Raw genomic sequence first — 452491 nt, 5'->3', positions numbered from 1 at the left:
TCGAGACGGCCGCCCCCGCCAAGTCCGGCAAGGGCGAGGCCGCCGCTTCCGAGTCGCAGCTGGGCGGCCCCGCGGTCGAGGTGGACTTCGAGGTCGGCGAGTCGGTCACCGTCATGGACGGCCCGTTCGCGACGCTGCCCGCGACGATCTCCGAGGTCAACGTGGACGGACAGAAGCTGAAGGTCCTGGTGTCGATCTTCGGCCGGGAGACCCCGGTCGAGCTGTCGTTCAACCAGGTCTCCAAGATCTGACGGCCGCCAGACGGCCGGCAGTCCCCGCGTACTGGCAGGTGTGCGGGGGACTCAAGTCAGTAAGAAGGAACAAACGAAATGCCACCCAAGAAGAAGAAGCTTGCGGCGATCATCAAGCTGCAGATCAAGGCGGGTGCGGCCAACCCCGCGCCGCCGGTCGGCCCCGCGCTGGGTCAGCACGGCGTCAACATCATGGAGTTCTGCAAGGCCTACAACGCCGCGACCGAGTCGCAGCGCGGGGACGTCGTCCCGGTCGAGATCTCCGTGTACGAAGACCGTTCGTTCGACTTCAAGCTCAAGACGCCGCCGGCCGCGAAGCTGCTGCTGAAGGCCGCGGGCGTGGAGAAGGGTTCCGGCGAGCCGCACAAGACCAAGGTCGCCAAGGTCACCTGGGACCAGGTCCGCGACATCGCGAAGACCAAGGAATCCGACCTGAACGCGCACGACATCGACCAGGCCGCGAAGATCATCGCCGGCACCGCCCGCTCGATGGGCATCACGGTCGTCGACTGAGTTCCACCCAGCACCACCGTGGGAGAGCCAAGTGCTGGCTCCAACACCACACTGATCCGTTGAAGAGTTAAGGACAGAAGCAATGCCCAAGCACAGCAAGGCCTACCGCAAGGCTCTTGAGCTGGTGGACCGCGAGCGGCTCTACGCCCCGCTCGAGGCCGCGAAGCTGGCCAAGGAGACTTCCTCCGCGAAGATGGACGCCACCGTCGAGGTCGCCATGCGCCTCGGTGTCGACCCTCGCAAGGCCGACCAGATGGTCCGCGGCACCGTGAACCTGCCGCACGGCACCGGTAAGACCGCCCGCGTCATTGTTTTCGCCGTTGGCGACAAGGCCGCCGAGGCCGAGGCCGCCGGCGCGGACGTGGTCGGCACCGACGAACTGATCGAGCGCATCCAGGGTGGCTGGCTCGAGTTCGACGCCGCGATCGCGACGCCGGACCAGATGGCGAAGGTCGGCCGTATCGCCCGCATCCTCGGCCCGCGTGGCCTGATGCCGAACCCGAAGACCGGCACCGTGACCCCCGCGGTCGCGAAGGCCGTGACGGACATCAAGGGCGGTAAGATCAACTTCCGCGTGGACAAGCAGGCCAACCTGCACTTCGTCATCGGCAAGGCCTCGTTCGACACCGAGAAGCTGGTGGAGAACTACGCGGCCGCGCTGGACGAGATCCTCCGCGCCAAGCCGTCGTCGGCGAAGGGTCGCTACCTGAAGAAGGTCACGATCTCCACGACGATGGGCCCGGGTGTCCCGGTCGACCCGGCCCGCACCCGCAACCTCCTCTCCGAGGACGCGTGAGTCTGAGTTAGACATCACTGACAAGGGGGCGGTCCCGCTACGGCGGGGCCGCCCCTTTTTCGTGTTTGCTTGAGGGCATGCCTACCTTCGCGTCGTTCGACGGGCTTCAGCTGAGCTATACCGTTTGGGAAGGCCGAGGGCGTCCGGTGCTGCTGCAACACGGCTTCGCCGCGGACACGAACGCCAACTGGATCGCGCCCGGTGTCGTCGACACGCTCCAGGACGCGGGGCTGACCGTGATCAGCCTGGACGCGCGCGGCCATGGGCGATCGGCGAAACCGCACGACGAGGCGAGCTACGGCGACGACGCGATGGTCCGCGACGTTTCGGCGCTGCTCGACGCGCTGAACCTCGACGAGGTGTCGATGGTCGGCTACTCGATGGGCGCGATGATCGCGCTCGGCGCGGTGGCCGCCGACCCGCGGATCCGGTGTCTCGCGATCGGCGGCGTCGGCTCGGGGATCGTCGACTTCGGCGGCGTGGACACCCGCGTCGTCACGCCGGAGGCGATCAGCGAAGCGCTGCTGGCTTCGGATCCTTCGACGCTTCCGCCTTCTTCGGCGCCGTTTCGCATGCTGGCCGACGCTCTGCGGGCGGACCGGATCGCGCTGGCGGCCGTCGCGCGCGGGACGGCGAACCCGAAACTGGACCTCACGGCGATCGCGGTGCCGACCCTGATCCTCGCCGGGGACACCGACCCGCTGGCCGCGGAACCCGAACGCCTGGCCGCCGCCATCGCCGGCGCCCGCCTCGTCCGCGTCCCCGGCGACCACATGGCCGCCGTCATGCACCCCGCCTTCGGCTCCGCCCTGACCGGCTTCCTGACCTCGCACGACCTCTGACCTGCGTTTAGCCCCCTAATCGCGATCCGGCGCGGCACCTGCGTTTCGCGGGCTAATCGCGATCTGAGGGCGCGCGTCGCCTTTAGCGGGCTAAACGCGATCCGGCGCCCGACCTGCGTTTCGCGGGCTAAACGTGATCTGAGGGTGGAGACCCGCAGGTCAGTTGCCAGCGGGCGGGGCGGGGCACGGGTCAGGGGAGTTCGAGTGCCCGGTGATCAGCCATTGGCCCATCTCGACTTCTTGCAGGGTGAAGCTGCCCAGCAGAGGGCCACCGCGGATGCTGTACCAGCACGAGTGGATCGTCAGGTTCTGCCGCGGGACCACACTCGACATCGGGCGTACGGCGTAGATGTACGGCGTGATGTCGGTGACCTTCGCGTTCAAGGCCGGGACGGCGGTCGCGCAGTCCGGATAGCCGAGGTCGCGGGCGAACTGGGCCTGCGCCTGTTCGCTCATCGACAGGCAGACCTTTTCGACGCGGGTGGCAGGCGGGTACGGCTTGCCGATCGTGTCGTAGATGGCCCGCACGGCCTCCCAAGGGTTGGTCGAAAGCACCTGGTTGGTGCGGTGCTTGCCGCCGCCGCCCTGGACGAATGTCGCCGTGTTCTGCCCGGCGTCGCTGGGGAAGAACTGCCGGTAGACGATGGTGGCGCCGACGCAGATCAGCACGATCACGATGATCCAGGCGAGCAGCTTCCCGCCCAGCCGCCGCAGCCAGCGCGGCACGCGTGGCCGAGGGGCATGCACGAGCTCGCCATGCGGCGGCCCCGGAGGCACCGGAGGCTGTCCTCCGTAGTGCTGCGTCATGGGCTGCGCGGGCTGCGTCGGCACAAGGCCCTGCTGCTGCGCCTCGGTGAACTTCAGATAGTCCTGGAACTGCTGAAACTGCTGGAACTGGCGCAGTTGTTCCTCGTCCAGCCGGGGCGCGGGCTGACCTCCCGCCTTGGGCTCGATGTCCGTGCCGGGCTCGTTGTCCGGCTTTCCGTCATCACGCTGCTCCGCCACGTCACCATGATGCCTCGCGAGCCGTTCCGCGCACTCCGCCGGTCGCGTTTAGCCCGCTGAACGCGATCTGAGAGGGGGGTGCCGCCGGAGGCGAAAGAGGGTCACGTATTCTTGTCAAGGTTCTACCGAAGACCGCTGGTCTTCTCCTGGTCATCTGACCCGGAGAACGAAGGCCCCGCTAGGGCGGGCGACCCGCGCAGGAGGAACGAGGCTCGCTCGCGACGTACTCCGTCGTTTGCCCTGACGCCCCGCGCCTGTCTGCGCTGGGGCGTTTCGTCGTTTCAGGGCTCTCAAGGCCAGTGGACCACTAGCCAAGAGAGGAGGCGACCATGGCGAAGCCCGACAAGGAGGCGGCCGTCGCCGAGATCGCGGAGCGCTTCCGCACCAGCTCGGCCACAGTCGTTACCCAGTACACCGGCCTCTCCGTGTCCCAGCTGTCCCAGCTGCGCCGCGCTCTCGGCACCAATGCCAAGTACCGGGTCGCGAAGAACACCCTTGTCCAGCGTGCCGCCACGGACGCCGGAATCGAGGGTCTCGAGGACCTGTTCGTCGGCCCGACCGCGATCGCCTTCGTCGAAGGTGAAGCTGTTGACGCCGCGAAGGCGCTTCGCGACTTCGCGAAGGACAACAACGCGCTTGTGATCAAGGGCGGCTACATGGACGGCAAGACGCTGTCCGTGGACGAGATCAACCAGATCGCCGATCTCGACAGCCGTGAGGTCCTGCTCGCCAAGGCGGCGGGCGCGTTCAAGGCGAAGCTGTCCCAGGCCGCCGCGCTGTTCCAGGCGCCGGCGTCCCAGGTCGCCCGCCTGGCTGCCGCGCTGGAGGAGAAGCAGCGCAACGCCGGTACCGAAGCAGCCGAAGCACCCGCCGAGAGCTGAACACCCCCACCCCGAACTTTTAGTTCGTTTCAGAGAGGAAAGCCACCATGGCGAAGCTGAGCACCGCCGAGCTGATCGACGCCTTCAAGGAGCTCACCCTTCTTGAGCTGTCCGAGTTCGTGAAGGAATTCGAGACCACCTTCGACGTGACCGCGGCCGCCCCGGCTGCCGTCGTCGCCGCCGGCCCGGTCGGCGCCGCCCCGGCCGCCGCCGAGGAGCAGGACGAGTTCGACGTCGTCCTCGAGTCCGCTGGTGACAAGAAGATCCAGGTCATCAAGGTCGTCCGTGAGGTCGTCTCCGGTCTGGGCCTGAAGGAGGCCAAGGAGCTGGTCGAGGCCGCTCCCAAGGCCCTCCTGGAGAAGGTCGACAAGGAGGCCGCCGAGGCCGCCAAGGAGAAGCTCGAGGCCGCGGGCGCCAAGATCACCATCAAGTGATCCCGGGCGCGTCAGCGCCTACCGCAGCACCGCCGAAGGGGCGGGCATCCACACGGATGCCCGCCCCTTCGCTGTCTTCGGCACCGACCTGCGTTTAGCCCCCAGATCGCGACGCGTAGCCCCGCTAAGCATCTGGGGGCTAGATCGCGTTTAGCCCGCTAAACGCGATCCGCGCGGCGCGGAGGGCGACAGGGGCCCTGACCTGCGTTTAGCCCCCTAATCGCGATCCGGCCCTGGCGCCGCCCGCTGTGGATCTGCGCACCGGAGTGACGTGCACTACGGTGCTGCAAGCGGTGCACGGGCAGGCGGCGGGCTGCGCGAAAAGTTACCCGCGGGTCTGGCCAGAAAAGAAAACTGGTGAGTAACCTGTTCGCACTCAGCTCGTTGCACCTGGTTGACGCGGGTATCGCTGCGCGAACGCATGCGTCCTCCCGGGCCAGTGGCACGGGAAGGCAGTGCGCGACGACGCGGAACAGCTCCTGGAGGTGCGATGGGTGCCGAGGTGGTCATCGAAGGTCTTTCCAAGTCCTTCGGTAAGCAGGCCATCTGGCGGGACGTCACGCTGACCCTGCCTCCGGGCGAGGTTTCGGCGATGCTCGGCCCGTCCGGAACCGGTAAGTCCGTCTTCTTGAAGTCGATGATCGGTCTGCTCAAGCCGGACCGTGGCCGGTGCATGATCAACGGCGTCGACATCGTGACGTGCTCGGAACACCAGCTCTACGAGGTGCGCAAGCTCTTCGGCGTCCTTTTCCAGGACGGCGCGCTTTTCGGCTCGATGAACCTCTACGACAACGTGGCGTTCCCCCTGCGCGAGCACACGAAGAAGTCGGAGACCGAGGTCCGCCGGATCGTGCTCGAGAAGCTCGAGATGACCGGTCTCAACGGCGCCGACAAGAAGCTGCCCGGCGAGATCTCCGGCGGTATGCGCAAGCGGGCCGGGCTCGCCCGCGCCCTGGTGCTGGATCCGCAGATCATCCTGGTCGACGAGCCGGACTCCGGTCTCGACCCGGTCCGCACCACCTACATCTCGCAGCTCTTCCTGGACGTCAACGCGCAGATCGACGCGACGTTCCTGATCGTCACGCACAACATCAACCTCGCCCGCACCGTCCCGGACAACCTGGGCATGCTCTTCCGCAAGGAACTGGTCATGTTCGGCCCGCGCGAGGTGCTGCTGACCAGCGAGGAGCCGGTCGTCAAGCAGTTCCTCAACGGCAAGATGGACGGCCCCATCGGCATGAGCGAGGAGAAGGACTCGGCCCAGCTCGCGGCGGAGCGCGCGATGTTCGAAGCCGGTCACCACGCGGGCGGTGTCGAGGACGTCAGCGGGGTGCCGCCGCAGATGCAGCCGACGCCCGGCGTGCCGACCCGGATGGGCGCGGTCCGCCGCAAGGACCGGGTCATGCAGATCCTGCACGGTCTGCCGCCCGAGGCGCAGCAGAGCATCATCGAGTCGCTCTCCCCGGAGGAGCAGCAGCGCTACGGTGTCCGCCCGCAGCGGCTCGCGGCCGCCGGCCACCGGTCCGCGCCGGCCGAGACCTCGATCCCGAACCACCACCAGGGCCAGCTGCCCGACGACCAGGTCGCCCACATCCCGCATCCCGGGAGAGCGGGCAACCACCGCTTGCGGCCACAAGATCCGGGGTCAGGTGGCGCGTGAGCTCTTCCGCTTCATCGGCGAAGATCCCCGGGATCGGCATGCTGCGCGAGACCGGGAACCTGTTCGCTCTCGGCCTCGACATCGTTCGTGGCATTTTCCAGCGCCCGTTCCAGCTGCGGGAGTTCATCCAGCAGGCCTGGTTCATCGCGAGCGTCACGATCCTGCCGACGGCGCTCGTCGCGATCCCGTTCGGCGCGGTCATCTCGCTGCAGTTCGGTTCCCTCGCCCGCCAGCTCGGCGCCCAGTCCTACACGGGCGCCGGGTCGGTGCTCGCCACCGTGCAGCAGGCCAGCCCGCTGGTCACGGCGCTGCTGGTCGCGGGTGCCGGTGGTAGCGCGGTCTGCGCGGACATCGGCGCGCGGACGATCCGCGAAGAGATCGACGCCATGGAGGTGCTGGGCGTCTCCGCGGTCCAGCGGCTGATCGTGCCGCGTGTGCTCGCGATGATGCTGGTGGCGCTCCTGCTGAACGGCATGGTCAGCGTCATCGGCGTGCTCGGCGGGTACTTCTTCAACGTCGTCCTCCAGGGCGGGACGCCGGGCGCGTACCTGGCGAGTTTCTCCGCGCTGGCCCAGCTGCCGGACCTCTGGGTCGGCGAGCTGAAGGCGCTGATCTTCGGCTTCATCGCCGCGGTCGTCGCCTCCTACCGGGGATTGAACCCGTCCGGCGGCCCGAAGGGCGTCGGCGACGCGGTGAACCAGTCGGTCGTCATCACGTTCCTCATGCTGTTCGTGGTGAACTTCGTGATCACGCTGATCTACCTGCAGATCGTGCCCGGAAAGCTGGACTGACGCATGACCTTCCTTACACGCGCCAAGGGGGTTGCCAACCGTCCTTTGCAGACTCTGGACAACCTCGGTGACCAGATGTCGTTCTACGGCCGCGCGTTGCTGTGGACGCCGAGGACGCTTCGCCGCTACATGAAAGAAGTTCTGCGGCTGCTGGCCGAGGTGAGCTTCGGTTCCGGCTCGCTCGCGGTCATCGGCGGCACGGTCGGCGTGATGGTCGGCCTGACGCTGTTCACCGGTGTCCTCGTCGGTCTTCAGGGTTATTCGGCGCTGAACTCGATCGGCACGTCGGCCTTCACCGGCTTCCTGACCGCGTTCTTCAACACCCGGGAGATCGCGCCGCTGGTCGCCGGTCTCGCACTTTCGGCGACGGTCGGCGCCGGGTTCACCGCCCAGCTGGGCGCGATGCGGATCTCCGAGGAGATCGACGCGCTCGAAGTCATGGGCGTGCCCAGCCTGCCGTACCTGGTGACCACGCGGATCATCGCCGGTTTCGTCGCGGTCATCCCGCTGTACGTGATCGGCCTGCTGAGTTCGTATCTCGCGTCCCGGTTGGTCGTTATCTACATCTACAACCAGTCAGCGGGTACCTACGACCATTACTTCGACCTGTTCCTACCACCACAGGATGTGTTGTATTCGTTCATCAAGGTGCTGTTGTTCAGCGTCTTGATCATCCTGTCCCATTGCTATTTCGGTTACCGGGCCTCCGGCGGCCCCGCCGGTGTCGGCGTGGCGGTCGGCAAGGCGGTCCGGCTGAGCATCGTCACGGTGTCCATCATGAACTTCTTCATCGGTTTCGCGATCTGGGGAACCGACGTCACGGTGAGGATCGCAGGATGATGCGGGGGTGGGTGGGTTGGTGACAACACTGCGGCGCAGGCTGTTGGGCCTGCTTCTGGTCGCCGTGCTCATCGGCGGAGTGGCGCTGAGCATCGCGCTGTACCAACGGGCGTTCACCCCCGTCGTCAGCGTGAAGCTCCAGTCGGGCAACATCGGGAACCAGTTGCTGAAGCAGTCCGACGTGAAGGTCCGCGGGCTCATCGTCGGCTCGGTCAAGGAGATCAACGCGACCCCGGACGGCGCCGAACTCACGCTCGCGCTGAACCCGGAGTCGGCGAAACTGATCCCCCAGAACGTTTCGGCGCGATTCCTGCCGAAGACGTTGTTCGGTGAGCGCTTCGTTTCCCTCGAAATCCCGGACGCGCCTTCGGAGAAGACGATCGCCGAGGGGGACGTGATCACCCAAGACCGCACTTCCGGCGCGGTCGAGCTGGAACAGGCCTTCGCCCATCTGATGCCGGTCTTGCAGGCCGTCCAGCCGCAGAAGCTGTCGAGCACGCTTTCGGCGATCTCGACCGCGCTCAACGGCCGCGGCGACCAGCTCGGCGACACCCTCGCACAGCTCGGCAGCTACGTCGGGGAACTGAACCCGCACGAGCCCAAGCTCCAGCAGAATCTCAAAGAACTCGCGAAGTTCTCGGACAACCTCGGCGCCGTCGCCCCGGATCTGGTGCAGACCTTGGACAACCTGAGCACCACCACCCGCACCGTGGTGGATCAGAAGACGAACCTGGCGAACCTCTACGGCAGCGTCACCCAGGCTTCGGTCGATCTGCAGACGTTCCTGCGGAACAACGCGGACAACCTGATCCGGCTCGCCGACACCGCCCGCCCGACGGCGGAGCTGCTGGCGAAGTACGCGCCGGAATACCCGTGCGTGATCGGGCAGATGGCGGACAACCTGCCGAAGATCGACAAGGCCCTCGGCAAGGGCACCGACCGGCCCGGTCTGCACGCGACCATCGAGGTCACCGTCAACCGCGGGCCGTACCTGCCCGGCAAGGACGAGCCGCGGTTCGAGGACAAACGCGGCCCGCGCTGCTACGACCTGAAGCAGTTCCCGGACCCGTTCCCGCAGTACCCGCCGGACGGCCCGATCAAGGACGGCAGCACGGTCAAGGCGCCGGCGCGCTCGGCGAACGACGGTCTCTCGCCGTCGAACGGCTTCGCGAACTACGGCGGTTACAACGGCAACGGCGGCGGAGCGCCCGGCGGTAGCCCGTCCTACAGCGCGTCCGAATCGGACTTCCTCGCGCAGCTGGTCGCCCCGCAGGTCGGCATGGCCGCCACGGACGTGCCCGGCTGGGGCTCGCTGCTCGTCGGTCCGCTTTACCGGGGAGCGGAGGTGCACGTCAAATGACTCGAACGGTAGTTGCGCCCCTGCGCGCGAAGGTGATCGAGGCGCGCGCACTCCGGCCGGAGGCCTCGCTATCACGGAGGCGGGCCGCCTTCACCGCACGACCGGCTGTCACGGCTGGTAGCCGCGGCCTGGCTACGCGATCGCGATCGCGCGCGGACGGGGGGAAGGCATGAGGGGATTGCTCGCACCGCTGATCAAGCTCTGTGCCTTCATCGTCGTCACCGTGCTGTTCACGACGATCCTCGGGATCAGCATCGCCAACGTGAACACCACCAGCACCAACGCCTACAAGGCGCGGTTCAGCGACGCGACGCTCGTGCTGCCCAACGACGACGTCCGCATCGCCGGTGTCCGGGTCGGGCAGGTGAAGGAGGTCCGCATCGTCGACCGGCGTCAGGCCGAGATCGAGTTCGAAGTGGACGCCGACCGCAAACTGCCCGCCGGGGTGACCGCGCAGATCAAGTTCCGGAACCTGGTCGGCCAGCGCTACCTCTCGCTCGGGCAGGGCACCGACAGCTCCGGCAAGACACTGGAGCCCGGCGGGAACATCCCGCTGGAGCGGACCACGCCCGCGCTCGACCTGACGCAGTTGTTCAACGGGTTCAAGCCGCTGTTCACCGCGCTCAACCCGGACGACATCAACAAGCTGTCCTACGAGGTCATCCAGGTCCTGCAGGGCGAGGGCGGCACGGTCGAAAGCCTGTTGAAGCACACCGCGTCGCTGGCCACCACGATCTCCGACAAGGACAAGGTGATCGGCGAGGTCATCGACAACCTGAACTCGGTGCTGACCACGGTCAACGCGCACACCCCGCAGCTGAACGACCTGATCGTCAAGCTGCAGCAGCTGGTCTCCGGGCTGGCCGCGGACCGCGAGCCGATCGGCGACGCCATCGACTCGCTCGGCACCCTCGCCCAGACGACGTCCGGTCTGCTCGGTGAGGCCCGTGAGCCGCTCAAGCAGGACATCGCCGCGCTCGGCACGCTGACGAAGAACCTCAACGACAGCCAGCCGATCGTCGAGCACTTCATCCAGTTCCTGCCGCAGAAGGTGACGGCACTGACCCGCACGGCCGACTACGGCTCCTGGTTCAACTTCTTCGCCTGTGAGATGACGGGAGCCGTCGCCCTGCCTCCGCTGATCAACGAACCGATCAACCTGCCGCTGCTGCCGGTGAACCGGGCGAGGTGCACGGCATGAAGTCGTTCCAGAAACGCAATCCGATCCCGATCGCGCTGGTCGGCATCTCGGTGCTGCTGCTCGGTTTCCTCGCCGCGCTCAACTCCGAGGACCTGCCGGTCATCGGCGGCGGGACGACGTACTCCGCGGATTTCAGCGAGGCTTCGGGCCTGCAGGAGGACAACGACGTGCGGGTCGCCGGCGTGAAGGTCGGCAAGGTCTCGGAGATCAAGCTCGACGGCGACAAGGTCCGGATCTCCTTCAAGGTCAAGGACGCCTGGCTGGGTGACAAGACCAGCGCCGCCATCAAGATCAAGACCGTGCTCGGCCAGAAGTACCTGGCGCTCGACCCGCAGGGGCAGCGCACGCTCGATCCGAGCGCGACGATCCCGCGTGAGCGCACGATGTCGCCGTTCGACGTCCTCGATGCCTTCCGCGGGCTTTCGCAGACCGTCGACGACATCGACACGACGCAGCTGGCGAAGAGCTTCGACGTCATCACGGAGACCTTCGCGGACACCCCGGCCGACGTGAAGGGCGCTCTGAACGGCCTTTCCCGGCTTTCGGACACCATCGCCAAACGTGACTCGCAGTTGTCGAGCCTGCTCGCGAACACGCGGCAGGTCTCGCAGACGCTCGTCGACCGTGACGCCGAGTTCCAGAAGCTCCTGGCCGACGGCAACAAGCTGCTCGGCGAGGTGGCCAAGCGCAAGGACGCGATCTCCGCGCTGCTGGACGGTTCGCGCAATCTCGCCACCCAGCTCAAGGGCCTGGTCGACGACAACGACGCGCAGCTCGACCCGGTGCTCACCCAGCTCGACCAGCTGACCTCGATGCTCCAGCGCAACCAGGACGCCCTCGGCCAGGGCATCGCGCGGTTCGCGCCGTTCATCCGCGTTTTCACGAACACGATCGGCAACGGCCGCTGGTTCGACAACTACATCTGCGGACTGGTCCTGCCGTCGTTCGGGCCGATCAACGACAAGGGGTGCTACGAGAAATGAGTACCCGTCTCGGAGCCGGCCTCGCCCGGGGTTTCACCATCGCGATCGTGCTCGCGCTGGTCGTCGCCGGCGCGCTGTGGTGGACGCTTAAGGACGCCGGCCGCAACCACGTGACCGCGTATTTCGCCGGCACCGTCGGCCTCTACGAAGGCAACAGTGTCCGCATGCTCGGCGTCGACATGGGCACGGTCACCAAGATCCAGCCGATGGGCAACCAGGTCCGCGTCGAACTCGAGTACGACCGTTCGGTGGCCGTGCCCGCGGACGCGAAGGCGATCATCGTGTCGCCGTCGCTGGTCAGTGACCGCTACGTGCAGCTCGCCCCGGCCTACAAGGGCGGCCCGCGGATCGCCGACGGCGCCGTCATCGGGCTCGACCGCACCGAGGTCCCGCTGGAGGTCGACGAGCTCGCCGCCAGCCTCTCCCGGGTCAGCCGGTCGCTCGGGCCCAACGGTGCCAACAAGAACGGCTCGCTGTCGAACCTGCTCGACACCGCCGCGAAGAACTTCGACGGCAACGGGCAGGCGCTGCACGACACGATCACGAAACTCGGCCAGGCGGCGGGCACGCTGTCGGGCAACAAGGACGACCTGTTCAAGACCGTCGAGAACCTCGGTTCGTTCTCGCAGACGCTGGTGAACAGCGACAAGCAGGTCCGCGACTTCGAGCGGCAGCTCGCCGACGTCAGCGGATTCCTCGCGGGTGAACGGGAAAACCTTTCGGCCACGGTGAAGCAGCTGTCCGACACGCTCACCGCGGTGCAGGCGTTCATCGAGAAGAACCGCGACCGGCTCAAGTCCAATGTGGACAAACTGGCCAGTGTGACCAAGGTGCTCGTGGACCAGCGCGGCGCGCTCGCCGAGATCCTCGACGTCGCCCCGGTCGGCCTCGGGAACCTGGTGAACACTTACAACGCCTCGTCCGGCACGCTCGACGCGCGGGCCAACCTCAACGAGCTCACCCAGCCGCCGCTGGTGATGGTGTGCAACCTGCTCAAGCAGACCCCGGACGCGCTCGACGCGCTGGGCGACGCGTGCAAGGGGATCGCCGGACTGGTCGACGGGCTGGTGCCGCTGCCTTCGATCGCGCAGGTGATCCAGTCCTCGCAGGCGGGCCAGTTGCCGCCGCTTCCGCTGCCGATCGCCGGTCAGCTCTATGGAACGGCGGCCAAGTGATGAAGAAACTCGCTCTCATCGCCTCCGGGACCGTCGCCGCGCTGACGTTGAGCGGCTGCGGGTTCAGCGGGATCTACGACGTCCCGTTGCCCGGTGGTGCCGAACTCGGTGACCACCCGTACACGGTGAAGGTGCAGTTCCGGGACGTGCTCGACCTGACCCCGCAGGCCGGCGTGAAGGTCAACGAGGTCGCCATCGGCCGCGTCGAAGCGATCGGGCTGACCCCGGACGGCTGGAACGCCGAGGTCACCCTCCGGGTCAACGGCGACGTGAAGCTGCCGGCGAACGCGCTCGCCAACGTCAAGCAGTCGAGCCTCCTCGGTGAGAAGTACGTCGAGCTGGCGGCGCCCGCCGACGGACAGGGCAAGCTCGCCGACAACGCGGTGATCCCGCTGGCCCGCACGAACCGCAGCGTCGAGGTCGAAGAACTGCTCGGCGCGCTCTCGCTGCTGCTCAACGGCGGCGGGGTCGATCAGCTGAACACCATCACCAAGGAACTCAACAACGCCACCACCGGCCGCTCGCCGGAGCTCAAGGCGCTGCTGAACAACACCAACGAGCTGGTCACGAACCTGGACAAGCAGTCCGCGAACATCACGCGGGCGCTCGACGGGCTGAACCGGCTCTCGCTCACCCTGAACGGCCAGAAGGACAAGCTGGTCGGCGCGGTCGACAACCTCGGCCCCGGCCTCGGTGTGCTGGAGCAGCAGCGAGGCCAGCTGGTGACGATGCTGAACGCGCTCAACAACCTCTCCGGGGTCGCCGTCGACACGGTGAACAAGAGCAAGGAAGACCTCGTCGCCGACCTCAAGGCGCTGCAGCCGACGCTGCAGAAGCTCGGCGAGGCGGGCTCGGATCTGCCGAAGGCGCTGGAGATCCTGCTGACCTTTCCGTTCAGCGACGCCGCCTACGACGGCGTCAAGGGCGACTACTTCAACCTGTTCGCGAAGATCGACCTGAACCTGAACGAGATCCTCAAGAACCTCGGCCGCAGCCGTCAGAACCCGCTCCAGGACGTCATCCCGGTGCCGGGGCTGACCGGGGGCACCGAGGGACCGGGCGAGAACCCGCCGCTGCCGATCCCGAACAGCGTGGGCGGCACCCAGGCAGGCCAGGCGAGCGCGCCGCAGGGCGGCGGACAGCCGCGACAGACCGGACCCGCCGGGATCTTCGGCGTGCTGTCGGGAGGTGCCGGCTGATGCTGGTCCGTAGGACGAAGATCCAGCTGGTCGCCTTCGCGATCATCTCCGTGGTCGCCATCGTGTACGCGCTGATCCGGTTCGCCGGGCTCGGCCAGGTCTTCGGCGACGAGGGCTACACGGTGAAACTGCAGCTCAAGCAGTCGGGCGGCATCTTCCAGAACGCCGAGGTCACGTACCGGGGTTTCAACATCGGCCGGGTCGGCGAGCTGCGCCTGACCAAGACCGGGCTGGAGGCCGACCTCAACATCTCGCCGGACGCCCCGCAGGTGCCCGCCGATCTCGACGCCGTCGTCGCGAACCGGTCGGCGGTCGGTGAACAGTTCGTCGACCTCAAGCCCAAGAGCGACAAGGGACCGTTCCTGAACTCGGGTTCGGTCATCCCGGCCGACAAGGTCAAGACGCCCGTGCCCACCGAGCAGCTCATCGGCGACCTCGACAGCCTCGCGGCTTCGGTGCCGACCGATTCGCTGCGCAAGGTCGTCGACGAGTCGTACAACGCCTTCAACGGCACCGGCCCGGACCTGCAGCGGCTGCTCGACACCGCGCGGAGCTTCACCGCGACCGCGCAGGAATACCTGCCGCAGACCGTCCAGCTGCTGGAAAAGGGCGGGCAGGTCCTCGAAACGCAGAACGACATGGCGAGCTCGATGAAGTCGTTCAGCGCGGACCTCAACAAGCTCTCCGGCACCCTGAAGAACTCCGACGCCGACATCCGGAAGCTGATCGGGATCACCCCGCAGGTGGCGAACCAGATCAGCTCGGTGCTCGCCGAATCCGGGCCGGGACTGGGCGCGCTGACGGCGAACCTGCTCACGACGTCGAACCTGCTGGTGACGCGGCTCGACGGGCTCGAACAGGGCCTCGTGACGTACCCGATGCTCGCGGCCGGGGCGAACACCGTCGCCAACGACGGCACCGCGCACCTCGGGCTCGCGCTCAACCTGTTCAACCCGCCGTCGTGCACCAAGGGCTACATCGGCCTCGACAAGTACCGCGAAGGCACCGACACGACGCCGCGTCCGCCCAAGGACAACGCCTACTGCGCGGAGCCGAAGGGCAGCCCGATCAACGTGCGCGGTTCGCAGAACGCGCCGTACAACGGGGTCCCGCAGATCCCGTCGGAAGGCGACGTCGCGGCGAACGCCGGCCGCTCGGCCGAGGAACTGGCCAGCCTGCGCGCGGCACAGGGCATGCCGAGCGTCCTGCAGAGCCCCGGGGTCAGCCTGCCCACCCTCGGCACGCTGCTGGGCCTGCCCGGCTGACGCCGAGACCGTATATCTAACCTGGAGTGTCATGAGTTCTTCTCGATCGCGGACCCTGGTCCTCGGGGCGGCGGCGTTCGCGCTCGCCGCCTTCGTCGCCGCGGCGATCTTCGGTGTCATGTGGGCCGTGGCCGCGTCGGACGACAACGCCGACCTGGCGCGCTCCCGGGACGACGTGGTCAAGGCGGGCGGTACCGCGATCAAGGCGTACACCGAGGTCGACTTCGAGAAACTCGACGAGTTCTTCGCGAAGCAGAAGGCCGTCTCCGACGAAAAGATGAGCCAGCAGCTGGCCCAGCTGGAGCCGACCTACCGCAAGGCGCTCGGCGACGCGAAGACCAAGGTCGTGACCACCATCCAGGACATCGCGGTCGAGGAACTCGACGACCACGAGGGCAAGGCGAGCTTCCTCGCCGCCATCTCCACCCAGGTCACCCAGGGCGACAAGGCGAGCTCTAAGGCGCTGCGCCTGGAGGTCTCGATGACCAGGGTCGGCGATGAGTGGAAGCTGTCCGGGATCGACAACGTGCCCCTCGTCGCGGCCGGTCAGTAAGAGCGTCACCTAGAACGGAGCCACGTAGTGCCCCCCTCCCGTCGCCAGCCTCCTCGCAGCACTCCGCCGGTGCGCCGCCCCCGGGTGGCCGGCCTGCGACGGCCCGGTGCGTCTCCTGCTCCCGCCTCTCCGGAAGTCCCTGCCGCGGAGGTCTCTGAGGTCGAGGTCTCCGAGGTTGAGGTCGACGAAACGCCGACGCCGGTTCGCCGCCCGTCGCCGCGGCCGGCTCCGCGTCCCGCGCCCGCGCCTGCGCCCGAACCGGAGCCTGAGGTCGTCGAGGCGGCTGAGCCTGAGGCGGAGCCGGAGCCTGAGGTGGCCGCTGTCGAGGCTCCTGAAGAGCCTTCGGCTCCCGAAGACTCCGAAGACTCCGAAGACGAGGTTGTTGCGAAGCCGAGCCCGCGTGCGAAGGTCCGCGCGGCTGCCGAAGACAAGCCGGACGACCTCGAAGAGGCTGAAGCCGAGGTCGCTTCCGATGACTCTTCGGAGCCCGGGAAGAAGCCGGCCTCCAGGCAGCTGATCCTGGCGGGCGCGCTGGTCGTCGTCGGACTGCTGCTGGCCGCGACCGCGGTGCTCTTCAAGATCCAGGCCGACGAGGTGTCCAGCTCGACGAATAACACCGCGCTGCTGGACGTCGCGAAGACCGCGCAGGTCAAGGACCAGGTCGCGAAAGCGACCGAGGCGCTGTTCTCGTACGACTACAACAACATCGCGAAGACCGAGACCGCGGCGGGCGACCTGCTGGTCAACGACGAGGTTCGGGCGAAGTACAACCTGCTGATGGGCGAGGTCAAGCGGCTGGCACCGCAGCAGAAGATGGTGGTGACCTGCAAGGTCACCCGCAGCGCCGTCATCCGGCTGGAAGGCGACCGGGCCGACGTGATGGTGTTCGTCGACCAGAGCTCCACGCGGGCCGACACGAACAAGACCACCGCTGGGAGCGCGCAGCTGCACTTGAACGCGGAGCTGCAGGGCGACAAGTGGAAGATCACGGCGATGAACACCTACGCCGCTCCGCCCAACCCGGCCGCTTCCTCGGCCCCCGCCTCACCCCCGGCCCCCTCGAAGTGACCCCACCGGATCGCGTTTAGCCCCCTAAACGCGATCCGGTGCCGCGCCCCGCGCTCGTTCCGTGAAGGCCTCCTTGAGGGACCCAGAGTCCCTCAAGGAGGCCTTCACGGCTTTCGCTTCGTGGGAATCGCTCCAGATCGCGTTTAGGGGGCTAAACGCGCCCTGGGGGCACCCACGCCACCGCATCTCCGCAGCCGCCCGACGCGTCGCGTTTAGCTCCCTAAACGCGACGCGTCGCGCGCTCCCTGTGCCCCGCACCAAACGACTCACCGGTCACAACCGCCACACGCCCGAAACGTCCAGAGATGCCCCGGACCGCCCTCGCCCCCGACCCGGTGATCCTCCCGGACACCCCCGGCCCGGATCGCGTTTAGCCCGCTAAACGCAGGTCGGCGCGCCGGCGCCGCCACCTGCGCGTACCGGACGGTAACCAGGATGATCGTCCTGTGAAGCACCCCGCCCGGAGCTACTTCAACGCTGCGCCAACCGGCGGGACCACCGCGCGGCATCTTGACTCAGAGCCCCTGTGGGGTCACGCTTACTGGCAACGGTGAGAACCGGCGGTGCCCTTGCGGGAGGGACGGTCCGGGGAGGCCGAGGAGAGGCATACCTGAAGACGTTGCGATGCAGGCTGGGCCCCATCGGGAGCGCCCCCTGGACAGACCGCGACGTTCGGGCTAGACTGCTTCTTTGCGCTGCCCTCTTTCAGGCTGCCCGGAGCCGGTAGTTAGGATAGTGGGCACACGGCACCCTTGACAGACCGCATCAGCTGTTGCTGACGCGGCTGCTCACCGCTCATTGTCCCCGGAAGGACGCATCTTGGCAGTCTCTCCCGCGAACCAGGCCACTGCTGCGACCACCTCGGCTGTATCTCGCTCGGAGTCCACGGGAATCCCGGGAGCCCCCAAGCGGGTCTCCTTCGCAAAGATTCGCGAGCCGCTCAGCACCCCGAACCTGCTCGACGTGCAGATCAGGTCCTTTGAATGGTTCACCGGCGACGAGGCGTGGTTCGAACGCCGCGTCGAAGAAGGTGAAGAAAACCCGGTCGGCGGCCTGGAAGAGGTCCTCAACGAGATCTCGCCGATCGAAGACTTCTCCGGATCCATGTCGCTGTCCTTCTCCGACCCGCGCTTCGACGAGGTCAAGGCCTCCGTCGAGGAGTGCAAGGACAAGGACATGACGTACGCGGCCCCGCTGTTCGTGACCGCCGAGTTCGTGAACAACAACACCGGCGAGATCAAGAGCCAGACGGTCTTCATGGGCGACTTCCCGGTGATGACCGACAAGGGCACCTTCGTCATCAACGGCACCGAGCGTGTCGTCGTGTCCCAGCTGGTCCGTTCGCCGGGTGTGTACTTCGACACCAGCGTCGACAAGACCACCGACAAGGACGTCTTCAACGTCCGCGTCATCCCGAGCCGGGGTGCCTGGCTGGAGTTCGACGTCGACAAGCGCGACACCGTCGGCGTCCGCATCGACCGCAAGCGCCGCCAGCCGGTCACCGTTCTGCTGAAGGCGCTCGGCTGGACCACCGAGGCGATCCGCGAGCGTTTCTCCTTCTCCGAGACGCTGCTCGCCACCCTCGAGAAGGACCACACCGCCGGCACCGACGAGGCACTCCTCGACATCTACCGCAAGCTGCGCCCGGGCGAACCGCCCACGAAGGAGAGCGCGCAGACGCTGCTGGAGAACCTGTTCTTCAAGCCGAAGCGCTACGACCTGGCCAAGGTCGGCCGGTACAAGCTGAACAAGAAGCTCGGCCTGACCACGCCGTACGACACCGGGACGCTGACCGAAGAGGACATCGTCTCGACGATCGAGTACCTGGTCCGCCTGCACGCGGGCGAGGACAAGGCGACCGTCGGCGACCAGGTCATCCCGGTCGAGACCGACGACATCGACCACTTCGGCAACCGTCGTCTCCGCACCGTCGGCGAGCTCATCCAGAACCAGATCCGCGTGGGTCTGTCCCGGATGGAGCGCGTCGTCCGCGAGCGGATGACCACCCAGGACGTCGAAGCGATCACGCCGCAGACCCTGATCAACATCCGTCCCGTCGTGGCGGCGATCAAGGAGTTCTTCGGTACTTCGCAGCTGTCGCAGTTCATGGACCAGAACAACCCGCTGTCGGGGCTGACGCACAAGCGTCGTCTGTCCGCCCTCGGCCCCGGTGGTCTGTCGCGTGAGCGCGCCGGCATGGAGGTCCGTGACGTCCACCCGTCGCACTACGGCCGCATGTGCCCGATCGAGACGCCGGAAGGCCCGAACATCGGCCTGATCGGTTCGCTCTGCTCGTACGCGCGGGTCAACCCGTTCGGTTTCATCGAGACCCCGTACCGCAAGGTCGTCGAGGGCCGTGTCACCGACCAGGTCGACTACCTCACCGCGGACGAAGAAGACCGCTACGTGAAGGCGCAGGCGAACGCGCCGATCTCGGAAGACGGCACCTTCGTCGAAGACCGCGTCCTGGTCCGTAAGAAGGGCGGCGAGGTCGAGCTGATCGACCCGCTGGACGTGGACTACATGGACGTCTCGCCGCGGCAGATGGTCTCGGTCGCGACGGCGATGATCCCGTTCCTCGAGCACGACGACGCGAACCGCGCGCTCATGGGCGCGAACATGCAGCGTCAGGCCGTGCCGCTGCTCCGCAACCAGGCGCCGTACGTCGGCACCGGTGTGGAGCTGCGCGCCGCGGTGGACGCCGGTGACGTGCTCGTCGCCGAGCAGTCCGGTGTCGTCGAGGAGCTCTCGGCCGACCTGATCACGATCATGCACGACGACGGCACGCGGAAGAGCTACGGACTGTACAAGTTCCGTCGCTCGAACCACGGCACCTGCTTCAACCACCGCCCGATCGTCAACGAGGGCGACCGGGTCGAGCAGGGTCAGGTCATCGCCGACGGCCCGTCCACCGAGAACGGTGAGATGGCGCTCGGCAAGAACCTGCTCGTCGCGGTCATGCCGTGGGAGGGCCACAACTACGAGGACGCGATCATCCTCTCCGAGCGCCTGGTGCAGGACGACGTGCTCACGTCGATCCACATCGAGGAGCACGAGATCGACGCCCGCGACACCAAGCTGGGCGCCGAGGAGATCACCCGGGACATCCCGAACGTCTCCGAGGAGGTCCTCGCCGACCTCGACGAGCGCGGCATCATCCGTATCGGTGCCGAGGTCCGCGACGGCGACATCCTGGTCGGCAAGGTCACGCCCAAGGGTGAGACCGAGCTGACCCCGGAGGAGCGCCTGCTCCGCGCGATCTTCGGCGAGAAGGCCCGTGAGGTCCGCGACACCTCGCTGAAGGTGCCGCACGGTGAGACCGGCAAGGTCATCGGCATCCGCGTGTTCTCGCGCGAAGACGACGACGAGCTGCCCCCGGGCGTCAACGAACTGGTCCGCGTCTACGTGGCCCAGAAGCGGAAGATCCAGCCGGGTGACAAGCTCGCCGGCCGCCACGGGAACAAGGGTGTCATCGGCAAGATCCTCCCCGCCGAGGACATGCCGTTCATGGAGGACGGCACGCCCGTCGACATCATCCTGAACACCCACGGTGTCCCGCGTCGTATGAACATCGGCCAGGTCCTGGAGCTTCACCTGGGCTGGCTGGCGTCGCAGGGGTGGAAGATCGAGGGCAACCCGGATTGGGCGAAGAACCTCAACGAGGAGCTCTACGACGTCGACCCCGGCACGAACACCGCGACTCCGGTGTTCGACGGCGCGAAGGAAGAAGAGCTCACCGGGCTGCTCGGCGCGACCAAGCCGAACCGCGACGGCGAGCGCATGGTCAAGCAGAACGGCAAGGCCACGCTGCTGGACGGCCGCTCCGGCGAGCCGTTCCCGTACCCGGTCTCGGTCGGCTACATGTACATCCTGAAGCTGCACCACCTGGTCGACGACAAGATCCACGCCCGGTCCACCGGTCCGTACTCGATGATCACCCAGCAGCCGCTGGGTGGTAAGGCGCAGTTCGGTGGCCAGCGGTTCGGCGAGATGGAGTGCTGGGCGATGCAGGCGTACGGCGCCGCATACACCCTGCAGGAGCTCCTGACGATCAAGTCGGACGACGTGGTCGGCCGCGTCAAGGTGTACGAGGCCATCGTCAAGGGGGAGAACATCCCCGAGCCGGGTATCCCCGAGTCGTTCAAGGTGCTCCTGAAGGAGCTCCAGTCGCTCTGCCTCAACGTCGAGGTGCTGTCCAGCGACGGCGCCGCGATCGAGATGCGCGACTCCGACGACGAGGACCTCGAGCGTGCCGCGGCCAACCTCGGCATCAACCTGTCCCGCAACGAGTCGCCCTCGGTGGACGACGTCGTGCACTGACCCGCGATGAGGCGGGAGCCTGCCTCCCGTGGGCTCCCGCCTCCGCTCGCCAACTCCTCTAGTCGCATCAACCCCAAGGGGATGTAAAGACGTGCTGGACGTCAACTTCTTCGATGAGCTCCGCATCGGCCTCGCCACCGCCGACGACATTCGTCAGTGGTCCTTCGGCGAGGTGAAGAAGCCGGAGACCATCAACTACCGGACGCTCAAGCCCGAGAAGGACGGCCTCTTCTGCGAGAAGATCTTCGGCCCGACCCGGGACTGGGAGTGCTACTGCGGTAAGTACAAGCGGGTCCGCTTCAAGGGCATCATCTGCGAGCGCTGTGGCGTCGAGGTCACCCGCGCCAAGGTGCGTCGTGAGCGGATGGGCCACATCGAGCTGGCCGCTCCCGTCACCCACATCTGGTACTTCAAGGGTGTTCCCTCCCGCCTGGGCTACCTGCTCGACCTGGCGCCGAAGGACCTCGAGAAGATCATCTACTTCGCGGCCTACGTGATCACCGGTGTGAACACCGAGCTGCGGCACAACGACCTGCCGACCCTCGAGAACGAGATCGGCGTCGAGCGCAAGAACCTCGAGACCAAGCGTGACGCGGACATCGAGGCTCGGGCGCAGAAGCTGGAAGCCGACCTGGCCGAGCTGGAGGCGGAGGGCGCCAAGTCCGACGTCCGCCGCAAGGTCAAGGAAGGCGGCGAGCGCGAGATGCGTCAGCTGCGTGACCGCGCCGGTCGCGAGCTGGACCGTCTCGAGGAGGTCTGGACGACCTTCACCAAGCTCGACACCCGCCAGCTGATCGCCGACGAGCTGCTCTACCGCGAGCTCGTCGACCGCTACGGCGAGTACTTCACCGGCGGCATGGGCGCGGAGGCCATCCAGAAGCTGGCCACCGAGTTCGACGTCGCCGCGGAGGCCGAGAGCCTGCGCGACACCATCCGCAACGGCAAGGGGCAGAAGAAGCTCCGCGCGCTGAAGCGGCTCAAGGTCGTCGCGGCCTTCCAGGCCACCGGCAACGACCCGCGCGGCATGGTGCTCGACGCCGTCCCGGTGATCCCGCCGGACCTGCGCCCGATGGTCCAGCTCGACGGTGGCCGGTTCGCCACCTCCGACCTGAACGACCTCTACCGCCGGGTCATCAACCGGAACAACCGGTTGAAGCGGCTGATCGACCTCGGCGCGCCCGAGATCATCGTCAACAACGAGAAGCGGATGCTGCAGGAGGCCGTCGACGCGCTGTTCGACAACGGCCGCCGCGGACGCCCGGTCACCGGTCCCGGTAACCGCCCGCTGAAGTCGCTGTCCGACCTGCTCAAGGGCAAGCAGGGCCGGTTCCGTCAGAACCTGCTCGGCAAGCGTGTCGACTACTCGGGCCGTTCGGTCATCATCGTCGGTCCGCAGCTGAAGCTGCACCAGTGCGGTCTGCCGAAGGACATGGCGCTCGAGCTGTTCAAGCCGTTCGTCATGAAGCGGCTGGTCGACCTGAACCACGCGCAGAACATCAAGTCCGCCAAGCGGATGGTGGAGCGGTCGCGGCCGCAGGTGTGGGACGTGCTCGAAGAGGTCATCACCGGCCACCCGGTGATGCTGAACCGTGCGCCGACCCTGCACCGCCTCGGTATCCAGGCCTTCGAGCCGCAGCTGGTCGAAGGCAAGGCCATCCAGCTGCACCCGCTGGTCTGTGAAGCGTTCAACGCGGACTTCGACGGTGACCAGATGGCCGTGCACCTTCCGCTGTCCGCGGAGGCGCAGGCCGAGGCCCGCATCCTGATGCTGTCGGCGAACAACATCCTTTCGCCGGCGTCGGGCCGTCCGCTCGCCATGCCGCGTCTGGACATGGTGACGGGTCTGTTCCACCTGACCCGCCTGACCGAGACCGCCGAGGGCGCGGGCAACGCGTACTCGTCGCCCGCCGAGGCGATCATGGCGTTCGACCGCAAGGCGCTGAGCCTGCACGCCCCGGTCAAGATCCGCATCACCGACCGTCAGCCCGCCAAGGCCGACGAAGCGGCGCTCGCGGAGAAGGGCTGGGAGCCGGGCAAGGCGTGGCTGGCCGAGACCACCCTGGGCCGCGTGCTGTTCAACGAGCTGCTGCCGGCGGACTACCCGTTCATCAACGAGCCGATGCCGAAGAAGCGTCAGGCCGCGATCGTGAACGACCTCGCCGAGCGCTACTCGATGACCCAGGTCGCGCAGACCCTGGACCGCCTGAAGGACGCCGGTTTCTACTGGGCGACCCGTTCGGGTGTCACGGTCGCGATCTCCGACGTGCTCGTCCCGACCGGCAAGAAGGCCATTCTGGACGAGTACGAAGGCAAGGCCGACCAGGTCGAGAAGCGGTACCAGCGTGGTCAGCTGTCGCACGCCGAGCGCAACAACGAGCTCGTCAAGGTGTGGACGCAGGCCACCGAAGAGGTCCACAAGATCATGGAGACGGCGCTGCCGGACGACAACCCGATCGCGATGATCGTGAAGTCGGGCGCGGCGGGCAACATGACGCAGGTCCGGTCGCTGGCCGGTATGCGTGGTCTGGTGTCGAACCCGAAGGGTGAGTACATCCCGCGTCCGATCAAGGCCAACTTCCGTGAAGGCCTGTCGGTGGCGGAGTACTTCATCGCGACGCACGGTGCCCGAAAGGGTCTGGCGGACACGGCGCTCCGTACCGCCGACTCGGGTTACCTGACCCGTCGTCTGGTGGACGTGTCGCAGGACGTCATCGTCCGCGAGATCGACTGTGGCACCACCCGCGGCATCAACATGCCGATCGGTGAGGACATCGGCGACGGCAAGGTCCTGCGCGACCAGCACGTCGAGACCAGCGTGTACGCGCGGAACCTGGCGACCGACGCGGTCGACGCCAAGGGCAACGTCGTGCTCAACGCCGGTGACGACATCGGTGACCCGGCGATCGACAAGCTCATCTCGAGCGGGATCTCCAAGGTCAAGGTGCGTTCGGTGCTGACCTGCGAGTCGGCCGTCGGTATCTGCGCCACCTGCTACGGCCGGTCCATGGCGACCGGTCAGCTCGTCGACGTCGGCGAGGCCGTGGGTATCGTCGCGGCCCAGTCGATCGGTGAGCCGGGTACGCAGCTGACGATGCGTACGTTCCACCAGGGTGGTGTCGCCGGTGACGACATCACGACCGGTCTGCCCCGTGTCCAGGAGCTGTTCGAAGCCCGGGTCCCGAAGGGCAAGGCGCCGATCGCCGACGTCGATGGCCGTGTGCGCATCGAGGAGAGCGAGCGGTTCTGGAAGATCACGCTGATCCCGGACGACGGCAGCGAAGAGATCGTCTTCGACAAGCTGTCCAAGCGTCAGCGGCTCGCGAACACCCCGAACGGCCCGCTGGGCGACGGTGACCGCGTCAACGTCGGTCAGCAGCTGCTCGAAGGCACGCCGGACCCGCACGAGGTCCTGCGGGTCATGGGGCCGCGCGAGGCGCAGATGCACCTGGTGGACGAGGTCCAGAAGGTGTACCGGGCGCAGGGTGTGTCGATCCACGACAAGCACATCGAGGTCATCGTCCGGCAGATGCTGCGCCGGGTGACGATCATCGACTCCGGTGCCACGGACTTCCTGCCGGGCGAGCTGCCCGAGCGGACCAAGTTCGAGGCGAAGAACCGGGCGTCGGTCGCCGAAGGCGGCGAGCCCGCCTCGGGTCGTCCGGTGCTGATGGGGATCACGAAGGCCTCGCTGACCACGGACTCGTGGCTGTCGGCGGCCTCGTTCCAGGAGACCACGCGTGTCCTGACCGACGCGGCCATCAACGGCCGCTCGGACAAGCTCGTGGGCCTCAAGGAGAACGTGATCATCGGTAAGCTGATCCCGGCCGGTACCGGGATCAACAAGTACCGCAACATCCAGGTGCAGCCGACCGAGGAGGCGCGGGTCGCCGCTTACGCGATCCCGTCCTACGACGACGGCTACTACACCCCGGATGTGTTCGGCTCCACGCCGGGCGCCGCGGTGCCGCTGGACGACTACGACTTCGGCCGCGACTTCCGCTGACCGAAGCGAAATCCCCGGGAAGGGCCCCCGCCGATCCGGCGGGGGCCCTTCCCGTTTCCCGGAATGTTCCAATTCGGCTCCCTTCACCCGAAACGGGTACGCACCCTCCTCAGCGCTCGCTAAATTGATCGGGTTCCACGCGGCTCGGGGGCTGTGCGCGTTCCATTGGGTTATCTGGGGAGACTCTGCGTGAACAAATCACCTGGGGCGAGATCCATCGCGCGTATCGCGGGGGTCTATCTCGCGACGATCGCCGCCGGTGCTGCGCTGACCGGCGTGTTCGCCGCGCCCGCCTTGGCGGATCCGGCGCCTTCGGCGCCGACTTCCAGCGCGCCGACGACGTCCGAACCGCCGAGTAGCACCCCGGCCCCGACGCCCAGCGCGCCGCCAGTGGAGAGTTCTTCACCCGCCGCGCCAAAGCCGCAGGCTGAGCGAGCGAGGGTCGAAGCTTCGGTCACCTTCGAAAAACCGTCGTACAAGGTCGGCGATGACGTCCGTTTCACCTTCAAGGTCAAGAACGTCGGCGAAACCCGCGTGGAAGGTCTCCAACTGCACTATTTCTTCAGCGATCCGGGTGCTCTTTCGATCCCCTACGAGCCAGGGTGGGGGAAGCTGGGTCGCTCGCCTGGCGTGAACCTCGAACTGGGGCAGGCTATCGAGATACCCGTCATCGGGCAGGTAGGCGACCTCGAGAGTGACTTCGTAAGCCTCCGAGGTTACCTTTACGACAATTCCTCGTTGAGCGTCGGCGAGTTCAACGGCACTGTCCCCCGTCACGAAGGTCACCGGCCGGGTGGCGGGTGTCGTGTTCGGCGACAAGAACGGTAACGGCAAGCTCGATGACGGCGAACAGCTGGCCGATATCCCGCTCTTCTTGAGGCACTCCATCAGTTCCCAGGAGTACAAGGCCACGAGCGACGCCGACGGGAAGATCGATTTCGGGGAAGTCCCGGCTGTCGAATATCTTCTCAGCGGCGGAGGCGACTCGATCAAGGGCTGGTTGTTCCCGCTCAAGGTCATTCGGGCCGGCGCGGACACCACGGATTTGCCTATGCGTGGAGTGCGGCCGTTGAACGACGCACTCAAAGCGTCGGTGTCCTTCACCAAGGACACCTACAAGCCCGGAGAACTCGCCCAGGTCACGGTGAAGCTGACGAACTACGGACGACTCCCGCTCGTCGGCATCGTCGCCGGCTGCAATCGCGCAGGCGTGGACTTTGCCCTGAAGGGCGGTCCAGGTTGGGGAGAGCTCGAGTACTTCGCCGGGGCGACGATCGCTCCAGGCCAGACCCGGATCTTCGACGTGACCGAGAAGATCCCGGACGGCGCGCTGAACCATGGCCGGGTCTCGGTGTCGTGCGACTTCGGCTATACCGACGTCGGCATCGGTGGCAACCCGCGCGCGTCCGACGAAGCAGCGGTGCCCGGTGGGATCGCCACCCTCGCGGGCCAGGTGATCCACACCGCCGATCCGGACAAACCGGCGAAGGGGCTCGCCGGGGTCAAGGTCGTACTCGCCTCCGACGGCGACTGCCCGACCATTGTCGAGACGACGACCGACGCGGAGGGGCACTTCAAGATCGCCAACCTGGTGCCGGGGCCGAAGTACCGCCTCTTCTTCGCCCCGCCGCAGGGCTGGCGGATCTTGTACGACAACCCGATCTCGATCTACGTCGTCGGTCCGGCGGATAATCCTGCCAGGCTTCACGTCGAAGCCGGGCAGGGCGACGAACCGCCGCCCACCTTGCCCACCCGGCGGCCTGGTTGTGACGCGTCCGCAAACACCACACCCGCCCCCGGCACCCCCGGTAACCAGGCCTCCGGCGGTGGAGCGGGCCTGGCCCGGACCGGTGCCGACGTCCTCGGCCTCGGCACCCTCGCCCTGGCCGCCCTGGCACTCGGCGCGGGTCTGGTCTTCACCTCGCGCCGCCGTCGCCACCAGGCCGACTGACCTGCGTTTAGCCCCCTTATCGCGATCTGTCACCTGCCCGCGTCCGATGCCACCGGATCGCGTTTAGCCCGCTAAACGCGATCCGGTGGCACTTGCGTTTAGCCCCCTAACTGCGATCTGCCCGCACGCCCCCTGGCGCTTCACCCGACCTGCGTTTAGCCCCCTAATCGCGATCCGGCGGAAGGGGCCCAGGTCAGTACATGTGCGGGGAGGGCACTGCCACGCCTCGGCGAGTGCCGGGGGACGGATGCCTCGACTGTGCCCGTTCGCCTTGCCCTCTTCTCGTGCGAAGTCCCGGTATGGGATCGCTTGCGCGAGGAGGGAGCCGCCTCGTGGTTCCGGCAAACAGCAGAGTTCCCGGGAAAGTGTAACGAAACCATAACGGCCTCGGCCGGGTCGGATACGGGTTACTGGTCCGTTGTGACGTGCGGTAGTGCGGCCAGGTGGCCTAATTCCCAATGCTCGGAAAACCGCCACCCATTCGGCTCAACGGCCTATCCGCATCGTGGGAAATTCACTCCGTCGTGGCATGTCTCATTCTTTGATCACGAGATTGACACTCCAACGGCTTCACACGAGTATTTCGCCCATGCAATCCCCAGTCGCCTTGGTGTGGCGCCGGCACGTCGACTTGCGGCAGCAAGCCAGCGCGCTGTGTAGGGATTCCTGACCCTTTCCGGGCTTACTCGATCAGCGTATTCGCAACGGCTGCGACGTTTCCTCGTGCGCTGACGCTTTCCGCTGTGCCGCAACGCTTCCCTGGTGGAACCGGCGGCTGATTGCTTTCCCTTCGATCGTGCCGGTGACGCCTGCGCGAAAAAGGGGGAGAGGTGTGCCAATTGTCTGGCGCTTCGGTAGCGAAAACAGGGAGAAAGAATGCTATCCAACTCGCCCAAGTGGCGAAAAGTGGTGATCGGCGCCTTGGCGGCGGCGCTCGCCGTGGGCACGGTGACCTACACCGGTTCCACGACGAGCGCCTACGCCGACGTCCAGGTCTTCAAGGACGCGAAGAAGGCGGCGGACGGCAAGGAGTACTGGGTCCAGAACCACCTGGTGTCCAGGGACGTCGCGGCGTCCCGGAGCGCGGACGGCAAGCGCAAGAAGTGGCTGCTGGTCTGGGCCGGTGACGAGAACATCGCCGACACCCTGGTCAAGGACGTCAAAAATCTGCCGGGTTCGCTCGGCGGCGGCCTGAACAAGATCAAGAACGCGTTGCCCGGTCCGGACTTCCTCGCCGTGATCGACGCGACGCAGGGTTCGCCGACGTACGGCAAGGTCGTCAACACCGCCACCGTCGGGCCGCTCGTCGAGAACGAGCCGCACCACATGCAATACGTGTGGCACAAGGGAGACACGATCTACGCCGGCGCACTGTTCGCCGCCGCGACGTACGCCTTCGACGTCTCCGCGTTGCCGCAACTGAAGCTCAAGGGCGTCAGCCTCCCGACTCAGACCCTCGGCGGCTCCGTGCCGGACGCGTACTGGGTGCTCAAGGACGGCACCGCCTACGGCACCTACATGGGCGGTCCGGTCGTGCCCGGCCCGCACACCTACGCCAACGGTTCCACGGTCGTGGGCAACGGTTTCGCCGGAAGCCCCGGCGAGGTCGTCCGCTTCGACCAGAACGCGCAGGTGCTTTCCGAGTCCCCGGCGGCCACGCCGCAGGGCGACAACAGGAAGCTGTGCGACAACCTCCCGCAACTGGACAAGCCGACCTGCGCCAATCCGCACGGCATCCAGGCGCGTGAGGATCTCAACACCCTGGTCACCAGCGACTACGCCGAGCCGCGCAACATCATCCTCGACCCGGTGAAGCAGCCGTCGCCGTATCTGCGGCGCCCGACGGTCCGCACTTGGGACATCTCCGATCGCAACAAGCCGAAGCTCAAGGCGGTCTCGTACCTGCCGGACGGCCCTCGCGCCGATCCCGCGGACCCGCTGCATGCGGAAAGCCGCGCGGTCATGGAGACCACGGTGACCAACCTGCCCGGCCACAAGGGCGCGTTCGCCCAGACGATGCAGGGCGGCGCGGTGTTCTACACACCGGACATCACCGCCAAGGAACCGCACTGGATCCAGGTGTTCGACGACGGCGCCGCGAACAAGGCGATCCATCCGAACAACGACTCCAACGGCGGTGGCTCCAACGGTGGCTGGATCCAGACCAGTCCCGACGACAAGTACCTCTACCGCGCGATCACCGGCCGTTCCAAGGGCGCCCTCGGTCCGCACGACCCCGGCACCACCGGCGGCGTGTACGTCCTCGACATCCAGAAGCTGGTCGCCGCCGGCGACAAGGTCGAGAACATCAAGGGCCGGATCGACACGAAGGAGAAGTCCCAGCAGGGCGGTGGCGGCGACCTGCCGACCGTCGTCGGCGCGGCGCCGATCAACCCGGGTACGCCCGGCGGCGGCCCGCACTGGGGCGCGTACGACAACTTCGTGCTCGGCGACGACGGCTACTACCACGAAACCGACAAGCCGCAGCACCTCGCGGTGTCGAACTACTTCGTCGCACGGTCCGGTTTGGACGGTGACCACAAGGTCAACCTGCTGAATCTCGGCGAGGACGGAAAGGTCGCGGTCGACCAGAACTTCCGGGACGAGTTCACCGGACAGGTCGGGATCAACTTCAACCGGAAGACCTGGCCACACGGGTCCTTCGGCAACGCCAAGCCGCACTCCGAACTGTTCGTCGTGGCGGACGCGGATCTCAAGTAACCCTGCTCGGCGCGGAAGGCCGTGGGTGGCGGGGCACGCCCGTCACCCACGGCTCCGCCGATCTGTTCGGAGAAGTCCCATGGATCATCACGTCATACCGGCGAGCTCGGGTTCGGCCGGAGCCGACATCGCCCTCGTCCTGCTTCGGCTCGGACTTCTGCTGGCAACCGCTTTCCTCGCGGGCACAGGGATCCTGCGCCCGCTGGTGGGTGAGCTGCCCCGGCGGCTCCATCTCACGATCGCCGTACTCGGCGGGGTTTCCGCCACGCTCGCCGCGGTCTCCGCCTTCGCGACCGACGTCAACGTCATCGCGTTGATCGTGCACCTCGTGCTCGCGCTGGCCATTCCCGTCCTGATCCGCAGGCCGTCGGCAGGCCGCTGGGCCGCCCTCGCGCTCGCCGCGCTGGTGGTGCTCGAAACCTCGCTCGGGCGGACAGGAGTCGAATTCGCCATCGACACCGTCTACGTCGCGGCCGCGGCCTTGTGGTTCGGCGTCTTCGTTCTTTCCGTCTGGGTTCCCGCCGAGCAATGGCGCCAGACGAACTTCCGGCTCGGCCCGCTTTCCCTCACGCTGGGCGGACTTCTCGTCGTCGCGGGCACAGTCCAGCTGTTCACGTCGGGGCTCGGGTTCGACCGCCGGATCTACGGCACCCTCTTCGGCCTCACGTTGCTGGTGACCGCTGTGCTGCCGGTCGCCGCCGTTTTCTTCTTCTCCCGCAACGATTCCACGCGCGTCTACCGGTTCGGTGCGGTCGCCGTGGCCGTCGCCTTCGTTGCGTGGAGCGCCCTCGCGGCCATTCCCGAACCGCCCGAGCTTCCGGTTCCCGGTGTCGCGCTGCTCGCCGAAGCCTCCCTCGGTGAACAGCGATTCCCTGTACTGGTGAGTCCGCAGCGGCCTGGCAAGAACCTCGTGCATTTCCCCGCGAGCGCGGGAGAAGACCTGTCCGCCGGAATCGAAGGCGGTCTGATCGGCAAGGCCATCGTGCGCCCAGGTGCCGAGGGCACCTGGGCCGAGGTCGACCTGCCGAAGGGGCGCAGCGACCTCGTCATCGGCCGTGGTGAGGAAAAGATGAAGATCGAGGTCGACGCGGGGGAGGAGCCGGGCCCCGTCATCGAGGACGCGGACGCACCCGAGTGTGCTTCGGCGGCGTTGGGCGGCCTTGTCGCCGATCGCCGTGAAGTCCTCACCTCATGCCCGGCGGACGCGCTTTCGCCTGAGGACAGCGGTTCTCTCGTCAAGCTCGTCGAATTCCTCGCCGGTCGCAAGCCTTCCGCGCTCACGCTCGTCGAGGACACTTCTCGGCGCAGTGTGGCCGCCGCGAAGCTGGTCCGAGAGACCGCCGCGCGTTCGGGTCTGCCCGTGCAGACAGAGGCGGGGCCGAACACCGCGCTGGTCGTCGTCTCCGGCTGGGCCGGCGGCTACACGGCGATGACCCGCGCGGCCGAGTCCCAACGGCTCAAGCCGACCCATCAATACGGCCTGTACCTGGCGCCCTGGCTTCTGAACGGGCCGATCGTCAACTCCGTCGCGAGTTCTTCGGTGCCGCTGAGGTTCGATCCGCGCGAGCAGGTCGCCGTGAGTTTCGCGGTCGCCGCGGGCAACGCCTTCGGCGGCGAAAGCCCCACGCTCGGCGGCTTCCGGAACTGGCTGGGCGACCAGTGGAAGTCGATGAACGGGGACGTCCAGATCTTCGCGGCGGCGCAGGTCAACGCCATGCCGATGTACCCGGGCGAACCGCACGCCGTCGGGATGATCGCCGATCGGAACTACGCGGGGCAATGGATCCCCGACGGCACGATCGTGCCGGTCAGCTCGGTACTGCGGTGAAGGATCCGATTTCACCGAAAGAAAAGGGAGAAGAGAAATGAAACGAATCGCGGCCCGTGTGCTGCTGCCGCTCGCCGTCGCGGGCGCGCTGTCCGGACTCGCCGGCGGGGTCGCCTCGGCAGACCCCCTGCCGACCGGTGGCGGCGCTCCGGCGCTCTGGCTGATCCCCGGCGTCGACCTCGGCGGACCGCTCGGCCCGACCGTTCCCCTGCCCACCGACCTCCTCGCCCCGATCTACGGGCTCATCACCCCGATTTCGTAAAACCGTTACCAGCAAAGGAGAATCTCATGAAGAAGACCTTCGTCCGCATGGTCACCGGCGCGGCGCTCGCCGGTCTCGTCGTGCTCGGCTCGGCCGCCCCGGCGCTCGCCGCGCAGGACGCCCCGAACGATGTCGTGGTCGTCGACGAACCGGACACGAGCGATCTCAACAACATCTGGACGTTCGCGCCGCTCGGCGTCCCGGTGCTGGGCCTCATCCAGTCCCTCAACGGCGTCCCCGGCCGGTTGCTGCCGTCCTGACTTCCGCGGCGGCGCGGCTCTCGGGCCGCGCCGCCGCTTTCGGCGAGGAGAACCGATGGCCGACAGACAACTGATCGGGCGTATCGCCATCGCGGGGATCGTGGTGGCCGCGCTCGCGACCTGTGTGGTGCTGCTCAACGGCGGTGAGGAGCCGCAGGCCGAAACCGTGGCCGTGGTCGGCGAGCCGACCGAGGCAGGGCCGTCGCGGGGGCCGGATCGCACGATCACGCGGACGCTCAGCCAGCCGCAGCCGGTGTCGAACGACTGGCGGATCGCCTACGAGCTGGCCGGGGTGGGGACCGCGACCGTGGTCTACGACTCGAACGGGCTGGGGCTCGTGCACCAGGAGTCGCAGGTGAGGCTGCCGTGGCGCAAGGAGCTCACGTGGAAGAACACCGGCACCCCGCCGACTGTCCGGCTGATGGGGCAGGGCGAGGGCGCCGTCGAATGCCGGGTGGCCGTGGGCGGCGCCGTCGTCACCTCGGAGAAGTCGGCACCGGGCGAGGTCGCCACCTGCGCCGGCCGCCTCACCCCCTCCTGACCTGCGTTTAGCCCCCTAATCGCGATCCGGCGGCAGGCGAAAACCGGTGGCCAGGATGGGCAGAATGTAGCCATGAGCTGGATCTTCGAAGTCACCCCCGTCGATCACCCCGACGCCGCCCAGCTGCTGCGCGAGTATTTGGACGAGATCGCGTCCCGCTACTACGAGCGCCAGGTCACCGAGGACGAGCTTGACGCCCTGATCGAGGAGCAGCACAGCAGGGACATGGTCCCGCCGACCGGCGCCTTCCTCCTCGCGTGGCGCGACGGGGTGCTCGCGGGCTGTGCCGGGCTCCGGGTGATGACGCCCGAGATCACCGAACTCAAACGCGTCTTCCTGCGGAAGTCCGAACGCGGCAAGGGCGGCGCGGCGCTGCTCGTGGCCGCCGCCGAAGACGTCGCCCGCGGCCTCGGCGCCACGCTGATCCGCCTCGACACCCGCGACGACCTCGTCGAGGCGAGGGCCCTGTACGCGCGCCTCGGCTACGAGACGGTCGAGCCCTTCAACGACGACCCCTTCGCCCACCACTACTTCGCGAAGTCCCTGGCCCCGGCCGTGCCGGATCGCGTTTAGCCCGCTAAACGCGATTGAGGGGTACCTGGCCGGCGACGTCGGTCAGGTAGTCCAAGGTGCGCAGGAGCCGGGGCCCGCTCGGCAACGACTTCGGCACCACCGCCACCGTCCGGCCGGACGTGTGGAACTCGCGGCACCGGCCGACGTTCGCCAGCAGCCATTCGCGGACCTCGGGACGCAGCACGAATCCGGGATTCGAACAGTCCACTTCGGAGCCGCTGATCGAGAGCGTGCAGTCGGGCATGGCCGTCCCCACCTCGACGTGCACGACCGTCCGCAGCGAACCGGACTCCCGGGTGCCGTCCTGCCGGAACCCGGCGCCCGGCTGGTGGTACCGGTAGACGCCGAAGGGCACCCCTCGGTGGGTGCCCACCACGGCCTGGTCGATCGACTCGCCCGTCCGCCGCAACGGGGCGGGCGCCCGGCCGCGGCCTGCTTGCTCGTGCCGCCCACCCGAGGACCCGAGCCGGGCACCGCTGAAGAAGTCCCAGCCCCGTTCCTTGGCCAGCTTGGCCAGCCCGCGTTTCTTCGCCGCCCCGGCGGCGATCCACCAAGCGGCCAGCGCGAGAGGCAACGCCACCGCGACGATGGCAACGATCCACGCGGTCACGGCTCAGAAGTCCAGGTTGTCGCTGGTCTCCTCGGTCGTCTGCTCGTCGTCACCCACGGAACCGTACTCGCCGGCCTTGATCCCGCCCGACGTGTACGTGCCGACCTTCCCGGTGACACCGGCCGCGACCTCGCCCTTTTCCCGGCCTGTCTCCGGCGTCTTCCAGCTGCCGTCCGGATTCGTGGCCTTGCCGAGCCCGACGGTGTTCAACGCGGCCTTCTTCGTGGCCGACGTCATCCGCTCACCGAACCCGTCCGCGAGCCTGCCGCCCATGGCGCCGTCCTTCGAGGCGAACTTGCCCCACGCGGACGCGCCCGGCCCCGCCGCCAGCTGCCCGGTGGCCTTGTTGTGGGCCATCAGGTCCTTGTAGTTGCCCTTCCACTTGCCGAAGAACTCCTTGAGCTTGCCGAGGAACTGCTTGATCTTGTCGAGCAGCTGGCGAAGCTTGTTCAGGAACTTCTGCACCTTCGACGTCGTGGAGACCGCGCGGGTGGCCGTCAGCCCGCCCGCCGTCGCCGTCGAGCCGCCGCAGGTCGGGACGGCCGCGGCCAGCGCGGGGATCCAGATCATGACCAGCCAGGTGATGAACTCGGTGAGGATCGCCTTGATGAACTCCTCGATCACCGTCATCACCATGCTGGAGATCTGCAGCAGTTGCGCGATGTCCCCGGCCTGTGCCGCGATCCCGTCGATGCCCTGCCCGAACTTCGCCAGTTTCTCGCCGGCCGCGTTCGCCGCGTCACCGTCCCATTGGGACAGTGACTGCACCGCGTTGTCGGTGAATTCCTTGCTGTACTTCTGCAGCCAGACACCGATGTTGTTGAAGTTGCTCGCCGCGTTCGACAACGCCGGACCGTCGCCGCTGACCATGTGGATGGCGTCCTGGATCGGCTGGCACACGTTCATCAGGAAGCTGAGCCCCTGGCCGACCAGCCAGCCGATCGGATCGCTCGCGATATCCGCGACGCCGGCGCAGGAGCTGATGAAACCGGCGCCGCTGGCGGCGATGGTGCCGATGTCGCTCGCCTGGAAGCCGTCCGCGGTCGCGCTCTTGACCGTGTTGAAGGTGCTGACCCCGCTGCCGAGCGGACCGGGCAGTGACGTCAGCACCTTGTCCGTGCGGATGACGTCCGGGTTGTAGTCGTTGATCTTGATGCCGGTGTGCTCGCCGGTGATCTTCTGGTCGGCCACGATCGTGCCCCCTTGTTACTTGGCCGGTCCGATTTTCGGTGTCCGCGAGTGCGCGGGCTGCTCGAGCATCTTGAGGATCTCGTTGAGCGACTTGACGTTGTCCTCTTCGTTGCGCTCGTAGATGGTGGCCGCGCTGCCGAGCTTCTCCGACGCCGCGGTCAGCCCCGCCGACATCTCGATCAGCAGATCCTGCAGGTCGGTGAGCATCCCCGTGTATTCGTTCTTCACGAACAGGCCGACCACGCCCCAGGATTCGTCACCGACGTCGGACTGCTGCACCAGCCGCCCCACCTCGGCCGGGACCCGGACGTCCTGCGCGAGCTTGCCCGAGTAAGTGCGCAGAGCGTTGATGACCACCGCGTGTCCCTCGCCCATCAGTGACCCTCCTCAAGCACCTTTCCGGTGCGGATCGTCGTGATCGGCCCCTTGGACCCGGAGGCGCCGCGCCCGGTTCCCTGGACCTTCGAATCGCGTTCAGCCCGCTAAAGGCGATCGGCGCCGCTCATCGGTCGTCCTCGTCGAACAGGTTCTTCAGGAAACGGTCGCCGTCGGAGGCGGCGGCCGGCGGCGGGGTGGGCTGCTGCGGTTCCGCTTCGGACCGCAGGACCGAACGCTCGGAGTAGTCGTCGGGCTGCTCGGCCCGTTCCCGTGCGGGCGCGTCCTCCATCTGCGCCTTCAGGTCCTCGACCGTGGTCCCGAACAGCTCCGCCTGGGTCTCCAGCACCTGGTCGACGAGGTGGAGGTCCTCACCCATGTGCTCTTCGACGATGGTGGCCTGCTTACGGGCCGCTTCGGCCACGGCCTGCTGGATGGTCGACATCAGCGCGGCCGAGAGGCCCTCGGGACGCTGACGCAGGGCCTCTTCGGTGAACCGGACGTCCATGATGGCGCCGCCGGGGCCCGCCACCACGGTCACCGAACGGTCGGGCGATGTCGCCGTCGCCTCGAGCCTGCTCAGCTCGTCCTGCATTCCGCCGATGTTCGCCAAGCGATCGTCGACGTTCTGAAGCTTGGACTGGAACTTGTCGAATTCCGCGACCAGCTGTTCGAACTCGGCCGACATGGAACCTCCCGTGCCTTACGTGTGACCGGTGTCATCGTGACCTATTCACGGGTTCGACGCGACGCCATCGGTCCTGGATCCACCCCGGCACGTCTATGGGAAAACGTCCTCCTCCAGGCTTCTCCGCCGCAGCCCAGAGCGCGTTCAGCCCGCTGAACGCGCTCTGGGGCAGTCGTCCCGGTACTCAGGTCGAATGTCCTGAAAGGGGCGTGGAAGGCCTTCCGGTACCGGTGTCCTTTCCGGATCCATCCGGCTCCCCTGACCGGGGAATAGGTAGCGTGGTCCGCCGAGCAGGGCGGTATCGGTACGAACGAGGGGAGGCGTCGTGGACGCCGAGCAGAAGGAAAGCAGCGAAGAACCCAGGCGGGGGAGTCACGCGGCGCCGGAGGGGGCACCCGTGCATCCGTTGATCGACCTCTCCCGGGACCCGCATCCGGGCCGGGCGGATCACGCCAAGCCCGACGAGGACTGAGGCCTCTGCCGGAGGGCGACGCCAAGCCCCGCGAGGGAATGGTCCTCTACCGGGAGGGACGATGCCGGGGCCGACGGGTGAAGGAACAGCCCGAAACGCCGTTCCATCAGGGTCGCCGCGGCGTGGCGCCCGGCACGATATAGTTATCGACCCCCCGATTTGGCCGGTCCGGAAGTGGCCGGGTATCTTTGGAGACCGTGCCCGGCAGGCGTCGGGCCGTCCCGTGTGCCGTGCGGCATGGACGGGGTGCTCAGGCATCCGGTCCGAAGGCTTCGCCCACGCGGGATCCGACGGAAAATCCCTACGGGAAGTTACCGGTCGCAAGACCGTGACGCGGGCCGACACGCCCGACCGCGGGGGCCGGAGACAACACGTAGTAGCAAGATCGCGAACAGAAAGCTGGTCCATTGCCCACGATCCAGCAGCTGGTCCGTAAGGGCCGCCAGGACAAGGCTGCCAAGCAGAAGACCGCGGCCCTCAAGGGGAGCCCGCAGCGGCGTGGCGTGTGCACTCGCGTGTACACCACAACCCCCAAGAAGCCGAACTCGGCGCTTCGCAAGGTCGCTCGTGTGAAGCTGACCAGCGGCATCGAGGTCACCGCCTACATTCCCGGTGAAGGCCACAACCTGCAGGAGCACTCGATGGTGCTCGTGCGCGGTGGTCGTGTGAAGGACCTGCCGGGTGTCCGTTACAAGATCATCCGCGGTTCCCTCGACACCCAGGGTGTCAAGAACCGTAAGCAGGCGCGCAGCCGGTATGGCGCGAAGAAGGAGAAGAGCTAATGCCCCGCAAGGGTCCGGCCCCGAAGCGGCCGCTGATCTCTGACCCCGTCTACGCATCCCCGCTGGTCACCCAGCTGGTGAACAAGGTGCTGAAGGACGGCAAGCGGTCCCTGGCCGAGCGCATCGTCTACGGCGCCCTCGAAGGCGCTCGCGAGAAGACCGGCACCGACCCGGTCGTCACGCTGAAGCGCGCCCTCGACAACGTGAAGCCCACCATCGAGGTGAAGAGCCGCCGCGTCGGTGGTGCCACCTACCAGGTGCCGATCGAGGTCAAGCCGGGACGCTCCACCACGCTCGCGCTTCGCTGGCTGGTCTCCTTCTCGCAGGCTCGTCGCGAGAAGACCATGATCGAGCGTCTGCAGAACGAGCTCCTCGACGCGAGCAACGGCCTCGGCGCCAGCGTGAAGCGGCGTGAGGACACGCACAAGATGGCCGAGTCCAACAAGGCCTTCGCGCACTACCGCTGGTGATATCCGCCCGGCTGCCGATCAAAGCCTTGCCGGGCCCCAATTTTGAGACAGGGGAACACTCTCGTGGCACGTGAAGTGCTGACCGACCTGAACAAGGTCCGCAACATCGGCATCATGGCCCACATCGACGCCGGTAAGACCACCACCACCGAGCGGATCCTGTTCTACACCGGGGTCAACTACAAGATCGGTGAAGTCCACGATGGCGCCGCCACCATGGACTGGATGGAGGAGGAGCAGAAGCGGGGTATCACCATCACCTCGGCTGCCACCACCACTTTCTGGGCCGATCACCAGATCAACATCATCGACACCCCGGGCCACGTCGACTTCACCGTCGAGGTGGAGCGTTCGCTCCGCGTGCTCGATGGTGCCGTCGCCGTCTTCGACGGCAAAGAGGGTGTCGAGCCGCAGTCCGAACAGGTCTGGCGTCAGGCGGACAAGTACGAGGTTCCTCGTATCTGCTTCGTCAACAAGATGGACAAGCTCGGCGCGGACTTCTACTTCACCGTCCGCACCATCGAGGAGCGCCTCGGCGCCCGCCCGCTGGTCATCCAGCTGCCGATCGGCGCCGAGAACGAGTTCGAAGGCGTCGTCGACCTGGTCCGCATGAAGGCGCTGACCTGGCGCGGCGAGGTCCAGAAGGGCGAGGACTACGCCGTCGAGGAGATCCCGGCCGAGCTCGCCGACAAGGCGGCCGAGTACCGGGAGAAGCTGGTCGAGGCCATCGCTGAGACCGACGACTCCCTGATGGAGAAGTTCCTCGAGGGCGAGGAGCTGTCCGAGGCCGAGATCAAGGCCGGTATCCGGAAGCTCACCGTGAACCGCGAGGCGTACCCGGTGCTCACCGGTTCCGCGTTCAAGAACAAGGGCGTCCAGCCCATGCTCGACGCGGTCATCGACTACCTTCCGTCGCCGCTGGACGTCCCGGCCGTCGAGGGCACGCTGCCCGACGGCGAGACCGTCGTGTCGCGCAAGCCGTCGACCGAGGAGCCCTTCTCCGCTCTGGCGTTCAAGATCGCCGCGCACCCGTTCTTCGGCAAGCTGACCTACATCCGGGTGTACTCGGGCAAGGTCGCCTCCGGCGCGCAGCTGATCAACGCCACCAAGGAGCGCAAGGAGCGCATCGGGAAGCTCTTCCAGATGCACTCCAACAAGGAGAACCCGGTGGACGAGGCCCAGGCGGGCCACATCTACGCGGTCATCGGCCTGAAGGACACCACCACCGGTGACACCCTCGCCGACCCGCAGAACCCGGTCGTCCTCGAGTCGATGACGTTCCCGGCGCCGGTCATCCGCGTCGCGATCGAGCCGAAGACCAAGGCCGACCAGGAGAAGCTGTCCCTGGCGATCCAGAAGCTGGCCGAAGAGGACCCGACGTTCCAGGTCAACCTGGACGAGGACACCGGTCAGACGATCATCGCGGGTATGGGCGAGCTGCACCTCGAGGTGCTGGTCAACCGCATGAAGTCCGACTACAAGGTCGAGGCGAACATCGGTAAGCCGCAGGTCGCCTACCGCGAGACGGTGCGCAAGACGGTCGAGAAGCTCGACTACGTGCACAAGAAGCAGACCGGTGGTTCCGGTCAGTTCGCGAAGGTCATCGTCAAGCTCGAGCCGCTCGAGTCCACCGACGGTGCCCTCTACGAGTTCGACAACAAGGTCACCGGTGGCCGCGTGCCGCGGGAGTACATCCCGTCGGTCGACGCGGGCGCGCAGGACGCCATGCAGTACGGCGTGCTGGCCGGCTACCCGCTCGTCGGGTTGAAGTTCACCTTGTTGGACGGCGCGTACCACGAGGTCGACTCTTCGGAAATGGCCTTCAAGATCGCCGGCTCCATGGCGATGAAGGAAGCCGCGAAGAAGGCCGGTCCGGTCATCCTCGAGCCGCTGATGGCCGTCGAGGTCACCACGCCCGAGGACTACATGGGCGATGTGATCGGCGACCTCAACTCCCGCCGTGGCCAGATCCAGGCCATGGAGGAGCGCGCCGGTACCCGTGTCGTCAAGGCACTGGTCCCGCTGTCGGAGATGTTCGGTTACGTCGGCGACCTGCGTTCGCGTACGCAGGGACGTGCCAACTACTCCATGGTGTTCGACTCCTACGCCGAGGTTCCCGCGAACGTCGCGAAGGAAATCATCGCGAAGGCGACGGGGGAGTAGTTCCCGTCCGCTCGCGGGCATAAGGAACACTCCTGAACGTCCGCAGCATCCGTCAAGAAACGAATCCCCGTCCGACAGCCACGTTGGCCGGTGAGTAAGCAAAACAGTCCAGGAGGACATTCCAGTGGCGAAGGCGAAATTCGAGCGGACCAAGCCGCACGTCAACATCGGGACCATCGGTCACGTCGACCACGGTAAGACCACTCTGACCGCGGCGATCACCAAGGTTCTGCACGACAAGTACCCCGAGCTGAACACGGCGTCGGCGTTCGACCAGATCGACAACGCGCCGGAAGAGAAGCAGCGCGGTATCACGATCAACATCTCGCACGTCGAGTACCAGACCGAGAAGCGTCACTACGCCCACGTGGACGCCCCCGGTCACGCGGACTACATCAAGAACATGATCACCGGTGCGGCGCAGATGGACGGCGCGATCCTCGTGGTCGCGGCGACCGACGGCCCGATGCCGCAGACCCGTGAGCACGTGCTGCTCGCGAAGCAGGTCGGCGTGCCCTACATCGTGGTCGCGCTGAACAAGGCCGACATGGTCGACGACGAGGAGATCCTGGAGCTCGTCGAGCTCGAGGTCCGCGAGCTGCTGTCCTCCCAGGACTTCCCTGGTGACGACGCTCCGGTCGTCAAGGTCTCCGGCCTGAAGGCCCTCGAGGGCGACGCCAAGTGGGGCGAGAGCGTTCTCGAGCTCATGGCGGCCGTCGACGAGAACGTGCCCGACCCGGTGCGTGAGCTCGACAAGCCGTTCCTGATGCCGATCGAGGACGTCTTCACGATCACCGGCCGTGGCACGGTCGTGACCGGCCGTATCGAGCGTGGCCGCGTCAACGTGAACGAAGAGGTCGAGATCGTCGGCATCAAGGAGAAGTCGACCAAGACCACCGTCACCGGTGTCGAGATGTTCCGCAAGCTGCTGGACACCGGCGAGGCGGGCGACAACGTCGGTCTGCTGGTCCGCGGTATCAAGCGCGAGGACGTCGAGCGCGGCCAGGTCGTCGTGAAGCCGGGCACCACCACCCCGCACACGGAGTTCGAGGGCTCGGTCTACATCCTGTCGAAGGACGAGGGTGGCCGTCACACCCCGTTCTTCAACAACTACCGCCCGCAGTTCTACTTCCGTACCACGGACGTGACCGGCGTCGTCACCCTCAAGGAGGGTGTCGAGATGGTCATGCCGGGCGACAACACGGACATCAGCGTCGTGCTGATCCAGCCGGTCGCCATGGACGAGGGCCTGCGTTTCGCCATCCGTGAGGGTGGACGGACCGTCGGCGCCGGCCAGGTCACCAAGATCATCAAGTGATTTAACGCCGACCCGGGGGTCTGATACACCCCCGGGTTCAAGGCGTCAAATCACGTGTGCAACACTATTCAGGTTGCTCGTCCTGGGGCGGCCGAACTCGTTCTTCTTCGGAAGGCAGGTTCCGGCCGCCCTGGTATGAGCGGCCACGGTCCGCGGAGCACTTCCTTCGGGTGAGGCTAGCGGGCAAGGGCGTTTGAGACGGCGATCCAAGCTTTTCCGCCGGCTCGATGCCTCCTCACGTTGAGGAAGACCAGGCAAGACGAAGATCCCGCGGGATCCGTCTGTGCGTCGGGCACGACACGCCCGACCGCGTGGACCGGGGACAGGGCCGTTGAACTGGGAAAACCTCAGTCGGACTGAGGTTTGAAAAGACAAAAGCGGCACGAGACGACAAGGAACGAGCAGCCACCATGGCGGGACAGAAGATCCGCATCCGGCTCAAGGCCTACGACCACGAGGCGATCGACACCTCGGCGCGCAAGATCGTCGAGACGGTCACGCGCACCGGCGCCCGTGTTGTCGGGCCGGTGCCGCTGCCCACCGAGAAGAACGTTTACTGCGTCATCCGCTCGCCGCACAAGTACAAGGACTCGCGCGAGCACTTCGAGATGCGCACGCACAAGCGTCTGATCGACATCCTCGACCCGACGCCGAAGACGGTCGACGCGCTCATGCGCATCGACCTGCCGGCGAGCGTCGACGTCAACATCCAGTAGCAGCGGCTGGCGAGCGGCGGAGAGTAAGAGACTCATGTCTGACAGGCAAGTGAAGGGCATCCTGGGCACCAAGCTCGGCATGACCCAGGTCTTCGACGAGAACAACCGGGTCGTCCCGGTGACCGTCGTCCAGGCCGGGCCGAACGTGGTCACCCAGGTTCGGACCCAGGAGAACGACGGCTACAAGGCCGTGCAGCTGGCTTTCGGCGCGGTCGACCCGCGCCGGGTGAACAAGCCGCGCACCGGCCACTTCGACAAGGCGAGCGTGACCCCGCGTCGTTACCTTGCGGAGCTGCGTACCACCGACGCCGAGACCTACGAGGTCGGCCAGGAGATCACCGCCGAGGTGTTCGAGGCCGGTATCGAGGTCGACGTGACCGGTACCAGCAAGGGCAAGGGCTACGCCGGTGTCATGAAGCGTCACGGCTTCAAGGGCCAGGGCGCGAGCCACGGTGCCCAGGCCGTGCACCGCAAGCCCGGCTCGATCGGTGGCTGCGCCACCCCGGGCCGCGTCTTCAAGGGCCTGCGCATGGCGGGCCGGATGGGCAACGACCGGGTCACCACGCAGAACCTGACCGTGCACGCGGTGCGTGCCGAGGACGGCCTGCTGCTGATCAAGGGCGCCGTGCCCGGTCCCAAGGGCGGCCTGCTGTTCGTTCGCAGCGCCGCGAAGGGTGGTAACTGAACATGACCAGCGTCGAGCTGAAGACCCCGGCCGGTAAAGCCGACGGCACGGTCGAGCTCCCCTCGGAGATCTTCGACGTGCAGGCCAACGTGCCCCTCATGCACCAGGTCGTGGTGGGCCAGCTGGCCGCCGCTCGCCAGGGCACGCATGACACCAAGACCCGCGGTGAAGTCCGCGGTGGTGGCAAGAAGCCGTACCGCCAGAAGGGCACCGGCCGCGCCCGCCAGGGTTCGACCCGTGCGCCGCAGTTCACCGGTGGTGGCGTCGTCCACGGCCCCACGCCGCGTGACTACACCCAGCGCACCCCGAAGAAGATGAAGGCCGCCGCCCTGCGTGGCGCCCTCTCCGACCGGGCCCGCGCCGGACAGCTGCACGTCGTCACCGAACTGGTGACCGGCGAGAAGCCGTCCACCAAGTCCGCCAAGGCCGCCATCGCCGCGGTGACCCAGGCCAAGCGCGTTCTCGTGGTGCTGCACCGCGACGACGAGCTGAGCTGGAACTCGCTGCGGAACCTGGCCGAGGTCCACATCATCACGCCCGACCAGCTCAACACCTACGACGTGTTGGTCAACGACGACGTGGTGTTCACCAAGGCCGCTTACGACGTGTTCGTCGCCGGCCCCGTCCGGGGCAAGGGCGCGAAGGCTTCGGCCCGGTCGAGCGAGGTTGAAGGGAGTGACGAGCAGTGAGTGCGATCGCCATCCCCGATCCCCGCGACATCTTGCTCGCGCCGGTGATCTCCGAGAAGTCCTACGGGCTGCTCGAAGAGCACAAGTACACGTTCATCGTCCGCCCGGACGCCAACAAGACCCAGATCAAGATCGCGGTCGAGAAGGTGTTCGGCGTCAAGGTGGTCAGCGTCAACACGGCCAACCGCCAGGGCAAGCGTAAGCGGACTCGCGCCGGCTTCGGCAAGCGCAAGGACACCAAGCGCGCCATCGTGACTCTTTCGGCTGAGAGCAAGCCGATCGAGATCTTCGGCGGACCCACCGCGTAAAGGACTGAGCTGACACATGGGCATCCGCAAGTACAAGCCGACGACCCCGGGTCGTCGCGGTTCCAGCGTCTCCGACTTCGCCGAGATCACTCGGTCCACCCCGGAGAAGTCGCTGCTGCGTCCGCTGAGCAAGTCCGGCGGCCGTAACTCCAGCGGCAAGATCACCACCCGCCACAAGGGCGGTGGCCACAAGCGTGCGTACCGGCTGATCGACTTCCGCCGGAACGACAAGGACGGCGTTCCCGCCAAGGTCGCGCACATCGAGTACGACCCCAACCGGTCCGCTCGTATCGCGCTCCTGCACTACGCCGACGGCGAGAAGCGCTACATCATCGCCCCGGAGAAGCTCAAGCAGGGTGACACGGTCGAGAACGGCCCCCGCGCCGACATCAAGCCGGGTAACAACCTGCCGCTGCGCAACATCCCGGTCGGCACCGTGATCCACGCGATCGAGCTCCGCCCCGGTGGCGGCGCGAAGATGGCGCGGTCCGCCGGTGCCAAGGTGCAGCTGGTGGCGAAGGACGGGCCGTACGCCCAGCTTCGTCTCCCGTCGGGCGAGATCCGCAACGTCGACGTGCGCAACCGCGCCACCATCGGCGAGGTCGGCAACTCCGAGCACTCCAACATCAACTGGGGCAAGGCGGGCCGTAACCGCTGGCGCGGCAAGCGCCCCACCGTCCGTGGTGTCGTCATGAACCCGGTCGACCACCCGCACGGTGGTGGTGAGGGTAAGACCTCCGGTGGTCGCCACCCGGTGAACCCGAACGGAAAGCCCGAAGGCCGCACCCGCCGCCGCAAGGCCTCCGACGCCATGATCGTCCGCCGCCGGCGTACCGGCAAGAAGCGCTGAGCAGGGAGGTAGAAGAACATGCCACGTAGCCTCAAAAAGGGCCCCTTCGTGGACGACCACCTGCTCAAGAAGGTGGACGCTCTCAACGAGTCGGGCAAGAAGACCGTGATCAAGACGTGGTCGCGTCGTTCCACGATCATCCCGGATTTCCTGGGTCACACGATCGCGGTGCACGACGGCCGCAAGCACGTCCCGGTGTTCGTCACCGAGGCGATGGTGGGTCACAAGTTGGGCGAGTTCGCCCCGACTAGGACCTTCAAGGGCCACATCAAGGACGACCGCAAGTCGCGCCGCCGCTGAGCGGGCACGAGAGAACAAGGAAGCTAGCGATGAACGCCCAGAACGACGTGGCCGAGGCTTTGCCGACGGCTTACGCGCGGGCTCGCTTCGTCCGGGACTCGCCTACCAAGGTGCGCCGGGTGATCGAGCTGATCAAGGGACGTAGCGCCGCCGACGCCTTGGCCGTGCTCCAGTTCGCCCCGCAGGCGGCAAGCGAGCCGGTCGCGAAGGTGCTCGCCAGCGCCGTGGCCAACGCCGAAAACAACCTCGATCTCGACCCGGACACCCTCTGGGTCAAGAACGCCTACGCCGACGAGGGCCCGACCCTCAAGCGCATCCGTCCGCGGGCCCAGGGCCGCGCGTACCGGATCCGCAAGCGGACGAGCCACATCACGGTTGAGGTCGAGTCCCGTCCCAAGGCCGAGACTGTGACTCGCAAGAAGGCACAGGGCAAGAAGAAGGCAGGTGGCCGGTAGTGGGCCAGAAGATCAACCCGCACGGCTTCCGCCTGGGTATCACCACGGACTGGAAGTCGCGTTGGTACGCCGACAAGCAGTACGCGGAGTACGTGGCCGAGGACGTCAAGATCCGGAAGCTGCTGTCCACGGGCATGGAGCGCGCCGGGATCTCCAAGGTCGAGATCGAGCGCACCCGTGACCGGGTCCGCGTCGACATCCACACCGCCCGGCCGGGCATCGTCATCGGCCGTCGCGGCGCGGAGGCCGACCGCATCCGCGGCGCGCTGGAGAAGCTGACCGCCAAGCAGGTCCAGCTGAACATCCTCGAGGTCAAGAACCCCGAGGCCGACGCCCAGCTCGTCGCTCAGGGTGTCGCGGAGCAGCTGAGCAACCGTGTGGCGTTCCGCCGCGCGATGCGCAAGGCGATCCAGACCTCCATGCGTTCGCCGCAGGTCAAGGGCATCCGCGTGCAGTGCGGCGGTCGTCTCGGCGGTGCCGAGATGTCCCGTTCCGAGCACTACCGCGATGGCCGCGTCCCGCTGCACACGCTGCGTGCCGACATCGACTACGGCTTCTTCGAGGCCAAGACGACGTTCGGTCGCATCGGCGTGAAGGTGTGGATCTACAAGGGCGAGCTCGTGGGTGGCCTCAAGGCCAAGGAGGCGCGTGACGCCGCCGCGGCCGCCGAGCGTGCCCCGCGCCGTGACCGTGGTGACCGCCCGTCCCGACCGCGCCGTTCCGGCTCGTCGGGCACGACGCCGACCTCGACCGAAGCCGGCCGGGCGGCCGCCGCCGCGAAGAGCGACGACGCCCCCAAGGGTGGCACCGCCACCGAGGCCCCGGCTGCTGAGACTGCAGAAAAGACGGAGGGCTGACACGTGCTCATCCCGCGCAGGGTCAAGCACCGGAAGCAGCACTCCCCGAAGCGCCACGGTGCCGCCAAGGGCGGTACGAAGGTGAACTTCGGCGAGTACGGCATCCAGGCGCTTGAGCACAGCTACGTGACCAACCGGCAGATCGAGTCCGCTCGTATCGCCATGACGCGTCACATCAAGCGTGGCGGCAAGGTGTGGACGACCATCTACCCGGACCGCCCGCTGACCAAGAAGCCGGCGGAAACCCGTATGGGTTCCGGTAAGGGTTCGCCCGAGTGGTGGATCGCCAACGTGAAGCCGGGCCGCGTGATGTTCGAGATCTCGTTCCCGAACGAGGAGACCGCCCGTGAGGCGCTCCGTCGCGCGATCCACAAGCTGCCCATGAAGTGCCGCATCGTGACCCGTGAAGGTGGTGAGTTCTGATGGCGAAGGCAGGTGCCGCCCAGGCATCGGAGCTGCGTGAGCTCACCGCGGAAGAGCTCGTTCTGCGTCTGAAGGAATACAAGGAGGAGCTCTTCAACCTCCGCTTCCAGATGGCGACCGGACAGCTCGACAACAACCGCCGTCTGCGCACCGTCCGCACGGACATCGCGCGGATCTACACGGTCATGCGCGAGCGTGAACTCGGCCTGTCCGTTTCCCCTGACGCCGAGAGTGAAGGTGCCGCATGAGCGAGCAGCCCAACGCTGAGGCGGCCCCCCGCAACGACCGCAAGGTCCGTGAGGGTTACGTCGTCTCGGACAAGATGAACAAGACGATCGTGGTCGAGCTCGAAGACCGCAAGAAGCACCGTCGTTACGCCAAGGTTCTCCGCAGCACCAGCAAGGTCAAGGTGCACGACGAGAACAACGAGGCGGGCGTGGGCGACCGGGTCACCCTGATGGAGACCCGCCCGCTGTCGGCGACCAAGCGCTGGCGTCTGGTGCAGATCGTGGAGAAGGCCAAGTAAGTAGGGCTCTTTTTGAGTCCCTTAGTTCCGCAAGGCTCGCGCTGAACCGCGAGAACCAGCGCGACATACAGGAGTAGACGTGATCCAGCAGGAGTCGCGGCTTCGGGTTGCCGACAACACGGGCGCGAAGGAGATCCTTTGCATCCGCGTTCTCGGTGGCTCGGGGCGGCGCTACGCGGGCATCGGCGACATCATCGTCGCCACCGTGAAGGACGCCATGCCGGCCGCCGGCGTGAAGAAGGGTGACGTCGTCAAGGCCGTCATCGTTCGCACGCGCAAGGAGCGCCGTCGTCCGGACGGTTCTTACATCCGCTTCGACGAGAACGCTGCTGTGCTCATCAAGAACGACAATGAGCCCCGCGGCACCCGCATCTTCGGGCCGGTCGGCCGCGAGCTGCGCGACCGAAAGTTCATGAAGATCATTTCGCTCGCGCCGGAGGTGTTGTAGAGCATGAAGGTGAAGAAGGGCGACACGGTCGTCGTCATCGCCGGCAAGGACAAGGGTGCCAAGGGCAAGGTCATCCAGGCCTACCCCGAGCGCGAGCGCGTGCTGGTCGAGGGCGTGAACCGGATCAAGAAGCACACGCGGATCTCCCAGACCCAGCGCGGTGCGCAGTCCGGCGGCATCGTCACGCAGGAAGCGCCCATCCACGTCTCGAACGTGATGGTCGTCGACTCCGACGGCAAGCCGACCCGGGTGGGCTACCGCATCGGCGAGGACGGCAAGAAGGTCCGGGTCTCGCGCCGGAACGGTAAGGACATCTGATCATGACCACCGCAGAGAAGATCGCCCCGCGCCTCAAGGTGCGGTACCGCGAGGAGATCAAGGGGCAGCTCCAGCAGGAGTTCTCCTTCGAGAACGTCCACCAGATCCCGGGCGTCGTCAAGGTCGTCGTGAACATGGGTGTCGGTGACGCCGCCCGTGACAGCAAGCTGATCGAAGGCGCCATCCGCGACCTGGCCGCGATCACCGGGCAGAAGCCCGAGGTTCGCAAGGCTCGCAAGTCCATCGCGCAGTTCAAGCTGCGTGAGGGCCAGCCGATCGGCGCGCGCGTCACGCTGCGCGGCGACCGGATGTGGGAGTTCCTCGACCGGCTGCTGACCATCGCGCTGCCGCGTATCCGTGACTTCCGCGGGCTTTCGCCGAAGCAGTTCGACGGCAACGGCAACTACACGTTCGGTCTCAACGAGCAGTCCATGTTCCACGAGATCGACCCGGACGCCATCGACCGCCCGCGCGGTATGGACGTCACTGTCGTCACCACCGCCAACACCGACGACGAGGGCCGCGCGCTGCTTCGCAAGCTCGGCTTCCCGTTCAAGGAGAACTGAGTCGATGGCCAAGAAAGCACTGGTCCACAAGGCCGCGAAGACGCCGAAGTTCAAGGTTCGCGGTTACACGCGTTGCCAGCGGTGCGGTCGCCCGCACTCGGTGTTCCGCAAGTTCGGGCTCTGCCGGATCTGCCTTCGCGAGATGGCACACGCGGGCGAGCTGCCCGGCGTCCGCAAGTCCAGCTGGTAAGAGTCTTTTTTAACTCCCACTTCGCCACAGGCCCCGCACGTATCGCAGGGAACCAGGGCGAGAAAGGTTGACAGGTCACCATGACGATGACCGACCCCATCGCAGACTTCTTGACCCGTCTGCGTAACGCGAACTCGGCGTACCACGACGAGGTCGTGCTTCCCCACTCGAAGATCAAGGCGAACATCGCCGAGATCCTCAAGCGCGAGGGTTACATCTCGGGCTACCGCGACGAGCCGGGCGAGAAGCACAAGAACCTCGTCGTGGAGCTGAAGTACGGCCCCAACCGTGAGCGCAGCATCGCCGGCCTCCGCCGCGTGTCCAAGCCCGGCCTGCGGGTCTACGCAAAATCGACCGAACTGCCGTCGGTTCTCGGTGGCCTCGGCGTCGCGATCATCTCGACGTCGTCCGGCCTCCAGACCGACCGTCAGGCCAAGCGAAACAGCGTGGGCGGCGAAGTCCTCGCCTACGTCTGGTAAGGAAGGGGGCAAAGACATGTCACGCATTGGAAAGCTGCCGGTCGCCGTCCCCTCCGGGGTCAAGGTGACCATCGACGGTCAGCAGATCAAGGTCGAGGGGCCCAAGGGCACCCTCGAGCACACCATCGCCGAGCCGATCACCGTGGAGCAGGCCGAAAACGGCACGCTCGAGGTCAAGCGGCCCGACGAGGAGCGCACCAGCCGTGCCCTGCACGGTCTCACCCGGACGCTGGTCAACAACCTCGTCGTCGGTGTGACCGAGGGCTACGAGAAGAAGCTCGAGATCCACGGGGTCGGTTACCGCGTGCAGGCCAAGGGCTCGGACCTCGAGTTCGCCCTCGGCTACAGCCACCCGGTCAAGATCGAGGCCCCGGAAGGCATCACCTTCAAGGTCGAGACCCCCACCCGGTTCTCGGTCTCGGGCATCGACAAGCAGAAGGTCGGCCAGATCGCCGCGGTCATCCGCAAGCTGCGCCGCCCGGACCCGTACAAGGGCAAGGGCCTGCGCTACGAGGGTGAGAAGATCCGCCGCAAGGTCGGAAAGACGGGTAAGTGATCATGAGCGACACCACTACGAAGCGCAAGCCGGTCGGCAAGGACATCTCGACCCGCCGCCGCGTCGCGAAGGCCCGTCGGCACTTCCGCCTTCGCAAGAAGATCAACGGCACGGACCAGCGTCCGCGCCTGGTCGTCAAGCGTTCGTCGCGGCACATCGCCGTGCAGCTGATCGACGACCTCGCCGGCAAGACCCTGGCGTCGGCGTCCACCCTCGAGGCGGACGTCCGCGCGCTGGAAGGCGACAAGAAGGCCAAGGCCGCCAAGGTCGGGGAACTCGTCGCCGCCCGCGCCAAGAACGCCGGTGTCTCGACCGTGGTGTTCGACCGTGGTGGCAACGCCTACCACGGCCGCATCGCGGCGCTCGCCGACGCCGCGCGTGAGGCGGGGTTGGAGTTCTGATGCAGCAGATGCTCGTGAATGGAAGGAAAGCCTGATGCCGGGACGTACACGGCAATTCGGCGGTGGCCAGGGCGGACCCGGCGGACAGGGCGGCAACGACCGCAATGACCGTCGCGACCGCCGTGACCGGCGCGACAGCGGCCGTGGCGGGGCCGGCCAGGAAAAGACCCCGCACCTCGAGAAGGTCGTGACGATCAACCGCGTCGCCAAGGTCGTCAAGGGTGGTCGTCGCTTCAGCTTCACCGCCCTGGTGGTCGTCGGTGACGGCGACGGTCAGGTCGGCGTCGGCTACGGCAAGGCCAAGGAAGTTCCCGCGGCCATCGCCAAGGGCGTCGAGGAAGCGAAGAAGAACTTCTTCCGCGTTCCCCGCGTCGCCGGCACCATCCCCCACCCGATCCAGGGTGAGGAAGCCGCCGGTGTCGTGCTGCTCCGTCCGGCCTCGGCCGGTACCGGTGTCATCGCCGGTGGCCCGGTGCGCGCGGTGCTGGAGTGCGCGGGTGTCCACGACGTGCTGTCGAAGTCGCTCGGCTCCGACAACGCGATCAACATCGTGCACGCGACCGTGGCGGCCCTGAAGGGTCTGCAGCGTCCCGAAGAGGTCGCGGCCCGCCGCGGTCTCCCGCTCGAGGACGTCGCTCCGGCTCGGATGCTGCGCCAGCGCGCGGGCCAGGGGGTCTGACATGACTCAGCTCAAGGTGACCCAGGTCAAGAGCAAGATCGGCACGAAGCACGCTCACCGCGAGTCGCTGCGCACCCTCGGGCTGCGCAAGATCCGCCAGAGCGTCGTGCGTGATGACACTCCCGAGGTGCGCGGCCTGATCCACACCGTCCGCCACCTGGTGGAGGTCGAGGAGGTCAAGGCATGACTGCCATCAAGATCCACCACCTTCGTCCGGCTCCGGGCGCGAAGCGCGACAAGATCCGCGTCGGCCGTGGTGAGGGCTCGAAGGGCAAGACCGCCGGTCGCGGTACCAAGGGCACCAAGGCCCGGAAGAACGTGCCCGCCGGGTTCGAGGGTGGGCAGATGCCCATCCACATGCGGCTCCCGAAGCTTCGCGGCTTCAAGAACCGCTTCCGTACCGAGTACCAGCCGGTGAACGTGGGCGACATCGCCCGCGTCTTCCCGGAGGGTGGCAAGGTCGGCGCCGAGGAGCTCGTCGCGAACGGTCTGGTCCGCAAGGGCAAGCTCGTGAAGGTGCTCGGCAACGGCGACGTGAACGGCGTCAAGCTGGACGTCACCGCCGACGCTTTCTCCGGCTCCGCCAAGGAGAAGCTCTCCGCTGCCGGTGGCTCCGCCACCACGCTCTGAGCTTTCTTCGCTCGCTTCACCGAAAGGCCCGCCCGGCTCCGCCCGGCGGGCCTTTCGCTTGCGCCCGGGCGCACCTGCGTTTAGCCCCCTAATCGCGATCTGGCCCCTCAGGCCGGCGCCCGCGCGCCTGACCTGCGTTTAGCCCCCTAATCGCGATCCGGGCGCGGGTAGCCCTCCCGGTACCGACCTGCGTTTCGCGGGCTAACCGCGATCCGCCGGTCGCCCAGGTGTCCGACGTCCAGATCGCGATTAGGGGGCTAAACGCAGGTCGGCCGCCAGGTCGCGGGCGTGGCGGAAGGGGGCCTGGGCTGGAAGGATCGCTAGGTGGCCATACCTCCTGGGCAGGATCCCCAGCCCTTCCGGCAGCAGCCGGACGCCCCGCCGATGGTCGTATCGGTTTCCGGGCCCATGGATCCCCCGGACGAACCGGTGCGGTCCGGTCGGCTTGAGCCCCGCAGGCTCGTCGCAGCGGGCTTGGCCGCTTTGGCCCTGGTGCTGACGCTCGTGGGCTGCTTCTTCCCGCACTTCAAGACCGAACATCGGTTCGGTTTCGACGCCAGCGACCTGCTCGTGATCGTGTTCGTGCAAGGAGCTTGGGACACGACGGCTTATCAGAGCGGCCATCCTGCCTTCATGACGTCGGCGGCGCCCATCGGTATCCCGCTCCTGGTCGCCGCGGCGCTCTTGCTGGCAGCCACGGTCGTCAGTACGCGGGTCGCCGGGCGTCAACGTCCGGGCACTTTGGACAGGTGGCTCACCACCATCGCGGCGGTGTTCCTCGCCGGAGTCGTCAGCAGCGTCGCCACGTTGGGATCCGGACGTCAGTTGGGCGACGACATGAAAGTGACCCTGACTCTCGAAGCGGGGATGTGGGCCCTCCTCGCCGCAGCCGTGGCCGCGGCGGGCGCGGCCGTCATGAGCCACCGCGTCCAGGATGACGAAGTCCCGATGAGTGGCGACCCGGGTCTCGCGGACATGCCCACGCCTAGGGACGGCATCTCCATCACGGTGCTCCCGCCGGAGCCTCAGCCGGAGAAACCGGACTATTCAGCATTCGCGCCTCCGCCGGATCCTGGCGCGAAAGAGCGCGATTAGCCCGCTAAACGCGCTCGCGGCCGCCGATACGGTGGGGGAGGAGGTGGCTGATGACTTGGGCGGCGGTGTTCTTCGGAGCGGCGGTCCTCGTGGCTTTTACGCCAGGGGCGAACAATCTGCTTGGCATGCACAACGGCATGACGCAGGGGGCCTGTAAGGGGCTTGCCGGCCTGTTGGGCCGATTGGCCGCATTCTCGGTGCTGATCGCAGCCGTCGCCGCTGGGCTCGGGCAGCTCCTCGCGGCTTCGGAGCTTGCACTCACAGTGATCAAGTGGGCCGGTGTCGCCTACCTGGTCTGGATCGGCGGACGCCTGCTGTGGTCGACGTTCGGTGCCGGGCGGACCGTGCCGGCCCAGGCGCCGCGAGGCACCGAATCCGTACCCGCGCTCCGGATCGCGAGGAAGGAATTCGTCGTCGCGATCACGAATCCGAAGGCGATCCTCATCTTCACGGCGTTCGTACCCCAGTTCATCGACGCAGCTCACGGCTCCTTTCCCAGCCAGATCGCGATTCTCGGCGCCGTCTACCTGCTCGCCGAGTTCGTGGCGGGCGCGACCTACGTCGGTGCCGGCGCGCTCGTGAAGTCGCTCAGGCTGTCCCGCCGGGTGACTCGCAACGTCGACCGGGGCACCGGCGTCGTGCTCCTCGGCATGGCGGGCGCCCTCGCCACATCGGGCTCCTGATCACGGTGCGTTTAGCCCCCTAATCGCGATCCGGCGGCCGGAAAGTGAGGTACGACAACGTGATCTGTCAAGGCTCCGGGGCGAGAAGCGCCGGTCGATCAACCCCGCGGACCAACCTTCGTCCGGAAAACCCACACGCACTGCGGACACGCCCTGTGAAGCTGTTAGAGTCGGCGACACGCTTCGGGACGAGTGTGCCCCGAAGCGTTCCTGGCTTGTGCCAGAAAGCTGTGTGTTCCCGCCGGCCCCAGGCCGGCCAAGCCGATCGTCGGTAAGACAGCCGACGACGCCGAGGAGGTTCCCCGCGTGCTCAGCGCCTTCCGCTCGGCTCTAGCGACGCCGGATCTACGTAAGAAGATCCTGTTCACGCTAGCCATCGTCGCGGTCTACCGAATCGGTGCCACCATCCCGGCCCCGGGCATCTCGTATTCCGCCGTGCAGCAATGCACGGAGACCGGGTCGCAGGAGGGCGTCTATCAGCTGCTGAACCTGTTCAGTGGCGGTGCACTGCTGCAGCTGTCGCTGTTCTCGACCGGCATCATGCCGTACATCACGGCGAGCATCATCGTCCAGCTTCTCACCGTGGTCATCCCGCGGTTCGAGGAGCTGAAGAAGGAAGGCCAGGCCGGCCAGGGCAAGCTGACCCAGTACACCCGGTACCTGACGATCGCCCTCGCGATCCTGCAGGCGACCGGTGTGGTGGCACTCGCCGACCGCAAGCAGCTCTTCCCGCAGTGCGACACCGCGATCATCCCGGACAACAGCGTCTACACGCTGGCCATCATCGTCATCACGATGACCGCCGGTACCGCCGTCATGATGTGGCTGGGTGAGCTGATCACCGAGCGCGGCGTCGGCAACGGCATGTCCGTCCTCATCTTCCTGAACATCGCGGCCCGGATCCCGATCGAGGGTGGCAACATCCTCAGCAGCGCCGGTCCGGTGGTCTTCACTCTGATCTGCGTGTTCGGCCTGGTGATCATCGCCAGCGTCATCTTCGTCGAGCAGGGCCAGCGCCGGATCCCGGTGCAGTACGCCAAGCGCATGATCGGCCGCCGTATGTACGGCGGAACCTCGACCTATCTGCCGATCAAGGTGAACCAGGCCGGTGTCATCCCGGTCATCTTCGCCTCGTCGCTGCTCTACCTGCCGGACCTGATCGCCCGCCTCGTCGGGGACCCCAACAGCAACGCCGGTTGGCAGGTCTTCATCCAGAACTACATCGTCAACCAGTCCAGCTGGGCGCACGTCCTGCTGTACTTCGCGTTGATCATCTTCTTCACGTACTTCTACATCACGATCACGTTCAACGTGGACGAGCGTGCGGAAGAAATGAAGAAGTTCGGTGGCTTCATCCCGGGTATCCGCCCGGGCCGACCCACCGCGGAGTACCTCAGCTACGTCCTCGGCCGGATCACTCTGCCGGGCTCGCTGTACCTGGGCATCATCGCGATCCTTCCGAACTTCTTCCTGTCCGTCACCGGCAGCGGGAACAACCAGAACTTCCCGTTCGGTGGCACGGCTGTGCTGATCATGGTCGGTGTCGGTCTCGACACCGTGAAGCAGATCGAAAGCCAGCTGATGCAACGTAACTACGAAGGGTTCTTGAAGTGACGCGCCTGGTTCTCGTTGGCCCTCCTGGCGCGGGCAAAGGTACTCAGGCGGTAGCACTGTCGGAGAAGCTCCGGATCCCGCACATCTCGACCGGCGATCTGTTCCGCGCCCACGTGGGTGAGCAGACGCCGCTGGGCCAGGAAGCCAAGCGCTACCTGGACTCCGGCGAACTCGTGCCCGACTCGGTCACGAACGAGATGGTGCGTGAGCGCCTCGCCGAACCCGACGCCAAAGTCGGTTTCCTGCTCGACGGGTTCCCTCGGAACACGAAGCAGGCCGACGTCCTCGGTGAGATCCTCGGCGAGGTCGACGCCAAGCTCAACGCGGTCATCCAGCTTCAGGTTTCGGAAGACGTCGTCGTCGATCGGCTGCTGTCCCGCGGCCGGTCGGACGACACCGAAGAGGTCATCCGCCGCCGTCAGCAGATCTACGTGTCCGAGACCGCTCCGCTGCTCGAGTACTACTCGGACATCCTGGTCAGGGTCGACGGCGTCGGCTCGGTCGACGAGATCTCCGCCCGCGTGCTGGAAGCGCTGCGCGACCGCACGTGAATCTCGGAGGACTGCGTGTACTGCAACGGCTTCGTCGTGGGCGCATGATCGAAATCAAGACCCCTGGCGAGCTTCAGGCGATGCGGGCAGCCGGACTGGTCGTCTGGCGCACCCTCACCGCGGTGCGTCAGCTCGCCAAGCCAGGGGTGACCACGGCCGATCTCGACGAACTCGCCGAGCAGACGATCCGTGACGCGGGCGCGGTGCCCTCGTTCAAGGGGTACCACGGCTTCCCGGCGTCGATCTGCGCTTCGGTGAACGAGCAGATCGTGCACGGCATCCCGTCGAAGACCCAGGTCTTGAACGACGGCGACATCATCTCGGTGGACTGCGGCGCCATCCTCGACGGCTGGCACGGAGACTCCGCGGTCACGCTTGCCATCGGCGAGGTGTCGAAGGCGGATCTCGCGCTCTCGGCCGCCACCGAGGCGGCGATGTGGGCGGGAATCGCCGCGGTGTCGTCCGGGGGCCGGCTCACCGACATCTCGCACGCGGTGCAGACCGCGGCCGAGAAGGCCGGCCGGGAAGACGGCATCGAATACGGGATGATCGTCGAATACGGCGGCCACGGCATCGGGCGCCAAATGCACATGGACCCGTTCCTGCCGAACCTGGGCAAACCGGGCAAGGGGCCGCGGCTCAAGACCGGTATGGCGCTCGCGATCGAGCCGATGCTGACCGGTGGTGGCGGTGAGACCGTCGAGCTCGAGGACGGCTGGACCGTCGTGACCGCCGACGGCTCGCGGGCCTCGCACTGGGAGCACACCGTCGCGATCACCGATGACGGCCCGTGGGTGCTGACCGCCCCCGAAGACGCCTGACCTCGGCCTTCACCCCCGGATCGCGTTTAGCCCGCTAAACGCAGGTGCGCCCCCAGATCGCAGTTAGGCTGCTAAACGCAAGTGTGCCCGCTGGTCGGCGGAGCGTCCGCCCGCTGCCTCGGCCGGTTGACCTCACCTGCCGAGCGCCCCCAGGTCGCGGGCCCACTGGTTCGCGATTTGCCCGCTAAACGCAGGTCGGCGAGGGCGTACGATGGTGGAGGTCGCATCAGGCGGGCTCAGGGGTCACTAACACAGTCACCCCCGTTTGGGGCTCGCGACACGGGTTGCGTACACTGTCAAGTCGGTGTACTCATCGCGCCCGGATCCTGCGCGCTCGTGACTTCTCGCGAACGGACATTGGACCCGGGCAGGAGTGTGCCGATGCACCACCCAGCCAAGCACTCAAGCTCTGACTGATAACACAGCGTAGCGACAGGAAATGCGGAGGACATGGGCAAGAAAGACGGGGCCATCGAGGTCGAAGGCCGCGTAGTCGAGCCGCTCCCCAACGCGATGTTCCGCGTCGAGTTGGAGAACGGCCACAAGGTCCTTGCACACATCAGCGGCAAGATGCGGCAGCACTACATCCGCATCCTGCCCGAGGACAGGGTTGTCGTGGAGCTCTCGCCCTACGACTTGTCACGTGGTCGCATCGTCTATCGCTACAAGTGATCACGACGAGTTAGCACAAGCAGGAGAGCAGGAGACGTGAAGGTTCAGCCGAGCGTCAAGAAGATCTGCGACAAGTGCAAGGTGATCCGCCGTCACGGCCGGATCATGGTGATCTGCGAAAACCTGCGGCACAAGCAGCGGCAGGGCTGATCACTCGCACTCGTACAGAGTGGATTGACGGCTACACAATCTCCCCGCACCTGCCGGGCCGTGCGAACGGCCCGGTTCACCCTCGGACTTCAGGCCGAGGCCGGGACACCCGAAGCGCAAGCAGAGGGCACGACAGGCGAGTCGGTCCCGGGACCGGACGGGGAGCAGACCTGAAGATGAATTCTATGAAGGAGCATCAACGCCAATGGCACGACTCGCTGGCGTAGACCTCCCCCGCGAAAAGCGGTTGGAGATCGCGCTGACCTACATCTACGGCATCGGCCGTACCCGCTCGAAGCAGCTCATCGCGGCTGCCGAGCTCAACGCGGACACTCGCGTCAAGGATCTGAGCGATGACGACCTCGCCAAGCTGCGGGTCTACATCGAGGAGAACTTCAAGGTCGAGGGTGACCTTCGCCGCGAGGTGAACGCCGACATCCGTCGGAAGATCGAGATCGGGTGCTACGAGGGCCTTCGCTGGCGCCGCGGACTTCCCGTCCGTGGTCAGCGCACCAAGACGAACGCCCGCACCCGTAAGGGTCCGAAGAAGACGGTCGCCGGCAAGAAGAAGGCTGGCAAGAAGTGAGCGTCCAGGGCAAGAAGGTCGTGCAGATGGGCGGCGTCCGCCGTCGTGGCTCGGCTTGTGTCTCGCCCAAGGCGCTCTACGCCCGCCCGATGGCGCTCCGCAACCTGTACACCGACGCCGGTTCGATCATCCGGCGCGGACAGGCCGAAGCGGTCGCCGCTCACCAAGAGAACGCGCGCTAACAGGAGAACCCTCAAAACATGCCACCGAAGTCTCGTACTGCGGCGGGGGCCAAGAAGGTCCGCCGTAAGGAAAAGAAGAATGTCGCGCACGGTCACGCGCACATCAAGAGCACCTTCAACAACACCATCGTCTCGATCACGGACCCGACCGGTGCCGTGATCGCGTGGGCGTCGAGTGGTCACGTGGGCTTCAAGGGCTCGCGTAAGTCCACCCCGTTCGCCGCGCAGATGGCCGCCGAGAACGCCGCCCGCAAGGCTGCCGAGCACGGCATGAAGAAGGTCGACGTTTTCGTAAAGGGCCCGGGTTCGGGCCGCGAGACGGCGATCCGCTCGCTGCAGGCGGCCGGCCTCGAGGTCGGCACCATCCAGGACGTGACCCCGCAGCCTCACAACGGCTGCCGCCCGCCCAAGCGGCGCCGGGTCTGAGGAACGGGGAGGAGTAAGAAGAAATGGCTCGTTACACCGGCCCCGCGACGCGTATTTCGCGTCGCCTCAAGGTTGACCTCATCGGCGGCGACCAGGCTTTCGAGCGTCGCCCCTACCCGCCGGGCCAGCACGGCCGCGGGCGCATCAAGGAGTCCGAGTACCTCCTGCAGTCGCAGGAGAAGCAGAAGGCTCGCTACACCTACGGCGTTCTCGAGCGTCAGTTCGTCCGGTACTACAAGGAAGCCGTCCGGCGTCCGGGTAAGACCGGTGAGAACCTGCTGCAGATCCTCGAGTCCCGGCTGGACAACGTGATCTACCGCGCCGGCATCGCCCGCACCCGCCGTCAGGCGCGTCAGCTGGTGAGCCACGGCCACTTCCTGGTCAACGGCGTCAAGGTCAACGTCCCGTCCTACCAGGTCACGAAGTGGGACATCATCGACGTGCGGCCGAAGTCGTTCGCGATGCTGCCCTTCGTCGCGGCCAAGGAGTCCTTCGGCGAGCGTCCCGTTCCCGCGTGGCTCCAGGTCGTTCCGTCCAACCTCCGTGTGCTGGTCCACCAGCTCCCGGAGCGCGCTCAGATCGACGTTCCGGTCCAGGAACAGCTGATCGTCGAGCTCTACTCGAAGTGATCCACCATCGGGCCGGGGTTTCCCCGGCCCGATGTGGGCACGGGCGGCGGCGCCCGGAGTGCGCCGCCGTTTCGCCATCCCTTTCGGTGTCATATGGCGGGCGCCGTTTGGAAAGGAATTAGGAAAGATGCTGATTTCCCAGCGACCGGCTCTCGGCGAAGAGACGGTCAACGAGACCCGCTCCCGGTTCACCATCGAACCGCTGGAGCCCGGCTTCGGCTACACGCTCGGCAACTCGCTGCGGCGCACGCTTCTGTCGTCCATTCCTGGCGCGGCCGTGACGAGCATCCGCATCGACGGCGTGCTGCACGAGTTCACCACCGTTCCCGGGGTGAAGGAAGACGTCACCGACATCATCCTGAACCTCAAGGAACTCGTGGTCTCCTCGGAAGAGGACGAGCCGGTCACCATGTACCTGCGCAAGCAGGGCCCCGGTGAGGTCACCGCCGCCGACATCGTGCCCCCGGCCGGTGTCACCGTGCACAACCCGGATCTGCACATCGCGTCGCTGAACGGCAAGGGCAAGCTCGAGATCGAGCTCGTCGTCGAGCGCGGCCGCGGTTACGTTCCGGCCCTGCAGAACAAGCAGGCGGGCGCGGAGATCGGCCGGATCCCGGTCGACTCCATCTACTCCCCGGTGCTGAAGGTGACCTACAAGGTCGAGGCGACTCGTGTCGAGCAGCGCACCGACTTCGACAAGCTGATCCTGGACGTGGAGACGAAGCCGTCGATCACGCCGCGGGACGCTGTCGCGTCGGCCGGTAAGACGCTGGTGGAGCTGTTCGGTCTCGCGCGCGAGCTGAACGTCGACGCCGAAGGCATCGAGATCGGCCCGTCGCCGCAGGAGGCGGACACCATCGCCGCCTACGCGATGCCGATCGAGGACCTGGACCTCACCGTCCGGTCGTACAACTGCCTCAAGCGCGAGGGCATCCACACCGTCGGCGAACTGGTCTCGCGCAGCGAGGCCGACCTGCTGGACATCCGCAACTTCGGTGCGAAGTCGATCGACGAGGTCAAGCTCAAGCTCGTCGGTCTCGGCCTCGCGCTGAAGGACAGCCCGCCCGGGTTCGACCCGACCGCGGCCGCGGCCAGCTACGACGGTGAAGGCTGGTCCGAGGGCGTCGACAGCATCACGGACGGAATTTCGGACAACGGCCACGACGATGGCCAGGACTACGCAGAGACGGAGCAGCTGTAAGGCCAGCTACGGCTCCCTCACACCAGTAGGGGTGGGGGAGCGACGGCCTCCAGCTGTGAGCTGAACGAGGAGAACCGATGCCCACCCCCACAAAGGGACCCCGTCTCGGCGGGTCGCCCGCGCACGAACGGCTGATCCTGGCCAACCTGGCCACCCAGCTGTTCGAGCACGGCAAGATCACGACGACCGAGGCGAAGGCCCGGCGGGTGCGCCCGCTGGCCGAGAAGCTGATCACGAAGGCGAAGCGGGGCGACCTGCACAACCGTCGTCAGATCCAGCGCATCGTGCGCGACAAGGACGTCGTGCACAAGCTGATCGCCGAGATCGGTCCGTTCTTCGCGGAGCGTCCGGGTGGCTACACCCGGATCACCAAGACGATGGCGCGCAAGGGCGACAACGCCCCCATGGCCGTCATCGAGCTGGTGGCCGAGAAGACCGTCACCGCCGAGGCCGAGGCCGCGCGCAAGACGAAGTTCGCCAAGGACGAGCCGAAGGCTGCCGCCCCGGCCGCCGAGGAGACCACTGAGGCCCCTGAGGCTGCCGACACGGCCGCCACCGAGGCTCCGGAGGCCACCGAGGCTCCCGCCGCCGACGAGGCCGCTGAGGCCCCCGCCGCGGACGCGGACAGCAAGAAGGACTGACGTCCTGACGGCACCGAACACCCAGGACGAGCCCGCCACTCCCACTGCGGAGGGCGGGCTCGTTCGTCTGCGTCTGGATGTTTCCTACGACGGCACCGATTTCTCCGGTTGGGCGCGGCAGCCCGGACGGCGCACGGTGCAGGGAGTCCTCGAAGAGGCGCTCGCGAAGCAGCCTCCAGGAGCTTCGGTCCCGAAGTCGGTTGTCGTCGCCGGCCGCACCGATGCCGGTGTGCACGCGGCCGGCCAGGTGGTCCACGTCGACGTGTCGACTTTAGCGGGCAAAACGCGATCCGGTCGCCTGGAAGTCGACGAGCACGGCATTCCTGACCTGGGGCGGATGCGTCACCGCTGGAATCGGTACCTGCCGGGCGACGTGCGGGTATTGGATGCCCGGGTCGCTGCGCCTGGGTTCGACGCGCGGTTCTCGGCCGTGCGGCGTCACTACCTTTACCGCGTTTCGGACGCGCCGTGGGGTGTGGATCCGTTGCGGCGTCACGACACCCTGGCCTGGGGACGTCCGCTATCGATCGACGCGATGAACGAGGCATCGAAGGCTCTTCTGGGCCTTCAGGATTTTGCGGCCTTCTGCAAGCAGCGCGAGGGCGGGACAACCATTCGCGAGCTGCAGCGGCTCGAATGGCGGCGGACCGGGCCGCACGCGGTCGAGGTCGCCGTCTCCGCCGACGCGTTCTGCCACTCGATGGTGCGCAGCCTGGTGGGAGCACTGCTCTTGGTCGGTGACGGCCGCCGTCCGCTGGGCTGGCCCGGCGACGTTCTGGAAAGCCGGACGCGCGACAGTGCGGTGGCCCCCGCGCACGGCCTGACGCTGATGGCGGTCGACTACCCGCCGGACGCGGAGCTAGCCTCCCGTGCCGATCAAACGCGCGCCATGCGTACTCCCTCCTGATCCGGGCGCGGCGCGGTTAGCGGGCTAAACGCGCCGCGGCGGCGGGCCCGCCAGACGGACTCGACGATGCCTTCGAAGTCGTTCGCCAGGTCCTCCGCGGTGACTATGACGAAACGCCAGCCTTCTGCCTCCACGCGTCTTCGGCGTTTGCGATCGTGGGCTCGTTGCTTCGGTGTGTTGTGCCATCGGCCGTCGTATTCGACGGCGACTTTGAACTTTTCGTCCCCCAGGTCGAGGCGAGCGAGAAAATGGCCGGTTCGGGCGGTGACTTCAAGCTGAGGCGTCACCGTGATACCGCCGGCGGCCAGCACGATGCGAAGCTCCGACTCCGGGGGCGACTCCGCGCGAGGGTCGGACAGTCGTAAAGCATGTCTGGCCAAGCGGATTCCCCTGTTGCGGCGGCCGTAGAACTCCCTGTTGAGGTGCAGATCGGTCAGGCTCTCGGCCCTCATGAACTGATCCAGATCCGGCACGCCGATGCGGAGCCGTCGCACCCAACCGGATTTGCGGGGAGAAAGCCGGAGAAGCAGATCCAGCGCGATTCGGCTTTTCCGGGCGATCCGAATGCCGTTCCACGGCCTCGATTCCTCGGGCGTGACTTCGGTGCGCCGAACCTTGATACCGACTATCGGTCCGAAGCGATGTTTCTCCGGTACGACCATCTCGACCGGATCATGGGGTTTCGCCAACTCGACACCTTGAACGGTCGCGGCCGATCGCCCGGTCAGCACCGCTTCGGAAGGCGCCAGCAACGCGGCTCCTCGGCAACGCAACTCGTGCGTGACCTCGACATCAGCGCGTGTGTAGACGTCCTGAAACAGCCGGCGGACACTCGACCCGCGTAGCTGGCTGGCCGTGATGAGGCCTGCCTTGCGCGCTTCCGAGCCGCGGAAGACGTCGGGAAGATGAGACGAATCGAAGGGTTTGGTCATATCGACACAGTGATCGACATGACCGACAACCCAAGGCCGTGACCGCCTGCTCGGGGGTGGTTTATCCACAACCCCCGGTCTATCCACAGCCGACGCGATTCCCCCTTGACGGAGAAACCCCACGCCTCGGATCGCGTTTAGCGGCCTAACCGTGACGCGGGCAAGACGCAAAACGGGGGCACTGTCCGAAAAGGACAGTGCCCCCGCAGAGCACGCTTAGCCCGCTAAAGTCGACGCGGGCGGGTCAGTCGCCTCGGCGCACGGGGCCCAGGATCTGCTGCTCTTTCGCCGTGGTGACCAGGCGAAGAGGGCGCCAGAGGTTCCGGCCCAGAGCGACGACCTGATCGTCCTTCAACGTCGTGAGCTGCTTCATCATCTGGGGCGGGAGCCGCCAGATCCGGGCGGCCAGCTCGGCCTGTCCCGGCGGGAGCCGCTGCATCAGCACCAGGTCGGCCGCGTTGGCGGTCGCCCCGGCCTGCGGGTGCAGGTACGGCAGCACGTAGACCGTCGTCTGCCACGGCGACCGCGGCGGGAACAGGTCTTGCGGTGTCGGGCCGCCATCGGTCACCACGAGCAACGGAGCGTCCTCGGAGGGCCGCGGAAGGTCCACCGGCGACAGCCGCCGGATCTGCACCAACGGCGAAGGCCTGCCGTTGGGCTGGTTCCCCGCGGCCTGCGGAAGCACCTGCCACGCGGCCGGACGTCCGGTCGCCACGACGACCCACGCCCCGACCGCCATCGCCCTCAGCGCCACCTGGCGCGCCAGGTAAAGACCACCGACGAGCACGATCCGGGTCGGTGTCGAGCGCAGCGCGGAGATCGTCAGGGGCTCGCCCTTGAGCCCGGAGCCGAGGACGATCCCGCCGCGATCACCGGAAGGGCTGATCGCGTCGAGCATCGCCGGGTCGACGGTGAATTCCGGGGCGACACCGGCGCTCTGGCCGGCGTCGCGCATGCGGGTGCTCATGCCGTGCCTCCGATCGGCAAAGTCGCGGAGAACCCGGAGATCTGCAGGCCGCGCAGCGGCGTCAGCGTCACACCCAGCCGGTCCGAGACGCCCTGCAGCCGCTGGTCGGCCGCGTCCAGTTCACGCGGGTTCCGCGCGCTCAGGCGAACGATTCCCCGCAGGCCGATCTTGCCTTCGTCCGCGGACGGCGAGATCGACATCGCCACCGTCGCCGACAGCGCGCGGACACTGGTCAGCGCGTTCAGGCTGCCGCTGATCTTGCCCTTCGGCCAGCTGGTGATGGCGTAGCTCGCGTGACCGATGCCTGCCGCGGTGACGCCGGTCCAGCGTTCCTGCAGACCGACCTTGCCCTGCGAACCGGCGACCGCGGTCAGTTCCGCGGCCGAAATGCTGGACCGCAGCAGCTCGTCCGGGTCGAGCGGCCGGGTCGGCACGCCCTGCGATTCCAAGGCGTTGCGCACCCGCGAGAGCGCGCCGATCAGGGCACGATGCGCTCCCACGACACCGCCGCCGCGTTCGCGGATGGCTGCCGGGCACCGGCGCGGGTCGAGCCGGATGGCGACCCATGTCGTCCGCCGCGCCGCCGCGGGGAGCGGGCCGAGCACCTCCATGTAGGAGCTGAGGGCGGGCGAGTCCGACGGAAGCGCGGCGCTGCCCGGATAGCAGTGCCAGATCATCTGGATCGAGTCGAGGACCACGCCGCGGTCTTCGAGGCACGGCGCGAGCGCGGACAGCGGCAGGCTCGGCGCGCCACCCGCCTGGGTGATCAGCGCGGGCGCGGGTTCGACGAGCAGGACGGCGGTCCACGTCCCGTCGTTCCACGCGATGCCGACCTGCTGGCGCTCGTGGTCGACACCGTGCGCGACGACGAGATCGGGGACGGCGAGGCGAAGCAGGTTCACGCGGGCGTCGTCGGGACCGGTGACGGCGTCCTCTTCTGCTGCGAGCGACTCGATGCTGCTCGGCGGAAGCGGATTCGCCACCCGATCGTGCGAACGGAACATGTACCGCATGGTGAGTCCAGCCCATTGGGTGAACCAGCGGCCGCCCCAGCGCAGGAACGCGATGATGATCGCGAACGCGAGCACGCCGATCGCGACGTACTTCAGCTTCATGTCGATCGCGAGCAGGACGAGGCCGATCGCGAGCCCGAGTTCGAGCACGACCAGGTTCGCCACGGGAAGCGGGCCGAGGTTGATCCCGCCGGTCCGGCGCCGCGCGGGCGCGGCGATCCGTACCGCCGGAGCGGGGGGAGGACCGGACTGCGGGCCGGGGCCGCCGGACGGAGGACCGCCCGGGCCGCCTGGCCCTCCAGGCCCACCGGGACCTCCTGGGCCACCAGGCCCGCCGGGGCCCTTGGGCCCTCCGGGACCACCGGGGCCGCCAGGACCCTGCGGTCCGCCAGGCCCTCCAGGGCCGCCGGGGCCCCCTGGACCGCGAGGAACACCGGGACCTCCCGGGCCTCCGGCCGGGCCACCCGGACCACCCGGTCTGCCGGGCCTGGGCGGCGGCCCCGGCGGACGACCGGGAGGTTGCGACCCCGGAGGGCCGGGCGGACGTGGTGGAGTGGTGACGGACATCCGCGCTTTCTCTTCCCCTCGTGCTTGCTGCGTACCCGGAAAGCCGGTCCCGAGGAACTTGACACTAGCTGGAGTTGGTAGAAACCCCACACCAGACGGTCCCCGTACGGCTATCCTGCGGAACCGTACCGCGACGGGGAGGACTGTAGGTCGAGAATGCCATCAACACCGACTACTAAGTCTCAAGTTCAGGCTTATCAGTTCGTTCTGCGACGGATGCAATCCGCGCTGGTCCGTCGCGACGCCGTCATGCTCCACGACCCGATGCGCACGCACACACGGGCCACCATCGTGGGTGTCGTGCTGGCCGCGCTGGGCGTCCTGGTCTTCATCATCTGGGGCCTGCTGAGCCCGAAGCCTGCCGTGCCGGAAGCGGGCAACATCGTCATCGGCGAGCAGTCCGGAACGGTTTACGTCGTGGCCGGGAACCCGAAGAAATTGATCCCGACCTTCAACCTCGCCTCCGCGCGGCTGCTGATCATCGCGCAGTCGAAACAAGGGGCGCAGCAGGCGGGTGCCAAGCCTTCCGGGCCCGCACAGGCCTCCGAAGTGAAGAACCCCACAGTCGTCTCGGATGAACAGCTGAAGAACATCCCCCGCGGCCAGCTCATGGGTATTCCGAACGGCCCGCAGCTGATGCCGACGGACACTCAGCGGGTCTCCCCGGACTGGGGTGTGTGCGACGAGGTCATGTACGACCCGTCCGTGCCTCAGCCGGACCTCACGAAGACGGAGACGACCGTCTACGCGGGCGTGAAGCAGCTCGGAAGCCGTGAGCTCGGCCAGAACGAAGCCTTGCTGGCCAAGGGTGCCAACGGCCGGGAGTACCTGATCTACCGGCAGAAGCCGGACCCGAACGTCCGGAACGCGAACGCCGTCAAGGCCGAGATCCAGCCTGACGCCGACGCCGTCCGTTCCGCGCTGAAGCTGCCCAATCAGCCCCGCGGTATCTCGCAGGGCCTGCTGGACGCGATCCCCGAGGTTCCGGAGCTGAAGCTCCCGGACGTCCCGGGCAAGGGTGAGAGCCCGAGCTACCAGATCGAAGGCATGAAGGTCGGCGACGTGTTCTCCACGGAGCAGGCCGAAGGGCGGAAGGACTTCTACCTCATCACGAGGGAAGGCATCCAGTCCATCTCGCCCGCCGTCGCGGACATCGTGAAGACCGGGAAGAACGACGGCAGCACCTCGGTCACGTCCGTGCCGCTGGCCGCGATCCGCAATCTCACGCGGGTTTCCCAGGTCGTCGAGCTCGACGCGTACCCCCAGACCGTGCCGACGGTGCTCAACGCGACCCAGGGCTCCCGGGTCTCCTGCCTGAGCTGGTCCATCACGGGCGAAGGCGCCTCCCGGGACGCGCACACGGCCGTGTTCGTCGACGACAAGCTGCCGAAGGGCCGGAACGCCGACGGATCCGCGCCCGGCGTCAAGATCGGTACCCCCGGGCCGGTCGGCGCACCGATCAACAGCTTCTACATGGAGCCCGGCTTCGCGGCGGTCGTCCAGTCGGCGACCGGCAAGGAGACCTTCGACAAGGGGCCGATCCAGCTGATCTCCGATCGCGGGATCCGGTACGGCGTCCCCGACGCCGTCACGGCGGATTCGATCGGGCTGAACAAGCGGGTGCCCGCGCCCGAGTCCATCGTCAGGATCCTGCCCACCGGCGCTTCGTTGAACACGCAGGACGTGCTCCGGACGTTCGACACGGTGCCGATCGACGACAGGGCCGGTTCGGTCGCCACGCAGTCGCAGGCTCCGGCGGGTAACTGAGCACGGGAACCCCTCGGACGGCGCGAGCGTCTCAACGCCCGAGCGGAATCGGGTGAGTGGAGGGTGCAGTGGCCGGCCTGAAGATCGACGGCGACGTCGTCGGTGACTACGCGAAACGGGTGGACGCGGCCGCCGGAGAGCTCGAGCTGGCGGCCGCGGAGGTGACGGGTGCGGGCGTCACCGTCGAGTCCCACGGCACGCTGGGCGAGGAGCTGGGCCTCGGTGCGTCCTACGGGCGGGCGGCCGAGGCGATCCGGCGGCAGCTGGTGGAAGGCGCGGCCGCGTTGAGGTCGGCGTCCGAGGCCCTGCACACGGTGACCGCGCGGCATGCCGGGCACGACGACGAGGCCGCGCAGACGATCAAGCGCGCAGTGGAGCTCTGAACCGCATGATCGCCGAATCGGAGAACCCGACGGATTCCATCCCGCACCCCATGGCCGCACGCCCTGTGGCGCCCCCGATCGCGGTTAGCCCGCTGAACGCAACAGGGTCGGGCGGTGAGGAGTTGATCGAGTCCGCGGCGCCCCATCTCGCCTTCGTTTCGGAGCTGTCCGGGCATCTGGGGCTGATCGATCCGGTCGAGGCTTACCTGACCCCGCTGGCGGGGCGGTGGGAGGACTTGAAGGACGAGGCAGACCTGCTCCGGAAAGCGGCGAAGACCGCGGGCAACGTCTCGAAAGAACTGTCGGAGGACCTCGGACGTCTCGACGCCGGGTGGTCCGGCAAGGACGCTGACGCCTTCGTCGCGTACATCGTGGACATCAACGCCGCGGGCTCCGACGTCGAAGACGCCCTCACCACGCTGGCGAGCTCGCTCGACGAACTGGTGCTGTCGATCCGCCGCATCCTGACCGACCTCGTCGAGATTCTGGTCGACACGGCCGAACTGACCTCCGAGACCGCGATGCTGCCGGTCGGCGGCGTTCGGCGGGCGCGGAACCAGCTGGAGGAGGCACAGGAGTCGGCCAAAGCGCTCTACGAAGCCGCACGCAATGTCCTCGAAGGCTTCGTGCGGTTTTGCGACGGCGTCGACGATCCGGACGCCGGCTCGCGAAGCATCGAAATCGCTCACCGGTACCCGCAGGACGAGTTCAAGCTTCACGACGGTTCCGAGGCGCAGGGTGCGCCGGTGCCCGAGAAGGCCCCCGCTGAGGCGGATTCCGGGGCGGCGGCGGAGGAGCAGTCGACGTCGCCGTCCGCGGCCGACGGCAGGCAGACCGGCTCGCACGAGCCGCTGACCGAGCAAGGGCAGGCGCTGGTTCCGGAGATCGCGCCCGTTCAGGCCGCTCCGGCTCAGGGGCACGGGGTCGCCGGGGCCGGATCGGCGATGATGCCGATGGGGATGGCGCCGATGATGGGGATGGGCGGCATGGGCGGGGGCGGCCAGGCGGCTCACCAGTCCAAGACCCGGCCCGCGGCGAAGCCGTCCGATGTGGTCGGTGAGCCCGGTCAGGTCGTCCCGCCCGTGATCGGTGAGGACGAGAAGCCGGCGAAGCCCGCGCCGAAGCCCAAGCCCGCCAAGTAGGCAGAGCGACTTTAGCGGGCTAAGTGCGATCCGGGCGGCTCGGAGGGGAGTCCGCGTCAGATCGCACTTAGCCCGCTAAACGCAGGTCCTACGGGGTCTTGCGGCCTGGGGAGGTGGTCGGCCGGTTGCGGCGGACCGAGTGCACGACGAACAGCGTGACGAGCAGGGCCACCAGACCCCCACCGGTTCCGGCGAGCGCGACGATCATCGGGGCCGGGTCGCGGTCGTTCGCGGGCGGCAGGTCCGCGGGCAGCTGGATCGGCTTGGCCTTGTCCGCCTCCGCAGGCACGATCGCCGTGAGCGCCGCGATCGGGTCGATGACGCCGAAACCGACGAAGTTGTCCCGCCCGCCCGGAGCCGCAGGGTGCTGTGCCGTCGCCATGATCCGGTTCATCACCTCACGCGCTGTCAGCTCCGGGAACTTCTGGCGCACGAGCGCGGCCACGCCGGCGACGTACGGGGCGGCGAAGCTGGTCCCCTGGATGGGGCCGGGGTCCTTGCCGCCCTCGATGGTCAGGTTGGCCAGGCTGCTGGATCCCTCCGCGGGGTCCAGCGAGATGATCTTGGTGCCCGGCGCGGCGACACTGACCCACGGCCCGTGGACGCTGAACTCCGCGACACCGCCGGTCTCGTCGATCGCCGCGACCGACAACACGTCTTCGGAGAACCAAGGCGGAGTGACGATCGTCTTGGGGGCCTTGGGATCCGGTTGATCGTTCTGCGGGCACTTGTCGCCGACGTTGCCCGCCGCCGCGACGACGACCACATTGCGATTGACGGCGTAGTTCACCGCCGCCTGAAGCTCCTGCTCGCCCTTGGTGATGGTGCCGGTCGCCGAGCGGCAGTTGTCGACCGACATGTTGATGACATTGGACCCCTGATCGACGGCCCGGACCACCGCTTGCGCGAGCGTGGTCAGCGTGCCGGCGGTCTTGCCCTGTTCCTGTTGCCGTCCGCCCTTGTCCTGGCCCGGTGCGGTTCCGCCGGCAGCACCGTTCCCCTGAGAGGACGGCGGTAGCTGCGAACCTGGATTGTTCGACGAAGAAGGGGGAGCCGGATTGTTGGAAGAAACCGGTGGCGGCGGCTCTTCCTTCTTCTCCGCTTCCTCGTAGTTCTGGCTGGACTGGCGGATCGACAGGATCGTCGCGTCCGGCGCCACCCCTCGGAACCCGATACTCGCGTCGGGCGGGTTCGCGGCGATGATGCCCGCCACCTCGGTGCCGTGGCCGTCGCAGTCCTCGAGCCCGGGCGGCTTGCCTCCACCGGGGGTCGCGACGTAGTCGCCACCCGATTCGACCCGGCCCCCGAAGTACGGGTGCGCGGACACGCCGGTGTCGATCACGGCGACCTTGATGCCCCCGCCGACCGACTTCTTGGCACCGCGCATCAGCTGGTGCACCTTTTCGATCTGCAGGTACTCCTGGCCCCAAGGCCGGTTCTTGATGTCGACCTGGTCGCCGCCCAGCTTGCTGCGCTGGACGCACTCGGTCTTCTTCTCGTAGGTCTTGTCCGGCTTCCCCGAGTCGTTCGGCCTCTTGGACGGGTCCACCCGGGGCGGGATCGCGTAGGAGCCACCGGCGTCCGGCGCGCCGCTGCTTTGCTGCGCCCACGCGGGAAGAGCCACCGACGCCGGCGAGAGAACACCGATCCCGGCCGCCAGCAGCACCGCTCCGGTACGTCCGGCGAGGCCGAGGTGGCGGACGCGCGTCCCCCTGGACTTCCGCGCTACGGCCATCAGAACATCATCCGATCGGGTCGTCACTTGAAGTTGAGGTGGCGCAGCGTCGTGTAGAGATCCATGACGCCGAGCGCCAGCGGGAGCACCGTCGCGATGAAGACGGCCTCGAAGATCTCCACCGTCCGCCGCAGCGGCGGCGAGAAACGCTGGTTCGGGAAGATCACGCCGACCACGAGCGCGCCGGCGCCGATCAGCAGCAGCGCGCCGAACACGAACAGGACGCGGTTCAGCGGGCTCGCCGACCACATCCAGCCGAGCAGGATGCCCGCGCCGGACACCATGCCGGTGGTCAGCAGGGCGATGGCCTGCGCGCCGTTCGCGTACGCCCGTGCCCTGAGGAGCAGGACCAACGTGGCGATCACACCGAGGATCGGACCGAAGACCGTCGGCGAAGTCGAGGCGATGATCGCGAACAGCGCGGTGGCCGCGCCGCAGCCGGTCAGCAGGCCGGTCATGTACTCGTGGGCGACCGCCGTGCGGCGCTCGATGGCGCGGTAGTCCGGGAAGCCCGAGTCTTCCTTGAGCTCTTCGGCGCTGCCGGGAACGTGCGGCGTCGGAAGGGCGGCGAGCTTGATCGTCGCGCGCGGCAGGATCGAGATGCAGGCCAGCGAGAACGCGGTGGCGCCGGCGGCGATCCCGGCGATCGGGGTGTCGATGAGGGTCGCGGCCAGGAAGGTCAGCGCCGAGATCGTGGCCGTCGTCGCGGCCGCGATGAAGGTGGTGATCCCGTGCCCGATGACGAGGATGCAGACCGCCGCCACGATGATCACGAGAGTGCTCGCGAGGAGCAGGTTCGCCCACAGGGACAGCCCCGGCACGATGTAGAACCCGCTGACGAACGCCAGCGGCAGACCGCCCGCGGCGGCGATCAGCACGCCGGTCGCCTCGGCCTGGTAGGCCTTGGCCAGTGTCGCGCCGATCGCGACGCACGCGATCGCGCCGACACCGCCGGCGATCGCGGCGGCGAGCGCGTTGCCGCCGTAGAAAGAGCCACTGGTGAAGAGCGCAAGGGCGGCGAAGAACAGTGACAGGCCGCCCGCGATGTGCCCGAAGCGGCGCGCCGTCTCCTTGGTCCACGGACGGAAGCTGTCCGGGGACGATTCGGCGATCGCGTCGACAACGTCGTCGTAGAGCGGAGGTGGCGGGTTCTCGTTGCGCTTGCGCAGCTGCAGCAGTTCGCCGTCGACCACGCCGAGGGACGCGAGCGTCCGGCTCGGGTCGAGCGGTGCGTCGCCCAGCTTCGCCAGCGCCCAGCCGCCGTGGCGGGCGCCGCCGTCGGGCGTCGCCTCCTTCGCCATCTCCAACAGCATGGGCAGCAGGTCCGCCACCGCGACGTCAGCCGGCAAAGCCACGTCGATCCGGGTGCGTGGCGCGACCACCGTCACCCTGCTGAATACCGTCGTGCCCGTTGCCACTGCCTTCCCCCTGCCCTGAGAGTCTGCTCCCGGGGGAACCTATACCGAACCCGGGTGCCCACATCATCGACTGTCGGAAAAAGACCGGCAAAAGTAGGAGAGGCGACCCCAGAAAGGCCTCCGAGCCCCCTCAGACCGGCTGCCGGCGCGTCGACTTTAGCCCCCTAATCGCGACGCGCCGGAGCCCTGGGCCCCTGGGCGCCCACCGACCGCCGGATCGCGATTAGGGGGCTAAACGCATGTCGGGCCTCTGGGCCGCCGGATCGCACTTAGCCCGCTAAACGCACGTCGGCGGAGCCGGAGCCCTACACTCCCGACATGCGTACGGCCCCGGCCGGGGCCGTTCTCGGCGTTGTCCGGATTTCACCGGCCACGTTCGATAGGTTGTCTCGCGCACCAGTACGCGCACCAACGGTGGCCGCCATCGTCGAGTTTGAAGAGGGGTCCTTCGATGAGCACGCTGCAGTTCAAGAAGTCACCGCGTCTGGCGGCGCCGCGGCCGCCGGGCGGCGAGGTGCATCTCGAACCGCCGCCTGAGGTGCCGCGCACCATCCCGGGCAACATCGTCATGAAGCTGCTTCCCGCGGTGATGATCTTCGCCTCCATCGGCATGATGATCTTCATGTTCACCACCGGTGGACGCAATCCCATGATGATGATGATGGGCGGCATGATGGTGCTCAGCACCGTCGGCATGATGGCCGGCGGCGCGGGCAAGGGCGGCGGCGCCAAAAAGGCCGAGATGGACGAGGACCGCAAGGACTACCTGCGTTATCTCGGCCAGATGCGCGACAGGGCCCGCGAGGCCATGGTCGACCAGCGCGCCGCTCTCGAATGGGTACACCCCGACCCGCAGACGCTGTGGTCGCTGGCCGCGAGCCGCCGGATGTGGGAACGCCGCCAGAACGACCAGGACTTCCTCCACCTCCGCGTCGGCCGCAGCTCGCACCGCCTCGCGACGCGGTTGGTGCCGCCGCAGACCGGCCCGGTCGACGAGCTGGAGCCGATCGCGACGCTCGCCCTGCGCCGGTTCGTCCGCGCGCACTCGATCGTCCCGGACCTGCCGACCCAGATCACCCTCCGCGGTTTCGCCGCGGTCAGCATGCAGGGCGACCGCGGCCTCACCCGTGGCCTCACCCGGGCGATGCTGGCCCAGCTGGTCACCTTCCACAGCCCCGACGACGTCCTCATCGCGGTCGCCACGGCCGGCCGCGCCAAGGAGGAGTGGGAGTGGGCGAAGTGGCTGCCGCACGCCCAGCACCCGGCGCTCGCCGACGGTATCGGCCAGCTGCGGATGATGGCGGGCTCCCTCGCGCAGATCGAGCAGTGGCTCGACGAGGAACTCCGTGACCGCCAGCGCTTCTCCCGCAACGCGACGCCCGCCCCGGACCAGCCGCACGTCGTCATCATCGTCGACGACGCCGAGGTCACCCGCGAAGAGCAGATCATCCTCGAAGAGGGTCTGGTCGGCGTCACCCTGATCGACCTTTCCGACTCCATCGGCAACCTCGCGGCCCGTCGTGGTCTGCGGTTGGTCGTCGAGGAAGACCGCCTCGGCGCGCGCAGCGCCGGCGGCGTCGAGTGGTTCGGCCGTCCGGACACGCTCAGCGTGGTCGAGGCCGAAGCGCTGGCACGTCTTCTCGCGCCGTACCGCGTCGGCACCGCCGCGCAGGACGCCGCCGAGGAAGAGCCGCTGCTGTCCAACCCCGGTCTGCTCGAACTGCTGGGCATCCCCGGCGACCCGATGACCTTCGACGTCCAGCAGGCCTGGCGGCCGCGCCCGGTGCGAGACCGCTACCGCGTCCCGTTCGGCGTCGGCGAGTACGGCCAGCCGGTCGAGCTGGACATCAAGGAAGCCGCGATGGAGGGCATGGGCCCGCACGGCCTGTGCATCGGGGCGACCGGTTCCGGTAAGTCGGAGTTCCTCCGCACCCTGGTGCTGGGCATGCTCGCCACGCACTCGTCGAGCACGCTGAACTTCGTCCTCGTCGACTTCAAGGGTGGTGCGACGTTCCTCGGCCTGGACGCCGCTCCGCACGTCTCCGCGGTCATCACCAACCTCGCGGACGAGGTCACGCTGGTCGACCGCATGAAGGACGCGCTGGCGGGCGAGATGAACAGGCGCCAGGAGGCGCTGAAGAACGGCGGTAACTTCAAGAACGTCTGGGAGTACGAGAAGGCCCGCGAGAACGGCGCCGACCTCGACCCGCTGCCCGCGCTCTTCATCGTCTGTGACGAGTTCTCCGAGCTGCTGGCCGCGAAGCCGGACTTCATCGACCTGTTCGTCGCCATCGGCCGTCTCGGCCGGTCGCTGCAGATGCACATGCTCCTCGCGTCGCAGCGGCTGGAAGAGGGCAAGCTGCGCGGTCTCGACTCGCACCTTTCCTACCGCATCGGTCTGAAGACCTTCTCCGCCGCGGAATCCCGTGCCGCGATCGGCGTGCCCGACGCGTTCGAGCTGCCGTCCGTGCCCGGTGGCGGTTACCTCAAATACGACACCTCGACGCTGGTCCGCTTCAAGGCCTCGTACGTCTCGGGCCCGTACCGGCCCGCGGGCATCAAGGCCGCCGGACCGGTCGCGACCGTGGTCCGCGCGGACAAGCGCCCGCAGCTGTTCGTCCCGGACTTCGTCGAACTGCCGAAGGAACCGGAGCCGCAGCAGATCGAGGCCGCGCCGGTGGAAGAGGCCAAGTCGGAGGAGGCCGTCGAGCCCAGTGAGCTCGACGTGATCGTGTCCCGGCTGATCGGCCAGGGCCCGCCCGCGCACGAGGTCTGGCTGCCGCCGCTCAAGGAGCCGAACTCGCTCGACACCCTGCTGCCGAACCTGAACCCCACCGACGACCGCGGTCTTTCCCCCGTCGGATTCTTCGGCAACGGGCGGCTGCAGGTGCCGATGGGCATCGTCGACCGTCCGTACGAGCAGCGTCGTGACCTGCTGTGGGCCGACTTCTCCGGTGGCGCCGGGCACGGTGTGATCGTCGGCGGTCCGCAGTCGGGCAAGTCGACCATGCTCCGGACGCTGATCATGTCGATGGCGCTGACCCACACTCCCGAGGAAGCGCAGTTCTACGCGCTCGACCTCGGTGGCGGTACGTTGGCCGGTCTCCAGGGCCTGCCGCACGTCGGTGGCGTGGCCGTCGCCCGGCGCGAGCCGGACAAGGCCCGCCGCATCGTGGCCGAGCTGACCACCCTGCTCACCGAGCGGGAAGGCCGGTTCGGTGCGATGGGCATCGACTCGATGAACGAGTTCCGCAACCGCAAGCGACGGGGCGAGATCAAGCCCGAGGACGACGCCTTCGGTGACGCCTTCCTGATCGTCGACAACTGGAAGGCGCTGCGGGACGACTTCGACGAGCTGGAGACCTCGATCACCAAGCTCGCCACCCAGGGTCTTTCCTACGGTGTGCACGTCATCATCGCGGCGAACAGGTGGGCGGACATCCGCCCGGCGATCAAGGACATGATCGGTACCCGGTTCGAGCTGCGTCTCGGTGACCCGAGCGAGTCGGACATCGACCGCCGGGTCGCGGTGAACGTCCCGGCCGGACGCCCCGGCCGCGGTCTCACCAGGGACAAGCTGCACCTGCTGACCGGTCTTCCGCGCATCGACGGATCGAGCAACCCGGACGACGTCGCCGCCGGTGTCGCCGACGCGGTCGCGAAGATCAAGGCCGCGTGGAAGGGCCGCCCGGCGCCGCAGGTCCGGCTGCTGCCGGAGATGGTCACCTACGACGAGGTCCTCAGCATCGACACCAAGCGCAACACGAAGCTGGTGCCGATCGGCGTCAACGAGGAAGACCTCCAGCCGATCTATCTCGACTTCGCCGCCGATTCGCACTTCTACGCGTTCGCGGACGGCGAGTCGGGCAAGACGAACCTGCTGCGCCAGATCACCAGGGGCATCACCGAGCGGTACACGACGCAGGAAGCGGTCATCATCCTCGTCGACTACCGGCGCACGATGCTCGGCTTCATCGGCGGGGACCAGCTGCTCGGTTACGCGGTGTCCGCCGCGCAGCTGGAGAGCATGGTCAAGGACGTGCACGGGTCGATGACCCGGCGCCTCCCCGGCCCGGACGTCACGCAGGAACAGCTCAAGACCCGGTCCTGGTGGACCGGTCCGGAGCTGTTCGTCATCGTCGACGACTACGACCTGGTTGCCACGCAGACGAGCAACCCGCTGAAGCCGCTCGCCGAATTCCTCGCGCAGGCGAAGGACGTCGGTCTGCACATCGTCGTCGTGCGCCGCAGTGGTGGCGCGAGCCGGGCGATGTTCGACCCGATCCTCGGCAAGCTCAGGGAGATCGCGGCGCCCGGTATGGTCATGAACGGCTCGCGGGACGAAGGCAACCTCGTCGCCAACGTGAAGCCGAGCCAGATGCCGCCGGGCCGAGGCAACCTCGTGACCCGGAAGCACGGCAAGCAGCTCATGCAGGTCTCGTGGATTCAGCCGGACTGACCTCCCGCGGAACCAGGTGAGGCAAGGGCCGGGCGTGGGGTGACGACGACGATCTGCGGGAGTGGCTTGTGACAGTGCGGGTAGCGGTGGACTTCGGGACATCGAGCACCTGCGTAGTCGCTTCGATCAACGGCCGCGAGCCGCAGGTCGTCGTGGTGGACGGGCAGCCCTTGATGTCGTCGGCGGTCTACGCCGCGCCGGACGGGACGCTGTTCGTCGGCCAGGAGGCGGAGCGGCAGGCGGCGGTGGATCCGTCGCGCTACGAGCCGAACCCGAAGCGCCGGATCGACGAAGGCGACCTGCTGCTGGGCGACAACGTCCTGCGCGTGACCGACGTCGTCCACGCCGTGCTGAAGCGCGCGGTGACCGAGGCGCGCCGGCTCGCCGGCGACGCCGAGGTCGAGCTGCTCGTGCTGACCCATCCCGCCGATTGGGGCGCGACCCGCACCCGGCTGCTCCGGCAGGCGGCGGGCGGGCTCGCGCGTCAGGTCGCGCTCGTGCCGGAGCCGGTCGCCGCGGCGGTCTACCACGCGGCGACGTTCGCCCCGGCCGACCTCAATTCCGAGCGCACCGTGGAGTTCAGCGGCCGCCCCGGCGACGCGCTGGCGGTCCTCGACCTCGGCGGTGGCACCGTCGACGTCTCCGTGGTGCAGCGCATGCCCGGCAGCCCGGCGGATCGCAGTTTGCCCGCTAAACGCGCTGGGTTCCAGGTGCTGGCCACGCGGGGCGATCCGAGCTTCGGGGGAGCGGACGTCGATCAGGCGCTCTTGGAGCACGTCGGGTCGCTGGTGTCGTCCGTCGACCCGCCGGAATGGCGGAAGCTGGTCGAAGGCCGCGAGCTCACGGACAGACGGCGGCGCCGCGTCCTGCGGCAGGACGTGCGCGGTGCGAAGGAGACGCTCTCCCGGCACGCGTACACCGACGTCCCGATGCCGCCGCCGTTCGCCGACGCGCATGTGACCCGGGAAGACCTCGAGCGGCTCATCGCGGGCCCGCTCGGCCGCGCGGTCGAGCTGACCGTGGCCGCGATCGGTGATTCCGGCCTGCGGCCGAAACAGCTGACGGCGATCTTCCTCGTGGGCGGGTCCAGCCGGATCCCGATGGTGTCCCGGCTGGTGCACGAGCGGACCGGTGTCGTACCCACGACCCTGGATCAGCCGGAGACAGTGGTCGCCCGCGGTGCCCTGCGCGCGGTGCTGATCGATCCGGACCGGACGGGTTCGCTCGCGGGCTCCGCGGTCTCCCGCGTCGGCGGTGGCCCCGCGCCCGCCCCGGCCGACCGGCGTCCCGATGCCCCGCGTCCTCCGTTCCCGCCCGGCCCACCCCCGCAGAGCGCGTTTAGCCCGCTAAACGCGACGCGGCACGGGCCGCCGTCGCCTCCGATGGGACAGCAGGGGATAGCGGCACCGCCGCCGTGGCGGCCGGGTGAGCCCGCCCGGGAACCCAAGACCGCCGAGAAGAACAAAAAGCTGCCCTGGATCATCGCGGGGGCCGTGGTGGCCGTCGCGGCGGTCGTCGGAGGCATCCTCTTCGCCGTCAACGGCGGGGAGGCCGAACCGGAGGGCCGCACGCTCGCCCAGTACGACTACCGCTTCATCGCGCCGCCGGACTGGACACAGACCGACGACCGCGTCGCCAACCGCCAGGTGGTGATCCACCCCAGCGAATCCCTCACCGGCGACGATCTCGTGGTCGCCCAGGAGAACGTGATGGACTACGACGCGACGGCCGACAGGCAGAAGCTCGTCGACGAACTCGCCGCGCTGGCGCGCCTGAAGCCGGACAAGTACAGCGGCTTCAACGGCAACGCGCAATACGCCGGCAAGACCGTCATCTACTACCGCGAGACCAAACCGAGCGCGCGCGTCGACTGGTACGTCGTCGTGCAGGGGAAGACTCGCGTCCACATCGGGTGCCAGTACGGCACCGGCTCGCCGCTCGAACAACGCGTGAGCGCGGCCTGCGAGCAGGTCGTCAAGACGATGGTGGTCATCAACTGAAGGGGGAGGCAGATGCCACCCGAACCCGAGACCGCCGCCGAACACTTCGCGCGTACAGGGCGCGACGCGGTCACCTATGCGCGGCAGGTCGCCCGCACGGCCAAGGCGCGTTACGAACGCCGGCGGGGCGAGAACGCCGAACTGGCGAAGCAATTCGGCAAGGGACGGCTCGCGGGCGGCGAGACCGCGCCGACCCCCGCCGCGCTCCGGAACGCCGCGAAACGGTTCCGTGTCGGCGCCGGTCTTCCGGTTCCCGCTTTGCCCTCGGCGGCGGACTTGGTTCCCCTTCGGACAGAACCGGCGCCCCGACGGCCACGAGTGGGTGACGACGACGAGGACTTTTCGCAGTCGCGAATCATGAGCCGCGGCGATTGAACGGCCTGTGTGCGTTCGCTAAATCGCGTGGTGAGAGCCATGTTCTCCGGGCGAAAAGCGGCGTGCGCGCCGAGTTCCCGCGTCCGGTTCCCGCCGGGAGCGTTAACGCAAGCAACTACTTGAAACCAACGAGCGACAAGAGGGAACCAGACGTGGCAGTGTCTCCGTCGTAGGTCCGTACCAAACGAACTTCACCAAGTACGGATAACCACGAACGAAGGGGGTAGCTCCCATGGCTGGCGGTTTTCAGGGAGATGTCGAGCAGTTCACCCAGGCTGAGAAGCGGGTGACCGAGGTTCGCGTCTCGATGGACCAGAACCTGAGCAAGCTTCGCGACAACATCGAGGCCACCCGCGCGGGCTGGACCGGTGACGCTTCGATCGCGTTCAACAACGTGATGAAGCGCTTCGACGACACGGGCCGCGCCCTCAACCAGGCCCTCCAGAACATCGGTGACCTGCTCGAGCAGGCCGGCTCGAAGTACAACGCTACCGAGCAGCAGCAGCAGGAACTCATCAACTCGGTCAACAAGGGCTTCGGCGTCCTCGGCTGATCTGCTCCACCCCGCACCAATCCAAGACTTTTCTTAATCACTGGAGGAATTCATGGGCGAGATGAAGGTCGATTACGCCACGATCCACGCGGCGGCCGACGACTGCAAGAACACCGGCGGCGAGCTGGAGTCCCTCTTCGGGCAGCTGAAGAGCGACCTCGCTCCGCTGGTCAACACCTGGCAGGGTGACGCGCAGACCGCGTACATCGCCGCGCAGACCGAGTGGGACAACAAGTTCGAGGAGCTCAAGCAGCTGCTCGCGCAGGTCGCCGGCGTGCTGCCGCAGCTGGCCGACGGTTACCAGGCCACGGAACAGGGCGTCACCGGCCTGTTCTGAGTCTTCCGGCTCCGAACGAGCAACGGCGGGCAGGCATCTTCGGATGCCGAGCCCGCCGTTTCGTTTGTGTCAAACGAAAGCCGCGACGGAAACCCGTCGCGGCTTTTCGTGTTAGTGCGGCGCGCCGACCTCGAATTCCGGGGTGGTGTTCAGCACCCGGACGGTGACTTTCTTCTGCTGCCCCGAAAGATCGATCGAGCAGTCGAACGTGGTGCCGTTCTCCACTGGCTGGCCGGAAGGACAGGACACGTTCTTCACGTCCGGCTCCCCGTAGTGCTCGTTGAGCACCCGCGCGACACCGTCCTGGACCGACTTCTGATCGAGCGTGTCGCCCGCGAACGCGCCGAGCAGCCAAGCGCCGACGCCGCCCGCGATCACGACAGCCGCGGCGATCCCCCCGACCAGCAAGGTCTTCTTCGACCCCTTGGGCTTCTTCGCCGGCTCTGTCCCGAAAGCGCCGAGCCCGCCGTACTGCGAGGAGGACTGGGCGGGCTGGAATCCGCCGCCGTACTGCCCCTGCGGGGGAGTGCCCGGAACCTGGTGCGGTGCCTGCCAATCCTGCTGCGGAGCGGGCTGCTGCTGCGGTTGCTGCCACGCCGTCCCCGGTGTGGGAGTGCCGCTTTGCTGCCAGGGCCCGGAAAAGGAGCCGGTGACGCCCGGCTGCTGCTGCCACTGCCCCGTGTAGGAACCGGTGGTCGCCGCGTTCGGATCGTTCTGCTGCCACTGCCCGGCGTGCGGTCCGGTGGCCTGGCCTTCCTGCTGCCAGCCCTGCTGCTGGTTCGCGGGATTCGCGGGCGGCTGCCACCACTGCTGCGGTTGCTGTGGCTGCTGTTCTGGGGGCTGGCTCATCGGTGGTCATCTCGGGACTTCGGGAACTTCACGGCGTCGGGACGAAAGGGGGCCATGTCTCAGACGCCCTTCAACGCGTTGAAGCGGCGGTTGAAGTCGTCCTTGGCCGCCTTGTCCGGCAGCACGGTGATCTGCGAGGCGTCGGGCAGCTTGGGCAGGTCCTGCGCACTCGCCTTGCCGGTGAAGCGGAAGTCGTAGCGCAGTTCGATCTTGTGCCCGCCGCCCTCGATCTTGGCGTCCATGACGATCTGGTTCAGCGTGCCGTCCGAGTTGAGGGAGACGGTGGTGCGCACCGGCGCCTTCTTCATCTCGGCCGTGACGGCCCCGCTGATCGTGGGCGGCAGGACCTCCACCCGCCGTTCCATGAACTTCCCGAACGGGATGTCGGCGGTCAGCTCGATCCGGTTCTCCGGAAGGCTTTTGGCGCCCTTCACGATCTTCTTGTCCGCGTTGTAGGAGACGGCGATCGCGTCGGCCATCTTGCAGGCGGTGATGATCCCGACCCAGGCGCACGGGATCGCCAGGCCCGCCTCCGACTTCGGCATCGAGACCCACGGTGTCGGGGCGAGGCTCTTGTAGACGGGGCCGAGGTACACGTACTCGACGGTCCCGTCGGCGGGCGTGTACCAGTCGATGCTGTCATCCGGGTTCTTCTGCGAGCGCTGACGGCTGACCCGGCCTTCCGGCGAACCGGTGCGGGCCGAGGAGATCGTGCTGCGGATGTACTTCTCGTCGAACCGGAAGTAGGCGCCCGACTCGCTGGTGACGTCGCGCTGCTGGCCGATGGTGTCCTGGAGCTTGTTCATCGCCGTTTCGAACTTCGTGCCGACGTAGGTCGCCGCGTCGTCACCCTTCGGCACGGCGGTGCCCGCCCGCCCCTGGCCGCAGGCGGTGGTGAGCGCCAGCACGGCGCTCAGCACGCACAAGATGGTCGTTGGACGTTTGTTCATCGCCGTTCCCCTGATCGAGTCCCCCGCGCGCGGTGCGCGTCCGGATCGTCTCATCCTCTCCCGCGAAGGACGATGCCGTGGGCGGTTCCGCCACACCGGCGGGGTACAGTTGCGGGGCGCCCGCCGGGCGCCGGTCCTAGTATGGGACCCCGGACCGACCCCCGCTTCGCAGTAGGGTCGGGCGTGGGGGTATCTTCATATGTCGTTGTGCGCTGCGGCGCGTAAGCGCTAGGCCCGCACAGAACCCACACGCAATGTTGACGACGAGGTAGACCCTTGCCCACGTACAGCCCCAAGCCCGGCGACGTCACTCGTGCCTGGCACGTGATCGACGCCGAGGATGTCGTGCTCGGCCGGCTCGCGACCGAGGTCGCCACGCTGCTGCGCGGCAAGCACAAGCCGACCTACGCCCCGCACGTGGACACCGGTGACTTCGTCATCATCGTCAACGCCGAGAAGGTCGCGCTCACCGGTAACAAGCGAGAGCAGAAGTTCGCGTACCGGCACAGCGGTTACCCCGGTGGTCTGCGTAAGCGCTCCTTCGGCGAGCTGCTCGACACCAAGCCCGAGCACCTGCTCGAGAAGGTCGTCAAGGGCATGCTCCCGAAGAACAAGCTCGGCCGCGCCCAGGCGAAGAAGCTCAAGGTCTACGCCGGTGCCGAGCACCCGCACGCCGCGCAGCAGCCGCAGGCGCGCGAGATCACCAAGATCGCGCAGGTCGCGCAGTGAGTGAGGAACAGTCTGTGACCAGCACCGAGACCGAGGCCGTCGAGGCTGTCGCGACCACGGAGACCGCTCCGGTCGGCGACGCCGTCGCGACCAGCGAGACCCCCGCCGCCCCGCGCCCGTCGCGTGCCGCCGGTGGCAACGCCCAGACCGTCGGCCGTCGTAAGGAAGCCGTCGTCCGGGTGCGCGTCGTTCCCGGTACCGGTGAGTTCAAGCTCAACGGCCGCACGCTCGAGGAGTACTTCCCGAACAAGGTGCACCAGCAGCTCATCCGTGAGCCGCTGGTGACGGTCGACAAGCCCGACTCGTTCGACATCTTCGCCAACCTGCACGGTGGCGGGATCTCGGGCCAGGCCGGTGCGCTCCGTCTCGCGATCGCCCGTGCGCTCGTCGAGGTCGACGCCGACGACCGTCCGGCCCTGAAGAAGGCCGGCTTCCTGACCCGTGACGCCCGCGCCACGGAGCGGAAGAAGTACGGCCTCAAGAAGGCCCGTAAGGCTCCGCAGTACAGCAAGCGCTGATCGCGCCTCTGGCGCAACCCGCGGAAGCGCCCATCCGTCTCTCGGATGGGCGCTTCCGTGTTTCCGGGGTCCTTCGGTCCCCGTTCACCCCAGTCCCACCCGCCCCATGCGCCCCACCCGTATCACGTTTAGCCCGCTAAAGTCGCGCGCGTCGCGATTAGCCCGCTAAAGGCGAAGCCGGGGGCGTGGGCGGGTAAACAGGGGGACTGGCTAGGTTGTCGTGGTGGTTTTTCAAGGAGGTCGACAGATGGCTCGTCTATTCGGTACCGACGGCGTACGTGGCCTCGCCAACGAGGAGCTGACCCCGGAGCTGGCGCTCTCGCTCGCCGCCAGCGCCGCCCGCGTCCTCGCGGCCCACGACCGTTCGCACCGCCCGGTCGCGGTCGTCGGCCGTGACCCGCGCGCCAGTGGCGAGATGCTCGAGGCCGCCGTCGTGGCGGGCCTCACCTCCGCGGGTGCCGACGTGCTCCGCCTCGGCGTCCTCCCGACGCCCGCCGTCGCCTACCTGGTCGGCGCGCTCGAAGCGGATCTCGGCGTGATGATCTCCGCCTCCCACAATCCCATGCCCGACAACGGCATCAAGCTCTTCGCGGCGGGTGGCCACAAACTGCCCGACGGGATCGAGGACGAGATCGAAGCCGGTCTCGCCGCTCCCGTCACCCGCCCGACCGGCATCGGCGTCGGCCGGGTGAAGGACGTCCCCGACGCGGGTGACCGCTACATCGAGCACCTGCTGTCGGCCACTCCGCACCCGCTCGCGGGGCTGCGGGTCGTCGTCGACTGCGCGAACGGTGCCTCCTCCTTCGCCGCCCCCGAGGTGTACCGCAAGGCCGGCGCCGAGGTCATCGCGATCCACGCGGACCCGGACGGCGTGAACATCAACGAGCACTGTGGGTCGAATCACCCGGAGGGGTTGCGCGCCGCCGTCGTCGAGCACGGCGCCGACCTCGGGATCGCGCACGACGGTGACGCGGACCGCTGTGTCGCGGTCGACGCCGCGGGTGAACTCGTCGACGGCGACCAGATCATGGCCGTCCTCGCGCTCGCGCTCGCCGAGACCGGCGAACTGACCAAGAACACCCTGGTCGCGACCGTGATGAGCAACCTCGGCCTGCACCTGGCGATGCGCGCGCACGACATCAACCTCGTCACCACCGCCGTCGGCGACCGCTACGTCCTCGAAGAGCTCCGCGCGAGCGGGTTCGCGCTCGGTGGCGAGCAGTCGGGCCACGTCGTCCTGCCCGCCTACGCGACCACCGGCGACGGCCTCCTCACCGCGCTGCGTGTGATGAGCCGCATGGCGTCCACCGGCAAGTCGCTCGCCGAGCTCGCCGCGGTCATGAACCGCCTGCCGCAGGTGCTGGTGAACGTCCCGGTGGCGGACAAGGCGGCCGTCGCCGTCTCGGCCGCGGTCCGCGACGCCGTCGGCGCCGTCGAGGCGGAACTCGGTGAAGAAGGCCGTGTCCTGCTGCGCCCGTCGGGCACCGAGCAGCTGGTCCGCGTCATGGTCGAGGCCACCGCGCACGACACCGCACAGGCGGCCGCGGACCGGCTCGCGGGAGTCGTCTCCTCCGCCTCGTAACCCCTCTCACGATCTCCTCAAGTCGCTGCGCTGGGGTTACCGGCCCGGTACATTCCGTGTGCGGATACCTAGGGGAGGGTGACGGTGGCCGGTAAAGGGCACAAGGTCGATCCAGCGCAGCTGAACGAGGCAGCCAAGGTCTTGCAGGACCTGCCCAAGCAGGCTTGCGAAGGGCCGATCGGGGCGGTCGAGCAGATCAACCTGACCGCGGCGAGTTTCGGTCCGGCGCACGGGGATTGCTTCAGCGGGTACTCCGTGAGCATCCAGCGCCTGGCGAAGTGCGCGCGCAGTTATCTCGCGGCTTCGGACGAGTTCGGCCGCAAGCTCGCGGCGTCCAAGGACCTTTACCAGTCCAATGAGGACTCCAACGCCGCCGAGATGAGGAAGCACTGATGCCTCTCGCAGATGTCGGCGGGGACACCGGTCACGACATTCCCAGCCGGGCCGAAGTCGAGAAGATTCTCAACGACCCGAACATCGACCGCGACACCAAACGCGAGCTCGCCCTCAACTACATCGACTACATCGAGGACGAGACACCGGAAAGCTGCGGGTTCGCCAGCGAAGCCGAGCGGAACGGCTTCCGGGACTACATCAAGTCGATGAACGGTGACTGGATCACCGAGAGCGACATCGGCTCCAACGACGCCTACCTCGAAGACCTCCAGAAGGCCTACAAGACCGCGCACGAGAAGTACGACGCGAACCAGGCCGCGGGGCGGCAGGGTGATCGTGACGCGCTGAACCGGGACGCGGCGAAGACCCAGGAGATCGCCGGGCGCGCCACCGAGACCGACCCGGGCTGCGCGAATTCGAACGACATCATGGTCCCCGGCCTGTCGGGGTTCAAGGTCTACGAGATCTTCCACCCGCTCTACGTCCGCGCGCTGGGCCTGGCGGGCGGCGGAGCGGCGGTCTCCCTCGCCGAGCTTCAGCGCCTGTACCACGAGCAGGACAACATCCCGTTCAACCTCTTCAAGACGAGCGCGGAGGAGCTGACCGCGGTCGGCACGGCCGTCACCGGGTCCGCGCAGGACGTCTCCGGAAAGCTGGGGAATTCGCTCGGCACCTGGGAAGGCGCCGCCGCCGAACAGGCGCGCGCCTACCAGAAGGCCTATTCGGACAAGACCGGTCTGGTCGCCGAGGCGTTCAAGGCCGCGGGTGACGGGCTGCTGCGCACCACCGCCTCGGTGGGCAGGTTCTGCCGCGAAAAGGTCGAGTGGCTGCAGAAGTGGTTCACTGACAACATCGACGGTGCCACGGCGCAGGACATCGAGCGGATCATCCGCATCGCCGACGGCTCGTGCAGCCAGAACGACATCATCCACTGCATCAAGTTCCTGAGTGTCGAAGCCAAGGACGCGTTCAACGACGACGCCGGCGACATCGACCAGAGCACCATCGACGAGGTCCTCAAACCTCAGGCGGTGGCCTGGTTGAAGAACGTCTTCCTCGGCTGGTTCGGCAAGCACATCGAGAACTTCCAGCTGGTGTGCAAGAACACGCGCGACGCGATCAACGGCGCGTGGAAGGCGTACTTCGATTCGCTCGGCCAGGTGGTCGAGAACCCGTTCGCGGATCTGGGCAAGACTCCGGAAACGGGCGGCGAGAAGCCGGTCGAAAAGCCGGTCGAAAAGCCGGTCGAGAAGGGCGGTGGCGGCCCGCCCGCCAGCGGTGGCAGTGGCGGTGCCGGACCGTCGGCCGGTGGGGGCGGCGCTGGGCGCATGACGCCGAGCAACACCGTGCTTCCGGAGCCGGAAAAGCCCGAAGTTCCCGGCCAGGAGAAGAACCCGGTCACGGACAAGCCACTCGACGTCGACCCGGCCACCGGCGAGCCGTATCCGATCGACCCTCGCACGGGTGAGGCGGTCAAGGACACCGTGCGACCGGAGCCGGTGACGGTCGAGCAGGGCGACCGCAAGATCTCCATGGCCGAGCCCGGCGCCGACGGGAAGATGGGCATCTCCGTCCAAGACGGCACCGGCCAGGTCAAGGACTACGACCTCGACTTCGGTGACGGTAAGGCCACGCCGGATGCGGCTGGCGGCCCCGCACACCGGGAGGGGGCCGAGCAGCCTGCTCCGCGCCCACCGGCGACTCCGGGTCCCGACGGCAAGATCCACATCGAGGACGGCGGCCTCAGGATCACCGCGGAACGGCCGAACGGTCCTGACGGGCCGACGCTGGTGACCGTCGACGACGGTTCGGGACAGCCGTCGAAGTACACGTTGGGCGAGGACGAGTCCGTGGGTGGCCGTCACGCGAACCCGGACTCCGCGCCGCAGCCGGCCGGAAGGCATGCCGCGGCGCAGCCTGTCGAAGAGCAGGCTGTTCGCTCGCACGACGGCACGTCCGGTGGGGCCGGCGGCGGAGCACCCGCGCCCGGTCAGCAGGCCGAGCCGGTGGCGGCGGCCGGGGACGGCGACTCCGAATCGACGACCGCCCAGTCGCTGAGCGACCCGTTCGAAGGCGGGGACAACGGTCTCGGTGACACGTCGGATCCGGCCGGGACCGGCGGCGGCGCGGCCGCTCCCTCGACGTCGTCCGGGCTCGGCTCCGCTCCGGGAGGGGGCGCCCAGGATCCGGCCGCGGCCGGTGCGGGGATGATGGGCGGCATGGGCATGATGGGCGGCGGCGCGGCCGGGGGCGGACAAGGTTCCGGCGAAGACCAGCAGCGCACGTCCAGCGGATACCGGGTCGACGGGGGCCTGTTCGACACCGCGACGACGACGGGCAGCCGGATCAGCGGCTCGCTCGACGACGACGGCGTCATCGGCTTCCGTTAGGGGAGGGTCAGTGAATCCTGAAGAGGATCTCGCCGGACTCCGGCACAAGCTGGCCGGGCTGGAGCGCGAGAACGGCGACCGGATGTACCTCGTCGACAACCGGGCGGCCAAGGCGATCGAGGAGACCAAGGCGGCGGGCGAGCAGCTCAAGCAGGAAACGGGCGCGGCGCTCGCGGCCCGAAGCGAGCAGAAGCGGCGCGCAGAGGCCGCAGGCGGCTGGGAGACCGAGTCGACGCTCTCGGAGAAGGTCGAGGACGACGGCGACTTCGGGTTCGAGGAGGACGAGGCCGAGAACGAGCGCCGTGCCGGGTATCGGGCGGCCGAGGAGCCGCCGATCGCGTACCGGCCGCCTGCTCCGTCCGTTCCCGCGCCGCCGCAGCCCCCGCCGGCTCCGGCGTCTGCGCCGGAGGAGCGTCCGGCCGGGCGGCATCGGCGGGCGGCCGCCGCGCGAGGCGACGACGACGATTTCGCCAACACCGACTGGCTGGCGACCTGAACGGTCAGGTTCGCAGCGCGACGATGGCCCGCTCGACGCCGTGGAAGACGGCGTGCGTCTTGTACCGCACCTCTTCGGCGACGTGGTCGGGAGTCAGGATCTCGGCGAGGGCGCGAAGCGCGGCTTCGCCCTCGGCGACCGCCACTCGCGAGCCGGGGCAGGTGTGCCTGCCGAGGCCGAAGGCGAGTTCGGCGTCGGGGCCCAGCGGGATGGCCAGTTTGTCCCCGGTCTCGAAATCCTTGCCCGCCAAGGAGAACGGCGCGGTCACGCGACGGGCGGCGAAGCGGGTCGGGGCGATTTCGTGGATCAGACCGCGTACGTCGTCGAGGACGTCTGGACGGCGTAGGAGTTCGAGGCCGGCGAGGGCGAGGAAGTTCATGGAGTTCTCGTACGCCGCGTGGGCGAGCATCACCGGCGTGATCATCAGCTCGTCTTCGGTGATCCGGCCCGCTTCGTGCGCTTCGCGGAGCAGCGCCAGCCCGCCGCCGTCGACGGCCGTCGCCTTGAGAAAGAACATCGCGACCCTGAGCGCGGCGGTGTCGGCCCCGGCGGGCCCGCCCGACCAGACGTCCAGATTCGCGGCGGTCTCCGAAAGGTTCGTCAGGAGCTTCTCGCCGAGTGGCTCGACCGTGCCCAGCACCGCCTCCGTCACCCTGGCCGCCACCGGCCTGGCGAAGTCGGCCACGAGGTCGAAGCGCGCACTCGACTTTAGCGGGCTAATCGTGACGCGCAGGTCTGTGAGCAGGGCATTCGGGAGGGGTTCCACCAGGGCGATGACCTCCTTGACGACCGCGCGGAGCCGCCGGTGGCCGGCGCCGTCCATCAGCAGGAGGTTCGGCGTCTCGGCCGCGGCACCGCCCGGGTTCGAGCTGAGCTCGCGGTCGCGCAGGGCCTTGACGCGATCCGCCGGATCGTCCAGCACGAAGAAGTCGTCCACGTTCGTATGATGCCCATGCGCCGCCGGAGGATGTGCCAGTGCCTTCAAAACCGTCACCAGAAGTGCCCGACGAAGTGTTGCGGACCCCGCTCGTGCGCCGCCTGCTCGAACGCGCCGAGGTCGATCGTCCGGCGTACACGCACCTCGACTGCTCGAACCGGCACGAGCCCGTCGAGGACACGCTGACCTGGGCCGAACTGCTCGTCCACGTCCGGGCTGTCGCGGCGAAGCTGCGTGAGGTGATCCAGCCGGGAGACCGCGTCGCGATCACCGCGCGGCAGGACCTCTCTTACGTCGTCGCCTTCTTCGGCGCGCTGTACGCCGGGGCTGTCGCGGTGCCGCTGTCCGCACCGGACGTCCGCGCTCACCGCGAGCGGCTCGTCGGGGTCCTCAACGACTGCGACGCCGACATCTGGCTCACGTCGGAGGCCCTGGTCGAGCGGTTGACCGACTTCGCCGAGGCGGAACCGGTTCCGGCGCCGCGCGAGATCATCGCCGTCGACACCCTGCCGCCGGACCCGGCCGACCAGTCGCCGCCGTCGCCGGTCTCCCCCGAAGACCCCGCCTACCTGCAGTACACCTCCGGCACGACGCGATCACCCGCCGGCGTGATCATCACGCATCGGGCGTTGTCGGCCGCCTGCTGGCAGATCTGCGACGCCTATGACGTCGACGAGCACACCACGTGCGTGGGCTGGATCCCGTTCTTCCACGACATGGGGCTGGCGCAGCTACTCGCCGGGACGATGCACGCCGGCGGCCGGACGGTGTTCATCGCGCCGCTGGAGTTCATCCGGCGCCCGGAACGCTGGCTGCTGCTGATGTCGTCGTATCCGAACACCCTCACCGCGGCCCCGAACTTCGCGTACGACCTGGTGACCGAGGCCGTGCCCGAGTCGAAGCGCGCCGAGTACGACCTCTCGACGGTGTCGATCGCGCTCAGCGGCAGTGAACCGGTCCGGGCGGCGACCGTCCGGGAGTTCCTCGCCGCTTATGAACCCCACGGCTTCCCGAGGGGCGCGTTCCGGCCGTCCTACGGTCTGGCCGAGGCCACGGTCTACGTCGCCAGCGGCGATTCCGGCGGCCCGGTAATGACCGAGGTGGACGGCCGGGAAATCGTCGAAATCGGCTGGCCCAGGGGGCAGCGGGTCCGCGTCGTGCCACCGCCGGATCGCAGTTTGCCCGCTAAAGTCGACACGGGCGAGATCTGGGTCAAGGGGCCCAATGTGGCTGCCGGGTATTGGCGCCGTCCGGAGTTGACCGCCGAGATGTTCGGCGCCGAACTCGACGGCGAAGGCGGCTGGCTCCGCACCGGCGACCTGGGCATGATCCGCGACGGCAGGCTGTCGGTGACCGGTCGCATCAAGGACCTGATCATCATCGACGGCCGTAATCACAGCCCCCACGACATCGAGGAGACGGTCGCCGCCACGCACCCCCTTCTCGGGCCAGAACGGGTCGCCGCGTTCTCGGTCGACGGCGATGAGGGGGAGGGCGTCGTCGTGGTCGCCGAACGCGCGCGGAAAGCCCCCGACTTCGACGAAGCCGAGATCGCGCGGGCCGCCACCCGCGCCGTCGCCGAGCGGCACGACGTGCGGCTTCGTGCTTTCTTCCTGGTGAAACCCGGCGGCCTGCCGAGGACCTCCAGCGGCAAGGTCGCGCGTTCCGCGGCCAGAACGCGGTACTGGACCGCGGATGGGACAGAATTCCCCCATGGCAGCTGACGGGAGCGAGTACGTCGACGAGATCAAGGCCCTCGTCTGCGAAACCTTCGACGTCGATCCGGACACCATCGACGAGAACACGCCCTTCGCCGAGATGGGCGTCGACTCCCGGCGTCGCGTCCGGCTCCTGGCGACGGTCGAGGTGGAGTTCGGTATCGACATCGACCTCGACGAGCTGGATCGCCTGGTCGACATCCGCGGCGCGGCCACCGTGCTCGCCGAAGCCATCGAAGCGGGCGCGAAACCGCGAAAACGCGGTCTACCAGGCTTCTTGCGCCGAAATCGTTTGAGTTAGCAAAGGTGTGAATGTCCCTGCGGTCCGGATGACCGGTGGGTACATTCTGTGTGCATATGCGATGGCACCTGATGCCGCCGGCGTGCGTCGTAGGTAGGACAACGAGGCGGATACAGCGGGACGAAGGGGGCACCGGTCATGCCGGACGGGGGCTACAAAGCCGATTCAGAGGCGATGCTCACGGCGTCGACGTCGTTGGAGCGCGCGGCTGAGAACACTACGTCCGAGGCGGGGAAGGTGGGGCCGACGCAGGTCCAGCCCGCCGACTTCGGCCGGATCCACAAGGACTACCAAAAGGGCTACGCCACCGGGATTCTCGCCATTTCCGACGCGATGAAGGGCTACGCGGGCCAGCTCACCCAGCTCGCCGGCGGGGTCAGCACCGCGTCGACCCGCTACACCTCATCCGACCAGGCGAACGCCGCGGCTGCCAACAAGGCGGGGACCCAGTAATGAGCGAACCGACGCCCGCACAGATCAAGGAAATCCTGAACGACCCGTACGTCACGCAGGGCACCAAAGACGCGTTGGTGTTGTCGTTCGGCGGCAGGGAAGAGGCCTACAAGAAGGCCGTCGCCGAACGTGACGCGAACGCGGCCGGGGACAAGAAGCAGGCGGCCGCCACGAAACAGGCCGACAAGGATCTCGACTCCATGTCCCGGCCCGCCGCGGGTGGCTCCACCACCAAGTCCGACCAGGTGCTCGACCTCGGGAAGCCGGCGCTGGACTTCTTCTCCGACTGGGCCGAGCAGGTCTGGAACAAGATGCCGGACAAGCCGTACGAGATCAGCTACAAGACCGACATCTGGGACCGGTTCCACGAGAACCGCGAGATCAACTTCCAGAAGATGTTCGACGAGGTCGAAGATCTCGGCGACGCGAAGAAGGCCGTCGAGCAGACTCAGAAGGACGCGTCGGCGGCGCTGTCCACGCTCTTCCACGACTGGAAGGGCGAGGGCGCGACGGCCGCGAAGGTCAAGTACGAGCAGCGGATCCAGCCCGACGCGAAAGAGCTCATCGCGCAGATGGACGGCGCCATCAAACTGGTGCCGTCGACCATCGACAAGATCTACAGCGCGCTCAAGCTGAAGGTCGACGAAACGCTGAAGCTGCGAGTCGACAAAGTCGCCACGGCGCCGCTGTTCACGGCGAAGCAGGTCGTCGAGATCGCGAACGGCAAGGTCGATTCCAAAGAAAAGCTCATGGACGTCGCGTACTGGCTCGACTCCGCGTGTCCGGGCAACAATCTCGCCGAACGGCTGCGTGACGACGACTGCAAGCTGAACGACGAGAACAAGGACTACGCGATCGGGGCCGCGAAGCAGTGGCTGAAGGGCTCGTTCGCCACCGAGTTCGGTGAGCGGTTCGAGAACTTCAAGAAGCTCTGCAAGAACGCGAACGAGACGATCAACACGCAGTATCACGAGCTGTCGCGGTTCATGGAGGACTACACGAACCCGTTCCCCGCGCCCGGTTCCGAGAAGCCGCCCGCCGACGACGGCAAGGGCAAGGACAAGGGCGGCGGCGGTGACACCGGTGGTGGCACCGGTGGTGGAAGTGGAACCGGGAGCGGCGGTGGAAGCGGAAGCGGCGGCGGTGCCAGCACCCCGCCCGCCGCCACGGTTCCCGAGACTCCGAAGCCGGAAGACAAGCCCGCCGAGGGCATGAACCCGGTCACCGGCAAGCCGCTCGAGCTGGACCCCGAGACCGGCAAGCCGTACCCGATCGACCCGGCGACGGGCGAGGCGATCAAGGACGGCATCGACGGTCAGGACACCATGACCGTCCAAAAGGGCGACAACAAGATCGAGATGACCGAGCCGGATAAAGACGGCAAAATGGACATCAAGGTCGACGACGGCAAGGGCAACGAGAAGGACTACAAGCTCGACTTCGACGACCCGAAGGGCGAAGAGGGCAAGGACGGCAAGCCCGGCGAAGAAGGCAAGGACGGCGAGTTCGGGCCGAAGGGCACCGTCAAGGAGGGCGAGCCCGGCCCCGACGGCGTCTACCGGCCCGGCCCGGACGGCAAGATCCACATCCAGGACGGCAACCTCAAGATCACCGCCGAGCAGCCGCAGGGACCGAACGGTCCGACCGTGGTGACCGTCGACGACGGCAAGGGCGAGCCGACCACCTACACCCTCGACGAAAAGGGTGAGAAGAAGGAGCTCAAGCCCGGCGACACCCTCCAGACCGACGACATCAAGAACGGCCTCGACGACCGGAACCCCGGCAACCCGCAGCCCGGCAAGGTCGAAGACGTCCGTCCCATGCCCGCCCCGGCTGACGGCATCGCTCCTCCCGGTGGTGGTGGCGGCGGTGGCTTCAGCGCTCCGGGCGGAGTCGAGGTCGGTGTCGGCGCCGAAGGGACCGCTTCGGTCTCGGCGGGGGCCGAAGCCGGCGCGGGTGGCGCGTCGGGTGCCGGCGGCGATGGCACCGTGCCGACCGCGGGAGGCGGCGGCAGCTTCGAAGGCGCGATCGGCAGCCCTCTCGAAGGTGCTTCGTCGGGGTCGCTGAACGAAGCCGGTTCCCTGGAAGCGGGCATGCAGTCCGGCGGCGGTGCGCAGCCTGCCGGGGCCGAAGGCGGTCTCGGGATGGCTCCCGGCGGGATGGACCCGGCGCCCGCGAGCGCCGGTGCCGCGAGCTCGCCCGCCGGAATGGGCGGCATGATGGGCGGAATGGGCGCCATGGGCGGCGCGGCCGGTGGTGGCGGGGGTGACACGCAGCGCGGGTCGAGCCAGTACCGCGTCGAGGGTGGCATTTTCGAGACCAGTGGTGCGGGCGGCCGGATCAGCGGATCGCTCGACGACGAGGGCGGCGACCGTTCGATCAGTTACGAGCGATGATCGGTAGCCGGGGAACGAGGGAGGACCGATGAGCGCTGTTGACCGGCTGGCGGCCGCCATGTCCAGGCAGGACGCCGCCATCACGGAGCAGTTGGAGCAGCGCGGGCTGCGGGAGCGGCATCTCGCCGATGCCAAGGCCCAGGCGGCGGAGACCATGCAGAAGGACGCCGCCATCCACGACAAGTACGCCGCGCACATGCAGGAGCTGGGGAAGCGGAGCAAGGAGGCGGGCGGCTGGCTGACCGGCAAGACGACTGCCGACCGCAGCCACACGATCGGCTTCGACATCGAGGACGACGACAAGCCGGATGCCCGGTTCGCCGAGTTCGGTGCCCGTGCCGACGTGTCGCGGCCGGCGCCGCCTCCGCCGCCGATCCCGGTCGCGCCGGGGGTGCCCGGAATGCCGGCGACGGTGGACGTCCCGTCCGCGGCGCCGGCGCCCGCTCCCAGCGCCGCGGCGCCCGAAGAGCCCGGCACGCCCGCGCGTCGCCGCGGTCGTCACGCTCGTGACGACAAGGGATTCGACGACGACGACTTCTCGAACAACTCGTGGATGGTCGACTGACCGGCTTCACCCCCGGATCGCGTTTAGCCCGCTAAACGCGATCCGGCGGTCAGGCGGCGGGTTCGTCCTGGAGCTCGATGGGGGCGCGTTTGACGTCGGCGTCCAGCAGGGGCTGGTACTTCGTCGTCCCCGTCAGGTGCGTGAGGAAGAACGCGGTGAACAGCGCCCGCGTCAGCTGCTGGGTCCCGCGGTGCGGCTTCCCGTGCAGCAGCAGCTGGCTCCAGTGCCTGCCCTCGGTGACGCCGAGATGCGACGACTTGCCGAGCGTCCGCAGCTGCACCGGCCCGCCCCACGCGTCCGCGATGGCCTCGGCATGTCCGACGGGCGGCGCGACCAGGTCTTCACCCGCCGCGAGATGCAGGCCGGGCGCGGTCACCGAGCGGGCCGACACCGTCGCCGGCGGCAGCGTCTGCGCGGGGGTGATGGTCGCGACCGCGCGGATCTCGGGCCGCTCTTCGTTCTCGGCGGCCTGCGCGGCGGCCAGTACCGCCGACCCGCCACCGGTCGAATGCCCGGCCAGGCCGAGTTTCGCCGGGTCGACGCTGATGCCGTCCGGTCCGAGGCGGACCGTCGTGATCAAGTCGAGCGTCGTGAGCAGGTCACCGGCCAGAAGCCGGTGCGAAGGCAACGGACCGCGCTGCGTGGCCGGGGCCGCCGCGACGATGCCCCAGCTCGCGAGATGCCGGAGCAGATGCCGGTAGCTCCCGGTCGGCTGCAACCAGCCGTGCCCGAACGCGATCGCGGGCAGACCGAGGCCCGAACGGGGGGTGAACACGACGCCGGGCAGTCCGACCAGGGCGAGGTTGCCGCGCAGAACCTCGTGCGGACCTGGGTGGGACAGCTCCGCGAGCAGCTGCTTGGGCTTGCTGGCCATGCTCGTGACCTTACTGCCCGCGCCCTCGTCCGGCCCGCGCGCCGCCCCGGCGTTCGCCTTTAGCGGGCTGACCGCGCTGCTTAGCGTGCCTAAGCGTCGCGTTTAGCCCGCTAAACACAGGTGCGGGCGCCCGGGCGAAGGGGCCGAATTTCCGTCGTTAGGCTGGTGGCCGTGTGTGGAATCGTGGGATACGTCGGACACCGCCCGGCTCTGGACGTCGTCATCGGCGGGCTTCGCCGGATGGAGTACCGCGGCTATGACTCGGCGGGCGTCGCCGTCCTCGACGGCACCGGCGCGCTGAACGTCGAGCGCAAAGCGGGCCGCCTGGCCAACCTGGAGACCCAGCTCGACACCGTCGGCAGGGACGCCTTCACCGGTACCGCCGGGATGGGGCACACCCGGTGGGCCACCCATGGCGCCCCGGTCGACCGCAACTCGCACCCGCACCGCGACACCTCCCAGCGTGTCGCCGTCGTGCACAACGGCATCATCGAGAACTTCGCCGCCCTGCGTGCCGAGCTCGAGGCCGAAGGCGTCGAGATGGCGAGCGACACCGACTCCGAGACCGCCGCGCACCTGATCGCCCGCGCCTACACCGAGGGCGACACGAAGGGTGACTTCGCGGCGAGCGTCGCCGCGGTCTGCCGTCGTCTCGAAGGCGCGTTCACCCTGGTCGTGACCATCGCCGACCAGCCGGACACCGTCGTCGCCGCCCGCCGATCTTCGCCGCTGGTCGTCGGTGTCGGCGAGGGCGAGCACTTCGTCGCGTCCGACGTCGCCGCGTTCATCGAGCACACCCGTGAGGCGGTCGAGCTCGGCCAGGACCAGCTCGTCGTGATCACCCGCGACGGTTACGAGGTCACCGACTTCCACGGTGATGCCGCCCAGGCCAAGCCGTTCACCGTCGACTGGGACCTCTCGGCCGCGGAAAAGGGCGGCCACGAGTACTTCATGCTCAAGGAGATCGAGGAGCAGCCGGAGGCGCTGGCGAACACGCTGCGCGGCCACTTCGACGGCGGCCGGATCATCCTCGACGAGCAGCGCATCTCCGACCAGGACCTGCGTGACGTCGACAAGGTCTTCGTCGTCGCCTGTGGTTCCGCGTACCACTCGGGCCTCGTCGCCAAGTACGCCATCGAGCACTGGTGCCGCCTGCCTGTCGAGGTCGAACTGGCCAGCGAGTTCCGCTACCGCGACCCGGTGCTGGACCGCGCGACGCTGGTCGTCGCCGTCTCCCAGTCGGGCGAGACCGCGGACACGCTCGAAGCCGTTCGTCACGCGCGCGAGCAGAAGGCCCGCGTCCTGGCGGTCTGCAACACCAACGGCGCGCAGATCCCGCGCGAGTCCGACGCCGTCCTCTACACGCACGCCGGTCCGGAGATCGGTGTCGCCTCGACGAAGGCGTTCCTCGCGCAGATCGCGGCCAACTACCTGGTCGGCCTGGCGCTCGCGCAGGCCCGCGGCACCAAGTACCCGGACGAGGTCGCCCGCGAATTCGCCGAACTCGAAGCGATGCCCGCCGCGGTACAGAAGGTCCTGTCCACTGTGGACCAGGTCCGTGACCTCGGCCGCCGGATCGCCGACTCGAAGGCCGTGCTGTTCCTCGGCCGCCACGTCGGTTTCCCGGTCGCCCTCGAAGGCGCGCTGAAGCTCAAGGAACTGGCGTACATGCACGCCGAGGGCTTCGCCGCGGGTGAGCTCAAGCACGGCCCGATCGCGCTGATCGAAGAAGGCCTGCCCGTCGTCGTGGTGATGCCGTCGCCGAAGGGCCGCGCGGTGCTGCACTCGAAGCTGGTGTCGAACATCAGTGAGATCCAGGCGCGCGGCGCCCGCACGATCGTGATCGCGGAGGAGGGCGACGAGACCGTCCGCCCGTTCGCCGACGAACTGATCGAGATCCCGGCCGTGCCGACGCTGCTGCAGCCGCTGGTCTCGACGGTGCCGCTGCAGGTGCTGGCCGCCGAGATCGCCCGCACGCGTGGGTACGACGTCGACAAGCCGCGTAACCTGGCGAAGTCGGTCACCGTCGAGTAAAAGACCGGAGGCGTCGTGCAGGGAATCTGGACCACGGAACGGATTCGCGCGGCGGAGGACCGGTTGCTCGCCGTCACTCCCGACGGCGAGCTCATGCGGCGCGCGGCTTTCGGCCTCGCGGTACACGCGGCCGGCATGCTCGCCGAGCACACGGGTTCGGTGTCCGGGCGGCGGGTGACGCTGCTCGTCGGGTCGGGCAACAACGGCGGTGACGCTTTGTGGGCCGGCGCGTTCCTGCGCCGCCGCAATGTGGCCGTCTCGGCGATCCTGCTGAAGCCTGAACGTGCGCACGGCCCCGGTTTGGCCGCCTTGAAGCGATCCGGCGGCAAGATCGTGTCCCTTGAGGACGGTCCACAGTGGATCAGCCGAGCCGACCTCGTCGTCGACGGGATCGTCGGTATTTCGGCGCGCGGGCCGTTGCGGCCGGACGCCGCCGCGCTGCTGGAGCACGTGGGTTCGCCGGTGCTCGCGGTCGATCTGCCGAGCGGGGTGGATCCGGACACGGGCGCCGTCGACGGTCCGGCGGTCGTGGCGGATCGGACTGTCACCTTCGGCGCGCTCAAGCCGGTGCACGCCCTCGCGCCCGCGTCGTGCGGTGAGGTGTCCCTGGTGGACATCGGACTGCGGCTCAGCGAGCCCGATCTGCACCGGCTCGATACGGCGGACGTCGCCGCCGCGTGGCCGGTGCCCGGCCCGGGCGACGACAAGTACAGCCAAGGCGTGGTCGGGGTGGCCGCCGGATCGGCGACATATCCGGGGGCGGCCGTACTCGCGGCCGGTGCGGCGGTGCGGGCGACGTCCGGGCTGGTGCGGTACGCCGGTCACGCCGCGGACGTCGTGCGCGGGCAGTGGCCCGAGATCATCGCGACGGGTTCGGTGACCGACGCGGGCCGGGTGCAGGCCTGGGTCGTCGGGCCGGGAATCGGCACCGGGAACGAGGGGCGGGACGTGCTGCGGTTCGTGCTCGGCCGGGGCGTGCCGGTGTGCGCGGACGCCGACGCGACGACGATCATCGCGCGTTCGCCCGACGTGCTCGACGCGCGCGACCCGGATACGCCGCTCGTGCTGACTCCGCACGCGGGGGAGTTCGAGCGGCTGATGGGTTCGCCGCCGGGTGCGGACCGGGTCGCGGCGGCGCGGTCGGCCGCGCGGAAGTACGACGCCGTCGTGCTGTTGAAGGGGCACTGCACGGTGGTCGCGGCGCCGGATGGGCGGGCGCTGGTGAACACGCCGCGGGGGTCGTGGCTCGCGACGGCGGGTTCGGGGGACGTGCTGTCGGGTCTGGTCGGTGCGCTGCTCGCCTCCGGGCTCGACCCATGGCTGGCGGCCGGCGCGGCCGCGCACGTCCACTCCCTCGCCGGATCCCTCGCCGCCGGCGGTGCCCCGACCTCGGCCTCCGGCATCCTCGCCGCGGTCCCAGACGCCATCCGGTCCGTCCGCTCCCTGACCTCCTGACCAGAGCCCCGACCTGCGTTTAGCCCCCTAACTGCGCTCTGAGGGCACCCGCCCGCAGAGCGCAGTTAGGGGGCTAAACGCAGGTCCGTGGGCTGGAGAGGAAGGTGGCAAGAAATGCGAGAGTTATCGAGTTACGTGTTAACTCCGGGCGAATAATCTGGTAAGAAGCAGGTGTGAGCGCCGACACCCACCCCGCCGAGACCACGATGGTCCGGGTCGTGAACGGTGTCGCCCATGTCTAAGACCAGGCCCTCGGACGCCGCCGTCGAGCACCGGCGCCAGGAGATCCTCGACTACGTCATCGCCACCGGCGAGGTCCGCATCGACGACCTCACCACCCGCTTCGGCGTCAGCCTGATGACGATGCACCGCGACCTCGACGACCTCGCCGAGCGCCGCCTCCTCCGCAAACTCCGCGGCAAGGTCGAGGCCTACCCCGCGACGACCATGGAGTCCGCCGCCCGCTTCCGCGACACCTTCAATCAGGCCACGAAGGACGCGCTGGGCGAGGCCGCCGCGGCGCACGTCCACTCCGGCCAGACGGTCTTCGTCGACGATTCGACGACGCTCTTCCCGCTCGTCCGCCGCCTCGGCCAGATCGAAGACCTCACCGTCCTCACCAACTCCCTCGAAGCCGCCCGCATCCTCGGCCCGGCCAAGAGCGTCGAGGTCGTCTTGGCGGGCGGCCGCTACCACCACGAGTTCGACTCGTGCGCCGGCCCGGACGTCGTCGCGTTCCTCGACCGCACGCACGCCGACATCGCGTTCGTCTCGGTCGCCGCGGTCGCGGTCGGCCGCCTCTTCCACCCTGTCCAGGACTACGCCGAGCTCAAGAAGGCCGCGCTGCGCACCGCCGACCGCAACGTCCTGGTCGTCGACAACTCCAAGTTCGGCCGCACCGCGACCTACGCGCACGGCGACATCGGCGACTACGACCTCCTGATCACCGACGAAGAGGCACCGACCGAGGAGATCGAGGCGGCACTGACCGCGGGAACCGCCATCGAGCAGGTCGAATGCGCACCGGAGGGCCCGGAATATGAGTTCTGAGCTGGTCGCCGGAATCGACTCGTCGACCCAGTCGACGAAGGTCGTCGTCTGCGACGCGAACACCGGCGAGATCGTCCGCACCGGCCGCGCCTCGCACCCCGACGGCACGGAGGTCGCCCCCGCCGCCTGGTGGGACGCGTTCCGCGAGGCCACGAACGGCCTGCTCGAGGGCGTCGGCGCCATCGGCATCGGTGGTCAGCAGCACGGCATGGTCGCCCTCGACGAGGCGGGCGACGTCGTCCGGCCCGCGTTGCTGTGGAACGACACCCGGTCCGCGAAGGCGGCCGAAGATCTCAGCGGCGAGCTCGGTCCGGAGAGCTGGGCGAAGTCCGTCGGCTCGGTGCCGGTCGCCAGCTTCACCGTCACGAAGCTGCGCTGGATGGCCGAGAACGAGCCAGAGCTGGCCGATCGCGTCGCCCGTGTCCTGCTCCCGCACGACTGGCTGACCTGGCGGCTGCTGGGTGACGGTGCCGAGCCGGTCACCGATCGCGGCGACGCTTCCGGTACCGGATACTTCTCGCCCGCCACCGGCGAGTACCGCCAAGACCTCCTCGCGCATGCCTTCGGCGGCCGCACGCCCGAACTCCCCAAGGTCATCGGCCCCGCCGAAGCCGCCGGTCGCACTCCGGACGGGATCCTGGTCTCGGCCGGAACCGGGGACAACATGGCCGCCGCGTTCGGTCTCGAACTCGCCCCCGGAGACGTCGTCGTCTCGCTGGGCACCAGCGGCACCGTCTTCGGTGTTTCCGAGACCGCGAGCGCCGATCCTTCCGGCATAGTCGCGGGATTCGCTGACGCCACCGGTCGCTTCCTCCCGCTGGCCTGCACCCTCAACGCGGCCCGCGTGCTCACGGCCACGTCCGCGATGCTCGGCGTCGAACTCGCGGAGTTCGACAAGCTGGCGCTCACGGCCGCGCCCGGTTCCGGCGGCCTCACCTTCCTGCCGTACCTCGATGGTGAGCGGACGCCGAACCTCCCGGACGCCAACGGCACGCTCTTCGGCCTGACCCGCGCGAACATGACGCCCGAGAACCTCGCCCGCGCCGCCGTCGAAGGCATGCTGTGCGGCCTCGCCGCCGGTCTCGACGCCCTGCGCGAGCAGGGGCTCGAAGTCCGCCGCGTGCTCCTGATCGGTGGCGGCGCGCAGTCGGCCGCCGTCCGCGCGGTCGCGCCGATCGTGTTCGGCGTGCCCGTCGTCATCCCCGAAGTCGCCGAGTACGTCGCGGTCGGTGCCGCGCGGCAGGCGGCCTGGGCCCTCGCTTCCAGCACGGAACCTCCCCGCTGGCAGGAACAGCACGGCTACACCCCACTCGAGCCGACCGAGGTGGACCGCGCCGAGGGGCACCGGATCCAGCAACGGCATCTCGAAGCCCGCGAACTCGGGCACGGCATTTCCGCGAAACCGAAAGAGGACTGAACCGATGGCCACGATCACCTACGACAAGGCGACCCGGCGCTACGCGGGCTCCGAGCGGCCCGCCGTGGACGCACTCGATCTCGAGATCGCCGACGGCGAATTCCTCGTGCTGGTCGGGCCTTCCGGCTGTGGCAAGTCCACCAGCTTGCGGATGCTCGCCGGCCTCGAAGACATCGACGAAGGCGCCGTGTGGATCGGCGACCGCGACGTCACGCAGCTGCCGCCGCGCGCCCGCGACATCGCGATGGTGTTCCAGAACTACGCGCTGTACCCGCACATGACCGTGGGCCAGAACATGGGCTTCGCGCTGAAGATCGCCGGCCGTCCGGCTTCGGAGATCAAGCAGAAGGTGCTCGACGCGGCGAAGCTGCTCGACATCGAGCAGTACCTCGACCGCAAGCCGAAGGCGCTCTCCGGTGGTCAGCGCCAGCGCGTCGCGATGGGCCGCGCCATCGTGCGTGAGCCGCAGGTCTTCCTCATGGACGAGCCGCTGTCGAACCTCGACGCGAAGCTCCGCGTCTCCACCCGTACGCAGATCGCCGCGCTGCAGCGCCGCCTCGGCGTCACCACTGTGTACGTCACGCACGACCAGGTCGAGGCCATGACGATGGGTGACCGGGTCGCGGTCCTCTCGGACGGTCTCCTGCAGCAGTGCGACACCCCGCGCGCCCTGTATGACCGGCCCGCAAACGCTTTCGTCGCCGGATTCATCGGCTCGCCCGCGATGAACCTCGTCACCGCGAAGCTCACCGAAGACGGTGCCGAGCTGGGTGGCGCGCGCGTGCCGCTGACCCGCGAGATCCTCGCCAAGGCCGACGGCGACACGGTCACCCTCGGCTTCCGTCCGGAGTCACTCGAGGTGACCACCAGCGAGGACGGCACCGTGCCGGTCAAGGTCGACCTCGTCGAGGAACTCGGCTCGGACGCGTACGTGTACGGCAAGCTGGCCGAGACCGACGCCGAAGGCACGAAGTCGAACGTCGTCACCCGCGTCGACCCGCGCAAGCCGCCGGCCATGGGTGACACGCTGCACCTGCGGATCCGTCCCGACGAGCTGCACGTGTTCTCCGCCACCGACGGGGCGCGCCTGTCCTGAGCCGGTTCGTGGGAAACTGGTGGTCGTTATGACCGCCAGTTTCCCGCGTGCCGAGGTCGTCATCGACCTGTCCGCCATCCGGCACAACGTCGCCCTGCTCGCATCACGCGCTCCCTCGGCCCAGACCATGGCCGTGGTCAAGGCGGACGGCTACGGGCACGGAGCCCTCGAGGTCGCCCGTGCCGCGGTCGAGGGTGGGGCCACCTGGCTGGGCACCTGCTCCCTCGGCGAGGCGCTCGCGCTGCGCCGGGCTGGGATCGGGGTCCGCCTCTTCAGCTGGCTCGACACTCCCGAAGCCGACTTCGCGCCCGCGGTCGCCGAAGACATCGACGTCGCCGTCAGCTCCCTCGACGAGCTGGCGCGCGTGGCCGACGGCGCTCGCCGGGCACGCGACTTCAGCGGGCTAAGTGCGATCTGTCGGGTGCACCTCAAGATCGACACCGGGCTGTCCCGAAACGGCTGCCCACCTGCGGAATGGCCGGCTTTGGTCAAAGCCGCGGCGGCCGCGAAGCCGCTCATCGAGGTCGTCGCCATCTGGTCGCACCTCGCCTGCGCCGACGAGCCCGGCCACCCCTCCATCGACGCACAGGCCAAGCGGTTCGACGAGGCCTACGACATCGCGCGCGCCGCCGGTCTGAACCCGATACGGCACATCGCGAACTCCGCCGCCGTGCTGACCAGGCCCGACCTGCACTTCGACCTCGTTCGCCCCGGGATCGCGATCTACGGGCTGAACCCGGTGCCCACCGGCGACGATCTGCGCCCGGCGATGACCTTCAAGTCGTCGGTCGTGCTCACGAAGCGGCTCCCGGCCGGCGAATCGGTCTCGTACGGCCACAGCTGGACGGCCGAACGCGACACCACCCTCGCGCTGGTTCCCGTCGGGTACGCCGACGGCGTACCGCGGTCGCTGTCCGGGCGGATGGACGTCCTGCTCGGCGGAAAGCGACGGCCGGTCGTCGGCCGCGTCTGCATGGACCAGCTCATCGTCGACTGCGGAGACGACGAGCCTGCCATCGGCAGCGAAGTGATCCTTTTCGGCAAGGGCGCGTTTGGCGAGCCCACGGCGCGGGAATGGGCCGACAAGCTGGGGACGATCGACTACGAGATCGTGACTTCGATGTACCGCCCGCGTGTCCACCGGACGTATCTGGAGGCAGGCTCGTGACACCTTCACGAAGACTGCTGGCCATAGTCGGCGGAGTCGGGGCGGTGGCCACCGGCACCGCCGCGGCGATCGCCGTCGCCGCACAGCAGCGGCGGCAGAGTGAGGATCCGTTCGTGGACGAGCCGTTGGGGGATCTCGCACCGGACCGGACATCGACAGTGGCGGCGGAGGACGGCACGCCGCTCGCGGTCGAGGAGATCGATCCGGCCGATGGAGGAGAACCGGAGCTGACCGTCGTCGGCGTGCACGGTTTCGCGTTGTCGAAGCGCTGCTGGCACTTCCAGCGGCGAGACCTCGCGTCACTGAAGCTGCCGCGCGTGCGTCAGGTGTACTTCGACCATCGCGGGCACGGGCAATCCGGCGCCGCGACCGCCGAGGCCAGCACCATCGAGCAGCTGGCGCGCGACCTCGACATGGTCCTGCGTTCGGTGGTGCCGGAGGGGCCCATCGTGCTCATGGGGCACTCGATGGGCGGCATGGTGATCATGGAGCTCGCGGCGGAGCATCCCGAGCTGTTCGACGACCGTGTCTGCGGGGTCGCGTTCATCGCGACCGCGGCGGGCGAAGTCGGCGCTCGAGGGCTCCCGAGATCACTGCTCTCGAAGTACAACCCGCTCACGCGAGGCGTCGGCGGGCTGGCAGGCTGGCAGCCGGGGCTCGTCGAGTTCGTGCGCGCGGCAGGCGGGCAACTGACCCGGCAGGCCGTGCGCAGGCTGGCTTTCGGCAGCCGCGACGTTTCGCCGCGACTTGTCGACTTCATGCTGGAAATGCTCGAAGTGACGCCGGTGCGCGGGCTCGTCAACTTCGTCGACACGCTCGGCAGCCACAACCGGTACGCCGCGCTCGCCGGGTTGAAGTACGCGCACGTGCTGGTCGTCGGCGGGGATTCCGACCGGTTCACGCCCATCGCGCACGCCGAGCGGATCGCAGCGGAGCTGCCAGACGCGGAGCTGGTGCGCGTCCGCGGCGCGGGGCACATGGTGCAGCTGGAACAACCCGAACTGGTGAACAGTCACCTGATCGACTTGGTGCAACGGTGCACGGGCACCGATGGTGAGACTTCCGAACGGCGGACCTGGTGGTGGCAACGCTGATGAATTTCGCTTTCCCGACTCCCGAGTCGACGATGGAGTTCGGGCGTGAGCTCGGACGGTCGCTGCGCGCGGGCGATCTGGTGCTGCTCGCCGGGCCGCTCGGCGCGGGCAAGACGACGCTGACCCGTGGGATCGCGGACGGTCTCGGGGTCGGCGGGCGGGTCAGCTCCCCGACGTTCGTGCTCGCCAGGGTGCATCCGGCCGGGGCTTCTGGGGTCGCTCTGGTGCACGTGGACGCGTACCGGCTCGGCGGGGATCTCTCGCAGCTGGACGACCTGGACCTCGATACCGAACTGGAGCGGTCCGCGCTGGTCGTCGAGTGGGGCGAGGGGGCGGCCGAACGCCTGTCGGACGACTACCTCGTCGTGCGCCTGGAGCGCCGCGAAGACGATGTCCGCATGGTCACCCTGGAGCCCCATGGCACCTGGACCTCCCGCACGCCCGACCTGCGTTTAGCGGGCTAATCGCGATCTGTGGCACCGGATCGCGATTAGGGGGCTAAACGCAGGTCGGCGGGGCCGACGACGGAGCGCGCGATTCCCAGGTCCACCAGGTCTTGGGGGCGTAGCCGCAGCCGGTCCGCGAGGGCGGGGACTTCGTCGGTGGGCAGCTTGAGGATCGCCGCGGCCGCCTCGGGCGACGTCACCGAGAAGTACGCGTTGGGCGTCACCCACGTCGAGCCCGGCGCCGCGAACGCGAGCGCGCCCCCGGAACCACCTTCCCCGATCACCAGCGTCGTGATCGGCACGGCCGCACTCGCGACCGCCTCGAACAACTCCGCGATCGCCGCGCCGGCCCCCGCCCGCTCGGCCGCCTCGTCATTCGCCGCGCCCGGGGTGTCGACGAGGGTGAGAACCGGGATTCCGAGCCTCGACGCGAGCCGCACCAGCCGTGCCGCCGTCCGGAAGCCTGCGGGCAGCGTCGGCGTCCCGCATTGCGCCGCGTACGCGATCGCTCGGCCGCTTCGCCAGCCGAAGCCGCACAAGACACCGGAGTCGACTCCGCCGCACCTGTCTCCCGAGACCTCCTCATGCCAGTCGAAGTACGCGTCGAGATACTCCGCTGCCCGAGGCCGCCCGGCAGAGCGCGCGGCTTGGACCGCGTCCCATCCGCTGTCGGGCAAATCCTTCGTTCCGAGCGCGCCGGGCGGCTCCGCTGCTTCCGCAGTCGGCGAAGTCAGGAGGCGCAGCCACCGTTCCAGTGCCGAGGGAAGGTCCGAAGGCGCCACGATCTGGTCGACCTGGCCCCACGCCAGCTTCGCTTCAGCCGTGTAGGCCTCCGCGGGTGCGCCGGCGGGCCGCACACGAGACCCGGCGAAACCGACCTGGGCTCCGGGCAACGCGAGAACGACGTCGGCGCTCGCACCGAGGGTCGCCCAGCCGCCGCCCGTGGTCGGATCGCGCAGGACCGAGATCCGCGGCACCGATCGGGCTCCGGCCGCCGCCCGCGCGATGCGCTGCAACTGCGAAAGCGCCCGCATCCCGTGCTGCATGCGGCTGCCGCCGGTCGCGATCAGTGACACCACCGGCAACCGGGATTCCACCGCCCGCGCGAACGCCGCTTCGACCCGATCACCGGTTCGCTGGCCGATCGACCCGCCAAGGAAGCCGAACTCGAAGGCGATCACGACCGCCTCGACGTCACCGATCCTGGCGGTCCCGCACAGCACGGACTCGTCTTCCCCGGTCCGCTTTTCGGCGGCCTCGCGTGCCGAGCGATAACCCGGCCAACCAATCGGCCCGTCGCCCGGCTCGTCGGAACGCGGAACGTCGAGATCCTCGAAACCGGTCGCGATCTCCTTGATGACGGACCGCGCCGAGGACCTGCTCATCCGAGCGCCCGCTTCATGACCTTGCCCATGTCGTTGCGCGGCAACGCTTCCAGGTAACGGACCACTCGCGGCCGTTTGTGCGGCGACAACAGGCGCGAGACGTGGTCGGCGAGTTCCGACTCCGCCGGGCGTTCTCCTTCGGGCACCACCCAGGCCACGATGCGCTCGCCGAGGTCGTCGTCCGGCTCGCCGGTCACCGCCACCTCCGCGACACCGGGATGCTCCATGAGCGCGTTCTCGATCTCACCCGCGCCGATCTTGTACCCGCCGCTCTTGATCAGGTCCGTCGCCTTCCGGCCGACGATCTTCACGTATCCGGCCGCGTCGCGGGTCGCCATGTCGCCGGTCCGGAACCAGCCGTCGTCGAAGGCTGCTTCGGTGGCGTCGGGGCGGTTGAGGTACTCGGTGAACAGGTTCGGCCCGCGGACCTGGATCTCGCCAACGGTCTCGATCTCTTCGACGGGCTCGCCCGCTTCGTCGACGAACCGGAGATCGACGCCGCGCAGCGGGACACCGACCGTGCCGGGAACGTGCTCGCCGTCGGCGCGGATGCTGGTGTTCATGAGGGTCTCGGTCATCCCGTAGCGCTCGATCACGCGCCGGCCGGTCGCCGCGGCGATGCGTTGGTGGTCGTGGACGGGCAGCGCGGCCGATCCGGAGACGAGCAGCCGGGCGCTGCTGAGCGCTTCGGCGAGCGACGGTTCTTCACCGACTTCGCCCGCGATGCGGTGGTACATGGTCGGGACGCCGAACATCATCGTCGCCCCGGAGGCGAGTTCGCGTGCGACGCCTTCGGTGGAGAAGCGACCGAGATGCCGGACCGAGCCGCCGCGCCGGAGCGGCCCGAGGATGCCGAGGATCAGGCCGTGCACGTGGAACAGCGGTAGGCCGTGGACCAGGACGTCGTCGGCGGTCCATTCCCAGGCGTCCTCGAGCGCGTCGAGGGTGGTCGAAATTGCGCGCCGGGGAAGGACGACGCCCTTGGGTGGGCCGGTGGTGCCGGAGGTGTAGACGATCAGCGCCGGGGCTTCGGCGTCCGGTTCCGCGGGGAGATCGACGGGTGTGCCTTCGAGGACGATGTCGCGGTGCGGCAGGCCGGCCAGGCCGGCGGGCAGATCGACGCCCGGTTCGGCGAGTACGAGGACGGGCTCGCTGTCGGTGAGGATGTGCGCGAGTTCCCGCTCGCCGATCTTCGGGTTGAGCGGGATGGCGGGGACGCCGGCGAGCAGGGCGGCGACGATGGCGACGCTGGTGTGCACCGACGGCGTGGCCCAGACGGCGACGCGGCCGCTCGGGAGGTCGCGGGCGAGTGTGCCGGCGACGGCCGCGACGTCGTCGTGGGTGAGGGAGATGTCGCCGAAGCGGAGCGCCTCCTTGGCCGAGCCGCTCGCCAGCGTGGGGAACAACCGATCGGGCACCGTGTGACCTCCTGCTCGATTCCGCCGGCCGGGCGCGTGGCCCTCGCAGGACCGTACCGCGCTGCCCTCCCGCACCCCTGCGACCTGCTTCACACGATGGGCCGACCTGCGTTTAGCCCCCTAATCGCGATCTGCGGGTCCGGAGAGCGGGGAGCGACTTTAGCCCCCTAATCGCGATCCGGCGGCAGGGTCCCGAGACCGGAAGGGAGGCCCCAAGGCGGATCGCGTTTAGGGGGCTAAACGCGATCCGGCGCCGGGGGAGAGGGAGCGCCACCCGATCGCGTTCAGCCCGCTAAACGCGCTCCGGGGCGCTGGTCGTAGGCTGGGTAACCGTGCTGGTACTGGCCATCGACACCTCGACCCCGGCGGTCACCGCGGGCCTCGTCGCCCTGGACGGCGACGTCCTCGAGTCGCGCGGCGACCGCGTCACGGTCGACCCGCGCGCGCACGGCGAGCTGATCACGCCCCACGCCCTTGAAGCCGTCAAGGCCGCGGGCGTCACGCTTCGCGACCTCGACGCCATCGTCTGCGGCGTCGGCCCCGGCCCCTTCACCGGCCTTCGCGCCGGCATGGCCACTGCCGCGTCGCTCGCCCACTCCCTCGGCATCCCCGCGTACCCGGTGTGCAGCCTCGACGCGATCGCAGCCGACGTCGCCCCCGGCGAAGCGTCCTTCCTCGTCCTCACCGACGCGAGGCGCCGCGAGGTCTACTGGGCCGCGTACGCCGCCGACGGCTCCCGCACCGACGGCCCCCACGTCGAGCGCCCCGCGGACCTCGAGACCACCGTCAAGGTCGCGGCGGGCGACGGCGCCCTCCTCTACGCGGACGCCCTCGGCGTCCAGCCGATCGAGCCGCGCTTTCCGTCACCCCTCGGACTGGTCAAGGCCGCTCGCGAGAGCTTCGGAAGCGAGCCCGCCCCGCTCACCCCGCTGTATCTCCGCCGCCCGGACGCCGTCGAACCGGCCGCGCGCAAGAAGGTGACCGCGCCGTGAGGCTGGAACCCTTACGCCGCAAGGATATTCCCCGCTGTGTCGAGATAGAGAAGATCCTCTTCCCCGGCGATTCGCCGTGGAGCGCCTACGCCTTCCATGCCGAACTCGACGGCGGCGGCTACTACCTGGTCGCCCGTCCGGAGGAAAGCGACGAGGTCATCGGTTACGCCGGACTCGCCGTCGTCGGCCGCCGCGGCGACTACGAGGCGAGCATTCACACGATCGGCGTCGACCCCGGCCACCAGCGCAAGGGTATCGGCACCACGCTGCTGAAGGCGCTCCTCGACCGCGCGGACGAACTCGCCGCACCGGTCTTCCTCGAAGTCCGCACCGACAACGACGCGGCGATCACGCTCTACGAGCGACACGGTTTCGAACGTATCGGCCTCCGGAAGCGCTACTACCAGCCCTCCGGTGCCGACGCCTACACGATGGCCCGCCCGCGGGCCCAGGTCCGAGACGAGGTGGCGGGCTGATGCCGCGCATCATCATGGGCATCGAGAGTTCGTGCGACGAGACCGGTGTCGGCCTCGTCCGCCTGCACGACGACAACACGGTCGAACTCCTCGCCGACGAGGTCGCCTCCAGCGTCGACCAGCACGCCCGCTTCGGCGGCGTCGTGCCCGAGGTCGCCAGCCGCGCGCACCTGGAGGCGATGGTCCCGACGGTCGAGCGGGCGTTCGAGAAGGCCCGGCTCAAACTGTCCGATGTGGACGCCATCGCGGTCACCGCCGGACCCGGTCTCGCCGGTGCGCTCCTGGTCGGCGTCGCCGCGGCCAAGGCCTACGCCGCCGCGCTCGACATCCCGCTCTACGGCGTCAACCACTTGGCCGGGCACATCGCCGTCGACACGCTTCAGCACGGCCCGCTGCCTGACCGCTGCCTCGCCCTGCTCGTTTCGGGCGGGCACACGCAATTGCTGCTGGTGGACGACATCGCGTCCGAGATCACCGAACTCGGGTCCACTGTGGACGACGCGGCGGGCGAGGCCTACGACAAGGTCGCCCGCGTGCTCGGCCTGCCGTATCCCGGCGGCCCGCCCATCGACAAGGCGGCCAAGAACGGTGACGGCGCGGCCATCGCGTTCCCCAGGGGGATGACCGGGCCGCGCGACGCCAAGTTCGACTTCTCCTTCTCCGGCCTGAAAACCGCCGTCGCGCGCTGGGTCGAAGGCGCCGAGCGCCGGGGCGAGGACATCCCCGTCGACGATGTCGCCGCGTCGTTCCAGGAGGCCGTCGCCGACGTTCTCACCATGAAGGCCATCCGCGCCGCCAAGGAACACGGCGTGGACACGCTGGTCATTTCCGGTGGTGTGGCGGCGAATTCGCGGCTGTCCGAACTCGCCGCCGAGCGCTGCGCCGAAGCCGGGATCACCCTGCGGGTTCCGCGGCCGCGGCTGTGCACGGACAACGGCGCGATGATCGCCGCGCTCGGCGCGCACGTGGTCGCCGCCGGACGGCCGCGGGCGTCGCTCGATTTCTCCGCGAATCCGGCACTGCCGGTGCAGATCGTTTCGATCTAACGCGATTCGGCGGTGGTGCGCGGCGCCGGGGCGAGGTTGAGCAGTTCCTCCAGCGCGGTCACCGACAACGTGGCGGCATTGCCGTCGCCGTAAGGGTTTCCGGCGTGTGTCGGATGAAGGTCGCCACGCAGGACCTTCGCCGCGGTGTCCGCGATGAGGCCGGTGTCCGTCCCGACCAGCCAGGCGCAGCCCGCCTCGATGGCTTCGCGTCGTTCGGTGACGTCGCGGAGCACGAGGACGGGCGTGCCGAAAGTCGGCGCTTCCTCTTGAATACCACCGGAATCGGTCAGGACGAGCTCGGCGAGCCGCAGCGCGCGTACGAGGTCGGGATATTCGAGCGGCTCCGTGATCGTCACCCGCGGGGTCCCGCCGAGCGCGGCCGTCACCTGGTCCCGCACGGCCGGATTCGGATGCACCGGGAACAGCACTTGGACATCGCTGTGCTCCGCCACGATCAGTTCGATGGCCGCGAGCGTGCGGCTCAGCGGCTCGCCCCAGGACTCGCGCCGATGCGACGTCACGAGGACGAGGCGCTCGCCTGCCTCGGTGATCTCCATCTCCAGCAAGGCGAGCGCGGTGTCCCGCGCCGGGAGATCCCGCTCGGCGATCGCGATCACGGCGTCGACGACGGTATTGCCGGTGACCGCGATCCGTTGGCGCGGAACACCTTCCGTGCGCAGCGCGGCCGCGGCGGCCGGTGTCGGCGCGAGATGCAGGGCGGCGATGCGCGAGATCATCTGCCGCGTCCCCTCTTCGGGGAACGGTGCGGCCAGGTCGTGCGTGCGCAGGCCCGCCTCGAGATGCACGACCGGGATGCCCCGCCAGAACGCGGCGAGCGCGCCGGCCAGTCCCGTGGTCGTGTCGCCCTGGACGACGACCGCGGCCGGGGCGACGCGCCGCAGCATTTCGTCGAGCGCGGGCAGCAGCCCGGAAACGAGTTCCGCCTGGGTGCCGGTGGCCCTGGGCGGGGTGTCCAGCCAGGCGTCGACCGGCAGTCCGAACGGGATCAGCGCCTGTTCGACCATGCCCTGATGCTGTCCGCTGTGGACGACGAAGGGCCGTAGGTGCGGGTGCTCCGCCAGCGCCAACGCCAGCGGCGCGAGTTTGACCGCCTCCGGCCGCGTTCCGGCCAGCAACATCACGTCCACGCGTTCGCGCTCCTCATCCACGTTTCGAGTGTCCCGCACAACGCGGGTGATGGCCGCCGGCGTGCGAGGGGCCCACGCCGGCGGCCGTTTCGTCCGGGGGAGTGTCAGCTCCCCATCTCGCCGAGCCGTTTCGTGCGGCGGTAGCCCGCGATGACCGCGATGGTTCCGAGAACCAGCAGGATCACCCCGACGGCCAGCCACCAGCCGACATCGGCCCCGGTGGCGGCGAGGGCACCCACCCCGCCACCGGCGACGCCGACTCCGGCGCCAGGCAACTTGTACATTTCGACCTCACTTCACCCTGGTCAGGCGGTGGTCGCCGGACGCCGGTTGCGGACGACGCGGATACCGACCGGGATGGCGACGGCACCGAGCAGGCCGAGACCGATCCACAGCCCCGCGCCCGAAGCGAGCGGCACGGGCAGGCCGGCGGGCCCGCAGGTGGCCGACGAGACGATCACGTCGCCGGAACCGAGCGGGGTGAGGGCCTCGCCGAGCAGCTTCACGTGGATGGCGTTGACCGTGAGGCTGCCGTCGCTGTTCTTGATCTGTTCGTTCAGGATGATCGTCGCGACGTTGACGGTGCCGAGGCCGACCTTGATCTGCGTGTTCGGAGCGGGCGTGGCGTCGACCGCGCCCGCGCTGCCGAGTTTCGCGTCGACCAGGTTCGTCGCACCCTGCACACCCTTCTGGGTCGCGGTGCAGGTGGCTTCGACGACCTTGACGCCGACCGTGCCGAGTGCGCTCTTCAGCAGCGGCAAGCCGACATCGGCGGTGCTGGCCTTGGCGGTCACGGCACCGGAGTTGTCGTCTCGCTTGGCTTCGGTGTTGATCGCGCCCGCGGTGAGCACGCCGGTGAGGTCGACCTTCGCGAGGCTGTTGGCGGTCGGCCCGGAGGTCTTCGCTTCGGCGAGCGGCCCGGCTTTCACCGCGTCGAGGCCGAGGAGCTTCACATCGACCTTGACGCCGTACGCGGAGCCGTCACCGGGGGCCGCCGAGGCGGGCGCCGCGCCGGCGATGGCCACGCTCGCCACCACAGCGGCGAGCAGTCCACCTCGTCGCAAGAGGTGCGTGTTCTTCAACTGGTCCTCCGAATTGATTCGTGGGGAGTTTCTCTGGATCTGCGGTCGGCACGAGGGCACAACCGTCGCGGACGAATCCTCAGCTGGCCTGACTCGGCTCGCGGATCGTCTATCGCCGAGTGTTTCTTAAATTGCACAGGAAATTGCGAGGATCACCGGATCGGGTGGTCTTTGCGGACATTTCCCGCAGGTCGCCGATGATGTCACTCTTTCGGCCTAGTCAGTTTCTCCACGATCGTGCCGAAAGGGCCCATGATCACGTTGAAAAGGCGAACCCCGGTCGAAAGGGCCGGTTCTCACTGACTTACTCTCGTCGGCGAGGTCCCCTGTCCGCTTCGACGTGTCCCGTCGTCTGCTGCGTCTTTCCTGAGAGGGTCATCGTGGCCGTTGCGAGCGCTCCTTTGCCGAGTTCCAGCCGGTTTCCGCTGCGTATGGCGGTGCTGGCGGTGCTCGCCGTCGCGGTCGGCTTGGTGCTGGCCGAACGCCTGTACCGGGTTTTCGAAGTCCAGCTCTCCGGTCTGATACTGAGGGTTATCACCACATCGGGTGTCTTCGTCGCCGGTGAACGCGAGACTGTCTACTTTGGGTTGTCGGGCGATACTCCACTCGGGTTAAGAATGACTCCGGAATGCTCGTCGGCATTCATGTTGCTGCCCCTGTTGCTGGTGACCGCCGTCATGTTGTATTTCCGTCCGAGAAATGCGAAGAGGCTGTTCACTTCGTTGGCGATTTCCGCGATCGTCGTCATTCTTGTCAATCAGATGAGGGTTTTGGCCATCGTCGGCCTCGTGAACGTGATGGGTATCGACGAAGGTTATTACTGGGGTCACACCCTGCTCGGTTCGATGGTCAGCGTCCTCGGCGGCGCGGTCGCCCTCGTGCTGTTCGTCTGGCTGAGCACCCGCAAGCCCCGTGCCGAACGCGTGGCCGCCTGATGGGCGGCGGCTCGATCAAGATCCTTCTGGCGATCACGCAGGCGTTCGCGCTCACGATGAGCGTGGCGTTCATCGTGTACGTGGTCGTGATCGTCGTGCCGTACCTGCGGCGCAAGCCCGCGCCCGTCGGTGACGCCGCCGACTTCACTTGGCACTTCTTCGTTCCGTGCCGGGACGAACAGACCGTCATCCGGGAAACCGTGCGGTACCTGCGGTCGACGTTCCGGCACGCGCACGTCTGGGTCGTCGACGACGACTCCGAGGACCGCACGGCGCGGGTGGTGAGGTCGATCTGGCGCCGCAACGGCGGCTACGACCCGTACCTGCATCTCGTTCCCCGGCGCCGTCCGGAGGCGCGGACGGGCAAGGGGGACGCGCTCAACGCGGCCTATCAGGCGCTCAACGACTGGATGGGACCGGACGCGAGCCGGGACGACGTGGTCGTCGTGGTCGTCGACGCGGACGGGCGGCCGGCGGAGAACTGCCTCGAGGTGTGCGCGGCGGACCATCTCTTCGGCGACGAGACGATCGGTGCCGTCCAGCTCGACGTCTGGATGGGCAACGCCGGCACCCGCCCGCCGGGGAAGAACTGGTTTTCGCGCGCCTTCGGGCTGAAGCTGGCCCAGATGCAGGATCTCGAGTTCCGCACGGCCATCGCGGCCATCCAGACCTCGCGCGGCTTCACCGGCACGATCTCCATGGGCGGCAACGGTCAGTTCACCCGGCTGTCCGCATTGGACTCGATCGCCGGGCCGGACGAACAGCCGTGGCGTGGTTCGCTGCTGGAGGATTTCGAACTCGGCGTGCACCTGCTGACCGCGGGCTGGCGGACCGGCTACACCCCGGATTCCCATGTGAAGCAGGAAGGGTTGTACAGCCTGCGGCGATTCCTCGTGCAGCGCACGCGCTGGGGCCAGGGCACGATGCAGTGTTCGCGGTATCTCCGGCGGATCTGGGATTCACCGCATGTGAGCACGCTGGGCGCGGCGGAGATGATGTACTACCTCGCGCAGCCGTGGATGCAGCTGCTCGGCTCGCTGCTGTACCCGATCCCGTTCATCCTGCTGCTCTTCAGCACCGCGGGCGATCCGGCGCAGGTCTGGACCTGGTTCGCCGACGACGGCGCGTGGATCCTGTTCGCCATCTACGGCTCGTTCGGGCTGCTGCCGTTCATCGTCTGGGGCCCGATCTACCAGTTCAAATGCTTGAAGAGCCGCAATGTCCTACGTGGACTGGGGATGGGCTTCGCCTACGCGCTGTACATCTACACGTTCTACATCACGTCGTGGCGGGCGCTGTTCCGGCTGGTGCGCGGCCGCAACGGCTGGTCGAAGACGCGGCGGAACACCGAGCACGCCCCCGGGGTCAAGGTCGCGCTGGACTCCTGACCCCGGGGACGGTTTCAGAGCGCGGGCAGGATCCGGACGTCGTCCGCCTTCACGAAGGCGATGCGGTGTCCGAACTGGATCTGCACGTACTTCGTCTTGCCCTTGACGACCACGTGGTTCGCCGGGTCGAACGTCGTCGCCGAGTAGTACTCGGAACCGAGGACGTTGCCGAGCGAGTACCGCTGCCCCGCCGAGAACGTGTACGGCAGCGGGATCACCTGCTGCACCGGCACGTTCGCCGGGTAGGCCTCGGCTTCGGGATACGCGCGCCCGAACACCGGCACGGTCGCCAGACCCGGCTTCGGGGTGACGACCAGGCCGAACGCCGGGCTCGTCGTGCGCTGGTCGCGGAACCAGCCCTTCTGGCCGAGGTACCAGATCGCCGTCCAGCCGTCACGCCGCTCGGCGACCACGTACCGCTGGCCGGTCTCCGCCCGGCTGCCGATGTCGGAAACGGCCATCGTGCTCGCCGAACCGTCCGGGCGCAGGCCGATGTCCTTGAGCAACGGCGCCGAGTCGTTCGGCTCGCTGCGCAGGACGACGGAACCGGAACCCCTTGCCGGACAAGGCTTTCCGGCGGCCTCGCACCCGGTGAACGCGGGCTGGTTCGTGGCGAAGTCGGGGGTGATGGTCACCAGCGGTGAGCCCGGACGGCCGAAGCCGGAAAGCGGCGCGCCCATCAGCTCGAAGTAGTGCGCCCAGTCCCAGTACGGGCCCGGATCCCAGTGCATGCCCCGGATCGTCGAGGGGAGCGTGCCGGGAACGTTGTCGTGGCCGAGGATGTGCGCGCGGTCGAGCGGGATGTCGTACTTCCGCGCGAGGTAGCCGACGAGCTTCGCGGAGGTGCGGTACATCGCCTCCGTGTACCAAGTGCCCTTCGCGGCGAAGCCCTCGTGCTCGATGCCGACGGACTTCGCGTTGACGTACCAGTTGCCCGCGTGCCACGCGACGTCCTTGGTCGGCACGTGCTGCGCGATCTGGCCGTCGGCCGAGCGGATCGTGTAGTGCCAGCTCACGTACGTCGGGTCGGTGACAAGGTCCATCGCCGTGTCCCAGTAGCCCTCGGTGTCGTGGATGATGATGTATTCGACCTTCTGGCTCTTCGGCCGGTCCGCCTTGTCGTGGTTGCCGTAGTCGTTGTCCGGCAACTCCTGGTACGGCGCCGGGACCGAAAGGCACGAGACCTTCTTCGGGCACTCCGTCTTCGGGGCTTCGGCCTGGGTGCGCGCCGGGCTCACCGGTGACGCGGCGAGGGTGACGTTCTGACCGTCGTCGGTCCTGCGGCTGACGCCCTTCGAGATGGTGTCGAAGACTTCGTCGGCGAAGGACTGCGCTCCCTCCGCGTCCTTCGCGCCGCTGTAGCGCGCGACGGCGGCCCGCCAGTCGCCGGTCTCGCGCTGGTACTTCGCCAGGAGGGCGGCGCCGCCACGGATGTTCTGGGTGGTGTTCGTGCGCAGCGTCGCGACGTCCTGACCGATCAGCGCGGCCGCCTCGTCGATGGTCTGGAGGCCGGGCGGGGGCGGCTTCGGCGCCGGGGGCGCAGGGAGTTTCGCCGGGCGGGCGTCGTCGCCGCGCGGGTCCTCCTCGCCTTCGTCGTGATGCGTGCCCGTGCCCGCCTCACGCAGATCGGTCAGGTGCATCGGGCCGTACCCGGCGGACGTGCTCGGGGTGCCGGCATTGAAATTCCAGCGCGACTCCAGGAACGAGACGCCGAGCAGGACGTTCTCCGGGACGCCGAATTCCCGCGCGGCGGCCGCGAAGTCCCGCTGACGCTGCTGGTCCGCAGGGGCGGCTTCGGCGGGGACAGCGGCGAGGAGGCCGGCTGCGAGGGCGAGGGCCGCGAGTCCGGCGGTCCGTTTGGACCGGCGCCGGAGCGGCTCGAGGGTTACGGGACGGAAGGGACGCGGCATGGGCGTATACCCCCAGTGACTAGGTCTGCTGAACAGGACCGACCCCAATGGTCGGAACCTAACCAGAAACCGGCTTCGTTCGTAAGGTCCCTCCAGATCGCGATTAGGGGGCTGAACGCAGGTCGGTGGCAAGGTGGGGGTATGGCTGGGGTGAGGGAGCTTTTGCAGGAGAAGGACCACGTCTTCCTCGACTTCGACGGGCCGGTGTGCGACGTGTTCGCCAGGCTGCCGGCGAGCGAGGTCGCGGACAGGCTCAAACGGCTCATCGAGCCCGAGGTGCTCGACTCGGCCGATCCATTCGACGTGCTCCGGTACGCGGCCTCGTGCGGGCCGAACGCCGCCCATGCCGTCGAGCGGCAACTCAACCGCTTCGAGGGGGAGGCCGTGGCCCTGACCTCGCCGGCTCCCGGTATCGCGGAAGTGCTGCGCGACTGGCGTGCGCAGGGGTTCACGGTGACGATCGTCAGCAACAACTCCGTCGACGCGATCCGGGCCTTCCTGGGGTTGCACGAACTCGCCGAGCACATTCGCGGGATCAGCGCGCGGGCGACGAGCGATCCGGCGCTGCTGAAGCCACAGCCGGCGCTCCTCGACGCAGCGGTGACGGCTCTCGGCACGTCGCCGGGGCAGTGCGTCATGGTCGGCGACTCGGCCGCGGACATCCTGGCCGCTCGCGCCGCCGGCGTCGCTTCGATCGCTCTGGCGAAGACGCCATCGAAGCGCAGGGCCCTCGCGGCCCTCGACCCCGATGCCCTGGTGACCGACGTCGCGGACTTGCGTTTAGCCCCCTAATCGCGATCCGGTGGTACCGGGCGGAACAAAACGGCCGGTCAGGGGCTCGGGGACCGAGTTTTCCCGGGGTGAGCGGACCCTCCTTGCGAAGCTGGCACTCACATGGCTAGAGTGCTAATTGCACGGCCCGAACACGCCCCGGCACCCGCGACGGCGGGGGTGGTAGGAGCCGTAACTCATCCTGCCAACGCTTTCGACGACCGTGGAGGTCAACCCGGTGAGCGTGAACATCAAGCCGCTCGAGGACAAGATCGTTGTCCAGACGAGTGAGGCCGAGGAGACGACCGCTTCCGGCCTCGTCATCCCCGACACCGCCAAGGAGAAGCCCCAGGAGGGCAAGGTTCTGGCCGTGGGCCCGGGCCGCATCGACGACAAGGGCAACCGCGTTCCGCTGGACGTGGCTGTCGGCGACGTCGTCATCTACTCCAAGTACGGCGGCACCGAAGTGAAGTACAACGGTGAGGACTACTTGATCCTTTCCGCTCGCGACGTGCTGGCCGTCATCAACTGACGTCCGCTCTCAGCGCATGACGCCCCGGGCCCCGCATTGCCGGGGGACGGGGCGTTCGTGTTTTCCGTGCTTTAGAACTGGAAGGTAAGCGGAACAGGCCATGCCCAAGCAGATCAGTTTCGACGAGGACGCTCGTCGCGCGCTCGAGCGCGGGGTGAACAAGCTCGCCGACGCGGTCAAGGTCACCCTCGGCCCGCGCGGTCGCCACGTCGTGCTCGACAAGAAGTTCGGTGGCCCGACCATCACCCTCGACGGCGTCACCGTCGCTCGTGAGATCGAGCTCGACGACCCGTTCGAGAACCTCGGCGCCCAGCTCGCCAAGAGCGTCGCCACCAAGACCAACGACGTCGCCGGTGACGGCACCACGACCGCGACCGTGCTCGCGCAGTCGCTGGTGAAGGTCGGCCTGCGCAACGTCGCCGCCGGCGCCAACCCGACCGCCGTCGGCCGCGGCATCGAGGCCGCCGCGGAGAAGGTCATCGCGGTCCTCAAGGAGAAGGCGACCCCGGTCAAGGGTCGCGACAACATCGCCCAGGTCGGCACCGTCACCTCGCGTGACGCGGCCATCGGCGCCCTGCTCGGCGAGGCCGTCGAGCGGGTCGGCGAAGACGGTGTCATCACGATCGAGGAGTCGTCCACGCTGGCGACCGAGCTCGTGATCACCGAGGGTGTGCAGTTCGACAAGGGTTTCCTGTCGGCGCACTTCGCGACCAACCCGGAGGAGCAGAAGGCGATCCTCGAGGACGCCTACATCCTGCTGGTCCGCGAGAAGATCTCGGCGCTGGCCGACCTGCTCCCGGTGCTGGAGAAGGTCGTCGAGGCCAAGAAGCCGCTGCTGATCATCGCCGAGGACGTCGACGGTGAAGCGCTGTCGACCCTCGTCGTGAACTCGCTGCGCAAGACGATCACTGCCGTCGCGGTCAAGGCGCCGTTCTTCGGCGACCGCCGCAAGGCGTTCCTGGACGACCTCGCGGTCGTCACCGGCGGCGAGGTCATCTCGGCCGAGATCGGGCACAAGCTGTCCGAGACCACGCTGGCCCAGCTGGGCAACGCGCGTCGGATCGTCGTCACCAAGGACGACACCACGCTCGTCGACGGTGCCGGCACCAAGGACGACATCGCCGCGCGCGTCGCGCAGATCCGCAAGGAGATCGAGAACACCGACTCCGACTGGGACCGCGAGAAGCTGCAGGAGCGGCTGGCGAAGCTCGGCGGCGGTGTCGCCGTGATCAAGGTCGGCGCGGCCACCGAGACCGAGCTGAACGAGCGCAAGCACCGCATCGAGGACGCCGTGGCTTCGACCAAGGCGGCCGTCGAAGAGGGCATCCTGCCCGGCGGTGGCTCGGCGCTGGTGCACGCGGTCAAGGAGCTCGACGGCGGCCTCGGCCTCGAGGGCGACGAAGCGACCGGTGTCCGCATCGTCCGCGACGCGCTGTCCGCCCCGCTGTTCTGGATCGCGACCAACGCTGGCCACGAGGGCGCGGTCATCGTGAACAAGGTCCAGGAGCAGAGCTGGGGGCACGGCTTCAACGCCGCCACCGGTGAGCTCACCGACCTGCTGGCCGCCGGCATCGTCGACCCGGTCAAGGTGACCCGGTCCGCGGTGGCGAACGCCGCTTCCATCGCCCGGCTCGTGCTCACGACGGAGAGCTCCATCGTCGAGAAGCCGGCCGAGGAGGAGCCCGCCGCGGCCGGTCACGGCCACGCGCACTAGTTCCACCCCTGAAGCGGGGCGGTACTCCAGCCGGAGTGCCGCCCCGTTTTCGTGCCGACCGCCGACCTGCGTTTAGCCCCCTAATCGCGATCTGCGGGTGCCCGGCACGGACCTGCGTTTCGCGGGCTAACCGCGATCCGGATGTAGGGGAGGGGCGACCTGCGTTTAGCGGGCTAAACGCGATCCGGGTCGCGCGCGTGCCCACGGCCGCACCGACCTGCGTTCAGCCCCCTAATCGCGATCCGGGGCCGGAGACGCGGAAGGGCGGCACCCCACCCGGATGCCGCCCTTCCGCGTCGCCGACTCGGCCGGATCAGCCGTTCGACATGCTCAATTGGCGCTTGTCCGCCTTGATGATGTGCTCGCGTTCCGATTCCGACAGCCCGCCCCAGATCCCGTACGGCTCGTGCACGGCGAGCGCGTGGTTCCGGCACATGGCCAGTACCGGGCAGGCCAGGCACACGGCTTTGGCCCTCGCCTCGCGACGGGCTCTGGCCGGCCCGCGCTCGCCGTCAGGGTGAAAGAAGGACGCGCTGTCCATGCCTCGGCACGACCCTTCGAGCTGCCAGTCCCATACATCCGCGTTGGGCCCCGGGAGCCTGCGTGTGTCCGCCATCCTGACCGCCTCCGTCATCCGGTCGAAGCGTTTACCTGCTCTGCTGCGCTGCGGATACTCCATTCGGTGCAACGGCGGTAACGTTAGAAGCGCGCCAATACTTGTTCAAGAGATTCAAGACGATTCAGCCGTTAGGCATCCCCCGGATGTGTGAGCGGTACTTTCCGTTCCGGTTGCCCCGGTCCCTGCCTGCCTGGATATTGGGTCGAGTGGGATCTCGGATCAGCAGTGAAGAACCCACCCTGCCGGTGGCCTCGGTCGCTCGCCGGCTCGGGGTCGCGCCGTCCACCCTTCGCACCTGGGACCGCAGATACGGCGTAGGACCGAGTCGCCACACCAACGGCCGTCACCGTCGCTACGGCAGCTCCGACATCGGTCGCCTCGAACTGATGCAGCGCGCGTTGCTTCGCGGCGCGTCGACGGCTGAAGCGGCGAAGTACGCGCTGGAGCAGATGCCCCGGACGGCGACGGAGCCGCCGGAAGCCGTCGTGGTCCAAGTGGAGGAGCGGGCCGCCGCGCCACCCGCCGAGGATCACGACGTCCCGTCCCGCCTCGCCAGACGTTTGAGCACCGCCGCGCTCGCGATGGACTTCGGCGCGGTCCAGCGGATGCTCGCCGACACGATCCGCGAACTCGGTGTCCTGCCCGCCTGGACCGGTGTCGTGTCTCCGGTCCTGACCGCGCTCGGCGCGCGCTGGCGCGGTGTCAGCGCCGGCGCCGAGGTCGAGTACCTGCTCGCCGAATGCGTGTACGCCGCCCTCGTCCGCGCGACGCCGGTGCTGCGCGAGCCGCGTAACCAGCGCCCGGTCCTGCTGACCTGCGTTCCGGACGAGCGCGACAACATGCCGATGTACGCGCTCGCCGCGGCGCTGGCGGGCCGCCGGATCGGCGCCCAGCTGTTCGGGGCGTCCCTGCCTGCCGAAGTGCTCGCGGTGACCGTGCGCCGCAGTGTCCCGGCGGCGGTGGTGCTGTGGTCGGGACGGCGCGCGACCGCGGACCCGCGCCTGTTCGCCAGGATCTCCCGCGGCCGTCAGCGCAGCAGGCTGTTCGCGTGCGGTCCCGGCTGGGATCCCGCCACCCTCCCGGACAAGATCGAACTGCTCGGCGAACTGACGACCGCCGCCGACCGGATAGAGCACGTTCTTGTCGGTGCGAGGCGATAGAAAGGACGCATGGAATCGTCCTTGCGGTCCGCCGCGTTCGGCGACGGCGTGCCACCGCCGAGCCCCTTCGCGGTGCCCGCGTCGCCTCGCGAACGGCTGCTCGCGGCGATCGGGCTCGGCGCCCGCGGCCGGTACGCGGCCGCGGCCACGCTGCTGAACGGTTTGCGCGCGGGCAAGGAGCCGGTGGTCGCGTCGCTGGCCGCGAGCACGCTGGCTTCGCATCGGCGGCAGCTGGGCGGGCACGCGGCGGCTCTCGCCCTCGATGGCGAGGCGCTTGCCCAGGTGATCAAGGAACCGCCAGGTGAACCCGATCCCGACGGTCTGGACGCCGAGGGGGCGCGGGCGGACGCGCTCCTCGGGCTCGCGGCGGACAACCTCGGGCGCGGCAGGCTCGCCGCCGCCCGGAGGCTGCTCGCCCGTGCGGCCGTGCACACCGGCAACTGGCGGACCCGGACGAGGGCCGGTTGGGTGGGCGCGGAAATCGAACTGGCGAGTAACATTTCCGCCGAGGGGATCGCGCCTGCCGAAATGGCGCTGGAAACGGCGCGGGCGCGGGGCGCCGCCCGGCACGTCGTCAAATCACAGCTTGTACTCGGCGTGACGATCGTGAATGCCAGTTCCGCTGAGCGGGACCGCGCGAAAGCGCTGGTCGAGAGCGCGCGGGAAGCCGCGGAGAGGTGCGAATTCAATTCACTTCTGTGGGTGGCGTGCCTGGTCGAGGCCGACTTTCGGGCAGGACACGCCGATGAGTATCGATTCAGAGGTGCCGAACTGTTGCACGCAGTGTTACGGCACGCAGATCCTTGCGGGAGGCGGCTCGCACGGGAATCTCCGTGGGTCCCCCGCTGAGGGCGTCTAGCCTGTTGGAGGGCCCATTCCGGCAACCGGGCTAAGAACTTTCAAAAAAAGCCACCGGATCGTGTCAAGGTTCGGGCTAAAGCGTCCGATAGGGGAAGTGGAATGTCACCCGGCTGCAGGAAGGAAACCCCGTGACGACGGTCTTGATCTGCGACGACCGACGCAGTGTCCGCGAAGGGCTCACTCGAGTGATGTCCGCGGTCCCAGGGGTCAGTCGCATCGACTGCGTAGCGCACGGTGACGAGCTGCTGGCCCGGTACTCCCGTCAGCCGGTCGACGTCGTGCTGGTCGGTACCCAGCGCGCCGTCCCGACCGGCGTCGAAGCCACCCGGCGGCTCGTCTCGGCGAACCCCCAAGCGAACGTGATCGTGTTCGGCGCCCCGGACGACGCGGGCAGCATCGCCGCCGCCATCGCCGGCGGAGCCCGCGGCTACCTGCGCTGGGACGCCTCGCGTCCCGAGCTGGTCGCCGCGCTGGCGCACACGCTCGCCAGCACTTCGGTGCCGGCGCCGCGTCAGCCCTCGGACCCTGGCGTCCAGCTCACCGAGCGAGAACTTCAGGTGCTTCGCGGGATGAGCCAGGGCAAGAGCAACGGGCAGATCGGCCGCGAGCTGTATCTGTCCGAAGACACTGTGAAGACCCACGCCCGCCGCTTGTTCCGCAAGCTCGGCGTGCGAGACCGCGCTCAGGCGGTCGCCCACGGGTTCCGCCGTGGACTTGTTTCCTGACAACGCTTTCTTGATTTCAACGGCGAGATCGCACAACGGGTGACGAACGGGCCGGGGGTGTACCCCTGGCCCGTACCTGTGTTCCCTGTCACGCTTCGCGCATTTATGCTCACCGCTCGGGCACCCTGGCCCGAGCGAGTCCGCCTCCGGGCGGACCGCCGTACCCCTCTGTGTTCCGGCTCGTTGAAGGTTCGACCACGAGCGAAAGGGACAGGAAGATCCGGGTTCAGCGTGCTCGCCGCAGGGCGGCGCGCCGATGGCGGCCGTCAACGAAGGCGGCGAGCCCGAGCGGTACGGTAGCTGTCACCGGTAGTGGATTCCGAAGTCACACGCCGGACTCTTTGCACGCCTATACGTAACACTGGGACTGTTGTCTGCGATGGCCAATGTGGGGGACGGACTGGATGAGCCGGTCGCCGCTGCTGTTGAGGGTGATCCTCAAGCGGTCGAGCGGTTGCTGGCGGCCATCCGTCCTTTGGTAGTGCGGTACTGCCGCGCTCGGGTTGGCAGGCAGGAGCGTTCGTTCGCTTCCGCAGACGACGTTGCTCAGGAGGTGTGTCTCGCGGTGCTCACGGCATTGCCTTCGTACCGTGATCAGGGCCGCCCGTTCCTGGCCTTCGTCTACGGGATCGCCCAGCACAAGGTGGCCGACGCGCATCGCGCCGCGGCCCGCAACCGCGCCGAACCGGTCGCCGAAGTCCCCGACGAGGTCGAGGGCGGCGTCGGTCCCGAGCAGCGTGCCCTCCAAGGCGAGCTGAACGAGCGTATGTCGCAACTGCTGCGGGTCCTTCCCGACAAACAACGTGAGATCGTGGTCCTGCGGGTGGTCGTGGGATTGTCCGCCGAAGAGACCGCCGAGGCCGTGGGGTCCACGCCCGGCGCCGTCCGGGTGGCCCAGCATCGCGCCCTCGCGCGCCTACGTAAGGTTCTGGCCGCTGAGGAGGTGATCTGAGTGACCGATCGCGACCATCGGTTCTCCCCTGGGACCGATCGTGAACTGACGGCCTTCGAAAGAGGGCTGACGCCCTCGGAGGCCGAGTTCGCCGCGGATCTGTCGGCCGTCCAGGCCGATGACGCGCTGCTCGACGCCCTCGGCGGCTCGGACCCGAAGATGGCCGACGACCTCGGCGATCAGGAGCTCAACGCGCTGCTGCTGGCCTGGCGGCGTGACATCGACAGCGAACCGCTCGCGGAACTCGTCGACGTCGACACCGCCGTCGTCACCGTGAAGACCGCCGCGCTCGCCCGCAAACACGGGGGAAGACGCCGGCTGCTGGTCCCGGTGGCCGCCGCCGCGGCCGTCCTGGCCATCGCCTTCGCCGGTACCGGTCTCGCCGCGAAGGACGCGCAGCCTGGTGACACGCTCTGGGGCCTGACCAAGGTGCTTTACGCCGACCACGCCCGGTCGGTCGAGGCCGCCGCAGCGGCCAAGCTCGACCTCGAAAAGGCCAACCTCGCGCTCGCCGGTGGACGCCTCGACGACGCCCGCAAGGCGCTCGACGAGGCCCAGGCCGCGCTGAGCCAGGTGACCGACGAGGAAAACCGCGATCAGCTGCTCGAACAGCACCGCCAGTTGAGTGCTCAGCTGCAGAACCCTGGCCAGCAGCCGTTGCCGCCGGATCAGCAGCAGCCGACGCAGACGCCGGTCGCGACCACTCCGCAGCCCACCCCGCAGCCGACCGCACCGCCGACGTCGCTGCCCGGAGGCGGCAACCCCGGCACGAGTCTGCCGGGCACCACGACTCCCTCGCCGACTCCGCCGACCACGACCAGCGAGCCGCCGCCGCCCACGACGTCCACGACGCCGCCGGCGTCGGGCAACGACCCCGGTGGCTCGCGGAACGAGCCGACACCGGGCGCCGGCGCGCAGGTGCCCGCCGCGGGCGAGACGACGTAGCACCCCGAAGACGCCGAAGGGCCTGGTGAGATCTCTCTCACCAGGCCCTTCGCCTTTAGCGGGCTGAACGCGATCAGTAGGCGCTTTCGTTGGCCGTGACACCGTCCGCGAACCCGCGGCAGTAGTCCCAGCTCACGTAGTCACCGGGGTTCGGGTCGAAGGCGGGCTCATGCGGTCGCATGCGGCCGTCGGCGAGCAGCTGCTCGAGACTGGCGCGCAGCAGATGCCAGTCGTGGTAGTGGGGTTCGTCGCATTCACCGCAGTCGACCACGATCCCGCGCACTCCGCGCGGCTCGAGGAGCGCCTGGTAGACGGCGAGATCGGAGAGGTCGGCCAGCAACTCGGTGCGTTCTTCGTCGCTGATCGGCTCGTCGAGCCGGTCGGCGTCGTCGATGAACGCGCGGGCCGGGTCGTCCGGGTCATCCGCGAACGGGTCTGGGGGCAACGCATCTTGCGGCACGCCTGCACGCTACCGGGCGCCCACCCGGGCCGGGCGGCCGCCCGGCCCGGATATCATGAGGGGCAGGCCCTCGCCGTGATGCCAACAGCTACGGCGGCTCCCCTTCAACACCGCCAGGAAGGCCCTTCGCCTGCTATGACCAGCGACAGCGTCACCGCCCCCGTCCCGAGCAAGTTCGCCATGCTCGGGCTGACCTTCGACGACGTGCTGCTGCTGCCGGCCGAGTCCGACGTGGTGCCCAGTGCGGTCAGCACCCGCACCCGGCTCACCCGCAACGTCACCCTGAACATCCCGCTGGTCTCCGCCGCCATGGACACGGTCACCGAAGGCCGGATGGCGATCGCGATGGCGCGCCAGGGCGGAATGGGCGTGCTGCAGCGCAACCTGCCGATCGACGACCAGGCCGCCGCCGTCGAGGTCGTGAAGCGCTCCGAGGCCGGAATGGTGACCGACCCGGTCACGTGCTCGCCCGAGGACACCCTCGCCGAGGTCGACGCGCTGTGCGCGCGGTTCCGGATCTCCGGGGTGCCGGTGACCGACGCGGCCGGAAGCCTGGTGGGCATCATCACCAACCGCGACATGCGGTTCGAGGTCGACCACACCCGCCCGGTGCACGAGGTGATGACGAAGCCGCCGCTGGTCACCGCGCAGGTGGGGGTCACCGCGGAGGCCGCGCTCGGGCTCTTGCGCCGCCACAAGATCGAGAAGCTGCCGATCGTCGACGGCGCCGGCAAGCTGCGCGGGCTGATCACGGTCAAGGACTTCGTCAAGACCGAGCAGTACCCGAACGCCTCCAAGGACACCAACGGCCGCCTGATCGTCGGTGCCGCCGTCGGTGTCGGCCCGGACGGGCACAAGCGGGCGATGGCGCTGGCCGACGCCGGGGTCGACGTGCTGATGGTCGACACCGCGCACGGGCACTCCCGCGCCGTCGTCGAGACCGTCGCGCTGCTGAAGAAGGAACTGGGCGACACCGTCGACATCGTCGGCGGCAACGTCGCGACCCGGGCCGGCGCGCAGGCGCTGGTGGACGCGGGCGCGGACGGGATCAAGGTCGGTGTCGGCCCCGGTTCCATCTGCACCACCCGCATCGTCGCCGGGGTCGGCGTGCCGCAGATCTCGGCGATCTACGAGGCCGACCAGGCGGCGCGTCCGGCCGGGATCCCGGTGATCGGCGACGGAGGCATCCAGTACTCGGGTGACATCGCGAAGGCGATCGCGTCCGGCGCGTCCACCGTGATGCTCGGCAGCCTGCTCGCGGGCACCGCCGAATCGCCCGGCGACCTGATCCTGGTCAACGGCAAGCAGTTCAAGACCTACCGCGGGATGGGCTCGCTGGGCGCCATGCAGTCGCGCGGCCAGGCGAAGTCCTACTCGAAGGACCGTTACGCCCAGGACGACGTGCTGAGCGAGGACAAGCTGGTCCCCGAGGGCATCGAGGGACGGATCCCGTTCCGCGGGCCGCTCGCGAACGTCGTCCACCAGCTGGTGGGCGGGCTGCGGTCGGGCATGGGCTACGCGGGCGCGTCGACGATCCCCGAGCTGCAGGAGGCGCAGCTGGTGCGGATCACCGCGGCCGGGCTCAAGGAGAGCCACCCGCACGACATCACGATGACCGTCGAGGCACCGAACTACACCACCCGCTAGTCCGCCCGTTAGGACACTTACCCATCGGGTTCCGTTCCCGGGAGACTTGGCTCGCCGATCAAGTTTCCTGGGAGGAACCGATGTCTTTCACGTCGCGCCGGACCGCTCTGGCCGTCTTCGCCGCCGCGGCCCTCGGGGTCGGTGGCGGGGTGGCCGCTTCCGCCGTCCCCGCCGCTTCCGCCGCACCGTCCACGCCCGAGGCCGCCGCTTTCCAGGCGTCGCCGGTCGAGGTGTGGAAGCGCACCGAGCTGTACTTCGGGACCACGAAGCCGGGCGGTGGGGAGCTGACCGACGCCGAGTTCGCCGCGTTCACCGACAAGGTCGTCACGCCGAGGTTCCCGGACGGGTTCACCGAGCTGACCGGACGCGGCCAGTGGCGCGGTTCGGACGGCGTGATCTCGCGGGAGAGGTCGAAGGTGATCGTCGTCGTGTACCCGTTCAGCGACCGCGACGCGAACCGGGAGATCGAAGAGATCCGCACCGACTACAAGAAGACCTTCGCGCAGGAATCCGTCCTCCGGACCGACTCCGTGGAGAAGGTCTCCTTCTGACCCGAGCGACTTTAGCGGGCTAAACGTGAAACGGGTGGGGCGCACGGGGCTGATGTGACTTCCGGCCCGGTTCGGGTGCCCCGTGCGCAGGTCACCCACGCGGCCTAGCGACAATGGGGTGTAACGGTCGTCGGTGAGAAGGGACTTGACGTGCGGGATCTGGTCGAGATCGGCATGGGCCGCACCGCGCGGCGGGCGTATGACCTCGATGACGTGGAGATCGTGCCGTCGCGGCGCACCCGGTCGTCTTCGGTCGTGTCCACCGCCTGGCAGATCGACGCGTACCGGTTCGAGCTGCCGCTGGTCACCCACCCCACCGACGCGATCGTGTCGCCGGGAACCGCGGTGGCCGTCGGCGAACTCGGCGGGCTGGGCGTCCTCAACGCCGAAGGGCTGTGGGCGCGGCACCCTAACGTCGAGGACGCGATCTTCCGCCTCGTCCGGGCGGCCGAGGACACCGAGGACCCGACCGCGATCGTGCGTGAGCTGCAGGAACTGCACTCCGCCCCGATCCGGCTGGACCTGCTGACCGAGGCGATCAAGACCGTCCGCGAGTCCGGCGTCACCGTGGCCGCGCGAGTCAGCCCGCAGCACGCCGCCGAGCTGACGCCGGACCTGCTCGCGGCGGGCGTCGAGATCCTCGTCGTGCAGGGCACGATCATTTCCGCCGAGCACGTTCAGCGGGACGCCGAGCCGCTGGACCTGAAGGACTTCATCGGACGGCTCGACGTCCCGGTGATCGCGGGCGGCGTCAGCGACTACCGCACCGCGATGCACCTGATGCGCACCGGCGCGGCCGGCGTCATCGTCGGCCACGGCGCCAGCCGCGGCGTGACGAGCACCGACAGCGTGCTCGGGATCGGGACGCCGATGGCGACCGCGATCGTCGACGCCGCGGCCGCGCGGCGTGACTACCTCGACGAGACCGGCGGCCGGTACGTCCACGTGCTCGCCGACGGCGGGATGAGCACGTCCGGCGACATCGCCAAGGCGGTCGCCTGCGGTGCCGACGCGGTCATGCTGGGCGCGCCGCTGGCCGCCGCCTCCGAGGCGCCGGGGCAGGGCCTGTACTGGACGTCGGCGGCCGCGCACCCGTCGCTGCCGCGCTCGCGCGTGGCACTGGGGCCGGACTACGCCGTCGACCTGAAGACGCTGCTGTTCGGGCCGTCCTCGGACGCTGAGGGCGTCGTGAACCTCTTCGGCGCGCTTCGCCGCGCGATGGCGAAGACGGGCTACTCGGACCTGAAGGAGTTCCAGCGGGTCGGCCTGACCGTCCGCCGCTGACGCTCGCTCCAGGCCCGGATCGCGTTTAGCCCCCTAAACGCGATCCGGGCCGTTTTGGTGCACAGGTGTCCCAGCAGCCCCATGCGTCCCTCCTGTATCACGTTTAGCCCGCTAAAGGCGCTCCGGCCGCCGGGGGCGGTAGTGGGCAGAGCCCAGGGCCCGGGCGATCTTCCGCTGCAGGTCCCGCAGGATCGGGAGGGTTTCGTCGTCCGCGAAGCCGGTGGTGATCGACCAGTCCGCCCCGGAGCCGAAGACGTCGCTGGCGAACACGATCTCGGTGGCCACGAGGGTCCTGCGCCAGTCCGAGGCGCGTAGCGGCTCTTCGTCGGCCAGCGCCGCGCGCAACCTTCGCGCCTGCTCGAAGAGGTCGGGTACATCCTTGAAGCCCATCGCGACGGCGAGGTCGTCGGTGCACGCGGCCGGTCCACCCCAGTCCGCCAGGCCGCAGCGCAGCACCGTGCGCTCGTCACGCGTCAGGTCGATCGCCACCGGGGCATCCGTATCCACCGGTCGATGATGCCCCAGCCGCGTTGCTGCATCCGGCTGGAAGGTAACCGACGAGTAACTTACCTCTGGTCAGAAGGGGTGGCCGGGGTTACAGTCGAGGGTGTGACTGCGAGTAACACCACCACTGAAGACGACTTCGACTACGACGTGATCGTCGTCGGCTCCGGGTTCGGCGGCAGTGTCGCCGCCCTTCGCCTGACCGAGAAGGGCTACCGCGTCGCCGTCATCGAGGCGGGCCGCCGCTTCGCCGACGACGAGTTCGCGAAGACGTCCTGGGACCTTCGCCGCTACGTCTGGGCGCCTCAGGTCGGCTGCTTCGGCATCCAGCGCATCCACATGCTCAAGGACGTCATGGTGCTCGCCGGGGCGGGCGTCGGTGGTGGCTCGCTGGTCTACGCGAACACGCTGTACCGGCCGTTGAGGCCGTTCTACGTGGATCCGCAGTGGTCACACATCACCGACTGGGAGTCCGAGCTCGGCCCGCACTACGACCAGGCCAGCCGGATGCTGGGCGTCGTCACCAATCCGAGCGTGACGCCGTCGGACGTGGTCATGAAGGGCGTCGCCGAAGACATGGGCGTCGCGGCCTCGTATCACCCGACGCCGGTCGGCGTGTACTTCGGCAAGCCGGGGGAGCGCGCCGAGGACCCGTACTTCGGCGGCGCCGGCCCGGCGCGCACCGGCTGCACCGAATGCGGCTCCTGTATGACCGGCTGCCGCGTCGGGGCCAAGAACACGCTGGTCAAGAACTACCTGTACCTCGCGGAGAAGGACGGCGCGAAGGTCATCCCGCTCACCACCGTGAGCGCGATTAGCCCGCTAAACGCAGGTGGGTACGAGGTGAGCATCAAGAAGACCGGGACCACCTCGCGCAAGTTCCGGCACAAGCTCACCGCCGCGCAGGTGGTGCTCGCTGCCGGCACGTGGGGCACGCAGAACCTGCTCCACAGCATGCGCGACACGGCCAAGCTGCCGAAGCTCTCGCCGCGCCTCGGCGAACTGACCCGCACGAACTCCGAGGCCATCATCGGCGCCGCCCGGACGTCGGTCGACGAGGAGCGCAACTTCAGCCGCGGCGTCGCGATCACGTCGTCGATCCACCCCGACGAGAACACGCATATCGAGCCCGTCCGCTACGGCAAGGGCAGCAACGCGATGAGCCTGCTCCAGACCATCGCCACCGAAGGCGATTCGGCGGTCCCGCGCTGGCGCCAGGCCGTGAACTTCATGCTCAAGCACCCGGTCCAGACGGTGAAGCTGCTCAACGGCTACCGCTGGAGCGAACGCACGGTGATCCTGCTGGTGATGCAGAGCCTCGACAACTCCATCACCACGTACACCAAACGCGGGCTCTTCGGCCGCCGCAAGTACACGTCCAAGCAGGGCCACGGCGAGCCGAACCCGAGCTTCATCCCCGCCGGGCACGAGGCCAACCTCCGCACCGCCGAGCGCATCGGCGGCATGGCGGGCGGCACCTGGGGCGAGATCTTCGACATCCCGCTCACGGCGCATTTCATCGGCGGTGCCCCGATCGGCACGGCACCCGACAACGGCGTGATCGACCCGTACCACCGGGTGTTCAACTATCCGGGCTTGTCCATTGTGGATGGTTCGGCGATCACGGCCAACCTCGGCGTGAACCCCTCGCTGACCATCACCGCGCAGGCCGAGCGGGCCTTCTCGCTCTGGCCCAACAAGGGCGAACAGGACAACAGGCCGGCGCAGGGCTCGCCGTACGCGCGGCTCGAACCGATCGCGCCGAAGAACCCGTCCGTTCCGGCGGACGCGCCCGCGGCGCTGCGGCGGTAGCTTGGGCAGGTGACAGCCTCCGAACGCGCACATGCCCTGCTGAACCGCGTCCGCGCCCTCCACGACGAATGGGAGCGCGTCGTGCGCGGCATCGACGAGGAGGCCGTGCGCGGCCCCAGCGCGCTGCCCGGCTGGACGCGTGCGCATCTGCTGTCCCACCTCGCGCGTAACGCCGACGGCCTGGTCAACCTGCTCACCTGGGCCAAATCCGGCGTCGAGACGCCGATGTACGTCGGTGAGGCGGCCAGGGACCACGACATCGAGAAGGGCGCGTATCGGTCCGTCGAGGAGATCGCCGAGGACGTCGTCGGCTCCGCCGCGCGCTTGGTCCAGGTCGCGGAGAGCCTGCCGGACGACGCGTGGCAGGCCCGCGTGCGCGCCCGGCAGGGCCGCGAGATCCCGGCGGAGTTCGTGCTCTGGCTCCGGCTCTCCGAAACCTCGATCCATCTCGCCGATCTCGATCTCGGCTACGACTTCGCCCGCGTCGCCGAGCTGCTCGGTGACGAGTTCGACACCGTCGTCGGCAACGCGATCGGGATGTACGGCGGTGAACTGCCCGCCGTGCTCCTGGTCGCCGCCGAAGACAACGGGTATCGCCACGAGTGGCGGATGAGTGAAGGTCGACTGACGACGCTGACCGGGACCCGCGGCGAGGTATTGGCCTGGGTCACCGGCCGCAGTGACGGATCCTCTTTGGACGGTGACGTGCCGGCGCTCCCACGCTGGCTGTAATTCGGTGAGTTCGCCATCCACGCACGCCGGCCCTCGTGCGAAAAGGGGAACTCGCGTGATTGGGCGCGTAACTCGCGTGATCAGAGGGCGAACACGCTTCAGGATCACGGCACCGTCCAAAGAGGACAGGGTCAGCTCCGGAACGAGTCCACGCCGAACTGCTTGGTGATGTCGTCGAGCATGGCGTGCGCCCCCTGCAGGCTCACCGACGTGAACCAGGTGGTGTCGTTGACGTCGATCTTCTTTCCCTTGAGAGTTCCCCAAAGCGGGTTCGACTGGAACTTCGTCACCGGGTTTTCGGCCTGCTTGGTCTCATCGGTGTAGCTGGCGATGAAGATCGCTTCGGCGTCGAGCTTCCCGATCTCTTCCTGGCTCAGGTCGTTGGAGATCTTCGTCTTGTTGTCCGGCTGGCCGGCGGGGCGCTGGATCCCGGCGTCGGCCATCACGCTCCCGGGGAACGACGCGGTGCTGTAGAGCCGCACCGTCGGCTCCCCTTCGATGAAGCGGACCACGGAGGCGGTCACCGGCTTGCCGAGCTTCGCCTTGACCGCGTCACCGACCTTGCGGGCCCGCTCCTCGTAGGACTTGATCTTCTGTTCTGCCAACGCTTCCTTGCCCAGCGCCTTGCCGAGCATCCGGACGTTGTCCTTCCAGGTGGCACCGGTGGTCTGGCTGAACACGGTGGGTGCGACCTTGCTGAACTCCGCGTAGAACTTCTCGTGGCGCACCTTCGCGGAAACGATCAGATCCGGCTTGATGTCGTACAGCTGCTCGATGTCCGGGCTTTCGAGCGCGCCGATCTCCTTGGCGCCCTCGGCGTACTTGCGATCGTCGCCCAGGTAGTCCGGCAGCTTGTCGTAGTTGCGATATTTGGTGTACGCCAACAGTTTCGTCTCGAGCGCCAGCGTGGCATCGACGTAGCTCGAGTCGAGCGCCGCGACGGTGGCGGGCTGCTTCTCGATCTGGGCGGACCCCATCACGTGTTCGACGGTGCGCGGGAATCCACTTTGGCCGGTGCCGGGGGAAGCGGATTCCTGTTCACCGCCACCGCATGCGGAGAGTGCCAGGCAGGCTGTCACGGCGAGGACGAGGCTTTCCTAACCGGAGCATAGGATGGCGGATGTCCACAGTGGAAGTTCGTGTTGGAAAGGCGACAGTAGGCGCTCTGCTCGTCACCCTTCTGGCTGTGATCTGCGCCGCGAGCATCGCCCTGGGTGCGCGTTCGATTTCTTTGGGTGTCGTGTGGGACGCGATCTTCCATTCCACGGGCGTGCCGGATCACCTGATCGTCCGTTCGTTGCGGGTGCCGCGCACGCTGCTCGGCATCCTGGCGGGGCTCGCGCTCGGCGCGGCCGGGGCGCTCATGCAGGGCCACACCCGCAATCCGCTCGCGGACCCCGGCCTGCTCGCCGTCGTCGTGCTCGGCATCGACGACCTGTACGTGTTCATCTGGTTCGGCTTCGCCGGTGCCCTCGTCGCGAGTGCCGTGGTGTTCCTGCTCGGCGCGGTCGGCGGCCGCGGCGCCACGCCGGTGACGCTCGCGCTGGCCGGAGCCGCGGTGAGCGCCCTGCTCAACGGCGTCATCTCGGCGATCGCGTCGGCGACGATCGCGGGATGGAGACCTACCGGTTCTGGCACGTCGGTTCGATCGCGGGCCGGGACCCCGCGATGATCGGCCAGATCGCCTCGTTCGTGGCCGCGGGCCTGCTCCTCGCGGTGGTCAACACCCCGGGGATGAACACGCTCGCGCTCGGTGACGACGTCGCCGTCGCGCTCGGACGGCGGGTCGGCCGGACGCGGCTGCTCGGGGTCGCCGCGATCACGCTGCTGACCGGCGCGGCCGTCGCCGCCTGCGGTCCGATCGCGTTCCTCGGCCTGCTGGTCCCGCATTTCGCGCGGGCGATCAGCGGCGCCGACTACCGGTGGCTGGTGCCGTTCTCCGCCGTGCTCAACGCGATCCTGCTGCCGGCGGCGGATCTGCTCGGCCGCGTCGTCGCCTCGGACAACCTGGAGGTCGGCATCATGCCGGCCGTGCTCGGCGTGCCGGTGTTCGTCCACCTGGTCCGCAAGAAGGGCTTGACACGGATATGACGGCTCCCAGGGTGATCTCGCTCGGCCCGGCGGCCTGGACCGTCCGGCCGAGGACACTCGCCGTGGTGCTCTTCGCGACGGTCGCGCTGGTGCTGGTCGCCGCGCTGAACATCGGGATCGGTACCTCCCACATCGGCCTCGGCGACGTCCTGAAGACGCTGTTCGGCGGCGGCACCGCGCGGGAACGCGGGATCATCTTCGACCTGCGGATGCCGCGCACCTTGACCGCGATCGGCGTCGGCGCGGCCCTCGGGCTGTCCGGCGCGCTGTTCCAGACCATCGCCAGGAATCCGCTGGCCAGCCCGGACATCCTCGGCATCACCTGGGGCGCGGGCGTCGGCGCGGTCGGCGTGATCGTCGCGGGCGGCGCCGGTGGCCAGGTCAGCGGCCTGGCGAGCACGCTGGGCGTCCCGCTCGCGGGCCTGGCTGGCGGCGTGATCGCGGGAATCCTGCTGTGCGCGCTTTCGTGGCGGCGCGGGATCGACGGCTACCGCCTCAATGCGCGATGGCCGGATCGTCGCGCAGGGCCCGCCCGCCGAGGTGCTTACCGAGGTCTGACGGCGAAGGTCATGGCGGATCCGGTGTCCGGTACGCCCTTGGTCGTGCCGGTGAGCGCACACCTTCGGGGGTAGCGCCGCAACCTGCTCGTCCGCTGGGCGTCTAACGGGCATGGAGAGAAGGGCGTTCCTCAAGCTCGCCGGCGCGGCCGTGGCCGGGGCGGCCGCGACGGCGTGCTCAGCCGTGCCTCCGGCCCAGGCACCCAGCTCCGCGCCGGGAACGTCGTTGCCCCCGAGTACCGGCGTCGCTCCGCCGGACTGGGCGGCGCTGCGGAACAAGGTTTCCCTGCTCCTGCCGGGAGATTCCGGCTACGACAACGTCAAACGCGTGTTCAACCCGGCCTTCGACGGCCTCGAACCCGCTGCCATAGCGAAATGCGCCAAGGCCGAAGACGTGCAGAACGCTGTTTCCGCCGCCGCGCGGCGGGTTCCCATCGCGGCGCGCAGTGGTGGGCACAGCTACGCCGGCTACTCGGTTCCCGACGGTGGCTTGATGATCGACCTCGGCGGAATGTCCTCAGTGGACGTTCAGGGGGACCGTGTCGTGATCGGTGCGGGCGCGAAGCTGAAGGACGTCTACGCGACGCTGGGCGCCGCGGGCCGGTGCCTGCCCGCGGGCTCCTGTCCCAGCGTCGGGATCGCCGGGCTGACACTCGGCGGCGGAATCGGCGTCCTCGCCAGGAAGTACGGCCTCACCTGTGATCATCTGGTGTCCGCGCAGGTCGTCACGGCGGACGGGGAAATCCGGACGGCGTCGGCGGATTCCGAACCCGAATTGTTCTGGGCGTTGCGTGGCGGGGGAGGCGGGAACTTCGGTGTGGTCACCTCGTTCACCTTCCGCACCGATCCGGCGCCTTCGGCCGTTTCGGTGTTCTCCTTGCATTTTCCGGCAGGGAGCGCGGAGGATATCGTCGCCGAATGGCAGCGCTGGCTGCCCGAAGCGCCGCCTGAGTTGTGGGCGAATGTCGTGCTGTCGGGAGGTTCTCCGGTCGGTGTGCGGATTTCCGGTTGTCATGTCGGGGATTCCGCCTCACTGACCCCGCTGCTCGACAAGATCGGCGGGACGCGGACGGTGAAGCAGCTCGACTACCTTGGCGCGATGAAGTACTTCTCCGGCAGCGAGAACCGTCAGTCCTTTGTGGCCTCGTCGCGGATTCTCGGCAAACCGGCGGATCCCGCGAAACTGACGTCGATCCTCAAGGGCAGGCGCGGAATGGACCTGCTGGTCGACGGTCTCGGTGGTGCCGTCGCCGACATCGCCCCGGACGCCACCGCGTTCTGGCACCGGAAAGCGCTCGGAAGCGTGCAGATCTACAGCCAGGCGGACGCGCGTAACCGTTCCGCGGCAAAGGATTCCGTCGCGGAGGTGGTGTCCGGTCTCGGGCTGGGCGGGGGCTACGTCAACTACATCGACCCCGCCCTTCCCGACTGGATGACGGCCTACTACGGCGGCAACGTCACCCGCCTCAAGCAGGTGGCGAAGACCTACGACCCGGACAAGGTGTTCGGATTCGCGCAGGCCGTCACCCCGGACTAGAGGTCGATGCCGGTGAAGACGGTGACCCGTTCCTCGGTGAGGTCGTGCATCGCGGCGAGGACGCCCTCCCTGCCGACACCCGATCCCTTGACGCCGCCGTAAGGCATCTGGTCCGCGCGGTAGCTCGGGACGTCACCGATGATCACGCCGCCGACTTCGAGTTCCGTCGACGCGTAGAAGGCGAGATGCACGTCACGGGTGAACACACCGGCCTGCAAGCCGTAGGCGGATTCGTTGACCGAAGCGAAAGCCTCGTCGACACCGTCCACAAGAGACACAGCGAGCACCGGTCCGAAGATCTCCTCCGCCCAGGCCTTTGTGGACGGTGGTACGTCGGTGAGCACGGTCGGCTCCACCGTCGCCCCGTCCCGCTTGCCGCCGGTGAGGATCTTCGCGCCCGCGGCGACGGCCTCGTCGATCCAGGCGACGATCCGCTCCGCGGCGGCCTCGTCGACGACCGGGCCCACGTCGGTGTTCTTGTCGTAAGGATCGCCGGTTCGCTGTGCCCGCACGGCTTCCACCAAGGCAGGCACGAATTCCTCGGCGACTTCGCGTTCGACGATCACGCGCTGCACGGCGATGCAGGACTGCCCCGCCTGGTAGTTGCCGAAGGTCGCGATGCGTTCCGCGGCACCTTCGGGATCCGGCCAGTCGCGGAGCACGACGGCGGCCGCGTTGCCGCCGAGTTCGAGCACGACGTGCTTGCGCGGCGCGGCATCCGCGATCGACCAGCCGACCGGACCCGAACCGGTGAACGACACGACCGGCAGCCGAGGATCGGCGACCAGTGCCGACGTCTCCTCGTTGCCGAGCGGCAGCACCGAGAACGCGCCTTCCGGCAGATCCGTCTCGGCCAGGATCTCGCCGAGGATCAGCGCGGACAACGGCGTGCGCGGAGCGGGTTTGACGATGATCGGCGCGCCGACCGCGAGCGACGGCGCCACCTTGTGCGCCACCAGGTTCAGCGGGAAGTTGAACGGCGCGATGCCCAGCACCGGGCCGCGCGGGACGCGACGGGTGAGCGCCAGCCTGCCTTCGCCGGCCGGGTCGGTGTCCAGGCGCTGCAGGTCGCCACTGAACCGGCGGGCCTCTTCGGCCGCGATCCGGAACACCGACACCGCGCGGCGGACCTCCGCTTCGGCCCACTTGAGCGGCTTGCCGTTCTCGGCGGTGATGACCTCGGCGATCTCTTCGGCCCGGCCGGCGATGACCCGCGAAACGTGGTCGAGCGCCGCGGCGCGGCTGTGCGCCGAGGAGCGCCGGAACTCCTTCGCGACGCTCGCCGCCGCGCTCACGGCTCGTTCGACCTGCTCCGGTCCGGGCACCGCGACGGTGGCGACTTCGCTGCCGTCGTAGGGGTGATGCACGGTGATCGTCGAAGCGCCCTGCTCGGGGCGTCCGGCGATCCAGGCGGGGCGCGGCTCCGGGGTGATCATGTCCATGGGGACAAGGTATTCCAGTCAGGGTTCGACGAGCACCTTGAGCGCTACGCCCGGCTCGCGGTGAACAGTAGCGGGCCGTCGACGTCGTGCCGGGCGCTCAGGTCGGCGAGGAGGCCGGCGAGCCAGCCGACCGCGTCCGGCGTCCACTCGGCGAGCGTCCCGTGGAAGGTGACCGCGTGCTGGGGCGGGCCGTTCCAGAAGTCATCGTCGAACGGGGGCCTGAGGCCGGACTGGCCGTCGGCGTACGACTCGCACGCGAACACATCCTGATCGATCGTGGCCAGCCGGTCCGCGACCGCCAGGACGGTCGGGGACCGCCCGCCGTCGAGCGTCACCCGGACAGGTGTCCTCGACGTGGGTGCGCTGTCGTCGAACCATGCTTTGGTGAGCAGCGAGGGCGACCGGGCGAGCTCCGGGCGCGGCGCCGTGTCGAGGCATTGGACGGGCAGCAGAACCTGAACCGCGTCCAACCTCAGGTCTCCCATGCGCGCGACCGCGTCACTTGCGCACCTCAGGAACGGCTGAACCGGCAGCGGCCGATCACCCGGCACCGGCTCGGCCTCCACCTGGAACCACGCGACGAGCGAAGTTTCGGCCGGCGGGTGTTCCCGACCCGCGTCGTTCATCCCCCACAAACCCGCCGGGCCGTCTTCGCGCAGCCAGCCCATCGCGACCGAACGCTCGTAGAAGACCAGGTACGCGTCTCGATCCGTGCCCGGCGCGCGCCACGGGTGTGGCGTGAACTCGCCGTGGAGAGCCGCGAAGAGGGTGCCCGCGAACCCGCGGGCACCCGGTGCCAGGCCAGGGAGGGCTTCGTCGCCGTTGTCCGTCACTTCTCCCCTGCCTGATCGCGATCGCGTCAGCTCACTGATCGGGTCCGGTGACCCGGCACGCCACGTCCGCCTGACGATTGCGCACCTCGCCGCTGTCGATTTCCCAGTTTACGTCGACGTCCACGTGATTGCGCCACGACGTCATGTCCGCGGTGTCGCAATCCCGTCGCGCGGGCACTCGCCGGGCACTGCCGCCACCCGGTTTGAGATTGCCGTTCTCACCACACGCCTTTCGGCGCCAGGTGTTGTCCGTGTAGTACTCGTACAGGCAGGTCCGCACCGTCGCGGTTTCCCCGGTGCAATTCCCTTTGTTCCACCACCCGTGACCCGATACCGCGAAACCGGTGCCGGAACGGTGCGGGTTGTCGACCCCCGTGTCGGGTGTGCAGCCGATCAGCGCACTGCCGTTCTCGTCGGTGTAGACGCCGCCGGTCGCACCGGATGGAGCGAGCCCTGGAACCGCCTCCGCGTAGGACACGGCCGGTGCCGCCGCCACTTCCGATACCGGTATCGCCGTCAGCAAGAGTGCGGCCGCGGCGCCGACGAAGAAACGTGTACGGTTTCTCATGATTTCCCTGCCCCCTTTTCGAGAAATATGAAAGGGGACGCCACTGTTCACCGACGCGGCACCGTTTCACCCCAGTGAAATGCCGCGTGAAAGACCTCCCCTAGAGCAGCCAGGCTAGCTATTTCGGGCGCTTCGCGGGGGCCCTCCGGCGAGCTTCATCCGAAGAGAGCAAGGGGCGCTTTCTCACGGCAATCGCGTTTAGCGGGCTAAACGCGACGCGCGTAGAGGTCACGCAGCAAGAGGATTTCGGCGCCGTGGTGGATGGCCTCCCGGTTGATGTGGAGGACGAGGGTCGCGAGCGGGTACTCCGCGTACGGGCCTTCGGCCTCGCCGCAGGGGCGCTGGAGGTCTTCGGCGGTGAGGCCGCGGACGCCGTCACGCCAGCGCGCGTAGGCGTCGTCGAGCTGCTTCAGCGCCTCTTCGGCGGAGCCCGCGTACGGGAAGGTCTGGTAGTCGGCGGGCGGGCCGTCGAAATGCGACGCGTTCCGCATGGCGAAGACGCCGACGATGATGTGGGCGAGGCGCCACGCGATCGTCGTCACCGGCGGCGGAGACGGCTCCGGATACGCCCAGTCGATCGTGACAGCGCCGTTCTCACCCGGGCGGATCGTCCAGCAGTCCCCGACGGGTTCCCAGAGGTATTCGTCGTCGGTGAGCGTGTCCAGCCGGGGCCGGAGATGCCCTGTCCAGTGCCAGTCGAGCTGTTCGGAGAGTTCCTTGCTCCAATCGATGTCCATGTCCCCGACGCTAGGACGCCTCGCGGTCATCCGCTGTCCTGAATCGTGAGGGGGTTGGCGGCGAGGTGACCCGGCCCACCTGGGACGATGGTGGGGAAGCGTACTGCTCTGATCTGGAGGTTTCAGGTGCCCAGTCCCACCGGTCCGGTACTCGTCGTGGACTTCGGGGCGCAGTACGCGCAACTGATCGCGCGGCGCGTGCGTGAGGCGCAGGTCTACTCCGAGGTCGTCCCGCACACCGCCACCGCCGAGGACATCCTCGCCAAGGACCCCGCCGCGATCATTCTTTCCGGTGGTCCTTCCAGCGTGTACGCGGAGAACGCCCCCGCTCTCGCCCCTGGGCTGGTCGACGCGGGCGTGCCGATCCTCGGCATCTGCTACGGCCACCAGGTGCTCGCGCAGGCCCTCGGCGGCACGGTCGAACCGACCGGGATCCGCGAGTTCGGCCGCACCGAAGTCCGCGTCGCCGGTGAGGGCGGTGTCCTGCACGCCGGTCTTCCGAGCAACCAGCCCGCCTGGATGAGCCACAACGACAGCGTCACCAAGGCTCCCGAGGGCGCCACCGTGACCGCTTCGAGTGACGGCGCCGCCGTCGCCGGGTTCGAAGACGTCGAGCGCCGCTTCGCCGGCGTCCAGTACCACCCCGAGGTGCACCACTCGCCGCACGGCCAGGAAGTGCTGCGTCGCTTCCTGCACGACATCGCGGGCATCAAGCCGCAGTGGACGACGTCGTCCATCGTCGACGATCAGGTCAAGCGCATCGCCGAGCAGGTCGGCGACGGCCGGGCGATCTGCGGGCTCTCCGGCGGCGTCGACTCCGCCGTGGCCGCCGCGCTGGTCCAGCGGGCCATCGGTGACCGGCTGACGTGCGTCTTCGTCGACCACGGCCTGCTGCGTTCCGGTGAGCGCACCCAGGTCGAGCGTGATTTCGTCGCCGCGACCGGGGTGAACCTGGTGACCGTCGACGCGCGCGACCGGTTCCTCGACGCGCTGGCCGGGGTCACCGACCCCGAGGAGAAGCGCAAGATCATCGGGCGCGAGTTCATCCGCGTGTTCGAGCAGGCCGAGCGCGACCTCAAGGCCGAGGGCGACTACAAGTTCCTCGTCCAGGGCACGCTGTACCCGGACGTCGTCGAGTCCGGCGGCGGCGAGGGCGCGGCCAACATCAAGAGCCACCACAACGTCGGGGGGCTGCCCGACGACCTGCAGTTCGAGCTCGTCGAGCCGCTGCGCCTGCTGTTCAAGGACGAGGTGCGGCGCGTCGGGCTGGAGCTCGGGCTGCCGGAGACGATCGTGCAGCGGCAGCCGTTCCCCGGCCCGGGGCTCGGCATCCGGATCATCGGCGCCGTCGACGCCGAGCGGCTCGAGACGCTGCGCGCGGCGGACGCCATCGCGCGCGAAGAACTCACCGCGGCCGGGCTGGACGGGGAGATCTGGCAGTGCCCGGTGGTGCTGCTGGCCGACGTCCGCAGCGTCGGCGTGCAGGGCGACGGGCGGACCTACGGGCACCCGATCGTGCTGCGGCCGGTGTCGTCCGAGGACGCGATGACCGCGGACTGGACGCGGCTGCCGTACGAGGTGCTGGAGCGGATCTCGACCCGCATCACCAACGAGGTCGCCGAGGTGAACCGAGTGGTCCTGGACGTCACGTCCAAGCCGCCGGGCACCATCGAGTGGGAGTGACGGCCGACGCCCCGGACCTGCGTTTAGCCCCCTAATCGCGATCTGTCGCCTTTGGGCACCCGAGGCGACCGGATCGCGATTAGGGGGCTAAACGCAGGTCGGCGGCCGCGGGCACCTGCCGCCGACCGGATCGCGTTTAGGGGGCTAAACGCAGGTCGCGCCCAAGGCGAAGGCCCCGGCGAGGGGCCGGGGCCTTCGGAGTGGAGTGGATCGCGGGCGGCGCCGCTAGCGGCGGCTCTTGCGCAGCGAAGCGGCGAGCAGCAGGACGCCGACGAAGATCGCCCCGCCCGCCATGACCCACCGGAAGTCGAACTGCGGGAGCCACGAGGCGCCGTCCGAGAGGACGTAAGCCGACACCAGGAGCGTCGCGATCCCGACGAACAGGGTGATGGCGTCCACCCCGCGCTTCGCGGGCTGCGAAGACTGGGTCTGCGTGCTGTCGTAGTCGTACTCAGCCACGGCGCACCTCCACGTTTCCGACACCGTTCTCGACCTTCACAGTGATCTTCTGTCCATTGGTGCCCTGCGCGGTGAAGTCGACGGCGTCCTCGCCGACCCCCGAGCGGGACTGGCCGAGGCAGTCGACCTCGCCCGCTCCCGTCTCGCAGAAGACCTTCACTTCGGCACCCGCCGGCACGAGCACCGTCGAGTTGCCCGCCCCGTTGGAGACCTTCGTGCTCACCGACGCGCCCGCTGGCAGCTTGGTCAGATCCAGGTCGATGTTTCCCGCGGAGCGGTGGTATTCCGGGAGCACCTCTGACGCCTGGACGGGCGTCGCCGTCAGGTCGCCGACGCCGCCCTTCACGGAGAAGTTCTCGAACGGGACCGTGGTCAGCGCCATCCCGACGACCGCCAGCGGCACCGCCAGCCCGATCAGCCCGCGGCCGCCGCGGACGAACGAACCGGCCACCAGCCCGATGCCGACCACGCCCAGGGTGAGCCCGACGACGTGCTGCGGGGTGAACCACGCCTGGCCGTCCAGGCCAAGGACGGTGCCGACCCCGGCGACCAGCACGGCGATGCCGAAGGTGGCGGCGCCGATCTTCGACTTGCGGCCGCGGGGCGCAGGCGGTGCGGAAGGAGGCGGGGGAGTCCGCGGCGGCAGCCCACCGGACGGCGAAGCGTTCGGCAGGTCCCAAGCCGACGGGTCGGCCGCGAGCGGGTCCCAGCCGCCCTCGGTCGCCGTCGAGGTGGAGGCCGCCGACGCCATCGAGAACGCGGCCGTCGGATAAGCCGGAGCGGGCATCGTCGGCCGGTTGAACTGACCGCGGTTGCGGTGCAGCAGGTACAGCGCGACGGCCATCAGCGCGAAACCGATCAGACCCGTGCCGTCGGTCATCCAGCCGCCGCTCAAGGTCCAGGTGAGGCCGGGGAAAAGCAGGATCAGCAGCATGACCGCGAACGCAGGCGAGCTCGACGCGCGCCCACGGCCGATCAGGCTCTCGAACGCGGAAACGGGGTCGCCCTCCTGCGGCAGGAACAGCCAGCCCAGCAGGTAGACGAAGACGCCGAAGCCACCGAACACGGTCGCCGCGACCAGCGCGACCCGGACCACGGTCGGGTCGATGCCGTACCGGTAGCCGATACCGGCGGCCACCCCGGCGAACTTGCGGCCCGCCACCGGGCGGACCGGCCTGCTCCGCCAGAAATCCTTGACGGTCTCCTCGAAGCCGGCCGCGGGGCCGCGCTTCGGAACCTGTGTCTCACTCCCACTCATGCCACAAAGAATGCGCCCCGGCGGGCCCCCGCCACATCCGGGAACGTCCCTGAGGTTTCCCCCAGCGGGAAGAGTCAGGGGTTTCCCCGATGGATCGGTACCCCACTCCGTGTGACCATGGAGAACGTGCAGGAATCCGCCCCCAACGACCTCGCCGGACCGGTGAAGCCGACGATCATCGAGCGCCCGCCGGTGCCCGTCGCCGGCAGCCTGTCCCCGGCACCGTTCGAGCCGCCCAAGATGTACCGCCGCCGCTCCGGCCGCGCCATCGCGGGTGTCGCCGGCGGCCTCGCCGACCACCTCGGCGTCAAGGTGCTCTGGGTCCGGACCGCGTTCGCGTTGCTGGCCGCGCTGAACGGCGCCGGTCTGCTCGCGTACGGCCTGCTCTGGGTTTTCGTGCAGCAGCAATCCGGTGAGGTCGAGCCGGACAAAGCCGCGCCGAAGGAGAAGCAGCAGGCTTTCGGCCTGATGGCGCTGGGTGTCGGCCTCGCCGTCGCCAGTGGCACGCTGACCGGCTTCATCAGTGGCTGGGTCGCGATTCCGCTGGCGCTGGCCATGATCGGCGCGGCCGTCGTCTGGCGTGAGGCCGACGAGTCGCAACGCCGCCGCTGGCGTCTCGGCGCCAAGGGCGGCGTCGCCACGGCGTTCCTCGGCGGTGGTGGCTGGTCGGCCGCGATCCGCGTGGTCGCCGGGGTCGCGCTGGTGATGACCGGCATCGGGGTCGTCGTCCTGAAGAGCGGCAGCATCGACCAGGTCAAGTTCGCGCTGGTCGCCGTGATCGCGACGCTGTTCGGGGTGGCCGTGCTGACCGTCCCGTTCTGGCTGCGCCTGGTCCGCGACCTGTCCGACGAACGCATGGCCCGCATCCGCACCGACGAACGGGCCGAAATCGCCGCTCACCTGCACGACTCGGTCCTCCAGACCCTCGCGCTGATCCAGAAACAGGCGGAATCGCCGCGCGAGGTCGCTCGGCTCGCCCGCGGTCAGGAACGCGAGTTGCGCGGCTGGCTGTACGGGCCGTCGGGATATGGCAAGAACAAGAAGACCGAGGAAGAGGCCATCAGCGGTCAGCTGTCCGAAGTACTCGCGGCCGCGTGCGGCGAGGTCGAGGACGCGTTCGCGATCTCGGTGCAGCAGGTCGTCGTGGGGGAGGCCACGCTGAACGAACCGCTGACCGCGCTGGTCCAGGCGGCACGCGAAGCGATCGTCAACGCGGCCAAGCACGCGGGTGTCGACGAGGTCAGCGTGTACGCCGAGGTCGAGCCGACGGCGGTGACGGTCTTCGTACGCGACCGGGGCAAGGGATTCGATCCCGACGTCGTGCCGAGCGATCGGCACGGACTCGCCGACTCCATCCGGGGGCGGATGGAGCGGCACGGCGGGAAGCTCAAGCTGCGTACCGCACCGGGTGAAGGAACCGAGGTTCAGCTGGAGATGCCGGTCAAGGCGGGGAAGGGCGCGGCGTGAGGTCGCTATGCTCACGGGACAGGGCGAGCGAGGGAGCATCGTGACGGAGAACCAGCAGACGCGGGAGCCGGTCAAGGTCTTCCTCGTCGACGACCACGCGCTCTTCCGCGCGGGTGTGCGCACCGAACTGGACTCGATCACCGACGACGTCCGCGTGGTCGGTGAGGCGGGCTCGGTCGCCGAAGCGGTCGCGGGCATCGCCCGGACCAAACCGCAGGTCGTGCTGCTCGACGTGCACATGCCGGACGGCGGCGGCGCCGAGGTGCTGCGCCGGGTCCGGCCGGAACTGCCGGACGTCGTGTTCCTCGCGCTGTCGGTCTCCGACGCCGCGGAGGACGTGATCGCCGTGATCCGCGCGGGGGCGCGGGGGTACGTCACGAAGACGATCTCGTCGAAGGAACTCGTGCGCGCCGTCGTGCGGGTCTCGGACGGTGACGCGGTGTTCTCGCCGCGGCTGGCCGGGTTCGTGCTCGACGCGTTCGCCGACCGGCCGGGTTCCGCGCCGATCAGCGACCCGGACCTCGACCTGCTGACCCCGCGTGAGCGTGACGTGCTGCGGCTGCTCGCGCGCGGGTACGCGTACAAGGAGATCGCGTCCGAGCTGTTCATCTCGGTGAAGACCGTCGAGACGCATGTGTCGAGCGTGCTGCGAAAGACGCAGCTTTCGAACCGATACGAGCTTTCGCGCTGGGCTTCCGACCGGCGTCTCGTCTAGGTGGCGCCTGTTCTCATCGGCCTGGTGGCCGTGTTCTTCCTGGGCATGGGGCTGCTCGGGCTCGTCGCGCCGGAACGGCTGATCCGGCCGTTCGGAATTTCGCTGGAGTCGGCGACGGCGCGGACTGAAGTGCGCGCGGTGTACGGCGGCTTCGGCGTGGCCGTCGCGGTGCTGCTCGGGTTCGCGGCTTTCGACGTCGGCGGGATCCAGCGGGGCGCCGCGATCGCGGTGGCCGTCGCGCTCGCCGGGATGGCCTTCGGGCGGCTGGTCGCCCGGTTCGCGGAGCGGCCGGAGCGGTTCTATCCGAGCTGGCTCTACTTCTGGGTCGAGATCGTTCTCGCCGCCATGCTCACCATCGCGACCCTGGCACCGGATCGCGTTTAGCGGGCTAAACGCGATCCGGCGAGCCCCCAGGCCCCACCGCATCGCGTTCAGCCCGCTAAACGCAGGTCAGCGGAATTCGTGGGTGACCTCGATCTTCCCCACGATGTGCGTGTTGAACTCGGCGAGGTCTTCGGCCGGGACCCAGAGCTCCAGGATCGTTTTCCCGCCCGCCTGCTGGACGGGGTACCGCTCGACGAACGCGGTCTCGACCTCGAACCGCGTCACGAAGCCCGCGCCGTCGTAGCGCACGTTCCAGTCACGGGCGATCTTGATCGCGTAGTCCTCGTTCAGCACGGGGTAGAAGATCGGCTGCTCCGGCAGTCTCGGCGGCCACTCGCGCCAGCCCGACTCGCGGACGAGGTCGAGCTCGACGGGGCCGGTGGGACGCCACAGCGTCGTCGTGTCCGTCAGGGCGCGACCTTATCGGCGGCGGCGAAGGGGCGCTCGACCTGCGGAGTGGTAGCAAAGGTCCCTTGCTCCCTCGGGCGGAGCCGGGTCAGCGCGACCCCGCCCAGCACGACGACCATCCCGGCGATCACCCGCAGGTTCAGCGGCTCGGCCAGGAACACCGCCCCCAGCAGCACCGAAACCACCGGCAGCAGGTAGCCGACGATCGACGCCGCGACGGCGCCCTCGCTCGCGAGGAGCTGGTAGTTCAGCGCGAACGCGATCCCGGTCGACCCGATCCCCAGGATCACGACCGCGACGACCGCTCCGGTGCTCAGGTTCACCGGTTCGAAACCGCCCATCGGCATCGCGAGCAGCAGGAACCCGGTCGCCAGCAGCATCTGCCCACCGGCCAGCGACAGCGGCGAGTCACCGGTGCCGGTGAGGTACTTGCCCTCGTAGACGAACGCGAACCCGTAGCTCGCGGCCGCCGCGAGGCATGCCAGCGCGCCCCAGCTGAGCAGCCCGGACGCCTCCCACGGCGCGAAGATCAGCAGGATCCCGGCGAGCCCGACGACGAGCCCGGTGACCCGCACCGCGGTCATCTTCGTCCGCGCGCCCATCATCGGCGCGGCCAGCAACACCCACAGGGGAGTCGTCGAGTTCAGCACCCCGGTGATCCCGGAGTCGACGGTCAGCTCACCCCACGCGAACAGGAGGAACGGCAGCGCGTTGTGGAAGAACGCCGCGACGGCCAGATGTCCCCAGATCGGCCGCCCGGACGGCAGCCTGTCCCGGCCGAGGTAGCAGAGCCCGATCAGCACCGCCGCGCCGAGCGCCACCCGCGCCAGCACCAGCTGCACCGGCGAGAACGCGCCGAGCCCCAGTTTGATCCAGAAGAAACTCGATCCCCACATGAGCGCCAGCGCGCCGATCCTCAGCAGGGTCTTCGTCTCGCCCACCCCAGTCCTCCTTAAGTGCCTGGCCCAGCTTCGCCGCGCCGACGCGTAAGGACAAGCGAAAATAACTGCAGGAAGCCTTAAGAAGAACTGTAAGATCGGGGCATGCTGGACGTCCGCCGCATGCAGGTACTCCGAGCCGTCATCAGTAGCGGTTCGATCACCGCCGCCGCCCGGAATCTCGGCTACACACCTTCCGCGATCAGCCAGCAATTGTCCACCCTGGAAAGGGAAGCGGGGGTCGAACTGCTCGAGCGCGTCGGCCGCGGCGTGCGGCCGACCCCCGCCGGTTCGCTGCTGTCCGAACACGCGGAAACGCTGAGCACCCAGCTCGCGAAAGCCGAAGCCGCGCTCACCGAACTCAAGGAGGGCCGCACGGGCAGGCTCGCGATCCGCTACTTCGCCACGGCGGGAGCCTCGCTGGTGCCCCTGGCCGTCGCCGCGCTGCGCCGGGAATTCCCCGGCGTCCGCCTCGACCTGAAACTGGTCGAACCCGACGATTCGATGCCCGAGATCGAGTCGGGCAAGGCCGACGTCGCGATGATCGTGCTCCCCAGCAGCACTCCCCGGGTCAAAGGCGTCGAGTACGTCCACCTGCTCGACGATCCGTACCGCGCGATCCTGCCGAAGAACCACCGGCTCGCCCGCAAACGCGTCCTCGATCTCGGTGAACTCGCCGAGGATCCGTGGGTCGGCGTCGACGGTCTCCCCGGCGCCTGCCGCGACATCCTGCTCGACGCCTGCGGCGCGGCCGGATTCGCTCCGAACCACGTCGTCGAATCCGAGGATTACCAGACGGCACAAGGGTTCGTGGCCGCCGGGCTCGGTGTCGCGCTGATCCCCGAGCTCGGCCTCGGCGCCCCCCATCCCGGCGTCGCCATCCGCAAGGTCCGGCGGCCGGATCCGGTGCGGTCCATCCACGCCGCCGTGGCCGCGCACGCCAGGGAACACCCCGCGGTGCGGCGGTTCCTCCTCGCGATCCGCGAAGGGGCCGGACAGGTAAGCGGGTCTGGCCGAGTGGGCACGAAAACCGGCTGAGCTTGAACAGCCGCACGGGCGGTCGACAACCTGGCAGGGAACCTGCCAGCGAAAGGACCCCGGTGCGCCCCCTGATCGTCCTGCACGGCTCTTGGCACCAACCCGCCCATTTCGACGACGTCGTCGGACGCCTGCGCCGCGAAGGCACTGCTGTCACCGTCCCCGACCTCGGCGGGCGTCCGATCGCCGAAACCACCCGGACCGTCCAGGAACTCGTCGACCAGGCGGCCGAGCCGCCGGTGGTGCTCGCGCATTCCTTCGGCGGGCTCACCGCCAGCGGGCTTCAGGGGACTTCGCACCTGATCTACCTGGCCGCGATCGTCAGCGAGCCAGGGGAAACCGCTCGGTACTGGACCGAGCGGATCAGGGAGGAAACCGGCCGCGAACCCGATCAGGTGCCCTTGACCTTCGACGACGCGGGCCTCACCCATCTCGACCTCGCCGCCGTCCGCGGGGCCATGTACGCCGACTGCACGGACGCCGTCGCCGGACGTGCCACGGCCCTGCTGCGTCCCGAGCCCGTCACGATCTTCGACGAGTCGCCGGAAGGCTCGGCGTGGAAGGACACCCCCACCACGTACATCACCTGCACCGAAGACCGGGTGCTCGTCCCGGAAATGGTCGTCCACTTCGCCGAACGCTGCGAGACGACGGTGACGTGGCGGGCGAGCCACAGCCCGTACCTCAGCCGTCCGGTCGAACTGGCGGAGCTGGTCCTCGAAAGGCTCTAAATCAGGAACAGTTCCGCGAACAGCACACCGATGAGGATCGCCGCCACCACGGCACCCGCGACGATCAGCCACTTCCGGGTGTCCGGCGACTTCGCCGCCACAGGCGCGGCGGGCGCGTACTGCTGCGCCGGGGGCGCCGGGGGCGCGTACTGCGGCTGCGGTGGCTGATACTGCTGGGGCTGGTGCTGGGGGAACTGCGGAGCCGGCTGCTGCGGAGCCTGCTGCATCGGCATCGGCATCGAGGCCGGAACCGTCGGCATGGCAGGCGCGGTCGGCGGGATGAACGCCGTCTGCCGCCCCTCGGTGATCGCGTTCAGGGAGCGCACGGTGTCGGCCATCGTCGGCCGCGCGTCCGGCTCCGCCCGCAGCATCTTGCGCAGCGCGCCTGCCAACGGCCCGGCGGTCTGCGGCGGCCGTTCCGAGGACTCGCCGTCCTCGCCGAACGGCGGCACCCCCTCGACGGCCGTGTACAGCGTCGCGCCCAGCGAGAACACGTCGGACGCCGAAGTCGCCGGTTCGCCGCGCGCCACCTCGGGCGCCCGGTACGCGGGGCTCGGGCCACCGCCGGTGATGCCGATGTCGGTGAGCTTCACGCCGCCGTCGTCCGCCAGCAGGACCGTGCCCGGTTCGACGGTCCGGTGCACCACCCCGGCCTCGTGCATCGCGGCCAGCGCGCGACCGAGCACGATGCCCAGCCCGGCGGCCTGTTCCGCGGTCAGCCTGCCGTGCTCGGCGAGGAAGGTCGCCATCCCGCGAGACGGGATGTACTCCATCACCAGCCACACGTCCGCCCCGTCGGGCAGCACGTCGTACACCTTGATGGCGGTGGCGTGCTCGAACTTGGCCGCGTCCTTGCCTTCCTGGACGACGACGGCCTTGGCCTGCTCCGCCCGGTCCGGCGGCAGGCCGACGGGCAGGTACATGCGCTTCATCGCGACCGTGCGCAGCAGACGGGTGTCGAACGCCAGCCACACGATGCCCGCCCGGCCGCGCCCGATGGGCTGGTCCAGGCGGTACCGGCCGCCGACGATGGAACCTTCAGAACTCAATTGCAGCCTCGGATCAAGTGCCGGCCGGGGTCGAAGTCGGTGTCTCCGTGTTCGACTGAGTTGTCGGCGTGGTCGGAGTCGATGTCTTCGTCGGCGTCGTTTTGGTCGGAGTCTTCGTCGGCGTCGGCGGATCCGGTTCCTGAGTCTGGCTCGCCTTGCTCGATGTCTTCTTCGACGAGGTCGTTTCCTTCGGCGGCTCGGCCGATTGCGTTTCCGTCGGCGTCTCCGTGGTCTCCGGAGCCGACGACGTCGCCGACGGCGACGGCTTCGTCGAGGACGAGTTCCCCACCTGCGCGGGCGTCTCCGGGTTGTTCGGGCTCAGCAGCCAGAACCCCAGCGCGGCCAGCGCCACCACCACGACACCGCCGATGATCGCGGGCTTCTTCCACGCACCCGGCTTTTCGTCGTCGTCGTCCTCGTCCACCGGGCTGGTCTGCGCGCGGGTGGGCGGCGGTGGGGGCGGGTCGTCGTAATCGTCGTCGTAGGGATCGTCGTCGTAGTCGCCCGCGGGGATCGGGACGGCGCGCGTCGGCGCGGGGCCGCCACCGGGGTGGCCGCGTTCGGCCAGCAGCGCCGTCTCGTCGTAGTTGTCGTACCCGTCGTAGTCGTTTTCCGGGTAGCCCGAGGCGGGCGGCTGGTGGTAGTCGTCCTCGTCGTCGTAGTACGACCCGGCCGCGTTCTGCTCGTCGAGAAGCGAGCCCGAGTGACCGGCGGCCTCGCTGTCGAGCGCTTGGGTCACGCCACCGCCGGCGAGCGCGCCCGCGATGGGGGCGGCGAGCACGGTGTCGTCCGTGGGGCCACCCAGCGGCGTTTCACCCCGCGCGACGGCGGCTAGGAGCTCTTCGCACTCTTCGGCGGTGGGGCGGTGCCGCACCTCCGGGTGCAGCAGCACGGCCAGCACGCTGGCGAGCGGGCCGGACTGGCGCGGCGGGATGATCTGCCCGGCCGCGACCGCGTGCAGCAGGCTCAGCGTGTTCTCGCTGAGGCCGAACGGCGGCTGGCCTTCGCAGGCCGCGTAGAGCGTCGAGCCGAGCGAGAAGACGTCGGACTCCGGGCCGGGGTCGCCGCCGATGGCCACCTCGGGCGCCAGATAGGCGGGGGTTCCGGCGATCATGCCGGTCTTCGTGACCGTGACGTCGTCCTTGGCCCGCGAGATGCCGAAGTCGGTGATCTTCACGGTGCCGTTGGGCGCGAGCAGGATGTTGCCCGGCTTGATGTCCCGGTGCACGATGCCGACCGCGTGCGCCTCGGTCAGCGCCGCCGCGACCTGCGCGCCGATCCGCGCGACCTCCGTCGGCGGCAGCGTCCGCTCCTCCTGCAGCACCTGGGCGAGGCTGGTGGAGTTCAGGTATTCCATGATCAGGCACGGCTGGCCGTTGTCGTCGGTGACGACGTCGAACACCGAGATGGCGTTCGGGTGGTGCAGCCTGGCGGCGATCCGGCCCTCGCGCATCGTCCGCTGACGGGCGTCTTCGGCGTCGTGAGCCTCAAGTCCTGGTTGCAGAAGCAACTGCTTGATCGCCACTGTGCGGCCGAGTACCTCGTCGTGCGCTTGCCACACGGCCCCCATCGCGCCCGTACCGATCCGCCCGGCGATGCGATATCGACCGGCGACCAGGCGACCCTCGTCGCTCACGCGACCTCCCTTTGGGCTCCGTCTTCACGACGCGGAATGGTCCGCGTACGCGGTGCGGCCTTCAGCACGCCACAGCGTTGGAGCGTATGCACATGTAGTGGTCTGTGTGCCGGCTTTTCCGAGACCGACTCGTGACAAGGCTAGGCGCTCACTCTGCGCACACACACGCGGCACGCTCTGATCGCCCTGGGTGGAGGGCTGTTACACGCGCGGTGTTCGTCACATGTGTTGCGCGGACAGCAGTCGCGCGTCGGTGATCAGGCCGGAGGTCTCGTCGGCGAATTCCAGCACCTGCGTGACCCGCAGCAGGCCGCCGTCCGGGTTGCGCATGGTCACGATGGCGAGGATGGTGCCGTCGGCCTGTTCCCGGATGTCCTGGATCTGGATGGCGTCCATGGCGCTCCACGCCTCGATCAGCTTGCCCGCTCCGGACTCGGCCAGCACCGGCGTGATCAGCGACATCGCGCCGTACGGATCGGCGTCGACGGTCTGGTAGAACTTCCGGACCGCGTCGATCTTGTCCGCGGCGGTGCTGACCGCGGCGGGCTTGGCGGCAGGCTGCGAGCTGGCGCTGCTGGACGAAGAACCCCGCTGCGGGAGCGAGCCCGAACCCGTGCCCGAAGACGGCTGAGGTGTCGTGCTGGTGCCCGACGTCGCCGGCGTCTCCTGCTTGCGCTGCGGCTCGGTGGAGTCGGGGACGGCGAGCCCGCCGAGCGCGGCGGCTCCGCTCATCACCTCGGGTGCGGCGGCACCCGGCACGGTGCCCTGCGGCTGCGTGCCCGCGAGCACGCCCGCGGTGACGACGGCGCCCGCGACGAGGAATCCGGCGGCGACCAGACCGGCCAGCTTGGCCCGCCGGGCGGCCCGGCTCTCCGGCTCGTCCACCTCGGGTTCGGGCTGCGGCGACCGCTCTTCACGGGTGCGCGCGGGAACGAACTTCTGCGGCTCGCGGAAGACCTGCTCGAGGTACTCGCGATCGACGCGGGTGTCGTTCAGGATCTCTTCCGGGATGACGTCCTCGACACGTACGGCATCCTCACGCCGTATGCGCTGTCGATCAAGCACGAAATTCCTCGCTCTGGTCCGGGGCAGGCGCTGGGCCGTTCGGCCGACGCCTCTGGTCCGCGCGGCCGTCTTCTGAACGGTGCGGACCCTGCAGTCGTCAGGTAACCCTGTGCGGACGGTCCACGGCCAGGCTCCATCGCCGGAATGCCGTCGCGATACGACGAACGGCAGCTTAGGTCACCCACCCGGACCAGGGACGACCGCTCAGCGCACCGCACGTGCAGAGGGACAGGACACTTGCACGTGCGTGGTCGCCTACATGCCGTCGTCGACGATCTTGTCGTCGTCGCCGAAGGTGAAGGTGCGCTGTTCCATGGTCTTCGTGCCGTCTTTGTGCGTGACCTCGACGGTGTTGACCGTGACGCCGCGGCGCTGGTCGATGCTGACCTTCTTCACCTCGAAGTAGGCGACGTCGCGGTAGCGGTCCCGCAGGCCTTCCGCGCCTTCTTCGCGCAGGCCGCCGGAGGTCACCGAGGACGCCTCTTGGGGGTTCGTCGTGACGGAGTTGAGGAAGAGTTCGGTGTTGTCGCCCATCGCCTGCGCGTCCGGCTGCGACGCGTACCAGGGGGCCGGGGTGGTGGTGCGGTTGGCCGGGACGACCGGCGGCTTCTGCGGCCGGTCGCTCGACGGCGGCGCGGGCCGCCCGGACGTCGCCGGCCCGCTCGAGTCGGGCCGCGACGAGCCGGTCCCGGCGCTTTCGCTGTCCGAGGTGGTGCCGGAGTTGGCGGAGCTGCGGTCGTCCCTGGTGGAGGACTCGGTCTCGGCTTCGGACGGGTTGCCCGCCGCGCCGCCCTGCGGTGGCGTGGCCGGATGGCCGGCGAGACCGTCCTGGGTCAGCGGGCTGCCCCCGCGGTATCCGGGCCAGCCGCCCTGGCTCTGCTGCTCCGGGAGGGGTTTGCCGACCAGGTACGAACCGGCGAAGAGCAGGCCGATCACGACCAGCGCGGACGCGGCCGCCGCGAACCAGGCGGCCTTGCGCCAGGTCTTGGGCGGCGTCACCGAAGCGGGCACCGAACCGAGGTCGAAGGTGCTCAGGCCGTCGACCGGCGGGGCGAGGTAGACGCGGACGTCGTCGTTGTCGTCGACCTCCATCGGCTCGGGGCGGCGGGGAGCGGGGGCGGTCAGTGTCACCTTCGTGCGCTGGGCGGCCTTCGCGCGCCGTTCCTCGACGGGAGGGACGGGCTCGGTGAATGAGACCTCGACGCGGGCCGGGCGGGCTGGGTGCTCTACGGGGACCTCACGAGCGGGCTGGGGGAGCGGCAGACGGCCGCTCGATGGGGCGTAGCCGGGGCTCGGCGCCCTCCTGTCCCGCGGTGGCGGAAGGGGAAGGGAACCGGTGGAGGGCGGGGCGAACTCACGGTGGGCGTGGTGCCCGTGCCCGGTGGGCCGCTGCCGCCGCGGCGGCACGGAAGGAGTCCAGCCTTCGGTACCGCCCGCCCGGTGGCGGCCCGCTTGCGTGGCGCCGTTCCGTCCCTGGTGTTCCGCCCAGCCGTTCATGTTCGAGCGACCCCTTCACAGGCAGGCCCTGACGGCGATGTGACACCGGTTAAGCCGAACGGAGCAGCGGGTTCACGGGATCCCTCGCTTGCAGACTCCCAAGCAGTCTCGTGAGCAAATGCACGCGCATACGACTGGGGGCGCGCGGGGCCATCGCCCCCGCGCGCCATACGGGCATCGCCCGACCCAGACGCAAGGGTCCACACGAGGACCACAGTAAAAGTTCGACACCCGCAAGTCTTCACCCACTCTGCAAGTTGCAGATGTTTCACTCGGTCGGGCGCGGCCGAACGGGCCTCGGTGACGTTACGGAGTGCAATCGGCGCTGGTGAAGCCGTTCAGTTGCCGCTGCGGTACTTCTGCTGGGTCGATTGCAGGGCTTTCGTGGCCGTGATCCCGCTACCCGCTGCAAGCAAAATGGCGATGACGTCGAGCGTCGTTCCCCCACTCGTGAGCAGCCAGGCGAAAAGGGACGCGGCGGTGGTACCCGCCGCGATCGGCCAGCGCGTCTTGACGTACTGGGCGATGGGGGTGCCGCCCGCGCGCTTACCCGCCGCGTTGTTCAGCATGGCGAGATAACCGAGATGGCCCAGCGCGGCGAGCACACCGGCGATCGCGATCACGACGGCGATGAGGTTAATCATGTGTCCAGTTTGCCCTGTCCCGGGCCGTCGTGGCTCGGGGAACACCCTGAGTTCCGCCTCACGGCACGCAATCGTGACGCCCGCGCCTACCGCCCCAGCCTGCCTCGCCCGAGGTTGAGCAGCGCCATCGCCAGCTGCCGTCCCTCCGGCCCGAGTTCGCGGTAGCGCGCCAGCACGTCCATCTCGCGGTTGTAGACGATCCTGGTGCCGCCCGCGGCCATCCTGGCCGCACCGATCGTCTTGGAGACCTCGACGCGGCGTTTCACCAGCCGCAGGATCTCGCCGTCGAGGAAGTCGATCTCCTTGCGGAGCTCACCGATCTCTTCGGCGGTGGCGGTGGGTTCTTCGGCGTCCGGCTTCTGTGTGGTGCTCATCGGGACCTCTCTTCGGTCCGGATTCCCTGCTGGCCCCCGGAACAGCGTAAAGCCCCGGGGTCCGTGGACTCCGGGGCTTCGGGTGATGGCATTTCGGCACTATGCGATCACGGGAGCCGGAGTCCGGGTCCCGTAAAAAAATCGCGTCGCGTGCCGCATGCGCATCATTATGCCACAGCGAAACCCTCCTCCGGCTCGAAGCGGCGGCGCGCTCCGCGGACACGGGCGTGCACGAGGACGCTCATGGCCAGCCAGAACATCGGCATCGCCGGCCAGAAGAACGGCACCCCCGAAGCCGTCCAGCGGACGATCAGCAGCACCGACAGCACGACGGCCACCGCGAGATGGATTCGCACCGCCGGATGCCCGAAAACGACCAGGCGCCGCTTCGGCACGGGTTTCGGCAGATCGGCCGTGAGCGCGGCGAGCTCGTCCGTGTACTTGGCGGAATACACAGTGCCGAGCCGCTCTTCCACTTCTTCGAGGGTGAGACGGCCTTCGCCGCCGGCGGCCTGGATGAGCGAGACGACCCGCTCCCGGTCGGTGTCGGCCGCCCTGAGCCGGGAGGGAATTCCGTTGGTGTCCATGGCATCCGATCCTCCGCCGCGAACACCGCTCGCGCGTCGGACGGCAGGCGGCAACACCGCCTACGCCCGGCGCTGTAGCGTGGACCGGCGATGAACACCCTCTTCGATCTCCCAGCGGACGGTCCGGCCAAGCCTCGGCACTCGGACCTGCTCGACGACTTGAACCCGGCGCAGCGCGAGGCCGTGACCCATGCGGGCTCGCCGCTGCTGGTCGTCGCGGGCGCGGGCTCCGGCAAGACCCGGGTGCTGACCCGGCGGATCGCGTATCTGCTGGCCGAACGGGACGTGCATCCCGGCCAGATCATGGCGATCACGTTCACCAACAAGGCGGCCGCGGAGATGCGGGAGCGGGTGAGCGACCTCGTCGGCCGCCGCGCGAACGCCATGTGGGTGTCGACGTTCCACTCCATGTGCGTGCGGATCCTGCGGCGTGAGGCCAAAACGCTGGAGATGTCGTCGAGTTTCTCGATCTACGACTCGGACGACACGAAGCGGCTCATCACCCTCGTCGCCCGGGATCTCGACATCGACCCGAAGAAGTACGCGGCGCGCACGCTGGCCGTGCACATCTCGAACCTCAAGAACGAACTGATCGATCCGGAGACGGCGGTCGCCGACGCGGGCAACGACCTCGAACGCCGGGTCGCCGAGGTCTACGTCGAGTACCAGCGGCGGCTGAACCAGGCCAACGCGTTCGATTTCGACGACCTCATCATGCGGACGGTCGAACTCCTGCAGCGGTACCCGGACGTCGCCGAGTACTACCGGCGGCGGTTCCGGCACGTGCTGGTCGACGAGTACCAGGACACGAACCACGCGCAGTACACGCTGGTCCGCGAGCTGGTGGGCACCGAGGCGAACGAGGCCGGGATCGAGCCCGCCGAGCTGTGCGTCGTGGGTGACGCCGACCAGTCGATCTACGCCTTCCGCGGCGCGACGATCCGCAACATCGAGGAATTCGAACGCGACTTCCCGAACGCGCGGACCGTGCTGCTGGAGCAGAACTACCGCTCGACCCAGACGATCCTGAACGCGGCGAACGCGGTCATCGCGCGAAACCCGAACAGGCGCGCGAAACGGCTGTGGACCGATTCCGGTGACGGCGAGAAGATCGTCGGCTACGTCGCGGACAACGAGCACGACGAAGCGGCGTTCGTCGCGGGCGAGATCGACGCGCTGGCGGACAAGGGCGAAGCGGACTACTCCGACGTCGCCGTCTTCTACCGCACCAACAACCAGTCCCGTGTCTTCGAAGAGATCTTCATCCGCCTCGGTCTGCCGTACAAGGTCGTCGGCGGGGTGCGGTTCTACGAACGGCGCGAGGTCCGGGACATGCTCGCGTACCTGAGGGTGCTGGCGAACCCGGAGGACACGGTCAGCCTGCGCCGCATCCTCAACGTCCCCAAACGAGGCATCGGCGACCGCGCCGAAGCGGTCATCGCGACGTACGCCGAGCGCGAGCGCATCTCGTTCGCGCAGGCGCTGCGCGGCGCGGTCAACGGTGAGGTGCCGTTGCTGAACCCGCGCTCGGCCAAGGCGATCACCGGTTTCGTCGAGCTGATGGACGAGCTCGGCGAGGTCGTCCAGAGCGGCGCGGAAGTCGCCGACATCCTCGAAGCGGTCCTGGAGCGCACGGGCTACCGCACGGAACTCGAGGAGTCCGAAGACCCGCAGGACGCGTCGCGGGTGGAGAACCTGACGGAACTCGTCACCGTCGCGCGGGAGTTCACCGAATTCACCACCGAGGTCGCCGGTCCGGACGGCGAACTCCCCGAAATCGACACCGCGGATCCCGGTGTGCCGGAGCCGGGTTCGCTGCCCGCGTTCCTGGAGCGGGTCTCGCTGGTGGCGGACGCGGATTCGGTCCCGTCGCCCGACGGCGGCGATGACGGTGAGGGGCACGACGCGGGGGTGGTCACGCTGATGACCGTGCACACCGCGAAGGGTCTCGAATACCCGGTCGTCTTCGGAACGGGCTGGGAAGACGGGATCTTCCCGCATATGCGCGCGCTCGGTGACCCGACCGAACTCGCCGAGGAGCGCAGGCTCGCCTACGTCGCGATCACGCGGGCGAGGAAGAGGCTGTACGTCTCCCGTTCGATGGTGCGTTCCGCCTGGGGCCAGCCGCAGATGAACCCGGCCTCGCGGTTCCTCGACGAACTGCCCGCCGATCTGGTCGATTGGCGCAGGCTCGCGCCTTCCTCTTCCTCCGGTGGCTTCGGTTCGTCGGGTGGTTCGCCGCGCGCGGCGACGACCTGGGGGAGCCGCGGCGGTGGCTCGTCGCCTTCGAGGTCGGCGAGCACGAGCCCGTTCGGCAAGGGCTGGAAGGACACCGTCGCGCTCAAGCTGGACGTCGGCGACCGGGTCAGCCACGACAAGTACGGGCTCGGGACCGTCGTCGCCTGCGACGGCGCGGGCCCCCGTGCCACGGCGACGATCGACTTCGGCGCCGCCGGCAAGGTCCGGCTGATGCTCATCGGCAGCGTCCCGATGGTCAAACTCTAGCCCTGACCTGCGGTTTCTTCGCCGCTCACGAAAACTGTCGGACCCCTCCCGTATACCTGTCCCATCGAACACGAGTTCGATGAGCTGGGGTAGGCTGGAAGAGCCGGTGTGCCCCGTTCAGGAGGAGGGGGCGCAGCGGTGTGGACGGGGTCTTGTTTGGGGTTCTCTCGAGTGGGGTACTCGAGTACTTGCGGGGTGTTGAAGAAGGGGCGGGGACGGATCGGGGTCCGGAACCGCCGGAAGTGCTCAGGCTGGTCGCGGCCTGGCGCGCGTTATTGCGGGCACACGAACCGGACGGGGCCGGACGGTGCGTCGTATGCGGTCACGCGCGGCGATGGTTGTTCGGGCCGCGGCCAGCCGGGTGCCTTTCCCGGGGACTTTTCGCCGGATGGCGGCCAATCGAACGGCGCCCGGCGAGTCTCTGCACGGTCTGGCAGATCGCCGTGGGGTACTTCCTCAGGAAGCGGGCCGACGGCGTCGCATGAGGGCCCTGAGAGCCCGGAAGACCACCTACGCTCCGGGCCGGATGGCCTGCGACGCTTACCCGTGTGCTCGGAGCGGATGTCCTCGGAGCGGGAAGCGGAGGCCTGGAAGGCGCGCCAGAGCGTCGTCGCCCGGCGCGCCCTCATCGCGGGCGTAGCCACCGGAGTGGGGAAACGGTGTGGTGAAAGGAAAGCCGAGGCTCGGTCAGCCGACGTTCACGCCACGGGCGGCGAGCCACGGGCGCGGGTCGATCTTCTTCGAGCCGTTCTGCCATACCTCGAAGTGCAGGTGCGGGCCGGTGCTCTGGCCACGGTTGCCGACCTCGGCGATCTCCTCGCCGCACTTGACCTTCTGGCCTTCGCGGACGGAGAACGAGTTCATGTGGCCGTAGACGTGGACGGTGCCGTCGGCGAGCTGGACCTTGACCCAGAGGCCGAAACCGCTGGCGGGGCCCGCTTCGATGACCGTTCCGTCGGAAGCCGCGACGATCGGCGTGCCGATCGGGGCCGCGAGGTCGATGCCGAGGTGGCTCGTGCCCCACCGGGCACCGAAGCCCGAGGTGAAGGTGCCCTTGGTCGGCATGCAGGTCTTGGGCCGCTTGGCCTCTTCTTCGGCCTTGCGGGCCGCTTCGGCCTCACGCTTCACGCGGGCCTGGGTGATGCTGTTGTTCTCCGAGAGCTTCTGGGCTTCGGCGGAAGCGTTCGTCGACTGGCTCGTCGGCAGCAGCTCGGGGGCGCCACCAGCGGCTCCACCACCGAGGGCGAACGAGGCGCTCGCGTCCTGGGTGCTGGCCAGCGGGGTGACGGCGGCGTCGGAGGATTCCGAAACGGACTTCAGGGTCTGCCCGGCAGCGGCGGCCGCGAAGGCGCCGGCAGCGACGGCTGCGACCACGACACGACCACGAAGGGCCGAGGACGGGGGCGACAGGCGGTGCGAGCCCCGGACGCGGACGACCGCACCATCGAGTGCGTTCTCGAGCGCCGGGGAAGGAGCTTGGCCGCCGGGGGAGCGGTGTGAAGCCAAGACGGGGCCTTCCATGTTCGGGGAGTCGGATCAAGAGCCCGGGCGGGGGATCCCGGTGAACGACCTCGGGGGTGGTTCGTTCGGTGCTCTCATTCGTGATCTGACTGTAATGGGGACCCCGGGACAGTAACGAAGCGGCACCCCGATCAGCAAGATCTGACGGCGCTCTCGGCCGATCGGGCGACGGCGATCTGGCCGTTGTCCAGTGAAAATTACCCAAAGTTAGAGGAGGTTTACTCACAACCGTGTGACTTGCGTTACAAGATCAGAGGGCCGTTCGGGGGTCTCGGAGGGCCGAAAAGGAGGCAAACGAGGGAAATAAGCGGTTGCCCGACGGTGTTGAAGGAGGTTTACCCGGACCGTCCGGCCATCTGCGCCCGTGTCGTCGGGATCCGCCTGGGCAGGAAAACCGCGAACCGGACTTACAGGACGGCGCCCAGGCATCTTCGGTGGCCTGGCCCAGCGCCGGTGAGACCTGCGGCGCCCTGCTGCCGGGCCACGACCACCACGGCTTGCTAGCGTCGCCGTCGATGACTTCGCGCTCACGGCACCCTGGCGACTCCGCCGGGCAAGCCGTCCCCGGTACCGCGTCCGCCGAACTTCTCCGGAGCGAACCGGGCTCCCGCCCGCGAGCGCTCCTGCTGTCGGCGGGGCTGGTCTCGGCCGGTGCGGTAGCGCTGGCCGCCGGCGCGCTGCTGCCCGTCATCCAGGGCGGTTCGCCCGGTTTCACCGCCGCTCCGCTCCTGGTCGTGCTGGCCTTGGCGCCCGCGGCGGCCGTGCTCTACGCGCTGGCCACCGGACGCTCGGGGCTCGCGGCTGGTCTGGTCCTCGGGCTCACCGCGCTCGCGCCCGGACGGCTGCTGCTGGACCTGCAGCTGCTCGCCGACGGCTCCCTCGCCGCGCGTCCGGAACTGTTCCTCGCCGACCGGCTGCTCGCGCTGCCTCCGGCGGGGCCGGGGCTGTGGCCGCTGGTGGTGGGCCACCTGCTCACGCTCGCGGCCGGAGCGTTCGCCGCCGGGGCAGCCCGCGACGAGGCGGAACTGGCGGGTGAACTCGACGGACGGCGCCGCTGGCGGCTGCTCGGGCCCGTGCTCGGCGTGGCGGGCGGGATCGGATTGCTGCTCGCGCCGTTCGGTTCGGGCAACGCGTACCTCCTGGCCAAGAACGCCTTCGAGGGCCCGACCGTCGCGATGGCCGGGTACCTGTTGCTCGCGGCCTTGCTCCCGCTGACCGCGCTCGTGGCGGTGAGTTCCCCCTCGGCCGGGGTCGGCAAGGGCGGATTCGCCGGAGCGGGGCTGGCCGTGCTCGCCGTCGGCGTCCCGCCCGTCATCGCGGGGCTGGTCGTGGACCGCCTTTCGGTCGCGCCGGGTTCGGTGGTCGTGACCGTCGCGGGCCTGGCCCTGACCGGGCTGGCCTTCACCCGGTTCGACGTCGAGGAAACGGACGAGGCCGTCACCGGCGACCTGGCGGGCGAGGCCAAGCTGCCGGGGCTGTTCTGGTGGCGGCTGGCCACGGGAGGTCTGGCGCTGCTCGCTTCGGCCGCCGCGGTCGCGGGTGCCCTGGCTCCGGTGCTGAAGGCCAACGGTCCGACGCCGATCCCCGAGACACCGGCGCGCTGGCTGCTGCTCGGCGCCGCCGTCGTGCTCGCCGTGCCCGCGCTGTTCGTCTTCGTGCCGCGGCTCTCGGCGTTCGCCCGCGGAGTCGTCGCGGCCACGTGGGCGGGTGTCGTCCTCGCCGGCGCGGCGGTGCTGAGCGCCGCCTTGTCCGTGACCGAGGACAAGGCGGTCGATCCGGCGCTGTTCGGGGTCGACCTGCCGGTGCCGTTGCCGGACAAGGTCGGTTACTCGGCGGGCCCCGGGGTGACGTGGACGTTCGTCGCGCTCGTGCTGGCGGCCGTGGCCGCGCTCGCGGCGGTGATCACCGGCGTCGTGGAACGCGACGTCTCCGACGACGATGACAACGCGGAACTGGACACCGGCCTGGACGGAACGCGGGCGAGCGGCAACGTGCTCACCCCGCTCGCCGCGGCGGCGGTACTGGCGATCGCGGCGTTCGGCACGCCCGTGTTCACCGCGCCCGGCTACACCGCCCCCGGGCTGTGGTCGCACTTCGGCGCGGCGTCGTGGGGCCTGCTCGGCGCGCTCGCGGTCGTTCTCGGCCTGTACGCGCTCGTCCCGCGTTCACGGCCCGCCGCGGCGGCGTCCGCCTTGGCCGGGGCCGCGCTGGTACTCGGCCTGCGTGCGGCGGAACTTCCGCTGGTCGGCTCGGAGTACGACGGCTCGTCGGCCGGGATCGGGTTCTGGCTCGCGCTGGGCGGCGCGGTCGCCACCCTCGTCACGGCCGGGATGGCCGTCGCGGGCGCACGGCGGGCCGGATGACGCGCCGTCTTCTTCGCGTCGTGCTGGCCGAGTTCGACGTCGAGGAAGGCGCGGCGGTCGCTCTCGGACGGTTGCTGCGTGATGACGGTGTCGAGGTCGTCTATGCCGGGCGCCTCGAAACGGTCGACCAAGTGGCCAGGACGGTCGATCAGGAAGATCCGGACATGCTCGGCGTCCTGTGCGGCGCGAGCGGGCCCGAAGGACTCGCAGAAGCGGTCCCCGGCGTTCTCTTCTTCGCGGTCGGTAACGGCCCGAGCGAATTCGAGAACGCCTTCGAAAGCCTGGAAGACGCGGCGAACTGGGTCTCCGGTGTGCGGTCTCACACCGTGGAAACACCGTCTGACCGCGTACGGTGACCGACTTCACCAGGTGCGGAGTCCCCTGCTTCTGCGCAGGTCGCTAACCTCGACTGGTCCGACAGCGCGGTCCGGCAACGGACCACCACAGTGGCGTGTCGTCAGGAGACTGGAGTAGTGGACCTCTACGAATACCAGGCGAGGGATCTCTTCGCCGCCCACGGAGTACCGGTTCTGCCGGGTGCCGTGGCAAACACCCCCGAAGAAGCCAAGGCCACCGCCGAGAAGATCGGCAACCAGGTCGTCATCAAGGCCCAGGTCAAGACCGGCGGCCGCGGCAAGGCGGGCGGCGTCAAGCTGGCCCAGACGCCGGATGAGGCCGCCGAGAAGGCCGAGGCGATCCTCGGCCTGGACATCAAGGGCCACATCACGCGTCGCGTGCTGGTGGCCGAAGCCTCGGACATTTCCGAGGAGTACTACTTCTCCTTCCTGCTGGACCGTGCGAACCGCACCTTCCTCGCGATGGCTTCCGCCGAAGGCGGCGTGGAGATCGAGCAGCTGGCCGTCGAGCGTCCCGAAGCGCTCGCGAAGATCCCGGTCGACGCGATCGCCGGTGTCGACAAGGCGAAGGCCGTCGAGATCCTGACCGCGGGCAAGTTCCCGGAGAAGATCGTCGACGAGGCCGCCGACGTCGTCGTGAAGCTCTGGGAGACCTTCGTCTCCGAGGACGCCACGCTGGTCGAGGTCAACCCGCTGGTCCGTGACCCGCAGGACAAGATCATCGCCCTCGACGGCAAGGTCACCCTCGACGAGAACGCCTCGTTCCGTCAGCCGGGCCACGAGGCCCTGGTCGACAAGGACGCGGAGAACCCGCTCGAGGCGAAGGCCAAGGCCAAGGACCTCAACTACGTCAAGCTCGACGGCGAGGTCGGCATCATCGGCAACGGCGCGGGCCTCGTGATGTCCACGCTGGACGTCGTGGCGTACGCGGGCGAGAAGCACGGCGGCGTCAAGCCCGCCAACTTCCTCGACATCGGCGGCGGCGCTTCGGCCGAGGTCATGGCGGCCGGGCTGGACGTCATCCTCAACGACACCGACGTGAAGAGCGTCTTCGTCAACGTCTTCGGCGGCATCACCGCTTGCGACGCGGTCGCGAACGGCATCGTCGAAGCGCTGAAGATCCTGGGCGACGAGGCCACCAAGCCGCTCGTCGTGCGGCTGGACGGCAACAACGTCGTCGAGGGACGTCAGATCCTTGCCGACGCGAACCACCCGCTCGTCACCGTGGTGGACACAATGGACAACGCGGCCGACAAGGCCGCCGAGCTCGCCGCGGCAGGTGCGTGAGATGTCGATCTTCATCAACGAGAACAGCAAGGTCATCGTCCAGGGGCTCACCGGCTCCGAGGGCATGAAGCACGCGACCAAGATGCTGAAGTCCGGCACGAACATCGTGGGTGGCGTCAACGCCCGCAAGGCCGGCCAGACCGTCTCCATCGAGGGCAAGGACCTCACCGTGTTCGGCACGGTCGAGGAGGCCATCAAGGAGACCGGCGCCGACGTTTCGGTCATCTTCGTGCCGCCGAAGTTCGCCAAGGACGCGGTCATCGAGGCGATCGACGCCGAGATCCCGCTCGCCGTGGTGATCACCGAGGGCATCCCGGTGCACGACTCGGCCTACTTCTGGGCGCACGCGGTCGCGACCGGCAACAAGACCCGCATCATCGGGCCGAACTGCCCCGGCGTGATCAGCCCCGGCAAGTCGAACGCCGGCATCATCCCGGCCGACATCACCGGTGCCGGCCCGATCGGTCTCGTGTCGAAGTCGGGCACGCTGACCTACCAGATGATGTACGAGCTGCGTGACATCGGTTTCTCGACCGGTGTCGGCATCGGCGGCGACCCGGTCATCGGCACGACGCACATCGACGCCCTCGAGGCGTTCGAGGCCGACCCCGAGACCAAGGTCATCGTGATGATCGGCGAGATCGGCGGCGACGCCGAAGAGCGTGCCGCGGCCTACATCAAGGACAACGTGACGAAGCCGGTCGTCGGCTACGTCGCGGGCTTCACCGCGCCCGAGGGCAAGACGATGGGCCACGCCGGCGCCATCGTCTCCGGCTCCTCCGGCACGGCGGCCGCCAAGAAGGAGGCCCTCGAGGCCGCCGGCGTCAAGGTCGGGAAGACCCCGAGCGAGACCGCCGTCCTGGCGCGCGAGCTGTACAACAGCCTCTGATCTTCGGAGACTGAGCTTTCCCGGCGGGCCGGGCACCCTCACCGGTGCCCGGCCCGCTCTTTTCCCCCGGATCGCGTTTAGGGGGCTGAACGCACGTGCGTTCAGCCCCCTAAACGCGATCCGGACGTCGCCGAGGGGTTCCGCACGGAACCTGACCGGGTGTAGAGACGTCTCAGAGCCCGAGGCGTGGGGTGACCGCGTGTGCGCTAGCGTTCGAGCATCACAGCCGCCTCGTTTGTCCCGGGAGTCCCGCGCGCCCCGGGGTGCCGGTCGAACGACAGGAGAGCATTCGGATGTCCTATCCCAGCGGTGGGCCCGGCTACCCCCAGCAGGGTGGCGGCCAGCAACACCCCAACCCCGGCTCGGGAGCCTTTCCGCAGCAGCAGGCGCCGTCACCGGCGACTCCGCTGAACCTGGCGTTGCTGCTCGCGCTCGCCGTCACGGTCCTCGGGCTGGTGCAGTTCTTCATCGGTTTCTCCGACGAGGCCGACGCCGCCGGGCAGGTTTCGCTCTTCCTTCTGATCAGCGGTCTGCTCGCGGCCTTGCACGCGCTGCCGCGCGGCCCGAAGACGTTGCCGTTCGCCGCGCTGTTCAGCGTCATCGGCGCGTTCGGGGCACTGGACCTGGTCATCGGCTACGGGAGCGGCCGTGAGGACGTCTCGGTCCCTGGCATCCTCACCGTGGTCCTGATCCTCGGCATCCTGCAGATGCTGGTCGCGGTCGCCGCGCTGCTGTTCGAGCACGACGTCATCAAGCTGCCCGCCGCGAAGCCGCAGCAGCAGGCGCCGCAGGCCCCGTACAGCCAGCAGTTCCCCCAGCAGGGCCCGCAGGGTCCGTTCGGCCAGCAGGGTCAGCAGGGCCCGGCCGCCACGCAGGTCCAGCCGTTCCCCGGTTCGGGCCAGCAGGGGCAGCAGCAGGGTGAGCAGTCAGGCCCGTTCTCGCAGCCGGGCGGATTCCAGCCGCCGGTCACGCAGCCGCCGGGCCAGCAGGCCACGACGTACGCGCCGCAGCAGGGCCAGTTCTTCCAGCAGCCGCCGTCCTCCTCGTCGGAGTCGGGCCAGAACCCGGGCACGCCGCCCGGTGGTTTCGGCCAGCAGAGCTGACCTCTCGCACGAAAAAACACCCGCTGTGACTCTCCGTGTCACAGCGGGTGTTTTTCTTTTCCGGGTTACCCGACCGGGTGGGTTGGGCCACGTGCGAAGACGGGCGGCGGCGTGCCTCACCCGGACGGCCCAGTCCGGATGTCATGGTGCGGTTCATGAAGCTGCTCACCCGCGACGAACGCCCGCCGGGCGAAGAGCCGGTGAGCGACCTCGTCCCCGAGCTGGAGGTCTCCAGGGCGAAGCGGGTTCGTGTGTTGCTCGCGGCGGCCTGCGCGCCCCTGTTGTTCTCCTTCACCGCCATCGCGGCCGTTCTCGCGGCGGTTTCGTTCGGCGCCGACCGGTCCCGGTTCTCCGCCAGCGGCGCCCTGCTCGCCGCCGGCCCCGGCTGGCTCGCCTCATGGCAGGTGGAACTCGACCTCGGCGGTCATCCGCTCGGCGTGCTCCCGCTGCTGCCGACGCTCTTCGTCGGCTGGCTCGTGGCTCGGGCGGCCGCGCGTGCCGCCCGGAGGGGCGGCGGCCGGACCCCGGCGGACGCCATTCCGGTGGTGACGGTGATCGCCGGCGCCCACGCCCTGTTCGGTGTGCTCGTCGCCCTGCTGGCGGGCGGATCGCCGGTCGACGTGAACGCGCTGACCGCCTTCTGCGTACCGGGACTTCTCGCCGGACTCGCCGCCATCGCGGGAGTCGCCAGGGTCTGTGGCCTTCCGGCCTCGGTGCGGGACCGGTTCGACCCGGTGGCCATCCAGGGCCTGCGGGCGGGCGCGCTCGGCCTCGCCGCGTTGATCGCCTGTGGTGCCGTGGTGTTCACCGCGGCCACCGCGCTCTCGTGGTCCACTGTGGACAGTCTGTTCGAGCCGGGATTCGGTGCGAGCTTCGGCCTGTTCGTGCTTTCCGTCGCCTATCTGCCGAACGCGGTCGTCGCCGCGCTGTCGTTCACCACCGGGCCGGGTTTCTCGGTCGGTTCGCTGACCGTCGGGATGTTCGGCTACCAGGAAGGGCAGCTGCCAGGGGTGCCGGTGCTGGCGGGGGTCCCGTCGCACCACGCCGTCTGGTGGCCCGCGTTGCTGCTCCTGCCCGCGCTGGTCGGCGCGCTGGTCGGCTGGCGGATCCGTGCGATCGACGAGGACCCGATGCTGCGGATGCGGGCGGTCGCCGTCGCGGGCGCGCTCGTGGCGTTCGGCTGCGTCATCCTCGGGACCCTTGCCGGTGGCAGGCTGGGGGACGGGCCGTTCGATCCGGTCAGCGTGCCGGTCGGGGTCGCGTCGGTGATCGCCTTCTGCTGGATCGTCGTCCCCGGCGGATTCGTCGCGTTCTTCGCCGGAGCTCACGAGGCCCCCGAACCGCCGGGCGAACCCGAGGTCGAAGACAGCGCCGAAGCCGGAGAAGAACCCGTCGAGTCCGAAGCCGAAGAACCGGCGGAGGAACCCGAAGCCGAGCTCGACGAGGAATTCGACGAGGAAGCCGAAGAGGAACTCGCCAGGGAACTGGGCGAGGACCTCGACGAGACCCCGGCGGAACCAGCGGTCGAGCCGGAGCCCGAACCCGAGCCCGAGCAGGACATCGCCGTCGACGACGCTGTGACCGAATCCACCGAGGGGTCCGGCGACGAAAGCGCCCCCGGCGACGACCGTTAGGGTTGTCGCGACCAGGTGAAGCGCCGTACGCCCGAGTGCGTACCGCCGTGGCAAGGAGCCCGTTCTGGCTAGTCGGTTGGACCTGCCCACTCCGGTGAAGCTCGTCGTCCTCGCGTCCGGTTCCGGCACGCTGCTGCAAGCCGTGCTCGACGCGGTCGAAAAGCCGAACTTCCCGGCGAAGGTGGTCGCCGTCGGAGCGGATCGCGCCGGGATCAAGGCGCTCACCCGGGCCGAACGTGCCGGCGTGCCGTCGTTCACCGTGCGGATGGCCGATCACCCGGACCGCGCGGCGTGGGACAAGGCGATCACCGAAGCCGTCGCCGCCTATCAGCCGGACCTGGTCGTCTCGGCCGGGTTCATGAAGATCCTCGGCGCCGAATTCCTCGCGCGGTTCCCCGGCCGCGTGATCAACACACATCCGGCGTTGCTGCCGTCGTTCCCCGGCGCGCACGCCGTGGCCGACGCGCTGGCGATGGCCGTCAAGGTCACCGGGTCGACGGTCCATTTCGTCGACGCCGGAGTCGACACCGGGCCGATCATCGCGCAGGAGCCGGTGATCGTGGAGCCCGACGACGACGAGCACGTCCTGCACGAGCGGATCAAGGCCGTGGAACGCAGGCTCCTGGTGGAAACGATCGAAAAACTCGGCCGGAGCGGGTGCGCGGTCGAGGGACGAAAGGTGAGGTTTTCGTGAGTACCGCACAGGGACAGCGTCCCGTCCGGCGCGCGCTGATCGGCGTCTCCGACAAGGCCGGCCTGCTCGAACTCGCCACCGGGCTGCACGCGGCGGGTGTCGAGATCGTGTCGACCGGCGGCACGGCGAAGGTCATCGCGAGCGCCGGGGTGCCGGTGACGCCGGTCGAAGAGGTCACCGGGTTCCCCGAGTCCCTCGACGGCCGGGTCAAGACGCTGCACCCGCGCGTGCACGCGGGCCTGCTCGCCGACCGCGACCGCCCGGAGCACGTCGAGCAGCTCAAGCAGCTCGACATCGCGCCGTTCGACCTGCTCGTGGTCAACCTGTACCCGTTCACGCAGACCGTCGCCTCGGGCGCGAGCCCCGAAGACTGTGTCGAGAACATCGACATCGGCGGCCCGGCGATGGTGCGCGCCGCGGCGAAGAACCACAGCAGCGTCGCCGTCGTGGTCGACCCCGCCCGTTACGAGTGGGTGCTGGAGCGCGTCGCCGCCGGTGGTTTCGAGCTGGCCGACCGCAAGCGGCTCGCCGCGCAGGCTTACGCGCACACGGCGGCGTACGACACCGCCGTCGCCTCGTGGTTCGCGAACGTCTACGCGCCCGCGGACGACTCCGGGTTCCCCGACTTCACCGGTGCTTCGTGGGAGCGCGGCGACGTGCTGCGCTACGGCGAGAACCCGCACCAGAAGGCCGCGCTGTACAAGCACTGGCGGCCGGGCCTCGCGCACGCGGAGCAGCTGCACGGCAAGGCCATGTCGTACAACAACTACGTCGACACCGACGCCGCGCGCCGTGCCGCCTACGATTTCGAGGCCCCGGCCGTCGCGATCATCAAGCACGCCAACCCGTGCGGGATCGCGGTCGGTGAGGACATCGCCGAGGCGCACCGGAAGGCGCACGCGTGTGACCCGGTTTCGGCCTACGGCGGGGTGATCGCGACCAACCGGCCGGTGAGCCGCGAGGCCGCCGAGCAGATCTCCGAGGTGTTCACCGAGGTCGTCCTGGCGCCGGACTTCGACGCCGAGGCGCTGGAGATCCTTCAGCGCAAGAAGAACGTGCGGCTGCTGAAGCTGCCCGCGATCACGTCGCCGGATCCGATCGAGTTCCGGCCGATTTCCGGCGGCATGCTGGTGCAGACCGTCGACACGATCGCCGCCGAGGGCGACGACCCGGCGAACTGGACCCTGGCCACCGGCGCGCCCGCCGACGAGCGGACGCTGGCCGACCTCGAGTTCGCGTGGCGTTCGCTGCGCGCGGTGAAGTCGAACGCGATCCTGCTGGCGAACGACGGCGCGACCGTCGGCGTCGGCATGGGCCAGGTCAACCGGGTCGACTCCTCGCGGCTCGCGGTCTCACGTGCGGGCGACCGGGCGAAGGGCTCCGTCGCTGCTTCGGACGCCTTCTTCCCGTTCCCGGACGGGCTCGAGGTCCTGCTGGAGGCCGGCGTCCGCGCCGTCGTCCAGCCGGGCGGCTCGATCCGCGACGCCGAGGTCATCGCCGCCGCCGAGGCCGCCGGGGTCACCCTGTACCTCACCGGCACGCGCCACTTCGCCCACTGACGCCGACCTGCGTTTAGGGGGCTAATCGCGATCCGGGCCCGGACCTGCGTTTAGCCCCCTAATCGCGATCCGGGGCGACCGCGGACAGGACCACGGCATTCCCGGTGCCCGGCCCCGGCCGTCGTGCCATGCTGGCCGCGGATCGCGGTTAGCCCGCGAAACGCAGGTCCGGGCGCGCGTCGCCTTTAGCGGGCTAAACGCGACGCGGACGTACGCGAATCGATGGGGAGGATCGGTGCACCAGCCGCCGCAGGGGTATGGCCAGGGGCCGGGTTATGGCCCGCCGCCTGGGCAGGGAGGCCAGCCCGGCTATGGACAGCAGCCGGGTTACGGCCCGCCTCAGCCCGGCTACGGTCCGCCGCCCGGGTATGGCCCGCCCGGCTACGGGCCGCCACCCAAGAAGAAAAAGACCGGGCTGATCGTCGGCCTGATCGTGGGCGGCGTCGTCCTTCTCGGGCTGGGCATTCCCGGCGGCATCTTCGCGTCGGAGTACTACTCGTCGGTCGGCAAGGCGCCGGTCTCGCAGCAGCCGCCCGCCGAGTGCACGCTCCCGCCGGAGCTGCTGAACAAGGCGTTCACCAGCAGCTTCCAGGGTGTCCGGGACAACGAGATCAAAGCGGGCGACATCGTCACCAAGCAGCAGGGCTGTTCCTGGCTGCCCCCGGAGAGCGACAACGTCCACGACCGCGCCCTCCAGGTCACGGTGTACCGCTACGAGGGGCCGAACGCCGAGAAGCGCGCGTCGGAGTCGTCTCCCGGGTCGGCCGCGCCGTCCGAGCGCCAGCAGCAGGTGCAGGGCATCGGGGAGAAGGCGGTTCTCGTCTCCCTCGACACCGACAGCGCCTTCAGCGGCGCTGAGCTCCGGGTCACCCAGGGCGTGTACGTCGTCATCGTCACCTACAAGGGATGGGACAAAGGGTTCTTCACGAACTCGCCGATACCGCCCGTGGAGTCCGCCGAAGTGGCGAAGTCCGTGGGCGCCGAACTCGTGAAGAACCTGCCCCGCTAGGCGTACAGGCCGTTCAGCCAGGCCGTCCACGCCTTCTCGGCCTCGTCCGCGTCGGCGTCTTCGGCGAACAGGTGGTGCCCGATGCCGACAGGCCAGCCCCAGGCGTTCCGGCCGTAGAAGCGGTACAGCGCGTCTTCGGTCCGGACGCCGATGAAGGCCGGTGTCAGATAGTCCACGACGCCCTCGACGCCGGGGATGTCGAGGTACACCCGGTCACCCACGGCCTTCGCGCCTATCGCCGCCCGCACGGCCTCGAACGCCTCCGGGGCCTTCGACACTTCGGGCGCGTCGGTCTTGAAGTACTTCGCCGGACGCCGGTTGAAGTGCGTCAGGTACTCGCCCAGCGAGTGGTGGTAGAACGACGTGTGCTGACGGCACGCGTCGTATTCGACGTCCCAGTCGTCGAGGACGGTGGTGTGCTCGTAGCGCAGGTACGTGCCCCCGTCCCTCGGTTCGAGGACGTATTCGAGCGTGTTGAACCAGCCGCTCTCGTCTTCCGCGTAGGTGACGAAGCGCTGTGACGGCTTCCAGACGGTGACCATGCCGCCGTCGGGGGTGAGGCCGGACTCGGCGCCGCCGTCGCGGGGTTCGTACTGGATCGGCCAGAGCCAGCCGCCGCTGCCCGTGGTGATCGCGGCCCAGGTGTCCGCGGGTGTGGTGGGGAGGAAGCCCTCGAAGCGGACCTCGGATTCCTTCGCCATGACTTGTCCTCTCGTCTGCCTTCACAAGAGCGACGCCTGGCCAGGGGCGCTTTCGACAACCGGATCGCGTTTAGCCCGCTAAAGGCGACGTGACGCGGGTCACATTATGGAGTGTCGAGGTGCACCGGTCGGCGGCGTCCCTGGGTGTCCGCGAAGACGGCGACCCTAGGAGAGAGCGACATGCAGCAGAACACGATCGACGAGATCCTGAACCGCCCGCTCAGCCGGGAACTCCTGGCCCGCGACCTGGCGCGGCTGGCCTACACCGCGCTTGACGGCACGCCGCGGTCCATCCCGATCGGCATCCACTGGAACGGTGAGGAGATCGTCATGTGCACCCCGACGAACGCCCAGAAGCTGCCGGCCCTGCGCCGCAACCCCGCCGTCGCGCTGACGATCGACACCGAATCGCACCCGCCGAAGATCCTGCTCCTCCGTGGCACCGTCGAACTGGACCACGTCGACGGCATCCCCGACGAGTACCTGCAGTGGAGCGGTACCTATGAGATGACGCCCGAGCAGCGGGTCGAGTGGGAGGAAAGCGTGCGGTCGCTCTACGACGGCATGGTCCGCGTCGTGATGACCCCGACCTGGGTCAAGCTCATCGACTTCGAGACCACCCTGCCTTCCGCCGTCGAGGAGCTCATCCGGCGGAAGAGTGCCTGAGCATGACACTCAAGAAGCCGGAACCTCGCGAAGACGTCTCCGGCTGGTCGACGGCGCATCGTCTCCGGAGTTCGTTCTGGCCGTCTGCGACCAGCTGTCCCGGGGCGAGCACCGGGCTGATCCGGAGGTGCAGGCCGGTGAACCCGATCGGAACACCGGAGTGGATTACCGCGCGTGCTCGCCCGATCCAGTGAACGCGACCCTCGTGACCCAGGCCTAGCGGGAGGCCTGGGTCGATCTCGGCGCCGGCACACCGCCGCGCGTGCTGTGAGACCGGGCGCCGGCCGTCGGCTTCACCGGAGGGGTTGAACGCCGAGGCGGACCGATTCGGCCCGGAGTTCCGCTTCCCGCTAGGGCTGATCGCGGAACCGATCCGTCGCCGCCAGTAACGCGGCCAGGATGCCGGGCTCGTCGTACGCGTGCCCGGCATCCGGCACGATCACCAGTTCCGACTCCGGCCACGCTTTGTGCAGGTCCCACGCGGAAACCGCGGGCGTGACGACGTCGTACCGCCCCTGCACGATCACACCGGGTATGTCCTTCAACGCGGCGGCCTCCCGGATCAGCTGTCCCTCCTCGAGCCATCCGTTGTTCACGAAATAGTGGTTCTCGATGCGGGCGAACGCCAGCGCGTACTCCGGCACGGCGAAATCCGCCACCAGTTCGGGCCGGGGGAGCAGAGTCCCCGTCGCGCCCTCCCAGGTGCTCCACGCGACGGCGGCAGGCCCGTGCACCGCTGGGTCGGGGTCGGCGAGCAGCTTCGCGTACAACTCGACGGGATCGCCGTCGAGGCCGGCGATCGGCGCCGTGAACTTCTCCCACAGGTCCGGGTAGACGTTCGCCGTGCCACCCCGGTAGTACCAGTCCACTTCGGACGAACGCAGCGTGAAAACCCCGCGCAGCACCAGTTCCGACACCCGCTCCGGGTGCTTCTCGGCGTACGCCAACGCCAGCGTCGACCCCCAGGATCCGCCGAACACCTGCCACCGCGGGATGTCCAGCGACTCACGCAGGCGTTCGATGTCGTCGACGAGATGCCAGGTCGTGTTCGACGAAAGATCCTCCGACTCCGATGCGTGCGGCAGCGACCGCCCGCACCCGCGCTGGTCGAACAGGACGATCCGATAGGCGGACGGGTCGAACAGCCGGCGGTGCGACGGCGAGCAGCCGCCGCCGGGACCGCCGTGCAGGAACACCACGGGCTTGCCGCCGGGGTTTCCGCATTCCTCCCAGTACACGAGGTTGCCGTCACCGGTGTCCAGATGGCCTGACGCGTGGGGCTCGATCTCCGGGTACATGTGCCTATCCTGGGGCACGCACGGGTTCACGGCGACGAGGTTTCATTCCCCGTGGTACCGCAGGCCGGTGCGCTTCAGGACGACCCAGCGTTCACCGGGACGGTCCGCCACGACCGGATACCACCGCGGAGCCACCGCGGCGGTCAGCTCGCCACCCCGTTCGATGAGGGAGCTCACCGCGGGTTCACCCACCACGATGAGCGCGGACCAGTCGACGTGCGCCAGCAGGTCGTCCTCGGTGACTCCGAACCGTTCCTCCAGCACCGTGACCAGGTCGTGCCCGGTGTCCGGACCGGACCGGACTTCGCTGACGTCAGGCACTTCTTCCACTACGACGGGTTCGTCGTAGTCCTCGTAGTCATCTTCATCTTCTTCATCGTCTTCGCGTTCTTCGGACCAGACGTGGTGATCGAGCCGCGAAATGGCGTTGCTCAGGTCGAAGGCCTGTTCGTCGGTCATGACCAGGGTCACGGTGTGCCCTTCGGTCAGCGTGAACGTCAGTTCGGCCTCCGGATGACCGCTGGTGCCGGGCTTCGCCTCGACCATCCCCGCCACGGTCCCGGCCAGCGCCGAGTCCGCCGGGCTCGTGCTCCAGTCCAGTGACGGCAGGTTCGCCGCCATCTCCAGCACGCACGTCGCGGCGGTCCAGAACGCGTCCTTGTCCCGGAAGTCCTTGCGGCTGCTGGTCAGGGTCCGTCCGCTGCCCAGCGGCTCGGTACGGGCGTCCACCTGGCCCCGCCCGGTCCCGTTCTCCCAGATCGCGGTGACCGTGACCTGGTTGGCCAGCCGTTTGCGGTAGTTCTCGATAGGGCCCTCCCTGGCGAGTTCCCAGCCGTTCACCGTCTCGGGCCAAGCGTCGTCCACTGCGGGTTTTCCTTTCCAGACGCGGTGATTCCGGATATCGGACGTGACAGGTCCGGTGATCGTTCCGGCTCGCTTGACAACCGCTGCGCCACCCGGTCTACTGGAGTCATCGAACACGCGTTCGAAGTGCCGCCTTCCCCGTGGCACGCCGGTGCCGTCCACAAAGGACGGTCTAGGTGTCGTGGGGAGGCGAGGTCCGGTGACAGCGGAGGTGGTCGAGGCGCGGGCCTTGCCGTTGGCGAGGCTGGCGGCTTTGCCAGGAGTGAGCACGGCCAGTGGCGTGGCTTCCGCGGCCGAACACGCGAGGACGACGGGAAGGGTGCTCCCGGTGTCCCCGGCGTTGTCCGGTCTGCTGCCCGCCGCGGGGCTCCGGCGCGGGAGCACCGTTTCGGTGCTGGGGTCCACGTCACTGATGCTCACCCTGCTGGCCGCCGCGACCGCCGGCGGTGCGTGGGCGGTCGCGGTCGGCCTGCCCGCGCTCGGGGTGGTCGCCGCCGCGGAACTCGGGGTCGAGGTGGGCAGGCTGGCGCTGGTCCCCCGTCCCGGTGCCGAGTTCCCGGCGGTGACCGCGGCGCTGCTCGACGGTTTCGACCTCGTGGTCGTCGGCCCGGGGCTCGCCCGGCCCGATGTGGCGAGAAGGCTGTCCGCCCGCGCGCGCAACCGTGGTTCGGTGCTGCTTTCGCTGGGTTCCTGGCCCGGTGCGGAGGTCGAACTGAGCTGTCGTCGCACGCGATGGACGGGCTTCACCGGCGGTGGCGCGGGCTACCTGCGCACTCGTGAGGTGGAGGTGCGGGCCGGTGGCCGGGGTGCGGCCGCCCGGCCGATGTCGGCTTTGCTGCGGTTCCCCGGCCAGGGCGAGATCGAGCGGGCGGACTTCCCCGCGACCAGGTGGGGGACGGCGTGAACGTGCCTGTGCGCATGCTGGTGCTGTGGTGCCCGGACTGGCCCGCGGTCGCCGCCGCGGCCGTCGCGGGCGAACCCGTCGGCCGCCCCGCCGCGGTCTTCTCGGCGAACCGGGTGGTCGCCTGCACTGCGGTGGCCAGGGGATACGGCGTCCGCCGCAGGATGCGGCGGCGCGAGGCCCAGTCCTGCTGCCCGGATCTGGCGGTCTTCGGCGAGGACGACGGTCGTGACGCCCGGCTCTTCGAGTCCGTCGCCCGGGCCGTGGAGGAGCTGGCCGTCGGTGTCGAGGTGGTCCGCCCGGGGATCGTCGCCGTCCCGGTCGACGGTGCGGCCGGCTACTTCGGCGGTGAGCACGGCCTGCTCGAAAGACTCGTGGACGAGGTGTCCGTGGCCGCGGGAGTGGAAAGTCAGGTCGGCGTCGCCGACGGCCTGTTCGCCGCGACGCTCGCCGCCCGCCGGTCGACGCTGGTCGAACCCGGTGGGACGGCGGAATTCCTGGCGCCGTTGCCCATCCGCGAGCTCGATCAGCCCGAAGCGGGCCGCGCCGAGCTGGTCACCTTGCTCAAGCAGCTCGGCCTGCATACGCTGGGCGCCTTCGCGGCCCTCGACGAAAGCGACGTCTCCGCGCGCTTCGGGGCGGAAGGAGTGCTCGCGCACAGGCTGGCGCGAGGACGGTCCGAACGGCCGCCGTCGCGTCGGCGGCCGCCACCGGAACTCTCCCTCGCGAAGGCGTTCGACCCGCCGATCGACCGGGTGGACGCCGCCGCGTTCGTGGCGAAAGGGCTCGGCGAACGCTTCCACGCCGGGTTGGCCGCGCACGGGCTGGCCTGCACCCGCCTCGGTATCTACGCCACCACCGAGACCGGCGAACAGCTCGGCCGGGTGTGGCGCTGCGCCGAACCGCTGACCCCGCTCGGTGTCGCGGACAGGGTGCGCTGGCAGTTCGAAGGCTGGCTGAAAGCCAAGGACCGCCCCAACTCCGGAGTCGTGCGGTTGCGGCTGGAGCCGGAGGAGACGGTCGAAGGACGGTCGCTGCAGCTCGGGTTGTGGCAGGCGGGCGCGACGGGGGTACTGCGTCCGTCCACAGAGGACGAAGGGCTGTCCGGTGAGCGTGCCGGCCGCGCCCTGGTGCGGGTGCAGGGGTTGCTCGGTCCGGAGAGCGTCTTCACCGCGGTGCTCGACGGCGGCCGCGATCCCGCCGAGCGGGTCCGGTTGGTGCCGTGGGGCGACAGGCGGGAGAAGTCGGCGCAGGCGGACGCGAACTGGGCGGGGCGGCTCCCATCTCCTTCCCCGGCGACGGTGTTCGCCCGCCCGGTGCCCGCTCAGGTGCTGGACGAGAACGGGCGCGTCGTGGAGATCACCGCGCGGCGCCGGGTCACCGCCGCTCCGTTCCTCATGAGTTTCGAGGGCGGTGAGCCGCGCGAGGTCATCGCCTGGGCCGGGCCGTGGTTCGTCGGTGTCCGGGCCGGGGCGGGGCACGCCCGGTCGGGGACCCGGATGCGGTTGCAGGTGCTGCTGGCCGACGGGCAGGACGCCGAAGAGGCGGTCCTGCTCCGCTTCGAGCACCACAAGAATCCGATGTGGACACTGGAAGGGAAGTACGACTGACCATGGACGAGGAGTACACGCGGCTGGTGCGACGCTGGCTGGAGGAACCGGCCATCCCGGTACAGCGTGCCGAGTTGGACACCGCCTGGGCGGCGTGCGTCCCGCGCGCGGAAGTGTTCGTCCCCGCGCCGAGAAGTTCGACCGAGAACCGGTGACCCATGGGCTGGAACAACCCTCCGCGGCCGTGGAAGGACCTCGCCCGTGAGCTCGCGGGCGAGGTGCCGCCCGGCGACGGCGGTGACAGCCCCGCCTGGAGTGCCAAGCGACAGGGATATCGGCCGCCCGCGGATCTGACCGGGCTGATCGGTGAAGACGACGGCGCCACCGCGCGCCGGGTGCCGTACGCCGAACTGCACTGCCATTCGAACTTCAGCTTCCTCGACGGGGCGAGCCATCCCGAGGAACTGGTGGAGGAGGCGGCGCGGCTGGGCCTGGACGCGATCGCGCTCACCGATCACGACGGCATGTACGGCGTGGTGCGCTTCGCCGAGGCAGCGAGGGAACTGGGCGTGCACACCGTCTTCGGCACGGAGCTCAGTTTCGGCCTTTCCGGGCCGCAGAACGGCTTCGCCGACCCCGAGGGCGAGCATCTGCTCCTGCTGGCGAAGCAACAGGACGGGTACCTGAGCCTGAACCGGGCGATCACCGCCGGCCAGCTGTCCGGCTTCGACCGCGAAACGCTGTCGCCCAAGGAAAGGGCGGAGAAGGGCAGGCCGGTCTACGACCTGCGCGCGGTCGCCGAAGAGGTGCGCGGGAAGTGTGTGGTGCTCACCGGTTGCCGCAAGGGCGCGGTGCGCAAGGCGCTCCTCACCGAGGGCCCCGCCGCGGCCGTCGTGAGACTGAAGGAGCTCATCGACTGCTTCGGCCGGGAGAACGTCTACGTCGAGCTCATCGACCACAGCCTTCCCTTGGACAGCACGCACAACGACCTGCTGAGCGAAATGGCCGACGAGTTCGGCCTGCCGACGGTGGCGACCACGGCCGCGCATTACGCCCGGCCGGAGCGGGCCCCGCTCGCCGACGCGCTCAGCGCCATCCGCGGCCGGCGAGGCCTGGAGGACATGGAGGGCTGGCTGCCCGCCGCGGGGACGGCGTTCCTGCGGTCGGGGGAGGAGATGGCCGGGATCTTCGAGCGGTACCCGGGCGCGGTGCAGCGGGCGGCGCTGCTCGGCCGGGAGTGCGCGTTCGAGCTCCACCACATCGAGCCGGAACTGCCGCCGTTCGACGTACCGGAGGGATACACCGAAGCGTCCTACCTCCGCGAACTCACCTACGCGGGAGCGAAGGAGCACGAAGAGAACAAGGACGAGGAGTACCGCGAAAAAGCCAAGAAGCTGATCGACCACGAGCTGGACATCATCGAAGAGCTGGGTTTTCCCGGCTACTTCCTGATCGTCTGGGACATCGTGAACTTCTGCCGGACCAACAAGATCCTCTGCCAGGGCCGGGGATCGGCGGCGAACTCGGCCGTCTGTTACGCGCTCGGCATCACCAAGGTCGACGCCGTGCGCTACGGCCTGCTCTTCGAACGGTTCCTCGCCCCGGATCGCGACGGCTACCCGGACATCGACCTCGACATCGAATCCGACCGCCGTGAGGAGGCGATCCAGTACGTCTACGGGAAATACGGCCGGCTGAACACCGCGCAGGTGGCGAACGTGATCACCTACCGGGCCCGGTCCGCGGTCCGGGACGCGGCGCGGGCGCTGGGGTACTCGCCCGGCCAGCAGGACGCGTGGAGCAAGCAGATCGACCGCTGGGGAGCGTTGCGGGCCACGGAGAAGGACCACGATCACGACATCCCCGAAGAGGTCGTGGAACTCGCCTGCGCGCTCGAAGACTTCCCTCGGCACCTGGGCATCCATTCCGGTGGGATGGTGATCTGCCGGCAGCCGGTGAGCGAGGTGGTCCCGATCGAATGGGCGCGCATGGAGAATCGCAGTGTCGTGCAGTGGGAGAAGGACGACTGCGCCGCAGCGGGGCTGGTCAAATTCGATCTGCTCGGCCTCGGAATGTTGTCGGCCCTGCACTATATGATCGACCTGGTTCGTGACCACAAAGGGGAAGAGGTCGACATCTCCGAATTGGATCTCAAGGATCAGAACATCTACGAAATGCTCTGTCGCGCCGACGCGATCGGCGTCTTCCAGGTGGAGAGCCGCGCGCAGCTGGCCACGCTGCCCCGCTTGCTTCCCAAGACGTTCTACGATCTGGCGGTCGAGGTCGCGCTCATCCGCCCCGGCCCGATCCAGGGTGGTTCGGTGCATCCCTACATCCGGCGCAAGAACGGCCAGGAGAAATGGGATTTCGACCATCCGAAACTGGCCAACGCGCTGGGAAAGACCCTCGGTGTCCCGTTGTTCCAGGAACAGATGATGCAGATCGCCCTCGACATCGCCGATTTCACGCCGGCGGAGGCGGACCAGCTGCGGCACGCCATGGGGTCCAAACGTTCCGAGCAGAAGATGGAACGGCTCAAACGGCGATTCCTCGAAGGCGCCGCGAAGAACGACATCGAGGGCGAGCTCGCCGAGAAGATCTTCGGCAAGCTCAAGGCGTTCGCGAATTTCGGCTTCCCGGAGAGCCACGCGCTGAGTTTCGCCCTGCTGGTGTTCGCGAGCGCGTACTTCAAGTACTACCACCCGGACGCGTTCCTGGCGGGTTTGCTGCGCGCGCAGCCGATGGGGTTCTACTCGCCGCAGTCGCTGGTGGCCGACGCGCGGCGGCACGGGGTGCAGGTGCTCGGCCCGGACATCAACGCGAGCCTTCCGCACGCGACGCTGGAACCCTTGCCGGAAGGGGGAGAACTGCTCGCCGTGCGGGGTGGCCTGTCCACCGTGCGGATGATCGGCGAGAACCTGGCGAAGAAGATCGTCGAGGAGCGGGAACGCGACGGCCCGTTCGCGGATCTGCCCGAGGTCGCCCGGCGGGTGCGGCTGACCAGACCGCAGGTCGAGGCGCTGGCCGCGGCCGGTGCCTTCGGTTGTTTCGGCGAGAGCAGGCGAAGCGCGCTCTGGGCGGCGGGCGCGGTCGCCGACGAAAGCCCGGAGAAACTGCCGGGTCTCATCACCGGGGCCAAGGCGCCGATGTTGCCGGGGATGGACGAAATCGACATCGCGGCCGCGGACGTCTGGGCCACCGGGGTGTCGCCGGACAGCTTCCCGACCCAGTTCGTCCGGGAGCACCTCGACGAACTCGGCGTCGTCACGGCGGCGGGCCTGCGCGAGATCCCGCACGGCGCGCAGGTGCTGACCGGCGGCGCGGTGACCCATCGCCAGCGGCCGGCGACCGCGGGCGGGGTCACCTTCATGAACCTCGAAGACGAGACGGGGATGATCAACATCATCTGCACGATGGGGGTGTGGCAGCGCTATCACCGGGTCGCCCGCGGCAGTCCCGCGTTACTGGTCCGGGGCGTGGTCGAGCGCACCGGCGAGGTGGTGAACGTCCTCGCCGAACAGATCCGGCACCTGCCGCTGCGGATCACCGCCAAGTCCCGTGACTTCCGCTGAGCCCTCTTGACGATCATCAGGGCACCGTGCTGAAGTGTTTTCAGCGTCGCAGTGCACCCGGCAAAGAGACCGTCGCGGGCATGGAGGCGCCGGACCATGGGAAATCATGGAAACCCCTTCTCGGACGAACGGCCGGTTGACGGCGTTCGGAAATCAACTCGTTCAGGTTCACAACTGGCTGCGTAAAGAGCTCGCCGCGCTGCACGACGACCTCGGCTCGGTCGCGGCGGGGCGCGCCGAACGGCTGCGCGATCTCCGGGCTCATTGCCTCACTTTCTGCTCGGCGCTGACCAGGCATCACACCGGCGAGGACGGCGGTGCCTTTCTCGTGCTGGCGGAGAAATTCCCCGAATTACGGCCGTCGCTCGAAGAACTCTCGCACGATCACGAGGTCATGACCGGGATAATCGAACGGCTCGAAGAGCTGGTCGCCGGTGTCGGGCCAGGGTCGAGTCAGGCCGAGATCCTGCACGTCCAACGGGAGCTGGACGGGCTCACGGCGATCATGGAGACGCATTTCCGGTACGAGGAGAAGCGGATCGTCGAGGTGCTCGACTCGCTGGACATGCCGGAATGGCAGGAGTCGAAGCCGCCTTTCCTGCTGAAAACGCATTAGGACACGATCTGTCCTATACGGGTTCTAACGTTCTTCTCATCGAACACGACGACTGAGGAGAACCCGATGAGCAACCCGATCCCCGACGGCTACCACACGGTCACACCGTGGATCATCTCGCGCGACACCGCGAGCGTGATCGACTTCTTGAAGCGGGTCTTCGATGCGGAGCCGATCGGTGAACCGGTGTACGTCGAAGGCGGGAAGATCGGGCACGCGGAGGTCCGGATCGGCGACTCGGTCGTCATGCTGTTCGACTCGCGTGACAACTGGGTCGACACCCCGGCGTATCTGCGGCTCTACGTCGAGGACAGCGTGGAGACGCAGCGCCGGGCCATCGAGGCGGGCGCCGAAGAAGTGACGAGGCAGACCGAACTCTTCTTCGGCGACCGCGTCGGCCGGGTCCGCGACCCGTTCGGCAACCTGTGGTGGATCCAGACCAGGCTGGCCGACCTCGACTATCCGGAGATGGAGCGCCGGATGAACGACCCGAAGTTCATCGAGGCCATGCGCTACGTCTCCGGCACGGAGATCATCCCGAGCCGCTGAAGTCGGTAGGGTGGCGATAGCGACGCGGAGGTGAGCCGGTGGATCGCCACCCACTCCGGGGCAACCCCGGGGAGTACGAAGACAGCGAGACAAGGCGCCCCGCGCGAGCGCGGCATGCTTCGCGTGCGAGTCCGCGCGGATGACAGGAGAAAGAGTCACCTCCGCGTCGCTCCTCGAACCCCTGCCGCCGGTCTGGCGATTTCAGGTGGCCCGCTGGGCGACCTTCGACGACAGCGCCGCCGCCCTCGATCTGACACCCGGCGAACTCTCGTGGTTCGCCGACGCGAAGGGCTGGAACAGGCGTGCGGCCGACCCGACCCGGCATTACACCTACCGCTGGATCCCGACCGCTTCGGGTGGCGTGCGGCTCATCGAGCGGCCGAAGCCGCGGATCGCCGAACTGCAACGCCGGATCGCGCGGCACGTCGTCGACGCGCTGCCGGTGCACGAGGCCGCGCACGGGTTCCGGCGCGGCCGGTCGCCGATGTCGTGCGCGGCACCGCATGCCGGCCGGAAAACCGTGGTCAGGATGGATCTCGAAGGGTTCTTCCCGGCGGTGTCGGCGCGCCGGATCTCCGCCCTGCTCGCTCTCGCCGGCTATCCGCCTGCCGTGGCGGAGGCGTTGGCGGGCGTGCTCACCACGGCCGTTCCGCCAGATGTCCTCGCCACCGTGCCCGACGGCAGGCGGGATCCGGCGCGCGTGCGGTTGCTGAGCAACCTGGCGGCCACGCATCTTCCGCAGGGCGCGCCGTCCTCGCCCGCGGTCGCGAACGCGGTCACACACCAGTTGGACCGGCGGCTCGACGGCCTCGCTCGGGCACTGGGCGCGGTCTACACGCGGTACGCGGACGATCTGGCGTTTTCCGGGGATTCCCTGCCGCTGCACCGGTTGCTCCCCGGCGTCCGGCGGGTCGTGACCGACGAGGGTTTCCGGCTCCGGGACGACAAGACGTCGATCGCCGCCGCGCACCAGCGGCAACGGGTCGCGGGCCTGGTGGTCAACAGTGCGCCAGCCGCGACGCGCGCAGACTACGACGCCCTGCGCGCACTGCTCCACAACTGCGTCCGGACCGGCCCGGAGGAACAGAACCGGGCCGGTCATCCGGACTTTCGCGCCCATCTGCTCGGCCGGATCGGCTGGATCGCCGCGTCTTCGGAGCGCCGGGCGGCGAAGCTGCGCGACTTGTTCGGCGGCATCGGCTGGTCGTGAGCGGGTATGCGATCCTGGACGGGTGATCGAGACCGCGGAGGCTCAGCCGGATGAATTCTCAGCGGGAAAGAGTGCTTCGAATTTCCGAGAAGCCGTTCTTTCCGAGCAATGGTGGGAAAAACGCAGTTTCGTCGGCTGCGACTTCACCGAAGCCGACCTGCGCGGGCTGCGCACCCAGGGCTGCACTTTCGACCAGTGCGACTTCACCAAGGCCGACTTCGAAGGCTCGCGCCACGAGGCGTCCGCGTTCCGCTCGTGCACCTTCGACCGCAGTGTGCTGGCCAGTACACGGTGGAGCTCCTGCTCGATGCTCGGATCGTCCTTTGTGGACTGCCGGTTCCAGAAGATCGCCTTCACCGAATGCGACCTTTCGCTGGTCTCGCTCAGCAAGGCTCGTTTGTCCAAAGTGGACTTAGGAGGCCTCCGGCTGCGTGAGGCGAACCTGCTCGAAGCGGACCTGACCGGCGCCGACCTGCGCGGCGCGGACCTCACCGGTGCCCGGCTGGCGGGCGCGAAGCTCGAAGGCGCGGACCTGCGCGGCGCGCGGCTCGACGCCAACGGCCTGGTGCAGGCGAACCTCTCCGGCGTCCACGTGGACACCGAGACCGCGATCGCCTACGCCGCCGCGCACGGCCTCGTCATCCACTGACCCCTGGACGCTATGAACGGGCCGTTCCTTGCGAAATTCGCAAGGAACGGCCCGTTCATAGCGCTTACGGGAGCTAGGCCGTGTCCTGTAAGTCATGTTCGCGGTCTTCGCGCCCAGGTGGTCCCTGACGGCACGGGCGGATGCGGCCGAGTACGACCCGGTACGAGGCCGATCCGCCCGCACCGCCAGGTACCACCTGGATCACGAAGCCCACCGAACAGACTTACAGGACACGGCCTAGTCGATCGGCGGTTCGCCCGGGTCCAGCTCGATGAGGTCGCCCTCGGCGAGCAGTTCCTCGATGGACGCCGGCAGCAGGTACGCGGACCCGCCACCCGGCTGGTTGAACCACGGGATCGCGACGCCGGCGAGGGCTTCGAGCGGACGCTGCACGCGATAGACGTGGTACGGCCGGTTCACCCACTCCGGCACGAGCGAGCGCTCCTCGAACGGCGTCCCGGCCGCGTAGGTCAGGTTGCCGTTCGGGCCGCCGAAGCGGTCCAGCTCGCTGCCCGCGGGCAGCTCACGCAGCTCCTTGCCGCGGAACAGCGTCAGCGGCGGCTCACCGTTGAGCGGTGAGATCGGCCAGTTCTGCTTGGCGTCGGGCGCCCCGGCGGCGTTCGCCGCGGCCGGCGGGCGGGCCGGTTCCTCGCGCCGCATCGGCGGCGGCGGAGGCGGCGTCACCGGTGGCTCGCGCCGCGGCGGCGCGGGCGGCGGGCTCGCCGGCATCGGGCTCGCCGCCACCGGGTTCGGCCGCGCCGGGGGCGCGGGCGGGACCGGCGCGGGCTCGTCGTCCACATCGTCCCCGAGCAGCTCTTCGGCCGTCGTGAACGCGGTCTGTTCCTGTGCCGGGATCGACTCCCGCGGCGGCACCGGGTGCGAACCGGTGGCGATCTCGGGGGACAGCGTCGCCAGCACGGGCGGCGCCGGTGCAGGCTCCTCGGCGGGTTCCTCCGCGACGGCGGGCTGTTCCGAGGGAGGCGGAGCGCCGTTCGGGTTCAGCAGGACCTTGCCGAGCATGAACGCGGCCGCGTCCTCGGCGTCGCCGAACACCGCCGGATTGGTCAGTTTCCCGTCGTACCAGCCGACCCGCCAGCCACCACCGTCGACCGGCTCGACGCTCCAGCCGTGCTCGGCGGGCGAGCCGATGCGGTAGACGTCGCCGGGCACGTCGAGTTCGTCGAACTTCGCCTGCAACTCGTTCAGCACCGGCTCGGGGTGCTCGACGCGGCGCGGTCCGGGCTCGGGGCGGGCCACGGGGGCAGGCGGCGCGACGTCGACCTGCGTGACCTCGGTGTCCGACGGCGGGGGAGCCACGTTCGGCTCCGCGTCGTGCGTGAGGAGAGGCAGCTCGGGACCGGCGTCGGCCTGCTCGACCGGCGTATAGCCGGTGGTCGTCTCCTCTTCGGGGGGCGCGTACGGCTGGTCTTCTTCCTGCCGGGCGTACGCGTCCTGCTCCTCCTCGAGCGGGGGCTGCTCGAAGGCGTCGGCCTGCGGGACCCGCGCGTACGTGGTGGCCTCCGGGTCGGCCCGGGGTTCCGGCTCGGGCTCGGTGCCCTGCCGCTCCTCGTCGGTGAAGACGTCCTGTTCGGACTCGTGGAACCGCGCCTCGTCATGCGCGTACGGGTCTTCGTAGCCGTCTTCGTACTGCTGCTCGGCGGCGGCTTCGTGGAAGTCCTGCGCCTGGTAGTCCTGGGTGTCGTAGTCGTCTTCGTACCGCTGGGCCTGCTCGGCCTGGTCCGGGACGCCCGTTTCGGCGGAGGGGACGGCCGCCGCCGCGGCGACCGGTGCGGCGGCCGCGGCGGCCATCGCGGCCTGGTCCGGGCCCTGCTGGTGCGGCGGCTGGGCGGGGGCCTGGCTCGGGCCGGGGCCCGCGGGACCGCCTGGCCCGGCCTGACCGGGCGCGGCCTGCTGCTGAGGCGGCTGCGGCGGACCCTGCGGAGGTGGGCCCGCGGGCGAGCCGTTGTTGGGCCCACCAGGCCCACCGGGTCCACCCGGGCCGTTGGGACGCTGCTGCGGAGGCTGATTCCCGCGGGTGAGGTACCCCGCCGCGGCCTGCAGCGTCGGGGGGTCGACCTCGGGCAGCGTGAAGTCGTTCTGCCGGACGTGCTCGATCAGGTCGAGCTCCGGCGAGACGCCGTACTGGCGCAGATAGAAGTTCACGGCGGCGGGCCAGATCCACTGCCCGTCACTGTGGAAGGCGACCGGGACGGTGGCCTCGGGGGTCTGCGCGAGCCGGTCGATGTCGTAGCCGCGGTCGGTGACCACCAGCGGCGCGTGGTCGAGGTACTCGAGCAGCCTGTCCTGCTCCTCGATCTCCAGGTCGGGCCGGTTGATCACCGGACGCCCGGCCGGGCCGATGGTGTCGAAGATGCGGGCGATGCGGAAATGCGGTCCGGGCTGCTCGGGGCCGAGGCCGGACATGCGCCGGATCAGCCATTCGGGCACGTTCTCCTCGGAGCGGGGGAACATGCGCAGCTCGTCGGAGAGCGCCTGCGGAGGCGGTGCGAGACGCCACTGCGGCTCGTCGCGGTTGTATTCGAGGTTGTAGCTGGACGGGTGGTCGAGCTGGTAACGGGCGTTGAACCAGGTGCCGCGGCCGTCGCGATACATCCCGGCACGGAGCCTGCCGAACAGCGTCGCGATGTCGTGCGTCGCGACCCATTCGTGCGAGGTGCCGTCCTCGGTGATGATCTCGCCGGTCATCTCGTGGTACCTGCCGACGGCTCGGTACTCGGCGGTCACCTTCCGCCAATCACGCGGAGCGGCCCGCAGCAGGGCGAGGCCGATCTGTTTGACCAGGGTGTCCTGCTCGGTCGCGTTCAACTGAGTCGTCGGTTGTGCCACGGTCACATTTTGACCGTATCCGCGCTCGTGTGCACCCCGCATGTGGGTTTTGCCGCTATTGACAGCCCCCGAAGACGCCCTGACCTGGTCCCGGGTCACTCACCCGGGATACTGGCGGAGTGAATCGAATCGCCCACGCGACACTGAAGGACGAGGACTGATGGCGGTGGCCGGACAACGGCGTGACCGTGGGGCACTGCTCCATCACCTGCCGTTCCTGCTGGTGATGCTGGTGGTGGCGGTCGCCGCCCTGCGGATCGGCCAGTACCACTGGCGGCAGGGGGCCGCGCTGATCGGTGGCGCGTTGCTGCTCGCCGGCCTGCTCCGGGCGGTACTGCCCGAGGCGAAGGCCGGGCTGCTGGCGATCCGGGGCAAACCGGTCGACGTCCTGACCTACGGCGCGCTGTCTGTCTTGATCCTCTTCATCGCCTTCACGATCACCGGCGGACCTCTGTCCTGATGCGCGTGAAGGCCCCCTTCCCTCGACTGAGCCGAGGGAAGGGGGCCTTCACGCGCGTTGAGAGGTCAGGAAGCCATGGCGGGCGCTAGCCGGGCTTCGCGGCGATCCAGGCCGCCGGACACCACGGCCAGCGAGAGTCCCAGCACGGCCAGTGACGCGCCGACCCAGTTGGGCGCGACCAGGCCGAGGCCGCCCGCGATCACCAGGCCGCCGAGGTAGGCGCCGATGGAGTTCGCGATGTTGAACGCCGACTGCACGGCGGCGGAGACCAGCGACGGCGTCCCGCCCGCCTTCTCCATGATCCTGGCCTGCATCATCGGGCCGATCATGAAGCCGGCGAGGCCGACGAAGAAGATCGTCACCGCCGCGCCGACCTTGCCGTTGGCGGTGAAGGTGAAGATCGCCAGCACGGACGCGAGCCCGATCAGCGAGACGTAGAGGCTCGGCATCAGCGCCTTGTCGGCGAGCCTGCCGCCGAGGTAGTTGCCGATCGTCATGCCGACCCCGGCCAGGGAGAGCAGCAGCGTGACGTCGGACGGCGAGTAGCCGGTGACGTCGGTCAGCATCGGCGCGATGTAGGACAGGCAGGCGAACACGCCGCCGAGGCCGAAGGTGACGATCGCGAGCGCGAGCCACACCTGCGGGCGGCGGAAGGCGCCGAGTTCGCCGCGCAGCGACGGTTCGACCGGTTTGCCCTGGTGGGGGACCAGTTTCGCGATCGCGGCCATGGCGAGCAGGCCGATCACGGCGACGACGCCGAAGGTCGCGCGCCAGCCGACCTTCTGGCCGAGCAGCGTGCCCAGCGGCACGCCGACGACGTTGGCCAGGGTCAGGCCCATGAACATCATCGAGACGGCCTTCGCGCGTTCGCCCGGTTTGGCCAGGCTGGACGCGACGACGGCGCCGGCGCCGAAGAACGCGCCGTGCGGCAGGCCGGCGAGGAAGCGGAAGGCGACGCCGAACTCCTGGTTCGGCGAAAGCGCGAAGAGGGCGTTGCCCAGCGTGAACAGCCCCATCATCGCCAGCAGCATCGTCTTGCGCGGCAGGCGGACGGCGGCGGCGGTGAGCAGCGGGGCGCCGACCACGACGCCCAGGGCGTAGCCGGAGATGAGGTAACCGGCGGACGGGATCGACACGCCGAAGTCCGCGGCGGCTTCGGGCAGCACGCCCATCATGACGAATTCGGTGGTCCCGATGCCGAAGGCACCGATGGCGAGCGCGAGCAGCGCGACGGGCACGGCTCTCCTTCCGGGGGTCGTACGGGAAGTAAACGATTACTCGCCCAGCGTCGCGGATGGGGAGCTGAATCGATTTAGGTCTCGGACACAAAAGAAGACAGCGCGGGCGGCCTCGCTGTCCTGCGTCCAGTTCAACCGATCGAGGGGGTCTTTGTCATCCCGGTTTCGGGTGAGGCTGCCCACCCTCAGCGGCGGGCGGCGAGCACTCCCTGGAGAAGGCCGGGGAAGAGTTCGTCGAGATCCTTGCGGCGCAAGGAGTTGTAGCGGGCAGTGCCCTGCTGGCGGCCCATGATGATGCCCGCTTCGCGCAGCGTGCGCAGGTGATGGGTGAGTGTGGACTTGGTCACGGCGACGTCGAATCCGCTGCACGAGATCTCGGTGCCGGGCTCGGCCAGCTGGCGGACCATGTCGAGCCGGACCGGGTCCGCGAGCGCGGCGAGGACCGCCTCGATCCGGATCTCGTCCTGATCGGGATAGACGTACTGCTGCGTCGCGGCCATCCGTCCATAGTACGACGCCCCTCGAACTTCCGGCGAGTTCGTAGTACGGTCTCCATCGAACTACGACAACCATCGAACAACGACCCCCATGTCGCCTTTAGCGGGCTGAACGCGATCCGGCGCCGACCTGCGTTTAGCGGGCTAAATGCGATCTGTGGGATCTGGAGCTGGGGAGTCATGACCTTCGCACCACCCAGGACCGCGGTGCTGGCGCTCGGCACTTTCGCGGTCGGCACCAGCGGCTACGTCGTCGCCGGGCTGCTGCCCGCGCTGACCGGCGAGCTCGCGGTCTCCGAGACGGCCGCCGCCCAGCTGGTCACCGCCTTCGCCATCGCGTACGCGGTCGGTTCACCGCTGTTCGCCGCCGTCACCGGCCGCTGGGAGCGGCGCACGCTCCTGGTCGCCGCCCTCGTCGTCACCGCCATCGGCAACGCTCTCGCCGCCCTCGCGCCCGGCTACGTGACCCTGCTCCTCGCCCGGGTCGTCACCGCGATCGGAGCGGCGGTCTTCACCCCGGCCGCGAGCGCCGTCGCCGCCGAACTCACCTCGCCGGAACGCCGCGGTCGCGCGGTCGCGCTCGTCTTCGGCGGGCTCACCGTCGCGACGATCCTGGGCGTCCCGCTGGGCAGCGTCCTGTCGCAGAGCGTCGGCTACCAGGCCGTCTTCGCGCTCGTCGCCGCCTTCTCACTCCTCGGTGCCTTCGCGGTTCGGATGGTCCTGCCCGCCGTCCCGGCTCCGCCTCCGGTCCGGCTGGCCGAACGGTTCACCGTCGCCAAGGATCCGCGCGTACTCGCCATGCTCGGCGCGACCGTGCTCGGCTGCCTCGCCGCGTTCTCCGTCTACACCTTCATCTCGCCGGTCCTGTCCGCCACCGCGGGCGTCCACGGCACGACGGTCAGCCTGCTGCTGTTCGTCTACGGCGCCGGCGGCGCGCTCGGCAACGTCCTCGGCGGCCGCGCGGCCGACCGCTGGGGCGCCAGGGGACCGCTGCTGGTCGTGTTCGGCGGGATCACCGTGGTGCTCGCGCTGCTGCCGCTGGTGGCGACCACCGTCGCGGGCGCGGCCGTCGTCCTCTTCCTGTGGGGCCTGGCCACCTGGTCGGTCAACCCGCCGATCCAGCACCGGCTGATCGAGCTGTCCAAGCAGAACGCCGGGCTCGTCCTCTCGCTCAACGCGTCCGCGATCTATCTCGGCGTCGGCCTCTCCGGCCTGGTCGGGGGAGCGGTGCTGACCGGTGGCGGGCCGCTCCTGCTGCCCGAAGTCGCGGCGGTGCTAACCGCGCTCGGCGCGGCCGTGGTCGTGGCGGGCTGGCGGAACCGCGTGCAGCGGCCCGCGTTGGCCGAATGACGGCTATTCGGCGCGAGACTGGACTTCGCAGTCTGGGCCGGGGAACACCAGCCCTTCGTGTCCGTCCGCGAACCGGACGAGATACGGCGGGGCACCGTGTTCGCCGCGTACCTCGAGGATCTCACCGTGCTGCCCGGCCGACCCGACCGTGCGCCCGTGCACGTGGATCTCGTCTCCGACGGTCGCCTGCATGAGAAATCACCTCCGACGCTTCAAGGTTAGGAGCGTCGGGGGTCTTCTCGCTACAGTGTCCTCATGATCCTCGAAATCCTTGGAGGCGCGACGCCTCACGTCCGGTGAGCCCGTCGATCCGGGTCCGCACGCCCTCGGAGCTGCGTGCGGCCAGAAGAAGGAAAGCCCACTCCTGTTGGGGGCATCTCGTCGCCGCGCCGCTGTGGCCCTTGCACGGAGCGAATCTCGGCACCCTTCTGCGAACCTGTGACGCGGTGGGCGCCTGCCTTGCCGTGCCGCGGTTTCCGTGGGTGCCCGAGACGCTGCGCCGGGGGAACACGTTGCGCCGTCCGGCTTGTGTGCACTGGGTGCATGATCCACCGGACTGGTTGAAGCGGGAAAAGGCGGCGGGCACGGCGATCGTCGGCGTCGAACTCGCCGACGAGGCCGTGCGTCTCGCCGACCTTCCTGCCGCACGAGGGCGGACGATCGCCGTACTCGGCCATGAGCAGCAGGGAATTCCGCCGGATGCGCTCGACCTTCTCGACACCGTCGTCGAAATCCCCATGGTGGGCACCGGCGCGAGTCTCAACGTCGCCGTCGCCGGCAGCCTCGTCCTGTACAAAATGGCGGGACTGCTGTGACCGTCGCCGATAAGCTGCCCGGATGACCGACGTACTCGACAAAGTCGCCGGGAAGAGCGGCGAATTGGTGCTCCGCCGGGCAGGGGACGACTTCGAGGTCATCGCCAACGGCGTCTTCCTGATGGACACCCGGAACGGTGAATCCGAACGGTTGCTCGTGTCGGTGGCGGCGGATCTGGTGCCGGGCAAGGCGCGGATGCTGATCGGCGGTCTCGGCGTCGGCTATTCGCTGCGCGCCGCGCTGGACCATCCCGGCGTCGGCGAGGTCGTGGTCGTCGAGCGCGAGCCCGCCGTGATCGGCTGGAACCGCGAGGGTCCGCTCAAGGACGTCCACGACGACGCCCTGTCCGACGACCGGGTCACCGTCATCGAGGCCGATCTGGTGAAGTGGCTGCGCCGGACGGACGAACGGTTCGACGCGCTGTGCCTCGACATCGACAACGGTCCTGAGTGGACGGTCACCGACGGCAACTCGAAGCTCTACCGCGACGAAGGGCTCGACATGCTCGCCGAACGGCTGCGGCCCGGCGGCGTGCTCGGGGTGTGGAGCGCCGAGTCGGTGCCGTCGTTCAGGAAGCGGTTGCGGGCGCGGTTCGGTGAGGTGCGGGAGCTGAAGATCCCGGTGCCGCAAGGGGAACCGGACGTGCTGTGGTTCGCCCGGGTGTAGCCGACGCCGTGCGGGTCAACGCCCGCTGGTGCGACATGGTGTGCCGGACGGGCACCTTCACCGCCCGTGTCTGGAAATCGGCCCGCCGGACACCGCCGCTGTACCCCGACGCGATGACCCTGGCGCCGGACGCGACGGCCGACGAAGTCCTGGACGGGATCGACACCTCGCCGGGCTGCGCGGTGAAGGACAGCTTCGCCTGCCTGGATCTCACGCCGTCGGGTTTCGAGGTGCTCTTCGAAGCCACCTGGATCACCCGTACGGCCCGGATGCCGCTCGAACCGGGCTGGTCCCGGGTCGCCGACCCCTTCGGCGACCCGTCCGTCGCCGTGTGGTCGAGCGGTGCCGCCGGAGTGACGGCCAACCGGGACGGCGGCTTCGCCGGACTGTCCAATTTGTACACTCAAGGCGACTTGGACGACGCCTGGCGGGGCGCGACCTCGGCCGTCGCGGCGAGCTTCCCCAGCTTGCCGATCACCGGCTACGAACGCGGCGAGGATCTCGACGCCGCCCTCCGCAACGGCTACACGGCGCTGGGCCCGCTGCGGGTCTGGCTGAAATGATCGCCGCATGGAGATCACGACCTGGCACCTCGAACAGACCTCACCGGACGAGCTGAGCGCGGCGAAACCGCCGTCCGTCCCGGTGACGGTCACCCGCGCCGAACTGGTCAGCCCGGAACTGAACCGCTACCTCTACACCGCCGTCGGCGGCGACTGGTTCTGGATCGACCGGCTCGGCTGGACGTGGGCGCAGTGGGTCGAGTGGCTGGACAGGCCGGGCGTCGAGACCTGGGTGGCGTACGCACAGGGAACGCCGTGCGGCTACTTCGAACTCGATGGCACTGTCGACGGCGGTCTTGATGGCACAGTGGAACTCGCGTACTTCGGCCTGATGTCGTCCTTCGTCGGCAAAGGCGTCGGCGGGCACCTGCTGACCGTGGCGCTGCGGGAGGCGTGGGCGCTCGCGGAGCGCTGGCCGGGCAAGACGCCGACGCGCCGCGTCACGGTCCACACCTGCACCACGGACGGCCCGGCCGCGCTCAAGAACTACCAGGCCCGCGGGTTCCGGCTGTTCCGCACTGAGGTCGAGCAGGCCGAACTGCCCGCCGAGACGCCGGGGCCGTGGCCGGGAGCCGGGAAGAACTAGCTACTTCGCAGGCGCCTTGGCCGCGGCCTTCGCTGCCTTCTTGAACGCGCGTACCTCGCCGAGGGTCTTCTCGTTGGTGACGTCGGCGATCGAGCGCCGCGAGCCGCGGTCGCCGTACGCGCCCGCGGCCGCGCGCCAGCCCTTGGGCTGCACGCCGAGCTGCTTGCCGAGCAGGGCGAGGAAGATCGCGGCCTTCTGGTCGCCGTAGCCGGGCAGCGCCTTGAGGCGTTTGAGGACTTCGGGGCCGTCCGGCTTGGGGCGCCCGGAGGTCCAGATCCGGGAGGCGTCTCCCTCGTAGACCTCGACGACGTGCTGCGCGAGATCCTTCACCCGGCGGGCCATCGAGGCGCCGTAGCGGTGGATCGCGGGCGGGATCACGCACAGCTCGACGAAGGCTTCGGTGTCCATCGCGTGGATCTTCCCGATGTCGAACCCGTCCATCCGGTCCGCGATCTTCTGCGGGCCGCGGAACGCGTGTTCCATCGGGAACTGCTGGTCGAGGAGCATCCCGACGAGCAGCGCGAACGGGTCTTCAGTGAGCAGCCGGTCCGCTTCCTCGTCCCCGACCAGGTGCAATGCGCGCGTCATGCGCCCAGGATCTCACGACCGGGCCGTTCCGCGCGTCTTCATCCTTGTGGGTCGACCAGCAGGTCCGCGGCCGCCGTGGTGATGGCGGCCGACACCGCCGCCAGCGCGGGGGAGTCGAGTTTCCACTGCTGCCAGAACAGCGGTACGTCGATCGGGTGATCGGGGTCGAGACAGACGAAGCTGCCGTCGCGCAGCCGGTCGCCGATCTGCGCGAGTGGCACCATGCCCCAGCCCATCCCGGCCGCGACGGCGTCGAAGAACCCTTCGGACGACGGGACGTAGTGCCGCAGCCGGCCCGCGATCGTGCCGCGCTCGCGGGCGAAGCGGTCTTGCAGGTCGTCGCGGCGGTCGAAGACGACGACGGGTGCTTCGGCGAGGTCGAGGTCCGTGCCGAGTGCCGGGCTCACGACGGCCAGGTAGCGCATGTGCCCGAGCCGGTGCACCGAACAGCCCGCGACCGGATCGGGTGACGACGTCACGGCGGCCATCACCAGGCCCTCCCGCAGCAGGGTCGTGGTGTGGTCCTGGTCCTCGCGATGCAGTTCGAAACAGATCTTGTGCTCGGGCGGCACCCTCGTGAGGGCGGGCAGGAACCAGGTCGCCAGCGAATCGGCGTTCACCGCGATCGTCAGCCGGACCGGCTCGTCGCCGGTGGTCAGGCCGAGTTCGGCCCGGGTGTCGGCCTCCAGCAGCGCCATCTGACGGCCGAACCGCACCACCGCCTGCCCGGATTCGGTCAGCCGCACCGGTTTCGTGCGGATCAGCAGGACCCGGCCGGTGCGCTGTTCGAGTGCCTTGACGCGCTGGCTGATCGCCGACGGGGTCACGTGCAGTGCCGATGCCGCCGCGTCGAACGTGCCTTCGTCGGCGACCACCAGCAGCGTCCGGACCAGGTCGAGGGGCAGATCTGTCATCACGAACGCTAATCTTACGTAAGAATCTTTAGCTGTACTGTTGACGAGCGGCTTCCTAGTGTTGGTCGTATGGGAGACGTTCTGTTCAGCGCGGTCGCCGGGTTCGGCGCCACCATGGCCCTCATCGTCGCGATCGGCGCGCAGAACGCCTTCGTGCTGCGCCAGGGCATCCGGCGCGAAGCCGTGCTCGTCGTGGTGCTGATCTGCATCTTCTCCGACGCCATCCTGGTCAGCCTCGGCGTCGGCGGGGTCGGCGCGCTGGTGGGGACGTCGCCCGAAGCGCTGACCATCGTCGCGCTGGTCGGCGGCGCTTTCTTGCTCTGCTATGGCGCCCTCGCGGCCCGTCGCGCGTTCAAGCCCTCCGCCCTGGAGACCAGCGGCCCGGAGACCGGCGGATCTTTGCGCCGCATCGTGCTGACCACGCTGGCGATCACCTGGCTGAATCCGCACGTCTATCTCGACACCCTCCTTCTGCTCGGCGCCATCGCGGCCGGACACGGCAGCGACCGGTGGGCGTTCGGCGTGGGTGCCGTGTCGGCCAGCGTGATCTGGTTCCTCGCACTCGGTTTCGGCGCGCGGCTGCTCAGCGGGTTCTTCCGCAAGCCGTCGTCGTGGCGGGTGCTGGACGGGCTGGTCGCCGCGACGATGATCGGCCTGGGTGTGGCGCTGGTGGCCGGGGCCTGATCACGGCAAGCGAGCCAGCGTTTCGGCGGTGAGCACCAGGTCGGCCGCGGCCGCCGAATCGCGGATGGTCGCGGGCCTCGTCGAACCGGGGATCGCGATCATCGACGGCGATTTCGCGAGCAGCCAGGCCAGGCACACCCGTTGCGGGCTGACCCCGAGTTCTTCGGCCACGGCAAGGAATTCCCCGTCGATACCGCGAAGGGGGCCCCACGGCAGGTACGCGAGCCCGAGTTCGGTGCACAGGGCCAGTTCCGGTTCGTGCGCGAGTTGCGCGGGCGCGTGCTCGTTCTGCACCGAAACCAGGGTCTCGCCGAGGATGTCCCGCGCTTCGAGGATCTGCGCGCGGGAGACGTTGGAGATCCCGGCGAGGCGGATCTTGCCTTCGTCTGCCAGTTCCTTGATCGCACCGACGGACTCCGCCCATGGAACGTTCTCGTCGGGCTTGTGCAGCTGGTAAAGCCCGATGGCGTCCACGCCGAGTCGTTTCAGCGAGCCCTCGCAGGCGTTCCTGAGGTGAGCGGGAGTCCCGGTGACGGTCCACGAACCGTCACCGGGACGGCCGCGACCGCCCTTGGTCGCGACGAGCACCGCGTCCGCTCCACTGTGGACGGACAGTGCTCCGGCGATCAGCTCCTCGTTGTGCCCGATTTCGCCGGCATGCCAATGGTAGGAATCGGCCGTGTCGATCAGCGTGACACCGGCGTCGAGCGCGGCGTGGATCGTGGCGATCGCGCGGTCGCGATCCGGGCGGCCCTCGATCGACAGCGGCATCGCGCCCAGCCCGATCGCGCTCACTTCGACGTCGCCGATGCTGCGGTAACGCATGGGGGTCAAGCCTTTCTGGTGTCTTCGATGGCTTCGCCGAGCCAATCGGTGGTCGAGGAGAAGGAGAAGCCGAGGCCGGTCGCGCGAGAGGTGTCCAGAACGGCGTAGCGGTCGAAGGAGAACGGCGAGGCGTCCCGCTCGACGACCCGGAACCGTGGCTTCGCGCTGATGGCGGCGGCGAGTTCGAGCACCGACAGTTCGCCGTGCGAACCCGCGTTGACCGGGCCGGTGAAGTCCGCGAGCGTGGCCCAGCTCAGGAAGTCCGCGATCTCCCCCGTGTGGATGAACGTCGACGGCCGCGGTTCCGCGTGGATGTCCACGGCCTCCCCCGCGTCCAGTCGTTCGACGTAATGACGCAGCCGCCCGGTGAAATCCCCGCCACCGAGGACGTGCGCGACGCGCACCGAAGCGAACGGCGTGTCTCCCGCCGCGAAGACCGTCTCGGCCTGGCGCTTGCCTTCGCCGTAGTCGTACGAAGGTGCCCCGAGATCGACCGGCACGGCGGAGACCAGCGATTCGGCCATCGGCATCTCCGCCCGCACCTGGTCGTAGACCTCGATCGTGGACGTCATGACGTAGCGCTCCGTGTGGAGCACCCGGCGTGCGATCTCCGCCTGGACCGGCGTGTAGCAGACCTGGTCGAGAACGACGTCGAAGGAACGGGATCCCAGCGCGGACTTCAGCCCGGCCTCGTCGTCGCGGTCGGCGATCAGGTGGGCGACGCCACCTGGAGCAGGCGCGGATCCGCGGTTGAGGACGGTGACGTCCGCGCCGGCGTCACGCAGCCGCTCGACCACCCCACGGCCGAAGTACCGGCTTCCGCCGAGAACGAGCACTTTCTTCATGTCCACCAGTGTTACGGTGGCGATCCGGGTGGTTAAAGGGGAGAACATGGGTGAAATGGCGGAATCACTGAAAGAACCTCGGTCTAATCGCGGTCTCACCGAAAGTTCACTGGACGTGATCGACCGGCGACTTCTCGAACTCCTTCAGGAGGAAGGCCGGATCACCCTGAGCGAGCTCGGGCGACGTGTTTCGCTGAGCCCCGCCGCTGTCGGCGAGCGCGTCAAACGGCTCGAAGCCGACGGCACGATCACCGGCTACGCGGCGCTCGTTTCGCCCACCGGGATCGGCCTGGGGCTGCGGGCGTTCGTGCGGATGGCGCCGCACAGCGGATTCACCGTCCGGCACCCGCGGACGCGGACGATCATGGACCGGCCGGAGATCCTCGAACTCCATCACGTGGTGGGCGAGGATTGCTGGATCCTGAAGATCGCCGTGCGCGACACCGGCCATCTGGAAGAGCTGCTGGAGGACCTTTCCGTGCTGGGCGCCACGACGACGTCGATCGTCATGTCCAGCCCGATCGAGCGGCGAGTGCTGTTGCCCTTGTGATCCATCACAAGAACCGGCTGGCAAGTCTGGTCTCTCTCCTGGTTCTGGTCGTCGATTTGTGACGCATGATGACTCGCATCACATACTGACGAGTAACCGGAGGCGGGTATGCGGGCTCGGATCTTCACCGCGCTGGTCGCGGCCTTGACGTTCACGATCGCCGTCCCGGCGTCGTCGAACGCGGCGCCGTCCAGCGGCTGGAACGACTGGTCGTGCCGGCCGAGTGCGAGCCATCCCGAGCCCGTGGTGCTGGTGCACGGCCTCGGCGGCAACGCGACGACCAACTGGTTCCACCACGCGCCGAAGCTCAAGGACGCCGGTTACTGCGTCTATTCGCTGACCTATGGCGCCACCGTCCTGGGCGGACAGTTGTTCGGCGGGCTTGCTTCCATGCGGAAGAGCGCCGTCGAACTCGGCGCGTTCGTCGACCGCGTGCGGGCGAGCACCGGCGCGGACAAGGTCGACATCGTCGGGCATTCCGAGGGCACGACGATGCCCGCGTACTACCTCAAATTCGAAGGAGGTGCGAAGAAGGTGAAGCATTTCGTCGGCTTCGGCTCGAACTTCAAAGGCACGTCGCTCAACGGCCTTTCCGAGCTGGCCAAGGCCGTGCTGTCGTTGCCGGGGATCGATCTCCTCGCCGACGGAGTCTGCGGGGCCTGCCGCGAATACCTGGCGCCGTCCGAGTTCCTCGACGACCTCGCCCGCGACGGCGTGACCGTGCCGGGGCCGACCTACACGAGCATCGTGAGCCGCCACGATCGAGTGGTCACGCCCTACACCAGCGGAGTTCTGGACGAGCCGGGCGCGACCGACATCGTGCTGCAGGACCGTTGCGGCGCCGACGTTTCCGGGCACTTGAGCCAGGCGATCGACCCGAACGTGACGAGCCTGATCCTCAAGGCACTCGACCCGGAGAACGCGCCGGCGCCGAAATGCGTGCCGTTCTTCGCGCCGCTGTAGGCGTCAGGGCCTGGTCGCGTGCACCACGAACACCGACCGGACCCGATCCTCGGTCTCGACGTCGAGACGTTTCACGGTCACCTCGGTGAAGCCGGCGTCGGAGGCCAGTTCCGCCGCGTCGTCCTCGGTTTCCGGCAGTTTCAGGTCGGCGGGGACGATGGCGGCGAACGCCTCCGAAGGCCGGAACGTCGACGCGAGCGGCAGGCTGAAGCCCACCCTGCCGCCCGGGCGCAGCGCCCGCAGCCAGTCGCGGAGCGCGGCCGAGCCGAGGAAGTGCAGCGAAGACGCGCACAGCACTGCGTCCGCGCCCTCGTCCTCCACCGGCGACGGAACCGCGGAAGCGACCTGCCAGGTGATGCGTTTCCCGGGATCGTGCGTCGCCGCCTTCGCCTCGGCCTGGGCGATCATGCCCGGCGAGATGTCGATCGCGAGCACTTCGCCCGGCTCCAGGCGCAGCGCGGCGAACGCGGCCACACCGGTCCCCGTCGCGACGTCGAGAACGCGCTCGGGTGCCGTGCAGCCGAGGCCGTCGACGAGCGCGTCGGCGACCAAGCCGTGAAAGGGGTCTTCGTCGTAGCGGGCGGCGATGCCGTCGAACAACCCGGCCGCGATCTCCTCGGTCACGACCGCGACCTTATCCGGGAGACGGCGGCGTCCGGCGAAACCGAGGTCGGTGCGGTGATACCAGGACAGTTCCGCATCACCTTCGAGCCAGCAGAGCAGGACGTCGGCGCCGTCGATTTCGGCGGGGAAGTCGATCAGGAGCGGGGCGAAACCCTTCAGCTCGGCACCCGTCCGCTGGACGGTGGTCATCAGGTCGTCCAGCCGGGCCTGCGCGGCCTTCCACTCCGGCATCCCGCCGAGCGAGGTCTCGCGGCCGCCAGGGCGCAGGGAAGCGGCGAGTTCGGCCGCGTCGGCGCGGAGCCGGACCAGTTCGTCGAGCACGGGGCGTAGCCGGGCGAGCTCGGCGCGGGCTTCGGGAACGGTGAACAAACCCATGCGCCGATGGTCCCAGCACGCTCAACGGCGCCGCCGGGCGAGTCTCGACGCGAGGCCCGCGCCGATCAGGAGGAAGCCCGTCGCGAGCAGGCCGCCGATGAACAACCAGCTTGTGACGCCGTACGTGACGTCGTTCTGTGGCAGGTACTTCACCAGCCGGAAGCCCCATTCCGGGACCGCGATCGTGGCCACCCCGGGGGCGACGCCCCAGACGAGGCCGCCGAGGATCGGGCCGGTCGCCGAGAGCGCGCCGAGCAGCCCGACCGACAGCAGCAGGATCCCGCCGCCCACGAGGAGGCCGATGCTGAGGACGTCACGCTGGGTGCTGAGCGTCGCTTGGACGAGCATCTGCTGCCGCAGGCCGCCCCAGGCCAGCAGGCCGAGGGCGACCGGCGTCAGGATCAGGCCACCCGCTCCGCTGAGTACGCGACGCACGCCTCGGCCCGCGCGCGGGTCTTCGGGCACCAGGTCGTCGTCGAAGGGCTCGTACGGTTCATACGACTCGACGTCCTCGTACGGTCTTCGCGGGTCTCGCGGTTTTTCGGGTTGCTCGTACTCGCCGTACTCCTGGTAGTCCTCGTCGTCGTACTCCGCGACGTACCGGTGCGATGACATGGGCGGGTCACCTCCCTGCACCGGACTACGGACGCCGGCCCCCTTCGGTTCACTTCGATCTCCGCCGGATCGCGTTCAGCCCGCTAAACGCGATTCGCGCGGCGCCGCGAGAGGGTGCCGACCAGGCCGGCCCCGATGAGCAGGAATCCGCTCGCGAACAGGGCGCCCATCACCAGCCACGTCACCAAGCCCACCCCGAGACTCGTCCCGGTCACGTCGTAGGAGAGGCGCATGATGTCCTGCGGGCTCAGCAGGAACGTCAGCCCCGGCAGCACACCCCACAGCACTCCGCCCACGATGGGCCCGATTCCGGACAGTGCTCCGAGGAGCGCGACGCCGAGCAGAAGCAGGCCGCCGAGGATCAGCAAGAACAGGCTGAGCGGGTCTTCACCGACGGACAGGTACTGCGAGAGACTGCGCTGCAGCTGTGCGCCGCCGTAGATCACCAGGCCGAGGGCGACCGGCGTCAGCAGGACACCGCCGATCCCGCTGAGCACGCGCGGCACGGCCCGGCTCGCTTGCCTAGGCTGGGCGCCGTAAGGCTCCGGGGCCTGAGTCTGCTCGTACGGGGGCACGGCGTAGGGGTTGTTCGTCATGGGACCGCCCTTTCCGGTGGGCCGGCAGAGGAGTGCTGTTCGATGATGTCGCGGTCCGCGCGGTTCCGTGACGGCCGGATGGCCGTCGTCCGCCCGGGTGACGTCGGTCACAACCGCCTCGTGGAGACTTGATACCGACCACTACTGGAACCATCCAGGACCGTTAAGCAGTACGCTTGTACCGCTACCGGAGACTGAAGTAGAACGCGAAGATCCGCGGAAGGAGCACCGCTGCTCATGGCCAAGATCAAGGTCCAGGGCACCGTCGTCGAGCTCGACGGCGATGAGATGACCCGCATCATTTGGCAGTTCATCAAGGACAGGCTGATCCACCCGTACCTGGACGTGAACCTGGAGTACTACGACCTGGGTATCGAGGAGCGGGACCGCACCGACGACCAGGTCACCGTCGACTCGGCCAACGCGATCAAGAAGCACGGCGTCGGCGTCAAGTGCGCCACGATCACGCCGGACGAGGCGCGCGTCGAAGAGTTCGGCCTGAAGAAGATGTGGCTCTCGCCCAACGGCACGATCCGCAACATCCTCGGCGGTGTGATCTTCCGCGAGCCGATCGTCATCCAGAACATCCCGCGTCTGGTGCCCGGCTGGACCAAGCCGATCATCATCGGCCGCCACGCGCACGGCGACCAGTACAAGGCGACCAACTTCAAGGTCCCCGGTCCCGGCACGCTGACCATCAGCTACACCCCGGACGATGGCTCCGAGCCGATGGAGTTCGAGGTCGCGAAGTTCCCCGAGGGCGGCGGCGTCGCCATGGGCATGTACAACTACCGCAAGTCCATCGAGGACTTCGCGCGCGCCTCGCTGCAGTACGGCCTGGACCGTGAGTACCCGGTCTACATGTCGACCAAGAACACCATCCTCAAGGCCTACGACGGCATGTTCAAGGACGTGTTCGAGGAGATCTACCAGGCCGAGTTCAAGGCCGACTTCGACGCCAAGGGCATCTCCTACGAGCACCGCCTGATCGACGACATGGTCGCCGCGGCGATGAAGTGGGAGGGCGGCTACGTCTGGGCCTGCAAGAACTACGACGGTGACGTCCAGTCCGACACGGTCGCGCAGGGCTTCGGCTCGCTGGGCCTGATGACGTCGGTGCTGCGCACCCCGGACGGCAAGACCGTCGAGGCCGAGGCCGCGCACGGCACCGTGACCCGGCACTACCGCCAGCACCAGCAGGGCAAGCCGACCTCGACCAACCCGATCGCGTCCATCTACGCGTGGACCCGGGGCCTCGAGCACCGCGGCAAGCTGGACTCGAACCCGGAGCTGATCGGGTTCGCGAACAAGCTGGAGCAGGTCGTCGTCGAGACCGTCGAGAGCGGCAAGATGACCAAGGACCTCGCGCTGCTGATCAGCAAGGATCAGGAGTTCCAGACCACCGAGGAGTTCCTCGCGACGCTGGACGCCAACCTGGCCAAGAAGATCGCCCAGGGCTGAGTTTCGCTTGAAGGCCCCCTTCCCAGGTGGAAGGGGGCCTTTTCGCGTTGTGACGGTGGGTAGCCCGGGACCGGTCCGCGTTGGCGCCTCCGGGTGGTTGGCGATCCGGGATCTGGGCGGCCGCCCCGGCTTCTGCCACTCTGGACCGGACAGAAAACGATTCCCTTGTTCGAGGAGTGACCACCATGGCCATCTCGAAACCGGTCTTGTTCGTCGGCGGCGGACTGGCGCTGATCGTCGTCGTCGCCATCTCGGGACAGGACAGGGAGTCGAGCGCGTCGAGCCCGACCGGTTGCCAGGTCGTGGTGACGGCCGACGTGCTCAACGCGCGCGACGCACCCGGCGGGCAGAAGATCGTCGGCAAGTACGTCAAGGACGCGAAGATCGACGCGCAGCCGGTGGTCGAGAACGGCTTCCGCAAGGTCGCGGAGGGCAAGTGGGTCTCCGTCGAGTTCACGACCCCGGTCGAAGGCGCGAAATGCGGCCCGTGACCTGCGGGATCGCGATTAGGGGGCTAAACGCAGGTGGGCTCTGACCTGCGGGATCGCGATTAGGGGGCTAAACGCAGGTGGGCTCTGACCTGCGGGATCGCGATTAGGGGGCTAAACGCAGGTGGGTGCCTTCCTCGGCCGCCAGCACCTCGCCGCTGAACTCTCTCCGCGCTTCGGCCACCGAGATCGCGCGGTCGGAACCAGGCCAGAAGTGGGTCAGCAGCAGCCGCCGGGCACCGCCTCGCTCGGCCCAGTACCCGGCCTCGCCCGCCGTCGACACCAGACGCGGCGTCTCGTCGGGCGACGGTCCCTGAAGCGTGGCGTCGGCGATGAGGAGGTCGGCGTCGCGCGCCAGTTCGGCGAGGATCGGGCTCGGCCCGCTGTCACCGGTGTAGGCGACCGTGAGCCCGGGCGCGGTCAGGCGGACCCCGTAGTTCGGCACATGGTGCGGAAGCAGGAACGTCGTCATCCGGAACGGCCCGACCTCGCGCGGCGGCCCGAGCTCCCGCACATCGAAGATCGTCGTCGGATGTGGTCGCGGCTCCAGCGCTTCGAGCCGGCGCACCGTGCCCGGAGTGCAGTGCAGCGGGATCCTCGGCTCGTCCGGCAGCCCGTAGGCGCGTGCCCGCCCGAGCGCGCTCACGTCGGCGCAGTGATCGGGATGCTCGTGCGTGACCACCACCGCGTCGACCCGGCCGTCCGGGCAGTGTTCGAACAGTCGTGACGCGGCGCCGTAGCCGAGGTCGAGCACGACTTTGAAACCCTCGTGGACCAGGAGGAAGCCGGCGCAGGCCCGGCCAGGTTCCGGCCAGGCGCCGCAGCTGCCCAGCACGGTCAGCTCGCTCATGCGCGCAGTCTCGCAGAGCGAACGCCCTGCCGGTTCTGTCGGACCCTCCGGGTAGCGTGCGACGGGTGCTGACCGTCTCCACTGTGAATGTCAACGGCCTTCGTGCCGCCGCGAAAAAGGGCTTCGTCGAGTGGCTGGGCTCGACGAAGGCCGATGTCGTCGCCTGCCAGGAGGTCCGGGCCGAGCTCAAGGAGCTCCCGGCCGGTGCCGCCGCGCCCGAAGGCTGGCACGTGGTGCACGCGCCGTCGGCGCAGAAGGGGCGCAACGGCGTCATGCTCTTCAGCCGGGCGGAGCCGGAGGAGGTCCGCATCGGTTTCGGCGAGCCCGAATTCGAGGACAGCGGCCGCTACGCCGAGATCCACCTGCCGAACGTCGTGGTCGCGAGCCTGTACCTGCCCAGCGGCGACGTCGGGACCCCGCGTCAGGACGAAAAGGAGCGCTTCATGGCGGCGTTCCTGCCGTACCTCGTCGACCTGCGCGCCAAGGCCGAGGCCGGCGGCCGTGAGGTAGTCGTCGTGGGGGACTGGAACATCGCCTACGACAAGATCGACCTGAAGAACTGGCGCGGGAACCAGAAGAGCTCGGGCTTCCTGCCGGAGGAGCGGGAGTGGCTCGGCCGCGTGTTCAGCGAGGCCGGCTACGTCGACGTCCAGCGCAAGCTCGACCCGGAAGGTCCCGGCCCGTACACCTGGTGGTCGTACCGCGGGAAGGCGTTCGACAACGACACCGGCTGGCGTATCGACTGCCAGATCGCCACCCCCGGCCTGGCCGAGCGGTGCACCTCCGTCGTGGTCGAGCGCGCCGAGTCCTACGACCGGCGCTGGTCCGACCACGCGCCGGTGACGGCGACCTACTCCGGATAGCCTGGTCAGGTCATGGAGACGAACGAAGCCAGACGTATCGAGGCGACGAACGCCGAGCGCTACGCGATGTCCGGCCAGTACGGGTGGGAGTTCAGCCCGGACGCGCCGAACATGCTGGAGCGGTGGACGGTGCTGCCGTTCAACCAGCGCGGCGACAAGCGGATGGCGTTCGGCGCGCTGAGCGGCATGTATCAGGGACTGCGGTTCAGCGTCTTCGACTACCACCGCCGCCCGACGGTCACGAGCGTGCACACGCGGTGGACCAACAAGAAGGTCAACGAGCTCGACACGATCTCGATCGACACGGTCTGGGCCGTCAGCCTGCCCGCGCCGATGCCGAACTTCCAGATCGTGTCGAGCATCGAGTCCGCCTGGGACGTCGAGCAGTATCCGGAGCCCGCCACCGCGGACCGGAAGTTCAACCGCTGGTACAAGCTGATCGACACCGACCCGAACGTCGCGGTCGGTGTGCTGACACCACAGGTCGCCGTCACGATGCGGTCCTTGAAGCTGCACACCTGGTCGCTGGTCGGCGCGGAGCTGGTCTACGTCGAGAATCCGACCTTCGGCCGGACCAAGCCGGAGGACGTGCTTTCGACGCTGGGGCGTCTCGCGCAGCTGGTTTCGCTGCTGCCGTTCCATCTCGGCGGTGGTCAGCCCGTCGCGCCGCCACCTCCGCAGCAACCCCAGTACCCGCACCAGCCGTATCCGCCGCAGAATCCGGGCTACCCGCAGCAGTACCCGCCTCCGCAGCAGTATCCGCCTCCGCCGCAGTACGGGCGGCAGCCGTATCCGCCGCCGCACTACCCGCAGCCCGGGTATCCGCCGCCGGGGTATCCGCCGCGCGGTTACTGACGGGACTTCGCGCTCTCCGTCCACACTGGACTCTCGACGAAGTGGTTGTCGAACTTTTCCTGACTGTCCAAGAGATCCTGGACGGTCGCTTCGCCGTGCCCGACTTTCTCCAGTAGGCGGAAGTAGCCGAACCGTTCCACGCCGGGGATGAACACGATCAGCACGTCCGCCGGCGAGTCCACGGCCGCGCGGAAAGCGTGTGTGATCAGTGGTGGGACGACCAGCATGTCACCTTCGGAAACGGTGACGATTTCTTCCCCCACAAGGACTTCCAGCTTTCCGTCGAGCATGAAGAACATCTCGGAGGAGCCGGTGTGATAGTGCGGAGCGGCTCCATCCGCGCCGACGCCCAACCGTGTTCGCGCGCCGCTCAGGACCCCGCCTGTGGTCGAGACGTCGGCGAGCAGCGTGACAAGGGCGGGGGCAGCGCCGACGGTCTCAGCTTCGGTGGCGCGGACGAGGACGGGTTCACGGGCTTCGATGCGCTGTGTCATGCCGCCGATAGTTCCACCGCTGATAGTTCGCTGTCAAACTATCTCCTGTCGAATAGACTGCTCGCGTGAGCGAAGAACGAAACACGGACGCGATCGACGCGGTCGTCGGCGCGTGGCGGCGCGAACGGCCGGACCTGGACCTGACCGCGATCGGGGTCGCCGGGCGTCTCGGTCGGGTGGCGATGCTGACCACGCCCATGGTGGAAGCCGTATTCGCGAAGCACGGCTTGAAGCAGGGGGAGTTCGACGTGCTCGCGGCGCTCAGGCGATCCGGGAAGCCGTACACGCTGATCCCGTCCGAGCTTTCCGCGACGCTGATGATGTCGAGGGCCGGGATGACCAGCAGGATCGACCGGCTCGAGTCGGCGGGGCTGGTCGAACGGGCGTTGGATCCCGAAGATCGGCGGAGCTTCCGGGTCACGCTGACCGAGCGTGGCTTCGAAGTCGTCGACGCCGCCATGACCGAGCACACGGAGAACGTCGCGAAGCTGCTCTCGCCGCTCGGTGAGGATCTCGGCGTCCTGGACGCGTCGTTGCGGCGGCTGCTGACATCCCTCGAAAGCTGAAGGGCCCTTCGCCGCGTCTCGCATGCGGCGAAGAGCCCCTTCAGCACCTTCGCTGGATCAGCAGTACAGGTTGCCGCCCGGGGTCACGCCGAGGATGCCGGTGAACTGCTGGTACTTGTTCACGCGGCTCTGCACCTGGGCGGGGTTGCCGCCGTTGCACTCGATGCTGCCGTTGATGCTGCGGATGGTCTCGCCGAAGCCGCGGCTGTTGACCATCGCGTCGTGCGGGGTCATCGTGCCGGGACCGTTCTGGGTCATCCAGTACCAGATACCGGTCTTCCACGCGACGGCCGCGTCGTTCTGCACCAGCCACGGGTTGGTCAGCAGCGGCAGGCCCAGCGCGTCGCCGGCGGCCTTGTAGTTGAAGTTCCAGCTCAGCTGGATCGGGCCGCGGCCGTAGTACGCGGCGTTGCCCGCGGGGCAGCCGTAGGACTGGCTCGTGTCGCAGTAGTGCGGGTAGTTGGCCTCGTTCTGTTCGACGATGTGGACGAGGCCACCGGTCTCATGGCTGACGTTCGCCAGGAAGGCCGCCGCTTCCTGCTTCTTCACGGTGTCGCTGCCCGTGCCCGCGAAGGCCGGGTATGCGCTCAGGGCGGTGACCAGGCCGTTGTAGGTGTAGAAGGGGTTCCGGCTCGGGAACATCTGGTTGAACTGGGCCTCGCTGACCACGAAGCCGGACGGGTTCGGCGGGTTGGTGGTGCCGCCGCAGGCGCCCTGGTCGGCCCATACCTGCGCGCTACCAGGGGTTTCGTTCTGCGTCCACCACTTCGCGGACCAGTTGCGCCCGTTGTGGGAGGCGGTGTTGCCGCCCCAGTAGACCGAGCTCGCGTTCCACGGCGCCACGCAGTCCGCGGCGGAGGCGGATTGGGCCGGGACGACCACGGCGACCGTGGTGGCGGCGAAGGTGGCGGCGACCGCCGCGAGAATACGTCGAAGAGACATCGGTGGCTCCTTCGTACGAGGGGACCATGCAGGGAGATTGGTCTATACCTTTTAGGGGTATGGTCAACAGGTATAGACCATTGCGGACAAGAAACCAACCGGGGAAAGCCGGATACTGCCTGTTAGGCCGCGTGTGACAGTCGAATGGTCTAACCCTGTCCGGTTTTGTCGGAAACCGATCTTGAATACGGCAACTCTGAGAAGAGGGGTGCTCGAAACATCCCCCCTGTGAGGGGCTACTCTCGTGCCCCGAGTTGATCAGAACCCACAGGTCTTGACACGCTCGGTAGTTTTTTGACCAGCATCCTGGAAATGCTCACTCGTTCGGGTTAGCGTTCCGGTTCGGCAATGTCACGTCACGGGAGGCACTCCGGTGCGGAACCCAGTTCATCTCCTGATGCGATCGGCCATGCCCGCGGCGAGGGCCGCGGCGGTCGTCGCGATCCCGGTCGCGCTGCTCGTCGCGGGCGCGGTGCCGGCATCGGCCGCGGACACGACGTCGCGGTCGGAGATGGCGTTCGGTCTTCTGGGCCCGGTCGGCTTGATCGCCGTCGCGCTCGGCATCGTCGGGATGGCCTTCGGCGTGTTCCGCCAGCGCAGGAAGGCGCGCGCGGCCGCTGTCGCCCCCGCTCCCGCTCCGGCGCAGCCCGCCACCCCGCATGTCGCCGCGATGGCCGAGGCCGTGCTCGCGGATGACGCCCTCACTCGCCAGCAGCGCCCCTGACCTACGCCTCCCGGCCCCGGATCGCGATTAGGGGGCTAAACGCAGGTCGGCGTCCCTGGCCTGGCGGATCGCGGTTTGCCCGCTAAACGCAGGTCGGCGGATTTTTGGGTAGGTACACCTAGTCCGGCCCGGATTGTTTAGCCGCTCGCTGATCGCCACGCTCGGGTCCATGACGGTGACACGGCGTCGCAGCCGGCCCGGTGACCCCTTCCCCCGCGCCCTGGACCGGGCGATCACGGACAGCGGCCTCGGCCTCGACCGGATCCGGCACCGGCTCGCCCTGGAGGGCGTCCGGGTCAGCGTCGCGACCTTGAGCTACTGGCGGACCGGAAGAAGCCGCCCCGAGCGGTGCGACTCCCTGAAGGCGGTCGCGCTGCTGGAGCGGCTCTTCGAACTTCCGCACGGTTCCTTGCTGAACCGGCTGGGCCCGCGTCGCCCCCGGGGACGGTGGGGCGACGCGGGGACCGGATCAGACGCCGGAGTTGGTACGGATCCAGCTACGGAAGTAGGGGACGTCCACGTAGATCGACGGCCCGGTCGCGCAGGTGCTGCTGTTGTTCCCGGCGCGGCTCGTCGCGCCGACCAGCTGCCAGACACCGCTGACCTGCTTGACCTGCGGGCCGCCCGAGTCGCCGTAGCAGGCACCCGAGTTGCCGTTGGGGTTGTTGGTGCAGATCTCGCTGGCGCCGTTGATGCCGAGGCAGCGGCTGTCGGCGACGATCGAGGTGTTCAGCTCCTGGAGGTTGATCGGGGCGCCACAACCACCGCGGGTGGGGCAGGTCTGGCCCCAGCCGATGATCCGCGTCGCGGTGCCGACGGCCCCGGACGAAGCGGCGATCGTGACCGGCGCCTGCGACACCGCCGTCGAGAGGCGCAGCAGCGCCAGGTCGGCGCTCGGGTGGGCGATGCGCTGCGCCACGCGGGCGACGGTGCCGCCGCTGGTGCGGTTCGTGGTGCCGACGCGCACCTGGTACGGCGTGCCACAGTGCGCCGCGGTGACCACCCAGGTCGAGCTGATCAGTGAGCCACCGCACTGGTGGCTGCCGGAGCTCGACTGCTGGGACACCATGAACGAGTAGACCTGGGTCGCGTTGCCGCCGCCGACGATGTTCGGCTGGACGCCTCCGGTGGGCTCGGCCGCCGCCGCGACGCCGGAAAGCGAGAAGACGGCCGCGGCCGCCATGGCCAAGCCCATCAGTAGGGATCGTGCCTTCATCTGGGTTCTCCTTCGGTGTGGCCGGAAGATCCGGTGCCATGAACGCTAGGAATCGGGCACCCCGGCCAGAACCGTCGGAAGTATGTGGCGTTTAACCGTTTAGACCGTTCGGCCGGGGCGAGGCCGAGTGACCCGCCGTGGCGTGGCCTGAGAGAATCCGGGCGTGTCCGACGAACAGAAGCGCCCGCGCGTGCTCTCCGGGATCCAGCCGACCGCCGACTCGTTCCACCTCGGCAACTACCTGGGCGCGCTGCGGCAGTGGGTTCGGCTCCAGGACACCCACGACACCTTCTACATGGTCGTCGACCTGCACGCGATCACCGTCGAGCAGGATCCGAAGGTGCTGCTCGACCGCACCCGCCGCTCGGCCGCGCAGCTGCTCGCGCTCGGGGTCGACCCGGCCCGCAGCGCGCTGTTCGTCCAGAGCCACGTGCCCGAGCACGCCCAGCTGGGCTGGGTGCTGGAGTGCCAGACCGGCTTCGGCGAAGCGAGCCGGATGACGCAGTTCAAGGACAAGGCCGCGAAGCAGGGCACCGACCGCGCCAGTGTCGGCCTGTTCACATACCCGGTCCTGCAGGCCGCCGACATCCTGCTGTACCAGGCGAACGAGGTCCCCGTCGGCGAGGACCAGCGGCAGCACCTGGAGCTGACGCGCAACCTCGCGCAGCGGTTCAACAACCGCTACGGCAAGACGTTCACCGTGCCGGAGCCGCATATCGTCAAGGACACGGCGAAGATCTACGACCTCCAGGACCCGACCGCGAAGATGAGCAAGTCCTCGTCGACCGGCAACGGTCTCATCGAGCTGCTCGAAGACCCGAAGAAGTCGGCGAAGAAGGTGCGCTCGGCGGTCACGGACACCGGCCGCGAGATCGTCTTCGACGCCGAGAACAAGCCGGGCGTTTCGAATCTGCTGACGATCCTCTCCGCGCTGACCGATCAGCCGGTCGCCGAACTCGAGAACTCGTACGAGGGCAAGGGTTACGGCGACCTGAAGAAGGGCGTCGCGGAGGCGTTCGTCGACTGGGTCACGCCGGTGCAGGAGCGCGTCCAGTCCTATCTGGACGACGTCGCCGAGCTCGACAAGGCCTTGGCGCTCGGTGCGCAACGGGCCAGGGAAGTCGCTTCGGTGACGTTGCGGAACGTCTACGAGAACATCGGGTTCCTTCCCCCGGCGGGCTGATTCGCGCTGCGCAGTCGTCGCCGTGTGGTTAGCGTTTGACGGTGGCGAATGATGACGGCGCGAAGCCGGAACAGGACAAGCTGTTACCGCGCCTGAGGCGGAAGTACGGCTGGCTCGATCACCTCATCCGGGCGAACGACGCCTTCACCGAGCGTTACGGCAACCACTACGCGGCCGCCATCACGTACTTCAGCGTGCTTTCGGTGATCCCGATCTTGATGGTCGCCTTCGCGGTCCTCAAGATCGTGCTGGCCGGCGACCAAGTGGTGACGAATCAGCTCGTGGACGGCATCAAGAAGTCGGTCCCGGAAGGGCTGAGCGATCTCGTCGGCAGCATCATCAAGGCGGCGCTGGACTCCGGCGGCGGGATCGGGGTGTTCGGCCTCCTGCTGGCCCTGTATTCGGGCATCGGCTGGATGACGAACCTGCGTGACGCGCTGACCGCCCAGTGGGGCCAGGAAAAGCAGCAGTTGCCGTTGGTGTCGACGACGATCAAGGACCTGCTGTCCCTTGTGGGGCTCGGTCTCGCGCTGGTGGTCTCGTTCGGCCTCACCGCGGCGGGCAGTGGCGTCGGGCGGTTCCTGCTCGAACTGGTCGGTCTCGAAAACCAGGGCTGGGCCGTCTTCCTGTTGAAGGTCGCGACGATCCTGCTCGGCTTGCTCGCGAACACCCTGGTCTTCCTGTGGGTCATCGCGAGGCTGCCCCGTGAGCATGTCGCGCTGCGCAGCGCGGTCAAGGGCGCGATCTTCGCCGCGGTCGGGTTCATCGTGCTCCAGCAGGCCGCGACCCTCTACCTCGGCAGTGTCACGAAATCACCGGCCTTCACGTTGTTCGGCCCGGTGATCGGCCTGCTCGTGTTCGCGAACCTCGTTTCGCGGTTCCTGCTGTTCGTCACCGCCTGGACGGCGACGGCGAAGGAGAACCTGAAGACGGTCGTCGAGCCGCCGCCCCCGGTGCTGATCCACCCGAGGGTGACCGTTCAGCAGGGGCCGGGACTCGGCGCCGTCGGCGGGGCTTTCGCGACCGGAGCGCTGCTGGGCTGGTTCGGCCGCCGCAAGTCCTGACGTTATTCGCCGACCATGGCCTTCTTGCGCTGGTGGCCGACGACGAACGACGCCACGATGATCAGGAAGACGACCAGCGTGATGATCCAGCCCGTCACGCCGAACGGGTCTTCGGCCGCGGCCGCGGCTCCGCTGTTCGACGCGCCGTCGGCGTTCGGCGCGGCGTTGGCCGGATCCGCGTTCACGGCTTCCGGTGACCGGTATTCGATGCGCCCTACCGATTCGGCCTTGGACTCACGCAGCGCGATGCCGTAATCGAGGAGTTTCGCGGCCTGTTCGGTGACCCGGGTCGGCCGCTGCTCGGCGCGCAGCATCACGACCCCGACCCGATGCCCGTTCTGGACCGCGCTGCCGGCGTAGGTGTGGCGCGCGTCGTCGGTGAAGCCGGTCTTCCCGCCGGTGAACCCGGGATAGTTGCCGAGGAGCTTGTTGTCGTTGTAGATCGTGACGACCGGTTTTCCCGCGGTGGCGGGGACTTCGAAGCTCTTGGTCTTGACCACCTTGGCGAATTCGGGGTTCTTCATCGCGTAGTGGAAGATCAGGCTCATGTCGTAGGCGGAGGTCGACATACCGGGGCCGTCGAGCCCGGACGGGGTCGCGGCCCGGGTGTCCGTGGCGCCGATACGGGTGGCCAGCGCGTTCATCTTCGCGAGGGTCGCGTCCAGGCCGCCGAGCACGGTGGAGAGCGCGTGCGCCGCGTCGTTGCCCGAGTGCATCAGCAGTCCGTGCAGCAGCTGGTCCACTGTGTACTGACCGCCCGCGGCGATGCCCATGCAGGTGCACTCCTGCTCGGCGTCCTCCTTGGTCGGCACGACGATCTTGGCGGGCGGGAGTTCGGTGACCACGACCAGCCCGAGCAGGACCTTGATCAGCGACGCCGGCCGCTGACGGGCGTGCGGGTCCTTCGCCGCGATGACGTCACCGGTGTCGAGATCCTGTAGCACCCACGACGCGGAGGTGTTCCCCTCGGGCGGGTTCAGCGCGCGCTTCGGGAGCACGAGCCCGCATTCGGCCATCCGGTCGCCGCCCACCGGGACCGGCGGCACCGGCAGCGGCGCCGGAGCGGCCTCGCCGGGGCGTGGTTTCTCGGAGGTGTCGACGGGCGGGGGAGGCGTCACCTTGTTCGCGCACGGCTGCGCCTGGGCTGGTGGCTTCGGGGCGGCTGTGGCCACCGGCGTCACCGCGAGGGCGAGCACACCGGAAACGAGGACCAGGAGCGACCGGGAGATAGCGCTGTGCACCCGAGCAATGTAGCGTCGCCGGGCTCGCTGCATACTCAGGGGCATGCGCATTTCGCGAGGTACTTCGATGTTCCTGCTGGGTTTCGGCGTGTGGTCGTGGATCATCTGGATCACGTTCGCCAAGAACCTCTGGGACAGTGACCGCGCGTGGGCCGCGGACGGCTCGCCCACGGCTTACTTCATCGTGCACGCGGTGCTGACGGTGATCTCGTTCGTGCTCGGCACCATCATCGGGCTCATCGGTCTGCGCACGCTTCGTGGCGCCAAGTCACGGGACGCGGAGAAGGCTGACGCCTGATCGGGTTTTGTCGTCCTTTTGACGGTGTTGGGCGGGGTCCGGCTCGCTTACGTTCACTCCACCGAATCATGGAGGTGGAATGTCCCGGATCAGACGCCTGCTCGTCCCCGCGCTCGTCGCGGCGGCGGCGGGAAGCGTGTTCGCGGCCCCGTCGGCGAGCGCCGCGCCCGCGCCCGAATGCGACACCGCGAGCGCGCCGTTCAACTACGTGGTGCTCTACAACCCGCGTACCCCGGAACGCAAGGTCGACAACGAACTGCGCGCCAAGTGCGGCGAGAAGGTCGCGTACTACCCGGAGATCGGGGTCGCGGTGGCGACCTCGCGCAACGCCGACTTCCAGGCGAAGATCGGTGTCTTCCGCGCCTACTCGGGCGGCCGTGACGTCGCGTTCCCGCCGGCGGCCTCCACCCGCTCGACCCGCTCCGCCGTGGTCGACACCAAGGAGAACGAAGAGACCACCAGCGTCGCCGTCGAAGAGGACCTGTCGGCCCAGCAGTGGGACATGCGGGCGATCCAGGCGCCCGAAGCGAACAAGATCTCCGGTGGCAGCCGCTCGGTGACCGTCGGCGTGCTGGACTCGGGCATCGAGCCCACCCACCCGGCGCTGAAGGCGGCCCTCGACCCGTCGGTGTCCGCCGGCTGCAACAGCGGCGCGCCCGACACCACCCCCGCCGCCTGGGCGCCCACGAACTCCGACCACGGCACGCACGTCGCCGGCACGATCGCGGGCAAGGACGCCGCACGCGGCTTCACCGGTGTCGCGCCCGGCGTCAAGCTGGCGTCGGTGAAGGTCGTGAACGACGACGGCCTGATCCTCCCCGAGGCCGCGGTGTGCGGGTTCATGTGGGCGGCGAAGCACCGCTTCCCGGTCACGAACAACAGCTACTACATCGACCCGGGCATGTTCTACTGCTCGAAGGAGCCGGGCGACGCGGCCGCGTACGAGGCCGTCCGCCGCGCGGTGACCTACTCGACCGGACGTGGCGTGCTGAACGTCGCCGCCGCCGGCAATAGCGGTTTCGACCCGGACGAGCAGACCACCGACCCGAACCGCCCGCACCCGGTCGACGAGAGCTGCGGCATCCTGCCCAAGGCCATCGACGGCGTCGTCAACGTTTCGGCCATCGGCTACGCGGGCACGAAGTCGTCGTACAGCAACTACGGTGACGACGTTTCGGTCACCGCCCCGGGCGGCGACCGCGCCCAGCTGCCGCCCGTCGGCCAGGGGGTCGGCTGCCCGCTGTCGACCATCTTCAACGGCGGCTACGGTGCCAAGTGCGGCACCTCGATGGCGTCTCCGCACGTCGCCGGTGTCGCCGCGCTACTGGCGTCCCGGTTCAAGCACGCTCCGCCCGCGGCGCTGAGGTGGCTGCTGGAGCACCAGGCGGACGCGGTTCCCTGCGGCACCGCGGCGCCGGTCTGCGAAGGTCCGGAGAAGGACAACTCGTACTACGGCCACGGCCGCGTCAATGCTCTGGACGCGGTGAAGTAGTTTCGCGCGATCGCCGGGGCCGGTCCACGTTCGTGGGACGGCCCCGGTTTCGTTTTCGGGAACTTTCGCCGGATTCGCGATCGGGGTCCTTCTCGCTACGTTGTGAGCACCTTCGACAGTGGGGAGTTCACGATGTCGTTGTCCGGTCGATTGGTTCCTGTGGTGGTGGGGCTGGCGATGCTCCCGCTCGTCAGCGCGCCCGCGGCGGTGGCGGCTCCGGTGGCGCCCTGCAGCGAAGAACCGCGGGAGCTGCCCATCACCGAGTTCACCGACTATCGCGAGATGGTGCGGGAGCTCGGGCGACTCGAACGGGTGAGCCAAGGGCGAGTGGCGGTCAAGGAAGTCGGGCGGTCCAACCGCGGCCGGGTGATCCACCAGGCGACCGTCGGGACCGGGCCGAAGGTCTTCGTGGTCTCCAGCGAGATCCACGGGAACGAGAAGACCGGCACCGACGCCCTGCTGCGCATCCTCGACTACCTCGGCACGTCGGAGTCGCGGGACGCCGAGCGCTTGCGGAAGACCATCACCTTCGTCGCGGTGCCGAAACTGAACCCGGACGGCGCCGAACTCGACCGGCGCGGCAACGACCTGTCGTGGGCCGAGGTGCAGCGGAAGTTCCCCCAGTTGAAGGACCGGCCGCCCGCCTGGAACTACCTCAACGACGTCCTCCAAGGCGACGACTACCGCAAGCGGCCGGGATTCGACGTCAACCGCGACTTCAATCCCGAGCTGAACTACGTCCCGCGCGCGGAGGACTTCCCGGGCGCGCCGGACCAGCCGGGATGGTTCATCACGCCCGAGGCGCGGGCGCTGCGTTCGGTGTACCTGGAGCTGACCGCTTCGCGGGGGAAGGTGCCCGACGTCTACGTCGATCTGCACCATCAAGGCGCCTGCGTCCGGCAGGAAGGCAGCGACCGGCTGCTCGACGTCGGCATCGACTACCCGCCGCTGCCCGACAAGTTCTTCGAGCCAGGCCAGAAGTACGCGAAGTACCGCGATGTGTACACAAAGGACGAATCGCGGCAGCTGGCGATCAGCGCGTTCAACGGGATGACGTCGCGCGGGTTCGTCGGGGCGCGGTATCCGCATGCCCCGGATCGGGATCTGCCGGGGCAGGCGCGGTGTTCGTTCGCGCTGAACGGGACGGGGACGGTGCTGTTCGAGGTGCGCGGGCAGACGCAGACGCTCGGGCAGCAGCACCGGGAGCGCTTCACGCGCGCGGTGATGGCTGGGCTGTACAACATGCTGCGGGACGTGAGCACGGGTGCGGTCGGGTACATCGACCCGGAGGCTTTCGACTGGCTGCCCGGCACTGCCGACTCCTCGCACCTCGCGCGCGTGCTGGAGTAGCGCCTGTCCGTGAAGGCCTCCTTGAGGGACTCTGGGTCCCTCAAGGAGGCCTTCACGGACTTCAAGCGGCACGGGAGACCAGGCTGACGGGTGGACGTGGACGGGCTGATGCGGCGAGACGAGCTGCTTCCAGCTCAGCCAGGACTCCGGCGGGATCGGACAGCAGTCGCGAGGGCAAAGTCTGGACGACGATGATCCCAGTGGTCGCGTAGCGTGTATTGCGCACGATGGTGCGCCGGTAGTCCTCGCGGGAGAAGTGGAAGTCGTACGAATCGATCTCCCATGCGAGCGCTATGTCGTCCCACCAGGCGTCAGGACGACCGATGTAGCCACCGCGACTGTCCCGGATTTCCGGATTCCAGTGGCTAGGTCGAACCGGGAGGCTGCGGCTCAGGATCTTGGCTCGTGCTTCCGCGACCGAATAGAGGTCCTTCCACTCGCCGAGAATCCTGCGTGGGATGGCAGTGCCTCGTTTGGAACCTGTGTTCAGCTCGTGGGCGAGGGCTTCGGGGGAGCATCGGCCGCGCTGAATCGCCTCGACGAGCAGACGTCCGACTGGCTCAACCGTCCGCAGGCGCCGGCACGTGTCCGTGGTCGCACGAACGAGGGGAGCCAAGGGAACACCTTCGCGGATTCGTGGTTCCGGTAGTCGATGGGTTCGCTCGACGGTCACGAATTCGGCACTGCGGACTTTGTGTTCATGCGGGATGAGTACATGAACATCGTCGTCCGGAGGCAGCTCGCGGGGGCGGAGTCCGTGTCGGCGACAGGCCTCCACGCCGGTCACCAGTGCGCGCGGGCCTGCATGCAGCAGCGCTCCGATCACCCGTTCTTCGGCCGTCGGGGGAGCCGAGTGCAGGAGAACGATTCCCGGTAGCAGGCGTTGCCAAGGGCCACCGGGCAGACATCTTCGGTAGATGACCTTGCTGCTCATGTCGAGCGCTTCCAAGGTGGTGGCCTTGATGACGCCGCCACGGCTTCGCTGCTGGAGCAGTTCGGGATGCTCGGCCCATCGGCCACGTTTGTTCATGATCACAGCGTGCGCCCGGCCAGGTCGCGATCACCAGACACACTTCGTCGCCCTGTGGATAACCCGGGCCTTGTGGATAACTACCCCAGAAGTCCGTGAAGGCCTCCTTGAGGGACCCAGAGTCCCTCAAGGAGGCCTTCACGGACCGCAGAGGCGGTTAGACGCGCTTGAACAGCAGGGCGCGTTTGACTTCCTGGATGGCCTTCGTGACCTGGATGCCACGCGGGCAGGCATCGGTGCAGTTGAACGTCGTCCGGCAGCGCCAGACACCCTCGGAGTCGTTCAGGATGTCCAGACGCTCTTCGGCGCCTTCGTCACGCGAGTCGAAGATGAACCGGTGCGCGTTGACGATCGCGGCCGGGCCGAAGTACGAGCCGTCGTTCCAGTACACCGGGCACGAGGACGTGCAGCAGGCGCACAGGATGCACTTGGTCGTGTCGTCGAACCGGTCGCGGTCGGCCTGCGACTGGATCCGCTCGCGCGTGGGCTCGTTCCCGTAGGCGATCAGGTACGGCTTCACAGCCTTGTACGCCTCGAAGAACGGGTCCATGTCGACGTAAAGGTCCTTGAGCGTCGTCAGGCCCTTGATCGGCGCGATGGTGATGGTCGTCTTCTTGCCGTTGGTCTCCAGCAGGTCCTTCATCAGGACCTTGCACGCCAGCCGGTTGATGCCGTTGATCTGCATCGCGTCGGAACCGCAGACGCCGTGCGCGCACGAGCGCCGGAACGAGAACGTCCCGTCGATGTAGTCCTTCACGTAGAAGAGCAGGTTCAGCAGCCGGTCGGTGCGCTGCGCCGGGACGTCATAGGACTCCCAGTGCGGCTCGTTGTCGATCTCGGGGTTGAACCGGAGGATCTTCAGCGTGACGGTGATCGGCGTGTGGTCGGAGGACACGGCCTCCGACTTCTCGGGGGTTGCCGTGGTCATCAGTACTTCCGCTCCATCGGTTCGTAGCGGGTGAAGGTCACCGGCTTGTAGTCCAGGCGGACGTCGGCGGTGAGACCTTCGCCCTCCTTGTAGGCCATGGTGTGCCGCATGAAGTTCGTGTCGTCGCGGTTCGGGTAGTCCTCGCGCGCGTGCCCGCCGCGGGACTCCTTGCGCGCCAGGGCGCCGACGACGAGGACTTCGGCCAGTTCGAGCAGGAAGCCCAGCTCGACGGCTTCGAGGACGTCGGTGTTGTACCGCTTCCCCTTGTCCGTCACGGTGATCCGGCTGTACCGCTCCTTCAGCGCCTGCACGTCGGTCAGCGCCTGCTTGAGCGTGTCCTCCGTGCGGTACACCGAAGCGTGCGAGTCCATCGTCCGCTGCAGCTCGGTGCGGATGTCGGCGACGCGCTCGTCACCGTGCTCCGAGAGCAGCAGCGCGAGCTGGTCTTCCACGACCTTGGTCGGGTTCTCCGGCAGCTCGATGTGGTCGTGCGCCAGCGCGTACTCGGCGGCGGCGATGCCCGCGCGGCGGCCGAACACGTTGATGTCGAGCAGCGAGTTGGTGCCGAGCCGGTTCGAGCCGTGCACGGACACGCACGCCACCTCACCCGCGGCGTACAGGCCGGGGATGACGTTCTCGTTGTCCCGCAACGCCTCGCCGTGGATGTTGGTCGGGATTCCGCCCATCACGTAGTGACAGGTCGGGAACACCGGCACCGGTTCGGTGACCGGGTCGACGCCCAGGTACGTCCGCGAGAACTCCATGATGTCCGGGAGTTTCGCGTTCAGCGTCTCTTCCGGGATGTGCGTGACGTCGAGGACGACGTAGTCCTTGTTCGGCCCGCAACCGCGGCCCTGCAGCACTTCCTGCACCATCGACCGGGCGACGATGTCACGCGGCGCGAGGTCCTTGATGGTGGGGGCGTAGCGCTCCATGAACCGCTCGCCGTCGGCGTTGCGGAGGATGCCGCCTTCACCGCGCACGGCCTCGGAGATGAGGATGCCGAGCCCGGCGAGGCCTGTCGGGTGGAACTGGAAGAACTCCATGTCCTCCAGCGGCAGGCCCTTGCGGAAGATGATGCCGAGGCCGTCACCGGTGAGGGTGTGGGCGTTCGACGTCGTCTTGAAGATCTTGCCCGCGCCGCCGGTGGCGAACACGATCGACTTCGCCTGGAAGACGTGCAGCTCGCCGGTCGCCAGTTCGTAGGCGACGACGCCGGACGCGGCCGGGTTGCCGTTCTCGTCCGGGGTCAGCACCAGGTCGAGCACGTAGAACTCGTTGAAGAACTCGGTGCCGTGCTTGACGCAGTTCTGGTACAGCGTCTGCAGGATCATGTGCCCGGTGCGGTCCGCGGCGTAGCAGGCGCGGCGCACCGCGGCCTTGCCGTGGTCACGGGTGTGCCCGCCGAAGCGGCGCTGGTCGATCTTGCCCTCGGGCGTCCGGTTGAACGGCAGGCCCATCTTCTCGAGGTCGAGGACCGCGTCGATGGCCTCCTTCGCCATGATCTCGGCGGCGTCCTGGTCGACCAGGTAGTCGCCGCCCTTGATCGTGTCGAAGGTGTGCCACTCCCAGTTGTCCTCTTCGACGTTCGCCAGCGCGGCGCACATGCCGCCCTGGGCGGCGCCGGTGTGCGAACGCGTCGGGTAGAGCTTGGTGAGGACCGCGGTGCGGGCACGCTGGCCGGATTCGATGGCCGCGCGCATGCCGGCGCCACCGGCGCCGACGATCACCACGTCGTACTTGTGGAACTGCATAGGGATGACTCCGCTTAACGTGTGGTGGGCGTCAGTTGGCCGAGATACCGGGATCGAAGGTGAAGATCACCATCGTGCCGACGGCGAGGATCAGCACCATCGAGACGTAGAGCACGATCTTCAGCCAGAACCGGGTGCTGTCCTTGCGGGCGTAGTCGTCGATGATCGTCCGGAGCCCGTTGCCGCCGTGGATCTCGGCGAGCCAGAGCATCGACAGGTCCCAGAACTGCCAGAACGGCGAGGCCCAGCGGCCGGCGACGAAGCCCCAGTTGATGCGGTGCACGCCGCCGTCGAGGATGTTCATGATGAACAGGTGCCCGAGCACCAGCACGATCAGGGCGAGGCCCGAGATGCGCATGAACAGCCAGCTGTAGAGCTCGAAGTTGCTGCGGCGGGCGGCCGGGCGCTTCGGCGAACGCGGCTTGTCGAGTGCGAGAACTTCGGTTGCCATGGTCAGTGCCCCCCGAACATAACTTCGACGGTGCGCTTCATCATGAAGTAGGCACCGGGAATCATCACCACGACCCAGATGGCCAGGATGGTCCAGAGCATCGGCTTCTGGAACTTCGGTCCCTTTTCCCAGAAGTCGACCAGCATGACCCGGATGCCGTTGAGCGCGTGGAACAGCACCGCGCCGACGAGGCCGACCTCGAGGAGGTTGACCAGTGGGGTCTTGTAGGTCTCGATGACCTCGTTGTACGTGTCGGGCGACACGCGCACGAGCGCGGTGTCGAGCACGTGCACGAAGAGGAAGAAGAATGTCAGCACGCCGGTGATGCGGTGCAGCACCCAGGACCACATACCGGGGTCTCCCCGGTAGAAGGTCCCCTGCCGGCGTGAGGCACCCGCCCGATCGCTCGCGGCCGCCTCAGTGGCGGTGCTAGCCGTGGTGGACATCGGTGAACGGCCTCCAACGTCATGGCTTGGGCCCGCTGACCGCTGGTTTCCGCGCCTGCCGCCGGGACGTCCACCTGGGGACGGCTCCGGCGACGGTGCCGAGATCATGGTCATCGAGCGTGGATGAAAAGGATGCTAGACCCGCACCTCACGGTGGGCTCACCTCCGGGTTCCTCTGTGTGATGGACCAGACATCGGGACCCTTGCCCGATCGGGTGACGCAGGCCGGTAACTCACCGGTTCGTCCACTGTGGACGCGCGACCGGTCGGCCGGAGGGTTTGAACGGTGCGTGACGATCTTCGTCGCTTCATGCGGCCAAGGGGCCGAGTGCTGCCTGCGATTACTCCGTTGTGATCACCGTGCGTACTCCATTCGTCGCGCGTACGACCCATGAGTAAACGTTTGTGTTACGTAGCGTGCCTTTCCTATGGCGGCTAAGCGGCCGTTAGGTACCGTCTCTCGGTCGAACCCGGCAGCGTCGCCGGGTCGCTTTCTTCGGACCATCCGCTGGATCAGCGGGGAGGGAGACACACGTTGCGTCGCATGCGTGGAACCGCGCTGGCCGCCGCCGCCATGGCCGGTGCACTGGTACTGGCCGGGTGCGCGAAGGATTCCGGTGGGGGGAACAACAACAACGCGAGCTCCGGGGACCAGTCCGCCAGCTGCGTGACGGCGCCCAAGCCGCCCGCCGCGGCGGCCGCCTCGACCAGCTCCAGCCAGGCCGGTGAGAAGGTCGACGGCAGCAAGCTCAAGGTCGCGCTGGCCTTCGACGTCGGCGGCCGCGGCGACGCGTCGTTCAACGACTCCGCCGCCGCTGGTACCGACAAGGCGAAGGCCGAACTCGGCGTCACCACGGTCACCGAAAGCACCGCCGCCGCGACCGAGGACGAGGCCGCCAAGTCTCAGCGTCTCGACCAGCTCGCTTCGCAGGGTTTCAGCCCGATCATCGCGGTCGGCTTCGCCTACGCCAAGGCCGTCGGCGCCATCGCGCCGAAGTACCCGAACGTCCAGTTCGCGATCGTCGACGACGACTCCGTCAAGGCGCCGAACGTCACCTCGCTCGTCTTCGCCGAGGAGCAGGGCTCGTTCCTGGCCGGTGTCGCCGCCGCCTACAAGTCGAAGAAGTGCCACGTCGGCTTCGTCGGCGGGGTGAACACGCCGCTGATCCAGAAGTTCGAGGCCGGCTTCCTCCAGGGCGTGAAGGCCGCTTCGAGCAAGGCCAAGATCGAGGACGAGTACCTCACCCCGGCCGGTGACTTCTCCGGGTTCCAGGACCCGGCGAAGGGCAACGTGAAGGCCGCCGCGCAGATCGCCAAGGGCGCGGACGTGATCTACCACGCCGCCGGCGCCTCCGGTAAGGGCGTGTTCGAGGCCGCGAAGTCCAACAACGCCATGGCCATCGGCGTCGACTCCGACCAGTACAACCAGAAGACGGTCGAGGCGTCGAAGGACGTCATCATCACCTCGATGCTCAAGCGCGTCGACGTGGCGGTGTTCGACTACCTGCGCGCGCTGGCGAAGGGCGACCTGACGACGCTGCCGAAGCGTTTCGACCTCAAGGTCGACGGCATCGGCTACGCCACCTCCGGTGGCAAGGTCGACGACATCAAGGACGTCCTCGACGGCTACAAGGCGCAGATCGTCTCCGGGGCGATCACCGTCTCGGACAAGCCGCAGAAGTAAGCTTCACCAGGCAGCAGGGCTCGGAAGGGCGACCCTTCCGAGCCCTCACCTGTTTAACTCCCAGACTGGATGGCTTTTCATGAGCGCTCCCCAGGCCGAGGTCACCGACGCCCCCGACCGGGGTGAACCGGCCGTGCAGCTGACCGGGATCACGAAGCGTTTCCCCGGTGTCGTGGCCAACTCCGACGTCAACCTCACCGTCACCAAGGGTGAGGTGCACGCCGTCTGCGGCGAGAACGGCGCGGGCAAATCGACCCTGATGAAGATCCTCTACGGCATGCAGCAGCCGGACGAGGGCGACATCGCGATCAACGGCGAACCGGTGAAACTGCGCAATCCGCAGGACGCCATCAAGGCCGGGATCGGGATGGTCCACCAGCACTTCATGCTGGCCGACAACCTGACCGTCGGGGAGAACGTCTTCCTCGGCGCGGAGAACCTGCACGGCATCGGCCGCGCGGCGAGGGCGAAGCTGGCGGAACTCGCCGAACGCGTCGGCCTGCGCGCTCGCCCGGACGCGCTGCTGGAAGAGCTCGGCGTCGCCGACCGCCAGCGGGTGGAGATCGTCAAGGTGCTCTACCGCGGCGCCCGGATCATCATCCTCGACGAGCCCACCGCGGTGCTCGTGCCGCAGGAGGTCGACGCGCTGTTCGAGACCGTGCGCGCCATGCAGAAGGACGGCTTCACCTTCATCTTCATCTCGCACAAGCTCGACGAGGTGCGCGCGATCGCCGACACGGTCACCGTGATCCGGCGCGGCACCACCGTCGGCACTGCCGATCCGAAGACGATCACGTCGCGGCAGCTGGCCGAGATGATGGTCGGCTCGGAGCTGCCCAGCCCCGAGACCCGCGAGTCGACCGTCACCGACCGGAACGTCCTCCGCCTGGACGACGTGTGCCTGAGCGTCGAAGGTTCCGAGCGGAACGTCCTCGACCACATCTCCTTCACCGTGCACGCGGGCGAGGTGCTCGGGATCGCCGGTGTCGAAGGCAACGGTCAGACCGAACTCGTCGAGACGATCATGGGCATGCGCAAGGGCGGCGGCCGGATCGAACTGACCGGGGCCGACGGCAAGGTCGTCGAACTGCACAAACTGGGGACGCTCGCCCGCCGCGAAGCCGGGATCGGCTACATCGCCGAAGACCGCACGCGGCACAGCCTCCTGCTCAGGCAACCCTTGTGGGTCAACCGAATCCTCGGCTACCAGACCCGCGGGCCGGTCGCGAAAGGACAGTTGCTCGACATCGACGGCGCGCGGGAGGACACCCGCCGCATCGTCGAGGAGTACGACGTCCGCACGCCGGGTATCGACGTCCCGGCCGCCGCGCTTTCGGGGGGTAACCAGCAGAAGCTGATCGTGGGGCGCGAGCTTTCCGGTGATCCGGTGCTGCTGATCGCGTCGCATCCGACGCGCGGTGTCGACGTCGGCGCGCAGGCGCTGATCTGGGAGCAGATCCGCCAGGCGCGCGCGGCCGGGCTCGCCGTGCTGCTGGTTTCGGCCGACCTCGACGAGTTGATCGGGCTTTCCGACACCATTCAGGTCATGCTGCGCGGACGACTGGTCGGCGAGGCCGACCCCGCGACCGTGACCCCGCAGGAACTGGGCTCCGCGATGACGGGTGCTTCCGAAGACTCCGAAGAGGAAGGTGCAGCGTGAGTAGCTGGCGTACGAGGCTGCTGCCGCCTCTGCTCGCGATCGTTTTCGCGGTCATCCTGACGGCCATCGCGCTGATCATCTCGGGCGCGGATCCGCTCCAGGCCTACGGCACGATGATCGGCCAGCTCTTCAAGGGCTCGACGGCCGTCGACACGGTGAACCTCGCGACGGTCTACTACCTGTCCGGGCTCGCGGTGGCCATCGGCTTCCAGATGAACCTCTTCAACATCGGTGTCGAGGGCCAGTACCGGTTCGCCGCCATCGTCACCGCCATCATCGGCGGTGCGCTGCAGCTGCCGCCGGTGATCCACGTGATCGCGATCCTGCTGGTCGCGGTGGCCAGCGGCATGCTCTACGCGGCCATCCCCGCCGTGCTGAAGGTGACCCGAGGCGTTTCCGAGGTCATCTCGACGATCATGCTGAACGCGATCGTCGGCGGCATCGTCGCGTTCCTGGTCAACGCGGACCAGTTCGGCGTGCAGACCGGCAACAACATCGCCACCCGCGAGATCGCCGAGACCGGCCGGATCCCCGGTATCCCGATCGGGTCCGGTGAGCTGTTCGGCTTCGTGATCATCGCGGCGCTGATCGGCGGGGCCTACTGGTTCATGCTCAACCGGACCCGGTTCGGGTTCGAGCTCAAGGCCTCCGGCGAATCGACGACGGCCGCCGCGGCGGGTGGCGTCAACGCCAAGAAGATGACGCTGATCGCGATGTTGCTTTCGGGCGGCGTCGCCGGTCTGGTCGCGATGCCGGAGCTGCTCGGCCGCGACTTCAGCTACGGCATCACTTCGACCCAGATGTACGGCTTCACCGGGATCGCGGTCGCCCTGCTCGGCCGCAACCACCCGGCCGGGATCGCGCTGGGCGCCCTGCTGTGGGCGTTCCTCGACCGGTCCGCGGTGTCGCTCGAGCAGATCAACGTGTCCAAAGAGATCGCCACGATCATGCAGGGCGTGATCGTGCTGTCGGTCGTCATCGCGTACGAGATCGTGCGCCGCGCGGACCTGGCCGCCGAACAGCGTCGCGTCGGTCGCGCGCTGGCAGGCAACGGCCGCAAGGGTTCCAGCGTGTCCGAGGGAGGTGCGGTGTGACCACCGCGGACGTTCTTTCGCCCAACACGGGCGGGACCACCATGCCGGTGAAACCGCCGAAGCGCCGCATCCCCGGCTGGCTCAAGGGCGCCATCTGGGGGCTGCTGGCGGTCGGCGTGCTCGCGATCGCGTCGTACGCCACCGGCGTCAACACGCTGACCTCGACCAACACCGCGCACACCGCGCTGCGGCTGGCGTTGCCGATCCTGCTGTGCGCGCTTGGCGGTCTCTGGGCCGAACGCGCGGGCGTGATCAACATCGGCCTCGAAGGCATGATGATCCTCGGCACCTGGGGTGCCGCCTGGGGCGCGTACCACGGCGGTGTCTGGGCCGGGCTGATCGCGGCGGTCGTGTTCGGCGCGCTGGGCGGTCTGCTGCACGCCGTCGCGACGGTGACCTTCAACGTCAACCACATCGTCTCCGGTGTGGCGATCAACCTGCTCGGTCTCGGCGTCGCGAAGTACCTGGCGAACCTGGTGTTCACCCCGCTTTCGGGGAACCCGCGCCAGTCTCCGCCGGTGCCGAAGTTCGACACCTATTCGGCGACGTTCCTCTCGGACTGGTTGTCGGATCTGGAAAAGATGCAGCGCGTCTTCATCTCCGACCTCGCCGGCATCCTCAACGGCCTGGTCACCGAGGTCGCGCCGCTGACGATGATCGCGATCGCGCTGGTCCCGATCAGCTACTTCGTACTGTGGCGCACGCGGTTCGGCCTGCGGCTGCGGTCCTGCGGCGAGAACCCGGTCGCGGCCGAGTCCCTCGGCGTGAAGGTCTACCTGCACAAGTACATCGCCATGATCATCTCCGGCGGGCTCGCCGGAATGGGTGGCGCGTCGCTCGTGCTGCTCGCCGGTGGAGCGGACTACCTGGAGAACCAGACCAACAACCGCGGGTACATCGGTCTCGCGGCGATGATCTTCGGCAACTGGCGGCCGGGCGGCCTGCTCGGCGGCGCGGCGCTGTTCGGTTACGCGGACGGCCTCCAGCTCGCCGGGGGCGGTACCGCGGTGCTCGCGCTGCTGTACGGCGCGGTGATCCTGCTGGCCGTGATCGTGGCGGTGCAGTTGTTCCGCCGTCAGTGGATCGCTTCCGCGCTCGGTGTCGTCGGCGCCGTCGCGCTGTACGCGATCTACTGGACCAACGATGACCTGCCCAGCGACCTCATCCCGTACACCGCGCACTTCGTGACGCTGATCGTGCTGGCGGTGGCTTCGCAGCGGCTGCGGCCGCCCAAGGCGATCGGCGCCACCTATCGGCGAGGTGAGGACTGACATGGCGGACTACGACTGGGAAGCCTTGCGGGCTAAGGCCGTCGAGGCGGCGAAGTCGGCGTACGCGCCCTACTCGGGTCTGCACGTCGGCGTCGCGGGTGTGGTGGACGACGGCCGGATCGTCGTCGGCTGCAACGTCGAAAACGCTTCGTACGGCTTGGGCATGTGCGCGGAATGCACGATGGCCGGCCAGCTGCGGCTGACCGGCGGCGGCAAACTCGTCGCCGTCGCCTGCCGCAGCGGTGCCGGTGATCTGCTGATGCCGTGCGGGCGCTGCCGTCAGATCCTGTTCGAGCACGGTGGATCCGACTGCCTGGTGGACACCCCGAGCGGCATCCTGCCGATGTCGGCGGTGCTGCCGGACGCGTTCGGGCCGGACGACCTGCCGTGAGCGCGTTCGCCGCCGTCGACGTCATCCGCGCGAAGCGGGACGGCGGACGGCTGTCCGACGAGCAGATCGACTGGGCCATCGACGCGTACACGCGCGGCGACCTCGCCGAGGAGCAGATGGCCGCGCTCGCGATGGCCATCTTCCTGCGGGGGATGGACTCCGGGGAGATCGCGCGCTGGACCGGCGCGATGATCTCGTCGGGGGAGCGGCTCGACCTGAAGGTCAGCCGCCCGACGATCGACAAGCATTCGACCGGCGGCGTCGGCGACAAGATCACGCTCCCGCTGGCTCCGCTCGTCGCCGCGTGCGGGGCGGCGGTGCCGCAGCTGTCCGGGCGCGGGCTCGGGCACACCGGTGGGACGCTGGACAAACTGGAGTCGATCCCGGGCTGGCGTGCCTCTTTGTCGACAGCGGAGATCATCCGGCAGCTCGACGAGGTCGGCGCCGTGGTTTGCGCGGCGACCTCCGGGCTGGCTCCGGCGGACAAGAAGCTGTACGCGCTGCGGGACGTGACTTCGACGGTGGAGTCGATCCCGCTGATCGCGAGCTCGATCATGAGCAAGAAGATCGCCGAAGGTTCGGCCGGGCTCGTCCTCGATGTGAAGACCGGCTCGGGCGCGTTCATGAAGACGCTTCCGCAGGCCCGTGAACTCGCGCGGACCCTGGTCGAGATCGGCACCGCGCACGGCGTCGCGACCACGGCGCTGATCACGGACATGAACGTGCCGCTGGGCCACGCCGTCGGCAACGCGATCGAGGTCGCGGAGTCGGTCGAGGTGCTCCGCGGTGGCGGCCCGGCCGACGTCGTCGAGCTGACCGTGGCATTGGCGCGGGAGATGCTGGCGCTGGCCGGATTGTCCGATGTGGACCCGGCCGCCGTGCTGGCTTCTGGCCGGGCTTACGAGACGTGGTGCCGGATGATCGCCGCGCAGGGCGGGGATCCGGAGGCTGCTCTGCCGCGGCCTCGCCATGTGCACGTGGTTCCGGCGCCCGCCGATGGGGTTTTGTCGCGTTTGGACGCTTATGCGGTCGGCGTCGCCGCTTGGCGGCTCGGCGCCGGACGGGCGCGCAAGGAGGACCCGGTGCAAGCCGCGGCCGGCGTTTTGTGCCTGGCGAAGCCGGGCGATGCCGTGTCGGCCGGACAGCCGTTGCTGGAGCTGCACACGGATACGCCGGACGCTGTCCCTTCGGCTCTCGCTGCGCTCGAAGACGCCTACGCGGTCAGCTCCGCTGGGCCTTCGGCCTCCGCTCCGCTCGTCCTGGAGACCGTGCGGCCCTGACCTGCGTTTAGCCCCCTAATCGCGATCCGGGGTCGCGCAAGTACGTGAAGGCCCCCTTCACTGCGCTAGGCGCAATGAAGGGGGCCTTCACGTACTTCGGTCCGGGTGAGGGCAGGCGCGGGGTGTCCGAGGCTGGTGCGGGTCGCGTTTAGCGGGCTAAACGCGACCCGGGTGGCCGAGGGTGGGGCTCGGGGCCGCAGCCCGGCCGTGTGAGGCGTTGCGAAAGCCACTTTCGCAACCTTCAACGTTGCGAAAGTGGCTTTCGCAACGTCAGGGGCCTGCGGATCGCGTTTAGCCCGCTAAACGCAGGTCGGCGCGGGGAGCCAGGCCGGAGAAGCGTGAAGGCCCCTTTCCCTCGGCTCAGCCGAGGGAAAGGGGCCTTCACGCGCTAAAGACGTCAGTCAGTGGACTCGTCGGCGCCGTCGGCCTTCGCCTTGGCGTCGGCCGCCTTGGGCGCCCGGCCGTTGCGCGAGCTGCGGCGCGGCTGACGCGGGGCGGGCGGCGGCGGGGAGATCTGCTGCACGGCCGGGCCACCGCCGAGCATCAGCTCCGCGAAGGTCGCCATGGCCTCGTCCAGCTGGCCGCCGATACGGCGCACGGACTCGTCGTTGCTCTTGCGCACCAGCGAGTCGACCGAGTCGGTGTCCGGCTGCTTCTGCAGCGTGCTCTCGACCTTCGACAGACCGGAGCGGATCGAGCCGTCGAGGTCGCCGAGGCGCCCGGTGAAGCCGTCCTCGACCTTGTCGAGCCGCTCGGCCAGGTCGTCCAGCCGCGAGGTGACCTTCTCGAGGCGGTCGCCGAGGCCGTCGAGACGCTCCGAGGCGTCGATCATCTCGCCGGTCTCGGTCAGCGCGGTCTTCAGCGCCTCGGTGTTCGCGGTGAGGCTTTCCTTGGTCGCCTTGTCGAGGTTCTCGACGCGGGTGCGCAGCTCGCGGTCGACGGTGTCGACGCGGTCCCGCAGGGTGGACTCGGCCTGCTCGACGCGCTCGCGCACCGGGCCGATCACCGACTGCGGCAGCGCGTCGGTCTTCACGTCCTGCTTGTCGAGGTGCGCGCCGAGCTCGTCGAGACGGCGGTGGATGTTCTGGAGCTTGTCCTCGAGCCCGTCCATCCGGCCCCCGACGCCTTCCAGGCGTGCGGCCATGCCGTCGAGGCGGCCATCGAGCTGAGCGAACGGCTTGGCCAGCTTGTCGACGATGCTTTCGACGGCGCGGGTCAGCGCGGCGATCGCGGTGTCCTGCGCTTCGAGCCGCGACATGGTCTCGTCGAGACGTTCGGCGAGCACGCTGGTCTCGGTGCGGTCGGGCATCTCCGAGAGCCGCTTGCGCACCGCGCCGAGCGAGTCGACGGGGGCCAGACGTGCGTAGATGTCGTCGAGCGCGTCGAAGATCTGCTGCTGTTCGCTCTCACGCACTTCGGCCGCGCGCACCAGCATGTTGCGCATCCGGTCGAAGGACGGGGCTGCAATGTGGTTGTCAGTGGTCACTGCGGTGTCCTTCGTGGGCGGGGAAATGGGAGGGACGTGACGTGAAGCTTATCCATTGCGAAATTGCTCTGCGTATGGCCCCCGGGTATCGGACAATGCCGAGCTCTGCCCTGATGGCCGATTCAGCCGGTGATCCACAAAGCCGAGGGTTAAGTCAAGCATGAGACTTACAGCCATGTAGGGGAATGACAGGCTGGTTACCGTTACGTATGTCCTCTGAAAGCAGCAGACCCAGCATCCCGGAGGCGGTACTGGCCCGCGCTCCCAAGGTTCTCCTCCACGACCACCTGGACGGCGGTTTGCGGCCCGCCACGGTCGCCGAACTCGCCGAGCAGACCGGGTATCGGGCCTTGCCGACCAGCGATCCCGTCGAACTCGGCCGCTGGTTCCGCGATGCGGCCGATTCCGGCTCCCTCGTCTCGTACCTTGAGACGTTCGCGCATACGTGCGGCGTCATGCAGACCGAGGAAGCGCTGGTCAGAGTGGCCGCCGAGGCGGTGGAAGACCTCGCGGCCGACGGGGTCGTCTACGCCGAGGTGCGCTATGCGCCCGAACTCTTCGTCGAACGCGGACTGTCACTCGATGCGGTGGTCGAGGCGATTCAGGCCGGGTTCGCCGAAGGTGAACGGAGAGTGGCGGACGGCGGGGGCCGGATCCGCGTCGGGACGTTGCTCTGCGCGATGCGCCAGCACGCCAGGGCGCTCGAGATCGCCGGTCTCGCCGTCCGCTACCGCGACGCCGGTGTGGTCGGGTTCGACATCGCCGGGCCGGAAGACGGATTTCCGCCTACCAGAAATCTCGACGCATTCGAGTTCCTGCGAACGAATAATGCGCATTTCACCATTCATGCCGGGGAGGCGTTCGGGCTCGCGTCCATTTGGGAGGCGATTCAGCATTGCGGCGCGGAGCGGCTGGGCCACGGCGTGCGCATCGTCGACGACATCAAGACCGACAGCGACGGCACGGTCCATTTGGGACGGTTGGCCGCCTACGTCCGCGACCGGCGGATCCCGCTCGAGATCTGTCCCACGTCCAATGTCCAGACGGGAGCGGCGCGCTCGATCGGCGAACATCCCTTCGGCCTGCTCGCCAGGCTGCGGTTCCGGGTCACCGTCAACACCGACAACCGGCTGATGAGCGGCTGCTCGATGACCAGCGAATTCGCGGCCTTGAGCGACGCGTTCGGCTACGGGGTGGCCGATCTCGAGTGGTTCACGATCAATGCGATGAAATCCGCGTTCCTCGATTTCGACCAGCGGCTCGACATCATCAACACGGTCATCAAGCCGGGGTATGCGTCCTTGCGTTCGTTAGCATAGCCAACTATCGTTCACTATGTAGGAGTTAGTTCCCATATAGTGAAACGGTGGCGAAGATGGCGCAGGTCGTGGACGGGAGGATCGGCGGCAAACGACGCTGGCTCATCCTCGCGCTCGGCCTCGCCGCGCAGACCGCGAGCTGTTCCTTCCTTTACGGGATCCCGTTCCTGGTCCCGTCGATGCAGCGCGCGGAAGGGCTCTCGCTCGCCGAAGCGGGCACCGTGGTCGCGGCGCCGAGCCTTGGCCTGTTGTTCACCTTGATCTTGTGGGGTGCGGCGGCGGACCGTTACGGAGAGCGTTTGGTAATGGCCATCGGGCTCGGCGTCTCGGGGTTACTCCTCGTGTACGCGGCCGTCGGTGACCACTCGCTCGTGACCCTCTTTGGGGTGTTCCTGCTCGCCGGCGCGAGCACCGCGTCAGTGAACGCCGCGAGCGGCCGGGCCGTCCTCGGCTGGTTCGGCCCGGCCGAACGCGGCCTCGCGATGGGCATCCGCCAGATGGCCCAGCCGCTCGGAGTGGGCGTCGCGGCCTTCGGGCTCCCGCCGCTCGCGGACCGCTGGGGCTTCCAGGTCTCGCTCCTGCTGCCCGCGCTGACCGCGATCGGTGTCGCGCTTCTGGTCGCCTGGCTCCTGGTCGACCCGCCGCGTCCGGAGGCCGAAGCGGGCAAGACGGAGAAACCGCCGTCGCCGTACCGGAAGCCGGCCCTGTGGCGGGTCCACGGCGCGAGCGCGCTGCTCGTCGTCCCGCAGTTCGCGGTCTCCGCGTTCACTCCCGTGTACCTGGTGACCGTGCACGGCTGGACGGCGGCGTCCGCGGGCTGGTTCGTCGGCGCCGTCCAGATCCTCGGCGCGCTGGGCAGGATCGCGTCGGGCTACTGGTCCGACCGCGCCGGCAGCAGGCTGCGGCCGATGCGGCAGCTGGCGGTCGCGAGCGCGGCGGTGATGCTGCTGGTCGCGCTCGGGGACGCGACGTGGCCGTGGCTGGTGCTGCTCGCGCTCGTCCTGGCCGCGGTGATCACCGTGTCCGACAACGGGCTCGGGTTCACCGCGTCGGCGGAGATGGCCGGGCTCGCCTGGGCGGGGCGGGCGATGGGCACGCAGAACACCGGCCAGAACATCGCCGCGGCGCTGACCCCGCCGATGCTGGGGCTCGTGATCGGTGATTCGCGGTACGCCCTGGCGTTCTGCGTGGCCGCGGTCTTCCCGATGCTCGCCGTGGCAGTGGTGCCCGTCCGGCACGAAAAGAGCCCCTCAGGACGAACCTGAGGGGCCCTTTCACGGGGTGGATCAGATGACCGTGAGCCGGTTCTCGAAAGTCTCGACGAGCTTGCGCCACTCCGACTGCTCGGCGTCGAACGGAGCGCTCGGCTCGAGGCGCGAGGGGTCCGGCCGCAGCACGAACGACACCAGCCAGCCGAGGCTTTCGTTGGCGGCCAGCGCGGTTTCGACGCTGTCGTCGTCGGCCCACTCGGCGGCGTCGGTGATCAGCTCGACCGCCAGCTCCAGCTGGGTCGGGTCGATCGACTCCGGGCCTTCGGCGATGTCCTCGGCGATCCCGTTCAGCACGTAGGTGTTCTCGGCGTCGACCTCGATCTCGAGCTCGCCCGCGGTGGCCTTCGTGGTCACTTCGTCCCAAGTGGACACTTCGGCGAGGTCGTTGCCCGCCAGGTCCTTGCCGTCCGCGATCGCGCGGATGAGGGCCTTTTCGGAGGTGAAGACGTCGATCTCGCCTTCGCTGCCGAGGAAGATCGGCTTGTCGTCGAGGTAGCAGCGCAGCGTGTAGTACTCGGCGCCGGAGGTGATGATCTTGATCGGGTCGATGCCGACCTCGCCCCAGAAGCCGACGGGCTCGTCGTCTTCCTCGTCCTCGTCGTCGACGTCCACGAGGTCCTCGTCGGCGGCGGCCGCTTCGGCTTCGGCGGACTCCGCGAGGAAGGTCGCGAGCTCCTCCGCGGTCTGCTCCAGGACCTTCTCGTCGACGTCGGGGACGGTCACCAGACCGTCGATCGCGTCGAGCACGGTGTCCCACTTCTCGGAGACCGCCTGCGACAGGTCCGCCCAGAGGCGCTCGCCGTCGCGGCCGGAGAAGGGCAGCGTGCCCTGGTCCAGCAGCGAGAAGCTCTCGTGCGCGTCGAGGACTTCGTGGACCTCTTCGAGCTCGCACACGTCCGCGAGCGAACGCACGATGCCGATGATCTCGGCCAGCTCGCCGAGCGTCCACTGGTCCGGCTTCTCGGCGACCAGCTCGGGGACGCCCACCAGGTCGTAGGTGTGGTCGTCGTCGGGGATGAGCTCGGGCACGTTCAGCGCCGGGACGACCTCCCACGCCGGGTGGTCGAGCAGGTCGTGCTGCTCGGAGGTCCGTACGAAGGCGGCGAGATGCGCGGCGTCCGGGAAGGCGTACAGGTCTTCCTCGTCGCCGAGGAAGGCTTCCCACTCCTCGCCGTCTTCCCGCCAGCGCGGCGCCCAGAGAGTGACGACGTCACCCTGTGGCAGGCCGAGTTCGATCGGGATGATGTCCTGTGCCATTCCTATAGCCCTCTCGGATTACCGCCTGTGTGCGCGGCCGGGTGATGGTGCCCGGAAGGTGCGCGGTACCGCGAAGCCTACGGGTTTCCGGCGGAGGGCGCGATCACCCCTGGGCAAGAAGCGACCAACGGATGGCACGATAGGTCCTCTGATGACACTTACAGACCTCCTGCCTGCGGATCCCGACGCCGACTCGCTGTTCGAAGCCTTCTCCACCTGGACGGCCGAGCGCGGGTTGGAGCTGTACCCCGCGCAGGAAGAGGCCATCATCGAGGTGGTCTCCGGAGCGAACCTGATCCTGTCGACGCCGACGGGCTCGGGAAAGAGCCTGGTCGCGGTCGGGGCGCACTTCACCGCGCTCGCGCACGGCCGCCGCAGCTACTACACGGCCCCGATCAAGGCGCTCGTCTCGGAGAAGTTCTTCCAGCTGATCGAGATCTTCGGCCCGGAGAACGTCGGGATGATGACCGGTGACTCGGCGGTGAACGCCGACGCGCCGATCATCTGCTGCACGGCGGAGATCTTGGCGAACATCGCGTTGCGGTTCGGTGCCGACGCTCCGGTCGGCCAGGTCGTCGCGGACGAGTTCCACTTCTATGCGGAGCCGGATCGCGGCTGGGCCTGGCAGGTACCGCTGCTGGAGCTGCCGAACGCGCAGTTCGTGCTGATGTCGGCGACGCTGGGCGACGTCTCGTTCTTCGAAAAAGATCTCACTCGCCGGACCGGCCGTCCGACCGCGGTGGTCACCTCGGCGCAGCGGCCGGTGCCGCTCACCTTCCGCTACGCGCTGACGCCGTTGCACGAGACGATGTCCGAGCTGCTCCACGGCGGGCAGTCGCCGGTCTACGTCGTGCACTTCTCGCAGGCCGCGGCGATCGAGCGCGCGCAGACGCTGATGAGCATCAACGTCACCTCGAAGGCGGAGAAGGAGGCCATCGCCGAGATGCTCGGCGACTTCCGCTTCTCGGCCGGGTTCGGGAAGACGCTGTCGAGGCTGGTCCGGCACGGGATCGGCGTGCACCACGCCGGCATGCTGCCGAAGTACCGGCGCCTGGTCGAGCAGCTCGCGCAGGCCGGGCTGCTGAAGGTGATCTGCGGGACCGACACGCTCGGCGTCGGCATCAACGTACCAATCCGCACAGTGGTCTTTTCAGCGCTGACGAAGTACGACGGTGTGCGGCAACGGCATCTCAAGGCGCGCGAGTTCCATCAGATCGCCGGCCGCGCGGGCCGTGCGGGCTACGACACCGACGGTTACGTCGTCGTGCAGGCGCCGGACCACGTCGTCGAAAACGCCAAGGCCCTGGAGAAGGCGGGCGACGATCCGAAGAAGAAAAAGAAGATCGTCCGCAAGAAGGCGCCCGAAGGGTTCGTCAACTGGACGGAGAGCACCTTCGACCGGCTGATCGCGGCCGAGCCGGAGCCGCTGACGTCGAGTTTCCACGTCAGCCACTCGATGCTGCTGAACGTCGTCTCCCGGCCGGGCAACGCGTTCGACTCGATGCGGCATCTGCTGGAGGACAACCACTCCGACCGTCCCGCCCAGCGGAAACTGATCCTGCGTGCGATCGCGATCTACCGCGCGCTGCTCGCGGCCGGGGTCGTGGAACGGCTCGACGAGCCAGACGAGCAGGGCCGCATCGTCCGGCTGACCGTGGACCTGCAGTTCGACTTCGCGCTGAACCAGCCGCTTTCGCCGTTCGCGCTGGCGGCGATCGAGCTCCTCGACGTCGATTCGCCGTCCTACCCGCTCGACGTCGTGTCCATTGTGGAATCCACTGTGGACAATCCGCGTCCGGTGCTGTCGCAGCAGCAGTTCAAGGCGCGCGGCGAGGCCGTGCAGGCGATGAAGGCCGAAGGCATCGAGTACGACGAGCGGATGGAACTGCTCGAGAACGTCACGTACCCGAAGCCGCTGGAGGAACTGCTGGAGGCGGCGTATTCCCGCTACCGGCAAGGGCATCCGTGGGTGGAGGACTACGAGCTCAAGCCGAAGTCCGTCGTGCGCGACATGTACGAGCGCGCGATGAACTTCGTGGAGTACATCGGTTTCTACCAGCTGGCACGCTCGGAAGGGCTGGTGCTGCGGTACCTCACCGACACCTACGACTCGCTGCGGCACACGGTTCCCGACGAGGCCAAGACCGAGGGCTTGCAGGACCTCATCGAATGGCTCGGCGAACTGGTGCGCCAGGTCGACTCCAGCCTCCTCGACGAGTGGGAAGCCTTGCGGCATCCCGAAGAGGAGGGCCCGGTTTCGACGCGGCCGCCGTCCGAGCCGCCCGCGGTCACGCGGAACGAGCGGGCGTTCCGGGTGCTCGTGCGGAACGAGTTGTTCCGCCGAGTGGAGCTGGCGTCGCGGCGTGCCTACGACACGCTGGGCGAGCTGGACGCCGCTTCGGGCTGGGACGCGGACGCGTGGGAAGACGCCATCGAGGACTACTTCGACGAGCACGAAACGCTCGGCATCGGACCGGACGCGCGCGGGCCGAAGCTGCTGATCATCGAGCAGGAGAAGGAGATCTGGCGGGTGCGGCAGATCTTCGACGATCCGGCGGGTGACCACGACTGGGGCATCAGCGCCGAGGTCGACCTGGCGGCTTCGGACGAGGCGGGCTCGGCGGTCATCCGGATCACGGCGGTGGACCAGCTGGGGCTTTCGGCCGGGTGACGAGCAGTAGCCGCCGGCGCCGGACCAGCCACACGATCAGCACGATCAGCGACACCGCCGGCAACGGATAGCCCAGCAGCAAACCCACCGTGATGTCGGTGAGCGGCGCGAGGACAGCGGCGACGAAAACCCACGTCGGCGCTGTCGGCAGCTTCGCGCCCGAGCGGACCTTGCCCCACGGTTTCGCCACCGAAAGCCACGCCTGGAACGCGAGCGCGCTCGCCATCAGCGCGGTACCGGAGACCAGCGCCACCGGCGCCGGTTCACTGCCGACGGAGTCCCGTAAAGCACCGGACAGCAGGAAGATCCCGGCGTAGAGCTGGACGAGCGTGATCGCGAACTTCGCCAGCACCCACCAGTGCCGGGTGAATCCCCAGGCAGTTCCTGCGGCGAGCATGAAACCGGTGAACGCCGACGCGTTGGCGAGCGGCGCCAGCAGGAACGTGTCGATCTCGTGCGCCATCGAGGTCGCGGCGACGCGGATCCCGCCGTCCTCGCTCGTGCGGCCGATCACCAAGAGGGTGAACAGCGCCAGGGCTTGTCCCATCCAGCCGACCGAAGTGACGACGTGCAGCCATACGGTCAGCTGCCGCCAGGTCCTCGTCCCCATGCCGGACACGGTCGCCTGAACAACCGGCCCGGCACATCGGGGACGACCCTGAAATCACACCGGAAGGGGCGGGAAGCAGGCCTGCGCGTCGTGGCCGTCGAACCAGAGCCCGACCGTGAACGCCATCGTCGCCTCCATGAGCGCGGCCCGGTCGAGGCCGCCCGCTACCAGTGGAACGCACCCGATGTCGCGGACCAGTTCGCTCACTTCGCCGACCCTGTCGCCGCAGATCGGCACCGCCAGCGGACGGCCGCCGAACACCGGCGGTGTCATCCGCCAGACGTCCACGTGGCACAGGTTGAACGCCTTGACCACGTGGGCGTCCGGTGCGGCGGCGGCGATCCGGGCGGCCTGATCGGGCACCGTGAGCACGGCGCCCTCACCGACCGCGTTGGTGCAGTCGATCAGCACCTTTCCGGCGAGATCCCCCGCGGCGGCAAGGACTTCCGTCACCGACGCGGCGGGAACGGCGAGCAGGATGACGTCACTGGCCCGGGCGGTCTCCTCCCAGGTCCCCACGCGCGGGGAAATCCTGGCTGCCTTGGCCCGGTCGCGGGCGGCGACCCTCACCTCGTGCCCGGCCCCGGCCCACTGGCCGCCGAGCGCCTCCGCCATCCCGCCGGCACCGAAGATACCGATACGCATGTGCTGCTCCCTAAGATCGAGTTAACCCCATGACCGTAGAAAGCCGTGCGGGTACCGATTGGTTACCGGAGGTCCGATGAACGACGTCTTCCTCGCCGATTGCCGTGCCCGGCTGGCCTTCGACCTGATGGCGAACACGTGGAACCCGGTCGTCCTGTGGGCTCTGCGCGACGGGCCGCTGCGGCCGGCCGAACTGCGGCGACGGCTCGGCGGGATCAGCACGAAGGTGCTCACGGAGACGGTCCGGCGGCTGGAGTTCAACGGGCTCGTCAGCAGGCGCGACTGTGGCCGGACGGCGAAGGTCGAGTACTCGCTGACGGACCTCGGGACCACCCTGCTGGCGCCCATCGAAGCGTTCGGGGAGTGGGCGTTCAGGCATGGCGACGAGGTGATGGCGGCGCAGGACGAGGCGTCCCGGTTACGCGAACTCGCGTGATTGAGCGGCGATCTCGCGTGATTGAAGGCGTAACTCGCGTGATTGGGCGGCGATCTCGCGTGATTGGAGGCGTAACTCGCGGTCAGGGGAGCGGGCGGGCCTCGGCCAGTTTGAGCAGCGGGACGGCCGCGGCGGCGTCGGTGATCAGCGTCGAGACCATGCCCGAGCGCAAGACGGCGTCGATCGCTTCGGCCTTCGGTTCGGTGTAGCCCAGCGCGATCACTTCGGGGACGGCCAGCAGGTCCTCGGCGCTGATGGCCAGGACGTGGTGGGCCAGGCCGGTGGACATCGGGTTCCCGTCGGCGTCGAACAGGCGCGCGGAGACCTCGGCCTTGGCGCCGCGTTTCGCGATCGCGCTCCGCTCGGCCTCGTCGAGCGCGTCGTAGACCGTCGACTCCTCGGGCTTCCACGCACCGATGCTGACGACGGCCTTGGTCAGGTTCTTGAACTGCCCGAAGGTCTCCGCGATGCCGGGTTGCCTGCGCAGCGTTTCGGTGGTGCGGCGGTCGGGGAGGACTAGCGGGCCGAAGATCGGGTACGGCTCGCCGCCGGACACCGACGCGACGCGGCTGACCGTCTCCACCGACCGGTCGCGCATGTCCATCCCCGCCTGCACTCCGCACAGCTGTACGACCGGGCATCGGGGCAGCGACTCGATCGCGTCGGTCATCGCGTTCACCGAACGTGCCCACGACAGGCCGAGGACGTCGCCGGGAGTGACGATTTCGGTCAGGAGGCGGGCGGCGAGCGTGCCGATCTTGCGCCGTGCCACTTCGCGGGATTCCGGTTCGGGCGCTCGTTCGAGCACGAGGACCCGGTCGAGCCGATACGCCGCGCGGATCTCCTCGGACAGCACGAGATCGACCGGCGCCGGCAGCCGGAACTCGACGCGGACGATGCCGCTTTCCCTGGCCGTGTCCAGCATCCGCGCGACCTTGAACCGGCTGATCCCGAACTCTTCGGCGATCTCGAGTTTCGAGGCGCCCTGTTCGTAGAACCGCCGGGCCACCGCGGCCAGGCGCAGCGATTCCACCAGGCCGGGACCCTGCTTCTTCCCGCTCATATGAGCACTATACCGCGAAATCGACCCGAAAGGTTGACGTAACAACAGCGAAAAGTTCACCATGCCTGAACATGCAGTCCGAAGCATAGGCCCGTCCCGCTCATTTGAGCGGAGAGAAGAGGAGCTGGCATGCGTGCCGCGATCGTGGACAAGCCCGGGGAGATCAGGGTCGGCGAGGTGCCCGATCCGAAACCGGGGGATCGCCAGGTCGTCGTCAAGGTGGGTGCCTGCGGGATCTGCGGGACCGACCTCCACATCGCCGACGGGCACTTCCCGCCGACGCCCTATCCGATCGTCCCCGGCCACGAGTTCGCCGGCGAGATCGTCGAACTCGGCGCGGATGTGCCGGGCGGCTGGAAGATCGGCGACCGGGTGGCCGTCGACCCGTCGCTGTTCTGCGGCTACTGCAAGCCTTGCCGGTCGGGCCGCGGCAACCTCTGCGAGAACTGGAACGCGACCGGCGACACCGTGAACGGTGCCTTCGCCGAGTACGTCGCCGTCCCTTCGGCGAACTGTTACCGCATGCCGGACACGATGACCTGGGAACAGGGTGCCCTCGTCGAGCCGGTCTCCTGCGCGGTCCACGGCGTGCGCCGGATCGGCGTCGAGGCGGGGGAGCGGTTCCTCGTCGTCGGCGCGGGCACGATGGGGCTGATCATGCAGCAGTTGCTGCAGCGCGCGGGCGCCCACGTCACGGTGGTCGACCGCAACACGTCCCGCCTCGGCCGGGCAATGGACCTCGGCGCGGCCGCGGTCGCGGGCGACGTGAAGGACCTCGACGACGAGAAGTTCGACGCCGCCGCGGACTGCACCGGCGCCGCGCCCGCCATCGAAGCCGCTTTCGACTCGCTTCAGCGCGGAGGCCGCCTACTGGTCTTCGGTGTCGCGCCCGCCGAAGCACGCGTCGCGCTTTCGCCGTTCCGGATCTACAACGACGAGATCACCGTCGTCGGCTCGATGGCCGTCATGAACAGCTTCGGCACCGCGCTCGACCTGGTCGCCGACGGCGCCGTCGACACCGCCGCGCTGCTCACCGACACCCTGCCGCTGGAGCAGTACCCCGACGCTCTCGCCCTCATGCGCAGCGGTGCCGGCCTGAAGGTGCAGGTCATACCGGGAGGCGAAGGTGCGTAAAGCGGCCGCTCTGCTCGGGGTCCTGCTGCTGACCCTCACCGGTTGCGCCGGAGCGGGCGCGCTCGGGACCGGTGACCGGACGCTCGTCGTCGCGATCGTCGCGAACCCGCAGATGAAGGACGCCATCGAGCTTTCCGGCGAGTTCGAGAAGGCGAATCCCGGCGTCAGCCTCAAATTCGTGTCCCTGCCCGAAAACCAGGCACGCGCGAAGATCACCGCGTCGACGGCCACCGAGGGCGGCGAGTTCGACGTCGTCATGATCAGCAACTACGAGGCGCCGCAGTGGGCCGCGAACGGCTGGCTCGAAAACCTCGGCCCGCATATCGCGGCGAACCCGTCCTACGACGCGGACGACTTCATCCCGAGCATCAAGGAATCCTTGTCGCACAACGGGTCGCTCTACGCCGTGCCGTTCTACGGCGAGTCGTCGTTCCTGGCCTACCGGAAGGATCTGTTCGAGCAGGCCGGAATCACCATGCCCGCCAAACCGACATGGACCCAGATCGCCGAGTACGCCGCGAAACTCGACGACAAGGCCAAGGGCATCGCCGGGATCTGCCTGCGTGGCAAGCCGGGCTGGGGCGAGAGCCTCGCGCCGTTCACCACGGTCGCCAACACCTTCGGCGCCCAGTGGTTCGACAAGGACTGGAACGCGAAGCTGACCAGCCCCGAGTTCAAGGCCGCCGCGGAGTTCTACGTGAACCTCGTGCGGAACCACGGCGAGGTCGGCGCGTCGAGCGCGGGCTTCTCCGAATGCGGCACGCGGTACACCCAAGGCCAGGCCGCGATGTGGTACGACGCCACGGTCATGGCGGGGACGAACGAAGACCCGTCGGCCAGCAAGGTCGTCGGTAAATCCGGCTACGCCCCGGCGCCGGTCGAGAAGACGCAGTCGAGCGGCTGGCTCTACACGTGGGCGCTGGCGATCCCGAAGGTCTCGAAGCACAAGGACATCGCCTTCAAGTTCATGTCCTGGATGACCGACAAGGCGTACGTGCAGCGGGTCGCCAAGGAGTTCGGCGACTGGAACCGCGTGCCACCGGGGGTGCGGAAATCGACCTACGACATTCCTGAATACCGCGAGGCCGCCAAGGCCTACGCGCAGCCGACGCTGGACGGGATCGCGGACGCCGACCAGCGCAAGGCGATGGTGAATCCGGTGCCCTACCCCGGGATCCAGTTCGTCGGCATTCCCGAGTTCCAGGATCTCGGCACCCGCGTGAGCCAGCAGCTTTCGGCGGCGATCGCGGGCCAGATCACCGTGGACGAAGCACTCGAACAGGCACAGGAGTACGCGCAGACCGTCGGCAAGTCGTATCAGGAGGTGCAGTGATGGCCACGATCTCCGCTCCTGCCCGCCCGGAGCCCGCCCACGCGAAGAAGGCGGCTCCGAAACGCGGCACCGATACGCCGTTCAAACGACGGCTGCCGCTCCTGCCCGCGCTGCTGTTCGTCGTCGCCGTGACGCAGTTGCCCTTCGTGCTGACGGTGTTCTACTCGTTCCAGTCGTGGAACCTGGTGCGCCCGGGCTCGCGGCATTTCGTCGGGCTGCGGAACTACATCGACGTCTTCGCCGACTCGACGTTCCTCGGCGCGCTGCTGAACACCGTGGTGCTGACGGTCGTGTGCGTGTTCTTCTCGCTGCTGCTCGGCCTGGGGCTGGCGATCCTGCTGGACCGCAAGTTCCTGGGCCGCGGGGTGGTCCGCACCCTGCTGATCACGCCGTTCCTGATCCTGCCCGCGGCGGGCGCGCTGCTGTGGAAGACGACGATGTTCGACCCGACCTACGGGTTGCTGCACTTCGTGTTCGGCACCGACGTCGACTGGCTTTCGGAGTTCCCGCTGGCCGCGGTGATGGCCCAGGTCGTCTGGCAGTGGACGCCGTTCATGATGCTGCTGATCCTGGCCGGATTGCAGAGCCAGCCGAAGGACGTGCTGGAGGCCGCGTCGGTCGACGGCGCCGGCCGCTGGCGGACGTTCACCGCGATCACGCTGCCGCATCTGAGCCGGTTCCTGCAGCTGGCGACATTGCTGGGCGCGATCTACATCGTGAACAGTTTCGACGCGATCTTCCTGATGACGCAAGGTGGCCCGGGGACGGCCAGCACGAACCTGCCGTTCTACATCTACCAGCGGGCGTTCCAGGGTTTCGACATCGGGCAGTCGTCCGCGATGGGCGTGATCGTCGTGATCCTGACGATGATCGTCGCGACCTTCGCGCTGCGGCTGATGTTCCGCACGTTCTCGGTACAGGGAGGCGCGAAATGAAAAGCCGCTTCGGCCCCGGCGCGCTGACGGTCGCGACCTGGGTGATCGCGATCCTGTTCGTGTTCCCGCTGCTGTGGATGATCCTCACGGCCTTCAAACAGGAGGCCGACGCCTACACCGATCCGCCGCGACTGTTCTTCACCCCGACCCTCGACCAGTTCGCGGGCGTGCTCGAACGCGGCTTCCTGCCGTACCTGTCGAACTCGGCGTTCGTGACCGTCGTTTCGACGCTTTTCGTGCTACTGCTGGGAATCCCGGCGGCGTACGCGCTTTCGCTGGCGCCGGTGAAGGGGACGAGCAACGCGCTCGGCTTCTTCCTGTCGACGAAGATGCTGCCGATCGTGGCGGCGATCATCCCGCTCTACGTGATCTCGCAGAACACGCGGCTGCTGGACAACGTGTGGGCGCTGATCATCCTGTACACCTCGATGAACCTGCCGCTGGCGATCTGGATGATGCGGTCGTTCTTCCTGGAGGTGCCGCACGAGATGATCGAGGCGGGGCGGATCGACGGGGCGACGCTGCCGATCCTGCTGCGGAAGATCATCATGCCGGTGGTCGCGCCCGGGGTGGCCGCGACCGCGCTGATCTGCGTGATCTTCTCGTGGACCGAGTTCTTCTACTCGGTCAACCTCACCGCCGCCCGGGCCGGGACGGTACCGGTGTTCCTGGTCGGGTTCATCACCAGCGAGGGCCTGTACTGGGCGCAGCTTTCCGCGGCCGCGCTGCTCGCGTCCCTGCCGGTGATGATCGTCGGCTGGATCGCGCAGAACCACCTGGTGCGGGGCCTGTCGATGGGCGCGGTCAAATAACCTCGTGATTGAAGCCGCAACTCGCGTGATTGAAGCCGCAACTCGCGTGATTGAAGCCGCAACTCGCGTGATCAGGGGCGGAACACGCGAGTGCGGCCTTCAGCCACGCGAGTTACGTGCCTGATCACGCGAGTTACGCCTTCGCTCACGCCGGGCCGCCTGTGGCCCGGTCCGTGAAGGCCTCCTTGAGGGAACCAGAGTCCCTCAAGGAGGCCTTCACGGACTTCGGACCCTACGCGAGCGACAGTGCCTGACCCGGGCAGATGTGCACGGCGGTGCGGGCGTTCTCTTCAGCCTCTTCGCCTTCGGGCTCGGCGTTCAGCACGATGACCGTCCCGTCGTCCTCGCTCTGGTCGAACAGGTCGGGATCGGTGAGCACGCACTGGCCCGCGCCCACGCACTTCCCGGTGTCCGCGATGATCTTCATGGCTCCTCCTACCAGGTGACCGGAAGGGCGTGGAGGCCGTAGATCGTCGAATCGTGCTTGAACGGCAGTTCGTCGACCGGAACGGCGATCCGGAGGCCCGGTACTCGCCGGAACAACGTATCGAAGACGATCTGGAGTTCCAACCTCGCCAAGTTCTGCCCGAGGCATTGGTGCACCCCGAATCCGAAGGCGACGTGATGGCGCGCGCCGCGTTCGATGTCGAAGGTGTCCGGGTTCTCGAAGCCGTCCGGATCGTGGTTGCCGGCGTTGCTCAGGCCGACGACGCCTTCACCCGCGCGGATGAGCGTTCCGCCGATCTCGACGTCCGCCGTGGCGAAGCGTGAGGTCGCCGTTTCCGCGATCGTGAAGACCCGCAGGAGTTCCTCGATCGCGGCGAGGGTCTTGCCCGGGTCCGCCTTGATCTTCGCCAGCTGGTCGGGGTTCTCCAGCAGGGTCACCGTGCCGAGCGAGATCATGTTCGCCGTGGTCTCGTGCCCGGCGATGAGCAGCAGGAACGCCAGCCCGACAAGGTCACTGTGTTCGCCGTGGTCGGCCTCCCGCTGCTTCAGGATCTGACGGCCGAGGAGGTCGTCCTCGGTGGCGTTCGCTTCCTTCTTGGTGACGAGCTCGTCGAGATAGTTCTCGAGCGACTCGAAAGCGGTCATCCGTTCTTCGGCGGTGACCTCCCGGCTGAGCATCCTGGAACTGCAGGACTGGAAGAACTCGTGGTCCGAATAGGGGACGCCGAGCAGTTCGCAGATCACCAGGGACGGAACCGGCAGGGAAAGCGCCTGGACGAGATCGGCGGGTTTGGGTCCGGCGAGCAGGGCGTCGAGATGTTCGTCGACGATCTGCTGAATTCGCGGTTGAAGCGCTTTCATGCGCTTGACGGTGAATTCCCCGACGACGTCCCGCCTGGCCCTGCTGTGTTCCGGCGGGTCCATCGCGATGAGGGACGGGCGGAACGGCTTGTCCTCGCGGCGGATCTGCCGCGCGACCATCAGCGGGAACGACGGACTCTGCCGGTCGGAACTGAAATGCGGGCTGCTCAGCATTTCGCGGATGTCTTCGAGCCGGGTGAGCGCCCAAGCCGTTTGCCCGGAAGGAAGACCGACCCGGGAAACCGGACTTTCCCGGCGAAGCCGTTCGTATTCGGGCGGCGGCGAAAACGGGCATTTCCGGGCCAGTGGCAAGGTCGCGGTGGTTTCCTCGACGTCGGTCATCGGGTTGTCCTTCCCCAGATGTCGGGTGGGTTCGGGTGGAATCGGACAGGGGGCCCCAAAAACGTATGCGGATGGATTCATTCCGCTTATGCCACCAAGGTACTCAAGTGGAGACGGGTCGTCCACTCGCGAAGGGGTGGTTTCCCGGGAGGCGTGAAGGGCACGCCCTTACGTGCGAGAATCACGGCCCTGAAGGACCCTTCGAGAGGCGAGGATCATGACTGCCGACCCCGAGACCCGCTTGCGCGCCGACGCGCGCCGGAACCGGGATCAGATCCTGGCCGCCGCGAGAGCCATCTTCGCCGCTCAAGGCGCCGAGGTCCCGATGGAGGAGATCGCGCGCTCGGCCGGTGTCGGCGTCGGCACCTTGTACCGGCGGTTCCCGGACCGCGACGCGCTGATCAGGGCGGTCGCCGTCGACAACTTCGACCGGGTTCTGAGGGACGCGAAGGCCGCGAGGGATCAGGAAGCCTCGGACTGGGAGGCGCTGATCCGGCTGCTGCACCAGTCGATGGAGCTGCAGCTGAGCATTCAGCTCGCGATGGTGTCGCCGCGGGCGCTGGCGATCCTGAAGAGCGATCCCGCGATCAAGGCCCTGCGTGACGAGTTGCTGCTGGTGATGGACGCTTTCGTCCGGGGAGCGCAGGCGGAGGGCAGGCTCCGCACGGATGTCGCCACCGGGGACGTCGCGATCCTGTTCGCGACGCTGCTTCGGCAGATGCCGGGCAAGGGCGAGGAGGTCGCGCGGATGGCGACCCGGCGCTGCATCGGGATCATGATCGACGGCCTGCGGGCCGTCGGCGCGAACGAGCCGCTGCCGGGACGGGCGCTGACCGGGGCCGATCTCGACCCGTGAGCCCCCGGCCCCGGCGCAAGTAGGTGACTAATTGCGCCGGGGAAGAGGTGTCCAACTGCGCGAACCGGGTGGGTCAGACACCCAGCGGATGCCAGACCGTCTTCGCCTCCAGGTACCGCCGCAGCCGCGAGATGTCGGCGTCGGCGGTCCAGTCCGGCTCGGTGTCCGGAACGGTCAGGACCCGCTTCACGGTCCCCGCGGCTTCCCGCGCCAAGTCCGCCCGCGCGGACGGCTCGGCGCCGGTCGGGTCGAGGGCGTTGACGTCCCCGTGCGACGCGAGCCACGAGCCCAGCTCCGACGCGCGGCCGGTCAGGATGTTGGCGACCCCGCCGGGCAGATCGGACGTCGCCAGGACCTCCGAGAGCGTGATCGCGGGCAGCGGCCGGTCCGCGCTGGAGACGACCACCGCGGTCGAGCCGGTCGCCAGCACCGGGGCCAGCACGCTCACCAGGCCCAGCAACGACGACTGCTGCGGCGCCAGCACTCCCACGACACCGGTCGGTTCCGGCACGGTGAAGGAGAAGTACGGGCCCGCGACCGGGTTGGCCCCGCCGAGCACGGTCGCGATCTTGTCCGTCCAGCCCGCGTACCAGACCCAGCGGTCGATCGACGCGTCCACAATGGACTGAGCCTTCTTCGCCGCGACGCCTTCGGACGCCGAAACCTCCGCGACGAACTGGTCGCGGCGGCCTTCCAGCATCTCCGCCACCCGGTACAGCACCTGGCCGCGGTTGTACGCGGTCGCCGCCGACCAGCCGCCGAAAGCCTTGCGCGCGGCGGAAACCGCGTCGCGGACGTCCTTGCGGGACGCGTGCGAGGCGTTCGCCAGGAACTTGCCCTTGGTGTCGGTGACCGGGTACACGCGGCCGGATTCCGAGCGCGGGAACTTGCCGCCGATGTAGAGCTTGTAGGTCTTCGCCACCGAAATACGGTCAGACATCGAGGTAGGCCTCCAGTCCGGTGCGTCCGCCTTCGCGGCCGAAACCCGACTCCTGGTAGCCGCCGAACGGCGCGGCGGGATCGAAGCGGTTGAACGTGTTGGCCCAGACGACGCCGGCGCGGAGCTGGTTCGCCATCCAGAGAATGCGCGAACCCTTCTCGGTCCAGATTCCGGCGGAGAGCCCGTACGGCGTGTTGTTCGCCTTGGTGACGGCCTCGTCCGGCGTGCGGAAGGTCAGCACCGAAAGCACCGGCCCGAAGATCTCCTCGCGGGCGATGCGCATCGACTGCTGGACATCGGAGAACACGGTGGGGGCGAAGAAGAAACCGCGTTCCGGCACCGGGCACGGGCTGGTCCAGCGCTGGGCGCCCTCGGCGTCGCCGGATTCCACCAGGCCCTTGATCTTCGCGAGCTGCTCGGCGGAGTTGATCGCGCCGATGTCGGTGTTCTTGTCCAGCGGGTCGCCCAGCCTCAGCGTCGAGACGCGGTACCGCAGCTTCTCGAGCAGCTCTTCGGCGATGGATTCCTGCACCAGCAGGCGCGAACCCGCGCAGCACACGTGGCCCTGGTTGAAGAAGATCCCGTTGACGATCCCCTCGACGGCCTGGTCCAGCGGAGCGTCATCGAAGACGACGTTCGCCGCCTTGCCGCCCAGCTCCAGCGTCAGCTTCTTCGCGGTGCCCGCGATCTGGCGCTGGATGGCCTTGCCGACCTCGGTCGATCCGGTGAAGGCGACCTTGTTCACGTCGCCGTGGCCCACCAGCGCGGCGCCGATGTCCCCGGCGCCGGGCAGGATGTTCACCACGCCGGGCGGGAGTTCGGCCTGCTGGCAGATCTCCGCGAACACGAGCGCGGTCAGCGGCGTGGTCTCCGCGGGCTTGAGCACCACGGTGTTGCCGGTGGCCAGCGCGGGCGCGATCTTCCACGCCAGCATCAGCAGCGGGAAGTTCCACGGGATGACCTGGCCCGCGACACCGAGCGGCTTCGGGTTCGGGCCGTAGCCGGCGTAGTCGAGCTTGTCGGCCCAGCCGGCGTGATAGAAGAAGTGCGCGGCGGCCGTCGGCACGTCGGAATCGCGCGATTCCTTGATCGGCTTGCCGTTGTCGAGACTTTCCAGCACGGCCAGTTCCCGCGACCGCTCCTGGATCAGACGCGCGATGCGGAACAGGTACTTGGCACGTTCGGAACCCGGCATCTTGGACCAGACGTTGTTGTACGCCTTGCGCGCGGCCTTCACCGCACTGTCCACATCGGACACCGACGCGGTGCCGACCTCGGCGAGCACCTCTTCGGTGGCCGGGTTGATCGTCTTGAGCGGCTCACCGGAGCCGTCGACGAATTCGCCGTTCACGAACGGCCGGTAATGCGGTTTGAGGTTCGCGAGGTCGCGCGATTCGGGCGCGGGCGCGTACTCGAAGATGCCCATGGATCAGTCCACCGTCACGTAGTCGGGACCGCTGTAGTGGCCGTCGGCCTGGGTGCGGCGCTGCAGCAGGAGGTCGTTGAGCAGGCTGGACGCCCCGAACCGGAACAGATCCGGGTTCAGCCACTGCTCGCCGGCGACCTCGTGCACCGCGACCAGGTACTTGATCGCGTCCTTGGTCGTCCGGATGCCGCCGGCCGGTTTGACGCCGCGCAGTTCACCGGTCTGGACGAACCAGTCGCGGACGGCCTGCAGCATCACGTGGGTGACCGGCAGCGTCGCGGCGGGCGACACCTTGCCGGTGGAGGTCTTGATGAAGTCGCCGCCCGCCAGCAGCGCGAGCCAGGACGCGCGGCGGACGTTGTCGTAGGTGGCGAGCTCACCGGTTTCGAGGATGACCTTGAGGTGAGCGCTGCCGCAGGCGGCCTTGATCGCCTGGATCTCCTCGAAGACCTCCAGGTACCGGCCTTCCAGGAACGCGCCGCGGTCGATCACCATGTCGATCTCGGCGGCGCCGGCGTCGACGGCGATCTTGGTGTCGGCCAGCTTGATCTCGCGGCTCGTGCGGCCGGCCGGGAAGCCGGTGGCCACACTGGCGACGTGGATGCCGGTGCCGCGAAGCGCCTCGACAGCCGTCTCGACCATGTCCGGGTACACACACACGGCCGCGACCCGCGGGGTGTCCGGGCGTTCCGGGTCCGGCCGCATGGCCTTCGCGGCGAGCGCGCGGACCTTGCCCCGGGTGTCGGCGCCTTCGAGGGTCGTCAGGTCGACCATCGAAATGGCGGTGTCGATCGCCCAGAGCTTGGCGGCCTTCTTGATGCTGCGCGTGCCGAGTCCCGCCGCCCGCTGCTCGACGCCGACCTGGTCGACACCAGGCAGCCCGTGCAGGAACCGGCGCAGGCTCGCCTCGTCGCGAGTCGCGTCCGCCAGCGGCGACGGGGTGGCCGTCGCCGCTGACGAGCTGGTCGTAGCTGTCATACGGGTGAGTGTAAGCGGCCTACAGGCTGGGCACCGGGGCCTGGGCGACCGCCCTGGTCGGGACCACCGGCGAGCAGAACTCGGAGATCATCGGCAGCTGACGCTTGAGCGCGGCCTCCGGCGACGCGGTGAGGTCCACGGTGGCCAGCGTGGAGATGTTCTTGCCGGAATCGTCGTGGAAGCTGAGGGTGGCGAACCCCGGAAGGTCGCCGCCGTGACCCCAGACCGAGATGTCCTCGGCGCAGGCGCCCGCCGTCTTGAGGTTCAGCTTCATCAGACCGAGGCCGTACTCCATGCCGCCGCCCACCGCGACCGTCTTCCTCATCTCCGCCACCAGAGCGGCGGGCAGCAGGCGCCCGCCGAACAACGCCTCGAAGAAGCGGTTGAGGTCCTTGGCCGAAGACACCATGCCGCCCGCGCCGAAGTAGCGCGAGTAGTTGTAGGTGGTGACGTCGGTGAGGCCGCGCGGCGCGTCGTACAACTGCTCGTAGCCGCGGGCGGCCGGGCGGAGCAGGAACGGGAAGTCGCGGGGGAGCGAGGTGTCGCGCAGGTGCAGCGGCCCGGTGACGCGCTCGGCGAGCGCGCGTTCCAACGGCTTCCGGGTGACCTTCTCGACCAGCAGGCCGAGGACGTTGTAGCCGGTGTTGGAGTAGGCCCAGCCCGTACCTGGTTTGAACTGCAGTGGCTGCTTCGAGACGCTCAAGCGGATCTGGTCGTCGCTGTCGAAGTGCTCGAAGCGTTCGGTGTCGACCTCCGGACCGGACGCCCAGGTGTCCTCGGGCGCCAGGTCGCGCGGGAGGCCGCTGGTGTGCTGCAGCAGCTGGCGGACGGTGATCGGCTCCGGATACGGCAACAGTCCAGGCAGGTAACGCCGCACGGGCTCGTCCAGCCCGACGCGCTTTTCCGCCACGAGCTGCAGGACCAGCGTCGCGACGAACACCTTCGACACACTCGCGATCCGCCAGCGGCCCGACGCGTCGGGCTTGCCCGGCCGGTCGATGTCCGCGACGCCGCTGACACCGCGGAATCCGTCGGAGACGGCGACCATGCCGGGGATGCCCGCGGCGACGGCCGCGTCCATCGCGGCTTGGCGCGGATCGGCGTCCTCGGCGGCCACCGCCGGTAAGGCGGTGGCGGAAAGCAGTGCGGCGCAAACGATCGCGACGAAACTTCGGCGCATGTGGTGAACCCCCCCAGTTCAGGTCAGGCTTCCAGTTCGGGTACGTCCTTTTTACGCGATTTCCGCTTCACGACGACGCCACCCCAGAACGCAAGGCCGGTGATCTTCACCGTCGGCGCGGTCGGCGGCGCCGGGGGCGTCCCGGCGCGATCCTCCAGTTCGAAGGCGCCCATGAAGCCGATTCCGGTGACGTCCACGTTGATGTCGTCGGGCACGATGATGTCGATCCCGCCCATGATCGCGACCGCGGTGATCGTCGAGTGCTTCTCGGCGAACCGCGCGTGCCGCAGATCGAGCTCGGCGCCGCCCCAGAACGCGAAACTGTTGTGCTGCGGCGGGACCACCCAGCTGCCCTTGCGCGACGCGCCCGACATGACGGCGATCGAGGCGCCGGAACCGGGATGCCCGCCGATGCGGTCGTCGGGCAGGCCGAGCGCACGCGACGTCGCAGGCTCGATCGCCGACCGGGACTGCTGGGGCAGATCCGCGGTGACCGGCTTGAGGTCGCCGACGGTCTTGGCCGCGTAGACGACGGTGAGCCGTTCCTCCAGCTCGTTGATGGTGATGCGTCCTTCGGACATCGCCGCGTGCAGCACCTGCGCGACCTGCTCGCGGTCGGCGTCGGAGATGCGCATCTGTTCGGGGCCCGGCAGGGCCGGCTCTTCACTCACCTGGAGGAGCCTAGCGCCGAGGAGAAGGCCAAGCGTCCATCTTCTGGTCGACAGTGGCATCCTCCGGTGATGGGGAACTCACTACCCGGCGCCGTCGAGCTGCCGGACGGGATCAAAGTGCGCGGACGGGGCCTGGGCCGCCCCTGGCCGGAAGGGCCCGTGCCGGATTTCGGACTGTATTTGGGCGGCGCGAAACTGCGCCGGAAGCACGATCACAAAATGGACTGGGAACGGGCGTGGATCCGCTGGCCCGACTTCCTCCTGCCGACGGACTGGGCGGACGCGCGGCGCCGGATCGTCGACCTGCACACCCGGGCGGCGGCGGGTGAAGGCGTCGAGGTCGCCTGTTACGGCGGAGTGGGTCGGACCGGCACGGTACTGTCCTGTCTCGCCACCCTTTCCGGGCTGAGCGCCGACGAGGCGGTGGCGTGGGCGCGGGCCAACCACGACAAGCGTTCGGTGGAGACACCCTGGCAGCGCCGGTGGGTCGGCTGGTTCGCGCGGCAGGCGTGACGGGCTAAATTGACCGGCATGGATGTGCACGTCGTTGATCACCCGCTGGCCAAGGCCAGGCTCTCCACCATGCGCGACGCGCGCACCGACAGCGCCGCCTTCCGTGCGGCGCTGCACGAACTGACCGTCATGCTGGTCTACGAAGCCACGCGCGACATGCCCGTGCGGATCGAGCGGATCCACACGCCGGTGGCGCGCACCGACGGCTACGCGCTGGCGAGCCCGCCGCTGCTCGTGCCGGTGTTGCGGGCCGGGCTCGGGATGGCGGACCAGGCGCACAAGCTGATCCCGGACGCCCAGATGGGTTTCGTCGGCCTCGCGCGCGACGAGGAGACGCTCAAGCCGACGCCGTATCTCGAGTCGCTGCCCGAATCGCTCGCCGACCGGCCGGTGATGGTGCTCGACCCGATGCTGGCGACCGGCGGATCGATGGAGTACACGATCCGCTTGCTCACCGACCGGGGCGCCACCGACGTCACCGCGATCTGCGCGCTGGCGGCTCCCGAGGGCATCGAGCATCTGGAGAAGACCGGGCTGCCGCTGCGGGTGGTGACCGCGAGCATCGACGAGCGGCTGAACGACTCCGGCTTCATCGTGCCCGGCCTCGGGGACGCGGGGGACCGGCAGTACGGGGCCGTCTGACACCGCCGGATCGCGTTTAGCCCGCTGAACGCGATCCGGCCGGTTCGCAACAACTCCGCCGTTGCCGGTCACTGACGGATGTGACCAGAACAGTGACCGGAACGGTGGGGGTGCCGGTGGACTCGTGCGAACCTCCTCCCGACAGGAGCGACACGGAGCTTTGGCGGGCGGCCGCGGGCGGTGATCATCCGGCGTTCACCGAGCTGTTCGAGCGCCACGCCCAGTCGGTGTGGAACCACGCCTACCGGCTGACGGGGTCGTGGGCGTCGGCCGAAGACCTGACATCGTCGACTTTTCTCACCGCCTGGCGGCGCCGGGCGGACATCACGCTCGTCCGCGACAGCGCGCTGCCCTGGCTGTACACCGTCGCGGGAAACCTCGCGCGCAGCGAACACCGCAGCACCGGGCGGCGGCTCCGGCTCGTCCGGCGGCTGCCGGAACCGCGGTCGGTGTCGGATCACGCCGACACCGTCGTCGACCAGCTCGACGGCGAGGACCGCCTCCGGCAGGTGCTCGCGTTGGTCGCGAAGCTGCCGAAGTCGCAGCGGCAAGCCGTCGAACTCTGCCTGCTCGGCGACCTCTCCTCCGGCGACGCCGCCGAACTGCTCGGCGTCGCCGAGGTGACCGTCCGTGCCCACATCTCGCGGGCCCGTGCGCAGCTGCGGGCCGCCCTGGAGGAGAAATGACCGACGACCTCGGCCTGCCAGGCAGGCGTGAACTCCCTCCGGAAGTCCTGGACAACCTGCGGATGTCCCTGCGGGAGGGGATGGGAAAACCCGAACGGCGGCGATGGCCGATCGCCGCCGCCGCGGCCGCCGTCGTGCTGGTCCTCGCGGGCGCTCTGGTCACGACCGTGCTCATCCGGGAGCCGGACCGGCAGGGCCCTGCCGTCGCGAGCGACCCTGACTTCGCTCTCGACCTGCCGAAGGCCGTGCCCGCCATGGACCGGTGCTGGGCGGCGCTCCAGACCCGGGGCAGGGCCGCGAGCTTCCCCGCCCGTGACGAATGGGTGCCGCAATTCACCGTCGCGCCGTCCTGGACGTCCGTGACGGTCGTCGCGGTGCGCGCGGGCGGCAAGACCTTCTTCTGTGAAACGACGTCGATCACGGCGACGGTGTCCGATCCCGACACCGCCCCGTCCTACGCGACGGGGACCAAGGCCGCGGCGCTGCTGACGAGCCGCGCCGGAACGGTCGCCGGGGTGGCCGACCCGGGCTGGGAAAAGATGGAGGTCTTCAGCCGGACCGCCGATTCGACGGCCTCGTCCGAGGTGCCGATCTTCCGGAACGGGAACCTGTTCGTGCTGCTTTCGCAGTCCAAACCGTCGCGGACCACGTACTCGGTCGGGCCGTACACCGGGCAGCCGGGCGACGGAGTCACCGTCGCGCCGCACGCCCTTCGGCCCGCGCCCGAACCGGCGGTGACGGAGATCGATCGCGTCCCGCCCGTGGTGCCGGACCGGGACACACCGGCGGGGAAGTTCTTCCAGACCTGCGTGGAGGGGGCGACCGAGCCGCTGCCCGACGTGGACGTGTACGAGATGGGGACGCTGCTCGAAGGCGATGACGTCAAGGTGGTCGTCGCCCGGCTCGGCGACAGGTTCGTCGTCTGCCAGGGCGGGCGCGGATATCACGACGGAACGAGCGAGTACTACCGCCTCTTCCCCGATTCGAGCACCGAGCAGCGGCCGGTGCGCAAACTTTCGACGGAAACGCTCGGCGGCTCCGAGCAGGGCGGGGCCGGCAGCGCTAAGAATCCGTTCATCGGGATCGTGCCGCGGACCGCGACCACGGTGAAGCTCGATTTCGGGGCGGGCAAGAAGGTCGACGCGACGGTCACCGACGGGACTTTCGCGGTCTGGCGACCGGACTGCACGGGGGCGATGGATCCGAACTCGCAGGTGGGCGTCGTCGTCCTCGATGCCGAAGGGAAGACGCTCCACGAGGGCACCCTGCCGCTCTACTGACCGCCAAGATCGCTGAACGCGAAAGTCCGTGAAGGCCTCCTTGAGAGACCCAGAGTCCCTCAAGGAGGCCTTCACGGACCGGCTGCCCGGCTCGGATCGCGTTCAGCGGGCTAAACGCGACGCAGCCAGCCCGCCGCGTTCACCCGCAGCGCGGTCTCGTAAGCCGTGCTCACGGTGTACTGCTCCGGCAGGTTCCCGTTCAGCTCCAGCGACACGAGCCCGTGCACGAATCCCCAGCAGGCCACCGTGACGACCTCGGGCGGCACGTCGAGGAAGACGCCGTCGGCGACGGCCTTGCGGATCGTCCCCTCCAGCGGTGCCATCGTGGCGCGGGCCTGCTCGGACGTCTCCTCCGCCGGTTCGAAACCCGGCACCGACTTCGTGAACATGATCGCGTAGAGATGCGGGTCGGCCAGCGCGCTTTCCCGGTACGCGACGCCGAGCCGCACCAGATCCTCGACCGGGTCACCGCTCAGCGTGACCCTGGACATCCGGCGCCCGAAGCGGCGGAACCCTTCGGTGAACAGGGCGCTGACGAGGTCCGTTTTCCCACCGAAGAGCGAATAGACCGCGGTGGTGGACGTGCCGACGTCGGCGGCCAGTTTGCGGAGGCTCAGCGCCTTGGGGCCGTCGGCCGAGATGAGTTCACCGGCGCGGTCCAGCAGTTTCAGCCGGAGGTTCTCGTCGTGCGTCCTGGGGCGGGGCATGTACGGAGCGTAGCGCAACGCTGTTATCAATCGCTCGGATTCGGAGTTGACCTGGAGCGCACTCCAGGTCGTAGTGTCGTTCGCATGAGCTACTCGATAGCGGAAGCCGCGCGACGTAGCGGACTGTCCATCGACACTCTCCGGTACTACGAGCGCATCAAACTCGTCGAGCCCCCGGCTCGGGACGCCGCCGGGCGCCGCGCCTACACCGATGACGACCTCGGGTGGCTGGGGTTCCTGACCAAGCTCCGCCTGACCGGCATGCCCATCAAACGGATGCGTGAGTACGCCTCCCTGCGCCACCACGGCGCGGCGAGCGCGGGGCGGCGCAAGGCGATTCTGGTCGACCAGCGCAAATCGGTCGCCGACCGGATCGCCGAGTTGCAGACCTGCCTCGACATCCTCGACTACAAGATCGACCACTACGACCAGGTGGAACGCAAGGTGCTCGGCACCGCAGCCACCGTGGAGGGAATTTCAGCGTGATCAGCACCAGGAGGCTCGGCGGGCTGGAGGTCGGGGCGCAGGGGCTCGGCTGCATGGGGATGAGCCAGGCCTACGGCGTCCGCGACGACGACACGGAGTCGATCGCCACCGTCCACCGTGCCCTCGAGCTGGGCGTGACCCTGCTCGACACCGCGAACGTCTACGGCGCCGGAGCGAACGAAGAGCTGGTCGGCCGCGCGATCGCGGGCAAGCGGGACCAGGTCGTGCTGGCGACCAAGTTCGGCATCGTCTGGGACGAGGACGGCGGGATGTCCGCCCGCGGCGACGCGGCGTACGTCAAGCAGAGCTGCGAAGAGTCCCTTCGCCGGCTGAACGTCGACCACATCGACCTCTACTACCAGCACCGCGTCGACCCGAACACGCCCGTCGAGGAGACGTGGGCCGCGCTCGCGGAGCTGGTCCAGGAGGGCAAGATCCGCTACGCCGGGATCTCCGAGGCCAGTGCTGAGACGATCCGTCGCGCCCACGCCGTCCACCCGGTGACCGCGCTGCAGAGCGAGTGGTCCCTGTGGACCCGGGGCATCGAAGGCGAGATCCTCACGACCGTTCGTGAGCTGGGCATCGGCATCGTGCCGTTTTCGCCGCTCGGCCGCGGTTTCCTCACCGGCGGCGTGACGTCGGTGAAGGACCTGCCGTCGGACGACCTGCGCCGCGGGCTGCCCCGGTTCGCCGAAGGCAACTTCGAGCGCAACATGGCGATCGTCGACGCGTTGCGCGCGCTGGCCGAGCAGAAGGGCGTCACCGCCGGGCAGCTGGCGCTGGCCTGGGTGCAGGCGCAGGGCGACGACGTCGTGCCGATTCCGGGCACCAAGCGCCGCAAGTACCTCGAAGAGAACGCCGCCGCCGCGGATCTGAAACTGTCCGAAGTGGACATCGAGGCCATCGAAAAGGCCGCGCCCGCCGAGGCGTTCGCCGGTGAGCGTTACCCGGAGCGGCTCGCCCGCGCGGCCGGTAAGTAACCCCAGAGAATTGCGAGAGAGAACATGACGGGTTCCACCTTGCCCACCCGCAGGCTCGGCACGCTGGAAGTCGGCGCGCAGGGGCTCGGCTGCATGGGCATGAGCGAGTTCTACGGCCAAGGTGACGACACCGAATCGATCGCGACGATCCACCGCGCGATCGAACTGGGCGTCACCCTGATCGACACCGCCGACATGTACGGCTTCGGCCGCAACGAGGAGCTGGTCGGCCGCGCGCTGGCGGGCAAACGCGACCAGGTGGTGCTGGCGACCAAGTTCGGCATCGTGCGCGACGAGGCGGATCCCTCGAAGCGCGGGATCCGGGGTGACGAATTCTATGTGCGCCAACAGGTCGAGGCTTCGCTTCGGCGGTTGAACGTCGACCACATCGACCTCTACTACCAGCACCGCGTCGATCCGAACGTGCCGATCGAGGAGACCGCGGGCGCGCTGTCCTCGCTGGTCGAGCAGGGGAAGATCCGGCATATCGGGCTGTCCGAGGCAGGCCCGGAGACGATCCGGCGGGCGCACGCCGTGCATCCGGTGACGGCGGTGCAGACGGAATGGTCGCTGTGGTCGCGCGACATCGAGAACGAGGTCGTCCCGGTCTGCCGTGAGCTCGGCATCGGGCTGGTGCCGTATTCCCCGCTGGGCCGCGGTTTCCTCACCGGCCGTTTCAAGTCCAAAGAGGACTTCGCGGAGGGTGACTTCCGGCAGACGACCCAGCCGCGGTTCGCCGACGGGAATCTGGAGCGGAACCTGGCGATCGTCGAGGCACTGCGCGCGCTGGCCGAGCGGAAGGGTGTCACGGCGGGTCAGCTGGCGCTGGCCTGGGTGCAGGCACAGGGTGACGACGTCGTGCCGATCCCGGGCACCAAGCGGCGCAAGTACCTCGAGGAGAACGTGGCGTCCGTCGGCCTGAAGCTGACCGCCGAAGACGTGGCGGCGATCGAAGAGGCGGTGCCCGCCGACGCGGTCGCGGGGGAGCGCTACCCCGAAGCGGCCATGCGCTTGCTGTCCCGCTGAGTGTGGCGTGGCCGGTACGGATGGTCGGCCTGCCGGGCTGATCGGGGCTGTGCGCGGGGTCGTGAGTGGCAAAGATCGTTCCAACCGTCTTCACCACTCACGACCCCGATCAACCCGCGGGCGCGTTCACCGGAAGCCTTGACGCCTCGCGTTGCGCCCGCTGGCCGCGATTCGTTGTCAGAGCAGGGAATTGACCGCGTCGACCACGCCGTCGACGGCCACGGTCCGCTGATCGCGGGTCGCGAGCCCCCGCACGGTCACGTTCCCGGCGTCCCAGTCCTCCTGGCCGACGATCACCACGGCCCGCGCCCCGGCCTTGTCGGCCCGGGTGAGCTCCTTGCCCAGCTTGCGAAGCTCGACGGGCGTGGACGTGCGCAGCCCGGCCTTCCGGAGCCGTGCGGCGACCTCGCGCGCGGCGTCGGTGAGCTCTTCGACCACCGGGATCACCACGACATCGGTCTCGCTGCGCGGCTTCGGGGTGAGGCCGTGCGTGTCGAGGAAGTCGATGAGCGTGACGTCACCCATGCCGAAGCCGATCCCGGGGATCTGCTGCGACGTGAACAACGACGCCAGGTCGCTGTACCGGCCGCCGCCGAAGAGGGCGCGACGGTTCTCCGGAGAGGTGTCGAAGACCTCGAACACGGTCGACGTGTAGTACGCGAGCCCGCGCACGATCATCGGATCGAACGTGACCAGGTCCGCGGCGCCGCTGTTCAGCACCTTGACCAGGTTCGAGTTCTCCTTGACCTGGTCCGGCAGCTCGTCGAGCAAGGCCGCGCCGGACGTCAGGATCTCGGTCAGCTTCTCGAACTGCTTGTCGGTCAGGCCGATCTCGGCCGCGGTGTCGCTCAGCTTCGTCCGGTCCGACTTCTCCCAGCGGTCCACCAGGGTGAACACCTGCGGCAGCTGCTCCGCGGTCACGCCGACGATGTCGGTGAGCGCCGACGAGAGCAGGTTCCGGTCGTTGGCCCGCACCTGGAACATGTCCGGGGTCGCGCCGAGCGCGCTCATCATGTCGTGGACGAGCTCGAAGATCTCGATCTCGCAGTTCGCGCTGTCCGAACCGAAGATGTCCGCGTTGATCTGCCAGTGCTCGCGGACCCGGCCACGCTGCGGCCGCTCGTAGCGGTGGCAGTTCGGGTGGCTGTACCAGCGCACCGGGAACTGCAGCGACTTGGCGTTGCCCGCGATCATCCTGGCGACCGACGGCGTCATCTCCGGGCGCAGCGCCAGCCGCTCGCCGCCCTTGGTGGTCAACGTGTACAGCTGCTGGTCCGCGATCTCCTGCCCGGACTTCCGCTCGTAGATTTCGGCGGGTTCGAGGATTGGCCCGTCGTAGCGGAGGAAACCCCGCAGTTCGAGCACGTCGTAGAGATGGCCGAACACCTGCGTCCGGACGGACATCTCGGCGGGCAGGAAGTCGCGGGTCCCCTTGGCGGGGGCTGTCGGCAGGTATTCAGGCACGTCAACAAGCTTAACCAGCGAACGCGACGCCGTACGCGGTGGTCAGGATCGCCGCTCCGAGCAGTACCGCCCCGGCGCTGGTGACCCGCCCGCCGAGCTTGCCCTTGCCCGGTGCCAGGTGCAGGAAGAAACCGCCGGACTGGGCGAGCACGCCGAACAGCAGCAGGAAGCAGACGATCCACAGCGTGGCGGCCGGGAGCCCGGTCTGCCCGAGGATCTGCAGCGCGACCAGCGCGAGAACCAGCAGGACACCGGCGTGCGCGTGGCCGGCGCGGAACATCCCGCGCTGGTGTTCGGTCAGTTTCCTGTCGCGCAGGACACCCATCAGCGCGTAGCCGCCGTACATCACCGTTGGCAGGGAGACGAGCGCGATGACGGTGAAGAGCCTGATCGGGCCTTCCATGGTGGGTTCCTTTCGCCGCAGGGGAAGCCAACGATAACACCGTTTTAAAACGGTGTCACCAAAGTGGGCGTCCCGCTTTCGGGAGTCAGGCCCGGGCGCCCCGCGCAAGGACGAGGCGGACGCTCCGGAGCGCGGAAAGATCGGCGAGCGGATCGCCGTCGACGACCAGGACGTCGGCGCTCAGGCCGGCTGTCAGCCGCCCGGTGACGTCGCCGAGGCCGAGCCCGGCGGCGGAGTCCTCGGTCGCGATTTCGAGGATCCGGCGCCTGCCGAAGCCGAGCCATTCGTAGAGTTCGAGGGCGCCGACGGGATCGTCGAAAACCGAACCGGGCAGCCCGGCGTCCGTCCCCGCCAGCAGCGGGACACCCAGCTCCTCCAGCCAGGACAGCCGTCCGTACACGGTTTTCGCGAGCTCCTCGCCCATGCGCTCGGCCAGCATCCGCCAGTTGCGGCTGCTGGTCGAACACGCCGCGATGCCCTCGGCCGCCATGCGCTTGGCGACGCCTTCGCGCCTGTCCTGGCGCTGGGGCCCGGTCATCCAGGTGCAATGCTCGATCGTGCGGACCCCGGCCTCGACCGACGCTTCGATCGCGTCGGAGCCGTGGGCGTGCGCCGCGACCGGGAGCCCGTGGCGTGCCGCGTGTTCGACGATCAGGCGCAGCGCCCGGACGTCGAACTGGGATTCCCACATGTCCGCGCCGCCCTCGGTGATCTGGCCGCCGCTGGCCATCACCTTGATCACGTCCGCGCCCGCGGCCGCGTTGGCGTCGATCAGGGCCCGGATCGCGGCGTCGTCCGCGACCTCGCCGCCGAAGAAGTGGCAGTGTCCTTTGAGGACGGTCAAGGGCGATCCCGCGGTCAGCAGGCGCGGCGCGGCGGTGCCTTCGGTTTCGAGTTCCGCTCGGACCCGCGCGCCCAGCGCGTCACGATCGCCGAGGTCGCGCACCGTCGTGACGCCGCTGCGCAGCAGCTGTCCCAGCCGGTTCTTGGCGCCCGCGCGCAGCGCTTCGTCACCGCTCGCCAGGAAGTTCGGCAGCATCTCGCGGGTGGCGTCGAAAGCCAGGTGCACGTGGGCGTTGAACAGGCCGGGCAGCAGTGTCGCTCCGGGGAAGTCGAGCCGTTCGGCGTCCGGCGACGCCTGGGCCACGACCTCGGCGCGAGGGCCCGCCGCGAGGATCCGGCCGCGCTCGACGAGCACGGCGCCGTCTTCGACCGGTGTGCTCGGCCGTGGCAGGACGCGCCCGGCCGTCAGCAGAAGTTGTGCGGTCATGCCTTGCTCCTGGAGACGGCGGCGGACAGGGCGAGCAGCGGCCGCACGTCGGATTCGATGTCGGAGGCGCCGCCCGGGAGCACGAGTTTCGCCCGCCCGTCGGTCTCCTCACCGGCGGTCTGCCTGGCGATCGCCGTCTTCAGCGCTTCCGCCGCCGCCCGCGGATCGTCGGCGGCGAGCGCGGTGAGATCGGTTTCCAGATAGGGGCTCAGCTGCACGAGCCCGTCCCGGATCTCGATCACGCGGCGGTAGTATCGGCGGTGGACCGTGCGCGGCCGCCACCGCTCCCACCTGCCCTGTGGCGTGGTCCGGAGCACGATGTTCGGGTAGATCCCGGCCAGCGCGGTCCACAACGGGGTGAGCTCGTCGTGGTGGCGCCGATGCTGGCGACGGCGGCGCAGCGCGGCGAACCGCGCACGGGCGCCGGGATAGGTGATCCCGGCGAGGAAGAGCACGATCCCGAGCAGTACCAACGGGACGGCGACGGTGAGCAGAAGCGGGACCGAGGGCCCGAACGCCCACGCGATCACGATGTAGAGCGCGCGGAACACACTGCCGACGGACAGGCAGATCAGCCCGGCGGCGCTGAGTTTCAGCCCGGTCTTCAGATGGCGGTCCGCGGTGCGGATGTAGCGGAAGATCCACCAGGCGCACGCGGCGAGGCCGTAGATCAGGTAGATCCCGGCCCCCAGGTAGAACAGCGCCACCCCGGGCACGTGCACGAGCTTCGGGCTCAGCGCGAGCCCGCGCACCTCCGGCGGGGTGAGGGCCATGGCGACCAGCATCAGCGCGATCGCGCCGGAGAGCGGGACGAGCTCGAACAGGACGCGCTTCGGCCTGCGCGGCCCCAGCGCGGAGCCGAGGAACACGATCAACAGCGCGCACACCCCGATGGCGAGCATGATGTTGTTGACCAGGCGGCCGGTGCCCTTGCCCGTCAGCCCGTCGAGCCAGCCGGAGATGACCTTCTGCTGGGCGAGGAAGGAGCCGGCGACGCAGACGATCGTGATGGTGATCGCCCAGTTCGGCAGCAGCCGGGGCGCCCGGTACGTCTGGTAGATCCGCCAGGCGAGCGCGGTGGCGAACAGCACCATCGCCACGACGTTGAGAGGGGAGAACAGCGAGTTCACAGCCACCCTTGATGGTCGCCCAGCGCGCCTTGGACGCGGCGGACGTCATCGTCGTCGGCGCGACGGGGAATCGTGTAGTTCAAGACCGACGCCCATTCGAGGATGATGGTCGCCACGGTCTCGGCTTCCCATTCGTGCGCCTCATCGTAGGAGGTGCGGCGTAAGGCGCGGTGCACCGCGTCGCTGTCCAGGCCGGTGGCCGGGCCGCGCAGGAAGTCGGCGGGTTCGGCGTCGCCGCCGGGATGGTGATCGGCGAGCATATGCCCGAGTTCGTGCAGGATGATGTGGTCCTGGTGGGACTTCGTGGTCTCCTGCTGGAAGAAGATGTAGTCCGCCGAACCGGTGGCGATCCAGCAGCCGAACGGACCGGGGACCTCCAGCGGGTACGGCATCAGCCGGATCGGCCTGCCACGCTGTTCGCCGAGCCGCTCGCAGAGCACGCCGACGTCCAGCGGTGGCTCGATGTCGAGCTTGTTCAGCATCTTGCGGCAGCGTTTGCGGAGCTCCCGTTCCTTCATCGGCTTTCGTCCGGCTGGTCGCGTTCGGCCCGTTCGTAGCGCTCGACGAGCTCCAGCAGGTCCATGACCTGGCGACGGCCTTGGGGGGACAGCTCCTGCGCGCGCATGGCCATGAGCTTCGCCTCTCCGGCGGGCTGCGGTTCCTGGTCTTCGAAGAAGTACGTGACCGGGACTCCGAACAGCTTCGCCAGCGCCTCGACGTAGTGGATCTTCGGGTTGACGCGTTTGCCCGTGGCGAGCTGCTGGAGGTACGCGGGCGACATGGTGGGCCCGCCGGCGCGGTCGATCGCCGCGGACAGCTCGCGATAGCTGTGCGGGGCGCCTTCGTCCGCGCGCGCCGAATCGATCAGCGCGCTCAGTTTCTGCGCGAAGGTCTGATACGGAGACATGACCCCCCATCCGTTCCCTGGTCCCGTTCCGTAGTGGGAGTGTAACGCGATACAGCCTGTCCGCAGCTGTTGACAGCGTATGTATGCAGTGGTTTACAGTTGTCAAGCGGTTTCGTGCCGTGTCCGGTCTCTCACTCCGGAATCCGTGCCCTGGGGGTGTACGGACGCCGGAGTGAGAGCCGTTTTTCCGGTGGGTGCACAAGATCGTGCCGGATGTAGTACGCTGAGGCAGCCAAGGTTGATCGCCGTCACGGCGAACCCTTGGTCTCGGCCTGTTGCCGGAGGTCGACCCCCAGGGCTTCCGGTGACAGGCCCCTTACTTTTCCGCCGCAATTCGTCATCTACTCGCGTCGATCGCTGTCGCAACTAGATGACGAATTGCGGTGTGGGTCAGGGCATCAGGGTGGCGGCCAGGGTGCCGCCCAGTTCGAAACAGGCTTCCAAATCCGCTTTGCCCGGTTCTCCGGTGACGAGCACCGGCGAAGCCGCGCTCTCCCAGCCGAGTCCGGTGGTGATGCTCTCGATCCCGCGCACGGTGCCGGAGGTGTCGTTGTTGCCGTGCACGAAGAACCCGAACGGCCGTCCCCGCGTGGAATCCAGGCACGGGTAGTAGACGGTGTCGAAGAAATGTTTCAGCGCGCCGGACATGTACCCCAGATTCGCCGGGGTGCCGAGCAGGTAACCGTCGGCGTCCAGGACGTCGGGCACGGTCGCGCCCAGCGCCGCACGGCGCACGACGTCGACGCCCTCGATGTCCGGATGGTTCGCGCCGGAAAGCACGGCCTCGAACATCGCCTGCGTCGAGGGCGACGGCGTGTGGTGGACGATCAGCAGCTTCGGCATTTCACACCAGCAGGGACTCGATGTCGGCCCGCAGTGCGGACAGCCGGGCGTCCGCGGCGGCGCGTGCCTCGGTGAGGTCGCCGGCGACCGGCTGCTTGACCTGCAAGTACGCCTTCAGTTTCGGCTCGGTCCCGGAGGGCCTGATGACGACACGCAGGCCTTCGCCGGTCAGGCGGAGGACGTCGGCGTCGGGCAGGAGGTCCTCCATCGTGACGTCGGTACCGCCCAGCGCCGACGGGGGCGTGGCGCGCAGGCCCGCCATCAGCCGCTCCCGCACCGAAAGATCGGTGACCCGCAAGGAGACCTGATCCGTCACGTGCACACCGTGCTTCACGGACAGTTCGTCGAGGATGTCCAGCGGTCCGCGTCCGACAGCGCGCAGGGAAGCGGTCAACGCCGCGGCGAGGACGGCGGCGGCGATGCCGTCCTTGTCGCGCACGAAACCGGGGTTCACGCAGAGGCCGAGTGCCTCTTCGTAGGCGAAGACGAGCCCTTCGCCCGCGCGGACCAGCCATTTGAACCCGGTCAAGGTCTCCGCATAGCGCGCCCCGAATTCCTTCGCGACCTCGCCGAGCATCGACGACGACACGATCGTCGTGGCCACGAGCGGGTCGGCACTATCCACAGTGGACAGTATGTGCCGGCCGAGTAACACGCCGGTTTCGTCGCCGCGCAGCATCCGCCACGAGCCGTCCCGCTCGCGCACGCCCAGCGCGCAGCGGTCGGCGTCGGGATCGAGCGCGATCGCCAGGTCCGCGTCCACTTCGGACGCCAGTGTCAGCAAAAGGTCCGTCGCGCCCGGTTCTTCCGGATTCGGGAAGGCGACAGTCGGGAAGTCGGGATCGGGCGTGGCCTGCTCGGGCACCAGGTGGAGGTCGCCGAAACCGGCGCGCTCGAACGCGGCGCGCAGGGTGTCCGCGCCGACGCCGTGCAGCGCCGTTGCGGCGACCTTGACCTCGCGCTCCGGGCCGCGCGGCAGAAGCGCGACCTTCGCGAGGTACGCGTTCAGGAGTTCGTCGCCCAGCACCTCGGCGCCCGGCTCTCGCGGCACGCTGATCGCCGGGGGAGCGGCTTCGATGGCCCGCTCGATCTGACCGTCCGAAGGCGGGACGATCTGGCCACCCGACGCGTCGTAAAGCTTGTAACCGTTGTCCGCCGGGGGATTGTGCGACGCGGTGATCTGGATGCCCGCGACCGCGCCGAGGGCGGGAACGGCGAACGCGAGCACCGGTGTGGGCAGCGGGCCGGGCAGCGTCTTCACCGCGAACCCGGCGGCCGTCAGCACCTCGGCGGCCGCCGCGGCGAAGGCTTCCGAACCGTGCCGCGCGTCGCGGCCGACCACCACGACCCCGCCCGCATGTCCTTGCGAGGCCAGCCAGGCCGCGACCCCGGCCGTGGTCCGGGTCACGACCGCGACGTTCATCCCGTTGGGGCCCGCGCGCACCGGGCCGCGCAGCCCGGCGGTGCCGAATTCGAGCGGGCCCGCCATCCGGTCCGCGAGTTCGGCCGCCGCACCGGCTTCGCCGCCCATCGCGCGCGCGAGGATGTTCTGCAGCTCGACACGGGAATCGTCGTCCGGGTCGTCGGCGATCCAGCGGAACGCCCGATCCCGCAGCTCCGAGGTCAAAGAAGTCGTCACCGAGTCAGCCTACGGGTACGTTGGGGAGGGTGCGATTGATCTTCACTTCTCTGGTGAGTCATGGTCATCTCTATCCCCTACTACCGCTCGCCGTCGCCGCTCGCGACGCCGGGCACGAAGTCCTCTTCGCCACAGGTGACGACATGCTCCCGGTGGTCGAGAAGGCCGGGCTGGCCGCGGAAAGCGCCGGATTCGGCATGCGGGAGGCGTTCGAGTCGTTCTTCGGCCCCGACGCTCAGCCCCGGGCCAAGGACGCCCCACCCGAATCGTTCTACCCGGTCATCGGGCAGGTGTTCGGAAACGTGCTGCCGCGGCGGTTCGTCGCCGATCTCGCGCCGGTGCTCGACCGGCACCGGCCCGATCTCGTCGTCTACGAAAGCGGAAACGCCGGGGGCGCCATCGCCGCCCGGCTCGCCGGGATCCCCGCGATCGGGCACGGTTTCGGCCGCGTCTCGCCGGGCGAGGTCGCCGACATCATCACCGGCCGTCTCGCGGAATTCGCGGCAGAGTTCGGAATCGAGGGCGCGAGTCTGCCCTCTTTCGGTGACCCGGTCATCGACATTTGCCCGGAATCGGTGCAGGCGCCCGATTTCCTGGCCGAAGCGAACAGGATCCCGTTGCGTCCCGTCGGCTGGGCGGAGCCGGGAGACCTCCCGGCGGGAGTGGCCGGGCGGGACAGGAGCCGTCCGCTGATCTACCTCACCCTGGGCACCGCTTTCGGTGACGAAGACGTGTTGAAGCGGGCCATCGGCGGCCTGGCGCGGATCGACGCGGACGTCATCGTCGCGGCGGGGCCGACGGTGGATCCGGCGGCGCTGGGCGACGTCCCCGGCAACGTCCGTGTCGAGGCGTGGGTGCCGCAGGTCGATCTCCTGCCGCACGTCGACCTCGTGGTCCACCACGGCGGCAGCGGAACGACGCTCGGGGCTTTCGGCGCCGGGCTGCCGCAGCTGGTGCTGCCGCAGGGAGCGGATCAGTTCACGAACGCCGAAGCCGTCGTCACGGCCGGGGTGGGCACGCAACTGATCGGCGCCGACGTCGTCGAGGAGGTCATCACCGAGCAGGCGCGAAAGCTGCTCACGGACGAAGCGGTGCTCGGCGCGGCACGGAAACTCGCCGACGAGGTCGCCGCGATGCCGTCCCCCGCGGAGGTCGCTCAGCGGCTTCCCGAGTTCGCCGGCTGAGAAGCGCGTGAAGGCCCCCTTCCCTCGGCTCAGCCGAGGGAAGGGGGCCTTCACGCGCAAAGGGCTGTCAGGCGCGGGCGACGAGTTCCTTGAGCAAGGTGCCCATGCGGGTGGCGGACTGGCGGCCCGCCTCGAGGACCTCTTCGTGGTTCAGCGGTTCCCCGGTCATCCCGGCCGCCAGGTTGGTCACCAGCGAAAGCCCGAACACCTCGACCCCGGCGGCGCGGGCGGCGATGGCCTCCAGCACCGTCGACATGCCGACGAGGTCGGCGCCGAGCGTTCGCAGCATGTGGATCTCCGCCGGCGTCTCGAAATGCGGCCCGGTCAGCCCCGCGTAGACGCCTTCTTCCAGCGAAGGGTCGATCTCGCGGGCGATGTCGCGCAGCCGCTTCGCGTAAAGGTCCGTCAGGTCGACGAAGTTCGCGCCGACGATCGGTGAGCGCGCGGTCAGGTTCAGGTGGTCGGAGATCAGCACCGGCTGCCCGACCCGGAAGCCCTCGCGCAGACCGCCCGCGGCGTTGGTCAGCAGCACGGTCCTGGCGCCCGCCGCCGCGGCGGTGCGCACGTTGTGCACGACCGGGTCGATCCCCTTGCCCTCGTAGAAATGCGTGCGGCCCAGCAGGATCAGCGCGCGCTTCTCGCCGACGCGGACCGACCGGACGGTCCCCCCGTGCCCGACCGCGCCCGGCGCGACGAATCCGGGCAGCTCGCCCAGCGGGATCTCCGCCTCGGGCTCCCCGATGACGTCCGCCGCCGGGCGCCAGCCCGAACCGAGCACGACGGCGATGTCGTGCTTCTCGACGCCGGTGCGTTCGGCGATGGCGGCGGCCGCCGCGACCTCGTTCTCACTCATGCGACGAGCGTATCCGGACGGTTCTCACGAGCAGGAACGCCACCAGCCCGAACGGGGACAGGAAGATCGTGAGCGCCAGGATCGGGCCGGTCACCAGCGGGTGGATCCGGTGCTCGCGGGATTCGAGGTACATCCAGCGGGCGATGAACAGGTCGAAGGCGATCAGCTGGGCCCAGATCGTGGCCGCCCCGTACGGCGTGCCGGTGAACGCGCTGAGCACGTCGAGGTCCGGCCTGCTCACCGCCGTCCAGAGTTCACCGAGATGCGCGATGGCGAGCGCGAAGTACGGGATCAGCGGGAGCAGTGGCGTCCAGGGCGAGGACATGATCCGGCGGGTCCACGACCAGCCGGGCAGGAAGATCATCAGCAGCCAGAACGGCGTCGCCAGCGGGAAGGTCCAGGTGAACAGCGTCTCGACGCTCATCGCGACGATGCCTCCAGCTCCCGCGCCGACCGCCCGATCGCGATCAGCCCGCTAACGGCGACGCCCGCCCCGAGCAGGGCGAAGGCGGTCAGGGTCTGCGAGTCGGGGGCGACGATCGACTGGCCGCGCAGCGCCTGCCAGGTGAGCAGGGCGAGAAGGCCCGCGTAGCCGACACCGGCGATCACCACGAGTCGCAGCCGGAGGACGTCGTCGCGAAGCCTCGGGTAGCGCGCCGCCAGGACGCCGAGGGCGAGCGCGAGCAAGGGGAGGACCTGAAGCCCGTGCAGGCCGAGGAAATGCGGGATCCGCAGGTCGCCGCCGACCGTGCTCCAGCCGAGGATCGGCAGGCCGGGGCCGCCGTCGGGGAGCCCGACGGTATGCGCGCCGACCATCGCGGACTGGCCGGTCGCGTCGAGCATGGCCTGCTGGTCCGGGGTCGGGCTGGTCATCAGCGTGGCCAGCGAGAGCCCCAGCACGCCGAGGATCGCGCCGATCTTGGCCGCCCACGCCGTCGCCCGATCGGGGAGCCGGAGGAACAGGACGGCGATCGTCAGCACGAGGTTGACCACCCACAGCACGGCGATCGTCCCGGCCATGACGGCGAAGATCGTGGCGTCCAGCGGGGTCTCGTTGTTGAAGTGACTCGCGCGGACGCGAATGGTCTGGACCACCATCAGTGCGTACTCGATGCTGAAGCACACGACGAGGACGTTCGTCAGCCAGTACGCGGTCCGCCGGAACCTCGGCAGCAGCGAGACGAGCCAGCTCCAGGTGAAGAAGTACAGCGCCGCGGAGACGGCGAATTTGAACAGTTTCGCCCAGAGCGGCGCGCCGTTCAGGGTCCGCTGGTCGATCAGCATGGCCAGTGCGCACAGCACGGTGATCACGGCGAAGGCCTGGGCCAGGCGATACGAACCGCGGTGCCAGGTGCGGGTTCTCTCGCGGAGATCGGTCAAGATGGTCATGGGTCCCTCCCGGAATGGATAGTCAAGCTCTCCGTTATGGGAACCTAAGCTATCCATCCTGAGAAATCTTCAGGGATGACCCTGGAACCGTCCCCGAGATCGGAGAACGCACGCGTGCGGATGGCCGAACTGAGCGAGAAAGCCGGGCTCCCGGTCGCCACGATCAAGTACTACCTGCGGGAAGGGCTGCTCCCGCCGGGTGAGCGGACCAGCCCCAACCAGGCGAAGTACGGCGAGGGGCACGTCCAGCGGATCAAGCTGATCAGGGCGCTGATGGAGGTCGGCGGCCTGTCGCTCGCGACGGTCGGAGAAGTGCTCGCCGCGGTCGACGCCGGGGAAGCCAGCCCCCACCACATCCTCGGCATCGCCCAGCAGGGCATCACGCCCCCGCGGCAGGTCGCCGACGACGAAGCCCGCGAATGGGCGCTCGCGACGGTCCGGGACCTCACCGAGCGCCGCGGCTGGCCCTGCAAGGACGACGACCTGGTCATCCAGGCACTGGTCGGCGTCCTGTGCACGATCCGCGAGGTCGGGCACGGCTGGTACCTCGACCATCTCGACGACTACGCCGAGATCGCCGACCGGACCGCCGAACTGGACTTCGAGGCGATCGCCGGGATCGAGTCGCTGGAGCAGATCATCGAGATCGCCGTCGTGGAGACGCTTCTCGGGGACAGGCTGCTCTCGGTGATGCGGAGGCTGGCGCAGCAGCGTGCTTCGAAGGCCTACTTCGCTCAGGAGGGCTGAAGACGCTTCCTTCCCGTCGCATGCGGGGGTGACCGCTCGCAAGCGGTCCTGAGGGGGAAGTCGTGGGCGAGGCCAGTTCCGCGCGGGGTCGTGAGTGCTAAAGAGCGTTAGAACGACACTTACCACTCACGACGCCCGCGAGAGCCGGACATCATGGCACCAATCGGGCGCACTTGTGGACGCCGGCCCGCCGGGCTAACCGTCGACGATGAGGGAAAGCGCCACGGGCTCGAAGATCGCGGTCTTCGCGGAATTCTCCTGCTCGATCGGCGACGTCACCGAGAGGACCCAGAGGTCGGTGCCGCCACTGAACAGGTCCATGTACGTCGTGCGAGTGATGCTCTCGTTCACGGCGTCCCGGCTCCCGACAGCGCGCTCGGTCGTCCGGTAGGTGTACCGCTGGCTGTTGTCGCCCCGGCCGGGCACGGTGGTCGGCTCACCGATGAGGGCGATTTCGGGATGCTGGCTCTTCAGCCAGCTGAAGTAGGCGGGCGGCGGGCTGCTCGACAGGAAACCGCTCAGCCGCTCGACCCGGATGACCTGGCGGCCGTCGGGCGAGACGTACTGGACCACGGTGCTCGGCACGCCCTTGGTGACATGCGGCGCGACGAACTTCTGCCAGCCTTCCGGGACGCCGATGCTGAACCGGCCGCCCTTGAGGCCGTTCACCGTGCTGGCGTCACCCTGCTGCGTGATCAGTTTCGGCGGCGGCTGAGTGATGACCGTGTCGCCCTGCTGCACCTTCTCCGGTGGCCGCAGGTCCTGCCCGCCGACGGCCCTGGCCAGCACGAATCCGCCGCCGGCGGCCAGGAGGAAGAGGACGACCGACACGAGCGCCAGCACCACCGTGCCCACCGCCGACCGCCCTGACCGCCCCGGCGGGCCCGTCGGCGTCGGTGTGACGGTCGGCATCGGCGGTGGTTCGGCGGGAGGCGCCGGCGCGGGCTGGTTCAGGAACGGCAGCGGTCCGGGGTCGGCGGCGAGTTCGGAACTCGTGCCCTCGCCCGGCTTTTCCGGCGCGACCGGCTTGATCACCTGGGTGTCGGTCGCGTCGAGATGGGCGGTGGTCTTCTTGCCGTCGGGTGTGTGGAACAGCTCGGCGGGGAAGAGGTCGATGAGCGTCTTGGCCTGCAACGGGTACAGCCGGCGGCGCACTTCGCGCAGGGTGATCCGCTTCGACGGCTCCTTCTTCATGAGCGCGCCGATCACGTCGGCCAGCGGACCGGGGCCGGGCTTCGGCACCTTCCCGTTGACGACCTTGCCGACCGTCTCGAGCGGGTCGCCGTCGGCGTCGTAGGGCGGCGAGCCCTCGACGGCGGCGAACAGCGTCGCGCCGAGACCCCAGAGATCCGCGGCGGGGACGACGGCGCCGCCGGACGCGACCTCGGGCGCGATGTAGGCGGGCGAGCCCAGCATCATCCCGGTCCGGGTCATGGTGGCTTCGGAGACGTTGCGCGCGATGCCGAAGTCGGTGAGCTTGATGCGGCCGTCACCCGCGACGAGGACGTTGCCCGGTTTGACGTCACGGTGGGTGATGCCGGCGGCGTGCGCGGCTTCGAGCGCGGACGCCACCGCGATACCGACCGCCGCCGCCTGCTCGACCGTCAGCGGCCCGTGGTCGCGCAGGATATGCGCGAGGCTGCGCGACGGCAGCAGCTCCATGACCACGAACGGCTCGTCGTTCTCGCGCGCGACGTCGTGCAGGATGATCACGTTCGGGTGACTCAGGACGGCGATCGCGCGGGCTTCGCGCAGGGTCCGCTCACGCAGTTCGTCGGCTTGCGACGTCGGCACGCCGGGCGGGAGGCGGACCTCTTTGACCGCGACGGGACGGTGCAGGAACTCGTCGTAGGCCGACCAGACCGTGCCCATCGACCCCGATCCGATGACCGAGCGCAACCGATATCGCCCGGCGACCACACGCTTCTCGTCGCCGGGACTCTCGCTGGGCTCGGTGGTGTCGGACGGCACGGCCCAATTGTGGCGTATGCCCGTGTGAGGGACCCATGCGCCGTGCCCTGTCGGAGTGAACAGGCCACCCTTTCGGCGCGACTAGCGTCACAGGTAACGCCACTTGAGGGCCGTTAGCATCGATGGCTATGACGGAAGTGGCCGAGACGGAGTCAGTGCCGACCCCTGACTCGCCCGAGGAGCTGAAGCTCGCGGCGGAGTTCCCCGAAGCGAGCCGGGACCAGTGGCGGGAACTCGTGGCCGGAGTGCTGCGCAAGAGCGGCGCCATCGACGAGTCGTTCGACGGCCTGCCCGAAAGCAAGCTCGTCACCCGGACGTATGACGGTCTGGAGATCCAGCCGCTCTACACCGCCGAAGACGCCGTCGAGGGGACAGGGTTCCCCGGTCTTCCGCCGTTCGTGAGAAGCGCCCGGCCCGAGGGCGCGGTGACGACCGGCTGGGACATCCGTGCCCGGTACGCGCGTCGCGACGCGAAGGCGACGAACGCCGCGATCCTCGCCGACCTCGAAGGCGGCGTCAGCTCCATCTGGCTGCGCGCCGGTGCGCACGGCGTCCCCGTCGCCGATCTGGGCGACGCGTTGAACGAGGTCTACGTCGACCTCGCGCCCGTCACCCTCGACGCGGGCGACGAGTACGAAGCCGCCGCGAACGAGTTGTTCGCCCTGTTCGCCGAACGCGAGATCCCGGCGAGCGCGGTCACCGCGACCCTCGGCGCCGACCCGATCGGGTCGGCCGCGCGCACCGGTTCGGCGCATCCGCTCGTCCCCGCCGCGCGGTTGGCGGCGCGGGTCGCCGTCAGTCATCCGAAGGTGCGGACGATCGTCGCCGACGGCCTGCCGTTCCATGAGGCGGGCGGCTCGGACGCGCAGGAACTCGGCGCGACCATCGCCGCGGGCGTCGCGTACCTGCGGGCGCTCACCGAAGCGGGGCTGGACGTCGACACCGCGGCCGGGCAGATCGAATTCCGGCTCGCCGCCACGGCGGACCAGTTCCTCACGATCGCCAAGTTCCGCGCCGCGCGGCGCCTGTGGGCCCGCGTCACCGAGGTCGCTGGGGGCTCAGCCGGCAAGGTGTCCGGCATGCGGCAGCACGCGGTCACGTCGCCCGCGATGCTGACCCAGCGTGACCCGTGGGTGAACATGCTGCGGACCACGCTCGCCTGTTTCGGTGCCGGGGTCGGCGGCGCGGACGCGATCACCGTGCTCCCGTTCGACGCCGCGATCGGTCAGCCGGACGCGTTCTCCGCGCGGATCGCGCGCAACACGCACGCCGTGCTGCTGGAGGAGTCCAAACTGGCCGGTGTCATCGACCCGGCAGGCGGCTCCTGGTACGTCGAAAACCTCACCGAAGACCTGGCCAAGGCCGCGTGGCGCGAGTTCACCGCCATCGAAGCGGCGGGCGGGATCGAGGCCGAACTGGCCTCCGGCGCGCTCGCCGCGCGGCTTGCCGAAACGTGGGAAAAGCGGTCGAAGCGGCTCGCGACCCGGCGTGATCCGATCACCGGCGTCAGCGAATTCCCCAACCTGACCGAGAAAACAGTCGTCCGCGACGCCGTCGAAGAGCTGCCGGATGGCGGCCTGCCCCGGCACCGGTACGCCGAAGCGTTCGAGGCCCTGCGGGACCGGGCGGACGCGCATCCGAGCCGTCCCCGCGTCTTCCTCGCCACGCTCGGCCCGGTCGCGGCGCACACCGCACGGGCGAGTTTCGCGGCGAACCTGTTCCAAGCGGGCGGGATCGAGGCCGTGAACCCCGGTGCGCCGGAGGACGTCATCGCGGAATTCCGGGCCAGTGGAACGAAGATCGCCTGCCTCTGCGGAAGCAACACTTCCTACGCGGAGGAAGCCGACAGCGTCGCGAAGGCACTGAAGGAAGCCGGTGCGACGTCGGTGCTGCTCGCCGGAAAACCCGGCGACCACCCGGACGTCACGGGCTACCTCTACACGGGCTGCGACGCCCTGGAAATCCTGACCGGCACGTTGAACGAGCTCGGAGTGCAGTGATGACCATCCCGAACTTCGCCGGAATCGAGCTGGGCGGATCCGACCCCGCCGACCGTCCTCAGTGGACTGAGGCGTTGCACGCCGCCACCGGCAAGGGCCCTGACGCGCTCGCCTGGGAGACGCCGGAAGGCATCGGCGTCAAGCCGGTCTACACCGCCGACGATCTGTCCGGAGTGGACTTCCTCGGCACGTATCCGGGTATCGCGCCGTATCTGCGCGGCCCGTATCCGACGATGTACGTCAACCAGCCGTGGACCATCCGCCAGTACGCGGGTTTCTCCACCGCCGAGGAGTCGAACGCCTTCTACCGCCGCAATCTCGCCGCCGGGCAGAAGGGCCTTTCGGTCGCCTTCGACCTCGCGACGCACCGCGGCTACGACTCCGACCACCCGCGCGTCGCCGGTGACGTCGGCATGGCGGGCGTCGCGATCGACTCGATCTACGACATGCGCCAGCTCTTCGACGGCATCCCGCTCGACAAGATGAGCGTTTCGATGACCATGAACGGCGCCGTCCTGCCGGTGCTCGCGCTGTACGTCGTCGCGGCCGAGGAACAGGGTGTCACGCCGGACAAACTGGCCGGGACCATCCAGAACGACATCCTCAAGGAGTTCATGGTCCGCAACACCTACATCTACCCGCCGCAGCCGTCGATGCGGATCATCTCGGACATCTTCTCGTTCACCTCGCGGAACATGCCGAAGTACAACTCGATCTCCATCTCCGGCTACCACATGCAGGAGGCCGGGGCGACCGCCGACCTGGAGCTGGCGTACACGCTCGCGGACGGCGTCGAGTACATCCGCGCCGGGGTCGAAGCCGGGCTGGACGTCGACAAGTTCGCGCCGCGCCTGTCCTTCTTCTGGGCGATCGGGATGAACTTCTTCATGGAGGTCGCGAAACTCCGCGCGGCACGGCTCCTCTGGGCGAAGCTGGTGAAGGGCTTCGACCCCCAGAGTTCCAAGTCTTTGAGCCTGCGGACCCACTCGCAGACGTCGGGCTGGTCGCTGACCGCGCAGGACGTCTACAACAACGTCGTCCGCACTTGCGTCGAGGCGATGGCCGCGACCCAGGGACACACGCAGTCGTTGCACACCAACGCCCTCGACGAGGCGCTGGCGCTGCCGACCGACTTCTCCGCGCGCATCGCGCGGAACACGCAGCTGCTGCTGCAACAGGAATCCGGCACCACGCGGGTCATCGACCCGTGGGGCGGCAGCGCGTTCGTCGAGAAGCTGACCTACGACCTCGCGCGCAAGGCGTGGGGCCACATCACCGAGGTCGAGCAGGCGGGCGGGATGGCGAAGGCGATCGACGCCGGTATCCCGAAGCTGCGCATCGAAGAGGCCGCGGCGCGGACACAGGCGCGGATCGACTCCGGCCGTCAACCGGTGATCGGCGTCAACAAGTACCAGGTCACCGACGATGAACAGATCGACGTGCTCAAGGTCGACAACGCCGGCGTGCGCGCACAGCAGCTGGAGAAACTGCGGCGGCTGCGCGAAGAACGCGACGAGGACGCCACACAGGACGCGCTGCGACGGCTGACCGCGGGCGCCGAGTCCGATGGCAACCTGCTCGCGCTGGCCATCGACGCCGCGCGGGCGAAGGCCACCGTCGGCGAGATCTCCGACTCGCTGGAGAAGATCTGGGGGCGCCACTCCGGCCAGATTCGTACCATCTCCGGTGTGTACCGCGAGGAGGTCGGCAAGGCCGAGAACGTCGAGCAGGCGCGCGAACTGGTCGAGAAGTTCGCCGAGGAGGAAGGCCGCCGTCCCCGGATCCTGGTCGCGAAGATGGGCCAGGACGGCCACGACCGCGGCCAGAAGGTGATCGCGACCGGCTTCGCCGACATCGGTTTCGACGTCGACGTCGGCCCGCTGTTCTCCACCCCCGGCGAGGTCGCGCGGCAGGCGATCGAGGCCGACGTGCACGTCATCGGCGTTTCGTCGCTGGCGGCAGGGCACCTTTCGCTGGTCCCCGCGCTGCGCGCCGAGCTCGCCGAGCAGGGACGCGAGGACATCATCGTCGTGGTCGGCGGCGTCATCCCGCCGCAGGACTACGAAGAGCTGCGCGCGGCGGGCGCGGCGGCGATCTTCGGCCCCGGCACGGTGATCGCCGAAGCGGCGATCGACCTCATCGGACAGCTGACCGCCCAGGAGTCCTGAACCTTGCCGCGCAAGATCGACGTCGGGGCGCTGGCCAAAGGCGTCCTCGCGGGTGACCGCGGCCTGCTGTCGCGGGCGATCACGCTCGTCGAGTCCAACCGGGACGACCACCGGGCGCAGGCGCAGGAGCTGCTGGTCGAGCTGCTCCCGCACGCGGGCGGCGCGCGGCGCGTCGGCATCACCGGCGTTCCCGGTGTCGGCAAGTCGACCTTCATCGACCAGCTCGGCACGGATCTCACCGAGGCCGGGCACAAGGTCGCCGTGCTGGCCGTCGACCCGTCGTCGACGCGGACCGGCGGCTCGATCCTGGGCGACAAGACCCGCATGGCGCGCCTCGCTGTCGACCCGAAGGCGTTCATCCGCCCTTCGCCGACTTCGGGCACGCTCGGCGGCGTCGCGCGGGCGACCCGCGAGACGATCGTGCTGATGGAAGCGGCCGGATACGACATCGTGCTGGTCGAGACCGTCGGGGTCGGGCAGTCCGAGGTGACCGTGGCGAACATGGTCGACCACTTCCTGTTCCTGACCCTCGCCCGCACCGGCGACCAGTTGCAGGGCATCAAGAAGGGTGTCCTCGAACTGGCGGACGTCATCGCGGTCAACAAGGCCGACGGCGACCACGAACGCGACGCGAAACGCGCGGCCCGTGAACTCGCCGGCGCGCTGCGGATGATCTACGGACGGGACGCCGAGTGGACGCCGCCGGTGCTGACCTGCAGCGCGCTCACCGACGTCGGACTCGACGACGTGTGGGCCGAAATCGGCCGTCACCGCGAGGTCTTGACCGCTTCGGGTGAACTGGACGGACGGCGGCGACGGCAGCAGGTGGAGTGGACCTGGTCGATGGTCCGGGAACAGCTCCTCGGACGGCTCGCTTCGCATCCGGACGTGCGAGCGGTCGTTCCCGACGTCGAACGGGCGGTCCGGGACGGTGAGCTGACGCCGACGCTGGCCGCGCAACGGATTCTGGAGGCGTTCTCCGGTCCTCCGCGTGGCGGCTGACGCGGGAACCCGGCAGAGTGCAGAATCGGATTCGCGCTACGCCGTCGAAAGGGAGTCATGCCGAAAAGGTCTCGTCTCGGGCAGCTTGCCGGGCTCGTCGCCGCCGTGCTGGTCGTCTGCGCGCCGGTCGCGCAGGCTGCGCCGTTCTCGGAGATCCAGGCGCCCGCGCCGGTGATCGCGCAGGCAGCGGCGGTGCACGAGGTGCCGTCGCAGGCGCCCCCGGGGCCGGTGCTCGACCCCGCCGAGACCGACAAGGCCAACAGCCAGGAGACCAAGAGGAAGATCATCGCGGGCGTCGCCGCGGCCATCTTGCTCGGTCTGGTGATCCTCGGCCGCCGCGCCCGTTCCAAGAAGAAGGCCTGAACCGCTACCGGTAAGTAGAAGGACTCTCCGCTTAGCCCGGGCCGAACTCTCTCAGCCGTTCATCGCAGATCCACTACCGGCCATCTCCGGCTCGATCACTCGACGAGCGGCTTGCCATCCGCATGGTGCACGATCTATCGCAAATGCGTATCACAGATCGAACGGCACCCAGCGTGCCTTCAGCGACCACTCGTACGGTGGTAGACGAAGGTGACTGTGTCGCGGGAGGAGGTGCGGCGTGACGGTGCTCGATTCACGTCCGGACATTCCAGGCGACCCCGAGGGTCGCGTCGTTGCCCCTATAGAGGCGTCCACCGCGCTGATTTCCGAGGCCGGCGTCAGCATGGCACCTGTGCATGACCTTGGTGCCGGACGCGGCCCCTTCTGGCTCGACGACTGGCTCCGTGCGAACGCCACCGACGTCGTCGCGTGGCGCCGCCACATCCACGCGCACCCGGAGCTCTCCCGCCACGAGTTCGCCACGACCGAAATGGTCATGTCCCTGCTCCGCTCGGTCGGGCTCAAGCCATGGGTGCTCCCCACGGGCACCGGCGTGGTCTGCGACATCGGCAGCGGCGACCGCTGCGTCGCGCTGCGCGCCGACATGGACGCCCTGCCGCTGACCGAGGCCACCGGGCTCCCGTACGCCTCCAAGACCGACGGCGCCGCGCATATGTGCGGGCACGACGCGCACACCGCGATCCTGCTGGGCGCGGCGAGGGCGCTGGCAGGTGCGCCGGAGCTGCCGGGCCGCGTCCGGCTGATCTTCCAGCCCGCCGAGGAGGTCATGCCCGGCGGCGCGCTGGACATGATCGCCGCGGGCGCGATGGAAGGCGTCGAGCGGATCTACGGGCTGCACTGCGACCCGCGGCTGGAGGTCGGCAAGGTCGGGCTGCGCGAAGGCGCGCTGACGTCGGCCGCCGACCTCATCGAGCTGCGGCTCACCTCGCCGGGCGGGCACACCTCGCGGCCGCACCTGACCGCGGACCTGGTGCACGCGCTGGGGACCGTGATCACCTCGCTGCCTGCGGTGCTCTCGCGTCGCGTCGATCCGCGATCCGGGACCGTGCTGGTCTGGGGCGCGGTGCACGCCGGGCAGGCCGCCAACGCCGTCCCGCAGGACGGGGTGCTGCGCGGCACGCTCCGCACCGCGGACCACGAGGTCTGGACGATGCTGGAGCCGCTCGTCGCGGCTTCCGTGGAGTCGCTGCTCGCGCCGACCGGGGTCGGGTTCTCCCTCGACTACCGCCGCGGTGTGCCGCCGGTCGTGTCCGATCCGGAGTCGCACGCGCTGATGCGGGCCGGTGTCGAAGCCGCGTTGGGCGAGACCGCCGTGGCGGGGACCGAGCAGTCGTCCGGTGGCGAGGACTTCGGTTGGTACCTGGAGCACGTCCAGGGCGCCTTCGCTCGCCTCGGCGTCTGGTCCGGTGAAGGCCCGATGGCCGACATCCACCGCCCGACCTTCACCCTCGACGAGCGTTCGCTGCTGTGCGGTGTCCGCACGCTGGTCCACACGGCCCTGGCCACCCTGGCCTGAGTTACGCCTCCAATCACGCGAGTTACGGCCCCAATCACGCGAGTTACGTCCCTGTGCACGGGTGTTCGGTCCTGTCGGACCCGAACACCCGTGCACAGAGTTGCCCACAGCCTGGGCGAGTTATCCACAGCCCGGGAAACGCGCCCTTCCCAAGACTGATCCCGTCGCCGATTCTCGAAGATGTGACCAATTGGGGAGGACTACATGGGGCGGTCTTGCGTAGTGAGGCCGACAAGATCTTGGGGCGACGTGCCGTCGTCGAAGGGCTTGAGCGTGGTGTGCTGGCTCAGCCTTGGCGAGGCGTGATAGTCCACGCGGCAGATCTGCTCAAGTTGCCGACTCTGGCACAGGCGGCACTGCTCGCGGTCGGACCACCCGCCGTGCTTTCCGGCGCTACTTCTCTTGCCCTGCATGGGATTTCGGCTGCCGACAGCACGGTCGTCCACCTGACCGTTCCCTACTCGAGACGAGTCCAATCGAGGCCTGGGCTGGTGGTGCACCGGGCGGAATTCCACCCGGCCGATGTGCTCGAACTGGACGGGCTCCCCGTGTTCTCGTTGGACCGTGCGCTGGCCGACCACCTCTGCGACGGCGACAAGCGAACAGCGTTCGCCGCGCTCGAAGAGGCGCTGCACAACCTCGCGCCAGACCACCGGGGAGTCCTGCGCGCCAACGTCCGGGATCGCATCCTCGACCGCCGGGACCGGCGAGGTATCCACAGGGCACAGATGCTGCTCGCGCACGCGACGGGCGAGGCCGAATCGCCGTCGGAGAGCATTCTCCGCTTGATCGTCGTGGAGGCCGGACTGCCGGTTCCGGTCGCCCAGTACGAGGTGGCCACCATCGATGGGCGAAAGCTGTACGTGCTCGACCTGGCGTGGCCTGAGTTGCGTATCGCCCTGGAGTACGACGGCTACGCGGCACATGAGGGCAGGAAGGACTACGACGCGGAGCGGGACGCCCGGATGGCGGCGCGCGGGTGGATCACGATCCGTGCGACAGCGGCCGATCTGCGGGATCCACGGCGGTTGCTGGGGGAGTTACGCGGAGCATTCGAGCGTCGCACGGCGCGACTCGCGTGATCAGAGGCGTAACTCACGTGATCAGAGGCGCGACTCACGTGATCAGAGGCGTAACTCGCGTGATTGGGGGCGTAACTCGCGGGTCAGCCGGAGATGCCCTGGCAGGGGCGGGTGCGGAGGGCGTCGACGTAGTCGGCGGGGGCGCCGGCGGCCTCGGCCGCGTCGGCGAGCACGCCGAGGTAGCGCGCGGACGGGAGGCCGCCCTCGTAGGCGTCCAGGACGTACAGCCACGCCAGTACGGAGCCGTCCATGGTCTGCACACGGAGCCGGATCTTGGAGTGAATGCCCAGCTCGCCGCCTTCCCAGCGGTCGAGGTTGGGTTCGTCCAGCGAGGTGACGTCGTACAGCACCACGAAGACCCGGGAGCCCGGGTCTTCGACGATGGTCGCCAGCGCGCCTTCCCAGCCGAGGTCTTCGCCCCCGAAGGTCAGCCTCCAGCCCTCCAGCCAGCCGGTGCCGGCCATGGGCGAGTGGGGAGCGCGCTCCAGCATCTGGGAGGGCTCCATATTGGATCCATACGCGGCATACAACGGCACGGCGACAGCCTAGCGACCCACCGGTCACCCGGCTGGACGTACATGCCGTGTCCGGCCACTCAATCCGCCCAACGGTCGCCCGCGTACGGTAAACGCAGTCACAGACACCGCTGCGAGGAGGAGACCAGTGACCAAGATCGTGATCATGGGCGGAGGCCCCGCCGGTTACGAAGCGGCACTGGTCGCGGCCCAGCACGGAGCCGACGTCACGATCGTCGAGCGCGACGGCCTCGGCGGCGCGTGCGTGCTCTACGACTGTGTCCCGTCGAAGACGTTCATCGCCTCCTCCGGCGCGCTCGCGAACATGCACGACCTCCGCGAGCTCGGCATCAACACCGACATGGCCGACACCAGCGTCGACCTGCCGACCGTCCACGGCCGGGTCAAGGGCCTCGCGCTCGCGCAGTCCGCCGACATCCGCGCCCGCGTCCAGCGGGAGGGTGTCCGCGTCGTCATCGGCCAGGCCCGCTTCGACGACGAGGAGGCCGGGCTCGCCACGCACAAGGTCGCCGTCACCGCCTCCGACGGCTCCACCGAGGTGCTCGACGCCGACGTCGTCCTCATCTCGACCGGTGCCACTCCGCGCGTGCTGCCCGGCGCCGTGCCGGACGGCGAGCGCATCCTCGACTGGCGCCAGCTCTACGACCTGCGCGAGCTGCCCGAGCACCTGGCCGTCATCGGTTCGGGTGTCACCGGCGCCGAATTCGCCTCGGCCTACACCGAGATGGGGGTCAAGGTCACCGTCGTGTCCAGCCGCGACCGCGTGCTCCCGCACGAGGACGCCGACGCCGCCGCCGTGCTCGAAGAGGTCTTCTCCCAGCGCGGCACCACGGTCGTCAAGCAGGCCCGCGCCGACAAGGTCGAGCGCACCGAAAAGGGCGTCGCGATCCACCTCTCCGACGGCCGCGTGATCGAAGCCAGCCACGCGCTGATGACCGTCGGTTCGGTGCCCAACACCGCCGACATCGGCCTGGAAAAGGTCGGCATCGAGCCCGGCCCCGGCGGCTTCATCGGCGTCGACCGCGTTTCCCGCACCAGCGCGCCCGGCATCTACGCCGCGGGCGACTGCACCGGCGTGCTGATGCTCGCTTCCGTGGCCAGCATGCAGGGCCGCATCGCGATGTGGCACGCGCTCGGCGAGGGTGTCGCGCCGATCAAGCTCAAGACCGTCGCCGCCAACGTGTTCACCCACCCCGAGATCGCGACCGTCGGCATCAGCCAGCAGGCGATCGACTCGGGTGAGGTGCCCGCCCGCACCATCATGCTCCCGCTCGCGACGAACGCCCGCGCGAAGATGGAAGGCCTGCGACGCGGTTTCGTGAAGCTGTTCTGCCGTCCCGCCACCGGCGTGGTCGTCGGTGGGGTGGTCGTGGCGCCGACGGCGAGCGAACTCATCCTTCCCATCGCGCTCGCCGTCCAGAACCAGCTCACAGTGGAACATCTGGCACTGACGTTTTCGGTGTACCCGTCGCTGTCGGGGTCGATCACCGAGGCGGGCCGCCAGTTGATGCGCCACGACGACTTGGACTGATCGCCGCCAGGAGGCAACCCTCGCGGGGGCGACCGCGTCTAGCGCATGTCGGTGTTTTGGTGACGGCTAGGGGTTTTCCGTGATTCGCAGGGTTCTCGCCGGAGTGGTGGCGATCGGTGCGGCGGTGCTGGCGGGGGCGTCGGCCGGGTTCGCCCAGCAACCCGAGCCGGATCCCGGTGTCACGGTGCAGCTCAACGACGACACCGCCTACGAACTCGGGCTCGTCAACAAGTACGTGCACGGCGACTCCAACGTGGCGCTGGCGCGATGCCCCGGCGGCGACGGGCTGAAGGCGCCGTCGTCGACGACGTTCTCTTCGCCGGTGCTGACCGTCGGGAAGTACGACTACGGTCCGCTCATCGGGGTCCCGGCGAATGTCAGCGCCGACGTCGAACTCAAGGCCGGCACGGCGCCCGGCAGCTACCCGCTGATCGTCAACTGCAACGGAAAGTCTTATACGGCAACGTTCACCGTTCCTCCCCGCCAGGTGAACGCGGTGCCTTCCGGTGCCGCTCACGCCGGCGACGGCAGCATGGCGCCCTGACCGCTACCCGAAGGGGCGACCATGAAGGCGACCTGGCCGCGACGGGCACCGCTGGTTCTGGCGGCCGTCTTGGCGTTCTTCCTGTCCGGATGCGACGAGGTCGCTCCGCCGCAAGCCGGGACGCCGCAAGCCGAGACGGTGCCGAGCGTCGCACCCGAGACCGTCACCCGAGGTCTGCCGAAGGCCGATCCGGTGTCGATCGACGTGCCGGCGATCGAGGCGAAGTCCAGCCTGATCCCGCTGGGACTCAACGCGGACAACACCATCGAGGTGCCGCCGGTGACCGAGCCGATGCAGGCGGGCTGGTACGTACACGGGCCGACCCCGGGGGAAATCGGTCCTTCGGTGATCCTCGGGCACGTGGACGGCGACAAGCAGAAGGGCATCTTCTTCCGGCTGAAGGAACTGACGCCCGGCGCCAAGGTCTCGATCACCCGCAAGGACGGCGTGACGGCTGAGTTCACGGTCACGAAGGTCGAGAGGGTGGCGAAGGACAAATTCCCCACCGACGCCGTCTACGGCGACACCACCGAGCCGGAACTGCGACTCATCACCTGCGGCGGCGTGTTCGACAAAGCGTCGCGCAACTACCTCGACAACGTCATCGTGTTCGCCCGGATGACCTCGTCCCCGTAACGGGTGAAGGCCCCCGACCGAGGGAAGGGGGCCTTCACGCGCATAGCGCGGGTCAGTCTTCGTCGACCCAGTCGAAGGTCTTCGTGACCGCCTTCTTCCAGTTCCGGTACTCGGACTCGCGGCGGGCCTCGTCCATCGACGGGTCCCACTGCTTGTCCTGCGCCCAGTTGTTCCGGATGTCGTCTTCGCTCTCCCAGAAGCCCACCGCGAGACCGGCCGCGTAGGCGGCGCCGAGCGCGGTGGTCTCGTTGACCACCGGCCGGATGACGGGCACGCCGAGGATGTCGGCCTGGAACTGCATGAGCAGCTCGTTGACGACCATTCCGCCGTCGACCTTCAGCGACTTCAGCGGGACGCCGGAGTCGGCGTTCATCGCGTCGATCACCTCGCGCGACTGGAAGGCCGTCGCCTCCAGGACCGCCCGCGAGATGTGCCCCTTGTTGACGAACCGGGTGAGGCCGACGATCGCGCCGCGGGCGTCGGAGCGCCAGTACGGCGCGAAGAGACCCGAGAACGCCGGCACGAAGTACGCGCCACCGTTGTCCTCGACGGTGCGGGCGTGCTGCTCGACCTCGGCCGCCGAACCGATCAGGCCGAGGTTGTCCCGCAGCCACTGCACGAGCGAACCGGTGACCGCGATCGAACCTTCGAGCGCGTACACCGTGTCGTTCGAGCCGATCTTGTAGCAGACCGTGGTGAGCAGCCCGTTGTCCGACATGACCTTCTCGGTGCCGGTGTTGAGCAGCATGAAGTTGCCGGTGCCGTAGGTGTTCTTCGCTTCACCCGGCGAGAGGCACGCCTGCCCGAAGGTCGCCGCCTGCTGGTCGCCGAGGATGCCCGAGATCGGCACTCCGGCCAGCGCGCCCTTCTCCCGGACCTTGCCGTAGGTCTCCGAGGACGACCGGATCTCCGGGAGCATCGACAGCGGGATCGACATCTCCTCGGCGATCTCGGCGTCCCAGGTCAGCGTGTCGAGGTCCATCAGCATGGTCCGCGACGCGTTGGTCGGGTCGGTGACGTGCACGCCGCCGTCGACCCCGCCGGTCATGTTCCACAGCACCCAGGTGTCCATGTTGCCGAAGATCAGGTCACCGGCTTCGGCCTTCGCGCGGGCACCGTCGACGTTGTCGAGGATCCACTTGATCTTCGGGCCGGAGAAGTAGGTCGCCAGCGGCAGGCCCACCTTCGCGCGGTAGCGCTCCTGACCGCCGCCGAGCGCGCCCAGGTCGGCGACGATCTTGTCGGTGCGGGTGTCCTGCCAGACGATCGCGTTGTACACCGGCTTGCCGGTGGTGCGGTCCCACACGAGCGTCGTCTCGCGCTGGTTGGTGATGCCGACCGCGACGATGTCGCTCGCGACCAGGTCGCCCTTGGCCAGCGCGCCCGCGGCGACGGCCCGCGTGTTCTCCCAGATCTCTTCGGCGTTGTGCTCGACCCAGCCGGCCTTCGGGAAGATCTGCTCGTGTTCCCGCTGGTCCACGGCGACGACCCGGCCGGAGTGGTCGAAGATCATGCAGCGGGTCGACGTGGTGCCCTGGTCGATCGCGGCTACGTACGAAGTCATCGAAAACTCCAGTCTCAGGTGAGGTTGTGGACGGCGAGGAACAGCAGGGCGGCCAGGGCACCGCCGACCAGCGGGCCGGCGACCGGGACCCAGGAGTAGCCCCAGTTCGGGTTGGCCTTGTTCTTGATGGGCAGCAGGAACGCGTACGCGATGCGGGGGCCGAGGTCTCGGGCCGGGTTGATGGCGTAACCGGTCGGGCCACCGAGGGACTGGCCGATGACCAGCACGACGAACGCTACACCCGCGTAACCGAGCGCGGAGTTGCCGAAGTTCGGCGTGCCGCCCTCGGCCGTGGCGTTGGCGTAGACCGGGCTGAGCAGGATCCACGCGACCAGCACGAAGGTGCCGATGATCTCGGTGACGAGGTTCCACACCTTGTTCGGGATCTGCGGCGCGGTCGAGAAGATGCCGAGCGTCTCGTCGCGCTGCGGGTGGTCGTCGAACTGGAGTTTGTAGGCGGCCCAGCAGAGCACGGCACCGAGGATCGCCCCGACCAGCTGCCCGGCGAAGTAGATCGGGACGTCCGCCCACTTCGTCTTGTCCGCGATGGCGAGGCCCAGCGTCACCGCGGGGTTCAGGTGCGCGCCGCTCGGCGCGGCGATGCTGGCACCGGCGAAGACCGCGAACGCCCACCCGAGGGTGATCATCACGACGCCGCCGTTGTGGCCGTTGTTCTTGCGCAACACGTGGTTGGCGACCACGCCGTTACCCAACAGGATCAGGACCGCCGTTCCCAGCAGCTCCCAGACGAATATGGCTCCTGCACTCACCGCTTGACCTCCACTTTGGACATTCCGCGCAGGGTCGAACACGGTGTGCTACGGCGCCCTTGCCGACCCACGTCCGTGGCACGTTACCGTCGCGTATTTGTTCCTTCCAGGTGTCTTGCGAACCGATCCTTCCAAGATCGACGAGGGTTACGCCACACGTGTCACCCGCATAACGGACCGGTCGCGGCCGATCGTGCGATGCTGGAGTCACAGCGGCACCAAGGAGGAATGTCACGTGGCAAGCTCTCAGCGCGAAGCCGAAAACAGCCCCGCCAGGCTGGGACCGCTCAAGCGGGAAGAGTCTTGGCAGCGGCTGGGTGAGGACAAGTTCGACCTCGTCGTCATCGGCGGCGGAGTGGTCGGGGCGGGCACTGCGCTCGACGCCGCGACACGCGGCCTGCGGGTCGCCCTCGTCGAAGCGCGCGACCTCGCCTCGGGCACGTCGAGCCGGTCCAGCAAACTCTTCCACGGCGGGCTCCGTTACCTCGAACAGCTGGAATTCGGTCTGGTGCGGGAAGCTCTGCGGGAACGCGAGCTGATGCTGACGACGATCGCCCCGCATCTGGTGAAGCCGGTCAGCTTCCTGTACCCGCTGACCCACCGGGTCTGGGAGCGCCCGTACACCGCGGCCGGTCTGCTGATGTACGACACGATGGGCGGCGCGCGGTCGGTCCCCGGCCAGAAACACCTGAGCCGCGCGGGCGCGCTGCGGATGGTCCCGGCGCTGAAGCGGTCCGCGTTGATCGGCGGGATCCGTTACTACGACGCGCAAGCCGACGACGCGCGCCACACGATGACCGTCGCCCGCACCGCCGCGCACTACGGCGCCGTGGTGCGCACCTCCACCCAGGTGGTCGGTTTCCTCCGCGAGGCGGACCGTATTTCCGGGGTCCGCGTGCGCGACGTCGAGGACGGCCGCGAGACCGAGATCCACGCCTCCGCGGTGGTCAACTGCACCGGCGTGTGGACCGACGAGCTGCAGCGTCTTTCCGGTGGCCGCGGCCGGTTCCGCGTGCGGGCGAGCAAGGGCGTGCACATCGTCGTCCCGCGCGACCGGATCGTCTCGGAATCGGGCATGATCCTGCGCACCGAGAAGTCCGTGCTGTTCGTCATCCCGTGGCGCAACCACTGGATCGTCGGGACCACCGACACCGACTGGAACCTCGACCTCGCGCATCCCGCCGCGACGAAGCACGACATCGACTACCTCCTCGAACACGTCAACACCGTGCTCGCGACACCGCTGACGCACGACGACATCGAAGGTGTCTACGCGGGTCTCCGGCCTCTGCTGGCCGGGGAAAGCGAAGAGACGTCGAAGCTTTCCCGTGAGCACGCGGTCGCGCGTGTCGCGCCGGGACTGGTCGCGATCGCGGGCGGCAAGTACACGACGTACCGGGTGATGGCGGCCGACGCCGTCGACGCCGCGGCCGTCGATCTGCCCGGCAGGCCGCAGTCGTCCATCACGGACAAGGTGCCGCTGCTGGGCGCGGACGGGTACCACGCGCTGGTCAACCAGGCCGACCATCTGGCCGGCGAACACGGGCTGCACCCGTACCGCGTGCGTCATCTGCTCGACCGGTACGGCTCGATGGTGCACGAGGTCCTCGCGCTCGGCGAAGGACGGCCGGAACTGCTGAAGCCGCTGGAGCACGCTCCGGACTACCTCGGTGTCGAGGTCGTCTACGCGGCCAGCCACGAGGGCGCGCTTCACCTGGAAGACGTGCTCGCGCGCCGGACGCGGATCTCGATCGAGTACGCGCACCGAGGCGTCGACTGCGCCGCGCAGGTCGCCACGCTGGTGGGCGAGGTGCTCGGCTGGTCGAAGGACGAGGAGAAGCGCGAAGTCGAGGTGTACAAGGCGCGGGTCGACGCGGAACGGGAGTCCCAGTCGCAGCCGAGCGACGAGGCCGCCGACGCGTTGCGCTCGGCCGCGCCGGAAGCGCGCTCGGGGATCATCGAACCGGTGAGTTGATCGTCCCTGCCACGTGGTGTGCCACGCGCGCAAGGATCGTTGCCTGATCCGGTGAACCTGGCATAGCGTCGGCCGTCCCAGAGACGGAAGGCGGCCTTGTGGTGTTTCTCGACTCGTCGACGTGGACGGACCGGATCTTCGCCGGAGGTTCCTGGGTGCCCGGGACCGGTGGCACCCGAGACGTCACCGAGCCCGCGACCGGAGCGGTGCTGGGAAGCGTGGGGATCGCCTCGGCCGAAGACGCCGCGAAAGCGGCGGAAACGGCGGCCGAGGCGCAGCGGGCCTGGGCGGCGACACCGCACGTCCAGCGCGCCGCTGTCCTGCGCAAGGCGGCGCGACTGTGGTCCGAGCACGCCGACGAGATCCGCTGGTGGAACGTCCGTGAGGTCGGCGCCGTGCCGGGAGTCGCGGGCTTTTCGCTGCACGTCGCGGAGCAGGAGTGCTACGAAGCGGCGGCGCTGCCCGGGCGCCCGTACGGCGAGCTCCTGCCGAGCGAAGAGCCGCGCCTTTCGATGGCGCGCCGCGTCCCGGCCGGTGTCGTCACGGTGATCTCGCCGTTCAACATGCCGATCATCCTGGGCATCCGGTCGGTCGCCCCGGCGCTCGCGCTGGGGAACGCCGTCATCCTGAAGCCGGACCCGCGCACCGCCGTCACCGGTGGCGTCGTCCTCGCGCGGATCTTCGAGGAAGCGGGTCTGCCGCCGGGGGTGCTGCAGATGCTGCCGGGCGGTGCCGACGTCGGCGAGACGCTGGTGACGCATCCGGCGGTCCGGGTCATCTCGTTCACCGGGTCGACGGGCGCCGGGCGCAAGGTCGGCGAACTCGCCGGAAAGCACCTGAAGCGGGCACATCTGGAGCTGGGCGGGAACTCCGCGCTCATCGTGCTCGACGACGCGGACGTCGACGAAGCCGCCGGAGTCGCCGCGTTCGGCTCCTTCTTCCACCAGGGCCAGATCTGCATGACCACCGGGCGGCACCTGGTGCACGAGCGGCTCTACGACGATTTCGTCGAGCGGCTGGCGGCGAAGGCGGCCGCGTTGCGCGTGGGCGACCCGGCGCGGGACGAGGTGGCGCTCGGGCCGATCATCGACGCCGGGCAGCGGGACAAGATCCACGAGCTGGTCACGGCCAGCGTCGCGGCGGGAGCGAGGGTCGCCGCCGGCGCCGAATACGACCGGCTGTTCTACGCCGCGACGGTGCTCGCCGACGTGCCGTCGACGGCGCCCGCGGTGGCCGAGGAGATCTTCGGCCCGGTCGCCCCGGTCGTGCGGTTCTCCGACGCGGAGGAGGCCGTCCGTCTCGCGACGGCGAGCGAGTACGGGCTGTCGCTGGGGATCGTCACGCGCGATGTCCTCAAAGGACTGGAGCTGGCCGACCGCGTCCCGACCGGGATCGTGCACATCAACGACCAGACCGTCAGCGACGAGGCGAACAGCCCCTTCGGCGGCGTCGCCGCTTCGGGCACCGGAAGCCGCTTCGGCGGCGCGGCGGCGAACATCGAGGCCTTCACCGAGACGCGATGGGTCACCGTCCGGAACCCGCCGCCCACCTACCCCTTCTGACCACCCGCCGCAATTAGTCACCTACTTGCCTGCGATCGAAGTCCGGCGCCGGGGAGCGCCCAGACAAGTAGGTGACTAATTGCGGCGGCGCCAGCGGATGAGGCGTTCCCCGGTCGGGGCCGGCTCCAGTTCGGGCCCGACCAGGGTGAACCCGCATTTGCGGGCGACCGAAGCGGACACCTCGTTGGTCTCTTCGTAGCGGTAACTGACCTCGCGCAGCCCGAGCCCGCCGAAACCGAAGCGCAGGGCGGCGTTGAGCGCGGTGCTCGCGACGCCCTTGCCCCGCGACGCCGCGCGCACCCAGACCGACGCCTCCGCGTACCCGGCGTCGAGATCGAGATCCCGCAGACCGACCTCGCCCAGCAGATCCCCGGTCGTCGGTTCGGCCACCGCCCACGAACAGCGCTCGTCACCCGCCCACTGGGCGGCACGCAGCGCGACGTACTCGGTCGCCTCGTCGAGGTCGCGCAGGCGATAGTTCAGGACGTACTTACGGTGCGTCGGATCGGCGAAGGCCGCGACCAGCGCCGGACGGTCGTCGAGGGCCTTGTCCGCCCGCAGTTGCCGCAGGTAGTACTCGCCCGCGTTGATCTCCACCGGTTCCACTCTTCGAGGGTAACCAGACCGGGGTGGACCGCACGCGGACCACCCCGGCCGGAGATCACCGCACGTAGTGCCAGACCACCGGCGTGCCGCCCTCGTCCAGCGGCTTGTCCGACGTGATTCCCGCGATCGTCCTGTCCTCCGAGACGACCCGGCCTTGCGCCCGACCGAAGCCCGCCGGGGTCGGCAAAGGCCCGGTTCGCTCGGTGCCCTGCCAGGTCACCGAGCGGTTCATGATCGGCTCGGGAGCCGGCTCCAGCCCGGTCGTGAGCCCGTGCGAGTTGAGGTCGACGCCGTACACGCCACCGGGCAGCGCTTCCGCGGTGGACGGCGTGCTCCACACGAACGCCTGCGAATCCCGGATCGCCGGGTCGTAGGCGCTCCCGACGATCCGGCCGGCGTTGATGGCCCGCACGGTCACGGACTCGTATCCGGCGGGGGCGGTGACCTCGGTGAGGGCGCCGTTCTTCCACACGAAACCGCCGTTGTGGAGACGGCTCAGCAGGACCGTTCCGTCATCGTCGATGTCGGTCGCCAGCAGCCCCGCGGGAAGCAGTTCGGGACCGGACGAGGTGGCGGTGGCCCGCCACAGCACCGCGCGGGTGCCGTCCGGATCGTCCTTCTTGTGGGCGTTGCCGACCACGTCACCCTGGTCGTTGACGGCCACGCCGTAGACGTACGAAAACCCCGTCGGGACCGGGAGGACCCGGAACCCGTTCGCGTCGAGGACGAACGGCCTGGTGTCGCCCGTGTCGTAGTCGGACGCGTCGCCCACCACCGTGCCGGACCCGTTCTGGTCCCAGGCCATCGCCCATTCGTAGCCGGCCGGTACCCCGTGGACGGTCGGTGCGCCGTTCTTCCAGGTGACGATCTGCGAGGTGCCGCCGATGGGGAAGGCGCCCGCGTAGCCGCCGTGCCCGTCCGCGCCGGTGACGAAGCCCCGCGAAAGTTCGCTGCCCGCGGGCAAGGTCAGGAAAGTGGCCTCCCAGTGTCCTTCCGCCGCGCTCGCGGGCACGGTGGCCAGCACGGTCATGCCGATGGTGGTGGCGGCGAGCAGGGCCCCGGCGCGCACTCTGGACTTGACGATCATGTTCGTCCCCATTTCCCCAGATCTGTACCGAGGACACGCGCGAACCGGGCTTTCGGTTGTCTAGCGGCGGCGGCTCATGATCAGCGCGACCGCCAGCGGCAGCAGGAAGACGAGGAACGTCCCCCGGGTGAAGAAGAACAACGCGATCGCGACCGCCGCGGCGATCGGCACCGCGCTGGCCGTCAGCCATTTGGACGGCTGGGCCTCGTTCTTCGCGGACGCCTGTGCGACACCGGGCATCGGCGGCAGGGGGAGCAGCGCGCTCGGGCGAGGCGAGGGCAGGTCGGTGAACAGCGGTTCGAGCTCGCTGGCCATCCTCGCCGCGCTGATCTTCGCCGACCGCGTACCGAACTCGTCGAGGTCGAGTCTACCGGTGCGGACATGCTCCTCCAGCGCTTCGAGCGCGTCTTGGCGTTCGGCGTCGCTCAGCCGCATGTCCGGTCTCTCGGCACTCACGTCCCGAGTCTACGGGCGGATCAGCCGTCCAGCTCCCGTCGGCGCTGCTTGCCGAGCTTCTTGTGGGAGTTCTCCCAGCCCTTGCCCCAGATGCCCTCGCCGACGGCGCTGATCCCGATCGGGACGAGGATGAACCACCAGGTGATATCGGTGGTGATGATGAGCGCGATGGTGGCGATGAACAGGATCGGCAGGAGCGCGCCCAGGACGCGTTGCGCCGGGGAGATGCCCGCCCACGGCGATGCCGGCTTCTCCGGTCCGGTCCCGGGCGTGTCGTAGCGCGGATGCGGTTCGGGGAGGTCGGCGAAGACCTCGGACAGCTCGCCGCGGGTCTTGGCGGCCGTGACCCGGGCGGATCGATCGCCGAACTCGTCGATGTCGATCCTGCCGACGGTCATGTGCTCGCCGAGCGCGGCCAGCGCGGACTCGCGATCCTGGTCACTGATCCGCAGCCGCGGAGACGGAACCTCGCTCACCCTGGTGATGGTAGGCCGGGTGAGGCCCCGTCAACCACGACATCCGTCAGTCTTTTCGCGGCCTGCCGGTCCGCACGTCCCAGTGAGTCCACAATGGACTCACTGAGACGTGCCGGTGGATCAGTCCTTCAGTTCGAACAGCTGGGTACCCTGCGTCACCGCGGCACCGACCTCGACCGCGAGGCCGGTGACCGTGCCCGCCTTGTGCGCGGTGACCGGGTTCTCCATCTTCATCGCTTCGAGCACGACGACCAGCTCGCCCGCTTCGACCTGCTGGCCCTCTTCGACGGCGACCTTGACGATGGTGCCCTGCATCGGCGCGGTGACCGCGTCGCCGCTCACCGCCGCCTTGGTACCGCCCGCGCGCTTGCGCGGCTTGGCCTTCACGGCCGTCCCGCCGCCGCCACCGGCGTCAAGCGAGAAACCGCCGGGAAGCGACACTTCGAGACGGCGGCCGCCGACCTCGACGACGACGTTCTGCCGCGGCGCCTCGTCCTCGGCCTCGGCGGCTTCCGGTGCCACGAACGGCTCGATCTTGTTGTCGAACTCGGTCTCGATCCAGCGGGTGTGCACGCTGAACCCGTTCTCGTCGCCGACGAAGGCCGGGTCTTCCACGATCACGCGGTGGAACGGCAGGACCGTCGCCATCCCGTCGGCGACCATCTCGGCCAGGGCGCGGCGGCTGCGCTCGAGCGCGTTCTGCCGGTCCGATCCGGTGACGATCAGCTTCGCGAGCATGGAGTCGAACTGGCCGCCGATCACACTGCCGGACTCGACACCCGAGTCGACGCGGACGCCGGGGCCGCTCGGCGCGACGAACTTCGTCACGGTGCCGGGCGCGGGCAGGAAACCGCGGCCGGCGTCCTCACCGTTGATGCGGAACTCGATCGAGTGGCCGCGCGGTTCCGGGTCCTCGGTGACGCGCAGCTTCTCGCCGCGTGCGATCCGGAACATCTCGCGCACGAGGTCGAGGCCCGTGGTCTCCTCGGACACCGGGTGCTCGACCTGCAGACGCGTGTTGACCTCGAGGAACGAGATCGTGCCGTCGACGGCGACGAGGTACTCGACGGTCCCGGCGCCGTAGTAGCCGGCTTCCTTGCAGATCGCCTTCGCGGATTCGTGGATGCGCTTGCGCTGCTCGTCGGTCAGGTACGGCGCGGGCGCCTCTTCGACCAGCTTCTGGTGGCGGCGCTGCAGCGAACAGTCGCGGGTGCCGACGACGATGGCGTTGCCGTGCTGGTCGGCCAGTACCTGCGCCTCGACGTGGCGCGGCTTGTCCAGGTAGCGCTCGACGAAGCATTCGCCGCGGCCGAACGCGGAGATCGCCTCGCGGGTCGCGGATTCGAAGAGCTCCGGGATCTCCTCGCGGGTGCGGGCGACCTTCAGCCCGCGGCCGCCGCCGCCGAACGCCGCCTTGATCGCGACCGGCAGGCCGTGCTCGTCGGCGAAGGCGACGATCTCGTCGGCGTTCGCGACGGGGTCCTTCGTACCGGGCACGAGCGGAGCTCCGGCGCGCAGCGCGATGTGGCGCGCGGTGACCTTGTCCCCGAGGTCGCGGATGGACTGCGGGCTCGGCCCGATCCAGGTCAGCCCGGCGTCGATCACGGCCTGGGCGAAGTCCGCGTTCTCGGAGAGGAACCCGTAGCCGGGATGGACCGAGTCCGCGCCCGACCGCTTGGCGGCGTCGAGCAGCTTGTCGAAGACGAGGTAGCTCTCGGCCGCGGTGGTGCCGCCGAGGGCGAAGGCCTCGTCGGCGAGGCGGACATGGGGTGCGTCACGATCGGGGTCGGCGTAGACGGCCACGCTGGTCAGCCCGGCGTCTTTCGCCGCCCTGATCACCCGTACCGCGATCTCCCCGCGGTTCGCGATCAGGATCTTGGTCACCGGACCACCTGTGCCGGCCTGCTCGGTCACGCCGTACCTCCTGCGTTCGCACGTCGGGCCGCCCCGATGCGGCTCCGCAGCAGTTTACGGAAGTTCCCGCCCCGATTAGTGAGAGCAAGGCCACCCAGTGACCTTTGTTTATACCAGCGCCTCGCGGTGCCGCAGTTCTTCCGGAAGGTCGGAATCGAGCACGATCAGGTCGTACGGCTGGGCCTGGTGGATCCGGCCGAGGTGCTCGGATTTGACCAGCGCCCACGGCTGATGCGGACCGCAGCACTCGACCAGTCGCTGCACGGAACTGAAGGCGATCAGCGCCATCCGGCCGTCCTTGGTCGCCCGGAGTTCGATCTCCGCGCTCGTGTAGTCCTTCGGCTTTTTCGCCGTCGGGAGGAACAGTGCTGGGGGCAGTCCGGGATTCGTCACAGGAACAACATAGACGTGCACTCTGCGCTAGATCACTTACGCTCTCGGATATGCGGACTCAGGAAGCGCGGGCCCCGCGATCCGTGCTGCTCACCGCGCTGCTGGCGGTGGTGGTGACGGCGGGCGTGATCGTGGCCGTGGTCCTGCTCCGCCCCGCCGCACCGGCGCCCGCCGGTGACCCCGGCGTGCCTCCGGTCTCCGACGGTGCCCCGCACCCGCCCGGTGTCGACTGCGGCGACTCCGCCTGCCGGGAGATCGGCGCGATGACCGTCGGCGGGCTGCCCGTCGTGCTGCTGGCCGACGACGCGGGGAAGCAGGGCGTGGTCCGGATCGGGGCGGACACCGTGTACCCGCTGATCCTCAACGACATGGGGGTCACCCTGAAGGGCGATTCTCTGCGGTGCGTCGACGGCACGACGCCGGTGTGCCTGGTGCGTGGCGAAGTGGGCGGCGGCTCGGCGGGCGAGCTGTTCGTCGCGCGCGGCGGGATCTGGCGGGACACCGGGAAGCCGTATTTCTCCGACGCCGGGACGATCGCCCTGACCGACGTGACCGCCGACGGGATCGCGGACGTCATCGTCGTGCGGCACGAATGCCCCGGCGCGCAGTCCGGCTCGGCGCGGTGCCAGGCGGCGCCGGTGCTCGCGGAGGTCTACGACGTCGCGCGCGGTTCGGTGGGCTGCACGCGCCGGTACACCGCGCCGTCAGAGCTGAGGGGATGGCCGGAGGTGCGGCTGACGAAGGCGGATTTGCGGGCCTGCCCCCAGTGAGAGCGTGGGTGGCGGCCGGTCCTCGGAGCCTGAAGTCCGTGAAGGCCTCCTTCACTACCTTGAGGGTAGTGAAGGAGGCCTTCACGGACTTTTGGAACCTCAAGCGCCTGCGGCGGCAGGCTCCCTCTTAGAGGTAGTAGCCGCTTCGCCATCGGAAGTGGGCGAAGGGTCCGTCGGCGAGTTGAGCACGTCGTCGTCCAGCAGACCTTCGCTGCGCGCGACGACCACCGGCACGACGATCTGGCCCGCCACGTTGGTCGCGGTCCGCATCATGTCCATGATCGGGTTCACCGAGTAGATCAGCGCGATCCCGAGCGCCACCTGCTGCGCGTCGAGCCCGATGAACGCGGTGGTCAGGGTCAGCGCGGTCAGCCAGCCGGTGGTGCCCGCGGTGGCCAGCGCGCCGAGCACGGCGACCACGACGATCCCGACGTACTGCCAGATGTTCAGCGAGACGCCGGAGAGGTTCGCGATGAAGATGGCGCCGATCGCGGGGAACACCGCGGCGCAGCCGTCCATCTTCGTGGCGCTGCCCAGCGGAGTCGCGAAGGCGGCGTACGCGGGCTGAACGCCCAGGTTCACGGCGGACTGCCGGGTGAGAGGCAGCGTCGCCGCCGAAGACTGCGAAGCGAAGGCGAACTGGATCGCCGTGCCGGCCTTCGAGAAGAACTTCAGCGGGCTGACCTTCGCCACGAACTGAAGCAGGATCGGGTAGACCACCAGCAGCACCAGCAAGCAGCCGGCGTACACCGCGAGAGTGGTGGACAACAGCGGCCGGAACAGGGCGTCGCCGTAGTTCGAGACCGCGGCGCCGATCAGGCCGACGATGCCGATCGGGGCGAGCCGGACGATCCAGCCGAGATAGCGCTGGATGATCTCGAAGACGCTGGTGGTGAAGTCGACGAACGGCTTGGCCTTGTCGCCGAGGCTGTAGGCGGCCGCGCCGATGATCACGGCGAGGAACAGCACCTGAAGCGTCGAGCCCTCGCTGAAGGCCGCGAAGAAGTTCTTCGGCAGGAAACCTTCGATGAAGGCGCTCCAGGAGCCCCAGTTGTCGACGCTCTTGGTGGCCTTGTCCGCGTTCTTCGCCGTCGCGGCGACGCCTTCGCCGAGACCGCCGCTGCCCGGGTTGAACAGTTTCGCGACGGCGATGCCAATCAGCGAAGCGATGAACGAGGTAATCGCGAACCACAGGACGGTCTTGCCACCCAGCCGCGCGGCCTTCTTGCCGCCGCCGAGATTGCGCAGACTGTTGATCCCGACCACGATCGCCGTGAAGACCAGCGGGATCACCGCGATCTGCAGCAGCGTCGTGAAGATGGTGCCGATCTGGTCGAGCAGGTCGGTCAGCCAGCTCGCCTCGGTCGTCCTGGCGAGCACGCCGAGCAGGGCGCCCACGACGAGCGAGCCGAGGACCGCCGCCGCGAAGACCTTTGGCCTTGTGTAGGTCCGAATGAAAGACACGGGGCGACTCCGGTGCGTGAAGGTTTCCTGATTTCCCGAACGTGAAGAACGTTCGGCGAAGCAGGACTCTTCCGGATCACCCGATCGTGTGGGAGTCGTCTCAGGATGCGGGACGCGTCCACAGTTCGACGACGCTCACGCCGACCTCGGCCAGCAAACGCCGGGTCAACGGGAGGCTGATTCCGATGACGCTCGAGAAATCGCCGTCGATTCCCTCGATGAACCAGCCGCCGAGTCCGTCGAGCGTGAATCCGCCTGCCACCTGAAGCGGTTCCCCGGAAGCGATGTACGCCTCGATCTCTTCCTGCGACGGCGTGCCGAACCGAACGGTGGTGCCTTCGGTTCCGGACGCTTCTTTCGTCTTCACGCCATTCTCGACGCGGATGATCGAGTGGCCCGTCAGGAGTTCACCCGTCTTGCCCGCCATCGACGCCCAGCGCTCGCGCGCGGCTTCCGGCGTGATCGGCTTTCCGACCATTTCGCCGTTGATCGACAGCATCGAATCGCAGCCGACGATGACCATGTCACCGTGCCCGCCGAGCGTCTCGAAAACCGTTTCGGCCTTCGCGGCGGCGAGGGCGCGGACCAGCTCTTCGGGAGCCGGATCGGTCAGGGACGCGGCGACCGCGTCCTCGTCGACGCCGGACACGACGACGCTCGGGTCGAAGCCGGCGGAACGCAGGACGCCGAGGCGGGCGGGGGACTGGGACGCGAGAACGAAACGCACTCGTGGAAGGTACTCGACGGCCGGTCGTTGCCTGATTGTGACCTGGGACACCCGGCCGTGGAGCTAGTTTGTTGTGGCGCGCAACATATGGATTGTCCGAGCTACGGAGGAACCAATGTCGTCCCGCCTCCGCGTCAGAAGATCACTTCGCACGACGCAAACCACAGTGCTCGCAGGACTGCTCCTGGCCGGTTCCGCCCTGTCGCCGGTGGCGTCGGCCGCCCCGGGGCCGGTCTACAAGAACCCTCACGCTTCGACCTCCGCGCGGGTGAACGACCTGCTCGGGCGGATGAGCCTCGACGACAAGATCGGCCAGATGACCCAGGCCGAACGTGGCGCGGTCACCCCCGAGCAGGCCGCCGCGCTCAAGCTGGGGTCCTTGCTCTCCGGCGGTGGCTCGGTGCCCGCTAGCAACACGCCGAACGGGTGGGCCGACATGGTCGACGCGTACCAGAAGGCGGCGATCTCGACACCGCTCGGCATCCCCACGCTCTACGGTGTCGACGCCGTGCACGGCCACAACAACGTCTACGGCGCGACGATCTTTCCGCACAACATCGGTCTCGGCGCGGCGAACAATCCGCGCCTCGTCGAGAAGATCGGCCGCGCGACGGCGCTGGAGGTCGCCGGAACCGGTCCGCAGTGGGACTTTTCGCCGTGCCTGTGCGTCGCCCGTGACGATCGCTGGGGCCGGACCTACGAATCCTTCGGCGAATCCCCGCGCGACGCCATCGCCAACGCGTCGGCCATCACCGGTCTTCAGGGGCGCAGGCTCGGCGAGAAACCGGGATCGGTGCTCGCGACGGCGAAGCACTACGTCGGCGACGGCGGCACGACGAACGGCGTCGACCAGGGCGATACCGAGATCAGCGAACGCGAACTGCGCCAGATCCACCTGCCGCCGTTCCGGGAGGCGATCGATCGCGGCGTCGGCTCGGTGATGATCTCGTTCTCCAGCTTCCAGGGTGTGCGCATGCACGCGGAGAAGTACCTCATCACCGATGTCCTCAAGCGGGAGCTGCGGTTCTCCGGTCTGGTGATCTCGGACTACAACGCGATCAACCAGATCGACGGCAAGGAAGGTTTCACCCCCGAAGAGGTGCGGCTCTCGGTCAACGCGGGTATCGACATGTTCATGGTCCCGTGGGACGCGCCGCAGTTCATCTCCTATCTCAAGGCCGAAGTCGAGGCGGGCCGGGTCTCGCGCGACCGGATCGACGACGCGAACCGCCGCATCCTGGCGCAGAAGTTCAAGCTCGGCCTGTTCGAACGCCCGTACACCGACCGTTCGCTCCAGAAGACGTTCGGCGGCAAGGAACACCGTGAACTGGCCCGGCAGGCCGTCCGTGAATCCCAGGTGCTGCTGAAGAACGACGGTGTGCTGCCGCTGGCGAAGAAGAACAACAAGATCTTCGTCGCGGGCAAGAACGCGAACGACATCGGCAACCAGGCGGGCGGCTGGACGCTCACCTGGCAGGGCCAGAGCGGCCCGGTGATCCCGGGCACGACCATCCTCGACGGGATCAAGTCGGGGGCGGGGAAGGGAACCACGGTGACTTATGACCGTGCGGGTAACGGAATCGACAGCGGCTACCAGGTCGCCGTCGCCGTGGTGGGCGAAACGCCGTACGCCGAAGGGCAGGGAGATCGCCCGAACGGCTTCGGGCTCGACGCGGAAGACCTCGCCACGATCGCCAAGCTGAAGGCCTCCGGGGTCCCGGTCGTCGTGGTGACCGTTTCCGGGCGCCCGCTCGACATCGCCGCGCAACTGCCGCAGTTCGACGGGCTTCTCGCCGCCTGGCTCCCGGGCAGTGAAGGCGCCGGTGTCGCGGATGTCCTTTACGGCGACTACAACCCGACCGGAAAGCTGACGTTCAGCTGGCCGACCAGCGCGGCGCAGGAACCGGTGAACGTCGGTGACGGCAAGAAGGCGCTATACCCGTACGGCTACGGCCTGCGGTACCGCCGGTAGGGCCTCGTGAGTGGTAGGGACGGTTGGAACCGTCCTTACCACTCACGAGCCCTGACCGGCGATGTCACGCGTGTCGTCCATCCAGTCACGCGTGTCGTCCGGTCAGTCACGCGAACCCGCCGCTCGCGCACCGCTGAGCCACCTGTCCTTATCGCTCACGAGACCTGGGGTCAGGCGGCGCTGGTGGCGGGTTCGGGCACCGGCGCGTGCGGACGCGGAGCCGGACGGCGCATGGTGAGCGCGGCGAGCACACCCAGCACCAGCACCGCGGCCGGCAGCAACAGGGTCACCCGAGCCGCATCGGTGAGTCCATTGTGGACGGAGTCCAGCGCGAGCCGCTGGGCCTGTTCGGCGACGCCCGGCGGCAGACCGGGGAATGCCGCCGTCCCGGACGGGCCGAACTCCCCGGTCGATTCCGCGGCCTTCGCGACACCTTCCGCGAACGGCGCCCGGTATTGCTCCGGCAACGCGCTCGCGGCGGCCGTGGCCTCGTCGGCGATCGAAGCGCTGATCCGTGCCTGCAGCAGCACGCCGACGGCGGCGCTGCCGAGTACGCCGCCGACCTGGCGCGCGGTGTTGAAGATGCCCGACGCGGTCCCGATGAGCCGCGGCTCGACCGAGCTCATCGTCAGGTTGCCCATCGGCGCGAAGATGAACCCGATCCCGAAGCCCGCCACCAGCAGGGCCGGGGTGAGCGCCCAGGCGTTCGCACCCGCCCGCGCGGTCAGCGCCGCCAGCGCCAGCCCCGCGCCCAGCGCGGTCAGGCCGATGATCAGCAGGACCTTGCCGTTGACCTTGTCCGAAGCGCGGCCGACGAACGGCCCGATCAAGCCACCCAGCAGCGACATCGGCGCGAACAGCAGGCCGGACATCGTCGGCGACTCGCCGAGCACGGCTTGGATGTAGATCACCAGCGGCAGGAACATGCCGGTCATCGCGAAGCCGACGGTGACCGAGGTCAGCGCTCCGGCCGAGAAGTTCCGGTTCGCGAAAACGCTCAACGGCAACAACGGTTCCCTGCGGTTGAACCGTTGCCACACCACGAAAGCGACCAGCAGGGCGACTCCGGCGCCGATGATCTCGAACACGGTGATCGGCCCGAGTACGCGGCCCCAGTCGTACTGCTGTCCATTTTGGACACCGTAGACGAGGCAGAACAGGCCGGCGCCCGACAGCAGGATGCCGGGGACGTCGAAGGAATGCGAGTGCTTCGGCTGCCAGTCCGGCACCTTGAGCAGCGCCAGCGCGAGCGCTGCCACGCCGACCGGCAGGTTGACGAAGAAGATCCATTCCCAGCCGAGATGGTCGACGAGCACGCCGCCGAGCAGTGGCCCGATGATGGCCGCGATCCCGGCGACGCCGCTCCAGAGTCCCATCGCGGGGCCGCGTTTCGACGGCGGGAACAGATGGCTGATGAACGCGAGGGTCTGCGGCGTCATCAAGGCGGCGCCGAGTCCCTGCACCGCGCGGGCCGCGATCAGCATTTCGACAGAACCGGACAGGCCGCACCACAGCGAAGCCAGGGTGAACACCACGAGCCCGGCCAGGTAGACGCGTTTCGGGCCGAAACGGTCACCGAGCCTGCTGGCGAACAGCATCGGCACCGCGTAGGCGAGCAGGTAGACGCTGATCACCCAGACGATCGCGTTCAGCCCCGCGTCGAGTTCGCGCAGCATCGCGGGAATCGCGGTCGAAACGATCGTGGTGTCCAGCAGGATCATGAAGAAACCCAGGCACAGCGCGGAAAGCGCCGCCCAGGGGTTAGCTTGTCGCGCGTTCATCACTGTCGTCCTCGGTGACCAGGTTCAGGTGCGGCGTGCAATGTCCCTGGAACAGGATGCGACCGGATTCCAGGTCTTCGACCAGTTTTTGGGTCCACTGGAGCTCGAAGGCCCGCCGCGCGGTGGCGTAGGACCAGTCGAGCCAGTAGACCTCGGGGAGTTTGTGCTCGTTGACCAGGTTTTCGAGCACGACCTGGTCGGAGGCGATGGCGGCCTGAAGCCGCAGCACGCGATGCTTGAGGTGGGTGAGCGACATCTCCGGGCCGAGTTCGTCGATGACGGCGAGCGCGCTGAGGAACTCGGGATACTCCTCGGCGGGGTTGGCCAGCATGTCCTGCGCCCGGTCGACGAACTCGTCGCGGCCGGCGTCCGTCATCGCGTAGACGGTGCGCTCGGGGCGCTTGCCGTCGCGCTGTGTCTCGACGGCCTCGACGAATCCGTTTTGCACCAGGCGATCCACCGTGTGGTAGAGCGAGCCCGCCTTCACTTTGACGCGCGTGCTGACGAAGCGCTCCCGCATCAGCTGCGCCATCTCGTACGGATGCATGGCCCGCTCGTGGAGGAGCTCCAGTACCGCCATGGCGAGTGGGGTGAGCTTCGAGGCCATGGATGATCCTCTCGGAAGATTCCTTACTGATTATTCCGAGTGGACTATATGGCAGGACCGGTTCGGGCTCAAGTGCGGGGTTCGCGTGCTTGAAGGCGTAACTCGCGTGCTTGGAGGCGTGACTCGCGTGTCAGCTCAGGGGTCTCGGCCCGATTTCGCGTTCGAGGAAGCGGTGGTACTCGATGGCCGCGATCGAGTTCTCGAGTTGTTCGAACGTCGGCGCGGGGAGTGCGCCGTTGAAGACGATGGTGAGGCTCTTGCGCGGGATGTTGATGACGTACGGATCGACGTCGAGTTCTTCGCAGTGGCTCCGCAGGACGGCCGTCCAGTGGTCGAGGTCCTCGTCCTCGCCGAGGTGTTCCCATCGCGCGACGATCCAGTTGCCGTTGATCAGCTGGCCCGCCATCTCCCGCGGATCGTGGACCATGTACGGCTCGGCGACGTCGTTCATCGACCGAGGTGCTCGAGGAGCGCGGCGAAGGACTCGGCGGGGAGCACCAGGATCGGCCGGGTCTCGTCCGGCATCGCCCATTGCTTGGTGTCCCGGATGCCGACCAGGCCGGGTGCGACGCCGACCTCGACGCAGGCGTTCTCTTCCCAGTGCGTGTAGGTCGACTTGTGCCAGCCGGTCATGCTTTCGTGCCAGGTGGTCATCGGAGGCCCTTTCCCCAGTGACTGTTTCGGCAAGTAGACGGGTTGCGCGGCAGCAAGGTTGGCGAGATCGGGTGATCTGTGCCCGCTGGTCGGTGAACGGCTTCGGTGCTCGCGTTCGGCGCACGAAAGAGGACCTTCACCGACAGGTGCTTTACTCACGATGCACTCTCGGAGTGCATAGCGCAAAGGGTATTAGGTCACCGAAGTGGTTCGACCGCGAGCTGTCGGTAGTCGGCCGCGATCCGCATCAGATGCGAGCAGGCGATGTCGCCGTAGGTGGCGTAGTGCTCGACTTCGGTGAAGTTCTTCTCGTAGTCGGCCACTTCGCGTTCGTCCGTGACGAGCGCCGTGGCCGTCTGGGTCCCGAGGAGCACGGCGCGCGAGTCGTAGATGTCGAAACCGTGGAGGACCGGGACCGAGACCGGTGCGGTCCACGGGATCACCCCGAGCCGCACCCGCCCGCGCCGGGACACCTCGATGAGGTGACCGAGCTGGGCCAGCATCGTCGCCGCGCCGCCCATGTTCCAGCGCAGGGCGCCTTCGGTGAGCACGAAGTGGAACTCGCGGTTCGAGTCGAGGATCCGCTGGCGTTCCAGCCTGGCTTCGACCGTCTGGTCGCGTTCGACGGCAGGCAGCGAATCACCGAACAGGGCGGTGATGTAGTCGCGGGTCTGGAGCAGGCCGAACACGATGGTCGGCTGGAAACTCCGGATCCGGGCGGACGCCGTCTCGATCTTGCCGATGCGCTGCTGCATCCGCCACGCACCGCGCTGGAGGACGACGCGGGCGGACGACGCCTCTTCGCGGAGGTCTCGCGTGATCGCGACGAGCACTCGCCGGACCTTCGCGGGCGCGCGGTAGAGGCGGCACAGCGCGACGACCTGCTCCTCGGTCGGCATGAACGCGCCGGTTTCGACCCGCGAGACCTTCGACTGGCTGAGGCCGGTGAGCCTGGCCGCTTCGGTACCGGACAACCCGGCGGCTTTGCGCAGGCGGCGCAATTCGGTGGAGAGGTGGTCCTGGTTCGTCACGCACGGCTTTCTGGGGGGCGATCGCGGTCGGCGGATCCGTCACGATAACCCGCGAAGCCGCTTTCAGCGAGGGAGCGCCGAAGCGCGCCAAGCCCCTTCACCGGGCGCCAGCGGAGCCCGCACGAGCGAAGCCTTGTCCGCCCACCACGAATCCCGATTGGGGGCCGGCTCCGGCGCCCGCGCGCTGGCCGCCGCCGCGACGACGACGGTCAGCGCGGCGAGTTCGGCGTCGTCCGGGTTGCCCCGGACGACGCGCAGCAGCGGGGTCTCGGGCGCGGTCACAGCGGGATGTTCCCGTGCTTCTTGGGCGGCAGCGTCTCTCGTTTGCCTTGGAGCAGCGAGAGCGCCTTCGCGATATGGCCGCGGGTGTGCGCGGGCACGATCACCGAGTCGACGTAGCCGCGTTCGGCCGCCGCGTACGGGTTCAGGAGGGTGTCTTCGTATTCCTGGATCAGCTCGGCGCGCAGGGCGTCGACGTCCTTGCCGTCGGCGGCGGCCGCGGCGAGGGTCTTGCGGTGCACGATGTTCGCCGCGCCCTGCGCGCCCATGACCGCGACCTGCGCGGTCGGCCAGGCCAGGTTGATGTCCGCGCCGAGGTGCTTGGACCCCATGACGTCGTACGCGCCGCCGTAGGCCTTGCGGGTGATGACGGTGACGAGCGGGACGGTCGCTTCGGCGTAGGCGTAGATCAGCTTCGCGCCGCGCCGGATGATGCCGTTCCATTCCTGGTCGGTGCCGGGCAGGAAGCCGGGGACGTCGACAAAGGTCAGCACCGGGATGTTGAACGCGTCGCAGGTGCGTACGAACCGCGCGGCCTTCTCGGACGCGTCGATGTCGAGGCAGCCGGCGAACTGGGTCGGCTGGTTCGCCACGATGCCGACGCTGCGTCCGTCCACCCGGCCGAAGCCGACCAGGATGTTGGGCGCGAACAGCTCGTGGACCTCGAGGAAGTCGCCGTCGTCGACGATGCGGGTGATGACCTCGTGCATGTCGTAGGGCTGGTTCGGCGAGTCCGGGATGAGGGTGTCGAGTTCGCGGTCGGATTCGGTGACGTCGTCGAAGAATCCTCCCGGTGCCGAGTCGGTCTCGAAGACCGGGGCCTCGGACAGGTTGTTCGCCGGGAGGAACGAGAGCAGTTCCTTGACGTAGGCGATCGCGTCCTCGTCGTCGGAACCGAGGTAGTGCGCGTTCCCCGAACGGGTGTTGTGCGTGCGCCCGCCGCCGAGTTCTTCGAAGGAGACCTCTTCACCGGTCACGGTCTTCACCACGTCGGGGCCGGTGATGAACATGTGCGAGGTCTTGTCGACCATCACCACGAAGTCGGTCAGCGCCGGCGAGTAGACGTGCCCGCCCGCGTTGGCGCCCATGATCAGCGAGATCTGCGGGATGACGCCGGACGCCTTGACGTTGCGGTTGAAGATCTCGCCGTACAGCCCGAGCGAGACGACGCCTTCCTGGATCCGCGCGCCGCCGCCCTCGTTGATGCCGATGATCGGGCGGCCGGTCTTGATCGCCAGGTCCATCACCTTGACGATCTTCTCGCCGTACACCTCACCGAGTGAACCGCCGAAGACCGTGACGTCCTGGCTGAACACGCACACCGGACGCCCGTCGACGGTGCCGTAGCCGGTGACGACGCCGTCGCCGTAGGGCCGGTTCTTCTCCTGGCCGAAGTTGACCGAGCGGTGCTTCGCCAGCTCGTCGAGTTCGACGAACGAGCCCTCGTCGAGGAGCAGGTCGATCCGCTCGCGAGCGGTCTTCTTGCCCTTGGCGTGCTGTTTCTCCACCGCCCTCGCGGAACCCGCGTGGACCGCCTCGTCATATCGGCGGTACAGGTCGGCCAGCTTGCCGGCCGTGGTGTGGATGTCCGGTTCGTCCTCGGGCGGCGTCCCGAGCGGCTCCGTCGCACTGCTCATGAATCGGCAGCCTAGCTACTCGACGGTCACTTCGCGTGTGGCGTAGGCAACGTCCGCGGGGCTCGGCGTGACCGGATGGACGACACGCGTGATCCGACGGACGACACGCGTGACCGGGCGGACATCACTGGACGGAGGCGCGCACCAGGCCGGATTCGTAGGCCGCGATCACGAGCTGCGCCCGGTCCCGCGCCGCGAGTTTGTGCAGGAGGTGGCCGATATGCGTCTTCACCGTCGCCAGCCCGAGGTGCAGCGTTCCGGCGATCTCGTCGTTCGATAGCCCGCGCGCGATCAGGCTCAGGACCTCGCGTTCGCGGGTGGTGATGTTGTCCAGCGACGCCGCGACGCGCTGCCCGGGTTCGGGCAGCCGCGCGAATTCGGCGATGAGCCTTCGCGTGATCGACGGGGCGAGCAGTCCTTCGCCCGCCGCGACGACCCGGATCGCCGTCAGCAGCTCGGCGGGCGGGGTGTCCTTCAGCAGGAATCCGCTCGCGCCCGCGCGCAGCGCCGAATAGACGTAGGCGTCGAGGTCGAAGGTCGTCAGCATCAGCACGTGGACGCCTTCGGTGGTGGCCGACGCACAGATCCGCCGGGTCGCTTCGATCCCGTCCAGCTCGGGCATGCGGACGTCCATCAGCACGACGTCGGGGCGCTCCTTCTCGGCGAGTTCCGCGGCCTCCGCGCCGTCGCTCGCCTCCCCGACGACTTCGAGGTCCGGCGCGCTGTCGACGAGCACGCGGAAGCTGCCGCGCAGCAACGCCTGGTCGTCGGCGATCAGTACGCGGATCATCGTGTCCCCATTTCCTTGGCGGCGTACGGCAGCCGAGCGAACACCCGGAATCCCCCTGCGGGCAGCGGGCCCGCTTCGAAGTCACCACCGTAGACGGCGACGCGTTCGCGCATGCCGATCAAACCGTGCCCGCCGGACGTCGGCGGCGAGCCTTCGCCGCGCCCGTCGTCGACGATTTCGACGCTGACCTCGCCGGGGCCTTCGGTGATCGTGACCCGGCAGGCCGACGGTCCCGCGTGCTTCACGACGTTGGTCACCGCCTCCTGGGTGATGCGGTAGACCGAAAGCGCGACACCTTCGGGCAGGTCGTCCACCCCTTCGCCGGTCAGTTCCACGCGCACCCCGGCCTGTCCGGCGCGTTCGGCGAGGGTCCGCAGGTCGGCGAGTTTCGGCGCGGGGCCGAGCGCGGCCTCGGGCGTGCCGTCGCCGGAACGGAGGACGCCGAGCATCCGCCGGAGTTCGACGAGCGTCTCGCGGCTGGTCAGCTCGATGACCCGCAACGCTTCGCGTGCTTCTTCGGGTTGTTCCCGCGCGACGTGGTTGCCGACGGCCGCCTTGACCGCGATCAGGCTCATGCTGTGCGCGACGACGTCGTGCATCTCACGCGCGATGCGCAGCCGTTCGTCGGAAACCGCCTGATCGGCTTGGGTTTCCGCGAGCTGCGCCAGATTCGCGCGCCGCTGCCGCGTCATCCAGCCCAGCGCCCACGAGCCCGCTACGCCGCCGCCCGCGAAGGCCGTCGACGCGATCGTGTTCGGCCCGAGCCGCAGGAACTCGAAGATCATGACGACGACCAGGCCGAGACCCATCGCGATCAGCGAGCGGGCGCGCGGATGTTCCAGCGCCACGGTGTACAGGGCGCACGCCGTGGCCAGGAGCGCGGCCGGGCCCAGCCCGTTGCCGGCGACCAGTGCCGGGACCAGGCTGCCGAGGCCGAGGCCGTACGCGACCAGTGGCCGGTGGCGCCGCAGCGCGATCGCGATCCCGCTGGCGGCGACCGTCGCCCAGGCGAGCCACATCGGGATGGCGACGAGGAACGTCCAGGTCCTCGCGGCCAGGTTCCCGCCGACGGCCACGACGAGCACCAGCGCGAGGAGCGCGTCGATCGTGTACGCCACCCGTTGGGGGAGCGCCGACGGCTGTTTCATACGGCGAACTTAACCGGATGCGCGGTGTGCGCGCGTCCGTCCGGCGAAGGTCATCCCCAGGGTGGAGATCATCGAGCCAGATGGACGCCGAGTCCGTTCTGTCCGGGGGCGAGGTCGTCACGCAGGATCAGATCGTCGTCGTAGTCGCCCCCGTTCTGGGGACGGAACGGGATCGGGTCCTGAGTGGCCAGTGTTCGCAGTCGTGCGCGCAGCGATGCGGCGGCGGCTTCGAACTGCTCCGGTGAGAAGCGGTCGGCACCGCAGATCGTCAGCGGGGGAAGGACGGACATGCCCGCGTACCAGAGTGTCCCGTGCTGCAACGGGAACAGCAGATCGCCGATATCGCCGTTCACCCCGCGCGGGCCGATGGTGGCCTCCGGCGCCCCGGCGGTCAGCACGACCATGGCGCGTTTCCCGGCCAGCGCTCCTTCGCCGTAGCGCGCCGTCCGGCCGTCGGGACGCTGGACACCGTAGGCGAAACCCTTGACGAAGACGCGGTCGAACCAGCCCTTGAGGATGGCGGGCATTCCGTACCACCACAGCGGGAATTGGATGATCACGACGTCCGCCCACGCCAGTTTTTCGTGCTCGGCGCGGATGTCCTCGCCGAGTTCGCCGGTCTCGAAGGCGTTCTTCGACGTCGAGCCGACGACGAGCCGGTCCGGGGAAGCGGCGCGGCCGAAGTCGTCGGCGTCGACGACGGGCTTCCATTTCATCGCGTACAGATCGGATTCCCGGACGCCGGCGCCCTGCGCGCGAAGGGCACGCAATCCCTCGTCGCGCAGCGAGCCACCGAGGGAGCGGGGTTCCGGATGGGCGAAGATCCACAGCACGTTCATGGTTCCACCGTCGCGCGTTCTTCCGGCCGAGACGAGTGGCCCGATGGACAACATGTGCAAGAATCGAGCCATGGGCTTCTTCACGCATCCAGGCCGCCATCGGGTCGCCGTGCTGGTCCGGCACGGAATGCTGGTGATGGAGCTGGGCATCGTCACCCGGCTGTTCGGCACGGCCAAGTCGGCCGACGGCGAGCCGCTCTACGAAGTCGTCACCTGTACGCCGGAGCCAGGGCAGATCCGGACCGACGCCGACGTCACGATCTCGGTCGGGCTCGGCCCGGAGGTGCTGGCCGAGGCCGACACCGTCGTCATCCCGGCGTCGTCCACCGAATACGAACCGTCGGGGCACGACCTCACCGAGCCGCTCGCGCGGGCGCTGGAGCTGATCCGGCCGGAAGCCAGGATCGCGTCGATCTGCACGGGTGCCTTCGTGCTCGCCGCCGCCGGCCTGCTCGACGGCCGGAGGGCGACCACGCACTGGCGTTCGGCGCTGGATTTCCAGGCGAAGTTCCCGAAGGTCGACCTCGATCCCAACGTGCTCTACACCGACGACGGGAACGTCCTGACCGCGGCGGGCGTCGCGTCCGGGATCGACCTCTGCCTGCACATGATCCGCTGTGATCACGGTGCCGCGATCGCGAACGAGGTCGCGCGCGGCACGGTCGTCTCGCCGCATCGCGAGGGCGGACAGGCGCAGTTCATCCGGCGGCCGGTGCCGGAGCCGCAGTCCTCCTCGACCGCGGCGGCACGGGCCTGGGCGCTCGAGAACCTGGGCCGGCCGCTGACTCTGCGCGAGTTGGCGGCGAAAGAGGCGATGAGCACGAGGACGTTCACACGGCGGTTCCGCGACGAAGTCGGGATTTCGGCGTTGCAGTGGCTCACCCAGCAGCGGATCGAACGGGCCCGTCAGCTGCTCGAAGAGACCGATCTGCCGGTGGACAAGGTCGCCACCGAAGCGGGTTTCGGCACCGCCGCGTCGCTGCGCCAGCATCTGCAGGCGGCGTTGGGGGTCTCGCCGAGCGCGTACCGGAACACCTTCCGCGAAGCTGTCTGAATATAGCTGACCTCCTGGTAACTTACCCAGAAATAAGTTCCGGAGGTGGTCAGTGAAGGCCCTCAAGCTCGCCGAACGGGTGCTGTTCGCCGGCGCCGCGATCGGCACGGTGTACTCCGCGAGGACAGGCAATCGGAAGTTGCAACTCGCGACCAAACCGGCCGCGGTCCCGGTGCTCGCCGCCAGGGTCGCGCGTTCGCGGGGGCTCGCGCCGGGGGAGAAGGGCCTGCTCGTCGCCGCGTTGATCGCGGCGGGCGCGGGCGACCACTTCATGGGCCGCTCCGACGAGGACGGCCAGCTGATCAAGGGCGCGACATCGTTCGGTCTCATGCAGGTGCTGTACTCCGCGCTGTTGTGGCGTCGCGGTGCCCGCCCGCGCGCGGCGACCGCGCCGCCCAGGCTGGCGGCGTGGGCGGCGGCCGCGGTCGCGATGGCGTTGCCGAAGCCCTCTCCGGTCTCTTCGGTGCTTTCGGTCTACGGGGGGCTGCTGAGTACGACGTCGACCCTTGCGGCCGACCCGGCGCTGGCGCCGAAGGCCAAGGTCTCGGGCGGGATGGTGATCCCGTCGGGTGACCGCCGCACCTGGATCGCCGCCGGCGCGCTGCTGTTCTCCGCGTCGGATCTGGCGATCCTGATCCGGCGCGACTTCGTCACCAGCGAGCGGGCGCGGGCCAATCTCGAAACCTTCGTGCTGACTTCGTACCTCGCGTCGCAGTGGCTGCTCGTCGAAGGTATGACCGCGGAAAGTTAAGCATCCACTTGACTATCATTCGGCGTGAGCGGATAGTTAAGCGTGTGCCTAACCAACGCATGGACCAGGTGTTCAAGGCGCTTTCCGACGGAACGCGCCGCGAAATGATCGAGCGTCTCACCCGGGGACCCGCCTCGGTGGGGGAGCTCGCGCAGCCGTTGTCGATGTCGCTACCCGCCGTGATGCAGCACCTCCAGGTGCTGGAGGCCAGCGGGCTCGTCCGGTCGGAGAAGGCGGGACGCGTCCGCACCTGCCACCTCGAACCGGACGGGCTGCGGATGGCCGAGGACTGGCTCGGCGGGCAGCGCACCGGCTGGGAACACCGGCTCGATCGCCTTGGCGGCCATCTGGACACCGACGAAGGGAAACGGTCATGACCGTCAAACACGCCACTTTCACCCTCGAGCGCGTCTACCCCGTGGCGCCGGAACGCGTTTTCGCCGCTTGGTCGGATCCGGCCGCGAAAGCCGGGTGGATCACCGCGCCCGGTGGCGGGCACTCCCTGGACTTCCGGGTCGGCGGCCGTGAGGTCGTCAGCGGCCCCGCCGACGGCAAGCGGCTGGTCTTCGAAGCCCGCTACGAGGACATCGCGGAAAACGAGCGGATCGTCTACGCGGGGACGCTTTCCGCGGACGACGTCCTGGCGACCGTGTCGATCACGACGATCCTGCTCGAAGCGGCGGAAGGCGGCACCCGGCTGACGGTGACCGAGCAGGGCACCTTCCTCGACGGCCACGAGGAACCGAGCTGGCGGGAGCAGGGCACGGGTGACTGGCTCGACGCACTGGGGAAGACATTGTCGGCAGGATGAACACATGCTGACCGCTGAGCTGATCGTAGACAGCCGTGTCCCCTCGAACCCCGCGCTTTCCCCGGATGGACGGTGGATCGCCTACCAGGTCGCGACCATCGCACGGGGTGTCCCGGAAATCTGGCTGGCGGCCGTGGACGGAGAGGAAGAGCCGCGGAAGCTGGCCGAAGGGTCCTCGCCGCGGTGGTCGCCGGATTCCCTCTACTTCCTCCGGAACGGGCTGATCCACACGGAGGACGGGCCGCTGTTCCCCTGGCGGAGCGAGATCACCGCGTTCCTCCCGATGCGAGAGCGCGTCGTGTTCATCGCCGAAGACGAGACGGCCCCTCCGGCCGTCTGGGTCTGGAGTGAAAGCCTCCGCCCGGCGCGGTTGCGGAGCTTCGACCCGCGCACCGGTGAGATCACGACGCTGATCGGGGACCACGTGGTCGACGTCGCCCGCCGCCCGGACGACGGGGCGCTCGCCGTCGTCACCTGGCCGACGCCCGAGCTCGACCCCGGTGGCCTCGAACCCCGGCTTTCCTTGCTGGACCTGGAAACCGGTGAGCGGCGTGCTCTCGGCCGGGCCCCGGTCGAAGCCTGCAGCCCGGTCTGGTGGCGGGGCGGCGACGGCTGGCACGTCACGTATCTCGCGACACCCGAAATAACCGGCGGTTGGGCGGTCTTCGACGTGCCGGTGGAAACAGGGGAACATCGCAACCTGACACCGGCATCGGCCTGTCCGATCAGGCTCGCGCAGGTCGATTCCGGTGCGCCGCTGGTGCTCGTGGCCGACGGTCTCGACACGGCCCTGCATCGGCTCGGCGAAGGCGAAGTGTCGTTGTGGCGCGGGCACGCGGACGCGATCTCTTCGAACGGCGAGACCGTGGCCGTCGTGCTGAGTACCGCCCATCGTCCGAAAGATGTCCACTGTGGACCCGTCGGCGGCCGGCTGGAACGGGTGAGCGATACGGCGCCGGAGTTGGCCGATATTCCCTGGGGGCCGCAAGAACGCTTGTCCTACAAAGCTTCGGATGGTCTGACGCTGGACGGACTGCTCGTCCTCCCGCCGGGAAAGACCCGGGAGGACGGGCCGTTCTCGCTGCTCGTCATGCCGCATGGCGGACCGTACGACCGGTACGCGGACGGCTTCATGCTGGGCTGGTACCCGTCGGCGCGGTGGCTGGCCGCGGCGGGACACGCCGTCTTCCTGCCGAATCCCCGTGGGGGACAAGGTCATGGGCACGAATTCGCCGCCTCCGTCGCGGGACGGGTAGGGCTGGAGGAATGGAGCGATCTCGAGACCGGGATCGATCTCCTCATCGCGGAAGGAGTGGCCGATCCGGAGCGGCTCGGGATCGCGGGCTGGAGTCACGGCGGATACCTGACGGCCTGGGCCGTCGGGCAGACCCACCGGTTCAAGACGGCGCTGATGGGGGCCGGGATCTGCGACTGGGGAATGCTCGCCGCGACCGGTGAATTCGGCCCCTTGGAAGCCGGCCTCGGCGGAAGTACCGGCTGGGAAGGGGCAGGCCCGCACCGGCACGATCAGCTCAGCCCGATCTCCTTCGCGTCGAAGATCGAGACCCCCGTGCTGATCGTGCACGGTGCGGACGACACCAACGTCCCGTTGTCCCAGGCGGAATTCTTCCATCGCGCGCTACGGCACTTCGGCGTCGACCACGACCTCGTCGTGTATCCCGGAGAAGGGCACAGGATCTCCGAACGGGAACACCAGTTGGATCTGCTCCGCCGCACCCGCGAGTGGTTCGCGCGGTTGCTCTAGCTTTGCGGTTCGCCGGGTACGTACGTGCCGAAAGTCCATTCGTAGCCTTCGAGGTCGTCGACGCGGCAGCGGTAGTTGCCCCATTCGGTGTTCACCGGTTCCCAGACCGTCGTCGCGCCGGCTTCGAGGGCGGAGGCGAATACGGCGTCCACGGCTTCCTGCGACGGAAGGCTCACGTAGAGGCCGTGGCCGACGGTTTCGCCCTTGCGTGCCGGGCGGTCGTAGTCCTCCTCCGCGCTGAACACGATGATCCGGACTTCGCCGAGCCGCAGTTCGGAGTGCAGGATCAGGCCTTTGTCGTCGGGGTACTCCGTGGTGGTCTCGAAGCCGAAGGCGCGTTCGAGCCAGCGGAGGGCCTTGGGAGCGTCGTTGTAAGCGAGGTAGGAGTGGAGGGCGGCGGTGCGTTCCTGGGTTTCGGTCATGGGCACAGCCTCGCAACCGATGCGGACAACCACGGTCCTCGATTCCCGCCGGATTCTTCACCAGAGCAACCGCAGACCGAGCACGGTGATGAGCGCGCTCGACGCCAGCGCCGTCACCAGCCGTCCCCGGCGGCCGGTCAACGCTTTGCCGAGTACGGCGCCGCCACCCGCGAGGAACAATTGCCAGCTGGCCGAAGCCGCGAACGCCGCGGCCACGAAGACCACGTGTTCCGCTCCGCTCGCCGCGGCCATGTCCTCGCTGCCGAGTACGAGCGCCGCGAAGTAGACCACCGTCGTCGGGTTCAACAGCGTGATCCCGAGCAGGCTCGCGTAGGCCTTCACTGGCCCGATCGTGACCGGCTGCGTGACCTCGGCTTTCGCGGAGTCGCGGAAGTTCCGGATCCCGGTGAGTCCGATGTGGACGGCCAGCGCGAGCAGCACCACGACCGATGTCCAGCGCAGTGGTACGGCGATCGGCTCGATGACGGGGATGAGCCTGCCGCCGCCGAGAACCGCGACCAGCGCGTACAACCCGTCGGCCGTGGCGACGCCGAGCGCGGCGTACGCGCCGATCTTGAGCCCCGATCTCGCCGTCAACACCACCAGATAGGTCGCGACCGCGCCCACCGGGATGGCGATGCCATACCCGGCGAGCAGGCCCGCGACGAGCGCGGCGCTCACGGCCGGACTGGTGTCGTCCTCCGCCAGGACCCGGCCTGCTGCTGCACCCGCACCCGTCGGACGACGGAGGACGGGGTCAGGAAGGCGAGGGTCGAAGTCATGGGAGAAGGATGCGAACGGACGGCCCCTCGCGCAACACAATTACGCCCGGTTCGCCGGCCTTGCCGCTCACGAGAGGGCGGGTTGCAGGGCGGCGTCCAGATCGGCCAGCAGCTTGGCCTTCGGCCGGGCTCCGACGGTCGTCCACACTGGACTGCCGCCCCGGAAAAGGATCAGCGTCGGTAGCGACATGACCTGATAATTCCGTGCCGTGAGCGGGTTTTCGTCCGAGTTGAGCTTGCGGATGAGCAGCGAACCGGCGCGTTCCTCGGCGATCTCCTCGAGCACCGGCGCGATCATGTGGCAGGGCGGGCACCATTGCGCCCAGAAGTCCACCAGGACAGGCGTGTCCTGATCCAGGACGAACTCTTGGAAGGTTTCGTCGGTGACGACGGACAGGGACATTCAGGCCTCCTCGTTTCACGGCGCGACGACGCACGGTCCCGGTGGCGTTTTCAGCGCGCCCGCCAGCTTGGTCAGCAGGCTTTCCCGTACGTCGTTGAGCCGGGCCAGACAGGCGTCCACCTCGGCGAGTTTGCGTTGGTAGACCTCGATCGAATCGGCGCACGAGTCACCGGTCTCGTGCCCGGCGCGCAGGCACTCGACGAACGGCCTGGTGTCTTCGAGGCTGAGACCGACCGCTTGCAGCGTCAGGATCTCGTTCACCAGGCGATAGTCGTCCTCGTCGTACTCCCGGTAGCCGTTCGACGCGCGCCGTGCGTCGAGAAGCCCCTGTGACTCATAGAAACGCAGCGCGCGGGTGGTGGTTCCGGTGCGCGCGGCGAGTTCGCCGATCCGCATGGAGCCGAGCGTAAACCTTGCCCTTGGCGTCAAGGCAAACGTTCAGTCGTCGAGATCGACCCGGATGGTGAGGAGGTCCGTGCCGATCGCCCGCACGGCCGCGCTGTTGACCGTGGGCAGGGTCTTCAGCCGGGCGCGGGGGTCGTCTTCGGGGAGCAGGCGCGCCGTACCGGTGTGCCACCGGCCCTTGAGCCGGACCCGGACCCGCGGATCGGCCTGGATGTTGCGGACGTACTGCGATTTCTCGCCGAACTCCGAGACGATCCAGAAGGAGCGGCCCACCCGGCGGCCACCGATCGGCGTCCGCCGGGGCTCTCCGGACTTGCGGCCGGTGGTCTCCAGGATCGGCTGGGCGGGAAGACGGACGAGGATCGGGTTGCCGACGTGGCGTTGAAAGGTGGTGGCCACGCGGTGCTTGATCTCGTGATAGCGGGACATGGTTCCAGGGTGCCCTACGCTCGGGCCATGGTGAACGAGTCCGACGTGGAGCTGGGGGACGGGACCACACTGCACACGTACGACACGGGCGGGGCCGGTCCGGTGGTCTTCTGGCACCACGGCACTCCGAACATCGGCGCCCCGCCGGTCCCGCTGTTCGCCGCCGCCGAGCGGCTCGGGCTGCGGTGGGTCTCCTACGACCGGCCCGGTTACGGTGGTTCCTCGCCGCGGCCCGGCCGGGATGTCGCGTCGGCGGCGTCGGACGTCGAGAGGATCGCCGACGCACTGGGGATCGAGCGGTTCGCGGTCTTCGGGCATTCCGGCGGTGGACCGCACGCGTTCGCCTGCGCCGCCCTGTCACCGAAACGGGTGACGGCGATGGTCTGCGTCGCGAGTCTGGCTCCGTACGACGCCAAGGGGCTGGACTGGTTCGCGGGGATGGGCGCGGCGGGAGCCGCCTCCTTGACGGCCGCCGTGGCGGGCCGGGAGGAAAAGGAGCGGTACGAGGCGACCGCCGAGCACGACGCCGAGATGTTCACCCCGGCGGATCACGCGGCCCTGGCGGGTGACTGGAACTGGGTGCTCGACGTGGTCGGTCCCGCGGTCGAGGGCGGGCCCGGCGCGCTGATCGACGACGATCTCGCCTACGTCGCGCCGTGGGGGTTCCAGCCGTCCGACGTGCGGACTCCTGTCCTGCATCTGCACGGTGGCGCGGACCGGATCGTGCCGGTCGCGCACGGCGAATGGCTGACCCGGCAGTGCGCCACGGCCACGTTGCGCGTCTTTCCCGAGGACGGGCACGTCTCGGTCCTCCGTCACGGGGAGGCCGCGCTCGAATGGCTGGCCGAACGCGCGTGAGCTGCGACGTCGTCCTGGTCCGGCACGCCGAGTCCGTTCCGCCTTCGCCGGGAAGGCCCGACGACCCGGAGCGGCCACTGACCGCGGCGGGTGTGGCGGCCGCGGAACTGCTCGCGCACGAGCTTGCCGCGATGAAGCCGACAGCGGTCGTGTCGAGTCCGTACCGGCGAGCGGTCGCGACGGTCGAGCCCGCGGCCAGGAAGGCCGGGCTCGAAGTCACGACCCGCTGGGAGCTACGCGAATGGGACTCCGGCTTGGAGCCGACACCGGACTATGCCGGGCACTACGAGCGCAGCTGGGCGGATCCGGATTTCGCGCGGCCCGGCGCCGAGAGCCTGCGGCAGCTGACGGCACGCGCGATGGCCGCCATCGCTCGGCTCGCGGAGGAGTATGACGGTGGGGTCGTGCTGGTGGGCACTCATGGGACCTTCGTGTCCCGCCTGCTGGCCGGCGTGCGGCCGGGGATCGGCTGGCCGTTCTCCCGGGACATGCCGATGCCCGCCGTCCATCGGCTGCGCTGGCCCCACGAACGCTATCCGGCGCCGAAAGCGGCGCGAAGCGACCTCTCGTAGTCCTGCCGCGAGAACGTCAGGTCACCGATGCTTCGGTAATCCCAGTCCCGGTACGTGTTACGCAGACCCGACCAGGTCACCATGTCCTCGCCGAGCGCGATCTTCGCCACCAACGCCCAGCAGTCGTCGATGCCGCACGTGCACCCCAGCAAGAGGTGCTCGTCATCTTCGACGCCGTGCGGAACGCGATCCGGCGCCCCGCCGAGTAGATGTCCGGCGGAAAGGCGCGTCGAGGGAGCGTAATCCCCGGCGAGCAAAGGGGCGGGCTCCGACGGGCATTCCTCGATGCGCTCCTGTTGTTCCGCGAGCGCGCCGGGAAGTTCGGCTTCGCGTACCAGCTCCAGGAAAGAGACACCGTCGATCAGGAACTGAAGCGACGTTTCCCGCTCGGCCGGTCTCGTGGAGATCCTGCGGAACTCGATCGAACGCATGGGCGCCACGGTATCCGCCGGTGCCGGGGCAACGGGTGTTCTGGCCGGTTCAGGCCGCGGGCCGTCCGGCGCCGGTGTAGTCGTCGCCCTTCGAGTGATACGTGTGGATCTGGACGGCCTGGCCCTCGGTGGGCGCGTTGATCATCAGCCCGTTCCCGAGATACAGCCCGACGTGGTGGATCCGCGTCGCCGGGTTCCCGTAGAACACGAGGTCCCCGAGCTTCGGCTCACCGGGCACCTGCGGCAGCGCCCGGAACTGGCTGTCGGCGGTCCGCGGGAGCGAGATCCCGGCTTCGTCGTAGGACTTCTTGGTCAGCCCGGAGCAGTCGAAGCCCGCCGCGCCCGCCTCGGGACCGTTGCCGCCCCATACGTACGGGAGGCCCAGCTGACCGAGGGCGAACCGGGTCGCCTTCACGGCCGGGCTGGCGGACCGTGCCGGGTCGAGGGACAGGGTCGCGTACAGCTGGGCGTTGCCCAGGACACGCTGGCGGAACAGTTCGGCGTCGTTGCCCTTGCCTCCCTGGTAGCCGGCGATGGCCTTCCACCAGCCGTTGCCGCCGCCGAGGTCGGCTCCGGAAGCGCACAGGGCACGGCCGGCGGCGACCGAGGCGGAGTCCGGATCGGTGAGCGCGGGTTTCGCGATACCGGGGATCGACGCGCCGTGCTTCTTCCACTGCTGCGCCGACAGACCGAGGGGGTTGTCGCCGCCACGCCCGTGGTTCGAGCTCGCCGCGCCGATTCCGGCGAGGGTGACCCAGGACAGGTGGCAGTTCGGCTGCTCGCCGCGCAGTGCCAGCTCGCCGTTCGCGTACCCCATGAGCGACTTCGCCGGGATGTCGAGCGCCCCGGCGAGCTTGTTCGCCCACTCTTCGAGCGGCCGGGCGCCCTTCGGCGTCTCCTGCGCCTTCACCGGTGCGCTGACTTCGAGCACCGACGGGCCAGCGCCGCCGCCGACGGTGGCGGGATCCTGCTTGGCGGCCGGAACGGGAATCGGCTGCCGCCCGTCCGCGGGTGCGGGATCGTTGCCACCCGCGAGCAGCCAGCCCGCCGTCGCGAGCCCCGCGACCAGGGGGAGGGCGACCAGGCCGCGCATCGCCACGCCGTGCGCCCACGACTTCTTCGGGCTGGCTTCGGGCGCGCTCGGGGCCGGGTCGGGCTCAGTCACGCCGTCCAGGTTATTGGAGACCACCTCTGCGTAACGAGCGAACGCCTTGCACGTTAGGGGGACTCTCATATTCTGGACGAATGAGTGAGACGGGAGCGCTCGACGCAGGGCGTCTGGGTGCCACGCTGTCCGGCCGGTACGCCGCGATCCAGGTCGTGGCGAGTACCGGGTCCACCAACGCCGACCTGCGGGAAGCCGCCGCGAAGGGCGCCGAAGACCGCACCGTGCTGATCGCCGAAGAGCAGACGGCCGGTGTCGGCCGCCGCGCGCGGCAGTGGGCCTCGCCGAAGGGATCGGGCCTCTACGTCAGTGTCCTGCTGCGTCCCGGCGGCGTTCCGTTCGCCAATTTGGGTTCACTTTCCGTGGTCGCGGGCCTCGCGGTCCGGGAGGTCGCCGCGGGCCTCGGCGTCGACGCCGTCCTGAAGTGGCCGAACGACGTCCTCGCCGGGCCCGAACGCGCCAAATGCGCGGGCATCCTGGCGGAGGCCGTCGCCGGTGACGACACCACCGTGATCCTCGGCATCGGCCTGAACGTGCTGCCGCTCGGCGAGAACGTCCCGGCCGGGCCCGGCGGCCTGCCCGCGACCTCGCTGGCCGAGCAGGGCGCGACGGAGACCGATCGCGCCGAGATCGCCTCGCGGCTGCTCACCGGTTTCGACGAGCTCGAACGCCGCTGGCGGCTCGCCGGCGGGTCGCTGGCCGAGGCCGGACTGCTCGGGGACTACCGGCGGTACTGCGCCACCCTGGGCCAGGACGTCGAGGTCCAGCTGCCCGACGGTTCGGCGCTGACCGGACGCGCCGCCGACATCGATCCCGCCGGCCAGCTCCAGGTCGACGTTCCCGGTGGTGAGCGGTACACGGTGTTCGCCGGAGACGTCGTCCACGTGCGGCCCGCCAAGGCCTGATCCGTGCGTCTCGTTTTCCGGCGTCTCCTCTTCCGCCGGGACCGTTCGCCGGTACGGTGAGCTCACCAGCGCCGAACACACTTTGGGAGCGTCCGTCGTGGCCTATCCGGACGATTTGCTCAGCGAAAACGAGCACGTCGTGGTGCACAGTCACCCGCATTTCAAGATGCTGATCTTCCCGTTCCTCGCGCTGATCGTCACGCTCGGCGTGGGGATTTGGCTGGCCGTCGTCGCGAAGGACGCGACGGCCCCGTGGGACCTGATCTCCGAGATCGCGATCGCCGCCGTCGGGCTCGGTCTCGTCGTGTGGCTCTTCCTGGCGCCGTTCGTCCGCTGGCGCACGACGCATTTCATCGTGACCACCGACCGGCTGATCGCCCGCGAGGGTGTGCTCAAGCGGACCGGGATCGACATCCCGCTGTCGCGGATCAACAGCGTCCAGTTCGAGCACGGGCTGCTGGACCGCGTGTTCGGCTGCGGCACGCTGGTGATCGAGTCCGCTTCGGACGAACCGCTGAAGTTCGACGACATCCCCAAGGTCGAGCGCGTGCACACGGTCATCTATCGCGAAGTCAACGACAACCCGTACGACGACTTCGCGCCGGGTGCCGCTGCGCCGCAGCAGACCGAACCGCTTCCGCCGCAGGGACACCCGCCGCGCGGAAACCGGCGCCGTTGATGGGCACGCGAGAGCTGGGGCTGCCCGACCGCGTCCCGTCGGCCGCCGCGTTGCCGGAGCGGGTGACGATCTGGGAGGTCGGTCCGCGTGACGGTCTCCAGAACGAGAAGTCGATCGTCCCGGTCGAGGTCAAACTGGAGTTCCTGGACAAGCTCGCCGGCGCCGGGCTGACCACGCTCGAAGCGACCAGTTTCGTGAGCCCGAAATGGGTGCCGCAGCTGGCCGACGCCGAGCAACTCCTGGCCGGGCTCGAAAAGCGTGAAGGCGTCCGGTACCCGGTGCTCGTCCCGAACGAACGCGGGCTGGACAGGGCGCTGGAGGCCGGGGTCTCGCATATCGCGATCTTCGCCAGCGCCACCGAAACCTTCGCCAAGAAGAACCTCAACTCGACGGTGGACGATCAGTTCGCGATGTTCGAGCCGGTCGTCACCAGGGCGCGGGCCGAAGGTCTCGACGTCCGCGGGTACGTGTCGATGTGCTTCGGCGACCCGTGGGAGGGCGCAGTCCCGGCCGAGCAGGTCGCCGGAGTGGGCAGACGGCTCCTCGACCTCGGCTGCTCGCAGCTCTCACTCGGGGACACCATCGGCGTCGCGACCGCGGGCCAGGTCGAGGCGCTGATCGGGCAGTTCGCCGACGTCGGCTCCCTGGCCGTCCATTTCCACGACACCTACGGCCAGGCGCTCGCGAACACCCTGGCCGCCCTCCGCTGCGGTGTGTCCACTGTGGACTCCTCGGCCGGCGGTCTCGGTGGCTGCCCGTACGCCGAATCGGCCACCGGGAACCTCGCCACCGAAGATCTGGTGTGGATGCTCGACGGCCTCGGCGTCGAAACCGGTGTCGACCTCGACGCGCTGGTGGCGACGAGCAAGTGGATGGCCGGGAAACTGGGCAGGCCGAGCCCGTCCCGCGTGGTCAACGCGCTCGCCGGATGAGGTTCGTGGAGGCCGCCGCCGGAAACCGTTGGGGCCGCTGGTGGGAAGAGCCGTCGCCGAAGGTTCTTCCCCGCCTTGCCGCGCTTTCGGGTATCCGCCGACGAGACCGTCGGTCGGCGCTAAGGTCGTAACGCGTCCTGTCCGCTGCCTCCCCCGTTCACCGGTGGGGTCCGATTCCTTGGGGGAGGTGCGGTGACCGATCCGAGCGAGGCCGGAACGGGCCCGATCCGGCTGCCTGCCGAATACGACGCCCCGACCCCGCCGCACGGGACGCGCGCTCCGTACGCGCCCTCGCCGTGGCCGCCCGCGGTGGCGCCGCTGCGAGTGCCGTTCCCGCCCCAGCCGGTCGCTCCGCCACCCATGGGGGCCTTGCGGACCGAGCGGGAGAGCGTGATCGCGCTGTTCCTGGTGCACATGTTCCCCATCGGGCATCTGCCGGTCGCGATGGGGAAACCCGCGCGCCAGCTGCCGCTCCCCGAGGGCGGTTCCGGCCCGCAGGACCATCCCGAAGCGGACGTGCTCGACGACCTGGACGCGTTGTCCCACGTCAGCAGCGGTTTCCGGCGCTCGCCGACGGCTCCGGGCGTCGCGCCCCCGGCGGAGTTGACCAGGGGCCACGATCCGTGGGGCGGAATGTCCCAAGAGGACTGGAAAGCGCGTTTCCTGACCGGGACGGGCTACCTGTGGCCGGACGACGCCGGCCCGGAGAGGCCGGTGATGCTCGAAGCAGGCACCCCTCTCGACCGCTTCGGAGATCAGCACGGCCGGGTGTTCGCCGAGGACGCGACCTTGTTTTCGATGCGTTCGCTGCCGCCCGATCAGGTCACCTCGTACCGGCGTTACCGCGTCGTGCGGGCGCTGCCGGTCTGGCGCTCGGTGACCGCCGGATGGTTCGGCCAGCCCGGCGGCGGGGTGTCCTTCCGCACGGTGCTGGGCGCCGATGAACTCGTCACGCTGGGCTTCCTGGCGGACGTCACGGGGGAGGTTCGGTGAACACGGGGACGATCCTGCGGTGGCTGGCCGCATTGGGTGTGCCGCCCGAAGTGGTGTCGGTCGGCGCGGAGACGGACAACGCGTGGTGCCTCATGCGCACCGAGGAGGAAGGTGCCGAGCCCGCCTGGGAGGTCTTCTGGCGGGAGCAGGGCAACCGGTACGACTGGGCCCGGTTCACCAGCGAACAGGTCGCCTGCCACTACCTCTTCGGACGTCTCGCCTGGTCGCAGGTCGCGCGCGGCGCGGTCGGTCTTCTGCCCGGCGCGCAGTGACCCCGTCTCGGCAGCCGGAGGCACGTCGCGAAAGCCACTTTCGCGACGTCTGATGTCCCGAAAGTGGCTTTCGCGACATGCCGGGTGCGGTGACTCCGCGCGTTCAGCGCTTCAGGATCGCCAAGACCTCGTCGTGCAGCAGACCGTTCGTCGAAAGCGCCGAGCCGTTGTCGTAGCGAGCCTCGCCGTTCAGGTCGCTGAAGCGGCCGCCGGCTTCGGTGATCAGCACCTGGGCCGCGGCGACGTCCCACGGGTTCACGATGCATTCCGCGGTGACGTCGAGCGCGCCCTCGGCGACCAGGCAGTGGTGCCAGAAATCGCCGAAAGCGCGGCTTTCCCAACAGGCGTTCACGAGGTCGAGGTACTTCTCGCGGGAGTGGTACTCCACCCACGAGTTCAGGTCCGTTGTGGACAGATACGCGTCTTCGAGCGACGCGACCTTCGACACCGAGATGCGCCGCTCGCCGGCGGAGTCGCTCATCCAGGCACCGTCGCCGGCCGCGGCCCACCAGCGGCGGCCGAGCAGCGGCGCGCTGATCATCCCCACCACGGGCGTGCCGTCTTCGACCAGCGCGATCAGCGTGGCCCAGACCGGGACACCGCGCAGGAAGTTCTTGGTCCCGTCGATCGGGTCGAGCACCCAGGCGCGGCCGGTCGCCGCGGTGCCGCCGCGTTCCTCGCCGAGTACCGCGTCGTCCGGCCGGTCCGCGGCGAGGATCGCGCGGATGGCGTCTTCGACGGCGGTGTCCGCGTCGGTGACCGGCGTCCGGTCGGGTTTGCGTTCCACGGCCAGGTCGAGCGCGCGGAACCGGGCGGTGGTGATGGCGTCGGCGGCGTCGGCCAGCCGGGTGGCGAGTTCCAGATCATTCTCGTAGCCAGGCACGGTGACGATGGTTTCACGCCCGGCAGTCGTAGAGTTGGCCAGGTGAGCATGGTGCTACTCGCCGAGGACGACCCGGCCATCGCCGATCCGCTTTCCCGCGCACTCCAGCGGGAGGGGTACGACGTGCGGGTCGTCGGCGACGGGCCCGCCGCCCTCGACGCGACCGAGAGCGATCGGGTGGACCTGCTGGTCCTCGATCTCGGCCTGCCCGGGATGGACGGCCTCGAAGTGTGCCGCCGCCTGCGCGCCAGCGGCACCGAGGTGCCCGTGCTGATGCTCACCGCGCGCACCGACGAGGTCGATTTCGTGGTCGGGCTCGACGCCGGCGCCGACGACTACGTCGCCAAGCCGTTCCGGCTGGCCGAACTGCTGGCCCGCATCCGCGCGTTGCTCCGCCGCCGGGCGCCGGACGTGCTCGAAGCCGGGGGAGTGCGGATGGACCTCGGTGCCCGGATGGTCACCGTGGACCTGCACGAGGTGCAGCTGGCGAACAAGGAATTCGAGCTGCTCCGGGTGCTGATGAGCCGCGCGGGCCAGGTGGTCAGCCGCGACGAGATCCTCGCCGAGGTGTGGAACGACCTCGAATCGAAGACCTCGAAGACCCTCGACATGCACATGTCGTGGCTCAGGCGGAAGCTCGCGATCGCGGCCGACGAAGCCGCGGGCAGGGCGGGCAAACCCGGCGGGAACGGCGACGGCGAACGGCGGATCGCCACGGTCCGCGGCGTCGGCTTCCGCTTCAACGCGGAATAGCATGCGCCGGCGCATCCTCCTGGCGATCCTGCTCGCCGTCGCGGTCACCGCGGCGGTGCTGGGCATCCCGCTGGGGATCACCGCGTGGCAACTGGTCGAGAACCTCAACCGGGAGAATCTGGCCTCCTCGGCCCGCGGGATCGCGGCGACACTCGACAACGAGATCGCCGTCGGCCAGCCGATCAATCTCGATCTGCTCCGCGTGGGTGTCCCGCAGGGCGGGTTGCTGACCGTCCGCACCCAGGGGCAGATGGAGAAGCGCTACGGCACCGATCCCGGCCCCGACGTGGTGTCCGAGCGGGCACCGATCGCGTTGCACGGCGAGGTCGAGCTGGCCGTGCCCGCCGGGCCGATGCGCACTCGCCAGACCCAGGTCACCCTGCTGGTGGTGCTGCTGGTCGTGCTGTCGGTGGGCACCGGCACGGTGGTCGCGACGGTGACCGCGCGAAGGCTCGCGAAACCGCTGAGACACGTCGCGGATCGTGCGGTCAAACTCGGTGGCGGCGATTTCCGGCCGGATCCCAAGCGCTATGGCGTCGGCGAACTCGACATGGTCGCCGAGGCACTCGACGCGTCCGGTTCGGCGCTCGCGCAGCTCGTCCAGCGGGAACGCCAGCTCGTCGGCGACGTCTCCCACCAGCTGCGGAGCAGGCTGACCGCGTTGCAGCTGCGGCTCGAACCGCTCACCATCCACGCCGACCAGGACGTCGTCGACGAGGCGAAGGCCGCTCAGGAGCAGGCCGACCGGCTCGCCGAGGCCCTCGACGAGTTGCTGGCCGCCGCACGGGCGGCACGCGAGGTCGGCGCGGAACCGGTGAACCTCCAGGAAGTGCTTCCCGAAGTCTCCGAAGAGTGGCGGCAGCTGCTTCGTGCCGAGGGAAGGCATCTGCGGATCCGCGTCACCGACGGCCTCAGGGCCAGGGCGACGCCGGGCCGGTTGCGCGAGGTCGTCGGCGTCCTGCTCGACAACGCGCTGCGCCACGGCGCGGGAACGGTCACGCTCGCCGCTCGGCGCGGCGACACGGAAGGCACCGTCGTCATCGAGGTCGCCGACACCGGAATGGGTGTGCCCGACGAGCTCGCGCCGCATATCTTCGAACGCGGCTTCTCCGGCGGCGGTTCGACCGGTGTCGGGCTCGCGCTCGCCCGAGCGCTCATCGAGGCCGACGGTGGACGGCTGGAGCTGTCGAGCAAGCAGCCCGCGGTGTTCAGCCTCTTCCTGAAGGTGCCCCGGCCGGGCGACGTGGCCGAGGTGCGCTGGCCTGCCGAGCGGGTCCCGCGTTAAGACCTCCCCAAGGATCTCCCGATCGGGCAATGCCGGGGAAGCGCGCCGACCTACCGTCGGAGGGTGCGTGCGACGGCGTTCCGCTACCACCCGCCGGTGAGTCCGGTGGCCGCGGCGACCCTGGAGATCGGCAAGGTGGCGGTCACCGTGGGCTTGTCCTTCGACGGCGCGCTGTACGCGTGCCGCCGTCCGCCCGGCGTGGTGGAGCGGATGGAGGCGGAAGCCTTGGATCTGCTGTCGAAGGGCCTGTTCGTCAGCGGGATCGACACGCCGGTCGCGACCGTGACCGGGACGGCGGGACACCGGTTCGTCCAGCAGAGCGCCGAATTCCGGCCGCCGGACGCCCGGCTCTACCGGGGCATGTGCGGGGTCGGCGCCAGCCGGAACGGGCTGACCCTGACCGGCATCCTCGGCTACCGCCTCGAAGTCCGCGCGGAGTGGTCCAGACGGGCCGGTGAACGCGGCCCGCCCGAGACGGCCGCCGAATGGTGCGAGTTCTTCGGCGGGCAGCTGTCGTCCATCGGCGGGGTGGTCCTGCGGCGGTGCTCGGTGCTCAGTCTCGGTACTCCGCCGTGACCGTGACGACGAACGCCGCACGCGCGGGCAGGCCGAGACCCGCCCACAGCCCGGTCGGATCGGTTCGCCCGAGTGCCATCCGCGCCTGCTGGTCGCCGACCACCAGGAACTCCGTCCGGAGCAGGATCCGCAGCGAGCGGTCGAGCAGGGTGTGCTCGTCCCGCACCTTGTCCGCCTGCGCGGTGACCAAATAGGACAGTTCACACCGCTGCGCCCGCACGGCGCCGGTTTCCGGGCCGGCGCCGTGCAGGGCGAAGAGGAACAGGTCGACGCTCGACACCCGCGTCTCGGTCTGCCAGCTGGGTTTCGGCGGATCCAGCCGGACCACCGTCCCCTCCGGCAGATGGGGCGCGATGAGCAGGCACAGCGCCTCGTCGACCTGGCTGATCACGGGGTCAGATCAATCCCTCACGCAGTGCGTAAGCCACCGCGTGCGAGCGGTTCCGGAGCTGGAACCGGTTGGTCACGTCGTGCAGGATGCTCTTCACCGTGCGCTGCGAATAGCAGAGCTGGTCGGCGATCTCCTGCGTCGAGAAACCCGACGCGACCAGCTTGAGCACCTCGGTCTCCCGGCTGCTCATGCCACCGAAGTGCAGGCCGCGCGGCTGCAGCACCTGGCGTTGCAGCCGCGAGACCCGGTGCAGCAGCCTGCCGAGCAGGTCGGGCGGCAGCGCGCCTTCCCCGGCCGCGGCCGCCTTGATCAGCCGGACCAGGACGTCGGCGCCCGCCTCGGAACGGCGGGCGACCGCGCAGACGCCGTGTTCGATGGCGCTGAGGATCTCGTTATCGTCGACTTCACCCGCGACGAGCACGATGCGGGTGAATCCTTGGTGGTGCAGTGCGGACAGCAGCTGCGTCATGGCCTCGTCGAGGCGGTCGGTGACCAGGAGGGCCACCATCGTCGGGTCGGCGGCCTCCCCGTCCACCAGCCAGACATCGTCACGGGAGCGGAGCGTCATGCAGACGCCGTTGTGCAAAATCGGATCGGTGGCGCGGACGACCACCGGTGTCCTGTTCGGTTCGAACATGTGATTCCCATTCCCCTCGAACGGTGCGAGGGTCCCACCCCTCGCCCTACTCACCCTGCCGGGTGAGGTGTCCCGGGCGCATGGGACTCCGGTCCCGAATTGCCCGAAAAGCCGCCCTTATCGGGGTCGCTTTTTCAGCGGCCCAATCCTGCTTCGCGGGCGCGCACGATCGCTTCGGCGCGGTCCGCGACGTGAAGCTTGCTGAAGACGTTCGAAATGTGGTTCCGCACGGTTTTCGGGCTGAGACAGAGAGTGCTGGCGATGGCGGTGTTGCTGTGGCCCCCCGCGATGAGCGAGAGGACCTCTCGTTCGCGGACGGTGAGTTCCGGGAACACCGTGTCCGCGCTCGGCTGAGAGTGGTTGAAGAAGCCGAGCACGCGCGTCGCGATATCGGGGCCGAAGATCGCTTCGCGCCTCGCGACGGCGTGAACGGCACGGATGATTTCGTCGGGCTCCGCGTCTTTCAGCAGATAGCCGCGGGCTCCGGCACGCATCGCCGAGAAAACGGATTCACTTTCGTCGGCCATCGTCAGCATGAGCACGCCGACGTCCGGCCGCTCGGTGACGATGTGCCGGGTCGCTTCGGCGCCGCTGATATCGGGCAAATGCAGGTCCATGACCACGACGTCGGGACCGAGCGAGCTCGCCGCGCTGATCGCGTGCGCGCCGCTCGCGGCCTCGCCGACCACGTCGACCAACGGTTCGTTGGCGAGCAGTGTGCAGACCCCGAACCGGAACAGCGGATGATCGTCGACCACGAGCACGCGAAGGCGTTCGTTCATACGGTTCCCCCTGTCTCCCCGACGCGGCACGTTAGCGAGAGGGCCGCTCGGCGGACAACGCGTGGTCCGGACAGCGGACCGGCAAAAATTAAACGCCTGATGAGTGTCGCGTATCGCGGTGGCTCGCCCCAAGTCATTAACCCTTTCGGCGCAAGTTCGGGTCTCAAGTCCGTGAAGGCCTCCTTGAGGGACTCTGGGTCCCTCAAGGAGGCCTTCACGGACTGCCGGCACCCAGGCGGTAGCAAAGGTCCCTTGCTCTCTTTCCGCAGGTCAGGCGAAGGCGGCGGCGTGCTCCCGCGCCCAGTCGGCGAACGTGAGCGGCGCCCGCCCGAGCAGTTCGCGGACGGTGCCGAAGACGATCTCCTCGTTCCCGGCCGACTGCCGTTTGAGCTCGAAGATCCCGTCGACCGCCGAAGCGGGCCAGCCGTACCCGAGCATCCGGGCTCGCGAAGCGGCTTCGGGCTCTTCGACGTACGTCAGCGGTCGGCCGAGCGCGTCACCGAGGATCTCGACCTGCCGCCGCGTCGTGAGCGCTTCGCCGCCGGTGATCGGATACGTCTGGCCGGCGTGGCCGTCGGTGGTCAGCACGGTCGCCGCGACTTCGGCGATGTCGCGGACGTGCACCAGTGCGGACGCCGGATCACCCTCGGGGACGCGGACGACCCCGCCGCCGCGCACGGCGTGCAACCAGGCGAACCGGTTGTCCATGAACGTGCCGGGACGCAGGATCGTCCAGTCCGGCCCGGCTTCGCGCACGGCCTGTTCCGCCTCGGCGTGCACGAGGGAGATGGGGTCCGTCTGTCCGAAGTGGACTCCGGTGGTGGAGAGTTTGACGACGTGCGAGACGCCGGAGGCGGCATCGAGCACGGCCCGCTCTTGGGCGAGCGGGTCCGAGCCGTGTCCGGAGGTCAGGACGAACACGCGGTCGACGCCGTCGAGCAGCGCGGGATCGAAGGCGTCGAGATCGCCGGCGGCGACCTCGGCACGCGGATCGACGCGGGCGCGGGCGGGGTCGCGCGTCAGGGCACGCACGCGAGCGCCCCTGTCCAGCAGCGCGGGAACGAGCTCGCGGCCGATTTTGCCGGTGGAACCGAGTACTAGGATCATCGAAGGACTCCTTAGTGGTGGTGCCGCAGCGGAACGCGCGGCAGTAAGAGGGAAGCGGTGAGCCCGGCGGCCAAGGCCGGGACCATCACCCAGAACACGCCGTTCAGCGCGGATGAGTAACCGGCGGGACTGTCGTCGGTGAAGGCGTTCGTGAACACCGCACCGAAAACGGTCAGCCCGGCCGTGGTGCCGAGGGAACGCAGGAAACCGACGGTCGCCGAAACGGCGCCGAGATCGGTCCTGGCGACGTTCTGCTGCGCCGCCATGGAAAGCACCTGCATGGTGAGCCCGGCCGCCGCGCCGAACACGACGAGGTAGGCGACGACGAGCGGCAGCGGTGTCCTTTCGTCCATTGTGGACATCGCGAGCGCGGCGGCGAGGCCGAGGACCATGCTGAGGATCGGTGCCCAGCGATAGGCGCCGGTGTTGGCGATGACCCGGCCCGCGACCATCGACGACGCGGCGACCGCGAGCGTCATCGGCAGCAGCAGGAGCCCGGCTTCCGAAGGTCCGGCGCCGCCCGCGGTCTGCAGGAAGAGTGCCAGATAGTTGACCGAACCCAGGAAGACGAACCCGGCGGCGGCACTGGCCAGCACGCTCAGGCTGAACATCCTGGAGCGGAACAGCCGCAGTGGGATCACCGGTTCGGCCGCCCGGCGTTCGATGAACAGGAAGGCGACGAGCAGCGCCGCGCCGATCGAGGCCGACAGCGGCGTCGCCAGGGTCAGGCCGACGATCGCGCCGGAGAGGACGACGATGCCCGCGAGATCGAACGGTGCGGTCGTCCGGCGTCGTTCGAGGCGCAGGCAGCGCGCGACGACCGCGAACGCGGCCAGCCCGATCGGCACGTTGAGGCCGAAGATCGACCGCCAGCCCGCGAGGTCGGTCAGGACACCGCCGACGACAGGGCCCGCGAGCGAGGACCCGGCGAAGCAGAGCGAGAACCAGGCGAAGTAGCGGGCGCCTTCGCGTCCCGGGAACAGTTCGCCGATGATCGCGGCGACGGCGACGAACAGGCCGCCGGAGCCGATGCCCTGCAGGACGCGGGCGGCGATCAGCAGCGGCATCGTCGGCGCGAGCGCGCAGGCGAGGGAGCCGAGGACGAACAGCGCGATCGCGGCGAGCACGACGCGCTTGCGGCCGAAGAGGTCACCGAGCTTCCCGTAGACGGGAGCGCTGACGCTGCCCGCGAGCAGGTAAGCGGTGGTGACCCAGGCGAACGACCCGGCTTCGCCGAGCTCACCGACCATGCGCGGCAGCGCGGTCGCGACGACTTGGGCGTCGAGCATCGCCAGGAACACGGCGGCGAAGAGCCCGACGAGGGCGAGGGTGTTTCGGGCGCGCGGAGGCGCGCCGAGGGTGGTGCTCAAGAAAGAGATCCGTTCACTGGAAGAAACGAGGGAACGCGAGGGACGCGGAGCAGCGCACGAAAGCGGCTCCGGATCCCCGCCAAGGCGGAAAAGGCTCAACCGTCATCCGAATCGGATGCGGTCCTCTTCGCGCTTGGCGATCACCTCGAATTCGTCCCGCTCGACCGTACGAACCCGGCCGGCGTCAGCAATGAAGGAACAGTGACATGGATGACTTTAGACAATCACATGTCTTGTGACAAGTACTTAGCGGAGCGGAATGACGTCCTCGTCCGGCTCGTCGCTGTCCCGGCGGCGTTTGCCCAGCTCGTCCGGGAAGACCCACTTCTTGAAACCCCAGAAGCGGAAGAACATCGCCAGCAGCATGCCGATGATCGACCCGCTGGTGAAGTCCGCCAGCTCCTGGACGAACCGCGTCACGTGCGGCACCTCGAGGTCGAAGATGTAGCGCGACGTGTACAGCGGGATCAGGTTGACCACCACGGCGATGCCGCTGATCACGAAGAAGAGCGCCGCTTCGTGATGCCGCTCGCGGCCGCCGCGGGTCCGGAAGGACCACTCGCGGTTGAGAATGTAGGACACGATCGTCGCGACGATGATCGCGATGGCCTTCGCCGTGGTCGGCTTCGACTCCAGCACACTGAGTTTCAGCAGGTACCAGACGCCGTTGTCGACCAGGAACGTCGTGCCGCCCACGATCGCGAACTTCAACAGCTCACGGTGCTTGATCAGCACGGATCGGAGCGGCTCGGGCGTCCTGGAAAGGACGGATTCGACCACGGTCACCAGATCAGTCTAATTCGCGTCGCCCGCCGAACGGGTCGGCAGGGGATGGACAGCGCGGTATAGGGCGCTTTGGGCGATTCGATGGCGATCGGTCTCCGGCTGCGGTTTTTTGGTCCGTGAAGGCCTCCTTGAGGGACCCAGAGTCCCTCAAGGAGGCCTTCACGGACTCGAAGAGCGTCGCACTCGCCCCACCGGCACCAGCAGTCACGAACGGACGGATCAGGCGGCCGAATCGTCGGGAATGTCGGAAACCTGCCCGCCGCCCCGCAGCAGCCGCGGCCGCGCGTCCGCCTCCGGGAAGACCCATTTCTTGAACGACCACCAGCGGAACGCCGTGCCGAGCAGGGTGCCGATGATCACGCCGCTGACGAAGTCGGCGATCTCCTGGGTCAGCAGCCCGACATACGGCTGCTCCAGCTTGAACACGTACCGCGAAACCAGCTGCGGAAGCGCGTTGAGGCCGAGCGCGATCGCGCTGAGCAGGAAGAAGAGCGCCGCTTCGTGGGCTCGCTCACGCCCGCCGCGGGAGCGAAAGGACCATTCGCGATTCGCGACGTACGAGAAAACGGTCGCCACCAGGACACCGATGACCAGCGCGGTCACCGGTTTGTCGGTCAGCACGGTGAACTTGAGGCCATAGGTGATGGTCATCGTGATGACGAAGCTCGCGCCGCCGACCAGTACGAACCGCAGCAGTTCGCGATGCTTCCCCCGCATGCGGGCGACGCTACTGGAAAATGCGGTCGACCACTCCGTTGGGCTGGGTGGACGGCTTGGTCTTGCCGGGCCGCGGCGGCGCGCTCGTGGTCGTGGTCGTCTCCGGCTGGGCCGGCGCCTGCTTCGCAGGCTCCGAAGAAGTCACGGCTGGCGAAGGCTTCTTCGACGGAACAGGCCACCCTGGCCGCCCAGGCTTCGTCGTCTCGATGCTGGCCGGGGGCTTCGAAGTGACCGAAGGCAGCGAAGGCACCGTGGTCGACGGAAGCAGCGAGTTGTCGTCACACCAGTGACGCCAGCAGTCGAAGTAGACCTCGACCGGCTTCGCCTTGGCAGTGCCGAGGGTGGCGTTCACCGTCACCGGGTCGTGCGCCGGCGGACGGCCCTTCAGCGTCACCATCAGGTTCGCCTGGCGCCCCGGAGCCAGCGAGCCTCGCGAAGTGCACGACGCACCTTCGCCGGTCGGCGTGCATCGGATGCCGGAGAAGCTCGACGAGTAGAGAACGCGGTGATCGAGAGTGATCGTCACCGGCTTCGTCGACTCGCCGGTGTTCTTCACCTGGATGGTCATCCGCGGATTGGGGACCCAGGGGAACGAAGACGGCCAGACGCTGTGGGCGCTCAGGGAGAGGCCGTCCACGGGTGCGGGCGGCGCCGGCACCTTGACCTTCACCTCGACCGACACCTTGATCTGTGCGCCCGCCGTCACCGAACCGGTGACCACGCTGCCGTCCACGGCCGTCGCGTCGGCGCGCAACCGGAACGTCAGCACGGCGGTCTGTCCCGGTTCGAGGCCGGTGCCGGTCCGGCAGGTCACCGTGCCGGTGCCGCCGGGGCAGCTCACCGCGATCGGAGCGGGCGCCTGCTGACGGAATCCGGGGGCGCCCATCGCGCCACCGCCGCCGGCGTTGATGGCCCGCACGCCCTTCGGCAGATTCAGCGAGACCGCCACGGGCTCGGACTTCGATCCGCCGTCGTTGCGCACGGTGATCGGCAGATCGGCCGGTTCACCGGGCCTGAGCTGGACACCACCGGGCGGGGTCGACGCCGTCATCACCGGAGGCGCCGGGACCACCGGCGTGGGCGTGGGAGCGGGCGGTTCGGCGGGTGTCGGAGTCGGCGCGGGAGCGGGCGTGGGAGGCGGCACCTGCTGAGCGGGCGGCACCGGCTGCTGCGCCGGCGGCGGGCCGGCGGGCGGCGCCGGGGGCGGATCGGCCGGTTTGGGAGCGGGCGCCGCGGCGGGGGGCGCGACCGCCGCGGCGGCCGGGATCTCCTGCGTGCCACCACCGGCGGCGAGCGCCACCGCGACGGCGGCGACGATGGCCGCGCTCGATCCGGCCACGCCGGCGAATTGGCGCGGTCCGGCCGCGGCGGCACCGGCGGCGCCACCCGAACTCGACCCCGCGGCGGCGGCCGTCGCGGCCGCGGTGACCGCGCTCGCCTTGCCCGCCCCGGTCGTCGCCAGGTAACCGAGAGCCGCGCCACCGAGCACGATCGGCGCGATGATCCCGCGCAGACCGGTGTTGACGTCGGCCAGTTCCGCGGCCAGCGCGCGGCAGTTCTCGCATTCGTCCAGGTGGTTCTCCACCTGGGTCCGTTCGCGTTTGGACAAGCCGTCCCGGGTCCAGGCGCCGAGCTTGTCCGCGCTCGCGCGGCAGCGTTCGGCGGAGTTCTCGGCCAGGTGGACCTGCAGATAGGCCTGGCGCAGCCCTTCACGGGCACGGTAGGCGAGCGCGGAAACACCGTTCGCGGTCAGGCCCAGCAGCGGCGCGACCTCGGCGGGGGTCTGCCCCCCGATCTCGGTGTGCCACAGCACCGCCTGCCACCGCTCGGGCAGCCGGGCGAACGCCTTCGCGGCGAGCGTGCGCTCGAGCCCGGCGACGGCGGTGTCGGAGAACGGGACCGTCAGCGCCTCGCCGACGGCACCGCCGACGTCGGACATGTCCTCGTTCAGGTCGACGCGTTTGTCCTTGCGCGTCTTGTCGTAGGCGGTGTGCCGGAGCGCGGTCAGCAGGTACGCGCGGAACGCCGCGTCGGGGCCTTTGCCGCCGCGCAGCGTGTCCAGCACTTTCGCGAAGGCTTCGGAAACGAGGTCGTCGGCCTCGGAACTCGAGCGCGCGAGCTGGCGGGCGAGATTGTGCGCCGCGCCGGCGTGGCGCTCGTACAGGGTTCCGTAAGACGCGATCTTCCCGTCACGCACCTCGGCGATCAGCTCGGCGTCACTCTTACCGGAGAGATCGGCGGGAACGGTGGACACGGGGCTCCTTCATCTGCTGGTTCGGCGGGTCTACTGTCTTAAACGCCCGAACCCGCTCAGTGTGACGGACTGGGCGACGCACGTCACCTCGCGGCCCCTCCGATGACCCGGAGAGCGCAACACCTTCACCCGCCCTGGGTTACCGAAGAGTTCGGAAAGATCCTTGGAAAACGCCGTCACGCGCGGCGTGGAGCGGCGTCCCCACCGTGAAGCGATCGCAAGATCGAAAAGATCGGAACGGAAAGGGGCGGTGGGCAGTGGACGTACCGGCCACCGGTGCGCCGTCCGGGGGATCCGACGGGCAAGCCGCCTGGAACCGGTTCGAACGAGATCGCACGCTCCGCGCACTGCGAGCCCGCTGGCGGACGGCCAGTCTGGCCGCGGGCTGGCGTTTCCCGAGTGACTGGGGCCTCCCCGAGGTGGACGCCGTCTGCGCGGCGGTGATCAAGAACGGCCGGGTCGCGCCCGCCGAAGTGGCGGAGACCGCCCTCGCCGGGCTGGGCCGGGCACGGGCCGCCGCGGGAGCGGGGCTCGCCGAAACGCTCGCGGACCTCGCGGCGTTGCACGCCGTGCTCGCCGACCCGGACGCGGTGGACGGTTTCCTCGCGCCCGATGTCGACTCGACACCGTCACGGTTGCTCCGGGTGACGGCGCTCGCGTGGGCGGACGTCGCGACCGATCAGCTGGTGAACACCGAGGTCACCGAACCCCTCACCGGGCTGCCCACGGCCGCTTACCTGAGGACCCGGCTGAGTGAGCTGTACCGCCAGGCCCGCCGTGACGAGCGGCCGGTCGCGGAGGCGCACACGCTGCTCGTGGTCTCGATGGACTTCAGCTCGGTCGCGGGCTGGCCCCGGCTGACCGGGATGATCCTGGTCGCGGACGCGTTGAAGCAGGTGTTCGACGGCGGCGAGAGCGTCGCCTCGATCGGACCTTCCGTCGCGGGCGCGCTCGTGCCGAAGGACGTGAGGCTCGCTTCGTCCGGCGTCGCGTTGCGAAGGGCGCTCAATGAGCGGCTTTCGGTGGACGCCCAGCTGCGTGACACCGGCCGTCCGCAGATTTCGGCCGTCCGGCTCCCGGCGACCTACGACCTGGCGTGCGATCTCCTCGGCACCCTCGCCCGGTCCTGACCCGGGGTTAGCGCAAGACGTTCTCCAGGTCACGGCCGACCCTGTCGACCAGCGACGACCGGGTTCATGATTTCCTGTTTGCGTGACCCGGACTGTTCCCGCCGACACCAACGGCGACGTTTCGGCGAGCCGCCCGCAGCATCGCCTGTCGCTGCGCAAGTCGCTCGCCCGCTTGTCCGTCCGGCCGAGATCGATCCTGATCCTGTCGGTGATCCCGCTGGTCGCCATCGGTTTCGGTATCTGGGGCTGGCAGCACGAATGGGTGCTGGGCGTGGACAGCGCGGTCTACCGCGCCGGCGCCGAGACGCTGCTGAACGGCGACCCGCTGTACGACGCGAACACACTTCCGGTGGAACCGTGGTGGGCGCTGCTGCCGTTCACCTACCCGCCGACCGCCGCACTGCTGTTCATCCCGCTCGCGATCGTCCCGACGCAGGTCGCCTGGGGGCTCCTGACCGCGGTCTCGCTGCTCGCGCTGGCGCTGTGCGTCCGGATCGCCATCGGCGCGCTGCCGAAGCCCTCGACCGACGGCCCCCGCTGGTGGGCCTCGCCCGCCCGGTCGACGATCGCCTTCTTCCTGGTCTTCCTCGGCCTCGAGCCGGTGTGGCGCACGATCTTCCTCGGCCAGATCAACATCATCCTGATGGCGCTGGTGATGCTCGACATCCTGGTCATCGGGGCGAGGGGCAGCCGCTGGGGCGGGGTGCTCGTCGGCGTCGCGGCCGCGGTCAAGCTCACCCCGATCGTGTTCCTGGGGCATCTGTTCATCACCGGCCGCCGGATGGACGCCGTCCGCGGGCTCGTCACCTTCGTCGTGATGCAGGGCCTGATGTTCCTGATCATCCCGCACGACGCGGCCCGGTACTGGACCTACACGCTGCCCGACACCGGCCGCATCGGCCCGGTGCACTGGGCGGGCAACCAGTCGCTGAACGCGCTGATGAACCGCTTCACCGAGCTCGCGCCCTGGGCGTCGAAGGCGGCGATGGGGATCGGCGCCCTGCTCGCGATCCCGGCGATCTGGCTGGTGCTGCGCTTCCACCGCAAGGGCCAGGCGCTCGCCGCGATGCTGGTGACGGCGTTCTGGATCCTGCTGATCTCGCCGATCTCCTGGACCCATCACTGGGTGTGGGTGGCGCCGCTGGTCGTCCTGCTGGTCTCGCGGCTGCCGAAGACCACGCCCGCCACCGCGTGGAAACGCTGGCTCGGCACCTTCGCCGTGTTCTTCGTCTTCATCAGCTGTGTCCTGCTGATCCTGCCGAACGGCCGCAACGTCGAGCTGCACTGGAAGGTGTGGCAGAACATCCTCGGCAGCGCGTACATCTTCATGCCGCTGGTGCTGGCGCTCGCGCTGGCCGGACGGTGGTGGTACCTGCGCCGGAAGCAGGGCACGGGTGACGCGGAAAAGCATGCAGAAGTCGCGTCCGGCGGCTGAGCCCCGCGTCGTCGGGGTCACGCTGGCGGGTGCGCTCGCACTGGCGATGCTCGCGCTGGGCATCGTCGCGTGGCTCGGCGAATGGCACCTCGGCGCGGACAGCGCCGTCTACCGCGCAGGCGCTCTCACGCTGCTGAAGGGCGAGCCGCTCTACACCCGCGAGGCGCTGACGACCCTGCCGCCGTGGGTGCTGCTGCCGTTCACCTACACCCCGGCCGCGGCGCCGCTGTTCCTGCCGCTCGCGATCGTGCCCGCCGGGCTGACCTGGGGTGTGGCCGGCGCGCTCTCCGTGGTCTGCCTGAGCGTGGTGATCTCCGTGGTCGCCCGAGCCTGCGGCGCCCCCATCACCCGGTGGTGGGTGCTGCCGCTGGCCACCGCGGCCGCGCTGGCGCTGGAGCCGGTGTGGAAGACGATCTTCCTCGGGCAGATCAACCTCATCCTGATGGCGCTGATCGTCCTCGACGTCCTCGTGCTTTCCGCGCGCGGTTCGCGCTGGGCGGGGGTGCTGATCGGGATTTCGGCCGCGATCAAGCTGACGCCGCTGATCTTCGTGCCGCATCTGCTGTTCACCGGCCGCTGGAAGGACGCGCTGCGCGCGCTCGGCACGTTCGTCGCGCTCGAAGCGGTGATGTTCGCGGTGATCCCCGGTGACGCCGTCCGGTTCTGGACCGAATCGGCGACCGACCCCAGCCGGGTCGGCTCCGTGCACTGGATCTTCAACCAGTCCCTCAACGGCCTGGTGAACCGCGCGTCGGAACTCGCGCCGTGGTCACTGACGGTGGCCATCGCGATCGCCGCCGTTCTGGCCGTACCCGCCGTCTGGCTGGTCGTGCGCCTGCACCGCCGCGGCGACCCGGTCGGCGCGCTGCTGGTGACCGCGTTCTACGGGTTGCTGCTCTCGCCGGTGTCCTGGTCACACCACTGGGTGTGGACGGTGCCGTTGCTCGTGCTGCTCGTGATCCGCCGATCGTGGGTTCCGGCCGCGGGCGTCGCGACGCTGTTCGCGAGCTGCCTGATCATGGTCGTGCCCAACGGCGGGGAGACCGAGTTCGGCTGGGGGTTGGGCTGGTCGCTGCTCGGGAACGTCTATGTCCTCACGGCTGCGATCGCCATCACAGGCCTGGCGGTGCGGGAGCTGCGACGCGGGTCCGCCCAGGTCGTGGCGGTGGCGGCCAAGTAATCTGCACCCTGCAGTATGGAATGTGGCCTCAGCGGAAAAGAGAACTTCGGCCAGTGGACAAACGAACCGGTCTTCCGATCGTGGGCATGGTGGGCGGCGGACAGCTGGCCAGGATGACCCACCAGGCGGCGATCTCCCTCGGCCAGTCCCTGCGCGTGCTGGCCGCCGGGGAGAACGAATCCGCCGGCCTCGTCGCGGGCGAGGTCGTGCACGGGCACCACACCGACCTCGAAGCGCTGCGCTCGTTCGCCGCCGGGGTCGACGTGCTGACGTTCGACCACGAACACGTTCCCGGCGAGCATCTGCTCACGCTCGCGATGGAAGGCGTCACCATCCGGCCCGATCCGGCCGCGTTGTCGATGGCGCAGAACAAGCTCGTCATGCGCGAGATGATGGCCGGACTCGAGATCCCCGGCCCCGCCTTCGCCGAAGTGTCCTCTGTGGACGATGTGATCACTTTCGGCGACAAGCACTCCTGGCCGGTGGTGCTCAAGGCGGCGCAGGGCGGCTACGACGGCCGCGGTGTCTGGATGCTCGACACCGCGCAGCACGCCCGCGAGACCGTCCCCGAACTGCTCGCCGCCGGAACCCCGCTGCTGGTCGAGGAAAAGGTCGTCATGCGGCGCGAACTGTCCGCGCTCGTCGCCCGGTCGCCGTTCGGCCAGGGCGCGGCGTGGCCGGTGGTGGAAACCGTGCAGTCCGGCGGGATCAACACCGAGGTGCTCGCCCCGGCGCCGGGGCTGAGCGTCGAGCGCACGCAAGAGGCGCAGGACCTGGCGCTGCGGATCGCCGCGACGCTGAACGTGACCGGCCTGCTCGCCGTCGAGCTGTTCGAAACCGACGAAGGCCTGCTGGTCAACGAACTCGCCATGCGCCCGCACAACTCGGGACACTGGACCCAGGACGGTTCGAAGACCTCGCAGTTCGAGCAGCACCTGCGTGCCGTGCTCGACTACCCGCTCGGCGTGACCGACCTGATCGCCCCGGCCTGCGTGATGGCGAACGTCCTCGGCGCGCCCGAGGCCCCGGCGATGGGCCCGGACGAACGGCTGCACCACCTGTTCGCGCGGTACCCGGACATCCGCGTCCACCTGTACGGCAAGGGAGAACGCCCCGGCCGCAAGCTCGGCCACGTCAACCTCGTCGGCGAACGGATGGAAGAGCTGCGCGACCGCGCGCTGCTCGCCGCGCACTGGCTTTCCCACGCCGTCTGGCTCGACGGCTACGAAATTCACTAGGAGTAGGAAATGGCGCCGCAGGTTGGCCTGATCATGGGCAGCGATTCGGACTGGCCGACGATGGAAGCGGCCGGGCAGGCGCTGGCCGAGTTCGGCGTCGAATACGAGGTCGGGGTTTATTCGGCGCACCGCACTCCGCAGCGGATGCTCGACTACGCGACCTCGGCCGCTTCGCGCGGCGTGCGCGTGATCATCGCGGGCGCCGGCGGTGCGGCGCACCTGCCGGGCATGGTCGCGTCGGCGACGGTGCTGCCGGTGATCGGCGTGCCGGTCCCGTTGAAGTACCTCGACGGCATGGACTCGCTGCTCTCGATCGTGCAGATGCCCGCGGGCGTCCCGGTCGCGACGGTCTCCGTCGGCGGGGCGCGCAACGCGGGCCTCCTCGCGGTGCGCATTCTCGCCGCGTCCGACGAAGAGCTTCAGGCGAAGATGGCGCGGTTCCAGGCGGATCTGGAGCAACTGGTGCTCGACAAGGACGCCGCACTGCGCTCGAAGATCGAGCAACCCGGCACCTGATTGCGGTGGTTCGACGACGAACCACCGCAAGTAGGTGACCAAATGCGGTGGTTCAGTCGGCGAGTTGCTTCCGTAGCTCACGTTTGAGTACCTTCCCGGCGGCCGAGACCGGGATCTGGTCGACGAAGTGGATCGCCCGCAGCCGCTTGTACGGCAGAACGCGGGCGCCGACGGCCTCCAGGAGTTGCTCGGCGGTGACGCTCTCGTCGCTGCGCACCACGAACGCGACCGGTAGCTCGCCGACCTCGGTGTCCGGTTTGCCGACGACGGCCGCCGCGGCGACGCCGGGCAGGGTGATCAGCAGCTCTTCGAGTTCACGCGGGAAGACGTTGTATCCCTTGTAGAGCAGCATGTCCTTCTTGCGATCCACAATGGACAGATAGCCGTCCTCGTCGAGGATGCCGATGTCGCCGGTGTGCAGCCAGCCGTCGACGAGCGCGGCCGCGGTCTCCTCGGGGCGGTTGCGATAGCCGGTCATCACCTGCGGGCCGCGCAGGCAGACCTCGCCGCTTTCCCCGGCTGGCAACGGATCTTCACCGCCTTCGGCGGGGACGATCTTGATCTCGGTGTCCGGCAGGGGGAGGCCGACCGAGCCCACCTTCCGGGTGGCGGAGCGATACGACGGCGCGATGACGGCGCCCATGGTGACCTCGGTGAGGCCGTAGCCCTCGGTGATGACCACTCCGGGGAAGCGTTTCTGCAGGGCGCGGATCATCTCGTGGTTCATCGGCGCCGCGCCGGAACCGATGGTCAGTACCGAAGACAGGTCGGCTGTGTGAAACTCGGGGCAGGCGAGCAAGGCGGCGAACAACGCCGGTGCCCCGCCGATCGTGGTGACCCGCAGCAGTTCGGCGTCGGCCACGTACGCGGCCGGGTCGAAGCGGTCGTGCAGGACGACGGTGCCGCCGTCGAGCAGCGGGACGTTGAGCGCGGCGATGGTACCCATGGCGTGGAACCACGGCGTCAGGTTGAGGGCGACGCCGGTGCCGATCCGGGACGGCCATTCGTCCGGACCGCCGAGCTGCTCGACGATCACCTCGCCGGACGCGTCGACAGCGGGGACCGCGCCCAGCCGCCAGCAGGAACTCTGGAGGCTGTTGACCACGACGTTCCGGTGCGGCAGGCACACTCCCTTCGAGCGTCCGGTGGTGCCGCCGGTGTACGCCAGATGGGCGAGATCGCGGTGGATGTCGATCTCGACGTCCGGCCGCTCGTCCGAGCGAGCGGAGTAGAACTCGGTGAATTCGACCTCGCCCTGCGTCAAAGCCTCGGGCGGGTGAACGACGATGCTCAGCCGGACCGATGTCCGGTCACGGACCGAAGCGAGCACCCGGGCGACGGGGCCGACGGTGACAGCGGCGACCGCCCCGGCGTCGGCCAGCTGGAAGGCGAGGTCGTCCGGCGGAAGCAGCGGGTTCGCCGGGCTGAAGGTGGCCCCGGCGAGCAACGTCCCGTAGTACGCGACCGGGTACGCCAGGCAGTTCGGCAGGTGGAGTGCGACGACGTCGCCCCGCCCGACGCCCTCGGCGCGCAGGGCGTTCGCGAAGCGGCAGGCCGCGTTGTACGTCTCGGCGAAGGTGAGGCTCTGGTCTCCGTGGGCGAAGGCCGTGCGGGCGCCCCAGCGGGTAGCGGCGCCCGCGAGCACCGAGCCGACCGGGACCTCGGGATAGTCGAGCGACCGGGGGAACGGGGTGAGCTCCATCACTCGAACGTACGGACTTTGCGGTCAAAGACACAAGCGCTCGCGATGTCGCACGATGTGAACGAGCGCTAACATCGGTCAAACTCCCAAACGCGGTTAGAAGAGGTGACGAAGGTGTCTGACGGCCCGGGTCTGTACCAGCTTGCCGAAGAGCACGAGGAGCTGCGGGCCGCGGTGCGTGCCCTCGCCGAGAAGGAGATCGAGCCCTACGCGGCCGAGGTCGACGAGGACGAGCGTTACCCGATTGAGGCGTACAACGCGCTGGTCAAGTCGGGATTCAACGCCGTCCACATCGACGAGGCCTACGACGGTCAGGGCGCGGACGCCATCGCCGCCTGCATCGTGATCGAGGAGGTCGCGCGGGTCGACGCGTCGGCGTCGTTGATCCCGGCGGTGAACAAGCTGGGCACGGTGCCGATCATTCTCTCGGCGTCGGAAGACCTCAAGAAGCTGGTGCTGCCGTCGATCGCCTCCGGCGAAGCCTCGGCGTCGTACGCGCTTTCGGAGCGCGAAGCCGGCTCGGACACCGCCTCGATGCGCACCCGCGCGAAGCTCGACGGTGACCACTGGGTGCTGAACGGCACCAAGTGCTGGATCACCAACGCGGGTGAATCGTCCTGGTACACCGTGATGGCGGTGACCGACCCCAACGCCGAGAAGAAGGCCAACGGCATCTCCGCGTTCGTCGTGCACAAGGACGACCCCGGCTTCACCGTCGGCTCGAAGGAGCGGAAGCTCGGCATCAAGGGCTCGCCGACCCGCGAGATCCACTTCGAGAACTGCACCATCCCGGCCGACCGCATCATCGGCGAGCCCGGCACCGGCTTGAAGACCGCGCTGCGCACGCTCGACCACACCCGCCCGACCATCGGCGCGCAGGCGCTGGGCATCGCGCAGGGCGCGCTCGACGCGTCGATCGCGTACGTCAAGGAGCGCAAGCAGTTCGGCAAGTCGATCTCGGAGTTCCAGGGCGTCCAGTTCATGCTGGCCGACATGGGCATCAAGATCGAAGCCGCCCGGAACCTCGTCTACGCCTCGGCCGCGGCGACTGAGCGTGGCGACAAGCGCGGCGGCTACATGGCCGCGGCCGCGAAGGCGTACGCGTCGGACATCGCGATGTCGGTGACGACGGACGCCGTGCAGCTCTTCGGAGGCGCGGGTTACACGCGCGACTTCCCGGTGGAGCGCATGATGCGCGACGCGAAGATCACCCAGATCTACGAAGGCACCAACCAGATCCAGCGCATGGTCATGGCGCGCGCCCTGCTCAAGGGCTGATTCGTTTCCGCGTGAAGGCCCCCTTCCCTCGGCTCAGCCGAGGGAAGGGGGCCTTCACGCGTTTCGCGAGCTCGCATTCAGGTGACGAAATGCGCAGGTGAGATGGCCCTTCGGTGAGATGCTTCACGGAAGTACGGCGATCATGGACCGCCGGTGTCACCCTCGAAAGATGTTCTGGTTCGCACCGGTGTCGTGGACACCGCACGACGAGGCCGAGCTGATCGCCGGCTGGCGGTTGTGGCTCGAACTCGGGGATCGCACGTGGCCGACGGCCGCCTGGGACGGGACGGCGGCTGACGTCGTCCGGCCGCTGCGTGAGCTGGTCGCGGCCTGCGACGAGATCGAGACGGGCTACCGCGAGGCCGTCGACGAGCCGTCGGAGGGGTTCATCCGGATCATCCAGTTCCTCGTGTGGACCGTCAGCACGGTGATCGAGCTGTGGGCTGACGACGAGGTCCCGCTCGACGCCGAGCGGATAGCGTTGCTGCACGCCGATCTGGCCGGGTTCGCGGAGCAGGCCGAGCGGGTGCTCGAGGTGCTGGCCGTCAGCGGGGGCTGGACGGGTCTGGCCGCGGAGCATCGGCGGACGGGTCGCTGAGCGACACCGGGTTCTCGACCCACGCGAACCGTGAGCCCGCCAGGTGCTCGGTCAGCGGACGGTCCAGCGAGAGCAGGGTCACCGGGGTGCCGTACGGGTCCTCGCCGGGCGCGATCTCGTAGCCGACGTCGACGACGGACTCTTCTTGCTCGTCGGATTCGACGTCGTGCCGGGTCACACCGTTGTCGATCGACCACGTGCCGCTCAAGGTGCGATGGAACTTCAAGACCAGTTCGCCCGGGGTCGCCCAGGTGAAACGGGACACCGCGAACTCGGTGCTCCAGCTCGACCAGTAGAGCCGGCCGGAGCCGTCGCGGCGGAACACCAGGTCGACGGTTTCGGTGCTGCCCGGATGCAGGATTTCGTCCGACCACAGGCCGGTCAGTCGTTCGTCCGTCACGGAGGCGAGTCTGCCGTACAGGCTTCCTGTCGGGTACCTGTCGATCACGCTCCGGAGGTGCCATCGGAGCCGTCCGGTGCCCTACCGTGATCCGGGTAAGTTGAATATTCACCGACCAGAAAGCTGATACCCGATGTTCGCTCGTTTCAAGGATGTCGCCCTCCTGCTCGGCCGGATCGGTGTCGGTGTGGTCTTCCTCGCACACGGCCTGCAGAAATGGGAAAACGGGATCGACGGCACCGCGAAGTTCTTCGAGCAGACCGGAATCCCGCTGCCGACGCTCGCGGCGATCTTCGCGATCGCGGTGGAGATCGTGGGTGCGATCTTGTTCATCGTCGGTTTCCTGACGCCGCTCGTGGGCCTCGGCTTCGTCGTGGTCTCCGTCGGTGCTCTGCTCTCGGTGCACCTCGACAACGGCCTCACCGGCCAGGGTGGTTACGAGCTCGTCCTCGTCCTGGCGGTCGCCGGGCTCGCGCTCGGCTTCAACGCCGGCAAGCTGTCGCTCGACCACGCGCTCTTCGGGCGCAAGCGTGAGGCGAAGCAGCTCCAGGACGCCTGACCTCGGCTGCGATGAAGGGGCCTTTCCTGGCGAAATTTGCCAGGAAAGGCCCCTTCAGGGCACTTCAGGAGGGGAGATCCGCCGTCGTCCGCTCAGCTTCGCGCCGGGAAGCGAGTTTGGCCGGATCCGCGTCGGTGACCTGGACCAGATGCGCACCCGCCGCCAGCGGCGTCAGGAATCCCGCAAGAATTCCTTCCTCGCCCGCCCACTCCACAGTGGACAGAACCCGGTCTTCGGCGGACAGGCCAAGACCGGTGGCACGCGCGCGGGCTTCGGCGAGTACTTCGTCCACAGTGGACGACCCCAGTGCCGGAGTGTCGCCGGGCACGGGGAACAGCGGGCTGAACTGGTCACCCGAAAGCCGGGCTTCGGTCAGGTAGTCCAGCGCTCCGTCCGGCACGGAACCGGCGGGCAGCCCGAGACCCATCGGGTGCAGCGAGACGACGGCCGTGGCGGCCGCGTCGGACACGCCGCCAGGCGCGACGAACGCCACCCGCGCGCCCGTGGTCTCCGTCACCACCCTGGCGCCACACCACCACGCGCCCAGCAGGACACCGGCGGTCTGCCAATGCGACGGCAGCACCACGGCGACCTCGTCCCCGGGTTCGACGTCGAACTCTTCGACCAGCCAGTTCGCCGTCTTGGCCGCCCAGTTCACCGTGGTCGCCACGGACAGTTCGACCCGGCTGCCCTGCTTGTCGTCGTAGTGCGTGATCAGCGGTTTCGCGGGCGACCCGAGCACGGGCCGCAGCAGCAGTTCGGTGAGGCTCACACCACGACGTTAGTTCACGCAGGGAACGCTCGACGCGGCGAGCACCGGAGCAGCGCCGGGGGCGCCGCCACCGCCGCCCCGGCCCGCCAGGCCGGAGATGAAGCTCCGCACGGCGGCGACATCGATCTCGACGATGCTCTGGCCGTCCGCGCTGCGGCCGTTGATGTTCACCACCGGGATGGTCGTGAACGTCAGATCGCCCGACGCGATCCCTTTCGCCTGCTGCGCGAACTCCAGCAGGTCCAGTCCTTCGTCGAGGACGATCGACCGGCGCACGACGTCCATCAGGCCCGACATCGTCGACGGGCTGGTCAGTGTTCCGGCCGAAAGCACCTGGTTCAGCGCCGAGGACAGGAACGTCTGCTGCCGCACGATGCGGTCGAGGTCGCCGCGCGGCAGGTTCTTCCGCTGCCGCACGAAGGACAGCGCCTCGCCGCCCGACACGGTCTGTTCGCCGCGCCGGAAGTTCGCGCCCGAATCCTTGTCCTCGGTCGCGTGGTTCAGGCAGACCTTGACGCCGCCCAGCGCCTCGGTCAGCAGGTAGAACCCGAGCAGGTTGACCTCGGCGTAGTGGTCGATGCGGATCTGCGTCAGTTCCTGAACGGTCTGGACCAGTGCCTTGCGGCCTTCCTGATCGGAATCGCGTTCGAGTTTCGCCTGATCGGTTTCACCCCGATGGGCGTTCGCGTAGTTGGTCTTCGCGACGCCGTAGGCCGAATTGATCTTGTTCGGGCCGCGGCCGGGGATGTCGGTCCAGGTGTCGCGCGGGATCGAGATGCCGGACGGTTTCCCGCCGTTCTTCGGGATGCGCAGGATGATGATGGTGTCGGTGCTGACGCCGGGTTTCTCCTCGGTGCGCAGCTGCTTGAGCACGCGCAGTGGCAGCGGATTGCCCTGCGCGTCGGTCCGCGCGTCGCTGCCGACCAGGAGGATGTCGGTCGCGCCGTCGTCGGCGGGCGGAGCGGCGGGATCGTCGGGCTTGCTCAGTGCGTTCGTCGTGGGGACGTTGTTCTGCAGCTGGTCCTTGGTGACGTACGCGTAGCCCGTCGTGCCGAGGGCGAGCAGGGACACGAGACCGAGGGCGATCCGCCGGGTGATCCGGCCGGCGCGGCGCAGCGGGCGCTCGGGCACGTCGAGCACACCCGAAATCGGTTCGTCTTCGTCCGCGGCCGGGGCCGACGGCTGCGGAAGCGGCGGATTCCGCGGGTACGGCGTCGGGACGAGCTTTTCGTCACTCTCGGTGTCCGAATTGCCGTCCTCTTCGGACTTCGGCTCTTCGGCGTCCAAGTGCTCAGAACGTTCGTTGACGCTCTTGTCCTCGTCGCTCATCCCTGATCACCTCCCCTGGCGCGGTAGCCGGTCCGATCGTAGGAGAAGGCTAAGCCACCGTGAGGGCGGCCACGCTGAGTACCCGGAATTAATTGACGCAGGGCACATTGCCCGCGACGATCGGCTTCGTGGTGGGCGCCACCGGAGCACTGGAGGGCGGCGGAGCCGGCTTCGATGCCTCCGACGTCTTCGCCGGGGGCGTGGCCGCGCCGGAGGACGCGCCCTTGAAGTCCTTGCCGAGCAGGACCCGCACCTTGCCGGGCGCGACGTCACGGTCCGCCTCGGCCTGCACCGCTGTGCCGAAGACCTGCTTGATCAGGGCCAGCGCGGCGTCGTCGCCCGGCGCGTGCCGGATGACCGTCGAGTTCCGGGTGCTGAGCTTGGTGTCGGCCGCGAGTTTGAAACCCTTGCCTTGCAGGAGGTTCCGGGTTTCGGTGGCCGCCGTGGGGGAACCGGTCCCGTCGAAGAGTTCGACGGTCACCGCTGCCGCACCCGGCAGGGTGGCCGGAGTCTCGGACGGCGCGGTCTCCCCGTCGGCGGTCAGCCGGGCGACCTCGGCCTGCACCTGCGCCGGGTCCACGCGGAGCACGGCGGCGCCGCCGATGGTCGCGTCGCCCTGGGTCGGGATCGTGTGGAACTCGACGTTGCCGCTGGTCAGCCCGCGCATCTGCGCGGCGAACTCCGGCAGATCCCAGCCCGCCGACAGCACGACCGACTTCTTCACGGCTTCGATCAGGTCCGCGATCTTCGCCGGGTTGATCAGGACGTCCGACGAGAGCACCTTGTTCGCCAGCCCGGACAGGAAGGCCTGCTGCCGGGCGATCCGGTCGAGGTCGCCGTTCTGCAGGTCGTAACGCTGGCGGACGAACGCGAGCGCCTGGACACCCTCGACGGTCGACTTCCCGGCGGGCAGGTCCACGCCGGACTTCTTCTCCTTGACCGCGTTGTTGAGGCAGACCTCGACGCCGCCGATCGCCTTGGTGATCTCGTAGAAGCTCGACAGGTTCACCTCGGCGTACCGGTCGATCATCTTCGGCTTGCCGATGAACTTCTCCAGCGTCGCGATCAGGTTCTTGCGGCCGGCGTCCTTGGCCTTGGCGTCGACGTCCTTGAGGTCGGTGTTGCCCTGCTGCTGCAGCGTCTTCGACGTGTCGTTGTAGGCGTACACGTACGCGCTGTTGAGCTTGTGCTTGCCGAAACCGCCGGTGATCTCGACCCACGAGTCACGGGGGAAGGAGATCGCGACCGCCTTCTTACCGTTCTGGGGGATGTGCACCAGGATCATCGTGTCGGTCTGGCGCTCGCCGTCCGAAACACCGGCGTGCAGCATGTCGAGGACCTCGCGCGGCAGCGGGTTGCCCTGCGCGTCGGTGCGGCTGTCCTGGCCGACCAGCAGGATGTCGATCGCGCCGTCCAGCGGTTTCGCCGGCGGGTGGCCGTTGTCCTCGAAGATGTTCGTGGTCGCGAAGCCCTGGGACGGGTCGCCGATGAACTGCCAGCCCCACCACGTCAGGGCCAGGATCGTGATCGAGACCAGGCTGAACACGACCTTCACGCCACGGCGGGCGAACACCACGACGCCGCCGCCACGGCGCGCCGGAATGGGTGGCCCGGGCCACTCGGTCACGTGCGGTCCTCCACGAATCTCCCCAGGGCACACGCGTGCCTCGAACCTGACTCTACTGAGTCTCGTGTTAGACGTCCGTAGGCTGGTGAAAGGTTGCCCCGGTCGTGACACACTCGGCCGGTCAGGAAGTAGCAGAGGGAGGATCGCGGCATGCGAGTGCTGGTCACCGGTGGCGCCGGGTTCATCGGTTCGCATTACGTCCGGCAGGTGCTGACGGGTGCGTACCCGAGCTTGGCCGACGCCGAGCTGATCGTGCTCGACAAGCTGACCTACGCGGGCAACGAAGCGAACCTGGAGCCCGTGCGCGAGAACCCGCGCTACCGGTTCGAAAAGGGCGACATCTGTGACGCCGCCCTGGTCGGTGAGCTGATGCGGGGTATCGACCTGGTCGTGCACTTCGCCGCCGAGTCCCATGTGGACCGGTCGATCGCCGGGGCGGCCGACTTCGTGCTGACCAACGTGCTCGGCACCCAGACCCTGTTGCAGGCCGCGCTCGAGGCGCAGGTCGGGAAGTTCGTCCACGTGTCCACCGACGAGGTCTACGGCTCGATCGACCAGGGATCCTGGGACGAGGACCACGTGCTGGAGCCGAATTCGCCGTACTCGGCGTCGAAGGCGTCTTCGGATCTGCTGGCCCGTTCGTTCTTCCGCACGCACGGATTGCCCGTCTGTGTCACGAGGTGCTCGAACAACTACGGTCCGTACCAGTTCCCGGAGAAGGTCATCCCGCTCTTCGTGACCAACCTGCTCGACGGCAGGAAGGTGCCGCTCTACGGCGACGGGCTCAACGTGCGTGACTGGCTGCACGTGGACGATCACTGCAACGGCATCCAGCTGGTCGCCGACGGTGGCAGGCCGGGCGAGGTCTACAACATCGGCGGCGGAACGGAACTGACCAACCGCGAGCTGACCGAGCGGCTCCTGGACGCCGTCGGCGCCGGCTGGGACAGCGTCGAGCCGGTCGTGGACCGCAAGGGGCACGACCGCCGGTATTCGGTCGACATCACCAAGATCTCGCGGGAGCTCGGTTACGCGCCGCGGAAGTCCTTTGAGGACGGTCTGGCCGACACGGTCGCCTGGTACAGCGGGAATCGTTCCTGGTGGGAGCCGCTGAAGAAGCGTGCGGGGGAGTGAAGAAGTGCTGAGCATTCTCGTACCGGGCGGATCCGGGCAGCTGGGTCGGGACCTCGCGGCGCTCGCCGTGGACTCCATCGACGCCACGACCCCGTCGTCGTCGGAGCTGGACGTGCGCGACACCGGCCAGGTCGTCGCCGCGGTGACCGAGCTGGCCGCCCGGGCGCGGGCGGCGGGGACGTCGCCGGTGGTGATCAACGCGGCGGCCTACACCGCGGTGGACGCGGCGGAAACCGATGAGGAGCGGGCGTTCGCGGTGAACGCCGACGGCCCCCGGGTGCTCGCCGCGGCGTGCTCGTCGCGCGGGGTGCCGCTCATCCACGTGTCCACGGACTACGTGTTCGCGGGCGACGCGACTTCGCCGTACGAGACCGATGCCCTGCTGGGCCCGCTCAACGCCTACGGCCGGACGAAGGCGGCCGGGGAGGACGCGCTGCTCGGTTCGGGTGCCCGTTCGTGGATCGTGCGGACGTCCTGGGTCTACGGCAAAACCGGGTCGAACTTCGTCGAGACCATGGCGCGGTTGGAAAAAGAGCGCGACGAACTGTCCGTAGTGGACGATCAGACCGGTTCGCCGACCTGGTCACGCGATCTCGCCGCCGGCCTGCTCGAGCTGGCAGGCCGGGTCGCCGCCGGTGAAGGGCCGACGCAGCGGGTGCTGCACTGCACGGGCGGCGGGTCGACGACGTGGTGCGGCTTCGCGAAGGCGATCTTCGCGGAGCTGGGCGCGGATCCGGCGCGCGTGAAGCCTTGCACGACGGCGGAGTTCCCCCGTCCGGCGGCGCGCCCGGCGTACGGGGTGCTGTCGAACGCGTCCTGGCGCGAGGCGGGTCTTACGCCGCTTCGGGGCTGGCCTGATGCACTGAAGGCCTACTTCGCTTCCTGACCCTCCCGCAATTAGTCACCTACTTGCCCCGAACGTATTCGTGCGCCGGAAGGTCTAAAGGGCAAGTAGGTGACTAATTGCGGGAGGTCAGTGCTTCGTGCTCGCCTGGCGGTATGCGGCGACGGTGAGTTCGGCGCACGCCCGCCAGGTGAAGTTCGCGACGTGCGCGCGGCGCGCGGCCGAAGTGGCGACGGCGTGCGGGTCGCTGACGGCCACCCGCAGCGCCTCCACGAGCCCGTCGACGTCCTCGTAGGGGACCAGGCTCGCGCAGTTCCCCGCGACCTCGCGCAGCGCCGGGATGTCCGTGCACACCACGGGAACGTCCGACGCCAGCGCTTCCAGCACCGGGAGCCCGAAGCCTTCGTCGCGCGACGGCAGCACCAGCGCGCTCGCCCCGGCGACGACCCGCCGGAGGTTCACGTCCGACAGGTAGCCCACGTGGCGCGAACGAGGGCCCACCGTGAACGAACCGGGACCGACGAACACCAGATCAGGCAGATCCGGCGCGGCCTCGTGCGCCTGCCGAAGCCAGTGCAGGCCCTTCCGGGGCCCGGGGGCGCCGGCGAAGAGCAGGTACTTGTCCGGAAGCCCGAGTTCCTTGCGGCGTTCCGGGTCCGGTGGGCGGGCGGTGAACCAGGCCGGGTTCACGCCGAGCGGGGTGACGATGATCTTGCCGCGGTCCACGTCGAGCCGTTCGGCGACCTGGTCGGCGACAGCGTTGGTGGGCGTGCAGATCGCGTCCGCGAGCCGGGCGCCTCGCCGCACCAGCCGCGGCAGTTCGTGATCGCTCGGCGCGAGCTCCTCGGGAGCGTCCAAAAAGGCCAGGTCGTGGATGGTCACCACGCCCGCGGCGCGGAACCGGCCGGGCAGCACGAAGTTGGTGCCGTGCACGACATCCGTCGGACCGGCGAACAGTTCCACCGGCGGCAGTTGCGAACGCAGCCACGCCTTGCGCAGCAGCCGCGCCGCCACCGGCATACCCCGTGCCCGGACGCCGTGCGGGAGCACGTGCCGCAGCCTTCGCCAGCCGCGCAACGTGAACGCGACCGCGCGAGTGTCCACTTCGGACATCGAGGCGAGCTCTTCGGAGAGTGCGACGGTGTACCGGCCGATACCCGTCCTGGCACCGAGAAGCGGGGTCCCGTCGAGCAGGACGCGCAAGGGGCGGTCAGCCACGGCCGAGCCTCTGCTTCGCGACCTTGACCACGCGGCCGCCGACGCGCCGCGCGAGCTCCTTGGGGCCGCCGTCGGCGAGGTACTCGCGGATCAGGCCGACGTCGCGGAGCAGCATTTCCTTGCCCCGCACCGGTTCGGAGACCACGAGGTCACCGGAGCCGGGAAGCCGGTCGGCGGCGGGCCGCGGGTTCCGGCAGAACTCGACCAGCGGTTTCAGCGCCTCCGGCCAGGCGTAACGCCGGGCGACCGCGGTCATCCGCTCGACACAGCCCGCGGCGAATTCCTCGTCGTACAGAGCCTTTTCCAGCGCGTCGGCCAGCGCGTCCACGTCCTCGGCCGGGACGACGACGCCGAGCCGTTCCTCGCGGACCAGGTCGGCGAACGAGTCGCCGTCGGTGGTGACGATCGGCAGCCCGGCCCACAGGTAGTCCAGCACCCGTGTCCGGAACGCGAAGGTCGTCTCGACGTGCTCGTAATGCGTCGTGACGCCGCAGTTCGCGTCGAGGAGCCAGTTCTGGCGCTCCTCGTACGGGACCCACTGCTGGTTGAAGAACACGTGCTTGCCGGTGAGCCCGAGCGTGTCGGACAGCAGCATCGTCCGCGCGCCGATGTCCATCTCGGTGACCTCGGGGTTGGGATGCTTCATCCCGAGGAACACCAGGCGGACGTCGCCGCGACGCTGCCGCAGCCGTTCGATCGCCCGGACCAGGGTCAGCGGGTCGAACCAGCTGTAGACGCCGCCGGCCCACAGCACGACATGGTCGGTCTCGCCGATACCGTCCAAAGTGGACCGCAGGCCGGGGCCGGTGCGGACCGGCGCCTGTGGCGGCAGGCCGAACGGGACGATCGACAGCAGCGACTGGGTGGTCGGGTCGGCGTCGTACAGGCGAGGCGACAGCCTGCCCATCGCGGCGAGGTGGCCAAGCCAGAAGTGCCGCTGGCGTTCCGACGCGCACAGGAAGAAGTCGCCGCGTTCCAGCTGCGCGTCGAGGACCTTGGTGACCCCGATGAGGTCCAGCGCCCGCTTGTCGTCGGGAACGCCCTTGCCCTGTTCGAGCAGTTCGAGGTGCATCGGGTCGTACAGATCCGCGACCACGATCTTGTGCGCGTACTGCTTCTTCAGCGACGGCGCGAGTTCCAGCACGTGGCCCTGCAGGACGATGATGTCGGCCCACTCGATCGGGGTCTCCAGATCGCGCCGGGTGGCCGCGCTGACCCGGAACGCGGCGGGCGGCGGATCGGCGAGCGGGTTGACCGTGACCAGGTGGACGTCGTGTTCGGTGGCGAGGGTCGTGGCCATGTTCCACGCGCGGATCGCCGGGCCCGCCATCCGTTCGGTGATCGCGTCGCCGGTGATCACCAGTACCTTGCGGCGCTGGCCGAAGAGCGCGTCGATGCCGAACGTCTCGACCAGGACGTCGTGCGCGGCGAGGTAGCGCGGAAGCGGATACGCGGGCTCCAAGGCCTTGCGCAGCAACGGAAGCAGATCAGCGTCGGTGCGGACGCGGGCGGCCTGTTCGGCGGCGCGCGACTCGGTGAGCGAGGGCAGCAGTTCGACGAACTGGTCGATCGCCAGCACGCCGGCCAACGTCGTCCTCGGCACCTCGACCGGTCCGGTCTCGGCCGGACCGACGCCCTTGGCGAGGTCGAACCGGGTGGCGTCGAGGTCACCGCGCGCGGTCGCCCGGCGGACCGCCAGCGCCAGCGCGGCGGGCAGGGCGCGCGCGAGTGTTTCGTCGGAGAGGTTCTTGTACAGCGCGGCCAAGGCGTTGCGTTCCAGCAGGAAGGTCTCGCGCCCGGAATCCGGTGCGTCCACTGTGGACATCGTGGCGTGGTGCCGGTGGTAGGTCAGCGACTCCGGCACGTAGCGCACGCGCCAGCCGCGAAGGTTCAGCCGCCAGCCGAGGTCGACGTCCTCGTAGAACATGAAGAACCGCTCGTCGAAGCCACCGAGTTCGGCGAACACCCCGGCGCGGACGAACATCGCCGAACCGGTCGCGAACAGGACGTCCTTGGCGATCTCGTGTTCGGCGGCGGGGACGTCGGCCAAGGGGCTGCCCGCGTGGCGCTTGTAGCCCATGCCGAACCAGGTGAGGCCCGCGTCGACGAAGTCGGTGCCGGTGCCGTCCCAGTCGAGGACCTTGCTGGCCACCGCGGCGACCGTCGGTTGCGCGCGCAACTCGGCAACGGCCGCGCCGGCCCAGCCGGGAGCCGGGCGGGCGTCGTTGTTGAGGAAGGCGAGAACGGTGCCGGTGGCGTGCCGCGCGCCGAGGTTGCAGCCGCCCGCGAAGCCGGAGTTCACCGGGGACTCGACGAGCTTGACGCCCGGGGCCGCGGCTCTGATCTCGGCCACGTCGGTGCCGCCGGAGGCATTGTCGACGCAGATGACCTCGAGGTTCGGGTAATCGTGTTCGGCGAGTGCGCGCAGGCAGGTGATGGTGTCGGCCGCTCCCCGGTAGTTGACCACGATCACCGAGACGACCGGTTGCGTTTCCCCCTGCGCCAAAGCCGTACTCCCTGCTCTCGAATGGGGCAAGCTTAATTGCCCGCCCACGCGTCCCAGACCGCGCCTCGGCCCAGTGTCGCCCGCCGCCCGATGGCCCGCCGCTCGAGCAGCGTGCGCGGCAGGCGGGCGGCGACGGCGCCGAGGACCCGGCACCGGAGGCTCGGACGGAAGTTCGGTGCCGCTGGTTTCCCTCGGAGGGGCAGTACCAGGGTGAGCACGGCGAACTTCACCAGCTGGCGGATCGCCACCGCGCGCGGAGCACACCGCAGGAGGGTCAGCAGGCGGTTGCGTTCATTCCACAGATGGAACTGGACCGAACCCGGCCGGGTGCTCGCGCCATGCCGGTGGGTGACCTCGGCCTCGGCCCCCACGACGTCCCAGCCCGCCAGCCGCAGCCTCCACGCCGTGTCGGTGTCCTCGTAGTAGCAGAAATAGGACGCCGGAACGCCGCCGACGGAACGGAGTGCCTCGGCGTTCAGCACGGCCGCGCCTCCGCAGAAACCGAAGACTTCTTCCGCGGGTTCGGGCAGGTCGGCACCGTGGCCGTCGGCGGTCAGGCGGACGCCGGTGGACTGGACGGTTCCGTCGGCGAGCGTCAGCCGGGCGCTCACGGCGGCGGCGAGCGGAGCCTTGGCGAGGGTGTCTTCGCAGGTCGCGAGCCAATCCGGGGCCGGGGCGGCGTCGTCGTTCAGCCAGGCCATCAGCGGGGTGCCGACTTCGTCCAGCGCGGCGGCCATGGCGCCCGCGTAACCGGTGTTGCGCCGCAGCCGGAGCACCTCGGGCTTCGAGGGATGGGCGGCGAGCAGAGCGGCCGTTCCGTCGTCGGAGGCGTTGTCGACGACCAGCGTCCGATGCGGGCGGGACTGCGCGGCGAGGGCGTCGAGGCAGGCGGAGATGTGCGCGGCGCCGCGCCAGGTGACCACGACGACGGTGGTGCTGGTCATGCCAGAGAGAATAGAGACCATGCCCGAACTGGTCGTGCTCGCCGAGCAGCTGCTGGCGCCCGTCCCCGGCGGGACCGGCCGCTACACCGGGGAGCTGCTGCGGGCGCTCGCCGAGACCGCGCCGCCGGGATGGACGGTGTCGAGCGTGGTCGCACGCCACGGCGACGTCGGCGCCGCCGTCGTCGAAGGGGTCGAGGGCCCGCGCGTGCTGCCGATCCCGCCCCGCGCGCTGATCGCCGCTTGGCAGCTGGGCCTGCCGTGGTGGCCGGGTGGCGACGCGGTCCACGCGCCGACGCCGCTCGCGCCCGCGCGGGTGCCCAAGGGGCGGACGCTGTCGGTCGCGGTGCACGACACCGTGCCCTGGACTCATCCCGAGACGCTGACGCCACGCGGCGTCGCGTGGCACAAGGCGGTGATCGCGCGGGCCGCGTCGCGGGCGACCGCGCTCACCGTGCCGACGCGAGCGGTCGCGGACGAGCTCACCGCGCTGTTCCCGGTCTCGGTGCCGCTGCGCGTGATCCCGCACGGTGTCCGGCCGCATGCCGGGTTCGCCGAGGTTTCGCTTCCGGAGCGGTACGTGCTCGCGATCGGGACCATCGAGCCGCGCAAGGGCATCGACGTGCTGATCGACGCCGCCGGCCGGATCGGGGTGCCGCTGGTGCTGGCGGGTCAGCCTGGCTGGGGCGGCATCGATCCGGTGGCACTGGCGCGCGAGCACGGCGCCGATGTCCGGGTGCTGGGGAAGGTGAGCGACGCGGAACTGGCGACCACGTTGCGGGGCGCGTCGGTGCTGGCGATGCCGAGCCGGGCGGAGGGGTTCGGGCTGCCGCTGATCGAGGCGATGGCGGCCGGGGTGCCGGTGGTGCACTCGGACGTCCCTGCCCTGGTCGAGGTGGCCGGGGGAGCGGGCGTGGCGGTGCCTGTCGGCGACGCGCAAGCGCTTGCGGACGCCCTTCGTGCCGTACTGGACCATCCGGAGCAAGCGGCGGCGCTGCGTGACAGTGGTCTCAGCCGTTCGAGTGAGTTCACCTGGCGGGGTGCCGCTTCCGCGGTTTGGAGTCTCCACCAGCGCTAGCGGGTTGCCTGACAAGACGCAGCCGGAGTTTTCCTCTCGTGAAGTGAATCTGTCGGTTCCTCACCGCGCTGCCAGTGAGCCGCCGTACCCTCCTAGGGTGACCGAAGACCCTCGCGTGCTGATCGACGCGACCGCCGTCCCCGCGGACCGGGGTGGCGTCGGTCGCTACGTGGATTCGCTGGTCGCGGCGCTGGACGAGGACGGCGCGCGGATCACCGTCGTCTGTCAACCGCGGGACGCGGTGCTGTACGACCGGCTGGCACCCGGCGCGCGGATCGTGCCCACCTCACCGTCGACGTCGACCAGGACGGCCAGGCTGACCTGGGAGCAGGCGACCCTGCCCCGCCTGGTCCGGCGGCTCTCCGCCGACGTCGTCCACTCCCCGCACTACACGATGCCGCTGGCCAGCCCGGCCGCTTCGGTGGTGACCCTGCACGACGCGACCTTCTTCACCGACGCGGTACTGCACTCTTCGGTGAAAGCGCGCTTCTTCCGCGCCTGGACCGCGACGGCGCTTCGCCGCGCGACACTGTGCATCGTGCCGAGCATCGCGACGGCGGCCGAGCTGGACCGCGTCGGCCAGGTGCGCTCCGCCGAACTGGAGATCATCCATCACGGCGTCGAACCGGATCGGTTCCATCCGCCCTCGCCCGCCGAGATCGAGGCCGCGCGGCAGGCCGTCGGCCTCGGGAAGACACCGTACGTCGCCTTCCTCGGCGCGCTGGAACCGCGCAAGAACGTGCCCGCGCTGATCCGCGGCTTCGCACACGCCGTGAACGGCAGGCCGAACCCGCCGGCGCTGGTGCTGGCCGGGCAACCGGGCTGGGATTCGCAGGTCGAACGCGCACTCGACGCCGTACCGCACCGGCTGCGGGTCATCCGGGCCGGATATCTGCCGTTCGACACGCTCGCCGGCTTCCTCGGTGGCTCCGAACTGGTCGCTTACCCGAGCCTCGGCGAGGGGTTCGGGCTGCCGGTGCTGGAGGCGATGGCGTGCGGCGCGGCCGTGCTCACGACCCGGCGGCTCTCCCTGCCGGAGGTCGGCGGGGACGCGGTCGCCTACTGCGGGGTCGGCGCCGGAGACGTCGCGGCGGCCATCTCGGAACTGCTCGACGCCCCGGCGAGGCGGGCCGAGCTGGCCGAAGCCGCGCTCCGGCGGGCGAAGGAGTTCTCGTGGGCGACGACCGCGGAGCGGCATCGGGAGGCTTACGCGAAGGCTTGGTACCGGCATGCGCAGCGGCGGGCGGGCTGAGGCTCCTGGGCGCGCGGCAGCGGTGGCGGGAGAGCAAGGGACCTTTGCTATCGCCCCGGGGTAAGTGCGGCAGGTGGGGTATGCTCGAGGTGCGAGGCCCCGGTGGGGCCGAGTATGAAAGCCCGTGACGCGTCCGGACGGTCGTCTCGCGGGCTTTTCGCTGTTCAGGGCTCGATGACCGAGTCGATGAGCCGGCTCGCTCTCCGGCGCCAAGTGCCGCCCGCGCCGAAACACCATCCCACCGCGTCGGAAATCCACAGCAGGGGTTCGGCGGTCGAGTTCAGATGTTCGTAGGTGAGCTCGGTCTTGGACGGGCGGTGACCGAGAGCCTTCTGCAGGCACCCAGGTAGACGGTCGTCGTGACTTCCAACGCGGCTATGCGGTCGATCAGTCGCCTGCGGCGGGGGTTCCTTTTCTTTCTTGAAGTGCAGTTCCCGTGCGCCGGGAAGCAGCAACGAACTCAACTCTCGCCGCGACGGCGCGAGCTGCGCGGGGGCGACCAGCGTCATGCACAGGAGGTATCGCTGATCTCGCACCGATTCGTCGATGAAGGCGTGCACGGGCATCGACCCATTCTGCCCGGCGATGATTGCGGAAAGCAGCGGGGTGCACACGTTCAGTTGCGGCGTTGCAACTGCCGGGGTGGGTGCGGCGCGGTCGCGTTCGGTGACGGGTGGACAATGGCCGCGTGACTGAGCACCCCAGCTACGGCGACGGGCTCGCCGTCGTGACCGTGACCTACTTCCCCGGCGAAACCCTCGAGAAGTTCCTCGACACGCTCGAGAAGGCGACGGACCGGGACGTCCAGGTCGTCGTCGCCGACAACGACTCGACGGGCGACGACGCGCTGGACAAGGCCGCCCGCCGGGACAACGTCAAGCTGCTCAGGATCGGCGAGAACGTCGGCTACGGCACGGCCGCCAACCGGGGTGTCGCGGAACTCGACGACAGCTACGGCTGGGTCGTCGTGGTGAACCCGGACCTCGAATGGGAACCCGGTTCGCTCGACGCGCTGTTGGAGGTGGCCGAGCGCTGGCCGCGCGGTGGTGCGTTCGGTCCGCTCATCCACGATCTCGACGGCACCGTCTACCCGTCGGCCCGGCTGCTGCCGTCGTTCGGCCGGGGGATCGGGCACGCGGCGTTCGGCAAGATCTGGCCGGGCAACCCGTGGACGCGGCAGTACCGGCAGGAGACCGGCACCCCGGTCGAGCGCACGGCGGGCTGGCTTTCCGGGTCCTGCCAGTTGCTCCGCCGCGAGGCCTTCGACTCGGTAGACGGCTTCGACACGCGCTACTTCATGTACTTCGAGGATGTCGACCTCGGTGACCGGCTGACTCGCGCGGGCTGGCTGAACGTGTACGCCCCCTCGTCGAGCGTCATGCACATCGGCGGGCACTCGACTTCGCAGGCCTCGGAGAAGATGCTGCGCGTGCACCACGAAAGTGCGTACCGCTACCTCGCGGACCGTCACCGCGGACTCCTGTGGAAGCCGGTCCTGCTCGCGGTGAAGGCCGGTCTCGCGCTGCGGCTCAAGCTCGAAACGCGCCGGAAGTAGCCGTTCCGGCCACCGGAACTCGCGCGACTCCGCTCCTCGTCGTCGTTACCGTCGGTGCATGGACTTCGCCGCACTGGACACCTGGCTGACCGAACGCGCCGGGGAGGACCGCTTCTCCGGGGTCGTGCTGATCCGGCGGGGAGCCGAGACGCTGTTCGAACACGGGTACGGCCTGGCCAGCCGCCGCTGGTCGGTGCCGAACGCGCCGGACGTCCGGTACGACACCGCGTCGATCACGAAGGTCGTCACCGCGATCGCCGCGGTGCGCTTGGCCGACGAGGGGTGGCTCGATCTCGATCGCCCAATCGGCGAGATCATCGACCTCGATGGCACGGCGATCGCGCCCAGGGCGACGACGCGGCAGCTGCTCACGCACACGTCCGGGATCGCCGACGACGCCGACGAGGAAGCGGGCGAGAGTTACGAGGCGTTGTGGGTCGACAAGCCGGTGTACTCGGTGGTCGACACACGGGACCATCTGCCCAATTTCGCTTATCGGGCACCGAATTTCGCCCCTGGCGAAGGCTGCCGGTATTGCAATTCGGGCTACGTCCTCGCCGGGCTGGTGATCGAGGAGATCACCGGAAGGCCGTATCGCGACCACGTCCGGGAGACCGTGCTCGACCGCGCGGGGATGACCGATTCGGGCTTTTTCGACCGACGCGATCCGGCGCCGAGGGTCGCGGAGGGCTGGGACCCGGTCCTCGACGGCGAGCGGATCACCGGCTGGAAGCAGAACATCTTCAGCTACCCGCCGATCGGGACACCCGATGGAGGTGCGTACTGCACCGTCGGCGATCTTGTCCGGCTGCTTCGGGCGATCCGCGAGGAACGGCTTCTGAGCCCTGCGCGCACGAAGGAGTTCCTCACGCCGCAGGTGCTTCACAGCAGCGGTGTCTGGTACGGCTTCGGCCTCGAATTCGTCCTCGCGCCGGACGGCTCGGTGCGGCACTACTACAAGGACGGCGGGAACGTCGGCGTCTGCTCGCTGATGCGGCACTATCCGGCCGAAGGGCTGGACGTCGCGATGCTGTCCAACGCCACGTACGGCGGGGGAGCGGCGATCAAGGAGATCGATCGGGTGATCCGGGCTTCCTGAGCGGGTCCCGTAATGACATGAACGGTCCGTTCCTTGCAAAATTTGCGAGGAACGGACCGTTCATGGCGCGCGTGAGGGGCTAGATGCCGTCCAGACGGCGCGAGAGGTTGGACCGGCCCGAAGGGTTCTGCTTCACCGTCGGCACCAGGCCGCCGACCTCGTTCTCGACGGTCTCCGGCTCCGGCTGCTCGATCAACGGGCTCTGTACCGGCGCGGCGGGCGGCCGCCGGGTGAGCGGGGTCGTCGCCTGTGGCAGAGGCCTGGTCCGCTGGGGAGCGCCGGGACGGCGGGGATACGGCTGCGGCTGGGTCGAGCCTTCGCCCCGTGCCGGCGGCAGGTCCAGCCGCGTCGTCGGTTCGGCCCCGGCGAGCGGGTGATCGTTCTCGGCGATCAGCGAAGCCGGTAGCTGAGTGGTCGTATCCGGGTCCGAGGAACGGTCGATCTCGGCGACCACCGATCGGGGGATCTGCTGAGTGTTCGCGGAGTCCATCGGAGACGTCGCGTTGTCCGGTGTCACGACGAAGGCTCCACGCGCGCTTGCGCGTGCGAGCAAGGCGTCCGCCCGAGCACGGGGGTCCATTCCCCTAGGCCTCCCGACTGACCTGGGGCCCTCTGGGTTCAGGGCCGACTGTGTGTTGTCTAGGGTAGGCCCTAGGTGCGGCTGCCGTCAGCAGACCCGCAAACGTCTTCCGACAAAAGTTGGCGGGCCGCCAGTACTCAGGCTTCCATGTCCGAGAGGATCCGCGTGCTGGAGTCCGCCTTGTCCGTGCCGCCGATGCCGTAGACCATCGAGATGTTGTTGCGGGCCCCCGCCTCGACCTCGTCGGCCGGGAGCTCGTCGACGTTGCGCCGGTCGCCGCCGTTGCAGAACTCGAGCTCCGTGTCGGGGTACGCCGCGCGGATCTGGTCGAACGATTCGTTGATGCCCGGCCCCTGCTCGACGGCGATGTACACGTCGTCGACGATGCGCAGGGCGCGGACGATCCTGGCGCGGACGTCCTCGGTCTGGATCACCCTGCCCTTCTTGAGGACTTGCTGGTGATCGTTGTTGACGATGACGATCAAGTAGCCGGACCGCGCCTGCGCGGACTCGAACAGGTCGAGATGGCCCTGGTGGAGCGGGTTGAAGTACCCGCTGACGATCGAGGCCTTCGCCGGTCGCTCGGTCATCGTCGGTGTCCTCCGTAGGCTTACGGTTTCAGGTGGCCCGCTCACCCTAGCCGAGTGCCGGGTAGTTTCACCGTGTGCTGTTCCGTCCTGGGTACTCGCTCGATCTGGACGCGGTCCTGGGGCCGCTGAGCCGGGGATCGCGTTCGCCCAACGTCGTCCGCACCGAGGGCGGGGTCACCTGGCTGGCCGCCAACACGGCGGACGGCGCGGGCACGCTCGCGCTGCTGCGGCGCGCCGATGGCGAGATCGAGGCGGAGGCCTGGGGGCCCGGCGCGGACAGGCTCCTCGAAGGCGTTCCGGCGATGTTGGGCGCGCATGACGACGACTCCGAATTCGTCGCGCACCACGACGTCATCGCGTCGGCGCGGCGCCGGAACCCGGGATTGCGCCTCGGCTCGACCGGCCGGGTGTGGGACGCGCTGGTGCTCGCCGTGCTGGAGCAGAAGGTGACCAGCACGGAGGCGCTGCGGTCGTGGGGCGAGCTGTGCCGCTGGTTCGGAGAGCAGGCGCCAGGGCCGGGCCCGGAGCGGCTGCGCGTGCCGCCGACACCCGTCGCCATCCGATCCATTGTGGACTGGAAGTGGCATCGCGCCGGGGTGGACCTGAAACGGCGGACGACGCTGATCACCGCCGCCCGCGTCGCGTCACGGCTGGAGAAGGCCGTCGAACTGAAGGGTGTCGAAGGCCGGGCCTGGCTGCGGAAGGTGCCCGGCATCGGCGTGTGGACCGCGGCGGAGATCGCGCAACGTGCCTGGGGAGACCCGGACGCGGTGAGCTTCGGCGACTACAACATCCCGTCGATGGTCGGGCACGCGCTGGTCGGGGCGAAACTCGACGACGTGGGGATGTCCGAGGTGCTGGCGCCGTATTCACCCCAGCGGCAGCGCGCGGTGCGCTACCTGTCGACGGCCGGATTCCGCCGGCCGAGGTTCGGGCCGAAGATCGAACTCCGCGACTACCGGGCGATGTGACTCAGTTGCCCCAGCCCTGCGGCGGGTAGGGCTGCTGCTGGCTGGGGTACTGCGGCGGCTGCTGCGGGTACTGGTGGTGGGGGTACACCGGAGGCTTCGGCTTGTTGAGCGCCTTCACCAGGAAGAAGATCCCGACGCCGACGCCGGCGAGGACCAGGACGATGACCAGCAACATCAACACGGAGACTCCCATTCCGTGAGGCTAGCCCAGCGCCGCGTCGACGATCGCCTTGGCCTCGTCGCGGCCGAGGCCCAGCTTCCTGGTCAACGCGGCGTAGTCGGCGGCCGCCTGCCTCGCCCGTTCGCGGGTCTCGTCACCGACGGCGCTCACGAACGTCCCGGCCCTGCCGCGAGTCTCGATCAGGCCCGCTTCTTCGAGCTCGCGGTAGGCCTTGGCGACCGTGTTGGGGGCGATGCCGAGGTCTTCGGCGAGTTTCCGCACGGTCGGCAGTTTCGCCCCGACGGGCAGAGTGCCGTCGTTGATCTGCTCCGCGTAGGCGGTGCGGACCTGCTCGAAGGGCGGGACCGAGGAGTTCGGGTCGACCCTGACCATGCGGTTTCTCCCTGCTGGAAATGCCGTGAAGGCCTCCTTGCCTACCTTGAGGGTAGGGAAGGAGGCCTTCACGGACAGCGGACTACTGGCGGGGCGGGACGACCTGGGTTCGGTCGCCGCCGGCGACGACCTGGGTGGCGTCACCGCCGCCACCGGGCACCACCTGCGTCCGATCGCCGCCCGCGGGGGAGACGACCTGCGTCCGGTCCGCGGCGGGTGAGACGACCTGGGTGCGGTCCGCGCCGGCGTCCGCCTGCTGCTGCGGGGACACCACCTGCGTGCGGTCCGCGCTGCCGTCGATCGGCGGCCCCGGCTGCGGGGGAGGCGGCGGGAAACCAGGCTGAGCCATGCCGGGCGCACCGAACGGATTGGGCGCAGGGGTGCCAGGAGGCGGCGCGAAACCCGCGGGGGCGCCAGGCGGCGGGAATCCCGCCGGAGGCGGCGGGAAGCCGGGCGCCTGGCCGTAACCGGGCTGAGGCGGCGGGAAACCGGGCTGCTGCTGCCAGTTGCCCTGCGGGGCGGGACCGCCGGCGGGCGGGGGCGGCGGGAAGCCGGGGGCCGGGCCGCCACCGCCGAAGTTCGGGTTCTGCGGGAAGGTCATCGGCGGCTTCTTCGCCTGGTTGACCTTCACGATGATCACCACGATCACGATGATGATGACGATGATCGCCAGCGCCAGCAGAAACCAGCCGAAGCCGTCACCGTCACCGCTGCTGTGGACCCGGACCCGGTCGAGGTATGGCGTCAGCGCCGTCAGCATCATTCCCCCTTCAGAACGTCAGCCGACACCCTAACGGCCGAGCGCGACGGGCACTGCGGCTTCCATCAGTTCGGCGAGATCTTCCGACCCTTTCGGCAGGGAATCCACCGGCCACCACCGAAGATCGTCCGATTCGTCACTTTGGACCGGTTGTGCTCCCCGGGGTGCGCGCACCACGAAACGCACGTCGAAATGCCGGGTGGGCACGCCGAGCGAGCACGTGATCGGGTGGACGTCGAGATGCACCGGCGCCGGGTCGATCACGAGGTCCTCGATGCCGGATTCCTCGCGTGCCTCCCGAAGGGCGGCGTCCGCGAGCGTCGCGTCGCCGGGCTCGCAGTGCCCGCCGAGCTGCAACCAGCGCCCGACTCGCGGATGCAGGGTGAGCAGCACGTTTTCCGCGTCGGCGTCGAGAAGGACGGCCGACGCGGTGATATGCCCGGCCGCGCATTCGCGGCGGCAGACGTCGTCACGGGCGGCGAGGAAGCCGAGATAGGCCTGGCGCAAGGATTCCTGAGTCGCGTCCCCGGGGCGCCAACCGGACAAAGTAGACACAACGTCGTCGTGCAGGGTCACAGTTCGAGAAGTCCTTCACCGGGTTCGACGGGGCCGCGCGCGGGCGGAAGGGCGGCGGGATGCCCGATCGCGACGGCGCCGAGCGGTTCCCAGCGCTCGTCCAGGCCGAGCACGTCACGCACGATGTCCGCGGCGAAGATCGTCGACCCGATCCAGCACGAGCCCAGGTCTTCGGCGGCGAGCGCGACCAGCAGGCCCTGCACGGCGGCGCCACCGGCGACGGTGAACATCGTGTGCTCACAAGCGTTCCGCCGGTCGTCGCGGTAGGTGTGCGCGCCCTCGGCGACGAGGAACGGCACCACGACCTCGGGCGCGTTGTAAAGGATGTCGCCGCGGCTGAGACGCTTCGCGACCTGTTCGGCGGTGAAGTCGTCGGCTTCGAGATCGGCTTGCCATGACGCCTTCATCGCGTCGAGAAGCTTGCGGCGCAAGCCTTCCTCGCGCAGCCACACGAACCGGACCGGCTTCGTGTGATGCGGCGCGGGCGCCGTCAGCGCCGTCCCGACCGCGCGGCGCAGCACCTCGGGGTCGACCGGCTCGTCGGTGAACGACCGGATCGAACGCCGCGCGAGCACGGCTTCCCGGCGGCCCTGCGCGATGGATTCGTTGGTACCGAGGCGGAACAGGTCTTCTTCGACCGGCCGCAGCAGTTTGCGGGCGGTCGAACCGTCGTCGGTCAGCCGAAGCCCGCGCACGACGGCGACCGGTGTCCCGCCGAGCTTGCCCTTGACCAGATCCGCCGCGGCGGCGAGTTCGTCGGCGATCGCCACCTCGGTGACGGCGAGTTCGTTGCCCTGGCTGTCGACCTCGCCCGCGTACGAGTGCAGCACCCGCAGCCCGGACGCGCCGATCGCGGCGTCGGTCTGCCCGACCCGCCAAGCGCGGCCCATCGTGTCGGTGACGACGACGGCGACCTCGACACCGAGCCGTTCCCGCAGCCCGTTCCGCAGCGCGAGCGCGGAAGCGTCCGGATCGGACGGCAGCAGCGCGACCTCGCCGGAGGCCACGTTCGACGCGTCCACCCCGGAGGCGGCCTGCACGATGCCGAGCTTGTTCTCGGTGATCACCGTCCGCTTGATCCGCGCGATCACGCGGACGGACTCCTCTTCGACGAGCTTGCGCCGGGCGGCGTCACGCTCCTCCGGATCGGCGGGGACGCGGATCAGCATGCCCTCGACCTTGGAGACGATCTTGCTCGTCACGACCAGGACGTCGCCCGACCGCAGCCAGGGAGCCGCTTCGACGAGCGCCCCGGTCAGGTCGTCGCCGGGACGGAACTCCGGCAGGCCTTCGACCGGCAGGATCTCGATCTTCGCGGAAGCGTGGTCACTCAACGGAAACTCCAGCCAGATCGAAGGCGGCGCGCACCATGGCCGCCGTGGCGTCCACATCGGACATCAGCAGAGGTACGTCGCGGACGGCGACCCCCGGCACGTCGACGGTCTCACCCTCGGAGACCAGCCACCCGTCGAGGACGCCGTCGGATTCCTTGCGGGAGCCGTAATGCCGCCCGACGGCCTCGGCCGAGGTCTCCACGCCGATCGCGCTCAGGCACGCGTCGGCCATCCCGCGCAACGGCTTCCCGCCGATGATCGGCGAGACACCGACGATCTTGGCGCGTGTCTTCCGCAGTGCGTCGCGGATTCCCGGGACACCGAGCGTCGTGCCCACGGAGACCACCGGATTGGAGGGCGCGAACAGCACGATGTCCGCGGCCGCGATCGCGTCGAGCACGCCCGGTGCCGGCTTGGCCTCGTCGGCGCCGACGGCGATGATCGAATGCGCCTTCGGCTCGGCGCGGTAGCGCACCCACCACTCCTGGAAGTGGATCGCCTTGCGCTGGTCCGGATCCTCCGGGTCGTCGATCACGACATGCGTTTCGACGCGGTCGTCCGACATCGGCAGCAGGCGCACGCCCGGCTGCCAGCGATCGCACAGCGCCTCGGTGACCTGCGAAAGCGGATAGCCCGCGCGCAGCATCCGCGACCGGATCAGATGCGTCGCGATGTCCTTGTCGCCCAGGCCGAACCAGGTCGGCTCGGCGCCATAGGCGGCGAGCTCCTCCTTGACCGTCCAGGTCTCCCCGGAATGGCCCCAGCCGCGCTCTTCGTCGATCCCCCCGCCGAGGGTGTACATGCAGGTGTCCAGGTCCGGGCAGATGCGCAGACCGTGCATCCACACGTCGTCCCCGGTGTTCACCAGCGCGGTCACCTCGTGCGGCGAGTCCGGCGCGGAACCGGTCGCGGGCAGACCCAGTGCTTGTTTGACCCCCAGCAGGAAGCGGGCCCCGCCCACTCCGCCGACCAAAATGACGACCTTCACGACGGGCGATCCTCGCACGCCCCCGGAGCCGGGGCCCAGTAGCGGTACCTGTGGTGCTCCGTACAGCCCAGGCTTTCGTACAGCTTCAGTGCGCCGGAGTTCGCCACGGCGACCTGCAACAGCATCCCGGTCGCGCCTTGAGCGGCTCCCCAGGCGCCCACGGCGTTCATCAGCCCGCGTGCCAGCCCCCGCCGCCGGAACTCCGGCCGTACCTCCAATCGGGCGATGTGCAGCCACTCGCCGACGACCGCTCCGCGCACCGCGCCTGCCGTGACGCCGTCCAGCTCCACGATCCCGAAGCCGACCTTGCCGGTGCCGAGGACGTGCCTCGGCGCCTCCGGCGGATCCGCGCTGCCCGCCGCCATTTCCCACCATCCGGAAGTCGGCTCGTCGAGGATCACCGCTCCCGCCGAGGTCCCGCGCGAGAGCGGCCCGGTCAGGAGGCGGACCTCGTGCGCGGGGCGATGTTCCACATAGTGGACCCAGCCGTCGGCGGCGATGGCATCCTCGAGAGACGTGTTCTGGATCACCTGAACGACGGGCGGGATGGCATGATCGTGGGCGAAGTCACAGACCGTCCGCAGGGCGTCTGGCAGCGGTTTTCCCGGGTCACCGATCGCCAGGGCACTGTTGGCCCGCGCGGTGAACCCGTCCGCCCAGCGGAGCCTCCAGTCACCGATCCGGCTCTCCAGCAGGGGAGTCCAAGCCCGGCTACAGGTGAGCTCGAGCATTTCCGCACTGTTCACGGTTAGATTGTGCCAAGGAAGGCAGTGGAGGGACCCCGATGAGCATCGCGCGCAAGGACGACAGGCACAACGAAGACCTCGTCCGCGAGATCTCGGACGGCTTCAACCGGGCATTGGGCGCGGAAAAGGCCGTCGAGAAGGGCGAGACGGACACAGTGGCGGCGAAGCCCGCCGCGCCGAAGTTCGTCATCACTGGGGACAGCAGGGCCACTCCGCCGCCTCGCCGGAAAGACCGCTGAACGCCCATACCCGGGGTAGGCGATAAGGGTGGCCTAAGCGGGCCGGTCGCGCCCGTGGGCGCGTAATGTCCGTTGCAGACTGGTGAAGCAGAGATAAAGCAGGAGTACGCAGTGACCTACGTGATCGCCGAGCCCTGCGTCGACGTGCTCGACAAGGCGTGTATCGACGAGTGCCCCGTGGATTGCATCTACGAGGGTGACCGCATGCTGTACATCCACCCGGACGAATGCGTCGACTGCGGTGCCTGCGAGCCGGTCTGCCCCGTCGAGGCGATCTACTACGAGGACGACGTCCCCGACGAGTGGAACGACTACACCAAGGCCAACGTCGACTTCTTCGACGAACTCGGCTCGCCCGGTGGCGCCTCCAAGGTCGGCAAGACCAGCCACGACCCCGCCTTCATCAAGGCTCTTCCCCCGCAGGGCGAATGAGCCGGGTCGCTCTTCCCGATTTTCCCTGGGATTCGCTCGCCGAGGCGAAGGCGAAGGCCCAGGCGCATCCCGGCGGCCTCGTCGACCTGTCGATCGGCACGCCGGTGGACCCGGTCCCCGAGAGCATCCGCGCGGCGCTCGCGTCCGTGTCGGAGGTCCCGGGGTATCCGACCACGCACGGGATCCCCGAGCTCAGGGCCGCCGCGATCGACGCGCTGTCGCGGCGGCACGGCATCGTGGGTGTTCCCGAGGCGGCCGTGCTGCCGACGATCGGTTCGAAGGAACTGGTCGCTTCGCTGCCGCGGCAGCTGGGGTTCGGCCCCGGCGATCTCATCGTGATCCCCGAGGTGGCGTACCCGACCTACGAGGTCGGGGTGCTGCTGGCGGGTGCCTCCCTGCTGCGCGCGGACAGCACGTTCGCGCTCGGACCGCAGCGGCCTTCGATGCTGTGGATCAACTCGCCGTCCAATCCGACCGGGCGCGTGCTCGGCGTCGACCACCTGCGCAAGGTCGTCGAGTGGGCGCGCCAACGCGATGTCGTCGTGGTCTCCGACGAGTGTTATCTGGCGCTGGGCTGGGAAAGCGAGCCCGTGTCGATCCTGCACCCGTCGGTGCACGGCGGCTCCCTCGACGGCCTGCTCGCCGTCCACTCGCTGTCGAAATCCGCGAACCTCGCCAGCTATCGAGCCGGATTCGTCACGGGTGACCCGAAGCTCGTCGCCGGGCTGCTGGAGATCCGCAAACACTCCGGGCTGATCGTGCCGCGGCCGGTGCAGGAGGCCATGGTCGCCGCCCTGAAGGACGACGAAGCGCTTGCCGTGCAACGGGAACGCTACGCGCGCCGTCGGTTGGTGCTGCGGAAGGCGTTGCTGGACAGCGGTTTCGAGATCTCGCATTCCGAGGCCGGGTTGTATCTCTGGTCCACGCGCGGGGAATCCGCGCTCGACACGGTCGACTGGCTGGCCGAACGCGGCATCCTCGCCGCGCCGGGCACGTTCTACGGGCCTGCCGGTGGGAGGCACGTCCGGATCGCCTTGACGGCGACGGACGAACGGATCGACACCGCCGTGGAGCGGCTCGCTTCCTGACTAGGACACGTCGCGGCCGGTGAAACCCCGGTAGACGAACCGCGTCAGCGCCTCGACGGCTTCTTCTTCGGAGACCGACGCCGGGTCGAGCAGCCACGTGTGCGCGAAACCGTTGACCAGTTCGGCCATCATCGCGAGCGTGACCCGCTCCGACGCCGGGAGTTCCATGCCCGCCGCGGTGATGTACCCGAGGTGGTCGAGCAGGTCCTCCGCCTGATCGGCGCCGAAGCGCGCATAGGTGCGTGCGAACTCGTCGCTGACCATGGCGGCCTGGCGCAGCGCTAGCATGGTCGCGGCGTTGTCACGGTGGAAGTTCCAGTACTCGCGGACGTGCCAGCGCACGGCTTGCGGGTCGGTGAAGTCGGGGATGTGCTCCGGTGAGGTCGCGTTGACGTCGCTCGCCGCCGCGAGATCTTCGAGGAGTGCTTCGAGCAGCTCTTCCTTGCTCGTGAAGTGGTTGTAGAACGAACCCGCCGCGCGTCCGGCCTCCGCCGTGATGTCGGTGATCTTGGTGTTCAGGTACCCCTTCGCCGCGAAAACGCGCTTCGCCGCCTCCTTGAGCGCGGCCTCGGTTTCCGCTGCCTTCTCCTTGCGGCTCGTCGCCGTCATCGCCACCTCCTTGACAGGGAAGGCTAGCAACGGCCAAACTGAATCTAGATTCACTGAATCATAATTCATCGGAGGGAAGATGACCGAGGTACTGATCGCGGGAGCCGGGCCGACCGGCCTCACGCTGGCCATCGATCTCGCGCGCCGCGGCGTCGCCGTGCGGATCGTGGAGAAGGCCGAGACGTTCTTCGAAGGCTCGCGCGGCGACGGCCTGCAACCGCGCACGCTGGAGGTCTTCGAGGATCTCGGGGTACTGGAGGCGGTGCTGGCCGTCGGGCAGCCGCCGGTGCCGATGAAGATCCACCTGGACGGTGAGGTCGTCGGCGAGCGGATGATGGCCGAACTCACCGAGCCGACCCCGGACGTGCCGTATCCGAACGGGTTCTTCCTCGGCCAGTCCCGGACCGAAGGGATCCTGCGCGACCGGCTCGCCGAATTCGGCGTCCAGGTCGAACTCGGCACCCCGTTGCTCGGCTTCGAACAGGACGACGGCGGCGTGACGGCCGAACTGCCGGGCGAGCGGGTCCGCGTCGAGTACCTCGTCGGCGCCGACGGCGGGAAGAGCTTCGTGCGCAAGGCGCTCGGGATCGCGTTCGAGGGCACGACCGACGAATCGATCCGCATGCTGCTCGGCGATGTCCAGGCCGAGGGTCTCGATCGCGCGTACGGACATTGGTTCGCGAAGCCCGAAGACCCGATGTCGGGGATCGGGCTCACGCCGCTGCCCGGGGTACCGCACTTCCAGTTCGCCGCGCCACTGGGCGAAGAGGAGGTCGAGGCGTCGCTCGGCACCTTGCAGTCCCGGCTCGACGAACTCTCCGGCGGCGGGATCCGGCTGCACGACCTCGCCTGGGCGACGGTGTGGCGGCCCAACATCCGGCTCGCCGAGCGGTTCCGGATCGGCCGGGTGTTCCTCGCGGGCGACGCCGCGCACGTCCACCCGCCGACCGGTGGGCAGGGACTGAACACCGGCGTCCAGGACGCGTACAACCTGGGCTGGAAACTCGCCGACGGTTCACCGGAGCTGCTCGACAGCTACGAGCCCGAACGGCGCGGGGTCGCCGCGCGGGTGTTGAAGATCAGCACCGAAATCCTCGAGAAGTACAAGGAAGGTGCGGAAGACGCGCACGAGCGCGGCGAGAACACGCGTCAGCTCGACATCGGGTATCGCGGTGGCCCGCTCGCACCCGTGGCGACCGGCCGGATCCGGCCCGGCGATCGTGCCCCGGACGCGCCGCTGAGGGACGCGAACGGCAAGTCCGTCCGGCTGTTCGAGGTGCTGCGCGGCCCGCAGGCGACGCTGCTGGTGTTCGGCGACGGTCCGGCACCCGAAGGCGCGCGGCGGATCCTGCCCGCGGGCAGTGCGCTGTCCGACGCGGATTTCGAGGACGTCGGCGGGCACGCCTTCGCCGCGTATGAAGCCGAGAACGGGCGGCAGGTGCTGATCCGCCCGGACGGCTATATCCGCGGGCTCACCGCCTGAGCGGCTTCGTCGACTTCGGCCCAGACGTCGCGCCAGACGGCACGGACCTCGGCGCGGCGCAGCAGTTCCTTCTCCGCGATCCGGCCGGCGATGAAGGCGACCTCGGAATCGACGGAGGCCACGACGCCACGCATTCGATCGGCGGCGACGCAGGCGTCCTGGTGGTCCCCGAGGACGGTCTGGAAGTTCTTCGTGGCCTTGATCAGCCGCTGGATCCGCTGCGCCTGCTTCTTCTTCGCGGCGGGCTTGGCCATCTCGGCGGCGTAGCGGAGTTTCTTGCCGTAGATGCGAAGCGCGTGAAGGTCGTCATCCGGGGGATCGGCGGGAAGGGCCTTCACGGCCTTCGCGAGCTTTCGATGCGGCTTCGCGAGACCGGCCACGAGATCGGCCGAGGTGGGGGCGGCCTCGGACGTGGGTTCTTCGACGGCGGGTTGCCGGGCGAGGCGGCCGATGTCCTGGAGCATCGAGGCGTATCGGGGGCTGGCGAGCGCGCGGGTGAGCCGCCGCTTCGCGACGCCGCGTTCGGTGACGAACTTCGCCACCAGACGGCGCGCGGCCGGCTGGTCGCGCACCTCGAACTCGGCGACGACCTCGCGGAGATGCCCGATCAGGACGTCGTAGTCGCGGACGTCGCCGAGGGACTGACCGAGCCAGCCGAGCTCGGCGCGCACCGGCTCGGCGTCCGGGCCGACGAGACGGCCAGAGAGCTTGAGGACGCTCCGCATACGGCGCAGGGCGACCCGCATCTGGTGCAGGTCTTCGGGGTCGGCGCCGGATTTGGTGCCTGGTTCGTGCGCGAGGAGTGTGCGGATCTCGACGTCGAGTTTGACCCGGACATGGGTGGCCGCCGGATCACCGGGCCCGGCTTTCGCGGGCCTTTCGCCGAGCCCGAGCGCGGCCGGAGTGGTCGAAGGGGCGTTCTTGCGCGGCAGAGCCTCGGCTGTCACGAGATGAATTCTAGGTGAACCGGCAAGGTGGTCCAGGCCGTGAGAGAAGCAAGGGACCTTTGCTACCGCCCTCCCGGGGGGAGTGGTAGCAAAGGTCCCTTGCTCTCTTTTGGTGCCGCCGAGGATGTCGCGAAAGCCACTTTCGGGACATCAGACGTCGCGAAAGTGGCTTTCGCGACATCCCGAGCTACCCAGGTGGTAGCAAAGGTCCCTTGCTCCCGCGCGAAGCGGCCGCCGACAGGGACTGTGTGGGTTTCGGGTCGTCCAACGCACCAAAATCCACACGGTCGGTCAGTGTCGCTACGCGGGGTGAGGGGTGTGTGGGAACAGGGACGCTCAACGTCCCGATTTCCACACACCCTCCTGCCATCCGCCGGTCACGCCGCGCGGTAGCAAAGGTCCCTTGCTCTCTTTCCGCAGGTCAGTTGGCGTGCAGGGCCGCGTTCAGCTCGATGCCGACGCCGGTACGCGCGACGACTTCGACGGCGCCGGTCCCGGAGTTCCGCCGGAACACCGCGCCCGAGATACCGGACAGCTCCAGCGCCTTCACGACCTTGCCCTCGAAGGTCACCTTCGTGCCGGCCGTCACGTACAGGCCCGCTTCGACGACCGAGTCGTCGCCGAGCGAGATGCCGACGCCGCCGTTCGCGCCGATCAGGCAGCGCTCGCCGATCGAGATGGTCTCCTTGCCGCCACCGGACAGCGTGCCCATGATCGACGCGCCGCCGCCGACGTCGGAGCCGTCGCCGACCACGACACCGGCCGAGATCCGGCCTTCGACCATGGAGGCGCCGAGCGTGCCGGCGTTGAAGTTGACGAAGCCCTCGTGCATGACCGTGGTGCCGTTGGCCAGGTGCGCGCCGAGGCGGGCGCGGTCGGCGTCGGCGATGCGGACGCCGGTCGGCACGACGTAGTCCACCATCCGCGGGAACTTGTCCACGCCGTAGACGGTGACGTTGCCGCGCGCCCGCAGCCGCAGCCGGGTCGCCTCGAAGCCTTCGACGGGGCACGGCCCGTGGTTGGTCCACACGACGTTCGCCAGCAGGCCGAAAATGCCGTCGAGGCTCGCGCCGTGCGGCCGGACCAGACGGTGCGACAGCAGGTGAAGACGCAGGTAGACGTCGTGCGTGTCGCCGGGGGCGTCGGACAGCCGGGCGATGGTCGTGCGGACCGCGACGACCTCGACACCGCGATCGGTGTCCGGGCCGAGCTGGGCGGCCGCGGCCTCGCCGAGGGCCTCGGAGGCCTCTTCGGCGGTCAGCCGCACCGTGCCGGCCTTGCTGTCGGTGACGTCGGTCAGCTTGGGCAGCGGGAACCAGGTGTCCAGCACCGTGCCGTCGGTCGTGACAGTGGCCAGTCCGACGCCGGTGGCGCCGGTCGTTTCGGGGTCAGGGGTCTGCTCGCTCACGACCTGAACGGTAACCCAGTGACCCCGCTCAGCCGTCGACGAGGCTCTTCACACTGGTCAGCGCCGTCGCCATGTCGGCGAGCGTCTGGCCGCACGGTCCGCCGGGGGCGGCCTGGTCCTGGCAGTTCGCGGTGCGGAAGGCGGCGATCGGGCGCTCCAGCGCGTCGGCGTGCGACGACAGGTCCGGGCGGCGTTTGCGGATGGTGCCCGCGGCGCTGAAGAGTTCGGTCACGTACTTCTGGCAGCCCTTGGGCGACTCGGCCGCCGGCGCCAGATAACACTGGTCGGCGCTCAGCGCCTTGAGCTTGATCGGCAGCACGTCCGGCCCCTCGCCGCGGGTGGGTTTCACCGTGACGGGGACCTCGTTCGATCCACAGCCACTGAGTACCAGGAGAAGGGCGAGCAGGATCGCTTTGGTGCGCACGCCTTCACGGTAGCCCTGGGCCCCCGGCGGTACGGTGCGGGCATGCCTTCGCTCGACTTGCACGCCGATCCCGCCGACCTCACCGCCGCGCTGGTGGACATCTTCAGCGTCTCGGAGGAGGAGAAGGTCATCGCGGACACCGTGCAGGCCGCGCTCCAGGCGCAGGCGCCGCATCTCGAGGTGATCCGCAACGGCGACGCGGTCCTCGCGCGCACGAACCTCGGCCGTCCTTCGCGGGTGCTGCTGGCCGGGCATCTCGACACCGTTCCGGTCAACGAGAACCTGCCCGTGCGCCGTGAGGGGACCGGTGACGACGAGATCCTGCATGGTCTCGGCACCGTCGACATGAAGAGCGGCGACGCCGTCTTCCTCCACCTCGCCGCCGCCCTCCCGGAGCCGAGGCACGACATCACCTTCGTGTTCTACGACTGCGAAGAGATCGAAGCGACGAAGAACGGTCTCGGCCGCATCGAGCGCGAGCTGCCGGAGTGGCTGCGAGCCGACCTCGCGATCCTCGGCGAGCCGTCGAACGGCGGCATCGAAGGCGGTTGCCAGGGCACGATGCGGATCGAGCTCCGCGTCGACGGCGTCCGGGCGCACACCGCGCGCGGCTGGATGGGCGTCAACGCGATCCACGGTCTCGCCGAACCGCTGCGCAGGCTGGCCGAGTACACGCCGAGGGTGGTCGACATCGACGGCCTGACCTACCGCGAAGGCTTGCAGGCCACGAAGATCGGCGGCGGTGTCGCGGGCAACGTCGTGCCGGACGAGGCCGTGTTGACGATCAACCACCGCTTCGCTCCGGACCGCTCCCCGGAGGAGGCCGAGGCACACCTCCGTGAGGTCTTCGAGGGCTACGACGTCAAGATTGTCGACTTGTCGCCTGGCGCGTTGCCCGGTTTGAGTGCTCCCGCGGCCGCCGAGCTGGTCGCCGCGGCCGGGGGCAAGGCGGTCGCGAAGCTGGGCTGGACCGACGTCGCGCGCTTCGCGGCCCTCGGGATCCCGGCGGTCAACTTCGGTCCGGGTGACCCGACGCTGGCGCACACCCGGCAGGAGAACGTCCGAGCCGGCGAGATCCGGCAGGTGGCCGCGGTACTGCGCGAATTCCTCAGCTGATCAGGGCGAGCAACTCGTCGAGCGCCTGATCCTGGCCGCCATAGGTCAGGTGCGAGATGGCGAACATGGGGGCGACCACCCGGCTCCAGGCGTACAACCTGTCCCCGTCGAGTCCGCAGGCGTCCGCCACCGAACGGCAACGGGTCTCGACGCCCTCGTGCCCGGCGCCGCTCACCACGTAATCGACGGCGTCGAAGCACGGATCACCCACGCAAGCCTTCGGATCGATCGCGATCAGGCCGCGCGAGCCACCGTCCAAGGCGTTGCCGAGATGCAGATCGCCGTGGAGCAACACGACGGCGGCCTGGGTGTCCAGCAACTTCTCGCAGCGCTCGATCGCCCGCTGCCACGTGTCCGGGCCGATCCTGGCGGCGATGGCCGGTTCGGTGATCCGTTTGCCGATCCGGTCGAAGGATTCCTCGAACCGGCCGCGCAGGCTCCACGGCCAGTCCGCGGGCGGGGCGACGGAATGCAGTGCGGTGAGCAGGTCACCCCAGCGTCCCGGCAGTGTCGGCAGCGGCAGGTCGTCGGCCGGGGTGCCCGGCTGGATCTCTTCCAGGACCATCGCGCCGGCGTCCGCGTCCGCCGCGAGGACGGCGGGCACGCGGCCCGAGGGCGCGAACACCCGCAGCATTTCGAGCTGTTTGGTCAGCAGCGCCCCGTCCGGGCTGAGTTTGAGCACCGCCGGTGTCCCGTCGGACCATCGGCAGCGCAGGACGACGGACGACGCTCCGCTCTCGAACAGTTCGCCGAGTTCGAAGTCCCACCGAGAGGCCAGCCTCTCGGCGAGGGCGGGGACCCCGGCGAGCCATCCGTCGACGCCGGCGCCGAATCGGCTCACCAAACGGGCGCTGATGTCTTCCAAGTCCACTTCGGTCATCGGGGAACGTCCTCCTCGGCTCCGAGAAGGAGCAGTCCATGCCGCAGTAGGTCCACGGCTTCTTCGATGCGACCCTGATCGCTAAGGAGCTCTCCCGCTTTGTCGACTGAAGCGGCCAAGACGCCGCGAGTGTCGTGGAGAGCGGCTACGTCGATGGCATGCGCGAAGGCTGCTTCGGCCGCTTCGAGGTCTCCGCGGGCGAGGGCGAGCGAGCCCTGCTGGAAAGTGAGTGAAGCGGACAGCGGCGAGTCCTCCGGGATGGCATCGGCTGCTTCGGAGAGTAGCTCGGTGGCGTCGTCGAGACGACCGAGTTCACGGCAGACGTCGGCGAGTTCCAGTGTGACGGTGTGATCGGGCGCGGCCGCGCGGGACGCGCGAAGGTCCGCGAGAGCGCCTTCGGGGTCGTCGGCACGCCGGTGCAGCGCCCGCGCGAACAGGCACCGGGCCAGCACCGGCCGCAGGGCGCGTTCGTGGAGCAGGTCGTGCAGTGCCGACACGGCGGCGACGGCGTCGGCCAGCCGTCCTTCGCCGAGATAGGACTCGGCCAGCCGTCGCTGGTTCTCGGTGAGTTCGGCCAGGATCTCTTCGCCGCCGCGAGCCAGCCGAAGTGCCTCTTTCGCGTGATGCGCGGCTTGGGCGTTCTCGCCGAGACGGAGCCGCCCGTCGGCCAGGTACGCGTGCAGGGTCACCAGGAGCACCGGATGCGGATGTCGGGCGAGGCTCGCGTCGAGCGCGGTCCGGAGCAGATGCATCGCGTGATGCGGTTCGCCCCGGTCGATCAGGACGTTCGCCCGCAGCGCGGCGGCCAGTTCGCGGTACGGCGGGATTTCGTCGGCGAGCGCGGCTTCGGCGGCGGCCACCGGCCGCGCCCTGGCGTCGCCCTCGGCGAACCGCGCGAGCCACAGCCAGGCGAGTCCGGCCTGCCGGTCGCGGCCGATCTTCTCGGCCCGCCGGGCCAGCCGCCGCATCTTCGGTGCCGAACCGTTCCCCGCCAGGAGGTCCGCCGCGGCGGCCGCGATGTCCAGATCGAGCCGGACGTCGTCGCGGGGCGACGTCACGCCGAGCAGTTCGCCGGTGTCCACGCCGAGCCGTGCGGCGAAATGACGCACCGCGTCACCGGAGGGTGTCCGCGCACCCGTCTCGACGGACGAGACGTACGCGGCGGTGTAGTGCGGTTCGGCGAGCTCGCGCTGCGTGAGGCCGCGTTCGGCGCGGAGCCGTCGTAACCGTCCGCCGACCTCCTCGCCCATGAGCGAGAACGATACGGGCGGACGCGCCGAAAGGTTGCGCGCGCGGTCCCACAACCTCTCCAGGCCCCTGCTCGTACTCCTGGGTGTGACCGAGGATCTCCGGGAGGACCGATGACCGCGCGCCGGGCGCCGGCCCTCGTCGTATGCGCCTTGGTGGTGGCCGGCTGCGAAACCCATTCGGTCGCCCCTCCCGCCGTGACACCCGTCATCGTGTCCTCGACGACGACGTCTTCCTCCGCGCCGAAGGCCGTGCTGGCGCCGCCGTCCGCCGAAATCACCTACCCGCAGGCGGGATCCGGCCGGTGGCTGTTCCCGCTCGGCGAAGGGGCGGTCGCCGGGCAGACCGGGAGGCTGCTGCGGTACCGGATCGCCGTCGAAGCCGACATCGCGGGTGTGAGCGTCGACGGTCTCACCAAGACGGTCGAGCTCACTCTGGGTGATCCGCGTGGCTGGACCGCAGGCGGGCGATGGCGGCTGCAGCGGGTCGGCCCGGACGGGCCCGCCGACTTCACGATCCACCTCGCCACGCCGGGCACACGGGACGTGCTGTGCGGCGGGCCCGACGGCTACACCTCGTGCCGCAACGGGAACAGCGTCGTGCTCAACGTCGCGCGCTGGGCGAACGGCGTGCCCGGTTACGGCGCGCCGCTGACGGTCTATCGGCAGTACATGATCACGCACGAGGTCGGGCACCGGCTCGGGCGCGGCCACGAGAAATGCCCCGTGCCGGGCGCGCTCGCGCCGGTGATGCAGCAGCAGACGCTCGGCCTGCACGGCTGCACCGCGAATCCGTGGCCCTACCCCGACGGAACGCAGCACTCGGGCCCTTCGGGGGACTACGACGATCCGATCCCGCGCGGCGAATCGTGAGTTACGCCCCCGATCACGCGAGTTACGCCTCTGATCACGCGAGTTCGCCGGTTCCGCACGGCGAGCCCGCGTGACCGAACTCGTGACTCGCGTGACGGGAAGGCGAACACGCGTGATTGAAGGCGTAACTCGCGTGATCAGACGGACGACACGAGGATCAGCGGCCCTGGAGGGATTTCACGTTCTGGCCGAAGGTCCAGTTCCGCGAACCGTCCCAGTTGATCGACCAGGTCATGAGGCCCTTCAGGGCCGGAATGCTGCGGTACGCCTGGGAAACCAGGCTCGGCGACATGTAGCCGCCGCCGGCGCCCGCCTGCGCGGGCAGGCCAGGGGCCTGCTTGTCGTAGGGAACGCGGATCGTCTGGCCCTGGATCACCAGGCCCTTGTCGAGGCAGTTGGTCTGCGCGACGAAGCCCTGGACCGTCCCGGCCTGGTACGAATCACCGGAGCAGCCGTACATGCTTCCGTTGTAGTACTGCATGTTCAGCCACCACAGCCTGCCGTTGTCCGCGTACTTCTTGATGATCGGCAGGTACGCGCCCCAGATCGAGCCGTAGACGACGCTGCCGCCGGTGACGTACGCGGTCTCCGGCGCCATGGTGAGCCCGAAGTTCGGCGGCATCGCGGCGAGGACGCCGTCGATGATGCGGATGAGGTTCTTCTGCGACGCGGAAAGCGTGTTGATGTTCCCGCTGCCGGTGAGGCCGGTTTCGATGTCGATGTCGATCCCGTCGAAGTTGTACTTCTTCAGGATCGGCACGATGGTCGCGACGAATTTGTCCGCCACGGTGGCCGAATTCAGGTCGATCCCCGCGGTGGCGCCGCCGATGGACATCAGGATGGTCGCGCCGGCGTCCTTCGCGGCGCACATTTCGGACGGGGTCGCGACCTTCACAGTCGCGTCCATCCCATCCTCCCATTTGGCCGTTCCGTCGGACAGGATGACCGGAAAGGCCGCGTTGATCACGTTGTATCCGTTGGCCTTGATCCGGGCGTCGGTGATCGGGATCCAGCCCATCGGCGGATGGACGCCGTTCGACGCGCCGTCCCAGTTCTCCCAATAGCCTTGCAGGACCTTGCCCGCGGGCTTCGATTTGACCGCGCAGACCTCGGCGTCGGGAGACGCCTGCGCCGAGCCCAAGGCGACGAGTGTGGTGACGGCGAGTACCGCCGCGCCGGTGATTGCGAGCAGCCGTGAGACGCGACCGAACATACCCAGCTCCCATCTCGAAAGCGGTTTGAACGAACAGGAAGCGGCCGTTCGGCTCAACATAGGTCGCCGCGCATGAGTGGCGCTACCGACGATCGGGTGGTCTAGACCAGATATCGAAGAGTTGTCCGGAAATCCCCCTCACGCACGAAGGCCATCCCACGAGGCCGGGTGTCCTCGTGGGATGGCCTTCGCCATTCGGATGGTCAGACGGTGATGGTCCAGCTGTCGAGCGTGCCGGTGTCCTGCGCGTAGGCGTCGTAGAGCACGAGCGTCCAAGTGCCGGAAGCGGCCTCGTTGGTCACGGGGACCGAGTACGTCCTGGTACCGAGATCGGTACAGGGCAGGGATCCGGTGGCCTTGACCGAGTAGGTGCTGCCGTCGGGCGCCTTCAGGCTGATGCGGAGGTCCTCGGAGCAGGTGTGCGTCCCGGTGACCGACACCTTCACCGGCGAGGTCGCCGTACCCGTCGCGGTGGACGTGATCGGGCTGTTGACCGTCGCGTAGTCGTTCAGCGCGAAGTCGGTGCCGTTGGTGAACGTGCGCACGCTGACGTCGCCGACGGTGAGCGTGTACTGCGCCGTGCGGTCCACCGAGGTCCCGTCACCGGTCACCGTGATCGTGCTGGTGCCGTTGGGAGTGCTCGCCGACGTCGCGATGGTGAGCGTCGAGGAGCCGCCGGACTGCACCGAAGCCGGGTTGAACGTCGCGGTCGCCCCGGCGGGAAGGCCGCTGGCGCTCAGCGAAACCGCCTGCGCCGCACCGGAAGTCGTCGCGGTGTTGACCGTGACGGTGGCCGACTGTCCCGCTTGGACGGTGCCGGAGGACGGCGAGAGACCGAGCGAGAAGTCCGGCCCCGTCGACGTGCCGACGGCGAGCTTCCAGAGCGCGTACGCGATCGCGTCGCTGTTCTTCTCCAGCGGGGTGTCCGGGATGTTCGACAGCGTGTCGCACGCGCGGTGGTAGCAGCTGTCGAACGCCCTCCCGGCGGTGCCGCCCCATTTCTGTTGCTGCGCGGCGCTCTTCGTGTACCCGGCACCGGTCGCGAGACCGCCGACCGGGATGCCCGCGCTCTTGAACGACGCGTGGTCCGAACGGCCGTCGCCCTCGGTGTCACCCTCGGTCTGGATGCCGATCGTCCGGAAGTACTCGTCGAACACGGCCTTGACCGAAGCGACGTCGTCGTAGACGAAGTAGCCCCAGTTGTCGGAGCCGATCATGTCGAAGTTCAGGTAGGTCTTGATCTTCGTGCGCTCCGTCTGCGGCAGGCTGTTGACGTAGAACTTGGAGCCGCGGAGACCGGACTCCTCGTCGGCCCACCAGCCGAAGCGGACCCGCTTCGCCATAGCCGGGTTCTCGCGCGCCAGGGTCAGCGCGACTTCGAGGATCGAAGCCGAACCCGAGCCGTTGTCGTTGATACCGGGGCCGGCGCTGACACTGTCGAGGTGCGCGCCGAGCATGATGACCTGGCTGGCGTCACCCTGCGGCCATTCCGCGATGACGTTCTGGTTCGAACCCGCGCAGCTCGTGCAGGACTGCAGCGTGACGTTGTAGCCGGCGTCGCGCAGCTTCTGCGCCACATAGGACACCGACGCCGGGTAGCCCGGCCGTCCGGCCGCGCGGTTGCCGCCGTTCTGGTTGGCGATCGTCTGCAGGGCGCTCAAATGCGCCTTGACGTTGGCGAGCGAGATGTCGGGCGCGGCGGCGGCCGTGGCCGCCTGCGCGGGCGCCGTGACGACACCCAGTACGGCGGCCATGCCGACGACGGCCGCTCCTATTCGCTTTCCCCACTTCATGCCGGGGTCTTCCTTTCTGCGGTGATGGTCCGTGAAGGCCTCCTTCCCTACGCTGAAAGCAGGGAAGGAGGCCTTCACGGAACGGGAATCAGACGGTGATGGACCAGCTGGAAAGAGTGCCGGTGTCCTGCGCGTAGGCGTCGTAGACCACGAGGGTCCAGGTGCCCGCCGCGACCTCGTTGGTCACGTTCACCGAGTAGTTCCGGGTGCCCAGATCGGTGCAGGGCAGGGAACCGGTGGGCTTGACCGAGTAGGTGCTGCCGTCGGGCGCCTTCAGGCTGATGCGGAGGTCCTCGGAGCAGGTGTGCGTCCCGGTGACCGTCACCTTCACCGGCGAAACCGCGTTGCCGGTGGCGGTGGAGGTGATCGGGCTGTTCACCGTGCCGTAGTCGTTCAGCGCGTAGTCGGTGTCGTTGGTGTAGGTGCGCACGTCACCGCCGGTGCCGACGGTCAGCTTGTACTGCGCGGTGCGCGCTCCGCTGGCCCCGGTGCCGGTCACCGTGATGGTGCTGGTGCCGTCAGGGGTGCTCGCCGACGTCGCGATGGTGAGCGTCGAGGAGGCGCCGGACTGCACCGAAGCCGGGTTGAACGTCGCGGTCGCCCCGGCGGGGAGGCCGGTCGCGCTCAGCGAAACCGACTGCGCCGTGCCGTTGGTGGTCGCGGTGTTCACCGTGACCGTGGCCGACTCGCCCGGCTTGACCGAGCCCGACGCCGGGGTGACGCCGACCGAGAAGTCGTTGCCCTGCGGGGTGCACGACGTCGGCTCGCCGGTCGCCGCGGTGACGCTGATCGCGTCCCACGCCGCCTTGGTGGTGGTGAACTCGGTGCAGGAACCCGGGTACAGCGCGAGCGCCGCTTCCAGCGTGGCCTTGCGGGCTGCCTTGTGGTTCCAGCTGGAGGTCTTCTTCAGCAGGCCGTTGTAGAAGATCTTCCCGGCCTTCTGGATGCCGATCCCGGTGATCGAGGTGTTGTTGCAGGTCGGGCTGGCCGGCTTGCCGACCGGCGCGGTGCCCTCGGCCAGCAGGTAGAACCAGTGGTTCTGCGGGCCGGCGGCGGCGTGCACCTCGGTGTTCGGGATGGACGACGAGTAGCAGTCGGGGTTGCCCGAGATCCGGCTCGGCTGGTTCATGTAACGGATCGGCCCGCGGCCGACCAGGTTCACGCCCTCGCCGACGTCGTAGTCGGGGGTGTCCTTGGCGTTGTTGGCGTAATGCTCGGTGATGGCACCGAAGATGTCACCGGTGGACTCGTTGAGGCCGCCGTTCTCGTTGCCGCTGCCCGCGCCGCCCGGCGTGGTCTGGAAGATGGCGTGGCCGTACTCGTGCGCGACGACGTCCATCGGGGTGGCCTGGCGCTGGCTGTCCGACGAGCGGCCGTAGGTGGTCGAGGAACCGTTCCAGTAGGCGTTGGCCTGGTTGAGGCCGACGTAGGCGGGGAAGCCGCCGCCGTTGCCGTTGATCCCGTTGCGGCCGAGCCATTCGCCCAGCATCTTCCACTCGGTCTGCACACCGAAGAGCGCGTCGACGCAGGCGGTTTCCAGGTCGGTGCCGGAGCCGTTGCCCCAGTTGTCGTCCGGGCCGCTGAAGGGCGAGCCGTTCTGGCGGGCGCAGCTGATGTTGGTGCGCTGCGGGTCGCGCATCGTGTACGTGCCACCGGAGTTGGTCGTGTCGATGGTGACGTTGCCGGCGTAGTAGCTGTTCCCGGCGCCCAGCGTGCTGACGTCGTTCGCCGCCGCCTTCGGTGCGGCGGTGGGGTAGTTGGACATCTTGACGTCGTCACGGGTTTCGAGGACCGCGCCGGTGACGCCGTCCACGAAGACGTGTAGGTTGCTCGGGTTCGCCGCCTTGGTGCCGGCGACGACGACCTCGTAGGCGAGTTTGGGGGAGTTCCCCGCCAGCACGACGAGCTTCGGCGCGACGACACTGTCTACTTCGGACAGCTGGCCACGGGCGACCTCGGTCGCCTTCGCCGCGGAGATCTTGGCCTTGGTGTCGACCGAGATCGCCGCGGTCTCCGCGGCGCTGGTGCCGCGGACGCGTCCGGCGCCGTCGGCGACCACCACCGCGTCCCCGCCGACGACCGGCAGGCCCCGGTAGGTTCGTTCGTAAGCGGCGTAGAAGAGTCCTCCGCCACCCGGGGTCAGCCCGACGCGGCGGAAGTCCTCCTGTGCCCCCTTCCGCAGCTGGTCTACACCAGCCGCGGCGGCCCGGTCGGCCGCGCTCGCGGCCACGGCGTCGGGGCTCGCGGGCTGGATGGTGGCGGTGGTCGCGTTCGCCGGGGTCACCGGGAACGTCATGCTCAGGGCAAGGCCGGCGACGGCCGCCAACCCTGTTCTGAGCCCTCGCTGAACGGTCATGGGAACCTTCCATGGGCAGGACCGTGTACCCGTCCGGCCTTCAGGCGCGGCGGGGAATTCAGACCTGGCGGGCGCACGGCGGGGGACGGGGAGCGTGCCCATTCGGATAACTGGAGTTATCCCGATGGACACGTCCGAGTAAAGGAGCCGGTCACAAGGTGCGTCAATGGGCCGGATGGCCTAGCGGAGCGGGCGAAGATCGACATGCAGGGAATGAAATGCCTGTGTAGTAAGAGTTTTTCCCGCCATGTGCGATATATGGCGACTTTCGTATGGTTTTCAGCCGGTCGGCCCGAAATCGGACATAGCGGCCGCGCGTACGCCCCGCCGATAGGCCTCCGCGGCCTTTTCGATTAATCCGCGGGCGCGCAACGTGTCGCCCAAATGCAGCGAGGTGGCGACGAGCGCGCCGCGCAGTTCGGACTTTTCCTGTGCGGTGGCGGCTTCTTCGAGCAGTGCGGTCGCCTGGGGAAGGTCGCCGCGCGCACGGGCGATGAGTCCCAGTAGCCGGAGAACCTCGGTCCTGGCCTCGATATCGGGGGATCGATCCAGAAGCGGGCGGATCCCTTCGGCGAGTTCGGCGGCCTCGTCGAGCTTCCCTTGGCGGCGGCGGACGTCGGCGAGTTCGATGGTCGCCCCGAGTACCCCCTCCCGTGACCCGGCCTTGGCAAGGAGATCGCGCGCGAGCCGCAGTTCGGCGTGCGCCTCGTCGAGTTTGCCCAGCCGTCGCCACAGGAAGCCGCGCGCCCAGCGGCATCGGGCTGCGTCGCGGTCGTAGCCGAGGGAAGTGAACAGGCGCAGTGCCCGCGACAGGTCCTTCTCCGCACGGTCGACCAGGCCGATCTCCTGCCACAGTTGCGCCGCCTGCCGGTGATAGCGCGCGGCGATGTCCGCACGGTGAGCGGAAGGAAGGACGCGACGGCCTTCTTCGGCGGCGCGGCGGGCACGGCCGAGCGCGCCCATTTCGATCAGCGGGTGGAGTGACGCGGTCACCAGCGCCAGTTCGGCGTCGGGATCACTCGTGCCGGTGGCGCGGAGATCGGCGAGCGCGTTGTCCACGAGAGCGACCGAAGCACCCAGGTCGCCCGAAAGCGCGCGGCAGGCGGCGACGCGGTTGACGATCATCGCGCGCAGCCGGGGAGACGCGGCGTCGGCGAGTTCCATGGCGTGCGCGAATCCCTTGTCCGCCAACGGGATGTCGTAGCGTTGCCACTGGACTTCACCGAGGTAGAAGCGCGCGTGGCATTGGACGTCCGGCAGCCGGTATTCCGCCGCCCGGCGTTCCACTCGGGTGAACTCGCGCTCGGCGGCTTCGAGTCCGCCTTGCTGGAGCTCGCGGTACGCGGTCTCGAGCACGCCGGTGAGTTCCTCGGCGGCGCCCGGTGGCCGGTCGAAGCGGAGTTCGTCCGCGGTGAGGCCCAGCCGTCGCGCGAGATGGGAGAGCACGTCGTCCGAGGGCGCGCGGCGGCCCGACTCGACCTTGGCGAGGAAACCGCGGTCGTAGCGCGGCTCGGCGAGCTCACGCTGAGTCAGCCCGCGTGCCCGGCGCAACCGCCGGATCCGCGCGCCGAGCGGTTCTGCCCTGGACGGCACTGATCCACGGTAGACGATTTCCCGGCGGGTATCCGGCTGAGCTGGGCGGATACCCGCCAACAACGGCCGGATCCGGTGACTTCCGACCGGCGAAACGGACATATTGACTGGTGGCGTCCCGGGCGCTAGCGTCTTGCGCCATAAAAAGGAAACTTTCTTAACTAATCCATGAGCGGGGCGCCGATGATGGTGAGTTCCTGGTCCCGGACGGTGGCCGCGGTTTCGGCACTGGTCCTCGGGGGTTTGACGGTTCCGGCGGTTTCGGCCGCGGCGGCGGTGCAAGGTGAGGTACGGGTCGATCAGGTCGGCTACGGCATCACCGAGACCAAGCACGCCTATCTCCTGTCCAGCGCGCCGGGTGCGTTCTCGGTGATCGACGAACGCGGCCGGACCGTCCATCGTGGACGGACCGGGCAGTCGCTCGGCGCGTGGAACGCGAAGTACCCGGCGGTGTACCAGCTCGACCTGTCGAAGGTCTGGCTGCCGGGCAAGTACCGGATCGAGGTCACCGGCGAGACCAAGGCGACGTCGCCGACGTTCCGGGTGGACACCAAGGACCGGCTCTTCACGCCGCTCGTCCGCGCCACCAATGAGTTCTTCCAGGCGCAGCGCGACGGTGACGACATCATCCCCGGCCGTCTCGACCGCAAACCCTCGCATCTGGCGGACAAACAGGCCACGGTCTACGAATGGCCCGCGTTCGGCGGTGAATTCGGCGACGAGATCACCGAACCGCTGAAGCCGGCGGGCGGGCCGATCGACGTCGAGGGCGGCTGGGTCGACGCGGGCGACTTCGTCAAGTTCACGTCGAACACGGCGTACTCGCTGGCGGAGCTGGGTTACGTGCTCCGCGAAGGCTACGACCGGGAGCTGGCCAAGGAGGTCAAGCTCGGCCTCGACTGGCTCGACAAGATGTGGGACGAAAAGAGCAAGACGCTCTACGCCCAGGTCGGGATCGGGACGGGCAGCGACAAGTTCGGCTTCCTCGGCGACCACGACGTCTGGCGGAACCCGCACGACGACGACCCGCTCGACGTGAAACCCGGTGACCCCAAGTACTTCGTGAAGCACCGGCCGGTCTTCCCGGCGAACCCGGGCGGGTCCGGGCTCAGCCCGAACCTCGCCGGCCGGGTCGCCGCCGCGTTCGCGCTCGGCGCGCAGGTCGAGGCGAAGCGGAACCCCGCGCTGGCAAGGGAATACCTTGCCGAGGCCGCGTCGGTCTTCGCGCAGGCCAAGACCGAGAACGTCGGCGAGCTGGTCACCGCGTTCCCGCACGCGTACTACCCGGAATCGTCCTGGCGGGACGACATGGAACTCGGCGCGACTCAGCTGGCCCTGGCGGCCAAGGCCCTGCGGGACCCGCGGTCCGCCGACTGGACGCGGCAGGCGGCGCACTGGGCGAAGGCCTACATCGACGTCGAAGAGAAGAGCACGCTCAACCTGTACGACACCAGCGCGCTGGCGCACGCCGAACTGGCGAAGCTCCTGCGGCACGGCGTCCCGGGTGCCGCGCTCGGTCCGAAGGAACTGATCGGCGACCTTCGCCGTCAGCTCGACGAAGGTGTCGCGAGCGCGGCTCAGAGTCCTTTCCGGACCGCCGTCTCGGTGAAGGAATTCGACGCGGCCAGCAAGAGCTTCGGGTTCGCCGCGACCGAACGGCTGTACGCGGACCTGACCGGTGACCGCCGGTACGCGGCGTTCGGTTCGCAGCAGCGGAACTTCACCCTCGGCGCGAACGCCTGGGGCATCTCGCTGGTCGTCGGCGTCGGCTCCACGTACCCGCGGTGCCCGCACCACCAGGCGGCGAACCTCGCCGGCGAGGAGAAACTGCTCTACGGCGCCGTCGTGAACGGCCCCAACGGGGCGGAGAACTTCGAGCACATGGAGCTCCCGCCCGGATCGAAGGACTGCAGGAAGCCCTTCGAAGCCTTCGACACCCCCGAGTCCCGCTACGCCGACGACCTCGCGTCGTGGCCGAGCAACGAGCCCGCCATCGACTTCACCTCGACGGCCATGCTCGCGTTCGCGCTGACCGGACGTTCCTGACCCGTGTTCGCGGGGCCCGCTTCCCGGCGGGCCCCGCGTTCGCGTATCCGACAACTCCTGTTCGCGGCGATGCAGCCGCTCCGGACGGTGACGACGTCGTAGGCTTGGCGGGGTGAGTGAGACAAGCGAGTTCCCCGACGGCCAGTACCCGGAACGTCCGATCGAGCGCCACAAGGGCCCGGTCGTGCTGCGGCGGGATCGCCGTGACCAGGGCAGCACCACCGACCAGCGCCTGCTGGACTCGCGGGGGCCGAGCGACTGGGTGCACACCGACCCGTGGCGGGTGCTGCGGATCCAGGCGGAGTTCGTCGAGGGCTTCGGCGCGCTGGCCGAGGTGCCGCGCGCGGTGACGGTGTTCGGTTCGGCGCGGACCAAGCGGGACCACCCGGAGTACGAACTCGGCCGCAAGATCGGCGGCGCGCTCGCGAACGCGGGCTTCGCGGTGATGACCGGCGGCGGCCCCGGCGCGATGGAAGCGGTGAACCGCGGCGCCAACGAGGCGGGCGGGTTCTCGGTCGGCCTCGGCATCGAGCTGCCGTTCGAGCAGGGCCTGAACCCGTGGGTCGACCTGGGCGTCAACTTCCGGTACTTCTTCGCGCGCAAGACCATGTTCATCAAGTACTCGCAGGCGTTCATCTGCCTGCCCGGCGGCTTCGGCACGCTCGACGAGCTGTTCGAGGCGCTCACCCTGGTGCAGACGAAGAAGGTCACGAAGTTCCCGGTCGTGCTGTTCGGCAGCAAGTACTGGGGCGGCCTGTACGACTGGATCGCCAGTTCGCTGCTCGCCGAGGGCAAGATCGGCCAGAAGGATCTCGAACTGCTGCACGTCACCGATGACATCGAGGACGCCGTCCGTGTCGTGCAGGACTCGTACAAGGCATGGGAGGACACCCACTGATGGCGCCGCGCCGGATCTGCGTCTTCTGCGGCTCTTCGATGGGCTTCGACCCGAGGTATGCGGACGAAGCTCGCGCCCTGGGGGCGTTGCTGGCGTCGCGGGGCATCGGGCTGGTCTACGGCGGGGCCTCGGTCGGGACCATGGGCGTCGTCGCGGACGCCGCGCTGGCCGCGGGCGGCGAGGTGATCGGCGTGATCCCCGAGGCACTGGGCAGTGTCGAGATCGCGCACGCCGGCCTGACCGAACTGCACGTCGTCGCCGACATGCACCAGCGGAAGGCGAAGATGGCCGCGCTGTCCGACGGCTTCCTCGCGCTGCCCGGTGGGGCCGGGACGCTGGAGGAGCTGTTCGAGGTGTGGACGTGGGCGCAGCTCGGGCTGCACGAGAAGCCGATCGGGCTCGTCGACGTCGGCGGGTACTACGCGCCGCTGCTGAAGTTCGCCGACCACATGGTCTCCGAGGGCTTCCTGTCGGCTGGTTACCGGGACATGCTCTCGATCGACTCGGACGCTTCGGTGCTTCTGGACGCCTTCGCGGACTACGTGCCTCCGCCGCGGCCTAAGTGGGCTAAGTAGGGCTGTGGCAGGGGCGCGGCGGGCTTTCGGTGTCTCCAATGTGGCATTGGAGACGCTGAGCGTCCCGAATGGCACATTGGGGACATCAGGACCGAGTGCCGGACCTCGTGAGATTGGGCGGTCGCCGTGAAGGCCTCCTTGAGGGACCTAGGGTTCGTGAAGGGGCCCTTCACGGACACTCCGCCGAAGCTCGCTCGCCGCGCCGAGAGGCCCGAATGTCCGTTTAGCGGGCCAAGGCGCCGCGGGGGAGCAAGGGACCTTTGCTACCGCCGGGGTCTCTCGGATGTCGCGAAAGCCACTTTCGCGACGTCTGATGTCTCGAAAGTGGCTTTCGCGACATCCTCGGCAGCTCGGAAAGGGAGCAAGGGACCTTTGCTACCACTTCAGTCCCGCGCAGGCGTCAGGCAGCGCTCTGATCAGGCCGTTTGTGGTACGAGTCGACGTATTCCTGTCCCGAAAGCTCCAGGATCGCGTACATGATCTCGTCGGTCACCGAGCGCCGGATCGCCGGCGACGAGTCCTGCCCCTCGTACCGCGAGAAGTCCAGCGGCGCACCGTAGGTGACGGTGATCTTCGCCCGCCGCGGGATCCGCTTCCCGGCGGGCTGCAGGTTTTCGGTCCCGGAAAGCGCGACGGGCACGACCTTCGCACCGGTCGCCAGTGCCAGGGCCGCGACACCGGTGTGGCCGCGGTGCAGCCGCCCGTCCAGCGAGCGGGTGCCCTCGGGGTAGATCGCGAAGGCGCCGCCCGCGTCGAGCACCTTCCGCGCCGCTTCCAGCGCGGCGAGGCCGGCCTGCGCGTTGCCGCGTTCGACCGGGACGTAGCCGAGGCCGCCCAGGAAACCGGCCATCAGTTTGCCCTTGAGCCCGCGGCCGGTGAAGTACTCCGCCTTGCCGAGGAACTTGACCTGCCGCATCGCCGTGAAAGTGATCACGCCGGTGTCCAGGGCCGCCCGATGGTTGGGTGCCAGCAGCACCGGTCCGGTGGCGGGAATGTTCTCCACGCCGCGGATCTCGGGGCGGTACAGCGCCCTGACCAGCGGGCCCAGCACGAATCGGACGAGTAGCGGTAGCAAGGTTCCTCCATCGACAGGGTGTCGGACTCCAGCATGGCACGATCACTACTCATGAGTTGGTTCGAGCGGCGTACGTGGCAGAACCCCGGCTGGACGGTCGATGACATCGTCGCTGCGAAGGGTGACCGGACGGTTTCGGTCGTGCTACCGGCGCTCGACGAAGAGGACACCGTCGCCGAGGTCGTCGGGACGGTCCGCCCGTTGCTGGGCACGGTCGTCGACGAGCTGGTCGTGATGGACTCCGGGTCCACCGACGCCACCGCCGAGCTCGCGGCCCGCGCCGGCGCGCGCGTGGTGCACCGCGAGGACGTGCTCCCCGACCTCCCGCCGGTGCCGGGCAAGGGCGAGGTGCTGTGGCGGTCGCTGGCCGCGACGACCGGTGACGTCGTCGTGTTCCTCGACTCCGACCTCGTCGACCCGGATCCGGCGTTCGTCCCGACCCTGCTCGGCCCCCTGCTCTGCGAAGAGGGCGTCCACCTGGTCAAGGGGTTCTACCGGCGGCCGCTGCGGCTGGAGAGCAGCGGCGGCGGCCGGGTCACCGAGTTGCTGGCGCGACCGGTCCTCTCGGCGCTGCGCCCTTCGCTCTCGGGGCTCATCCAGCCCCTTGGAGGCGAGTACGCCGCGACGCGCGAGTTTCTCGAGTCCGTGCCCTTCGCGGCCGGATACGGCGTCGAGATCGGGCTCATCCTCGACGCCGAAGCGCGCTACGGCCTTGAAGGGCTCGCGCAGGTCAACCTCGGCGTACGCAAGCATCGCAACCGTTCGTTGCTTCAGCTGGGGGTGATGGCGCGCCAGATCCTCGGAACGGCGCTAGCGCGCTGCGGCATCAAGTCCGACGACCCGGCCCAGCTCACCCAGTTCGCGCAAGTAGGTGACGAATGGCTGCCGGAGGTCGCCGAGGTGTCGGTGAGTGACCGGCCGCCGATGCGGGACGTGCGGCGCCTCTCGTGAAGTACGTGAAGGTCCCCTTCACTGCGCTAGACGCAACGAAGGGGGCCTTCACGTACTTCAGGAACCCAGCCGCAGGACCTCGTCGAACCCGGCCACCTGCGACTCACGATGCGTGACCAGGACGACGGTGCCGCGCGCGGCCGCGAGCACATCGGCCAGGACGGCGTCGCCGTGTTCCGGATCCAGCCCTTCGACGGGCTCGTCCAGTACGAGGATCGGCGGAGCGGCCAGGACCGCCCGCGCGAGCACGAGCCGCTGGCGCTGCCCGCCGGACAGCGTGTCGCCGTCGGAGCCGACCTCGCGATCCAGCGGCAGGTCGAAACCGGCCGTGGCGCAGGCGGCGAGCAGCTCCGCGTCCGAAGAGCCGGGTTTCGCGAGCAGCAGGTTCTCCCGGACCGTCGTGTGGAAGACGTGCGCGTCCGCGAGCGCGCCCGAAATCACCGACGGCAGCAGCGTCGGATCGTAGGTCTCCAGCGGTTTCCCGTTCAGCAGAGCGCGCCCGGACGTCGGCGCCACGGAACCCAGCAGCACGTTCAGCACCGTCGTCTTCCCGGCCCCGCTCGGTCCCACGATCCCGACGCGCTTGCCCGGCGGCAAGTCGAGGTCGACGCCGTCCAGCGCCGGAGCCCTGCCCGCGAACCGAACGCCGACCCCTTCGAGCCGCAGATGCCCCGGCTCGGGCGCCACGGTGCCGCGCGCGGGCGGTGGTTCCGTCAGCAGCGCGCGCACCCGCTCGGCCGATGCGCGGACCTCGACCCAGCGCTGAGCGGCCGCGGTCAGGGGGAGGACCAGCTCGAAGACGGCCAGCGCGCCCAGGGCCAGCGCCGCCGTCAGCGGCGGCGAAACTCCGGCGGTCAGCGCGATCGCGACGCAGGTCAGCAGCTGGACGAGGATCCCGGCCGCGGTCAGCAGGCTCGTGCGGTTCGCCGTCGCCCGATCCCGCGACGCGAGGGCTTCGACAGCGGTGTGCGCGGCGTCCACAGTGGACTCGTGAACGCCGTAGGCGATCAGCTCCCGCCGTCCGGTGATCAGCTCGACCGACCGTTCGGCGAGGTCCGCGCGGGCCGGAGCGCTCTTCTCCGCCGCCGCGCGAGTGATCCGCACGCACAACCACGGCAACCCGACTCCGGCGACGGCGAGTCCGAGTGCCAGCACGAGCCCCGCGGCCGGGCTGACGATCAGCGCGACCGTCGTCGACACCGTGCCGACGAAGGCGGCGACACCGGCAGGCAGCAGGCAGCGCAGGATCGCGTCCTGCACCGCGTCCACATCGGACACCAGCCGCGTGACGAGATCGCCGCCGGAATGCCGCGAGACCCGGTGCGGCAACAGCGACGTGTACACGCGGGTCCGCAAGGCGCCGAGATACCGCAGGACGACTTCGTGCCCGGCGAGCCGTTCCGCGTAACGCAGCCCGCCACGCGCCAGGGCCAACGTCCGGACAGCGACGATCGCCACGGTGAGCGAGGCCAGTGGCGGCTGCTCGGCCGCCTTCAGCAGCAGCCACGCCGCGGTGGCCATCAACGCCAGCCCGGCGATCTCCGCCCCGGCCCCGATCAGCCCGGCCCGGACCAGCCGCAGGACGTCCCTTGTGGACACTCCCCAGACGTTCACACCAGTTCCCGTTCTCGTACGGCGCCATCGTGGACTTCGAGGACGCGGGTGGCCAGCGTGGCCATCGCGGGCCGGTGGGCCACGAGTACCGCGGTCCGGCCGGTGAGCAGCTCGCGGGTCGCGCCGAGCACGGCCGCTTCGGTTGCCGCGTCGAGCCGGGCGGTCGGCTCGTCGAGCAGCGCCAGGCCCGCTTCGGTACGGGCCAGCGCCCTGGCGAGGCCGAGCCGTTGCCGCTGACCGGCCGAAAGCGGCGCGCCCAGCTCGCCGATCCTCGTCCGGTAGCCGTCGGGCAACCCGCGCACGACCTCGTCGAACGCCGCCGCGCGCGCCGCCTGGACGTCCGGCACCTGGCCCATCGCGATGTTCTCCTCGACGGTCCCGGTGAACAACGTCGGCCGTTGCGGCACCCACGCCGTCCCCTCCCGCCACCCGGCCGGATCCAGTTCACGCAGATCGACGCCGTCGACCAGGACCCGGCCGGACGTCGGCGTCACGAAGCCCAGCAGGACCGCCAGCAACGTGCTCTTCCCCGAACCACTGGGCCCGACGAGCGCGACGTGCTCGCCCGCTTCGATGGTAATGTCCACTTCGGACAGTACGGTCTCGTCGCCGTATGCGACGCTCACTTTCTCCAGCACGATCCGCGGCGCACCGCGGCGGGCCACCCGTGAACCCCGGACGACGTCCTCCGAGCGCACGGCCAGCGCCTCACGGAGCGTGGCGAGCCCTTCCGCGCTGGCATGGAACTTCGCCCCAGCGGCCCGCAGCGGCAGGTACGCCTCCGGGGCGAGCAGCAGGACCAGCACCGCCGTGTGCACGACCATGCCGCCTTCGAGCAGCCGGAAGCCGATCGGCACCGCGACCAGTGCCACCGAAAGCGTCGCCACCAGTTCCAGTACCAGCGCGGACAGGAACGCGACCCGCAGCGTGCGCATCGTCGCGTCGGTGTGCGCGTCCGCCATCGCCCGCACCGTCTTCGCCTGCGCCTCCGCGCGGCCGAACACCTTGAGCGTGCCGAGCCCGCGCACGACGTCGAGGAAATGCCCACCCAGCCGGGAAAGCAGCGACCACTGTTTGGCGGTCTTCGCCTTCGTGTGCTGCCCGACCAGGATCGCGAACACCGGGATCAGCGGCAGCGTCGCGAGGATGATCAACGCCGACGACAGATCCGCGGCGAACAGCCGGACGAGCACCGCGACCGGCACGATCGCCGAAAGCACCACCGTCGGCAGATATCCGGTCAGGTAGGCGTCGCTCGCGTCGATGCCCTTGGTCACCAGGGTCGCGACCTCGCCGGGCTTCTCGGCTTCCGCCCCGAGAAGCCGTTTGCGCAGACCGGCCTTCACCGTCGCCGCGAACCGGCCGCCGACGGAGCCCTGGACGCCGGCGAGCAACGCCCGCACCGCGATGGCGGCCACGAGCGTCCAGGTCACGCCGCCGCCGGTGAGCAGCGTCGCGAGACCGTCGGCCTGGACGAGGATCGCCGCGGCGGTCAGTGTCCCGAGGACGGCCAGGACGCCGAAATGGCGTCTCAGTCCGGGAAGGGGAGGCATGTCAGGCTCCTAGAAGTGCAGCAGCGAACGCTGGTCGACTCGGCTGTCGTGCCTGCGCCAGGTCACCCATTGCACGGCGGCGATCGCCACCAGCGCGGGCGGCAGAAGGAGGGTGAGCAGGCCGAGCATCTCGGTACTGGTCGCCGCTTCCGTCAAGCTCAGTGAGAATCCTCCGTCCACAGAGGACACCAACGCGTCGGGCAGGCGCGCCGTCCCGACGGCCAGCACCGGCGACGCCGACAGCACCATCGTGGCGACCAGCGCCGCCTTGTGCCGTCCGGAGCGCAAGGCCGCCGCCGCGACGCCCAGCGCGCCGAACGCCAGCACGATCGCGGGCAGCACGGACCACGACGCGGTGGTCTCGACGGCACCCCAGCCGACCGCCACGACCAGGAACGCCAGCGACGGCGCGAGCAGTGCCTTGGCGATCCGGTTGGCGCGGGCAGTGAGCTCGGCGGGTGCCCGCACAGCGAGGAAAGCCGCACCCTGCAAGGCGAACAGCGCGACGAACCCCGCACCCCAGAGCAGCGCGTACGGACTGAACACCGCGAGGACGTCGCCGGTCGGTTTCCCCGCCGCGTCGAGCGGGAGCCCGAGGACGAGATTGCCGAGGAACACACCCCACGACACCGCCGTCACCCAGGCTCCGGCGGTGATCGCCAGCGTCCAGGCACCGCGGCCCGCGTCCGGCCGCCTGCTGCGCAGCTGCACCGCCGCTGTGAAGGTGACCAGCCCGAGCAGCAGGGTCACCACCGGGATGTACGCCCCGGCGAACACTTTTCCTTCCAGATGCGGGAAGGCGCCGAACAGGACACCGACCGCGGCCACCAGCCACACCTCGTTGGCCAGGAAGAACGGGCCGAAGGCGCCGAGCACGCGCCGCCGCCCCACCTCGTCACGGCCCAGCCTGCCGAGCAGCATGCCGACGCCGTAGTCGTAGCCCGCCAGCGCGAAATAGCCTGCGGTCAGGAAACCGAGCACGCACCACCAGAGGATCACCATCGGTCAGACTCCGCTCAGGACGGGAAGTTCGGCACGGGGCGCGGCCGTCTCTTCGCTCGCGTCCGGGCCGCGTTTCGCGACCCGTGACATCAGCACCCAGTCGGCGATCGCGAGCACCAGGAACAACAGGGTGAAAGCGATGAAGGAGAACAGGATCTGCCCCGCCGGGATCGCCGCGACGGCGTCGGCGGTGGTCAGTTGCCCGCGGATCAGCCACGGTTGACGGCCGATCTCCCGCACCAGCCAGCCGAGGATCGCCGCGACGAACGGCAGCGGGATGGCCAGCACCATCACGTACAGCAGCGGCCGCACCTTGGTGATCCAGTTCCGGAACAGCAGCAGCGTGCCGAGGATCGAGGCGAGGAAGGCGATGAACCCGATCTGGATCATGAAGCCCAGCGACGCGCCGACCAGCGGATCGGGCGACTTGAGCTTGTCGGGGTGGTACTCGCCCAGCGGACCGAACTGGCCGAAACCGAAACCGATCACCAGTGTGCTGCCGACCAGCGAGGCGAGCACGCCGATCCGCATCGAGCGCTGGAAGAACTCGATCTCCTTGGTGCGCTTGATGAAGTGGTACGCGCTGACGCCGACCACGAAGAAGCCGCCGGTCATGAGCGCCGCGCTCAGCACGTGCGGCAGCGAGCTCGTCAGCGCCGGGTTGGTGAACAGGGCGCCGAAGTCGTCGAGTTTCAGCACGCCGTTCTCGGCGTGCGTGCCGACCGGGTTCTGCAGGAACGAGTTGGCCACCATGATGAACAGCGCCGAGGCGTAGGCGGTCAGCGTGACCAGCCAGATCAGCGTCAGGTGGACCCATTTGTTCAGCCGCCCCCAGCCGAAGATCCACAGGCCGAGGAAGGTCGATTCGGCGAAGAAGGCCACCAGTGTCTCGATGGCCAGCGGTGCGCCGAAGACGTCGCCCGCGACCGCGGACAGGCCGGTCCAGGTGAGCCCGAACTGGAATTCCATCACGATTCCGGTGACGATTCCCAGCGCGTAATTGATCACGTAAAGCTTGCCCCAGAAACGAGTCATCCGCGTGAGTTCCGGCTTGTCGCCGAACGCGGAGCGTGTCTGCATCACCGCGACGAGTGTCACGAGCCCCAGTGTGAGCAGCACGAACAGGAAGTGGAACGAGGTCGTCGTCGCGAACTGGAGTCTCGCGATCGGGAGTGCGTCCATGTCGAAGCACTGTATACGTAGGCTGGCTACATGTAGCCACTAAATCTATGAAATCGGGGTGATCTCGGGGACTTTCCCTGAGGCCGGTCCGGGAAAGTCCCGGCTACCCTGGTAGGCGGCGATGTGTAGACTGTCTATCTATGAAGGCCGACAGTCTGCGCGGGCACCTCGACGCGCTGCTCCTCGCCGTCCTCGACGGCCGGAAGCTGCACGGGTACGCCATCATCGAGGCGCTCCAGCTCCGCAGTGACGGTGCGCTCGACCTGCCGACGGGCACCGTCTACCCGGCGCTTCGCCGTTTGGAGCGCGCCGGATTCCTCGCCAGCGAATGGGACGTCGTGTCCGGCCGCAAACGTCGTACGTACAAGCTCACCCGCTCCGGGCAGAAGGCATTGGCCGCGGAACGGGCGGAGTGGCAGGAGTTCACCACCGTGATCGGTGGTGTCCTCGGGGGGAGCACGGCATGAGCGCGATCGACGGCTACATCGGTGACCTGGGCAGGCGGTTGCACGGGCCGGCGAGGGCGAAGACCGATCTGCTCACCGAGGCGAGGGACGGCCTGGTCGACGCGGCCGAGGCGTATCGCGAGGGTGGGGTCGGCGAGGCGGAAGCGGAACGCCGGGCCGTCGCCGACTTCGGCCCGGCCGCCGTGATCGCGCGCGACTATCAGGCCGAGCTGGCGTTGCGCGGGGACATCGGCACGTTGTGGAAGGTCATCGTCGGTGTGCCGCTGATCCAGGTGACCTGGGAGCTGGGGCGGATCTGGACCTATGGCGACTGGAGCCGCTCGGGCAAGCCGAACCCGGAGTGGTTCACGGCCGTCATCGAACTCTTCGGCGTCCTGGTCCTCGTTCCGGCCGTGATCGGAGCGGTTTCCCTGTTCGGGGCCCGGCTGCTGGGGCGCAGGCTCGACAGCGTGAGCCTGGGGAGAGTGACGCGGTGGACGGTGGGTGCCGCGGCGAGCACGAACCTGCTGGCGCTGCTGCTGCTCACCGTGAGCACCACGGTCCTCGATCCGTCGAGGATGAACGTGAGCCTCGTGTGCAACCTGGTGGCGCTCGGCTGGGTCGCCTTCAGCTTCTGGCTGCTCGCACCGGCTTTCCGGTCCCGGCCCGCGCTCGCCGCATGAACGCGATCGAGGCCTACATCGGCGCACTGGACGGCAGGCTGCGCGGGCCGTCGGCGGCGAAAGCCGATCTGCTCACCGAAGCGAGGGACGGTCTGGTCGACGCGGCCGACGCCTACCGCGCGGGCGGAATGGACGAGGCGGAAGCCGAACGCCGTGCCGTCGCCGACTTCGGCCCTGCCGACCTGATCGCCCGGGACTACCAGGCGGAACTGGGGCTGCGGCGCGACATCCGCGTGCTGTGGGAGCTGATCGCCGGTGTCCCGCTCCTGATCCTCGCCTGGGATCTGGCGCGGGCCTTCGCCGACTGGTCGCGGCTCGGCGCCACGCCGTCCTGGTACCACCGCGCGATCGGCGTGGCCGACACGCTGGCGGCGTTGTCCCCGGCCGTCGCGATCGCCGGGCTGCTCGCGGCACGGCTGCTCTCGCGGCGGACGGCCGGTCCGCCGGTCGCGCGCGCGGTCTCGTGGACGCTGGCCGCGGCCGTGGGGTTGAACCTGGTCGCGGTCGCGACGTACGGCGGCGCGACCGGACTGATGGAGCCCGCCCGCATGCTCGTCAGCGTGCCGTGCGCGGTCCTGTCCGGAATCTGGATCCTGTTCAGCATGCGGCTGGCGGTCGCCGCGCGGAGTTGGAGAACCACGGTATGACGGTGATCGAGGCCTATCTGGGGGAGCTGCGCACGCGGCTGGACGGCCCCGCGTCGGCAAAGCGGGATCTGCTACGCGAAGCGCGCGATGGGCTCAACGACGCCGCGGACGCCTACCGCGACGGCGGCTGGAGCGAGCACGAGGCGCAGCGACGCGCCGTCGCCGATTTCGGGCCGGTGCACCTGATCGCCCGGGACTACCAGGCCGAACTGGGCATGCACAGCGGCACCCGCACCCTCTGGAAACTGATCCTCGGCGTGCCGCTGATGCAGCTGGCCTGGGAGCTCGCCCGCAAATGGACCTTCGGCGACTGGTCGCAGCTCGCGCCGACGCCGGGTTGGTACAAGTACATCGCCCAGTTCACCCACGGTTCGGTCTTCATCGTCCCGGTGCTGGGGGTGATCGCCCTCGTCTCCATGCGCTGGCTGTCCCGGCGCATGGACGGTGCGCGGCTGGTCAAGACCGCCGGCGTGCTGATCGGCGAGGCCGTCGGGCTGAACCTGCTTTCGGTGGCGCTGCTGGTGACCGCCACCGGGTTCATCGACGCGTCGCGATTGTTCCTGTCCGTGCCGTGCGGGATCCTCATGGTGCTCTGGGTCGTGGTCAGCGTGCGACTCGCGTTGCTGGCGCGACGATCGTGGCGTTCGTGTGCCACGATCGTCGCGTGACGACCGCCCTGATCTATCTCGTAGTCATGCTGCTGGTGGCCGCGGTGGTGTTCTTGCTGGCCGCCGTGGTGTTCGGCCGGGGTGAGGAACTGGCCCCGCTGCCGCCCGGCAGCTCGCCGACCAGGCTGCCCGCCGAGGACATCACCGCCGAAGACGTCCACGCCGTCCGCTACCAGATGGTGCTGCGCGGTTACAAGATGTCCGAAGTGGACTGGGTGATGCGGCGGCTCGGTGTCGAGATCGACGAGCTGCGCGCCAAGGTGGCCGAACTGGAGGCCGAGCGCGAGGCCGCCAGGTGACCGATGTCGTCGTCTCCGTCGACGTCGCGGTACCGGCCGGGACGGCTTGGCTCGCCCTGACCGATTGGGAACGCCAGGGCGAATGGATGCTCGGCACCGAGGTCAAGGTCGTCGAGGGCAACGGGCGCAGCGTGGGCTCGAAGCTGTCGGCGTTCACCGGCGTCGCGGGGATCGGGTTCACCGACACCATGGAGATCACCGCCTGGGAGCCGCCGCTGCGCTGTGTCGTGCGGCATACCGGCAAGATCGTGCAGGGCACCGGGGTGTTCCAGGTGATCGAGAAGGGGCCGCATTCGTCGACGTTCGTCTGGGCGGAGCATCTGCGGCCGCCGTTCGGTGTCGTCGGACGGCTCGGCTGGCCGGTCGCCAAGCCGGGTTTCGAACTGGGGCTGCGGCTGTGCCTGCAGAGATTCGTGAAGTACGCGGAGGGGTACCGGGTTGGCTGAGGCGGGTCTGCTGGGCGCGGACGGGATCAAACGGTGTTCGTGGGGCAACTCGGCCCCGGACTACGTCGAGTACCACGACACCGAATGGGGCGTCCCGCTCCACGGCGACGAAGAACTGTACGAACGCCTGTGCCTGGAGTCGTTCCAGTCCGGGCTTTCGTGGATCACGATCCTGCGGAAACGCGAGTCGTTCCGGAAGGCGTTCGAGAAGTTCAAGCCGAAGAAGGTCGCGGCCTTCACCGACGACGACGTCGCCCGTCTCATGGAAGACGCGTCGATCGTGCGGAACCGGGCGAAGATCCTGGCGGCGATCAACAACGCGCGGGCGATCGAGGAACTCGACGGTTCGCTGGACGACCTCCTGTGGTCGTTCGCGCCCTCCTCGCACACCCGGCCGCGGCGGATGGCCGACGTTCCGGCGATCACCGACGAGTCGAAGGCGATGGCGAAGGAACTCAAGAAGCGCGGCTTCGTGTTCCTCGGGCCGACGACCTGTTACGCGCTGATGCAGGCGACGGGGATGGTCGACGACCACGTGAAGGACTGCTTCCGGGCCAGCTCGTGAGTGGCGCTCGGGTTAGAGCGGACCGGCATTTACCTACCTAAGCCTGACCGGGCGAAAGTGGTGGTTCCGCGGCTGCCGGGCGCGACGATGGAGGAATTGGGACGGTGAACGTCCCAATTCCTCCATCGTCGCCAGGGATGCCCGGTCTTGGACTTGATCAACGGAAGGTTCGGGACACTCAACGTCCCCGACCCTCCGTTGATCAAGGTCGCGCCAGGCGCGACCGGTGGCAGACGAGGCGACGGGGGAAGATTCCGGACGTTCAACGGCCGGAATCTTCCCCGTCGACCGCCGATCACACCAGTGGGTAGGTAAATACGAGTCCGTCAGAACCGTCCTAGCCACTCACGAGGGGTCACTTGCCCTGGAAGTTCGGCTTGCGCTTGCCCACGAAGGCCTCCACCGCTTCGGTGTGGTCGGCGGTCGCGCCGAGCGCGGTCTGGGCCTCGTCCTCGGCCGCCAGCGCGGTTTCGAGGGACGACTCGGCGGCGACCGACAGGACGTTCTTGATCTTCGCGTACGCGACCGTCGGGCCTGCCGCGAGCTTCGCGGCGACCTTCTGCGCGCGGGCGGCCAGTTCCTCGTCCGGCACGACCTCGCCGACGAGGCCCAGCGTCAGCGCTTCGGCGGCGTCGACCGTGCGCGCCAGCAACATCAGCTCGGCCGCGCGGCCGAGACCGATCAGCCGCTGCAGCGTCCACGACGCCCCCGAGTCCGGGCCGAGGCCGACGTTCGCGAACGCCATCAGGAAGTTCGCCGACGTCGCGGCGATCCGGAGGTCGCTCGCGTACGCGAAAGCCGCCCCCGCGCCGGCCGCGGGGCCGTTCACCGCGGCGATGACCGGCTTCGGCATCCCGACGATGGTCTTGACGATCGGGTTGTAGTGCTCCTTGACCGTGTGTAGCGGTGCGGGGTCACCCGCCTGCAGCAGCCCGACATGCTCCTTCAGGTCCTGCCCGGCGCAGAACGCCTTGCCCGAACCGGTCAGCACGACCGCGCGGACACTGTCGTCGGCCGCGGCCTCGGTCAGGCCCGCCAGCAGCAGTTCCTTGAGTTCGACGGTCAGCGAGTTGTACGCCTGCGGCCGGTTCAGCGTGAAGGTGCGCACGCCATCGGCGTCGGCGGTCAGCAGAACGTCGGATGTGGTCACGGGATCTCCTAGTCGGCGAAACTGCGGTCTGAGACGAGTCTTTCAGCCTCGCGAGCCGCATACCAGCACCGATACGGCGGCAAAAGATCGGTCCGCGTTCGCGCTCGGCCGCTGATGAGGGACAATGGACAGTAGACCCGGCTGGCTTTGACGAGCGCGACCCGGGCGCGCCGGTTGAGACGGAGGGAGCACGCTATGGCGGCCATGAAGCCCCGGACCGGAGATGGTCCCCTCGAAGTGACTAAGGAGGGGCGGGGCCTCGTGATGCGCGTACCACTCGAAGGTGGTGGGCGCCTCGTCGTCGAACTCTCCGCGGAAGAAGCGAAGGATCTCGGCGCGGCCTTGCAGGAGGTCACCGGCTGAGCCGGACCGCACCAACGTTCAACCACCCGCACCCCGGTCTCCCCTTCGGAGGCCGGGGTCGCGGTTCATCTGCGCCCGGAGGTCGCTCACTGTGCGTAACCCGCTACCCCCCGTTCCGGGGAAGCTGCTCGAACTCGAAGTCTCGGACGACCTCAGGCGCGGTACGCCGCTGGCCAAGCTGATCGCCGCGCCGTCCGAAGAGGACGGTGACGCCGGGCTCGAGGAGATCGGCGGCGTGCGGCCCACCGGCAAGGCCGGTGACGTGCAGTCCGTGCCGACCGGCGCCGTCCGCTGGCTGGCGGGCGTCGGCGACGGCGAGCCGAAGCAGTACCGCAAGGCCGGCGCCGCGCTGGTCCGCGCCGTCTCGTCGGCGCTGGAGGAAGACGTCAAGGCGGGGCAGAAGGCGTTCCGCGCTTTCGCCGTCGAACTGCCCGAGGACGCGGGCGCCGAGCACGTCGAGGAACTCGCGTTCGGGCTGCTGCTCGGTGGTTACCGGTTCACGGTGACGGCCGAGGAGCCGAAGCCGATTTTGCGGACCGTGCGCTTGATCACACGCCACGAAGTCGATTTGGAGCGGGTCCGCGAACTCGCCGCGGCCGCCGCGTTCGCGCGCGATCTGGCGAACACGCCGTCGAACGTCAAGACCCCCGCCTGGCTCGCCGACACGGCCGTCCGGGTGGCGGGCGACATCGCGAACCTGACCGTGACGGTGCGGGACGAGAAGTGGCTGGCGGAGCAGGGCTTCGGCGGTGTTCTCGCCGTCGGTGGCGGCTCGGCGGCGGCGCCGCGGCTGATCGAGCTGGAGTACCGGCCGCGCGGGGCGACGACGCATCTGCTGCTGGTCGGCAAGGGCATCACCTTCGACACCGGCGGTCTTTCGATCAAACCGGCCGACGGCATGCACCTCATGCGCACCGACATGGCCGGTGGCGCGGCGATCATCGCCGCGGTCCGCGCCATCGCGGCGCTGCGCCTGCCGGTCAAGGTGACCGGGCTGGTGCCCGCCGCCGAAAACCACGTGTCCGGTTCGTCGTACCGGCCCGGCGACATCGTGCGGCACTACGGCGGCAAGACCACCGAGGTGGGCAACACCGACGCCGAGGGTCGCATGGTCCTGGCCGACGCGCTCGTCTACGGCATCAAGAAGCACAAGCCGGACGCCGTGATCGACGCGGCGACCCTGACCGGAGCCATGAAGGTCTCGCTCGGCGTCCGCACCGGCGGTGTCTTCGCCACCGAAGACGCGCTCGCGGAACGGATCACGAAGGCGGGCGAGCGGGTCGGCGAGGCGTGGTGGCGGATGCCGCTGCTGGAAGACCTGGCCGAGACCGTGCAGGGTTCGCTCGGTGACGTCCGGCAGGCGCCGGGTGGCCCCGGCGGCATCGTCGCGGCGCTGTTCCTGCGGGAGTTCGTCGGCGACGTGCCGTGGGCGCATCTCGACATCGCCGGTCCCGCGCGGGCCGACAAGACCTACGCCGACGTGGTGCCCGGGGCCACCGGTTTCGCGGCGCGGACGCTGGTCGAACTGGTCGCCTCTTACGCCTGACCTGCGGTTACCTGCGGGGCGGGAGCAAGGGACCTTTGCTACCGCTCCGCAGGTCCACCTTGGGCATGGGCTGGGTCGGCGCGTCCCCGGCATGGGCGGTGAGCCGTCGAGCGATCCCGGCCGCCGGGCTTTTCAGGTAGCGGAACACGAGCCACGCCGTGACGGAGCCGAGGACGAGCCCGGCGAGCACGTCGTGCGGGTAATGCGCGCCGACGAAAACCCGCGAGAAGCCCATCAGCAGGGCACCCGGGAGCACCCACGGCGCGAGCCGGCGCCAGGCGAGTGCCAGTCCGACGGCCGCCGCCCCCGCGATCGTGGAATGGTTGCTCGGGAAGGACCAGTCGCCGATCTGCGGGCAGTCGACGAGCGTGACGAGGTTCCGGCAAGGCCGGTCCTCCTGGATCACCGTCTTCAAGCCCTCGCTGATCAAGTACGCGATCGCGGTCGCGCCGGGCGGCAGCAGCGCCACGGCGATCCGGACGGGCGACGTGCGCGCCCGCCACAACAGCCAGGCGAAGAGCCCCGCGAAGGCGAGCAGTCCTGCTTCCGTGAACAGGATCCCTGTCGCCTGAAGCCAGCTCGGGCTCTCACCCGCCAACTCCACGATGTCGTCGTACATTCACCCGAAGTTAGCGAAAACGACGCGCCCGCGGGGTGGACGAACGTCAGTGATCGACCCCGACGATCGTCACCAGGACCGCGCGCGGACCCGCTCACGGAAGCGCAGTACGGCGGGCGGCAGGGCCACATCGCGACGCCAGGCCAGCCCGATGGTCCGCCCGACCGGTGGCACCAGCGGGACTTCGACGACCCCCGCGGGGCTGCCCGGCTCGAAACGGGGGAGCAGCGCGACCCCGAGCCCGGCCGCGACCAGCCCGCGAACGGTGTCGGACTCCTGGCCCTCGAACGCGATCTTCGGTTCGAAGCCGGCCGCCGCGCACAGGTCGTCGGTGATGGTGCGGAGGCCGTAGCCGGTTTCGAGGAGCACGAACTCCTCGTCCTTGAGGTCGTCGATGGCGGCGCTGGGCCGGTCGGCGAGGCGGTGCGACGTCGGAACGGACAGGAAGATCTCCTGCTCGGTGAGCACGGCGGCGTCGAGCAGCGGATCGTCGACGGGCGCGGGGGCGAGCAGTGCCAGGTCGAGTTCCCCGCTGGTGAGCCTGTCGACCATGTCCTGGCGTGACCCCTGGACGAGCGTGAACCGGACTCCCGGATGGTCCGCGCGGTAGCCGCGGAGCAACGTGGGGACCAGCGACCTGCCGAGCAGGTGCAGGAAGCCGAGGACGACGTGCCCGGATCCGGGGTCGACCTCTTCGCGGGCTTGGCGGACCCCGGCGTCGACGGCGGCGAGGGCGCGTTCCGCGGCATCGGCCAGCAGCTCGGCGGCGCGGGTGAGCCGGATGCCGCGACCGTCGGGGACCGTGAGCGGGGCGCCGAGGGCCTCGCCGAGCGCCGAGATCCGGCGGCTTACCGTGGGCTGGGGGACACCGAGCAGCTCGGCCGCCCGTGTGACGTTCGTCGTGCGGCGGAGTGCGGTGAGCAGGGCGAGCTGCGGGGCTAGCTGGGCGGTCATCCTTTCATTCAGCACGGTATCGATTGTGGCAGATGAACGTATTAGACGTATCGTTTAGCCAGGCTTAGCTTCGGCACCGTGCCTGCCACCGGAACCACCCGTCGCGTGACGATCGCCGTCGCCGCGGCCGGGATCTCCTCGTTCGCGCTGCTCTACGCGCCCCAGCCGGTGCTGCCGCAGCTGGCCGAGCAGTACCACCTCGATCCCGGTGGCGCTTCGCTCGCGGTGAGTGTCGCGACCGGCGCCCTCGCGATCGCCGTCCTGCCCATCGCCGCGCTCTCCGAGGTCGTGGGACGGCGTCCGGTGATCATCGCTTCGGTGGTCGCGTCGGTCGTGTTCGGTTTCCTGCTGCCGCTGGCGCCCAGCTATCCGGCGCTGCTCGTGCTCCGGGCGCTGCAAGGGGTCGCTATCGCGGGGTTCCCCGGCGTGGCCGCCGCCTACCTCGCGGAACGGCTCGGCAAGGCCGTGCTCGCGGCGGCGGTGGGCGCGATGATCGCCGGGAACACCATCGGCGGCATGATCGGACGGCTCGCGGCCGGGTTCACCGCCGGACCGTTCGGGTACCACGGCGCGCTGATCGTGGTCGCGGGGATCGGGCTGGTCTGCACGGTGGTCACGGTGCTGGCCCTGCCGCCGGGGGAGCGAGGGACCTTTGCTCCCACTTTCGCGGATCGCCGCAGGTCAGAGCGGCTGCGCGAGCAAGGCAGGGCGGTGCTGGCCGGGCTCGGTGCGGCGGTGCGGAAGCCGGTCCTGCTGGTCCAGTACGCGGTCGCTCTGCTGGCCATGGGCTCGTTCGTCGCGCTGTACAACGCCGCCGGATTCCGGCTGACCGGCGAGCCGCTGAACCTCTCGCCCGCGATCGCGTCGCTCGTCTTCCTCGCGTACGCGATGGGTTCGGTCTCGTCGGCGACGGCCGGCAGACTGGTCGGCCGGTTCGGTCGCCGCCGGTCGCTCGCCGGCGCCCTGCTGCTCACGATCGCGGGCGCCGCGCTGACGCTGTCCGACTCGCTGCCCATGGTCGTCGCCGGGTTCGTGGTGCTGACCGGAGCGTTCTTCGCCGCGCACGCCGTCGCCAACGGCTGGGCCGCCGCGGAGGCACCCGAGAACGCCCGAGGCCAGGTCGGCGGGCTCTACACGCTTTCGTACTACCTCGGCAGCAGCGTCGGCGGCGCCGTCGGCGCGACCGTCTACGGGCACGCGGGCTGGACCTGGCTGATCGTGCTGACCGCCGCCTGGCTCGCCTTGGCCGCTGTCGCCGTGGTCGCGGTGGTCCCCAAGTCCGTGAAGGCCTCCTTGCCTACCCTGGAGGTCAGGGCCCACGCGAAGGCGAGGTAGTCGGGCACATCGCGAGCCGGTCTGGTGTCCCCAATGTCGCATTCGAGACGCTCAGTGTCCCTAATGCGACATTGGGGACACCAGACCCGCGAAGCAAGGCACGGAACGCGTCCGAAAAGTGGTAGCAAAGGTCCCTTGCTACGCGATCGCGGCGACGAGCAGCCCGCCGCCCACCGGCAACAGCGCCGGGACCAGCCGCTCGTCCTCGCGGAAGGCCCGCGCGACCTCCCGCAGCGCGAGCGTGTCCGGATCACGCCGTGAGGGATCGGTCACCCTGGTCCCCGAAACGTTGTGGAACGCCAGTATCCCGCCGGGCCGCAGCAGCGAGACGGCCTTCTCGTAGCAGCTCGGGTACTCGATCGGCGCCGAATCGACGAACACCAGGTCGTAGCCGCCGGGGGTGAGCCGAGGCAGGACGTCGAGCGCGCGCCCCATGATCAGGCGGGTCCGCCCGGGCGCGTAGCCTGCCTCGCGGAACGCCGCCCGCGCCGCACGGTGGTACTCCGGCTCGATGTCGATCGAGGTGAGGATCCCGTCGTCGACCATGCCGCCGAGCAGGCACAACCCGCTCACCCCGGCCCCGGTCCCGACCTCGACGACGGCCTTCGCCCGCAGCGTCGTGGCGAGAAAACGCAGAGTCGCACCCGCGCCCGCGCTCAGCGGGCCGCACCCCAGATCGGCCGACCGTGCCCGCGCGGCGGCCAGTACCTCGTCGTCGGGGACGTAGCCGTCGACGAGATCGGCGTCGGCGGCCTCGGCAGGCGAGCCCGCATGCGTCCCGGAATTCACACGCGGAGGTTAGCGCTGCCTATCGTCAAAAGAGCGAAGACTCCCTGGTACCGACTTCTCAGCCTCCTCTCAGTCCAGTCTCACTAGAAACATAAGCAGGCCGGACAGACTGGTCCTCGACAACGGGAACACCGTGCTCATCGCCCGCGTTGGGTGGAGTAGTTGGGAGAAGACGCTGATGGAGGTGCCTACTTCCCCGATGCAGGAAACGATGCAGGACCAGCACGCGGACCAGGTCACGCCGGTGACGGTGGACGAGGCCGCATGGACGCCGCCCTCGTGGGACGAGGTCGTGCGTGAACACGCCGACCGCGTCTACCGGCTGGCGTACCGCCTGACCGGTAACGCCCACGACGCCGAGGACCTGACGCAGGAGACCTTCATCCGGGTCTTCCGCTCCCTCGCGTCCTACAAGCCCGGCACGTTCGAAGGCTGGCTGCACCGCATCACCACGAACCTCTTCCTCGACATGGCCCGCCGCCGCTCACGCGTGCGGATGGAAGGCCTGCCCGAGGACACCGACCGCATCGTCGGCGACGACCCGAGCCCGGAGCAGGTCTACTCGGACACGCATCTCGACCCGGACCTGCAGGCCGCACTCGACGAGTTGCCGCCCGAGTTCCGTGCCGCGGTCGTGCTGTGCGACGTCGAAGGTCTCTCTTACGAGGAGATCGGCGCCACCCTCGGTGTCAAGCTCGGCACCGTGCGCAGCCGGATCCACCGCGGCCGCCAGGCGCTTCGCGCTTCTTTGGAGCGTCGTCGCGCCGCGGCGCAGGAGTCTGCGAAGGTGGGGGTATGACCGCACCGCGAGGTTGGGGGCTCCCCGAGTCGCATCTGCTTCCGGACGCCATCGTCGCCTTCGTCGACGGCGAGCTGTCCCTCGGCGCCCAGGACAGGGCGTCGGCGCATATCGCCCGCTGCCAGACCTGCGCGGCCGAAGTGGCCGCACAGCGCCAGGCCGTCGCGGCCGTGAAGCAGGCGGGAGCCCCGTCGATGTCGGCGGGTTTCCTGGCCAGCCTGTGCTCCATCCCGCAGAACACCGAACTTCCCGGCACGCCGGATAACCTGGCGATGACCGCCGACGGTCAGCTGGTGGCCATCCAGCGGCCCGACCGGGTCGCCGGCCTTCGCGACACCGGGGTCTTGGGCGGTACAGCGCCGTTGGGATCGACGGCGCCGCTGGGCCAGTCGCCGAACGTTCTCGGCGGCGGGCGGTTCGGCCTCGCCCGGCGGAAGTACGCGCAGGGCGCCGGAGTCGTCGTCTCGGGCCTGGTGCTGAGCGCGCTGGCCCTCGTCGCGACCTCGGGTGACGGCACCGAAGACCAGCCGAATACCGGTTTCACCCCGCCGCAGGGGGTCAACGCCGGACTGCTGCCCGCGCAGCTGGGCGGCGGCACTCCTCCGGAACCGCCGCGCAGCCCAGCGCCGAGCCCGAGCACGTCGAGCGCGCCCGTGCCCGTCTCGGCCCGCTGATCTACTTCGTCAGGGTTTGACGAAGCAGATCGTCGCGCTCTTGAACTTCGTGGTCCCGTAGCTGGCGTAGGAGATGACCTCCGCGGTGCCCTCCGCGCACGGGCTGGTCACCACGCTCATCTGCGGGAAGACCTCGCTGATCTTCAGCCGCGCCGAGCCGCAGTCCTTCAGCGGCGGCGGCGTCTTGGTCTCGATGTCGTCGAAACACAACCCGACCTTGGCGTTGATCGCCAGGCACAGGGCGACGCCGTCTCCGCGCGCTCCTCTCGGGACGGCGTACTTGTAGAAACCGTCCTTGCAGTCCCACTCACCCTTGTCGAGCCCGGTGAGGCTCACCGCGTAGGGCGCTTGCGGCGAATCGCACGGCGTCTTGACCGCGTCGGCTTCCTTGCCGGAGCCGGTCAGCACGACGCAATCGCCTTCGGTGAGCGCCTTGGCCTGCTTCTCCGGTCCGACGGCCGCCTTCATCACGAGGATGAAGCCGATCCCGCCGCCGACCACGACGAGCGCGGCGACGAGCAGCACCACTTTCAGCTTGGTGGACAGCCCCTTCTTCTGGGGCGGCTGCTGCGGCCAGCCCTGGTGCTGGGGCCACTGCTGGTGCGGCCATTGCTGGTGAGGGGCGTTCTGGGGCGGAAAGGGAGCCCCCGGGTTCTCCGACATGCCCGTTAGACTGCCAGAAGTGAGACATGGTTGCCTCAAGTGTCACATTTCTCGCCGGGTTCGGGGAATCAACGCGCACTTCACCGTGGTCACGGCAGAATCCCGGGCAAGGCTTGGCGTACTCTCGCGTCCGGCCAACCTGATCTCAGCCCCGGGGAATGATGACCGAGCAGCCGAACGCGAATCCGCAGCAGCCTGGTGACCCGGCGCGGGATCGGCTGGCGCCGCGCCCGCTGGCCCGGCCCGCCGTCGATCCGGCACAGGCGGCCACGTTCGGCAGGCCGCACGGCGTCGATGGTGCCTTCGACAAGCTGTACCAGCCGGGCGGAAACGGGCAGTCCGCGCCGGGCCTGAACCTCGCGCCGCCGACGCCGGAATCGCTCGCCGAGGCCTTCCGCCGCCCGCCGGGCGCCGAAGGTGTCGTGCTGGAGCGCCCGCACGGGACCAACGGCTCCGCACCGTCCGCGAACGGCGCCGAAGGCCCGCTCTGGACCACGACCTCGGATCCCTGGCGTGACCCGTCGTCCGGCGCGGTGCTCGCCGGGCCCGCCGTGCAGCAGGACTCGGACGAGGAGAAGGACGCGAAGCGCCCGCAGGGTGCGCTGCTGAGCCTTCCGGAGGTCCTTTTCGGCCGGCGTGTGCAGACGAAGGCGCTGGCGATGCTCGCCGCGGTCGCGCTCGTCATCGGCGCCGCCGGCGGGCTGATCGGCTGGTGGTTCGCCGACACCGGCACCGAACTGACCGGACAGGCCAGCATCTCCGAGGCCGATGCGGCCAAGGAACGTCCGGCGGGTTCGATCGCGGACATCGCCCACCGGGTGGCGCCCACCGTGGTCTCGCTCGAAGTGTTCAAACCCGGCGCCGACGCGGGCCAGCAGGGCTCCGGCGTCGTCATCGACACCCAGGGCTACGTGCTCACGAACGAACACGTGATCTCCGCCGCGACGGCCGACTCGGCCACCAAGGTCACCGCCGTGTTCTTCGACGGCAAGCGCGTCGAGGCGAAGGTCGTCGGCGCCGACCCCAAGACCGACCTCGCCGTGGTCAAGGTCGACGTCAAGAACCTGACCGCGCTGCAGGTCGGGAAGTCCTCCGACCTCGCCGTCGGCGACTCCGTGATCGCCGTCGGTTCGCCGCTGGCGCTGCAGAACTCGGTCACCGCGGGCATCGTGAGCGCGCTCAACCGCCCGGTGACCGCCGGTGGCGACGGCGGCAGCGCACCGGTGATCTACGAAGCCATCCAGACCGACGCCGCGATCAACCACGGCAACTCCGGCGGCGCGCTCGTCGACGCCACCGGCGCGCTGGTCGGGATCAACTCGGCGATCCGCTCCTCCAGCGCCGAAGGCGGCAGCATCGGCATCGGGTTCGCCATCCCCAGTGACTACGCGGTGAAAATCGCGAAAACACTGATCAAGGACGGCAAGGTCGTCCACCCCGACATCGGCATCAACGCTTCGTCGACCGTCGCGGGCTCCAGCACCATGGGCGCACAGGTCCGCAACGTCGCCCCTGGGGGCCCCGCGGCCTCCGCCGGGATCAAAGAAGGCGACGTCATCACGGAGGTCGGCGGACGGCTCGTGCGCGACTCGGCGGAACTGCTCGTCGCGGTCCGCGCCCGCGAAGTCGGCGAAGTGGTGCCTGTCCGGCTTGTCCGGGATGGGTCTTCACTCGTCGTGGACGTGAAACTGGCCTCGGACTAGCGAGTTCGGACGGGTACCCTGAACGGGGAAGACGCCGAGGCGGAGGTTCACACGGGTGTTCGAGAGTGTCGGCTGGGGAGAGATCCTCATCATCGTCGTCGCGGGTCTTTTCATCCTCGGTCCGGAACGGCTGCCCGAAGCGGCGTCGTGGGTGGCGAAGAGCGTCCGCAAGGTCCGCGACTTCGCGACCGGGGCCAAGACGCAGCTGCGGGAGGAGATGGGCCCGGAGTTCGACCAGCTGCGCAAGCCGCTGGAGGATCTGCGGGGCCTGCGGAACTTCGACCCGAAGCGGGTCGTCACCCAGCACCTGTTCGACGGTGACTCGGATCCGCTGGGGATCAACAACATCAACGGCACCAATGGCGCGAACGGGTCCAACGGCGCTGCCAAGCCCAACGGCTACCCGGCGACCGCTTCGCAGCCGGAGCCGCTGAAGCCCGGCGAGCGCCCTCCAGTCGACCCCGACGCCACCTGACCCCCAACATGCATTTAGTCCTCTGAATGCGGTACTTGCACACGCAAGGACCGCATTCAGAGGACTAAATGCATGAGAGGGGGACGGTCAGCGGCCCGCAGGGGTGACGTTCAGCATCATCCCGGCCAGCCCGCGCGCCCGGACGGTCAGCTTCTTCGCCGCCTCCTTGAGCACGAGCGACGCCGGCGCGTCCGGCTCGGCCAGCACGATCGGCGTCCCCGCGTCACCGTGGGCGACCACGCGCGGGTCCATCGGGACCTGCCCGAGCAGCGGCACGGTCGACCCGACCGACTTCGACAGCGAGTCGGCGACGGACTGCCCGCCACCGGAGCCGAAGATCTCCATCTTCTGGCCGTCGGGCGTCTCCAGCCACGACATGTTCTCGATGACCCCGGCCACGCGCTGCCGTGTCTGGAGCGCGATGGCGCCCGCGCGCTCGGCCACCTCGGCGGCCGCCTGCTGCGGGGTGGTGACGACCAGGATCTCCGCGTTCGGGATCAGCTGCGCCACCGAGATCGCGATGTCACCGGTGCCCGGCGGCAGGTCCAGCAGCAGGATGTCGAGGTCGCCCCAGAACACGTCGGCGAGGAACTGCTGCAGCGCGCGGTGCAGCATCGGCCCACGCCACACGACGGGCTGGTTGCCCGGGGTGAACATGCCGATCGAGATGACCTTCACGCCGTGCGCCTGCGGCGGCATGATCATGGTGTCGACCTTGGTCGGCTTCTCCCGCGCGCCGAGCATCCGCGGCACCGAGTGCCCGTAGATGTCCGCGTCCACCACGCCGACGGAAAGCCCGCGTTCGGCCATCGCGGCCGCGAGGTTCACCGTCACCGAGGACTTGCCGACACCGCCCTTGCCGGACGCGACGCAGTAGACCCGCGTCAGCGAACCCGGCTGCGCGAACGGGATCACCGGTTCCGCGGCGTCGCCGCGCAGGGATTTCCGCAGTTCCGTGCGTTGCTCGTCGCTCATCACGTCGAGCTCGACCCGGACGTCGCTGACGCCGGGGAGCTTCTTGACGGCTTCGGTGGTGTCGTTGGTCAGTGTCGCCTTCAGCGGGCAGCCGGCGACCGTCAGGTAGATCCCGACGGTGACCACACCGTCCGAGCCGACCTCCACGTCCTTGACCATGCCGAGTTCGGTGATCGGTTTCTTGATCTCCGGGTCGTACACGGCCTTCAGCGCGGTGCGGACATCGTCGACGCTGGGGAGTTGCTGCGTACTGGTCACCCCACCATGTTACGTACCGGTAGGCGGAGCTGGGCGAGCCCGCCCTGGCCGAAGGCCCCGGGATCACAGCGGCGGGGCGCACTGGGGAGCAAGGAGCGACCTGTTCGACCGGTGTGCGCCCTGGCGATGGGATCGCGGTCGGGGCTCATCCGCAAGATCAAGTACCGGTAGGCGTGCGGTCGGGTTTGGCCTTGCGCGGCTTGGCGTCGAGATCCTCACGGAGCCGGTCGAGTTCGCCCCGCAGGAAGTCCCGGGTGGCGACCTCGCCGAGCGCGATCCGCAGCGACGCCAGCTCCCGCGCGAGGTACTCGGTGTCGGCCTTGGTCTGCGCGGCGCGGTTCCGGTCCTCCTCCAGCGAGACGCGGTCGCGGTCGTCCTGCCGGTTCTGCGCGAGCAGGATCAGCGGCGCGGCGTACGCGGCCTGCGTCGAGAACGCCAGGTTCAGCAGGATGAACGGGTACGGGTCCCATCGCAGCGAGACCGCGACCAGGTTCAGCACGATCCAGATGATCACGATCAGCGTCTGCCAGAACAGGTACTTGCCGGTGCCGAGGAACCGCGCGATCCGTTCGGTGAACCGGCCGAACGAATCGGGGTCGATGTTCAGCCTGAACCGGCTCTGGCCGCGGGGCTGGTCCAGCCGCCGCCCGGACAAAAGTTCAGGCACGTTCGGTCTCCTCGGTGATCTCGCCGGTGATGTCGTGCAGCCCGGTCTCGCGCCAGTCCTCCGGGAGCAGGTGGTCGAGCACGTCGTCGACGGTGACCGCGCCGAGCAGGTGGTCTTCGGCGTCCACCACCGGCCCGCAGGTGAGGTTGTAGGCGGCGAAGTAGCGCGTGACCTCGGACAAGGTGGCGTTCGGCCGCAGCGCGGGCAACTGGGAGTCGATGGCGCTCGCCACCATCTCCGCGGGTGGTTCGCGCAGCAGCCGCTGGAAGTGGACGACGCCGACGAAGCGACCGGTCGGCGTCTCGGTCGGCGGACGGCAGACGAACACCATGCTCGCCAGCGCCACCGGGAGGTCCGCGTTCCGGATGTGCGCGAGCGCCTCGGCGACCGTGGCGTCCGGCGTCAGCACCACCGGCTCGGGCGTCATCAACCCGCCCGCGGTGTCGGAGGAGTACTCCAGCAGCCGCTTCACCGGCGCCGACTCCTCGGGTTCCATCAGTTCCAGGAACCGGTTCTGTTCGGCGGGGGCCAGTTCGGCCAGCAGGTCGGCGGCGTCGTCGGGGTCCATCGCTTCGAGGATGTCGGCGGCCCGTTCCTCGGCGAGGTAGGACAGCAGTTCCTTCTGGTCGTCTTCGGGAAGCTCCTCGATGACGTCGGCGAGGTGCTCGTCGTCCATCGCGTCGGCGACCTCGTGCCGTCGTTTGAGCGGCAGATCGCGGACCGTGGCGGCGACGTCGGCCGCGCGCATGGTGTCGAACAGCATCAGCAATTGCGCCGCGCCCTGGGTCTGGCCGGTCAGGTCGGTGAGCCCGAGCCCGGACACCTCCGCCCACGGCAGCACCTGCATCGCCGAACGCCGTCTGCCGAGGCCGAGCCTGCTCGACCGTTCCCGGATCGCGAGTTTCGCGAGCACCCAGTCCCGCGTCCGCGTCGGCTCCATACCGGCGTCGACGACGGTGACCCGCGTGTCCGAACCGGCGAGGGTGGCGTGCGCGTCGAACAGCTGCCCGACCACCAGCACCTCGTTGGGCCGCTGGTGGAAGCGCCGCATGTTCACCGATCCGGTCGCGAGCGTGACGGCGCTGGGCTCGATCGACGTCACGCGCAACATCGGCACGAACACCCGGCGCCTCGTCGTCAGTTCGACCACGATGCCCAGGATCCGCGGGGGTTGCTGGTCGAGGCGCAGGCCCGCCACCAGGTCCCGTACCTTGCCGATCGATTCACCATCGGGGCCGAAAACCGGCAAACCGGCCAGCTGAGCTGCGAATACCCTGTTCACGGCTGCCATGCCCGAAGGTTATCCGCTCCCGGGGCCGGAGACGATTCGTGTGATCACCGCAATGCCCAGGCGGCGATCGCGGGGACGGCGGCGTAGGCCGGGTCTTCGGCGAGGGTTTCGGGCGAGGCGCCCTCGGCGAGGTCTTCGTACAGCCAGGTCCAGTTCTGCACCGCGCGGACCAGCGTCCACGCCCGCGTGCGCTCGGCGTCCACCCCGGCGGCCGCGGTGAACCACGCGATCTTTTCGTCCATTGTGGACTCGTTCGCCCGGTTCCAGAGGATCGAGATCGCACCGAACTCGAGGTCACCCGAAAGCGGCTTCGGGTCGATCACCAGCCACGGTTCGCGTTGCCCGGCGAGGACGTTTTCGAAGTGCAGGTCCTCGTTCACCATCAGCTCACCGGCTTCCGGTCCGAGGTTCACGCAGATTTCCACGGCGGCGTCGATGTACTTGCGATCGAACGGTTCTCCCAGCTCGCTCCAGGTCTCGGGGAGTTCGGTCACCAGCTCCGCGGCTTCCTCGCGAAGGGATCGCTGCAGCGTTTCGGGAGCGGGGACGGCCAGCCGCCGTGCCAGGGCCCCGACGGTCTCGACGGCCTCCCGGATCGGCTCCGTTTCGAGTGACCGGCCTGCGTCGAGCCGCTCCAGGAGCAGCACGCCGTCCTCGGGCACGTTGTCGTATATCAGCACCGCGCCCTGACCGGCCCAAGTGGACAGTGCGAGCGGTTCGTCGTCGGATTCCTCGTGCTGCCAGCCGAGTTTGAGGATCGCGGGGGAGCCGTCCGCGCGGCGCACGGGCTGCGCGACGCCGACGAAGCCGTGCATGGCCTCGCCGTCGTAGTCGAGTTGCCACTTGGCGGTGTACTTCTCGGCGAGGAACGGGAGGGAGTCGAGCCACTCGGCGGCGCCGGGGCCGAGGTCGGCGGCACGGTCGAGGAATTTGGGCGGGATCTTGAAACCGGTCACGGATCCACCTTGGCAGGCCTGTCCACCGTGTTTCCCTCGTGACCCGCCGGGCGTACCGTGAACAGCGAGAACAACCCCGGGAGCAGCCATGGTGGTGGAGATTCTCAGTGCGGTCGCCGTCGCGGGCGGTGCTTGGCTCGCGACCGGCCTTCGCGTGGTGAAACAGTACGAACGCGGTTTGGTGTTCCGGTTCGGGCGGGTACGCCCGGCCATCCGGCAGCCGGGGCTCGCGCTGCTGGTGCCGATCGCGGACAGGCTGCAGAAGGTCAACATGCAGATCGTCACGATGCCGATCCCCGCGCAGGACGGCATCACCCGCGACAACGTCACCGTGCGGGTGGACGCGGTCGTGTACTTCAAGGTGATCGATCCGGTGCTGGCCGCGGTCAACGTGCAGGACTACCGCTCGGCCGTCGGCCAGGTCGCGCAGACCTCGCTGCGGTCGATCATCGGCAAGAGCGACCTGGACGACCTGCTGTCGAACCGCGAACGGCTGAACGAGGGCCTGGAGCTGATGATCGACAGCCCGGCCTTGGACTGGGGCATCCACATCGACCGCGTCGAGATCAAGGACGTCGCGCTGCCGGAGTCGATGAAACGCTCGATGTCGCGCCAGGCCGAAGCCGAACGTGAACGGCGGGCGCGGGTCATCTCGGCCGACGGGGAGTTGCAGGCGTCGCACAAGCTTTCGCAGGCTGCCGCGACCATGGCCGACACCCCGGCGGCGTTGCAGTTGCGACTGCTGGAAACCGTCGTGCAGGTCTCGGCGGAGAAGAACTCGACGCTGGTCTTGCCGTTCCCGGTGGAGCTTTTGCGCTTCCTCGACGCGAACACCCCGAAGCGGGGAGCGCCATCGGTGGAGCCGGAGGTCTCAGAGGGCAACGGTCAGGTGGCGCCGGCGCCCAGGGAAGGCAGCTGAGCGCATGAAGAAGCCCCAGGCGCTTGCATCAGAGGCGACACTGGGGCGTTCGTCACTGACGGTAGCATCTTCGGGTGCCGTCCGTCGAGACCGAAGAGCCCATGGCCTGGAATCTGCTGTCCGAACCCCGGATGGCTCCCTACCTCGAAGCAGCGTCGGGGGACAAGGTCGCGGCCCTGCGGCTGTACGAATGGAGCGCGCGAACATCCTCCGCCGCTTTCGAGGTCGTCGGCCATCTCGAGGTGCTCCTTCGTAACGCTCTGGATCGGTGTCTTCGCGAGCATTTCCGAGAGGATCAGTGCGGCATCCCGTGGTTCTTGCTGCCGACTCCCGGCGGGGACAATGTGGCGGAGGCCGTGGCCACCGTGCGGGAGCGGCTGCGCCCCCAGTGAAAGGAAACCCGGCACCAGATCATCGCCGGATTGAGCTTCGGGTTCTGGTCAGGTCTGCTCGGCCCCAAGTACGAGGAGCTCTGGCGCGATTGTCTTCATCGCGCCTTCCCGCACTCGTCGGGAAAGCGAAAGGAGGTCGCCGTCGCGGTCGAGCGGGTCCGCAAGTTCCGGAACCGGCTCGCGCACCACGACTCGACGATCAACGTCGACATACCCTTCGAGCTTCGCCAGATCTTCGACCTGGTCGCGTACATCGACAAGGATGCTGCGCGCTGGCTGAAGCGGTGCAGCGGACTGATGACCGTCTACGCGCAGCGGCCGGTCACGGTCGACGACACCGTCGTCGTTTCGGCGAAGCACGCTTGGCCGTTGTACGAGACCTGCTCCGCTTACGTGTGCCAATCCGGGCGGGCGTTTCGGCCGATCGAGCGTGTGGCGTTCTACGCGGACCGTGAAATCAAGCTCGATGTACCCGCCGTGCTTCACCGCCGGGACAACGTCGAGTGGTCTCCGGAAGAGGCAGCGCGGCTCGGTGCTTCGGAGGATCGCTTCGACCGCAAGATCGCGAAAGTCATCGAGACGTCGGACGATACCTGGACGGATGGCCGCTATCAGGTCTTCCTGCTGACCGCTCCAGGACATCCCGACCACCGGCAGCTACGGCAGGCACTGCCGTATCTCGGCGCCGGACGAGGCTCGGCTTTCGTGCAGCGGCAGCGATATGTCTCCCTGCACTCCTTGGAGAACGCGGTGACGACGGCTGACCTCTAGACAGCCCGGCCGGCGCCGCTACTCGAGCTCCCCGTTCACCCCGAGAATGATCATCGTCCCGCCGAAACCGACGTACAGCGCGATCACGACGTAGGCGATGATCACCGCCGCGAGCGCCATGCCACGCCCGCCCGCCTCGCCTCGATTCGCTTTCGCCAGCCCGATATGCCCCAGGATCAGCCCGACGATCACCGTCACGCAGGAGCAGATCCCGATGAGCGAGCACACCAGCCCGGCGATCGCCATCCCGTTGTCCTGCGATCGCGGGGGAGCGGACGCCGCGTACGGGTTGTACGGCTGCGGCGGCGGGTACGCCGCGGGCAACGGCACGGGTGCGTACACCGACGGGACCGGAGGCGCGTAAGGCGGCGGCACGGGCTCGGCGGTCAGCGGGTCGATGGCCTGCCCGTACGTCTCGACCGGAACCGGAACGGAAGCCGAGTCGGGAGTGGGCGCGGGATCCGGGGAAGAAGCCGAGGGCGGCTCGAACGGAGCGGGCGGCTCGAACGGCGGGGGCGGACTGAAGGGCTCCGGCGGCTGAAAGGGCTGCGGGCCCGACACGGTTTCGGGCGCCGAAGACACCACCGTCGGGTCCGAGAAGGTGTTCGAGTCGGTGTAGGACGACGTCGACGGTGTGTCCTGCGAGTCGGAACTGCTCATCCGGTTGCCCCCTGGTTCGTGCGGGACACCACCGTATCGTCCGAACGGGTCACGAGACGCCCGCGGCTCCGATCGCGAGCACCACGAAAACGAACCACAGGATGACCGGGATCAGCCAAAGCGCGGTGACGACGTATCCGATGATCATCCCCGCCTGTGCCATGCCCTGGCCGCCCGCTTCGCCGCGTTTGGCCTTCGACAGCGCGATGTGCCCGAAGATGATCCCGAGGATCGCCGGGAAACACATGACCAGCCCGATCAGCGAGCACACCAGCGACGCCACCGCCATGCCCTGGTCCGGCGGCCGCACGTACGGCTGCTGGACGTAGTACAGCTGAGGCGGCGGCTGATACGGCTGGAGACCGTAGGGCTGCTGGAACTGCCCGGACGGCTGCTGCCCGTACGGGTCGTGCGGATTCGTCATGCAGGTCCCCTCGTCGACGAGGACCGTATCGCTACCGGAATGCCCCGTGTTTCGCGACGATGTTCGGCGCGACGGGGACCGTGATGGCCCTTGCCACGGATGGCGTACGCGTGACTGCGCTCATAGCGGGGTCTCCCACCAGCCGTCATACTCACCGGTAACCCAGCGCCGGGAGCCCGGCGCGCGCGAATTTAGGGAGCAGCGATGGCTCGCCTCGCCCAGACCGCCGGCTTGACCGACGTGCAGTCCGAAATCCTGGCCACGGTCCGCCAGTTCGTGGACAAGGAGGTCATCCCGCGCGCGCAGGAGCTCGAGCATTCCGACACCTACCCCACCGACATCGTCGAGGGGATGAAGGAGATGGGGCTGTTCGGGCTCACCATCCCGGAGGAGTACGGCGGCCTCGGTGAATCGCTGCTGACCTACGCGCTCGTGGTCGAGGAGATCGCGCGCGGCTGGATGAGCGTCTCCGGTGTCATCAACACGCACTTCATCGTCGCGCACATGATCAAGCAGCATGGGACGCCGGAGCAGAAGCAGCACTTCCTGCCGCGCATGGCGACCGGTGAGGTCCGCGGCTCGTTCTCGATGTCCGAGCCGGACCTCGGCTCCGACGTCGCCGCGATCAAGACCCGCGCCCGCAAGACCGGCGACGGCTACGTCATCGACGGTTCGAAGATGTGGCTGACCAACGGCGGCAGCTCCAACCTGATCGCACTGCTCGTCAAGACCGACGAAGGCGCCGAGAAGGCCCACCAGAACCTGACCACGTTCCTGGTCGAGAAGCCCGAGGGCTTCGGCGAGGTCGCTCCCGGCCTCACCATCCCCGGCAAGATCGACAAGATGGGCTACAAGGGCGTCGACACCACCGAGGCCGTGTTCGACGGCTACGAGGTCGGTGCCGACAAGGTCCTAGGCGAAGCGCCGGGCAAGGGCTTCGCGTACATGATGGACGGTGTCGAGGTCGGCCGCGTCAACGTCGCCGCCCGCGCCTGCGGCATCGCGATCCGCGCGTTCGAACTCGCCGTCGAGTACGCCCAGCAGCGCAAGACCTTCGGCAAGGCCATCGCCGAGCACCAGGCGGTCGCGTTCAAACTCGCCGAGATGGCCACCAAGGTCGAGGCCGCGCATCTGATGATGGTCAACGCCGCCCGCCTCAAGGACTCCGGCGAGCGCAACGACGTCGAGGCCGGCATGGCGAAGCTGATCGCCAGCGAGTACTGCGCCGAGGTCACCCAGGACTCCTTCCGCATCCACGGCGGCTACGGCTACTCCAAGGAGTACGAGATCGAACGCCTCATGCGCGAGGCGCCGTTCCTGCTCATCGGCGAAGGCACCAGCGAGATCCAGAAGACCATCATCAGCCGCGGCCTGCTCCGCGAGTACAAGTCCCGCTCCTGAACGTTCGCGCCTTTCGCCCGTCCTTGAGAAGATGGACCAGGACGGGCGAGAGGTGATTACGTGAGTGCTCCCTTTGGCGGAAGCGGCCGGGCCGCGGGCGGGCTGCCCAGGCTGCCGACACCGCCTTCCGGCTGGCCGATCGGTTCCTACGCGACGTACGGCGAAGCCCAGCAAGCCGTCGGTTTCCTCGCGGAAAAGGAGTTCGGGGTCTCCGACGTGACCATCGTCGGCGTCGACCTGATGCTCGTCGAGCGCGTCGTCGGCAGGCTGAGCTGGGGCCGGGTGCTGGGCACGGGCGCGGTGTCCGGCGCGTGGTTCGGCCTGATCATCGGGTTGCTGCTCGGCATGTTCAACAACCAGGGTTTCGCCTGGCAGCCCATGATCGGCGGGCTCGTGCTCGGCATCCTGGCGTGGACGGTCTTCGCGGCGATCAGCTACAGCATGTCCCGCCGCGACTTCTCCTCCGCGAGCCAGCTGGTCGCAGGCCGCTACGACGTGCTCTGCCAGCCGCGTTCGGCCGAACAGGGGCGTGAGCTCCTCGCCCAGCTGGCGTTGGGCGGCCGTCCCACCGGATGACTCCGAGTCCGGACCACGGACATTCGGCGGTACTCGTTCACCTGTTCGTCGTGCGGTCCGCTGAATCGTTACCGATACTGCTTGCGGGCGGTGATCGCCCGGAATAGGTTGCACAACACCAGTCGGGCGGTCGCGTACTCCAGCGTGTCCGCCCGAGCACTAGCACGTCGGGGTGCTGGCGCGCGGGCTTCTTCAACGCGTCCTAGTGCCGCCGTTCCCCAGGCGTGCGCGGGTGAGGAGGCCTCATGGGGAAGAGGATGAGCGCGAGCCGGAGGGGCCGCTCACCAGGCCGCGCCGGCTCGCTACTCGGCGCGGCAGCGCTGACGGCCGGCTTGCTGGCGGGTTGCGGTTCGGATGCCGGGCTGAAGATCAACGTCTACTACGCGCCCGAAGACAATTTCCAGTCCGTTGTGGACGATTGCACCAAGGCCTCGGGCGGGCGGTACGAGGTCGTGTACAACAAGCTCCCGCGTCCGGCCGACGGCCAGCGGGAACAGATGGTCCGGCGCCTGGCCGCCGGGGACGATTCGCTCGACGTCCTCGGGCTGGACGTCACCTGGGTCTCGGAGTTCGCCGAGGCGGGCTGGGTCGACGAATGGACGGGTGAAGCCAAGGCCGAGGCGACCGCGGGTGTCCTGCCCGGTCCGCTCGAAACCGCCACGTGGAACGGAAAGCTCTACGCGGCGACCAAGAACACCAACGTCCAGCTGCTCTGGTACGACGACCGCCTGACCCCGACGCCGCCGAAGACCTGGGACGAGATGATCCAGCAGGCCCAGGCGCTCAAGGCACAGGGCAAGCCGGCGAACGTCGTGTTCACCGGCGCGCAGTACGAAGGCCTGGTCGTCATCTACAACACGCTCGTCGAGTCGGCCGGCGGCAAGATCCTCTCCGACGACGGCAAGTCGGTCGTGATGGACGAGGGTGCGATCAAGGCGCTGGAGATGCTCAAGAAGGTCACCACGGCCGGGATCACCGACCCGTCGCTGACCAACTCCAAAGAGGACGAGGTCCGCCAGGCCTTCCAGCGCGGGAACGCCGCCTTCGAGTTGAACTGGCCGTTCGTCTACGCCTCCTACGCCAAGGAGAAGAAGGACGAGCTGAAGCATTTCAAGTGGACCACCTATCCGCAGTTCGAGGCGGGCAAGCCCGCCAAGACCACGATCGGTGGCTACAACCTGGCGGTCAGCTCGACCTCGAAGCACAAGGCCGAGGCCTATGAGGTCGCGCTGTGCCTGCGCAGCGCGAAGAACCAGAAGTTCTCCGCGCTCAAGGACGGCGTCCCGCCGACGATCGAATCGCTCTACACGGACACGCTGCCACTCGACGCGACGGCGCCGCAGAGCGACGACAACCCGAGCATGGACACGAAGTACCCGATGCGGGAAACGATCCTGGAGGCCCTCAAGGACGCCGCCGTGCGTCCGTTGACCCCGGCCTACCAGAACGCCTCGACGGTGTTGTCGAAGGTGCTTTCCCCGCCTTCTGAAATCGATCCGCGGAAGACGGCGGAGAAGCTGAAGGAACAGCTCGCCGACGCGCTCCAGTCGAAGGGGGTGATCCCGTGACCGTGCAGGAAACCACCGGTTCGGCGACCGCGGCCGAACCGGGCAAGAAGATGAAACCCGTGCTCAGTGAAGGAAAGAAGGCCGAGCGCAGACTCGGGCTGTGGCTGTGCGCCCCGGCGGCGATCGTGATGATCGCGGTGACCGGGTACCCGATCATCTACTCGATCTGGCTCTCCCTGCAGCGCTACGACCTCCGGTTCCCGGCGCAGAAGGAGTTCGTCGGGCTCGACAACTACATCGCGGTGCTGTCCAACGGGTACTGGTGGACGGCGTTCGGGACGACGATGGGGTTGACCATCGTCTCGGTGGTGATCGAGTTCGTGCTGGGCATGGGCCTGGCGCTGATCATGCACCGGACGCTCGTGGGCCGGGGCCTCGTGCGGACGGTCGCCCTGATCCCGTACGGCATCGTGACGGTGGTCGCGGCGTTCTCCTGGTACTACGCCTGGACGCCGGACACGGGGTATCTGGCCAACCTGTTCTTCCCGGACAGCGCGCCGCTGACCCAATACTGGCCTTCGCTGGCGATCATCGTGCTGGCCGAGGTGTGGAAGACGACGCCGTTCATGGCGCTGCTGCTGATGGCCGGCCTGGCGTTGGTGCCGGACGACCTGCTGAAGGCCGCGGCGATGGACGGCGCGACGGCGTGGCAGCGGTTCACGAAGGTGATGCTGCCGGTGATGAAGCCGGCGATCCTGGTGGCGCTGCTGTTCCGCACCCTGGACGCGTTCCGCATCTTCGACAACATCTTCGTGCTCACCAACGGCGCGCAGGACACGTCGTCGGTGTCGATGCAGACCTACAACAACCTGGTCAAGGGGTTGAACCTCGGGATCGGGTCGACGATGGCGGTGCTGATCTTCCTCACGGTGGCGATCATCGCGTTCATCTTCATCAAGGTGTTCGGCACGGCCGCGCCTGGTAGCGACGACGGGGGTAAGCGCTGATGGCGATCGGTGGAGCGGTCACACCCGGCCGCAAGGTCAAATGGGGCCTCGTCGACATCCTCGTGCTGGTGTTCGCGCTGTTCCCGGTGCTCTGGGTGGTCTCGCTTTCGTTCAAGACCAAGGAGACCTTGGACGACGGGAACTTCATCCCGTCGGAATGGACGTGGCAGAACTACGCGGACATCTTCAAGACCACGGAGTTCATCAGGGCCCTGGTGAACTCGATCGGGATCGCGATCATCGCGACGGTGATCGCGGTCGTCCTCGGCACGATGGCGGCGTACGCGATCGCGCGGCTGGACTTCCCCGGCAAGCAGGTGCTGGTCGGGATGTCGCTGCTGATCGCGATGTTCCCGCAGGTGTCGCTGGTGACGCCGCTGTTCAACATCGAACGTGAGCTCGGCCTGTTCGACACCTGGCCGGGGCTGATCCTGCCCTACATCACGTTCGCGCTGCCGCTGTCGATCTACACGCTGTCCGCGTTCTTCCGGGAGATCCCGTGGGAACTGGAAAAGGCGGCGAAGATGGACGGCGCGACCCCGGCGCAGGCGTTCCGGAAGGTGATCGCGCCGCTGGCGGCACCGGGGGTGTTCACCACCGCGATCCTGGTGTTCATCTTCTGCTGGAACGACTTCCTGTTCGCGATCTCGCTGACCTCGACCGAGGCCTCGCGCACGGTCCCGGCGGCGCTGTCGTTCTTCACCGGGTCGTCGCAGTTCGAAGACCCGACCGGGACGATCTCCGCGGCCGCCGTGGTGATCACCGTCCCGATCATCCTGTTCGTGTTGTTCTTCCAGCGTCGCATCGTGGCGGGGCTGACGTCCGGTGCGGTGAAGGGCTGACCCATGGCTGAAATCGTTCTCGAAAAAGTGTCCAAGAAGTACCCCGACGGCGCCCTCGCGGTGTCCGAAGTGGACATCACGATCGCCGACGGCGAGTTCATCATCCTGGTCGGCCCGTCCGGCTGCGGAAAGTCCACGACCCTGAACATGGTCGCGGGACTGGAGGACATCTCCTCCGGCGAACTGCGCATCGACGGCCAGCGCGTCAACGAGAAGGCGCCGAAGGACCGCGACATCGCGATGGTGTTCCAGTCCTACGCGCTGTACCCGCACATGAGCGTGCGGGAGAACATGGCGTTCCCGTTGCGGCTGGCCAAGGTCGACGACCGGACGGTGCGGGCGAAGGTCGAGGAGGCGGCGCAGATCCTCGATCTGACCGGGCACCTGGACCGCAAACCGGCGAACCTCTCCGGCGGCCAGCGGCAGCGCGTCGCGATGGGGCGCGCGATCGTCCGCAACCCCAAGGCGTTCCTGATGGACGAGCCACTGTCCAATCTGGACGCGAAGCTCCGCGGCCAGATGCGGACGTCGGTGTCGAAGATCCAGAAGCAGCTGGGCACGACGACGCTCTACGTCACGCACGACCAGACCGAGGCGATGACCCTCGGCGACCGGGTCGTCGTGCTGCGGGCGGGCTACGTGCAGCAGATCGGGTCGCCGCAGTTCCTCTACGACAACCCGGCGAACCTGTTCGTGGCCGGGTTCATCGGCAGCCCGTCGATGAACTTCGTGCCCGCGACGCTGGAGAACGGGACGGCCCGCAGCGCGCTGGGCGACATCCCGCTCACCGACCGGGTGCGGCGGCTGGTCGAAGCCGCCGACGCGCCGCGCGAGGTCATCGTCGGCATCCGGCCGGAGCATTTCGAGGACGCCGCGCTGGTGGACGCCGCCGCTCGTCAGGGCGCGACGTTCACCGCCCATGTCGACGTCCTCGAGTCGATGGGGTCCGAGAAGTTCGCGCACTTCTCGGTCGAGGGTGCGGCCGCGTCGTCGTCCGACCTCGCGGATCTCGCCGCCGACAGCGGTTCCTCGGACGTCCCCGGCGCCGAGTCGCAGATCGTGGCCCGCCTCTCGGCGGCCTCGTCGGCGGCGGAGAACCAGGACGTCGAGCTGTGGTTCGACGCGGACAAGATCAAGCTGTTCGACGGGGCCAGCGGCAAGAACCTGACCTACACCGACTAGCTCCCTCCTGTAGCGCGTGAAGGCCCCCTTCCCTCGGCTCAGCCGAGGGAAGGGGGCCTTCACGCGAGTTACGCCTGTCCACTTCGGACATCGTGAATTCCCCACCTTCGGCGGTGTACGCCTCAGGGGCGATCGGGGATCCTCGGCCCCGCATCGGTACCTAGAGAAGGGCACCTGCCTTGCCGAAGAAGCTGACACGCCGTCTCCTGCAGGGCCTGGTCGGAGCGGTCCTCGTCACCACGCTCGCCCCGGCCGTCGCCTGGGCCGAACCACCGCAGGCCTTGCCGTCGAACGCGACCGACGCCGACCGCACGTGGCAGCCAGCCTTCGACTACGACACCGACGGCTGTTACCCGACGCCCGCGATCTCACCGACCGGCGCGATCGCCACCGGGCTCAAGAACTCCGGAGCCCTCAACGGTCAGTGCCGCGACCGGTCGGACCTCGACAACACCAACTCCTACGCGCGGTCGAAGTGCAACAACGGCTGGTGCGCCCACCTCTACGACCTGTACTTCGAAAAGGACCAGGCCGTCCCGCTCGTCGACTGCTGCGGGCACCGGCACGACATCGAACACGTCGTCGTCTGGGTCAACGAGGGCCAGGCCCGGTACGTCTCGACGTCGGCGCACGGCAACTACTCCACTTACGACCGCTCCAAGGTCTCCTGGGAGGGGACCCACCCGAAGATCGTCTATCACAAGGACGGCGCGAGCACCCACTGCTTCCGCATCGCGAGCGCGACCGAGCCGCCGGAGAACCACTACAACGCCTGGCAGTACCCGGACCTCGTCAGCTGGGACGGGTTCCCGCCCGGTATCCGTGACACGCTCGTCCGCGCCGATTTCGGCAGCGCGAGCCTGGCGATCAAGGACGGCTCCTTCGAATACAACCTGGGGAAGGCCAAACCGGCGGGCATCCCCTTCGATCCCAACGCCTGAGGATCAGTACTCGCTCTCGGGCAGGGCGAGCCAAAGCACGAGGTAGACGATGAACTGGGGGCCGGGCAGCAGGCAGGACAGCACGGCGAGCAGGCGGACCTTGCCCGGCGTGGTGCCGAAGCGTTTGGCGAGACCGGCGCAGACGCCGCCGATCATGCGGCCCTGGCGCGGTCGGGTCAGGCGGGCGGCTACGGGGTTCGTCACGGTACTTCCCTCTCGGTCGTCACGGTCTGTGAAACCCATTCTCGTCTCGTGACGGCCCTGCCGCATCCCACCGCGGAACGAAACGCACCCCTAGGGGCGTGAAATCACGGTAAGGCAATCACCTGGGAAAACGTGGCGGACCCTGTGTTCTTCGCCCGTAGGGGCTGGTGTTCCGCGATCTTTTGACGATACTGCTCCGGTGCCCTCGAAGAGACTCAGCGCAGCACTCTGCGGCCTGTTCCTCACCGCGGCCTGTTCCACCCCGGAACCGGCGGTGGCGCCGTCGATCACGGCGGGTGGCGAGGCCCTGACCGCTTCCGAGGCGCTCGGCGAATATTCGTCGCTGGATTACTGCAGCCTTGTCGACCAGCGGAAAGTGATCGGCGGGGGAAACGCGGTCAAACCGCCGTTGACCTCTTTCGAGTTCTGCCGGCTCGAATTCGTCGAGGGCGCCAATCGCTACACCGTGACCACCGGCCCGATCACTTCCGGTCAGGATCCGAACAATCAGCCGTACGAATACGCCGGTCCGCTGCCGGAAGGTGTCAGCGTCCAGCGGTCGACGTTCAACGAGGACACGGCCTGTACCCGGCTGCTCACCTTCGCCGACGGGATCAGGCTGTCCATCGCGGTGACCTCCGACGACACCGCGCCAGCGGATCAGGCCGACCGCTGCCGGATCGCCGACGCGACGGTCGACGGCGCGGCCGGGGTGATCGGCGCGCGCAAGGTCGGGCGGCTGAACCTCGACCAGCGTTCGTGGGGCCGGGTCGCCCCGTGCGCGCCGCTCGACCAGCACGAGCTCGACGCCGCCGCCGGCCCGGAGACCAAACCGGCCCCGGCGCTGTCTGGGCACAGCTGCATCCGCGGCAAGGTCAGTTTCGCGCTGTCGGTGGGCGCGGACACCACGCCGGGCGCGACGGAGGCGCTGGGTGGGCGGCAGGTCCAGGTCACCACGTCCGGCGCGTTCTGCCAGGTGACCACGCACCGGCCGATTCCGGGTACCCCGGACCGGGTCGAGCAGGCGATGCTTTCGGTGGTAGGTGTCGACGGCGCGCCCGAGGAGGCCACCTGCGCGGCGGCCCGAGAAGTCGCCGTCGCCGTGTTCCCGAAGCTCCCCTGACGCATTTAGCCCTCTGGATGCGGTCCTTGCACGCGCAACTACCGCATCCAGAGGACTAAATGCGTGGCCCCGGCTCCAGGTCACGTGCTCGAAGACGTAACTCGCGTGCTCGAAGACGTAACTCACGTGCTTGGAGGCGTAACTCGCGTGACTGAAGGCGTAACTCGCGTGCTTGGGCGGACGACACGCCTGCCGCGGGGTTCGGCGCGTGTCGTCCGGCTGAGCACGTGTGTTGCGGCTTCAAGCACGCGAGTTACGTCCCCAAGCACGCGAGTTCCGCCGTCAAGCACGTGAATGCGCCGCAAGTAGGTGACTAATTGCGTGGGGGCTAGCGAAGGCGGGGCAGGCGGAAGGAGCACATCGCCTCGTCGAGTGCTTCGACGTCGAGGGGCGGATGGGGCAGCGGGGTGGTGCACCCGGGTTCGGCGCGCAGACCGTCCAGCAGCATCGCGAGGCACCGGCGCCACAGCTCCGGCTGGATACCGTGCGTGAACTCGATGACCGAGCCGATCATCTGGTGCAGGAGCGGTATGTCCGTCGGCACGAAGTCGGCGCGGAGGACGCCCGCCGCCTGAGCCCGCTCGACGAGCTGTGTGATCAACGGCACCATGCGGGATTTCGCCTCGGCGACGCGCTCCTGGCCGAAGACGTTCGACAGCATGACTTCGCGTAACCCGCGGTCACCGGCGTGCAGTTCGGCCGCGCGCCACGTGAAGCCCGCGAATCCCTCCCAGGGATCTTCGGCGCGAAGCGCTTCTTCGGCGAACTCGCGGATCGTCTCGAACTGGTCGACGAACATGGCCTCGACCAGGTGTTCCTTGCTCGGGAAGCGGCGATAGACGGTGCCGACGCCGACGCCCGCGTGATGCGCGACGTCGTCGAGAGTCGCTTCGAGCCCGCGCTCACCGAAGACGGTGTGCGCCGCCGCGATGATGCGCTGCCGATTGAGTTCAGCGTCGCGCCGCAACGGCCGCGCCGGTGCGGCGGGAGCGAGTTCCCGAGCCATTCATCCAGCTTAACAAACGAAGTAGAGGACACTTCTCCACTTCTTGTGTACCTTGGGCGCGGAAAGGGGAGATACCTACTCCACATAGCTTCTTCGTCACTATCGGTGAGGAAACCGCCCGTATGTCTGACTCATCCACCGCTGTCGCCACGCCGCCGGGGGACGCGGCCGTGCAGCACACCAACCCGCACCACGCCAGGAGATGGCTGATCCTGGTGATGATCGGCCTCGCCCAGCTGATGGTCGTCCTCGACGCCACCGTCGTGAACATCGCGCTGCCGTCGGCGCAGCAGGACCTCGGCTTCTCGAACGACGCCCGCCAGTGGGTCGTCACCGCCTACGCGCTCGCGTTCGGCAGCCTGCTCCTGCTGGGCGGGCGGCTCGCGGACCTCTTCGGCCGCAAACGCGCCTTCCTCGTCGGGCTCGCGGGTTTCGCCATCGTGTCCGCGATCGGCGGTGCCGCCACCAGTATCGAAATGCTGCTCGTCGCCCGAGCCGCCCAGGGTGTCTTCGGCGCGCTTCTCGCACCGGCCGCCCTTTCGCTGCTGACCACGACCTTCACCGACCCGAAGGAGCGCGGCAAGGCGTTCGGCGTCTTCGGTGCGATCGGTGGGGGCGGCGCGGCGATCGGCCTGCTGCTCGGCGGCGTGCTGACCGAGTACCTCGACTGGCGCTGGTCGATGTACGTCAACATCATCTTCGCGGTGATCGCGTTCGCCGGTTCGGCCGTGCTGCTGAAGAACTCCGAGACCGACGGCCCGCGCCCGAAGCTCGACATCCCGGGCACGATCACCGCCTCGGCCGGTCTCTTCGCGCTGGTCTACGGCTTCGCCAACGCCGAGCGCGACTCGTGGTCCTCGGTCTCGGTCTGGGGTTTCCTCGCCGCCGGTGTCGTCCTGCTGGCCGCGTTCGTCGTGATCCAGCAGCGGGTTTCGCATCCGCTGCTGCCGCTGCGGGTGCTGCTCGACCGCGACCGCGGCGGCTCGTACCTCGCGATGTTCCTGCTCGCCATCGGGATGTTCGCGATCTTCCTGTTCCTCACCTTCTACATCCAGCTGAACCTCCAGTTCACGCCCGTGCAGAGCGGTGTCGCGTTCCTGCCGATGGTGGCCACCCTGATGGCGAGCGCGACGTCGGCGACGGCCGTGCTGCTGCCGAAGTTCGGCGCGAAACCGTTGGTGTCACTGGGAATGCTGATCGCGGGCGCGGGGCTGTTCTGGCTCTCGGCCATCGACACCACCAGCACGTACGCCGGCGGGGTGCTGTTCCCCCTGATGATCATGGGCGTCGGCATCGGCCTCGCCATGGCGCCCGCGATGAGCGTCGCGACCTTCGGCGTCGACACGCACGACGCCGGTGTCGCGTCGGCGGCGGTCAACACCGCGCAGCAGGTCGGTGGCTCGATCGGGACCGCGCTGTTGAGCACGCTGGCCGGTAACGCGGCGACGTCGTTCCTGGCCGGGAAGGCGCCTTCGCCGCAGCTGGCGGCCGAAGCGGCTGTGCACAGTTACACGACCGCTTTCGTGTGGGGCGGGTGGATCTTCGTCATCGGTGCGGTGATCTGCGGGCTGCTGCTGCGGTCGGGTGCCCCGGCGAAGGCGCCGGAGGGCGCTGAGGCTCCGGTCGCCGTGCACATGTAGGGGGAGCGCTATGAAAGGCCCCTTCATTGCAAATTTGCAATGAAGGGGCCTTTCATAGCACGCGCGGAGCGCGTCAGCGGGACTGTGACCGCACCGCCTCGAAGACCTCGTCGTCCCATCGGTGCGTCCGGATCAACCGGTACCGTTCGCAAGCCACCCACAGATACGCCTCGGCGTCCGTGCGCGAGCCGATCAGGTCCGCCTGCCGCAGCATCGCCACCACCGGCACGAACTCCTCGTCGAACCACCGCTGCGCCAGCGTCGCGCGGTCCGAGTAGGCGCCTTCGTCCTGCATCAGCCGGAAACCCCACGCCTCCACGTGCTCGCCGAGCCGCGCGTAGTCCCACGGGTCCGTGAACACCACCGAAGCCCGCGCGTGCCCCGAAAGCGGGACGCGTTCCAGGAACAGCCGCCGGTAGTCCTTCACGATCAGGTCGCCGCGGTACCGGATCCCGCTCGGGTCCAGTTTGGTCCGCACCTCGGTGACCATCGCCTCTATTGTGGACAGTCGCATCGCGTGCGCCACCGAAACACGGTGGTGCCCGTCGATGATGAAATGCAGCTCGCCGACGCGGTACACCTCGATCGGCGGGATCGACTCGCCGCGCCGGGTGGCGAGCGCCAGCCGTTCCCAGCGTTCGCGAACCCGCCCGGACGTCGGGCGGAAGCGGCGGTCGAAGTCGCGGCCGCGATCGACGCTGCCGACGATCGAATCGAGCCGGATCACCCGCGCCCCGATCTTCCGTTCGCCGAGATAGCCGAGCGCGTCGACCACCTCGTGGAACGGCAGCATGATGTTGACGTCGTCCGGTTCGCGGCGCAGCCAGTTCGCCAGCCGGGACAGCACCTGACGCCGTCGCGCGCGGAGGAAGTCGTGCTCCGCGTCCGCGCGGGGAAAGCCCGTGTCCTTCATGAGAACTCCATGATCCGGTGCCCGACCACGTTGCGGACCGTGGTCCCGCCGACCACCCGGTCCGGCACGGGTTCACCGTGCGGGTGGATATGCCCGTGCAGCAACCACTTCGGGCGCAACAACTCGATCGTGCGATGGAGACAGTCGAACCCGCGGTGCGGCGGATCCTCGCGGTCGCCGCAATGCCGCGGCGGCGCGTGCGTGAGCAGGACATCCACGTCCCTGCCGTCCCGCCAACGACGGAACCGTGCCCGGCGCACCAGCCGCCGGGCACGTCGCGCCTGTTGCCGTTGCGTCCACTGGTTCGGGCCGTCGTTGTAGCGCACCGAACCGCCGAGCCCGGCGAACCGGAGCCCGCCGACGTCGACGACGCGGCCGTCCGCGTTCACCCCGCCCGCCGGCCCCGGCCACATGGCGGGGAAACCGTCCTTCATGGACAGTCCGCCGTAGCGCGTGTAACCGGACAGGTCGGGGTCGTGGTTGCCGGGAACGAACACGCACGGCACGTCGAGCGCGCTCGCCAGGAACTCGAGGTAGTCGTACGGCAGGTCGCCGGCGCCGATCACGAGGTCGGCAGGGTGGTTGCGGACGGCGGACGTCCACAACCGCTCTTCGACCTCGTCCGCGACGACCAGCGCCTTCATGCGCTCCAGCGTAATGCCGGACGGCCTACTTCGGGCCGTGCGCGAACGCGGGGTCCTTGGCGATGATCGCGATCACGATGCCGAGCCAGACGACGCAGAACGCCAGCGCCCAGAACTTGAGGTTGGTCAGGATCCTTGGCATGGGGAACTCCAGGTACTACCGAAGCGGGAAGAGGTCAGAGCCAGCGGTTCTTCCTGAATATTCGGTAGAGCAGGATGCAGACGCCGAAGATCACCGTCATCGCCACCGGATAGCCGAAGCGCCAATGCAGCTCCGGCATGTAGTCGAAGTTCATCCCGTAGATGCCGGCCAGCGCCGTGGGGACCGCGATGATCGCCGCCCACGCGGTGATCTTGCGCATGTCGGTGTTCTGCTGGAGCGTGATCTTCGCCAGTGTCGCGTCCACCAGGGTGGTCAGCAGCTCGTCGAAGTTCGCGACCCGCTCCGCCACGGTCGTCAAGTGGTCGGAGACGTCGCGAAAGTACGAGCGGACCTCGTCCGGGATCAGCCGCGTGTAGCCCTCGGCGAGCCGCTGCAGCGGGGTGCCCAGCGGCATGACGGCGCGGCGCAGCTCCAGCACCTCGCGCTTCATGAAGTAGATCTGCTCGGCGCTCACCTTGGAGCGCGGGGCGAAGACGTGGGTCTCCATTTCGTCGATGTCCGACTCGATCGCCGTGGTGACGTCGAGGTAGTGGTCGACGACGTGGTCCGCGATCGCGTGCAGCACCGCGGACGGCCCGAGGTCGAGCCGCTCGGGATCCTGGTCGAGTTCGCGGCGCAGCCTGGCGAGCCCCGAGTGGTTCCCGTGCCGCACGGTGATCACGAAGTCCCGGCCGAGGAAGGCCATCAGCTCGCCGGTCTCGACGATCTCGTTCGCCGTCGCGGGCGACTCGTGCTCCACGTACCGGACGGTCTTCAGCACCATGAACAGCGTGTCGTCGTAGCGTTCCAGCTTGGGCCGCTGGTGTGCTTCCAGCGCGTCCTCGACGGCCAGCTCGTGCAGGCCGAAGGTGTCCGCGATGCCCTGGATCTGGACCGCGTCGGGCTCGTGCAGGCCGATCCAGACGAACCCGGCGTGCCGCTTGCGCACCTCTTTGATGGCCTCGGCGTGCGTCCAGCGGCCGGGCAGGCGCTTGCCCTCCACGTACACCGCGCAATCGACGACGTACGCCGAAAGGGGGACGGGCAGCGGGCGTTCGGGGACGCTCTTGGCGCGGCCGTTGCTCCGGCCGCGAAGGCCGCCGAGCGAGGGAATGGCAGGCATGGGGTCTCCTGGGCAGACGTCGTGCGTTGATGCGCGAAGACGACGGGCCAAGCGGTCGGGGGGCCGCTCGGCTAGGCCAGCGTTCCCGGTTTCGTCAGCCCTGCCAGGTGGGGATCCGGCGAGATGTGAAGGCGGAAACGCTGCGACTACTAGGAAGCGGACTATCGCCACTGGACATCGGGTTCCTCACCTCCTTGGCTCGGCGGACGGTTACGCAGTGGTGTGGGTCGCGTTGACGACCCGACACCAATGGTCGAGGGTACTCCTCAACACGAAGGCCTGTCGTTCCAGGCTCACGCCGCGTTACTCGTGCAGGAGGAATGGGTGCAGTTCGGTCGCTATTACGAAGAGTTCGAGGTCGGCGCGGTCTACAAGCACTGGCCGGGCAAAACGGTCACCGAGTACGACGACCACCTGTTCTGCCTCATCACCATGAACCACCATCCGCTGCACCTCGACGCGCACTACGCCGAGGAGACCACCGACTTCGGCAAGAACGTCGTGGTCGGCAACTACATCTACTCGCTGCTGCTGGGGATGTCGGTGCCGGACGTGTCCGGCAAGGCGATCGCGAACCTCGAGGTCGAATCGCTGAAGCACGTGAAGCCGACCTTCCACGGCGACACGATCTACGGCGAGACCGAGGTGCTGGACAAGACGCCGTCGAAGTCGAAGGACGACCGCGGTGTCGTCTACGTCGAGACCCGCGGCTACAAGCAGGACGGCACGATCGTGTGTGTCTTCCGTCGCAAGGTGATGGTGCCGAAACGGTCTTACGGTGACAGCAGGGGCGGTGAACAGCCCGGCCGTCCTGTCCCGCACGAATAATGGGTGTCACGAACGGGAAGAGGGAGCGCGTCGATGCCCATCGGGCTGGATGAGATCAAGAGCCGTCTGCGGAAGTTCGCGACGGTCGAGGCGGCCGGCGTTTCGCCGTTGTACGAACACCTGGCGGCGAAGGCGTCCGAGGACGACGACGTCGCCGGTCTCCTGACCGACGCCCGCGGCGGTGAAGCGCGCGGAACGCTCCTCATGGCGACGGCGCACCGGCTCATCCAGGCCGACCCCATCCACCCGCTCTCGCGGTACTACCCGTCCGTCGGCGGTTTCGACGGCGTGGACTCGGAGACCTGGCCGCTGTTCCGCTCGTTCCTGCTGGAACGGGCGGACAAGGCCCGGTCGATCATCTCCTCGCGGTACACGCAGACCAACGAGGTGCGCCGTGCCGCGCTGCTCTATCCCGCGATGACGACGGCCGCGAAGGAGGCGGGCGGCAAGATCGCGCTGCTCGAGGTCGGTTGCAGCGCGGGTCTGCTGCTCGGCCTGGACAAATACGCCTACCGCTACCAGTGCGACGGCGGCGAACAGCTCACCGCCGGGCCCGCGAAGACCGCGGTCGGCCTGCACTGCGCACTGGACCTCGCGCCCGGCGCCGTCACGCCGAAGGTGCCGAAGAAGCTGACGATCACCGCCCGCGCCGGCCTCGACCGCGCACCCGTGGACCTGGCCGACGAGGACGAGCTGGCCTGGCTCGAAGCCTGCGTCTGGGCCGACCAGCCGGACCGGATCCGGCTTCTGCGCACGGCCGCGGCGGCGCAGGCCAAGCAGCGTCCGGAGCTGATCGCGGGCGACGCCGTCGACGATCTCGCCTCGGCGGCCGCCACGCTGCCCGCCGACGTACCTCTCGTGGTGCTGACCAGCCATGTGCTGGCGTACCTGGGGGAGCGGCGCACGGATCTCGTCGAAGCGCTCCGGAAACTCGCCGCGGACCGGCCGCTGTGGTGGGTCAGCGAGGAGTTCTACGCCGCCGCGCTGGAACTCCTGGTGCCCGGCAGGGCCGATCTCGCCGAACCCGGGGATCAGGCCGTGCTCGGCCTCGTCCGCTGGGACGCCGGAGTACCGGACGTGCGAGCGCTGGCCCGGACGGCCCCGCACGGGCAGCGGATGACCTGGCTGCCGGTTTGAGCCCCCGGCTGTCAGGTTTACCCATTCGGCCCGGCGAGATGTCGGTAATGCATCGGGAAGGCTAATTTTCACCTCCCGCGCTGCTTTATCGCCGCGTCTTTCGCCGAATCGGGCACAGCGGGTGTCAAGACGGCGGGATCTGCCCGGTCGGGAGCACTCCCCAATCGCGGAGAGTGACGAACAGGAGTTCGGCCAAGTGGCCGTCTTTGTCGAGTTCGATCAAGGTTTCGGCGTCGATCCACCGGGCGTCGGTGGCGTCGTCCCCGGCACGGAGAGTGCCGCCGGCGACCGTGCAGGCGTAGTCGTGGATGTCATACGGGCCGCGGCGGACGCTCCCGACGAGTGTGCCCGGCGTCACGTCGAGCCCGGTCTCTTCGCGCATCTCGCGAATAACGGCCGCTTCGTCCGTTTCGCCTGGTTCGACCCGCCCGCCGGGGACCGACCAGAGTCCACGTCCGGGTTCATTCGCGCGCCGGATCAGCAGAATCCGTCCCAGCTCGTCGTGGACGATGCCGCCTACGCAGCGGACGGTGCTGTCCGAAACGGTGTTCATTCCCGAATGGTAGACGCGGGCTTCCTGACAATGGCTGTCCTGTACACGGAGAGTAGCCATACGGTACACTTCACCTCGCCGGCTGACCCAAGCGCGGGACTTCCCTCCCGCGCCGGTGGAAGGTGCGGTACAAAATGAATGGTCAGTATCCGCAGTCAGTCACCGTAAGAGACAGGATTGATCGCTGTGAACGCGAAAAAGCTCCTCACTTTCGCAGGAATCGCGTTGGTGCTGTTCTTCGTGATCGCGCAGCCAGGTCAGGCCGCGGGCCTCGTGGGAAACATCATCGGCTTCCTGCGTGACTCGGCCGAATCGGTGATCACCTTCGTCAGCAACGTCTTCAGCTAGCGGGGGAGCGGATACTCTATCGGTATGTTCGCCCCACGCGATCCAGACGAGTATCTCCTCGACACCGAGCGGCGGGTCATCAGGATCCGCCGGCACTGGGCTGTGCTGTTGTGGGAAACCTTCGAGACGGCCGCGTTGCTGGCCGTCTGCGTCCTGGTCTCCTACCTGTTGCCGCCCGCCGCGTGGGTCATCCAGAACATCCTCTGGTATGCCGCGTTGCTCATCATCCTGCGCTTCGCGTACGTGGTGATGGAGTGGTGGGTCGAGCGCCTGGTGGTCACGGACAAGCGGTTCGTGATGACCACGGGTGTCTTCACGACGAAAGTGCTGATGATGCCGATCACCAAGGTCACCGACCTCACCTACGAGCGTTCGGCGTGGGGCCGGATGATGGGGTACGGGACCATGGTGGTCGAGTCCGCCGGCCAGATCCAGGCGCTGAACCGCATCGACTACCTGCCGAAGCCGGAAGAGTTCTACGACACGATTTCCGAGCTCGTCTTCGGCGACAAGCAGAAGCAGGCCGAGCGCTTTTCGATGATCAAGGCACAGCGTGCGGCGCGCGGCAAGAAGAAGGTCGGTTAGCGCAGGTCCCGGAGTCGCTGTGACCTGGAGCATCGTCGATACTGAGCGGCGATGCGCATCGACCTGCACGCCCACTCCACCGCCTCCGACGGTACCGACAGCCCGGCCGGGCTGGTCGCCGCCGCCGCGAAGGCGGGCCTCGACGTAGTCGCGATCACCGATCACGACACCACGGCCGGCTGGGCCCCGGCCGCGGAGGCACTTCCGCCGGGACTCACCCTGGTCCCCGGCGCCGAGCTGTCCACGATCTCCGTCGATCCGGTGACCGGGCGGCATATCAGCGTCCACCTGCTCGCGTATCTCTTCGACCCGGCGTCGCCGTCGATCGTCGCCGAGCAGACCCGGCTCCGCTCGGAGCGGCGATGGCGGTTGCGGGTGATGGCCGAGCGGATGGCCGCCGACGGCCTCCCCGTCGATCCCGACGAGGTCATGTCGCTGCTGCCGGAGGACGGTTCGGCCGGGCGGCCGCATCTCGCGCAGGCTCTGGTGCGGGCAGGCGTCGTCTCGTCGGTGAACGAGGCCTTCGGAAGCTATCTCGGCAACGGCAGCGGGTACTTCGTGGCGCGGCAGGACACGCTCGTGGAGGACGCGATCGACATGATCGCGGAGGCGGGCGGCGTCACCGTCATCGCGCACCCCTTCGCCTACACGCGCGGCGCGACCATCACCGTCGACGTGCTCGCCGGGCTGGCCGGGCACGGGCTTACCGGCGTCGAGGTCGACCACCCGAACCACGACGAGGAGACCCGCGTCCAGTTGCACGGGCTGGCGGGGGAGCTGGGGCTCGTGCGCACCGGTTCGAGCGACTACCACGGCACGAACAAGACCATCGATCTCGGCGACGAGACCACCGACCCGCTCGCGCTCGAAGAACTCGTCGCGCGGTCGACCGGCTACCAGGTCGTGACCCGGTGACGATCACGGACTTCTTCGACGCGCGCCTGTTCATGAGCGCGACGATCACGCTGATCGTCATCATGGACCCGCCCGGCACGGTGCCGGTGTTCCTGAGCCTGACCGGCCGCAAATCGGTGGCCTTCCGCGCCAAGGCCGCGCGGCAGGCGGTGCTGGTCTCGTTGCTGGTGATCTCGCTGTTCGCCGTCGCGGGACAAGCGATCCTGTCGTACCTCGGCATCGGGATCCCGGCGCTGCAGGGCGCGGGCGGACTGTTGCTGCTGCTCATCGCGCTCCAACTGCTGACCGGCAAGACCGGCGGCGAGGCCGAGGCGGCGGGCGACGACGTCAACGTCGCCCTCGTGCCGCTCGGGACACCGCTGCTCGCCGGTCCGGGCGCGATCGCCGCGACCATCGTCTTCGTCCGGCAGGCCGATGGGCACGTGGGCGCGTACGTGGCTCTCGCGCTTTCGATCGTGACGGTGCACTTCGTGCTGTACCTGTGCATGCGGTACTCGGGCGTGGTCATCCGGCTGATCAAGGAAAGCGGCATCACGCTGCTGGCGAAGATCGCCGGTCTGCTGCTGGCCGCCATCGCGGTCGAGCTGGTGGCGAACTCGGTGAAGGGCTTCATCTCGGGCACGTGACCGGGCGCGAGTGGTAGCAAAGGTCCCTTGCTCCCCCGCCCGACCGCGGCATGCCGTGAAGGCCCCCTTCACGGACCCAGGGTCCCTCAAGGAGGCCTTCACGGACCGGCACGCTTCCCCTGGGCCCCGAGGTGGTAGCAAAGGTCCCTTGCTCCCTTCCTGGGGATCCCCTCGAAAAGTGTCGGTGGGGGTGCGTAGCGTTGCGCGCGGGGTGATCCGATGGAGCAAATTGGTTTCGACTTCGGCGTCGAAGCGCCGCGCAAGCTGACGAAGGTCTCGCCCGCGCGCCTCGCGACGTTCGAAGATTGCCCGCGCCGCTACCGCATGTCGTATCTCGACCGGCCGTCCCCGGCACGCACCGGCGCGTGGGCACACAGCACGCTGGGTGCGGTGGTGCACAACGCTTTGCGGGCGTTGTTCGACCTGCCGGTGATCAAGCGCGTGCCGCAGCGGGCGATGGCGCTCGTCGCCGAACACTGGAAGGACGCCGGGTTCGAGGACACCGACCAGGCCGCCCGGTACCGAGCCAGGGCCAAGGCCTGGGTCGCGGAGTACGTCGAGCACAACGACGTCAGCGTCGATCCCGTCGGGCTGGAGCGCTGGGTTTCGGCGCCGGTCACGCTCGAGCCGGGCAGCGGGCCCAGCCTCATCATCGAGGGCCGCGCCGACCGGATCGACCAACGCGGTCGTGAGCTGGTGATCATCGACTACAAGACCGGCCGCCGAGAGCCGGACGAGTACGAGGCGCGCTCGTCACAGGCCTTGGCGCTGTACGCGGTCGCGGCCGCCAGGACGCTGCGGACGCCGTGCTATCAGGTCGAGCTGCACCATGTGCCCACCGGAACCATCGCGGCCGCCGAGCACACCGAGGAAAGCCTGAAGCGGCATCTCCAACGCGCCGACGAGACCGCCGGGGACCTGCGGCTGGCAGCGGATACCCTGGACGCGGGCGGCGACGGGGACGTGTTGTTCCCGGCGCGCCCTGGCCGTCGTTGCTCATGGTGCGACTTCCGGCCCAGTTGCGCGGCAGGCCAGGAGGCCGGGCCCGCGGCTCAGCCGTGGGAGTTGCTGGCGCCCTAGAATCTCGAAACCCGACGATTGGACAGGCGAGGACGTGTCGTCACCGGACACCGAAGAGCTCGCGATCATCCCGCGGCCCGAGGACGAGCCCAAGACGCCCGAGAACGGCCGGTTCTGGCGTGGGCTGACTGGAGCGCTCGCGGCCGGAATGGCCGTGCTCGCGGTGTGCGTCGTCGCGATCGCTTCGCTCTGTCTGGTCACCGGTGCGCCGGGGCCGGGACTCCTGATGCTGATCGGCCATCCGGTCGCGGCGGTCGTCGCCTTGCTGGCACAACGGGTCGCCGATTCGCGTAATGGCCGCGTCGCGGGCTACGCGGGTCTCCTGGTCGTGGTGAGCGTGTCGGCCGCGCTGAGCCTGTTCTGGTGGAGCTGATACGGCAGGAAGGTGTCATCGGCCCGAAAAGCGTCCCGCCGCTGCGAAACTATGGCTCACTGGGGCATGTCGTGGATGAACACGCTGCCCCGCAGCGAGGACGAAGGGCACTGTCGATGACCTACCCACCCCAGCCAGGACAGCCTGACCACGGCCAAGGCGGGCAGCAGTACCCGGGACAGCCCGACCAAAGCGGGCAGCAGTACCCCGGACAGCAGCAATACCCAGGGCAACAGCAATACCCCGGGCAGCAGCAGTATCCGCAGGGCGGCTACGACCAGAGCGGCGCGTTCCCGCAGCAGCAGTACCCCGGCTATGGCCAGCAGCAGTACGGCCAGAACCAGCAGTACCCCCAGGGCTTCGGCGGGCCGCCCGCGCCCCCGAAGAACTCCAAGACCGGCCTGATCGTGGGCATCGCCGCCGCTGCCGTCGTGGTGCTCACGCTGGGTATCACCGGATTCGTCGCTCCCGGGTTCTTCCTCGGCGACGACAAGGCCGAAAAGGCGTCCGGCCCGGAAGGGACCGCGCAGGCGATCATCGACGGCATCAACGCCCATGACCGGGCCGCGTTGACGGCGCTCAAGTGCGGGAGCGCCGAAAAGGACATCGACCAGATCATCGAGCGGGTCGACGAAGCCTCGGACGCTTCGCTCGGCCCGGTCACGAAGGTCTCCGAGACCAAGTACACGGTCGCCGTCACGCTGACCGTCGCCGGGCGGCCGGGCACCGCCACCGGCACGCTCGCCAGCGAAGGCGGCAAGTGGTGCTGGAAGGAAGTCAGCCGGCTGCGTACTTCCAGGGCTTCGACGACGCGCTGACGGCAGGCGGGAGCAAGGGACCTTTGCTACCGCCTGCCGGTCACTTGAGCGCGACGAGGGTGGGGCCGCGCTGCTCCAGCAGCACGGGCCCGACCGAGGAAAGCAGCACCGGGCCGGTGTAGCCGCGCCGGTCGACGCCGACGGTGCGGATCGTGGCGCCGGTCGTCTCGTCGAGCACGGCGAGCCCGCCCTGGATCGGCACGACCAGCTGCTCCCCGAAGGTCACCCCGGGGCCGGTGGAGTTGTTCAGCGTCCAGCGCGGTGTGAGGTCGTCCCGCGAGAACGCCATGGTCTTCGAGCCGGTGAACCAGTAGACGCCCTGCGCGGTCCACGAGGTCGTCATGATGCCGCCCACCGGATCCTGCGCGATGTCCGCGTCGGGCACGTCGAGCGGGTACGCCGACTTCTGCAGCCCGTCGCCGCCGTAGATGACGAGCAGTTTCTGCTCGGGCAGCACGATCAGCGCGAGATCACCGGACATCGCGACGACCTTCGCGTTCCTGCCGGCGAGCACGGTGCTGTATTCGACCTTGGGGTCGTCGGCTTCGTCGTTGGTCGCGCGGTAGACGGTGAACCGGTCGGCCGGGTCGCCGGGGCAGCGCTCGATCACGCCGATCTTGCCCGCCGCGGCGGCCACCGTGCCGTAGGTGCAGCCGGTCCTCGGCTGCTTGTTCGGGTTCACGATGGCGGGGACCTGGCCGTACTCCATGCTCTTGACCAGGTCGTCGCGCCAGGTGTTGAGCAGGTTCTTGCCGGTCGTGGTGACGTGCGATCCGTCGACGACCAGCCTGGTCCCGAGTTCGGCGTCGCCGTTGCGCTGCGCCGTGCGGCGCCCGGTGCCCGCGTCGAGCTGGGTGACCTCACTGCAGCCGGTGTCCTTGCGGTACACCGCGTCCACCTTGATTCCGGCGAGCGCGACGGTGCACAGTTCGAGATCGCGCGAGTAGCGCCACCGGACCTCGCCGGTGTACGGGTCCCGGCCGAGCACCTCGCCCTTGTCCGCGGTGACGACGCTATTGGCTTCGCCGATCGGGACGGGTGTCGACGAACTCGGTGCCTGCCACAGCTCGCTCAGTGAGCCGGGAACCTGCGCCGGCGCGGGCGGGAGCCCTGGCGGCAGGGTGGCGGCGACCTGCGCGACCGTCGCCGCGTTGTCGCTGGTCACACCGAGGACGACGCCGGTGATCGCGACGACCACCACGATCGCCGCGGCGATCACGCGATCCCGCGTGCGGTTCCACGGCGAGCGCCGGGCGCGTTTCCCGCCCAGCGGCGGCTCGGTGGCCACCGGCTGGGCGGGATCGGCCTCCAGCACGTCTTCCGTGCCGATCGCGTTTTCGGCCGTCTCCGGCTCGCTGCCGTCCGGCTGCCCGGGATCGGCGGGCACGGGCCGCGCCGGTTCATCGTTCGGCGCGGCGTCCCAGCGTTCGCTCACGTGCCCCTAGCTCCCCATGTCCGCAGTATGAAAGCTCAGTCTGCCGACGCAGGTGTATCAGAAGTCGCCGACGGACGGCGACGGCGGCGTCGGCGAGCCGGACGCTCGGCGCTGTCGCCTGCTTCTTTCTCGACCGCCGGGCCGCTGACCTCCGGGCTCGGCTTCGCGGCGCCGCGGCTACGGCGACGGGTCCGCGTGCGGCCCTCCGAAGAGGACTCAGCGGCTTCGCCCGCGGTCCCTTCCGCGGAAGCGTTCGCGGCGGCGTCGGCGGCCTCGATCTTGGCGGCCGCGTCGGCACCACCACGGGTCCGCTTGCGCGGCGCGCGGTTGCGCTTCCGGGGTGCTTCTTCGTCCTTCGCCGGACCCTGTCCACGGCCACGGCGCTTGCCGCCCAGGTCCTCTTCGACCTCGGCCGAAAGACCGGCGCGGGTCCGCTTCGACAGCGGGAGGCGCCCGGTGGTGCCCTCGGGGATGCCCAGGTCACTGAACAGGTGCTTCGACGACGAGTACGTCTCGGCGGGCTCGGGCATGTCGAGCCCGAGGATGTCCGAGATCATCTTCCAGCGCGGCTCCTCGTCCCAGTCGACGAGGGTGATCGCGACACCGGTGCGCCCGGCGCGGCCGGTGCGGCCGATCCGGTGGACGTAGGTCTTCTCGTCCTCCGGCGTCTGGTAGTTGATCACGTGCGTGACGTCGTCGATGTCGATACCGCGGGCGGCGACATCGGTGGCGACCAGCACGTCGACCTTGCCCGCGCGGAACGCGCGCAGCGCCTGCTCCCGGGCGCCCTGGCCGAGGTCACCGTGCACGGCGGCGGCCGCGAAGCCACGCTCGACCAGTTCGTCGGCGACCTTCTGCGCGGTGCGCTTCGTGCGGGTGAAGATCATCGTCAGGCCACGGCCTTCGGCCTGCAGCGCGCGGGCGATCAGCTCGGGCTTGTCCATCGAGTGCGCCCGGTAGACGAACTGGGTGGTGCGCTCGTGGATCGCGCCGGCGTCGTTCTCCTCGGCGCGGATATGCGTCGGCTGGGTGAGGAACGTGCGGGCCAGCGTGATGATCGGGCCCGGCATGGTCGCCGAGAACAGCATCGTCTGGCGCTTTTCCGGGACCATCCGCAGGATGCGCTCAATGTCGGGCAGGAAGCCCAGGTCGAGCATCTCGTCGGCCTCGTCGAGCACCAGACCGCGGACCTTGCCCAGCACGAGGTGCTTCTGCTCGGCCAGGTCCAGCAGGCGGCCGGGCGTGCCGATGACGACGTCGACGCCGTTGCGGAGCGCCGCGATCTGCGGCTCGTAGGGGCGGCCACCGTAGATGGCCAGCGTGCGGATGCCGAGGTGCTTGCCCGCGCCCTTGAGGTCGTTCGCGACCTGGATGCACAGCTCACGGGTCGGCACGACGACCAGCACCTGCGGGGTGCCGTCGCCGGGGACCTCGACGCGGTGCAGCAGCGGGACACCGAAGCCCAGCGTCTTGCCCATGCCCGTGCGGGCCTGGCCGATCAGGTCGTCGCCCGCCATGGCCAGCGGCAGCGTCAGGGCCTGGATGGCGAAGGTGCGCTCGATCCCGGCTTCGTTGAGGGCCTTCACGATCTCCGGCTTGACGCCGAAGGAGGCGAAGGTGGGGGATTCGGCCTCCACCGGCGCGCCCGCCTGCAGCGGGTGCGACGTGTCCAACGCCGCCGGGCCTGTCTCGCTGTGCTCCAGCGCGACGGCCTCCGGGACGCCGGTGGTGGTGTGCTCTTCGGTTGTGGTTTCGTTCGTGGTCAGGGTGCTCGCCTCTCTCGTGACCAGCGCGCACTGCCCTGGTCACCGATCGACACTCGACCACGAAAATTCGCTCGGGCTCCGCGCTACTGGCGCTGGAGCGGCCCTTCGTGGGAATGCCGCAGGATGGCGTGCACGCACATCATTCTTGTGCTGACCGGGGCCACACCGGCTGTCCTTCAGCCGCAGCGGCGTCCCGATCCGGGACGGAAGATCCGTCGTATCCGGCGGCCAGTCTACCTGATCTGCGGTTTTTCGATAGCCCCAGGCGCGCCGACGAAGGTGGGATCGGTCTCTTCACCACCCCGGACGTGTGTTCGGCGATACCCTTTCCGCCGTGACGGAGGCAAAGCAGATCAGTGAGGGCGTAGTCGATTTGCTCGGCGTACTCGCCTATGGGGAATTGTCCGCATTCGATCGCATGGCCGAGGACGCGCGCACCGCGCCGACGCTGTCCGGCCGGGCCGCGCTGGCGTCCATGGCGGCCGCCGAGATCGGGCACTACGACCTGCTCACCAAGCACCTCGCGGGGCACGGCGTCGCGATCGAGGACGCGATGCGGCCGTTCGTCGGGCATATCGACGCCTGGCATGCCTCCACGGCGCCGCGTTCCTGGCTCGAGTCCCTGGTGAAGGCCTACGTCGGTGACGGGCTCGCGGCCGATCTCTACCGCGAGATGGCCAGCTGGCTCGACCCCGAGACCAAGGATCTGGTGCTCACCGTGCTCGCCGACACGGGGCATTCCGCGTTCGCCGAACGCGAAGTCGCGGCCGGTATCGAGGCCGATCCGAAGGCGCGGGACAAGCTCGCGCTGTGGGGCCGCCGTCTGCTGGGAGAGGCGCTGACCCAGGCCCAGTACGTCGTCGCCGAGCGGGACGGGCTCGCCGAGTTGATCGTCGAGGGCTCTGGGGACCTTTCGGGAATCGCCGCGCTGTTCCGCCGGTTGCAGCAAGGGCACACCAAGCGCATGCAGGTGCTGGGGCTCGGCTGAGGTCACTTCGGCTAGCCTTGGCGCACCAGTGATTTTTCGAACTTTCAAGCGGAGGTCCCACGTGGAGGTCAAGATCGGCATCAAGGACACGCCGCGGGAGCTCGTGGTGTCCAGCAGCCAGTCACCCGACGAGGTCGAGGAACTGGTCGCGAACGCCTTGAGGGCCGGCGACGGGATCTTCCGCCTCGACGACGAAAAGGGCCGCAAGTACATCGTGCCCACCGACCGGATCGCCTACGTCGAGATCGCGCCGTCGGATGTTCGCAAGGTCGGCTTCGCTGTTGGTGGTTAACCCGATCGGGTTGTAGTCGGATGTCACAGTGGCGTCACCGCCGCGTCTCAGCCAGCTCTCAGATTTGATCGTCACGCTATGGCGGGGACGGCAGGGGGTTAGCCGAGAAATGAGGTGGACGGCGTCACTGTGATGGACCGCGCGCTGGTCGACGGCGCGCGCACAGTTCCCGAACAAGGCAAACGGGTCGCTGGGCGGCTGACCGGTATAGACGTCGCCCGCGGCCTGGCCGTACTCGGCATGTACGCGGTGCATGTCGGCCCCGATCCGGCCAAAGGCGGCGTCGGGGTGCTGTTCAAACCGTTCGAAGGTCATTCCGCCGCGTTGTTCGCGGTGCTGGCCGGGGTCTCGATCGCGCTGATGTCCGGCGGGCGCCGTCCGAAACAGGGCCGCGACCGGACCCGCGTCGCGCTCAAACTGGCGACCCGCGCCCCGCTCTTGGTGGCGCTGGGGCTGTGGCTGACCAGCCTCGAAACCGGCTACATGGTGATCCTGGCCTACTACGGGGCCTGCTTCCTCTTCGCGATCCCGTGGCTGCGCGCGGGCGCGAAGGCGCTGGCGATCGCTGCGGTCGTCGTCGCCGTGGCGGGCCCGCTGCTCTCGCACCTCATCAGAGCGCAACTGCTTCCCCGCGACCTGCTCTTCTTCGCGCCGGACCTGACCGCGGACGATGTCACGTCGACCGGGCTGCTGAAGGCCGCGACCGTCCTCGTCCTGACCGGTACCTTCCCCGCGTTGACGCTGATGGCGTACGTGTTCGCCGGGATGGCGATCGGGCGGATGGACCTGACGTCGCGCAGCGTGTGCCGTCGCCTGTTCTTCGGCGGATCGGCGCTCGCGGTGGGCGGGTACGTCGTGTCCTGGATCGCGACCGGACCGCTCGGTGGCATGCAGGCCGTCTACCGCTCGCTGGAACCGGCCGCCGCGCAGATGGGGATGACGCCGCCGGAATTCCTCCGGCTCCACCAGACCTGGATCCACGGCACCCCGCCGACCACCAGCTGGGCCTGGGAGCTGCTGCCGACGGGGACCTCTTACACGCCGTTCGACCTGCTGATCTCGATCGGGATCGCGGCGGCGGTGATCGGCGGTTGTCAGCTGCTGATGCCGAGGTTCGAACGCGTGCTGCGGCCGCTATCGGATCTGGGCGGGCGGGTGCTCAGCGCGTACGTGCTGCACTTCGTGGCGATCGCGCTGCTGTGGGACGAGAGCGACGGCGACTCGATCTTCAGCGTGCTGCACTTCGTCGAGTTCTCGGTGGTCGCGCTGACCGCCGCGGTGCTGTGGCGGAAGTTCATCGGGCGCGGGCCGCTGGAGTGGGCGATGAACAAGCTGTCGAGCTGGCCTAAGTACGTGGTGCCGCGGAGCCGGGTGCCCGCGCAACGGCGGGGCTGATTTCTGTAGGGCCGGCAGCGCCGGGTTCCCAATGTCGCCTTTGAGACGCTGAGCGCCTCAAATGCGACATTGGGAACCCGGAGCTCCCGAAGGCCCGCGCTGACCTGCGGAAAGAGAGCAAGGGACCTTTGCTGTCGTTTGTTAGCGTGCTAACGAATGAGAGCAAAGGTCCCTTGCTGTCGCCTCAGTGGTCAGGCGTTGAGTTCGTTCAGTTCGTCCAGTGAGGTCGGCACGTGGAAGGGCGGCGTGCTGGTGCCCATGATGCGGTAGCGGTCCCACGGGTCCGGGTCGGAGAGTTCGCCCTTCGCGCTGTACTCGCCCGCGCGGATCTCGACGGCGGTCTTCTTGCCGCCAGCGGCCGCGGACACCTGCTCGTTGGTGGCCACACGGCCGTACCAGCGGTAATACCCGTCGATGGGCTGGAAGTAGCCCCTCAGGTCGACCGTGGTGGCGATCTCGGTTCCGTCGATCACGAGGACCGCTTCGCCGGAATAACCGTCTTCGTCGTGCTCGCTCATTGCGCCTCCGATTCCTTCCGCATCTGGACGACCTTGTTCTCTTCGAGCGGCAGGTTCGGGTCGATGACGATGCCCTGCTGCCGGGAGAGGCCGTCGATCGCGGCCCAGATGATCTGCGTCAGATACTCGACGACGCTGTCGCGCCCCATCGAGCGCCGGTCCAGCCACCATTCGCCGGTGCTCTGCACCATGCCGACGATGCCGTGCGCCCACGGTTCGGCGGCGCCGGAGTCCATGTTGAACATCCGCATGTAGTCGCCGAGCAACGCGGTCAGCGCGGTGGCGATCAGTTCCTTGTCCTCGGCGACGACGTCGGCCTTGACGACCACCTTCTCCTGAAGGCCGCCGCGCGCGAGCAGGCGGTACAGGTTGGGGTGTTCCTCGATGACGCTGAAGAACGCGTCGAGCGCCATCCGGATCCGGGGGACCGGGGCGAGCTCGGAGTTGATGGCCGGGATCAGCCGCTGGAAGAGGATCTCCGTGCCGCGCTGCCCGAGCGCGACGTACAGATCCGCCTTGTCGTCGAAGTGCCTGTACAGCACGGGTTTCGTGACGCCCGCTTCGGCGGCGACGTCTTCCATGCCGAGGTCCGGCCCGTGGGTGTCGAGCGCGCGCAGGGCGGCCTCGACGAACTCCGCGCGGCGCGCGATCCGGTGCTTGCGCCAGCGGTCACGACGGGCGTCACCCGTGTCGGCCTCACCCGCTGTGGGGTGCTTGCTCGACTGCTTGCTGTTGCGCTTGACACGTTCGATCACCCAAGTCATGCTACCAGAGGTAACTGTTACCACGAGTTACAGATAGGGGTGTGTCGGCAATGACGCGGGCGCTGAAAGAAACAGACCGGGAGAAGACGGCCGAGCGGCTGCTCAAGTCCTCCGCGAACAAGTTCTACGATCCCGACGTCGACATCGACTGGAACGCCCCGCTCGTCGAGGGGAAGCACTACATCCCGGCTCACCGTTCTTCGCTCTACGGCACCGAGCTGTGGGACTCGCTCTCCGAAGAGCAGCGCATCGAACTCGGCAAGCACGAAGTCGCGAGCGTCGCCACGACGGGGCTGTGGTTCGAAATCCTCCTGATGCAGATGCTGCTCAAGGAGGTCTACGAAGAGGACCCGACCAGCTCGCACGCCCAGTACGCGTTGACCGAGATCGCGGACGAATGCCGTCACTCGACGATGTTCGCGCGGATGGCTTCGCGGATCGGCTGCCCGAACTACGGGCCGGTGCCCTGGTTGCGGCGGCTGGCGAAACTGATGCCGACGATCAGCTACGGCCCCGCGCGCTACGGCGCGATCCTTGTCGCCGAAGAGGTTCTCGACCGGCTTCAGCGCGAGCAGATGAACGACCCGGACATTCAGCCGCTGGTGCGCATGGTCAACCGGATCCACGTCCTCGAGGAAGCCCGGCACGTCACCTTCGCCCGCGAAGAGGTGACTCGCGGAATGGCGAAACTGTCGAAGAAGGAAATCCTCTACCAGCAGTTCATCATCGCGCTCATTTCGTACTTCGTGACGCGGGCCTTCATCAACCCCAACGTCTACAAGGCCGTCGGCATCCGTCCGCGAGACGGCGTCGAGGCCGCGCTGAACAACCCCCACTGGCGCGAAAGCATCCAGTGGGCAGGCGAGAAGATCATGCCGTTCCTGCAGGAATCCGGTCTGGTCGGCAAGCCGGGCATGTACTTCTGGCGCAAGTCCTTCCTGCTGCCGGGGAAGCGATGAAGAGCGTCAAGCAGCGCGACGCCGTCTCGTGGGACCCGTCGCGGGAACACCGGTTCGTGACGGGAGACGGCACCGCACTGCACGTCGAGACGAGCGGCCCCGCCGACTCCGAACTCACGCTGGTGCTCGTGCACGGCTGGACCCAGGACCACCGGACCTGGGACGGCGTGGCGGCACGGCTCGGCGACTCCGTCCGGACCCTGCGCTACGACCTGCGCGGCCACGGCGGTTCCGCGCCGGCGAAACCGGGGACGGCCACGATCGCCACCCTCGCCGACGACCTCGCCGAGCTGATCGAAGACCGCGTCCCGAACGGACCGCTCGTGCTCGCCGGGCACTCCATGGGCGGTATGACGATCATGGAACTTTCCCGCAGGCATCCCGATCTCGTGGCCCGGCGCGTCGCAGGGGTCGCGTTCGTCGCCACCTCGTCCGGTGAGATGGACCGGATCACCCTCGGCCTGCCGGGGATCGCGGGCAGCGGCGCGGCGAGGTTCGAACGGAGGCTCGCGAAGCTGCTCGCGAAGAACCGCCGTGACGCCTTGCCGCTGCCGCTGTCGGTGGTACGGCCGGGCGCTCGGCTGCTCGTCTTCGGGCGGCGGCCGCAGCGGGCCGACGTGGACTCGGTCGCCGAACAGCTGCTGTGCGCGCATCCGGCGAGCGTCGCGGGGTTCCAGGACGCGATCTCGCGGCACGACTGCCGGGTGACGCTGGCCGCGCTGCAGGGCAAACCGGTGGTCGTGCTCGCGGGGGAGCGGGACCGGCTCTGCCCGCCGCCGCACGCCAAGGTCATCGCCGACGAGCTGCCGGAGGCGGAGTTCGTGCGCTACCCGGGCGCCGGGCACATGCTCCCGCAGGAACGGGCGCAAGAGGTTTCGGACCGCATCGCCGCCCTCGTCCGCCGCGCCGCGAGGGCCTGAAAAAGGGAGCAAGGGACCTTTGCTACCGCTTCTCTCGACAGTGAGACAAGTGGTAGCAAAGGTCCCTTGCTCTCTTTCCGCAGGTCAGCGGCTCAGGGAGGGCGCTTGAGCATGTCGCGAAAGCCACTTTCGGGACATCAGGCGTCGCGAAAGTGGCTTTCGCGACGTGGGGACGCGGCCAGGTGGTAGCGAAGGTCCCTTGCTCCCTCAGAGGTTCGTGTAGCCGTGCTCCAGGAGGCGTTTACCGGTCTCCCGGTAGGCGTCCTGGTCGTCGACGGCGAGGGTGGCCAGCCCGTCGACGTAGCGGTTGAACATGCAGAACGCGGCCGCGATCAGGACCGTGTCGTGGATTTCGACGTCCGTCGCGCCCTCCGCGCGGGCCATCTCGATCAGCTCTTCGCCCACGGATTTCCCGCTTTCCCGGACGGCGAGCGCGACGTGCAGGAGCGCCTTGACCTTCGCCGGGACGGGGGCGCCGTCGACGTCCTTCCAAGCCGCTTCGACGACCGGCATGCCGCCTTCGAGCGCTTCGGCGGCGACGGCGGCGTGACTGCGTGAGCAGAACGTGCAGTCGTTGCCGCGCGAGACGACCGCACCGATCAGTTCGCGCTCGCCCACGCTGAGACTGCTCGGGCCGCGAAGCAGGACCTCGGCGAGTTGCCCGAGCGGCGCGGCCGTCTCCGGCCGGTAGGCGAACAGGGCCGTGATGCCGGGCAGGTTCTCATCGAGCGCGATGTGGGGCATGGCTTACTCCTCGCGGATCGGTGACGCGGTCGTTCGATTCATAGCCGAAATCCGGCCCGGGCCGGTGCCTTCGGGCGAATCAGAGCACGAGCAAAGGTCCCTTGCTCTTTTCGCGAGGCATCCCGCCACTCACGAGGGGACCCTGATCGTCAGAGTCCGGGGCCGCGCGCTTCCCGATGGACGAGGAATCCGGGCAGCTGGGACACCCCGTCGCGGTCATTTCGCGAGGCGTCCGCGTCCGGTGGGCTAACGTGATCTCATCGACTGGGGAGTTGAAATGATGAAACAACGTGGATCGATCCTGTCCGTCTTCACCCTCACCCTCGCCGCGGTTCTCGGCGCGGCCCTGCTCACGAACCTCGGCGGCGAAACCACCGAAGCCGGAAGCGACGCCGAGTTCTCCGGGGCCGGCCGCGTCGTCATCCGGGACGCTTCGATGGTGCTCACCATGGATCCCGGCCTCGGCGAAGGACCGCTCGGCGCCCTCGCCGACGCCGACGTCGTGCTGGAAGGCACCAAGATCAAGCAGGTCGGCAAGGACCTCGACGCGGGCACCGCGAAAGTCGTCGACGGCCGCGGCAAGATCGTGCTGCCCGGGTTCGTCGACCTGCACAACCACCTGTGGCAGTCGCTCATCCGAGGCTGCGCGGCCGACAAGGAACTCATCGGCTGGCTCGGCAAATGCGTCATCCCGTTGTATCGCGCGCCCGTGACCGACGCGGACGCGTACGCGGGCACGAAACTCGCCGCGGCCGACGTCGTCTCGACCGGCATCACCACGGTCACCGACTGGTCGCACGCCTTCAACACCGACTTCGCCAAGGGTGGTCTCCGCGCGCTCGGCGAGTCGAAGCTGCGGTTCCTCTACTCCTACAACGGCACGACCGATCCCGCGCTGCAGAACGAGATCCGCCGCGTGAAGCGCGAGGTCATCGATCCGAACCCGTTGGCACGCCTGCAGATCGGCACTCATCCGTCCACGGGCAACTTCCCGAGCGTCGAGGCGTCGGAGAAGCTCGCGCGCGAACTCGGCGTCTCGCTGAACGTGCACCTGCTCGAATCGAAGGCCGATCTGACCGCGGGGCAGATGGACGCGCTCCGGCGGGCGAACGCGCTGCACCCCGGGCTGGTGGCGAACCACGTCATCCAGACCACCGACGCCGACCTCGACGAGCTCGCGGCAGCCGAGGTCAGCGTGGCGCACAACCCGCTGTCGAACATGCGGCTCGCGTCGGGGGTGATCCGGCTGCCGGAGATGAAGAAGCGGAACATGAAGGTCGGGCTCGGCCTCGACGGCGGCACCAACGACACGAGCGACATGTTCAACGTGATGCGCGCGGCCGTCGGTCTCCAGCGGGCGACCACGACGGATCCGGCGGTCTACCCGACCACCGCGGACGTCCTGCGCATGGCGACCCTCGGTGGCGCGGAAGCGCTCGGGATGGACAAGGAGATCGGGTCGCTGACGCCGGGCAAGCGGGCGGATCTCCAGCTGGTCGACGCCCAGGCGGTCAACTTCGCGCCGAAGGTGGACTGGGTGAATCAGCTGGTCTTCAACACCCAGCCCGCGAACGTCTCATGGGTGTTCGTCGACGGCCGCGCACTCAAGCGCGAAGGGCGCGTGGTCGGCATCGACACCGCGAAGGTCGTCGCCGACGCCCAGCTCGCCGCCGACCGCGTGAAGAAGCTCCTGCCCCAGTGACCTGACGCAATTCGTCATCTACTTGCGTTCGGGATGGACGCGAGTAGATGACGAATTGCGGGTCGGGTCAGTGCTGCAGCGGGAAGCCGCCGCCGATACCCCGCCAGGCGAGGTTGGCGGTGAGCGCGACGGCCTCTTCGCGGCTCATCGACTTGTGATGCGCCAGCCAGAACCGCGCGCTGACCTGCGAGAGGCCCACGAGGCCGACGGCGAGCAGCCGGGCCTTGTCCTCGTCGAGGCCCGCGTCGGCGGTGATGGTCTCGGTGATCGCGTCGACGCTGGCCGACGTCGCCCGGTCCACCGCCTCCTGCACGGCGGGCTCGCCGCGCAGGTCGGACTCGAAGACCATGCGGAACGCGCCGGCGTCGTTGTTGACGAAGTCGAAGAACGCGCCGACGGTCGCCGGCACGCGCTGCTTGTTGTCCGTCGTGGAGTCGAGCGCCTCCTTGACCCGCCGCACCAGTTCGTCGACGTGGCTCTCCAGCAGCGCGATGTAGAGGTCGAGCTTGCCGGGGAAGTGCTGATAGAGGACCGGCTTGCTGACTCCGGCCTCTTCGGCGATCTCGTCCATCGCGGCAGCGTGGTATCCGTTCGCGGCAAACACCCGCTGCGCGGCGGCCAGCAGCTGGGCGCGGCGTTCCGTTCTGGGCAGGCGAACACCTCGGGCCTGCAGTCGCGCCATGTCTGTCATCGTTCCTCCAGTTCGAGGCACTCGTCTCCGCCGAGAACGCATAGCGCAGTCGAGCGGGGCTCCACGGGCGGGGTCACCACCGCGTGAAGTGAGGTCGAGATTACTCGCCGGTACAGCCGGACCGCCAAGGGTCAGGCATCCTTGATGCTGTGTCTTCTCCAGTTTCCCGTGCCGCCGGGGGTCGTCCGCCGCTGACCCATGTGCCGCTTTCGCGCAGGTCGTTGCCGTCACTGGAGCCCGCGCCGCCCCCTTGGCCCGGGGAAACAATAGGTGTCGCCGGGGTGAAATTGCACATCCGCCGGACGCCGGGCGGGCCGGAGACGGCCGTTTACGTCCACGGGCTCGGCGGTTCGTCCACGAACTGGACCGACCTCGCCGCGTTGCTGGCGCCTCAAGCGGGAGGTACGTCGGTCGATTTGCCGGGTTTCGGCTATTCGGAGCCGGCCGACGGGTTCGACTTCAGTCTCGACTCGCACGCCGAGATCGTCGCGAGTCACATCGAGAGTCTCGACGCGGGGCCGGTGCACTTGTTCGGCAACTCGATGGGCGGCGCGGTCGCGCTGCTCGTCGCGGCCCGTCGTCCGGAGCTGGTGAAGACGCTGACGCTGATCTCGCCCGCGATGCCGGATCTCCGGCCCAGCATGAGCAGGCTGTCCGATCCGCGGATGGCGTTCGCGTACCTGCCGCTGATCGGTCCGCGGGTGCGACGGCAGCTGGCCGCGCTCGGTCCGCGCGAACGCGCCATGCAGGTCATCAAGCTGTGCTTCGCCGACCCGAGCCGCTTCGCCGAAAGCAGGCTGGACGAGCTCGAAGAGGAACACAGCGCTCGCGCCGCCTTCGAGTGGGCCGCCCCCGCGCTGGCTCGCAGCACCTTCGGCATCTTCCGGACGTGGTCCGCCCGCGGGCCCGCGTCGCTGTGGGCGGTCGCGCCGACCGTCGACGCGCCGACGCTCGTCGTGTGGGGGCAGCACGACCGGGTGATCTCCGTCCGGCGCGCCGAGCGCACCGCTCGGCTACTTCCGCACGCCCGGTTGCTGGTCCTGCCCCGAACCGGCCACGTGGCGCAGATGGAACGCCCGAATGTCGTAGCGAAGGCCGTTTTGGGGATGTGGGAATCGGTCGAATCGGGCACCTGGTAGCCCATTCGGGTGGGCGGGACACGCCCCGCGAAGCGCCGGTCGCTCACAACATCACAGTTCGGTTATGGCACCCTGGTGCGCGTGGATCGGGTAAAGCAAGGCGCGCAGGGCGAAGGTCGGCGGTCTCAGTACTCCGCCTCCGCCCGCCGTCCGTCGCGCGCCCAGCCCCGGACCACCGACGCGCCGCGCACCGGGCAGTACCGGCCGACGCCACCGCCGTCGCAGCGGCTCGACGAGGACCGCTACCGGCCCGGCGGTCGCCGGACCAGTGCCCAGCCGCTCAGTGCCTCCTGGAAGCCGCACGAGCCCGGCGCCGCGAAGACCGTCAAGCGCAAGAGCAAGGGCGGCATCGGCCAGTTCGCCAAGACCTACGGCTGGCGCGTGTACGCGCTGCCGATCCTCGTCGTGATCACCGCGCTGGTCGTGTTCAACACCGCCACCGGCCCGCCCGAGCCGATCGCCACGGACGGGGCGAGTCTCGCTTCGGCCGATGGATCGGACGGTTCCGCCGGCAACGGCGGCGAGCCGGGCGCGGGTGTCGACGGGGGCGGCGACGTCCTCCCGGAGAACCCCGCCAAACCGGTCGACCTCAAGATCCCGACCGCGGACCTGCCGAAGGGCGGCCCCTTCACCGAGTCGGGCAAGGGCACCTATCACGTGGTGCCGGGCAAGGGCGAAAAGGTCGGAACGGGCCAGCTGTTCACGTACACCGTCGAGGTCGAGGACGGCATCGACCAGGCCAGCTACGGCGGTGACGACAGCTTCGCCGCGATGGTGGAAGGCACCCTCTCCAATCCCAAGAGCTGGACGTGGGACGGCAAGAAGGCCCTTCAGCGCGTCGACGCGAGTTACCCGAACCCCAGCTTCCGGGTGAGCCTCACCACACCGAACACGACGCATCGCGCGGACGTCTGCATGTTCCAGATCACGTACGAGACGTCGTGCTACCGCGCGAGCTTCGACAAGCGCGTGGTGATCAACCTCGCCCGCTGGGTGCGGGGGGCGCTGGCCTTCGAGAGCGACATGACCGGGTACCGGCAGTACGCCATCAACCACGAGGTCGGGCACGCGCTGGGCGGAAAGCACGTGGGCTGCAAGGAGAACGGCGCGATCGCGCCGGTCATGATGCAGCAGACGTTCGGCGTCTCCAACGACTTCGTGGCCCAGCTGAACAATCTCCCCGGTGGTGACCGCGGCAAGGTGCCCGCGGACGGCAAGGTCTGCAAGCCGGGCTCCTGGCCGAACCAGACACCTTAGTCCCCGCCGTCTCATCAGCTGGAATATCCCAGGGTCTGGAACAGGGGAAGGCGTTCGGGCCTTTCCCTGTTGTAGATACTGGGATGCGACCCGCGATCCACGCGAGATGGAGGACCCGATGTCAGGCACGCTGCCGCCGCTCGTCGAGCCGGCCGCCGAGCTCACCAAGGAAGAGGTGGCCCGGTACAGCCGTCACCTGATCATCCCGGACGTCGGGATGACCGGGCAGAAGCGGCTGAAGAACGCCAAGGTCCTGGTCATCGGTGCCGGCGGCCTCGGCAGCCCGGCGCTGCTGTACCTCGCCGCGGCGGGGGTCGGCACGCTCGGCATCGTCGACTTCGACGAGGTCGACGAATCGAATCTGCACCGCCAGGTCATCCACGGACAGTCGGACATCGGCAAGCTGAAGGCGGCGTCCGCGCAGGAGTCGCTCGCCGAGATCAATCCGTTCGTCAAGGTGCACCTGCACACCGACCGGCTCGAGTCGTCCAACGCGCTGGAGCTGTTCGAGCAGTACGACCTGATCCTCGACGGCACCGACAACTTCGCGACGCGCTACCTGGTCAACGACGCCGCCGTGCTCACCGGCAAGCCCTACGTGTGGGGCTCGATCTACCGGTTCGAGGGCCAGGCGAGCGTGTTCTGGGAGGACGCGCCGAACGGCAAAGGCCTCAACTACCGCGACCTCTACCCCGAGCCGCCGCCGCCCGGCATGGTCCCGTCGTGCGCCGAGGGCGGTGTGCTGGGCGTGCTGTGCGCGTCCATCGGCTCGATCATGGTGAACGAGGCGATCAAGCTGATCACCGGAATCGGTGAGCCGCTGCTGGGCAGGCTCGTCAGCTACGACGCGCTCGAGATGAAGTACCGCGAGGTCAAGATCCGCAAGGATCCGGAGACCCCGAAGATCACCGAGCTCATCGACTACGAGGCGTTCTGCGGTGTTGTGTCCGACGAAGCCGCTTCGGCCGCTTCGGGGCACACGATCACTCCGGCGGAGCTCAAGGCCAAGTTCGACAACGGCGACAACTTCGCCCTCATCGACGTCCGTGAGCCGCACGAGTACGAGATCGTGAACATCAAGGGAGCGACGCTGATCCCGAAGGACAAGATCCTCTCGGGCGAGGCGCTCGCGGAACTGCCGCAGGACAAGCCGATCGTGCTGCACTGCAAGTCGGGTGCGCGTTCGGCGGAGGCGCTCGCGGCGCTGCACAAGGCCGGGTTCAAGGACGCGACCCACCTTGGGGGCGGCGTGCTGGCGTGGGCGCGGCAGATCGACCAGAGCCTGCCGACCTACTGAGGTTCGCGGAAGCGCGTGAAGGCCCCCTTCCCTCGGCTCAGCCGAGGGAAGGGGGCCTTCACGCGCGAGTGGTAGCGAAGATCGCCCGCACGAACTTCGCGAACCCCGCGACGACGTCCGTCCGGTTCCCCCGGGGCGACTTCGGGACGGCGGCGATGATCTCGGCGTCGGTCAACGGATGGGTCTTCGCGGCCAGTTCCCGCAGCTCCTCGGGTTTCCAGTTGTGGTTCCCCGCGAGGTGCACCGACAGCGCACCACGCCGCTGGATGAACTCGATGCGGTCCGCGTTCCGCCGGATGAACTCGCCTTCGCCGACTTGGGCGCACGTCGCGTTCTCGAGGTGCCAAGCGGTCTTCACCGACGTCTCGCAGTTCTCGACGGCGTCGGTCGCGAAGGTCCAGACGGGCGAGATCCACAGCTGAGGCGCGTACTCGACGATCAGCGACCCGGAGTCCGCGGTCGTCTTGGTCGGGAGCCGCTGCGAGCCGAGGTCCGCCGCGAGAGTGCGGTCGTGCGGGACGCCGGTCGAGGCGAGGCGCCGTGCGGGGGTATCCGGAGGCAGTGACGCGGGGACGGCGATCCCGCCCGCGATCAGGGCGACCAGGAGGACACCCGCCCCTGCCCGCATCCGGAGGTCACGCGTGAACAGCCCCGTGACGAGCAGCACGGGCACTCCCAGGAACGGCACCGCGAACCAAGGGTCGAACGCCTCCGACACTTCGAGTACGAAGATCGCGCCGAACACCCCACAGATCCCGGTCGCGAAGGCCCAGGCCAGCCGCGGCCAAGGTTTCGCGACGGACGGGAAGGCCTCCGGTGCCACGAAACCGATGAGGTAGACCACGCCGATCGACACGAGCGGCACCGGCAACGCGATCCACGGTACGTGCAGGAACGCGGCGAGTGGGAGCAACAGGCCCACGGTGAGCGCTCCGAGTGTCCCGAGCAGCCACAGTGAGCCGAGTGCGAGCGCGGTGAGTTGCCCGTCGGTGAGGCGGCGCTGAGCCGTTCGGGGGATCACGGTCGAAGAATGGCAGGTCAGAAGCGATCCTGTCTTGAGTATCGCTACTCAAGACCAGCGCGTCTTCTCGTTCGTGGCGCGCAAGACCGGGTAACGTCCCGAGCCGTGCGTGCCACCCTAGAAAGCCCTCCGGAACACGTCTGTTCGGCGTTCGGCGGACGTACCGGTGACGCGGAACCGCTGCCCGGCACCACTGCCTGGCGCTACAACGATCTCGTGCTCAAACCCGTCGTCGACAAGTCGCGGACCCTGTGGACGGCCCGGGCGCTGGAAGCCGTCGACGAGCCGGGGCTGCGGGTCGCGAAGCCCGTCCGGTCCAGCGACGGCCGGTGGATCGTCGGCGGCTGGTCGGCGAATCGCTACGTGTCCGGTACGGCCGAGCACCGGTACGACGAGGTCGTGCACGCGGCGGTCAAACTGCATCGCGCGACGGCCGGGTTGCCCCGGCCGGATTTCCTGGGACGCCGCACCGACATCGAGGCGCTGGCCGACAAACTCGCCTGGGGCGAGGCGGAAATGCCCCTCGACGAGAACAAGGGCGGCCGCTGGTTCGAGGTGCTGGCCGGTTCGCGAAGACCGGTCAAACTGCCGGACCAGGTCGTCCACGGGGAGCTTCTCGCCGGCGTGCTCTTCGACGGCGACGCGGCCCCCGGCATCGTCGATTTCGTGCCGTACTACCGGCCGGGTGAATGGGGCGCCGCGATCGTCGCGGTCGACGCGCTGGCCTGGGGCGGCGCCACCATCGATCTCCTCGAACGCTGGGCGCATCTGCCCCAATGGCCGCAACTTCTCCTGCGGGCGGTCCTTTTCCGGCTCGCCGCCAACGCCCTCGACCCGCGGTCGACCCGGGCGGCGCACGACGGACTCCGTGCCGCCGCCCGGGACGTGAGCGCGGTGCTGTAGGTCACTCGGTGCGCAGGTTCTCCGTCTTCGCCGCCG

467 protein-coding genes (2 of these 467 running past the window's edge) are annotated in these 452491 nt (G+C 68.8%); 282 read left to right on the top strand and 185 right to left on the bottom strand.

Features of this window, described 5'->3' with window-relative positions; all coding sequences use genetic code 11:
• The 4 genes from nusG to CVV72_RS25825 all read left to right on the top strand — a co-directional run.
• Positions 1–251, top strand: the final stretch of a protein-coding gene (gene nusG, locus CVV72_RS25840) for a transcription termination/antitermination protein NusG (RefSeq protein ID WP_219146147.1). The gene continues 604 nt to the left of window position 1, outside the view; the window shows 251 of its 855 coding nt (coding positions 605–855); its start codon lies beyond the left edge, outside the window; its stop codon occupies positions 249–251.
• Between the two features lie 78 nt (positions 252–329).
• A complete protein-coding gene (gene rplK / locus CVV72_RS25835; RefSeq protein ID WP_020633284.1) occupies positions 330–764 on the top strand; it encodes a 50S ribosomal protein L11 in 435 nt (144 codons plus the stop codon).
• Between the two features lie 82 nt (positions 765–846).
• A complete protein-coding gene (gene rplA / locus CVV72_RS25830; RefSeq protein ID WP_007031003.1) occupies positions 847–1560 on the top strand; it encodes a 50S ribosomal protein L1 in 714 nt (237 codons plus the stop codon).
• A 77-nt stretch (positions 1561–1637) separates the two neighbouring features.
• Positions 1638–2402: an alpha/beta fold hydrolase gene (locus tag CVV72_RS25825; protein ID WP_219146146.1), complete on the top strand. Its 765-nt coding sequence runs from the start codon at positions 1638–1640 to the stop codon at positions 2400–2402.
• Between the two features lie 159 nt (positions 2403–2561).
• Here CVV72_RS25825 and CVV72_RS25820 read toward each other — a convergent pair whose 3' ends face one another.
• Positions 2562–3407 carry a hypothetical protein gene (locus CVV72_RS25820; RefSeq protein WP_219146145.1) on the bottom strand — a complete coding sequence of 282 codons (846 nt, stop codon included), beginning with the start codon at positions 3405–3407 and terminating at the stop codon, positions 2562–2564.
• A 329-nt stretch (positions 3408–3736) separates the two neighbouring features.
• Between CVV72_RS25820 and rplJ the strand changes: the two genes are divergently transcribed.
• From rplJ to CVV72_RS25745, 15 genes are all read left to right on the top strand, one after another.
• On the top strand, positions 3737–4288 hold the full coding sequence (rplJ, locus tag CVV72_RS25815; protein WP_192747811.1) for a 50S ribosomal protein L10: 552 nt from the start codon (positions 3737–3739) through the stop codon (positions 4286–4288).
• Between the two features lie 47 nt (positions 4289–4335).
• Positions 4336–4722: a 50S ribosomal protein L7/L12 gene (gene rplL / locus CVV72_RS25810; protein WP_219146144.1), complete on the top strand. Its 387-nt coding sequence runs from the start codon at positions 4336–4338 to the stop codon at positions 4720–4722.
• 490 nt (positions 4723–5212) lie between these two features.
• Positions 5213–6382: an ABC transporter ATP-binding protein gene (locus CVV72_RS25805; RefSeq protein ID WP_219146143.1), complete on the top strand. Its 1170-nt coding sequence runs from the start codon at positions 5213–5215 to the stop codon at positions 6380–6382.
• A gap of 38 nt (positions 6383–6420) precedes the next feature.
• On the top strand, positions 6421–7173 hold the full coding sequence (locus CVV72_RS25800; RefSeq protein ID WP_020633292.1) for an ABC transporter permease: 753 nt from the start codon (positions 6421–6423) through the stop codon (positions 7171–7173).
• A gap of 3 nt (positions 7174–7176) precedes the next feature.
• On the top strand, positions 7177–8013 hold the full coding sequence (locus CVV72_RS25795; protein ID WP_063274319.1) for an ABC transporter permease: 837 nt from the start codon (positions 7177–7179) through the stop codon (positions 8011–8013).
• 19 nt (positions 8014–8032) lie between these two features.
• Positions 8033–9373, top strand: a complete 1341-nt coding sequence (locus CVV72_RS25790) for an MCE family protein (RefSeq protein ID WP_255632262.1) — start codon at positions 8033–8035, stop codon at positions 9371–9373.
• Positions 9374–9542: 169 nt separating this feature from the next.
• On the top strand, positions 9543–10574 hold the full coding sequence (locus CVV72_RS25785; RefSeq protein WP_219146141.1) for an MCE family protein: 1032 nt from the start codon (positions 9543–9545) through the stop codon (positions 10572–10574).
• Positions 10571–11557: an MCE family protein gene (locus tag CVV72_RS25780; RefSeq protein WP_034304202.1), complete on the top strand. Its 987-nt coding sequence runs from the start codon at positions 10571–10573 to the stop codon at positions 11555–11557. The genes CVV72_RS25785 and CVV72_RS25780 overlap by 4 nt, the downstream gene beginning before the upstream one ends.
• On the top strand, positions 11554–12732 hold the full coding sequence (locus CVV72_RS25775) for an MCE family protein (RefSeq protein WP_219146140.1): 1179 nt from the start codon (positions 11554–11556) through the stop codon (positions 12730–12732). Before CVV72_RS25780 ends, CVV72_RS25775 begins: the two co-directional genes overlap by 4 nt.
• Positions 12732–13931 carry an MCE family protein gene (locus CVV72_RS25770; protein WP_219146139.1) on the top strand — a complete coding sequence of 400 codons (1200 nt, stop codon included), beginning with the start codon at positions 12732–12734 and terminating at the stop codon, positions 13929–13931. Before CVV72_RS25775 ends, CVV72_RS25770 begins: the two co-directional genes overlap by 1 nt.
• Entirely contained in the window at positions 13931–15196 is a 1266-nt protein-coding gene (locus CVV72_RS25765) for an MCE family protein (RefSeq protein ID WP_219146138.1), read from the top strand. The genes CVV72_RS25770 and CVV72_RS25765 overlap by 1 nt, the downstream gene beginning before the upstream one ends.
• Positions 15197–15227: 31 nt before the next feature.
• Complete coding sequence (locus CVV72_RS25760; RefSeq protein ID WP_219146137.1) at positions 15228–15749, top strand: hypothetical protein; 522 nt, start codon at positions 15228–15230, stop codon at positions 15747–15749.
• A 312-nt stretch (positions 15750–16061) separates the two neighbouring features.
• Entirely contained in the window at positions 16062–16817 is a 756-nt protein-coding gene (locus CVV72_RS25755; protein ID WP_219146136.1) for a hypothetical protein, read from the top strand.
• 819 nt (positions 16818–17636) lie between these two features.
• Positions 17637–21137 (top strand): DNA-directed RNA polymerase subunit beta, encoded by a 3501-nt coding sequence (locus CVV72_RS25750; protein WP_219146135.1) that lies wholly within the window; start codon positions 17637–17639, stop codon positions 21135–21137.
• 91 nt (positions 21138–21228) lie between these two features.
• Entirely contained in the window at positions 21229–25140 is a 3912-nt protein-coding gene (locus tag CVV72_RS25745; RefSeq protein WP_034304217.1) for a DNA-directed RNA polymerase subunit beta', read from the top strand.
• A gap of 236 nt (positions 25141–25376) precedes the next feature.
• Here the strand turns inward: CVV72_RS25745 and CVV72_RS41775 are convergent, their stop codons facing one another.
• On the bottom strand, positions 25377–25598 hold the full coding sequence (locus CVV72_RS41775; RefSeq protein ID WP_255632261.1) for a hypothetical protein: 222 nt from the start codon (positions 25596–25598) through the stop codon (positions 25377–25379).
• Positions 25599–25933: 335 nt separating this feature from the next.
• Between CVV72_RS41775 and CVV72_RS25740 the strand changes: the two genes are divergently transcribed.
• From CVV72_RS25740 to CVV72_RS25710, 7 genes are all read left to right on the top strand, one after another.
• A complete protein-coding gene (locus CVV72_RS25740; RefSeq protein WP_255632260.1) occupies positions 25934–27091 on the top strand; it encodes a carboxypeptidase-like regulatory domain-containing protein in 1158 nt (385 codons plus the stop codon).
• An 876-nt stretch (positions 27092–27967) separates the two neighbouring features.
• Complete coding sequence (locus CVV72_RS25735; protein WP_255632259.1) at positions 27968–29812, top strand: selenium-binding family protein; 1845 nt, start codon at positions 27968–27970, stop codon at positions 29810–29812.
• Between the two features lie 79 nt (positions 29813–29891).
• Positions 29892–31640 (top strand): hypothetical protein, encoded by a 1749-nt coding sequence (locus CVV72_RS25730; protein WP_219146134.1) that lies wholly within the window; start codon positions 29892–29894, stop codon positions 31638–31640.
• Positions 31641–31677: 37 nt separating this feature from the next.
• Positions 31678–31902 carry a hypothetical protein gene (locus CVV72_RS25725; protein WP_219146133.1) on the top strand — a complete coding sequence of 75 codons (225 nt, stop codon included), beginning with the start codon at positions 31678–31680 and terminating at the stop codon, positions 31900–31902.
• Between the two features lie 26 nt (positions 31903–31928).
• Positions 31929–32162 carry a hypothetical protein gene (locus CVV72_RS25720; RefSeq protein WP_219146132.1) on the top strand — a complete coding sequence of 78 codons (234 nt, stop codon included), beginning with the start codon at positions 31929–31931 and terminating at the stop codon, positions 32160–32162.
• 55 nt (positions 32163–32217) lie between these two features.
• Positions 32218–32703 carry a hypothetical protein gene (locus CVV72_RS25715; protein ID WP_219146131.1) on the top strand — a complete coding sequence of 162 codons (486 nt, stop codon included), beginning with the start codon at positions 32218–32220 and terminating at the stop codon, positions 32701–32703.
• Between the two features lie 72 nt (positions 32704–32775).
• On the top strand, positions 32776–33276 hold the full coding sequence (locus tag CVV72_RS25710) for a GNAT family N-acetyltransferase (RefSeq protein ID WP_219146130.1): 501 nt from the start codon (positions 32776–32778) through the stop codon (positions 33274–33276).
• Between the two features lie 4 nt (positions 33277–33280).
• On the opposite strand, the gene CVV72_RS25705 is transcribed toward CVV72_RS25710, so the two are convergent.
• From CVV72_RS25705 to CVV72_RS25690, 4 genes are all read right to left on the bottom strand, one after another.
• Positions 33281–33886 carry a hypothetical protein gene (locus CVV72_RS25705; RefSeq protein ID WP_219146129.1) on the bottom strand — a complete coding sequence of 202 codons (606 nt, stop codon included), beginning with the start codon at positions 33884–33886 and terminating at the stop codon, positions 33281–33283.
• A gap of 3 nt (positions 33887–33889) precedes the next feature.
• Positions 33890–35077, bottom strand: a complete 1188-nt coding sequence (locus tag CVV72_RS25700; protein WP_219146128.1) for a hypothetical protein — start codon at positions 35075–35077, stop codon at positions 33890–33892.
• A gap of 15 nt (positions 35078–35092) precedes the next feature.
• A complete protein-coding gene (locus CVV72_RS25695) occupies positions 35093–35452 on the bottom strand; it encodes a hypothetical protein (RefSeq protein ID WP_219146127.1) in 360 nt (119 codons plus the stop codon).
• Positions 35453–35579: 127 nt separating this feature from the next.
• Positions 35580–36140 (bottom strand): YbaB/EbfC family nucleoid-associated protein, encoded by a 561-nt coding sequence (locus tag CVV72_RS25690; RefSeq protein WP_219146126.1) that lies wholly within the window; start codon positions 36138–36140, stop codon positions 35580–35582.
• A 325-nt stretch (positions 36141–36465) separates the two neighbouring features.
• Here CVV72_RS25690 and CVV72_RS25685 point away from each other — a divergent pair, with 325 nt between their 5' ends.
• The 40 genes from CVV72_RS25685 to truA all read left to right on the top strand — a co-directional run bounded on the left by CVV72_RS25685 (position 36466) and on the right by truA (position 61579).
• Positions 36466–36612 (top strand): hypothetical protein, encoded by a 147-nt coding sequence (locus CVV72_RS25685; protein ID WP_219146125.1) that lies wholly within the window; start codon positions 36466–36468, stop codon positions 36610–36612.
• A gap of 407 nt (positions 36613–37019) precedes the next feature.
• Positions 37020–37394, top strand: coding sequence for a 30S ribosomal protein S12 (gene rpsL, locus CVV72_RS25680; protein ID WP_003102113.1), 375 nt, complete (start codon positions 37020–37022; stop codon positions 37392–37394).
• Complete coding sequence (gene rpsG / locus CVV72_RS25675; RefSeq protein ID WP_007031033.1) at positions 37394–37864, top strand: 30S ribosomal protein S7; 471 nt, start codon at positions 37394–37396, stop codon at positions 37862–37864. The genes rpsL and rpsG overlap by 1 nt, the downstream gene beginning before the upstream one ends.
• A 63-nt stretch (positions 37865–37927) precedes the next feature.
• Positions 37928–40027: an elongation factor G gene (fusA, locus tag CVV72_RS25670; protein WP_125679956.1), complete on the top strand. Its 2100-nt coding sequence runs from the start codon at positions 37928–37930 to the stop codon at positions 40025–40027.
• Between the two features lie 124 nt (positions 40028–40151).
• On the top strand, positions 40152–41345 hold the full coding sequence (tuf, locus tag CVV72_RS25665; protein ID WP_034304241.1) for an elongation factor Tu: 1194 nt from the start codon (positions 40152–40154) through the stop codon (positions 41343–41345).
• 410 nt (positions 41346–41755) lie between these two features.
• Positions 41756–42061: a 30S ribosomal protein S10 gene (rpsJ, locus tag CVV72_RS25660; protein WP_003102098.1), complete on the top strand. Its 306-nt coding sequence runs from the start codon at positions 41756–41758 to the stop codon at positions 42059–42061.
• 34 nt (positions 42062–42095) lie between these two features.
• The gene (rplC, locus tag CVV72_RS25655) at positions 42096–42746 is read left to right on the top strand and encodes a 50S ribosomal protein L3 (protein ID WP_007031036.1); all 651 of its coding nucleotides are present in this window, start codon (positions 42096–42098) and stop codon (positions 42744–42746) included.
• A gap of 2 nt (positions 42747–42748) precedes the next feature.
• Positions 42749–43435 (top strand): 50S ribosomal protein L4, encoded by a 687-nt coding sequence (gene rplD, locus CVV72_RS25650; RefSeq protein ID WP_034304244.1) that lies wholly within the window; start codon positions 42749–42751, stop codon positions 43433–43435.
• Positions 43432–43743 (top strand): 50S ribosomal protein L23, encoded by a 312-nt coding sequence (rplW, locus tag CVV72_RS25645; protein ID WP_126733348.1) that lies wholly within the window; start codon positions 43432–43434, stop codon positions 43741–43743. The genes rplD and rplW overlap by 4 nt, the downstream gene beginning before the upstream one ends.
• 16 nt (positions 43744–43759) lie before the next feature.
• Complete coding sequence (gene rplB, locus CVV72_RS25640) at positions 43760–44593, top strand: 50S ribosomal protein L2 (RefSeq protein ID WP_005166779.1); 834 nt, start codon at positions 43760–43762, stop codon at positions 44591–44593.
• 18 nt (positions 44594–44611) lie between these two features.
• A complete protein-coding gene (rpsS, locus tag CVV72_RS25635) occupies positions 44612–44893 on the top strand; it encodes a 30S ribosomal protein S19 (protein WP_003102083.1) in 282 nt (93 codons plus the stop codon).
• 29 nt (positions 44894–44922) lie between these two features.
• On the top strand, positions 44923–45348 hold the full coding sequence (rplV, locus tag CVV72_RS25630; protein WP_219146124.1) for a 50S ribosomal protein L22: 426 nt from the start codon (positions 44923–44925) through the stop codon (positions 45346–45348).
• Positions 45348–46205 carry a 30S ribosomal protein S3 gene (gene rpsC / locus CVV72_RS25625; RefSeq protein ID WP_016331091.1) on the top strand — a complete coding sequence of 286 codons (858 nt, stop codon included), beginning with the start codon at positions 45348–45350 and terminating at the stop codon, positions 46203–46205. Before rplV ends, rpsC begins: the two co-directional genes overlap by 1 nt.
• Positions 46206–46208: 3 nt before the next feature.
• On the top strand, positions 46209–46628 hold the full coding sequence (rplP, locus tag CVV72_RS25620) for a 50S ribosomal protein L16 (RefSeq protein WP_005166782.1): 420 nt from the start codon (positions 46209–46211) through the stop codon (positions 46626–46628).
• Entirely contained in the window at positions 46628–46876 is a 249-nt protein-coding gene (rpmC, locus tag CVV72_RS25615) for a 50S ribosomal protein L29 (RefSeq protein ID WP_007031040.1), read from the top strand. Before rplP ends, rpmC begins: the two co-directional genes overlap by 1 nt.
• Positions 46873–47154, top strand: coding sequence for a 30S ribosomal protein S17 (gene rpsQ, locus CVV72_RS25610; RefSeq protein ID WP_007031041.1), 282 nt, complete (start codon positions 46873–46875; stop codon positions 47152–47154). The genes rpmC and rpsQ overlap by 4 nt, the downstream gene beginning before the upstream one ends.
• A 79-nt stretch (positions 47155–47233) precedes the next feature.
• Positions 47234–47602 carry a 50S ribosomal protein L14 gene (rplN, locus tag CVV72_RS25605; protein WP_005166785.1) on the top strand — a complete coding sequence of 123 codons (369 nt, stop codon included), beginning with the start codon at positions 47234–47236 and terminating at the stop codon, positions 47600–47602.
• A gap of 3 nt (positions 47603–47605) precedes the next feature.
• A complete protein-coding gene (rplX, locus tag CVV72_RS25600; protein ID WP_005166786.1) occupies positions 47606–47920 on the top strand; it encodes a 50S ribosomal protein L24 in 315 nt (104 codons plus the stop codon).
• A 2-nt stretch (positions 47921–47922) separates the two neighbouring features.
• Positions 47923–48486, top strand: coding sequence for a 50S ribosomal protein L5 (gene rplE / locus CVV72_RS25595; protein ID WP_007031042.1), 564 nt, complete (start codon positions 47923–47925; stop codon positions 48484–48486).
• Positions 48487–48490: 4 nt separating this feature from the next.
• Positions 48491–48676, top strand: coding sequence for a type Z 30S ribosomal protein S14 (locus CVV72_RS25590; protein ID WP_005166789.1), 186 nt, complete (start codon positions 48491–48493; stop codon positions 48674–48676).
• A gap of 80 nt (positions 48677–48756) precedes the next feature.
• Complete coding sequence (gene rpsH, locus CVV72_RS25585; protein WP_007031043.1) at positions 48757–49155, top strand: 30S ribosomal protein S8; 399 nt, start codon at positions 48757–48759, stop codon at positions 49153–49155.
• A 16-nt stretch (positions 49156–49171) separates the two neighbouring features.
• Positions 49172–49711, top strand: a complete 540-nt coding sequence (gene rplF, locus CVV72_RS25580; RefSeq protein ID WP_005166793.1) for a 50S ribosomal protein L6 — start codon at positions 49172–49174, stop codon at positions 49709–49711.
• Positions 49712–49713: 2 nt separating this feature from the next.
• Positions 49714–50112 (top strand): 50S ribosomal protein L18, encoded by a 399-nt coding sequence (rplR, locus tag CVV72_RS25575; protein WP_007031045.1) that lies wholly within the window; start codon positions 49714–49716, stop codon positions 50110–50112.
• Positions 50113–50146: 34 nt separating this feature from the next.
• Positions 50147–50791 carry a 30S ribosomal protein S5 gene (gene rpsE / locus CVV72_RS25570; protein WP_007031046.1) on the top strand — a complete coding sequence of 215 codons (645 nt, stop codon included), beginning with the start codon at positions 50147–50149 and terminating at the stop codon, positions 50789–50791.
• Between the two features lies 1 nt (position 50792).
• Positions 50793–50978, top strand: a complete 186-nt coding sequence (gene rpmD, locus CVV72_RS25565) for a 50S ribosomal protein L30 (RefSeq protein ID WP_007031047.1) — start codon at positions 50793–50795, stop codon at positions 50976–50978.
• Positions 50975–51421 (top strand): 50S ribosomal protein L15, encoded by a 447-nt coding sequence (gene rplO, locus CVV72_RS25560; protein ID WP_034304258.1) that lies wholly within the window; start codon positions 50975–50977, stop codon positions 51419–51421. Before rpmD ends, rplO begins: the two co-directional genes overlap by 4 nt.
• 324 nt (positions 51422–51745) lie before the next feature.
• Entirely contained in the window at positions 51746–52516 is a 771-nt protein-coding gene (locus CVV72_RS25555; RefSeq protein ID WP_255632258.1) for a hypothetical protein, read from the top strand.
• A gap of 50 nt (positions 52517–52566) precedes the next feature.
• On the top strand, positions 52567–53199 hold the full coding sequence (locus CVV72_RS25550) for a LysE family translocator (protein WP_219146123.1): 633 nt from the start codon (positions 52567–52569) through the stop codon (positions 53197–53199).
• 306 nt (positions 53200–53505) lie between these two features.
• A complete protein-coding gene (gene secY, locus CVV72_RS25545; RefSeq protein ID WP_219146122.1) occupies positions 53506–54813 on the top strand; it encodes a preprotein translocase subunit SecY in 1308 nt (435 codons plus the stop codon).
• Positions 54810–55364: an adenylate kinase gene (locus CVV72_RS25540; protein WP_034304263.1), complete on the top strand. Its 555-nt coding sequence runs from the start codon at positions 54810–54812 to the stop codon at positions 55362–55364. The genes secY and CVV72_RS25540 overlap by 4 nt, the downstream gene beginning before the upstream one ends.
• Positions 55365–55408: 44 nt before the next feature.
• A complete protein-coding gene (map, locus tag CVV72_RS25535; protein ID WP_219146121.1) occupies positions 55409–56185 on the top strand; it encodes a type I methionyl aminopeptidase in 777 nt (258 codons plus the stop codon).
• A 450-nt stretch (positions 56186–56635) separates the two neighbouring features.
• A complete protein-coding gene (gene infA, locus CVV72_RS25530) occupies positions 56636–56857 on the top strand; it encodes a translation initiation factor IF-1 (RefSeq protein ID WP_005166804.1) in 222 nt (73 codons plus the stop codon).
• A gap of 36 nt (positions 56858–56893) precedes the next feature.
• Positions 56894–57007 (top strand): 50S ribosomal protein L36, encoded by a 114-nt coding sequence (gene rpmJ / locus CVV72_RS25525; protein ID WP_004558882.1) that lies wholly within the window; start codon positions 56894–56896, stop codon positions 57005–57007.
• A gap of 205 nt (positions 57008–57212) precedes the next feature.
• On the top strand, positions 57213–57593 hold the full coding sequence (gene rpsM / locus CVV72_RS25520) for a 30S ribosomal protein S13 (RefSeq protein ID WP_005166805.1): 381 nt from the start codon (positions 57213–57215) through the stop codon (positions 57591–57593).
• Positions 57590–57775, top strand: coding sequence for a hypothetical protein (locus tag CVV72_RS25515; protein ID WP_034304268.1), 186 nt, complete (start codon positions 57590–57592; stop codon positions 57773–57775). Before rpsM ends, CVV72_RS25515 begins: the two co-directional genes overlap by 4 nt.
• An 18-nt stretch (positions 57776–57793) precedes the next feature.
• Positions 57794–58201 carry a 30S ribosomal protein S11 gene (gene rpsK, locus CVV72_RS25510; protein ID WP_004558885.1) on the top strand — a complete coding sequence of 136 codons (408 nt, stop codon included), beginning with the start codon at positions 57794–57796 and terminating at the stop codon, positions 58199–58201.
• A 23-nt stretch (positions 58202–58224) separates the two neighbouring features.
• Entirely contained in the window at positions 58225–58830 is a 606-nt protein-coding gene (gene rpsD, locus CVV72_RS25505; RefSeq protein ID WP_007031054.1) for a 30S ribosomal protein S4, read from the top strand.
• Between the two features lie 127 nt (positions 58831–58957).
• Positions 58958–60031, top strand: coding sequence for a DNA-directed RNA polymerase subunit alpha (locus CVV72_RS25500; RefSeq protein ID WP_005166811.1), 1074 nt, complete (start codon positions 58958–58960; stop codon positions 60029–60031).
• A 77-nt stretch (positions 60032–60108) separates the two neighbouring features.
• Positions 60109–60672 carry a 50S ribosomal protein L17 gene (rplQ, locus tag CVV72_RS25495; protein ID WP_219146120.1) on the top strand — a complete coding sequence of 188 codons (564 nt, stop codon included), beginning with the start codon at positions 60109–60111 and terminating at the stop codon, positions 60670–60672.
• Positions 60673–60745: 73 nt separating this feature from the next.
• Positions 60746–61579, top strand: a complete 834-nt coding sequence (gene truA, locus CVV72_RS25490; RefSeq protein ID WP_255632792.1) for a tRNA pseudouridine(38-40) synthase TruA — start codon at positions 60746–60748, stop codon at positions 61577–61579.
• On the opposite strand, the gene CVV72_RS25485 is transcribed toward truA, so the two are convergent.
• The 3 genes from CVV72_RS25485 to eccE form a co-directional block, all read right to left on the bottom strand.
• The gene (locus tag CVV72_RS25485; protein ID WP_219146119.1) at positions 61549–62511 is read right to left on the bottom strand and encodes an endonuclease domain-containing protein; all 963 of its coding nucleotides are present in this window, start codon (positions 62509–62511) and stop codon (positions 61549–61551) included. The genes truA and CVV72_RS25485 overlap by 31 nt on opposite strands.
• Before the next feature lie 244 nt (positions 62512–62755).
• Positions 62756–63478: a hypothetical protein gene (locus CVV72_RS25480; protein ID WP_007031058.1), complete on the bottom strand. Its 723-nt coding sequence runs from the start codon at positions 63476–63478 to the stop codon at positions 62756–62758.
• On the bottom strand, positions 63475–64656 hold the full coding sequence (gene eccE / locus CVV72_RS25475; protein WP_034304283.1) for a type VII secretion protein EccE: 1182 nt from the start codon (positions 64654–64656) through the stop codon (positions 63475–63477). Before eccE ends, CVV72_RS25480 begins: the two co-directional genes overlap by 4 nt.
• Before the next feature lie 618 nt (positions 64657–65274).
• On the opposite strand from eccE, the gene eccB reads away from it, so the two are divergent.
• The 3 genes from eccB to CVV72_RS25460 all read left to right on the top strand — a co-directional run bounded on the left by eccB (position 65275) and on the right by CVV72_RS25460 (position 68350).
• Positions 65275–66825, top strand: a complete 1551-nt coding sequence (eccB, locus tag CVV72_RS25470; RefSeq protein WP_255632257.1) for a type VII secretion protein EccB — start codon at positions 65275–65277, stop codon at positions 66823–66825.
• A 68-nt stretch (positions 66826–66893) separates the two neighbouring features.
• Entirely contained in the window at positions 66894–67208 is a 315-nt protein-coding gene (locus CVV72_RS25465; RefSeq protein WP_219146117.1) for a hypothetical protein, read from the top strand.
• A gap of 5 nt (positions 67209–67213) precedes the next feature.
• Positions 67214–68350 carry a WXG100 family type VII secretion target gene (locus tag CVV72_RS25460; protein ID WP_219146116.1) on the top strand — a complete coding sequence of 379 codons (1137 nt, stop codon included), beginning with the start codon at positions 67214–67216 and terminating at the stop codon, positions 68348–68350.
• An 88-nt stretch (positions 68351–68438) separates the two neighbouring features.
• Here the strand turns inward: CVV72_RS25460 and mycP are convergent, their stop codons facing one another.
• Positions 68439–70085 carry a type VII secretion-associated serine protease mycosin gene (gene mycP, locus CVV72_RS25455; protein ID WP_219146115.1) on the bottom strand — a complete coding sequence of 549 codons (1647 nt, stop codon included), beginning with the start codon at positions 70083–70085 and terminating at the stop codon, positions 68439–68441.
• 23 nt (positions 70086–70108) lie between these two features.
• The gene (gene eccD, locus CVV72_RS25450) at positions 70109–71473 is read right to left on the bottom strand and encodes a type VII secretion integral membrane protein EccD (RefSeq protein ID WP_219154114.1); all 1365 of its coding nucleotides are present in this window, start codon (positions 71471–71473) and stop codon (positions 70109–70111) included.
• 481 nt (positions 71474–71954) lie between these two features.
• Here eccD and eccCa point away from each other — a divergent pair, with 481 nt between their 5' ends.
• The 5 genes from eccCa (at position 71955) to CVV72_RS25425 (ending at position 79227) form a co-directional block, all read left to right on the top strand.
• Positions 71955–75962, top strand: a complete 4008-nt coding sequence (gene eccCa / locus CVV72_RS25445) for a type VII secretion protein EccCa (RefSeq protein WP_034304297.1) — start codon at positions 71955–71957, stop codon at positions 75960–75962.
• A gap of 68 nt (positions 75963–76030) precedes the next feature.
• On the top strand, positions 76031–77962 hold the full coding sequence (locus CVV72_RS25440; RefSeq protein WP_219146114.1) for a type VII secretion-associated protein: 1932 nt from the start codon (positions 76031–76033) through the stop codon (positions 77960–77962).
• Between the two features lie 12 nt (positions 77963–77974).
• Positions 77975–78337: a hypothetical protein gene (locus tag CVV72_RS25435; RefSeq protein WP_219146113.1), complete on the top strand. Its 363-nt coding sequence runs from the start codon at positions 77975–77977 to the stop codon at positions 78335–78337.
• A gap of 232 nt (positions 78338–78569) precedes the next feature.
• Entirely contained in the window at positions 78570–78890 is a 321-nt protein-coding gene (locus CVV72_RS25430; protein WP_219146112.1) for a WXG100 family type VII secretion target, read from the top strand.
• A gap of 52 nt (positions 78891–78942) precedes the next feature.
• Positions 78943–79227 carry a WXG100 family type VII secretion target gene (locus tag CVV72_RS25425; protein WP_219146111.1) on the top strand — a complete coding sequence of 95 codons (285 nt, stop codon included), beginning with the start codon at positions 78943–78945 and terminating at the stop codon, positions 79225–79227.
• Between the two features lie 111 nt (positions 79228–79338).
• Here CVV72_RS25425 and CVV72_RS25420 read toward each other — a convergent pair whose 3' ends face one another.
• Positions 79339–80076, bottom strand: a complete 738-nt coding sequence (locus tag CVV72_RS25420; RefSeq protein ID WP_219146110.1) for a DUF4333 domain-containing protein — start codon at positions 80074–80076, stop codon at positions 79339–79341.
• A gap of 59 nt (positions 80077–80135) precedes the next feature.
• Positions 80136–81026, bottom strand: coding sequence for a hypothetical protein (locus tag CVV72_RS25415; RefSeq protein WP_219146109.1), 891 nt, complete (start codon positions 81024–81026; stop codon positions 80136–80138).
• Between the two features lie 276 nt (positions 81027–81302).
• Here CVV72_RS25415 and rplM point away from each other — a divergent pair, with 276 nt between their 5' ends.
• From rplM to CVV72_RS25385, 6 genes are all read left to right on the top strand, one after another.
• Positions 81303–81755, top strand: a complete 453-nt coding sequence (gene rplM / locus CVV72_RS25410) for a 50S ribosomal protein L13 (RefSeq protein WP_005166833.1) — start codon at positions 81303–81305, stop codon at positions 81753–81755.
• A gap of 14 nt (positions 81756–81769) precedes the next feature.
• On the top strand, positions 81770–82273 hold the full coding sequence (rpsI, locus tag CVV72_RS25405; protein ID WP_034304312.1) for a 30S ribosomal protein S9: 504 nt from the start codon (positions 81770–81772) through the stop codon (positions 82271–82273).
• A 247-nt stretch (positions 82274–82520) separates the two neighbouring features.
• Positions 82521–83855 (top strand): phosphoglucosamine mutase, encoded by a 1335-nt coding sequence (gene glmM / locus CVV72_RS25400; protein WP_219146108.1) that lies wholly within the window; start codon positions 82521–82523, stop codon positions 83853–83855.
• A gap of 84 nt (positions 83856–83939) precedes the next feature.
• A complete protein-coding gene (locus CVV72_RS25395) occupies positions 83940–84248 on the top strand; it encodes a type VII secretion target (protein ID WP_219146107.1) in 309 nt (102 codons plus the stop codon).
• Positions 84248–86641, top strand: coding sequence for a hypothetical protein (locus tag CVV72_RS25390; protein WP_219146106.1), 2394 nt, complete (start codon positions 84248–84250; stop codon positions 86639–86641). The genes CVV72_RS25395 and CVV72_RS25390 overlap by 1 nt, the downstream gene beginning before the upstream one ends.
• 10 nt (positions 86642–86651) lie before the next feature.
• Positions 86652–87137, top strand: a complete 486-nt coding sequence (locus tag CVV72_RS25385) for a hypothetical protein (protein ID WP_219146105.1) — start codon at positions 86652–86654, stop codon at positions 87135–87137.
• 4 nt (positions 87138–87141) lie between these two features.
• Here CVV72_RS25385 and CVV72_RS25380 read toward each other — a convergent pair whose 3' ends face one another.
• A complete protein-coding gene (locus CVV72_RS25380) occupies positions 87142–88074 on the bottom strand; it encodes a cytochrome P450 (protein ID WP_219146104.1) in 933 nt (310 codons plus the stop codon).
• A gap of 62 nt (positions 88075–88136) precedes the next feature.
• Here CVV72_RS25380 and CVV72_RS25375 point away from each other — a divergent pair, with 62 nt between their 5' ends.
• The 5 genes from CVV72_RS25375 to CVV72_RS25355 all read left to right on the top strand — a co-directional run bounded on the left by CVV72_RS25375 (position 88137) and on the right by CVV72_RS25355 (position 93507).
• The gene (locus CVV72_RS25375; RefSeq protein WP_219146103.1) at positions 88137–89798 is read left to right on the top strand and encodes a fatty acyl-AMP ligase; all 1662 of its coding nucleotides are present in this window, start codon (positions 88137–88139) and stop codon (positions 89796–89798) included.
• Positions 89788–90093: an acyl carrier protein gene (locus tag CVV72_RS25370; protein WP_229907950.1), complete on the top strand. Its 306-nt coding sequence runs from the start codon at positions 89788–89790 to the stop codon at positions 90091–90093. Before CVV72_RS25375 ends, CVV72_RS25370 begins: the two co-directional genes overlap by 11 nt.
• 237 nt (positions 90094–90330) lie before the next feature.
• On the top strand, positions 90331–90546 hold the full coding sequence (locus CVV72_RS25365) for a hypothetical protein (RefSeq protein WP_255632256.1): 216 nt from the start codon (positions 90331–90333) through the stop codon (positions 90544–90546).
• Positions 90546–92942, top strand: coding sequence for a hypothetical protein (locus tag CVV72_RS25360; protein ID WP_219146102.1), 2397 nt, complete (start codon positions 90546–90548; stop codon positions 92940–92942). The genes CVV72_RS25365 and CVV72_RS25360 overlap by 1 nt, the downstream gene beginning before the upstream one ends.
• A 28-nt stretch (positions 92943–92970) precedes the next feature.
• Positions 92971–93507 carry a hypothetical protein gene (locus tag CVV72_RS25355; protein ID WP_219146101.1) on the top strand — a complete coding sequence of 179 codons (537 nt, stop codon included), beginning with the start codon at positions 92971–92973 and terminating at the stop codon, positions 93505–93507.
• Between the two features lie 49 nt (positions 93508–93556).
• Here CVV72_RS25355 and CVV72_RS25350 read toward each other — a convergent pair whose 3' ends face one another.
• Positions 93557–94381, bottom strand: a complete 825-nt coding sequence (locus CVV72_RS25350) for a dienelactone hydrolase family protein (RefSeq protein WP_219146100.1) — start codon at positions 94379–94381, stop codon at positions 93557–93559.
• Positions 94382–94552: 171 nt separating this feature from the next.
• Here CVV72_RS25350 and glmS point away from each other — a divergent pair, with 171 nt between their 5' ends.
• The 8 genes from glmS to tsaE all read left to right on the top strand — a co-directional run bounded on the left by glmS (position 94553) and on the right by tsaE (position 104159).
• Positions 94553–96415: a glutamine--fructose-6-phosphate transaminase (isomerizing) gene (gene glmS / locus CVV72_RS25345; protein ID WP_219146099.1), complete on the top strand. Its 1863-nt coding sequence runs from the start codon at positions 94553–94555 to the stop codon at positions 96413–96415.
• A 15-nt stretch (positions 96416–96430) separates the two neighbouring features.
• Entirely contained in the window at positions 96431–97870 is a 1440-nt protein-coding gene (locus CVV72_RS25340; RefSeq protein ID WP_219146098.1) for an NAD(P)H-hydrate dehydratase, read from the top strand.
• Between the two features lie 234 nt (positions 97871–98104).
• Positions 98105–98920: a DeoR/GlpR family DNA-binding transcription regulator gene (locus CVV72_RS25335; RefSeq protein WP_219146097.1), complete on the top strand. Its 816-nt coding sequence runs from the start codon at positions 98105–98107 to the stop codon at positions 98918–98920.
• On the top strand, positions 98910–100337 hold the full coding sequence (gene xylB, locus CVV72_RS25330; RefSeq protein WP_219146096.1) for a xylulokinase: 1428 nt from the start codon (positions 98910–98912) through the stop codon (positions 100335–100337). The genes CVV72_RS25335 and xylB overlap by 11 nt, the downstream gene beginning before the upstream one ends.
• Before the next feature lie 4 nt (positions 100338–100341).
• Positions 100342–101433, top strand: a complete 1092-nt coding sequence (locus CVV72_RS25325) for an ABC transporter ATP-binding protein (protein WP_034304347.1) — start codon at positions 100342–100344, stop codon at positions 101431–101433.
• Positions 101434–101461: 28 nt separating this feature from the next.
• Positions 101462–102601 (top strand): alanine racemase, encoded by a 1140-nt coding sequence (gene alr / locus CVV72_RS25320; RefSeq protein WP_219146095.1) that lies wholly within the window; start codon positions 101462–101464, stop codon positions 102599–102601.
• Positions 102598–103695, top strand: coding sequence for an alpha/beta fold hydrolase (locus tag CVV72_RS25315; protein ID WP_219146094.1), 1098 nt, complete (start codon positions 102598–102600; stop codon positions 103693–103695). Before alr ends, CVV72_RS25315 begins: the two co-directional genes overlap by 4 nt.
• Positions 103695–104159, top strand: coding sequence for a tRNA (adenosine(37)-N6)-threonylcarbamoyltransferase complex ATPase subunit type 1 TsaE (gene tsaE / locus CVV72_RS25310; RefSeq protein ID WP_219146093.1), 465 nt, complete (start codon positions 103695–103697; stop codon positions 104157–104159). The genes CVV72_RS25315 and tsaE overlap by 1 nt, the downstream gene beginning before the upstream one ends.
• 26 nt (positions 104160–104185) lie before the next feature.
• Here tsaE and CVV72_RS25305 read toward each other — a convergent pair whose 3' ends face one another.
• Both CVV72_RS25305 and CVV72_RS25300 read right to left on the bottom strand, forming a co-directional pair.
• Entirely contained in the window at positions 104186–105526 is a 1341-nt protein-coding gene (locus CVV72_RS25305; protein WP_219146092.1) for a carboxyl transferase domain-containing protein, read from the bottom strand.
• Entirely contained in the window at positions 105523–106944 is a 1422-nt protein-coding gene (locus CVV72_RS25300) for an acyl-CoA synthetase (protein ID WP_219146091.1), read from the bottom strand. Before CVV72_RS25300 ends, CVV72_RS25305 begins: the two co-directional genes overlap by 4 nt.
• Before the next feature lie 332 nt (positions 106945–107276).
• Between CVV72_RS25300 and tsaB the strand changes: the two genes are divergently transcribed.
• The 3 genes from tsaB to tsaD are packed head-to-tail and all read left to right on the top strand — an operon-like array spanning position 107277 to position 109458.
• Positions 107277–107936, top strand: coding sequence for a tRNA (adenosine(37)-N6)-threonylcarbamoyltransferase complex dimerization subunit type 1 TsaB (gene tsaB / locus CVV72_RS25295; RefSeq protein ID WP_219146090.1), 660 nt, complete (start codon positions 107277–107279; stop codon positions 107934–107936).
• Positions 107933–108412 carry a ribosomal protein S18-alanine N-acetyltransferase gene (rimI, locus tag CVV72_RS25290; RefSeq protein ID WP_034304367.1) on the top strand — a complete coding sequence of 160 codons (480 nt, stop codon included), beginning with the start codon at positions 107933–107935 and terminating at the stop codon, positions 108410–108412. The genes tsaB and rimI overlap by 4 nt, the downstream gene beginning before the upstream one ends.
• Positions 108412–109458: a tRNA (adenosine(37)-N6)-threonylcarbamoyltransferase complex transferase subunit TsaD gene (tsaD, locus tag CVV72_RS25285; RefSeq protein ID WP_219146089.1), complete on the top strand. Its 1047-nt coding sequence runs from the start codon at positions 108412–108414 to the stop codon at positions 109456–109458. The genes rimI and tsaD overlap by 1 nt, the downstream gene beginning before the upstream one ends.
• Here the strand turns inward: tsaD and wecB are convergent.
• The 3 genes from wecB to CVV72_RS25270 all read right to left on the bottom strand — a co-directional run bounded on the left by wecB (position 109455) and on the right by CVV72_RS25270 (position 111688).
• Positions 109455–110606 carry a non-hydrolyzing UDP-N-acetylglucosamine 2-epimerase gene (gene wecB, locus CVV72_RS25280; RefSeq protein ID WP_219154113.1) on the bottom strand — a complete coding sequence of 384 codons (1152 nt, stop codon included), beginning with the start codon at positions 110604–110606 and terminating at the stop codon, positions 109455–109457. The two genes, tsaD and wecB, sit on opposite strands and share 4 nt — an antisense overlap.
• A 104-nt stretch (positions 110607–110710) precedes the next feature.
• Positions 110711–110890 (bottom strand): LPXTG cell wall anchor domain-containing protein, encoded by a 180-nt coding sequence (locus tag CVV72_RS25275; protein ID WP_007031099.1) that lies wholly within the window; start codon positions 110888–110890, stop codon positions 110711–110713.
• A gap of 21 nt (positions 110891–110911) precedes the next feature.
• Entirely contained in the window at positions 110912–111688 is a 777-nt protein-coding gene (locus CVV72_RS25270) for a choice-of-anchor P family protein (protein ID WP_219146088.1), read from the bottom strand.
• Positions 111689–112119: 431 nt separating this feature from the next.
• Here CVV72_RS25270 and xrtP point away from each other — a divergent pair, with 431 nt between their 5' ends.
• Together xrtP and CVV72_RS25260 are read left to right on the top strand one after the other, a co-directional pair.
• A complete protein-coding gene (xrtP, locus tag CVV72_RS25265) occupies positions 112120–112623 on the top strand; it encodes an exosortase P (protein WP_219154112.1) in 504 nt (167 codons plus the stop codon).
• Complete coding sequence (locus CVV72_RS25260) at positions 112623–114011, top strand: glycosyltransferase (RefSeq protein ID WP_219146087.1); 1389 nt, start codon at positions 112623–112625, stop codon at positions 114009–114011. Before xrtP ends, CVV72_RS25260 begins: the two co-directional genes overlap by 1 nt.
• 14 nt (positions 114012–114025) lie before the next feature.
• Here the strand turns inward: CVV72_RS25260 and CVV72_RS25255 are convergent, their stop codons facing one another.
• Positions 114026–115921 carry an N-acetylmuramoyl-L-alanine amidase gene (locus CVV72_RS25255; protein ID WP_219146086.1) on the bottom strand — a complete coding sequence of 632 codons (1896 nt, stop codon included), beginning with the start codon at positions 115919–115921 and terminating at the stop codon, positions 114026–114028.
• Between the two features lie 141 nt (positions 115922–116062).
• On the opposite strand from CVV72_RS25255, the gene CVV72_RS25250 reads away from it, so the two are divergent.
• The 3 genes from CVV72_RS25250 (at position 116063) to groL (ending at position 118938) form a co-directional block, all read left to right on the top strand.
• The gene (locus CVV72_RS25250) at positions 116063–116713 is read left to right on the top strand and encodes an HAD family hydrolase (RefSeq protein ID WP_219146085.1); all 651 of its coding nucleotides are present in this window, start codon (positions 116063–116065) and stop codon (positions 116711–116713) included.
• 217 nt (positions 116714–116930) lie between these two features.
• The gene (groES, locus tag CVV72_RS25245) at positions 116931–117224 is read left to right on the top strand and encodes a co-chaperone GroES (RefSeq protein WP_009072407.1); all 294 of its coding nucleotides are present in this window, start codon (positions 116931–116933) and stop codon (positions 117222–117224) included.
• 100 nt (positions 117225–117324) lie between these two features.
• A complete protein-coding gene (gene groL, locus CVV72_RS25240) occupies positions 117325–118938 on the top strand; it encodes a chaperonin GroEL (RefSeq protein WP_219146084.1) in 1614 nt (537 codons plus the stop codon).
• Between the two features lie 313 nt (positions 118939–119251).
• Here the strand turns inward: groL and CVV72_RS25235 are convergent, their stop codons facing one another.
• Entirely contained in the window at positions 119252–119572 is a 321-nt protein-coding gene (locus CVV72_RS25235; protein ID WP_073847344.1) for a WhiB family transcriptional regulator, read from the bottom strand.
• A 230-nt stretch (positions 119573–119802) separates the two neighbouring features.
• On the opposite strand from CVV72_RS25235, the gene CVV72_RS25230 reads away from it, so the two are divergent.
• The 5 genes from CVV72_RS25230 (at position 119803) to CVV72_RS25210 (ending at position 124200) form a co-directional block, all read left to right on the top strand.
• Positions 119803–120717 (top strand): MerR family transcriptional regulator, encoded by a 915-nt coding sequence (locus CVV72_RS25230; protein ID WP_219154111.1) that lies wholly within the window; start codon positions 119803–119805, stop codon positions 120715–120717.
• A 9-nt stretch (positions 120718–120726) separates the two neighbouring features.
• Positions 120727–121566 carry a hypothetical protein gene (locus CVV72_RS25225; RefSeq protein ID WP_219146083.1) on the top strand — a complete coding sequence of 280 codons (840 nt, stop codon included), beginning with the start codon at positions 120727–120729 and terminating at the stop codon, positions 121564–121566.
• 140 nt (positions 121567–121706) lie between these two features.
• Positions 121707–122303 (top strand): response regulator transcription factor, encoded by a 597-nt coding sequence (locus CVV72_RS25220; protein ID WP_003073605.1) that lies wholly within the window; start codon positions 121707–121709, stop codon positions 122301–122303.
• 379 nt (positions 122304–122682) lie between these two features.
• Positions 122683–123255 (top strand): sigma-70 family RNA polymerase sigma factor, encoded by a 573-nt coding sequence (locus tag CVV72_RS25215; protein WP_026467317.1) that lies wholly within the window; start codon positions 122683–122685, stop codon positions 123253–123255.
• Entirely contained in the window at positions 123256–124200 is a 945-nt protein-coding gene (locus CVV72_RS25210) for an anti-sigma-D factor RsdA (protein WP_219146082.1), read from the top strand.
• 73 nt (positions 124201–124273) lie between these two features.
• Here the strand turns inward: CVV72_RS25210 and CVV72_RS25205 are convergent, their stop codons facing one another.
• Positions 124274–124660, bottom strand: coding sequence for a DUF5319 domain-containing protein (locus CVV72_RS25205; protein ID WP_005166667.1), 387 nt, complete (start codon positions 124658–124660; stop codon positions 124274–124276).
• A gap of 135 nt (positions 124661–124795) precedes the next feature.
• Between CVV72_RS25205 and guaB the strand changes: the two genes are divergently transcribed.
• The 3 genes from guaB (at position 124796) to CVV72_RS25190 (ending at position 128142) form a co-directional block, all read left to right on the top strand.
• On the top strand, positions 124796–126307 hold the full coding sequence (gene guaB, locus CVV72_RS25200) for an IMP dehydrogenase (protein WP_034304394.1): 1512 nt from the start codon (positions 124796–124798) through the stop codon (positions 126305–126307).
• An 80-nt stretch (positions 126308–126387) separates the two neighbouring features.
• The gene (locus CVV72_RS25195; protein WP_219146081.1) at positions 126388–126858 is read left to right on the top strand and encodes a DUF3574 domain-containing protein; all 471 of its coding nucleotides are present in this window, start codon (positions 126388–126390) and stop codon (positions 126856–126858) included.
• 150 nt (positions 126859–127008) lie between these two features.
• Entirely contained in the window at positions 127009–128142 is a 1134-nt protein-coding gene (locus CVV72_RS25190; protein ID WP_219146080.1) for a GuaB3 family IMP dehydrogenase-related protein, read from the top strand.
• A gap of 111 nt (positions 128143–128253) precedes the next feature.
• Here CVV72_RS25190 and CVV72_RS25185 read toward each other — a convergent pair whose 3' ends face one another.
• Positions 128254–128649, bottom strand: coding sequence for a hypothetical protein (locus CVV72_RS25185; protein WP_255632254.1), 396 nt, complete (start codon positions 128647–128649; stop codon positions 128254–128256).
• Between the two features lie 102 nt (positions 128650–128751).
• Between CVV72_RS25185 and CVV72_RS25180 the strand changes: the two genes are divergently transcribed.
• Together CVV72_RS25180 and CVV72_RS25175 are read left to right on the top strand one after the other, a co-directional pair.
• Complete coding sequence (locus CVV72_RS25180; protein ID WP_219146079.1) at positions 128752–130458, top strand: GMC family oxidoreductase; 1707 nt, start codon at positions 128752–128754, stop codon at positions 130456–130458.
• A 9-nt stretch (positions 130459–130467) separates the two neighbouring features.
• Positions 130468–131190: a maleylpyruvate isomerase N-terminal domain-containing protein gene (locus CVV72_RS25175; protein WP_219146078.1), complete on the top strand. Its 723-nt coding sequence runs from the start codon at positions 130468–130470 to the stop codon at positions 131188–131190.
• 131 nt (positions 131191–131321) lie between these two features.
• Here CVV72_RS25175 and CVV72_RS25170 read toward each other — a convergent pair whose 3' ends face one another.
• Positions 131322–132269 carry an ABC transporter substrate-binding protein gene (locus tag CVV72_RS25170; RefSeq protein WP_219146077.1) on the bottom strand — a complete coding sequence of 316 codons (948 nt, stop codon included), beginning with the start codon at positions 132267–132269 and terminating at the stop codon, positions 131322–131324.
• On the opposite strand from CVV72_RS25170, the gene CVV72_RS42010 reads away from it, so the two are divergent.
• The 4 genes from CVV72_RS42010 to CVV72_RS25150 are packed head-to-tail and all read left to right on the top strand — an operon-like array spanning position 132242 to position 135375.
• A complete protein-coding gene (locus CVV72_RS42010) occupies positions 132242–132862 on the top strand; it encodes an iron chelate uptake ABC transporter family permease subunit (protein ID WP_370641819.1) in 621 nt (206 codons plus the stop codon). The two genes, CVV72_RS25170 and CVV72_RS42010, sit on opposite strands and share 28 nt — an antisense overlap.
• Positions 132805–133281, top strand: a complete 477-nt coding sequence (locus tag CVV72_RS42005) for a FecCD family ABC transporter permease (RefSeq protein ID WP_370641818.1) — start codon at positions 132805–132807, stop codon at positions 133279–133281. The genes CVV72_RS42010 and CVV72_RS42005 overlap by 58 nt, the downstream gene beginning before the upstream one ends.
• Positions 133278–133913 (top strand): iron chelate uptake ABC transporter family permease subunit, encoded by a 636-nt coding sequence (locus CVV72_RS25160; protein ID WP_370641817.1) that lies wholly within the window; start codon positions 133278–133280, stop codon positions 133911–133913. The genes CVV72_RS42005 and CVV72_RS25160 overlap by 4 nt, the downstream gene beginning before the upstream one ends.
• 37 nt (positions 133914–133950) lie before the next feature.
• Entirely contained in the window at positions 133951–135375 is a 1425-nt protein-coding gene (locus tag CVV72_RS25150) for an FAD-binding oxidoreductase (RefSeq protein ID WP_255632253.1), read from the top strand.
• On the opposite strand, the gene CVV72_RS25145 is transcribed toward CVV72_RS25150, so the two are convergent.
• The 4 genes from CVV72_RS25145 to CVV72_RS25130 form a co-directional block, all read right to left on the bottom strand.
• Positions 135372–136817, bottom strand: a complete 1446-nt coding sequence (locus CVV72_RS25145) for an aldehyde dehydrogenase family protein (RefSeq protein ID WP_219146076.1) — start codon at positions 136815–136817, stop codon at positions 135372–135374. The genes CVV72_RS25150 and CVV72_RS25145 overlap by 4 nt on opposite strands.
• 44 nt (positions 136818–136861) lie before the next feature.
• The gene (locus tag CVV72_RS25140) at positions 136862–137650 is read right to left on the bottom strand and encodes a hypothetical protein (protein WP_219146075.1); all 789 of its coding nucleotides are present in this window, start codon (positions 137648–137650) and stop codon (positions 136862–136864) included.
• A 31-nt stretch (positions 137651–137681) separates the two neighbouring features.
• Positions 137682–138269, bottom strand: a complete 588-nt coding sequence (locus tag CVV72_RS25135) for a hypothetical protein (protein ID WP_219146074.1) — start codon at positions 138267–138269, stop codon at positions 137682–137684.
• Positions 138270–138424: 155 nt separating this feature from the next.
• Positions 138425–138955, bottom strand: a complete 531-nt coding sequence (locus CVV72_RS25130; RefSeq protein ID WP_219146073.1) for a DinB family protein — start codon at positions 138953–138955, stop codon at positions 138425–138427.
• Positions 138956–139081: 126 nt separating this feature from the next.
• On the opposite strand from CVV72_RS25130, the gene guaA reads away from it, so the two are divergent.
• Positions 139082–140638 carry a glutamine-hydrolyzing GMP synthase gene (gene guaA / locus CVV72_RS25125; protein ID WP_016331177.1) on the top strand — a complete coding sequence of 519 codons (1557 nt, stop codon included), beginning with the start codon at positions 139082–139084 and terminating at the stop codon, positions 140636–140638.
• Between the two features lie 225 nt (positions 140639–140863).
• On the opposite strand, the gene CVV72_RS25120 is transcribed toward guaA, so the two are convergent.
• Both CVV72_RS25120 and CVV72_RS25115 read right to left on the bottom strand, forming a co-directional pair.
• Positions 140864–141097: a hypothetical protein gene (locus CVV72_RS25120; protein ID WP_034304426.1), complete on the bottom strand. Its 234-nt coding sequence runs from the start codon at positions 141095–141097 to the stop codon at positions 140864–140866.
• Positions 141090–142355 (bottom strand): PspC domain-containing protein, encoded by a 1266-nt coding sequence (locus tag CVV72_RS25115; RefSeq protein WP_219146072.1) that lies wholly within the window; start codon positions 142353–142355, stop codon positions 141090–141092. Before CVV72_RS25115 ends, CVV72_RS25120 begins: the two co-directional genes overlap by 8 nt.
• Before the next feature lie 117 nt (positions 142356–142472).
• Here CVV72_RS25115 and CVV72_RS25110 point away from each other — a divergent pair, with 117 nt between their 5' ends.
• The 3 genes from CVV72_RS25110 to CVV72_RS25100 are packed head-to-tail and all read left to right on the top strand — an operon-like array spanning position 142473 to position 144921.
• Complete coding sequence (locus tag CVV72_RS25110; protein ID WP_370641816.1) at positions 142473–143822, top strand: PspC domain-containing protein; 1350 nt, start codon at positions 142473–142475, stop codon at positions 143820–143822.
• Positions 143823–143829: 7 nt separating this feature from the next.
• Positions 143830–144537, top strand: coding sequence for a response regulator transcription factor (locus CVV72_RS25105; protein WP_085939730.1), 708 nt, complete (start codon positions 143830–143832; stop codon positions 144535–144537).
• The gene (locus CVV72_RS25100; RefSeq protein WP_219146070.1) at positions 144538–144921 is read left to right on the top strand and encodes a DUF4345 domain-containing protein; all 384 of its coding nucleotides are present in this window, start codon (positions 144538–144540) and stop codon (positions 144919–144921) included.
• 66 nt (positions 144922–144987) lie between these two features.
• On the opposite strand, the gene CVV72_RS25095 is transcribed toward CVV72_RS25100, so the two are convergent.
• Together CVV72_RS25095 and CVV72_RS25090 are read right to left on the bottom strand one after the other, a co-directional pair.
• Positions 144988–145215 (bottom strand): hypothetical protein, encoded by a 228-nt coding sequence (locus CVV72_RS25095; protein WP_255632252.1) that lies wholly within the window; start codon positions 145213–145215, stop codon positions 144988–144990.
• A gap of 113 nt (positions 145216–145328) precedes the next feature.
• Positions 145329–146270, bottom strand: a complete 942-nt coding sequence (locus CVV72_RS25090; RefSeq protein ID WP_219146069.1) for a DMT family transporter — start codon at positions 146268–146270, stop codon at positions 145329–145331.
• A 102-nt stretch (positions 146271–146372) separates the two neighbouring features.
• Between CVV72_RS25090 and CVV72_RS25085 the strand changes: the two genes are divergently transcribed.
• Positions 146373–147305 (top strand): LysR family transcriptional regulator, encoded by a 933-nt coding sequence (locus tag CVV72_RS25085; protein ID WP_219146068.1) that lies wholly within the window; start codon positions 146373–146375, stop codon positions 147303–147305.
• 62 nt (positions 147306–147367) lie between these two features.
• Positions 147368–148036, top strand: a complete 669-nt coding sequence (locus CVV72_RS25080; protein WP_219146067.1) for an alpha/beta fold hydrolase — start codon at positions 147368–147370, stop codon at positions 148034–148036.
• Here the strand turns inward: CVV72_RS25080 and CVV72_RS25075 are convergent.
• The 7 genes from CVV72_RS25075 to CVV72_RS25045 form a co-directional block, all read right to left on the bottom strand.
• The gene (locus CVV72_RS25075; RefSeq protein WP_219146066.1) at positions 148033–149085 is read right to left on the bottom strand and encodes a serine/threonine-protein kinase; all 1053 of its coding nucleotides are present in this window, start codon (positions 149083–149085) and stop codon (positions 148033–148035) included. The genes CVV72_RS25080 and CVV72_RS25075 overlap by 4 nt on opposite strands.
• Positions 149086–149098: 13 nt before the next feature.
• A complete protein-coding gene (locus tag CVV72_RS25070) occupies positions 149099–150721 on the bottom strand; it encodes a serine/threonine-protein kinase (RefSeq protein ID WP_219146065.1) in 1623 nt (540 codons plus the stop codon).
• Positions 150722–150940: 219 nt separating this feature from the next.
• Complete coding sequence (locus CVV72_RS25065; RefSeq protein ID WP_219146064.1) at positions 150941–151786, bottom strand: hypothetical protein; 846 nt, start codon at positions 151784–151786, stop codon at positions 150941–150943.
• A gap of 255 nt (positions 151787–152041) precedes the next feature.
• Positions 152042–153283 carry a hypothetical protein gene (locus CVV72_RS25060; RefSeq protein WP_255632251.1) on the bottom strand — a complete coding sequence of 414 codons (1242 nt, stop codon included), beginning with the start codon at positions 153281–153283 and terminating at the stop codon, positions 152042–152044.
• 338 nt (positions 153284–153621) lie between these two features.
• Entirely contained in the window at positions 153622–153927 is a 306-nt protein-coding gene (locus tag CVV72_RS25055; RefSeq protein ID WP_125680026.1) for a hypothetical protein, read from the bottom strand.
• A gap of 86 nt (positions 153928–154013) precedes the next feature.
• A complete protein-coding gene (locus CVV72_RS25050; protein ID WP_034304455.1) occupies positions 154014–154301 on the bottom strand; it encodes a chorismate mutase in 288 nt (95 codons plus the stop codon).
• Positions 154302–154468: 167 nt separating this feature from the next.
• A complete protein-coding gene (locus CVV72_RS25045; protein WP_219146063.1) occupies positions 154469–154888 on the bottom strand; it encodes a DUF1707 domain-containing protein in 420 nt (139 codons plus the stop codon).
• A 90-nt stretch (positions 154889–154978) separates the two neighbouring features.
• On the opposite strand from CVV72_RS25045, the gene pcrA reads away from it, so the two are divergent.
• Positions 154979–157393, top strand: coding sequence for a DNA helicase PcrA (pcrA, locus tag CVV72_RS25040; RefSeq protein WP_219146062.1), 2415 nt, complete (start codon positions 154979–154981; stop codon positions 157391–157393).
• A gap of 687 nt (positions 157394–158080) precedes the next feature.
• Here the strand turns inward: pcrA and CVV72_RS25035 are convergent.
• The gene (locus CVV72_RS25035; RefSeq protein ID WP_219146061.1) at positions 158081–158767 is read right to left on the bottom strand and encodes a M23 family metallopeptidase; all 687 of its coding nucleotides are present in this window, start codon (positions 158765–158767) and stop codon (positions 158081–158083) included.
• 662 nt (positions 158768–159429) lie between these two features.
• Here CVV72_RS25035 and CVV72_RS25030 point away from each other — a divergent pair.
• The 9 genes from CVV72_RS25030 (at position 159430) to CVV72_RS24990 (ending at position 169808) form a co-directional block, all read left to right on the top strand.
• Positions 159430–161277 carry a hypothetical protein gene (locus CVV72_RS25030; protein WP_219154106.1) on the top strand — a complete coding sequence of 616 codons (1848 nt, stop codon included), beginning with the start codon at positions 159430–159432 and terminating at the stop codon, positions 161275–161277.
• Positions 161274–161633 (top strand): hypothetical protein, encoded by a 360-nt coding sequence (locus tag CVV72_RS25025; protein ID WP_219146060.1) that lies wholly within the window; start codon positions 161274–161276, stop codon positions 161631–161633. Before CVV72_RS25030 ends, CVV72_RS25025 begins: the two co-directional genes overlap by 4 nt.
• A 117-nt stretch (positions 161634–161750) precedes the next feature.
• Positions 161751–162920, top strand: coding sequence for an ADP-forming succinate--CoA ligase subunit beta (sucC, locus tag CVV72_RS25020; RefSeq protein ID WP_034304473.1), 1170 nt, complete (start codon positions 161751–161753; stop codon positions 162918–162920).
• A 1-nt stretch (position 162921) separates the two neighbouring features.
• Positions 162922–163809, top strand: coding sequence for a succinate--CoA ligase subunit alpha (gene sucD, locus CVV72_RS25015; protein ID WP_005165134.1), 888 nt, complete (start codon positions 162922–162924; stop codon positions 163807–163809).
• A 293-nt stretch (positions 163810–164102) separates the two neighbouring features.
• Entirely contained in the window at positions 164103–164912 is an 810-nt protein-coding gene (locus CVV72_RS25010) for a DUF5336 domain-containing protein (protein WP_219146059.1), read from the top strand.
• 143 nt (positions 164913–165055) lie between these two features.
• A complete protein-coding gene (locus CVV72_RS25005) occupies positions 165056–166546 on the top strand; it encodes a DUF6350 family protein (RefSeq protein WP_219146058.1) in 1491 nt (496 codons plus the stop codon).
• A gap of 76 nt (positions 166547–166622) precedes the next feature.
• Positions 166623–167240 (top strand): phosphoribosylglycinamide formyltransferase, encoded by a 618-nt coding sequence (gene purN, locus CVV72_RS25000; RefSeq protein ID WP_219146057.1) that lies wholly within the window; start codon positions 166623–166625, stop codon positions 167238–167240.
• On the top strand, positions 167237–168799 hold the full coding sequence (purH, locus tag CVV72_RS24995; RefSeq protein ID WP_219146056.1) for a bifunctional phosphoribosylaminoimidazolecarboxamide formyltransferase/IMP cyclohydrolase: 1563 nt from the start codon (positions 167237–167239) through the stop codon (positions 168797–168799). Before purN ends, purH begins: the two co-directional genes overlap by 4 nt.
• A gap of 235 nt (positions 168800–169034) precedes the next feature.
• Positions 169035–169808: a hypothetical protein gene (locus CVV72_RS24990; protein WP_219146055.1), complete on the top strand. Its 774-nt coding sequence runs from the start codon at positions 169035–169037 to the stop codon at positions 169806–169808.
• On the opposite strand, the gene CVV72_RS24985 is transcribed toward CVV72_RS24990, so the two are convergent.
• On the bottom strand, positions 169805–170509 hold the full coding sequence (locus CVV72_RS24985) for an SRPBCC domain-containing protein (RefSeq protein ID WP_219146054.1): 705 nt from the start codon (positions 170507–170509) through the stop codon (positions 169805–169807). The two genes, CVV72_RS24990 and CVV72_RS24985, sit on opposite strands and share 4 nt — an antisense overlap.
• A gap of 180 nt (positions 170510–170689) precedes the next feature.
• On the opposite strand from CVV72_RS24985, the gene CVV72_RS24980 reads away from it, so the two are divergent.
• On the top strand, positions 170690–171175 hold the full coding sequence (locus CVV72_RS24980) for a pyridoxamine 5'-phosphate oxidase family protein (RefSeq protein ID WP_219146053.1): 486 nt from the start codon (positions 170690–170692) through the stop codon (positions 171173–171175).
• 350 nt (positions 171176–171525) lie between these two features.
• Here the strand turns inward: CVV72_RS24980 and pip are convergent, their stop codons facing one another.
• Positions 171526–172473, bottom strand: a complete 948-nt coding sequence (gene pip / locus CVV72_RS24975) for a prolyl aminopeptidase (protein WP_219146052.1) — start codon at positions 172471–172473, stop codon at positions 171526–171528.
• A gap of 42 nt (positions 172474–172515) precedes the next feature.
• The gene (locus CVV72_RS24970; protein ID WP_219146051.1) at positions 172516–173337 is read right to left on the bottom strand and encodes a hypothetical protein; all 822 of its coding nucleotides are present in this window, start codon (positions 173335–173337) and stop codon (positions 172516–172518) included.
• Positions 173338–173566: 229 nt separating this feature from the next.
• Between CVV72_RS24970 and CVV72_RS24965 the strand changes: the two genes are divergently transcribed.
• The 8 genes from CVV72_RS24965 to CVV72_RS24930 all read left to right on the top strand — a co-directional run bounded on the left by CVV72_RS24965 (position 173567) and on the right by CVV72_RS24930 (position 182384).
• Positions 173567–174241, top strand: coding sequence for a hypothetical protein (locus CVV72_RS24965; RefSeq protein WP_370641974.1), 675 nt, complete (start codon positions 173567–173569; stop codon positions 174239–174241).
• 14 nt (positions 174242–174255) lie between these two features.
• Positions 174256–175848, top strand: coding sequence for a DNA polymerase Y family protein (locus CVV72_RS24960; protein ID WP_219154105.1), 1593 nt, complete (start codon positions 174256–174258; stop codon positions 175846–175848).
• Positions 175849–175850: 2 nt separating this feature from the next.
• Complete coding sequence (locus CVV72_RS24955) at positions 175851–176003, top strand: hypothetical protein (protein ID WP_167373507.1); 153 nt, start codon at positions 175851–175853, stop codon at positions 176001–176003.
• A 3-nt stretch (positions 176004–176006) separates the two neighbouring features.
• Positions 176007–179360 carry an error-prone DNA polymerase gene (locus CVV72_RS24950; protein ID WP_219146049.1) on the top strand — a complete coding sequence of 1118 codons (3354 nt, stop codon included), beginning with the start codon at positions 176007–176009 and terminating at the stop codon, positions 179358–179360.
• Between the two features lie 106 nt (positions 179361–179466).
• Positions 179467–179976 carry a hemerythrin domain-containing protein gene (locus tag CVV72_RS24945; RefSeq protein ID WP_219146048.1) on the top strand — a complete coding sequence of 170 codons (510 nt, stop codon included), beginning with the start codon at positions 179467–179469 and terminating at the stop codon, positions 179974–179976.
• Positions 179977–180042: 66 nt separating this feature from the next.
• The gene (locus tag CVV72_RS24940; RefSeq protein ID WP_219146047.1) at positions 180043–180525 is read left to right on the top strand and encodes a VOC family protein; all 483 of its coding nucleotides are present in this window, start codon (positions 180043–180045) and stop codon (positions 180523–180525) included.
• Between the two features lie 139 nt (positions 180526–180664).
• Positions 180665–181735, top strand: a complete 1071-nt coding sequence (locus CVV72_RS24935) for a reverse transcriptase family protein (protein ID WP_219146046.1) — start codon at positions 180665–180667, stop codon at positions 181733–181735.
• Positions 181736–181760: 25 nt separating this feature from the next.
• Complete coding sequence (locus CVV72_RS24930) at positions 181761–182384, top strand: pentapeptide repeat-containing protein (RefSeq protein ID WP_219154104.1); 624 nt, start codon at positions 181761–181763, stop codon at positions 182382–182384.
• A gap of 237 nt (positions 182385–182621) precedes the next feature.
• Here the strand turns inward: CVV72_RS24930 and CVV72_RS24925 are convergent, their stop codons facing one another.
• Positions 182622–185237 (bottom strand): TNT domain-containing protein, encoded by a 2616-nt coding sequence (locus CVV72_RS24925; RefSeq protein WP_219146045.1) that lies wholly within the window; start codon positions 185235–185237, stop codon positions 182622–182624.
• Between the two features lie 154 nt (positions 185238–185391).
• Between CVV72_RS24925 and CVV72_RS24920 the strand changes: the two genes are divergently transcribed.
• Entirely contained in the window at positions 185392–185691 is a 300-nt protein-coding gene (locus CVV72_RS24920; RefSeq protein WP_034304513.1) for a DUF3017 domain-containing protein, read from the top strand.
• A gap of 65 nt (positions 185692–185756) precedes the next feature.
• Here CVV72_RS24920 and CVV72_RS24915 read toward each other — a convergent pair whose 3' ends face one another.
• Positions 185757–186929, bottom strand: a complete 1173-nt coding sequence (locus tag CVV72_RS24915; protein ID WP_219146044.1) for an MFS transporter — start codon at positions 186927–186929, stop codon at positions 185757–185759.
• A gap of 185 nt (positions 186930–187114) precedes the next feature.
• The gene (locus CVV72_RS24910; RefSeq protein ID WP_034304518.1) at positions 187115–187429 is read right to left on the bottom strand and encodes a helix-turn-helix transcriptional regulator; all 315 of its coding nucleotides are present in this window, start codon (positions 187427–187429) and stop codon (positions 187115–187117) included.
• A 177-nt stretch (positions 187430–187606) separates the two neighbouring features.
• On the opposite strand from CVV72_RS24910, the gene CVV72_RS24905 reads away from it, so the two are divergent.
• Positions 187607–188776 carry an MFS transporter gene (locus tag CVV72_RS24905; protein ID WP_219146043.1) on the top strand — a complete coding sequence of 390 codons (1170 nt, stop codon included), beginning with the start codon at positions 187607–187609 and terminating at the stop codon, positions 188774–188776.
• A gap of 3 nt (positions 188777–188779) precedes the next feature.
• On the opposite strand, the gene CVV72_RS24900 is transcribed toward CVV72_RS24905, so the two are convergent.
• A complete protein-coding gene (locus CVV72_RS24900) occupies positions 188780–188968 on the bottom strand; it encodes a DUF1918 domain-containing protein (protein WP_219146042.1) in 189 nt (62 codons plus the stop codon).
• 104 nt (positions 188969–189072) lie between these two features.
• Between CVV72_RS24900 and CVV72_RS24895 the strand changes: the two genes are divergently transcribed.
• Genes CVV72_RS24895 through CVV72_RS24880 form a run of 4 tightly spaced genes read left to right on the top strand, consistent with a single transcriptional unit; the run spans position 189073 to position 191407 of the window.
• Positions 189073–189591, top strand: coding sequence for a TrmH family RNA methyltransferase (locus CVV72_RS24895; RefSeq protein ID WP_370641815.1), 519 nt, complete (start codon positions 189073–189075; stop codon positions 189589–189591).
• A gap of 22 nt (positions 189592–189613) precedes the next feature.
• Positions 189614–190258 (top strand): spermidine synthase, encoded by a 645-nt coding sequence (locus CVV72_RS24890; protein ID WP_219146041.1) that lies wholly within the window; start codon positions 189614–189616, stop codon positions 190256–190258.
• 8 nt (positions 190259–190266) lie between these two features.
• Positions 190267–190821 carry a hypothetical protein gene (locus CVV72_RS24885; protein WP_255632248.1) on the top strand — a complete coding sequence of 185 codons (555 nt, stop codon included), beginning with the start codon at positions 190267–190269 and terminating at the stop codon, positions 190819–190821.
• 7 nt (positions 190822–190828) lie between these two features.
• Complete coding sequence (locus tag CVV72_RS24880; protein WP_219146039.1) at positions 190829–191407, top strand: GNAT family N-acetyltransferase; 579 nt, start codon at positions 190829–190831, stop codon at positions 191405–191407.
• On the opposite strand, the gene CVV72_RS24875 is transcribed toward CVV72_RS24880, so the two are convergent.
• Positions 191408–191995 carry an HhH-GPD-type base excision DNA repair protein gene (locus CVV72_RS24875; RefSeq protein WP_219146038.1) on the bottom strand — a complete coding sequence of 196 codons (588 nt, stop codon included), beginning with the start codon at positions 191993–191995 and terminating at the stop codon, positions 191408–191410.
• A gap of 38 nt (positions 191996–192033) precedes the next feature.
• Positions 192034–192912: a LysR family transcriptional regulator ArgP gene (locus CVV72_RS24870; protein WP_219146037.1), complete on the bottom strand. Its 879-nt coding sequence runs from the start codon at positions 192910–192912 to the stop codon at positions 192034–192036.
• 66 nt (positions 192913–192978) lie between these two features.
• Between CVV72_RS24870 and CVV72_RS24865 the strand changes: the two genes are divergently transcribed.
• Positions 192979–193593, top strand: coding sequence for a LysE/ArgO family amino acid transporter (locus CVV72_RS24865; protein ID WP_219146036.1), 615 nt, complete (start codon positions 192979–192981; stop codon positions 193591–193593).
• On the opposite strand, the gene CVV72_RS24860 is transcribed toward CVV72_RS24865, so the two are convergent.
• Both CVV72_RS24860 and CVV72_RS24855 read right to left on the bottom strand, forming a co-directional pair.
• Positions 193594–194418 (bottom strand): aldo/keto reductase, encoded by an 825-nt coding sequence (locus CVV72_RS24860; RefSeq protein WP_219146035.1) that lies wholly within the window; start codon positions 194416–194418, stop codon positions 193594–193596.
• Positions 194419–194423: 5 nt separating this feature from the next.
• A complete protein-coding gene (locus CVV72_RS24855; RefSeq protein ID WP_219146034.1) occupies positions 194424–195263 on the bottom strand; it encodes an NAD-dependent epimerase/dehydratase family protein in 840 nt (279 codons plus the stop codon).
• A gap of 115 nt (positions 195264–195378) precedes the next feature.
• Between CVV72_RS24855 and CVV72_RS24850 the strand changes: the two genes are divergently transcribed.
• Positions 195379–195813, top strand: coding sequence for an Lrp/AsnC family transcriptional regulator (locus tag CVV72_RS24850; RefSeq protein ID WP_255632247.1), 435 nt, complete (start codon positions 195379–195381; stop codon positions 195811–195813).
• A 108-nt stretch (positions 195814–195921) separates the two neighbouring features.
• Entirely contained in the window at positions 195922–196776 is an 855-nt protein-coding gene (locus tag CVV72_RS24845) for an alpha/beta fold hydrolase (RefSeq protein ID WP_219146033.1), read from the top strand.
• Between the two features lie 3 nt (positions 196777–196779).
• Here CVV72_RS24845 and CVV72_RS24840 read toward each other — a convergent pair whose 3' ends face one another.
• The 3 genes from CVV72_RS24840 to CVV72_RS24830 all read right to left on the bottom strand — a co-directional run bounded on the left by CVV72_RS24840 (position 196780) and on the right by CVV72_RS24830 (position 198986).
• On the bottom strand, positions 196780–197775 hold the full coding sequence (locus CVV72_RS24840; RefSeq protein WP_219146032.1) for a DUF2203 family protein: 996 nt from the start codon (positions 197773–197775) through the stop codon (positions 196780–196782).
• Positions 197776–197796: 21 nt separating this feature from the next.
• The gene (locus tag CVV72_RS24835) at positions 197797–198390 is read right to left on the bottom strand and encodes a hypothetical protein (RefSeq protein WP_219146031.1); all 594 of its coding nucleotides are present in this window, start codon (positions 198388–198390) and stop codon (positions 197797–197799) included.
• A gap of 83 nt (positions 198391–198473) precedes the next feature.
• Positions 198474–198986, bottom strand: a complete 513-nt coding sequence (locus CVV72_RS24830; RefSeq protein ID WP_255632246.1) for a hypothetical protein — start codon at positions 198984–198986, stop codon at positions 198474–198476.
• 237 nt (positions 198987–199223) lie between these two features.
• Here CVV72_RS24830 and CVV72_RS24825 point away from each other — a divergent pair, with 237 nt between their 5' ends.
• Positions 199224–200447 (top strand): NADP-dependent isocitrate dehydrogenase, encoded by a 1224-nt coding sequence (locus tag CVV72_RS24825; protein WP_219146030.1) that lies wholly within the window; start codon positions 199224–199226, stop codon positions 200445–200447.
• A gap of 185 nt (positions 200448–200632) precedes the next feature.
• On the top strand, positions 200633–200938 hold the full coding sequence (locus CVV72_RS24820) for an SH3 domain-containing protein (protein ID WP_219146029.1): 306 nt from the start codon (positions 200633–200635) through the stop codon (positions 200936–200938).
• 103 nt (positions 200939–201041) lie between these two features.
• Here CVV72_RS24820 and CVV72_RS24815 read toward each other — a convergent pair whose 3' ends face one another.
• Positions 201042–201785: an MBL fold metallo-hydrolase gene (locus CVV72_RS24815; protein ID WP_219146028.1), complete on the bottom strand. Its 744-nt coding sequence runs from the start codon at positions 201783–201785 to the stop codon at positions 201042–201044.
• A gap of 56 nt (positions 201786–201841) precedes the next feature.
• Here CVV72_RS24815 and CVV72_RS24810 point away from each other — a divergent pair, with 56 nt between their 5' ends.
• Together CVV72_RS24810 and CVV72_RS24805 are read left to right on the top strand one after the other, a co-directional pair.
• Complete coding sequence (locus CVV72_RS24810) at positions 201842–202648, top strand: exodeoxyribonuclease III (protein WP_219146027.1); 807 nt, start codon at positions 201842–201844, stop codon at positions 202646–202648.
• Positions 202649–202660: 12 nt separating this feature from the next.
• A complete protein-coding gene (locus tag CVV72_RS24805; protein ID WP_219146026.1) occupies positions 202661–203503 on the top strand; it encodes a hypothetical protein in 843 nt (280 codons plus the stop codon).
• Here CVV72_RS24805 and CVV72_RS24800 read toward each other — a convergent pair.
• Positions 203497–203997, bottom strand: coding sequence for a cupin domain-containing protein (locus CVV72_RS24800; RefSeq protein WP_219146025.1), 501 nt, complete (start codon positions 203995–203997; stop codon positions 203497–203499). The genes CVV72_RS24805 and CVV72_RS24800 overlap by 7 nt on opposite strands.
• A gap of 65 nt (positions 203998–204062) precedes the next feature.
• Here CVV72_RS24800 and CVV72_RS24795 point away from each other — a divergent pair, with 65 nt between their 5' ends.
• On the top strand, positions 204063–204563 hold the full coding sequence (locus tag CVV72_RS24795; RefSeq protein ID WP_219146024.1) for a MarR family winged helix-turn-helix transcriptional regulator: 501 nt from the start codon (positions 204063–204065) through the stop codon (positions 204561–204563).
• A gap of 57 nt (positions 204564–204620) precedes the next feature.
• Here the strand turns inward: CVV72_RS24795 and CVV72_RS24790 are convergent, their stop codons facing one another.
• A complete protein-coding gene (locus tag CVV72_RS24790) occupies positions 204621–205505 on the bottom strand; it encodes a glycoside hydrolase family 19 protein (RefSeq protein ID WP_219146023.1) in 885 nt (294 codons plus the stop codon).
• A gap of 397 nt (positions 205506–205902) precedes the next feature.
• On the opposite strand from CVV72_RS24790, the gene CVV72_RS24785 reads away from it, so the two are divergent.
• Positions 205903–206229 (top strand): hypothetical protein, encoded by a 327-nt coding sequence (locus tag CVV72_RS24785; RefSeq protein WP_219154100.1) that lies wholly within the window; start codon positions 205903–205905, stop codon positions 206227–206229.
• Positions 206230–206698: 469 nt separating this feature from the next.
• Here the strand turns inward: CVV72_RS24785 and CVV72_RS24780 are convergent, their stop codons facing one another.
• Positions 206699–207445, bottom strand: coding sequence for a trypsin-like serine protease (locus tag CVV72_RS24780; RefSeq protein ID WP_219146022.1), 747 nt, complete (start codon positions 207443–207445; stop codon positions 206699–206701).
• Positions 207446–207608: 163 nt separating this feature from the next.
• Between CVV72_RS24780 and trpS the strand changes: the two genes are divergently transcribed.
• Both trpS and CVV72_RS24770 read left to right on the top strand, forming a co-directional pair.
• Positions 207609–208628, top strand: coding sequence for a tryptophan--tRNA ligase (gene trpS, locus CVV72_RS24775; protein WP_034304577.1), 1020 nt, complete (start codon positions 207609–207611; stop codon positions 208626–208628).
• A gap of 35 nt (positions 208629–208663) precedes the next feature.
• Positions 208664–209692, top strand: a complete 1029-nt coding sequence (locus CVV72_RS24770; protein ID WP_219146021.1) for a YhjD/YihY/BrkB family envelope integrity protein — start codon at positions 208664–208666, stop codon at positions 209690–209692.
• Between the two features lie 2 nt (positions 209693–209694).
• On the opposite strand, the gene CVV72_RS24765 is transcribed toward CVV72_RS24770, so the two are convergent.
• Entirely contained in the window at positions 209695–210933 is a 1239-nt protein-coding gene (locus CVV72_RS24765) for a D-alanyl-D-alanine carboxypeptidase family protein (RefSeq protein WP_219146020.1), read from the bottom strand.
• A 43-nt stretch (positions 210934–210976) separates the two neighbouring features.
• Between CVV72_RS24765 and CVV72_RS24760 the strand changes: the two genes are divergently transcribed.
• The 3 genes from CVV72_RS24760 to CVV72_RS24750 all read left to right on the top strand — a co-directional run bounded on the left by CVV72_RS24760 (position 210977) and on the right by CVV72_RS24750 (position 214073).
• Positions 210977–211231, top strand: coding sequence for an SCO4848 family membrane protein (locus tag CVV72_RS24760; protein ID WP_219146019.1), 255 nt, complete (start codon positions 210977–210979; stop codon positions 211229–211231).
• A gap of 79 nt (positions 211232–211310) precedes the next feature.
• Positions 211311–212723, top strand: coding sequence for a S8 family serine peptidase (locus tag CVV72_RS24755; RefSeq protein WP_219146018.1), 1413 nt, complete (start codon positions 211311–211313; stop codon positions 212721–212723).
• Between the two features lie 132 nt (positions 212724–212855).
• Entirely contained in the window at positions 212856–214073 is a 1218-nt protein-coding gene (locus CVV72_RS24750; protein WP_255632245.1) for a M14 family zinc carboxypeptidase, read from the top strand.
• 61 nt (positions 214074–214134) lie between these two features.
• Here CVV72_RS24750 and CVV72_RS24745 read toward each other — a convergent pair whose 3' ends face one another.
• The 5 genes from CVV72_RS24745 to sdhC form a co-directional block, all read right to left on the bottom strand.
• Positions 214135–215103: a hypothetical protein gene (locus CVV72_RS24745; RefSeq protein ID WP_219146016.1), complete on the bottom strand. Its 969-nt coding sequence runs from the start codon at positions 215101–215103 to the stop codon at positions 214135–214137.
• Between the two features lie 157 nt (positions 215104–215260).
• Positions 215261–216031: a succinate dehydrogenase iron-sulfur subunit gene (locus tag CVV72_RS24740; protein WP_016331256.1), complete on the bottom strand. Its 771-nt coding sequence runs from the start codon at positions 216029–216031 to the stop codon at positions 215261–215263.
• Positions 216031–217785, bottom strand: coding sequence for a succinate dehydrogenase flavoprotein subunit (gene sdhA / locus CVV72_RS24735; RefSeq protein WP_219146015.1), 1755 nt, complete (start codon positions 217783–217785; stop codon positions 216031–216033). The genes CVV72_RS24740 and sdhA overlap by 1 nt, the downstream gene beginning before the upstream one ends.
• Before the next feature lie 31 nt (positions 217786–217816).
• Positions 217817–218236: a succinate dehydrogenase hydrophobic membrane anchor subunit gene (locus CVV72_RS24730; protein ID WP_034304594.1), complete on the bottom strand. Its 420-nt coding sequence runs from the start codon at positions 218234–218236 to the stop codon at positions 217817–217819.
• A 2-nt stretch (positions 218237–218238) separates the two neighbouring features.
• Positions 218239–218682: a succinate dehydrogenase, cytochrome b556 subunit gene (gene sdhC / locus CVV72_RS24725; RefSeq protein ID WP_091597900.1), complete on the bottom strand. Its 444-nt coding sequence runs from the start codon at positions 218680–218682 to the stop codon at positions 218239–218241.
• Between the two features lie 544 nt (positions 218683–219226).
• Between sdhC and CVV72_RS24720 the strand changes: the two genes are divergently transcribed.
• The 6 genes from CVV72_RS24720 (at position 219227) to CVV72_RS24695 (ending at position 226062) form a co-directional block, all read left to right on the top strand.
• The gene (locus CVV72_RS24720) at positions 219227–220366 is read left to right on the top strand and encodes a BMP family protein (RefSeq protein ID WP_219146014.1); all 1140 of its coding nucleotides are present in this window, start codon (positions 219227–219229) and stop codon (positions 220364–220366) included.
• A 79-nt stretch (positions 220367–220445) separates the two neighbouring features.
• Complete coding sequence (locus CVV72_RS24715; protein WP_219146013.1) at positions 220446–222026, top strand: ABC transporter ATP-binding protein; 1581 nt, start codon at positions 220446–220448, stop codon at positions 222024–222026.
• On the top strand, positions 222023–223120 hold the full coding sequence (locus tag CVV72_RS24710) for an ABC transporter permease (RefSeq protein WP_219146012.1): 1098 nt from the start codon (positions 222023–222025) through the stop codon (positions 223118–223120). Before CVV72_RS24715 ends, CVV72_RS24710 begins: the two co-directional genes overlap by 4 nt.
• Positions 223117–224391 carry an ABC transporter permease gene (locus CVV72_RS24705; protein ID WP_034304608.1) on the top strand — a complete coding sequence of 425 codons (1275 nt, stop codon included), beginning with the start codon at positions 223117–223119 and terminating at the stop codon, positions 224389–224391. Before CVV72_RS24710 ends, CVV72_RS24705 begins: the two co-directional genes overlap by 4 nt.
• A gap of 1 nt (position 224392) precedes the next feature.
• Complete coding sequence (locus CVV72_RS24700) at positions 224393–224782, top strand: cytidine deaminase (protein ID WP_219146011.1); 390 nt, start codon at positions 224393–224395, stop codon at positions 224780–224782.
• Complete coding sequence (locus CVV72_RS24695; RefSeq protein ID WP_219146010.1) at positions 224779–226062, top strand: thymidine phosphorylase; 1284 nt, start codon at positions 224779–224781, stop codon at positions 226060–226062. The genes CVV72_RS24700 and CVV72_RS24695 overlap by 4 nt, the downstream gene beginning before the upstream one ends.
• Before the next feature lie 397 nt (positions 226063–226459).
• On the opposite strand, the gene CVV72_RS24690 is transcribed toward CVV72_RS24695, so the two are convergent.
• A complete protein-coding gene (locus tag CVV72_RS24690) occupies positions 226460–227548 on the bottom strand; it encodes a PA containing protein (RefSeq protein WP_219146009.1) in 1089 nt (362 codons plus the stop codon).
• Between the two features lie 209 nt (positions 227549–227757).
• Between CVV72_RS24690 and CVV72_RS24685 the strand changes: the two genes are divergently transcribed.
• Both CVV72_RS24685 and CVV72_RS24680 read left to right on the top strand, forming a co-directional pair.
• Positions 227758–228867 (top strand): adenosine deaminase, encoded by a 1110-nt coding sequence (locus CVV72_RS24685; RefSeq protein ID WP_219146008.1) that lies wholly within the window; start codon positions 227758–227760, stop codon positions 228865–228867.
• Positions 228868–228923: 56 nt separating this feature from the next.
• Entirely contained in the window at positions 228924–230132 is a 1209-nt protein-coding gene (locus CVV72_RS24680; RefSeq protein ID WP_219154099.1) for an MFS transporter, read from the top strand.
• A gap of 21 nt (positions 230133–230153) precedes the next feature.
• Here CVV72_RS24680 and CVV72_RS24675 read toward each other — a convergent pair whose 3' ends face one another.
• On the bottom strand, positions 230154–231395 hold the full coding sequence (locus CVV72_RS24675; protein WP_219146007.1) for a primosomal protein: 1242 nt from the start codon (positions 231393–231395) through the stop codon (positions 230154–230156).
• A gap of 151 nt (positions 231396–231546) precedes the next feature.
• On the opposite strand from CVV72_RS24675, the gene CVV72_RS24670 reads away from it, so the two are divergent.
• Positions 231547–234066 (top strand): RNA helicase, encoded by a 2520-nt coding sequence (locus tag CVV72_RS24670; RefSeq protein WP_219146006.1) that lies wholly within the window; start codon positions 231547–231549, stop codon positions 234064–234066.
• Here the strand turns inward: CVV72_RS24670 and CVV72_RS24665 are convergent.
• A complete protein-coding gene (locus CVV72_RS24665; protein WP_219146005.1) occupies positions 234029–234676 on the bottom strand; it encodes a hypothetical protein in 648 nt (215 codons plus the stop codon). The two genes, CVV72_RS24670 and CVV72_RS24665, sit on opposite strands and share 38 nt — an antisense overlap.
• A gap of 54 nt (positions 234677–234730) precedes the next feature.
• Positions 234731–235321 (bottom strand): NADPH-dependent F420 reductase, encoded by a 591-nt coding sequence (locus tag CVV72_RS24660; RefSeq protein ID WP_219146004.1) that lies wholly within the window; start codon positions 235319–235321, stop codon positions 234731–234733.
• A gap of 76 nt (positions 235322–235397) precedes the next feature.
• Here CVV72_RS24660 and CVV72_RS24655 point away from each other — a divergent pair, with 76 nt between their 5' ends.
• Positions 235398–235757 (top strand): helix-turn-helix domain-containing protein, encoded by a 360-nt coding sequence (locus tag CVV72_RS24655; protein ID WP_219146003.1) that lies wholly within the window; start codon positions 235398–235400, stop codon positions 235755–235757.
• An 82-nt stretch (positions 235758–235839) separates the two neighbouring features.
• Here the strand turns inward: CVV72_RS24655 and CVV72_RS24650 are convergent, their stop codons facing one another.
• Positions 235840–236820 carry a sugar-binding transcriptional regulator gene (locus tag CVV72_RS24650; RefSeq protein WP_219146002.1) on the bottom strand — a complete coding sequence of 327 codons (981 nt, stop codon included), beginning with the start codon at positions 236818–236820 and terminating at the stop codon, positions 235840–235842.
• 129 nt (positions 236821–236949) lie between these two features.
• On the opposite strand from CVV72_RS24650, the gene CVV72_RS24645 reads away from it, so the two are divergent.
• Genes CVV72_RS24645 through CVV72_RS24630 form a run of 4 tightly spaced genes read left to right on the top strand, consistent with a single transcriptional unit; the run spans position 236950 to position 241034 of the window.
• Entirely contained in the window at positions 236950–237954 is a 1005-nt protein-coding gene (locus tag CVV72_RS24645) for a zinc-dependent alcohol dehydrogenase family protein (RefSeq protein WP_219146001.1), read from the top strand.
• Complete coding sequence (locus tag CVV72_RS24640; protein WP_219146000.1) at positions 237947–239287, top strand: sugar ABC transporter substrate-binding protein; 1341 nt, start codon at positions 237947–237949, stop codon at positions 239285–239287. Before CVV72_RS24645 ends, CVV72_RS24640 begins: the two co-directional genes overlap by 8 nt.
• Complete coding sequence (locus CVV72_RS24635) at positions 239287–240222, top strand: carbohydrate ABC transporter permease (protein ID WP_037332403.1); 936 nt, start codon at positions 239287–239289, stop codon at positions 240220–240222. The genes CVV72_RS24640 and CVV72_RS24635 overlap by 1 nt, the downstream gene beginning before the upstream one ends.
• Positions 240219–241034 carry a carbohydrate ABC transporter permease gene (locus CVV72_RS24630; protein ID WP_034304644.1) on the top strand — a complete coding sequence of 272 codons (816 nt, stop codon included), beginning with the start codon at positions 240219–240221 and terminating at the stop codon, positions 241032–241034. The genes CVV72_RS24635 and CVV72_RS24630 overlap by 4 nt, the downstream gene beginning before the upstream one ends.
• 232 nt (positions 241035–241266) lie before the next feature.
• Here the strand turns inward: CVV72_RS24630 and CVV72_RS24625 are convergent, their stop codons facing one another.
• Complete coding sequence (locus CVV72_RS24625; protein WP_126735249.1) at positions 241267–241461, bottom strand: ferredoxin; 195 nt, start codon at positions 241459–241461, stop codon at positions 241267–241269.
• Positions 241462–241469: 8 nt separating this feature from the next.
• Positions 241470–242684 (bottom strand): cytochrome P450, encoded by a 1215-nt coding sequence (locus CVV72_RS24620; protein WP_219145999.1) that lies wholly within the window; start codon positions 242682–242684, stop codon positions 241470–241472.
• Between the two features lie 217 nt (positions 242685–242901).
• Between CVV72_RS24620 and CVV72_RS24615 the strand changes: the two genes are divergently transcribed.
• The gene (locus tag CVV72_RS24615; RefSeq protein WP_219145998.1) at positions 242902–243540 is read left to right on the top strand and encodes a TetR/AcrR family transcriptional regulator; all 639 of its coding nucleotides are present in this window, start codon (positions 242902–242904) and stop codon (positions 243538–243540) included.
• Positions 243541–243613: 73 nt separating this feature from the next.
• Here CVV72_RS24615 and CVV72_RS24610 read toward each other — a convergent pair whose 3' ends face one another.
• The 5 genes from CVV72_RS24610 to CVV72_RS24590 are packed head-to-tail and all read right to left on the bottom strand — an operon-like array spanning position 243614 to position 248699.
• Positions 243614–244480, bottom strand: coding sequence for an aldehyde dehydrogenase family protein (locus CVV72_RS24610; protein WP_219145997.1), 867 nt, complete (start codon positions 244478–244480; stop codon positions 243614–243616).
• Positions 244473–245906: an aldehyde dehydrogenase family protein gene (locus CVV72_RS24605; protein ID WP_192746711.1), complete on the bottom strand. Its 1434-nt coding sequence runs from the start codon at positions 245904–245906 to the stop codon at positions 244473–244475. The genes CVV72_RS24610 and CVV72_RS24605 overlap by 8 nt, the downstream gene beginning before the upstream one ends.
• Positions 245907–245909: 3 nt before the next feature.
• A complete protein-coding gene (gene deoC / locus CVV72_RS24600) occupies positions 245910–246884 on the bottom strand; it encodes a deoxyribose-phosphate aldolase (protein ID WP_192746710.1) in 975 nt (324 codons plus the stop codon).
• Between the two features lie 19 nt (positions 246885–246903).
• On the bottom strand, positions 246904–248064 hold the full coding sequence (locus tag CVV72_RS24595; RefSeq protein ID WP_219145996.1) for a serine hydrolase: 1161 nt from the start codon (positions 248062–248064) through the stop codon (positions 246904–246906).
• A 23-nt stretch (positions 248065–248087) separates the two neighbouring features.
• On the bottom strand, positions 248088–248699 hold the full coding sequence (locus CVV72_RS24590; RefSeq protein ID WP_219154098.1) for a DUF1707 domain-containing protein: 612 nt from the start codon (positions 248697–248699) through the stop codon (positions 248088–248090).
• Positions 248700–248804: 105 nt separating this feature from the next.
• Between CVV72_RS24590 and CVV72_RS24585 the strand changes: the two genes are divergently transcribed.
• The 4 genes from CVV72_RS24585 (at position 248805) to CVV72_RS24570 (ending at position 251856) form a co-directional block, all read left to right on the top strand.
• Positions 248805–249248 (top strand): protein-tyrosine phosphatase family protein, encoded by a 444-nt coding sequence (locus tag CVV72_RS24585; protein WP_219145995.1) that lies wholly within the window; start codon positions 248805–248807, stop codon positions 249246–249248.
• Between the two features lie 18 nt (positions 249249–249266).
• Positions 249267–249890 (top strand): uracil phosphoribosyltransferase, encoded by a 624-nt coding sequence (upp, locus tag CVV72_RS24580; protein ID WP_037332384.1) that lies wholly within the window; start codon positions 249267–249269, stop codon positions 249888–249890.
• A gap of 92 nt (positions 249891–249982) precedes the next feature.
• Complete coding sequence (locus tag CVV72_RS24575; RefSeq protein ID WP_219154097.1) at positions 249983–250576, top strand: RNA polymerase sigma factor; 594 nt, start codon at positions 249983–249985, stop codon at positions 250574–250576.
• Complete coding sequence (locus CVV72_RS24570) at positions 250573–251856, top strand: hypothetical protein (protein WP_219145994.1); 1284 nt, start codon at positions 250573–250575, stop codon at positions 251854–251856. The genes CVV72_RS24575 and CVV72_RS24570 overlap by 4 nt, the downstream gene beginning before the upstream one ends.
• A 110-nt stretch (positions 251857–251966) precedes the next feature.
• Here CVV72_RS24570 and CVV72_RS24565 read toward each other — a convergent pair whose 3' ends face one another.
• Positions 251967–252563, bottom strand: a complete 597-nt coding sequence (locus tag CVV72_RS24565; RefSeq protein WP_219145993.1) for a TetR/AcrR family transcriptional regulator — start codon at positions 252561–252563, stop codon at positions 251967–251969.
• 84 nt (positions 252564–252647) lie between these two features.
• Between CVV72_RS24565 and CVV72_RS24560 the strand changes: the two genes are divergently transcribed.
• Genes CVV72_RS24560 through CVV72_RS24550 form a run of 3 tightly spaced genes read left to right on the top strand, consistent with a single transcriptional unit; the run spans position 252648 to position 255055 of the window.
• On the top strand, positions 252648–253049 hold the full coding sequence (locus CVV72_RS24560; protein WP_219145992.1) for a MerR family transcriptional regulator: 402 nt from the start codon (positions 252648–252650) through the stop codon (positions 253047–253049).
• Positions 253046–254029 (top strand): aldo/keto reductase, encoded by a 984-nt coding sequence (locus tag CVV72_RS24555; protein ID WP_219145991.1) that lies wholly within the window; start codon positions 253046–253048, stop codon positions 254027–254029. Before CVV72_RS24560 ends, CVV72_RS24555 begins: the two co-directional genes overlap by 4 nt.
• Positions 254030–254053: 24 nt before the next feature.
• A complete protein-coding gene (locus tag CVV72_RS24550; RefSeq protein ID WP_219145990.1) occupies positions 254054–255055 on the top strand; it encodes an aldo/keto reductase in 1002 nt (333 codons plus the stop codon).
• Between the two features lie 177 nt (positions 255056–255232).
• Here the strand turns inward: CVV72_RS24550 and hisS are convergent, their stop codons facing one another.
• From hisS to CVV72_RS24510, 8 genes are all read right to left on the bottom strand, one after another.
• Positions 255233–256519: a histidine--tRNA ligase gene (hisS, locus tag CVV72_RS24545; protein WP_219145989.1), complete on the bottom strand. Its 1287-nt coding sequence runs from the start codon at positions 256517–256519 to the stop codon at positions 255233–255235.
• Positions 256520–256529: 10 nt separating this feature from the next.
• A complete protein-coding gene (locus CVV72_RS24540) occupies positions 256530–256922 on the bottom strand; it encodes a hypothetical protein (protein WP_219145988.1) in 393 nt (130 codons plus the stop codon).
• A gap of 85 nt (positions 256923–257007) precedes the next feature.
• Positions 257008–258192, bottom strand: coding sequence for an amidohydrolase family protein (locus CVV72_RS24535; protein WP_219145987.1), 1185 nt, complete (start codon positions 258190–258192; stop codon positions 257008–257010).
• Positions 258189–259322, bottom strand: coding sequence for an MAB_1171c family putative transporter (locus CVV72_RS24530; RefSeq protein ID WP_219154096.1), 1134 nt, complete (start codon positions 259320–259322; stop codon positions 258189–258191). Before CVV72_RS24530 ends, CVV72_RS24535 begins: the two co-directional genes overlap by 4 nt.
• Positions 259319–259840 (bottom strand): hypothetical protein, encoded by a 522-nt coding sequence (locus CVV72_RS24525; protein ID WP_034304696.1) that lies wholly within the window; start codon positions 259838–259840, stop codon positions 259319–259321. The genes CVV72_RS24530 and CVV72_RS24525 overlap by 4 nt, the downstream gene beginning before the upstream one ends.
• A complete protein-coding gene (locus CVV72_RS24520; protein ID WP_219145986.1) occupies positions 259837–260229 on the bottom strand; it encodes a helix-turn-helix domain-containing protein in 393 nt (130 codons plus the stop codon). The genes CVV72_RS24525 and CVV72_RS24520 overlap by 4 nt, the downstream gene beginning before the upstream one ends.
• Before the next feature lie 390 nt (positions 260230–260619).
• Positions 260620–261072, bottom strand: a complete 453-nt coding sequence (locus tag CVV72_RS24515) for a flavodoxin family protein (protein ID WP_219145985.1) — start codon at positions 261070–261072, stop codon at positions 260620–260622.
• 1 nt (position 261073) lies between these two features.
• Positions 261074–262711 (bottom strand): phospho-sugar mutase, encoded by a 1638-nt coding sequence (locus CVV72_RS24510; protein WP_219145984.1) that lies wholly within the window; start codon positions 262709–262711, stop codon positions 261074–261076.
• 29 nt (positions 262712–262740) lie between these two features.
• On the opposite strand from CVV72_RS24510, the gene CVV72_RS24505 reads away from it, so the two are divergent.
• Positions 262741–263895, top strand: a complete 1155-nt coding sequence (locus CVV72_RS24505; protein ID WP_219145983.1) for a glycosyltransferase — start codon at positions 262741–262743, stop codon at positions 263893–263895.
• A 67-nt stretch (positions 263896–263962) separates the two neighbouring features.
• Here the strand turns inward: CVV72_RS24505 and CVV72_RS24500 are convergent, their stop codons facing one another.
• Genes CVV72_RS24500 through CVV72_RS24490 form a run of 3 tightly spaced genes read right to left on the bottom strand, consistent with a single transcriptional unit; the run spans position 263963 to position 266137 of the window.
• Complete coding sequence (locus tag CVV72_RS24500) at positions 263963–264748, bottom strand: purine-nucleoside phosphorylase (RefSeq protein WP_034304710.1); 786 nt, start codon at positions 264746–264748, stop codon at positions 263963–263965.
• Positions 264741–265172, bottom strand: a complete 432-nt coding sequence (locus CVV72_RS24495; protein ID WP_219145982.1) for an ABA4-like family protein — start codon at positions 265170–265172, stop codon at positions 264741–264743. The genes CVV72_RS24500 and CVV72_RS24495 overlap by 8 nt, the downstream gene beginning before the upstream one ends.
• A complete protein-coding gene (locus CVV72_RS24490; protein WP_219145981.1) occupies positions 265169–266137 on the bottom strand; it encodes a hypothetical protein in 969 nt (322 codons plus the stop codon). Before CVV72_RS24490 ends, CVV72_RS24495 begins: the two co-directional genes overlap by 4 nt.
• 75 nt (positions 266138–266212) lie before the next feature.
• Between CVV72_RS24490 and CVV72_RS24485 the strand changes: the two genes are divergently transcribed.
• Positions 266213–266884, top strand: a complete 672-nt coding sequence (locus CVV72_RS24485; RefSeq protein WP_255632243.1) for a MerR family transcriptional regulator — start codon at positions 266213–266215, stop codon at positions 266882–266884.
• A gap of 195 nt (positions 266885–267079) precedes the next feature.
• Here CVV72_RS24485 and CVV72_RS24480 read toward each other — a convergent pair whose 3' ends face one another.
• Positions 267080–268855: a serine/threonine-protein kinase gene (locus CVV72_RS24480; RefSeq protein WP_219145980.1), complete on the bottom strand. Its 1776-nt coding sequence runs from the start codon at positions 268853–268855 to the stop codon at positions 267080–267082.
• A 128-nt stretch (positions 268856–268983) separates the two neighbouring features.
• On the opposite strand from CVV72_RS24480, the gene CVV72_RS24475 reads away from it, so the two are divergent.
• From CVV72_RS24475 to CVV72_RS24450, 6 genes are all read left to right on the top strand, one after another.
• On the top strand, positions 268984–270855 hold the full coding sequence (locus CVV72_RS24475) for a methylmalonyl-CoA mutase family protein (protein ID WP_219145979.1): 1872 nt from the start codon (positions 268984–268986) through the stop codon (positions 270853–270855).
• Positions 270855–273023 (top strand): methylmalonyl-CoA mutase, encoded by a 2169-nt coding sequence (gene scpA, locus CVV72_RS24470; RefSeq protein ID WP_219145978.1) that lies wholly within the window; start codon positions 270855–270857, stop codon positions 273021–273023. The genes CVV72_RS24475 and scpA overlap by 1 nt, the downstream gene beginning before the upstream one ends.
• Before the next feature lie 3 nt (positions 273024–273026).
• Positions 273027–274025, top strand: a complete 999-nt coding sequence (gene meaB, locus CVV72_RS24465) for a methylmalonyl Co-A mutase-associated GTPase MeaB (RefSeq protein WP_219145977.1) — start codon at positions 273027–273029, stop codon at positions 274023–274025.
• Positions 274026–274082: 57 nt separating this feature from the next.
• Positions 274083–274388: a hypothetical protein gene (locus CVV72_RS24460; protein ID WP_219145976.1), complete on the top strand. Its 306-nt coding sequence runs from the start codon at positions 274083–274085 to the stop codon at positions 274386–274388.
• Positions 274389–274626: 238 nt separating this feature from the next.
• Positions 274627–275925 carry an amidohydrolase gene (locus CVV72_RS24455; RefSeq protein ID WP_126735221.1) on the top strand — a complete coding sequence of 433 codons (1299 nt, stop codon included), beginning with the start codon at positions 274627–274629 and terminating at the stop codon, positions 275923–275925.
• A 239-nt stretch (positions 275926–276164) separates the two neighbouring features.
• Positions 276165–277007 carry a DUF559 domain-containing protein gene (locus tag CVV72_RS24450; protein WP_219154094.1) on the top strand — a complete coding sequence of 281 codons (843 nt, stop codon included), beginning with the start codon at positions 276165–276167 and terminating at the stop codon, positions 277005–277007.
• An 83-nt stretch (positions 277008–277090) separates the two neighbouring features.
• Here CVV72_RS24450 and CVV72_RS24445 read toward each other — a convergent pair whose 3' ends face one another.
• Complete coding sequence (locus tag CVV72_RS24445; protein ID WP_185927259.1) at positions 277091–277543, bottom strand: gamma-glutamylcyclotransferase; 453 nt, start codon at positions 277541–277543, stop codon at positions 277091–277093.
• Between the two features lie 127 nt (positions 277544–277670).
• Between CVV72_RS24445 and CVV72_RS24440 the strand changes: the two genes are divergently transcribed.
• The 3 genes from CVV72_RS24440 (at position 277671) to CVV72_RS24430 (ending at position 280254) form a co-directional block, all read left to right on the top strand.
• The gene (locus tag CVV72_RS24440) at positions 277671–279074 is read left to right on the top strand and encodes an NAD(P)H-quinone dehydrogenase (protein ID WP_034304731.1); all 1404 of its coding nucleotides are present in this window, start codon (positions 277671–277673) and stop codon (positions 279072–279074) included.
• 82 nt (positions 279075–279156) lie between these two features.
• Positions 279157–279618, top strand: a complete 462-nt coding sequence (locus tag CVV72_RS24435; protein ID WP_255632790.1) for a hypothetical protein — start codon at positions 279157–279159, stop codon at positions 279616–279618.
• Between the two features lie 21 nt (positions 279619–279639).
• A complete protein-coding gene (locus CVV72_RS24430) occupies positions 279640–280254 on the top strand; it encodes a class F sortase (RefSeq protein ID WP_219145975.1) in 615 nt (204 codons plus the stop codon).
• Between the two features lie 52 nt (positions 280255–280306).
• On the opposite strand, the gene glpK is transcribed toward CVV72_RS24430, so the two are convergent.
• Both glpK and CVV72_RS24420 read right to left on the bottom strand, forming a co-directional pair.
• Positions 280307–281818 (bottom strand): glycerol kinase GlpK, encoded by a 1512-nt coding sequence (gene glpK, locus CVV72_RS24425; protein WP_219145974.1) that lies wholly within the window; start codon positions 281816–281818, stop codon positions 280307–280309.
• A 14-nt stretch (positions 281819–281832) separates the two neighbouring features.
• Positions 281833–282588, bottom strand: a complete 756-nt coding sequence (locus CVV72_RS24420) for an MIP/aquaporin family protein (protein WP_219145973.1) — start codon at positions 282586–282588, stop codon at positions 281833–281835.
• 235 nt (positions 282589–282823) lie between these two features.
• Here CVV72_RS24420 and CVV72_RS24415 point away from each other — a divergent pair, with 235 nt between their 5' ends.
• Positions 282824–284563 carry a glycerol-3-phosphate dehydrogenase/oxidase gene (locus CVV72_RS24415; RefSeq protein ID WP_016331323.1) on the top strand — a complete coding sequence of 580 codons (1740 nt, stop codon included), beginning with the start codon at positions 282824–282826 and terminating at the stop codon, positions 284561–284563.
• Between the two features lie 98 nt (positions 284564–284661).
• Positions 284662–286125 carry an aldehyde dehydrogenase family protein gene (locus CVV72_RS24410; protein ID WP_219145972.1) on the top strand — a complete coding sequence of 488 codons (1464 nt, stop codon included), beginning with the start codon at positions 284662–284664 and terminating at the stop codon, positions 286123–286125.
• Between the two features lie 75 nt (positions 286126–286200).
• Here CVV72_RS24410 and CVV72_RS24405 read toward each other — a convergent pair whose 3' ends face one another.
• The 6 genes from CVV72_RS24405 to CVV72_RS24380 form a co-directional block, all read right to left on the bottom strand.
• Positions 286201–286731, bottom strand: a complete 531-nt coding sequence (locus CVV72_RS24405) for a GNAT family N-acetyltransferase (RefSeq protein ID WP_219145971.1) — start codon at positions 286729–286731, stop codon at positions 286201–286203.
• A 55-nt stretch (positions 286732–286786) separates the two neighbouring features.
• Positions 286787–287818, bottom strand: coding sequence for a hypothetical protein (locus tag CVV72_RS24400; RefSeq protein ID WP_219145970.1), 1032 nt, complete (start codon positions 287816–287818; stop codon positions 286787–286789).
• A gap of 60 nt (positions 287819–287878) precedes the next feature.
• Positions 287879–288253, bottom strand: a complete 375-nt coding sequence (locus CVV72_RS24395) for a DUF1707 domain-containing protein (RefSeq protein ID WP_219154092.1) — start codon at positions 288251–288253, stop codon at positions 287879–287881.
• A 41-nt stretch (positions 288254–288294) separates the two neighbouring features.
• The gene (locus tag CVV72_RS24390) at positions 288295–288750 is read right to left on the bottom strand and encodes a DUF1707 domain-containing protein (RefSeq protein ID WP_219145969.1); all 456 of its coding nucleotides are present in this window, start codon (positions 288748–288750) and stop codon (positions 288295–288297) included.
• 120 nt (positions 288751–288870) lie between these two features.
• Positions 288871–290664, bottom strand: coding sequence for an acetyl/propionyl/methylcrotonyl-CoA carboxylase subunit alpha (locus CVV72_RS24385; protein ID WP_219145968.1), 1794 nt, complete (start codon positions 290662–290664; stop codon positions 288871–288873).
• A 108-nt stretch (positions 290665–290772) separates the two neighbouring features.
• Entirely contained in the window at positions 290773–291057 is a 285-nt protein-coding gene (locus CVV72_RS24380) for an SAV_915 family protein (RefSeq protein WP_219145967.1), read from the bottom strand.
• 83 nt (positions 291058–291140) lie between these two features.
• On the opposite strand from CVV72_RS24380, the gene CVV72_RS24375 reads away from it, so the two are divergent.
• The gene (locus CVV72_RS24375; RefSeq protein ID WP_219154091.1) at positions 291141–291827 is read left to right on the top strand and encodes a hypothetical protein; all 687 of its coding nucleotides are present in this window, start codon (positions 291141–291143) and stop codon (positions 291825–291827) included.
• A gap of 99 nt (positions 291828–291926) precedes the next feature.
• Here the strand turns inward: CVV72_RS24375 and CVV72_RS24370 are convergent, their stop codons facing one another.
• Together CVV72_RS24370 and CVV72_RS24365 are read right to left on the bottom strand one after the other, a co-directional pair.
• Complete coding sequence (locus CVV72_RS24370; protein ID WP_219145966.1) at positions 291927–293291, bottom strand: dicarboxylate/amino acid:cation symporter; 1365 nt, start codon at positions 293289–293291, stop codon at positions 291927–291929.
• A 100-nt stretch (positions 293292–293391) separates the two neighbouring features.
• The gene (locus CVV72_RS24365) at positions 293392–294018 is read right to left on the bottom strand and encodes a nucleoside triphosphate pyrophosphatase (RefSeq protein WP_219145965.1); all 627 of its coding nucleotides are present in this window, start codon (positions 294016–294018) and stop codon (positions 293392–293394) included.
• Between the two features lie 166 nt (positions 294019–294184).
• Between CVV72_RS24365 and CVV72_RS24360 the strand changes: the two genes are divergently transcribed.
• Positions 294185–295990, top strand: coding sequence for a glycoside hydrolase family 3 protein (locus CVV72_RS24360; protein ID WP_219145964.1), 1806 nt, complete (start codon positions 294185–294187; stop codon positions 295988–295990).
• A gap of 170 nt (positions 295991–296160) precedes the next feature.
• Here the strand turns inward: CVV72_RS24360 and CVV72_RS24355 are convergent, their stop codons facing one another.
• The 10 genes from CVV72_RS24355 to CVV72_RS24310 form a co-directional block, all read right to left on the bottom strand.
• A complete protein-coding gene (locus CVV72_RS24355; protein WP_219145963.1) occupies positions 296161–297771 on the bottom strand; it encodes a DHA2 family efflux MFS transporter permease subunit in 1611 nt (536 codons plus the stop codon).
• Positions 297752–298378: a PadR family transcriptional regulator gene (locus CVV72_RS24350; RefSeq protein WP_219145962.1), complete on the bottom strand. Its 627-nt coding sequence runs from the start codon at positions 298376–298378 to the stop codon at positions 297752–297754. Before CVV72_RS24350 ends, CVV72_RS24355 begins: the two co-directional genes overlap by 20 nt.
• A gap of 130 nt (positions 298379–298508) precedes the next feature.
• Positions 298509–298829, bottom strand: coding sequence for a hypothetical protein (locus tag CVV72_RS24345; RefSeq protein ID WP_219145961.1), 321 nt, complete (start codon positions 298827–298829; stop codon positions 298509–298511).
• Positions 298826–299032, bottom strand: a complete 207-nt coding sequence (locus CVV72_RS24340; protein ID WP_034304771.1) for a DUF397 domain-containing protein — start codon at positions 299030–299032, stop codon at positions 298826–298828. The genes CVV72_RS24345 and CVV72_RS24340 overlap by 4 nt, the downstream gene beginning before the upstream one ends.
• A 197-nt stretch (positions 299033–299229) precedes the next feature.
• A complete protein-coding gene (locus tag CVV72_RS24335; RefSeq protein WP_219145960.1) occupies positions 299230–300063 on the bottom strand; it encodes a helix-turn-helix transcriptional regulator in 834 nt (277 codons plus the stop codon).
• 63 nt (positions 300064–300126) lie between these two features.
• A complete protein-coding gene (locus CVV72_RS24330) occupies positions 300127–300345 on the bottom strand; it encodes an acyl-CoA carboxylase subunit epsilon (protein ID WP_219145959.1) in 219 nt (72 codons plus the stop codon).
• Positions 300342–301979: an acyl-CoA carboxylase subunit beta gene (locus CVV72_RS24325; protein ID WP_219145958.1), complete on the bottom strand. Its 1638-nt coding sequence runs from the start codon at positions 301977–301979 to the stop codon at positions 300342–300344. The genes CVV72_RS24330 and CVV72_RS24325 overlap by 4 nt, the downstream gene beginning before the upstream one ends.
• Before the next feature lie 124 nt (positions 301980–302103).
• Positions 302104–302769, bottom strand: a complete 666-nt coding sequence (locus CVV72_RS24320) for a response regulator transcription factor (protein ID WP_125680156.1) — start codon at positions 302767–302769, stop codon at positions 302104–302106.
• A complete protein-coding gene (locus tag CVV72_RS24315; RefSeq protein ID WP_219145957.1) occupies positions 302766–303917 on the bottom strand; it encodes a sensor histidine kinase in 1152 nt (383 codons plus the stop codon). Before CVV72_RS24315 ends, CVV72_RS24320 begins: the two co-directional genes overlap by 4 nt.
• Positions 303918–303985: 68 nt before the next feature.
• Positions 303986–304756 (bottom strand): NAD(P)H-dependent oxidoreductase, encoded by a 771-nt coding sequence (locus tag CVV72_RS24310; RefSeq protein ID WP_219145956.1) that lies wholly within the window; start codon positions 304754–304756, stop codon positions 303986–303988.
• A gap of 43 nt (positions 304757–304799) precedes the next feature.
• Between CVV72_RS24310 and CVV72_RS24305 the strand changes: the two genes are divergently transcribed.
• Genes CVV72_RS24305 through CVV72_RS24285 form a run of 5 tightly spaced genes read left to right on the top strand, consistent with a single transcriptional unit; the run spans position 304800 to position 309137 of the window.
• Entirely contained in the window at positions 304800–305810 is a 1011-nt protein-coding gene (locus CVV72_RS24305) for a GlxA family transcriptional regulator (RefSeq protein WP_219145955.1), read from the top strand.
• 52 nt (positions 305811–305862) lie between these two features.
• Complete coding sequence (locus CVV72_RS24300; protein WP_219145954.1) at positions 305863–306561, top strand: lysoplasmalogenase family protein; 699 nt, start codon at positions 305863–305865, stop codon at positions 306559–306561.
• A gap of 59 nt (positions 306562–306620) precedes the next feature.
• Positions 306621–306938: a helix-turn-helix transcriptional regulator gene (locus CVV72_RS24295; RefSeq protein ID WP_219154090.1), complete on the top strand. Its 318-nt coding sequence runs from the start codon at positions 306621–306623 to the stop codon at positions 306936–306938.
• Positions 306935–307372 carry an SRPBCC family protein gene (locus CVV72_RS24290; protein ID WP_219145953.1) on the top strand — a complete coding sequence of 146 codons (438 nt, stop codon included), beginning with the start codon at positions 306935–306937 and terminating at the stop codon, positions 307370–307372. Before CVV72_RS24295 ends, CVV72_RS24290 begins: the two co-directional genes overlap by 4 nt.
• 4 nt (positions 307373–307376) lie before the next feature.
• Complete coding sequence (locus tag CVV72_RS24285; protein ID WP_219145952.1) at positions 307377–309137, top strand: S9 family peptidase; 1761 nt, start codon at positions 307377–307379, stop codon at positions 309135–309137.
• Here the strand turns inward: CVV72_RS24285 and CVV72_RS24280 are convergent.
• From CVV72_RS24280 to CVV72_RS24260, 5 genes are all read right to left on the bottom strand, one after another.
• Positions 309134–309559, bottom strand: a complete 426-nt coding sequence (locus tag CVV72_RS24280) for a VOC family protein (RefSeq protein WP_219145951.1) — start codon at positions 309557–309559, stop codon at positions 309134–309136. The genes CVV72_RS24285 and CVV72_RS24280 overlap by 4 nt on opposite strands.
• A gap of 57 nt (positions 309560–309616) precedes the next feature.
• Complete coding sequence (locus CVV72_RS24275; protein ID WP_219145950.1) at positions 309617–310240, bottom strand: LysE family transporter; 624 nt, start codon at positions 310238–310240, stop codon at positions 309617–309619.
• A 168-nt stretch (positions 310241–310408) separates the two neighbouring features.
• On the bottom strand, positions 310409–310744 hold the full coding sequence (gene trxA, locus CVV72_RS24270; protein ID WP_219145949.1) for a thioredoxin: 336 nt from the start codon (positions 310742–310744) through the stop codon (positions 310409–310411).
• A 15-nt stretch (positions 310745–310759) separates the two neighbouring features.
• A complete protein-coding gene (locus tag CVV72_RS24265; protein ID WP_219145948.1) occupies positions 310760–311140 on the bottom strand; it encodes a MerR family transcriptional regulator in 381 nt (126 codons plus the stop codon).
• Between the two features lie 42 nt (positions 311141–311182).
• Positions 311183–311578: a nitroreductase/quinone reductase family protein gene (locus tag CVV72_RS24260; RefSeq protein WP_219145947.1), complete on the bottom strand. Its 396-nt coding sequence runs from the start codon at positions 311576–311578 to the stop codon at positions 311183–311185.
• A 27-nt stretch (positions 311579–311605) separates the two neighbouring features.
• On the opposite strand from CVV72_RS24260, the gene CVV72_RS24255 reads away from it, so the two are divergent.
• Positions 311606–312436: an alpha/beta fold hydrolase gene (locus CVV72_RS24255; RefSeq protein WP_219145946.1), complete on the top strand. Its 831-nt coding sequence runs from the start codon at positions 311606–311608 to the stop codon at positions 312434–312436.
• On the top strand, positions 312415–313008 hold the full coding sequence (locus CVV72_RS24250) for a histidine phosphatase family protein (protein ID WP_255632242.1): 594 nt from the start codon (positions 312415–312417) through the stop codon (positions 313006–313008). The genes CVV72_RS24255 and CVV72_RS24250 overlap by 22 nt, the downstream gene beginning before the upstream one ends.
• Here CVV72_RS24250 and CVV72_RS24245 read toward each other — a convergent pair.
• A complete protein-coding gene (locus tag CVV72_RS24245) occupies positions 312969–313439 on the bottom strand; it encodes a hypothetical protein (protein WP_219145945.1) in 471 nt (156 codons plus the stop codon). The genes CVV72_RS24250 and CVV72_RS24245 overlap by 40 nt on opposite strands.
• Positions 313440–313488: 49 nt before the next feature.
• Complete coding sequence (locus CVV72_RS24240; protein WP_219145944.1) at positions 313489–314604, bottom strand: C40 family peptidase; 1116 nt, start codon at positions 314602–314604, stop codon at positions 313489–313491.
• A gap of 80 nt (positions 314605–314684) precedes the next feature.
• Between CVV72_RS24240 and CVV72_RS24235 the strand changes: the two genes are divergently transcribed.
• The 5 genes from CVV72_RS24235 (at position 314685) to CVV72_RS24215 (ending at position 318385) form a co-directional block, all read left to right on the top strand.
• Positions 314685–315509, top strand: coding sequence for a biotin--[acetyl-CoA-carboxylase] ligase (locus CVV72_RS24235; RefSeq protein ID WP_219145943.1), 825 nt, complete (start codon positions 314685–314687; stop codon positions 315507–315509).
• A gap of 97 nt (positions 315510–315606) precedes the next feature.
• Entirely contained in the window at positions 315607–316188 is a 582-nt protein-coding gene (locus tag CVV72_RS24230; RefSeq protein ID WP_219145942.1) for a PH domain-containing protein, read from the top strand.
• The gene (locus CVV72_RS24225) at positions 316188–317120 is read left to right on the top strand and encodes a hydroxymethylglutaryl-CoA lyase (RefSeq protein WP_219145941.1); all 933 of its coding nucleotides are present in this window, start codon (positions 316188–316190) and stop codon (positions 317118–317120) included. Before CVV72_RS24230 ends, CVV72_RS24225 begins: the two co-directional genes overlap by 1 nt.
• 192 nt (positions 317121–317312) lie before the next feature.
• Positions 317313–318113, top strand: coding sequence for a TNT domain-containing protein (locus CVV72_RS24220; RefSeq protein WP_219145940.1), 801 nt, complete (start codon positions 317313–317315; stop codon positions 318111–318113).
• Entirely contained in the window at positions 318110–318385 is a 276-nt protein-coding gene (locus CVV72_RS24215) for a hypothetical protein (protein ID WP_037316053.1), read from the top strand. The genes CVV72_RS24220 and CVV72_RS24215 overlap by 4 nt, the downstream gene beginning before the upstream one ends.
• A 103-nt stretch (positions 318386–318488) precedes the next feature.
• On the opposite strand, the gene hisN is transcribed toward CVV72_RS24215, so the two are convergent.
• Complete coding sequence (gene hisN, locus CVV72_RS24210) at positions 318489–319277, bottom strand: histidinol-phosphatase (RefSeq protein WP_370641972.1); 789 nt, start codon at positions 319275–319277, stop codon at positions 318489–318491.
• A 39-nt stretch (positions 319278–319316) separates the two neighbouring features.
• Here hisN and CVV72_RS24205 point away from each other — a divergent pair, with 39 nt between their 5' ends.
• The 3 genes from CVV72_RS24205 (at position 319317) to CVV72_RS24195 (ending at position 321882) form a co-directional block, all read left to right on the top strand.
• Positions 319317–320021: a response regulator transcription factor gene (locus CVV72_RS24205; protein ID WP_034304815.1), complete on the top strand. Its 705-nt coding sequence runs from the start codon at positions 319317–319319 to the stop codon at positions 320019–320021.
• A gap of 1 nt (position 320022) precedes the next feature.
• The gene (locus tag CVV72_RS24200) at positions 320023–321306 is read left to right on the top strand and encodes an ATP-binding protein (RefSeq protein ID WP_219145938.1); all 1284 of its coding nucleotides are present in this window, start codon (positions 320023–320025) and stop codon (positions 321304–321306) included.
• Between the two features lie 63 nt (positions 321307–321369).
• On the top strand, positions 321370–321882 hold the full coding sequence (locus tag CVV72_RS24195) for a hypothetical protein (protein WP_255632241.1): 513 nt from the start codon (positions 321370–321372) through the stop codon (positions 321880–321882).
• On the opposite strand, the gene CVV72_RS24190 is transcribed toward CVV72_RS24195, so the two are convergent.
• From CVV72_RS24190 to CVV72_RS24155, 8 genes are all read right to left on the bottom strand, one after another.
• Positions 321860–322273: a hypothetical protein gene (locus CVV72_RS24190; RefSeq protein ID WP_219145937.1), complete on the bottom strand. Its 414-nt coding sequence runs from the start codon at positions 322271–322273 to the stop codon at positions 321860–321862. The genes CVV72_RS24195 and CVV72_RS24190 overlap by 23 nt on opposite strands.
• Positions 322274–322277: 4 nt before the next feature.
• Entirely contained in the window at positions 322278–322910 is a 633-nt protein-coding gene (locus CVV72_RS24185; RefSeq protein WP_219145936.1) for a response regulator transcription factor, read from the bottom strand.
• Positions 322911–323044: 134 nt separating this feature from the next.
• Positions 323045–323692 carry a response regulator transcription factor gene (locus CVV72_RS24180; protein WP_219145935.1) on the bottom strand — a complete coding sequence of 216 codons (648 nt, stop codon included), beginning with the start codon at positions 323690–323692 and terminating at the stop codon, positions 323045–323047.
• A gap of 270 nt (positions 323693–323962) precedes the next feature.
• Positions 323963–324799 carry an NAD(P)H-binding protein gene (locus CVV72_RS24175; RefSeq protein WP_219145934.1) on the bottom strand — a complete coding sequence of 279 codons (837 nt, stop codon included), beginning with the start codon at positions 324797–324799 and terminating at the stop codon, positions 323963–323965.
• 11 nt (positions 324800–324810) lie between these two features.
• Positions 324811–326169 (bottom strand): MDR family MFS transporter, encoded by a 1359-nt coding sequence (locus tag CVV72_RS24170; RefSeq protein WP_219145933.1) that lies wholly within the window; start codon positions 326167–326169, stop codon positions 324811–324813.
• Positions 326170–326415: 246 nt separating this feature from the next.
• The gene (locus CVV72_RS24165; RefSeq protein WP_034304834.1) at positions 326416–326955 is read right to left on the bottom strand and encodes a GtrA family protein; all 540 of its coding nucleotides are present in this window, start codon (positions 326953–326955) and stop codon (positions 326416–326418) included.
• Positions 326956–327174: 219 nt separating this feature from the next.
• The gene (locus CVV72_RS24160) at positions 327175–327672 is read right to left on the bottom strand and encodes a GtrA family protein (protein WP_219145932.1); all 498 of its coding nucleotides are present in this window, start codon (positions 327670–327672) and stop codon (positions 327175–327177) included.
• A gap of 10 nt (positions 327673–327682) precedes the next feature.
• Positions 327683–329926, bottom strand: coding sequence for a sigma-70 family RNA polymerase sigma factor (locus tag CVV72_RS24155; protein ID WP_219145931.1), 2244 nt, complete (start codon positions 329924–329926; stop codon positions 327683–327685).
• Between the two features lie 257 nt (positions 329927–330183).
• Here CVV72_RS24155 and CVV72_RS24150 point away from each other — a divergent pair, with 257 nt between their 5' ends.
• The 5 genes from CVV72_RS24150 (at position 330184) to purE (ending at position 335425) form a co-directional block, all read left to right on the top strand.
• On the top strand, positions 330184–331056 hold the full coding sequence (locus CVV72_RS24150) for a hypothetical protein (protein ID WP_007031897.1): 873 nt from the start codon (positions 330184–330186) through the stop codon (positions 331054–331056).
• Positions 331057–331138: 82 nt separating this feature from the next.
• Complete coding sequence (locus CVV72_RS24145) at positions 331139–332491, top strand: glycosyltransferase 87 family protein (protein WP_219145930.1); 1353 nt, start codon at positions 331139–331141, stop codon at positions 332489–332491.
• Positions 332466–333671, top strand: coding sequence for a glycosyltransferase 87 family protein (locus CVV72_RS24140; RefSeq protein ID WP_219154087.1), 1206 nt, complete (start codon positions 332466–332468; stop codon positions 333669–333671). Before CVV72_RS24145 ends, CVV72_RS24140 begins: the two co-directional genes overlap by 26 nt.
• Positions 333672–333724: 53 nt before the next feature.
• Positions 333725–334909, top strand: a complete 1185-nt coding sequence (locus tag CVV72_RS24135; protein WP_219145929.1) for a 5-(carboxyamino)imidazole ribonucleotide synthase — start codon at positions 333725–333727, stop codon at positions 334907–334909.
• 9 nt (positions 334910–334918) lie between these two features.
• Positions 334919–335425, top strand: coding sequence for a 5-(carboxyamino)imidazole ribonucleotide mutase (gene purE, locus CVV72_RS24130; protein WP_219145928.1), 507 nt, complete (start codon positions 334919–334921; stop codon positions 335423–335425).
• A gap of 52 nt (positions 335426–335477) precedes the next feature.
• On the opposite strand, the gene CVV72_RS24125 is transcribed toward purE, so the two are convergent.
• Positions 335478–337127 carry a class I adenylate-forming enzyme family protein gene (locus CVV72_RS24125; protein ID WP_219145927.1) on the bottom strand — a complete coding sequence of 550 codons (1650 nt, stop codon included), beginning with the start codon at positions 337125–337127 and terminating at the stop codon, positions 335478–335480.
• A 105-nt stretch (positions 337128–337232) separates the two neighbouring features.
• On the opposite strand from CVV72_RS24125, the gene CVV72_RS24120 reads away from it, so the two are divergent.
• Together CVV72_RS24120 and CVV72_RS24115 are read left to right on the top strand one after the other, a co-directional pair.
• A complete protein-coding gene (locus tag CVV72_RS24120) occupies positions 337233–338405 on the top strand; it encodes an acyl-CoA dehydrogenase family protein (protein WP_185927251.1) in 1173 nt (390 codons plus the stop codon).
• A gap of 169 nt (positions 338406–338574) precedes the next feature.
• Positions 338575–339003 (top strand): hypothetical protein, encoded by a 429-nt coding sequence (locus CVV72_RS24115; protein ID WP_125680198.1) that lies wholly within the window; start codon positions 338575–338577, stop codon positions 339001–339003.
• Here the strand turns inward: CVV72_RS24115 and CVV72_RS24110 are convergent.
• Positions 338951–339403 carry a hypothetical protein gene (locus CVV72_RS24110; protein ID WP_219145926.1) on the bottom strand — a complete coding sequence of 151 codons (453 nt, stop codon included), beginning with the start codon at positions 339401–339403 and terminating at the stop codon, positions 338951–338953. The genes CVV72_RS24115 and CVV72_RS24110 overlap by 53 nt on opposite strands.
• Before the next feature lie 133 nt (positions 339404–339536).
• Between CVV72_RS24110 and CVV72_RS24105 the strand changes: the two genes are divergently transcribed.
• Positions 339537–339962 carry a DoxX family protein gene (locus CVV72_RS24105; protein ID WP_007031884.1) on the top strand — a complete coding sequence of 142 codons (426 nt, stop codon included), beginning with the start codon at positions 339537–339539 and terminating at the stop codon, positions 339960–339962.
• Positions 339963–340026: 64 nt separating this feature from the next.
• Here CVV72_RS24105 and CVV72_RS24100 read toward each other — a convergent pair whose 3' ends face one another.
• The 3 genes from CVV72_RS24100 to CVV72_RS24090 all read right to left on the bottom strand — a co-directional run bounded on the left by CVV72_RS24100 (position 340027) and on the right by CVV72_RS24090 (position 343690).
• The gene (locus CVV72_RS24100) at positions 340027–340734 is read right to left on the bottom strand and encodes a TIGR03089 family protein (protein WP_219145925.1); all 708 of its coding nucleotides are present in this window, start codon (positions 340732–340734) and stop codon (positions 340027–340029) included.
• A 9-nt stretch (positions 340735–340743) separates the two neighbouring features.
• Positions 340744–342063, bottom strand: coding sequence for an LCP family protein (locus tag CVV72_RS24095; protein ID WP_219145924.1), 1320 nt, complete (start codon positions 342061–342063; stop codon positions 340744–340746).
• Positions 342064–342151: 88 nt separating this feature from the next.
• Complete coding sequence (locus tag CVV72_RS24090) at positions 342152–343690, bottom strand: LCP family protein (RefSeq protein WP_219145923.1); 1539 nt, start codon at positions 343688–343690, stop codon at positions 342152–342154.
• Between the two features lie 150 nt (positions 343691–343840).
• Between CVV72_RS24090 and rfbB the strand changes: the two genes are divergently transcribed.
• Both rfbB and rfbD read left to right on the top strand, forming a co-directional pair.
• Complete coding sequence (gene rfbB / locus CVV72_RS24085) at positions 343841–344824, top strand: dTDP-glucose 4,6-dehydratase (protein WP_219145922.1); 984 nt, start codon at positions 343841–343843, stop codon at positions 344822–344824.
• A gap of 4 nt (positions 344825–344828) precedes the next feature.
• Positions 344829–345710: a dTDP-4-dehydrorhamnose reductase gene (gene rfbD, locus CVV72_RS24080; RefSeq protein WP_219145921.1), complete on the top strand. Its 882-nt coding sequence runs from the start codon at positions 344829–344831 to the stop codon at positions 345708–345710.
• Positions 345711–345797: 87 nt separating this feature from the next.
• On the opposite strand, the gene CVV72_RS24075 is transcribed toward rfbD, so the two are convergent.
• The 3 genes from CVV72_RS24075 to CVV72_RS24065 are packed head-to-tail and all read right to left on the bottom strand — an operon-like array spanning position 345798 to position 350336.
• Positions 345798–346886: a glycosyltransferase family 1 protein gene (locus tag CVV72_RS24075; protein WP_219145920.1), complete on the bottom strand. Its 1089-nt coding sequence runs from the start codon at positions 346884–346886 to the stop codon at positions 345798–345800.
• Positions 346879–349392, bottom strand: a complete 2514-nt coding sequence (locus CVV72_RS24070) for a glycosyltransferase (RefSeq protein WP_219145919.1) — start codon at positions 349390–349392, stop codon at positions 346879–346881. Before CVV72_RS24070 ends, CVV72_RS24075 begins: the two co-directional genes overlap by 8 nt.
• A 32-nt stretch (positions 349393–349424) precedes the next feature.
• Complete coding sequence (locus CVV72_RS24065) at positions 349425–350336, bottom strand: glycosyltransferase family 2 protein (protein WP_219145918.1); 912 nt, start codon at positions 350334–350336, stop codon at positions 349425–349427.
• Positions 350337–350355: 19 nt separating this feature from the next.
• Here CVV72_RS24065 and CVV72_RS24060 point away from each other — a divergent pair, with 19 nt between their 5' ends.
• Both CVV72_RS24060 and CVV72_RS24055 read left to right on the top strand, forming a co-directional pair.
• Positions 350356–351411 (top strand): glycosyltransferase family 1 protein, encoded by a 1056-nt coding sequence (locus CVV72_RS24060; RefSeq protein ID WP_219154086.1) that lies wholly within the window; start codon positions 350356–350358, stop codon positions 351409–351411.
• Positions 351412–351526: 115 nt separating this feature from the next.
• Positions 351527–352663: a glycosyltransferase family 1 protein gene (locus CVV72_RS24055; protein ID WP_219154085.1), complete on the top strand. Its 1137-nt coding sequence runs from the start codon at positions 351527–351529 to the stop codon at positions 352661–352663.
• 164 nt (positions 352664–352827) lie between these two features.
• Here the strand turns inward: CVV72_RS24055 and CVV72_RS24050 are convergent, their stop codons facing one another.
• Entirely contained in the window at positions 352828–353229 is a 402-nt protein-coding gene (locus tag CVV72_RS24050) for a hypothetical protein (protein WP_255632240.1), read from the bottom strand.
• 122 nt (positions 353230–353351) lie between these two features.
• Here CVV72_RS24050 and CVV72_RS24045 point away from each other — a divergent pair, with 122 nt between their 5' ends.
• Positions 353352–354218, top strand: a complete 867-nt coding sequence (locus tag CVV72_RS24045) for a glycosyltransferase family 2 protein (protein ID WP_219145917.1) — start codon at positions 353352–353354, stop codon at positions 354216–354218.
• Positions 354219–354276: 58 nt separating this feature from the next.
• Positions 354277–355317: a serine hydrolase gene (locus tag CVV72_RS24040; RefSeq protein ID WP_219145916.1), complete on the top strand. Its 1041-nt coding sequence runs from the start codon at positions 354277–354279 to the stop codon at positions 355315–355317.
• Positions 355318–355396: 79 nt separating this feature from the next.
• Here CVV72_RS24040 and CVV72_RS24035 read toward each other — a convergent pair whose 3' ends face one another.
• Together CVV72_RS24035 and CVV72_RS24030 are read right to left on the bottom strand one after the other, a co-directional pair.
• Positions 355397–355897: a hypothetical protein gene (locus CVV72_RS24035; protein WP_219145915.1), complete on the bottom strand. Its 501-nt coding sequence runs from the start codon at positions 355895–355897 to the stop codon at positions 355397–355399.
• A gap of 137 nt (positions 355898–356034) precedes the next feature.
• Positions 356035–356487: an adenylyltransferase/cytidyltransferase family protein gene (locus tag CVV72_RS24030; RefSeq protein WP_219145914.1), complete on the bottom strand. Its 453-nt coding sequence runs from the start codon at positions 356485–356487 to the stop codon at positions 356035–356037.
• Between the two features lie 74 nt (positions 356488–356561).
• Between CVV72_RS24030 and CVV72_RS24025 the strand changes: the two genes are divergently transcribed.
• A complete protein-coding gene (locus CVV72_RS24025) occupies positions 356562–357458 on the top strand; it encodes a DNA-3-methyladenine glycosylase (RefSeq protein ID WP_219145913.1) in 897 nt (298 codons plus the stop codon).
• A gap of 1 nt (position 357459) precedes the next feature.
• On the opposite strand, the gene CVV72_RS24020 is transcribed toward CVV72_RS24025, so the two are convergent.
• The 7 genes from CVV72_RS24020 to CVV72_RS23990 form a co-directional block, all read right to left on the bottom strand.
• Complete coding sequence (locus CVV72_RS24020; protein ID WP_219154432.1) at positions 357460–357651, bottom strand: hypothetical protein; 192 nt, start codon at positions 357649–357651, stop codon at positions 357460–357462.
• Positions 357652–357660: 9 nt separating this feature from the next.
• Entirely contained in the window at positions 357661–358011 is a 351-nt protein-coding gene (locus CVV72_RS24015; protein ID WP_219145912.1) for a GntR family transcriptional regulator, read from the bottom strand.
• Positions 358012–358093: 82 nt separating this feature from the next.
• Entirely contained in the window at positions 358094–358771 is a 678-nt protein-coding gene (locus tag CVV72_RS24010) for a hypothetical protein (protein WP_255632824.1), read from the bottom strand.
• Positions 358772–358801: 30 nt separating this feature from the next.
• Positions 358802–359347, bottom strand: coding sequence for an NUDIX hydrolase (locus CVV72_RS24005; protein WP_219145910.1), 546 nt, complete (start codon positions 359345–359347; stop codon positions 358802–358804).
• Entirely contained in the window at positions 359344–360738 is a 1395-nt protein-coding gene (locus tag CVV72_RS24000; protein WP_370641814.1) for a coenzyme F420-0:L-glutamate ligase, read from the bottom strand. The genes CVV72_RS24005 and CVV72_RS24000 overlap by 4 nt, the downstream gene beginning before the upstream one ends.
• Complete coding sequence (gene cofD / locus CVV72_RS23995; protein WP_219145908.1) at positions 360674–361669, bottom strand: 2-phospho-L-lactate transferase; 996 nt, start codon at positions 361667–361669, stop codon at positions 360674–360676. Before cofD ends, CVV72_RS24000 begins: the two co-directional genes overlap by 65 nt.
• Positions 361666–362400 (bottom strand): N-acetyltransferase, encoded by a 735-nt coding sequence (locus CVV72_RS23990; RefSeq protein WP_219154084.1) that lies wholly within the window; start codon positions 362398–362400, stop codon positions 361666–361668. The genes cofD and CVV72_RS23990 overlap by 4 nt, the downstream gene beginning before the upstream one ends.
• Before the next feature lie 53 nt (positions 362401–362453).
• On the opposite strand from CVV72_RS23990, the gene CVV72_RS23985 reads away from it, so the two are divergent.
• The 3 genes from CVV72_RS23985 (at position 362454) to dapC (ending at position 364174) form a co-directional block, all read left to right on the top strand.
• The gene (locus CVV72_RS23985; RefSeq protein ID WP_034304919.1) at positions 362454–362654 is read left to right on the top strand and encodes a hypothetical protein; all 201 of its coding nucleotides are present in this window, start codon (positions 362454–362456) and stop codon (positions 362652–362654) included.
• Positions 362655–362765: 111 nt separating this feature from the next.
• Positions 362766–363086 carry a ferredoxin gene (gene fdxA / locus CVV72_RS23980; protein ID WP_016331413.1) on the top strand — a complete coding sequence of 107 codons (321 nt, stop codon included), beginning with the start codon at positions 362766–362768 and terminating at the stop codon, positions 363084–363086.
• Entirely contained in the window at positions 363083–364174 is a 1092-nt protein-coding gene (dapC, locus tag CVV72_RS23975; protein ID WP_219145907.1) for a succinyldiaminopimelate transaminase, read from the top strand. Before fdxA ends, dapC begins: the two co-directional genes overlap by 4 nt.
• Here the strand turns inward: dapC and CVV72_RS23970 are convergent, their stop codons facing one another.
• Positions 364175–364783: a TetR/AcrR family transcriptional regulator gene (locus CVV72_RS23970; RefSeq protein ID WP_219145906.1), complete on the bottom strand. Its 609-nt coding sequence runs from the start codon at positions 364781–364783 to the stop codon at positions 364175–364177.
• Positions 364784–364862: 79 nt separating this feature from the next.
• Between CVV72_RS23970 and CVV72_RS23965 the strand changes: the two genes are divergently transcribed.
• Positions 364863–366266 (top strand): FAD-dependent monooxygenase, encoded by a 1404-nt coding sequence (locus CVV72_RS23965; protein WP_219145905.1) that lies wholly within the window; start codon positions 364863–364865, stop codon positions 366264–366266.
• Here the strand turns inward: CVV72_RS23965 and CVV72_RS23960 are convergent.
• The 3 genes from CVV72_RS23960 to CVV72_RS23950 all read right to left on the bottom strand — a co-directional run bounded on the left by CVV72_RS23960 (position 366242) and on the right by CVV72_RS23950 (position 369045).
• Positions 366242–367213 carry a CHAD domain-containing protein gene (locus tag CVV72_RS23960; protein ID WP_219145904.1) on the bottom strand — a complete coding sequence of 324 codons (972 nt, stop codon included), beginning with the start codon at positions 367211–367213 and terminating at the stop codon, positions 366242–366244. The genes CVV72_RS23965 and CVV72_RS23960 overlap by 25 nt on opposite strands.
• Positions 367214–367634: 421 nt before the next feature.
• Positions 367635–368621 (bottom strand): 2,3,4,5-tetrahydropyridine-2,6-dicarboxylate N-succinyltransferase, encoded by a 987-nt coding sequence (gene dapD, locus CVV72_RS23955; RefSeq protein ID WP_219145903.1) that lies wholly within the window; start codon positions 368619–368621, stop codon positions 367635–367637.
• 28 nt (positions 368622–368649) lie between these two features.
• Positions 368650–369045: a hypothetical protein gene (locus CVV72_RS23950; protein WP_219145902.1), complete on the bottom strand. Its 396-nt coding sequence runs from the start codon at positions 369043–369045 to the stop codon at positions 368650–368652.
• A 42-nt stretch (positions 369046–369087) separates the two neighbouring features.
• On the opposite strand from CVV72_RS23950, the gene dapE reads away from it, so the two are divergent.
• Positions 369088–370161, top strand: coding sequence for a succinyl-diaminopimelate desuccinylase (gene dapE / locus CVV72_RS23945; protein ID WP_219145901.1), 1074 nt, complete (start codon positions 369088–369090; stop codon positions 370159–370161).
• On the opposite strand, the gene CVV72_RS23940 is transcribed toward dapE, so the two are convergent.
• The gene (locus tag CVV72_RS23940) at positions 370154–371041 is read right to left on the bottom strand and encodes an aminoglycoside phosphotransferase family protein (RefSeq protein WP_219145900.1); all 888 of its coding nucleotides are present in this window, start codon (positions 371039–371041) and stop codon (positions 370154–370156) included. The genes dapE and CVV72_RS23940 overlap by 8 nt on opposite strands.
• The gene (locus CVV72_RS23935; protein WP_219145899.1) at positions 371038–372291 is read right to left on the bottom strand and encodes a helix-turn-helix transcriptional regulator; all 1254 of its coding nucleotides are present in this window, start codon (positions 372289–372291) and stop codon (positions 371038–371040) included. The genes CVV72_RS23940 and CVV72_RS23935 overlap by 4 nt, the downstream gene beginning before the upstream one ends.
• A 111-nt stretch (positions 372292–372402) precedes the next feature.
• Between CVV72_RS23935 and CVV72_RS23930 the strand changes: the two genes are divergently transcribed.
• Positions 372403–373161 (top strand): DUF3152 domain-containing protein, encoded by a 759-nt coding sequence (locus tag CVV72_RS23930; protein ID WP_219145898.1) that lies wholly within the window; start codon positions 372403–372405, stop codon positions 373159–373161.
• 157 nt (positions 373162–373318) lie between these two features.
• On the opposite strand, the gene CVV72_RS23925 is transcribed toward CVV72_RS23930, so the two are convergent.
• From CVV72_RS23925 to CVV72_RS23910, 4 genes are all read right to left on the bottom strand, one after another.
• Positions 373319–374374, bottom strand: a complete 1056-nt coding sequence (locus CVV72_RS23925) for a chitinase (protein ID WP_192746609.1) — start codon at positions 374372–374374, stop codon at positions 373319–373321.
• A gap of 203 nt (positions 374375–374577) precedes the next feature.
• The gene (locus tag CVV72_RS23920) at positions 374578–376167 is read right to left on the bottom strand and encodes a M28 family peptidase (protein WP_219145897.1); all 1590 of its coding nucleotides are present in this window, start codon (positions 376165–376167) and stop codon (positions 374578–374580) included.
• 88 nt (positions 376168–376255) lie between these two features.
• A complete protein-coding gene (locus CVV72_RS23915) occupies positions 376256–378523 on the bottom strand; it encodes a M4 family metallopeptidase (protein ID WP_219145896.1) in 2268 nt (755 codons plus the stop codon).
• A gap of 279 nt (positions 378524–378802) precedes the next feature.
• Positions 378803–380116 carry a helix-turn-helix domain-containing protein gene (locus CVV72_RS23910; protein ID WP_255632238.1) on the bottom strand — a complete coding sequence of 438 codons (1314 nt, stop codon included), beginning with the start codon at positions 380114–380116 and terminating at the stop codon, positions 378803–378805.
• A gap of 183 nt (positions 380117–380299) precedes the next feature.
• Here CVV72_RS23910 and CVV72_RS23905 point away from each other — a divergent pair, with 183 nt between their 5' ends.
• The 3 genes from CVV72_RS23905 to CVV72_RS23895 all read left to right on the top strand — a co-directional run bounded on the left by CVV72_RS23905 (position 380300) and on the right by CVV72_RS23895 (position 383635).
• Positions 380300–382162 carry a glycoside hydrolase family 9 protein gene (locus tag CVV72_RS23905; protein WP_219154082.1) on the top strand — a complete coding sequence of 621 codons (1863 nt, stop codon included), beginning with the start codon at positions 380300–380302 and terminating at the stop codon, positions 382160–382162.
• Between the two features lie 112 nt (positions 382163–382274).
• The gene (locus CVV72_RS23900; RefSeq protein ID WP_034324028.1) at positions 382275–383060 is read left to right on the top strand and encodes a TIGR00730 family Rossman fold protein; all 786 of its coding nucleotides are present in this window, start codon (positions 382275–382277) and stop codon (positions 383058–383060) included.
• Positions 383042–383635 (top strand): TIGR00730 family Rossman fold protein, encoded by a 594-nt coding sequence (locus CVV72_RS23895; RefSeq protein ID WP_219145895.1) that lies wholly within the window; start codon positions 383042–383044, stop codon positions 383633–383635. Before CVV72_RS23900 ends, CVV72_RS23895 begins: the two co-directional genes overlap by 19 nt.
• Positions 383636–384035: 400 nt before the next feature.
• Here the strand turns inward: CVV72_RS23895 and CVV72_RS23890 are convergent, their stop codons facing one another.
• Positions 384036–384710, bottom strand: coding sequence for a 1-acyl-sn-glycerol-3-phosphate acyltransferase (locus CVV72_RS23890; protein ID WP_126736376.1), 675 nt, complete (start codon positions 384708–384710; stop codon positions 384036–384038).
• 51 nt (positions 384711–384761) lie between these two features.
• Here CVV72_RS23890 and CVV72_RS23885 point away from each other — a divergent pair, with 51 nt between their 5' ends.
• Positions 384762–385661, top strand: coding sequence for a glucosyl-3-phosphoglycerate synthase (locus tag CVV72_RS23885; RefSeq protein ID WP_219145894.1), 900 nt, complete (start codon positions 384762–384764; stop codon positions 385659–385661).
• A 57-nt stretch (positions 385662–385718) separates the two neighbouring features.
• Here the strand turns inward: CVV72_RS23885 and cydC are convergent, their stop codons facing one another.
• Genes cydC through CVV72_RS23865 form a run of 4 tightly spaced genes read right to left on the bottom strand, consistent with a single transcriptional unit; the run spans position 385719 to position 391012 of the window.
• Positions 385719–387275 (bottom strand): thiol reductant ABC exporter subunit CydC, encoded by a 1557-nt coding sequence (gene cydC / locus CVV72_RS23880; RefSeq protein ID WP_219145893.1) that lies wholly within the window; start codon positions 387273–387275, stop codon positions 385719–385721.
• Entirely contained in the window at positions 387272–388828 is a 1557-nt protein-coding gene (gene cydD, locus CVV72_RS23875; RefSeq protein ID WP_219145892.1) for a thiol reductant ABC exporter subunit CydD, read from the bottom strand. Before cydD ends, cydC begins: the two co-directional genes overlap by 4 nt.
• A gap of 9 nt (positions 388829–388837) precedes the next feature.
• Positions 388838–389830 carry a cytochrome d ubiquinol oxidase subunit II gene (locus tag CVV72_RS23870; protein ID WP_219145891.1) on the bottom strand — a complete coding sequence of 331 codons (993 nt, stop codon included), beginning with the start codon at positions 389828–389830 and terminating at the stop codon, positions 388838–388840.
• 3 nt (positions 389831–389833) lie between these two features.
• On the bottom strand, positions 389834–391012 hold the full coding sequence (locus CVV72_RS23865; protein ID WP_219145890.1) for a cytochrome ubiquinol oxidase subunit I: 1179 nt from the start codon (positions 391010–391012) through the stop codon (positions 389834–389836).
• 140 nt (positions 391013–391152) lie between these two features.
• Between CVV72_RS23865 and CVV72_RS23860 the strand changes: the two genes are divergently transcribed.
• Genes CVV72_RS23860 through CVV72_RS23830 form a run of 7 tightly spaced genes read left to right on the top strand, consistent with a single transcriptional unit; the run spans position 391153 to position 394766 of the window.
• Positions 391153–391479: a helix-turn-helix transcriptional regulator gene (locus CVV72_RS23860; protein ID WP_005155407.1), complete on the top strand. Its 327-nt coding sequence runs from the start codon at positions 391153–391155 to the stop codon at positions 391477–391479.
• The gene (locus CVV72_RS23855; RefSeq protein WP_219145889.1) at positions 391476–392141 is read left to right on the top strand and encodes a permease prefix domain 1-containing protein; all 666 of its coding nucleotides are present in this window, start codon (positions 391476–391478) and stop codon (positions 392139–392141) included. Before CVV72_RS23860 ends, CVV72_RS23855 begins: the two co-directional genes overlap by 4 nt.
• Complete coding sequence (locus CVV72_RS23850; protein WP_219145888.1) at positions 392138–392788, top strand: permease prefix domain 1-containing protein; 651 nt, start codon at positions 392138–392140, stop codon at positions 392786–392788. Before CVV72_RS23855 ends, CVV72_RS23850 begins: the two co-directional genes overlap by 4 nt.
• Positions 392785–393456 (top strand): permease prefix domain 1-containing protein, encoded by a 672-nt coding sequence (locus CVV72_RS23845; protein WP_219145887.1) that lies wholly within the window; start codon positions 392785–392787, stop codon positions 393454–393456. The genes CVV72_RS23850 and CVV72_RS23845 overlap by 4 nt, the downstream gene beginning before the upstream one ends.
• Positions 393453–393755 (top strand): DivIVA domain-containing protein, encoded by a 303-nt coding sequence (locus tag CVV72_RS23840; protein WP_219145886.1) that lies wholly within the window; start codon positions 393453–393455, stop codon positions 393753–393755. The genes CVV72_RS23845 and CVV72_RS23840 overlap by 4 nt, the downstream gene beginning before the upstream one ends.
• A complete protein-coding gene (locus CVV72_RS23835) occupies positions 393752–394201 on the top strand; it encodes an SRPBCC family protein (protein ID WP_219145885.1) in 450 nt (149 codons plus the stop codon). Before CVV72_RS23840 ends, CVV72_RS23835 begins: the two co-directional genes overlap by 4 nt.
• A complete protein-coding gene (locus CVV72_RS23830) occupies positions 394194–394766 on the top strand; it encodes a DNA-3-methyladenine glycosylase I (protein WP_219145884.1) in 573 nt (190 codons plus the stop codon). Before CVV72_RS23835 ends, CVV72_RS23830 begins: the two co-directional genes overlap by 8 nt.
• A 355-nt stretch (positions 394767–395121) precedes the next feature.
• Here CVV72_RS23830 and CVV72_RS23825 read toward each other — a convergent pair whose 3' ends face one another.
• On the bottom strand, positions 395122–395916 hold the full coding sequence (locus CVV72_RS23825) for an enoyl-CoA hydratase/isomerase family protein (protein WP_219145883.1): 795 nt from the start codon (positions 395914–395916) through the stop codon (positions 395122–395124).
• Positions 395917–396111: 195 nt separating this feature from the next.
• Here CVV72_RS23825 and CVV72_RS23820 point away from each other — a divergent pair, with 195 nt between their 5' ends.
• Together CVV72_RS23820 and CVV72_RS23815 are read left to right on the top strand one after the other, a co-directional pair.
• Entirely contained in the window at positions 396112–396279 is a 168-nt protein-coding gene (locus tag CVV72_RS23820; protein WP_005155393.1) for a DUF3117 domain-containing protein, read from the top strand.
• Between the two features lie 91 nt (positions 396280–396370).
• A complete protein-coding gene (locus tag CVV72_RS23815) occupies positions 396371–397825 on the top strand; it encodes a M17 family metallopeptidase (protein ID WP_219145882.1) in 1455 nt (484 codons plus the stop codon).
• Between the two features lie 7 nt (positions 397826–397832).
• Here the strand turns inward: CVV72_RS23815 and CVV72_RS23810 are convergent, their stop codons facing one another.
• Both CVV72_RS23810 and CVV72_RS23805 read right to left on the bottom strand, forming a co-directional pair.
• The gene (locus CVV72_RS23810; RefSeq protein WP_219145881.1) at positions 397833–398444 is read right to left on the bottom strand and encodes a phosphatase PAP2 family protein; all 612 of its coding nucleotides are present in this window, start codon (positions 398442–398444) and stop codon (positions 397833–397835) included.
• 69 nt (positions 398445–398513) lie between these two features.
• Positions 398514–399398, bottom strand: a complete 885-nt coding sequence (locus tag CVV72_RS23805; protein WP_219154081.1) for a LysR family transcriptional regulator — start codon at positions 399396–399398, stop codon at positions 398514–398516.
• 105 nt (positions 399399–399503) lie between these two features.
• On the opposite strand from CVV72_RS23805, the gene CVV72_RS23800 reads away from it, so the two are divergent.
• Positions 399504–400733 carry an MFS transporter gene (locus tag CVV72_RS23800; protein ID WP_219154080.1) on the top strand — a complete coding sequence of 410 codons (1230 nt, stop codon included), beginning with the start codon at positions 399504–399506 and terminating at the stop codon, positions 400731–400733.
• 138 nt (positions 400734–400871) lie between these two features.
• On the opposite strand, the gene CVV72_RS23795 is transcribed toward CVV72_RS23800, so the two are convergent.
• Complete coding sequence (locus tag CVV72_RS23795; protein ID WP_034313363.1) at positions 400872–401522, bottom strand: O-methyltransferase; 651 nt, start codon at positions 401520–401522, stop codon at positions 400872–400874.
• Between the two features lie 199 nt (positions 401523–401721).
• Between CVV72_RS23795 and sigE the strand changes: the two genes are divergently transcribed.
• A complete protein-coding gene (sigE, locus tag CVV72_RS23790) occupies positions 401722–402321 on the top strand; it encodes an RNA polymerase sigma factor SigE (RefSeq protein ID WP_016331450.1) in 600 nt (199 codons plus the stop codon).
• On the top strand, positions 402318–402995 hold the full coding sequence (locus CVV72_RS23785; RefSeq protein WP_219145880.1) for a zf-HC2 domain-containing protein: 678 nt from the start codon (positions 402318–402320) through the stop codon (positions 402993–402995). The genes sigE and CVV72_RS23785 overlap by 4 nt, the downstream gene beginning before the upstream one ends.
• A gap of 9 nt (positions 402996–403004) precedes the next feature.
• Here CVV72_RS23785 and CVV72_RS23780 read toward each other — a convergent pair whose 3' ends face one another.
• Complete coding sequence (locus CVV72_RS23780) at positions 403005–403658, bottom strand: hypothetical protein (protein ID WP_219145879.1); 654 nt, start codon at positions 403656–403658, stop codon at positions 403005–403007.
• A 161-nt stretch (positions 403659–403819) separates the two neighbouring features.
• Between CVV72_RS23780 and CVV72_RS23775 the strand changes: the two genes are divergently transcribed.
• Both CVV72_RS23775 and tatB read left to right on the top strand, forming a co-directional pair.
• The gene (locus CVV72_RS23775; RefSeq protein ID WP_219145878.1) at positions 403820–405361 is read left to right on the top strand and encodes a S1C family serine protease; all 1542 of its coding nucleotides are present in this window, start codon (positions 403820–403822) and stop codon (positions 405359–405361) included.
• Between the two features lie 55 nt (positions 405362–405416).
• Entirely contained in the window at positions 405417–405836 is a 420-nt protein-coding gene (tatB, locus tag CVV72_RS23770; protein ID WP_192746591.1) for a Sec-independent protein translocase protein TatB, read from the top strand.
• An 87-nt stretch (positions 405837–405923) separates the two neighbouring features.
• Here the strand turns inward: tatB and CVV72_RS23765 are convergent, their stop codons facing one another.
• From CVV72_RS23765 to CVV72_RS23750, 4 genes are all read right to left on the bottom strand, one after another.
• Positions 405924–407069, bottom strand: coding sequence for an Mrp/NBP35 family ATP-binding protein (locus CVV72_RS23765; protein ID WP_034313345.1), 1146 nt, complete (start codon positions 407067–407069; stop codon positions 405924–405926).
• Positions 407070–407226: 157 nt separating this feature from the next.
• Positions 407227–407736, bottom strand: a complete 510-nt coding sequence (locus CVV72_RS23760; RefSeq protein ID WP_219145877.1) for a DUF1003 domain-containing protein — start codon at positions 407734–407736, stop codon at positions 407227–407229.
• On the bottom strand, positions 407729–409027 hold the full coding sequence (locus CVV72_RS23755; protein ID WP_219145876.1) for a magnesium transporter MgtE N-terminal domain-containing protein: 1299 nt from the start codon (positions 409025–409027) through the stop codon (positions 407729–407731). The genes CVV72_RS23760 and CVV72_RS23755 overlap by 8 nt, the downstream gene beginning before the upstream one ends.
• Positions 409028–409071: 44 nt before the next feature.
• On the bottom strand, positions 409072–409983 hold the full coding sequence (locus CVV72_RS23750) for an aminoglycoside phosphotransferase family protein (protein ID WP_219145875.1): 912 nt from the start codon (positions 409981–409983) through the stop codon (positions 409072–409074).
• Between the two features lie 88 nt (positions 409984–410071).
• Between CVV72_RS23750 and CVV72_RS23745 the strand changes: the two genes are divergently transcribed.
• The 3 genes from CVV72_RS23745 (at position 410072) to CVV72_RS23735 (ending at position 412065) form a co-directional block, all read left to right on the top strand.
• On the top strand, positions 410072–410902 hold the full coding sequence (locus CVV72_RS23745) for a slipin family protein (protein WP_219145874.1): 831 nt from the start codon (positions 410072–410074) through the stop codon (positions 410900–410902).
• Between the two features lie 74 nt (positions 410903–410976).
• The gene (locus tag CVV72_RS23740; RefSeq protein ID WP_219145873.1) at positions 410977–411294 is read left to right on the top strand and encodes a hypothetical protein; all 318 of its coding nucleotides are present in this window, start codon (positions 410977–410979) and stop codon (positions 411292–411294) included.
• Between the two features lie 30 nt (positions 411295–411324).
• Positions 411325–412065, top strand: a complete 741-nt coding sequence (locus tag CVV72_RS23735; protein WP_219145872.1) for a hypothetical protein — start codon at positions 411325–411327, stop codon at positions 412063–412065.
• An 18-nt stretch (positions 412066–412083) separates the two neighbouring features.
• On the opposite strand, the gene CVV72_RS23730 is transcribed toward CVV72_RS23735, so the two are convergent.
• Together CVV72_RS23730 and CVV72_RS23725 are read right to left on the bottom strand one after the other, a co-directional pair.
• Entirely contained in the window at positions 412084–412725 is a 642-nt protein-coding gene (locus CVV72_RS23730) for a DUF4190 domain-containing protein (RefSeq protein ID WP_219145871.1), read from the bottom strand.
• Between the two features lie 49 nt (positions 412726–412774).
• The gene (locus tag CVV72_RS23725) at positions 412775–413149 is read right to left on the bottom strand and encodes a DUF4190 domain-containing protein (RefSeq protein ID WP_219145870.1); all 375 of its coding nucleotides are present in this window, start codon (positions 413147–413149) and stop codon (positions 412775–412777) included.
• Positions 413150–413353: 204 nt separating this feature from the next.
• Between CVV72_RS23725 and CVV72_RS23720 the strand changes: the two genes are divergently transcribed.
• From CVV72_RS23720 to CVV72_RS23690, 7 genes are all read left to right on the top strand, one after another.
• Complete coding sequence (locus CVV72_RS23720; RefSeq protein WP_219145869.1) at positions 413354–414550, top strand: acyl-CoA dehydrogenase family protein; 1197 nt, start codon at positions 413354–413356, stop codon at positions 414548–414550.
• A gap of 60 nt (positions 414551–414610) precedes the next feature.
• A complete protein-coding gene (locus tag CVV72_RS23715) occupies positions 414611–415126 on the top strand; it encodes a general stress protein (protein ID WP_063272123.1) in 516 nt (171 codons plus the stop codon).
• A gap of 245 nt (positions 415127–415371) precedes the next feature.
• The gene (locus tag CVV72_RS23710; protein WP_219145868.1) at positions 415372–416694 is read left to right on the top strand and encodes an ABC transporter substrate-binding protein; all 1323 of its coding nucleotides are present in this window, start codon (positions 415372–415374) and stop codon (positions 416692–416694) included.
• A 50-nt stretch (positions 416695–416744) separates the two neighbouring features.
• Complete coding sequence (locus CVV72_RS23705) at positions 416745–417641, top strand: carbohydrate ABC transporter permease (protein WP_219154079.1); 897 nt, start codon at positions 416745–416747, stop codon at positions 417639–417641.
• Positions 417641–418483, top strand: a complete 843-nt coding sequence (locus CVV72_RS23700) for a carbohydrate ABC transporter permease (RefSeq protein ID WP_219145867.1) — start codon at positions 417641–417643, stop codon at positions 418481–418483. Before CVV72_RS23705 ends, CVV72_RS23700 begins: the two co-directional genes overlap by 1 nt.
• A gap of 3 nt (positions 418484–418486) precedes the next feature.
• Complete coding sequence (locus CVV72_RS23695) at positions 418487–419665, top strand: ABC transporter ATP-binding protein (protein WP_219145866.1); 1179 nt, start codon at positions 418487–418489, stop codon at positions 419663–419665.
• Positions 419666–419844: 179 nt separating this feature from the next.
• A complete protein-coding gene (locus CVV72_RS23690; RefSeq protein WP_219145865.1) occupies positions 419845–420606 on the top strand; it encodes an NPP1 family protein in 762 nt (253 codons plus the stop codon).
• A gap of 3 nt (positions 420607–420609) precedes the next feature.
• Here CVV72_RS23690 and CVV72_RS23685 read toward each other — a convergent pair whose 3' ends face one another.
• The gene (locus CVV72_RS23685; protein ID WP_034313416.1) at positions 420610–420810 is read right to left on the bottom strand and encodes a PspC domain-containing protein; all 201 of its coding nucleotides are present in this window, start codon (positions 420808–420810) and stop codon (positions 420610–420612) included.
• A 199-nt stretch (positions 420811–421009) separates the two neighbouring features.
• Here CVV72_RS23685 and CVV72_RS23680 point away from each other — a divergent pair, with 199 nt between their 5' ends.
• Positions 421010–421933, top strand: coding sequence for a hypothetical protein (locus CVV72_RS23680; protein WP_219145864.1), 924 nt, complete (start codon positions 421010–421012; stop codon positions 421931–421933).
• Positions 421934–422261: 328 nt separating this feature from the next.
• On the opposite strand, the gene CVV72_RS23675 is transcribed toward CVV72_RS23680, so the two are convergent.
• The gene (locus CVV72_RS23675) at positions 422262–422939 is read right to left on the bottom strand and encodes a TetR/AcrR family transcriptional regulator (protein ID WP_219145863.1); all 678 of its coding nucleotides are present in this window, start codon (positions 422937–422939) and stop codon (positions 422262–422264) included.
• A 122-nt stretch (positions 422940–423061) separates the two neighbouring features.
• Between CVV72_RS23675 and CVV72_RS23670 the strand changes: the two genes are divergently transcribed.
• On the top strand, positions 423062–424579 hold the full coding sequence (locus CVV72_RS23670; protein WP_219145862.1) for an MFS transporter: 1518 nt from the start codon (positions 423062–423064) through the stop codon (positions 424577–424579).
• Between the two features lie 73 nt (positions 424580–424652).
• Here CVV72_RS23670 and CVV72_RS23665 read toward each other — a convergent pair whose 3' ends face one another.
• From CVV72_RS23665 to corA, 3 genes are all read right to left on the bottom strand, one after another.
• Complete coding sequence (locus CVV72_RS23665) at positions 424653–425492, bottom strand: chromosome partitioning protein ParB (protein WP_219145861.1); 840 nt, start codon at positions 425490–425492, stop codon at positions 424653–424655.
• Positions 425489–426136, bottom strand: coding sequence for a metallophosphoesterase (locus CVV72_RS23660; RefSeq protein ID WP_219145860.1), 648 nt, complete (start codon positions 426134–426136; stop codon positions 425489–425491). Before CVV72_RS23660 ends, CVV72_RS23665 begins: the two co-directional genes overlap by 4 nt.
• Before the next feature lie 176 nt (positions 426137–426312).
• Positions 426313–427401: a magnesium/cobalt transporter CorA gene (gene corA / locus CVV72_RS23655; protein WP_034313298.1), complete on the bottom strand. Its 1089-nt coding sequence runs from the start codon at positions 427399–427401 to the stop codon at positions 426313–426315.
• A 324-nt stretch (positions 427402–427725) separates the two neighbouring features.
• Here corA and CVV72_RS23650 point away from each other — a divergent pair, with 324 nt between their 5' ends.
• Both CVV72_RS23650 and CVV72_RS23645 read left to right on the top strand, forming a co-directional pair.
• Positions 427726–428229 (top strand): MaoC family dehydratase, encoded by a 504-nt coding sequence (locus tag CVV72_RS23650; RefSeq protein ID WP_034313413.1) that lies wholly within the window; start codon positions 427726–427728, stop codon positions 428227–428229.
• A gap of 33 nt (positions 428230–428262) precedes the next feature.
• The gene (locus tag CVV72_RS23645; RefSeq protein WP_219145859.1) at positions 428263–429366 is read left to right on the top strand and encodes a DUF2332 domain-containing protein; all 1104 of its coding nucleotides are present in this window, start codon (positions 428263–428265) and stop codon (positions 429364–429366) included.
• 124 nt (positions 429367–429490) lie between these two features.
• Here CVV72_RS23645 and CVV72_RS23640 read toward each other — a convergent pair whose 3' ends face one another.
• Positions 429491–429919 carry an NUDIX hydrolase gene (locus CVV72_RS23640; RefSeq protein ID WP_219145858.1) on the bottom strand — a complete coding sequence of 143 codons (429 nt, stop codon included), beginning with the start codon at positions 429917–429919 and terminating at the stop codon, positions 429491–429493.
• Between the two features lie 186 nt (positions 429920–430105).
• Between CVV72_RS23640 and CVV72_RS23635 the strand changes: the two genes are divergently transcribed.
• From CVV72_RS23635 to CVV72_RS23605, 7 genes are all read left to right on the top strand, one after another.
• A complete protein-coding gene (locus CVV72_RS23635; RefSeq protein WP_005167589.1) occupies positions 430106–430267 on the top strand; it encodes a hypothetical protein in 162 nt (53 codons plus the stop codon).
• Between the two features lie 24 nt (positions 430268–430291).
• Complete coding sequence (locus CVV72_RS23630) at positions 430292–430852, top strand: PH domain-containing protein (protein WP_034313292.1); 561 nt, start codon at positions 430292–430294, stop codon at positions 430850–430852.
• A gap of 51 nt (positions 430853–430903) precedes the next feature.
• On the top strand, positions 430904–431767 hold the full coding sequence (locus CVV72_RS23625; protein WP_219145857.1) for a PHP domain-containing protein: 864 nt from the start codon (positions 430904–430906) through the stop codon (positions 431765–431767).
• Entirely contained in the window at positions 431764–432393 is a 630-nt protein-coding gene (locus tag CVV72_RS23620; RefSeq protein WP_016331481.1) for a MarC family protein, read from the top strand. Before CVV72_RS23625 ends, CVV72_RS23620 begins: the two co-directional genes overlap by 4 nt.
• A 219-nt stretch (positions 432394–432612) precedes the next feature.
• Positions 432613–433473 carry a PD-(D/E)XK nuclease family protein gene (locus CVV72_RS23615; protein WP_219145856.1) on the top strand — a complete coding sequence of 287 codons (861 nt, stop codon included), beginning with the start codon at positions 432613–432615 and terminating at the stop codon, positions 433471–433473.
• A 34-nt stretch (positions 433474–433507) separates the two neighbouring features.
• A complete protein-coding gene (locus tag CVV72_RS23610; RefSeq protein ID WP_219145855.1) occupies positions 433508–433846 on the top strand; it encodes a hypothetical protein in 339 nt (112 codons plus the stop codon).
• Positions 433847–433962: 116 nt separating this feature from the next.
• Positions 433963–434664: a hypothetical protein gene (locus CVV72_RS23605; protein WP_219145854.1), complete on the top strand. Its 702-nt coding sequence runs from the start codon at positions 433963–433965 to the stop codon at positions 434662–434664.
• Between the two features lie 40 nt (positions 434665–434704).
• On the opposite strand, the gene CVV72_RS23600 is transcribed toward CVV72_RS23605, so the two are convergent.
• The gene (locus CVV72_RS23600) at positions 434705–436099 is read right to left on the bottom strand and encodes a hypothetical protein (RefSeq protein ID WP_219145853.1); all 1395 of its coding nucleotides are present in this window, start codon (positions 436097–436099) and stop codon (positions 434705–434707) included.
• 35 nt (positions 436100–436134) lie between these two features.
• Positions 436135–437736: a DEAD/DEAH box helicase gene (locus CVV72_RS23595; protein ID WP_219154078.1), complete on the bottom strand. Its 1602-nt coding sequence runs from the start codon at positions 437734–437736 to the stop codon at positions 436135–436137.
• Positions 437737–438199: 463 nt separating this feature from the next.
• Between CVV72_RS23595 and CVV72_RS23590 the strand changes: the two genes are divergently transcribed.
• From CVV72_RS23590 to CVV72_RS23580, 3 genes are all read left to right on the top strand, one after another.
• A complete protein-coding gene (locus tag CVV72_RS23590) occupies positions 438200–438853 on the top strand; it encodes a ferritin-like fold-containing protein (RefSeq protein ID WP_034313407.1) in 654 nt (217 codons plus the stop codon).
• Between the two features lie 61 nt (positions 438854–438914).
• Positions 438915–439145, top strand: coding sequence for a DUF3107 domain-containing protein (locus CVV72_RS23585; protein ID WP_005167610.1), 231 nt, complete (start codon positions 438915–438917; stop codon positions 439143–439145).
• Between the two features lie 114 nt (positions 439146–439259).
• A complete protein-coding gene (locus tag CVV72_RS23580) occupies positions 439260–440540 on the top strand; it encodes a heparan-alpha-glucosaminide N-acetyltransferase domain-containing protein (RefSeq protein ID WP_219145852.1) in 1281 nt (426 codons plus the stop codon).
• Between the two features lie 191 nt (positions 440541–440731).
• Here the strand turns inward: CVV72_RS23580 and CVV72_RS23575 are convergent, their stop codons facing one another.
• Both CVV72_RS23575 and CVV72_RS23570 read right to left on the bottom strand, forming a co-directional pair.
• On the bottom strand, positions 440732–441058 hold the full coding sequence (locus CVV72_RS23575) for a DUF4873 domain-containing protein (RefSeq protein WP_219145851.1): 327 nt from the start codon (positions 441056–441058) through the stop codon (positions 440732–440734).
• On the bottom strand, positions 441055–441822 hold the full coding sequence (locus CVV72_RS23570) for a TetR/AcrR family transcriptional regulator (protein WP_034313272.1): 768 nt from the start codon (positions 441820–441822) through the stop codon (positions 441055–441057). The genes CVV72_RS23575 and CVV72_RS23570 overlap by 4 nt, the downstream gene beginning before the upstream one ends.
• Before the next feature lie 50 nt (positions 441823–441872).
• Between CVV72_RS23570 and CVV72_RS23565 the strand changes: the two genes are divergently transcribed.
• Both CVV72_RS23565 and CVV72_RS23560 read left to right on the top strand, forming a co-directional pair.
• The gene (locus CVV72_RS23565) at positions 441873–442781 is read left to right on the top strand and encodes a diiron oxygenase (RefSeq protein WP_219145850.1); all 909 of its coding nucleotides are present in this window, start codon (positions 441873–441875) and stop codon (positions 442779–442781) included.
• Complete coding sequence (locus CVV72_RS23560) at positions 442778–443701, top strand: alpha/beta fold hydrolase (RefSeq protein ID WP_219145849.1); 924 nt, start codon at positions 442778–442780, stop codon at positions 443699–443701. The genes CVV72_RS23565 and CVV72_RS23560 overlap by 4 nt, the downstream gene beginning before the upstream one ends.
• A 207-nt stretch (positions 443702–443908) precedes the next feature.
• Here the strand turns inward: CVV72_RS23560 and CVV72_RS23555 are convergent, their stop codons facing one another.
• A complete protein-coding gene (locus tag CVV72_RS23555) occupies positions 443909–444445 on the bottom strand; it encodes a carboxymuconolactone decarboxylase family protein (protein ID WP_219145848.1) in 537 nt (178 codons plus the stop codon).
• A gap of 277 nt (positions 444446–444722) precedes the next feature.
• Here CVV72_RS23555 and CVV72_RS23550 point away from each other — a divergent pair, with 277 nt between their 5' ends.
• Positions 444723–446147, top strand: a complete 1425-nt coding sequence (locus tag CVV72_RS23550) for an amidohydrolase family protein (protein WP_219145847.1) — start codon at positions 444723–444725, stop codon at positions 446145–446147.
• Positions 446148–446214: 67 nt separating this feature from the next.
• Here CVV72_RS23550 and CVV72_RS23545 read toward each other — a convergent pair whose 3' ends face one another.
• On the bottom strand, positions 446215–446838 hold the full coding sequence (locus CVV72_RS23545) for a TetR/AcrR family transcriptional regulator (protein ID WP_034313261.1): 624 nt from the start codon (positions 446836–446838) through the stop codon (positions 446215–446217).
• 281 nt (positions 446839–447119) lie between these two features.
• Here CVV72_RS23545 and CVV72_RS23540 point away from each other — a divergent pair, with 281 nt between their 5' ends.
• The 3 genes from CVV72_RS23540 to moeZ all read left to right on the top strand — a co-directional run bounded on the left by CVV72_RS23540 (position 447120) and on the right by moeZ (position 450531).
• Positions 447120–447977 (top strand): alpha/beta fold hydrolase, encoded by an 858-nt coding sequence (locus tag CVV72_RS23540; protein ID WP_219145846.1) that lies wholly within the window; start codon positions 447120–447122, stop codon positions 447975–447977.
• 81 nt (positions 447978–448058) lie between these two features.
• Positions 448059–449234, top strand: coding sequence for a DUF3152 domain-containing protein (locus CVV72_RS23535; RefSeq protein WP_219145845.1), 1176 nt, complete (start codon positions 448059–448061; stop codon positions 449232–449234).
• 118 nt (positions 449235–449352) lie between these two features.
• The gene (gene moeZ, locus CVV72_RS23530; protein WP_034313402.1) at positions 449353–450531 is read left to right on the top strand and encodes an adenylyltransferase/sulfurtransferase MoeZ; all 1179 of its coding nucleotides are present in this window, start codon (positions 449353–449355) and stop codon (positions 450529–450531) included.
• A gap of 58 nt (positions 450532–450589) precedes the next feature.
• On the opposite strand, the gene CVV72_RS23525 is transcribed toward moeZ, so the two are convergent.
• Entirely contained in the window at positions 450590–451552 is a 963-nt protein-coding gene (locus CVV72_RS23525; RefSeq protein ID WP_219145844.1) for a hypothetical protein, read from the bottom strand.
• 105 nt (positions 451553–451657) lie between these two features.
• On the opposite strand from CVV72_RS23525, the gene CVV72_RS23520 reads away from it, so the two are divergent.
• The gene (locus tag CVV72_RS23520) at positions 451658–452455 is read left to right on the top strand and encodes a TIGR02569 family protein (RefSeq protein WP_034313255.1); all 798 of its coding nucleotides are present in this window, start codon (positions 451658–451660) and stop codon (positions 452453–452455) included.
• 1 nt (position 452456) lies between these two features.
• Here CVV72_RS23520 and CVV72_RS23515 read toward each other — a convergent pair whose 3' ends face one another.
• On the bottom strand, positions 452457–452491 hold the final stretch of the coding sequence (locus tag CVV72_RS23515; RefSeq protein WP_219145843.1) for an ABC transporter permease. Its footprint extends 2209 nt past the window's final position; the window shows 35 of its 2244 coding nt (coding positions 2210–2244); its start codon lies beyond the right edge, outside the window — the gene reads right to left on this strand; the stop codon is at positions 452457–452459.

The organism is Amycolatopsis sp. TNS106 (genome assembly GCF_019330265.1).
GTDB classification, from domain to species: Bacteria; Actinomycetota; Actinomycetes; order Mycobacteriales; family Pseudonocardiaceae; genus Amycolatopsis; species Amycolatopsis lurida.
This window is presented reverse-complemented; position numbering and strand designations above follow the sequence as displayed.

Coding starts and splice junctions, on each gene's coding strand:
- CVV72_RS23870 (WP_219145891.1), bottom strand. CDS start 389,830: ATGGTGATCCTCTGGTGGTGCGTGCTCGGTTTCCTGACCGCAGGCTAT.
- CVV72_RS24000 (WP_370641814.1), bottom strand. CDS start 360,738: ATGTGGACGCCACGGCGGCCATGGTGCGCGCCGCCTTCGATCTGGCTG.
- CVV72_RS25130 (WP_219146073.1), bottom strand. CDS start 138,955: ATGGACATCGATTGGAGCAAGGAACTCTCCGAACAGCTCGACTGGCAC.
- CVV72_RS24920 (WP_034304513.1), top strand. CDS start 185,392: ATGGCGGTGGCCGGACAACGGCGTGACCGTGGGGCACTGCTCCATCAC.
- CVV72_RS23930 (WP_219145898.1), top strand. CDS start 372,403: ATGACCGCGCGCCGGGCGCCGGCCCTCGTCGTATGCGCCTTGGTGGTG.
- CVV72_RS25025 (WP_219146060.1), top strand. CDS start 161,274: ATGACGCGCCGTCTTCTTCGCGTCGTGCTGGCCGAGTTCGACGTCGAG.
- CVV72_RS25275 (WP_007031099.1), bottom strand. CDS start 110,890: ATGTACAAGTTGCCTGGCGCCGGAGTCGGCGTCGCCGGTGGCGGGGTG.
- CVV72_RS25250 (WP_219146085.1), top strand. CDS start 116,063: ATGGCTGGGGTGAGGGAGCTTTTGCAGGAGAAGGACCACGTCTTCCTC.
- CVV72_RS24010 (WP_255632824.1), bottom strand. CDS start 358,771: ATGCTGACGGCGCTGACGCCATACCTCGACCGGGTCCGGGTCCACAGC.
- CVV72_RS23820 (WP_005155393.1), top strand. CDS start 396,112: ATGGCGGCCATGAAGCCCCGGACCGGAGATGGTCCCCTCGAAGTGACT.
- CVV72_RS25735 (WP_255632259.1), top strand. CDS start 27,968: ATGCTATCCAACTCGCCCAAGTGGCGAAAAGTGGTGATCGGCGCCTTG.
- CVV72_RS24565 (WP_219145993.1), bottom strand. CDS start 252,563: ATGCCCCGCCCCAGGACGCACGACGAGAACCTCCGGCTGAAACTGCTG.
- CVV72_RS25085 (WP_219146068.1), top strand. CDS start 146,373: ATGCTGGACGTCCGCCGCATGCAGGTACTCCGAGCCGTCATCAGTAGC.
- CVV72_RS24350 (WP_219145962.1), bottom strand. CDS start 298,378: ATGGCCTCGAAGCTCACCCCACTCGCCATGGCGGTACTGGAGCTCCTC.
- CVV72_RS25355 (WP_219146101.1), top strand. CDS start 92,971: ATGAGCGCTGTTGACCGGCTGGCGGCCGCCATGTCCAGGCAGGACGCC.
- CVV72_RS24185 (WP_219145936.1), bottom strand. CDS start 322,910: ATGTTCGAACCGAACAGGACACCGGTGGTCGTCCGCGCCACCGATCCG.
- CVV72_RS25225 (WP_219146083.1), top strand. CDS start 120,727: ATGGAATCGTCCTTGCGGTCCGCCGCGTTCGGCGACGGCGTGCCACCG.
- CVV72_RS42005 (WP_370641818.1), top strand. CDS start 132,805: ATGGAGACCTACCGGTTCTGGCACGTCGGTTCGATCGCGGGCCGGGAC.
- CVV72_RS24255 (WP_219145946.1), top strand. CDS start 311,606: ATGGTGAACGAGTCCGACGTGGAGCTGGGGGACGGGACCACACTGCAC.
- CVV72_RS23775 (WP_219145878.1), top strand. CDS start 403,820: ATGACCGAGCAGCCGAACGCGAATCCGCAGCAGCCTGGTGACCCGGCG.
- CVV72_RS24540 (WP_219145988.1), bottom strand. CDS start 256,922: ATGGAAGGCCCGATCAGGCTCTTCACCGTCATCGCGCTCGTCTCCCTG.
- CVV72_RS24040 (WP_219145916.1), top strand. CDS start 354,277: ATGGACTTCGCCGCACTGGACACCTGGCTGACCGAACGCGCCGGGGAG.
- CVV72_RS24830 (WP_255632246.1), bottom strand. CDS start 198,986: ATGACGAACAACCCCTACGCCGTGCCCCCGTACGAGCAGACTCAGGCC.
- CVV72_RS24345 (WP_219145961.1), bottom strand. CDS start 298,829: ATGAACGACGTCGCCGAGCCGTACATGGTCCACGATCCGCGGGAGATG.
- rpsJ (WP_003102098.1), top strand. CDS start 41,756: ATGGCGGGACAGAAGATCCGCATCCGGCTCAAGGCCTACGACCACGAG.
- cydD (WP_219145892.1), bottom strand. CDS start 388,828: ATGCCTCCCCTTCCCGGACTGAGACGCCATTTCGGCGTCCTGGCCGTC.
- rfbB (WP_219145922.1), top strand. CDS start 343,841: ATGCGAGTGCTGGTCACCGGTGGCGCCGGGTTCATCGGTTCGCATTAC.
- CVV72_RS23730 (WP_219145871.1), bottom strand. CDS start 412,725: ATGAGCAGTTCCGACTCGCAGGACACACCGTCGACGTCGTCCTACACC.
- rpsG (WP_007031033.1), top strand. CDS start 37,394: ATGCCCCGCAAGGGTCCGGCCCCGAAGCGGCCGCTGATCTCTGACCCC.
- CVV72_RS23755 (WP_219145876.1), bottom strand. CDS start 409,027: ATGGCAGCCGTGAACAGGGTATTCGCAGCTCAGCTGGCCGGTTTGCCG.
- CVV72_RS23575 (WP_219145851.1), bottom strand. CDS start 441,058: ATGAGCGAGCACGACGAAGACGGTTATTCCGGCGAAGCGGTCCTCGTG.
- CVV72_RS24320 (WP_125680156.1), bottom strand. CDS start 302,769: ATGATCCGCGTACTGATCGCCGACGACCAGGCGTTGCTGCGCGGCAGC.
- CVV72_RS24060 (WP_219154086.1), top strand. CDS start 350,356: ATGCCCGAACTGGTCGTGCTCGCCGAGCAGCTGCTGGCGCCCGTCCCC.
- CVV72_RS25060 (WP_255632251.1), bottom strand. CDS start 153,283: ATGAACGGCTGGGCGGAACACCAGGGACGGAACGGCGCCACGCAAGCG.
- CVV72_RS25360 (WP_219146102.1), top strand. CDS start 90,546: ATGAGCGAACCGACGCCCGCACAGATCAAGGAAATCCTGAACGACCCG.
- CVV72_RS24670 (WP_219146006.1), top strand. CDS start 231,547: ATGACACTTACAGACCTCCTGCCTGCGGATCCCGACGCCGACTCGCTG.
- guaB (WP_034304394.1), top strand. CDS start 124,796: ATGACCAGCGACAGCGTCACCGCCCCCGTCCCGAGCAAGTTCGCCATG.
- CVV72_RS23935 (WP_219145899.1), bottom strand. CDS start 372,291: ATGGGCGAGGAGGTCGGCGGACGGTTACGACGGCTCCGCGCCGAACGC.
- CVV72_RS23660 (WP_219145860.1), bottom strand. CDS start 426,136: ATGAAGGCGCTGGTCGTCGCGGACGAGGTCGAAGAGCGGTTGTGGACG.
- CVV72_RS25335 (WP_219146097.1), top strand. CDS start 98,105: ATGTCTAAGACCAGGCCCTCGGACGCCGCCGTCGAGCACCGGCGCCAG.
- CVV72_RS25720 (WP_219146132.1), top strand. CDS start 31,929: ATGAAGAAGACCTTCGTCCGCATGGTCACCGGCGCGGCGCTCGCCGGT.
- CVV72_RS25760 (WP_219146137.1), top strand. CDS start 15,228: ATGAGTTCTTCTCGATCGCGGACCCTGGTCCTCGGGGCGGCGGCGTTC.
- rplX (WP_005166786.1), top strand. CDS start 47,606: ATGAAGGTGAAGAAGGGCGACACGGTCGTCGTCATCGCCGGCAAGGAC.
- CVV72_RS24840 (WP_219146032.1), bottom strand. CDS start 197,775: ATGGGTTTGTTCACCGTTCCCGAAGCCCGCGCCGAGCTCGCCCGGCTA.
- rplQ (WP_219146120.1), top strand. CDS start 60,109: ATGCCCACCCCCACAAAGGGACCCCGTCTCGGCGGGTCGCCCGCGCAC.
- infA (WP_005166804.1), top strand. CDS start 56,636: ATGGGCAAGAAAGACGGGGCCATCGAGGTCGAAGGCCGCGTAGTCGAG.
- CVV72_RS25725 (WP_219146133.1), top strand. CDS start 31,678: ATGAAACGAATCGCGGCCCGTGTGCTGCTGCCGCTCGCCGTCGCGGGC.
- CVV72_RS23785 (WP_219145880.1), top strand. CDS start 402,318: ATGACCGCACCGCGAGGTTGGGGGCTCCCCGAGTCGCATCTGCTTCCG.
- CVV72_RS23700 (WP_219145867.1), top strand. CDS start 417,641: ATGGCGATCGGTGGAGCGGTCACACCCGGCCGCAAGGTCAAATGGGGC.
- CVV72_RS24430 (WP_219145975.1), top strand. CDS start 279,640: ATGAAGGCGACCTGGCCGCGACGGGCACCGCTGGTTCTGGCGGCCGTC.
- CVV72_RS24245 (WP_219145945.1), bottom strand. CDS start 313,439: ATGCGTTCGATCGAGTTCCGCAGGATCTCCACGAGACCGGCCGAGCGG.
- sdhA (WP_219146015.1), bottom strand. CDS start 217,785: ATGCAGTTCCACAAGTACGACGTGGTGATCGTCGGCGCCGGTGGCGCC.
- pip (WP_219146052.1), bottom strand. CDS start 172,473: ATGTACCCGGAGATCGAGCCCCACGCGTCAGGCCATCTGGACACCGGT.
- CVV72_RS25145 (WP_219146076.1), bottom strand. CDS start 136,817: ATGGACATGATCACCCCGGAGCCGCGCCCCGCCTGGATCGCCGGACGC.
- tsaE (WP_219146093.1), top strand. CDS start 103,695: ATGAATTTCGCTTTCCCGACTCCCGAGTCGACGATGGAGTTCGGGCGT.
- CVV72_RS23605 (WP_219145854.1), top strand. CDS start 433,963: ATGACCTACCCACCCCAGCCAGGACAGCCTGACCACGGCCAAGGCGGG.
- CVV72_RS24980 (WP_219146053.1), top strand. CDS start 170,690: ATGCAGCAGAACACGATCGACGAGATCCTGAACCGCCCGCTCAGCCGG.
- sdhC (WP_091597900.1), bottom strand. CDS start 218,682: ATGTCCACCACGGCTAGCACCGCCACTGAGGCGGCCGCGAGCGATCGG.
- CVV72_RS24050 (WP_255632240.1), bottom strand. CDS start 353,229: ATGCCCGTGCACGCCTTCATCGACGAATCGGTGCGAGATCAGCGATAC.
- rplA (WP_007031003.1), top strand. CDS start 847: ATGCCCAAGCACAGCAAGGCCTACCGCAAGGCTCTTGAGCTGGTGGAC.
- CVV72_RS24625 (WP_126735249.1), bottom strand. CDS start 241,461: ATGAAGATCATCGCGGACACCGGGAAGTGCGTGGGCGCGGGCCAGTGC.
- CVV72_RS24095 (WP_219145924.1), bottom strand. CDS start 342,063: ATGAGCGACGAGGACAAGAGCGTCAACGAACGTTCTGAGCACTTGGAC.
- CVV72_RS24280 (WP_219145951.1), bottom strand. CDS start 309,559: ATGACCGAAACCCAGGAACGCACCGCCGCCCTCCACTCCTACCTCGCT.
- CVV72_RS24180 (WP_219145935.1), bottom strand. CDS start 323,692: ATGAACGAACGCCTTCGCGTGCTCGTGGTCGACGATCATCCGCTGTTC.
- CVV72_RS25055 (WP_125680026.1), bottom strand. CDS start 153,927: ATGATTAACCTCATCGCCGTCGTGATCGCGATCGCCGGTGTGCTCGCC.
- map (WP_219146121.1), top strand. CDS start 55,409: ATGATCGAAATCAAGACCCCTGGCGAGCTTCAGGCGATGCGGGCAGCC.
- CVV72_RS23850 (WP_219145888.1), top strand. CDS start 392,138: ATGAACGCGATCGAGGCCTACATCGGCGCACTGGACGGCAGGCTGCGC.
- CVV72_RS24820 (WP_219146029.1), top strand. CDS start 200,633: ATGGCCATCTCGAAACCGGTCTTGTTCGTCGGCGGCGGACTGGCGCTG.
- CVV72_RS23720 (WP_219145869.1), top strand. CDS start 413,354: ATGGCTCGCCTCGCCCAGACCGCCGGCTTGACCGACGTGCAGTCCGAA.
- CVV72_RS25305 (WP_219146092.1), bottom strand. CDS start 105,526: ATGAGCAGGTCCTCGGCGCGGTCCGTCATCAAGGAGATCGCGACCGGT.
- CVV72_RS23630 (WP_034313292.1), top strand. CDS start 430,292: ATGTTCGCCCCACGCGATCCAGACGAGTATCTCCTCGACACCGAGCGG.
- CVV72_RS25710 (WP_219146130.1), top strand. CDS start 32,776: ATGAGCTGGATCTTCGAAGTCACCCCCGTCGATCACCCCGACGCCGCC.
- CVV72_RS25390 (WP_219146106.1), top strand. CDS start 84,248: ATGCCTCTCGCAGATGTCGGCGGGGACACCGGTCACGACATTCCCAGC.
- CVV72_RS23990 (WP_219154084.1), bottom strand. CDS start 362,400: ATGCTCGAGCTCACCTGTAGCCGGGCTTGGACTCCCCTGCTGGAGAGC.
- rplR (WP_007031045.1), top strand. CDS start 49,714: ATGAGCGACACCACTACGAAGCGCAAGCCGGTCGGCAAGGACATCTCG.
- CVV72_RS24660 (WP_219146004.1), bottom strand. CDS start 235,321: ATGCGTATCGGTATCTTCGGTGCCGGCGGGATGGCGGAGGCGCTCGGC.
- CVV72_RS24610 (WP_219145997.1), bottom strand. CDS start 244,480: ATGTCTGACCGTATTTCGGTGGCGAAGACCTACAAGCTCTACATCGGC.
- xrtP (WP_219154112.1), top strand. CDS start 112,120: ATGGCGGTGCTGGCGGTGCTCGCCGTCGCGGTCGGCTTGGTGCTGGCC.
- CVV72_RS24020 (WP_219154432.1), bottom strand. CDS start 357,651: ATGGGAGTCTCCGTGTTGATGTTGCTGGTCATCGTCCTGGTCCTCGCC.
- CVV72_RS24945 (WP_219146048.1), top strand. CDS start 179,467: ATGGAAACCCCTTCTCGGACGAACGGCCGGTTGACGGCGTTCGGAAAT.
- CVV72_RS24960 (WP_219154105.1), top strand. CDS start 174,256: ATGCTGGTGCTGTGGTGCCCGGACTGGCCCGCGGTCGCCGCCGCGGCC.
- CVV72_RS25550 (WP_219146123.1), top strand. CDS start 52,567: ATGACTTGGGCGGCGGTGTTCTTCGGAGCGGCGGTCCTCGTGGCTTTT.
- rpsS (WP_003102083.1), top strand. CDS start 44,612: ATGCCACGTAGCCTCAAAAAGGGCCCCTTCGTGGACGACCACCTGCTC.
- CVV72_RS23570 (WP_034313272.1), bottom strand. CDS start 441,822: ATGACTTGGGTGATCGAACGTGTCAAGCGCAACAGCAAGCAGTCGAGC.
- CVV72_RS25715 (WP_219146131.1), top strand. CDS start 32,218: ATGGCCGACAGACAACTGATCGGGCGTATCGCCATCGCGGGGATCGTG.
- moeZ (WP_034313402.1), top strand. CDS start 449,353: ATGTCAGGCACGCTGCCGCCGCTCGTCGAGCCGGCCGCCGAGCTCACC.
- CVV72_RS24175 (WP_219145934.1), bottom strand. CDS start 324,799: ATGATCCTAGTACTCGGTTCCACCGGCAAAATCGGCCGCGAGCTCGTT.
- CVV72_RS23555 (WP_219145848.1), bottom strand. CDS start 444,445: ATGCCCCACATCGCGCTCGATGAGAACCTGCCCGGCATCACGGCCCTG.
- CVV72_RS24585 (WP_219145995.1), top strand. CDS start 248,805: ATGGGGAACTCACTACCCGGCGCCGTCGAGCTGCCGGACGGGATCAAA.
- CVV72_RS25235 (WP_073847344.1), bottom strand. CDS start 119,572: ATGACGGAGGCGGTCAGGATGGCGGACACACGCAGGCTCCCGGGGCCC.
- CVV72_RS24910 (WP_034304518.1), bottom strand. CDS start 187,429: ATGGCCGCGACGCAGCAGTACGTCTATCCCGATCAGGACGAGATCCGG.
- CVV72_RS25795 (WP_063274319.1), top strand. CDS start 7,177: ATGACCTTCCTTACACGCGCCAAGGGGGTTGCCAACCGTCCTTTGCAG.
- CVV72_RS23545 (WP_034313261.1), bottom strand. CDS start 446,838: ATGACAGACATGGCGCGACTGCAGGCCCGAGGTGTTCGCCTGCCCAGA.
- CVV72_RS23560 (WP_219145849.1), top strand. CDS start 442,778: ATGAAGAGCGTCAAGCAGCGCGACGCCGTCTCGTGGGACCCGTCGCGG.
- CVV72_RS24295 (WP_219154090.1), top strand. CDS start 306,621: ATGGACCAGGTGTTCAAGGCGCTTTCCGACGGAACGCGCCGCGAAATG.
- CVV72_RS24325 (WP_219145958.1), bottom strand. CDS start 301,979: ATGAGCAGTGCGACGGAGCCGCTCGGGACGCCGCCCGAGGACGAACCG.
- CVV72_RS23985 (WP_034304919.1), top strand. CDS start 362,454: ATGAGCATCGCGCGCAAGGACGACAGGCACAACGAAGACCTCGTCCGC.
- CVV72_RS25480 (WP_007031058.1), bottom strand. CDS start 63,478: ATGAGCACCCGCATGCGCGACGCCGGCCAGAGCGCCGGTGTCGCCCCG.
- CVV72_RS24835 (WP_219146031.1), bottom strand. CDS start 198,390: ATGTCATCGCACCGGTACGTCGCGGAGTACGACGACGAGGACTACCAG.
- alr (WP_219146095.1), top strand. CDS start 101,462: ATGACCGCCAGTTTCCCGCGTGCCGAGGTCGTCATCGACCTGTCCGCC.
- glmM (WP_219146108.1), top strand. CDS start 82,521: ATGGCTCGTCTATTCGGTACCGACGGCGTACGTGGCCTCGCCAACGAG.
- CVV72_RS24615 (WP_219145998.1), top strand. CDS start 242,902: ATGACTGCCGACCCCGAGACCCGCTTGCGCGCCGACGCGCGCCGGAAC.
- CVV72_RS25775 (WP_219146140.1), top strand. CDS start 11,554: ATGAGTACCCGTCTCGGAGCCGGCCTCGCCCGGGGTTTCACCATCGCG.
- CVV72_RS23780 (WP_219145879.1), bottom strand. CDS start 403,658: ATGTCGGAGAACCCGGGGGCTCCCTTTCCGCCCCAGAACGCCCCTCAC.
- CVV72_RS23905 (WP_219154082.1), top strand. CDS start 380,300: ATGATGGTGAGTTCCTGGTCCCGGACGGTGGCCGCGGTTTCGGCACTG.
- CVV72_RS24605 (WP_192746711.1), bottom strand. CDS start 245,906: ATGGGCATCTTCGAGTACGCGCCCGCGCCCGAATCGCGCGACCTCGCG.
- CVV72_RS25420 (WP_219146110.1), bottom strand. CDS start 80,076: ATGAGCCAGCCCCCAGAACAGCAGCCACAGCAACCGCAGCAGTGGTGG.
- CVV72_RS24490 (WP_219145981.1), bottom strand. CDS start 266,137: ATGACCATCTTGACCGATCTCCGCGAGAGAACCCGCACCTGGCACCGC.
- CVV72_RS24525 (WP_034304696.1), bottom strand. CDS start 259,840: ATGAAGGAACGGGAGCTCCGCAAACGCTGCCGCAAGATGCTGAACAAG.
- CVV72_RS24875 (WP_219146038.1), bottom strand. CDS start 191,995: ATGACGCGCGCATTGCACCTGGTCGGGGACGAGGAAGCGGACCGGCTG.
- CVV72_RS25690 (WP_219146126.1), bottom strand. CDS start 36,140: ATGTCGGCCGAGTTCGAACAGCTGGTCGCGGAATTCGACAAGTTCCAG.
- CVV72_RS25195 (WP_219146081.1), top strand. CDS start 126,388: ATGTCTTTCACGTCGCGCCGGACCGCTCTGGCCGTCTTCGCCGCCGCG.
- CVV72_RS24955 (WP_167373507.1), top strand. CDS start 175,851: ATGGACGAGGAGTACACGCGGCTGGTGCGACGCTGGCTGGAGGAACCG.
- CVV72_RS25255 (WP_219146086.1), bottom strand. CDS start 115,921: ATGCCGCGTCCCTTCCGTCCCGTAACCCTCGAGCCGCTCCGGCGCCGG.
- CVV72_RS24260 (WP_219145947.1), bottom strand. CDS start 311,578: ATGTCCCGCTATCACGAGATCAAGCACCGCGTGGCCACCACCTTTCAA.
- rpmC (WP_007031040.1), top strand. CDS start 46,628: ATGGCGAAGGCAGGTGCCGCCCAGGCATCGGAGCTGCGTGAGCTCACC.
- CVV72_RS24290 (WP_219145953.1), top strand. CDS start 306,935: ATGACCGTCAAACACGCCACTTTCACCCTCGAGCGCGTCTACCCCGTG.
- rplD (WP_034304244.1), top strand. CDS start 42,749: ATGACCAGCGTCGAGCTGAAGACCCCGGCCGGTAAAGCCGACGGCACG.
- groL (WP_219146084.1), top strand. CDS start 117,325: ATGCCCAAGCAGATCAGTTTCGACGAGGACGCTCGTCGCGCGCTCGAG.
- CVV72_RS23925 (WP_192746609.1), bottom strand. CDS start 374,374: ATGTTCGGTCGCGTCTCACGGCTGCTCGCAATCACCGGCGCGGCGGTA.
- CVV72_RS24315 (WP_219145957.1), bottom strand. CDS start 303,917: ATGAAACAGCCGTCGGCGCTCCCCCAACGGGTGGCGTACACGATCGAC.
- CVV72_RS24105 (WP_007031884.1), top strand. CDS start 339,537: ATGTTCGCTCGTTTCAAGGATGTCGCCCTCCTGCTCGGCCGGATCGGT.
- CVV72_RS24645 (WP_219146001.1), top strand. CDS start 236,950: ATGCGTGCCGCGATCGTGGACAAGCCCGGGGAGATCAGGGTCGGCGAG.
- CVV72_RS23695 (WP_219145866.1), top strand. CDS start 418,487: ATGGCTGAAATCGTTCTCGAAAAAGTGTCCAAGAAGTACCCCGACGGC.
- CVV72_RS25435 (WP_219146113.1), top strand. CDS start 77,975: ATGCCACCCGAACCCGAGACCGCCGCCGAACACTTCGCGCGTACAGGG.
- CVV72_RS24680 (WP_219154099.1), top strand. CDS start 228,924: ATGGCGCAGGTCGTGGACGGGAGGATCGGCGGCAAACGACGCTGGCTC.
- CVV72_RS24825 (WP_219146030.1), top strand. CDS start 199,224: ATGGCCAAGATCAAGGTCCAGGGCACCGTCGTCGAGCTCGACGGCGAT.
- CVV72_RS25105 (WP_085939730.1), top strand. CDS start 143,830: ATGCTCACGGGACAGGGCGAGCGAGGGAGCATCGTGACGGAGAACCAG.
- CVV72_RS23615 (WP_219145856.1), top strand. CDS start 432,613: ATGGAGCAAATTGGTTTCGACTTCGGCGTCGAAGCGCCGCGCAAGCTG.
- CVV72_RS24860 (WP_219146035.1), bottom strand. CDS start 194,418: ATGCGTTACCGCAGCATCGGCGACGTCGAAGTGAGCGCGATCGGGCTG.
- CVV72_RS24460 (WP_219145976.1), top strand. CDS start 274,083: ATGCCGAAAAGGTCTCGTCTCGGGCAGCTTGCCGGGCTCGTCGCCGCC.
- CVV72_RS24250 (WP_255632242.1), top strand. CDS start 312,415: ATGGCTGGCCGAACGCGCGTGAGCTGCGACGTCGTCCTGGTCCGGCAC.
- CVV72_RS23965 (WP_219145905.1), top strand. CDS start 364,863: ATGACCGAGGTACTGATCGCGGGAGCCGGGCCGACCGGCCTCACGCTG.
- CVV72_RS23805 (WP_219154081.1), bottom strand. CDS start 399,398: ATGACCGCCCAGCTAGCCCCGCAGCTCGCCCTGCTCACCGCACTCCGC.
- CVV72_RS24310 (WP_219145956.1), bottom strand. CDS start 304,756: ATGAACGTGCTGTGGATCTTCGCCCATCCGGAACCCCGCTCCCTCGGT.
- CVV72_RS25215 (WP_026467317.1), top strand. CDS start 122,683: ATGGCCAATGTGGGGGACGGACTGGATGAGCCGGTCGCCGCTGCTGTT.
- CVV72_RS25030 (WP_219154106.1), top strand. CDS start 159,430: ATGACTTCGCGCTCACGGCACCCTGGCGACTCCGCCGGGCAAGCCGTC.
- CVV72_RS24355 (WP_219145963.1), bottom strand. CDS start 297,771: ATGAACGCGCGACAAGCTAACCCCTGGGCGGCGCTTTCCGCGCTGTGC.
- rpmD (WP_007031047.1), top strand. CDS start 50,793: ATGACTCAGCTCAAGGTGACCCAGGTCAAGAGCAAGATCGGCACGAAG.
- CVV72_RS23665 (WP_219145861.1), bottom strand. CDS start 425,492: ATGAAGGACACGGGCTTTCCCCGCGCGGACGCGGAGCACGACTTCCTC.
- CVV72_RS23550 (WP_219145847.1), top strand. CDS start 444,723: ATGATGAAACAACGTGGATCGATCCTGTCCGTCTTCACCCTCACCCTC.
- sigE (WP_016331450.1), top strand. CDS start 401,722: ATGCAGGAAACGATGCAGGACCAGCACGCGGACCAGGTCACGCCGGTG.
- CVV72_RS24855 (WP_219146034.1), bottom strand. CDS start 195,263: ATGAAGAAAGTGCTCGTTCTCGGCGGAAGCCGGTACTTCGGCCGTGGG.
- rpsK (WP_004558885.1), top strand. CDS start 57,794: ATGCCACCGAAGTCTCGTACTGCGGCGGGGGCCAAGAAGGTCCGCCGT.
- CVV72_RS25045 (WP_219146063.1), bottom strand. CDS start 154,888: ATGGACACCAACGGAATTCCCTCCCGGCTCAGGGCGGCCGACACCGAC.
- CVV72_RS24125 (WP_219145927.1), bottom strand. CDS start 337,127: ATGGAGCTCACCCCGTTCCCCCGGTCGCTCGACTATCCCGAGGTCCCG.
- eccCa (WP_034304297.1), top strand. CDS start 71,955: ATGAGCACGCTGCAGTTCAAGAAGTCACCGCGTCTGGCGGCGCCGCGG.
- rplJ (WP_192747811.1), top strand. CDS start 3,737: ATGGCGAAGCCCGACAAGGAGGCGGCCGTCGCCGAGATCGCGGAGCGC.
- CVV72_RS25730 (WP_219146134.1), top strand. CDS start 29,892: ATGGATCATCACGTCATACCGGCGAGCTCGGGTTCGGCCGGAGCCGAC.
- CVV72_RS24265 (WP_219145948.1), bottom strand. CDS start 311,140: ATGCGGATCGGCGAACTCGCCGCGCGCACCGGAACCACCACCCGCGCG.
- CVV72_RS24225 (WP_219145941.1), top strand. CDS start 316,188: ATGGGCACGCGAGAGCTGGGGCTGCCCGACCGCGTCCCGTCGGCCGCC.
- CVV72_RS24560 (WP_219145992.1), top strand. CDS start 252,648: ATGAGCTACTCGATAGCGGAAGCCGCGCGACGTAGCGGACTGTCCATC.
- CVV72_RS24200 (WP_219145938.1), top strand. CDS start 320,023: ATGCGCCGGCGCATCCTCCTGGCGATCCTGCTCGCCGTCGCGGTCACC.
- rplF (WP_005166793.1), top strand. CDS start 49,172: ATGTCACGCATTGGAAAGCTGCCGGTCGCCGTCCCCTCCGGGGTCAAG.
- CVV72_RS24035 (WP_219145915.1), bottom strand. CDS start 355,897: ATGGACCCCCGTGCTCGGGCGGACGCCTTGCTCGCACGCGCAAGCGCG.
- CVV72_RS24700 (WP_219146011.1), top strand. CDS start 224,393: ATGGCGGACTACGACTGGGAAGCCTTGCGGGCTAAGGCCGTCGAGGCG.
- rplC (WP_007031036.1), top strand. CDS start 42,096: ATGTCTGACAGGCAAGTGAAGGGCATCCTGGGCACCAAGCTCGGCATG.
- rplE (WP_007031042.1), top strand. CDS start 47,923: ATGACCACCGCAGAGAAGATCGCCCCGCGCCTCAAGGTGCGGTACCGC.
- CVV72_RS24570 (WP_219145994.1), top strand. CDS start 250,573: ATGACCGACGACCTCGGCCTGCCAGGCAGGCGTGAACTCCCTCCGGAA.
- CVV72_RS23745 (WP_219145874.1), top strand. CDS start 410,072: ATGGTGGTGGAGATTCTCAGTGCGGTCGCCGTCGCGGGCGGTGCTTGG.
- CVV72_RS24935 (WP_219146046.1), top strand. CDS start 180,665: ATGACAGGAGAAAGAGTCACCTCCGCGTCGCTCCTCGAACCCCTGCCG.
- rplO (WP_034304258.1), top strand. CDS start 50,975: ATGACTGCCATCAAGATCCACCACCTTCGTCCGGCTCCGGGCGCGAAG.
- CVV72_RS25415 (WP_219146109.1), bottom strand. CDS start 81,026: ATGAACAAACGTCCAACGACCATCTTGTGCGTGCTGAGCGCCGTGCTG.
- CVV72_RS24805 (WP_219146026.1), top strand. CDS start 202,661: ATGGAGACGAACGAAGCCAGACGTATCGAGGCGACGAACGCCGAGCGC.
- CVV72_RS23810 (WP_219145881.1), bottom strand. CDS start 398,444: ATGTACGACGACATCGTGGAGTTGGCGGGTGAGAGCCCGAGCTGGCTT.
- CVV72_RS24800 (WP_219146025.1), bottom strand. CDS start 203,997: ATGACACAGCGCATCGAAGCCCGTGAACCCGTCCTCGTCCGCGCCACC.
- CVV72_RS24520 (WP_219145986.1), bottom strand. CDS start 260,229: ATGTCTCCGTATCAGACCTTCGCGCAGAAACTGAGCGCGCTGATCGAT.
- CVV72_RS24340 (WP_034304771.1), bottom strand. CDS start 299,032: ATGACCACCTGGCACGAAAGCATGACCGGCTGGCACAAGTCGACCTAC.
- deoC (WP_192746710.1), bottom strand. CDS start 246,884: ATGACAGCTACGACCAGCTCGTCAGCGGCGACGGCCACCCCGTCGCCG.
- rplB (WP_005166779.1), top strand. CDS start 43,760: ATGGGCATCCGCAAGTACAAGCCGACGACCCCGGGTCGTCGCGGTTCC.
- dapC (WP_219145907.1), top strand. CDS start 363,083: ATGAGCCGGGTCGCTCTTCCCGATTTTCCCTGGGATTCGCTCGCCGAG.
- sucD (WP_005165134.1), top strand. CDS start 162,922: ATGTCGATCTTCATCAACGAGAACAGCAAGGTCATCGTCCAGGGGCTC.
- CVV72_RS25260 (WP_219146087.1), top strand. CDS start 112,623: ATGGGCGGCGGCTCGATCAAGATCCTTCTGGCGATCACGCAGGCGTTC.
- rpsE (WP_007031046.1), top strand. CDS start 50,147: ATGCCGGGACGTACACGGCAATTCGGCGGTGGCCAGGGCGGACCCGGC.
- CVV72_RS23625 (WP_219145857.1), top strand. CDS start 430,904: ATGCGCATCGACCTGCACGCCCACTCCACCGCCTCCGACGGTACCGAC.
- eccB (WP_255632257.1), top strand. CDS start 65,275: ATGCAATCCGCGCTGGTCCGTCGCGACGCCGTCATGCTCCACGACCCG.
- CVV72_RS24395 (WP_219154092.1), bottom strand. CDS start 288,253: ATGCGGCTGAGCGACGCCGAACGCCAAGACGCGCTCGAAGCGCTGGAG.
- CVV72_RS25005 (WP_219146058.1), top strand. CDS start 165,056: ATGGTGCGGTTCATGAAGCTGCTCACCCGCGACGAACGCCCGCCGGGC.
- CVV72_RS24550 (WP_219145990.1), top strand. CDS start 254,054: ATGACGGGTTCCACCTTGCCCACCCGCAGGCTCGGCACGCTGGAAGTC.
- CVV72_RS24755 (WP_219146018.1), top strand. CDS start 211,311: ATGTCCCGGATCAGACGCCTGCTCGTCCCCGCGCTCGTCGCGGCGGCG.
- CVV72_RS24635 (WP_037332403.1), top strand. CDS start 239,287: ATGGCCACGATCTCCGCTCCTGCCCGCCCGGAGCCCGCCCACGCGAAG.
- CVV72_RS24620 (WP_219145999.1), bottom strand. CDS start 242,684: ATGACCGACGTCGAGGAAACCACCGCGACCTTGCCACTGGCCCGGAAA.
- glpK (WP_219145974.1), bottom strand. CDS start 281,818: ATGACTTCGTACGTAGCCGCGATCGACCAGGGCACCACGTCGACCCGC.
- CVV72_RS24940 (WP_219146047.1), top strand. CDS start 180,043: ATGAGCAACCCGATCCCCGACGGCTACCACACGGTCACACCGTGGATC.
- CVV72_RS25805 (WP_219146143.1), top strand. CDS start 5,213: ATGGGTGCCGAGGTGGTCATCGAAGGTCTTTCCAAGTCCTTCGGTAAG.
- CVV72_RS23705 (WP_219154079.1), top strand. CDS start 416,745: ATGAAACCCGTGCTCAGTGAAGGAAAGAAGGCCGAGCGCAGACTCGGG.
- CVV72_RS24115 (WP_125680198.1), top strand. CDS start 338,575: ATGTTCTGGTTCGCACCGGTGTCGTGGACACCGCACGACGAGGCCGAG.
- CVV72_RS24845 (WP_219146033.1), top strand. CDS start 195,922: ATGCGGGCTCGGATCTTCACCGCGCTGGTCGCGGCCTTGACGTTCACG.
- xylB (WP_219146096.1), top strand. CDS start 98,910: ATGAGTTCTGAGCTGGTCGCCGGAATCGACTCGTCGACCCAGTCGACG.
- CVV72_RS24740 (WP_016331256.1), bottom strand. CDS start 216,031: ATGACCACGGCAACCCCCGAGAAGTCGGAGGCCGTGTCCTCCGACCAC.
- CVV72_RS25485 (WP_219146119.1), bottom strand. CDS start 62,511: ATGACCAAACCCTTCGATTCGTCTCATCTTCCCGACGTCTTCCGCGGC.
- CVV72_RS24630 (WP_034304644.1), top strand. CDS start 240,219: ATGAAAAGCCGCTTCGGCCCCGGCGCGCTGACGGTCGCGACCTGGGTG.
- CVV72_RS23565 (WP_219145850.1), top strand. CDS start 441,873: ATGACGCGGGCGCTGAAAGAAACAGACCGGGAGAAGACGGCCGAGCGG.
- CVV72_RS25425 (WP_219146111.1), top strand. CDS start 78,943: ATGGGCGAGATGAAGGTCGATTACGCCACGATCCACGCGGCGGCCGAC.
- CVV72_RS24790 (WP_219146023.1), bottom strand. CDS start 205,505: ATGTCTCTTCGACGTATTCTCGCGGCGGTCGCCGCCACCTTCGCCGCC.
- CVV72_RS25010 (WP_219146059.1), top strand. CDS start 164,103: ATGTCCTATCCCAGCGGTGGGCCCGGCTACCCCCAGCAGGGTGGCGGC.
- CVV72_RS23640 (WP_219145858.1), bottom strand. CDS start 429,919: ATGAACACCGTTTCGGACAGCACCGTCCGCTGCGTAGGCGGCATCGTC.
- CVV72_RS24400 (WP_219145970.1), bottom strand. CDS start 287,818: ATGATCGTCAAGTCCAGAGTGCGCGCCGGGGCCCTGCTCGCCGCCACC.
- CVV72_RS25765 (WP_219146138.1), top strand. CDS start 13,931: ATGCTGGTCCGTAGGACGAAGATCCAGCTGGTCGCCTTCGCGATCATC.
- CVV72_RS24515 (WP_219145985.1), bottom strand. CDS start 261,072: ATGCCGAAGCTGCTGATCGTCCACCACACGCCGTCGCCCTCGACGCAG.
- CVV72_RS24685 (WP_219146008.1), top strand. CDS start 227,758: ATGTCCTCTGAAAGCAGCAGACCCAGCATCCCGGAGGCGGTACTGGCC.
- CVV72_RS24595 (WP_219145996.1), bottom strand. CDS start 248,064: ATGCGCCGAAGTTTCGTCGCGATCGTTTGCGCCGCACTGCTTTCCGCC.
- CVV72_RS24720 (WP_219146014.1), top strand. CDS start 219,227: ATGCGTGGAACCGCGCTGGCCGCCGCCGCCATGGCCGGTGCACTGGTA.
- CVV72_RS24305 (WP_219145955.1), top strand. CDS start 304,800: ATGGACAACATGTGCAAGAATCGAGCCATGGGCTTCTTCACGCATCCA.
- rpsQ (WP_007031041.1), top strand. CDS start 46,873: ATGAGCGAGCAGCCCAACGCTGAGGCGGCCCCCCGCAACGACCGCAAG.
- CVV72_RS24750 (WP_255632245.1), top strand. CDS start 212,856: ATGTCGTTGTCCGGTCGATTGGTTCCTGTGGTGGTGGGGCTGGCGATG.
- CVV72_RS24160 (WP_219145932.1), bottom strand. CDS start 327,672: ATGCGGGGGAAGCATCGCGAACTGCTGCGGTTCGTACTGGTCGGCGGC.
- CVV72_RS25460 (WP_219146116.1), top strand. CDS start 67,214: ATGATCGCCGAATCGGAGAACCCGACGGATTCCATCCCGCACCCCATG.
- CVV72_RS25800 (WP_020633292.1), top strand. CDS start 6,421: ATGCTGCGCGAGACCGGGAACCTGTTCGCTCTCGGCCTCGACATCGTT.
- rplV (WP_219146124.1), top strand. CDS start 44,923: ATGAACGCCCAGAACGACGTGGCCGAGGCTTTGCCGACGGCTTACGCG.
- CVV72_RS24760 (WP_219146019.1), top strand. CDS start 210,977: ATGCGCATTTCGCGAGGTACTTCGATGTTCCTGCTGGGTTTCGGCGTG.
- CVV72_RS24235 (WP_219145943.1), top strand. CDS start 314,685: ATGAGTGAGACGGGAGCGCTCGACGCAGGGCGTCTGGGTGCCACGCTG.
- CVV72_RS23895 (WP_219145895.1), top strand. CDS start 383,042: ATGGGAGGACACCCACTGATGGCGCCGCGCCGGATCTGCGTCTTCTGC.
- corA (WP_034313298.1), bottom strand. CDS start 427,401: ATGCCTGCCATTCCCTCGCTCGGCGGCCTTCGCGGCCGGAGCAACGGC.
- tsaD (WP_219146089.1), top strand. CDS start 108,412: ATGCCGCGCATCATCATGGGCATCGAGAGTTCGTGCGACGAGACCGGT.
- CVV72_RS25110 (WP_370641816.1), top strand. CDS start 142,473: ATGGAGAACGTGCAGGAATCCGCCCCCAACGACCTCGCCGGACCGGTG.
- scpA (WP_219145978.1), top strand. CDS start 270,855: ATGACCATCCCGAACTTCGCCGGAATCGAGCTGGGCGGATCCGACCCC.
- dapE (WP_219145901.1), top strand. CDS start 369,088: ATGCCTTCGCTCGACTTGCACGCCGATCCCGCCGACCTCACCGCCGCG.
- CVV72_RS25350 (WP_219146100.1), bottom strand. CDS start 94,381: ATGGCCAGCAAGCCCAAGCAGCTGCTCGCGGAGCTGTCCCACCCAGGT.
- CVV72_RS24205 (WP_034304815.1), top strand. CDS start 319,317: ATGGTGCTACTCGCCGAGGACGACCCGGCCATCGCCGATCCGCTTTCC.
- CVV72_RS23710 (WP_219145868.1), top strand. CDS start 415,372: ATGGGGAAGAGGATGAGCGCGAGCCGGAGGGGCCGCTCACCAGGCCGC.
- CVV72_RS23675 (WP_219145863.1), bottom strand. CDS start 422,939: ATGGCTCGGGAACTCGCTCCCGCCGCACCGGCGCGGCCGTTGCGGCGC.
- CVV72_RS25785 (WP_219146141.1), top strand. CDS start 9,543: ATGAGGGGATTGCTCGCACCGCTGATCAAGCTCTGTGCCTTCATCGTC.
- CVV72_RS24815 (WP_219146028.1), bottom strand. CDS start 201,785: ATGAGCGAGCTGACCGTGCTGGGCAGCTGCGGCGCCTGGCCGGAACCT.
- CVV72_RS23860 (WP_005155407.1), top strand. CDS start 391,153: ATGAAGGCCGACAGTCTGCGCGGGCACCTCGACGCGCTGCTCCTCGCC.
- CVV72_RS24730 (WP_034304594.1), bottom strand. CDS start 218,236: ATGGCAACCGAAGTTCTCGCACTCGACAAGCCGCGTTCGCCGAAGCGC.
- CVV72_RS23855 (WP_219145889.1), top strand. CDS start 391,476: ATGAGCGCGATCGACGGCTACATCGGTGACCTGGGCAGGCGGTTGCAC.
- CVV72_RS24140 (WP_219154087.1), top strand. CDS start 332,466: ATGCAGAAGTCGCGTCCGGCGGCTGAGCCCCGCGTCGTCGGGGTCACG.
- purE (WP_219145928.1), top strand. CDS start 334,919: ATGGCGCCGCAGGTTGGCCTGATCATGGGCAGCGATTCGGACTGGCCG.
- CVV72_RS25050 (WP_034304455.1), bottom strand. CDS start 154,301: ATGAGCACCACACAGAAGCCGGACGCCGAAGAACCCACCGCCACCGCC.
- CVV72_RS24905 (WP_219146043.1), top strand. CDS start 187,607: ATGACCTTCGCACCACCCAGGACCGCGGTGCTGGCGCTCGGCACTTTC.
- CVV72_RS25825 (WP_219146146.1), top strand. CDS start 1,638: ATGCCTACCTTCGCGTCGTTCGACGGGCTTCAGCTGAGCTATACCGTT.
- CVV72_RS24650 (WP_219146002.1), bottom strand. CDS start 236,820: ATGAGCGGGAAGAAGCAGGGTCCCGGCCTGGTGGAATCGCTGCGCCTG.
- CVV72_RS24880 (WP_219146039.1), top strand. CDS start 190,829: ATGGAGATCACGACCTGGCACCTCGAACAGACCTCACCGGACGAGCTG.
- CVV72_RS24985 (WP_219146054.1), bottom strand. CDS start 170,509: ATGGCGAAGGAATCCGAGGTCCGCTTCGAGGGCTTCCTCCCCACCACA.
- CVV72_RS24590 (WP_219154098.1), bottom strand. CDS start 248,699: ATGCGCATCTCCGACGCCGACCGCGAGCAGGTCGCGCAGGTGCTGCAC.
- CVV72_RS25500 (WP_005166811.1), top strand. CDS start 58,958: ATGCTGATTTCCCAGCGACCGGCTCTCGGCGAAGAGACGGTCAACGAG.
- rpsD (WP_007031054.1), top strand. CDS start 58,225: ATGGCTCGTTACACCGGCCCCGCGACGCGTATTTCGCGTCGCCTCAAG.
- rpsH (WP_007031043.1), top strand. CDS start 48,757: ATGACGATGACCGACCCCATCGCAGACTTCTTGACCCGTCTGCGTAAC.
- CVV72_RS24785 (WP_219154100.1), top strand. CDS start 205,903: ATGCGATCGGCCATGCCCGCGGCGAGGGCCGCGGCGGTCGTCGCGATC.
- CVV72_RS25325 (WP_034304347.1), top strand. CDS start 100,342: ATGGCCACGATCACCTACGACAAGGCGACCCGGCGCTACGCGGGCTCC.
- CVV72_RS23970 (WP_219145906.1), bottom strand. CDS start 364,783: ATGACGGCGACGAGCCGCAAGGAGAAGGCAGCGGAAACCGAGGCCGCG.
- CVV72_RS24285 (WP_219145952.1), top strand. CDS start 307,377: ATGCTGACCGCTGAGCTGATCGTAGACAGCCGTGTCCCCTCGAACCCC.
- CVV72_RS24015 (WP_219145912.1), bottom strand. CDS start 358,011: ATGGTCAGGGTCGACCCGAACTCCTCGGTCCCGCCCTTCGAGCAGGTC.
- CVV72_RS24535 (WP_219145987.1), bottom strand. CDS start 258,192: ATGACCGCACAACTTCTGCTGACGGCCGGGCGCGTCCTGCCACGGCCG.
- CVV72_RS24485 (WP_255632243.1), top strand. CDS start 266,213: ATGACCCTGGAACCGTCCCCGAGATCGGAGAACGCACGCGTGCGGATG.
- CVV72_RS24500 (WP_034304710.1), bottom strand. CDS start 264,748: ATGAGTGAGAACGAGGTCGCGGCGGCCGCCGCCATCGCCGAACGCACC.
- CVV72_RS24065 (WP_219145918.1), bottom strand. CDS start 350,336: ATGACCAGCACCACCGTCGTCGTGGTCACCTGGCGCGGCGCCGCGCAC.
- CVV72_RS23940 (WP_219145900.1), bottom strand. CDS start 371,041: ATGACCGAAGTGGACTTGGAAGACATCAGCGCCCGTTTGGTGAGCCGA.
- CVV72_RS23670 (WP_219145862.1), top strand. CDS start 423,062: ATGTCTGACTCATCCACCGCTGTCGCCACGCCGCCGGGGGACGCGGCC.
- CVV72_RS25430 (WP_219146112.1), top strand. CDS start 78,570: ATGGCTGGCGGTTTTCAGGGAGATGTCGAGCAGTTCACCCAGGCTGAG.
- CVV72_RS24780 (WP_219146022.1), bottom strand. CDS start 207,445: ATGAAGGCACGATCCCTACTGATGGGCTTGGCCATGGCGGCCGCGGCC.
- CVV72_RS23915 (WP_219145896.1), bottom strand. CDS start 378,523: ATGACCGTTCAGCGAGGGCTCAGAACAGGGTTGGCGGCCGTCGCCGGC.
- CVV72_RS23845 (WP_219145887.1), top strand. CDS start 392,785: ATGACGGTGATCGAGGCCTATCTGGGGGAGCTGCGCACGCGGCTGGAC.
- CVV72_RS24715 (WP_219146013.1), top strand. CDS start 220,446: ATGAGCGCTCCCCAGGCCGAGGTCACCGACGCCCCCGACCGGGGTGAA.
- CVV72_RS23645 (WP_219145859.1), top strand. CDS start 428,263: ATGCCCATCGGGCTGGATGAGATCAAGAGCCGTCTGCGGAAGTTCGCG.
- CVV72_RS24950 (WP_219146049.1), top strand. CDS start 176,007: ATGGGCTGGAACAACCCTCCGCGGCCGTGGAAGGACCTCGCCCGTGAG.
- CVV72_RS25115 (WP_219146072.1), bottom strand. CDS start 142,355: ATGAGTGGGAGTGAGACACAGGTTCCGAAGCGCGGCCCCGCGGCCGGC.
- CVV72_RS25770 (WP_219146139.1), top strand. CDS start 12,732: ATGAAGAAACTCGCTCTCATCGCCTCCGGGACCGTCGCCGCGCTGACG.
- pcrA (WP_219146062.1), top strand. CDS start 154,979: ATGAACACCCTCTTCGATCTCCCAGCGGACGGTCCGGCCAAGCCTCGG.
- CVV72_RS24745 (WP_219146016.1), bottom strand. CDS start 215,103: ATGAACAAACGTGGCCGATGGGCCGAGCATCCCGAACTGCTCCAGCAG.
- CVV72_RS24675 (WP_219146007.1), bottom strand. CDS start 231,395: ATGGCACAGGACATCATCCCGATCGAACTCGGCCTGCCACAGGGTGAC.
- CVV72_RS23865 (WP_219145890.1), bottom strand. CDS start 391,012: ATGGACGCACTCCCGATCGCGAGACTCCAGTTCGCGACGACGACCTCG.
- CVV72_RS24665 (WP_219146005.1), bottom strand. CDS start 234,676: ATGGGGACGAGGACCTGGCGGCAGCTGACCGTATGGCTGCACGTCGTC.
- CVV72_RS24900 (WP_219146042.1), bottom strand. CDS start 188,968: ATGCAGGCGACCGTCGGAGACGAGATCCACGTGCACGGGCGCACGGTC.
- CVV72_RS42010 (WP_370641819.1), top strand. CDS start 132,242: ATGCGGAGAGTGCCAGGCAGGCTGTCACGGCGAGGACGAGGCTTTCCT.
- rplL (WP_219146144.1), top strand. CDS start 4,336: ATGGCGAAGCTGAGCACCGCCGAGCTGATCGACGCCTTCAAGGAGCTC.
- upp (WP_037332384.1), top strand. CDS start 249,267: ATGGATGTGCACGTCGTTGATCACCCGCTGGCCAAGGCCAGGCTCTCC.
- rpsM (WP_005166805.1), top strand. CDS start 57,213: ATGGCACGACTCGCTGGCGTAGACCTCCCCCGCGAAAAGCGGTTGGAG.
- CVV72_RS25160 (WP_370641817.1), top strand. CDS start 133,278: ATGACGGCTCCCAGGGTGATCTCGCTCGGCCCGGCGGCCTGGACCGTC.
- CVV72_RS23920 (WP_219145897.1), bottom strand. CDS start 376,167: ATGAAGTGGGGAAAGCGAATAGGAGCGGCCGTCGTCGGCATGGCCGCC.
- CVV72_RS24655 (WP_219146003.1), top strand. CDS start 235,398: ATGAACGACGTCTTCCTCGCCGATTGCCGTGCCCGGCTGGCCTTCGAC.
- CVV72_RS25370 (WP_229907950.1), top strand. CDS start 89,788: ATGGCAGCTGACGGGAGCGAGTACGTCGACGAGATCAAGGCCCTCGTC.
- CVV72_RS24475 (WP_219145979.1), top strand. CDS start 268,984: ATGACGGAAGTGGCCGAGACGGAGTCAGTGCCGACCCCTGACTCGCCC.
- CVV72_RS25590 (WP_005166789.1), top strand. CDS start 48,491: ATGGCCAAGAAAGCACTGGTCCACAAGGCCGCGAAGACGCCGAAGTTC.
- CVV72_RS25695 (WP_219146127.1), bottom strand. CDS start 35,452: ATGGGCGAGGGACACGCGGTGGTCATCAACGCTCTGCGCACTTACTCG.
- CVV72_RS24865 (WP_219146036.1), top strand. CDS start 192,979: ATGGGAGACGTTCTGTTCAGCGCGGTCGCCGGGTTCGGCGCCACCATG.
- mycP (WP_219146115.1), bottom strand. CDS start 70,085: ATGGCCGTAGCGCGGAAGTCCAGGGGGACGCGCGTCCGCCACCTCGGC.
- trxA (WP_219145949.1), bottom strand. CDS start 310,744: ATGTCCCTGTCCGTCGTCACCGACGAAACCTTCCAAGAGTTCGTCCTG.
- CVV72_RS24030 (WP_219145914.1), bottom strand. CDS start 356,487: ATGACCGAGCGACCGGCGAAGGCCTCGATCGTCAGCGGGTACTTCAAC.
- rplK (WP_020633284.1), top strand. CDS start 330: ATGCCACCCAAGAAGAAGAAGCTTGCGGCGATCATCAAGCTGCAGATC.
- CVV72_RS25150 (WP_255632253.1), top strand. CDS start 133,951: ATGGAGAGAAGGGCGTTCCTCAAGCTCGCCGGCGCGGCCGTGGCCGGG.
- CVV72_RS25780 (WP_034304202.1), top strand. CDS start 10,571: ATGAAGTCGTTCCAGAAACGCAATCCGATCCCGATCGCGCTGGTCGGC.
- CVV72_RS23725 (WP_219145870.1), bottom strand. CDS start 413,149: ATGACGAATCCGCACGACCCGTACGGGCAGCAGCCGTCCGGGCAGTTC.
- CVV72_RS23885 (WP_219145894.1), top strand. CDS start 384,762: ATGAGTTGGTTCGAGCGGCGTACGTGGCAGAACCCCGGCTGGACGGTC.
- CVV72_RS24495 (WP_219145982.1), bottom strand. CDS start 265,172: ATGAGCGTCGAGACGCTGTTCACCTGGACCTTCCCGCTGGCGACGCCG.
- CVV72_RS24890 (WP_219146041.1), top strand. CDS start 189,614: ATGACCGACGTACTCGACAAAGTCGCCGGGAAGAGCGGCGAATTGGTG.